Below are 451726 nucleotides of genomic sequence, written 5' to 3'. Positions count from 1 at the left end.
CGGCGGCATCGGCGCCGACGGACGCCCGCTGGTCACCCGCACTTCTTTCCGCTTCCTGCAGACGCTGTACAACCTGGGCCCCGCCCCCGAGCCGAACCTCACCGTCCTGTGGTCTCCGCGGCTGCCCGAGGGCTTCAAGCGGTTCTGCGCCCAGGTCTCCATCGACACCAGCGCCGTCCAGTACGAGTCCGACGAGCTGACGCGCCCGCGCACCGGTGACGACACGGCGATCGCCTGCTGTGTGTCCGCCATGACCGTGGGCCGGCAGATGCAGTTCTTCGGCGCCCGGGTCAACCTCGCCAAGGCACTGCTGTACGCGGTCAACGGCGGCCGGGACGAGATGACCGGCGAGCAGGTCGCCCCTGCCGCGCCCCCGCTCACCGGGGAGTACCTGGACCACGAGGAGCTCTCCGCGGCGTACGACCGCGTCCTGGACTGGCTGGCCGCGACGTACGTCGACGCGCTCAACGTCATCCACTACATGCACGACAGGTACGCCTACGAAAGCATCGAGATGGCGCTGCACGACCACCCGGTGCACCGCTTCATGGCCTGCGGCATCGCCGGGCTGTCGGTCGCCGTGGACAGCCTGTCGGCCGTCAAGTACGCACGGGTGAAGGTGTTCCGGGACGCCACCGGCCTCGCCGTCGACTTCCGCACCGAGGGGGACTTCCCGACCTTCGGCAACAACGACGACCTCGCCGACGACCTCGCCGTTCACCTGGTCGAGTCGTTCATGGCGAAGGTGCGCGCGCACCCCACCTACCGGGACGCCGAACACACCCAGTCGGTCCTCACCATCACCTCCAACGTGGTCTACGGCAAGCACACCGGCAACACTCCCGACGGCCGCCGCGTCGGACAGCCCTTCGCGCCCGGCGCCAACCCCATGAACGGCCGCGACCGGCACGGGGTCGCCGCCTCGGCCCTGTCGGTGGCCAAACTGCCGTACGAGCAGGCCCGCGACGGCATCTCGCTGACGACGACCGTCACCCCGGAGGGACTCGGCCACCGTCCCGAGGAACGCGCGGGCCATCTCGTCGGCATCCTCGACGCCTACATGGCCGCGGGCGGCTTCCACATGAACGTCAACGTCCTGGACCGCGCCACGCTCCAGGACGCGATGGAGCACCCGGAGAAGTACCCCGACCTGACGGTCCGCGTCTCCGGATACGCCGTCAACTTCGTGCGGCTCACCCGCGAGCAGCAGCTCGACGTGATCAGCCGCACCTTCCACGGGTCGATGTGAGCCGGATGCCCTCGCTCCGGGGCCGGATCCACTCCTGGGACCTGTCCACCGGCGTGGACGGTCCCGGGACCCGCTTCGTCCTCTTCGTCGCCGACTGTCCGCTGCGTTGTCTGTACTGCGCCAACCCCGACACCTGGCACCTGCGCGACGGGAAGGAGACCACGGTCGACGAGGTGATGGCGGAGATCGAGAAGTACCACGCGTTCCTCACCACGGCCGGCGGCGGCGTCACCCTCACGGGCGGCGAACCCCTTCTCCAGTCCGGTTTCACTGGTGAGGTCCTGCGCCGCTGCAAAAAGCTGGGGCTCCACACCGCCCTCGACACCTCGGGTTTCCTCGGCGCCCGCGCCACCGACGAACTCCTGTCCGTCACGGACCTGGTCCTGCTGGACATCAAGTCCTTCGACGTCACCACCTACCGGCGGCTCACGGGCGGCGAACTGCGCCCCACCCTGAACTTCGCCACCCGCCTCGACCGGCTCGGCGTCCCGATGTGGATCAGATGCGTCCTGGTGCCGGGCTGGACGGACGAACCGGAGTCCGTCGAGGGCCTCGCCCGTTTCGTGGCCGGCCTCGGCGCGGTCGACCGCGTGGACGTCCTGCCGTTCCACAAGCTCGGCGCCGCCAAGTACGAGGCCCTCGGGCTGCCGTTCCCGCTCCGCGACACCCCCCGCCCGGACGCCGACCTGACCGAACGGGTCCGCGAACGGTTCAGGACGCACGGTGTGCGCGCCTACTGATCCCGGCTCCGGCTCCGGTGCCCAACAGGCCTTGTGCGCAGGGACGTTCAGCCCACCTGCCGCAGACCTTCGGCATCCGGCGCGGCGGGCCTGACGCGACGAGAGTGAAGGCATCACACCGCGTCCCCACCTTTCCCGAAGGGAAGCCCATCATGGCCGTGCACGAGCACCCTCACCGGAGGCCGGGCCTCCACCTGCCCTCCTTCCGCGCGGGCCGGACCGCCTCGCCGACCGAGCCCGCTCTCGCGGAGGCGACCGGCACGCACGCGGTGGCGGCCTACGCCCTCGCCTCCCTGCGCCTGCTCACCGGATTCGTCTTCCTGTGGGCGTTCCTCGACAAGACCTTCGGCCTCGGCTACGCCACCCAGTCCGGCAAGGCCTGGATCGAGGGCGGCTCGCCGACCAAGGGCTTTCTCGGCTCCGTGGCCGTCGGGCCGATGGAGTCCACCTTCCACTCCTGGGCTGGGGACGCCTGGGCCGACTGGCTGTTCATGCTCGGTCTGCTCGGCATCGGAGTCGCCCTCACCGCCGGTGTGGCGCTGCGGCTCGCGGCCTTCGCCGGCACGGTGATGATGGCGCTGATGTGGATCGCCGAATGGCCGCCCGCGCAGCACCTGTCGGACGGCTCGCCGAGCATGTCGACGAACCCGTTCGCGGAGTACCACCTCGTCTACGCCGTCGTCATGGTGGTGCTCGCCGCCACGGCCGCCGGCAACACCCTGGGCCTGGGCAGGTTCTGGGCCGGACTCCCGCTGGTGCGCCGCAGCCCCTGGCTGCGCTGACCGCGGGAGGGGCTGCGGGTCCGAGGACGGGCCCGCAGCTCCACCACGGCCCGGGGCAGGGCCGGTCGGCCCTCCCGAGGGACCTGCGGCCCCTGCCGGGAACCGCCCCGGCGGACGAAGCTCGAACCGGGACCCCGAAGCCCACGCGCGAACCCTCCGACCAGTACCCCTACTCCAAAGGTGGAGATCATGAACCGCACCGTCACCGTCGGCCTCGACGGCTCCCGTGAGAGCCGCTCGGCGGCCGAGTGGGCGGCCCGTGAGGCCCAGCTGCTGGGCGTCCCGCTGAAGCTGGTCCACGTCTGGGAGCCCGTACCGGCCCCCATGGCGCAGGCACCGCTGCTCGGCGCGGAGACGCAGCAGCACTGGACCGAGCGCGTCCCCCGCGAGGCGGCCGAGGGCATCCGCCTGCGCCACCCCGGGCTGGAGGTCGTCACCGAGCACGTCTCCGGTCGCCCGGCCGAGGTGCTGGTCGACGAGGCGAAGGACGCCGCACTGCTGGTTCTGGGCTCCCGCGGACTGAGCGGCATCGGCGGATTCATGGTCGGCTCGGTCGGGCTGGCGGTCGTGGCGCACGCCGAACGGCCGACGGTCCTGGTCCGCGCCGCCGAACTGGCCTCGGACGAGCACGAGATGGACCCGGCCGGCATCCCGTCCGCGGCGACACCGTTCCGGCCCGTCGTCCTCGGCCTCGACATCGAGAGCCCCGACGAGGAACTGATCGAGTTCGCGTTCGCGGCGGCCGCCCGCCGGAACACCTCCCTGCGCGTCGTGCACGGCTGGAACCCGCCGCCCTACTACGCGTACGGCCTCTCCGTCGATCTGGAGCTCCACGGTGCCCTCGCCCGACGCGAGACCACCTTCCTGGCCGAGGTCCTGCGCCCGTGGCGCGAGAAGCACCCGAACATCGAGGTCACCGAGGAGTCGCACTACGGCACCCCCGGCAACCACCTCGTCGACGCGTCCCGCGAGGCCTCCCTGGTCGTCGTGGGCCGCCGGGTCCGCCGCAACCCCTTCGGCGCCCACATCGGCCCCGTCGCCCACGCGGTCCTGCACCACTCCGCTGCCCCCGTCGCCGTCGTCCCGCACAACTGACGTCACCAACCGAGGAGTTGAACCCATGAAGGCAGCGGTCGTCCGAGCGTTCGGCGAGCCCCTGGTCATCGAGGAGCGCCCCGACCCCGAGCCGGGCCCCGGTCAGGTCCGTATCCGTGTCGAGGCGTCAGGACTGTGCCACACCGACATCCACGCCGCGCGTGGCGACTGGCCCGTCAAGCCGAACCCGCCGTTCGTTCCCGGTCACGAGGGCGTCGGCCTGGTCGAGAAGCTTGGTGACGGCGTCACCCACCTCCGCCTCGGAGAGCGTGTCGCCGTGCCCTGGCTCGGCAGGGCGTGCGGGCGGTGCGAGCACTGCCTGTCCGGCTGGGAGACGCTGTGCGAGCAGCAGATCAACACCGGCTACGGCTGCGACGGCGGGTACGCCGAGAAGATGCTGGCCTGGGCCGACTTCGCCCAGCCGGTGCCGGACGGTGTCACCGCCGTCGACGCGGCACCGCTCACCTGCGCCGGCGTGACCACGTACAAGGCGCTCAAGGTCGCCGACGTACGACCCTCGCAGCTGGTCGCGATCTCCGGGGTCGGCGGACTCGGCCACCTCGCCGTGCAGTACGCCAAGATCGCCGGAGCGACCGTCGCCGCGATCGACGTCACCGACGAGAAGCTCGAACTGGCCGCCGAACTCGGTGCCGACATCCTCATCGACGCCCGCAAGGAGGACGTCGGCGAGGCGCTCAAACGGCACGGCGGCGCCCACGCGGCCATCGCCCTCGCCGTGAACGACGCGGCCTTCGCGGCCGTCAACACGGGCCTCAGGCGCGGCGGCAAGCTCGTCATGGTCGCCCTGCCCGCCCACGGCACCGTCCAGGTCCCGATCTTCGACACCGTCCTGAACGGCACGAGTGTGATCGGCTCGATCGTGGGCACCCGGCAGGACCTCGCCGAGGTCTTCCAACTGCACGCGGCCGGCCGGACCAGGGTCATCTGCGAGACCCGCCCGCTGGCCTCCGTCAACGACTCCATCGACGAGGTGCTGCGCGGCCAGGTCAAGGCCCGGATCGTGTTCGACCTCGGTGCGGGACGGTGAGCGAGATGTCGAGGGACCTGCCGGTCGTCGTAGGCGTGGACGGCTCCGAGCCGAGCCTGCGGGCCGTGGACTGGGCGGCCGACGAGGCCGCACTGCGCGGGGCGCCCCTGCGGCTGGTGTACGCCTCGCTGTGGGAGCGGTACGAGGGCGCTCACGTGGCCGAGGACGTGGGCGAGACGTCCGAGGGGGAGCGGCCCGAGGTGATCGTGGAGAGCGCCGCCCAGCGGGCCGGCCTCCGCCGTCCGGAGGTGAAGATCACCACCGAGGTGCTGCCCGAGGAACCCGAGTACACGCTGCTGCGGGAGAGCCGCACCGCCTCCCTGCTGGTGACGGGCACCCGGGGCCGCAGCAGCCTCACCGAGGCGCTCCTGGGTTCGGTGAGCCTGACGGTGGCCGCGCACGCGCACTGTCCGATGGTGGTGGTACGCGGCAGCCACGACAACCGGGCCCTGCCCGCCACACACGGCCGGATCGTCGTCGGTGTCGGGGAGAGGCCGACGTCCTCGGCGGCGGTCCGGTTCGCCTTCGAGGAGGCCCGGCGGCGCGGCGCCGAGGTCGAGGCGGTACGGGCCTGGCGGTGCCCCGTGCACGAGACCACCGACCACCCGTTGCTGACCGGGGAGCTCGACCGGCTGCACGAGGAGCGGGCCGTCGAGGGGCTGGAGGCCGCCCTCGAGAAGGCCCCCGACGACGTCCGGCTGCGCCGCCGTACCGCCGAGGGCCATGCCCGGACGGTGCTGTCGGACGCCTCCCGCGACGCCGACCTGCTCGTCATCGGGGCCAGGCGCCGGCAGCGGCACTTCGGGCTCCAGCTGGGCCGGGTGACGCACGGCGTGCTGCACCACTCCGCCTGCCCGGTCGTGATCGTGCCCGAGCCGGAGTGAGCAGGGTGACCGGCTGTTCAGAGACCCGCCGCGTGATCGGGGACGTAGGTCTGCAGATCACGCGGTGGACGCTCGTAGCCGGTCGACGGCGGGCGCTCCGGCAGTTCGAGCACCGGGGGCGGCACCTCGCGGTACGGCACGGACGCCAGCAGATGGGCGATCATGTTCAGCCGGGCCCGGCGTTTGTCGTCGCTCTCCACGACGTACCACGGCGCCTCGGTGATGTCGGTGTGCACCATCATCGTGTCCTTGGCACGCGAGTAGGCCTCCCAGCGGGTGAGCGACTCCAGGTCCATCGGCGACAGCTTCCAGCGCCGCAGCGGGTCCTCCAGACGGCGCCGGAAGCGCTCCTGCTGCTCGGTGTCGCTCACCGAGAACCAGTACTTGCGCAGCAGGATCCCGTCCTCGATCAACATGCGCTCGAAAATCGGGCATTGGCGGAGAAAAAGCTGATACTCCTCCTGTGTGCAGAAGCCCATCACGTGCTCCACACCGGCCCGGTTGTACCAGGACCGGTCGAACAGCACGATCTCCCCGGCGGCCGGCAACTGCTCGACGTACCGCTGGAAGTACCACTGGGTGCGCTCGCGTTCCGTAGGCTTGGGGAGCGCGGCGATCCGGGCGACACGGGGGTTGAGGTGCTCGGCGACCCGCTTGATCGTGCCGCCCTTGCCCGCCGCGTCCCGCCCCTCGAAGACCACCACCAGCCGGGCGCCCTCGGCCCGCACCCACTCCTGGAGTTTCACCAACTCCGTCTGCAGACGCAGCAGTTCCTGCTCGTACGCCGCGCGCGACACCTTGGTCGCCTTCTTGCCGGCCATGCCGTCCTCCACCGCCCGACGACCCCGTCGATGAGTTCCGGAGTCACCCATGACCCAGGTCGAACACCAGAACGTCACCGTACTTTCCGACGACGAGCTGCGCACCCTGGACGCCCACTGGCGGGCCGCCAACTACCTCGCGGCCGGACAGATCTACCTGATGTCCAACCCCCTGCTGACCGAACCGCTGCTCCCGGAGCACATCAAGCCGCGGCTGCTCGGGCACTGGGGCACCTCGCCGGGCCTCAACCTCGTGTACACCCACCTCAACCGGGTGATCAAGGCGCGCGACCTCGACGCCCTGTGCGTCTGGGGCCCCGGCCACGGCGGGCCGTCCGTACTGGCCGGCTCCTGGCTGGACGGCAGCTACAGCGAGACCTACCCGGACGTCACCCGCGACGCGCCCGGCATGGAACGGCTCTTCCGGCAGTTCTCCTTCCCGGGCGGGGTGCCGAGCCACGTGGCGCCCGAGGTCCCGGGCTCGATCCACGAGGGCGGTGAGCTCGGCTATTCCCTCGCCCACGCCTACGGCGCCGCCTTCGACAACCCCGACCTGCTGGTGGCCTGTGTCATCGGCGACGGCGAGGCGGAGACCGGCCCCCTGGCCGCCTCCTGGCACTCCAACAAGTTCCTCGACCCGGTCCACGACGGCGCCGTCCTGCCCATCCTGCACCTCAACGGCTACAAGATCGCCAACCCGACGGTGCTCTCCCGCCTCCCGCAGGCCGAACTCGACGCCCTCCTGCGCGGCTACGGCCACACCCCCCTGCACGTCACCGGCGACGACCCGGCCACCGTCCACCGCGCATTGGCGCACGCCTTCGACGAGGCGCTGGACAGCATCGCCCTGATGCAGCGCACCGCCCGCGAGGACGGTGTCGCCGAACGTGTGCACTGGCCGATGATCGTGCTGCGCACCCCCAAGGGCTGGACCGGCCCCGCCGAGGTCGACGGCCGGCCCGTGGAGGGCACCTGGCGTGCCCACCAGGTCCCGCTCGCCGGCGTACGGGAGAACCCCGAGCACCTGCGCCAACTGGAGGCTTGGCTGCGCTCGTACCGGCCGCACGAGCTGTTCGGCCCCGACGGCCGCCCGGTCGCCGACGTGCTCGCCTGCGTCCCCTCCGGCACCCGGCGACTGGGCGCCACCCCGCATGCCAACGGCGGACTCCTCGTCCGCGACCTGCCCGTCCGCTCCCTGGACGACTTCGCCGTGCCGGTCGAGAAGCCCGGCACGACGCTCCACGAGCCGACCCGGGTCCTCGGCGACCTCCTGGCCCAGGTCATGAAGGACACCCGCCTGCGCCGGGACTTCCGCGTCGTCGGACCGGACGAGACCGCCTCCAACCGCCTGCAGGCCGTCTTCGACGCCAGCGGCAAGGCCTGGCAGGCCGAGCACCTGCCGGTCGACGAACACCTCGACCGGCACGGCCGGGTCCTGGAGATCCTCTCCGAACACCTCTGCCAGGGCTGGCTGGAGGGCTACCTCCTCACCGGTCGGCACGGACTGTTCTCCTGCTACGAGGCGTTCGTGCACATCGTCGACTCCATGGTCAACCAGCACATCAAGTGGCTCAGGACATCGAGGGAGTTGCCCTGGCGGGCCCCGATCGCCTCCCTCAACTACCTGCTCACCTCGCACGTCTGGCGGCAGGACCACAACGGCTTCTCCCACCAGGACCCCGGCTTCGTCGACCACGTCCTCAACAAGAGCCCCGAGGTCGTCCGCGTCTATCTGCCGCCGGACGCCAACACGCTGCTGTCGGTCGCGGAACACGCCCTGCGCAGCCGCGACTACGTCAACGTGATCGTGGCCGGCAAACAGCCCTGCTTCGACTGGCTGTCGATCGACGAGGCGCGCGCCCACTGCGCGCGCGGCGCCGGGATCTGGGAGTGGGCGGGCAGCGAGAACGGCGGCGAACCGGACGTCGTCCTCGCCTGCGCCGGCGACGTGCCCACCCAGGAGGTCCTGGCAGCGGCCCAGCTGCTGCGCCGGCATCTGCCCCAGCTCGCCGTGCGGGTGGTCAACGTCGTGGACATGACCCGGCTGCTGCCCCGTGAGGAGCACCCGCACGGCATGACCGACTTCGAGTACGACGGCCTGTTCACCACGGACAAGCCGGTGATCTTCGCCTACCACGGCTATCCGTGGCTCATCCACCGCCTCGCCTACCGCCGCGCGGGCCACGGCAACACACACGTCCGCGGCTACAAGGAGTCAGGGACGACGACCACTCCGTTCGACATGGTCGTCCGCAACGACCTCGACCGCTACCGCCTCGTCATGGACGTCATCGACCGCGTCCCCGGCCTCGCCGTCCGCGCCGCCGCCGTACGCCAGCAGATGGCGGACGCGCGGACCCGTCACCACGCCTGGATCCGCGAGCACGGGACCGATCTGCCGGAGATCGCCGACTGGCACTGGGCCTGACGCCGCCGGGCCACGGTCTCACCCGCGTGAGGCCGTGGCCCGTTGCACCGGCACCCCGTCGCCGAGCACCTCGGGGAGGTCCGGGTGCACCTCGAAGGCGTTGCTCAGCCCCGTGCACCGCAGCAGCCGCCGGAAGGCGCTCGCGGGCGTGACCAGCCGCAGCCGGCCGTGCCGGGCCCGGATCCGGCTCTTCGCCCGGCACAGGACACCGAGACCGGAGCAGTCGACGAAGGACACGGAACGCAGATCCAGCACCAGGTCGGGACGGGACACGGCGGTCAGGGCGTCCAGGGCCGCCGAGAGGGCCGGTACCGCCAGCAGGTCGAGCTCGCCGTGCAGCCTCACGACCGTGCTGCCGTCGGCCGCCCGCGTCGTGCGGTACGGGGAGGACCTCGTGTGGTTGCCGTCCATGGAGAAAGACAAGCCAACCTGCGCGATCGGCGGTAGGGCCGTTCGGTCCCTACCGGGGATCCCGCAGGGCCCGGTCGGCCCGCCCCGCGGCACCCCGCACATCACGACCCCCGCGCCACGGCCCGAACGTCCCTGCGGACAGGGGACGTTCGGCACGCCGCCGGGTTCACCCGGCTCCTGCCCCCGCGGGCGGCCCACGGCGAGCATCGTGGGTGGGGGCCACCGTCCGGTGCTCCCCGGTCACAGCCTGTCGAGAGAGGCCTAGCCATGACCCACCACCATGTCGTCGTAGGAGTGGACGGCACCCTGTCCTCCACCAGGGCCCTGGACTGGGCGGCCGGGGAAGCGATCCGGCGCGACGCCGAGCTGCGGCTGGTGTGCGCCGCTCAGGACCGCGCCGAGACGGTGCCGATCCTGGCCGCCGCCGTCTCACGCGTCCGCGCGCGGCACCCCGGCCTCCCGGCGCGGACCGTCGCGGCCGAGGGCGGCGCCGTACGGGCGCTGGCGCGGGAGGGCGCCGACGCGGCGCTCACCGTCGTGGGCTCCCGGGGCATGGGGCGCGTCGCCGGCCTGCTCCTCGGGTCGGTCGGCCTGGGGCTGGCCCGACGTGCGCGCGGCCCCCTGCTCGTCGTCCGCGGGGACCACCCCTGCGACAGCGGGCGTGAGGTGGTGCTCGGCCTGGAGGACGACAGGGACGAGCGGGCCGCCGTCTACGCCTTCGAGGAGGCCCGGCGGCGCGGCGCCCGGCTGCGTGTCCTGCACTCCTGGCCCCACCGCCACGTCACGCCCGCGCTGCCGCCGCTCGTGGGCACACAGGGTCCACGACGGGACCCGGCCACCTCGTACGAGCGAGTGGAGGAAGCCGTCCCGCGCTTCGCCCTCGCCGCCCTGCGGGAGCGGTACGCCGATGTCGCGGTGGAAGCCGTCACGGTGCGGACGAGTGCGCCGGAGGCGTTGCTGGCGTCGACCCGCGAGGCTGGTCTGGTGGTCGTCGGCTCGCACCACCGGACGTCCGCCGTCGTCCCGCCCCACACGCAGGTCGCCCCCGTCCTGCTGCGCCACGCGCACTGTCCGGTGGTCGTCGTACCCGCCGCATGACCGTGCAGACGCAAGGAGACCGGCCCATGTCACCGTCCCGTTTCGTCGCCGTCGGACTGGACGGATCGTCGGAGAGCCGTGCGGCCGCCGACTGGGCCGCACGTGAGGCCCGGATGTACTCCCTGCCCCTGCGGGTCGTGCACGCCGACGACCTTCCCCCGCACAATTACGTGCCCTTCGCCGGTGAACGCGTCGCTCCGCCCGGCGCCGACCGCTCCGCCGCGCTGCTGCGCGAGTCGGTCACCCGACTGGCCCACCGCCACCCGGGCCTGCCGATCGAGGCCGAGCGGATCCCCGGGCACCCCGCGTCGGCCCTGGTCGCGGTGGCCGGGGACAGCGAGGTGCTGGTGCTCGGGTCACGGGGGCTGGGCAGGGCCGCCGGGTTCCTGCTCGGCTCGGTCGCGGCGGCCGTGGTGGCGCGGGCCGGACGACCGGTCGTCCTCGTCCGCGCCGAGGCAGCGGGTGAGTACCGGACCGACGCCCCCGGAATCGGGACGACCGCCTACCGGGACGTCGTACTGGGGCTGGACCTCGACGAGCCCGACGACACGGTCGTCGCGTTCGCCTTCGAAGCGGCGGCACGGCGTGCGACGGGGCTGCACGTCGTCCACGGACACGGCACGCCGCCGTACGGCGACAGAGGAGAGACAGGGGCCGAACAGGCGCCGTCCAGGGCCGAGGACGAGCAGGGGTTGTCCGCCGTACTCGCTCCCTGGCGGGAGAAGTTCCCGGGCGTGCGGGTGAGCGAGGAGGCCGTGGTGGGCCGCGCCGGCGCGCATCTGGTGTACGCCTCCGTCGACGCCTGCCTGGTGGTCGTGGGCCGCCGCATCCGCCGAACCCCGTTGGCCCCGCACATCGGTCCCGTGACCTACGCGGTCGTACGGCGCTCGAGGGCACCGGTGGCCGTCGTCCCGCACCCCTGACGCGGCGCCCGCCCGACCGCCCCGCCCCCGGACAGGAGGGGCAGGGCGGCGCTTTCGCGGGTGCGGGCGTCTTCACGGGGACGGGGCGGAGCGACACCGCGGGGGATCGGCGCCGCTCCTGTCTCTCACTGTCCCGCTGAGCGCGGTGCCGCACGAGTGCCGTTGGTCCCGATCAGGGTGGCCCGGCCGGCCTCCAGGCGGGCCACGGGGACGCGGAACGGGGAGCAGGAGACGTAGTCGAGCCCTGCCGCGTGGAAGAAGTGCACGGACTCCGGGTCGCCGCCGTGCTCGCCGCACACCCCGATCGTCAGGTCGGGACGAGCGGCGCGGCCCTCGTCGACCGCGATCCGCACCAGGCGGCCCACACCGTCACGGTCGATCGTCTCGAACGGAGAGGCTGTGAAGACGCCCTTGTCGAGGTAGGCGGAGAAGAAGGCCGCCTCGACGTCGTCGCGGGAGAAGCCCCACGCGGTCTGGGTGAGGTCGTTGGTGCCGAAGGAGAAGAACTCCGCCTCCTCGGCGATCCGGCCCGCGGTGAGCGCGGCCCTGGGCAGTTCGATCATCGTGCCGACGGGACAGCGCACGGCCACACCGGTCTCCTCCTCGACCTCGGCCAGCACCCGCTCCACCTCCTCGCGCGCGAGCCGGAGCTCCTCCACCGCGCCGACCAGCGGGACCATGATCTCCGCATGTGGCGCGCCGCCTGCCCGGACGCGTTCCACGACCGCCTCGGCGATCGCCCGGACCTGCATGGCGACCAGTCCGGGCACCACCAGCCCGAGGCGCACGCCCCGCAGCCCGAGCATCGGGTTCTCCTCGTGCATGCGGTCGACCGCCTCCAGCAGTTCGGTGTCGTGCGCGGCGGGCAGCTCGCCCCTGGCCTCGGCGGTGGCGACACGGACGGCGAGCTCGGTGCGGTCGGGCAGGAACTCGTGCAGCGGCGGGTCGAGGAGGCGGATGGTGACCGGCAGGCCGTCCATCGCCTCCAGGATGCCGACGAAGTCCCGTCGTTGCAGGGGCAGCAGCGCCCCGAGCGCCCGCTTGCGCTCGGCGTCGGAGCGGGCCAGGATCATCGCCTCGACCAGCGTGCGCCGCTCGCCGAGGAACATGTGCTCGGTGCGGCACAACCCGATGCCCTGCGCGCCGAACCGCCTGGCGCGGGCCGCGTCCTTGGGCGTGTCGGCGTTGGCGCGCACGTCCAGCCGGCGCACGGAATCGGCGTGTCGCAGGGCCCGGGCGCCGGCCGCGACGATCGCGTCCGCCTGCTCGCCGGTCTCCAGGTAGCGCATGAACGCCGAGGCCACCAACGGAACGCCACCCAGGTACACGGCACCGCTCGATCCGTCGACCGAGACGACCGTGCCCTCCTCGACGACGGTGCCGTCAGGTGTGGTGAAGCGGCGGGAGTCGGTGTTCACGGTGAGGTCCTCGGCGCCGCACACACAGACCTTGCCCATGCCGCGGGCCACGACGGCGGCGTGGCTGGTCCTGCCGCCGCGGCTGGTCAGCACCGCCTCGGCGGCCAGCATCCCGGGCAGGTCGTCGGGGGTGGTCTCCTGACGTACGAGGACGACCTTCTCGCCGGCGGCGGCCCGGCGTACGGCCTCGGCCGAGTCGAAGACCGCCGCGCCGACCGCGGCACCGGGCGAGGCGGGCAGCCCGTGGGCGAGGGCCTCACCGGTCGCGGTGGTGTCGAAGCGCGGGAACATCAGCCGCGCCAGCCCGTCCCCGCTCACCCGGGCGAGCGCCTCGTCCGGAGTGATGAGCCCCTCCTCGGCCAGCTCGGCGGCGATGGCGAACGCGGCCTCGGCGGTGCGCTTGCCGACCCGGGTCTGCAGCATCCACAGCCGACCTCGCTCGATGGTGAACTCGATGTCGCACAGGTCGCGGTAGTGCCGCTCCAAGGTGCCCATGTGGTCGCGCAGCCGCCGGTACGCATCCGGGTCCAGCCGTTCCAGGTCCGCCAGCGGGACGGTGTTGCGGATACCGGCGACGACGTCCTCGCCCTGGGCGTTGGACAGATAGTCCCCGTAGAGCCCGGGGCGCCCGGTGGCCGGGTCCCGGGTGAAGGCCACACCGCTGCCGGAGTCGTTCCCGAGGTTGCCGAAGACCATGCGCTGCACGGTGACCGCGGTGCCCAGATCCTCGGGGATGTGCTCACGCCTGCGGTACAAGCGGGCGCGCTCGCCGTTCCAGGAACGGAAGACCGCGAGGACGGCGAGGCGCAGCTGCTCCGCCGGGGACTGGGGGAAGTCCTCCCCGGTCTCGTCGCGGATCAGGGACTTGAAGGTCTCCACGAGCCAGGCGAGGTCACCCGCGTCGAGCTGCACGTCGTCGTGGACCTCCCGCGCCTCCTTGAGCAGGGTGATGGCGCCTTCGAAGAGGGCCCCGTCGACCCCCAGCACCGTGCTGCCGAACATCTGGACGAGCCGACGGTAGGAGTCCCAGGCGAACCGCTCGTTCCCCGACGCCTTGGCGAGTCCCTGGACCGATTCGTCGTTCAGACCGATGTCCAGGACCGTCTCCATCATGCCGGGCATGGAGAACCGCGCCCCCGAACGGACCGACAGCAGCAACGGGTCGTCCCGCTGCCCCAGGGACCGTCCGGCCGCCCGCTCCACGGCCGTCAGATGCCGGGAGATCTCCTCCGTCATCCCCTCCGGTTCATCACCGGTGGCGAGGAAGGCCCGACAGGCCTCGGTGGTGACGATGAAACCGGGCGGGACCGGGAGACCCAGCCGGGTCATCTCGGCCAGGTTCGCTCCCTTGCCGCCGAGCAGGTCGGCCATGTCCCGGCCGCCCTCAGTGAAGTCGTACACGTAACGGGCCATGACGCCGGTCTCCTCCGGTTGGCTGCGGACTCGCCTCAGCTCCAGCGTCGGACGGCCGGCGCTCCGCCCGGCAGGTGCTGTCCGTCCCCCGCGGCGGGCCGATGGGCCCTGGTCCGCTGTTCGACCCCGGCCGCGCGGACTACCGTGGCTCGTGACCGGAAGGGTCGGTGCCCCCTCGCTGGAACCGAGGACGGAGGAGCACGGTGGCAAGCTCCGATGAAGCCCGTGTGAGGCTGCCGCAGCTGAGGCTGGATGAGCTGCTGGGGGAGTTGCAGGCGCGTCTGGATGCGGCGCGGGGGACGCGGGATCGGGTGCACAGTCTGTTGGAGGCGGTGCTGTCGGTCGGGCGTGAGCTGGAGTTGGAGCAGGCGTTGCGGGGCATCGTGGAGGCGGCTGCGGTGTTGGTGGACGCGGAGTATGCGGCGTTGGGTGTGATCGGGCCGGACGGGAAGCGGTTGTCGGCGTTCCATACGGTGGGGGTGAGTGAGGAGCGGATTGCGTTGATCGGTCCGTTTCCGGAGGGGCACGGGATTCTGGGGGAGTTGATCAGTCATCCGGAGCCGTTGCGTCTGGCGAGGTTGTCGGAGCATCCGGCGTCGTACGGTTTTCCGCCGAATCATCCGCCGATGAATTCGTTTCTGGGTGTGCCGATCCGGGTGCGTGAGCAGGTGTTCGGGAATTTGTATCTGACGGAGAAGCGGGGTGGGGCGCGGTTCGACGAGGAGGACGAGTCGGTGCTGTCGACGTTGGCGGTGGCGGCGGGTGTGGCGATCGACAACGCGCGGTTGTACGAGGAGTCGCGGTTGCGGGAGCGGTGGCTGCGTGCCAACGCCGAGATCACCCACAGCCTGATGTCGGGAGCGGAGCAGGCCCTGGTGCTCAGGCTGATCGCCGAGCGGGCCAGCGAGATCACCGGCGCCGCTCTCACGGTCGTCGCGGTGCCGATGGCGGGCACCGACTCGCTCACGGTGGATCTGGCCATCGGAGAGGAGGCGCGGACGCTGAGCGGGCTGGTCCTGCCCGTCGAGGGCACCCTGATCGGCGAGGCCTTCGCCGCCGCGACCGCGGTCACCAGCGAGGACGTCACCCACGACGAGCGGGTGTGGGCCGGACCGCCACGCTTCGACGATCTCGGCCCGGCCGTGGCCGTCCCCGTCGGCACCCGCGACGAAGGCATCCGTGGCGTCGTCCTCCTGGTCCGGGAGGCTGGACAGTCGCCCTTCACCGCGAAGGAGACCGAGCCGCTGCGCGTCTTCGCCGCTCAGGCGGCCATCGCCATGGAACTGGCCGAACGCCGACGGGACGTCGAGGAGGTCGCGGTCCTCAAGGACCGCGACCGGATCGCCCGGGACCTGCACGACCTCGCCATCCAGCGTCTCTTCGCCACCGGCATGACCCTGCAGAGCGCGGGCCGCCTCATCGAGCACCCGGAGGCCTCCGAGCGCGTGCTGCGGGCCGTCGACGACCTCGACGAGACCATCAAGATCATCAGATCGACCATCTTCGGGCTGCGCACGCGGGACGGCGCGGCCGACGTCGGCCTGCGGACCCGCGTGGTGCGGGTCGCCGCGGAGTCGGCGCCGACCCTGGGATTCGTGCCGAGCATCCGGATGGAGGGGCTCATCGACACCGACGTACCGAAGGAGACCGCCGACCACCTGGTCGCCGTGCTGTCCGAGGCGTTGACCAACATCGCCCGCCACGCCCGCGCGGACCGCGCCGAGATCGTGGTGACGACCGACGGGCGGGAGCTGGTGCTGACGGTCCGGGACGACGGGGTCGGCATACCGCCGGACGGCAGCCGCAGCGGCCTGCGCAACATGGCCGAACGGGCCGGGCAACTCGGCGGCCGGATGGAGTGGCAGTGCCCCGAGGAAGGCGGCACCGCGCTGGTGTGGCGGGTGCCGGTGGCGCGGTCGTAGGGGACGTCCGGCGCGGCGAAGGGGCCGCTCGGCCCCGTGCCAGGACAGGCCCGGAGCCCGACGCTGAAGGTGTAGCGCTGCGTCACCCGCGCGCCCTGGAGGTCGTCATGGCCGGTACACCCCATCTCGTGAGCGATGTGATGACCCGCACCGTGGGGGCCGTGCGTCATCGGGCGGCATTCAAGGACGTCGTGCGGGCCATGCGGCAGTGGCACGTCAGCGCGGTCCCCGTCGTGGACGACGAAGGGCATGTCGTGGGCGTCCTCTCCGAGGCCGACCTGCTGCACAAGGAAGCACTGCGTGACGGTGACCCGGACCTGCCCAGGGCCGGACACACCCCCAGGGCCAGGCCCCCGTATCCGCCGCTCCGGCGTCTGTCGGACCTCTCCAAGGCGGCCGCGGTGGAAGCGGGGGAACTCATGACCGCGCCGGCGGTCACCGTCCACGCGGACACGACCTTGGCCCAAGCCGCCCGGCTGATGGCTCGGCACCGGGTCAAGCGGCTTCCCGTGGTCGATGCCCACGGTCGGCTGTGCGGTGTGGTCAGCCGCTCCGATCTGCTGAAGGTGTTCCTGCGCGACGATGCCGACATCGCCGACGAGATCCGGCGCGAAGTTCTGCCGAGGCTCACCCCGGACGCCGACGAACCGGTTCGGGTGCATGTGCGCAAGGGCGTCGTGATCCTCAGGGGCCGGGTCCGGCACGCCGCCCTCGTCCCGCTGGCCACTCGTCTCGCACGCGCCGTCGAGGGAGTCGTGGACGTCGACTGCGGGCTCACCGGTCCAGTCACCCGCCCGGACCTCGACCAGCGCGTCGGCTCGTGAAGCGGGGCAGGGGGACCGTGCGGCAGCGCGGCACGTCGTGTAGCGGCGCCCCGGCAGCGAAATGAACGCCCCACCGTGAAGGAGGCCGCATGGCCGGCATAGCCCGGGAACCGCTCGCTCCGGTGCTGGGGCCAGTCCGGGCGGTCGTGTTCGACACCGACGGAGTGATCACCGACTCGGCACGGCTGCACGCCGCGGCCTGGAAGACCGCCTTCGACGCCTTCCTGCGTGCGCACCCGCCCGGAGCCCCGCGGCAGGGGCGCCCCTTCGACGTCCGCGACGACTATCTGCGCTTCGTGGACGGCAGGTCCCGGCTCGACGGGGCCGCGGCCTTCCTCGCGTCGCGTGGCATCGAGCCGTCCGAGCGGACGGTGCGTGACGTGGCGGCGGACAAGGAACGGCTGTTCACCCGGCGGTTGAGCGAGCAGGGCGTCGATGCCTACCCGGGGACGGTACGGCTGGTCCGTGCCCTTCGGGCGGCACGCGTCCCCGTGGCGGCGGTGTCGGCCTCCCGGCACGCCCGTGAGCTGCTGACCGGGGCGGGGGTGGTGGAGCTCTTCGACGCCCTGGTCGACGGGGGAGAGGCGGCCCGGCTGGGTCTCGCCGGCAAGCCGTGCCCCGACCTGTTCCTGGAGGCGGCTCGCCGACTGGGTGTCCCCCCGGACCGTGCGGCCGTCGTCGAGGACGCCCTGGCGGGAGTCGAGGCGGGACGGCGCGGCGGCTTCCTCCTGGTCGTCGGAGTGGACCGTGCCCAGGGCCCCGACACCGGAGAGCGCCTGCTGCGGCACGGTGCCGACCTGGTCGTCGGTGACCTCGGTGAACTCCTCGGCGGCGGACCTCGGCGGTGAGGAGCCGCCGGGACCCACATCGCACGGGACGCGCCGCGCGGGTTCCGGGCTCGGCTCCCGCCCGGTCAGCCCGTCTTCTGGCTCCACAGCGGGCCGATCCGGGCCCACTCGGTCCCCCACAGCGCGACCCGACGCCGGTCGAGCCACCAGCGTCCGGCGCCGCCGATACCGAACACCAGACCACTCAGGGCGAGCCCGGCGGCGACGCCCAGGACACCCGCCTCCACGGCCGCCTCGGCCGGCGTGGGCGGCTCCGTGCTCAGTCCACCCCGACCGTCGGTCCAGACCTTCACCTCGGTCCCGGCCCGCTGCCCGGTCTCCACCAGGGTCGAACCCTCACGGATGGCGCCTTCGGGGCTGGTCCAGCGCACCTTCGCCGAGGTCCTGTCGTACGTGCCGCCCACACCCGTGGCCGTCCGCGGGACGTCGGAGACGAGCACGGCCGAAACGGGACGACGGTCGGCGCGCTGTGCGGTGAAGACCCCCTCGGCGGAGCGGGCCGTCAGAACTCCGGTGATCGTGCCGCCGACCACGACGGCGATCCACACGGCCAGCACGATCCACGCCTCCGTCGCGTCGTCGCGTCGTCGCAGCGGGTTCCGCCGCCACCGCCACAGTGCCCTGCTGGTCTTCCTCGGGTGCCTGCCGCCGTTCATCGGTCCCAGCCTCCTCGTAGCCGTCTCCTCAGGAAGGTGACAGCCGGGGAACGGCCGGAACATGGGCCGAGCAGGCGCCGACCCCGGGCCGATCGGGACCAAGTCCGCCGCGCGGAAGGGACCTTCAGCCCTGGTCCGGTCGGGGCCCGGCGACCGAGGGGGCCGACCGGCCCATGCGAGGTCCGGCCTGGAGGGCCAAGCTGGATCTGCGGGGCAATCCCGGCACCCGCACCTGTGTCCGGGCGCAGCGGTCCATGGGTGAACGACCGGTCCGCGGACCCGGGGGAGACAGAGAAAGGCAGGGATCGTCATGAAGGGCTTGGTCTTCCACGGCCCCGGACAGTCGTCGTGGCAGGAAGTGCCCGACCCGGGGATCAAGGACCCCACCGACGCGATCGTCCGGGTCGACACCGTCACGATCTGCGGGACGGACCTGCACATCCTCAAGGGCGACGTGCCCGAGGTCCGACCCGGCACGGTCCTGGGGCACGAGGCCGTCGGGGAGATCGTCGAGGTCGGCAGCGACGTACGGACCGTGCGGCCCGGCGACCGGGTGCTCGTCTCCTGCATCACCGCCTGCGGCCGGTGCCGCTACTGCCGGGAGGGAGCGTACGGCCAGTGCCTGGGCGGGGGAGGCTGGATCCTCGGCCACCTGATCGACGGGACCCAGGCCGAGTACGTCCGCGTCCCCTACGCCGACCTGTCCGTCCACGCGCTGCCCAGCACCCTGCCCGCCGAGGACGCCGTGCTGCTGGCGGACATCTTCCCCACCTCCTACGAGGTGGGCGTGGTCAACGGGCGCGTCCGCCCCGGCGACACCGTCGCCGTCGTCGGCGCCGGCCCCATCGGTCTCGCGGCGATCGCCACCGCGCGGCTGTTCTCGCCCGAGCGGATCGTCGCCGTGGACCTGGCCCCCGCGCGCCTGGAGGCCGCGAGGCGGCTCGGGGCGGACGCCGTGGCCGACCCCAGGGAGGCTCCGGACCAACTGGTCGCCGACCTCACCGACGGGCTCGGCGCGGACGTCGTGATCGAGGCCGTCGGCGTACCGGAGAGCTTCGAGCTCTGCACCCGTATGGTGCGTCCCGGCGGACACGTGGCCAACGTCGGCGTGCACGGCAAACCGGCCACGCTGCACCTCGAAGACCTGTGGATCAAGAACGTCACCATCACCACGGGCCTGGTGGACACCCACTCCACCCCCACCCTGCTGCGGATGGCGGCCGCCGGCCGGCTGCCCACCTCGTCCCTGGTCACGCACACCTTCCCGCTGGACGACATGGAGGAGGCGTACGACGTCTTCTCCCGCGCGGCCGACACCGGGGCGCTCAAGGTCGTACTCGGCGGGCCCCGGCACGACGTCGTCGTGGTTCCGGCCTGATCGGCCTTCGGAACGTGTCCGGCGGAACCGGGCCGGGTGGACCTCCGTGGGAGGGGCCGCTCTCCGGCCCGGCAGGGACCGATGGCCCTCAACCCGGGCACGCACCGGACGGACGATGGAGCGCACACCCGATGTCCGGGTGGATCGTGCGCGAAGCAGGAGACGGATGGGCCGATGTACGCCAACGACGGATTCCGCGAACTGGACAGGCAGGAGTGCCTGCGGTTGCTGGCGAAGGTGCCCCTCGGCCGTATCGTCCACACCCGCCAGGCGCTGCCGGCCGTTCTGCCGGTCAACTTCTGTCTGGACGCGGAAGGTTCGGTGCTGCTGCGTACGTCGGCCGCGTCGGAACTCGCCCGCGCCGTGGACGGAGTCGTCGTCGCCTTCGAGGCCGACGAGGTCGACACGGTCGCCCACTCGGGCTGGAGCGTCGTCGTCACCGGGAGGGCATCGATCGTGACCGATCCGGCCGAGCGCGCGAGACTGGCCCACACCGGCCCGCGCTCGTGGGTCGCCGCGCCGCGGGACGTCTTCGTCCGGATCCAGGCGGAACTGGTCACCGGCCGCGAACTCGTCGGCGGCCGGACGATGTACGGGGTGGATCTGACGAACTGACCTCCAGCCCCACGGCCCCACCCCAGGCCTGAACCGTGGCCTCGGGGCCACGGTCGTGACGGGCCATGAGGAATGCCTCCGGGGCCGAGCGCCACCGCTGTGGGAGCGGTGGCGTACGGAGTGAAGGGCGGCGCCGCACGGGTCCGCCGGCCTGGGGCCGATGAGCAGGTGATCCGCCCTGAAACAGGGCCGACAGGCCCTGGCCGTCCGGCCCCGGTACGACGAGGATCATCGGGTCGAGGCCCATACTGTTCGTGGTGGACAGGGCGGCGTGAGTGCGGAACCGAGGAGTGAAGCGATGCCGGTCAGCGAGCAGCCGGGTTCGGAGGACCAGATCCGGGTCTTCCTGCTGGACGACCACGAGGTCGTACGCCGTGGAGTGCGCGACCTGCTGAACGACGAGCCGGACATCTCGGTGATCGGCGAGGCCGGAACCGTGGAGCAGGCCCTGGTGCGGGTCCCCGCCCTGCGACCGCAGGTGGCGGTGCTCGACGTCCGCCTGCCCGACGGCGACGGGATCACCGTGTGCCGGGAACTGCGCTCCCGCATGCCGGAACTCATCTGTCTGATGCTGACCTCGTTCGACGACGAGGAGGCCCTCCTGGACTCGATCATGGCGGGGGCCTCCGGGTACGTCCTGAAGCAGATCCGAGGCTCGGACCTGGTGTCGGCGGTGCGCACGGTGGCCGCGGGCCAGTCCCTGCTCGACCCCAGTGCCACCGCGCGGCTGATGGCGCGCCTGCGGCAGGGGCCGAAGGAGGAGCAGGAACCCGAGGCGCTGCCGGGTCTGACCGAGCGGGAGCGGGAGATCCTGGCCCTGATCGGCGAGGGCCTGACCAACCGTCAGATCGGTCAGCGGCTCTTCCTCGCCGAGAAGACGGTCAAGAACCACATCTCCCGTCTGCTCGCCAAGCTCGGTGTGGAGCGGCGCGTGCAGGCCGCCGTCATCGCCACCCAGGCCCAGGACCGGCTGCGGCAGGAAGGGCAGTAGACCGCGGACGCCGGGTGCAGCCGCAGGCCGGACGCCGCGCGTCCGCCCGGTCGGGGCAGGCGCGGGTGGACCGCGTCCACGCCGGACCGGTACGCGACCGGATCCGCTACCGTCCCCGCTGACGGGCCGTTACCGTGGCCCACGACAGCGGCGGAGCGGGCGGCTGCCGGCAGGCTGCGGCGAATGTGGAGGAACACCGGTGGCGGGCGTGGACAGGGCCGATGAAGCCCGTGTGAGGCTGCCGCAGCTGAGGCTGGATGAGCTGCTGGGGGAGTTGCAGGCGCGTCTGGATGCGGCGCGGGGGACGCGGGATCGGGTGCACAGTCTGTTGGAGGCGGTGCTGTCGGTCGGGCGTGAGCTGGAGTTGGAGCAGGCGTTGCGGGGCATCGTGGAGGCGGCTGCGGTGTTGGTGGACGCGGAGTATGCGGCGTTGGGTGTGATCGGGCCGGACGGGAAGCGGTTGTCGGCGTTCCATACGGTGGGGGTGAGTGAGGAGCGGATTGCGTTGATCGGTCCGTTTCCGGAGGGGCACGGGATTCTGGGGGAGTTGATCAGTCATCCGGAGCCGTTGCGTCTGGCGAGGTTGTCGGAGCATCCGGCGTCGTACGGTTTTCCGCCGAATCATCCGCCGATGAATTCGTTTCTGGGTGTGCCGATCCGGGTGCGTGAGCAGGTGTTCGGGAATTTGTATCTGACGGAGAAGCGGGGTGGGGCGCGGTTCGACGAGGAGGACGAGTCGGTGCTGTCGACGTTGGCGGTGGCGGCGGGTGTGGCGATCGACAACGCGCGGTTGTACGAGGAGTCGCGGTTGCGGGAGCGGTGGCTGCGTGCCAACGCCGAGATCACCCACAGCCTGATGTCGGGCGGCGAGCCCGGCGAGGTCCTCCGGATGATCGCCGAGCGCGCCCGGGAGATCATGGCCGCGGCCCTCGCGGTCGTCGCGGTGCCGATGGAAGGCACCGACTCGCTCACCGTCGATCTCGCCATCGGTGAGGGGGCGACGGCCCACCGCGGGCTGGTGCTGCCCCTGGAGGGCAATCTGATCGGCCGGGCCTTCTCCGACGCCGCCCCCGTGACCAGCGCGGACGTCTCCCGTGACGAATCGGGCGTGACGGGCGTGCCGGGTGTGCCGGGTGTGCCGAGCCTCACCGGTCTCGGCCCCGCCGTGGCCGTCCCCATCGGATCGGGGGAGGGGACGCGGGGCATCCTGCTGCTGGCGCGCGCGGTGGGCCGGACGGTGTTCACCGAGCCGGAGATCGAACGCCTCCAGGGCTTCGCCGCGCAGGCCGCGGTCGCCATGGAACTGGCCGAGCGCCGTCGGGACGCCGAACAGATCGCGGTGCTGGAGGACCGCGACCGCATCGCCCGCGACCTGCACGACCTCGCCATCCAGCGGTTGTTCGCCACCGGTATGACCCTGCAGAGCGCGGGCCGCTTCATCGAACACGCGGGGGCCTCCGAGCGCGTGCTGCGGGCCGTGGACGACCTCGACGAGACCATCAAGATCATCAGATCGACCATCTTCGGCCTCCGGTCGCGCGAGAGTGCCACCGGTGTCGGCCTGCGGGCCCGCGTGGTGCGTGTGGTCGGCGAGGCGGCACCCGTCCTGGGCTTCGCCCCCAGCCTGCGGCTGGAGGGACTGCTGGACACCGACGTGCCCAAGGAAGCCGCCGACCACGTGGTGGCCGTACTCTCCGAGGCCCTGACCAACGTCGCCCGGCACGCCCACGCGTCCCGGGCCGACTTGGTGGTGGAGGCCGCCGAGGGAGAGGTCCGCCTCACGGTCGGCGACGACGGGGTGGGCATTCCCGCCGAGGGCCGCCGCAGCGGACTGCGCAACATGGCCGAACGCGCCCGCCAGTCCGGCGGCGAGCTGGAGACCACCAGCCCGCCCGGCGGCGGCACGACCCTCGTGTGGCGGGTGCCGTCGAAGCACGGCCGTTGACGCCCTCGCCTGCGTGAACGCAGGCGATTCCGGTCAGCACCGCTACGCGGTGCCACCTCGGGTTCCTGCTTCACGGGCCCCTGACCGAGGCAAAGATGCCCTGCACCTCCACCCTGAACGCTGGAGCAGTGGGCAAGTGATCGGTAGCGGAGGAACTCGGCGCGGAGCCCTACGGGGCGGGCGCCGGCTGCTCGCCCGAACCACGGACGATCAGCCGGGTGGGGACGGTGAGTGTGCGTGCGCGGGAGCGGTCGCCGTCGAGTCGGGCCAGAGCGGTGGTCGCGGCGGTCCGACCGATCTCCTCGGGGTCCTGCGCGACGACGGTCAGGGCGGGTTCCAGCGCCTCGGCGAGCGACACGTCGTCGAAGGCGACCACCGCCACCTCCTTGCGCTTGCCGCGGGCGAGTTCGGCCACTATGCCCAGCGCCATGATGTTGTTCCCGGCGAACAGGGCGGTGGGCGGGTGGGGCAGTTCGAGGAGCTGGGCGGTCGCGGCCGCGGCACCCCGCTGGTCGTGCGCGTCGGCGACCAGCGCGGGGTCGTAGGGGATGCCCGCCTCCCCCAGCGCGGCGCGGTAGCCGGCGAGTCGCTCGCGGCGGGTGTACAGCTTGGCGGGCAGGTCGCCGACGAAGCCGATGCGTCGGTGCCCGTGGGCGATGAGATGGGTGACGCCGTCCAGGGCACCCGCCCGGTTGGAGCTGACGATGCTGTCCGTGGTGAGTCCGACCCCGGGGCGGTCGAGGAAGACGACGGGCAGCCCCGCCGTACGCTGCGCCCGCAGGTGGGAGTGGTCGGCGCCGACCGACGGCACGACGATCAGGATGCTGACGCGCCGGGCCAGGAACTTGGCCGTCAGGGAGCGTTCACGGTCGGGGTCGTCGGCGGACGACCCCATGAGCAGCGTCAGCCCGCGTTCGCGGACGCTGTCCTCGATGCCCCGGGCGACGGCCCCGAAGAACGGGTTGCCGAGGTCGGGAACGACCAGTCCGACCGTGGTGTCCGGGCCGCCGACGCGCATGTTGCGGGCCATGAGGTTCGGCTGGAAGCCCAACTGGGCCACCACGGCGAGGACTTGCTCCCGGGTCTGCGCCGAGACGGGTCCGTCCTCGTTGAGGACGCGGGAGACCGTCTTGGCGCTGACGCCGACTTCTCGGGCGACGTCGGCCAGGGTGGGGCGGCGCGCTGCCATGGAGGAAACCGTCTCCTGTGGGCTCTCGGTCCCGGCCGCGGCCTTCGGCCGGAACTGCGAGAGCGTGTCGTGCTGTCAGGTGGCCTGTACTCCGGCGGCCTTTGCGGCCTCCGAATCCGCTACGACAGTAGCGCCGGCCGCGTCCACGGTGAGCGCGCCGGTCATGATGGCGACGACCTCCGCCATCGAGTAGTCCGACGGCTTGATCACGGCCGCGCGCCTGCCGAGGCGGTGGACGTGGATCCGGTCGGCGATCTCGAAGACATGCGGCATGTTGTGGCTGATCAGGACGACCGGCATGCCCTTGTCACGGACCCGGCGGATGAGGTCGAGGACCTGACCGGACTCCTTGACGCCGAGGGCGGCGGTGGGCTCGTCCATGACGACGACGCTGCGGGCCCAGGCGACGGCACGGGCCACCGCGACGGCCTGCCGCTGTCCTCCGGAGAGGGTCTCGACGGCCTGCGTGAGCGAGCGCAGGCCGATCTTCAGATCGGCCATGTGCTCCGCGGCCTCCTTCCGCATGCGCTTCTTGTCCAGCATGCGGAAGGCGCTGCCGAGCACACCGGGGCGGCGCAGCTCACGGCCGAGGAACATGTTCGAGGCGATGTCCATGGACGCGGCCACGGCGAGGTCCTGGTACACCGTCTCGATGCCGTGGGCGCGTGCGCTCTGCGGACCGGAGAAGGTGATGGGCTCGCCGTTGAGGCGGATCTCGCCCGCGTCCGGGGTCACCGCGCCGGTGAGGGCCTTGATCATGCTCGTCTTGCCGGCGCCGTTGTCACCGATGACGGCCAGCACCTCGCCCGGCATGAGGTCGAAGTCGGCGCCGTCGATGGCGGTGACATGGCCGTACCGCTTGACCAGACCGCGGGCCTGCAGAACGGGGGTCGGGGTGGCGGTCATCGGGCCTTCTTCCGGGAGATCTGGTCGACGGTCACCGCGAGGATCACCAGCACACCGGTGATCAGCGTCTGGTAGATCGAGGCGACACCCATCAGCTGCAGGCCGTTGCGGAAGACACCGACGATCAGCACACCGATGAAGGTGCCCAGGACCGATCCGCGTCCGCCGAACAGGCTGGTGCCGCCGAGGACCACGGCGGTGATGCTGTCCAGGTTGTCGGTCTGCCCGGCCTGCGGATCGCCCACGCCGGTACGGGAGATGAGCAGCAGGGCGGCGATGCCGTAGAGCACGCCCGCCACGGTGTAGACGCCGATGGTCAGACGGGAGGTGCGGATACCGTTCAGCCGGGCCGCCTCCGGGCTGTTGCCGAGCGCGTAGACGTGCCGGCCCCAGCCGGTGCTGCTCAGCGCGTAGGCGAGGAGGAGGAACAGGGCGATGGTGACCAGCGAGCCGTAGGTCACGTCGGTGTAGCCGAGCGGGAAGGTCTCCCCGAGCGCCGTCAGCGGACCGGGCAGGTTGGTGACCGTCTGCTCCTCGGAGTAGATGTGGGTCAGGGCGAACGCCACATTGAGCATGCCGAGGGTGACGATGAACGGCGGCAGCGGGATCTTCTGCACCAACACGCCGTTGAGCAGGCCGAATCCGCCGCAGACGACCAGGCCCAGGCCGATGGCGGCCAGCGGCGGCAGCGTGCCCTCGGCCGCCATCCTGGCGATCACGATGCTGCCGAACGCCATCACGGCACCGCACGACAGGTCGATGCCGGCGGTGAGGATGATCAGGGTCTGGCCGATGGCGAGCGTGCCGACGACCATGACCTGCTGAATGATCAGGGAGAAGTTGCCGCCGGTGAGGAACTGGTCGGTCGAGAGGGAGAAGAAGGCACAGGCCAGGAGCAGGGCGGCCAGAGGCCCGGTGGTCGGAGCCGTGAGCAGCCTGCGGGCCGTCGTCGGGGCTTTCAGCTCCGCGTACGGCGAGGAGGTGCTCGGGGGCGTGGACGTGGCTGTCATGCGAAGTCCTTGTCGGAAGACAGATCCTTGTCGCCAGGACAAGGGGGGCGGCCGCTCCCGCCGGTCGGGGAGGTGGCGGGCCGGCCGCCCCGCACAGGGAGGTGGCGGTCTCGTACGGGCCTGGGGCCTGTCGTTCGGATCACGCCGGCTTCGGGCCGCGGCGCCTGAAGACCACCGGTGAGCGGGGCTCGGTGCGTGCCGAGCCCCGCGGCCCAGGCGTGTTCCTGACGACAGGTCCTCGGGGACGGCTCAGCCCCAGCAGTTCTCCAGGCCGTAGGCGGTGTCCTTCGACGCGACGCCGTCCTGTGCCTTGTCGGAGATCAGCGTGACGCCGGTGTCGGTGTAACCGGACGCCTTCTTGCCGTCCTTCGCGTAGGTCACCACGGCCTTGACGCCCTCGGCGGCCATCTTCAGCGGGTACTGCTGCGAGGTCGCGGCGATCTTTCCGTCCTTGACGGCCTGGGTGCCGGTGCAGCCGCCGTCGACGGAGACGATCAGGACGTCCTTCTCCCGGCCCTTGGCCTTCAGGGCGGTGTAGGCGCCGAGGGCGGCCGGCTCGTTGATGGTGTAGACGACGTTGATGTCCGGCTCCTTCTGGAGGCAGTTCTCCATCGCCGTCTGCCCCTTGGCCTGGTCGCCGCCGGTGTCCTGGGCACAGGCGACGTCCTTGTCGGTGGCGCCGAAGCCCTTCAGGAAGCCCTCGTGGCGCTGCACGCCGACGGAGACCCCGGGCGCGAGGTCGAGGGCGGCTATCTTCGCCTCCTTGCCCTTCATCGCGGCCTTGGCGTATTCACCGATCAGTTCGCCCGCCTTGACGTTGTCGGTGGCGAAGAGGGCGTCGACCGCGCTCTCCGGCTCGGTCGGGGTGTCCAGGGCGATGACCAGGACGCCCTTGGCCTTCGCCTTCTCGATCGCGGGGACGATCGCCTTGGAGTCGCTGGGGGTGATCAGGATGCCCTTCACCCCGGCGGCCACCATGTTCTCGATGGCGGTGACCTGACCGGCGTTGTCCCCGTCGAACTTGCCGGCGGCGGTCATCAGCTCGACGCCCTCGGCCTTCGCGGTCTTCTCCGCGCCTTCCTTCATCTTCACGAAGAACGGGTTGGTGTCGGTCTTGGTGATCAGACCGACCTTGACGTCGCCCGAGCCGGAGCCGGAGGAGTCCGAGCCGGAGTCGGCACCGGAACCGGGCCCGCAGGCGGTGAGGGCGAGTGCCGCGACACCGGTCACGGCGGCGGCTCTGAGGACGGCGGAGGACAGGCGAGCGGTGCGAGACATGAACACTCCTGTGGGATTGCGAGCGGCACGGGGCCGGGAGTTCGGAGCATGCCGCCCCGATGTGTCATCGCTGACTTATGTCATCGTTGACACTGCATGGCGAGGATGATGGACTCCGTCTCGCGGCAACGTCAATGCCTTGCACCCGTCACAAATCGGCAACGTCCACGACCGCGGTCCCCGCGCCCCGTTCCACGGCCGTGTCACCGAGCGCCCGCTGTCCCGGTCCTCCCGGAGAGAAGAGCAGCCCATGAGCCCGCGCCAGATCACCGTCCTGGGGGAGTGCGTAGCGGACGCCTTCGCCGAAACCCCGGCCGCCCCGAACGAACTCGCGCTGCGCGTCCTGCCCGGTGGCGGACCCGCGAACACGGCGGTGGCGCTGGCTCGTCTGGGCACCCCGGCTCGTTTCCTCGCCCGCCTCTCCGACGACCTGTTCGGCCGTCTCTTCCGGAGCCATCTGGAAGCGTCCGGCGTGGATCTGTCGTACGCCGTGGCCGCCGCCGAGCCCAGCACGCTGGCCGTGGCGGAGCTGGACGCGCAGGGGCAGGCCGTGTTTTCCTTCCACGCCCAGAACACGGCCGACTGGCAGTGGACTCCGGGAGAACTGGAGCGGGTGGACCTGTCGGAAGCCGTCTGCGTGCACACCGGCTCACTGGCGCTGGTCCGCGCGCCGGGCGCGACCGCGGTGGAGGAGTTCCTCGACCGGGCGGCGCCCGGGGCCACCGTCAGCATCGACCCCAACGTCCGGCCGCTGCTGGTCCACCCCGACGTCTACCGGGAGCGGCTCGCGCGCTGGTGCCGCCTCGCCGACATCCTGCGGCTGAGCGAGGACGACCTCGAACTGCTGCTGCCCGGCACCTCGCCGGAGCGGGCCTGCGACATCTGGCACGCCGCGGGGGTACGCCTGGTCGTGATCACGCTCGGCGCCGACGGCGCCCTCGCCTCCCTCGACGGCGAACGGGTACGGGTGCCCGGGGTGACCACCCGGGTCGTCGACACCGTGGGCGCCGGGGACTCCTTCACCGCCGGGCTGCTGCACCACCTCGCGGAAGGCGACCTCCTCGGTGGCCGGCTGGCCGGTCTCGACGTCGACGACGTGGCCGAGGCCTGCCGTTTCGCCGCCCGGGTCGCTGCCCTGACCTGCTCGGTCGCCGGCCCCAATCCGCCCTGGCGGGAGCAGCTGGCACAACCGGTGACCGCCGCCGACGCGTGACGGCGCGTACGCCGCCCGGCTCCTGAACCAGCGACCCCGCGCCCCACGCACCCCCCGGCCCAGCCACGGACGAGGACACGCCACCATGACGAAGACCCTGCTCGCCGAGTTCACCGCCCGTGAGGGAGCGGAGGACGAAGTCACCCGCCTGATCCGGGACTACGCCCTCAAGGTGCGCGCCGAGGAAGGCAACCTCGCCTTCGACGTCTACACCAAGGAGGCCGCGCCGCGTGCCTACTGGATCTTCGAGGTCTACCGGGACGAGGACGCCTTCCAAGCGCACCTGAACGCTGCCTACGGCTCCCCGTTCAACGCCGCCCTCACCCCGCTGATCGAGGAGGACGCCTCGGTGCTGACGTTCCTCGAACCGCTGGACACCCGAGGGTGACCCGCTCACGGCCGTGATCGTCGCGGGTGGGGCCAACAGGCCCTTACCCGAGGGCCGTTCGGCATCTGCGGAGCGTCGCGGCACCAGGGCGAGGCTGTGGGGGCAGGCAGGAAGCAAGGACGCGGGAGGTGCCATGGACGCGTCGACCTCCCCGTCGATGCCCGCGCCGCTCGCCCCGCACGAGCCGTACGCGGCCGAGCCCTCGCGCGGAGCCCCGCCCGAGACGCGACCTCTGGTGTTCGAGTCATGGCAACGCTGTGAGTCGTGCGGCGTGCGGCCCGACGGAAGCCGACTGCCGCCGCTGCGCCGCACGTCCCAGGACCTGGCGGCCTACCGGAGCACGCACCCCCTGGCCGCTGTCATGCCCCTGCTACGGGAGCTGCTCGGTTCCGGGGCGGCGGACGACGGGCACGTGTTCGCGGTCGGGGACGTCGAGGGAACCCTGCTGTGGGTCGAGGGTGACACCAGGACCGTCGCACGCGCCGAGAGGATGCACTTCGCGGAAGGAGCCGGGTGGTCCGAGGGGCAGGCCGGAACGAACGCCCCCGGCACCGCACTGGCGCTGGGCCACCCCGTCCAGATCGTGAACGGCGAGCACTACAACTCCGCCGCACACGCCTGGTCCTGCGCGGCGGCCCCCGTACGCGACCCCGCCACCGGGCTGCTGCTGGGCGTGGTCGACCTGACCGGTGGCAGCACCATCGCCACACCCCCCGCGCTCGCGGCGGTGCGTGCCGCCGCGCTGGCCGCCGAGGCGGAACTCGCGCGCGGGCTCCCCGCACCGCCCGTCCTGCTCGGGCCCGACGGACGACCGCTGAGCCCGCCCGATGCCGTCGCCACGCGGTGCGGCGCCGACGTAGGGCTGACGGCGCTGGGCCGGGACAGCGTCCTGCTGGCGCACGCCGGCCGCGTGCACCGGCTCAGCCCACGGCACAGCGAGATCGTCGTGGCGCTCGCCCTGGAAGGCCGGGGCGTGCCCGGCGGCCGACTCGCCGTGGACCTCTCCGAACGGGAGGTGCCCCCGTCGACACTGCGAGCCGAACTCACCCGGCTGCGCGCGGCGCTCGGTCCCGGCCTCCTCGGCTCCCGGCCCTACGCGCTGCTGCGGCCCGTGCGCAGCGACTTCGGGGACGTCGCCGCGCTGCTCGCCGAGGGGCGGGCGGAGCAGGCGCTGGACCGGTACCGCGGACCGCTGCTGCCACGCTCCGAGGCGCCGGTCGTCGTGGAACACCGGCGCGCCCTGGAACAGCAGGTGCGCGGTGCCGTGCTCGGCGCCGGCGACCCCCGGCTGCTGCGCCGCTGGGTCGACACGGCCTGGGGGGCCGACGACGCCGTCGCGTGGCGGACGCTCGCCCACCTGCTTCCCGGTGGTTCGGCACAGCGCGCCGCCGCCGCGGCGCGCGCCCGCGCACTGGACCCGGAGATCCTCGTGCCACCCCAGGCCCGGCGTTATGCAGCGCAGTTGCAGCGTTCCCCTTCCTAGCGTGGTGACATCACCCCGATCGTCGTGACGGGACACCGAAGGGAAAGGGGACGGCCATGAAGTACGAGCCTCCGGGCAGGCCGGGCAGCGTCGTCGACGTCGCCCCCCGGTACGAGAACTTCATCGGCGGCAAGTGGGAGGCACCCACCACGGGTCAGTACTCGACCAACCTGTGCCCCGCCACCGCCAAGCCGATCTGCGAGATCCCCAAGTCCGGGCCCGCGGACATCGAACTCGCCCTCGACGCCGCGCACTCGGCGAAGGACGCGTGGGGCGAGGCCTCCACGGCCCAGCGGGCCGCGGTGCTGAACAAGGTGGCCGACGCCATCGACGCCCACCGTGAGGAACTCGCCGTCGCCGAGAGCTGGGAGAACGGCAAGCCGGTCCGTGAGACCCTCGCCGCCGACATCCCCCTCGCGGCCGACCACTTCCGCTACTTCGCCGCGGCGATCCGCGCGGAGGAGAGCGAGATCACCGAGATCGACAAGGACACCATCGCCTACCACTTCCACGAGCCGCTCGGCGTGGTCGGACAGATCATCCCGTTCAACTTCCCGCTGCTGATGGCCGCGTGGAAGCTCGCCCCCGCGCTCGCCGCGGGCAACGCCACCGTCATCAAGCCCGCGTCGCCCACCCCGTGGTCGATCCTGAAGCTGATGGAGGTCATCGGCGACATCGTGCCGCCCGGCGTCCTCAACGTCGTCAACGGACCGGGCGCCGAGATCGGCAAGGCGCTCGCCACCAACAAGCGCATCGCCAAGGTGGCCTTCACCGGAGAGACCACCACCGGCCGGCTGATCATGCAGTACGCGGCCCAGAACATCATCCCGGTCACCCTGGAGCTGGGCGGCAAGTCGCCGAACATCTTCTTCGACGACGTGCTGGCCCGCGACGACGACTTCCTGGACAAGGCGGTCGAGGGACTGGTGCTGTACGCGTTCAACAAGGGCGAGGTCTGCACCGCTCCCTCGCGCGCACTGATCCAGGAGGACATCTACGAGGAGTTCATGGGCCGCTGCCTGGAGCGCATCCGCGCCATCAAGCAGGGCCACCCGCTCGACACCGACACCATGATCGGCCCGCAGGTGTCCAGGCAGCAGGTCGAGAAGATCGCCTCCTACGTCGACATCGGCGTCAAGGAGGGCGCCGAACTGCTCGTCGGAGGCCACCGGCCCACCCTCGACGGAGAACTCGCCGACGGCTACTTCTACGAGCCGACCGTCCTCAAGGGCCACAACCGCATGCGGGTCTTCCAGGAGGAGATCTTCGGACCCGTCCTCTCCGTCACCACGTTCAAGGACGAGGCGGAGGCACTGCGCATCGCCAACGACACCCTGTACGGCCTCGGGGCCGGCGTGTGGAGCCGCGACACCGGGCGCACCTACCGCATGGGCCGCGCCATCAAGGCGGGCCGCGTCTGGACCAACTGCTACCACCAGTACCCGGCCGGTGCCGCGTTCGGTGGCTACAAGGTCTCCGGCATCGGCCGCGAGACCCACAAGATGATGCTGGACCACTACAGCCAGACCAAGAACCTCCTGGTCAGCTACAGCGACAAGCCCCTGGGACTGTTCTGAGGGGAGTGGTCGGACATGCCCGCGCACGTCGAGTACGGCACCGCCGGGCGCGTCACGGCCACCCGGGCGGCGCGCCGGGCCATCGAGGCCCTGCGTGCCGCCCACGGGGGGCCGGTGATGTTCGTCCAGTCCGGCGGCTGCTGCGACGGGAGCGACCCGATGTGCTTCCCCGCCGGTGAGTTCGCCGTCGGTGAGGGCGACATGCTGGTCGGTGTGATCGTCGGTTGCACCTTCCACATGGACGCCGACCAGTACGAAGCCCTCGGCCGCCCCCTCTTCGTCCTGGACGTCGAGCCCGGCACACCGGGCGGGTTCTCCCTCCCGGCCGGGGAGGGGCTGAGGTTCGTGACCCGCGTCAAGGAACCCCGCCGCAAGGCCGGCTGACCGGCCGGCAGCCACCACACCGCAGTACAACGCTGGGAGAGGGAAAGATCATGAAGGCAGCGGTCGTCACCGACTTCGGCAAGCCCCTGGAGATCCAGGAACTTCCCGTCCCCGAGCCCGGCCCCGGTCAGGTGCTCGTCCGGATGGAGGCCTCGGGACTCTGCCACACCGACATCCACGCGGCCCACGGCGACTGGCCCGTCAAGCCGCGGCCCCCGTTCGTCCCGGGTCACGAAGGCATCGGCCCGGTCCACGCCGTCGGCGCGGGCGTACCGGCCGACCTGGTCGGCACACGCGTGGCCGTCCCTTGGCTCGGCTCGTCCTGCGGCACCTGCCGCTTCTGTGTCTCCGGCTGGGAGACCCTGTGCGAGAGCCAGGTCAACTCCGGCTACTCCGTGGACGGTTGCTACGCCGAGTACGCCGTGGCGGACGCGGGCGCAGTCGTCCGGGTCCCCGAGGGCGTGAGTTCGTTCGACGCGGCACCCCTGACCTGCGCGGGCGTCACCACGTACAAGGCCGTCAAGGTCGCGCGCGTGGTCCCCGCCGAACGCGTCGCCGTCTTCGGCATCGGCGGACTCGGCCACCTCGCCGTCCAGTACGCCCGGCTCGTCGGAGGCTTCGTCACCGCCGTCGACCTCGAACCGGACAAGCTCGGCCTCGCCCACCGGCTCGGCGCCGACCACCTCGTCAACGCCCGTACGCACGACCCGGTCGAGGAGATCAGGAACGCGGGCGGCGCGGACGTGGCCGTCGTGCTCGCCGCCGCACCCAAGGCGTTCGAGCAGGCCTACCGGTCGCTCAACCGCGGTGGACGCCTGGTCATGGTCGCCCTGCCCGCCGACGACGCGGCGATCGACGTGCCGATCTTCGAGACCGTCCTCGGCGGGATCTCCGTCATCGGCTCCATCGTCGGCACCCGTCAGGACCTCAGCGAGGTGTTCGCCCTGCACGCCGCCGGACGCACCCAGGTCATCGCCGAGCCGCGCCGCCTGGACCAGGTCAACGACTCCTTCGACGAGGTGCTCGGCGGACGTGCCGAAGCACGGCTCGTCTTCCGGTTCTGAGGCCCGGGCACCCCCGGACCACAGGGAGAGGCAGCAGATCATGGCCACCGTCATCGTGGGAGCCGTACGGGAACGAGCGCCCGGCGAACGTCGCGTCGCCCTCGTCCCCGAGGCCGTCACCCTGCTGCGCCGGGCCGGCATCGACGTTCTCGTCGAGACCGGTGCCGGCAGCGGCGCCTGGTTCACCGACGCCGAGTACGCCGAGGCGGGCGCGACCGTCGTGGTCCTGGGCGAGCTGCTCGCAGCCGCGGACGTCGTCCTGTGCGTCGGGCCGCCCGACGCGGACGCCGTCAGGTTGCTGCACCCCGGCCAGACCCTCGTCGGCCTGCTCGAACCACTGCGCCACCCCGAGCTCGTCGCCGGGCTGACGGACCGCGGAGTGCACGCGGTCAGCCTCGATCTGCTGCCGCGCACCCTCAGCCGCGCCCAGTCCATGGACGCGCTGACGTCCCAGGCGAGCGTCGCCGGCTACAAGGCGGCCCTGCTCGCCGCCGACGCCTACGACCGGTTCTTCCCGATGCTCACCACCGCCGCGGGCACCATGCGTCCCGCTCAGGTGATGGTCCTCGGTGCCGGTGTCGCCGGGCTCCAGGCGATCGCCACCGCCCGGCGCCTCGGCGCCGTCGTCACGGCGTACGACGTACGCCCCGCATCCCGAGGGGAGGTGGAATCCCTCGGCGCCCGGTTCCTCGACATCCGGAGCCCTCACCAAGCGGAATCGGGCGCCGGACAGGGGGGCTATGCACGGGAGCTGACCGAGGACGAGCAGCGGGCCCAACGCGAGGCGCTGGACGCGCACATCGCCCGCTCCGACGTCGTGATCACCACTGCCCAGGTCCCCGGACGCAAGCCCCCGCTGCTGGTGACCGGCACCGCACTGGCGGGCATGAAGCCGGGCTCGGTCGTCGTCGACCTCGCGGCGAGCGAACTCGGCGGGAACGTCGAGGGCTCCGAGCCCGACAAGACGGACGTGCGAGCGGGCGGGGTCACCGTCATCGGCGCCGGACGACTGCCGTCGGCGATGGCGACCGCCGCGTCCACGGCGTACGCCCGCAACCTCGTCGCGCTGCTGCGCCACCTCGTGCGCGACGGAGAACTCGTCCTCGACCCGACGGACGAGATCACCGGAGCCCTGATGGGAGACGGAACATCATGAACGACCTCGATCTGCTCACCGCGATCACCGTGTTCGTGCTGAGCGTGCTGGTAGGTGTCGAAGTCATCAGCAAGGTCCCGGCGACCCTCCACACACCCCTGATGTCCGGCTCCAACGCCGTGCACGGGATCGTCGTCATCGGCGCCATGCTGATCGCCGCCGAGTCGCACGACTGGATCGGCTGGACGCTGGCCTTCGTGGCGATGGTGTTCGGTGCCATGAACGTCGTCGGCGGGTACGTCGTCACCGACCGGATGCTGGAGATGTTCAAGGCCAGGCAGGCCGTACCGAAGCCGGAGCGGTCCGCCACCGGCACACGTGAGAAGGCGGAGGTGTGAGCGGCATGGACACCGTCTCGAACGCCGTCCACTACATCTTCCTCGGCGCTGCCGCGTGCTTCGTGCTGGGTCTGCACCTGATGAACCATCCCCGCACCGCCCGCCGCGGCAACACCCTCTCCGCCATGGCCATGGCGGCGGCGATCGCGGCGACCGTCTGGCTGGTGGCGGACGAGGGCGTGATCGACCGCGCCGGCTGGCTCGTCCTGGGCACCGGCGGACTCGTCGGCGCGGCGCTCGGCCTGTGGGCCGCGCGTGAGGTGCGGATGACCGCGATGCCGCAACTGGTGAGTCTCTTCAACGCCGTCGGCGGTGGCGCCGCCGCCCTCATCGCGATCAACGATCTGCTCCAGGCCGACGACCCGGCTGCGATCGGCGCCCGGGTCGCGCTTCCCGGGGCGCTGGACATCGTCATCGGCGCGGTGACCTTCTCCGGATCCCTGATCGCCGCCGGCAAACTCCAGGGCGTCGTGTCCGGGGCGCCGGTGGTGTTCCCCGGGGCACGGCTGCTCAACGCGCTGCTGCCGGTCTCCTTCGTCGTCGGCACGGTCTGGCTGGTGCTCGCCCCGGACTCCCGCACGGCCCTGTACGGGCTGACGGCCGTGGCACTCCTGTTCGGCGTGACGATGGTGCTGCCGATCGGCGGCGCCGACATGCCGGTGGTCATCGCCCTGCTGAACGCCTTCACCGGGTCGGCGGTCGCGATGGCCGGCTTCGTGCTCGACGAGACCGCGCTCATCGTCGCCGGCATGCTCGTCAGCTCCTCCGGCGGCATCCTCACCAAGCTGATGGCCGACGCCATGAACCGGTCCGTCGCCAACGTCGTCGTGGGCGGCTTCGGTACGGGTGACAGCGCCCCGGAGACAGCCCCCGCGGGCGGGACACCCGCCCAGGTACGGGCGGTCTCCGCCGACGACGTGGCCGTCCAGCTGGCGTACGCGAGCAAGGTCGTCCTCGTCCCGGGCTACGGACTGGCCGCCGCCCAGGCCCAGCACGAACTCGGCGACCTGGCACAGCTGTTGACCGACCACGGCATTGACGTCAGCTACGCCGTCCATCCGGTCGCGGGCCGTATGCCGGGCCATATGAACGTGCTCCTGGCGGAGGCGAACGTGCCCTACACACAGCTGAAGGAGATGGAGGACATCAACCCGCAGTTCCCCCAGGCGGACGTGGCCCTGGTGGTCGGCGCCAACGACGTGACCAACCCGATGGCCCGCCGCCCCGGCAACGCCATCTCCGGAATGCCGATCCTCGATGTCGACAGGGCCAAGAGCGTCGTCGTCATCAAACGCTCCATGGGACACGGCTACGCGGGCGTCGACAACGAGCTCTACACCGACCCCAGGACCGGCATGTTCTTCACCGACGCCAAGCAGGGACTGGCGCAACTGAAGTCGGCGGTAAGGGAGTTCGTCGGCTGAGAGGGAGGACGGGACCAGGGGGGAGGCCCGGGGAGAGCCGGAGGGCGAGGGAACCCTCCGGCTCGGCCGGGTCCCGTCGGTGGTGTCACAACTTGAGCGTGAACCAGGTGGTCTTCCCGTCGTCCGTCGGGCGCACTCCCCAGCTCTCGGAGAGCGCGCGGACCAGATGCAGACCACGTCCCGACTCCTCGTCCTCCGCCGCGAGGCGCGGCTGGGGGAGGTGCGGGCTGTTGTCGCTGACCTCGACCGTCAGATCCGTGGCCGTACGGCACACCCGCAGCCCGACGGGGCCCTCGGCGTGCTGGACGGCGTTCGTCAGGGTCTCGGAGAGCAGCAGCAGCGCGTGGTCGGCCGGCTCGGCGCAGTCCCAGGAGGTGAGCGCCTTGGTGAGGAACGCCCTGCCCTCGGGCACCGAGGAGGGAACGGCCGGCAGATCGGTGGTGACGGACGCGAGCGGCGCGGCCGGCAGCTGGGCGAGGAGCAGCGTGACGTCGTCGTTGTGGCTCTCGGCGTCGGGCAGCAGCCGGGCGAGCACGTGGTCGGCGGCCGCCTCCAGACACGAGTCCTGGACGAAGAACCCGTCCAGGGAGGAGACGAGTTCCCCGATGTGGTCGTCGATGTCGCTGCCGGGGGTCTCGACCAGGCCGTCCGTGTAGAGGACGAGCGTGGCCCCCGGCGGGATCTCCTCGCAGGACTGCTGGTAGAGGATGCCCCCGACGCCGAGGGGCGCGTTGACGGGTGTGGTGAGCCGGCGGACGTGGTCGCCGGGGGAGGCGATCAGCGTCGGCAGATGGCCGGCCGAACAGACGGTCACGGTACCCGTGTCCGGCGCGATGACCAGATAGCAGCAGGTCACGAGCTGGTCGGGGACGTCGAGGTCGGCGACGCAGGTGTCGAGGGCCTGCATCAGCTGACGCGGTTGCATGCCGGTCTTGGCCAGTGCGTGCGCGGCGGACCGCAGCTGGCCCATCACGGCGGCGGCCTCCAGGCCCCGGCCCATGACATCACCGATCAGCACGCCGACCCGGCCCGCGCCCAGCGGGACGAGGTCGAACCAGTCGCCGCCGACACCCGCGCCCTGGGTGGCGGGCCGGTAGCGGCTCGCGGTGGCCAGCCCGGTGATCGCGGGCGGGGTCCCCATCAGGCTGCGCTGCAGGGTGAGCGCGATGTGCCGCTGCTGCTCGTACAGGGCGGTGAGTTCGGCCTCCGCGCGCTTGCGGTCACTGATGTCCCGCACGATGGCGCAGGCCCCGACGACCGTGCCGTCGGTGTCCCTGGTCGGCCACAGCGTGACGTCGACGTCCAGCAGGGCCCCCGCCCGGGTCAGGCGCAGCGTCTCGAAGTGCTCCACCTTCTCGCCCTGCCGCAGCCGCTCCATGAGCGCGCTGATCTCGTGCCTGCGGTCCATCGGGGCGAGGAACGACATGTGGCGACCGATGGCCTGCTCGGCCGTGTAGCCGTACAACCGGTGGGCGGCCGCGTTCCAGTACGTGATGTGGCCGTCGAGGGTCTTGGCGAGGATCGCGTCCTGCGACGACTCGACGAGCGCGGCCAGCTCGTTGATACGCCGCTCGGCGGCCTTGCGGTCGCTGACGTCGCGCACGGCGGCGGACACCAGCAGTCCGTCCGCGGTCTCCAGCGGACTGAGGCTGATCTCGACCGGGAACTCCGTGCCGTCCCTCCGTAGCCCGTGCAGCTCCAGTCCGGCGCCCATCGGGCGCACCTGCCGGTTGGCGGCGTAACCGTCGCGGTGCCGGGTGTGGTGGTCGCGGAAGCGGTGCGGGATGAGCAACTCGACCGGCCTGCCCAGCAGTTCCTCGCGCTGGTAGCCGAACAGGGCCTCCGTCTGGGCGTTGACCAGCCGGATGGTTCCGGTGTCGTCGACGATGACCATGGCGTCCGGCGCGGCCTCCAGCAGCCCCCGGAAGCGCTCCTCGACCACGCTCGGTCCACCGCCGCCTTCCAGTCGCACACCGCAGCGACCGCACTCCCGATCGGTGGTCCCGGCGCGTCGCGCCGACGCCACCGGGACGAAGTCGTTCATGTCCGTGCCACCCCGCCTTCCCTGACGATTCGGTCATCCCACTGCATCCGTGCCGGACGGGCTACTGTTTGTCATCAACTGTGCTTCTATCGAATGAATTTGCATGATTGGCGCCTCAAATGCCCGTCCTGCCGCGTCCACTGTTCGACAGAGCCAGGACACGTCGGAAGTCCAGGGCCGACAGGCTCCCTTCGGGACCGATCGGCTCACGCGGGTGGATGCCCCGCGGAGAGACGCTGAAAGTGACGAGGAAGGAGGCAGACATGAGCGGCATGATCGAGCGGCTGCCCCTCTGGCCGGCACTGCCCGACCTGTTCGGCTGGGCCGAGACCGGCCTGACCGGGCCACACGGCATCCGTGTCGAGGAACACCTGACGGACGGCAGGTACGTGGTGCGCGCCGAACTGCCGGGGATCACCCCCGAGAAGGACGTCGAGATCACGGTCACCGAGGGCGTGCTGACCCTGCGGGCCGAGCGCCGTGAGGAGATCGCGGAGAAGCACCGCACCGAGTTCCGCTACGGGACCTTCACCCGGTCCGTACGGCTCCCGGCCGGAGCCAGGGGCGACGAGGCGACCGCGGAGTACAAGGACGGCGTACTGACCGTCACGGTCCCGGTGCCGGAGACGAGGACGGCCACCCGGACGATCCCGGTGCGGGCTGCCTGACCGGGGCGACTCCGGACCACACCATGGGCGCAGCCGACCGATTCACCTCCGGCTGCGCCCATGTCCGCTGTACACACTCGCGCGCGTGACCGCCCGGGCTCCGTAGGGAAGGGGCCGCCCGGAGGGTGGTCGCAGGTCCGGGGGCTCCGGCCGGCGTGAGGACCGAGGGGGCCGCCTCGTCCGTCGGGTCTGTTTCATGAGCGCCGCCTCCCATGCGTTCCGCGGTCCGCCGCCCTCCGCGGTCCGGCCCGCCCGACGAGCTTCGTCCGGCGTCGCCCGTACGGGAACGGGGCGACCGGTCCGAACGAAGGACCGTCCGGGACCGGCCCCGGCCGAACGTCCCAAGAACCGCCGCGCCGGTGCCGGCACGGCTCGCGGGCCGGGAAGGCACCGCGGCCGTCCGGGCGATGGCCGAGGGACGTACGAGAGCACCAGGGGGTCGACGGCCCTTCTGCCGGTCGTGGCCGCGGGTCTCACCCTCGTCCTGACCGTGCGGGTTCGACACGCTCGTCGTACGACCGCCGCGCGTGCGCGGGGGCCCGAGGCAACCTCCGCCGCCGACCGAGCGCCCGGCGCACGGACGCCAACACCCCGCCGCCGTGCGCCTACGCGGCCCCACGTCCGGCGAAGGGCGGCGTCCCGGAGGGGTCCGGGGGTGAGGCGTGCCGTTCGGGGACGGGCACCGTGACGACCGGGACCGTGGCGTGCCGCAGACAGTCACGGGCGACCGCGCCGACAGCGGGGTGTCCGTACTCGTGGTGGTCGCCGCGCCCCAGGGCGAGCAGTTGCGCGCCGCGGGCGTGCTTCAGCAGGACCCGCGCGGGCGACCCCTCCACCACGACGGCGCGCACGGCGCCGTCGAAGCGCGGGCCGAGGGCCCGGCGCACTGTTCCCGCGAGCAACCGCGCGGCCCGAAGGCGTTCCTCGGCGGCGTCCGGGTGGGCCGACGCCGGAGCGTAGGGGGCGAGCGCGGAGCCGGCGGTCTCCCAGGCGTGGACGGCGACGACGTCCGCGCGCTGGGCGTGGGCCTGCCGTACGGCCCACCGCAGCGCGGCCACGGACGCGTCGGATCCGTCGACGCCGACGACGATACGGTTCCCGGCGGTCGGGTCCGGCATGACGGCCTCCCTGGACGGTCTCTGGTCCCACCGTGCCACTCACCGACGCCGCGGGACGTGGGCCGGGGGACCCGTCCGGGCGGCCCAACGGCCCCTTGCCGCCGGGCCGCCCGGCGGGAGCGACTCCCTCACCCTGCCGTCGGGTGGCGACTGCTCCGGGGCGACCGCCTCGGAGGGCCCCGGCCGCCCACCCCGGGCCCACGGTTCGCTCTCACGCCTGGACAGGGCCGGTGAGCTGAACGATGTCGTCGGACGCGACATCGTGGAGGCGGATGGCCAGGTCCTCCAGGGCACGGCTCGCGGCGAGTTCGTCGCCGATCTCCGGAATGGGGCGGTCGATCGGGTTGCGCCGGGCCACCCCCCTGCCGGTGAGGTGCGCGGTGTCCCGCGTGCCCAGGACGGCACGCGCGTGCGTCTCGTCACCCTCTTCGCTGATGTAGATCTGGACGGTCCACCGCTTGGCTTCCATCATGATCACTTCCGTCCCGCTCCTCGTCTTCCACTTCTCAGCGTGCGCCGGTCCCGAGGGTCGGTCCAGGGCCCGTCGGCCCCGGCCTTCACGGAGCCGCGCGTTCAGGACTCCAGCTCCAGGCGGATCTCCGGAGGTTCACGCAACGTGTTGTGGACGGTGCAGTGGGAGGCGACGGCCAGCAGGGCGGCCCGCCGCTGCTCGGACAACACCGGCGGCAGACCGATGACGATGCGGACGGCGCCGACGCGGGCCGGCCGGTCAGGTGCCATGACGAATTCCGCGTGGACCCGCAGCCCGGCGTGGCTCAGGCCGTGCCTCCTGAGGTACCGGCCGGCGTAGAAGGCGACGCAGGTGGCCAGGGAGGCGGCGAAGAGTTCGGTCGGCGTCGGCGCGGTGTCCGTGCCGCCCGCCTCCGTGGGCTGGTCGACCATGATCCGGTGACCGCGGATGTCGACCGCGTAGGCGTCCTGGTGGACGTGGGTGACGTCGAGATGGTGCACCTGCGCCTCCGGGGCGCCGGGAGCGGTGGCCGTCCGTGCTGCGGTGCCGGTCATGACCGGACCTCCTCGTCGGGTGGACCTCGTCTCCCCTTCAGGGGACCGCGCGGGCAACGGTCCCGGAACGGGCCGAACGGGCACGACCGGTGCCGTCCGTCCCTCTTCGCGACCACCGGCCGCGGGAGGCGCGGGCAGGCCCCCACCCCCTGGGGGGTGAGGGCCTGTGGGGACGTGCCCGCCGGGGTGAGCCATTGCTCACGGGCACGCCGGCCGACGATCCACGCGCGGCCACCGCCTCGCCCGAAAGCGGTCCCCGGCACGAAGGCCCTCCAGTGGAGGCGGGTGGCGGCAAGTCACCCGTGACGTTCGTGCCCGATTACAGTCTCGGCCCCTCGACGTCGCGGCCGCAGGGCCCACCGGCCCTGGTCCCGGGACGCTGGGCCCCTGCCGCCACGCCTCGACCGCGACGGGTGAACCGGGCCCGTACGTGGGGCTCTTGCCCGGGTGGGGTGACGGGCCCGGGTACGGGCCGTGGCTGCCGGGCGGGTGTCGTCCCGCCCCGCCGGGCGGCGACGGCAGCGGTCGGCTCGGCGGCGCGCGTGTCCAGCCGTGCTCAGGCCGGGCGGCGGTGCCCGGTGTCCGGCCTGGCGAGGTGGGTGGTGAACCAGTCGCGGGCCAGTTCGGCCGCCATGGCCAGGGTCCCCGGTTCCTCGAACAGATGGGTGGCGCCGGGCACGACGGCGAGCCGGTGTTCACAGCGGAGCCGGTCGGCGGCGAGACGGTTGAGGCTGAGCACCATGGAGTCCAGACTCCCCACGACGAAGAGGGTCGGGGCCCGCACCCGCGCCAGAGCCGCGGGGGTCGCCAGGTCGGGGCGCCCGCCCCGGGAGACGATCGCGCGGATGTCGGCCCCCGGCGCGGCGGCGGCCTCCAGGGCGGCCGCGGCTCCGGTGCTGGCACCGAAAAAGGCCACCGGCAGCCCGGTTCCCGCATGCAGCCAGGTGGTGGCGGCGTGCAGCCGGTCGGCCAGCAGTGCGACGTCGAAGACATTGCGGCGGTCGCCCTCCTCCTCCGCCGTGAGCAGATCGAGCAGCAGGGTGCCCAGGCCCGCCCGGTCGAGGACGTCGGCGACGTACCGATTGCGCGGACTGTGCCTGCCGCTGCCGCTGCCGTGCGCGAAGACGACCACCACCGGGGCCGCGTCGGGCAGCACCAGCCGAGCGGGCAGCCGTACGTGTCCGGCGGGCACCCGCACCTCGCGGACCACGGGCCCCTCCGACCGCCGGGCCGGGGACGGGCGCCGGGACACGCCCGTGGACCTCACCCCGGCCCCGGCCCGGCCCACCGGGACATCTGTCCGTCGGCCCGGACGCGACGGTTCGAACAGGACAGCGCCGGGGGCGGGAGGCGGCGTCTGGGTCGGGGTGGCACGAGTGAGGAGATCGATCACCTCGGAGTCGCGCGTCTGCGTGAAGTCGCGGTACCACGCGCCGACCGAGCCCAGGTCTGCCACCGTCTCCAGGCAGACGACGTGATCGGTCACCGCGCTCAGCCGGGCGACGGCCTCCACCGATCCCACCGGGACGGCGAGGACGACCCGCGTCGCGCCCTGGCCCCGCACCACCCGGCAGGCCGCCTCGGCCGTGGCGCCGGTGGCCAGCCCGTCGTCCACGACCAGCGCGGTGCAACCCGCCAGGGACACACGGGCACGCCCGGACCGGTAACGGGCCACACGCCGCCCCAGCTCCGCCCGTTCGGCGCGCTCGACGTCGGCCAGCTCCTCGTCCCGCAGCCCGCAGCTGTCGATCACGTCCTGGTTGAGGACACGGACCCCGTGCTCGCCGATGGCGCCGAAGGCCAGCTCCGGCTGCCACGGCACCCCCAGCTTGCGCACCACCAGCACGTCCAGCGGTGCCTCCAGTGCTCCGGCCACCTCGTACGCGACCGGTACGCCGCCCCGAGGCAGTCCCAGGACCACGACGTCCTCGTCGCGCAGCTGCCCGAGACGTCGGGCCAGTCGGCGTCCGGCGTCCGTACGGTCGTCGAAGGGCATACGCCACCTCCTCGTGCGCCCACCGCGACGAAGCGGGGGAGTCGGTGTCGGAAGAAAGGCGCCTCCTGTCGTTCCCCCCATTGCACCGCGTCGTGGCGCGAGCGCGCGAGGGGCCTTCGGCCCAGGTGAGGGCCGGACGGTCCCTCGCGGTTCCGGCGCCACCGCCGCAGACTTTTCATGGGCCGCGAATTTTTCACGCGCCGCAGACTTTTCGTGGAGCGGATACCGGACTGTCTCGCCGGGAGGTTGCGATGACCACGCGAGAGCTGGACACGAAGACGGTGACCGATCTCGTGGCCGACGCCACGGCCGCCCCGTCCATGCACAACGCGCAGCCCTGGCGCTTCCACTTCGTGACCGACGAGCGCGTCCTGCTGCTGCGCGCCGACCTCGACCGGGCCATGCGCCGCACCGACCCCACCCATCGGGCACTGCACATCGGCTGCGGGGCGGCGCTGTTCAACCTCCGCGTCGCCGCGGTGCACGCGGGCCTGTCCCCGCTGGTCCGGCTGCTGCCCGACCCGGGCGACCCCCGGCTGCTGGCCGCCGTCCAGCTGGCCGCCGCGCACCCGGCGGACCACAGGGGGCCGACAGCGGACGAGCAGGATCTGGCCCGGCTGTACCCCGCCATCCGCCGGCGACACACCAGCCGCTACCCCTTCGACGACCGGGACGTCCCCGAGGACGTGCGGTCGCGGCTGCGGGTGGCCGCCGCCCGGGAGGACGCCGAGCTCACGTTCCCCGGTGCCTGGCACCTCGACACCGTCCTGGAGCTGGTCCGGGACGCCGAGAGCCGCGACATCCTGGACCCCGGAGGCCGCGAGGACCTGGAGCGCTGGACCCGGCTCGGCCCCGAGGCCGACATCGCCACCGACGGCGTACCCGAGTACGCGTTCGGCCCGCGCCGCCGGGACGGCCGGGCACCGCTGCGTGACTTCGCGGGGCGACGGCCGGTGGCCGACCGTGGCAGCACCGCCTTCGAGAGCAGCCCCCACCTGGCCCTGCTGTACACCCGCGGTGACGGGCTCCTCGACTGGCTGCGCGCCGGGCAGGCGCTGGAACACGTCCTGCTGGAGGCCACGACAGCCGGACTGGCCGGCGCGCTGACCTCCCACCCGCTGGAGAACGACGACCTGCGCACACTCGCCCGCGACCCGGTCTCCGGGCGGGGGTACGTCCAGATGGTGCTGCGTCTCGGCTACGGCCCGCACGGCCCGGCCACGCCCCGCCGCCCCGTCAGGGACGTCCTCGACATCACTTGAGGGTGCCGCCCCCTCGCCCGACCGGCTGCCTGGCCCGCGAGGCCGGCCCTGCGTGGGCCCTGTGCCGGTCAGGTCCCCGCGCCCGTCGTCAGCCGGTGCCGCAGGGCCAGCGCCGCCAGGACCAGCAGGGCGGTCGCGAACGCCGCGAGGACGGCGAGTTCGGGCAGGATCGCCGACAGGTCGCCCGCCCGGGAGAGCACGGTGGTCCACGCGTCGACGGCCCAGGCCTGCGGCACGGCGTGGCCCACGGTGCGCAGCCAGTCGGGCACGAGGGCCAGGGGCCACATGCAGCCGCCCAGCATGCCCATCCCGATGCCGAGGGCCGGGCCGATCGCGTGCACCTGCTCCGGGGTCCGGAACAGGGCACCGACCAACAGAGCGGCGCCCGTGCCGACCAGCGCCCACACCGTGACCAGAGCTCCGGCGGCCACCGGATCGCCCCAGGCGACGTCGAAGGCGAGCGCGCCGACGGTGACGATCAACAGGGACTGCGCCAGCGCCAGCAGCAGATGGGCGAGGGTCTCGCCGGCGACCAGCGTGCGGGCGGAGACCGGGGCGGCCAGGGCGCGGGCGTACACACCCGTGCGACGGGTCTGCACGATGGTCGCCCCGCCTCCCAGGGCGTTGATGAACACGAACAGCACCAGCATGGTCGGAGTGCTGTAGCTGTAGCCGAGCGGCAGGAAGTCGCTGTGGCCGTCGACGGTCTCGCCGCGTACGACGATCGGGGACGCGGCCTGCTCGGCGCCACGGGCGAGAGCGAGGGCGTCGTCGAAGGAGCCCTGGGTCTCGTCGGCGGCGAACCGGGCTGCCTGCAGACGAGCGGCGTGCCCGGCGACGACGGCCGACACCGAGGACACGGCCCCGTGCCCGGCACTGCCCGAGGGCTCCACCAGCACCCGCACGGTCACCGGCCGCCCGGCGCGCACGTCCGTGTCGAGACCGTCCGGTATCACGACGACCGCGTCCAGCTCCGAGCGCCGCAGCGCGGTGCGCGCGTCGTCCGGACTGTCGTAACCACGGGTGCGCAGCCCGGGAGCCGCCCGCAGCTCCGACATCAACTCGCCTGCCACGGGGCCGGTTCGGTGGGCCGGGACGAGCCCGACCCGGAACCGGTCGAACCCGCTGACGGTGACCCCGATGAGCACGATGATGGCGACCGGCAGCAGCACCATGAAGAACAGCGCGGTGCGGTCGCGCAACATGCGCGTGAGGGTGGCCCCGGTCACGGCGAGTGCGGTCATGGCGTCCTCCTCAGCCACAGGATCAGCGTGGTCGCCGCGGCCACGGCCAGAGAGAACACCGCGATGCCGAGCAGCGGGGCACCGACCGCGTCCCAGCCGCGTACTCCGGTGCCCAGGTCGGTGAAGCCGCGCAGTGCCCAGCCGTTGGGCGTGAAGAGGGCGAGGGTCCGGATCGTCGGCGTGGTGTTCGCGGCGAACACGAAGTTCCCGCCGAGCAGGACGAGGGCGAAGACCAGGATCGAGGCGAATCCCTGTGCCTGCTCCTCGGTCCGGACGAGCGAGATGACCAGGGCGGTCAGACACACCACGCACACCGCCATCGCCACACTGAGCGCGGCGACCCCCACCGGATCGGCCCACCGCGCGTCGAAGGCGAGCCAGGACACCAGGGTCACGGTGGTGAGCCCGGCCAGACTGTAGACGAACGTCGACAACGACTTGCCGAGCAGCAGCGCACCGCGCCCGACCGGCGCGGCGGCGATCCGGTCGAGGGTTCCCTGCTGACGCTCGACGAAGTAGCCGCGAGCGCCGAAGCCGACGCAGAACAGCACGAAGAACATGCCCATACTGGGTCCGAAGTAGCTGATCACCTTCAGCGGATCACCGCTCAGCCCTTGTGCCCCGACCTCCTCGGGCAGCCGCAGCAGGGCCGCTCTGGCGGCCAGTTCGGGCACGTCGGCCTCCGGGGCGCCCGCGGCGACGGCGGTGGCCACCGAGAGCCGGTCCGCGTTGACCTGGGCGACGTACGACTCGGTGACCGCGCGCGCGAGCTGGGCCTGGAGGCCGTAGTCGACGCTGCCCAGGACCCTGACCGGCGCCGCGCCGTCGCCGTGCAGCGACTGGCTGAACCCCGCCGGCACGACGATCGCGGCATGCACGTCCCCCGCGTCGACGGCCCCGCGTGCCGCGCGCTCGGTGTCGTACGACCGCACCTGGGCGGTGCCTTCCAGCTCAGGGCTCCGCAGCACCTGGATGAGGCCCGTGGCGGCGGGGCCCCGGTCCAGGTCGACGACCCCGATCTCCGCGCGGAACTCGCCGCTGTTCCCGAACGCCAGGGCCATCAGGGCCGAGATCAGGACCGGCGCCAGGAAGACGATGACCCACGCCGAACGGTCCCGCAGGCGCTGCCTGAGGTCCTTGGCCGCGATGGCGATCACCACACGCATGGCGGCTCACTCCCTCAGCGCGGTGCCCGTGAGATGGAGGAACACCGCCTCCAGGTCCGGTTCGTCGATCTCCACGCCGCGGATGTCGACGGCCAGGTCGTGGGCGAGGTCGAGGAGTTGCGGGAGCAGGCTGCGAGCGTCCTTGACGACCAGTTCGAGCACGTCACCGCGGCGTGCCGCGCCCTCGACGCGGGAGAGCCGGCGGCAGGCGTTCGTGTACCCGGCCAGGTCCCCGACGGCCGTCAGCCGCACTCGGTCGCGCTCGGCCACCAGTGCCACCAGTTCGCGCGGTGTGCCCTCGGCGACCAGGCGGCCCCGGTCGATGACGCCGACGCGGTCGCAGAGCCGTTCCGCCTCCTCCATGTAGTGCGTGGTGTAGAGGACGGCCATGCCCTCCTCGCCGAAACGGTGGACGCTCTCGAGGATCGCGTGGCGAGACTGCGGGTCGACCCCGACCGTCGGCTCGTCCAGCACCAGGAGCGTCGGCGCGTGCACCAGACCGGCGCCGATGTTGAGCCGTCGGCGCATGCCGCCGGACAGCGAGTCGACGCGGTCGCCGGCCCGGTCGCCCAGTTCCACGAGGTCGAGGACCCTGTCCACCCGCCGGTCCAGCAGCCCGCGCCGCAGACCGTACAGTCGGCCGAAGAAGCGGAGATTCTCACGGACGCTGAGGTCTGGGTACAGCGCCACGTCCTGCGGGACGAAACCGATGAGCCGCTTTGCCGGTCCCGCGGCCGTCGTCATCGGCCGGCCGGCCACCCGCACGGTTCCGGCATCGGGCCGCAGCAGTCCGCAGACCATCCTGATCGTGGTGGTCTTGCCCGCGCCGTTCGGCCCGAGCAGACCGTACGTCTCGCCGGGCGCGATCCGCAGGCCGACGTCGTCGACGGCCGTGCGGTCCCCGAACCGGCGGACCAGATGGGCGCATTCGAGCACGGCGTTCATGGCATCCCCTCGACAGGTGTGGACTTCCCGGCGGACGCGACGGCCGCCGACAGGGACGGACGCGCTGTCGGCCGCGGACCTCAGTCGTGCGGGACGACCGCGACCGGGGCCGGCACATGGTGCAGCGCCGCGTGCGCGACCGGACCGAGCCGCCAGGTGAGGTGGCCCGGGTGCCGGCGTCCCACGACCAGGAGCCGGCCGTGCCCCGCGGTCGTCAGCACCTGGGAAGGGCGGCCGGTGACGACCTCCTCGGTGACGGAGACCTCGGGGAACTTCCGCCGCCAGGGCGCCACCGCGGCGGCCAGGCGGGCCTGTTCCCGCGCCCCGGCCACCGAGTCGCCGTGCGCCGCGGTGTGCGGTGCGTGCGGGCGGGCCACAGCGTGGCCCTGGGCACAACCCGCAGCACACGTACGGGCGTTCCGCCGGACGAGGCCTCGGCGAAGGCGAACTCCAGCAGAGGGTCGGCTGCGGGCCCCGGCTCCCGCACGCCGACCACGACCTCGTCCCGGTCCGCGGCCGCCGGGTGCGCCCAGCCGTTCTCGACGGCCGGGTCACCGGGCCGTACGGCCACGGCCGGGCAGCGCGCGAGTCCCAGCGCGTGCAGGCTGACGGAGCCCAGCAGGAAACCTTCCACGGAGCCGTGACCACGGGTGCCGAGCACGAGCAGGGAGGCGTCCGTGCCGCGCTCCACGAGTTCCCGCGCGGCCGGGGCCGACACGAGATCCGTGCCGAGCTCCAGATCGCCGTAACGGTGCAGCAGTTCGGCCGCGGTCCGGTGCAGGATCTCGCGGCCGTACCGCTCCTTGCTGCGGGCCTCCTGCGGGACCGTCCGCACGTCCAGCGGCTGGGTGGTCCACGAGTGGAGCAGTACGACCGGCAACCGCCGCAGCGTCGCCTCGCGCGCGGCCCACCAGGCGGCCGTGACGCCGGCGGGGGAGCCGTCGAGCCCGACGATGACGGGGGCCGGCCATGGCGCACCTCCGGGGTGACCTGCGGGCGTCGCCGCGGCCACCGCGACATCGGTCCGCCCCGCTGAAGTCGTCACTCAGTGTGTTCGCGGGGAAGCGGCGGGGCGAGGGCCGGACGGGACGTACCCCGGGGCCGTCCGGCCCAGTGCGGGATGGGGTCGGCGGGGAGAGGCTGAGGTACGAAGGAACGGCGCGGGGCAGCCGGGCCACGCGGTCCGGCCGCACAGCGCTGTCCTCCACCGTCCGTCTGACCCGGCGCTCCGGCCGGTGTGCGCGTCCGCGCCCCGGACCGGGCCGGGAGAGAGGAGAGCCGCGATGAGTGCTCCCGTCGTCGTCGGAGTGGACGGCTCGCCGTCCGGCCTGGCCGCCGTGGAGACCGCCGCGCGCGAGGCCGGTGCGCGCGGAGTCGGCCTGCGGCTGGTCCATGCCTTCGGATGGCCGGGCGCCCATGTGCCGCCCGGTGCGCCGCCCTGGAATCCGGCCGGGGCCGGCCTGCGCGAGATGGTGGACGGGACCATGGCGGAGGCCGAGCGACGGGCCCGTACCGTGGCGCCCGGGGTGGAGATCAGCCGTGAGGTCGTCGCGGGCGAACCGATCATGGTGTTGGAGATCGAGTCGCGCACCGCGGCGCTGGTGGTGGTGGGCAGCCGGGGACTGGGTGCCTTCGCTGCCCTGCTGCTCGGCTCGACCTCCGCGCACCTGGCCGCCCACGCCGACTGCCCGGTCATGGTGGTGCGCGGCACGCCGCATCCGGAGGGTCCCGTGCTGCTGGCCGTCGACGGCTCCCCGGCGGCCGAGGGCGCCGTCGAGTTCGCCTTCGCCGAGGCCTCGATGCGCGGCACGGACCTGGTCGCCCTGCACGTGTGGAACACCCGGACGGAACGGGTCTACGACGGTGCCGCCGACCCGCCCTTCGTGACGTACGACGAGGACCGGCTCCGCGACGAGGAGGAGCGCGTGTGCGCCGAGTCGCTGTCGGGGATGCGCGAGAGGCACCCGGAGGTGACCGTGCACCGGCGGCTGGTCAGGGGACGGGTACGGGCATCGCTGATCGAGGCGAGCGCCGAGGCTCAGCTCCTCGTGGTCGGGGCACGCGGCAGGGGAGGCTTCGTCGGGCTGCGTCTGGGGTCGGTGAGCCAGGCCGTGCTGCACCACGCGCACTGCCCCGTCGCCGTCGTCCGCTCGGGGAAGGAGTGACGGGTGGACGTACCGATGTCACCGGCCCCGGCGATGGCCCTGGCCGTCGACCCCGCGCGCGACGACGTCATGCGACACCCGCCGCGCGACCCGGGCGAGCGGATCCTGGACCTCCGCCGCCTCCTCGCCGTCGGGCGGGCCGGTGCGGTGATGGCCGTCGGCACGGTGACCCTGCTGGCCCTGGCCCGTCCCCGTGTCGGCACGGGCACCGCCCTGACCGTGGCGTTCACCACGTTCGTACTGTTCCAGCTGTTCAACGCGCTCGCCGCCCGCGCGGACGACGGTCCGCTCCTGGGCCGCCATCAGTTCCGCAACCGCGCGCTCTGGCTCTGCCTGGCCGGCGTGCTCGCAGTCCAGGTCCTCGCCGTCTTCGGCACCGTGCCCCTGACCGCGGCCGAGTGGGCCGGGTGCGCGCTCACCGCGTCCACCGTGCTCCTGGCCGAACTGGCCGTCCGCGGAGCGCGATCGACGCTGCGACGACCCTGACGACCCTCGACCCGTGCGGCCTGCCCGACGGGAGTATCGGGCCCGGCTCACCGGGACAGGGGCAGCACGCTCTCGTCCAGTGCCTGCCCCGCCGACCGCCGCGGTGAGGCGGGGCCTTCCGGCCCGTAGCCCAGGCGGATCACCATCTGGGCATGGGCGCGGTGGTCCTCCTCCGGCGGGACGAGCCGCTCGCGCAGGTCCGGCCATTCCAGGGCCTGGTGCAGCAGGGAGGCCCGCAGCCCGCGGGCGGTGGCCACCAGCAGGACGCGTTCCAGGGCCTGTCCGGCACGCAGCCAGTCGGCCCTGCGGTCGTGCGCGGTGAACAGCACGTTGATCGACGGCCGCGTCTCGAAGGGCCGGCTGGCCAGTGCGGAGGGGTGCCGGTGGGCGCCGAAGTCCCGCAGGGGGACCCGCTCGCGGAAGTCCTGCGGACCCACCGTCGCCGGCGGCATGCCCAGCGACCCCGCGGTGGGTTCGTGCACCCAACGACGGCTCTCCGCGGCCCTGTCGGCGTCGGTGGTGTTGCGGTGTTCGGCGTCACGGGTGAGCCGCAGCAGACGGTCCGTGGCGCGCGGCCCGGGACGCCTGAGCAGGGCCCCCTCGCTGTGGGCGGCCTCGGCCAGTTCCGCCGCCACCGCGGTGGGCACGGGCACGTCGGAGAAGGGGAACCGGCTGCTGTGCCGGCGCCACAGCGCCTCGAACAACCCGGGAAACGGCGTGGTCCGCACCGGGCCGCCGAACCGTACGGTGGCGAGCAGGTCCGGCTCGTCGGGCCGGGGCAGCAGCCGGGTCACCGGCTCCCGGCCGAAGTGGGCCACCGCCACCCTGAGGTTGAGGACGGCGCATCCGACGGAGAGGTGCAGGGCGCGGCCCGTGGGGTCGATGTGGCGCAGGCCGCGATCCGCCACGGCGCGGATCTCCAGCGTCACCGTGTCCGGATCGAGCCGGAAACGCCAGGGCTGGGTGTTGTGGATGGAGGGCGCGGCCACGGCCGCCGAGATCAGTGTCTCCAGCGTCCGGGCGTCGAGGGTCTCGGACCACATCAGAAACTCCTCCCCGCCCCGCGTACGCGGAGCCGGTGGGCCTTGGAGGCGGACCCTGCCCAGTGTGGTGGCCCCACGCCGGGCGCGGCATGGGCCGTACGGTCCCGTCCCCCGCCGGTCGGCCCGGGTCCGTCGCCTCCGCGCGGCAGTTGGGGCCGAAGGGCCCGGCGAAAGGACTGTGCGGCCCCCTGCGCGCGCGACAGTCCTCCACGAGGCTGCACACAGGAGCAGCCGGGTCCGAGCGCAGGAGGCGCGCACCATGCAGCGACACGTGACCGTCGGAGTCGACGAATCGACCGAGAGCCTCGCCGCGGCCCACTGGGCGGCCAGGGAAGCCCGGCGCCGGGGCGCCGAGTTGAGGCTCGTGCACACCTGGGCGTGGCACCCCCGTCCGCCCGCCTCCGTTCCGGCCGACGTCAGTGAGCGCCGCTGGGCCGAACAGACGCTGGACCGGGCGGTCGTCAGCGTGCGGTCCGCACACCCCGGGCTGCGGCTCGTCGACCGGCTCGTCGCGGACTCCCCGGTGGACACGTTGCTGGAGGAGGCCGGCAAGGCGGAACTGCTGGTGCTCGGCTCCCGAGGACTGGGCGCGGTCACGGGGTTCGTCGTCGGCTCGGTCTCACAGCGTCTGGTCGCCAGGTCGCCCAGTCCCGTGGTGCTCGTCCGGGCCCGGCAGGCCCTCGCCGACGAACATCTCCCGGCCCCGGACGGCATCTCGCCCGAGGAGATACCGCAGACCCCCTACCGGGACGTGGTCCTCGGGCTGGACACCTCGCGTCCCTGCGACGAACTCGTCGAGTTCGCCTTCGCCGCCGCCGCGCGGCGTGACGCCGGGCTCCGCGTGCTCCACGCGTACCGGGTTCCCGCGGCCCACACGGTGGACGACACCTCCACACCGACACCGGCACCCGAGCTGCTCGCGGCGCGGGAGCGTGCCGTCGTGGCGACACTGCGCCCCTGGTGCGACAAGTTCCCCGGGGTTCCCGTCGTGGAGAGCGTCGTGCGGGAACGGGCCGCCACCGCGCTCGTACAGGCCGCGACCGGGGCCGGCCTGGTCGTCGTGGGACGCCGGATCCGGGACACCCCTCTCGGGATCGGTCCGCACGTCGGTCCGGTCACCCACGCGGTGCTGCACCACGCCGGCTGCCCCGTGGCCGTCGTCCCGCACCCCTGAGCCGATCCGGCCTTGCGCCGACCTGACGCCTGAGACGACCATGAACCGGTTGGAACCGCAACCGGTACATGGTCGTCTCAGGCGTCGGCCTCGACGGCCGTGAGGCGGATGCCGGTGACCAGATCCGGGCGGATACGGACCGCGTGGTCCATGGTTCCGCTCGCCCAGGGCCGCAGCATCGCCTGGTAGCGGGCCAGCTCCTCGGGATCGGTGACCGGGCGCGCGTAGCCGGTGACGACCACGCTCCAGCCCAGGTGCGTCTCCGGATCGATGGCGTCGGCCTCGTACGCCACCACGACGCCCAGGTCGCCCGCCTCCTGGGCCCGCGCGGTCAGTGCCGTGCCCTCATGGGTGCGGATGACGATGTCGCCGTCGTCCAGGACATGGTTGACGGGACGGACGGTCGGCAGCGCGTGCCGGGTGAAGACGATCCGTCCGAAGGACACACTGCCGAGCAGCCGCAGTGCCTCGTGGCTGTCGAGGTCGACTGACCTCCGGGGCTTGGCGGCTCCGTTGGGTTTGCTGATCGGCATAGTGGTCTTCCGCGCGGGTGGGTGTGCGTGCTGACGGCATTCGGCACGAGCGGCCTCCATGGAACGGTGACCGCCAGTGCCGCGGTAGGGCCGTTCGGCCCCGGCCCCCGGGCGAACCGGCCCCTCCTGGCGAGGACGCCGGCGGGATCGCTCAGCTCGCCAGCTGGGACCGGCGCGACGTGCCCGGATCCGAGCCCGCCGATGTGTCGGAGTCGTCGATGCGGTGCTCCAGGTCGGCGGAGACGTCGACGACTCCGTCCACACCGCCGCACAGCCGCACCACGACCGGGACGAGGGACCTGCGCTCGACGGTGCCACGGAGGGTGACCCGTCCGTCGACCACTCGTACGAGGATCGCGTCGGGCGCGATGCCCAGGGTGCGCAGGAGTACGTCTCCGTTGATCTCCTCGCGGATGGCGCGGTCGCCCCGCAGGAACACGCGGAGCAGGTCCGCCCTGCTGATCATCCCGACCAGCCGGCCCGCCTCGTCGACGACCGGCAGCCGCTTGACCCGGTGGCGCTCCATGACCTGGGCGGCCTCCACCACCGTCCACTGCGGTCGGGCGGTCACGGCCGGAGTGCTCATCAGCCCCGCGGCCGTCGCCGCCTCAGCCTTCGCGCGGCTGGCCGGCTTCGGGTGCAGCACCGGCAGCAGACCGGCCGGATCCAGTTGTGCGGCCTCCTTGCGCAACAGGTCCGCTTCGGAGACGACGCCCACGGGACGGTCGTCGTCGTCCACCACCGGTACGGCCGTGATGTCGTACTCGGCGAGCAGCTTGGCGATCTCCTTGAACCCGGTGTCGGGGTGCACCCGGACGACCGACACGGTCATGAGGTCGCTCACCAACCGGTGCCGCATGGCCCTCGCCTCCTGAAAACACTCGTGTCTCTCCAGTTGCCTCCCACCCACTCTCCGCCTGTGCCGGGCAGGGCTCCATGGGCCGGTCGGCCCCGACGCGGGACCTGCGGCCCCTGCTCCCCAGGGGCCCGCCACCACGACGCTGCAGTCGGGGAGTCCGGCCACGAGGCCGGGGAGACGGCCTCCCCGGCGAGGGGGCCGGGGAGACCGTCGTCCCCGCCCGACCCGCCCGCACTCGGCCGACCCCATGAGGAGCACACCGCCATGACCGTTCGCGTCGGCGTCAACGGCTTCGGCCGTATCGGTCGCACCTACCTGCGCGCCGCCCTCGCCCGCGCCGAGGCCGGCACCCAGGACGTCGAGGTGGTCGCGATCAACGACATCACCTCGCCGGCCACGCTCGCGCACCTGCTGGAGTACGACTCGACGTTCGGACGCATGGGACGCGAGGTGAGCCACGACGACAGCTCGATCACCGTCGACGGCCGGCGCATCACGGTCACCGCCGAACGCGACCCGGCCGCCCTGCGCTGGGCCGACCACGGCGCCGACATCGTCGTGGAGTCCACCGGCCGCTTCCGCGACCGTGAGTCCGCCGCCCTGCACCTGAAGGCAGGAGCGCACACCGTGCTGCTGTCCGCTCCCGGCAAGGGCGTGGACGCCACCATCGTCATGGGCGTCAACGACGGCACCTACGACCGCCACCGCGACCGGATCGGCCCGCACAAGGACCTGCGCCGCGCACGCTCGGCGGCACTGAGCATCATCCCGACCAGCACGGGCGCCGCCCGCGCCGTCGGACTGGTGGTACCGGAGCTGGCCGGCGCCCTGGACGGGATCGCGGTCCGGGTGCCCGTGGAGGACGGCTCCCTGACCGACCTGGCCGTCGTGCTGGAGCGCGAGGCCACGGCCGAGGAGGTCAACGCCGCGTTCACGACGGCCGCCGACGGGCCGCTCCACGGCGTCCTGCGCGTGTCGAAGGCGCCCATCGTCTCCCGCGACGTGATCGGGGACCCGTCGTCCTGCGTCTTCGACCCGGCCCTCACCCAGGTCAACGGCACCCTCGCCAAGGTCTTCGGCTGGTACGACAACGAGTGGGGCTACACCAACCGCCTCCTCGACCTGACCGCACTGGTCGCCGACGACTGACGACCGACGACGTGGGACACACGGGAGGCATGAGCAAGCACTGTCCCCCGTCCGCCGCCGTACCCGCGTCGAACCGGGGCCGGCGGGCCTAGGCTCGACAGAACGATGGGACGCCCACGGGCTCCGCGCGGCCCCGCCGCGAAGCGGGCCACGCGGAGCCCGACGTGCCGGAGGACCGGATGCGTGACTGGATCTGGGAGTACCAGGGCTACGACCCGGGGCAGGAGGGCCTGCGCGAGGCGCTGTGCACCCTCGGCAACGGCTACTTCGCCACCCGCGGCGCACTGCCCGAGTGCGGCGCCGACTCCGTGCACTACCCGGGCACCTACGCGGCCGGCTGCTACGACCGGCTCACCTCCGAGGTGGCGGGCCACCACGTCGAGAACGAGGACATGGTCAACCTGCCCAACTGGCTGCCGCTGCGCTTCCGTCTCACCGGCGGCGACTGGCTGACCCCGGACCGCCACCGGCTGCTCGACCACAGCCTGGGCCTGGACCTGTGGACCGGCCTCCTGGAGCGCCGCTCCACGTACGAGGACGGCGCCGGACGCCGTCTGCGGGTACGACAGCTGCGGCTGGTGCACATGGGGGACCCACATCTCGCCGCGCTGCGCACGGAGTTCACCGCCGAGGACTTCTCGGGGGAACTGGAGGTGGAGGCCGCCCTGGACGGCCGGGTGCGCAACGCCGGAGTGGCGCGCTACCGGGACCTGGAGACCAGGCACCTCGTGCACGTCCACTCCGACTCGGCGGACGCCGACACGGTGTGGCTGCGCTGCCGCACCAGCGCCTCCGACATCCGTGTCGGCATGGCGGCACGGACCGTCAGCGCGAGCGGGGAGCCGTCCGAGGCCCGGCACGCGGGGCGGCGGGCCCTCCAGCGGTTCCGCCTCGCACTGGCGCCCGGCCGCACCGTCACCGTGGACAAGACCGTCTCCCTGTTCACCTCCCGCGACCCGGCGATCGACGACCCGCTCCAGGCGGCCGTCGACCGGGTCGGCCACGCCCCCGGCTTCGACGAGCTGCTGGAGTCCCACCTCACCGCGTGGGACCTGCTGTGGCGGCGTGCCGATCTGGAGGTGCCCGGGAAGGCGGGTCACATCCTCCGGCTGCATCTGTTCCACGTCCTGCAGACACTCTCCCCGCACACCGCCGACCTCGACGTCGGCGTCCCCGCGCGCGGACTGCACGGCGAGGCCTACCGCGGACACGTCTTCTGGGACGAACTGTTCGTCCTGCCCTATCTGAACCTGCACTTCCCCGAGGTCTCCCGGGCACTGCTGACCTACCGTCACCGCCGCCTGGCGCGGGCCCTGACCGCGGCCAGGGACATCGGGCGGACCGGGGCCATGTACCCCTGGCAGAGCGCGAGCGACGGCCGTGAGGAGACCCAGCGACTGCACCTCAACCCGCGTTCGGGGCGCTGGCTTCCCGACCACTCGCACCTGCAGCACCATGTGGGATCGGCCATCGCCTACAACGTGTGGCGGTACTACGAAGCCAGCGGCGACACCGAGTTCCTGCACACCAAGGGTGCCGAGATGCTGCTCCAGATCGCCCGTTTCTGGGCGAACGCGGCCACCTGGGACGAGGGCCTCGGCCGCTACCGCGTCCGCGGTGTCGTCGGGCCCGACGAATACCACGAGGCCTACCCCGGGGCCGACCGGCCGGGACTCGACGACAACACGTACACCAATGTCACCGCTGCCTGGGTCCTCGCCCGCGCCTGCGAGCTGCTGGAGACGCTCCCCTGGCCGCGCCGCCTGGAGCTCGCCGACCGCACCGGCTTCGACGGCGGCGAACTCGAACTGTGGGAGGACGTCTCCCGCTCCCTCCACGTGCCGTTCCACGCCGGTGTGATCAGCCAGTTCGAGGGGTACGGCGAGCTGGCCGAACTCGACTGGGCGGCGTACATGGCGAAGTACGGCGACATCCGCCGACTGGACCGGATCCTGGAGGCCGAGGGCGACACCGTCAACCGGTACAAGGCGTCCAAGCAGGCCGACGCGCTGATGCTCGGCCATCTCTTCTCACCCGCCGAACTGCGCGCGCTCTTCGACCGGCTCGGGTACCGGCTGGACGACGAGACCTGGCGGCGCACGGTGGACTACTACCTGGCCCGTACGTCGCACGGCTCCACACTCAGCGCGCTCGTGCACGGCTGGGTACTCGCCAGGGCCCGCCGCTCGGAGGCATGGACCTTCGTCCAGGAGGCGCTCGCCGGCGACATCGCCGACCTGCAGGGCGGCACCACCGGCGAGGGCATCCACCTCGGCGCCATGGCGGGCACGCTCGACCTCGTGCAGCGCGGTCTGACCGGACTGGAGACGCGCGGCGACACGCTGAGGCTCACCCCAGTGCCGATCCCGGAGCTGTCCGAGTACGGGTTCTCCATCCGCTACCGGGGCCACTGGGGCGTGCAGCTGCGGCTGCGGTCCGGACAGCTGCACATCGCCGTGCCCGACTCCGACCGCGACCCCATCACCGTGGCCCTCGGTGACCGCACCGTCTCGGTCGCGCCGGGGGAGTCCCGCACGCTCGCCCTGCCGGACTGAGAACGACTGGCAGAACCGCCTCGGAACATCCGGATCATCCGTGCCGCGGGCATCCGGACAGTCCCGCGCGGCGCCACGGATGCCCAAGCGATCACCGTCTGCCCCTGATGCACGCGGGTTCTCTCAACTATGTTGAGAGAAAAGGGCGTTGGTGGAAACCGTCGGTACCGGCGTGGCGTCGGTACGGGTGGTGGCGGCCGGTGGTGCGCACGGCGGCGAAGCACGGATTCGCTGAGGCGAGGACACCACGAGGGGAGGGATCGTGACGTATGCGAGAAAGCGGCTGGTCCGCGCGAGCGTGCTGATGTGCGCGATGCTGCTGGCCGGCTGCACGGACGGCGGCAGCGCTCCGGGCGGCGGGACCAAGGGGGAGTCCAGCCCGGACGCCACCGGGAGCGGGAAGGCCACGGACGAGAGCACAGGTGCGCTCCCCGACGCCGACGCCCTCCCCGCGGTTTCGCCGACAGAACAGGCGGACCCGGCGAAGCAGCCGCGCACCGCGGCCGAGGCGCGGGCGCTGGTCCGGAAGGTGATCGTCGATCCGGAGTATCTGGGGGCGGGGGCGGTACCGGCGACGCCGTACGAGAGCGACCCGAACACCTGGGCCGTGCTGGGCGAGGACTGCGCCTGGCGGCGGCAGGGGCTGCCGAAGGACGTACTGGCCACACTCACCCGCCACTTCGAGGTACCCGTGAAGGGCGCCGAGGAGCCGGCCTGGCTGTCGACGACCGTCACGGTGCACCGGACGGCGCTGGACGCGGCCTGGGAACAGGCCGGGATGCTGGAGGAGGCCGTCACCTGCCGTGAGCAGACGCTCCGGCCGGGCGAGCGGCTGACCGGTCTGTCCTCCATCGCCGTCGCCTGGGGTGAGAACGCCAACATGACCAGCGACGACTCGCTGACGGAGACGGGCACCTGCGTCAGCGACACGCGGGGCGGCCCCTACGACTACGACTGGACGCAGTCCGTCTTCGGGCCGGTCGTGGTCTCCACGTCCGTGTGCGGGGCGCGGGAGGGTGCGATAGACGGGGTGGATGTGGCGGTGAGGATGCTGCTGCGGGTGCAGGACGCGATCGGAAGCCCCACCGGGGCCGGTTCGTCCTCACCTGACCCGGCCACCCCTTCCGGCAGTCCCGGCGTCGAGGACAAGAAGGGCGGCGAGTGATGGAGCGGCTGCTTCCCACCGACCCCTCCCGCCTCGGCGGCAACCGCCTGCTGGGCCGTCTGGGAGCCGGCGGTATGGGCGTGGTGTACCTGGCCCGCACCGGGACCGGCGACCTGGCCGCAGTGAAGGTGATCCAGCCCGAGTACGCCGACCAGGCCGATTTCCGGGCCCGCTTCCGCCGCGAGGCGTCCTCCGCCGGGCAGGTGGACAGCCCCTGGGTGGTACGGGTGGTGGGCGCCGACACGGAGGCGGCCGCGCCCTGGCTGGCCACCGCGTTCGTGCCCGGCCCCTCCCTGGAGGAGGCGGTCGCGGCCTGCGGTCCCCTGCCGGACCGTGCGGTACGGGTGCTGGGCAAGGTGCTGGCGAGCGCCCTGGCCGCCGTGCACGAGGCGCGCCTGGTGCACCGGGACGTCAAGCCGGGCAACGTCCTGCTCGCCCTCGACGGCCCCCGCCTGATCGACTTCGGCATCGCCCGCCCGACGGCGGCCGACGAGACCGAGCTGACCTCGGACGGCATGGTGGTCGGCACCCCCGGATTCCTCTCTCCCGAGCAGGCCCGGGCGCGGCGGGTGGGCGCGGCGAGCGATGTCTTCTCGCTGGGCTGCGTGCTCGCGTACGCGGCCACCGGACGCCCGCCCTTCGGCACCGGCACTGTCGACGGCTTGCTGTACCGCACCGTCCACGACGAGCCCGAGCTGGACGGCGTCGCGGACGCCGACCTGCGGGCGCTGCTCGTCCGCTGTCTGGCGAAGGAGCCGGAACAGCGGCCCACGGCCCCGGAGGTGGACACGGAACTGGTGGAGGACGCCCCCGTCGGCACCGTCGACTGGCTGCCCGACCCCGTGGTGCGGATGATCGCCGACCGGTCGGCGCGGATGCTCGCCCTGCCGGGCATCGAGCCCACCGAGGTCTCGCGGGAGCCGCTCGGCCGCAGCCGTCGCCGGGTCCTCGCCCTCGGCGGCGGCGCGGCGCTGCTCCTGGCGGGCGGGGGCGCCGCGCTGTGGGCGGCGCTGCGCGACGACGAGGGCACCTCGGGGGCCACCACCACCGGCAGCCCCTGGGCCATCGGCCTCCACGCGGATCTGACGGGCCCGCTGCGGAAGGCCGGACGGGCGCAGGAGCGAGGTGCGCGGCTGGCGGTGGAGCGGTTCAACGCCCGCGAGGGCAGACCGTTCACGCTCGCCCTGAGGACCGAGGACGACCGGGGGGAGCCGGCCCGCGCGCTCCGGGCGGCCCGGCGGCTGACCGGCTCCGCCGATGTCCTCGCGGTGCTCGGCCCCACCGGCTACTCCTCGACACAGGCCGCGCTGGAGGTCTACGACGGCGCCGGGATGCCGCTGGTGACGGTGTCGGAACTGTCCACCAGCGCCGCGGAATCGGCCATCGCCGGCGACGCCCCGCGCTCGTACTTCCAGGCCGCGACGCTGTCCGCGTACGGCGCCCTCGCCACCGTCACCGCTCTCGGCGCGGACGGTGTGGGAAAGCTGGGCCTGCTGGGCGACAGGGCGGGCAGGCTGGCCGGGATGGAGTCCATGCTCGTCGTCGGCTTCCAGGCACAGGGCCGACTCGATTTGCATCTGCGTGTGGTGCCCGCCCTGGCGAGCGCCGGTGACCTGGCACCTGTCACCATCGACATGCTCGGCCGTGGGGTCGACGGCTTCTACTACCTGGGCACCCCCGATCGCGCCGCCGCTGTCGCCCGCGCCCTCGCGGAGCGGAACTTCACCGGGCCCCGCTACCTCGACGCCGCCTCCGCCACCGACGCCTTCCTCTCCGGGGCAGGCCGGGCGGCCGAGGGCTGGCAGGTGCTGACGTCGTACATCGGACCCGACGCCGCGCCCGTCAACGCCTTCGCCACCGCCTACCGCAAGCGCTACGGCGGTGCGCCGGGCCCGTGGGCGGCCGAGGCGTACGACGTGACGCGCCTGCTCGCCGACCGGCTCACCGCCCTCGCCCCGAAGGGCGGAAACCGGCCCACCCACGAACGGGTCACCCGGGCCCTCACCACGGCCCGGTTCACCGGCGTGGCCGCGACCTACGCCTTCGACGACCGGAAGCGGATGAAGCGGCAGGTGCTCCACCGGTACCGCGTCCAGAACGGGCAGTTCGCCTACGTGGGCGCCATGGACGTCACCGGAACCTGATCCGATGCGCTGGAAGCGGAGAGGCCGGGCGGCGTCCCGGAGGTTCGTGGGACCGGAGGACCCGGACTGATGCGGGCGCTGCGCGCGCACGACCCCGGCGAACTGGGCGGGCACCGGCTGCTGGCCCGGCTCGGCGCGGGCGGCATGGGCGTGGTCTACCTGGCCCGAACCGCCGACGGGACCTTGGCCGCCGTGAAAGTCATCCGCGCCGAGTACGCCGCCGAACAGGCCTTCCGGGAACGGTTCCGGCGGGAGGCACGGCTGGCCAGGACCTTCACTTGCCGCTGGCTGGTGAACGTCACCGACGCCGACGCCGAGGCACGCGAGCCCTGGCTCGCCACCGCGTTCGTGCCGGGGCCCTCCCTCGCCGAGGCCGTGGACGGCCACGGCCCGCTGCCGCCGGCCGTCGTCACCACGCTCGGCGCCCGGCTCGCGGAGGCACTGGCCGAGGTGCACGCCGCCGGTCTGGTGCACCGGGACGTCAAGCCGGGCAACGTCCTGCTCGCCCTCGACGGCCCCCGCCTGATCGACTTCGGCATCGCCCGGTCGCCGGGCGGCACGGCGCTGACCGAACCCGACGCGATCGTCGGCACCCCCGGCTACCTGGCCCCCGAGCAGGCCCGGAGCGGTGGCGCGGCGGCCCCGGCGAGCGACCTGTTCGCGCTGGGCTGTGTGCTGGCGTACGCGCTCACCGGGCAGCGGCCCTTCGGCCTCGGCGACCCGGCCGCCGTCCTGTACCGCACCGTGCACGAGGAACCCGACGTGCCCGGTCTCGATCGGCTGCCGCTTCCCCTGCGCACGGCGATCACCGGCTGCCTGGCCAAGGACCCCGCGTCCCGGCCCACGGCGGCCGGACTCGCGTGCTCCCTGCGGGATACCCGTCCGAGGACCGCGACCGGGCCCGATCAACAGGACGCCCTCCGTCAACACACAGCCCCCGCACATGAGTTCACCCCCGCCCCTGACTCCACTGCCGACTGGCTCCCCTCCGCCGTGCTCCGCATGGTCGCCGACCGCTCCACCCGCGCCCTGGACCCGCCGCCCCGGCAGAGCGGCCCCGCGGCCCCGCTGGAGCCCACCCTGGTGGAAGAGGGCCGCGCCCCCTCCCGGCGCCGGCTCCTCGCGATCGGCGGATCGGTCGGCGCGGCGCTCGCCGCGTCCGGCACCGCGCTCGTGCTGACGAACCGTCAGGACACCGCGCAGGGCGGCTCGGCGCAGGGCCTGCCCGTCCATGTCATCGGCTTCCAGGCAGCCCTGACGGGTGAGCACAAGGAGGCCGGGCTGGCGCAGGAGCGCGGCGCCCGACTGGCCGTGGCCGCGTACAACGCCCGTGCGGACACCCGCTTCCGGCTCGCCCTGACCTCGTACGACGACCGGGGCGAGGCGGGGCGGGCGAAGGAAGGGGTCCGCACACTGCTCGCCCAGCGGTCGCTGTGCGCGGTGATCGGCCCCACCACCGTCGCCGCCGCCCGCGTCGCGGTCCCCCTGTATGGGAAGGCGTACACGCCTGTCCTGCTCGTCTCGGCCGACTCCAGCGCAGTGGGGCCGTCCTCGGCCGAGACCCGCACCCGCTGTGCGACCGTGGTTCCATCCAGCTTCCGGAACCTGCCCGTGCTCTCCTACCTGACTCGGGTACGCGGGGTCGGGCGCACCGCCGTGGTCCATGACCAGGCCGCGCCCGGGATGGCCGAGACCGCCCGCAACCTGCGCGAGTCCCCGCCCAGCGACGGCAGCGCCACGGTTCACCCGGTGGCGTCCGGTACGGAGGACTTCGGCCCGGCCGTCGCCGCCGCGCTGGCCACTCACCCCGAGGCCGTCGTCTACGCCGGCACCTCGCCGACCCGCGCCGCGGCCTGCGCCCGCGCCCTCGCCTCGGCGGGATTCACCGGCCCCCGCGTGAGCTACGAACCCGTCATGCGCCCGGCCTTCACGAAGACCGCGGGCGAGGCGGCCGAGGGCTGGGTGTTCGAGGCTCCCTACAGCGAACCGCAGTCGTCGGACACCAAGGCCGCCAGAGCGTTCACCGCCGCGCACCGCGCCCGCTACGGCGTGCCTCCCGCCCGCTGGGCCGCGGAAGCCCACGACGCGGTGGGGCTGATCACCGCGGCCCTGGAGGCCCATGGCGCCGGTGTCGGCATCACCCCCGGACAGGTCGCCGAACGCATCTTCAAACTCACCTACGAGGGTGTGGCCAAACCCATCCGTTTCACCCAGGACCTCACCCACAGCCTGGAGCCCGAGAACACGAGCTTCCTGTACCAGGTCGAGGACGGGAGGTTCCGGCTCCTGGGCCGCTACGACCAGGTGGGGTGACCCGCGCCGACGTCGCTCGCCCGGGGCCGCTGGGGTCGCCCGGTTAGGGCCGACCGGCCCCCGTCCCGCCCCCGGACAGCCCATGGGATCTCCTTCCGATCCGCTGGATGCTCGAAGTGTCACCGGCCCGGAGGAGACCTGCCATGACGGACGACCTGCTCAGCCGCCCCCCTGTCCACGCCCTGCTCGCGGACGGAACGACCGTTCGCATCCGGGCCGTGGAGCGAGGCGATCACGATCAGCTCCAGGGACTCTACGAGGAGATGTCCTCGGAGAATCTGCGGCTGCGGTTCTTCGCGGCGAGCCGGCGTTCGGCCAAGCTGGCGGCGGACCGGGCCTGTGCCCCACCACGTCCGGGATACCGGGCGCTCCTGGCGGAGCGCGCCGGCCAGGTGATCGGCCTCGCCGAGTACGAAGCCGGCGAGGACGCCGGCACGGCCGAGATCTCCATCGCGGTAGCCGACGGACTGCACCACCGGGGCGTCGGCACCCTGCTGATCGAGCATCTCGTCTCGGCCGCCCGCGCGGAGGGAGTCACCACCTTCACCGCCGACGCGCTCAGCGAGAACAGCGAGGTGCTCCGGCTCTTCTCCGACCTCGGGCTGAGCATGTCCCGCAGCTTCGACGGCCCCGAGGTGCGCTGCACCATCACCCTGACCGAGGACGACACCTACCTCACGGCCGTCGAGGCCCGCGGCAGGGCCGCCGACGTCGCCAGCCTGGAACCGCTGCTGCGCCCCCGCACCGTCGCCGTGATCGGCGCGGGCCGCAAGCCGGGGTCCGTCGGTCGCGCCGTCCTGCACCACCTGCGCACCGGTGGATTCACCGGACGGCTGTTCGCGGTGAACCCCGCCGCGGCGTCCCTCCTCGGCGTGCCCTGCCACCCGTCCGTCGCCGCACTGCCCCAGACCCCCGACCTCGCGGTCGTCGCCGTACCCGCCGCCGCGGTCCCCGCCACGGCCGAGGAATGCGGCAAGGCCGGCGTACGGGCCCTGCTGGTGGTGACGGCGGGCCTGGACCGTGACCAGGCGCGCGCTCTGCGGGAGGCCTGCCGCGCACACGGTATGCGCCTCGTCGGCCCCAACTGCCTGGGCATCTCCCACACCGACCCCGCCGTCCGCCTCGACGCGACCTTCGCCGCCGGTCATCCGAGCCCCGGCACCGCCGGTGTCGCGGTGCAGTCCGGCGGGGTGGGCATCGCCCTGCTCGACGGGCTCTCCCGGCTCGGCATCGGAGTGTCGTCCTTCGCCTCGCTCGGCGACAAGTACGACGTCAGCGGCAACGACATGCTGCAGTGGTGGGAGAGCGACGGCCGCACCGACCTCGCCCTGCTCCACCTGGAGTCCTTCGGCAACCCCAGGGCGTTCTCGCGCACCGCGCGCCGGGTGACCCGCCGTATGCCGGTGCTCACCGTCGACGCGGGCCGCACCGAGGCAGGGCGGCGGGCCGCCGCCTCGCACACGGCCGCCGCCGCCACCCCGACCATGACCCGCCGGGCCCTGTTCACCCAGGCCGGTGTCACCGCCACCGGCTCGGTCGGCGAACTCCTCGAAACCGCCGCCCTCCTGCACTCCCAGCCCTTGCCGAAGGGATTCCGCGTCGCCATCCTCACCAACGCCGGAGGCGCGGGCGTCCTGGCCGCCGACGCCTGTGTGGAGGCCGGACTGCTCCTCCCGACGTTCACCCCCGAACTCGTCGACGACCTGCTCACCCTGCTGCCCGGCGGCGCCTCCGTCGGCAACCCCGTGGACGCCACCGCCGCCGTCACGGAGGAACAGCTGGGGGACGCCGTGGAACGGGTGCTGCGGCACGGCGGGGTCGACGCCGTGCTGCTGGCCCTCGTCCCCACGGCCGTCGCCGCGGCGACCGGCGACGACCTCATCAGGGCCCTCACCGACGCCCCCGGCCCCAGGCCGAAACCGGTCGTCGCGGTACGACTCGAACAGGACCTGCCGGTCAGGCTGTTGCCCGCCACCGGCGGCGGCACCGTCCCCTCCTACGCCGAACCCCAGGCCGCGGCACGGGCCCTGACCCACGCAGCCCACCGCGCCGCCTGGCTGGCCCGCCCGGCCGGAACCGTGCCGCACCTGGACGGCATCGACACGAGCCGCGCCCACGACATCGTCGACACGTTCCTGTCCGTCCACCCGGACGGCGGCTGGCTCGACCCGCGGACCTGCGCCGACCTGATGTCCTGCTACGGCATCCCGCAGATCCCGTGGGCCTGGGCCGAGACCGAGGACGCCGCCGTCCTCGCCGCCGACCGGCTGCGCGGTCCCGACGGCCGGGTGGTCATGAAGGCCCACTGGCCGGGTCTCGTACACAAGAGCGAACAGCGCGCGGTCCACCTCGACCTGCAGGGCGACTCGCAGGTCCGCGCCGCCTTCCGTGACTTCGAGACCCGCTTCGGTGACCTGCTGGCCGGCGTGGTCGTCCAGCCGCTCGCCCCACGCGGCACCGAACTCTTCGCGGGCGTCGTCCAGGACGAGGTCTTCGGCCCGCTCGTGCTGTTCGGACTCGGCGGCACCGCCACCGAGGTGCTCGGCGACCACGCCGCCCGGCTCGCCCCGCTCACCGACCACGACGTCCACGACCTGATCACCGCACCGCGCTGCGCCCCGCTGCTGTTCGGCGCGCGCGGCAGCGGACCGGTCGACCTCGAACGCCTGGAGCGGCTGCTGCTGGGGCTGTCCCGGATGGCGGCCGACCTGCCGCAGCTCGCCGAGGCCGACTTCAACCCCGTTCTCGCGACATCGGCCGGAGTCTCCGTGCTCGACGCGCGCGTGCGCCTGCTGCCCCGCAGGCCCCATGATCCCTATTTGCGGCGCCTTCGCTGAGGAGGGAAGAGCCATGAAGCATGACAAGGTCGGCTCCGTGATGACGACCGACGTCGTCCGTGCCGAGTACGACACCCCGTTCAAGGAGGTCGCCCGACTGCTCGCCGACCACCGGATCAGCGGACTTCCGGTGATCGACGACGACGACAAGGTCATCGGGGTCATCTCCGAGACCGATCTGATGGCCAGGCAGGCCGAGGCCCCCGACCCCTACGAGCCGCGCAGGCGCCACCCCTTCGGCGCGCTGACCCGCAGGGCACGACGGCAGGCCGCCAAGGCCGAGGCCCGTACCGCGGGCCGGCTGATGACCGAGCCGCCGATCACCGTGCACGCGGAGGACACCGTCGTCGAGGCGGCCCGGACCATGGCCCAGCACCGCGTGGAGCGGCTGCCCGTCGTGGACGAGGAGGAACGCCTCGTCGGCATCGTCACCCGGCGCGACCTGCTCCAGGTCTTCCTGCGGCCCGACGAGGAGATCCGCTCCACCGTGACCCGGGAGGTGGTGGTGCGCAGCCTGTGGCTGGCCCCGCACAGCGTCGACGTGACCGTGGACCAGGGCGTCGTCACCCTCTCCGGCCAGATGGAACGCAAGAGCGAGACGGAGATCGCCGTCTCGATGACCCGCCAGGTCGACGGGGTGGTCGGCGTCGTCGACAAACTCACCTGGCGGCTGGACGACGCACGAATCGAACCCGCCGAACAGGCACTGCACGGCGTCGCGGACCCCTGGCTGCGCAGGCTGTGAACCGCAGGCCGTGACGCGCGGTCCGCGAGGGCGGGCTGGCGCGCAGGGCCGTGAGAGGGAGGCTCAACGTCATGAACGCCAAAGTCCTGGTCGCCTACGGGACGACCAACGGATCCACCGCCCGGATCGCCGAGACCATCGCCGAGACCCTGAACAAGGAGGGGCTGACGGCCGAGGCGCGGCCCGCCGAATCCGTCGTCACCCTGCTGCCGTACGACGCCGTCGTGGTCGGCGGCGGGGTCTACGCCGGCCGCTGGCAGAAGAACGCCCGCCGCTTCCTGCGCCGGCACCGCCGCGAACTGCCCGCCCGCCCGCTGTGGCTGTTCAGCAGCGGGCCCCTCGACGCCTCCGCCTCCGAGCGGGACATCCCGCCCGTGCCCGGTGTCCGCAGGGCCATGATCCGGTTCGACGCCAGGGAGCACATCACCTTCGGCGGCTGCCTGGAGAAGGGCGCGAAGGGCTTCATCGCCCACCGCATCGTGGAGTCCGGCAAGGGGGGCGACTTCCGGGACTTTCCCGCGATCGAGGCGTGGGCGGGCCGGATCGCGAAGGAGCTGCTGGGGGCGCCCCAGGGGGAGAGGCTCTGACCTGGAAGGGGTAGCGGGCGGTACGGCGGGCGGCGGGCCGCCCGCCGTACCGTGTGTGTCGCCTCTTCCGCGCTGCGGCCAGGTCCCTCACGGCGCCAGCGAGAAGTAGTTCTCCTCCTCCTGGTCGAAGTGCAACCGCAGGACGCCGTACAGCCCGTACAGGCAGGCCCGGAGGTCGTCGAGGTTCTCCGGGCGGAGCCCGCCGTCCGCGTCGGTGAGCGTGAGGTGCGTGGCGATGCGGTCGGCGAGACGGTCGATCTCGGCGTGGGCCCTGCTCATCGTGGCCGTCGCCTCCGGGCCTCCCAGCGAGTCGGCGAGCGCGGGGTAGAGCTGGTGCTCCTCGGCGTGCTCGTGCGGCAGCAGCCGCTCGGTCAGCAGCCGGTGCACCTGCTCGACGGATTCCCGCGCCTGGCCCTGCGGGGCCTGCGACAGCCGGTCCGCCGCCGCCCGGACAGCCTCGACCACCTCCCGGAGGTCGTCGTGCTCGGCCGCGAACCGGTGCACCAGCTCCTCCGCGGTGGGCGTGAGCACCTGGGCGCCGTCGCGGGCCGGGAGCAGCGCGCGCAGCGCGTTGAGGATGACGACGACGTCGATGCCCTCCTGGAGGAGGGCACCGGCGGCCGGAGGCAGCAACCCGAAGGCCGCCGCCACCATCGCGGCCAGCGACATGACCATGCCGCCCAGCGCGCTCTGCACGGCGATGCGACGGGCACGTACGGCGATGCCCATGGCGTCGGCGAGCCGGTCCACCCGATCCGTGGTGAGCACGATGTCGGCCGCCTCGGAGGACGCGCTGGAGCCGCGCGCCCCCATGGCGACCCCGACGTCGGCGGCGGCCAGCGCCGGAGCGTCGTTGACGCCGTCGCCGACCATCACGGTGACGGCGTGGGCGCGTTCGGCCCGGACCGCGGCGACCTTGTCGGCGGGGGACTGCCCGGTCCGCACGTCGTCGAGCCCGAGGACGGTGGCGACCTCGTGGGCGGGTTCCGAGCGGTCGCCGGTGAGCATCGTCAGGCGCCCGATGCCGGCCGCCCGCAGCCGCCGCAGCGTCCTCGGAGCGTCCCGGCGCAGGGGATCACGCAGCAGGACGGCACCGGCCACCGCACCGTCCACCGTCACCCAGACCACGGTCGCCCCGTCGAGCACGGACCGGTTGTCGACCGCGCGGACCCATGCGGCGGTCTCCTGCCCGACGGGCATCCGGCCCACGAAGAGGGCACGACCGTCCACGGAGCCGGTGGCGCCGCGCCCCGGTTCCTCGTGGACGTCCGCGGGCATGGACAGTTCCAGTCCGCGCCGATGTGCCTCGTCCACGAGGGCCTGGGCGAGGACGTGCGGGGAGAACCGGTCGAGGGAGGCGGCCCGGCGCAGCACCTCCGCCGGTTCGCCGCCCGGGGCCGCGGCGACGTCCACGACACGGGGGCGCCCCGCTGTGAGCGTGCCCGTCTTGTCCAGAACCAGGGTGCGCGCACGGCCGAGGCTCTCCAGGGCACCGCCGTCACGGACGACGACTCCCCGACGGGCCGCCCGCGAGAGTCCCGAGACGATCGCCACCGGGGCGGCGAGCAGCAACGGACAGGGCGTGGCGACCACCAGCACCGCGACCGCGGACGTCGCCGACCCCCCGATCAGCCAGGCCAGACCCGCCACGACCAGGCTCAGCGGCACGAACCAGGCGGCGTACCGGTCGGCTAGCCGCACCACGGGGGCGGTCTCGGCACCGGCCTGCCGGGCGAGCCGGACGATCTCGGCGTAGGCGCTGTCCTCCTCGGTGGCGGTGGCCCGCAGTTCGAAGGCGGTACCCGCGTTGACGGCCCCGCTGCGCACCAGTTCTCCCCGGCCGTGCTCGACGGGCAGGGACTCACCGGTGAGCACCGACTCGTCCAGGACGGCCAAGCGGTCGACGACCCGCCCGTTGACGGGGACGACCTCGCCGGGTCCGACCACCAGCAGATCGTCCACCGCGACTTCGGCCAGTGCGACCGTGCGCACCTCGGCCCCGATGCGGCGGCGCGCCGATCGCGGGGCGTGCCGCACCAGCGCGCTCAGATCGCGGGAGGCCCGCCGCCGCGCCGCCGCCTCCAGCGCCCGGCCGGTCGCGAGCATCACCGCGATCAGGGCGCCGGCCAGGTACTCGCGCACGGCGAGCGTGCCGCCCAGGGCCAGGACGGCGATCACGTCGACGCCCGCGTGTCCCTGGTGCAGGGCGCGCAGGATCCAGATCACCGAGGGCGCCACCGCCGCCACGGTCCCGGCCGCCCAGCACAGATCCGCCACCTCGGGCGCGCCCGCCAGCCAGGCGATCCCGCCGACGACGAGCGCCGCCGTGGTCACCGCCAACAGCAGCGCGTCCGTTCCGTACCGTGCCAGTCGCCCACGCATCAGCCGACCTCCTCGCCCCGTCCGGCACGGCTCCGCTCGCTGGACGGGCCTTCGGTCGGCGCAGGGCTCCGATCCCAGCGTCCCGCACATGCGACGGTCCGGCCCGGGGCCGCACAGTCCAGGGAGGGGGACGGACGGCCCCTCCCCCCCCGGAGCCACGGGGCCGGTCGGGTCCGGTGCGGCCCGGACGGCCCCGGAGAAGGACCCGGTCGGCCCCTGCCCGTCCGGGCGGCGCACTGGGAGATTTCCCTGAAGGGCACTGCCGTGTCCGGCGGGTCCTCACGACCCACGAGAAGGGCGAGGGGGTGTCGAACGATGGCTCGCAGTCGTCACCGCGCGACGCGGAGACTGTGGCTGTGGCGCTGGCGGGCGAACCCCCTCCGGCGCCGGAGCGACGTCGTGGAGGGCCGGCTGCTGCTGGCGGTCTGCGGGCTCGCCGTCGCCGTGGGCGCCTTTGTCGGCGCGGCGACCGCGCACGACGTGGAGCGGAACCTGAACGAGCGGAGGGCCGAGCGGCAGCCTGTCTCCGCGGTCCTCACCGAGGACGCTCCCGCCACCGTCTCCGCGACCGCCGGTACCGGCGGCAAGGTGTGGGCCGAGGTGCGCTGGACGGCGGCCGACGGCTCCCCCCGGACCGGGTCGGCCCGCGTCGAGCCAGGCACGGACGGCGGCGCCACGGTCCGGGTGTGGCTGGACCGTCACGGCAATGTCGTACCCGCGCCCCTCGACAGGGACGACGCGGCGCTCCAGGGCGTCGCCCTGGGCACGGCCACCGCCGTCGGCACCGCCGTGACCGTCTCCTGCCTCGGCTGGGTCGTCCACCGGCGCGCCGAACGACGGCGGATGGCGGCGTGGGACACGGAGTGGGCGCGGATCGGCCCGCAGTGGGGACAGCGGACGAGCTGACGCTGAGCTTGCCGGAGGCTGCCTGGAAGTCCGACGGTCCGCCAGCGCGCCCACCCGCGTCCGCAGGGTCAACCGCCCGGCCGGTCCTCGCGCCGCCACCTCACCGATCCGCACCGCCCGCGCGCCCTCCGGCAGGGACCGCATCGCGGCCAGGGCCTCCTCGGCCACCGGCGCCGAGACGAAAGCCACCAGACACCCCTCGTCGGCGACTGTCTGCGGATCCGGGCCGAGCAGGTCGCATGCGGACGCGACTGCCTCGGGCACCGGGACCGCGCTCTCGTCGATCTCGACGGCGACCCGGGAGTCCCGGGCCATCTCGTTGAGCGCGGCGGCCAGGCCGCCCCGGGTCGGGTCGCAGGGCATGCACGTCCGGGGCGACGTGCGCGAGCGCCTCCACGAGGCGATGCAGCGGGCGGCTGTCCGAGGCGATGTTTCGCTCTCGAAGCGCCCCCTCCCGGGTGCTGAGGACGGTCGTGCCGCGCAGTCCGATCGGCCCGGACGGCAGCACCGCGTCCCCCGGGCGGGCCAGGGCCGCGGGCGGTGCAACGCCCCGTGCTGCTGCCCGACGCCGGTGGTGTTGACGAAGAGCCGGGCCCCCGCACACCTCCATGATCCGCCACGGCCGTGTGGCGGTGCCCGCGGGCTCGTCCAGCAGTTGCCGGCCGAGCCCGGGGTCGCGTTATTCGTCCAGGTACTTCATGGAGACCTCGGGTGAGTCGACGGGCCCGGCCCGGGCGATCAACGGTGCGAGAGGTCGAGACGGATGTCGACGACACCCTCGACCGCCCGCACGGCACGGGCCAGGACGGGCACGAGTCCGCGTTCGGGCAGCGAACCGCCCAGCGTCACCACGCCCTCCGTGACGGTGACCGTGATCGCCTCCGTGGACGGGAGCGAGGGGAGGACGGAATCGCGTATCTCCTCGGCCATCTCCTCGTCGGGGCGGAGGAACACCTTGAGCAGGTCCCCGCGGCTGACCACGCCCTGGAGCATGCCGACGCGGTCGACGACCGGGAGCCGCTTGACCTTGCGGCGCGCCATGATGCGGGCGGCCTCGGCCAGCGTGGCGTCGGCGTGGACGGAGACGGCGGGGGCGTTCATCAGCTCACCGGCGGTCACCGCACCCGCCTTGAGACGGTCCGCGAACTCGCCCCGGGTGTCGTCGGCGTCCCGGAACTCCTCCTTGTGCAGCAGGTCGGCCTCCGAGACCACCCCGACGACCCGGCCCTCGCCCTCCAATACGGGCAGGGCGCTGACCTTCCACTGGTCGAACAGCTGGACGATCTCCTTGAAGGGCGCGTCGCGTCCCACGGCGACGACGGTGTGCGTCATCACATCGCTCACGGTGTACGGCGAGTCAGGCATCGGGGTCTCCTTCAGGTGCGGACGACGGTCAGGTCGAGGAAGTGGGTGGAGCACGAGATGCACGGGTCGTGGTTGCGGATCGCCCGCTCGCACAGGACCGTCAGCTCCGCGTCGTCCGGGTCGCCGTCGGTGATCGCGGCCTGGGCGAGGCGCAGCAGGTCGTCCTCGATGGCGCCCTGGTTCTGGGCGGTCGGCGGTACGAGCCGGGCGTCGGTGAGGATGCCGTCCGCGTCGAGCGCGTAGCGGTGGTAGAGCAGTCCGCGCGGGGCCTCGGTGGCTCCGTGGCCGACCCCGGCGGTCGGCGGCACCTCGGTGTACGGGCGTGGCGGCGGCTCGTACGCGTCGATGATCCGCAGCGCCTCGTCGACGGCGTACACGACCTCCACGGCCCGCACCAGGATCGACCGGAAGGGGTTGCGGCACACCACGCCCTCGGCCGGATCGCCGAGCCCCGCCGCACGGGCGGCCTCCCTCGCGAGCGGTGACAGCAGGCGCCCGCTCACGGCGAACCTGGCGAGGGCACCGGTGAGATGGCGTCGCCCGTCCAGTCGGGCGTGCAGAGCCGTGGAGTGCGGCACCTGGGTCTCGGTGACGTGGTCGGTGAAGTCCCGCACCGGGAAGGACCGGAGGGTACCGTCGGAGCGCAGCACGGTCGGGGTGCCGCCCTCGATGGCGTACGTGTCGTCAGAGGCCAGCGCGAACAGGTCGGCATCGACCCGGGCCTCGGGAAACTCGAATCCGGCGACCCAGCGCACGGTCTCCAGCGCGTCGTCGAGAGCTCTCCGCAACTCCTCCGCCAGCGGCCGCAGTTCGGCACGGCTCGGAGTGCGGTGGAAGCCCCCGAGCCGCACGTTGACGGGATGGACGGCCCGTCCGCCCAGCAGCTCCATCAGGGAGTTGCCCGCCTTCTTCAGCCTCAGCCCCCGCTCGACCTCCGCGCGGTGCGTGCGCGCCAGCTCGATCGCGCTCGCCCGGCCCAGGAAGTCCGGCGCGTGCAGCAGATAGACGTGCAGGGTGTGGCTCTCGATCCACTCGCCGCAGTACAGCAGCCTGCGCAGGTCACGGATTCGCGGGTCGACGGTGACGCCGCAGGCGTCCTCGACGGCCGCGCACGCGCTCATCTGGTACGCCACCGGGCAGATTCCGCACACCCGGGCGGTGATGTCGGGCGGCTCGGTGTACGCCCGGCCACGCAGGAACGCCTCGAAGAAGCGGGGCGGTTCGTAGATTTCGAGCCGGGCCTCGCGCACCGTACCGTCGTGGACGCTCAGCCGCAGCGCGCCCTCGCCCTCCACCCGGGCGAGCGAACCGACGTGCAGGACTCGGGAACCGCGATGGGTCACTTTGTCAACTCCTCTTCGAAGGCAAGGGCGTTGAAGGTGTGCAGCAAGCGGTCGGTGGCGTCCTCGTCGAGGCCGTCCCGGCGCAGCACGGGAATCAGTGCGGGCAGGTTCACCGTGCCCGCGGGCCCGAAGCAGCCGTAGCAGCCCCGCCCGTACGCCGGGCACAGGGCCCCGCAGCCGGCCTGGGTGACCGGCCCGAGGCAGGGCGTGCCGTGGGCGACGATCACGCAGACCGTGCCGCGCCGCTTGCACTCGAAGCACACACTGTGGTCGGGCACGTCCGGCCGGCGACCGGCGAGGAACGCGGTGATCACCTCGATGAGCTGCCGCTTGTCGATCGGACAGCCGCGCAGTTCGAAGTCGACGTCCACATGGGCCGACACCGGTGTGGACGTGGCCAGGGTGGAGACGTACTCCGGATGCGCGTAGACGACGCGCCGGTACTCGTCGACGTCCGCGTAGTTGCGCAGCGCCTGGATGCCCCCGGCGGTGGCGCAGGCCCCGATGGTGACCAGTCGACGCGAGGCGGCCCGGATCTCCCGGACCCGCTCCGCGTCCTCGGCGGTGGTGACCGAACCCTCGACGAGAGCCAGGTCGTACGGTCCGTCCCCCACCGCGCTGGACGCCTCCAGGAAGTGGGCGACGTCCACCTGCCCCGCCAGCGCGAGGAGTTCGTCCTCGCAGTCCAGCAGGGTCAGCTGGCAGCCGTCGCAGGAGGCGAGTTTGAACACGGCGAGCCTCGGCACGGTCATCTCACAACTCCCTCACGGACAGAAGGGGTTCGGCGCGGTCCCAGCCGACGACCGGACCGTCCCGGCACACCAGCAGCGGACCGAGCTGGCAGTGGCCGCACGTTCCCGTCGCGCACCGCATGTTCCGCTCCAAGGACACTCGGATCCGTTCCGCGGGTACCCCGCGGTGAGCGAGGTCCCGGGCGGTGGCGCGGATCATCGGCTCGGGGCCGCAGACGAAGGCCCAGGTGTCGGCGGGCTCGAACGGTGCCCGGCCCAGGAGTTGGGTGACCACGCCGACATCTCCCCGCCAGCCGGGGTCGGGCCGGTCGACGGTCACCCCGGTGAACGCCGTCGGCCAGCCGTGGACCTCCTCCCGGCCGATCAGGTCGCCCGGCGTACGGGCCCCGACGAGCACGCTGAGCCGGCCGTAGGCCCCGGGCTCGGCGAGCACGCTCAGGATCAGCGGGCGCAACGGAGCCAGGCCGATGCCGCCCGCCACCACCAGGACGTCCCGGCCGCGCGCCCGCCCGACCTCCCAGCCGGTGCCGTACGGCCCGCGCAGGCCCAGTACGTCACCCGTCCGTGCCGCGCACAGCGCGTCCGAGACGGCGCCCACACCCCGGACGGTGTGCGCGAGGCCGCCCGTGCCCTGGACGGAGCTGGCCGACAGGGGGATCTCGCCCCGGCCGAAACAGTGCACCATCGCGAACTGTCCCGGCGCGAAGTCCGCCAGCGTCTCGCCGACCGGTTCACACCGCAGCGTGACCGTCTCCGGGGTCTCCCGCCGCCGGTCGACCACGAGATACGGGACGGGCACGGCGGTCATCACGCACCCCCGCCCGGTGAGCGGCCGTACAGGTCCACCAGACGCGCGCGGGCCGCGTTGAGCCGTTGCGAGACGACCCGGCCCACCCAGTGACCGACCGCCCGGCCGAACTCGGCGTCCTCCTCGCACATCCGGCGCACGGCGACGGCGTCGAACTCGTGCGCCGCCACCCGGGTGACGGTCTCGGCGCCGAGCTGCCAGATGTACGGCTCGTACAGCCAGGACCAGCCCACCAGGTCGCCGGTGCCCAGGGTCTCGATCACCGGCGCGTGACGACCGGGTACGTGCAGATCGAGGGCGACGCGGCCGTTCCGCACGACCCAGAAGCGGTCGGCGCGTGCGCCCTCCTCGAACAGGCGCAGGCCCGGCGGCAGATCGACCTCGCGGGCGACGCGCAGCAGCCGGTCGCGATGCTGGGGAGGCAGCGCGTGGGTCAGGCGCAGCATGGGGGAGACGCTCATCGTTCATGCCTCCGGGGCGGGTTCGCGATGGTCGGGGTCGAGTTCCGCGTCCAGCGCGGCGACCTCCTCCGTGATGTCGATGCCGGTCGGGCACCAGACGATGCACCGCCCGCAGCCCACGCATCCGGAGGTGCCGAACTGGTCGTGCCAGGTGCCGAGCTTGTGGGTGAGCCACTGCCGGTAGCGGGAGCGTCCCGAGGAGCGCACCGGGCCCTCGTGCAGGTAGGAGAAGTCCAGGTCGAAGCAGGAGTCCCAGCGTTGCCAGCGCTCGGTGTGGTCACCGGTCAGGTCGGTGACCTCCTCGGTGGTGACACAGAAGCAGGTCGGGCAGACCATCGTGCAGTTGCCGCAGGTCAGACAACGGGCGGCCACGTCGTCCCAGCGCTCGGCCTCCAGGCTGGCGCCCAGCAGCGTCCGCAGGTCGACGGGGGGCAGGGACCGGCCCATGCGCTCACGCGCCGCGTCCACCGAGGCGCGGGCGGTGTCCCGCGTGCCCGCGTCGGCCGCGCGGTGCGGCACCCGGTCCAGCAGCCGGGCCCCCTCGTCGCTGCCGACCCGGACGAGGAAGCGGTGTCCGTCGTCGTCCACGACCTCGGTCAGCGCGAGGTCGTACCCGGGATCGGCGGCGGGGCCGCCGCCCGTCGACACACAGAAGCAGGTGGCGCCCGGCTCGGTGCACTCGGCCGCGATCAGCAGCGCCCGTCCGCGGCGCGCGCCGTAGCCGCCGTCCGCGTACCGCCCCCCGGTCAGGACCCGGTCCTGGATCGCGATGGCCCGCAGGTCACAGGGCCGGACCCCGAGGAAGGCGTACGCCGGCGCCTCGGGCGGGTGCGGGGTGAACACCGGCGCGCCGTCGGCCGTCCGGTCGGCGCTCCACAGCTTCTCCCGCGGCGGGTGGAGGTAGTTCTTCCAGGACTGCGGGCCCGCGCTGTGCGCGAACGCGGCGCCGTCCTCGCGGGGGACGAGCCGGTACCGGCCGGCCTCCAGCTCGACCCCCCAGCCATAGGGCAGCTCGGCGGCCGAGTCCAGCTCCGCGAGCACGATCGCGCCGTCACGGACCGTCGGTCCGACGACGGTCCGGCCGTCGTCCACCAGGGCCGCGACCAAGGCGTCGAGGCCGTCGCGGTCCAGTACCGCCGGGGCCGCCGTGCGGGTCATCGCGTTCCTCCTCCGTCGAGGCGGTTGCCTGCCCCTGACTTCCAGCGTCCGGCCGGTCCCGGCGTCCACGGCAGGGGCCGTACGGCCCCAGGACCGGGCCGGTCGGGCCCGGTCGCTGCCCTGAGGCGCCGCGGCGGACGATCCGCGGCGCCTCACGGCCCCGTGGCGGAGCCGGGAGCCGGCACGGTCGGCGAAGCGCCCAGCTCCGCCTCCACCGCACCCGCCATCGCCCGCAGCACCTCCAGCGTCCGGTGCGCCTCAGCCTCGTCCACCTCGGTGATCGCGAAGCCGACGTGCACGACCACACACGTCCCGACGTCCGCGTCGGGCGTTACAGCTGAGACACACCTCGCGCCGTCCGCCGCCGAAGTCGACGGTGCCCATGCGCAGCCCCGCGTCCTCGTGCACCTCCAGGATCCGCTCCGGAACGCCCGGACACATCTCCGCTCACCCCTCTCCGGCCGGCCGGGCGGCGGCGACCGCCGCCTGGCCGTCGCTGATGCCGCCGTCCCCGACCCGCACGGCGCCACCGACCACCACCCGCACCCCCAGCGCCCGCAGCCGCCGCCGGGTCTCGGTGAGCAGCCGCCGGTTGGCGAAACAGCCGCCGCCCAGGCACACCGTGCGCGGCGAGCCGTCGGCCACGACGCGGGTGACCAGGACGGCGGTGACGGTCGCGAGCGTCAGATGGAATGCTGCCGCCAACCGGGTGACCGGCTCCCCGTCCAGCCGCCCGGGCGTCAGCCGGACGTGGCGCCACCCGGGCGAGTGTCGACGCGTCGATCCTCAGCCGCGCCGCGAACTCGTCGACGGCGCCGGGCTCTCCGGCGACGTCGCCCTCCACGTGTCCGTCGACGTCGGCCACCCAGCCGCTCAGCCCGAGCGTCGAGGCGGTGCGGTACACGAAGGGCCGGAAACCGACCCCCTGGACGATCCCGTTCACGTGGAAGCGGCGCACGGTGCGGCCGGCCCCGCCACGGGCGGGCGGTACGGGGGCGGTGGGGCCGCGGCGGGAGGGCCTGGGGTTTCCGCCCTCTCGATCCGCTTCCTCCGTCGCGTCGGGTCGTACGGTCATGGCAGCCTCCCCACCGGCGCGGCGCGATACCGCGCGATCTCCTCCCGGACCGCGTCCACGAGGGGGTCCACCGCGGCGGTGACGGCGGGGGAGAGGCCGGTGCCGAGGGAATCGTCGGCACCCTCCACCGCGTAGACGACCAGACGCTCCGGCAGCCGCCCCAGGGCGCGGGCCAGCTCGACGGCCTCACCGAGGCCCAGTCCGTGCGAACTGGTCGCTGTGGACCGTGCCAGGCGTTCGCCGTCGAGTTCCAGGCGGTGGACGCGCCCGGGGCTCCCGGGATGCGTGTGGGCCGCGTCGACCACCACGGCGAGCCCAGCGTCCTCCCAGAGACCGATCAGCCTGGCCGGATCACCGTCACAGGTGGCGAGCACGGTGCCCGCCGGCAGAGGCGGGCCACCCGCCCGCTTTCGCAGCCGGGCGATCACCTCCCAGCCCACGCCGTCGTCGCGGCGGAACTCGTTCCCGACGCCGATGACGGCGATCCGGCTGCCCCTCGTCATGGTCCTCACCGTCCGTCGGGACGCGGCCGCTCGGCAGGGGCTGAACGGCCCGTTGCCCTGGGCCGCTCTCCCCCGTCCCGGCCGCCGGTCCGATGCGGCCGACGGCCGGGGCGACGGACCGGCCCGGTCGTCATGGGCGCGTCCCCGGCTCACTGCCGCCCTGGTCGAGACGGAACGGCGGGTAGACGTCCGTGAGCAGCGACGTGTAGGCGGCGACCCGCAGCACCCACCGGTCCAGGCCGATCACCAGATCGAAGATGCCGCGCGGATAGACACCGGTGAACAGCAGGGCGACCCCGGCGAAGAACGTCAGGAGCGCGATGAGCCCTCCCGAGCTCCAGGTGACGTGGATGCCACCCCCGATGATGCCCAGCACCAGGTAGTGGGGGATGGCCAACAGCCACCACTTCACCAGGACCAGCCCGCGGGACAACTGCTCGGGATACGCCACGTCCAGGTGGGCCGGGTAGTCCGGCACCTCGGCGAGGGTGAAGGGCGGGTAGCGGTCGGTGCCGAGGGCGCCGTACGTGTAGAAGGCCACCCGCCAGCTCCAGCGCAGCACTCCGGTGCTGAAGTCGAACAGGGGGCGTGGATAGCGGCCGGTGAAGAGGATCGCGAAGAACGCCACGATGCCCACCACGACGAACGCCACCCACAGGAGGGCCAGGACGACGTAGTGGGGCAGCGCGAGCAGCCACTTCACGAGCCACAGCCAGCGGGACAGCTGCGGATCACAGGTCGCGGTCAGCCGGACCGGCTGGAGGGGACGCACACTCGGCGGGACTGTTTCCGATGTCATGGTTCTTGGGTCCTTTCCCAGCTGTTCTCGGTCCCCCCGGCACTGCGCTGATCACTGCCGGTAGTGGCGATGGTCGTCGTGTTCGCCGATGTAGTGGCGCTCCTCCAGGACGACCTCGCGTTCACCGGGCCGCCGGACGACACCGGGGGTGCCCAGGAAGGCGATGAGCCCGAGGAAGCCGAACGCCATCAGGACGAAGCCGACGACGAGCGAGCTGTAACCGAAGACCAGGCAGGCACCGAGCACTGCCGCGCCGATCAGAATGAACGGGATCATGATCTCCTCCTGCTGCGGACCCGGGCCGTCCCCGGGGCAGAGAGGAACCCTGGGGCGGACGGGCCCCGCCGTCGTCCGGCGGCGGGGCCCGTCCCGGGTCGGCTCCTCGCTTCCAGCCTCGGCGGGTCGGGGCCCCGTTCCCAGGGGCTGAACGGGTACCCGAGCGGGGCCGCTCGTCCCTCGACACCGGCGATCGGCCGACGGACCGGCGAGCGGCCGAGTGACACCGGGGGTCGGTCGGCGACGCCGACGGCCGGCCCGGAGTCTGGCCCAGCCCGGGGCCCGGCGGGCTTGGGCCGGTCGGCCCCGTACGCAGACCTGGCGGCCCATGCCCGCGGAACCCGACGCGGCACGACGCTGAGGGTGACGAGTCGACCGCGAGCCGACCGGGACGAGTGAATCGAATGGGCGAGTGGATCGAATAGGGGAGGGACACATCATGCTTCCGCCTGTGGTCGCCGGTGTGGACGGATCGGTGCAGAGCCTGGCCGCCGCGGAGTGGGCGGCGCGCGAGGCCGCCCTCCGGGGGCGCGCCCTTCGTCTAGTACACGCCTGGAACTGGCAACCCCGCTCCTCGGAGGGCGAGGGCGAGCACGCCGTTCAGCGGTACCTGGGTCGACGGATCCTGCGCCAGGCGGAGGATCGGGTCCGTGCCGGGTGCCCCACGGTGCGCCTGACCGACGAGCAGGTCGAGGGCCCGGCCACCCCGGCCTTGCTGAGGGCCGCGGAGCAGGCCGAGCTGCTCGTGCTGGGCTCGCGAGGACTGAGCGGTTTCACGGGCCTCCTGGCCGGTTCCGTCGCCCTGGGCGTGGTCGCGAAGGCAACCCGCCCCGTCGTCCTCGTACGGGCCGAGGAACAAGGCGAGCGTCCGCCCGGGGCGGACGGCGGCGCGTCGGCCCTCACCGGCCACGGGGACGTGGTGCTGGGCCTCGACCTCAACGATCCGTGCGACGAGGTGATCGAGTTCGCGTTCGAGGCGGCTCGACTGCGCCACGCCCGTCTGCGGGTCGTGCACGCCTGGCAGACCCCGTCCGCGATCTCTCTGGGACCCGGGGACGTGGGCCTGGTGGACGAGGTGCTCCAGGGGCAGGAGTGGCAGGGGTTCATGTCCGCGGTGCTGCAGACGTGGCGGGACAAGTACCCCGGGACGACCGTGCTGGAGACCGTGACCGAGGGCAGGGCCGCGACCACGCTGGTCCGTGCCGCCTCGGCGGCGAGCCTCGTCGTCGTGGGCCACCGCCTGACGGACCGGCCGACATTCCCGCGCATCGGACCGGTCACCCACGCCGCCGTCCATCGGGTGACCTGCCCGGTGGCCGTCGTCCCCCACGGGTGAGCCACGCGCGGTGTCCGCGGGTCTCGCGGTGTCAGCTCCCGGTGTCTCCCTTCCCGAGCAAGGCCAGGGCGGCGTCGAGGCGGCGGGTGGCTTCTTCGGCGACGGGACGGAGGGCATCGAGTTCGGTCAGGGCGACCATGGTGTTCGGATCGAGGACCTGTACGGCGGTGTGGTCGCCGTCGCGGCGGACCACGACGTTGCAGGGCAGCAGCAGGCCGATGGAGCGGTCGGTGTCCAGGGCCCGGTGGGCGAGAGAGGGATTGCAGGCGCCCAGGATGACGTAGTCCTCCATGTCGTGGTCCAGCTTGGCCTTCAGAGTGGCCGTGACGTCGATCTCGGTGAGGATGCCGAAGCCCTGCTCGGCGAGGGCGTCGCGCACCAGGCCGACGGCGGTGGTGAAGTCGACGTCGAGGTTCACGGTGCGGTCGTAGCGCATGGCGATGGTCTGCCCTTCGGTCGTCTCGCCCGGTCGGGAAATACCCCCTGGGGTACCCAGGGTACTCCCGGGCGTACAGCTGCCGAGAACGATGCTCGTCCACTGTCGCACGTGCGTGAGGAGCGATGCGCGACGGTGGGGGAGGGCGACGGTGGGGGAGAGGGCGGTCGACCTGCGTGAGCCGTGTGGCCGGGCGGGTGCCGGGCGCGTGCGGCGGGCGGCCGAGTGGGCTGTCGGCTGTGCGGGGTCGCCCGGGGTGCGGTGCGCGCGGCGCCGCCGCCCCGGGCCGGGCGGGGTGCCTCGTCCCGATTCCGGTGTCCGGGTGTGCGGAGTGGTCCGATGTGTGAGCGGCCCGCGCGCCGGGAGTGCCGACCGGAGGTGGACCCGTGCGTGCGGACGGGTCCACCCCCTGCGCAAGCCGGCCGGTGGCGAGGCTGCTCAGGCCAGGGACAGGAAGAGCTTCTCGAGGCGGGCGCGCGTCTGCTCGGTGGCCTCGCCGTCGCGGCGGCCCGACTCGATGTCGGTCACGCACTGCTGGAGGCCTGTCGCGATGATCGCGAAACCGGCCCGGTCCAGCGCGCGGGAGGCGGCCGCGAGTTGGGTGATGACGTCCTCGCAGTCCCGTCCCTCCTCGATCATCCGGATCACGCCGGAGATCTGGCCCTGCGCGCGGCGCAGCCGGTTCAGGACGGTCCGCAGGTCCGCACCCTCGAGCTCCAAGTTCACGATCACTCCTTGCATAATACCCCTGGGGGTACCCTATGTCCCGATTCGGGTGGGTGTCGACCAGCAGCCGTTCACACGCCGACGGATACCCGGCGGGGCATCCGGCCGCCCGATTCAACCGGTGCCGGCGCGGCTTTGTTCCAGGCAGACGGGCGGCAGCGGGAACCAGCGCATGTGCTCGAAGCCGGCCGGCAGTCCGGTGGGACCGTCGTCGACGGGGGCGGGGCGGGCCGCCAGCACTGCACGGGCGTCTTCGAGTTGTCCGGCCAGCGCTTCCTCGCCCAGTCGGCGGTGCCGGGGGGCCGGGGCGACGATCGGCCCGTCGGCGTCGAAGCGAAGGTCGGTCAGCCGCAGCGGGGACGCGGTCGGGCCGCTGCGGTGGTGCCACTGTCCGGTGTGCGGGTCGAAGCGGTAGTCCCGCAGGAGCCGGTGCCCCTGTGCGGCGACCAGGCCCACGGCGTCGACGAGGTAGTCGCGGACGGTGTCGCTGATGAAGTAGTTGAAGTTGAGGCGTGTCCAGCCGGGCTTGATGCCCTCGCAGCCGTGCACGACCTCGTCGAGCAGCGCGTGGGAGGTGGCGGCGTCGATGGCCAGCAGTCTGTGTCCGTAGGGGCCGGCGCAGGAGCAGCCGCCGCGGGCCTGTATCCCGAAGAGGTCGTTGAGGAGGGCGACGACGTAGTTGTGGTGCAGATAGCCGTGCTCCCCGTGCCTGATGCGGAAGGAGGCGATGGGCAGGCGGCGGGCGTGACGATTCCCGAGGACCTCGATACCGGGCGCGCGGTCCCAGTGTGCGAGCGCGTGGCGCCAGTGGCGCTCCTCGGCGGCCTGGATGGCGTCCGCCCCGACGGCCTGTTTGAGGGCGAAGACCAGTCCGGCCCGGATGGACTCGATGATCGCCGGGGTGCCGCCCTCCTCGCGGGCCACAGGATCGTCGAGATAGCGATGGGCAAGCGGATCGACGAAGGAGACCGTGCCGCCGCCGGGCACGGTGGGTACCGGGTTGCGCACGAGTTCCCGCCGCACGACGAGGACGCCCGGGGTCTGTGGGCCGCCGACGAACTTGTGCGGGGACAGGAACAGTGCGTCCTTGTGGTCCCCGGCGCCGGGGGCGCTTTCGGCCATCCGGATCGGGATGTACGGCCCCGCCGCCGCGTAGTCCCAGAAGGACAGCGCGCCGTGGGCGTGCAACAGGCGCGCGATGCGGTCGGTGTCGGTGAGGATGCCGGTGACGTTGGAGGCGGCGGAGAAGCTGCCGATGCGCAGCGGGCGGTCGGCGTGGCGCCGCAGTTCCGCTTCGAGCCGGGCGAGGTCGATGTGACCGTCGGGATCCTCCTCGATCACCACCACGTCGGCGACGGACTCGCGCCACGGCAGTTCGTTGGAGTGGTGTTCGTACGGTCCGACGAACACCACGGGCCGCCGGTCGCGCAGGGGGCGGTCGGGACGCCGCAACTCCATGATGCCGACCAGCTTGTTGACCGCCGCGGTGGCTCCGGAGCCGCAGAAGACGACGAGGTCGTCCTCGGTGCCGCCGACCGCCTCGTGGATGATCCGGCGGGCGTCCTCGCGCAGCCGGGTGGTCTGCGCCCCGGTGCTGGAACTCTCCGTGTGGGTGTTGCCGTAGCGCGGCAGCACCTGCTCGCGCACGAAGTCCTCGATGAAGTCGAGCGAGCGGCCGGACGCCGTGTAGTCGGCGTAGACGATCCGCTTCGGTCCGTAGGGGCCCTCCAGGACCTCGTCGTCGCCGATGAGGCCGCGGCGGACGCGATCCAGCAGCGTGGGCGGGGCGGCGGCCGCAGGCCGGTTCATGACTCCGGCTCCCCGATGGCCCCGGCCGTCCGGCGGGCGGTCGCGCGGCCCGGGATGTCCCTCCGCCGTTGCCGGCCGAGGCTCTGGGGTGTGCTCGCGCTCATGGCCGGGCCCTTCTCGCTCGTGTCCACCGCTCGGGGATTCGATCGACCGCGGGGCGGGGGAGCGATGGCCGTCGGCGTGGGCGGACCGGCCGACCCTCGTGCCCGCCTCTGCGGGTGATATACCCTGCCGGGTATTTTATCAGTATGTGTGCGGGGTGTCAGTGGGACTCCGGGGCGAGGGCCCGTCGAGGTCATCTCCCGCACGACAGTAGAGACATGGGCACACGCATCGTCATCCTCGGCGGCGGCACGGCCGGCACCATGACGGCCATCCGCCTGTGTGCCGCGTGTACGACCGGCTCGTCGTCCAGGACGACGACCACATCCACCAGCCCGGCCTGTTGTTCGTGCCGTTCGGCCTCCCGCAGCCGGCGCACCTCGTGCGGTCACGTCCGTGCCGGTCGAACCCCCGCGGGCGACCGGGGCGCGTATCGAGCCGTGATCATCGGGCGGGTGAGGCACGTGGAGCCGGCGTGAGCCGACCGGTGCACTGATGTCCTGGCGGGGACTCGTGGGACATGGCCCGGCACCCGGCTCAGGTTCCGGGGAGGATACGGCGCGTTTCGTAGGCCCACATCGCGATCTCGACCCGGTTGCGGGCGCCGAGTTTGGCCATCAGGCTGGCCAGATGCGTCTTCACCGTGCTGAGGCTGATGTGCAGCGCATCGGCGATCTCGGTGTTGGTCAGCCCGCGAGCGACGGCCAGGAGCACCTGCTCCTCGCGGGCGGTGACGGGGGAGACCGGCTGGGCCGCGGGCCGGCCGGCGGGCAGGTCCGCGAACGCCTGGAGCAGACGGACGGTGACGCTGGGTGCGATGAGCGCCTCACCGTCGGACGCCGACCGTACGGCCTGGGCCAGAAGGTCCGGTCCCGTGTCCTTGAGGAGGAATCCGCGGGCGCCGGCACGGAGTGAGCCGTAGACGTACTCGTCGAGGTCGAACGTGGTGATGACGACCACGGCCAGCGGGTCGGCGACGCCCGGGCCGGCGACCAGCCGGGTGGCCTCGAGCCCGTCGAGTACAGGCATGCGGATGTCGAACAGGCAGACGTCCGGGTGTAGTTCGCGGGCCTGACGTACCGCCTCCCGCCCGTCGGCGGCCTCGCCGACCACCTCGATTCCGGGCTGGGCGTTCAGCATGATCCGCAACCCGGTGCGGACGATCGCCTGGTCGTCAGCGACGAGGACGCGAATGGACACCGCTCCCGCTCCTCGCTCTCGGCAGTTCGGCTTCGACATGCCAGCCCCGGTCGGTACCCGGGCCGGCTCGTAGTGTGCCGCCGAGCAGGATCGCGCGCTCGCGCAGTCCGGTAAGTCCGTATCCGTCGCGACCCCGGCCGGTGCGCCGGCCGTTGTCGCGCACGCTCACCCGTACCGTGTGCCGTTCCGCGGCGACCCGGACGACGAGCTCGGTCGCGTCGACCGCATGGCGCAGCGCGTTGGTCACCGACTCCTGCACGATCCGGTAGACGGCCGCGTCCACGGCCGGGGGCAGCGCGTCCAGTTCGCCGTCGAGCCCCAGGTCGACCCTGAGGCGGCCACCCGGGGTGCGCACCAGGCGCTCCAGATCCGCAACTCCGGCAGGGGGCGCCAGCTCGGCGCCGACCCCGCGGTCGCGCAGCGCGGCGACCATGGCGCGCATTTCCTCCAGCGTGCGTGCCCCTTCCTCCTCGACCCTCTCCAGCGCCTCGACGGCGGCGGACGGGGCGGTGCCCGCGAGCACCCGGCCCGCCTGGGCGATGATCACCATGGCCGACACGTGGTGGGCCACCGTGTCGTGCAGTTCCCGGGCGAGCCGCTCGCGCTCGCGGGAGCGCACCTGCTCCAACTGCCGCTCGCGAGCGGTCACCCAGAACCGTACGTCAGCTCCGACCACGCCGGGCAGCAGCAGGAAGACGAAGCCCACGACCCTTTCGACGACCGGGGCCTCGTACGTGACGACACACAGCGCGCCGACCGCGAGGATCACCGTGCCGCCCAGCACGATCTCGCGTCCCGATCCCCACCGGAGCAGCGCGTACACCAGCACGAGCACGACAGCGCCGGTGTCCAGGCCGACGGGCTCGCGCTGTGCGGCGACGAGCGAGGCCACCTGGAGCAGCAGCACCGAGCCGAACGCCAGCGTGACCACCGCCAGCGGGCGGGTCCGGCGCCACAGGAGCAGCAGGCACAGCCATACGGCGAACACCACCGCCACCGGCCGCCACACGACGTTCTCGCGCAGGGTGGCCTCCAGCACCACACCGGCGAGGCCCACGGCGAGCAGCGCCCAGTCCCACCGCACCCGGGCGGGCACGTCGGGCGGCCGGGGTTCGGTCCACAGGGTTCGCAGGTCGTCTCGGAGCACGGTTCTCAGCCTAGGGACCACGGCGTGCCGCGCATCGGCCGAAAGGACGGGGTGTCACTCCGACTCGGGGCCGACGCATCCGCGGCCCGTGGGCCGATGCCGCGGAACGCCGTGGCGACCAACCTCGGCATCGTCGGCCGTACAAGGACGGCCGACGACGTGGTTGGAGGACCCGATGCTCTCGAAAGCCCTGTTGCGCCTGGGCGCAAGCGCCGCCCGCCATCCCTGGCGGGTGATCGCGGCATGGCTGGTCGCCACCTCGCTCGCCGTCCTCGCCGCCGTCGCCTTCGGCGGGCGGAACGCGGATGCGATGACCGCTCCGGGACTGGACTCCCAGCGGGCCGCGGAACTGATCGAGCGGGCCGGCACCGGCCAGGAGGGGATGACCGCCCAGGTGGTCGTCACCCCCCTCGACGGCGCTGCGACGTTCTTCGACCACGACGGCGCGCGCACCGCTCTCACGCGGCTGCAGACCGAGGTGAAACGGCTGCCGCACGTGCTCGGCACCAGCGACCCGGCGGGGGCGCTCGACGCGGGCGGGGACACCGCCGTGCGCGGCGACCTCGTCTCGGCCGACGGGCGGATCGCGGTCGTCCGGGTGCAGTACCCCGACCAGAGCCGGCTGTCGGGCGAAGACCTCGACGCCCTCGTCGAACTCGGCGACCGGCTGCGCACCGAGCTGCCCCTGCGCATCGAGATGGGCGGGAACCTCTTCTACGCCTTCTCCGACGCCGACGGCGGCGTGAGCGAGCTGATCGGCATCCTCGCCGCGGCGGCGATCCTGTTCCTGGCGTTCGGTTCGCTCGTCGCCGCCGCGCTGCCGATCGGCATGGCGGTCTTCGGGCTGACCGTCGGGGTCGCCACGATGACGGTACTGGCGGGGGTGACGGACGTCCCCACCTTCGCACCCGTCCTGGGCAGCATGGTCGGGCTCGGAGTGGGCATCGACTACGCGCTGTTCGTGCTCGCCCGGCACCGGGAGTACCTTGCGCGCGGGCTCGATCCGCACGAGGCGGCGGGACGAGCGGTGGCCACGGCTGGGCGGCCGGTGGTCTTCGCCGGCGGCATCGTCGTCGTATCGATCCTCGGCCTGGCGGTCGCGAACGTACCGTTCATGACGGTGGGCGGGCTCGCCGTCTCGATCGTCGTTCTGACCATGGTAGTCGCGTCGGTGACGCTGCTGCCGGCCTTCCTCGGCGCCGCCGGCCCACGCCTGGCCCGGACCGGCCGGATCGGCCGGGCTCTGCAGACCAGGAAGCTGGGCCGAGCGGCACGGCGGCAGGACCCGGCGGGGGCGCCGCCAGCCGGCGCCGCCCCCGCCGCCGGGTGGCGGCGCTGGATCGGGCACGTCAGCCGGCACCCGGTGCCGTACGCGGTCGGCGCGGCGGGGTTGCTGCTGGCCGCGACGCTGCCCGTGCTCGGCCTGCGCGTGGGCCTGCCCGACGACGGCTCACTGCCCCACAGCCGTACCGAGCGCCGCGCCTACGACCTCGTCGCCGAGGGGTTCGGCCCGGGCACCAACGGTCCCCTCGTCATCGCCGCGGACCCCGCCGGTGATCCGGGAGTGTTGGACCGACTCGTCGGGGCGGTCGCGGCGGATCCGGGCATCGCGTCCGTCGCGCCGACGCACATCGATCGGGCCACCGGCATCGCGACCCTCGTGGTGTTCCCGACCACCAGCCCTCAGGACAAGGCCACGGCCGACACCATCGCCCGGCTGCGCACCGATGTGCTGCCCACGGCGATCGGGCACGGCCCGGCCAGCGCACATGTCGGCGGCGCCGCCGCGAGCCTGTCCGATGTGGGCCGACGCACCAGTCAGCGCCTGCCGGTGTTCGTCGCCGCCGTGCTGGCGATGTCGTTCCTGTTGCTGACGCTGGTCTTCCGCTCGATACTCGTACCGCTCAAGGCGGTACTGCTGAATCTGCTGAGCATCGGCGCGGCCTACGGCGTCATGGTCGCGGTCTTCCAGTGGGGCTGGGGAGGCGCACTCATCGGGCTGGAAGCGACGGTTCCGATCGTGTCGTTCATCCCGATGTTCCTCTTCGCCATCCTGTTCGGGCTGTCGATGGACTACGAGGTGTTCCTCCTCTCCCGTGTACGCGAGGAGTACCTGCGCACCGGCGACAACGGAACGGCGATCGTCGAGGGCGTCTCGGGCACCGCCCGGATCATCACCTCGGCTGCCCTCATCATGGTGGCGGTCTTCCTGTCCTTCGCCGTCGCCGAGGACCCCTCCACCAAGATGTTCGGGCTCGGCCTGGCCACCGCAATCTTGATCGACGCCACGGTCGTCCGCATGGTGCTGGTACCGGCGACCATGACACTCCTCGGCCGGACCAACTGGTGGCTGCCGAAGTGGCTGGACCGGATGCTTCCCCGCGGCCCGGTCGGCACCGACGACACCGGCGCGGAATCCACGGGTGAGGCCCCGCCTCCACGGCTGATCGACCGTTGACCCAACTCCTGCCCGCCCTCGGTGTCCGGCACCCCGGCGCGTCACCCAGGGGCATGTCGAGTCGTGATCAACGGGTGGTCCTGGCGTTCGACGGTGTTCCGTTAGGCCTGGACGAGCGGAGGGTACGTCTCGGCGACGGCGTCCGGCTGGACTACGCCGGTCGGCCGGGGACCTGCTCGGCCGGCGGTCGGCCCCGTCGCCGTGGCGCCCGGTCAGGGGGCGGGCGGTCGTGTGTCAGGAGCGGGCTCGGTGCCCCGCTCGGCGAGGTCGGCGTGCTGGAGGAGCAGCCGGGCCAACTCGCGTGCCTCGTCGGCGGTGAGGGCCGCCCATACGCCCGGCTCGCCGCCCCGGTCCCGACCCACGTCCAGCGTGACCCGGCCGATGGGCCGGTCCGCGGGGGCGAGCCGCAGGCAGCGCACGGACAACCGCCGTCCGCAGGTGGTCACGAGGGAACCGCCCCCGCTCTGGAGCGGCCGTTCGTGTTCGGTGATCGCCATTGTCGTCACGCTCCTCTGTCGCGTCGTCCGAGGGATCCGTAGAGAACCGGCCACGGCGTACACACCGGCACGGATATGCAGTTGCAGCGTCGGACGAGACGGTTCTGTTCCGGGCGCCCGCACGGCGCTGGGTTCCCGTCGTCCCGCGACGCTCCGCGCGTCGTGTGGGGGATCCGTGACACAGCAACGGCCGGGTGTGGCACGCCGCTACGCGTCGCCCCATGACGCCGGCGAACCTACGCGGTCGAACCGGGCACGTGCCCGGCCGCGTACTCGTCCGCCTCCCGTACGTCGATCACGAGCGCCCCGTCGGCCCAGGCCGCCGCGAACGCTTCCTGTGTCACTTCGTGAGCCACTGTCTGCCTCCTCAATTACCCCCCAGGGTGTCTCTCTGTCGAGAGTGCGACCGCTCCCGGAGGCACGTCAAATACCCCCCGGGGTAATTGCCCGCGAGGCAACTCACGTGCGGCAGCTCTCACGTCACGACGCGAACGAGCCCGGATCCCCGGCAGCGGCCCGGGAAAGCAGCATGGTCACTCGCGTCCCGCCGCCGGTCCGACGGTCGGCGAAGGCCGCCCCACCGTGGCAAGGCGGTGACCAGCGCCTGAAGCGAGGCAGACCGGTGCGGCGGCAGCACCGGTCCTCCCACGGACGGACGTCCGTGACGCACGTCGCCGGCCGCACCGGACCGGACCCGAAAGGCACCGTGAGACGACACCCGCCCGGAGCCCGCGCCGTCGCGGCCGTGGCCGGCGGTGGCCACGGCCCCTTGCCGGCTCACGATGACCGGGGCGCGCCCGCGCCCCTCAGACCCGCTGCGGGACCACGGCCACCGGACACGCGCAGTGATGCAGCAGGGTGTGGGCCACCCGGCCGAGCTGGAGACCGAAATGCCCCTGGCGGCGCACGGCTCCGACGACGACGAGGTCGGCGTCCACCGAGGCGTCCAACAGCACGCGGTGTGCGGGACCCTCGACCGGGTGGCGTCGGATCTCGACGCCGGGGTGTTCCCGTACGGCTTCGCGCAGCGCCTCGTCGAGGTCGGCAGAGGCCCTTTCCCGGTACCCCTGATCGGTGCGGTCCGCGGGCAGCGGACTGTCCATGCGTTCATGGGCCGGACTGCGCCATGCCCGTACGGCGGTCAGGGCACAGCCGCGCAACTCGGCCTCACGGACGGCGAACCGTACGGCGCCCGTGTGTTCGGGGTCGTCGCCGACGCCCACCACGACCGGGCCGGGGGACTCCCCGGGACGGGGCTCCGCGCCACGGACCACGACGACCGGGCACACGGCGCGTGCCGCCACCGCCAGACTCACCGAGCCGAGCAGCAGCCCGGAGAACTCACCTCGTCCGCGCTCTCCCACGACCAGGGCGGACGCCTCGGTGGCCGCCCGCAGCAGGGCCGGTACGGCGTCGTCGGGCACCGCCTCGCCCGACACCTTCACCCCGGGGGCGCGGAGCCTCGCACGCTCCGCGCAGGAAGCGACGATGTGCTCCGCGAACACGTCCCCGGCGGGACGACCGGTGGAGAGGGACGGCACGGCCCGTTCGTAACGTTCCCAGCGGGAGGCGTGCACCAGGCGCAGGGCCAGTCCGTGCCGGGCGGCCGCGTCCGCCGCCCAGTCGACCGCCAGCAGGCTGGACTCGGATCCGTCTACGCCCACGACCAGCGGGAGTTCCCTCACCATCTCCGCCTTCCCGTCCGTCTGCTGTCGAGACCCCTCGGAAACACCGTCGCACCACCCGAGGACCGTCGCGACACGGACCGGTCGGCGAGCGGTCCGGGTTGCGCGGGCCCACGGCCCGTTGATGCTGGAGACGTGCGGTCGACATCCGTCCCGGGTCACCTGACCACAAGTGATCTCGAACCTCCGCTCCCAAGGGAACCGTGGCCATGCCCGACACCCCCCACATCGTCAGTGACGTGATGACCCTCCCGGCGGTGGCCGTCCGGCGGGACACACCCTTCAAGGACGTCGTGCGGGCCATGACGGACCGGCAGGTCAGTGCCGTGCCGGTGGTGGAGGGGGACGGCCGGGTCGTCGGTGTGGTCTCCGAGGCCGACCTGCTGCCCAAGGAGGAGTTCCGGGACCGCGACCTCACCCGAGCCGAGCAGCTCCGGCGGATGTCCGACCTCGCCAAGGCGGGGGCGGTGACCGCGGAGGAGGTCATGAGCGCGCCCGCGATCGTGGTGGCGCCGGACGTCACGCTCGGGCAGGCGGCCCGGATCATGGCCGTCAACGGGGTCAAGCGTCTGCCGGTGATCGACGACGAGGGACGGCTGCTCGGCGTCGTCAGCCGGGGTGACCTGTTGAAGGTCTTCCTGCGGTCGGACGAGGACATCGAGGAGGAAGTGCGCCGCACGGTGGTGGCCTACCTCTTCCCCGCACTCAGCCACACGATCCATGTGTCCGTGCACGACGGGGTCGTCACCCTGCGCGGTGGTGTCCGGGATCCCGCGCTGGGCTGGGTCGCCGAGCGGCTGGTCCGCGCCGTGGAGGGCGTGGTGGACGTGCGCTCCCGGCTCGGCGACGTGGACGCAGCCCCCGGCCCGGCGGACGAGGGCTGACCGGCGGCCGCAGACCGGGGCGCCACCTCACTCCTCCGCCGGCGTGATCCGTCGACCCGTCAGGCTCTCGGCCCGGATGGACACCCACATGTCGCGAGCGCCGCCCGACCAGGGCGTCGTGTGCGCCCGCTCGGTGAGGCGGCGTACGGCGCCGGCTTCCGTGACGACGCTCGCGGGGCCGACGGCGAGCACGCTCCAGCCCTGGCTCAGCGGCTCGTCCACGTGATCGACCTCGAAGGCGACCTCCGTTCCGACGGCCGCCGCGAGCAGTGACTCGGGGGCGGTCCGGAAGGCGATGGTGTCGCCGACGACCTCGTAGTTGACCGGGAGGACCGCCGGGCGGCCGTCGGGGGCCGTCACCGCGACGCGTCCCACGCCGTGCGTGGACAGCAGCCCACGGCATTCGTCCACGTCAAGGTCGCTCAGCCGCGGATGTGGCAGTGCCTGCCCCTGGCCGGGTGGCAGATCGACGCCCCCTCCGCGCAGAGCGGTGGCGGTGGTGCCCAGCGCGTCGGCCAGGTTGATGAGGGCCGCCCTGGACGGGTCGGCGGGATACTCCTCCAGATACGCCAGGTAGCCGGGCGACATCCGTGCGCGTCGGGCCGTCTCCTCGCGGCTGAGTCCCCGCCGCTGTCGTTCCGTGCGCACGCGTCGGCCGATGTCACCGGGACCGACGGCGTCCGACGACGGTGTCCGTTCGGCGTCGGCGGGTCCGTCGTGCGCCGCGCGGGGGGCCGTCGAGGGTGATGCGGACTCGAGATGGTTGACGTGGGCGTCGGGGCCGGGGAACACGAGCGTCACCTCGTTCGTGTCCGACCAGCGCACGTCGTAGGGCGGTGTTCCGTCCTTGTGGTGGAGTCCGACGATCTCCCCGTCCCGCCGGGTGGCGCCGGACGTCGTGCTTTCGATGACGAGCTGGTCGCCGAGATGAGCTTGCATGTCGCCCCACTTCTCAGAGTCGTCCTGTGCCGTGCCACGAACCGGGGCCCGTGGCGGCGAGGTCGGACCGACGGAGGCCACCCGTCGGCCCTCGGGCCCGCATGACGGGGCTCAGCCGGTGATCTCGACCCGCCGGGCCTTGCCCTTCTCGGTCTTGGGGACCCGCACCGTGAGCACGCCGTTGTTCAGCTCGGCGCTGATGTGCTCGGCGTCGGCGTTCGGTGGCAGGGTCGTGCGGTAGTCGAACTGGCCGATACGCCGGGTGTGCCTGCGGACCGCGCCCGTGCGCTCCTTCTGCCGGACCTCACCGTGGACATCGAGTTCACCCTCGGAGACCTCGACGGTGATCTGCTCCTTGTCCATGCCGGGCAGTTCCAGTTCGACCAGGTAGGCGTCCTCGGCGTCCTCGATGTCGGCCGCCGGCGCCCACGGTTCGGAACCGCCGGACGTGGGCCATCCGCCACCGACGAAGGCGGCGTGCATCAACTGGTCCACCCGTGCGCGCAGGTCGTCCAACTCGCGCAGAGCGCCCGGCGACGCGCTGGTGGAGTGTCGTGCGGGATGTGTCATGGCTGTCTCCTCCTCGGCTTCCTCGCTCCTTCGGGCTTCGTGCCCCGTAGTGGCATCACAGGGGCCGTCCGGCCTTCACAGGGACCACCCGATGGCTTGGGCCTGCGTGCTGCTGGGCCGTGCGGCTCCCACGCCCTCGATGTCACGCTCGGCGGCCCTGATCAGCTGCCGGGCGAGGTTGTTCATCGCCCGGCCCGCCGCCAGTTCGTCACCGATCTCCGGCACATCGGCGTCCGCGGGATGTCGGTGCGCCGAGCCGCGGCCGACGATCTGTGTGGCGCCGGTGTCCAGCACCAGACGGGCCTTGGTCGTTCCATCGTCGTCCTCGAACAGATGGAGGCGAACTTTCCATTCCGAGACGTGCGTCATCGTCTTCCTCCTCATCCCGGCACGGGCCGATGCGCCCCGCCCATGGTCTCGACGCGGTGCCGGACCTGCGCGGTGAGTGCGGTCAGCCGCTCCGAGGGCGCGGCGCGGGGTGCCACCGGTGCTCTGATCCGCCGGGCCGACGACGGCAGTTCCGCCATGTCGTCCGCGCATCTCGCCCGGCACTCGTCGAGCGTGGACGGCCTTCGTGTGCGCCGTCCGTTCCGCATCACCGTCTCCAGCAGCGCCACGGCATCGTCCGGTGGCTCCTCGTCGGCGAGGCCGATCACATCGGCGCAGCCGCGGCGGCGGAACACCTGTTTGGCACCCGGGGCCGTCACTTTGGCCGACGACAACTTCATCACCGGGCGGCCGTCGTACTCCACCATTTTGTACGCCGAGTCCAGATACGGCGCGTCCGCCGCCACCCCCACGCGGGTGCCGACGGCGTAGGTGTCGATCGGTGCTCCGGAGCGCACCAGGTCGTCGACGGCGTACTCGTCGAGACCGCCGCTGACGACGATCCGCACGCCCGGCAGGCCCGCGTGGTCGAGGACGGACCGGGCCCGCACCGCGAGGTCCCCGAGGTCGCCGCTGTCCAGCCGTACGGCGGAGCCGGGGCCGCGGGCCGCGAGGTCCAGGTCGCACAGGACGTGCGCCGCCGCACGGACGCCTTCCTCGGTGTCGTAGGTGTCCACCAGCAGGGTCACCGGGCCCGGGTGGGCACGGGCGAACGCGCGGAAGGCGTCCTCCTCCGAGGCGAACGCCTCCACGTAGGAGTGGGCCATCGTCCCGACGGCGGGAATGCCGAGCGCCGTGGCCGCCGCCACATTGCTGGTCCCGGCGAATCCCGCCAGCGCTCCGAGCCGGGCGGCCTGGAACCCCGCCTGCGGACCGTGCGTGCGGCGCAGGGAGAAGTCCACCAGCGGCCGGCCGGCCGCCGCGAGCGCACACCGTGCGGCCTTCGAGGCGACGGCCGTCTGATGGGTGAGCTGATTCAGCAGGTACGTCTCCACCAGCTGTGCCTCGGGCAGGGGTGCCGTCACCTCCAGCAGGGGCTCACCGGCGAGCACGACCCGCCCCTCCGGTACCGCCCGTACCCGCCCGGTGAACTCCAGACCGAGCAGGGGTTCCAGATCCCGGCGTGGCCGGTGCAGCGCGGCGGCGAAGGCGTCGACGTCCTCGGGGCCGACATGGAATCCGCTCAGGTGGTCCAGCGCCGATTCCAGTCCGGCCGTGACCAGGAAGCCGCGCTCCGGGGGAAGGTCACGGACGAAGAGACTGAACGTCGCCGGGGCGGTCATCCCCTCCCGCAGGTAGGACATGGCCATCGTCACCTCGTACAGGTCGGTGGTCGTCGCGTCCGACATTCCGGCTGCCTCCTCCCGCTCGCGCGGCCCGCGTCCGATCCGAGTGCGTCAGCCGCGGAAGCGGGCCGACCACAGCGGCTCCACCCGGTCCCACTCGGCGCCCCACCGCGCGTACCTCGCGCGGTCCAGCAGCAGACGGGTGCCCGACCAGACCGCGTAGCAGCCGAAGGCCACGCCGAACGCCGCCATGCCGCCGGCCAGCCAGCCGGAACTCTTCGCGTTGAGCGTGTTCATGGGCGGCGAGGTGAGGTTCCCGTCGCGGTCCAGCCACACACGCACGGACGCGCCCTTGTCGGTCCCCGCCTTCACCAGGGCGTTCCCGGTGCGTACGTCGCCGTCATCGTCGGTCCAGCGGACCCGCGCCAGCTGCTTCGACGCGTCGTTGTCACCGTCGAGATCCTCCGTCAGCCGGGCGGTGATCTCGTGCCGTTCCGCGGTCTGGGCCCGGACGGTCTCCATCGACGACTCGTACACCGTCGTCCCCGCGCCGTAGGCGGCCATCGGCAGCCCGAGGAGGAGCACGACCAGCAGAAGGCGCCGGAGCCAGGACTCGAACCGGTCGGACGGACGCCTCAGCGGGTTCGCGCCCCCGGGCTGGTGCTCGCCGCGCGGGGAGGACGGGTCCGGTGTGTACGGCGTTCCTGGTGCGCTCATGGGTCGGCCTCCAGCGGCTCGCTGGTCGCTCCCCCCGGGTGCTGGTCCCACCTTCGGACGTGGGCGGGCTCCGGCCATAGGGCCGAATGTCCCTGCCGTGGAGCATTTGGGCCCGGAGGAGCCCGACCGTACGGCCCGACCGCGGGGAAATCCGAGCCCTTGCTCACTTCCCGCCCTCGGTCCACATGCGAGGTCGGGGGGATTGAGGTACTCCTCGAAGGAGGGAAACGCAGCACCGCCCGGCCGGTCGACGAGATCCGGGTGCAGGAGCCGGCGGACTCCTTCGCCGTCGGCCGCCGACGTATCCAGCTTCGCAAGAGACGGAGACCGCCGCCATGGAACCAGTCGTCACCGTGGGCCTGGACGGTTCACCCGCGAGCCTGGCCGCCGCCCGTTGGGCCGCCGACGAGGCCGAGAAACGCAAGCTCACCCTTCGGCTGCTGCACGCGTGGCCGTTGTTGGCACCGGAACCGACCCACGTCCCCTCCGAAGTCGATCAGAACTACTGGGCGAAGCGACTGGTCCACACCGCGCAGGCGGAGCTGAGCGGACGCCATCCGGGTCTGTCCGTCGTCGGCAGTCTCGTCGCCGACGACGCCCAGGAGGCTCTGATCCGCGCCGCCGCGGAGTCCGAGATGCTGGTGCTGGGGTCCCGGGGGCTGGCATCCGCCGAGAGCTACTTCATGGGCGATGTCAGCATGCCGGTCGTGGCGCGGGCCGCTCGGCCGGTGGTCCTGGTCCGCGCGGAGCCGACCGAGGAGCGGCCACGCACCATCTCGGCCGACAAGGTCGTCGTGGCGATGGATCCGCGCGGATCCTGCGACGAACTGCTCGACTTCGCGTTCCACAGCGCGGCGGCCCGGGGCTTTCCCCTGCTCGCCGTCCGCGGCCGCAGCGTGCCGTTCCACGCGCGGATGCCCTGGGGGGTGGACCACGGCGTCAGCGAGGAGCTGACCCGGGAGGCACAGGAGGAGTTGAGCAAGGCTCTGCGCCCCTGGCGCGAGAAGTACCCGCAGGTGGAGGTGGAGGACACCATCCGTCTCACGAGCCCCGCCAGGGCCGTCGTGCATGCCGCGGAGGGTGCCGCGCTGCTGGTCGTCGGACGGCGTGTGCACCACCACGGTGCCACGCACCACCTGGATCACGTGGCGCACGCGGCCATCCATCACGGACGCTGCCCCGTCGCCGTCGTCCCTCATGAATGAAGCGGGCACCCCGGGGGAGCGCTCGCCGCGCGCGGAGGTGGCCGAGACGCACACCGCGATCGTGTTCTTCGCGGGTGATCGCGCGTACAAGGTCAAGAAGGCGGTCGATCTGGGATTTCTGGACTACACGGAACCGTCGGCCCGTCGGACGGCCTGCACACGCGAAGTGGCGCTCAACCGCCGTTTCGCGCCGGATGTCTACCTGGGCGTCGGCGAAGTCGTCAGCCCCGGCGCCGAGACGTCCGAACCCCTCGTGGTGATGCGCCGTATGCCGGCGGACCGCCGTCTGTCCGCACTGGTGCGAGCCGGTGCGGACGTCGACGAGGTCCTGCGTGTTGTGGCCCGGCGCCTCTCCGCCTGGCACGCGGCGGCGCCCCACGGCCGCGACGTCGACGAACAGGGCACCAGGGACGCGCTGGCGTCACGCTGGGAGGCGAGCTTCGAGCAGGTCCGCACGACCGTGGACGGATCCGAACTCGACGGAGTGCACGAGGCCGAACGGCTGGTGCGCCGCTATCTCGCCGGCCGCCAGGCGTTGTTCGACTCCCGAATCGAGCAGCGGCGGGTGGTGGACGGCCACGGCGACCTGCTGGCCGAGGACATCTTCTGCCTCGACGACGGCCCCCGGGTCCTGGACTGCCTGGAGTTCGACGACCGCCTGCGCTACGTCGACGGGCTCGACGACGCCGCCTTCCTCGCCATGGACCTGGAACAGCTCGGCGCGCCGGAGGCGGCGGCCCGCTTTCTCGCCCGGTACAGCGAATACTCCGGTGACCCCGCGCCGCCGTCCCTGTGGCACCACTACGTCGCCTATCGCGCGTTCGTGAGGGCCAAGGTGTCCCTCATCCAGGCGGGCCAGGGAGCCCCGGGGGCCCGGTCGGCGTCACGACGACTGCTCTCGACCACGCTGCGTCACCTGCGTACCTCCGCCGTCGGCCTGACCCTCGTCGGAGGGCTGCCCGGCAGCGGGAAGTCCACCCTCTCCGGCGCGCTGGCCGACCGGCTGGGCGTCACCCTGCTCAGCAGTGACCGCCTCCGCAAGGAGTTGGCGGGTATCTCCCCGGACACGCCCGCGCCGGCCGCATACGGGGAAGGGCTGTACACCCCGGAGTGGACGACCAGGACCTACGCGGCCCTCCTCGACCGCGCTGCGGCCCTGTTGTCGCGCGGCGAACCCGTCGTCCTGGACGCCACCTGGTCCACCAGGGAGCTGCGCGCACAGGCGTGGCGGGTGGCCGAGGACACCCGCGCCGATCTCGTGGCCCTGCACTGTCGGGTACCGGGAGAGGTCTCCGCGGCTCGCTTGAACACGCGTTCCCCCGGGCCGTCCGACGCCGACCTCGGCGTCGCCACGGCGCTCGCGGCCCGGGAGCCGCCCTGGCCGGACGCCGTCACGGTCGACACCAGCGGCCCGCTGGAATCCGCCGTCTCCCGTGCGCTCGCCGCCGTACGCCCCTGGGGAGTGGACCAGGCCCCGGTCTTCCGCCGTCCCTACGGGGAGCCGGACCAGGACTGACTGACGTGACCGGGTGGGCAGCCCTCCGACCGGGCGTCCGGCTCCACGCTCCGCGGGCAGGACCCGCCGGCACGCCGGGCGGAGACCGGTCGGCCCCGGTGCGAGGGCCTTCCGGCCCTTCAACCCCGGTGGGCGCGGCGGTGCCATGGAAGTGAGCCGAGGGCCACAACGGGACACGGGGAAGCGGAACAGAGCCGCGCACCGTGCGATTCGGGCCCGCAAGAAGTGGGCGGCCCCCGGCTCCCGTCATGCCCGGGCCCCGGCCGGACCGGGCCCGTCGCCCCGCCCGCGGCCGACGTGCGGGCGGGGCGCGGGTCCGCGACGCTGGAGGGCGGGGGCAGTGCTGGGAGGAGCGCCGATGCACTGGGAAACCATCCACAAGGACCCCCCGGTCGTGCTTCCCCGTCTCATCGACTACGACCGCGCCCGCTCCGCCTTCACCTGGTCGCAGGCGCGCATGGCACTGTCCGGCCTCCCCGGTGGGGGGCTGAACATCGCCCACGAGGCTGTGGACCGGCACGCGGCCTCGGACCGCGCGGACGAGGCCGCGCTGCGGTGCGTCGCCCGGGACGGATCCGTCTCCACCGTCACCTACTGGGAACTGGCCCGCCGTACGGCCCGCTTCGCCAACGTCCTGCGCTCCCTCGGCGTCGGGCGCGGCGAGCGCGTGTTCACCCTCCTCGGACGCTGCCCCGAGCTCTACACGGTCGTGCTCGGCACCCTGAAGAACACCAGTGTGCTGTGCCCGCTGTTCTCCGCCTTCGGCCCCGACCCGGTGGCACAACGGCTGGGGTTGGGTGACGCACGTGTGCTGGTCACCACCGCGGACCTCTACCGGCGCAAGGTCGCCGAGCGGCGGGCGGCACTGCCCGGTCTCGAACACGTCATCCTCGTCGGGCCCGATGCCGAGGAACTTCCCGGCACGCTCTCCTTCGGCGGGCTGACGGCAGCGGCTCCGGACCGGTTCACCATCCCGCCGACCTCGCCCGAGGACATGGCGCTCCTGCACTTCACCAGCGGTACCACCGGCACCCCCAAGGGCGCCGTCCACGTGCACGACGCCGTGGTCGCCCACTACGCCACAGCCGCGTACGCGCTCGATCTGCACCACCACGACGTGTACTGGTGCACCGCCGACCCCGGCTGGGTCACCGGCATGTCGTACGGCATCATCGCCCCCCTCGTGCACGGCGTGACGGCGGTCGTCGACGAGGGCGACTACGACGCCCGCCGCTGGTACCGGATCCTCGGCGAACAGCGTGTCAGCGTCTGGTACACCGCGCCCACGGCGCTGCGTATGCTCATGCGCGCCACACCCCGTGAGGGCCCCTACGACCTGCCGCGCTCCCACGACCTGTCCACGCTGCGCTTCATCGCCTCGGTCGGCGAGCCCCTCAACCCGGAGGCCGTCGTCTGGGGCCGTGACGTGCTGGGCCTGCCCGTGCACGACAACTGGTGGCAGACGGAGACCGGCTGCATCATGATCGCCAACTACGCGGCCTGCGACATCCGGCCCGGCTCCATGGGACGGCCGCTGCCCGGTGTCGAGGCGACCGTGCTGGAGCAGGGCGAGGACGGGCGGGCCCTGGTCGTCGACGGCAGGGTCACCGAGGAGCGGCGCCCCGACGCCGCGGGCGAGTTGGCGCTGCGGCCGGGCTGGCCGTCGATGTTCCGCGGCTATCTGCACGACAAGGAGCGTTACGACGCGGCGTTCGCCGACGGCTGGTACCTGACCGGCGATCTGGTGCGCCGGGACAAGGACGGCTGGTACTGGTTCGTGGGGCGGGCCGACGACGTCATCAAGTCGGCGGGCCACCTCATCGGTCCGTTCGAGGTGGAGAGCGCGCTGATGGAGCATCCGGCCGTGGCCGAGGCCGGGGTCATCGGACGGCCGGACCCGGTCGCCGGGAACGTCGTGAAAGCGTTCGTCTCCCTGCGTCCGGGAGCGGAGCCGTCCGACGACCTGGAACGCGAACTGCTCGGATTCGGCCGGCGCAAGCTGGGTCCCGCCGTGGCGCCCCGCGAGATCACGTTCGACCAGAACCTGCCCAAGACCCGCAGCGGGAAGGTGATGCGGCGGTTGCTGCGCGCACGGGAGCTCGGCCTTCCCACCGGTGACCTGTCGACCCTGGAGGGATCCGCATGACCGTGGCCCGCACCACCCGAACCCGGAACACCCCGACGGCCACCAAGCCCGCGAAACCCGCCAAGAAGGGCACCAGGACGAAGAAGAGCGCGAAGAACCGGACGCCGGCACCCACGGCGGACACCGGGCGCCGCAGGGACCTGCTGGAAGGGATGCTGCGCATCCGGCGCTTCGAGGAGCGGTGCGTCGAGCTGTACAGCGCCACGAAGATACGGGGCTTCGTCCACCTGTACATCGGTGAGGAGGCCGTCGCCGTCGGCGTCAACGAGGCACTGACGGCCGAGGACGCGGTCGTCTCCACCTACCGTGAGCACGGGCACGCCCTGGCCCGCGGCATCACGGCCGAGGCGGTGATGGCCGAGATGTACGGCAGAACGACGGGGTGCAGCGGCGGCCGGGGCGGATCCATGCACCTGTTCGACGCGAGTCGGCGCTTCTACGGCGGCAACGCGATCGTCGCCGGGGGCCTCCCGCTGGCCGCCGGGCTCGCGCTCGCCGACCGCATGCGCGGGCAGAACCATGTGACCTGCTGCTTCTTCGGCGACGGGGCCTTCGCCGAAGGGGAGTTCCACGAGACGGCGAACCTCGCCGCCCTGTGGAACCTGCCCCTGTTGCTCGTCTGCGAGAACAACCGCTACGCCATGGGTACCGCCCTGGAGCGCCACCAGGCACAGACGGACCTGGCCCTGCGCGCCGCCTCCTACGGCATGGTCGCCTGGTCCGTGGACGGCATGGACGTCGAGGCCGTCGAACAGGCCTCCCGGCGAGCGGTCGAAGGCATCCGGGCCGGCACCGGACCCCACTTCCTGGAACTGCGGACCTACCGCTTCCGCGCCCACTCGATGTACGACCCGGACCGCTACCGGGACAAGGCCGAGATCGAGTCGTGGAAGTCGAGGGACCCCATCGGCCTGCTGGTGGACCGCATGCGGGAGAACGGTGATCCGGTCGACAGGGAGTTCGCCCGGATCGAGCGCCGGATCACCGCCGAGATCGACGACGCGGTCGAAGCCGCCGAACAGGCGCCGGAGGAGCCCGTCGAGACACTGCTGCGCCATGTCACCAGCGCCCCGTCCGAGGCGGTGACCTGACCATGACCAGTGCCACCACGACAGCGAAGACCACCTACCGGGAGGCCCTGCGCGAGGCGCTGCGGGAGTCCCTGCGCTCCGACGACCGTGTGTTCCTCATGGGCGAGGACGTGGGCCGGTACGGCGGCTGCTTCGGCGTCAGCCTCGGACTCCTGGAGGAGTTCGGACCCGAACGCGTCCGCGACACACCGCTGTCGGAGTCCGCGTTCGTGGGTTCCGGGATAGGCGCCGCCCTGGCCGGGATGCGGCCGATCGTCGAGATCATGACCGTCAACTTCAGCCTGCTCGCCCTGGACCAGATCCTCAACAACGCCGCCACCCTGCTCCACATGTCGGGCGGCCAGCTGGCGGTGCCGCTGGTCATCCGCATGACCACGGGCGCCGGTCGGCAACTGGCGGCGCAGCACTCGCACAGCCTGGAGGGCTGGTACGCGCACATCCCCGGTGTCCGGGTCCTCGCCCCCGCCACCCTGGAGGACGCCCGGCACATGCTGGCGCCCGCTCTCGCCGACCCGGACCCGGTGCTGATCTTCGAGCACGGCAGCCTCTACAACGTCTCCGGCGAACTCGACCCCCGCACGGCACCGGCGGACCTGGACCATGCGGCGATCCGTCGTACCGGCACCGACATCACCCTCGTCACCTACGGCGGTTCGCTGCCCAAGACCCTCGCCGCCGCGGACGAACTGGCCGTGGACGGCATCAGTGCCGAGGTGATCGACCTGCGCACACTGCGTCCGCTCGACACCGGTGCCCTGGCGGACTCGGTGGCCCGTACCCACAGGGCAGTGGTCGTGGACGAGGCATGGCGGACGGGCAGCCTGGCCGCCGAGGTGTCCGCCCGGATCGCCGAGGACTCGTTCTACGACCTGGACGCGCCCGTGGAGCGGGTGTGCAGCGCCGAGGTCCCGATGCCGTACGCACGGCGCCTTGAGGAGGCCGCCCTGCCCCAGACCGCCGACGTCGTCGCGGCTGCCCGTCGGGCGGTGGACTGACCATGGGCGAGTTCACCATGCCGTCCCTCGGCGCAGACATGGACGAGGGCACACTGCTGGAGTGGTTGGTGGAGCCGGGGGAACCGGTTCGCAAGGGCGATCCGGTCGCCGTCGTCGAGACCGCGAAGTCGACGATCGAGGTGGAGTGCTTCGAAAGCGGCACCATGACGGAGCTGCTGGTGGAGCCGGGTGCGACGGTGCCGGTGGGTACGCCGCTCGCAGTGATCGGGCCGGAGGGGCGCTCAGCCCCGGAGAGCCCGGCGAGGCGGCCGGTCCGCAGCACCCGGACGAAGAGCGACCGTCCCGAACCGCCGGTACCGGCCACGGCCGAGTCCGTAGGGGAAGCCGGAGACGAGCACGACCTGGCGGCCACCACCAGGGTGGTCACTGAGGCCGGGGGCGGCGCGGATGCCCGGGCCGCTGCCGCAGCGGAAGCCGATGCCGAAGCTGAATCCGAAGGCGAATCCGAAGCCGGCCCGGTCGTCGTGACCGCTTCCGCCCCCCTCCCGGAGGGCTCGTCCCAGGAGCGCCCGTCGCAAGCCCACGCGGAGGCCGGTCCATTGGCCCGCCACCTGGCGCAGCGAAGCGGCGTCGATCTCCGGACGCTGCGGGGTTCCGGGCCCGGAGGCCGCGTCACCCGTGCCGACGTCGAGAAGGCTGCTGCCCGCGGCGGTACCCCGGCCCGGGTGCGGATCACTCCGCTCGCCCGGCGGCTCGCCGCCGAACTGGGTGTCGACCTCGGTACCGTGACGGCGACGGGCCGGAACTCGGCGGTCCGCGCCGCGGACGTACGCCGCGCGGCACCCGGCCCGACGGCGCCGACCAGGTCCACGCCCGCAGACGTGCGTCCGCCGACGGTGGGCCCCGCCGCCCCCGCTCAGTCCGCCGTCCCGGCTGCGTCCGCGGGCCCCGGGGTGACCATGCGCCGGGCGATCGCCGACCTGATGAGCCGCGCCAACCGGGAGATCCCCCACTACCACCTCTCCACCACCGTGGACCTGGCCGCCGCCATGGACTGGCTGCACGAACACAACCGGCGCACCCCGGTCGGTGAACGGCTGCTGCCGGCCGCCCTATTGCTCAAGGCAACGGCGCTGGCCGCACGCGACGTGCCGGAGCTCAACGGTTTCTGGGTCGACGACCGCTTCACGCCGGGCGAGGGCGTGCACCTGGCCGTGGCCGTGTCCCTGCGCGGCGGAGGCCTTCTCGCCCCCACCCTGAGCGACGCAGACACCCTGGCGCTGCCGAACCTGATGGCGTCGCTGAAGGACCTGGTGAAGCGGGCCCGCACGGGCAGGCTCCGGGGTTCCGAGGTGTCCGGCGCCACCCTCACGGTCACCAACCTCGGCGACCAGGGCGTGGAGAGCGTCTTCGGCGTGATCCACCCGCCGCAGGTGGCCCTGGTCGGTTTCGGGCGCATCGCCGACCAGCCGCGCGCGGTCGACGGCCTGCTCGGGGTGCGGCCGGTGGTCACCGCGACCCTCTCGGCCGACCACCGGGCGACGGACGGCGCGGTCGGCGCCCGGTACCTCACGACCGTCACCCGACTCCTGCAGAATCCGGAGCAGCTGTGAACATGACCCGAGCCGAAGCACTGGACCTGGTCAGGGACTCGATCTTGCGGGCCGTCCCCGGCGCCGACGTCGCCGTCCTGGGCCCCGACGATCCGTTCCGCGACGTGCTGGAGATGGACTCGCTGGACTTCCTGAGCTTTGTGGAGATCCTCGGCGAGCGGTCCGGCATCCGTATCGAGGACGAGGACACGACCCGGCTCACCACGCTGAACGGTGGGGCGGACTTCCTTCTCGCCCGAGCCAGGTGACCCCGTCCCGTGGACGGGAGCCGCTCACCTCGCGTCGATGTCGTCGATGACATCGACCACGTCGTCGATGTCACCGACCGTCGCCAGCAGTTCGGGGACGACTTCTCTGTCCAGCCGCCCTCTCAGTGTCACCACACCGTTCTCCACCGTCACATCAACGGTGCGCGGGTCCAACAGGCTCTGCCCGACCCGGGTTTCGACCTCGCTCCGGATCTCGTCGTCGTCACGGATCAGGGCACGCAGCAGATCCTCCCTGCCGACCACACCGACCAGTCGGCCCCGGTGGTCGGTCACGGGAAGCCGCTTCAGCCGGGCGTGGGCGGCCGTCCAGGCCGCGTCCGCAACGCGTTGCTCCGGGTGGACGGTGACCGGTGGGAAGGTCATCAAAGTCGCCGCCGTGTCGCCGTGGCCCTTCTCGTACAGGCGGTGTCGCCACAGCCTTCCCGCGAGGCCGTGCCGCCGCGGCTCCGCCGCGACAGCTGCCTTGGCCAGCAGATCGGACTCCGAGACGACCCCGATCACGCGGTCGTCGGCGTCGACGACCGGTACGGCGCTCACCCCCTCGCGAGCGAGTGTGTGAGCCACGTCCAGGAACGGCAGATCGCCAGGCACGGAGGTCGCCGGCACCCGCATGACATCCCGCACGCGAGGCACCGCGGGTACCCGGGGGACCGACACGGGAGCCTCGGCCTTCAGCTCGGCGTCCGTGGGACGGGCTTCCGCGGCGTCCCTCGTCGACGCGGCGTTGGCGACCGCGGCGAGATAGCGGTGCAGCGCGGCCTGCCGCGGTTCCTCCATGGGGGTCCAGGGGCGGCCCGGAGTGGTGCCGCGGGCCTCCTGGTCCGTGGAGCGTTGCTCGAAGTCGCTCACGGCTGCCTCCCGGGTGTGCCGTCGCCCTACGCGCTCAGTCTCGCACCGAGGGACCCGTGCGGCCTCCGGGCCGAACGGCCCCGATGCCGGGACCGGTGGCCCGCGCGGCGCGACATCGCGGCGGCTATCCAGGAGAGTGGGGAGCGGGGCTCTCGAGCCCGCCTGGAGGAGCGCTCATGACGGGTTTCCGGGACTTTCTCACTCGATTCCGGCCGGTGGCGACGCCCGGCCGGGCGTCGCCACCGGCCGGAATCCCGGCGGACCGGACCGCCGCGCTGCGCGCGGAACTCGGACCGCCCCTGGCCCTGCTGGAGGACGCGGAGACAGCGGCGCGGGATCTGCGCCGCCAGGCCGCCGTGGCAGCCGCCGCGCGACGGAGTGAGGCCGAGAACAAGGCCGCGGAGATTCTGGCCCAGGCGCGCCTGCAGGCCCACCGGACCCGGGAGCGGGCAGCCGAGGAGACAGCGCGCGCCTCCGAACGCGAAGCGGCGGAGATGCTCGCTGACGCGGACCGCAAGGCGACCGCGGTACGAGAGGCGGCGAGGACCAGGACGAGCGATCTCGCCGATCGGGCCGTCGCGCTGGTGCTGGCGGACATCGCGGCGGACCGGCTGCCGTCGCCGACACCGGAGGCCGAGTCCTGATGGGCGCCGGCTGGGTGGCCGGGACGACCAGGGCACGGGCGCTGCGCACCAGGTGCCTGGGACGCGAGGGCATCGGAGAGCTGGCCTCTTCCGGCACGCTCGACGAGGCCCTGCGTCACCTCGCGGCCACGGCTTACCGTCGTGACGTCACCGTGGGCGCCACGGCGGCCGAGGCCCAGCGAGCGATCTCCTCGACCCTCCTGTGGCATCTGCGGGTGCTCGCCGGCTGGCAGCCCTCCGCCGGGGCCCGAGCGGTGCGGGCACTCGCCGCGGGTTTCGAGATCTCGAACGTCATGCATCACCTCGGTGGCATGTTCCCCGACAGCCACGGGCCCGGTCCGGGCGCGGAACCCTTCCACCCTGCGCCCCACCGCCTGGGCGCGCTGGCGACCGCCTGGCCCCGCCTCTCCCGCACCCGCACCGCGGCGGAGCTGCGCACCGCGCTCGCGTCCTCCTCCTGGGGTGATCCGGGAGGCGACTCCCCGGCCGCCATCGCCTCCGGCATGCGGATCTCCGCCGCCGTACGGCTCGCCGACGCCGTTCCCGACGCGGCGCGTTGGGCGGCGGCCCGGGTTGCTCTGCAGTTCGGCCGCGAAACACTGGTCCTCGGCCGTCGTCTGCCGGACGTCAGCCTCCGCCGCGCGGCGCGGCTGCTCGGCCCGCGAGCGGTCGCCTCAGGCGCCTACGCGGATTTCCGGCAGGCGCTGCCGCCCACCGCGAGCTGGCTCTTCGACGACGTCGACGAGGCGGCGGATCTGTGGCGGGCGGAGGGCCGGTGGTGGCACGCGGTGGGCCAGGACGGTCGTGAGCTGCTGCGCCGGTCCGGTTTCGGACCTCGGCCCGTGGTGGGCGCCGTCGCCCTGTTGTCGGCCGACGCCTGGCGGACGCGCGGCGCGCTGGAACTGGCCGCGCGGGGAGGCGGGCCGAAGCACTGGACCGTGGAGGTGCCCGATGGGCCGGGCTGAGACGGCGATGCCGGTCCGGATGCGCAGGGTGGCCCTCGTGGCCCCCGAACAGACGCTGCGGGAGAACCTCGTGCGGATCGCCGAAGCGGGCTGTGTCCAGATCGATCTGGCCGACGACGGCGGAACGGACACCCGTGGGCCCGCGGCGAGGCGGCTGCAGCGGTTGCGCGTCGAGTCGGCCGCACCCCCCGTTCTCAGTGAGGCTCCCCCCGACCTGGACGCGCTGGAGCGCGAGGGCAGGGCGGACCTGCTGGCGGGCGAGGCTCAGCTGGAGGAACGCCTCGACAGCGCCGTCCGGCACGGTGGGGTCGCCGCTCTGGCCGGTTGGTGCCCCCAGACGGAGGTGGGCCCGACGGCGGCGCGCGTCGCGGTCGCCGGGGGCGCCCTGGTGCCCCTGCGGCCTCCGCGGGGCATCGATCCACCGACCTTGCTGGCAGGGGCCGGCACCGCGCCCCCGGCGGGCCCGGCGAGGCCCGTGCGGCGCTCCTTCACACCGTTGGTCAGCACGTACGGAACCGTGCCCTACACCGACCTCGACCCCACCCTGCCCGCGGGAATCGTGTACGTGGTGATGTTCGGCCTGATGTTCGGCGACGCGGGACACGGGTTGCTGCTGGTTCTCGGCGCCCTGATGCTGCGCGCGGGCCGACCGCGCCGGGCGGCGGCGCTGCGCCCGCTGTGGCCGTTCGTCGCGGCGGCGGGCGCGGCAGCCACCCTGGCCGGGCTGGCGTACGGCGAGTTCTTCGGTCCGACCGGAGCGCTGCCGGTGCTCTGGCTGGAACCGCTGGAGCAGCCCATGCGGCTGCTGGGCGCCGCCGTCGGACTGGGGGCCGTGCTGCTGGCGGTGGCCTACGGCGCCGGGATCGTCAACCGGTGGCGGGAGGGCGGACCGACGGCGGCCCTGTACTCGACGACCGGTGTCGCCGGGGCGGCGCTGTACCTCGGCCTCGCCGCCGTCGCCGCGGCCGTGTGGCTCGGTCAGACGGTGTACGGGGCGGTCGGGGCCCTGATCGCCGTCACCGGTCTGACGCTGGCGGGGGCCGGCCTGTACGCCACGACGGCGGGCGGGCCGGGGGGTGCCGTGCAGACCGGCATCCAGCTCTTCGACACGCTGGTACGCATCGGTTCCAACGTCGTGTCCTTCGCACGTCTGGCGGCCTTCGGCCTGACCCACGCCGCGCTCGGTGCGATCGTCTGGGACGCCACGACGGCACTGGTGGGCCGGGGCGCGGTCGGCGCCGTCCTCGCGGTCGCCGTGTTCCTGGTGGGCAACGCCGTGACCTTCTCGCTGGAAGCGCTCGTGGCCGGGGTGCAGGCCCTGCGCCTGGAGTTCTACGAGCTGTTCTCCCGGCTCTTCGATGCGGAGGGACATCCGTTCCGGCCCTGGCAGCTGCCCGTCCAGCGTGCTCGGGATGCGCCCCCGACCGTGGCGGGCGTCGAACACGGCTCTGTGAGAGAGGAGCGGTCGTGATCACCTGGTTCCTGGCCCTGCCCCTGATCGTGGCGGGATTCGTCGCCGTACGTCTCGTGGTGAGGCGCTCGGGCCGAACGGCCCTGTGGTGGATGGTGGCCGCCGACGCGGTGCTCCTGGTCGTCTCCACGGTCGTGCTGACACTGGCGCTCGGCGGGACGTCCGCGCAGGCCGCCACCACGGCGGCCACCGACTCGGGATCCGGTTCGGCGGCCCTGATCGGAGCGGCGATCGCGGTGGCCGGAGCGACGATCGGGGCCGGTGTCGCCGTCGCTTACACCGGCGCGGCGGCACTCGCCGCGCTCAGCGAGCGCCCCGAACTCTTCGGCCGGGCCATGGTGATCGTCGGCCTGGCCGAGGGCATCGCCATCTACGGTCTGGTCGTGGCCGTCATCCTGATCGGGAAGGCCTGACCGTGGGACGCGTCGTCGCACTCGGAGAGCGCGCCAGGGTCGCGGGTCTGGCCCTGGCCGGAGTCGTCGTCCTGGTCGCCGACGACCCCGGTGCCGTACACCGGGGCTGGCGGGAGTTGCCGGCCGACGTCGATCTCGTGATCCTCACCCCGGCCGCCGCCGGGACCCTCGGACCGCGACCCGCGGAGCCCACGGGCCGACGTCCGCTGATCGCCGTGATGCCGCCATGACGCCGACGACACCAGGGAGGACGGCGGACGCGCTCGATCCGGTCCGGGCGGAAATGCTGCGCGCCGCCCGCACCGACGCGGAGGCATTGTCGGCCCGTGCCGCGACGGAGGCAGCGGCCGTCCTCGACGGGGCGGGCGCCGGGGCCGCGGCGGTCCTCGACGAAGCACGTCGGCAGGGCGAGGCCGACGGAGCGACGGCGGCCCGGGATCTTCTTCTGCGGGCTCGGCGGGAGGCCAGGTCCCGCATCCTCTCCGCCCGTCGAGAGGCGTACGACGATCTGCGCCGGGCCATCGCCGACCGGGTCGGCGAGCTGCGCCGGACGGACGACTACGCGGATCTGCGCGGGCGGCTGGAGCGACTCGCCCGTGCCCTGCTCGGCCCGGACGCGGAGGTGACCGAGCATCCCGAAGGGGGGGTGGTGGCGCGGGCACCGGGACGACGGGTCGACCTGTCGCTGACCGCGCTGGCGGACCGTGCCCTCGACCGACTGGGAGGGGAGGTGCGGGTGCTGTGGGAGCCGTGACGCGATCCCCCGTGACCGGCGGGCCGGCGGCCTGCCGGATCCTGCGCGTGACCGGGCCGCTGGTCGAGATGGAGTACCGGGGCGGCACCGCGATGTACGACCTGGTCTCCGTCGGCCCCGCCGGACTGCCCGGCGAGGTGGTGGCCATCAGCGGTGACGTGGCCACCGTCCAGGCCTACGAGTACACGGGCGGGCTCGCTCCGGGACAGACGGCGGTACCGCGGGGCCACCCGCTTTCGGTGCGCCTGGGCCCCGAACTGCTCGGCGGGATCTTCGACGGTCTGCTGCGCCCCCTCGCCGGCGCCGGGGACTGGCTGGGGCCCGGTGCCCCCATGGCCTTCGCGTCCGAGCGCACCTGGTCCTTCGCTCCCCTGGTGGCGCGGGGGGACCGGGTGGCCGAGGGGCAGGCGCTCGGAGAGATTCGTGACGCCGGACCGGTACGCGTGAAGGTCCTCGCCCCGCCGGGCTGTGCGGGCACGGTGACGGAGATCGCCACCGCCGGTGAGCTGCCGGGGGATGCCGTGACCGCTGTCGTCGGCGGCACGCAGGTGACGATCGGCGCCTCCTGGCCGGTGCGCCGGCCACGCCCGGTGAGAGAGCGCGTCGACAGCCGCGAGGCGCTGAACACCGGTCAGCGGGCGATCGACCTGCTCTTCCCCGTCGCCCGGGGCAGCACGGTGGCGGTACCGGGCGGGTTCGGCACGGGCAAGACCATGCTGCTCCAGCAGATCGCGAAATGGTGCGACGCCGATGTCATCGTCTACGTCGGCTGCGGCGAGCGCGGCAACGAGATGGCCGATGTCATCACCGAACTGGCGGAGCTGAGGGACCCGCGGACGGGCGGGCGTCTGACGGACCGCACCGTGACGATCGCCAACACGTCCAACATGCCGATGATGGCCCGGGAGGCGAGCGTGTACACCGGGGTGACCGTCGCCGAGTACTTCCGTGACATGGGCCTGGACGTGGTCGTCATCGCCGACTCGACGTCCCGGTGGGCGGAGGCGCTGCGGGAGTTCGCCTCCCGCACCGGCGCACTGCCGGCCGAGGAGGGCTACCCGGCTGGGCTGGCCTCGGCCATCGCCGCCTTCTACGAGCGGGCCGCCACCGTGACCACCCTCGGCGGGGACCGGGGCTCCGTGACGGTGATCGGCGCGGTGTCCCCGCCCGGTGGGGATCTGACCGAACCGGTCACGGCACACACCGAACGCTTCGTCCGCTGCCTGTGGACCCTCGACCGCGACCTCGCCTACGCCCGTCACTACCCGGCCGTGTCCTGGGCGGGCTCCTTCTCCCGGGACGTCCCGGTCCTGGCCGGCGGTCACCGGGCGGCCGGCGACACGGAGTGGGCGCGGCGCCGCGAGAGGGTCGCGACCGTGCTGGCCGAGGCCGACCGGCTGGCCGACCTGGTCGACCTGATCGGCATCGCCGCCCTTCCCGGGCGGGAGCGGATCGGCGTCCTGGCGGGCCGGCTCCTCAGGGAGGGCGTGCTGCAGCAGAGCGCCCTGTCGGAGCGGGACGCCTACTGCGGGCCGGAGAAGACGGCCGCCCTGGCCGACGCCGCTCTGGCGGTCGCCGACCGCTGCCGCGACCTGGTCGACGCGGGCGTGCCCGCCGCCTCCGTCGAGGAGATCGACTTCGGCCCCCTGCTGCGCGCCCGCGAGGACACCGGGCCGCACGACGCCGCCGGGGTGACGGCGCGACGGGACACCATGCTCGCCGCGCTGGACGAGGTGCGGCGATGAGCGCGCCCGGCGGCATCGAGTACACGGCCGTGCGTGAGCTGCGGGGCCCGCTCGTGATCGTCGAAAGCGTCTCGGGGGTCGGCTGGGACGAGTACGCGCACATCACACTCGCCTCGGGCGAACGACGCCACGGCGTGGTCCTGGACGCCGACCGGGACCTGGCGGTCGTCCAGGTGCTGGAGGGCACCTCGGGCATGGACCCGCGGGGCGTGCGCGCGGCGTTCTCCGGCGGCCCGCTGCGCGTCCCGGTCGGCACGGACTGGCTCGGCCGGGTCTGCAACGGCCGGGGCGAGCCGCTCGACGGCGGACCGCCTGTCCTCGGCTCCCGCACCGCCGAGGTCGGTGGCGCCCCCATCAACCCGGTGCGGCGCGAGCCGCCGTCGGAGGCCGTGCTCACCGGCGTCGGCGCCGTCGACGCCCTGACCACTCTCGTCCGCGGCCAGAAGCTCCCGGTGTTCTCGGTCGCCGGGCTGCCGCATCTGGAGCTGGCCGCCCAGATCGCCGCACAGGCGACCGTCTCCGGTGCGGCGTTCAGCGTCGTCTTCGCCGGCATGGGGCTCACCCACGCCGACGCCTCCTTCGTACGCGACGCGCTGGAGGAGCGGTCCGCGGCGGGAGAACTGGTCCTGCTGCTCAACACCGCCGACGACCCGGTGATCGAACGGATCCTCACCCCCCGGATCGCCCTGACGGTGGCCGAACACCTCGCCTTCACCGAGGGGCGGCACGTCCTGGTGGTGATGACCGACATGACGACCTACGCCGAGGCGCTGCGCGAGGTCTCCGCCGTCCGCGGGGAGATCCCCGCCCGTCGCGCCTACCCCGGCTACCTCTACAGCGACCTCGCCTCCCTGTACGAGCGCTGCGGACGCGTCCGTGGCCGTCCCGGATCGGTCACCGTGCTGCCCGTGCTCACGATGCCCGCGGGCGACATCACCCACCCCGTGCCCGACCTGACCGGCTACATCACCGAGGGACAGATCGTGCTCTCGCCCGCGGTGCACGCCCGTGGTGTGTATCCGCCGCTGGACGCGCTGTCCTCGCTGTCCCGACTGATGCGCAAAGGGGCCGGCCCAGGCCGCACCCGCGACGACCATCTCGATGTCGCGGCGCAGCTGCTGGCCGCCCTGGCCCGCGCCCGCCAGGTCCGCGACCTCGCCGACCTGGTCGGGCAGGCGGCCCTGACCCCCACCGACCGCCGCTACCTGGACTTCGAGGAGGCGTTCCTGCGGGACTTCGCCGACCAGGGGAGCGACGAGGCGCGCGGACTGGACGAGGCCCTGGAACGTGGCTGGAGCGCCCTGCTCACCCTGCCGCGCGGCCAGCTCTCGATGCTCCCGGCCCGCCTCCTGGACGCCCATGGGGCGACAGGCGCCGGGAAGGACGCGCCGGAGGCGGGCCGAGTCCCCGAAGGCACCGTCGCATCCGCGACCGGCACCACCCCGGACCCGGAGGCGCCCTGATGAGCGGGCTCCGCCGTACGCCTCCCGGTCGGGCCGGGCGGCTGAGACTGCGGCACAGCCTCGACGTCGCCGAGCGCGGCGCCCAGCTGCTGGAGCAGAAGCTCCGCGTCCTGCGTGCCGAGCACGCTCGGCTGCTGACCGCTGCGGAGGCTGCCGGACATGCCTGGGGCGAACTGCTGTCCGAATCGGAGCGCTGGGTCCTTCGTGGCCTGCTGCTCGGCGGGGGGCAGGCCCTCGACCGGGCCGCCGCCGGTATCGGGGCCGCCGAGGCCGAGGTGAGCTGGACCACCGCCATGGGGGTGCGCCATCCGGCGGCCGCCTCCGTGTCCGTACCCTCCCGTCCGCCCACCGCCGAGGCTCCCGCGAACACGGCGCTCGTCCATGCGGAGGCGGCGTACGCCCGTGCCCTACGGGCCGCGGGCGAGTACGCCGCGGCCCGTACCGCGGCCGAACTCGTGGGCGAGGAGGTGGTGAGGACGCGCCATCGGGTCCGTGCCCTGCGCCGGCACTGGATTCCGCGGCTGAGAGAGACGCTCGCCCGCGCCGACCTGGCCCTGGAACAGGCGGAGCACGAGGACGGGGTCCGGCGACGCTGGGCCGCCACCGGCCGTTCCCCCAGTGGGGCGCATGAGCACGGACGGGGTGAATCTTGAGGTGAGATCACAGTCGTATCGGCAGGAGGAGGCGTCGTGAGCGGACTCGTGGTCGTGGGCGTGGACGGTTCGGCGTCGGGTCTCGCGGCGGTGGAGGTCGCAGCGCGGGAGGCGCGGTTGCGCGGTGCGGGGCTGCGGGTGGTGCACGCCTTCGTCTGGCCCGCGATGCATGTGCCGCTGGGGCCGTCTCCGCTGGGTCCGCCGGAGGGCGGACTGCGGAACATGGTCGAACGCCTGGTGGCCGAGGCGGTGCGGTTCGCGCGAACCGTGGAGCCCGAGGTCGACGTCAGCCATGTCGTGGTCGCCGGGGAGCCGCTGACGGTGTTGGAGGCCCAGTCACGTGCCGCGGAACTGGTGGTGGTGGGCTCCCGGGGCATGGGTGGCTTCGTCGGGCTGCTGGTGGGTTCGGCTGCGGTGCATCTGGCCGGGCACGCCCGGTGTCCGGTGCTGGTGGTGCGTGAACAGCGACACCACGACGGCCCGATCCTGCTGGGCGTCGACGCCTCGGCAGCCGGGGAGAGGGCCGTGGACTTCGCCTTCGCGGAAGCCACCCTGCGCAACGCGCCGCTGGTGGCGCTGCACGCCTGGACCACCTGGAACGCCCCGCTGCCCGCGCCGCAGGACGCGTCGGCGCCGTACGCCAACCCGCCCGGTGCCCTGGCGGCGGAGGAGGAGCGTCTGCTGGCCGAGGCGCTGGCGGGGCACCGGGAGCGCTACCCGGGGGTCGACGTGGAGCGCAGGGTGGTGCACGGCAGGACACGGGAGGCGTTGATCGAGGCGAGCCGGTCCGCCCAGCTCATGGTGGTCGGTGCGCGCGGGCGTGGTGGTTTCGCCGGGCTGCTCCTGGGATCGGTCAGCCAGGCCCTCCTGCACCACGCGCACTGCCCGGTCGCGGTCGTGCGGGGAGCGGGGGAGCGCACCTGAGGGCACGATGCTCGCGGGCGCCGGGACCGCCGCGGGTTCCGCGAACCGGGGGCGGGCCGCCGGAAAGCGGTCCGGTCACTGGAATGCCGCATGGATCTCCTCCTCGGTCGCCGTGTGCGACACGAGAAGGAGTTCGTCACCGGGCAGGAGCCGGACCGCCGGGTCCGGTACGGTCGGCTGCCCGTCCCGGACGATGGTGGCGACGACCGTCCCCTCGGGCAGCCGCACGTCCCCGAGGGCCCGCCCCGCGGTCCTGGACCGCTCCGTGATGGCCGTCTCGATGACCTCGACGCCCGCCTTGCTGAGCCGGAGCAGGGCGACGGTGTCCGTGGCGCCGGTGGCCTCCTCGATCAGGGAGATCAGAGGGGTCGCGGCGGGGACGGCGACATCGACCCCCCAGCGCCCGTCGAACAGCCAGGCGTTGTCGGCGTCGTTGACGCGGGCTGCCACGCGCGGCACCGAGAACTGACGCTTGGCCAGCAGACTGATCACGAGGTTGTCCTCGTCGTCGCCGGTGGTGGCGATGACCAGATCGGCGGTCAGCGCGCCGGCGTCCTCCAGCAGAGCCGGTTCGCAGGCGTCGCCCGCCAGCAGCCGCACCGGGACGCGGCCCCGCAGGTCGGCCACCCGGGCGTCGTCGTTGTCGATCAGCGTGACCTCGTTGCGGGCCGCGGAGAGCACCTGGGCGATCTGGGTGCCGAGCCGTCCCGCCCCGGCGATGAGCACGTTCACGTCCCCAGCTCCTTGTCGAGAAAACCGCGCAGTCTGCCCAGGGCGGTGGCGGCGACGGAGAAGGTGACCAGGTCGTCGGCCAGCGCGGTGGTGCTGTGGGCGGGAATGAGGGAGCGGCCCGCCCGGGTGACCTCGACCACGCGGATCTCGCCGTCGACGTCGAACTCCGTCAGCCGCCGTCCGACCAGGTAGCGGGGCACCTCGGAACGGATCAGCAGCGTCTCGCCGTTGCCGAAGCTGAGTTCCGGACTCAAGTGCCGGTGCAGCAGCATCCGGTGGATCTGATGCACGGTCCAGCGGACGCTGGCGATGGTCGGGATGCCGAGATCGCGGTAGATGTCGGCCCGCCGGGGGTCGTAGATGCGGGCGAGGACGACGGGCACCCGGTAGGTCTCCTTCGCCGTACGCGCGCTGACGATGTTGCTGTTGTCCCCCGAGGTCACGGCAACGAAGGCGTCCGCGTGCTCGATCCCGGCGGCCGACAGCACGGCCCGGCTGTATCCGTTGCCCTCGTGGAAGCGGATACGGGGACTGTCGGGCAACCGCCGGGCCGCTTGAGGGCGCCGGTCGACCACGCGCACGTCGTGTCCTTCCCTGGCGAGCAGACCGGCGAGCATGGAGCCCACCCGTCCGCAGCCGATGACGATCACCTTCACCGTGGGGCTCCTTTCCGGTGGCCGGCGCGACCGCGCAGCCATGCCTTGCGCGCCTCGTCCGCGAGCAGGGGCAGGGTGCCGAGCGCCACCAGCACCGCCCAGTCGGCGGCGTCGAGCGGAGCGGTGTTGAAGACGGACTGCAGCGGGGGCAGGTAGCTGATCGCGGCCATGAGAGCGACTCCGAAGCCACCCGCCGCGAGCAGGGCCGGATTGGACAGTGGCCCCACGGCCAGGAGGCTCTGGCGGTCGGTGCGGACCGCGAACGAGATGAAGAACTGACTGATCACGATCCCGGCCTGGGCGAGTGTGACGGCCTCCCGGTAGACGGGGTTGTCCTCGGTGAGATCGTCGAACGGGATGCCGGAGGAACGGATGTGCCAGAAGAACACCGCGCACACGCAGAGGGCCTGGATGCCGCCCAGGAAGAGGATGCGTCCCACCACGGCGGCCGAGAACAGCGGTTCGCGCCGGGAGCGCGGCGGGCGGTCCATCACATCCGGTTCGGGCCGTTCCGCGCCCAGAGCCAGGGCCGGCATCACGTCGGACCCCAGGTCGATCGCGAGGATCTGCACCGCGCTGATGGGCACGAGCGGGAACCCGGCGAACGTCGCCACCAGGATCGGGCCGAGTTCGCCGATGTTGCTGCTGAAGACGTAGACGAGAAATTTCCGGATGTTCCTGTAGACCGCGCGGCCGAGCCGCACGGCGGCCGCGATGGAGGCGAACGAGTCGTCCAGCAGCACCATCGAGGCCGCCTCCCGGGCGACATCGGTGCCCGACGCCCCCATCGCCACCCCGATGTCGGCGTGCTTGAGCGCGGGAGCGTCGTTCGCGCCGTCCCCGGTCACCGCGACCACCTCGCCCCGCCGCTGGAACGCGGTGACCACGCGCATCTTGTGCTCCGGGCTGACCCGGCACAGCAGCAGCTCGGAGGGCTCGGCGAGGAGCGTGTCGAGCGCGGCGTCGTCCAGGGAGTCGAGGCGGGCCCCCGTGACCACCACCGGATCGGGCCGGCGCACGATGCCCACCCGGCGTGCCACAGCCTCCCCGGTCAGGGGATGGTCGCCGGTGACCATGACGATCCGGATGCCCGCCCGGCGGCAGGCCGCGACCGCGTCGGTGACCTCCGGGCGCGGCGGGTCCAACATCCCGACCAGGCCGAGGAGGGTGAGCCCGGACTCGGCCTCCTCCTGAGCGGGAACGGGGACGGCCACCTCCCGCCGTGCGACGGCCAGTACCCGCAGCCCCTGGGACGCCAGCGCGTCCCCCGCCGTGACGACGGACGCCCGGTCCCGCTCCGTCAAAGGCCCGCGCCGCCCCTCCCACTCCACGTCGACGCAGCGCGCCAGCAGCTCCGCGGGAGCCCCCTTGACGCATGCCTGATACGACGCGCCGGCCCGGTGGACCGTGCTCATCAACTTGCGGTCCGAGTCGAAGGGGAACTCCGTCACCCGGGGGGTCGCCCGCTCCTGCGCGCCGAGGTCCAGCCCGGCCTTGGCGGCCACGACGAGCAGGGCGCCCTCGGTCGTGTCACCGAGCACCCTCCAGTGCTCCCCGGGGCCCCCGGGCGGCACCAGTCTGGCATCGCAGCACAGGCCCGCCACCCGCAGCAGCTCGCGTACCCCCGCCGCGTCGGCGACCTCGCCGTGCGGCGCGTAACCCACACCGGTCACCGGGTGCGCGGTACCGCCCGCCCACACCCGGGTGACGGTCATCTCCGCCTGGGTGAGCGTCCCGGTCTTGTCGGTGCAGACCACCGTGGTCGATCCGAGGGCCTCCACCGCCAGCAACCGTTTGATCAGCGCCCTGCGGCGCGCCATCCGCCGCACGCCGATCGCCAGGGAGACCGACAGGGTAGCGGGCAGTCCCTCCGGGACCAGCGCCACCATCACCCCGAGCGCGAACACGAACGAGGGCACCAGGGACTCACCGGTGGGCAACCGCACGACGAACATCAGCGCACCGATCGCCAGCGCCGCCCCCGCCACTCGCCGCGCCATGACGGCCACTTCGCGCTGCAGAGGCGTTCGCTGCCGGGGCGCCGCCGCCGCCAGCCGGTGGATGCGCCCGAACTCGGTTTCCGCTCCCGTGGCGAAAACCACCGCGCTCCCGGCCCCCGCGACGACATCGGTCCCCATGAAAACGCAGTTGCGCGCTTCCAACGCGGGCCCGTCCGTCACCGCGTCCGCCGATCGTGCCACGGCGTTGCTCTCACCGGTCAAGGACGCGTTGTTCACCGCCAGTTCGTGCGCCTCGACCACCCGGCAGTCCGCCGACACGGCGTCCCCGGCATCCAGCACCACGACGTCGCCCGGCACCAGCTCCCGGGCCGGCACCTCCAGGCGGACACCGTCGCGCAGCACCCGGCAGGTGTGCGGCACCATCGCCTCAAGGGCCTGCGCCGTACGCTCCGCCGAGTACTCCTGCGCGAAGCCGATGGCGGCGTTCAGCATCACGACGCCCAGGATCGCCACCGCCAGTTGCAGGGTGCCCGGGTCACGCGGCTGCTGCAGGCCGTACGCCAGGAACGTGATCGCCGAGGCGACGAGCAGCACCACCGCGAACAGGTCGGTGAACTGCGCCCCCAACTGCCGCCAGACGCCGCGACGCCGGGCACGCGGCAGTTCGTTGGCCCCGTACCGTTGCAGTCTCTCGCCGACCTGCGCGGGGGTGAGGCCACGCCGTGACGTGCCGAGCGCGGTGAAGACACTGGCGGCGGTGATCTCGCGCACCCGCGACGGCTCGCTCGTGTCCACGGGTGCCGCCGCCCCCGCGCCGCCGGCCGACGAGGCCGTACCCGCGCGCATCACGCGGCCCCGGACGAGGCCGGGGGGACCGCCGTGGGCGCACCTGTCCGCAGCGCGATGAGGGCCGTGCGAGAGGCTTCTTGCATCACGCGCTCCAGGGAGTCGGCCGGACGTTCCGCCGGTCCACCGCCCGGAGGCGGCGGCGCGTTCTCATCCTGCTGCCGAGCCTGTCGGCACCACCAGGGCCGTCCGGGGCGGTGATCGGACCCCGGTGGGCCCTGCCGTGCCTCCGCGGCCTCACACAGGGACGGTGATCACCGGGCACCGGGCGTGGTGCAGCACGCCCTGGCTCACCGACCCCAGCACCATGCCCGCGAAGCCTCCGTGCCCACGGGTCCCCACCACCAGGCCCAGGGCGTGTGCCGAGGCTTCCGCCAGGACCTGCACCGGGTGCCCGCGCACGACCTCGTGACGCAGGTCCACTTCCGGGTACGTCGCCGCGCGGCCCGCCGTCGTCTCGGACAGCAACCGGTGGCATTCCTGCGTCGCCGCCTCCTCGTCGAGCGTGCCGAGCAGGGGTGGATGCCACACGTACAGGGCGCGGAGGGCAGCCCCGCGCAGGGCCGCCTCCTCGAACGCGAGGTCCACCGCCGCGGCGGCGTGCGGGCTGCCGTCGACGCCCACCACGAGGTACGCGGGCTGCTGTGCGGTGTGCTCCGGTTCCGGGACGACGACGACCGGGCAGCGGGCATGGGCGATCAGCGGCAGCGCCACCGAGGCGGAATCGAACAGTCCGCGCCGGGTGTTCAGATGCCAGGAACCCACCACGACCATCGATGCGTTCCGAGCCTCCTCGCGCAGGACCCACGCCGGTTCGCCGTCCGCAAGCGACGCCGACACCTCGACCGCCGGCCGTCGTGACTCCACGAGGGCCACCGCTTCCCCGAGCACCCGCTCACCCACGGACCGAAGCGCCTCGTCCCCCTGTTCCCACGACCGCCGCGCCTCGCCCGACCGGTAGCCGCCGTACAGCACGCCGCGGACGTGGACGAGCCGCAGCGGCGAGCCCCTGCGAGCCGCCTCGTCGGCGGCCCAGACCAGGGCGAGCCGTTTCGAGGGGTCGGGATCCACTCCCACCACGACGGGCCGACGCCCGCCCGCACCGTCCATGATGCGCCTCCACGTGATCTCCACGTCGCTGACCGTCCGGCTCCTTCCAGCCTCGCCCCTTCCGCCGAGTCCCGCCACGCCGCGCCCCGTACGGGCCCTGGTCCGGTCGACCGAGGTCTCCAGAGGCCGGTCCGGCGGGTGCTCAGCCAGGCCTTTCGGCCCTTTCCCTGATCCGTCGCAGACGAGGGAATGCGGGAGAGAACGTCGGCGCGGGCCGGGGTTCGGCTCGTGCCGTCCGCTCGGACGCGCCGCGGGAGGCACGAGTGCCATGGCCGTCACCATCGCGCTGGCCGGAGACACCATGCGGGGCCGCGGGGTCGCCGAGAGACTGGCTCACCGCCATCCGCGCCCGCTCTTCACACCGGCGGTGCACAGGGCGGTCGCCGACGCGGACCTGTTCCTGCTCAACCTCGAGTGCTGTGTCTCGGACCGGGGCGCACCCGTGAACCTGCCGGGCAAGGCCTTCTTCTTCCGTGCTCCGCCCCGCGCGGCCGACGTCCTGGCCGGCCTCGGCGTGGACGCGGTGTCCCTGGCCAACAATCACGCCCTCGACTTCGGCCCCGAGGCCCTCCTCGACACCCGCGATCTCCTGGGGCGGGCGGGCCTCCGCGTGATCGGGGCGGGAGCGACGGCCCGTGAGGCCCGTGCCCCGCTGATCACGCAGATGGGTGGGCTGCGTCTCGGCCTCCTCGCGGTCACCGACCACCCCGCCGAGTACGCGGCGGACACCGACCGTTCCGGTGTGGCCTACGCCGATCTGTGGAACAAGGAGATGCCCGACTGGCTCGTCGACGCCGTCCGCGCCCCCTCCGACGACGCGGATCTGGTCCTGGTCAGCGTGCACTGGGGACCGAACATGACCACCCGCCCCGTTGCGCACGTACGCCGCGCGGCCGCCGCTCTGACCGCCGCCGGAGCCGACCTCGTCCTGGCCGGGTTCACCACATGTGTGTCGGCGCCACCGCCCGTGACGCCTTCAACCTTGGCCACCGGCCCACGATCGTGGCCTCCGCGACCGCGGCACTCCAGGCGGCCTCCCTCGCCGCTGCCGCCGACCTCTTCGCCGTCGTCGGCGGGAAGCCGGACGACATCCCCGACCGGCACGCCCCGGGGCACTGACCGCTCCACGCGAGGGGGGAACAGCCGCAGCGCCGCCAGGTGCGCGGACTTCGGCGGAGGCCGTACGCGTCGGCGTCATGGGCGCGACGGCGACTTCGACGAGGAGCCGAGCTGCGCCGCGTGACCGTGAGCGGTGCCCGTCGGCCCCCGTTTTCTCGGCCCGTCCTCCACCATGTCGTGCCGCGTGATCGTCCGACACGGCCACGCAGGCCCTTCGCCAGAGACTGAACGGCCTTCCCGCGCAATTCGCCGGACCGGCGGTCTCCTCGTCGCCCACCAGGACCCGCGGGTGCTTGTCTGGAACAGTGGAAGAGCGGCGGAGACGATGCGGGACGGACCCGCGCGCCGCCGCCGCGGGCGAAGGAGGAAGCGATGAACCGCCCTGTCCTGGCGGGTGTCGATGGATCCGAGCGCGGTATGGCCGCGGTCGACTGGGCCGCGCGGGAAGCCGTCCTGCGCGGCCTGCCCCTCCGTCTCGTACAGGCATCTCCGTCGCTTCCGGACGAGGTCGTCCCGGACGCGGCCGCGGAGATGCTGCACCGCGTGGGTGAACGGGTGCTCCAGCGGGCCGTCGCCGATCTCGGTGCCCGCTGTCCGGACCTCCAGGTGCGGGGTGAGCAGACCGCCGAGGCACCGGCTGCGGCGCTTCTCGCGGCGGCGCGCGACGCGGCGCTCCTCGTGGTCGGAACGAGGGGGGCGGGCGGCTTCGACGGCCTCGCGGTCGGGTCGGTGGCGCTTCGCGCGGCTGCGGCGGCCGTCTGCCCCGTCGTGCTGGTGCCTCCCCGACCGGTCGGGGGCTTCGAGGCCGGGGAGGGCGCGGGGAGCGCCGCCGAGGTCGTGGTGGGTTTCGACTCCCGTCGTCCGGTCGGCGAGGTGGCGGACTTCGCGTTCATGTCCGCCGAGGGCCGGGAGGCTCCGCTGCACGTGGTGAAGGCGTGGGCTCTCCCGGCCGAGGCCGTCTCTCCACAGAGGCTGTTCGTGACCGAGGAGGACCGTGCCACCTGGGAGGACCAGGAGGTCTTTCGGGCGGCCGACGGCCTGCGGCCGTGGCGGGACAAGTACCCGGGCGTGACCGTCCGCACCGATGTCGTCCTGCTCCATCCGGCGCAGGCTTTGCTGAACGCCTCCCACCGGTCGGACCTGCTGGTCGTGGGCCGTCGTACCGACCCGGGGGCGGTCGAGGGTCGGCTGGGGCCGGTCACCCACGCGGTACTGCACCACACCCGCTGCCCGGTCGTGGTCGTACCGCACGCGGGGTGACGGCGGCGCGGATCGCACGCGGGCGGCGCGGTGGTGGATCAGCTGCCGGAGGCGGGGCGCCCGATCACCCGAAGAACACCTCGAACTCCTCGTACAACGACGGATCGACCAGCTTCGTCCCCTTCCTGGTGTCGTCGAGGGGGACACGCACGATCTCAGTTCCGCGCAGTGCCGTCATCGTCCCGAAGTCGCCGTCCTTGACCGCGTCGACGGCGTGCAGCCCGAAACGTGTGGCGAGCCAGCGGTCGAAGGCGCTCGGGGTGCCTCCCCGCTGGATGTGGCCGAGGACGGTGGTACGCGCCTCGGTCGCCGTACGTGCCTCGATCTCCTGGGCGAGCCACTCGCCGATGCCGGACAGCCGTACATGACCGTACTCGTCCAGTGAGCGGTCCTTGAGGACCATCTGGCCTTCGTTGGGCATGGCTCCTTCGGCGGCCACGACGATCGGCGCGTAGTTGATCTGGAAGCGGTTCTTCACCCACTCGCACACCTGGTCGATGTCGAACGGCCGCTCCGGGACGAGGATGGCGTTGGCGCCGCCCGCCACGCCGGCGTGCAGGGCGATCCAGCCGGAGTGCCTCCCCATCACCTCCACCACAAGCGTGCGCATGTGCGATTCGGCGGTGGTGTGCAGACGGTCGATGGCCTCCGTCGCGATGCCGACCGCCGTGTCGAAGCCGAAGGTGTAGTCGGTGCCGGACACGTCGTTGTCGATGGTCTTCGGCACACCGACGAGGTTGATGCCGTGACGGCTCAGCTCGGTGGCCGCGCCGAGGGTGTCCTCGCCGCCGATGACGACGAGCGCGTCTATCCGGTGCTCCGCGAGGGTGTCCTGTATGCGCCGGGCCCCGTCCCCGTGCTTGAACGGGTTGGTGCGCGACGAACCCAGGATGGTGCCCCCGCGGGGGAGGATCCCGCGTACGTCGGAGACCTCCAGCGGTACGACGTCGCCCTGGAGAGCACCGCGCCAGCCGTCCCGCAGGCCGACGAAATCGAAAGCGTACTCCTGAACACCTTTGCGTACGACGCTGCGGATCACGGCGTTGAGTCCGGGGCAGTCGCCGCCACCGGTCAACACTCCGACCTTCATGGCGTCCTCCCTGCTTCTCGCACACGCCGACGCCGCCCGGCGGACGGCTGCCGGCCCTGGCATTCAATGTGGTGCGGCCCTGCCGTACCCGACCCGGTGACGGCGCCGAGGGCTGCGGCCCACCTCCGCGGACGCGACTTCCGACAGTCGTGTGACTCCCTTCCAGCATGGGTGACGACCGTCGCGTCGGCGACCCGCCCGGGGCCTTGTCACGGGGGCGCCGAGTTCAGCCCGGTGGGCCGACGCCTCAGGACGGGGCCTGCGTGTGAGGCGAGGCGGCCCGCAGGTCGGCGAGGAGTTCGGCCTGCCCGGCCAGCACGCCGGACAGGATCGTGCGGGCGACCCGAAGCAGTTCGGCGATGTGCGGGCTGGTCAGCGAGTAGTACACGGTCGAGCCCTCCTTGCGTGTCACCACCAGATTCGCCCGCCGCAGCACCGCGAGCTGCTGCGACAGGTGCGCCGGCTCGATCCTCACCACGGGCAGCATCTCCGCCACCGCGTGCTCGCGCTCGCTCAGCAGCTCCAGCACCCGGATGCGCGCCGGATGCCCCAGCGTCTTGAAGAACTCGGCCTTCAGTTGGTACAGCGGGGTCGTCACGGTGAAGTCCCCTCCCCGGTGGCGCGGTACGACCGTGTCGGCCGTTCCGTGGCGCAGTAATTCCACCCACTTGTCACACACATGTGGTCCATCCTCGCCTGTGGGGGTGCCGACACCGAATTGCGCGGCAGAAGGGAACCGCCGACGATCGCATCGCCGGCCCGGGCGGGTGTGGTCCGGCGGACGTAACGCCGAGCACTTGCCCGACATTGGTGGACCACGCGAACGTCACCGTTCTCGACTTTGCTCACGCGTGGGCCCGTTCGGTCGGGGTGGGGCATGCCGACGCGGCTCTCCCCCTCCGGGTTGGCGACCGACAGCAGCGCCAGGGCACGGCGCGGCGTGCCGGACGCCGTGGCTGACCCGCGACGCCGGTGGCGTCACCGCACGCCGATGGGGCGGCAGGCCGGGCTGGGGACCCATCACACCTCCGCGCGCATCAGGCGGAAGCCGGTCACGGTCTTGGGGACCGGGCGCAGCAGGGTGTCGTGCGGGCTGTGGGCCCAGCCGGAGAGGGTGCGCCGATGATGGGCGGCCTCGTCGGGGTCGGTGATCACCTCGATCGGTCCGGCGACGGTGACGAGCCAGCCGGTGCCTCCCACGGCACGGATCTCGTCCACGTGGTAGGTCGCCGTGACCTCGGCGGCGGGCGCGGGTGTGCGCACGACCAGCCGACCGTGCTCCCAGGTGTGCCGAGCGGGACGGACGACGAGCCGGTCCCGGTGCGGGTACACCAGGCGCCCCAGCGAACTGCCCTCGCCTGGAACTCGCCGCCGCCCAGGCTGCTTGCGGCCGGCGCGAGCGCCGTCGCGTTCGGTCCGGGCCGAGCCACCGCGTCCGGACCGGGTGCCGCGCGAACTCCGGCGCGCTGTCGGCCGGCACGAGGCACCGCCGGGCGCAGATGCCCGAGAACCGCGGCGCGCCCGCCCAGGTGACGCACTGCCCCACGGTGGTGTGGACGCCGTCAGCGCCCACGACGATGTCGGCGGCCGTCCGGGTGCCGTCGGTGACTCACCTCGCCGCGGCTGATTCGGCGCGGGAGAGGGCGACGTCGAGTACGACGAGGAGGGCGTCTCGGACGGAGCCGGTCCTGCGCGCGTCGAAGACCGTCAGGGGGACGTGTTCGGCTATGTCCAGGGCCCACCTCACTTCGTCCAGGCCGTGCTCGATCTCGCCGTCGAAGGCGTTGACGGCGACGGCGAAAGGGATGCCTCTGTGCTCGAAGTAGTCGACGGCGGCGTAGCAGTCGTCGAGGCGGCGGGTGTCGACGATGACCAGGGCGCCGAGAGCGCCGTCGACGATGTCGTCCCACATGAAGCCGAAGCGGTCCTGGCCCGGTGTGCCGAACAGGTACAGCTTCAGGGTCGGGTCGATGGTGATGCAGCCGAAGTCCATGGCGACGGTGGTGGTGGTCTTGTCGGGTGTGTGGGTGAGGTCGTCGACCCCCGCGGCGACCTCGGTGATGGCGGCCTCCGTGGTGAGGGGCCGTATCTCGGAGATCGACCCCACGGTGGTGGTCTTGCCGACCCCGAAGCCGCCGGCGATGACCAGCTTGACCGGCAGCGGCGGCGTGGGCCGCGGCTGTTCAGCCGCTGTCGCGGAGTGTGCCCCGTGAGTCGGGAACGGCACGGAGACCATTGATGACCCTTCGCAGTACGGAGATGTCCTGGGCGATCCTGGCGTGCGGCACGTGGACCGCCAGGTGGCCCGCGGCGCAGAGATCTTCGGCGAGCACCCGGACCACGTTGAGGTGCAGCCGCAGGCGGGCGGCCAGTTCAGCGACCGACTGCGGCCGTCGGCACGCGGCGACGATGTCGTGGCGTTCGAAGGCGAGCGCGCCGAGCACGGAGAGTCCCGCGGACGTCGACACGATCTGGGTCTCGATCGGGAGGGGTGCCGCTGTGTCCGCCCCCGAGACCCGGCCGGCGGTCAGCAGGAACGGCCGGACCGCGGGGGCGCGGCCGACCGGTTCCGGTCCGTCGACGGGTTCCGGCCCGTCGATGCGTCCCGGCGGGCCGCTTCGGGCGTCTTCCGTTGTCCCGTGCGCTTCCCGCCCACCTGTCTCGTGTGGTTCTCGCCCACCGACGGCCATGGCGACCTCCTGCCTCGCGGAGCGGTTCAGCCGGCTGCCGCGGAGCCGACGTTGTTCTTCAGCTCCATCACCAGTTGGGGGGTGAGCGCGGCACCGGCGCGGTTGGCGAAGAGGGTCATCTCGTAGGCGATGTTGCCGAGTTTCGCCTCCTTGGAGGCGACGACGCCGAGCACGGCGCCGTTGCCGATGGCGGAGACGAGGACGTGGCCGCCTTCCAGGTCGATGATGACCTTGTTGAGGCCGCCCAGCGCGTAGTTGCCGGAGACCCCCGCGGCCAGGCTGGTGATGCCGGACACGATCGCGGCGAGCCGTTCGGAGTCGGCCCTGTCGCGCAGTTGGGAGACAGCGATCAGCAGCCCGTCGGAGGACACGGCGATGGCGTCGACGACGCCGGCGGTCTCCGTGGCGAACCGGTCCAGCAGCCAGGTGAAGTCGGCCGCCGCGGTGCGCAGGTCCGTGGCCTTCGGCGGTTCTGAGGTGCTGTCATCTGTCGACGTGGTCACTGCCCGTCTCCTTCTGGCCTTCTGTGTTTTCCGGTGTCGCGGTGGTGCCGGGTGTGTGCGGGGGTGCGGCGCTGTCCTGTTCGGCTCGGCGTACGGCGTCCTCGAACTCGTCCAGCTCGGCGCGGACGGCGTCGGCGTCGGCGGGCTGGCGGGCCGCCGCACTGCTCCGCTCGGTGGGGAGGGTGGCCGCGGCGAGGGTCGCGCCGCGAACACGGCGCCGTAGCGGGCGGGTTGTCGCCGCCGGGGGAGCGTCACCGGAGGTGTCGGCTGCTTCCGTGCGTGAGCGGGGAGGAATGCGTCGGGGCAGGTCGTGCTGCGAAGACCTGACGATCGGCCGCCGTTCGGGAGCGGTGCTGGTGGCGGGTACCGCTGCGACCGCTTTCCGCTCGGCCCGCGGTTCGGCCGCCGCCGTGGACATCGCCATGGCCTCCGTCGCGCCGACGGGAGCCGGCGCGACGTCCAGCGGGCTCATCGCCAACAGAACAGCGGGCGGGATCCAGACGGTGCTGGTGACACCGCCGCCCGGTGTCCGGCTCAGGGTCACCCGGAGCCCCAGGCGGCGGGCGAGACTGCCCACCACGAAGAGGCCGAGCACCTTGGTCGGAACCAGATCGAGGCGTTCACGGCGGACGAGGCGGGCGTTCTCCTCGGCGAGGCGTTCCGCGCTCATCCCGAGGCCGTGGTCGATGACCTCGATCAGTGCCCCGCCGTCCTGGGTGACGTCGGTGCCGGGTCGGACCACCACCTCGACGGGGGTGTCGGACGGGGAGAAGGCGACAGCGTTCTCCATCAGTTCGGCGAGCAGCAGCGTCAGGTCGGCGATGAGGTCGGGCCCCACCGTGACGTCCGTCTCCGAGCGCAGGGACACCCGCCGGTACCCCTCGATGCGGCCGAGGCCGGAGCGTATGGCGTCGGCCAGGGTGGTCGGCCGGGCCTCGACGTCCGCCTCCCGGATCCCGGCGAGCAGCATCAGGCTGTCGGCGTTGCGCTGGAGGCGTACCGCGATGTGGTCGATGCGGTAGAGCCGGTCGAGGAGGTCGGGGTCGGTCTCCTCGCGTTCGACGGCATCGATCAGCAGCAGTTGACGTGTGGTCAGATTGCTGACCCTGCGTCCGACGTTGCCGAACATCTCGGCGATGTTGCGGCGGCTGAGCACCTGCCGCTCCAGCAGTGCGGCGGCGGTGACCTGCACCTGGTTGAACGCCTCCGCCAGCTGGCCTATCTCGTCGCGCACCGGGACCTGTATCGCCCGAGGGCTGAACGGGATGCTCTCGGCCAGTTCGTCGTCCGCGACCCGGGCGAGCTCCTCGTCGGCGGCCTCCACCACTTCCTGGGCCGCTCCGGTCAGGGCGGTGAGGGGACGGATGACCGAACGCCGTACCAGGACGCAGAACGCCAGCCACGCGGCGAAGCCGAGCAGTGCCGCACCGAGCATGAGCCACGCCTTGTTCCGGGCGCTCGCGGCGGCGGAGTCTGCCCGTGCGGCGGTCTGCTCGATCAGCGTCCGGGTGATGCCGAGGCGGGTCTCGGCCTGCCGTTCGCCGGTGGTGATCTTCTCGCGCAGTTCCCGCGTGGTCTGTGTCTGCAGGGCGCTCGGTTCGATCTGGAGTTCCGCGAACTGGGAGGTGATGTCGTTCTGTTCGGCACTGCGTTCGATGCCGGCCATGCTCAGGACCTGCGACGGCGCGGCGATCCGGCTGAAGCGGTCCGCCTGGTGGGTGTAGAGCTCGTGGGCACCGGCCGCGCGGGTGTACTCGGTGAGGGCGTTCGCGTCGGGTGTCTGGGCGGAGAACACCGCGCTCTCGAACGCCGCGTGGGCGGCGTCGGCGCGCAGGATCGCGTCCAGCAGATTGGTGACCTGGGACGTCGAGGTGGTGGAGAAGCGGTCGAGTCCGATGCCGTCGATCAGGTATCCGACGGCGGCGGCGTAGGCGGGGTCGATGTTGGCGGCGGGCACGTAGTCCCGGCCGAGCTTCTCGCGCAGGACGTCCAGGCCGGTGATGTATTCGAGGGCCTGCTTCTCCTCGTGCGGCAGGCTCGACCCGAACGCGGTCCGTACGGAGGTGACTTGGGCGTCCGTGGCCTGCTGCGCCTCGCGGTAGGCGGTGGTGGACGGCCGGGCGGCCCCGGGTCCGGTCGCCTCGTACTGCACGGACAGCAGCAGTGCCAGCCGGTGTTCGGCCTGTACGTCGTTGATGAGGGTGGCGACCTGTTCGCTGTCGCGGACGAGTGCGGCGACCCGGTCGGCGTCGCGGGCCTGCTCCACCTGGTCGGCGACGCCGAGGGCGAGCAGCGCGCCGACGACGGCGATGGGCGCGACGACGAGGACGTTGAGTTTCCGCCGAAACGGCCACCGGACGAGAAACGCTCCCGCCTTCCTGCGCAACGGAGGAGTCGGGTCCCGGCGTCCGGGCGGCGGCTCCACTACGTTCGCGGGCACGCTGGCCTCCTTCGGTGTTCGGGTGGGTGACGTCCGCGGTGTGCTGCCGGAGGACCGGCGACACCGGGCCGGAGTCCGACGCTCGCACGGTGTCGCCGGGCTCGAGCGATCGGGCAGGTGGCATGAACGGCGGGATCACGTCATGTGTCCGGATCCGGTCGGTCGGAGACTATCGTCTGCGTGATCGCCGTGAGTCTGTGTGTAATCAAGAATTGATTACGAATTGTTCGGTCGTGCCTACTGAGCGGTATCGCCGCCGCGGAGGGCCTGGTGGGCAACCCTGCTACATTCCCACCGCGACGGCCGTCTGCCGGATCGTTCTCCTCCCCCCACGCCCTTCGTGCCCCCGTGCTCCCGTGCCCAGTTGAGGAGACTCCCTGTGCTTCCCACCCGCAAAGCGACTGCGGCAGTCGTGACGTTCCTGGTCATGGCCGCTGCCGCCGGCTGTGACAGCGGCTCGACCACCGAAGCGGCCACCGTCGGTGCGCGGGAGCCGGGTTGCCCGGCCGTCCTCGCCGAGGCGCAGCGGGCCGTCAAGGCCGCCGAGGACATCAACGCCCCCTGGAGCGGCCCCACCAGAGGACCCGACGCCGTCCCCGGCAAGACCATCGCCTATGTCGCCCAGACCATGACCAACCCCGGTGTCTCCGGCGTCGCCAAGGGCGTCCAGGAAGCGGCCGAGGTCGTCGGCTGGGACGTCCGCACCTTCGACGGGGAGGGCACACCCACCGGGATCAAGAGCGCCTTCGCCGAGGCGCTCGCTCTCAAGCCCTCCGGCATCGTCATCGGCGGATTCGACCCCGCCGCGGCGGCCGGTCAGGCGGAACGGGCGAGCGCGGCGGGCATCCCGCTCATCGGCTGGCACGCCACGTCGACCCCCGGCCCCAGTACGGACCCGGAGCTCTTCACCAACGTCACCACCAGGGTGGAGGAGGTCGCGGAGATCAGCGCCGACTGGATCATCGCACGCTCGGAAGGCCACGCCGGTGTGGTGCTGTTCACCGACGCGTCCATACCGTTCGCGAAGCGAAAGTCCGATCTGATCAGGAAGAGACTCGCCGCCTGCTCCGACGTGGAACTGCTGAGCCTCCAGGACATCTCCATCCCGGAGGCCAACACGCGCACCGTCGACGAGGTCGCCTCCCTGCAATCCCGCTTCGGCGACAGATGGACCTACTCCGCCGCCATCAACGACCTCTACTTCGACCACGCGGCACCGGCACTGCGCGCCGCCGGTCACAAGGGAGACGGTGCCCCGTTCAACATCGGTGCCGGTGACGGTGACCCGTCGGCCTTCGAGCGGATCAACGGCAAGCGGTACCAGGCCGCCACCGTCCCCGAACCCCTGTCCGAACAGGGTTGGCAGATCGTCGACGAGTTCAACCGCGCCTTCGCGGGCGAGCCGGCCAGTGGCTATGTCGCCCCCGTCCACATCACCACCGCGGACAACAGTGGCGGCGCCCTGTCCTGGGACTCGGAGGGCTACCGCCAGGCCTACCGCAAGATCTGGGACAGGTGAGCCGACGGCGCGGCCCGGCCGGCGGCAACCTCGGCCACTCGACCGGCGATTGGGTGCACCGTACCCGTATCCACCTCGTACTCATGGGGCATGGGTCAACAAGTGGGTCAACCAGGGAACAGGCATCACAGGGAAGAGAGACAGAGGATGGTCCAAGCGGAACCCGAACCCCAGAGCATCGGCGTCCCGGCCGAGTCCACCGCGGGGGAGACCAGGGTGGCGGCCACGCCGGTCACCGTGGGCAGACTCGTCGCGCTCGGTTACGACGTGGTGGTCGAACCGGGGGCGGGTGCGTCGTCCCGCTTCTCCGACGCGGCCTACGAGGAGGCCGGCGCCCGGCTCGGTGACCCGTGGGCGGCGGAGATCGTGCTCAAGGTCAACGGCCCCTCCACCGAGGAGATCGGCCGGCTGCGCGACGGGGCGACGCTGATCGCGCTCATCGGCCCGGCACACAACCCGGACCTGGTCGACGAACTGGCCCGGCGACCCGTCACCGTCCTCGCCATGGACGCCGTGCCCCGCATCTCCCGGGCCCAGTCGCTGGACGTCCTCAGCTCGATGGCGAACATCGCCGGATACCGGGCCGTCGTCGAGGCCGCGCACGCCTTCGGTCGCTTCTTCACCGGTCAGGTGACCGCCGCCGGCAAGGTGCCACCCGCGAAGGTCCTGGTGGCCGGCGCCGGGGTCGCCGGACTCGCGGCGATCGGCGCGGCCCGCAGCCTCGGCGCCGTCGTCCGCGCCACCGACCCGCGCCCCGAGGTCGCCGAGCAGGTCCGTTCCCTGGGCGGCGAGTTCCTCACCGTCTCCGCCGAGCAGGCAGTCAGCACGGACGGCTACGCCAAGGCGACCTCGGACGACTACAACCGGCTCGCCGAGCGGCTGTACGCCGAGCAGGCGGCCGACGTCGACATCATCATCACCACCGCGCTCATCCCCGGCCGTCCGGCACCGAGGCTCATCACCGCCGCCGACGTCGCGCGAATGAAGCCCGGCAGCGTCATCGTCGACATGGCGGCCGCCCAGGGCGGCAACGTCGAGGGCACGGTCGCCGGCAAGGCCGTCGTCACCGACAACGACGTCACGATCATCGGCTACACCGACCTGCCCGGTCGGCTCCCCGCCCAGGCCTCACAGCTCTACGGCACCAACCTCGTCAACCTGATGAAGCTGCTCACCCCCGGCAAGGACGGTCGGCTCGTCCTCGACCTCGACGACGTCGTGCAGCGCTCCATGACCGTGGTCCGCGACGGCGAGAAGACCTGGCCCCCGCCCCCGGTGCAGGTGTCCGCCACGTCGGCCCCCGACGCGGCCCCGGAACCCGCGACGCCGGCCCCCACCGGAGCGGCGGTGAAGCCCGCAGGCCCGGCCCGCTCCGCCTACGCCCTCGTCGGCGCCGGAGCCCTCGCCCTGTTCCTGGTGACCGGCTTCTCGCCGAGCGAACTCATCGGTCACTTCACGGTGTTCGTGCTGGCCATCGTCATCGGCTTCTACGTCATCGGCCAGGTGCACCACGCGCTGCACACCCCACTGATGTCGGTCACCAACGCCATCTCCGGGATCGTCGTGGTCGGCGCGCTGCTGCAGATCGGGCAGGGGAACACCGCCGTCACCGTGCTGTCGTTCGCCGCGATCCTGCTGGCGAGCATCAACATCTTCGGCGGATTCGCCGTCACCCGCCGCATGCTCGGCATGTTCTCGAAGGGTTGATCAGGGATGACCACCGTCACGGCCGCAGAGGCCGCCTACGTCGTCGCCGCGCTGCTGTTCATCCTCAGCCTCGCGGGGCTCTCCCAGCACCGGACGTCCCGCTCGGGAGTCGTCTGGGGCATCGCGGGCATGATCATCGCCCTGGCAGCGACCGTCGGGCTCGCCTCCCGCAGCATCACGGCCACCGGACTCGTGCTGATCGCCGTCGCCACGGCCCTCGGCGCCGGCATCGGCCTGTGGCGCGCCCGGGTCGTCCAAATGACCGGCATGCCCGAACTGATCGCCATCATGCACAGCTTCGTCGGCCTCGCCGCCGCGTTCGTCGGCTGGAACGGCTACCTCGACGTCGACGCCGAACTCACCGGTTCGCTGCTCGGCATCCACCACGCCGAGGTGTTCATCGGCGTGTTCATCGGCGCCGTCACCTTCACCGGCTCCGTCGTCGCGTACCTGAAGCTCTCGGCACGCATCGACTCCCGCCCCCTCACACTGCCCGGCAAGCACATCCTCAACGTCAGCGCCCTCGCCGCCTTCGTCGTGCTCACCGTCGCCTTCGTGGCCCGCCCCGGCATGGGGCTGCTCATCGCCGTCACCCTGATCGCGCTCGCCCTCGGCGCGCACCTGGTCGCCTCCATCGGCGGCGGCGACATGCCGGTGGTCGTCTCCATGCTCAACAGCTACTCCGGCTGGGCCGCTGCGGCCTCCGGCTTCCTCCTCGCCAACAACCTGCTCATCGTCACCGGCGCGCTCGTCGGCTCCTCCGGCGCCTACCTGTCGTACATCATGTGCAAGGCGATGAACCGCTCCTTCCTCTCGGTGATCGCGGGCGGCTTCGGCACCCCGGCGGCGGACGACGACGGCGCGCAGGGCGAACACCGGGAGATCGACGCCGAGGAGACCGCACAGCTGCTGCGCGACGCCTCCTCGGTGATCATCGCGCCCGGCTACGGCATGGCGGTCGCCCAGGCCCAGTACCCGGTGGCAGAGCTGGCGCACAAGCTGCGCGAGCGGGGCGTGGAGGTGCGCTTCGGCATCCACCCCGTCGCCGGACGGCTGCCCGGACACATGAACGTACTGCTCGCCGAGGCCAACGTCCCCTACGACATCGTCCTGGAGATGGACGAGATCAACGACGACTTCCCCGCCACCTCGGTCGTCCTCGTCATCGGCGCCAACGACACCGTCAACCCGGCCGCCATCGACAACCCGGCCAGCCCCATCGCCGGCATGCCCGTGCTGCACGTGTGGGAGGCGGCCCATGTGGTGGTCTTCAAGCGGTCCATGGCGGTCGGCTACGCGGGAGTGCAGAACCCGCTGTTCTTCCGCGAGAACACCCAGATGCTCTTCGGGGACGCCAAGCAGCGGGTGGAGGACATCCTGCGCGGCCTCGACGCCCTCGACGCGCCGGTCCCGGAGATGGCCGGCACGTCACGCTGAACCTGCGGAGTGCGACATGTGTCCCGGACGGCACGTCGTCCGGGACACGGAGGGGGCCCACCGCACCGCTCAGTCGTCCCTGCCCGTCGATTTGCTCGGCAGGCAGACCTGGCGGGCCCAGAGGCCTAGGAGCGCCATCCCGCCGACCCACAGCGGCACCGGGTCGACTGTCGTCGGCGCCAGAGCGTAACCCAGCGCCGACACCGTGCAGACGGTCAGAGGGATGAACGCCGCGGCTCCCTCCATCCCCGGTCGCAGCATCGGCCGACCGACGCCCAGGACACTGGCCCCGCCGGGCACCCAGGGGCTGACGGCGACGATCAGCAGCCCCGCGGTGCCGCAGACGTCGGCCACGTGCGAGGACATCGCCTCGTGGCCCGCCGCGCCCACCCGCGACAGGCGCAGGGTGTCGCCGACCAGCATGAGGAACACCCCGACGATCGCCGTCCACAAGGTGGCCTGCCGGTCGCCCCGTACGAGGCGTCGCAGGGCGAGCAGAAAACCGAAGAACACCACTTCCGAGGTCCACAGCACGCCCAGCATCCCCGTCTCCGGCCGCCAGCCGTCACCGGCCCTGCCCAGGAGCACCCATCCCGCCATGAAGACGGCCCCGGCCATGACGGCCCCGTCGAGCAGGCGCCGCAACCACGCCCGCCACCCCGTACCGGCGTCGGCCGCGACCACCAGACCGGCCAGCCCCAGCCCGACCGTGACCGTCACCCCGGCGACCACCGCCAGATCGGCCCACCCGGCCGCGCCCGCTGCCGGCCGCGGATCGCTCGACAGCGCGACGAGGGAGGCCCGATAGACGGCGCCGGCGGTGGCGGAACCCGCCACCAGGAGCAGTCGGGTACGCACCCGTCCCCGTGTGCCCCCGGCCCGGAGCAGGAGGGAGAGCGTCAGCACCAAGCAGCCGACGGTCGGTCCGAGGGACAGCGTCATCCACCCCTCCCCACGGCCGCCGGATCCCGACACAGACCGTACGGAACGCACTCCGACACCGAGCGGTGAAGTCGGTTGATTCACTCGTGTTGCGTAAACCTGGCCCGGTGGCCTTGTACGGTCGGCCCCGCTTCGTGCGGGTGACGGCAGGCGACCATCCGGACGTCGACCGCGTGGCGTGCCGTCGGCCGTGGCGCGTGTGGTGTGCCCTGACGTTCTCGGGACGACTCACGCGTGAAGGAGACACACGGCATGTTCGGACAGACACAGGCGTTCAGTGGCTTCGCGGTGGACGACCTCGGCGAGGCCCGCCGGTTCTACGGCGAGACCCTCGGGCTGCGGGTGGAGGAGGCCGGGCAGGGGGACATGCGGATGCTGACCCTCACACTCGGCAGCGGCGCGCGGGTCTTCGTCTACCCGAAGGAGACGCACACCCCCGCGACGTTCACGCTGCTCAACTTCCCCGTGGACGACATCGAGGCCGCCGTCGACCAACTGGGGCGGCGCGGCGTGACGTTCGAGCGCTATCCCGAGTTCGACCACGACGACAGGGGCATCGTCCGGACCGGCGACGGCGGCCCCGCGGCGATCGCCTGGTTCACCGACCCGGCCGGGAACGTCCTCTCCGTGCTCCAGGAGAACTGACGACGGGTCCGGTCGAGGCGTGCTCCGTGGTTCCCGGCGGGCACGCGTGCCGTGGACGTGGCGCGCGTGCCCGCCGCCGTTCAGACCAGGTCGAACCGGTCGAGGTTCATCACCTTGTCCCACGCGGCCACGAAGTCACGCACGAACTTGTGCCCCGCGTCCCGCGCCGCGTAGACCTCCGACACGGCTCGGAGCTGGGAGTGCGAGCCGAAGACCAGGTCCACCGCGGTGGCGGTCCACTTGAGTTCGCCCGTGGCGCTGTCCCGGCCCTCGAACACGTTCTCGTCCGACGCCGACGCCTTCCACTGCGTGCCCATGTCCAGCAGGTTGACGAAGAAGTCGTTGGTCAGTGCCTCCGGCCGGTCCGTGAAGGCCCCGTGCCGGGAGCCCCCGAAGCCGGTGTCGAGCATCCGCATGCCGCCGACGAGCACCGTCATCTCGGGAGCCGTCAGCGTGAGCAGGTTGGCGCGGTCCAGCAGCAGGGTCTCCGGCGACAACTTCTCTCCCGCCCGGAGGTAGTTGCGGAACCCGTCGGCCCGGGGTTCGAGCACGGCGAACGACTCCACGTCGGTCTGTTCCTGCGAGGCGTCCGTGCGCCCCGGTGCGAACGGGACGGTGATGTCCTGACCGGCGTTCCTCGCGGCCTGCTCGACGGCCGCGCAGCCGCCGAGGACGATCAGGTCCGCGAGCGAGATCCTGGTGCCGTCGGACCGAGCGCCGGCGAAGTCCTCCCTGATCTGCTCCAGCCGCCGCACCGTCTCGGTCACCTCGGGCAGTCGGTTGACCTCCCAGTCCCGTTGCGGCGCGAGCCGGATCCGTGCTCCGTTGGCCCCGCCCCGCTTGTCGGTGCCGCGGAAGCTCGCCGCGGACGCCCAGGCGGTGGTGACGAGCTGGGAGAGGGACAGGCCCGAGGCGAGGAGCGTGCTCTTCAGAGCGGCGATGTCCGCGTCGGCGACGAGTCCGTGGTCGACCTCGGGGACGGGGTCCTGCCACAGCTGCGGTTCGGGGACCCACGGGCCGAGGTAGCGCGTGACGGGTCCCATGTCGCGGTGCAGCAGCTTGTACCACGCCCTGGCGAAGGCGTCGGCGAGCCTGTCCGGGTTCTCGTGGAAGCTCTTCGCGATCGGGCCGTAGACCGGGTCCAGCCGCAGCGCGAGGTCCGTCGTCAGCATCATGGGGGCGTGACTCCTCGACGGATCATGGGCGTCGGGGACCGTGCCCCGGGCCGCGGGATCCGTGGGTGTCCACTGCTTGGCGCCGGCCGGGCTCGTCGTCAGCTCCCATTCGTAGCCGAACAGATTGTCCAGGTACCCGTTGTCCCACCGGGTCGGCGCGGAGGTCCACGCGCCTTCCAGTCCGCTGGTGAGCGCGTCGGCGCCCTTGCCGCTGCCGTACCGGTTGTGCCAGCCGAGTCCCTGCTGCTCGACGGGCGCGGCCTCGGGCTCGGGGCCGATGTGCTCGGGATCGACAGCGCCATGACACTTGCCGAACGTGTGGCCGCCGACGATGAGCGCGACCGTCTCCTCGTCGTTCATCGCCATGCGCCCGAACGTCTCGCGGATGTCCCGGGCGGCGGCCAGCGGATCCGGATTGCCGTTCGGCCCCTCCGGATTGACGTAGATCAAGCCCATCTGCACGGCGCCGAAGGGAGCTGCGAGTTCCCGGTCGCCGCTGTAACGCTCGTCCCCGAGCCAGATGTCCTCGGGTCCCCAGAAAATCTCCTCGGGTTCCCAGATGTCCTCTCGCCCGAATCCGAATCCGAACGTCTTGAATCCCATCGATTCCATGGCACAGTTGCCGGCGAAAACCAGAAGGTCGGCCCAGGAGATTTTCTGTCCGTACTTCTGCTTCACCGGCCACAACAGTCGGCGCGCCTTGTCCAGACTCGCGTTGTCCGGCCAGCTGTTGAGGGGAGCGAAGCGCTGGGCGCCGCTGCCGCCGCCGCCCCGGCCGTCGGCGATCCGGTACGTACCCGCCGCGTGCCAGCTCATCCGGATGAAGAGCGGCCCGTAGTGGCCGTAGTCGGCGGGCCACCAGTCCTTCGAGGCCGTCATCACGTCGAAGACGTCCCGCTTCAGCGCGTCGACGTCGAGGGTCGCGAACTCGGCCGCGTAGTCGAAGTCTTCGTCCAGGGGATTCGAGCGGGGCGAGTGCTGGTGGAGGACTTGCAGGTCCAGCTGATTCGGCCACCAGTCCCGGTTCGTCCTGGGCCGAGTCGGCGTGGGAGTGGGGGAGGCGATTGCCGGGTTTTCGCTTTCGCTGCCGGACACGTCGTCCTTCTTTCTGTCTCGGTGTTTCCGCGCGCCATGCCGAGGAATGTGATGTCGGCGTCCGTATGGTCGCGCACCACGGACGGCAGGGCCACGAAACACGCAGGGCGCAATCGCCTGACAAACGTGCGAGGAATTCCCCCTTTCCGTGCACGCTCGCGAGACGGTCGTGCCGTGATCCGAGTCAGCTCTGGACCGGGGTTCCCCTCTTCTCGCGCACCTCGTCGAAGGTGACGCCGGGGGCGAGTCCGACGAGCCGACACCCCTCGTCCGTGATGTCCGGCACGGCGAGGTCGGTGATGGTCCGCCGCACCACAGCCGTCACGCAGCTCGCGTGCGGCGCGCGCCGCCCTCTCCGGCCGGGCCCAGCCGGTCCACTGCCCGCTCACGCCGCGTACCGGGCTCCACGAGTTCCTCGACCTGGGCGACGCACGTCCGTCCCGCCGTCGCGGCGAGCGGGTCGAGGTTCATCGCCGCCTTGTGAAGACGAGGTTGCGGTAAGTCGGCGACCGGCTCGGCGGCCGAGGCAGCCGTCTTGCCCGTCACGCCTCCCGTCGCTTGCCGCCGGTGATGCGGCCGCGGGCCTCGCCGAAGCCGATCCGGGTTCCGTCGGCACCCGGGGCCGTGGCGGTGAGGACGACCTCGTCGCCGTCCTCCAGGAACGTGCGCGGTCGGCCGTTGACCGTGACGGGCTCTTTGCCGCCCCAGGTCAGTTCGATGAAGGCACCCCGCTGCTCCTTCTCCGGGCCCGAGACGGTGCCGGACGCGAACAGGTCACCGGTGCGCGAGGGAGCGCCGTTGACGGTCTGGTGCGCCAGCATCTGGGCGGGCGACCAGTACATCGCGGAGTACGGCGGCCGGGAGACCACCTGACCGTTCCATGCGACCGTCAGGTCGACGTCCAGGCCCCACGGCCGGGCCATCCTCAGATACGGCAGTACGGCCGGCTTCTGCGGCGGGACCGGGACCCGGGCGGCGTCCAGGGCGAGCAGCGGCACCACCCAGGGCGAGATCGTCGAGGCGAACGACTTGCCCAGGTTGGGGCCGAGGGGGACGTACTCCCAGGCCTGGATGTCGCGCGCGGACCAGTCGTTGAAGAGCACCACCCCGAAGATGTGCCGCTCCGCGTCCTCGGCGGCGATGGGATCGCCCATGGCGCTGCCGGTCCCGACGACGAAGCCGAGCTCTGCCTCGATGTCGAGCCGCGTCGAGGGCCCGAAGACCGGCGCCGGGTCCTGGGGCCCCTTGCGCTGTCCGGAGGGCCGGACGATGTCGGTGCCCGAGACCACGACGGACGCCGCCCGGCCGTGATACCCGACGGGCAGGTGCTTCCAGTTCGGCAACAACGGGTCCGGGTTGTCGGGCCGGAAGAGCCGACCCAGGTTCGAGGCATGGTGCTCGGAGGCGTAGAAGTCGACGTAGTCGGCGACCTCGAACGGCAGGTGCAGGGTGACCGCGCCCAGGTCGTGGACCGCCTCCTCGGGGATGGGGCCACGGAGCCGCTCGGCGATCCCGGCCCGGACCTCGACCCAGCGGTCGTGGCCCTGCGCCATGAAGGCGTTGAGGCTCGGCCGGGCGAAGACGTCGTCGTCGAGCAGCACGGCCAGATCGATGACGTGGTCGCCGTAGCGGGTCGCCACGCGCGGTGCCCGGCCGGGCACAGAGTAGACGCCGTACGGCAGGTTGGTCAGGCCGAACAGCGAGTCGGCCGGGACGGTCGACAGGGCCGTGCTGGTCGACAGGGTCGTGCCGGTCATGGGGACACCTCGGTCAGGTCGGCGACGGTTGTGGCGGGCAGCAGTCCCAACCCGGCCGTCTCGACGGCGGGTTCGGCGACGGAGCAGGTGCCGAACGAGCGGAACAGATCACGGACTTGGGGCGACAGGTCGCGCACCCGCTCGGCGACCCGGTCGCCGTCGCGGTCGGCCAGCAGCTCGACCAGCGTCGCCACCTCGGCGCCCCGCAGAGCGGCGTCGGTGGCCAGGAGCAGGTTGAGGAACCCGTGCTGCTCGAATCCGGTCTCCGGGTCTGTGTTGCGCAGCGCGTGGTGCAGCCCCGCCGTTGCCTTGAACGCCACCCCGGCCCGCGCCGCGGCCAGCACGGCCGCCGCGAGTTCACGCTCGTCCGGGTAGAGGTCGGCGCGTACGCCACCGGTCCGGAACTTGGCCAGGTAGGGCGTGCCGGCGAGGGCGGCGAGCAGTGCCTCGCGCCGGGCGTCGCGCGGCACCTCGACATAGACGGTGAGCGCGGTGTCGTCGTCGATCGCCTCGGCCAGGGCGGGAACGACTCTGTCGGCGGTGACTTCGTCCGGGACGGTGACCTCCAGCCCGACCAGCCGTACGGCCGGGATCCGGTGCGTGGCGGCGAGAGCCTCGCGGACACCCGGCAGGGGCACGGTCACCGAGAGGTCGAACGACCCTGCGGCGAGGTCCCCGGTCGGCTCGGCGAGCCTGTCGATGTCCTTGGCGGCCAGCACGAACGCCCCGACCAGTCCCGCGTGGGCGCCACGGGTGTGCGCCACGTGGGCCGGGACGGCCTCCTCGACGGGCAGGCTGCCGGGCGGGAAGACCGCCGCGTCGTCGAACAGACCGGCGAGCACCGGGGGGATTCCCGGTGTCGGCGAGGCGCTCATCGGTTCTGCTCCCAGGAGTAGACGTACGTCCCGTCGTCGGTCGCGCGGGCGGCCTCACCGAGCTGGAGGGGACGGAAGGTGTCGACCATGACTGCGAGCTCGTCGAAGAACTCCGCCCCGATCGACCGCTCCATGGCACCCGGCTGGGGACCGTGGGGGTGGCCGCCCGGATGCAGGGAGATCGAGCCCTGTCCGATCCCGGAGCCCTTGCGGGCCTCGTAGTCCCCGCCGCAGTAGAACATCACCTCGTCGGAGTCGACGTTGGAGTGGTAGTACGGCACCGGGACGGACAGCGGGTGGTAGTCCACCTTGCGCGGTACGAAGTTGCAGATCACGAAGTTGTGGCCCTCGAAGACCTGGTGGGCAGGCGGCGGTTGGTGAACCCGTCCGGTGAGGGGCTCGAAGTCACGGATGTTGAACACGTACGGGTAGAGACAGCCGTCCCAGCCGACGACGTCGAAGGGGTGGTTCGGCAGCGTGTGGACGGTCCCCACGACGCCGCCCGGGCCCCGGTGTTTGATGTACACCTCGACGTTCTCGCCCTCGACGGACTTCGGGCCGTCCGGGAGGCGGAAGTCGCGCTCGCAGTAGGGCGCGTGTTCGAGGAGTTGGCCGTGCTTGGACAGGTAACGCCGGGCGGGTCCCACATGCGAGTTGGCCTCGATCGCGTAGATCCGTACGGTCCCGGCCCCGGCCCCGGCCCCGGCCCTGTCCTTGTCCTTGTCCTTGTCCGGGACGATCCGGTACGTCGTCGCCCGCGGGACGATCACATAGTCCCCGTCGCCGACCTCCAGGTCACCGAAGACCGTCTCCACGCGTGCGCGCCCGTCCTCGACGTAGAGGCACTCGTCGCCGATCGCGTTGCGGTAGTACGGGCTGACCGTGTCGGCCACGACGTACGCCAGCCGCACGTCCTCGTTGCCCAGCAGCAGCCTGCGGCCGGTCACCGCGTCGACGCCGGGCCTGCCGTCGGTGAACAGCTTGTGCGTGGAGAGATGGCGGGGCACCAGGGGGTGGTTGGGGGTCAGGGACTGGTCGCCGAGGTCCCACACCCGGAACTCCCGCACCGCCGACGGGATGTGCCGGTGGTAGAGCAGCGAGGAGTCCGAGGAGAACCCCTCCTCGCCCATGAGCTCCTCGTAGTAGAGGTTCCCGTCCGGGTCCCGATGCTGGGTGTGACGCTTCGGCGGGACCGCGCCCGCCCGGTGGTAGTACGGCACGTCTCTCTCCCTTGCGCGCTCAGCGCACATTTTTGTGCGTTGGAAGCGACGACTTGACGTTAGGTCTGGGGCGACGGCCCAGTCAAGGTGCCGCTCGGGATCCTGGGCACCACTCGCCCGTCTGACGTGCCCTAACGTGGCGCCCGAAGAAGCGCTGTCGGTTTTCTCGGAGGTGTTGATGGCCACCCTGCAAGGTCTGGACCGTGGGCTTCGGGCTCTGGAGCTGGTCTCCCTGACGTCCGAGGGCCTGACCGTGGCGGACCTGGCGGCGCGGCTGGAGATCGACCGGGCCATCGCGTACCGGATCGTGCGAACGCTGGAGGAGCACGGCCTGGTCGCCCGGCAGGGCAAGCGGGTGCGGCTCGGCGCCGGTGCCGCGACGCTGGCGGGACGGTTCCAGCAGCAGCTGGTCCTGGCGGCCCAGCCGGTGCTGCAGGAACTCGCCGACGCCACCGGGACCTCCGCCTTTCTGACAGTGGCCCACGGCGTGCGGGAATGCGTTCCGGTCGCGGGTGCGCAGCCCACCGTCCAGCACGGTCCCGTCCAGGTGGGCTACCGCATCGGCGTGCGCCATCCGCTGGAGAGGGGGGCGAACGGTGTCGCCATCCTCGCGCTGCAGCCGCCTGTGCCGGGCGAGTCCGAGGAGGTCGCGCTGGCTCGGGAACAGGGCTACAGCGTCACGTCGGGGCAGCTCCAGCAGGGCGCCACCGGGATCGCGGCGGGCTTCGAGGTCGCGGGTGCGGCGGGCGCCTCGGTCGGGGTCGTGGCCATGCACACGTTCGACATTGAACCGGTCGCCGCTCGGGTGAAGGAGGCTGCCGCCCGGCTGGCGTCGCTCGGGGGCGCCTGATCCCGCACTCTCTCCTGGCTGGGCAGATTGTATAGGTGATGCCCGAAGGAGGGAGGCAAACTGAGCAGCTTGAGCAGCCCGGAAGGTGACTCTTGTGCAGGCCTGAGGGCTGGGTGTGTTCTACCGCCACGCGCCGGAAGCAGGCACACCGAAAGGGATGACGCATGAGCATCGAACAGACCCTCACGAGCCAGGAGCGGTTGGCGGAGCTCGACCTCCAGCAGCTCAAGCAGCTGGTCGGGCTCGTGGAGTACGACGCACAGGGCGATCCCTTCCCGGTGACCGGGTGGGACGCGGTGGTCTGGGCGGTGGGCAACGCCACGCAGGCGTCGTCGTTCTTCCAGGCGGTCTTCGGGATGGAGCTGGTCGCCTACTCCGGCCCGGAGACCGGCAACCGTGACCACCACGCGTTCGTGCTCCGCTCCGGAGCGATCCGGTTCGTGCTCAAGGGCGGCGTCGACCCGGACAGCCCACTGCTGGACCACCACCGCCGCCACGGTGACGGCGTGATCGACATCGCGCTCGAAGTGCCCGACGTCGACAAGTGCGTCGAGCACGCCCGTGCGCAGGGCGCGACCGTGCTGGAGGAGCCGCACGACAGCACCGACGAGTACGGCACCGTCCGTACGGCGGCCATCGCCACGTACGGCGAGACCCGCCACACCTTGGTGGACCGCTCCCGCTACACCGGCCCCTATCTGCCCGGATACGTGGCCCGGACCTCGGGCTACGTGAAGCCCGACAACGAGCCCAAGCGCATCTTCCAGGCACTCGACCACGTCGTGGGCAACGTCGAACTCGGACACATGGACGAGTGGGTCGACTTCTACAACCGCGTCATGGGCTTCACCAACATGGCCGAGTTCATCGGCGACGACATCGCCACCGAGTACTCGGCACTGATGAGCAAGGTCGTCGCCAGCGGCAACCACCGGGTGAAGTTCCCGCTCAACGAGCCGGCGATCGCGAAGAAGCGCTCGCAGATCGACGAGTACCTCGACTTCTACCGGGGCCCGGGCGCCCAGCACCTCGCCCTCGCCACCAACGACATCCTCAGGACCGTCGACGTGCTGCGGGCCAAGGGCATCGAGTTCCTCGCCACGCCGGAGAGCTACTACACCGACCCGGAACTGCGCGCCCGGATCGGCAAGGTCCGCGTGCCCATCGAGGAACTCGCCTCGCGCGGCATCCTCGTCGACCGCGACGAGGACGGCTACCTGCTGCAGATCTTCACCAAGCCGATCGGCGACCGGCCCACCGTGTTCTTCGAGTTCATCGAACGCCACGGCTCGCTGGGCTTCGGCAAGGGCAACTTCCAGGCCCTGTTCGAGGCGATCGAACGTGAGCAGGAGAAGCGCGGCAACTTCTAGCGACCGAGATCCCCGGACCACCACACAGGCCACCACCGAACCCGGCGGTGGCCTGTCGCACGCCGCCCCCGACTCCACCGGCTGCGGGGCGCGCTCGGCGAGCCGGCCTTGGGAGCCTCGACACTGGCTGGCCGAGAACGCCGCCGACATGCCGGTGAGCTGACCCGGGGCCCCGTCGTGCTGCGCTTCGGTGACTACGACACCGCCACCCTCCACATCCCGCCCGGCCCGTACGACAGCGTGCTTTGCCTGCCTGCCGAGTGGTGGTCAGGTCCCAGCCCATGGGACGCCTGCCCGTTGCCGGGTAGGGTGATCACATGCAACTGTTTCTGACGCCTCCGCCGCCCGCCGCTTAAGGCGGGCAGTCATGCAGAGCCGTCCCGGGGCTACCGGGGTGGCTGCGCGGGTTGCCCACGGAGACATCGTGATGGCAATCAATCGAGGAGATCTCAGTTGCAGTCCTCTTCTGCCCTGCCCGTTCGGCAGGGTGTTCTCTACGTCGCGATTGCGGCCACGGCATGGGGCACTGGCGGCGCGGTGGCCGCCGAACTGTACGACGTCGGCGGAATCGGTCCCATCTCCGTTTCTTTCTGGCGGTTCCTGACCGGACTCGGGCTGCTCCTGGCGGCTCACCTGGTGCGACGGTCCCGGCGGCCGGAGACGGCGCTGTCGCTGCGTGCAACGTTCGCGGCGAACCCGCGGCGGGCCCTGGTCGTGGGCTTCGGGCTGGCGGTGTACCAGACGGCCTACTTCGCCTCCGTGCAGCAGGCCGGGCTGACCGTGGCCACGGTGGTGACCCTGGGCTCGGGTCCGGTACTGGTTGCCGCCGGAGCCCGGCTCACGCTGGGTGAGCGCAGCGGCGCCGCCGGAACCGCCGCGGTGGCGAGCGGCGTCGCCGGTCTGGTGCTGCTGATGGGGGGTGCGGACGGGGGCACCGGCCCTGCTCCCCTCCTGGGCATCGGATACGCGTTGCTTTCCGCCGCCGGCTACGCGGGCGTGACCTTGCTGGGCCGTTTCTCCGGCCGGGAGAACTCGGGTGGCGCGTTCGAGTCCACGGTGACCGGCTTCGCGGTGGGCACGGTCTGCCTTCTGCCGATGGCTCTGCTGGAAGGCTTGCTGCCCGACATGGAGCGTCCGGCATGGACCCTGGGCCTGATCCTCTACCTGGGGGCCGTGCCGACGGCGCTGGCGTACACGTTGTTCTTCGTGGGCCTCGGCGTCGTACGGGCGACCACGGCCTCCGTCGTCGCCTTGGTGGAACCGCTCACCGCGGCGGTCATCGGCATCCTGGTCTTCGGCGAGCGGCTCAACGCGATCGTCCTCACCGGCACGGCTCTTCTGCTGTTCGCCGTGCTGTTCCTCGCTGTCGACGAGGGGGCCGGCCGAGCGGCTTCCCGAAGGACGCCCGACGCAGGTGCTGACCGGGGTCAGCGCACGTCGCGTCCGGCCATGCGGACCAGGGACTGACGCCGAAGCACCATGCACAGGGCGGGCGGTGAGCCAATGGGACCCATCGCCCGCTATTACCTACTGCAGCGAATGATGCGCATCGCGCACGCCTATCCGGTGGTTGAGGAAACATCCTCGCCGCTGAATCGTTCCGCAGAAGATCTCGACGCTTCATTGACCATGGGTGAGCGGGCGGCTCTTCGTAAAGCCGTCAGCGAACTCAACGCACAGTCAGCAACCGATGATCCGGCAGCCTTCTACGGCCGCAACTGCTGCTCTCCCGTATCTCCGGGCTCTCGTATGCGTCGGCAGCCTCTCCAGGCATTCGGCATGCCGGGTCTGCGTCTCGGCTGGCTGATCGCACCACCTACGCTCACGCCGCAGCTTCGCCAACGGCACGAATACGCCACCGAGCACCACCTCCGGTCCACCTATGGGCAGGAACCGGCCCAGCTGGCAGCCGCGCTGGAAAAGGCCTCACATGTTCTGAAAGAACTGAGTGCGTGAACCCCACAGCACTGCCACTGATCGACGCCGACGAACTGGCGCGCCGCCTGCCCATGCCACGAGCCATTCAGGCAGTGGAACAAGCCCTGCGCGCGGGGCTGAACCCCGAAGCGGACATCCCCCGCACCGTGCTCGACGTCGACGCGGGCCAGCTGCTGCTGATGCCCTCCACGACATCCTCGTACACCGGGGTGAAGATCGCTGGAGTCGCGCCCCGCAATCCCACCCGCGGGCAGCCACGCATCATCGCCTCCTATCTCCTGATGGACTCGACCACGCTCTGCCCGACAGCCCTGATCGACGGCTCCGCCCTGACCCTGCTGCGCACCCCCGCGGTTTCCGCCGTCGCCGTGAACCACCTGGCGGTCCCGAATGCCGAACGGCTCGTCCTCTTCGGGACCGGACCTCAGGCATGGGCCCACGTGGAGGCGATCCGGGCCGTGCGACCCATCTCCTCGGTCGGCGTCGTCGCGCGTCGCCCAGAGCAGGCAGCGAGACTGGTCGAGCGCTGCCAGAAGGCCGACCTGGGCGCACAGGCGGTTTCCTCAGAAGCCGTCGCGACCGCCGACATCGTGGCCTGCTGCACGACATCGCGCACGCCGCTGTTCCCGGCCGCAGCCGTCGCATCCCACGCAGTCGTCGTAGCCATCGGATCTCACGAACCGACGGCCCGAGAGGTGGACACCGAATTCGTCGCCCGGGCCACAGTCGTTGTCGAAGCGCGCACCGCAGCGCTGAGTGAGGCAGGCGACATCCTGATTCCTCTGCGCTCCGGCGACATCGGTACCGAGGCGATAGCCGGCAACCTGTCCGAGCTTGTGCGCGGAGCCGTGAACGTCCGGCACCTGAGGCCAAAGCTTTTCAAGAGTGTGGGCATGTCGTGGCAGGACCTGGTTGTGGCCGCCGCTGCCGTCGAAGGGTTCTCATAAGCGCACCATGTGGCCCGAATCCGATGCCAGGTGACAGTGCTGCCGCTGTCGCCGAGTCGCGCCAATGGCGAAGGTGGGAGCCATGAATAACACATTCGACGCCGCTGTCCAGACCGTTACGGCGTCATCGCCTCGCCACCGCCCTCTGGCCAGGCGGTCGGGGAGGTCCTAGTAGCAATTACCCACAGTGACAGACCACGACCATCTGATCCTCTTTCGCAGTGCAAAACAGCTCTCTGGGGGTTGGTGCTTCGCCGGTCACTACGGCCCTGTCGACTGACCCCGGACGAGCTCCAGACGCTCGCCCGCGTGTCCTGCCGTGTGATCGAGCAGCTGGAGAAGTGAGCGGAATAACCAGGCGTGAGGGCTTGCTGCAAGGGCGTCCCCGGCACTCGCCGGCGGTCACGACGCGTCCCTCGTGCCCGTTCGAGCATCGGTCGGCCGCGCTCCGGACCGTATGGAGAAGTGTCCGGGAGAAGGAGGAAGGGAACCATGACCGACGAGTTCAACACCTACCCGGCCACCGGCGGGGTGGCGCCCGACCGTTGGGCCAGTGCGCTGCACCTGTTCGACAACGGCGTCGGAGTGCCGCACGAGGAGACCACGGCCGAGCGGTGGGAGCGGGCCCAACTGCTGTTCGACGCGCGCGATTACATCGGCTCCGCGAAACTGCTCGTCGACGTGGTCGAGGAGGCTCCGGAGCAGACCGGCCCCCGTCTGCTGCTGGCCCGCGCCTACTACCACTCCGCGCAACTGCGGCGGGCGGAGGACCAGTTGCGGGTGATTGTCGAGCGCGATCCGGTGGAGCACTACGCCCACCTGATGCTCGGCCGCACCCTGCAGCGCCAGGGACGCCGGGGCGAGGCGGAGCCCTGGCTGCGGCTGGCCGGCGCGTTCGCGGGCGAGTTCCCCGACGGGGAGTGAGCGGCGCGGGAGTGACGACTGAGGGGCGGGCACCAGACGACCGGTGTCCGCCCCTCACCTGTGTGGTGCCCTGGCAGGGAGTGGGAATCCTCCGAGCCTGGGTACCCGATCTCGTCACGGAGGGAGGCAGCACACTCGACAGCCAGGAGCTCCGCGAGGCTGCCGAGGCCGTCGCCGCCGCCTGGGCCACCGCCCTGTGGGGAACCGGGTGCCGGCCGGGCAGGGCTCCTGCTTCGACGAGGCACTCCCGGCACGGCTCGTCCGTAGCAGACCCCGGCAACCGAAGGAGAACTCCCATGAGTGAGCAGACACCGTCGCAGGCAGGGCGAACGCCGCCCTGAGTCCTCGGGGGACGGCGGACCGGGCGCGTCCAGCCGTCGTGAGGTTCCCCGCACCACACCCTCGCAGGCCGAGGGCGACGACCTGGAGCACGAGGACGCCGCCGACAACGGCGAGGACGGCGCGGAAGACAGCGAGGCGTCGACATCCGGGTAGTCCGGGTAGTCCGGGCGGACCTGTCCGTGACGCGGACGGGATCGGATCGGGACCGGGTCCCGGCGGTGGCAGCTGCCTTCCGCTTGCTCGCCCGGCGCCGCCACGCCCCGGCCTTCCATCCCGACGGGCTGACCTGCGCGGCCGAAACTCTGCCTAGGTGCGCCTCTCACGCGCGGCCGGCCTGCCCAGGCGGCTGCCGGACGGCCTCGAACTGGCCGTTCGGGTCGAGGACGCCGACGGCACCGACCACCTTCTCGACCTGCTCCTCAGCAGCAGTGGTGAGAGCCGGATCGCCCGGCATCTGCCGCTGCCGTGCGCCGACGCGCAGAAGCACCCCACCGGTCCTGGCGGGCCTTCGCCGTACTTGACCGTACGGACCGTGCTTCCCCGTGCCCGCGAGGACTACCCTCGGCGTCCGGGAATCAGCCGCTCCCACGGGCCCAGTCCATGAGCGCGCCGTACGAGAGTTGCAGGGCGTCGGCTCCGGCCAGAGAGGCGAGGGTGCCCATGGCGGTGCGCGTGCCGCGCGGCCAGAGCAGCCGGCTCGCCGTCAGGGTCGACGCCACCCAGACACTCATGCAGAAGGGGCAGGTCACCAGCTCGCCGACGGTGTCCCTGCCGTCCTCCGGCCGCGCCTCCTCGTGCAGCTCGGCCGGACCCAGCGGGCCGACGTACCTGGTGAAGGGCGCCCGCAGCGGACTGGTGACCGCCGCCTTGCTCAACAGCCGGCTGAGCCGGAACGTGGCCACCGATGTGAGGACGATGTCCCAGGGGTCGGGGCGTTCGGGCACCGGACGACCCCGGCGCCGTACCGCAGTGATCCAGGTGGCCGCGTACACCCCGAAGCCGGCCATGGCTGTCAGATAGCCACCGAGCGGCCGGTCCTCCCCGTCCGAATAGCGTCCCTCCGTCTTGAGGAAGGGGCGGCGAGGAGGCTATGGGGCGGGCGGGGCGCACGCGCGGAGGCCGTACGGGGGGACACGCGTCGTATTGCCCCCCGATCGGCTGCTTGCCCGACACCGACACCGGCACCGGCACGGTCGGCCGTCGTGTCCTCTATTTGGGGGTGACGTCCTTCTCGACCTCCTGGAAGGTGGAGGCGTCGACGAGTCCGGTGTCCTCCAGGACTTCCATGTGGTCCAGGACAGTTTGGTTTGCCTGACGGGCGTGGCGGCGGATGAGGTCGTTCTGGGTGGCGGCCCGGACCTCACCGATCGTGGCGAAGATCTTGCCGTGGGAGGCCCGCAGGACGTTGGCGAAGAGCTTGTCGAACTCCTCGCCCTGCGCGTTCTCCAGATCCCGGACCCACTGCTGCTGTTCCTCGGCGGCGTCGTTGGGGATGTCCACGCCGAGGATCTCGGCGTCCTCGCGCACGAGTTGGTCCAGTTTGCTGTGCCCGTCGATCAGGTGGTCCCGGCTCGCTTGACGGCCTCGTTGGAGGCGTTGGTCTGGGCGAGCCGTCCGGCCGGGATCTCCCAGAGGCCGGCCTGGCGTACCTTCACGAGGAACTCGCGGTCCACTTCGGTCACGGTCAGGTCGGCGCCACTCTGGCCGGTCGCCGCCGGTCCGGCGCCTCCGGTGGTGACATGGCCGTCGGCGTGCTGGTTGGCCCGCGATCGTCGGGTTGGCCGAGGCTTCGTCACTGCCCGCCCTGATCGCGATGACGGCCCCGGCTATCACGGCGCACACGGCCGCGGTGATCGTGACGGTCCGCCTCGACGTACGCGTGGACACCGCGCGTCGGTTCGCATGCATGTGTTCTCCCGGTCGGGTAGAGAGTGATTCCTCCAGGTCGGTAGGAGCAGACACCTGTTGCGGCTGCCACGGCACGCAGCGAGAGGTACGCACGGGAACGCGGAGATGTTCAAGGAGTGGTCAAAAGCGGTCCGCCAGGGCGGGACTCTCCTCCGAACCGGTCCAGGGGTTGATTTTGCGCCCCATTGTGACGTGTACCTGTCCAATCTGCGGGTGGAATGGCACTCTGCGTTGCGCGAGTTCGTCCTCGTCCCCCACCGCACAAGGAGTACGCGTGAGAGACATACGCCGCTCGTCCCACCCCTCCCGGTCCCCGCGCAGGTCCCGCCCCGTCTTCGCGGCACTGCTCGGTGCCGCCGCGCTGCTCGGCGCCGGTGTGTTCGCTTCGCCGGCCGGGGCGGCCACGGCCACGGCCGACCCCGCCTCGTTCTGGACCGCCGAACGTATGCGTCAGGCAACGCCGTTGGACCTGCCGGCCGTGGATCGGACCCAGGTGAAGGCCCCTGCCCCCTCCCTTGCCAAGGGCAAGGAGAAGACGGTCACCCCGACCCTCCCGGGCACCCTGAACGAGGTCGGAGTGCTGGCCTTCCCCAACAGTGGTGGTGCCTGGAGCGGGGGCGGAGCCGTGGTGTCCACGGCCGGGCGGGTGTTCTTCGCCTACCAGGGGCGCACGGCCTCGTGCTCAGGCAACGCCGTCACCAGCGCCAACAAGAGCACCGTCATCACGGCCGGTCACTGCGTGAAGCTGGAGGGCTCCTGGCACACCAACTGGGTCTTCGTGCCCGGCTACCACGACGGGCAGGCGCCGTACGGCAGGTGGAGTGCGACGAAGACGCTGGCCACCCCGCAGTGGACCGCGAGCGAGGACATCAACTACGACATCGGCGCGGCCGTCGTCGCCCCGCTGGACGGGAAGCTGCTGACGGACGTTGTCGGCGGACAGGGGCTGGCCTTCAACACCGGCTACAACCGGGCGATGTACGCCTTCGGCTTCCCCGCCGCTTCTCCGTACGACGGGGAGAAGTTCATCTACTGCAGCGGCACCACCAACCGTGACTTCCTGCTCTCCAACGACCACGGCATGAACTGCAACATGACCGGCGGCTCCAGCGGAGGCCCCTGGTTCACCCAGTTCAACGAGGCCACGGGCACCGGCCTGCTGTCGTCGGTGAACAGCTTCAAGTACAACTTCCTGCCCAACCGCATGTACGGGCCGTACTTCGGCACCGACGCGCAGAACCTCTACCAGACCGCGCAGTCCTCCTGACCCACGGTCGGGCCACCGGGAAGCCGGCCTGAGGCTGACGGACGACGTGCTTGCGCGGCACTCGCGACCGCGCAAGCGCGTCGGGCCCTGCTCGGAGGGACAGGTCCCGAGCCGGGTCCGCTGCGCATCGGCGAGCTGAGGAACGAGATCCGGGGCAGCAGCGGCACGCCGACTGGCCTGGGTCCTGGGCCGGTCCCGCGGGCAATCCTGCCCCCCGGCTCACGGCAGAGTCTCTGTTCGCGGCCCGCCCCTGTAATCAACTCTGTCTGCTTCATTGACATCTCACTCAGAAGTCCTAGCTTTGGGAGCGCTCCCATAACAGCCTTGCAACTGGAAGGAGTCCCCCCACATGCGCAACAAGAGTCCGTTAACCGGGCGTTCGCAGGCGTCCCTTCGCCGGTCTCTCCAGGCGCTCGTCATGTTGTTCGCCGTGACCGTCGGCGCCCTCGCCTGGTCGACCCCCGCCCAGGCTCACGGCACCGTCGTCGGCCCGGCCACCCGCGCGTACCAGTGCTGGAAGACATGGGGCAACAACCACACGAACCCGGCCATGCAGACCCAGGACCCCATGTGTTGGCAGGCCTTCCAGGCCAACTCCGACACCATGTGGAACTGGATGAGCGCGCTCCGCGACGGCCTCGGAGGCCAGTTCCAGGCACGGACCCCCGACGGGACGCTCTGCAGCAACAACCTCTCGAGGAACGCCAGCCTGGACAGGCCCGGATCGTGGAAGACCACCACCATCGGCAACAACTTCTCGGTCCAGCTGTACGACCAGGCGTCCCACGGTGCCGACTACTTCAAGGTCTACGTGAGCAAGCAGGGCTTCAATCCCAAGACCCAGACCCTGGGCTGGGGCAACCTCGACTTCATCACGCAGACCGGCCGCTTCGCCCCGGCGCAGAACATCACGTTCCCCGTCCGGACCTCCGGCTACACCGGACACCACATCGTGTTCGTGATCTGGCAGGCCTCGCACCTCGACCAGGCCTACATGTGGTGCAGCGACGTGAACTTCGGCTGAGCCGCACAGCACCGCACGCGGCACCGGCTTCTGCCGGGCGCCGGTAACCCGCCGCCCGGCAGACCGAGCCCCGTCGGGGCAGGGACCCATGCGGTCACCCTGCCCCGACGGCTTCGTGTTCCGGGCCCTGCTGCCGCATCAACTCCTGCAACAGGCCGTTGAGCTGGGCAAAAATGCCGTCGGACCAGCTCAGGGCTCAGGGCTCAGATGAGGTTCTTCTCCAGTGCGGCCAGGTAACTGTCCGTGAAGTGGTCGCGGATCCCGTATCCGGCCGGTGCCAGCGGGCCGGCGTGGGTATTCTTCACGTCCGGCCAGATCGACTGGAGGGCCTCGGCGAAGCCGTCGTGGACGTATCCGGTGTCGGCCGGGCCTCTGCGGGCGGGTCTGGGCGTCCGAGGGCCAGTCCTTGACCTGCTGCGGCTCGGTACTGCGGAACGCGGTCACGATCAGACATGAGGACGAGGGGGCAGGCCGATGGGCGCCTATGTGTCGATCAGAGGGTGGCTGGAGTGCGACGAGAGACAACTCGCCGCCGTGCGGGAGGTCATCGCCGGGCACGACGACGGCCGCTACACCAACGGATGGGGCGCGCCCCGTCGGCACATGAACTGGACCCACTACATCTTCTACGGCGCGGACATCCGCGACTCGGCGCTGGACTGGTTCAGCGACCAGGTCAGGGCGATCGCTCGGATACCTGCCTCCGACGCCGACGGGGATCTCGTCCAGGGACTGTTCCTGGTCAGCCATGAGGTCGAGGGGGCGACCGAATGGCAGGTCCGCGGCGGCCAACTCTTCATCACACCGGCCGACATCAGACACCAATATCTCGACGAGTAGTCTTCGCACGGCGGTGCGTGCGGAGGCTGCGGACGGGGGCCACCAGACCTGGGACGGCTACTGGTTCGGCGCCAACCGGCTGCGGGGCGACACCTTCCCGCACTACTGGAGCACGCTGACCGCCGTGCCCCTACTCAGGCTTTTCAAGGGCGCCGGTTTGTGGGCCTGGAAGAGAAGGCCGGGGCGCCCGAACACAAACGGCGCGATTGAACACGGCGATCACGGTGCTGCCAAGCCCTCGCTCGGGACGTCGGTGTGTCAGCGCAGGCGGCGTACGCGCAGTACGAGGTCGTCCGTGTGGTGCGCGCCGGCGCCGCCGTCAGGTGCCAGGCGGGGCCGCTGCTCGTCGACCTCCACTTCCCAGTCGTCGTCGAGGAGTTCGGTGACCATCGAGGGCCAGACGTAGTCGGCCGGATCGAAGCCGTTCTCGTGCGCCCGGCGGGTCTCCATGCCGGCGTGGTGGACGAGGAGCAGTACACCCCCGGGCGCCACGGCGGCGAGCAGGGCTCGCTCGGCCGCGGCATCGGGGGTGCGCAGGAGGGCCGGGTACTGTGCCGAGACGAGGTCGAAGGAGGCCGGCGGGAGTGCGGCCCGGGTGAGCTCGGCGTGTACCCAGTCAATGGTGAGGCCGGCGTCACGAGCGTGTCCGGCCGCGCGTTCCAGTGCCACGCCCGAGACTTCGAGCCCGGTGACGTCCCAGCCGCGGCGGGCGAGCCAGACGGCGTCGGCGCCCTCGCCGCAGCCGACGTCCAGGACGCGTCCGGGTGTGAGTGAGGCCGTCTCGGTCACGAGCGCGCCGTTGGGCTGCCCGCTCCACAGTTGCCGCCGGTCGGCGTAGCGGTTGTCCCACTCCGCTCGTACGGCCGGATCGCCGGTGTATTCGCCGGTGGGCGACGGGGCGTCGAACAGAGCTGGTCCTGCTGCGGTGTTGTCGGTCATGTGCCTACGGTCGCTCAATGCTTCGCCGACCGACAACCGCTGTTGCCGGTTCGGCAAAAGGGGTCGACGAGTACGGCGAGAAGGCGAGGACGTCCGTGGCCATGTCCGTGGCCCTGGTGGCTGTCGCCGGTGGTCAGGACGGGCTGGCTGAGGGAGCCGCTGGGCAGGACCGGGTTGTTGGTGGTGACGTCGTGGCGCAGGAGGCCGACATCCATGCAGCCGGTGCGCGACAGCCGGCGTTTCGAGCCGGAGGCCGACCCGTACGCGCCTCCGTACGCCGCGGTACTCCGCCGACCCCGGCGCCGTGCAGGCCTTCTGGGCCGAGGTGGGCGAGGCCCTCCGCTCCGGTACCCCGCCGCAGACGCCGTCCCCGGTCGGCCAGGGTGTTCCGCTGCCCGCGGCTCGGCTGCGCACCCTGCTCGCCGACACGCCCCGCAAGCTCACCGCGGACCGCGGACCGGCCTGACGTCCGACATCGGCATCGGCTGCCACGCGAAAGCCGGTCCTGTCCTCCGGCTGCCCGGATGCGGGTATTGGCGATTTTCAGCCGTGGACTGTTGCTGTGGCCGGTTTAGGTGCATGGTGTGGGTGCGGGAGCCGAGCCACCCCCGGGTGAGGTTCCCTCTGCCGGGTCCTGCCGTCGTTGACGGCAGGACCCGCCGCACCTCCCGGCTCCCCACGGGAGGTCTGCGGTTGCCCGCGCTCTGGTCCGGTGGCTCCCTGGCGCGGGCACAAACGCTCGAAGGTACTTCCATGACGCCACCGCACGGCTCGTCTGCGGCGGGCTGAGCTCGGTGTGGAGGAGAGCAACCCCCGGGCTCGCGTGCTGTACGAAAGGCTGGGTTACGTCGCGTACGACCGCCGGCCGGACTCGTGGATCGAGCAAGCCCCTGACGGCTCGTTGCGCCGCTACGAGACGACCTGCACGCTGATGCGGAAGGAACTCACGTAGGTCGCGGCGTCGGCGGCGGAACGGCGCCCGGCCGCCGTCGCGGGTCCTTCCACGGACGGCGGTACCTCGGTCCACCTGCGAGAGGCGATCCGTTCCGCTTCGTCCCGACGCCCCTTGTTGGACATCTGCCCGGTGTGACAGGCTGGTTCAACTGAGAACGATCCGTAACCGGGCCTATCGGATTGGACGGGTCGTGGCGTTGCCCCCTACCCCCACAAGGCGGTCGCGCGGTACCGCCGAGGCGGTCACCCATCACCGCAACACCCCCTCTTCGCACGGCCACGCCAGGTCCGCGCTGCCGCTGTACCCGCACCGCCTCGGATGAGGTTGCCCAGTGCGCCCTGGGAGAAGGAAAGCCCCCTGTGCCATTCGCTCATCCGCTTCCCCCCAACTCGGCCCCCGACCCCGAGTCCGCTCCAGGGATGTCCGACGACGCGGTCATCGCCGCGCTGAGAATGTCCCGGACCATCGAGGGCACCACTCCCGTCGCGGCGTTGATCGCACGACATGGGCCGGCGGTCTCCGACTACGCTGAGATCTGCGCCTTCGGTTCCCCCGCGCTCTCGCGGGCGATCGCCTCCGCCGCGTTCCGCCAGGTGGTACGGGAACTCCAGAAGGCCGGGTCCACCAGCGCCCTGCGCCCTCGCCTTCTCGTCACCGTGCGGGAGGCCGCACGTGCGCGCTCGCAGACGGGCCCCGTCCCAGGGGTGTCGTACGACCAGGCCGGGACCACCGACAGCGACAGGTCACCCCATCCGGTCGCCGAGAACCGGCTCCTGAGCCATACCGCCTTTTTCCGGCTGCCGAGGACCACGCAGTACGTCCTGTGGCACATGGAAGTGGAGGCGGAACCGTCGGCCGTCCCTGCGGCTCTGCTCGGTATCGAAGGGGATCTGCCGCCCTCCGAGTTGGACCGAGCGCGGGAGCAATGGAGATCGGCGCTGCTGCGCACGCATGTCGAGAACTCGGCCGGGAGAGAGTGCCGGGACTACAGCCGCCTCCTCGACGCACCCTCCCGCAGTGCCGGTTCCAGCAATGCCGGTTCCACGCTGCCCGAGGTGCAGATGCACCTGGACCAGTGTGCTTACTGCCGACACACAGCCGAGCAGCTGAGGCTCTGTGCCCGTGAACCGGGCGTGCTCCTGGCGGAAGCGCTCCTCGGCGAAAGCGCACACCCCTACCTGACCGCGTGCCGGGCACGCCCTGCGCGGACAGCGCCCGTCGCCACGGCCGCCGCCGGAACCGACACCTCTCCCTCGGACAACGGGCGCACGACACCGAGGGGGTCGACGAGGAAGAGAAGACCTTGTGCCGGCCGCAGAGGCACGAAGCTCGTCGTCGCCGGGATCGCCGTCGGCTCGGCCGCTGTCGGGGCAGTCCTCATCGTGACCGGAACCTCGTCCGACGAAGCCGCACCAGCCCCGGGGGAGCAACTTCCCACGGCTACGCCGTCCTCCTCGGCCCCCGCGGCCTCCACCGGCCTCCCCGTCTCCCCGGAGAGCGGCAGACTGCGCAACGTCGGCGCCGACCTGTGCATGGACGTACCCGGATCGCCGCCCGAGCGGGGCGCGGAGGCCACTCTGTCCCCCTGCTCGACCTCCAGTACACAGCGGTGGACCTATCTCGAGAACGGGCTCCTGCGCAACCTCGCCGAACCGGATCTGTGCCTCGACGCCGGAGGGGACGACGAGGTGCTGGACCTTGAGCTCTGCGACTCCTCGGGAGACGTCTCGTTCGGGCTCCGCTTCGAGCTGAGTCCCGAAGGGCAACTCTTCACACGGGACAAGGGAGACCTCGTGATCGCCCCGGCCTCGCCCGAGGCCGGCACCATTCTGGTGCCGAGCCCTCGGAACGGGGAGGCGGAGCAGCGCTGGCTGGTCGAGCCGCTCTCCTGAGCGACCACGCCTCCCACCAAGGCACGCGCGCTCGCTGAACGTCATTTCGGCGGTGATCATCAGCATCGCTGACGTTCGTAACCAGGCGTCCTTGAAGGTGATGACCAGGCTGGGGATGCTGCACGCATCGGGCGCGGCTGGGGCTCGATATTCGAGTGAACGTACGGGATGTGTGTGCGTAGGGTGACGGGCGTGGACCCAGCTGACTTCTACACCGGCATCGTCGCAGAGATCTATGGACCGTTGAAGTCCTTCTCCCAGGACCCGGAGCCCTATGCGGCATTCGTTGAGCAGGCCGGCGGGCCGGCGTTGGAGTTGGGGTGCGGGGATGGTGATCCCTTGCTGGAACTCCGGCGGCGTGGTCTGGAGGTCGAGGGCGTCGACTCCTCCGGGGACATGCTGGAGCGGCTCCGCGACCGGGCGGGTGAGCAGGGCGTGTCCGTGACCGTGTTTCATCAGCGGATGGAGGCCCTGGAGTTGCCTCGCCGCTACCGGGCGATCTTCCTGGCCGGGCCGACGTTCACCTTGCTGCCCGACGACGCGACCGCGTTGGCCGCTCTGCGCCGTATCCGCGCCCACCTCACCGACGACGGCAGCGCGCTGGTGCCCCTGTTCATTCCCGGACCGACCCCCGCCGAACAGATCGGCCACGTGCGCACGGCCACCTCGGCGGACGGCGCCGAACTTCGGGTGTCCGTCGTCGCGGAGGAACGTGACGAGCGGGCCCGGACACAGACGGCGCAGCTGCGCTACGAACGTCACCACGGCTCCGAGAGCAGCGTGGTGGAGCGCCCGTGGGTCTTGCACTGGTACCCCGAGATGTGTTCGAACAGCTGGCCGCAGCTGCCGGCCTGACCGTGACCGCGGTCATCGACCAGCAGGGCGAGCCCGCACCCGCGGAAGCCACCAACGTGCACCTCCGACTTCAGCCCGACGCTTGAGAGCGGGGGCGGGGGTGAAGAGCGAGTGGTAGCTCCGGGGTGGTGCTGGGTAGGTGGGGGGTGGGGTGGGGAGCCGTGTCGAAACACCGGATGCCGGCGTCGACCGCGGCGGCCGCGTCGGAGGCTGGGGTGACCCGGTAGAGGTTGCCGATGACCGAGGCAACGAAGCCGAGTTCGGTGAGTTCCACGGGCGTGTGGTGGATCTTCCGGCGCTGCAATAGGTTCTCCTCGGGATGTCGATCGGCGTGCGGTCAGCGTCTGACGTGGGCGGAGCCGCCGGCCATGAGGGCCTCGACCTCGGCCAGGGAGGCCATGGACACATCGCCGGGGGTGGTCATGGTGAGTGCGCCGTGGGCGGTGCCGTAGGCGAGGGCACGCTCCAGGTCGGCGCCGGACAGCAGGCCGTGGATCAGCCCGGCGGCGAACGCGTCGCCGGAGCCGATACGGTCCAGGACGTGCAGTCCCGGCATACTCGGCCCCGTGACGAAGCCGCTCTCCTTCGACCAGGCTGCCGAGGACCAGTCGTTCACGCCGGCCGACGGCACGTCGCGCAGGGTCGTCGCCAGCACCCTCGCCCCCGATACCCGGCCCGCCACCTCGGACAGCGCGTCCGCGACCTCGTCGGCCTCGACCCGCACCGCACCGGGGTGCTTCCCGGCCAGGCCCAGAGCCCCCACCACGACGTCGGCGTACGGGGCGAGCCGCAGGTCGACCTCGCGCGCCCGGTCGGGGCCGCCCCGGCCGGCCCAGAGACTGGGGCGGTAGTTGGGGTCGTAGGAGACGGTGACGCCGTGCCGGCGGGCAGCGGCCATCGCCTCCTCCGCCACCTCCGCCGTGGTGTCCGAGAGGCCGGCGAAGACACCCCCGGTGTGGAACCAGCGCACGCCCGGGGTGAAGACCGCGTCCCAGTCGACGGCGCCGGGCCGCAGTTGGGAGATCGCGGTGTGGGCGCGGTCGCTCACCCCCACCGCTCCTCGGATGCCGAAACCCCGCTCGACGAAGTTCAGCCCGTTGCGGGCGGTGCGGCCGATCCCATCGTCCGGCACCCAGCGGATCAGCGAGGAGTCGACTCCACCCTGGAGGACGAGATCCTCGGTGAGGCGTCCCACCGCGTTGTCCACCAGAACCGTCACCACGGCTGTGCGCAGGCCGAAGCAGCGGCGCAGACCGCGTACGACGTTGTACTCGCCGCCGCCCTCCCACACCTGGAACGTGCGGGCGGTGCGGATCCGGCCCTCACCCGGGTCGAAGCGGAGCATCACCTCGCCCAGGGCCACCACGTCCGGCGCGAGCCCGCTCATGCCGCGCTCCCGACCACGGCCTCGGCCGTCAACCGCCGGATCTCAGCGTAGTCGCCACGCTCCAGGTGGCCGGCGGTGGCCATCCAGGTACCGCCGACCGCGACGACCGCGGGGTGGGAGAAATAGCCGGACAGCTGGGCCGCGCGGATGCCGCCGGTCGGCACGAACCGCGCCTGCGGGAAGGGCGCTGCCAGGGCGCGGAGCATCGACGTACCTCCCAGTGGCTCGGCGGGGAACAGCTTCACGGTGTCGACTCCGGCCCGCAGCGCGCGCATCAGCTCGGTGGCGGTGGCGATGCCCGGCACGACCGGCACCTCCAACTCGCTGCATTTCTCCAGGACTTCGTCCTCCAGGCCAGGTGACACGACGAAGCGGGCTCCGGCCTCGACGGCTCGCTCCGCCTGCTCGGCACTGAGGACGGTGCCGGCTCCGACGGTCAGTTCACCGTGGGCCGCCATCACTTTCACGACCTGCACGGCGTCCGGGGTGCGGAAGGTGACCTCGGCGCACCGCGCCCCGCCCGCCGCCAGGGCGTCGGCGAGCGGGGCGGCCGTCGCGGCCGTCGGGACGGTCAGCACGGGCAGGATGCGGGCGTCGCCGAGCACGGAGGACAGATCGGCGGTCATCGGCCCAGCCATCCGCCGTCGACGGGCAGCACGGTGCCGTGGACGTAGGCGGCGGCGTCCGAGGCGAGGAACACGGTGGCCCCTGCCAGGTCGTCGGCCGTGCCCCAGAGTCCGGCCGGGACGCGGTCGAGGATGGCCCGGCTGCGGGCGGGGTCGTCGCGCAACGCCTGGGTGTTGTCGGTGGCGATGTAGCCGGGGGCGATGGCGTTGACGTTGACGCCGTGCGGGGCCCACTCGTTGGCCAGTGCTTTGGTCAGGCCGGCGATGCCGTGCTTGGCGGCGGTGTAGCCGGGCACGGTGATCCCGCCCTGGAAGCTGAGCAGGGACGCCGTGAAGATGATGCTTCCCCGATTCCGGGCCACCATGGCGGCTCCCACGGCCCTCGTCAGCGCGAACTGCGCGGTGAGGTTGACCTGAAGAACCAACTCCCAGTCCGCGTCGGTGTGTTGGTCTGCCGGAGCTCTGCGGATGGTGCCGGCGTTGTTGATGAGGATGTCCACGGGGCGTTCGCGTCCGGCGAGGTCGGCGCCGAGGGCGCGGACGGCTTCGGGGTCGGCGAAGTCGGTGCGGATGGCCTCGAAGGTGCGTCCGGCGGCGGTGACGTCCTTCTCCACCGCGCTGCCGGACTCCTCCAGCGAGGCGCTCACCCCGATGACGTCCGCACCGGCCTCGGCGAGGGCGCGGGCCATGGCCCGGCCGATGCCTCGGCGGGCGCCGGTGACGACGGCGAGCCTGCCAGTGAGGTCGAAGGCGTTCATACGGTGGTCCCCTGCGCGTCGTCGGTGTTCTCGGTGCGGTCCACGAGGTTCTGCGTGCAGTCCACGAGGATCTTCATCACGTCTCCGCCGCCCTCCAGGGCCTCGAACGCGGCGGGTGCCTGGGTGAGGGGGACGACCTTGCTGATCAGTCGCTCGGCCGGGATCGTGCCGTCGGCGACCAGGGTGACCGCCTTCTCGAAGTCGGCGCGGTCGTACAACCGGGCGCCGACGAGGGTGAGTTCGCGCCAGAAGAAGCGGTGCAGATCGATCTCGCGGGGGCGGGGGTGGATGGCGACGAGACACAACCGGCCGCGCACGCCGAGGACTTCGACTGCCGTGTCCACGCCGCCCGCCGCGCCGGAGACCTCGAAGGCGACGTCCGCGCCCGCGTCCCCGGTCCACTTGCGGACCAGCGTCGGTATCTCGCCCTCGGCCGGGTCCCAGACCGTCAGCCCCAACTCCTCGGCGAGCCGCCGCCGGTGGGCGCTCGGCTCCACGACACGGACCTCGGCGCCCGTCGCCCCGGCGACCAGCGCGATCAGGACGCCGACGGGCCCGCCGCCGACCACCACGACCTTCTCGCCCGCGCTGACCTTCGCCCGGCCCACGTCGTGCACGGCGACCGCCGTCGGTTCGACGAGTGCGGCACGGTCCAGGGGGAGCGCTTCGGGCAGCCGGACGAGGGTGGAGGCCGGCACGGTCCAGCGCTGTTGCATCGCGCCGGGAGAGTCGATGCCGATGAAGTCCAGGTGCTGGCACACGTGCCGGTGGCCGGCGCGGCAGGCGGGGCAGGTGCCGTCCCAGCGCAGCGGCATCACGGTCACCGCGTCACCGGGGCGCCAGCCCTCCACGCCCGGCCCGATCCGGACGACACGTCCGGACATCTCGTGCCCGAGGACGGCGGGTGTACGCACCCGGGCGTCCATGTCGCCGTGGAAGATGTGCAGGTCGGTGCCGCAGATGCCGACGTAGGCGGGGGCCAGCTCGACCTCGCCGGGGCCCGGTGGCGCGTCGAGCGCGGGGGCGGTGTCGAGGGTGCGGGCGGCGGTGTAGCGGACGGCGAGTGTCATCGTGTTCGCAGGGTCCCTTCAGCGCGGACGCCGATGGTCAGCAGCAGGTTGGCGTAGGTGCGGATGTCGGCGGTGACGATCGCCAGCGCCAGGTCGGGGGAGCGGGCGGTGTCGTAGAACTCGAAGCGGCCGAGGGGCTGGACCGGGGCCGGTGCGAGCAGAGAGCGGTACTCGGTGACGGCCGGCGGTTCCGGTTCGTCCTCCGGTGGCACCATCACCTGGGCCGACTCGACGGGCACGGCGCGCAGCAGGACCTGAAGCACGGTGGTGACGTCGAGCAGACCGGGGGCCAGGTTGAGGTGGACGGTCCGGGCGCGCTCGCCGACGGCGGTGCTCGCGGGGTAGTGGCCGTCGGCGAGCAGCACGCGGGCGCCATGGCCGGCTCCGGCCAGGGACCGGAGGATCTCGGGGTGCAGAAGGTCGGTCAGAAGCACGCCGGCGTCCTTTCGACAGGGGGGAGGCGGTAGAAGTCGAGGGCGGTCCCGGCGAGGATCGCGTCGGTCTCGTCCGCCGAGCAGCCGGTGAGGAGTTCCTCGACGGTGGCGGCCCACCGGTTCCAGCCGCCGGCGAGGACGCAGACCGGCCAGTCGGAGCCGAACATGAGCCGGTACGGGCCGAAGGCCGAGAGCAGCACGTCCCACACCGGGCGGATGTCGGCGAGGGTCCACTGCTCGTGGTCGGCCTCGGTGATCAGGCCCGACAGCTTGCAGCGCACCTGCGGGTGCCCGGCGAGTCGGCGTACGTCCCGCTCCCAGCCGGCCAGATCCCCGTCGGCGATCGGGGGTTTGCCCGCGTGGTCGAGAACCAGGGGCAGTTCGGGCAGGCGTTCAGCCAGGCCGACCGCCTGGGGGACCTGGTGGTCGCGGATCAGCACGTCGTAGCCCAGGCCGCGTTCCCCGATCGTCCTCAGTGCCCGTTCCACGGCCGGTCGTCGCAGCCACCGCGGGTCCTGTTCGTCCTGGACGAGGTGCCGTACGGCGCGCAGGTACGAGCCTCCCGGGCCGGTACACAGTTCGTCGAGGACGTCGCCGATGGCGGGGCCGGTCAGGTCGACCCAGCCGACGACCGCGCCGATCAGCGGGTCCTCGTCGGCGAGGGCGAGCAGGTCGCGTGTCTCGGACGAGGACGGCACGCACTGGACCACCACGGAGCTCGCCAACTGTCGGCCGGCGATCGGCCGGGTCGCGGCCGATCGCAGGTCGTCGGTGTCGAAGGAGCGACGGATGGGCTCGTGACCGGGCACGTCCAGCCACGGCTGCGGCCGGTCGTCCAGGTTCCACACGTGGTGGTGGGCGTCGACGAGCCCCGGGTGCGAGGTGTCAGACACGGGCCGCCCAGACGGGGCCGTCGGGGTAGGCGTACTCCTTGAGGGAGTCGGGGTGCATCTGGGCGCTCAGGCCCGGCAGGGTGGGGGCGAGATAGTGGCCGTCGGCGACACGTACGGGGTCGACGAAGTGCTCGTGCAGGTGGTCGACGTACTCGATGACCCGGTCCTCGGTGGTGCCGGAGACGGCCACGTAGTCGAACATCGACAGGTGCTGCACCATCTCGCACAGGCCGACCCCGCCGGCGTGCGGGCAGACCGGGACGCCGAACTTAGCGGCGAGCAGCAGGATCGCGAGGTTCTCGTTGACGCCGCCGACGCGGGCGGAGTCGATCTGCACGATGTCGACTGCGCCCGCCTGGAGCAGTTGCTTGAAGACGACCCGGTTGGCGATGTGCTCGCCGGTGGCGACCTTGATGGGCTCGACAGCCCTGCGGACGGCGGCGTGGCCGAGGATGTCGTCGGGGGAGGTGGGCTCCTCGATCCAGTACGGGTCGTAGGGGGCCAGTGCCCGCATCCAGTCGATGGCGGGCTGGACGTCCCATCTCTGGTTGGCGTCGACGGCGATGCGGATGGAGTCGCCGACCGTCTCGCGGGCGGTGCGCATCCGCCGTACGTCGTCCTCCAGGGAGGCTCCCACCTTCAGCTTGATCTGGGTGAAGCCGTCGGCGACCGCCTCCCGGGCGAGGCGGGCCAGCTTCTCGTCGGAGTAGCCGAGCCAGCCGGGGGTGGTCGTGTAGGCCGGGTAGCCGCGCTCCAGCAAGTGGTCGATACGCTCCTGCCGGCCCGGTTCCGCGCGCTGGAGGATCTCCAGAGCCTGCTCGGGGGTGAGGGCGTCGCTGAGCCAGCGGAAGTCGACCTGCGCGACCAGTTCCTCGGGGGACATCTCGCCGAGGAAGCGCCACACGGGCTTGCCCGCGCGCTTGGCCGCGAGGTCCCAGGCGGCGTTGACGACCGCGCCGGTCGCCATGTGGATGGCGCCCTTCTCCGGTCCCAGCCAGCGCAGTTGGGGATCGTGGACCAGCGAGCGGGAGAACCCGCCGAGGTCACCGCAGACCTCGTCGACGGACAGGCCCACCACATGGGGGGCGAGGGCCGCGATGGCGGCGGCCTGGACGTCGTTGCCCCGGCCGGTGGTGAAGGCCAGGGCGTGGCCCTCCAGCCCGTCGCCGGCGTCGGTGCGCAGGACGACATAGGCGGCCGAGTAGTCGGGCTCGGGGTTCATCGCGTCCGAGCCGTCGAGGTGCTCGGACGTGGGGAAGCGTACGTCGAGGACGTCCAGAGCGGTGATACGGGCGGAGGGGGACTCGGGGGAGGACATGGCAACTCCTGTGCGAGCGGGGATGAACGGTCCCTGCGACGAGATGGGTGACGGCGGGGAGTCCGGCGGCCGTACGGGCGGTGTGCATCCCGCGACGGCCGCCCGGAGTCACTCCTGGACCTTGCCGCCCGTGATGCGCGAGATCATCAACGCGACGAGGATGATCAGGCCGTTGAGGGCGCCGATCCACTGGGCGGGGACGCCGGCCAGGGTGAGCACGTTCTGGATCATGAAGAGCAGCAGGATGCCGCTGAAGGCGCCGAACATGGTGCCTTTGCCGCCGTTGAGGCTGATGCCCCCGATGACGGCGGCGGCGAAGACGGTGAAGATATAGCCGTTGCCCTGGGCCGAGGCCACCGAGGCGAGCCGTCCTGACAGCAGCAGTCCGGCGAGTGCGGCGAGCAGGCTGCCGGTGACGATGACGATCCACAGCACCCGGTCGGTACGGATACCGGCTGCCTTCGCGGCGTCGACGTTGCCGCCGATGGCGTACAGCGAACGCCCGAAGCTGGTCCAGCCGAGGACCACGACGGCGACGGCGAACAGCACCAGAGAGAGCCAGATGGAGGCGGGCATCCCGAACCATTGGGCCGTGCCCAGGTAGAGCATCGACTCGGGCAGCTGGAAGAACGTCTGTCCACCCGAGATACCGGTCAGGACGCCCCGCAGCACGATCAGCATGCCGAGGGTGACGATGAAGCCGTTGAGGCCGAAGCGGATGATCAACAAGGCGTTGATCACGCCCACGAGCACGCCCACCGCGAGGGTGACCGGGATCGACCAGGCTCCCGGCAGGAGCCCGAGGCCGTGTCCGGCGCCCGTGGGGACCACCAGCCAGGCCGCGACGCCGGGTGCCAGGCCCATCGTGGACTCCAGCGACAGGTCCATCTTCTTGACGATCAGGACCATCGTCTGCGCCAGGACCAGCAGGGCGATCTCGGACATGGTCTGCAGGACGTTGACGAGGTTGTCCGCCTGCAGGAAGACCGGGTTGACGATCTGGCCCACGATCGCGATGACGACGATGGCGGGGACCAGGGCGAGGTCGCGCATCCGGGCCAGCGGGATCCGGCCGCCGAACAGGCCGGTCCGCGCGGGTCGCGGCTTGCCGGCCTTGGGGGCGGGCGCGTCCGCGAGGACGGTGTCAGGCATCGAGGTCCACTCCTTCCATCGCGGCGACGAGGTCGTGGTCGTGCCAGCCGCGGGCCATCTCCGAGGTGACACGGCCCTGGAACATCACCAGGATCCGGTCGCACATGCGCAGGTCGTCGAGTTCGTCGGAGGCGATGAGCACTCCGGTCCCGGTGTCCGCGGTCTCCTCGACCTTGCCGAGGAGGAACTCCTTGGAGCGCACGTCGACGCCCGCGGTCGGGTTGATCAGGACCAGCAGCTTGGGGTCGTCGGCCAGGGCGCGGGCCATGACGACCTTCTGCTGGTTGCCGCCGGACAGGGCGGAGACGGGCAGCTCGGGGCCGGGCGTCTTGATCGCGAGCTTCTCGATCAGGCCCTTGGCGAGCGCGTCCCGTCGGCCACGGTCGAGGAAGCCGTTGTCGCCGAGCCGGTGGGGGACGGAGAGCGTGGCGTTGTCCGCGATCGACATGTCGGGGACGAAGCCCTGGTGGTGCCGGTCCTGGGGGACGAATCCCGCGCCCGCGGCGAGCGCGGCGGGGACACTGCCCGGCCGGGTGGGCGTTCCGGCGATCTCGACCCGGCCGCCGTCGGCGGCCCGCAGCCCCACGACGGTCTCGGCGACCTCGGTACGGCCGCTGCCGGCCGCCCCCGCGAGCCCGACGATCTCTCCGGCGCCCACCCGGAAGGTGACGCCGGAGTAGGTGTCGCCGTTCAAGCCGTTGACGCTCAGGGCCGCGGTCGCGTCGCCGTCCAGGGTGCCGGTTCGTTCCTGGCGCCGGTCGGCCGCCGCCTCGCCGGTCATGGCGGCGACGAGGTCGGTACGGGGGAGCTCCGCGACCGGGGCGGTCACGATGTGCCGGGCGTCCCGGAACACCGTCACCATGTCGCAGATCTCGTACACCTCCTGGAGGTGGTGACTGATGAACAGGAAGGTGACGCCCTGGCGTTGCAGGTCGCGGATCCGGTCGAAGAGCCGATTGATCGCCGCGCCGTCGAGCTGGGCCGTCGGCTCGTCGAGGATGATGAACCTGGCGCCGAACGACAGCGCGCGGGCGATCTCGACGAACTGCCGCTGCTCCACACCGAGATCGCCGGCCGGTGTCTGCGGATCGACGTCCACCGACCACGCCGACAGCAGTTCCTGGGCCCGGCCGCGCACACCCTGCCAGCTGATCAACGGGTGCCGTCCGTGGTCGTGCCGGTTCAGGAAGAGGTTCTCCGCGACGGTCAGCGTGGGGATGATCGTCGACTTCTGGTAGACGCAGGCCACGCGGCGCCGCCAGGCGTCGCGGTCGCTGAGCCGGGGAGCCGCCTCGCCGCCGAAGGTCACGGTCCCCTCGTCGGCGGCCTGGAGTCCGGTCAGGATGGAGACCAGGGTCGACTTGCCGGCGCCGTTGCGGCCGACGAGCGCGTGGGTCTCGCCGGGCCTGATGGTGATCCGGGCGCCGTTCAGGGCCACCGTCGGACCGAATCGTTTGACTATGCCCGTCGCCTCGACGACGGCCGGGCCAGCCGGGGCCCGTCCGTCGTGCGCCGGGACGGACGCGGGGGTGACTGCTGCTCGCTCCCCGTCGCTCATCTCAACCACCTTGTGTCCATGGGATGTCAGGCTGCCTGTCGAAGCGTCAGCCGCGGTTGTTGCCCCACAGGGAGGTGCTGTCGCTCTGCACACTGGGCACACCGCCGTAGGTGCCGCCGTCGGCGGTGACGAGCGGGGCGGAGAGCTGGTCCTCCAGCAGTCCGTCGCGGACCTTGATGATGGTGCTGTCGTGGTCGGTCTTGCCGGGCGCGAACGTCTTCCCGTCGATCGCGGCCTTGAGGTAGTACAGGGCGTACTTGGCGTACTGGTCGGCCGGCTGCGAGACGGTGGCGTCGATCTTCCCCTCGGCTATGGACTTGAGCTCCTCGGGGATGCCGTCGTTGGAGACGACGAAGACGTGCTTGTTGTCCTTCGGTCCGACCAACAGGCCTTTCTGCTTGAGGACCTGGAGGGTGCCGGACAGGGCGAAGCTGGACTGCATGTAGACGCCCTTGATGTCCGGGTGCTGGGTCAGACGCGTCTGGAGCTTCTGCGCGGCGACCGCGCCGTCCCAGTTGGTGGCCTCACCGAACACGGTGACATCCGGGTAGTTCTTCTTCATGCACTCGTTGAACGCCTCGGTGCGGTCACGGCCGTTGATGGAGTCCAGGCCGCCCTGCAGCATGACGACCTTGCCCTTGCCGCCGAGCTTGGTACCGAGGTACTGACACGCCTTCTCGCCGTACGCGCGGTTGTCGGCCCGCACGACCATGTACACCTTGCCGGTGTCGGGACGGGTGTCCACGGTGACGACCGGGATCTTCTTGGCCTCCAGCTGCGTCAGGGTCGGCGCGACGGCGGCCGTGTCCTGCGGGGCCATCGCCACGCCCTTGACGCCCTGGCTGATGAACGTCTGCGCGTTCGCGGTCAGCTTGGCGACGTCGTTCTGCGAGTTGGTGGTCTTCAGGGAGAGGCCCAGCTCCTTGGCGGCCTCCGGCGTGTACTTGATGTACGAGTTCCAGAAGTCGGTGTCGGAACGCGGGTAGTCGACGCCGACCAGCGGCTTGCCGCTCGTCGTGGACGTGGTCTGCGCGTCCCCACCACAGGCGGTGAGCAACGCCAGTGCGGACAGGGCGGCAACGGCTGAGCAGACGGCTCTGAGTCTCATCGGGTGTTCCTCGCGCTGAGCGGATGGATGACGTTGCGCGTTTCGCCGTGCGGCGAGAGATGGGATGTTTGTAAGTGACGATGAGGGGGCGTGTCTAGTGGTCGGGAGGTGGTATTTGCGAAACCCCACTTCAGCGGGCACTGATCGCTCATCTCTCGCCATTCCTGGCAGCCGACCCATCCCATCAATGCCTGCCGGTGGTGGTACCCATGAGGGCCGTAGGTGTCGCCTGCGCGGCACCGAGCACCTACACACCAACTGGGGCTCGGTCGACCAGCACCCGGCGGCCCCGAGTGGTACAAGGACGCCACCGCATCGCCACGTACGGCAGCCCGTCCGCGTGGCCGTACCGCAACTTCATCAACGGGCAGGACGGCCTGGCCGAGGAGCACACGGAGTTCGCGCCCAAGCTGAAGTCGGCCGGTGGGAACTTCGCCCCCGACGAGTGGGCCAGGCGTCCCGAGAGGCTGTAGATCACCAGGCGCCGGGCTGCGGGGCTGCGGCGAGGCATGGGGGACTCCGCACGCCTCCCACTGGCGTCGAAGTCGAAGAAGATCCCGGCCCTTGCGGGCGCCTCACCCGCGGCCAGGCACGCCTCCCAGCGGTTCTTCGCACGGTGAGCAACGGCGCGACGGCCTCGCGCTACCGACGTCGCCGCCCAGTAAATGGGAGGTGAACGGGAGGGCGACCTGGTCACCGCCGGGCAGGGGCCCACGTTTCCCCTGCCCCAGTTCGAGTTCGAGTCTGCCGCCCTGAGCGGACTCTACGATCGACAAATGGCGATCGAGTACGAGTGGCGCGGCGAATTCGACAACACCGCCCTCGACGCACTGCATGCCGAGGGCTTCGGACACCCGGTCGCTCACACCGACTGGCGAGAACGACTTGAGCGCCACAGCCTCGGCTGGGTCTGCGCCTGGGAAGACGGCTCGCTGATCGGATTCGTCAACGTGGCCTGGGACGGCGGGGTTCACGCCTTCCCTGGACACGGTGGTCGCCCCGCACCGCGGGCGGAGAGGTGTGGGCGGTGCGCTGGTCGCCGCGGCTGCGCGTGAGGCTCGTATCGCGAAGTGCGAGTGGTTGCACGTCGACTTCGAGGAGCACCTTCGTGCCTTCTACGTCGACGCCTGCGGCTTCAAGGAGACGGCGGCCGGACTGATCGCCCTGTGACACGGTGGGCCCAACTCTGACCCAGTGCGCACCGGGTCAGTCCACCGCGCTGTGCGCATACTTCGGGGCCCGACCGGCGCACTTCCTTTCAACTGCGGCCCTCCCCACCGGTAGCGGCACAGCCCAGCGGGCGCGATGGCGAGCGGAGGAGCGGAGACCCGCCGCTGCTCGGCCTCTGCCGTCGCACTCGCAACCGGCGCCACCACGGCAGGGGATCATCCGGCTGCACAGGTGCGTCCGGCAGCGCCGAGAAGACACCTGCCTCCGCGTGCCAGCCGCGGAACACGCTTCGGAACACCTGGTGCGGCTCGTGCGGTAGAGGCCCCCTCGAAGAAGCCACGGTGCTACCCCTCTCTACTCCGTTACCGTTAACGTTACCGTTAACGGGATTCTGGCGCAGGGGAGCGGAATCCGTCAACGCCTGCCCCCGGACGGCTCGCTATCCGCCCGGGGTCCAGTGGTGCGCGGCAGTCCGGCGATGGCGCGGCGTGTCGGCGGACCTGATTGACTTGGACGCAGGGCGGCACAGGAACTGAAGTGAGTGGGCGGCGTGGCCGGACAGCGGGAAACGGAAGACCAGCGGGCGCGGGGCACGAGAGCGGGCAAGCGTGTGACGCTTCGCGACGTCGCTCAGGCGGCGGGCGTGTCCCATCAGACCGTCTCCCGGGCGATCAACGGCAAGGGGGAGATCGACCCGGCTACTCAGCAACGCGTGCTCGATGTCGCGAGGCAGTTGCGATACCGGCCCAGCCGGTTCGGCCGAGGGCTGGTCCGCCCCGACGTCGTGTCCGTCGGGCTCATCGTCCCCGACGTGGTCAACCCCTTCTTCCCGGAGTTCGTGGCAGGAGTGATCGCGGCCGCCGACGAACGCGACTGGCAGGTGCTCGTGGCCAGCACCGAGAACGACCGGTCCCGGGAGCTGTCCCTGGTCCGCTCACTGGGCCAACAGGTCGACGCTCTTGTCGGCTACATCAGCCATTCCGATGCGCAACTCGAGCCGTACATCGGCACCGTGCCGCTGGTCGTGGTCGATCGCGGGCTCGACTCGTCGGACCACGCGTTGGTCCACATCGACACGGCGGCCGGAATCCGGGCCGGGATGCGGCACCTCATCGACCTCGGGCACCGCAGGATCGGCATGATCGACTGCGAGTGCTTGACCGCGCCCCTGGTCCGGCGCCGCACCTTCCTCGAAGTCGCCGACGAACATGCGCTGCCCGTCGACGAGGGCTGGATCGTGATGGGGGAGCAGTCCCCGGCGGGGGGAGCTGCCGCGTTCGAGGCGCTGCACGCCGCGCGGCCGGACCTCACCGCCGTGGTCGCCTTCAACGACCTGGTGGCGATAGGCGCGCTCCGGGCCGCCCGCCGGCTCGGCGTCCAGGTGCCGGACGACTGCGCATTGGTCGGCTACGACGGGCTGAGCGTCGTCGATCTGGTCGACCCGCCCCTGACCACCCTCCACCTCGACAAGCGAAAGCTGGGCGAACTGGCCATCCACCAGGTCGAGCGCCTCCTCGCGGGGGAACGGCCACCCCCGATCGTCCTGACGCCGAACTTGAACGTCCGCGGCACGACGTGAGCCACCCTGGACGCCCTACCAGTACGTGGACGGTCCCGTGACGACCCAGCCGGCGTCCGTGGGCCTGACCCAGAAGCCCAATGACACCTCGATGATCTGCGCGCGGCAGGTGGTCTCGACGTAGACGTGGCTGCCGGTGTCGCTCCAGTGGAAGTCCGCGAGATCCAGCTCGCCGAGCCACGACACATGCAGATCCGGATTCATTCCCAGATGCTGTTCGTCCTCGTCGTGAGCAGGGCTTCCGCTCGGCCCGTCTCCGTCGGCGCTCGCTTCGACCGACCCGGTCCACAGCGACTCGAGCAGGCCGAGTGTCGCCGGAACCGTCCCGCACCTGCTCACCGACCGGCGGGACGGCCTGCGGAGCGCTTCACGGGTCGAACTGGGGGACGACCCGCGGGGTGGCGTGCGGGACGGCCCGAGGGACGAACAGCGCGACGTGGTGCGTGTCGTGACGCGTGAGATTCCGCTGGACGTCAACGCCGAGGTCGTCCTGGCCGACGCACGGTTCTACCGGAGCATCCGGAACAGAGTCCGCTCGCGCTCTCCGATCGCGGCCAGTGGCGTGGCCCTGAGCGCCTGCCAGGACAACCAGCTCTCACAGGAGGTCAACGGCGCAGGCGTCTTCACCACCGCCCTGCACCGCATCTGGGCCGACAACGGCTTCACCGGCTCCTACGACGCCTTCCACCGCGCGATCGTCGCGCAGATGGGCCCGAACCAGACCCCCGGACTGGGCCTGTTCGGCAGGCACCCGGAAAGTCTGCTGGCCCGCACACCGTTCAACCCCGGCAACCGTGGGGCGTCCGCGACGAGGTCACCGCGGTGGTGATGAACACGAGGCGCCTGAGATGACCTAGGCCTGTCGTCACATTCCCGTCGTCGCCCGAAGGGCGGCCCCGCGGCGTCAGGTGCGTGCATGGCGTCGCGGGGCAGGCGGGAATGTGACGACAGGGCCTTAGGAGACCGCTGAAGATCTTGCTCTGGCCGCCCGACTCACCCTGGATTGCCGGTAAATGTCAATTTCCATCAAGTAGGGCAAGCCGGGCGCATTTTCAAGATCTTCAGGACGCTTCTAGGGCTCTCCGGGACGCGGCGCGACAGCTGGGGTGGGGACGACGCGGACGGGGAGGGAAGACGCAGGGGCCCGTTCGGCGACGATGCCGCCCAGGGCCCCTGCGGAGCGGACCGCACACTCGCCGACACCATCCGCGACCCGGCGACGCCGAACGTGTCCGCAGTTGAGTGTGTCCGTCGGCCGAACGGGGCCGTCTGCGCCCGCAGGACGACCCGCCGGCAGGGGCCCGTTCGGCAGGGGCCCGTTCGGCGACGCGTCCGCGCGGCGATGAGTTCGCCGGTCCCCACAGGTCTACCTTTTGACCGGGACGACCATCTCATCGGGAGCAAGCCATGGGCCTCATCCACATCGAACTGTTCGCGACTCTCGATCTCGTCGGGCAGGCGCCCGGCGGCCCCGACGAGGACCCGGCCGGGTTCCCGTTCGGCGGCTGGCAGGCACCGCTACTGGACGAGGTCGCCGGGGCGCAGATCGGCGCCGCGTACGAGGGCACGGACGCCCTTCTGCTCGGTCGGCGGACGTACGACATCTTCGCCGCGTACTGGCCGCACCAGAAGGGCGGCGAGGACGGCGAGATCGCCGACCTCTTCAACCGTGTCCCGAAGTACGTGGCCTCCCGTGGACGGCCCGACCTGTCGTGGGCCGGCTCCACGCAGCTCGGCCCGGATCTGGCCGCCGCGGTACGCGAGATCCGTAACCGGCACGAGCACGTGAAGGTCGTCGGGAGCCTGGACCTGGTGCAGAGTCTGCTGCGGGAGAAGCTCTTCGACCGTCTCGACCTCTGGGTGCACCCGATCGTGCTCGGAGTAGGCAAGAAGGTGTTCGACGGCGGTGAGGTGCCCACGAACCTCACGCTTCTCGAACCGCCGGCGGCCGGTCCCAAGGGCACCGTGTACCTGCGCTACGGACTCGCCGAGGGCACACCTGCCACGGGGGACATGAGCGCACCTGATCGCGGCGTCGGGCGCGCCGACTGAGGCCAGGCGCCTGACCCGCGGACCGCTCGCAGCCGAGGGTGACAGACCCATCCGCCACCTTGGACGGTCCGTGGGGCCGGGAGATCGGACTGCGTGACCCTGACGGCAGCCGGCTGTGGATCGGCACGCCGCCGCACTGACCGTCGCCGGCAGCACGCGGTAGCACAGCCCCGGCGACATCAAGAGCCTGTTCGCAACGCTGGAGAAGAACGGATGGCCGAAGCCGCTGACGGTCGTCAACTGACCCATTGACCGTCGGGGGTCCGGTCCGGTCCGGTCCGGTCCGGAGCGGAGCGGACGCGGAACCCGTCCACCGACGGTCCGGCCCGGCGACCCCAGGGCACCCGCGTGCCTCGCGGCCCCGCGAGCGTGAGGGACCGTGAGATCAGGGGATGTCGCTCACGTCGAGAGGGCCGGGCTTCGGGTATCGCACGGAGAGGGCCGCGATGTCGTCGTCGAGTCTTCCGTCGCTGAAGCGGAGCAGGTCCTCGTGGAGTCGGTCGAGCAGTTGATGGGGTGGGACCGGCTTCTGCTGTCGCATCCAGTGATGCAGGGGGAAGAACTCGCCGTCGTGATCCCGGGTCTCCGTCACACCGTCGGTGTAGAGCAGGAGTTGGTCGCCCGGGGTGAAGGGCACGGTGTCGGCGTGGTAGTTGTCCTTGACGAGTGCCGCGAGGTTGAGAGGCGGCGAGGGCTCGCTGGGCTCCAGGACGTACGTCTCGCCTCGATGCACGAGCAGCGGCGGTGGGTGCCCGCAGTTGAGGAGTTTGACGTGGCTGCCGTCGCGTGGGATCTCCGCGAGCAGAGCGGTGGCGAAGCGCTCCGGGAGGTCCGGGGAGGGGTGGGCGGCGCTGTGGCGGCCGATACTGGTCTCCAGGCGCCGGATGACGCCCGTCAGGTCGGGTTCGTCGTGTGCGGCCTCTCGGAAGCAGCTGATCAGAGCGGAGGCGGCTCCCACCGCGGACAGGCCTTTGCCGCGCACGTCTCCCAGGAGGAGGCGGACGCCGTGAGGTGTTTCGGCCGCCTCGTAGAAGTCGCCGCCGATCCGGGCCTGGGCCTGCGCCGCGACGTACAGCGATTCGATCTCGATGCCTCCGAGGCGGCTCGGCAACGGTCTCAGCAGCACTTGCTGGGCGGCGTCGGCGACGAGCCGGATCTGGAGCAGGGCCTCCTCCCGCCGGATGCGGACGTGGCTGGCGTAGGCGGCGGCCAGGGTGACGGCGGCGATCGCGGCCGTCGTGTAGGGAGTCCCCAGGTCGGTGTAGAACAAATTCAGGCCGAGCATGATCAGCGCGCAGGACGCGCCCAGGAGAATCGTGGGGAGAACGGTCCACATCGAGGCGGCCAGAGCGGGCGCGGCGGGCAGGAGGCGGCTGACGGCGATGTCCCTCGGCGTCGCGAACGCCAGCGCGGCGATGAGGACGGTGAGGATCACCGGTGACAGCCGGACAGCGTCCCATCGGTCACCGCGTGGGCGACGGTGTCGCTGTCGCCTCAAAGTAGGCACGAATGAATCGTAACTACAACAAAGCGGTCATCAAGTCAGGTGAAACGCATACTCACGTCGGCACCGTGTCCCCGGCGTCGCGAGGGGCCTCCGGGAGAGCCGTGCCCGCCGAAATCGCCCGCAAGGACTCGTTCGGACGATCACGCACCGTAATGACAGCGAGGGTCAAGTGATGCGCCAGTCGCGCAGCTGCCGGGCGATCCGGGCTACGCCGAGTGTTCCGGCGGCCGCGTCGCGTACGAGGGCGACGGCCGCCTTGGGCGGGTAGTCGAGTTCGCGGGAGTTGAGCGTCAGATAAGCCTCGGCCGCGTGCCAGGCGAAGGCTTCGTTGGAGTGTTCGAGGGACGGCAGCTTCGCCAGGGTCTGCAGCAGCGCGGCGGCCTTGAGATACAGGGATCCGTAAATGTCCCGCTCCAGCGCCCGCGCGTTGACCCGGGCGACCGCGGCGTAGAGCGGCCCGAAGTCGTCGACCTGCGGATCACCGCCGAGAAGCTCGGCGGCGTGCAGCAGGAAAGTGACGTCGAGCGCGACAGGTTCCGATTGGGTCACGCTACGTGACCCCGCTCCTGCTGATCGAGCTCCTGCTGCGCCTGCCGCTCGGCTGCCCGTTGCTCGGCACCGGGATCCATGGTGCTGCGCTCGGCCGCGAAAGCCGCGCCGCTACGGGCCATGGAGGCGCTGAAGCCTTCCAGGAACCGGCGCTCCACGGCGGTCGCACGGTCGTAGGCCGCCGAAAGGATGAACTCCTGCATGCTGACCCCGGCCTGCTTCGCGGCTGCCGCGATGGCGGACCGCTGCTCCGGGTCGGGGAAGCGGAGGCTCATCGCTTTGGGGTCGGACATGGTATCTACGGTACCTGCGATACCGTCTGGCCGTCCAAGATCACCGGCACCGGCACCGATACCCGCACCGACGGACCGCCGCCAATCGCGAGGGGTGGACCGCGATGTCAGCGCCGCACCGTAGGGTTTCGGCATGTCAACACAGCCAGTCATATCGCTGGAAACCCCGATTTACAGTCGCCTTGTCGCCGAGAGGGGCGACATCCCCGCCCGGGCGCGCGACGAAGCCGACCGTGTGCACCGCATGTTGGAACCGCACTTTCCCGAGAGGGTCGTTCCCGAGCGCCCGCAGAGTCAGGGACAACAGGGCTCCTACTTCGGCACCGCGCCCTTGTCCCCGAGAGGCCTGCCGTCTCCCGACAACAGGGGCGGCGCCCCCGACTGGCAGGCGCCCAGTCCCTGATCGGCTCCGCAGTAGCTGTCACACCGTCATGCCGCTCTATGGAGCGGCTTGTTCGGGCGTCGAGCGCCAACCGGGCAGGCCCGTCGCCGTGCCCTCGGCGCTTTCGCCGACGGTAGAGTCCGGTCAGCGAGCCAGGACGGTGTGCGGGGCCCCGAGCGGACACGCGGCCGTGCCGTTCGCACTGTGCCTGGGGCAGAGCGCGGCGAGGCCGCGCGAAGACGTGCGACGTGTTCGAGGGGGAGCGGTGGCAGCGGAAAGTGGGGGATGGGTCGGCATGGGCTGGGACTGGTCGGATGCCGACGACATTCGCCGACGTCTCGACGAAGGAGCCGACCCGGAAGGATGGAGCGGGGGCCTGCCCCTGCACCGGGCGGCGGTGTTCGGCTCCCCGCAGGTCGTTGCGGAGTTGGCTGGTCGGGTTGCGGACGTCGACGCGCTGGAGGACGGGGTGACGGCGCTGTGGGAAGCGGTGCTGTCCAGGAAAGCGGACAACGCACGTGTGCTCGCCGCCGCTGGGGCCGATCCCTGGCGGCTGTCCCTCGGTGGCTGGTCCCCGGGGCGACTGAGCCTGGCCGGACCGACGCCCCAGTTGTTCCCGGTGCCGGAAGGAACGGCTCTGACCGACACCGAGCGGGCGGCAGCGCAGGAGGCCGATCGGCTCACCAAGGCGCTGGGCGACTTCTACTACGACGGGACGGGGCTGGCCTGTGTGGCCGGTATCGACGCGGACGAGGCGGTGCGCCGTCTTCAGGCGACGCCGGTGAACGGCGAACTCCTCGCTGAGCTGGACGAGTTCCTGGAGGAGCCCTACGCCTACGACATGGACGAGAGCCTGCACATCATCGGCGTGACGTCCGTGCCGGGCGGGTGCGTCGTCACCCAGCCCTGGGGATACGCGCCGCAGATGCCGGGCGTGCTGACACGGTTGTCCGTCGGAACGGTCTGCTACGGCCTCTACGCCAATCCCAAGAGCGGCAACCAGGGCAGCGTCGCCCGGGACGGAACGATCGAGGGCTCGGACCTGCACCCCGGCGGAGGACCGGACGAGGACGACTCCGCCGCGGAGGTGCTGGCCTCGTACCTCTACGTGCACAACGCCGTCGCCTACGCCTGCGCCTTCGCGGGACTGCGCCTGACCGACCGGCGCGCCGTCGTCGGGCCGCCCGATCTGTGGGTCGAACTGCCACGCCGCAACTACTGGAGTAGCTGACCGGGCGTGCTGAGGGCGAGTGGTTCGAGCAAGGGATGACGGTGAAACCCCTGATCAGCGAGGGTGTTCCGGTCGAAGCGAGGGACTGGTCGGCGGAGTGAGGTGCGGCCCGCCGTCGGTGCGGACCGATCAGCGGCGTTACGGGTGTCCGGGACCGAGCCGGCCCCGGACACCCAGGCAGTACGTCGCCGATGTCGCCGGGGTCTACCAGGCAACGGGCGATGAGCGGCATGCCGGGCCGCCCGATCGTGCCGGAGAACTCCGCCCAGGTCTGACCGCAACCACGGTCGGCCTCGGTCCCGTCGGCGGCAGGTCGGGGGCCGACTGCCTGGTCGCTTCGGTGCGTGGAGGTCAGGCGCCGCGTGGAGTGACCAGGCCTGATTCGTAGGCGAGGACCACGAGTTGGGCGCGGTCACGGGCGTGGAGTTTGGTCGTGGCCCGGTTGATGTGGGTCTTGGCGGTCGCCGGACTGATGACCAGGCGATTGGCGATCTCGTCGTTGGACAGGCCGTGTGCGGCCAGCGCGACCGCCTCGCGTTCACGGCTGGTCAGAGCCTCCAGCCCGCTGCCGCTGCCGCTGCGGGCGGGCAGGGGCAGAGTGACGTATCGGTCGATGAGTTTGCGGGTGATGGCGGGCGCCAGGAGGGCGTCGCCCCGGGCGGCGACCCGTACGGCGTGCAGGAAGTCCTCGGGCAGGATGTCCTTGACCAGGAACCCGGCGGCTCCGGCGCGCAGCGCGTCGTAGACGTACTCGTCCATGCCGTAGTTGGTCAGCATGACCACGTGTACGTCGGCCAGGGCCGGGTCCTCGGCGATGCGTCGGGTCGCCTCGATGCCGTCCATGAGGGGCATCTGGATGTCGACGAGCGCGACGTCGGGCCGCAGTCGCTCGACGAGCGCGAGGGCCTCCCGACCGTCGGCGGCCTCGGCCACCACCTCGATGTCGTCCTCGAGGTCGAGCAGCGCGCGGAAGCCGCTGCGGATGAGCGGCTGGTCGTCGACCAGCAGGACCCGGATCACGAGGCTCCGCTCGTGGGCAGTTCGGCCTGGACGGTGAAGCCGCCCGCGCCGCGCGGCTCGGTCCGCAGGCGGCCGCCCAGGGCCGTGACGCGTTCACGCATCCCGAGCATCCCGAGTCCTGGCGTCGGGCTGCGGTGCGAGGTGGCTTTTCCGTTGTCGTCGACGCGGATGGTGAGGGCGCCCGGCCGGTAGCCGATGAGGACCGAGGCGGCGGTGGCGGCGGCGTGCCGGGTGACGTTGGTGAGCGATTCCTGCACGATCCGGTAGGCGGTGCGGCTCACCGGGGCAGGCACGGTGTGCGGGTGTCCCTCGATCGTCAAAGTCGTCTCCAGGCCGGTGTTTTGGAACTGTTTCACCAGGTTGGGCACGTGGTCGAGTCCGGGCGGCGGGGTGGTGTCGTCGTCGCGCAGCGCCTCCAGGGTCGCGCGCAGCTCCCGGGTCGCCTCCCGGCCGGCTTCCTGGATCGCGAGGAGGGCCTGTGACACCTCCTCGCCCCGGCGCCTGGCCACGTGCACGGCGACCTCGGACTGCACCTTGATGACCGAGATCTGGTGGGTGAGCGAGTCGTGCAGCTCCCGTGCGATGCGCAGCCGCTCTTCGTCCGCCCGGCGGCGCGCGGTCTCCTCGCGGGTGCGCTCGGCCTCGTCCGCCCGCCGTTCGGCCTGCCGCACCGCCTCCCCGGCGGCGAAGGCGGCGATCAGCCAGGCGATTTCAAGGGTGTTCCGGGCCTGCGTCACGACCTCGCGCACCGGCCCGTGGTGCAGGAGCAGGGCCATGAGGTGGAGCGCGGCCAGCAGACCGACGGAGACAGCCAGCGTGACGGCACGATGCCCGGCGCGCACCGCGCCGTAGACCGCGACCAGGTAGGAGACGGCGAGCGCCTCGAACCCGGCCCCCAGGTAACCCACCGCGCACAGCCCGGTGAAGCCCAGGACCACGAGCGGTGCCCGGCGGCTCGCGGCCAGCGACAAACCGCCGGCCGCCAGCAGCACGGACCCGAGCACCTCGCGCCCTCCAGGCCATGGCTGTGGCCCACACGGCCCACAGCAGGGGCCGCCAGGGCAGCCGGGCGGCCAGTGCCGGGCCGTACGCCACGACGATGACGGCGACGGTGATCGCGGCGGGCGTGCCGGGGCCGGTGTGGGGCAGCCAGTTGGCGTACAGGGGTGGCCATCCGACGTGCAGGACGTCCTCGGCGCGTTTGATGGCTATGCCGACCACAGCGGCCGTCACGACGAGCAGGGCGGCGGCGACGACGGCGTAAAGGTCGCGGCGGTGATCACGGTTCACGCCTCGAGACGTTAGGCCGGAGAGGAGCCGGTGCCCGCCCGACAGGCGGACGTCAGCGTTTCGTCATGCGTCGCGCGCCCATTCACCGGGGGTCCGGGCCTAGCGTCGGAGCATGGAACGGTTGCCTTCCTCTCCCGCCTTCTGGCGCAGCCCGCTGCGCGGCCCCTGGTTCACCTCCGTCCTCGGTGTGGTCCTGCTCGCCGGGATCACCGTGCTGTTCGTGACCGGGCTGCTGTCGTACGCCGCCTACAACCCTGGTCTGTCGCCGGTGAACGACAAGACCCCGGACAAGGGCGTTCTCGGCTTCTATCTGTTCCCCTGGCCGACGGACCCGCACTGGCTGTACCGGCTCACGCAAGGCGTCCACGTCACGCTCGGGATCGCCCTGGTCCCGATCCTGCTGGCCAAACTGTGGTCGGTGCTGCCGAGGCTGTTCCAGCTGCCTCCGGTGCGGTCCTGGGCCCATGCCCTGGAACGGATCTCGCTGCTGATGCTGGTCGGCGGCGTGCTGTTCGAGTTCGTGACCGGAGTGCTGAACGTCCAGCTCGACTACGTCTTCCCCGGTTCCTTCTATCCGCTGCACTTCTACGGAGCGTGGGTGTTCTTCGCGGCGTTCACGGTGCACGTGGTGCTGAGGGCGCCGACCGCCGTTCGCAACCTGCGCCGGATGCGGGCGGGCGAAGAGGAAGCCGTCCCGCCTCCGGTGTCGTCGGAGGAGCCGTCGCTGCTCTCTCCGAACCCGGCCGAGCCCACCGTGTCGCGGCGAGGTGCCCTCGGGCTGGTCGGCGGCGGCTCGCTGCTGCTCCTCGCCACGACCGTGGGACAGAACATCGACGGGCCGCTGCGGCGTACGGCCGTCCTCGCCCCGCGCGGTGGCGCCGAGCCTGGCAGCGGGCCGAACGGATTCCAGATCAACAAGACGGCCCTGTCGAGGGGAATCAGGGCGGCCGAGACGAGCGAGGAGGCGTGGCGACTGGTCGTCACGGGGCCTTCAGGAACCGTCCGACTGAGCCGCGCCGAGTTGCTGGAGCTGGCCCAGCACAGTGCGGCGCTGCCGATCGCCTGTGTCGAGGGCTGGTCCACCTCCGACCAGTGGTGGCGGGGCGTACGACTGGACGACCTCGCCGCGCTCGTCGGATACGAGGCCGGGACGGCCCCCGATGTCCTGGTGGAGTCCCTCCAGCGGCGCGGTGCCTTCCGCCGGGCCGCTCTGCGGGCCAACCAGGTCCGCGATCCGCGCTCCCTGCTCGCCCTGGGTGTCAACGGTGAGCCGTTGTCCCCCGACCACGGCTATCCGGCGCGGATCATCGTGCCTGCCGCGCCCGGTGTGCTCAACACCAAGTGGGTGGCCCGGATGACGTTCGGAGAACTGTGATGGGGAAGTACCGGAAGTTCCATCTGCCCCTGGGCCTGGGGAAGTACCGTCTGCCGCTGGGCAGCCCTTTTCAACTGCTGCTTTTGGCTTGCTCGTTCACGCTCGCCGGGTACGCGGGGGTGCGACTGCTCGCGGACGACTGGTTCGGCGTCGCGCTGTGGTTCGTCGGGCTCGCGGTCGTCCACGACCTGGTCCTGGCGCCGCTGTACGCGGCGGCGGACCGTGCGCTCGTCCGCGCGACGGCCACGGCCGCTCACCGGGTGGGGACGCCGCCCATGCCGTCGGGGAGGCAGGGGAGGGCCGCGTACGTGCGTGTGCCCGCGGCCCTCTCCGGTCTGCTTCTGCTGGTGTGGTTTCCGCTGATCAGCGGGCGGGTGACGGAGCGTTACGCGTCCGCGACCGGGAGGCCGGCCGACGACTTCCTCGGCCGCTGGTTGCTGATCACAGCCCTGCTCTTCTGCAGTTCGGCGCTGCTGCTGGCACTGCGGGTGCGCAGGGCGACGAAGGAGCGACCGCCCGCTGTCCACTGATCACAGGCGCGCCAGCCGTGCGGGCGGGCGTACCGCAGCAGTGCGGGTGTGCCAAGGCGGGCCCAGGGGAACGCGGACTCGCCTTCCCCGCCCGTCTCGACCCCGCTCACGAGGCGGACCTCGGCACGCTCGTCCACGTCCATCGGCACCGTCTCTGCGATCAACAGGCCTCCAGGGCGCAGTAGTTCGGCCGTCCGGCGTAGGAGGGCGGACGGGTCGCCGCCGATGCCGAGGTTGCCGTCGAGGAGCAGGGTGGTGTCCCAGCGGCCCTCGCCGGGCAGCGGATCGAACACCGAGCGGGTGAGGGCCTGGCCTCCGAGCCGCCGGGTGTGGGCGACGGCCGCCCCGCTGATGTCGATGCCGAGCACGGGCCGCCCCCGGGCGGCGAGTTCGGCGACCAGCCGCCCCGGGCCGCACCCCACGTCGAGGACGGCTCCCTCGCACCGTTCCAGGACCTCGAGGTCCACCGCGTCGGCTCGGGCGCACCAGCGCTCCACCTCCAGGGGCAGCAGCCAGCCGTCGCCCCGGCGCAGGAAGAGCGGTCCGCGACCGGAGCGCAGGGCGTCGGCATAGGGATCCGAGGACCAGTCCGGCCGCCGCATGGTGTCCTGCCACGGCCCGCTCATCGGGCGCTGACCGCTCGCAGCCGGGACAGTTCCGCCGCGAACCGGCTGTGCGGCGCGAGCGCGGCGACGGCTTCGGCGTCGACGGCCGTGTCGACGTCCCGCAGGACCGGAAGGTCGTGGACCCGTAGACCGGCGGAGACCAGCCGGGCGCGCTGGACCGCGCCGGTGAGGGGCGTCGACATGGGCACCCCGCGCAGCAGAGCGGGATTCGGCTCGGCGAGCCCGAGCGCCCAGAAGCCGCCGTCCTCGGCCGGACCGAAGTACGCGTCGTGTCCGGCGAGTTCCACGGTCAGCAGGTCCGGCGTGACCTGCGGGGTGTCCATGCCGATGAGCAGGGCGGGGCCGTCGCAGCCGGCGAACGCGGCGGCGAGCCTCTCGTCCAGCCCTCCACCCTGCTGCGGTACGACGTCGAAGCCGGGCGGCAGCCAGGGACCCGGCTCACCGGCCAGGACCAGGACTCGCCGGTCCGCGGGGGCCGCGGCCACGGCACGCAGGGTGTCCACGAGGGCGGCCTCGGCCAGCGCCGCCGCCTCGTCCGGGGTGAAGGGCGGGGTGAGCCGGGTCTTCACCCGGCCCGGCCTCGGTTCCTTGGCGATGACGAGGAGCGTGGTCATCGGCGGACCCCTCCCACCTCGACCGACGCCGGTGCTTCGTTCAGGACGCGGCTCATGTCGCGTACCGCCTGCCAGGTGCCACGCCAGGTACCGGTCACCTTCGAAGCCCCCGAGCGCGGCAGGTACGGCACGTCGTGCTCCGTGACGCGCCAGCCCGCGTCTGCGGCGCGCACCACCATCTGCAGCGGATAGCCGCTGCGCCGGTCGGTCAGCCCGAGGGCGAGGAGCGGTTCGCGGCGGGCGGCACGCAGCGGGCCCAGGTCGCGCAGACGCAGTCCCGTACGGCGGCGCAGCATCCGGGCGAGCGCCAGATTGCCGGCCCGGGCGTGCGCGGGCCAGGCTCCCCGGCCCTGCGGCCGTCGTCTGCCGAGCACCAAGTCGGCCCGCCCGTCCGCCACTTCGTCGACGAAGGGGACGAGGAGCGAGGGATCGAGGGAGGCGTCGCAGTCGCAGAAGCACACGATGTCGGCCGTGGCGGCGGTCAGCCCCGCGTGGCAGGCGGCACCGAAGCCGCGGCGCGCCTCGTGGATCACGCTCGCGCCCAACCCTCGCGCGATGTCCGCCGACCCGTCGGTCGAGCCGTTGTCCACGACCAGAGCGCGCCATCCGGCCGGGATCCGGGCCAGCACCCAGGGCAGGGCCTCCGCCTCGTCCAGGCAGGGCAGCACGACATCGACGCCCGGAGGCGGGGGAGAGGAGGTAGTCACAGCTTTCAGCCTACGAGAACAAAGTTCTCTTATCGGGCGTTGCGTCCTTACGAAACGCGGACGTCGACAGCCCTTCGTACCGTCTGCACCCTCCACACCCCCGACGAGGTGCGAGGCTGGTCGCATGGAACAGAAACCGAGCGGGCCGGCGGCCGCGCGCGTCCTGGTCGTGGACGACGACCCCACGGTCGCCGAGGTCGTCACCGGGTACCTCGAACGCGCCGGACACACGGTGGACCGCGCCGAGGACGGTCCCGCCGCGCTGGCCGCCGCCGCGGCGCACTGGCCCGACCTGGTCGTGCTGGACCTGATGCTGCCCGGCATGGACGGCCTGGAGGTGTGCCGTCTGCTGCGGACCCGGGGCCCGGTACCGGTCATCATGCTCACCGCGCGCGGCGACGAGGACGACCGCATCCTGGGCCTGGAGGTCGGCGCCGACGACTACGTGACCAAACCGTTCAGCCCGCGCGAACTGGTCCTGCGCGTCGAGTCGGTGCTGCGCCGCGCACGACCCGCCCCGGACACCCGCCTGCTGAGCTCGGTCGGCCTCTCCCTCGACCCGGCGGGCCGCCGCGCCACCCGCGACGGTGCCGAACTCGCCCTGACACTACGGGAGTTCGACCTCCTCGCCTACTTCCTCCGCAACCCGGGCCGCGCCCACAGCCGGGAGGACCTGATGCGCGAGGTATGGGGCTGGGACTTCGGCGACCTGTCCACGGTCACCGTCCACGTCCGCCGACTGCGCGGCAAGATCGAGGACGATCCGGCACGGCCCCGGCTGATCCAGACGGTCTGGGGCGTCGGCTACCGCTTCGACCCCACGCGCACACCCGTCGTCGGCGACGGACCGCACGCCTCCTTCGAAATCCGGAAGGACTGACGATGACCGCCAACGTGCTCATCGCCCTGTACGCGTTCCTGGGTGCCTGCGCCGCCGGACTGCTGGGCGCGCTCGCGCTGTGGCCGCTGCGCCGCCGCTCGCTCACCGCGTCGCTCACCGTGGTTGCCGCCGTCGCGGTGGCCTCCATGCTCGCCGGCACCCTCGCCGTCGCCTGGGCCATGTTCCTCTCCCCGCACGACCTGAGCGTCGTCACCACCGTCGTCGCCATGGCCGCCGTCGTCTCACTGGCCACCGCGCTGCTCCTCGGCCGTTGGGTCGTCGCCCGCAGCCGCGCCCTCCAGATCGCCGCGCGGTCCTTCGGCGACGGCGGCGACTTCACGGCCCCCGAAGGCCCGGCCACGGCGGAACTCGCCGCACTCAGCACCGAGTTGGCCGCCACGAGCGCCAAGCTCGCCGCGTCCAGGGAACGCGAACGCGCCCTGGAGTCCTCCCGACGTGAACTCGTCGCCTGGATCTCCCACGACCTGCGCACCCCCCTGGCGGGACTGCGCGCGATGGCCGAGGCCCTGGAGGACGGGGTCGCAGCCGACCCCCACCGCTACCTGAAGCAGATCCGTACGGAGGTCGAAAGCCTGGACGCCATGGTCGGCGACCTCTTCGAACTCTCCCGCATCCACGCGGGCAGCCTGACGCTCTCCCTCTCCCGCATGTCCCTGTACGACCTCGTCGGCGACGCCCTGGCGGGCGCCGACCCGCTCGCCCGCGAACACGGCGTCCGGCTCGTCGGCGCGCGCGTCGAACCCGTGCCGGTCGAGGTCGACGGCAGGGAGATGAGCCGCGTCCTCGCCAACCTGCTGGTCAACGCCATCCGCCGGACCCCGGCCGACGGCACGGTCGCGGTGGCCGCCGAACGGTCCCCCGACGGCGTGGTGCTCTCCGTCTCCGACGGCTGCGGCGGCATCGCCGAGGACGACCTGCCGCGCGTCTTCGACACCGGCTGGCGCGGCACCCACTCCCGCACACCCCCGGCCGGAGCGGGCCTGGGCCTGGCCATCGTCCGGGGGATCGTGGAGGCCCACCGAGGGCACGCCTCCGTACGCAACATCCCCGGCGGCTGCCGCTTCGAGGTGGTGCTGCCCGCGGCCGCTTCCTGAACACGGACAGCACCACCGGTCCAGAAGGGGCTACGAACCCCGCATCCCGGCCCGCGCGAACTCCCGCATCCCCTCCGCGAACCCGACCCCCGGCTTCCATCCCAGCTCGGCCCGCAGCCGTCGCGAGTCGGCGGTGATGTGCCGCACGTCCCCCAGCCGATACTCGCCGGTGACCACCGGCTCAGGCCCGCCGTACGCGGCGGCCAGCGCCCGCGCCATCTCCCCGACGGTGTGCGGCTCGCCGCTCCCGGTGTTGTACGCGACCAGCGAGCCCTCGGCCGTATCAGCCTCCAGCGCCGCCACATTGGCCGCCGCCACATCCCGGACATGGACGAAGTCCCGCCGCTGACAGCCGTCCTCGAACACCCGGGGAGCCTCGCCGCGCGCGAGCGCGGACCGGAAGAACGAGGCGACCCCCGCATAGGGAGTGTCGCGCGGCATCCGGGGCCCGTAGACGTTGTGGTACCGCAGCGACACGGCAGCCCCGCCTGTCGTCCGGGCCCAGGCCGTCGCCAGATGCTCCTGGGCCAGCTTCGTCGTCGCGTACACGTTGCGCGGGTCGACCGGCGCGTTCTCCCCGACCAGGCCCGGCGACAACTCGGCCCCGCACTCCGGGCACAGAGGCTCGAAACGTCCGGCCGCGAGATCGGCCCCGATCCGCGGACCCGGCCGCACCACCCCGTGCCGCTCGCACTCGTACCGTCCTTCCCCGTACACCACCATCGACCCCGCCAGCACGAGCCGCCGTACACCCGCGTCCGCCATGGCGGCGAGCAGGACGGCCGTCCCCAGGTCGTTGCGGGAGACGTACTCCGGGGCATCGGCGAAGCCCGTGCCCAGACCGACCATCGCCGCCTGATGACACACCGCGTCCACACCGGCCAGTGCGCGGGCCACGGCCTCCCCGTCCCGGACGTCCGCGCCCGCGTCCACCGCCGTGTCGAACACAACGGGTTCGTGCCCGTGTTCCGCCAGCGCGTCGACGACATGGGACCCGATGAATCCGGCACCGCCGGTGACCAGTACTCGCATGCCGCCCACGCTAGAAGCGATCACCCGCCGAGCCCCAGGGCCACGCCCGGCACGTCACGCTTCCGTAAGGTGACGACAAGCCGACAAGATGCCGACCAGGCAGACGTAAGGATTTCGTCATCGGCGGAGCCGGGGCAGGAAGACCGCGCACGGCGTTGGATGGGGAACGTGACGACACGAACGACACGGACAACACATCAGACAGGAAGCGGGATCGGCATGAGGCGGCGCAGGCCGAGAAGGCGACTGATCGCCGGGCTGGCGGCGGTGACGGTCATGTGCGTGGGCGTGGCCGCCGGGCTGTACTGGTTCCAGCCGTGGAAGCTCTGGCAGGACCGGACGGTGACGGAGTCCCTGCCGGGCCCGGTCGTGGAAGCCTCCTCGACCCCCGGGACGAAGCCGGACGCGAACGCGGGAGCGTCGTCCTCCCCCTCCGCGCCGAGCGGACCTGTGACGGTGGCGAGCGGCGGGCTGATCAGCCACGAACACCCGACCACGGGCACGGTGAAGCTCGTACGGCTGGCCGACGGCAGCCACGTGATCCGGCTGGAGCGGCTCGACACCAGCAACGGCCCCGACCTTCGCGTGTGGCTGACCGACGCCCCGGTCAAGGAGGGCCGGGCCGGCTGGCACGTCTTCGACGACGGCGCGTACGTCAGCCTCGGCAAGCTCAAGGGCAACAAGGGAAGCCAGAACTACCCCCTGCCCGACGATGTCGACCCCTCGCGGTACACCAGCGTCACCGTCTGGTGCGACCGTTTCGACGTCTCCTTCGGCGCCGCAGCCCTCACAGCCACGTGAGCCGGTCTTCCGGGCGCCGACTCAGATGATGTTCAGCCGTCGAGCCTCGCGTATCCATGAAGGGAACTCGGACAGCAGCCGGTCGTACAGCTCGGCATCCGGTACGCGGCTGATGTCGTCGACGGCGAAGAATCCCACGTTGTCGACGCGGCGGCCGGGCAAGGTGTCGAACCGTTCCAGCACCCCGTAGTCGGAGCGGCCCAGCCCGACGAACTGCCAGAAGACCGGCTCGTCCACGGCTGCCCGCAGTTCGGTCTCGATCTCCTTGTTCCGGTAGACACCGCCGTCGGAGAAGAAGAGGACCAGCGTGGGGGCGGCCGCCGGGTGATCGCGCACGTAGGCCCGCACTTCGGCGATCACCTTCTGTTCCTCGTTCTGGATGCCGACCGCGCGCATGTCCACCTGGCCCGGCAGCAGACCTCTCTGTGGCTTCTTGCGCCGGAACAACGTCAGTTCACCGACCCGGACATGACGCCGCAGCCACTCCGGCAGGTCGCCCAGGGCGAGGTCCGGGAGCCGGGCCGGGTTCGACGCGAACGTCCACGCCTGCATCTCACCGTCGTCGTCGAGCTGGGCGGCTACGGCCGCCATCCGCTCGACGACATCTGCCACGACGCCCTTCGAGTACAGGAACGACATCGACCCGGAGGCGTCCAGGACCAGGATGACGCGTGCAGTCACTCCCTCCGCCCCGTGCTTGCGCAGGCTGACGGCTATCTGCTCCTTGCGCAAGGAGAGCCGCTTGCGCATGTCCACCGGCAGCTGCTCCTCGCCTTTGACCAGACGCGGGGTGGGGGCCGCCGGGGACCGGGGCGGGGCGGGAGGGCCGGCGTGGGGTGGGGTGCTCGGGACGGCAGGGGTGGGCGTGGGGGCGGTGGAAGCCGTCGAGGCGGTGGCGCCTGCCTCTTCGTCCACGGTGATCCCGAAGTCGGTGGCCAGCCCCGCGAGTCCGGACGCGTACCCCTGCCCCACCGCGCGGAACTTCCACCGACCGGCCCGCCGATACAGTTCTCCGCCGATGAACGCGGTCTCTGTCGTTGCCTCCATCTCGAACAGCGCCAGCTCCTCACCTGTCCCGGCGTCGAGCAGCCGGAGCCGCAGACCGGACAACTGGCCGAAGGTGCCACCGTCCGCTGAAGCACCGAGAACGACCCGCTCGATCTCCGGCTCCAGGGCCCCCAGATCCACCCCGACGGTGTCCGTCGTACCGCCACCGGTCCGCTGTTTCCCCAGGTGACGCACGGCACCCGAGGCGTGCTGGGGTTGGTTGTAGAAGACGAAGTCCCCGTCGTCTTTCACCCGCCCGTCGGCACGGAGCAACAGCGCCGAGGCGTCGGCGTCCGGCGCACCGGCGCCCCCGGACCAGCCGAGCTCTACCTGTACCGCCGTGGCGGCGACGGGAAGGTTGCCGCCCTTGGCCATCGATGTCGCTGTCATGCGCCCAGTCTGTCCCAAGAACCCGGCCCCGGGACTGCGCGCTGCGCAACCGCACCGGCCTCGTTGTCGGTGGTGGCTGAGAAGCTGAACCGTATGAACAGTGAGGATGAGCAGCTGATGCGCGGCCGCATCTACGGAGCGGACCATGACCACCCGGGCCCGAAGCCCGGGCGTAGCTACGCCGAACTGGTGGGCGGGCCGCTGGACGGATTGCTGCTCGACATCACCGGCTGGAGGCCGGAGGAGATCGACCACGGTGTCTCCCTCGCCACGGAGCTCGGGCAGTTCGGCCCTGGCGGGCGGGCCCTGTACGACCCGCGCCCGGGCGATCCGTCCCGCTGGGACTGGGGCGGCGACAGCCCCTGACGACCGCGCCACTCGGTGGAATGGACGGAACTGTCGGCGGCGGAACCGGGTAGCCGCACTGCATGAGGTCTCAACCGCGCTTCACGTTGGCCGCGACCACCCTTGACGCACCGGACGCGCGCGCGTTGGCGCGGTTCTATCAGGGCCTGCTCGGGTGGCCGCTTCGGAGGGACGAACGAGACTGGGTCGAGATCGCGCCGCCGGACGGCGGTGCCGGATTGTCGTTCCAGACGGAGCCGCTCTTCATCCGGCCGCATTGGCCTGCCACACGGTCCGAACAGCAGATGATGATGCATCTGGACATCGAGGTGAACGATCTGTCCTCGGCCGTCGAGCACGCTGTTGCCCTGGGGGCGACCCTGGCGGACGTCCAGCCCCAGGATGCTGTGCGGGTGCTGTTCGACCCGGTGGGTCATCCGTTCTGCCTGTTCAGGGCTGCTGACGCGGGTGCCTGGCCGGGTGGCCGCCAGCTGCACGGGACACCAGCAGAACGAGGTCCAGGCTGGCCCGGCCTGCCCGGGCCACCACCCCGGCTTCCGCCCGCCCGCCGACGCCACCTCTCGTACCGCAGGGCAGGTCCCCCCCCCGCCTCTCCCAGCCCCTCACACGGACAGCGGGTCGACCGGCGGCCATGGATATCCCAGTTGCTCGGCATCGTGCGAGCCGCCCCAGACTTCGGCGGCGGCACGGGGATCGCCGGCGGTCAGTCGCCCTTCGAGGTGCTCGGCTTGGTCCGAGGGGGGATCCGAGGAGATGGGGAGGGTCATCCCGAACTGAAGCCAGGGCAGATCGGCATCAGCCCGGTCACGGGGATGCAGCAACACGACGTGGATGCGATCGGGCTCCTTGCGGGAGGCCAAGACGCCTTCCAACGCGCAGTCCCACCTGACGAGCCAGTCCTCGTGTCTCCTCAGCCCTGCCTCGAGCAGCCGCGCAACCGCTCCTGCCGGCCACTCCCAACTGCGGTCCTCTCCGGCGCGCAGCATCTCGGCGTCGTACTGACCCGCGGTGAACCGAAGCTCCGGCAGGTCGACGTCCTCGTTGGACGGATCGCGCCAGCCCGCCCAGACAACATGATCGCCGTCACGCGTGACCGTCACGTACAGCGCGCCACAGCACTCCTCCACGCCGCACCCGGACCAGGCGAGACGAACCTCGTGGGGCGTCGCAGTGGCGTGCAACAGCCCGTCCTGGCCCAGCAGATGCCTGGGGCCTGCGCCCAGGTACCGGGAGCCTCCGACGCCACCGGGGACCACCCGGCCATTGACGATCGGGCGAACCTCCACGAGGCCCTCGTCGGGTGGAGGGCGAACGATGCTCAGACGGAGAATGTCCGGTCCCGTGGTCATCGGCCGATGATCGCCGAGCTGGTCCGCAACTGTCACGTGAATTCGCATGGCCTCCGCCCAGACCCGGACGACCGGCCGACGCGAGTACGGGGGCCGGGCGGTGACGGCCACGACCGTGACGGACACGACGCAGGCGACCACGGTGAACAGGGCGGGCGCACGACGAACCGTGGCCCGTCACGCCGACATCTAGTCCTCCAGACGAACCGGCATCAGCAGCGAGAAGGCGTGCTCGTCGTCGGGCCGGCGGATCGCGAGCGGTGCCGTGGGCGCGCCCAGCTCCATGATCAGCTCGTCCCGGGCCCCGGCGGTGAGCGCGTCCAGCAGGAGATCGCGGTTGACTGCAACGTTGTTCGGGTCGTCGTCACTGTCGTCGCAGACGATCACGGTCCCGTTCTCCGCGACCCGGAGCACGCTCAGGTCGTACGGCTCGCTGTCCTGCTCAGGCGTCTCGCCCGCGCGGACAGGGCCGGTCTCCAGGGCCTGGCGGAAGGCCACTGCCCCGACGCGGGCCCGGCGACCGGCGGGGAGGTGGACGAGGCGGCGGTAGTCGGGGAACTCGCCCCCGAGACTCTGCCCTGCCGCCTGCCGGTCCCCGGTCTCGAGCGTCACCCGGTCACCGTCCACGATGAGTTCGGCTGGCTCCTCGCCGGTCAGCAGGGCCCGCATCGCGTCGGCGAGCGGCAGAGGTACGACCACCTGCGTCCGGGGCCCGCCGTGCCCGGTCGTACGTGTTCGCGCGACCGCCATGCGGTAGCGATCGGTGGCCACGAGGTGGAGCAGTTCTCCCTCGATGTCGAACAGGATCCCGCCGAGCATCGGCAGCTCCGCGTCGGTACCGGCCGCGAAACGGACCGCGTCCAACGCGGCGGCCACCTCCGGCGCGGGCACGGAGAACCGGGCGGCGGTGGTGGTGTGAAGCGAGGTCATGGAGGCTGTCTCCCTGTGGTCGAGTAGGGCTCGGAGTGTGGAGAACTCGCTGCGGGCATCGGACAGCCCCGACTCGAGACGGCGCAGGTGCGCCTGCAGAAGACCGCGCACCAGTTCCGTGTCCGCGCCGCCCCAGCCGGCCAGGACGAGCCGGATGTCGGCCAGCGGCATGCCCGCCCGACGCAACCGGCCAAGGAGCCGGGCCTCTTCGAGCTGTTCGGGTGCGTACCAGCGGTATCCGCTCACCGGGTCCACCCAAGCGGGGACCAGCACGCCGGCACGGTCGTAGAACCGCAGGGCACTCACCCCGAGCCCGCTGTCCCGGGCCGTTTCTCCAATGCTGTGCATCTCGCTCTCCACACCCAGGACTCTGGTGCCTCGACCATGTCGAGGGTCAACCTCTTGCCCTTCCCCTTCCCTTTGTCCTTCCTCGCTCAGGTGGAACAGCCGACGTGCGTGGTGGCCGTGCCGTGGTTGTGAACGTGGGGGAAGCCATGGGGATGCGCGTACGCTGCAAGCGAAGGTGGTCGTGGGGCGCGGTTGTCGCTGCCATGGTGTGCCGATGAAAACGACACCGGACGGACGGCCCATCCCACCCGCGCGTGCTGACGAGCGCGTCATGCTGGAGGCATGGCTGGACCTTCACCGTGCGACTCTCGCCCTGAAGTGTTCGGGCCTCAAGGACGATCAATTACGGCTTGCCGCAGCGTCACCCTCGTCGATCACGCTGCTCGGCCTCGTGCAGCACGCGGCAGAGGTGGAACGCAACTGGTTCCAGCGCGTATTCGCAGGTCAGGACATGCCGCCGATCTTCGGCGAGAACAACGTCGACGGCTATGCGCTTCGCCCGGGCCGAGGGCTCGACGAAGCTACGGCTGTCTGGCGAGCCGAGATCGCCCGAGGCCGTGAGCTGATCGCTGACGCATCGCTGGACGATTCCGGTCGCCTGTCCGCACAGGAAGCGGGCTTCGTCGGCGATCAGGAGGTCTCCCTGCGCTGGATCATGGTGCACATGATCGAGGAATACGCACGTCACAACGGTCATGCTGATCTCATTCGCGAGCAGATCGACGGACTTACCGGCGCATGAGACGTGCTGGCGCGGTCGCGAGTACCGCGTCAGCGCTGCAACGCCCTCTAGAAGCGTCCTGAAGATCTCGAAAATGCGCCCGGCTTGCCCTACTTGATGGCGATTGACATTTACCGGCAATCCAGGGTGAGTCGGGCGGCCAGAGCAAGATCTTCAGCGGTCTCCTAGGCCCTGTCGTCACATTCCCGTCGTCGCCCGAAGGGCGGCCCCGCGGCGTCGTGGGGGTACCTCCCGGTCGAGCGCAGCCGAGACCGGGGGAGTGTGCTCTCGGCGTGCCGGGCGCTGACCGGCGTACTGGACGTACTCGGGTCGGTGCCCGGTGCGTCGAGAGCGCGTGCATGGCGTCGCGGGGCAGGCGGGAATGTGACGACAGGGCCTAACGCAGGGCGGCGGCGGCAATACCTTCGAGGGGCTCGCGCGGCACTTCGCCGCCGCTCACCAGTCGGTCGAAGATCAGCCCGTCGATGCAGGTCAGGAGGGTGCGTGTGCGGTTCTCTGCGTCCGCCACGCCCTGATCGGCCAGGAACAACCGGACGGCCTCGCGACCGGCGTTCTCGCGGGGCACGAGGATCTCGCGCAGTTCGGGGTCCCGCACGCTCTCGACCGCACAGGCGTAGCGGGCGAGCGAGCGGCGGCGCCCCTCGCCGGTGAGTCGCTGACGGGTGAGCAACACCATGCCGTCCACCAGTTCCTCGACCGTGCGGATGGGCGGGAGCTGCTCGGCCATCGATTGCAGTTCCTCCTGGTCGAGTTGGACAAGGCGAGTGACGAGTCCGGTGAGCAGCGCGGCCCGGGTGCGAAAGTACGCCGACGTGGTGCCGGGCGGTAGAGCCGCCTTGCGGTCGACCGCCCGGTGGGTGAGGCCGCGGATCCCTTCGTCGGCGAGGACGTCGAGAGCCGCGTCCGCGAGGAGGGTGCGCCGATCCGAAGCCATGGCTCCTTTCTACACCTGTAGAGCCCCAGCTAGGGTGGTCCTTCTACAGATGTAGAAGGAGGGGGCTTGCGGAATGGGTAACACGGCAGTGGTGGTCGGAGCGGGCATCGGCGGGCTGGCCGCCGCGATCGGCCTGCGCCGCATCGGATGGGACGTGACGGTCATCGAGCGCGCGTGCCTGCTCGAAGACGCGGGGGCGGGCATTTCACTGGCCGCCAACGGAGTGCGGGCACTTGACGAACTCGGCGTCGGCGAGGCGGTACGGGATGCCTCGCGCGGCCAGTACAGAGGCGGCACCCGCACGCCTGAGGGCCGTTGGCTGGCCCGGATGGACGGCGCGGTGCTGGAGAAGGCGGTGGGTACGCCGATCATGGGCATCCCTCGCTCCACTTTGCACCGGCTGCTTCGCGAGGCCCTGCCCGCCGAGCGACTGCTGATCGGCTCCGAGGCCGACTCGTTCCGACAGATCCGCCCCGGGACGGTTCGAGTCGGCTGCGGCGAGACGGTCCTGGATGCCGATCTGGTGGTGGCGGCCGACGGCATCGGCAGCAAGGTGCGCAGTCTTCTCTTCCCAGCCCACCCCGGCCCGGTCTACAGCGGCTCGACAGTGCTGCGGGCCATCACTGAGCAGGCGGTCGAACTGCCCACCGACTTCGAGCTGACGTGGGGGCAGGGGGCCGAATTCGGGCACATCGCGTTTCGGGACGGGCGGGCCGAGTGGCACGCCGTCCTCGACCTGCCCGCCGGAACGCGGTTCGCCGACCCGCTGGCGGAACTGCGTCGGCGGTTCCGCACCTGGCACGACCCGATCCCCGCGCTGTTCGACGCGACGCGACCCGCAGCCGTACTGCATCACGACGTCAATGAAATCCGCACGCCGCTGCCCTCGTACACGGTCGGCCGGATCGCACTGCTCGGTGACGCGGCACACGCCATGACCCCCAACCTCGGACAGGGCGCCTGTCAGACGCTGGAGGACGCGGTCACCCTGGCCGCCGCGCTCGCCGCCGAGCCCACCGTCGACGCCGCGCTCGCACGCTACGACGCCGAGCGTCGGCCGCGCAGCCAGGCGGTGGCGCGCGCCGCCCGGCGAGCCGGGCGGATGGGCCAGCAGCTCTCCCACCCGCTGGCCGTCATCCTGCGCAACACGGCTATGCGGTGGACACCCTCCCACCTCGCGACCCGCATGATCCTTCGGCACCACGCCTGGGTCCCGGCTCGGCTGAACTGATCCGATTCGTGCCCCGTCGACGCGCCACCGCCGGAGGTTCACAGGAACGAGGTCCTGCTTCCCGCGGATCTTCCGTTGCCGACCGGTGCGAGCGCGACGTCGTCGGCGGCGAGGTCAGCCGGGACAGGGCTCTGTCGTCGCCGTGAAATCGGCGCCTCGACACTCACCGGGCCGGCTTGCCGGGCTGTTGCCGTGCTCCTGGCGCACTTCCAGGCAGTAGCGCAGCCGGATGCCGCGCTGTGCCGGATCACCGAAGCCTCCGATGCCGGTTGACCGTACCGGGATCAGGCCGCGAGGAGCTCCTGTTCGCGGTCCGGGGTCTTGACCTTGGGCTTCTTGTTCGGCAGTGAGAGCCGGACCACCTTGCGCCACGCCGAGAACACCTGCTTGGGCAGCGGTCCGGTGACGTACTCCAGCTCGTACTTCTCGAACAGCGCGCGCACCTTCACCGCGACCTCGGCGTACCGGTTGCTCGGCAGGTCGGGGAACAGGTGGTGCTCGATCTGGTGCGACAGGTTGCCGGACATGAAGTGCATGGCCTTGCTGCCGCTGATGTTCGCCGAGCCCATCATCTGGCGCAGGTACCACTGGCCGCGCGTCTCGCCCTTGATCGACCGGCGCTCGAAGACCTGCACACCCTCGGGGAAGTGTCCGCACATGATCACCGAGTGGGACCAGATGTTGCGGACCAGGTTCGCGGTGAACGTGGCGGCGAGCGTGGTGAGGAACGACGGGCCCGACAGCAGCGGGTGGATCACATAGTCCTTGAGCACCTGCTTGCGGATCTTGCGGCCCACGGCCCTGGCCCGCGCGCGGAACTCCGGGTTGTTGCGGCGGCGCTTGCGCAGGTTCTTGCCGAGTTCCAGGTCGTACGCGGCGATGCCGTACTCGAAGAAGCAGGCGTTGATGAAGTTCCACAGCGGCTGGCCGAGGTGGAACGGGTGCCACCTCTGGTCCTCGTCGACGCGCATGATGCCGTAGCCGAGGTCGTTGTCCTTGCCGATCACGTTGGTGTACGTGTGGTGCAGCTCGTTGTGCGAGTGCTTCCACTGGTCGGCCGGCGAGACGTGATCCCATTCCCAGGTGGTGGAGTGGATCTTCGGGTCCCGCATCCAGTCCCACTGGCCGTGCAGGATGTTGTGGCCGATCTCCATGTTGTCCATGATCTTGGCCACGGACAGACCCGCGGTGCCGATGATCCACGCGGGCGGGAAGAACGAGAACAGCAGCACACCCCGGCTGACCAGCTCCAGCTTGCGCTGCGCCGAGATGACCTTGCGGATGTAGGCGGCGTCTTTCTCGCCGCGGCTCGCGATCACCTCGTCGCGGATCGCGTCCAGCTCGCGGCCGAGCTCCTCGATCTGCTTCGCGGTCAGATGGGCGGTGGGGTCGATGGCGGTCAAGGCGCTCCTACCGTTCGATGTCGCAGGGGCCCGCGGCGGCGGACACACAGGTCTGGATGAGGACGCCCGGCTCGGCCTCGGTGATCTCGCCGGTGCGTAGGTCGCGGACGGCACCCGCCCTGAGCGGCGTGACGCAGCCGAAGCAGATGCCCATGCGGCACCCGGAGGGCATGAGCACGCCGGCCTCCTCGCCGACGTCAAGAAGCGGCGTGGCGCCGTCCGCGTCGACGGTCTTGCCGGTGCCGCTGAACGTGACCTCCCCGCCTTCACCGGCGACGACGATGCCGGGGCGGAAGCGTTCGGTGTGCAGGCGCTCGTGCACGCCGTGCTCGGCCCAGTGCTTTTCGGCGGCGTCGAGCAGGCCCGCGGGCCCGCAGGCCCAGGTCTCGCGCTCGGCCCAGTCGGGTACGAGTTCGTAGAGACGGGCGATGTCGAGCATGCCGTCGGTGTCGGTGTGCACCTCGGTGAGCCGCAGCTTCTGGTCCGCGACCAGGGCATGCAGCTCGTCGCGGAAGATCACGTCCTGCGGCCGCGGCGCGCTGTGGACCATGACGACGTCGTCGAACTCGGTGTCGCGCAGCATGCCCATCACCGGCGTGATGCCGCTGCCGGCCGTCAGGTAGAGCACCTTGGCGGGCTTGGCCCGCGGCAGCACGAAGTCACCGGTCGCCTGGTCGAGCTGGATCAGCGTGCCCGGCTTCGCCCTGCGGACCAGGTGGTTGCTGACCTTGCCGTCCGGGATCGCCTTCACGGTGATCGCGACGCGGCCGTCCTGGCTGTTCGTCGGCGACGTCACCGAGTAGGCACGCCACAGGCGCACCCCGTCGACGTCGACCCCGATCCGCACGTACTGGCCGGCCGTGTGACCGCGCCAGCCCCGTCCCGGTCTGATCACGATCGTCGCGGCGTCACCCGTCTCGGGGTGCACGGCCTCGATACGCCCTCGCAGGTCGGCGCCCGCACGCAGCGGGCTGACCAGGTCAAGGTAGTCCGACGGCAGCAGCGGCGTCGTGACCATCTCCAGCAGTTTCCACGCCCTGCTGCGGAGGGCTGTACTCGTCATGAGTCCAGCTTGCTGTGCCCCAAGGCGTAAAGTCCTGACCGCAGGATGTGAATCTGGTCGGCTGAATTGTTCGCAAGGAATAGAAACGTGAGTCATGCGATCCGTAGGGTCAGCGAGCTGGCCCTGGACGAGACGACGGTCACCGCACTTCGGGCCGCGCTGAGGACCACCGCCGACGAGGTCGTCCAGGCGATCATCGACGAGGTGCCTCCCTACGCGGGCGCCCTGTCGGGCCACATGGGCGCCACCATCCGCCGCGCCGTCCGCACCGCCCTGGGGCACTACCTGGACCTCGCGAGCGGGAACGCCACGGGCGGCGACGCCGGGGACGCGGCCTACGAGCTGGGCCGCGGCGAGGTCCGCGACGGCCGTTCGATGGACGCGCTGCTCAGCGCCTACCGCGTCGGCGCCCGCGTGGCCTGGCGATGCCTGGCAGCGGGCGCCGTCCCCGCGGGTCTGCCCGCCGCCGAGGTCGCCAAGTTCGCCGAGCTGACCTTCGCCTACATCGACGAGCTCTCCGCCGCGAGCGCCGCCGGCCACGCCGACGAACTGGCCGCCCGGGGCAGGGCCCACGAGCGCCACCTGGAACATCTGGCCCGCGACCTCCTCGCCGACGCGAGCTCGGACGTACTGATGGCCTCTGCGCAACGGGCCGGGTGGCAGCCTCCGGTTTCGCTGACCGCGGTCCTGCTGCCCGCCGCCCAGGCCCGGCCCGCCTACCGCGTGCTCGACCCGAACACCCTCGTCCTCGACGATCTGCCGGACGCCACCGGCGTGCTGCTCGTCCCCGACGCCGAACGATCACATCTCCTGCGGCAGCTGACCGACCGCAGCGCCGTGGTCGGCCCGGCCCGGCCGTGGGCGCGCGCTTCGGCCTCGTACGCGCGAGCCGTACGCGCGCGCTCCCTCTCCGCTGACATTCGCGACACCGAGGACCACCTGCCCGAGCTGGTGCTGAGCGCCGACGCGGACGCGTTCGCGGACCTGCGCGCCCGAGCCCTCGCCCCGCTGCGGGCCTTGCCTGCCGCGACCGCACGGCGGCTGGAGGAGACGTTGCGGGCGTGGCTGCTGCACCAGGGCAGGCGGGACGAGGTCGCGGCGGCGCTGTTCGTCCATCCCCAGACCGTCCGCTACCGCATGTCCCAGCTGCGGGAGCTGTTTCCGGACCTCGCATCGCCGGACCGGGTCCTCGAACTGACGCTGGCGGTTGGTCTGCGGGCCGGCTGACACGGCTCGGCCGGATCCGGTGGACGATGCGCCCCGGCCCGGCAACCCCGCGCGAGGGATGATGGGGACGGAACAACGGAACGTGAGGTCAGGAGCTTCCATGACGATGCGGGTCCACCGCCCCCGTGAGGACGCGGAGTTCGATTTCATCCTCGGGAAGAGCGGAGTTCCGGTCCTCGCCTACTTCACCGGGACATGGCCCAAGGCGATCGAGCCCTGCCGGGTGATGGACCTTGTCGTGGGCGCCGTCGCCGACGACCGCGCGGGCCGCCTGACGGTCGTCCGCGCCGACATCACGCGTTGTCCGGCCGCGACCGAGCGATTCGGAATCACCGGAGCCCCGTCCTGCGTCCTGCTGAAGGAGGGAGAGGTGGTGGCCCATGGCACGGGGCCCATGTCCACCGCCGAGGTACGGCAACTGCTGGACGACCATCTCTGAGCGGCTGCTGCGGCGCAGGGAACCGGTCGCCCGCTTGCCGAATCCGACGCTGGGGTCGCCGATGAGCCGGCGTCGGCCGAGGACGTAGAGGGCGAGGATCGGGAGGGTGGAGAGGACGACCGCGGCGAGGTCGCCGGGACGTTGATCGTGCTCGCCCTGGAAGGACCAGACGGACAGCGGGAGGACCCGTTTGTCGGGGCTCTGGGTGAGGATCAGCGGGAAGACCAGGGTCAGCAGCGTCGCCCCCGCCGCTGAAACGAAGGCCTCAGTCACACCCGCCCCTCCTCGACGAGGATTCTTGCAGCCGCCCGGCCGACCACGCCTCGCCTCCTGTCGGACCAACTTCGTCCCTGCTGTCGGTGTCGCGTTCGTGTATGAGCGGGCGGTGGTGTTCGCGAGGCTGTCCGGCCCGTGGGAACGTGGTTCCGATTCGGGCCTGATGTGACAGGGTCAGGTGATCGTCGTGGACTGTTCGAGAGGTGGGCCGCATGCCGGAGCTGCGCAAGGGTGAGAACGTCGCGGTGGGCCTCGGGACCGTCGTCGCCGAACTGCACGCCTTGGGTGGCACGGTCGACCTCAGCGCTCTGCTGGTGGCGGCGGACGGCAAGGTGCGCTCCGACGACGACCTGGTCTTCTACAACCAGCCGTCCGCCGAGTCCGGCGCGATACGGCACCTCGCCGCTGATTCCGCAGGGCCCGAGCGCGTCGAGATCGACCCGGCCGGGCTCCCCGCGGACGTAGAGAGGGTGGTCCTGGTCGGCAGCTGCGACCCCGACGACATGAGCCGCACCTTCCGCGACATCGAGAACGTACTGGTCCGCGCCGCCCAACTCGGTGCCGACCCGGTCGAGTTCCGCCCACCCTTCCTCACCGACGGTGAACGCGCCGTACTCCTGATGGAGCTGTACCGCAGGGGCGAGACCTGGAAGCTGCGTGCCATCGGACAGGGCTACGCCGACGGCCTGGCGGGACTCGCCATCGACTTCGGCATCGACGTGGCCGACGAGCAGGCCGAGCCCGTGGAGCCCCCGCAGGCCACTGACGCACACACCGCTCCCGCCGCGTCCCTCACGAGCCTGCGCAAACCGCCGCTCGGCGCGATCAGCCTCGACAGGGCGGTCAGGTCGCCATCAGCCTGGACAAGGCGGACCGCGAGCTGTTGGTGACGGCGACCCTGGAGTGGGACGGCGGCAGCGATCAGCGCCGCAGAAAGGGCGCCGATCTCGACCTCTACGCCCTCTTCGTTCCCGCTTCCCTCGCCATACGCGACGAGAGGCCGCCCGGGACACTCATCACCGCCAACAAGAGATCGCGCCCCACAACCAGCACGGGCACCGCGAAGAAGGGCAAGAGCGCCGACGTCATCTACTACAAGCGTCTTGGCTCCCTGAAGAACCCTCCCTTCATCCACCTCGACGGCGACGCCCGGGTCCCCGGCCGGGAGACACTCCCCGCCCCGACCAGCAGGGCTACGTCCTCCTGTGCGCCTACTCCGCGGTCAGCAACGGCTTCGGCTCGTTCCGCAGCTTCGGCGCGAAGGTCGTGGTCACCGACGGCCGTGGCTCGACCGTCACCGTCCCGCTCTACGAGAACACCAAGACCCGCTACTGGGTGGCCGTCGCCCTCGTCGACTTCACCGACGGCGACGGAGCGGCGATCCACCACGTCGAGGCCTACAGCGCCCGAATGACCGAGCGCCGCCCAGTCCTCCACCCGGACGGCACCGTCGAGATGAACGCGGGGCCGGTGGAGTTCAAGTGGCGTTGATCGCGATCCGGCCCCGTGCGTCACGAGTCCGGGACCGTGGTGTCGAGCTCACCGACGTGCGGTCCGCCCTCACGGGAATCATTCGCGCCGACCAGATCTCCTCAACTCTCTGACGTCGTCGTCGAGTTCCTCCGGAAGGCCATAGGCGGACCGTGGCGGGGCGGCCGGTGCAGCGTCCCGTGCAGCGGCCGCCCTCGCTGTCCCTGTCGTTGCGCCATGACCGACGAACAACCGCCCCCACAGGTCTTCCCGAACCGCTTTCCCGAGGCCGTGGACTCCCGGCTCGGGGTGCCGCAGGACCGCTGCCACTGCTTCAGCCAGGGCCGGGTGAGTCCGCCCGGCGCGAGGACGTCCTTCCACGGTGATACCTCCGGAAATCGGAGACATGACCGACCTGGAGGATTTCAGCCCGTACACCTCGCGACGGCTGCACTGGTTCCCCTACGAAATCACACGCTGCACTCGGCTGGTGAACAGCACGGTGAGCACGCGCTCGATCTACGGCAACTACAAGTACCGGCCGTCGTTCCCGCCGCTCCGCGCGCCCGGCGATACGGACCTGTCCCTCGAAAGCCTGGCTCCGTCCCGCTGGGGCATCAGCGCGGCCCGCACCTGCAGTGTCTGTACCGGGCCCATTCCCACGACGGGCCCGCACCAGGCATGGCTCTCCCGGCTGGTGGCGACCGACGTCCTGCTGCTCCTGGTCAACGCCTGTTCCCAGGAGTGCCTTGACGCTCTGCCACCTGGGGCGACGGGCTACATCCCCACACATCATCGGGGCGGGAAGGTCGCGCAGCCTTCGTCGCGTTGACCCCTGAGACCCAGCCCAAGTGGCAGGCGTGGCGTCGATGGCCGCCGGATCGAAGCCGGCCTCGGCAGCCGGGCGTCTCGGGGCTGGGTGTGGGCTCGGCCAGTTCGGGGTCGGTCTTGGTGAACCAGTGGGGGGGGGCGCCGGCAGAGCCCATGCGCAGCAGGGCCTGTCTGGTGTTGGGGTCCGGTACGAGCTGGTACGTCTGGTTCCCTTGCCGGCGCTGGGCATCGGCGTCCGCGCTCGCGGCGAAGGCGGCCAACGCGTCGAGCTGGGTCACCGGGGTGTAGAGCAGCAGGTGCCGGGTGGCCAGGGCGTGCCGGCCTGGGGTGCAGGTGTTCGGGACCGGGAGGCCCCGGGCTGCCCGGCGACGTCGTAGAAGCGACCGAATCATGGAACCCCCGTTGTGTCGGTCCTGGTGCGTCCGGCCGCACGTGCCGGCCGAGTGGCTGTGACCAGCGCCTTCCCGACAAGCCCTAGTCGACCTGGACCACGTACTTGCCCCGCACCCCGCCCGCCTCCAGGGCCCGGTGTGCCGCCGCTGTCTCTTCCAGCGGGAAGACCGTGTCCACCGCCGGCCGCAGTTTTCCCTCCGTCACATGGCGGGCCAGGTCGTCGAGGTGGGCGCGTCCGGGGTTGCCGCTGAAGAAGCGCACTCGGCCGCGTCCGTGAACAGCGCTGGCCGCGATGTAGCCCAGCGAGGCGGCGGGTCGCGTCAGGTCGACGGCGATGGTGACCATGCGTCCGCCGGGTTTCAGCATCCGCCGTACGGTACGCAGGTCGGTGCCCGCCGTGTCGAGGACCACGTCGAACAGTCCGAGTTCCGCAGGTGACACGGTCCGGTGGTCGGCGGCATGGTGCGCACCGAGCGTACGGACGAAGTCGAGGTTGGCAGCGCGGGCCAGGGCCGTGACCTCGGCGCCGTACGCCTGTCCGAGCTGGACGGCGGCGTTGCCGACGCCGCCTGCCCCGCCCCGTACGAGCAGCCGTTCGCCGGGGCTCAGCGCGGCCTTGTCGCGCAGAGCCGTGACGGCGGTGGTGGCCACCGGCAGCGCGGCGGCGGCCACCAGGTCCAGCCCGTCCGGGACCCGTCCGAGCAGCTCGGGGCGTACGGTCACGTACTGGGCGGCGCTGCCGAATCCGGAGGTGCGGCCCAGGACACCCCACACCTGGTCGCCGACCGCCACGCCGGTGGCGCCGGAGCCGAGTTCGGCGATTTCACCAGTGAAGTCCAGCCCGACGCGCTGCGGGAACTTCCGGCCCGTGATGAGGCGGGCCCTTCCGGAACGGGCAGCCAGCTCACCGCCGTTGACGCTGAACGCGCGCACGCGCACGAGGACTTCGCCAGGTGCCGGCCCGGGACGTGGGACCCGGCCCACATACAGCACCTCGGGGCCGCCGAAGCGGTCGAACAGTACGGCTTTCATCGTGCGGTCGTCCATCGTCATCGCTCTCACCTTCGCTCTCGCCTTCGCCACCAGTGGCCGGTCCGGGGGATCGTGGCGCCGAGCGTAGGCTGACAAGCGGACGAGATCGTCCACTTGACCGGAGGTGAGAGACAGCGGTGGGGGAATCCTCTCGGATCGCGGGGCAGGACAGTCTGCGGGCCGACGCCCGGCGCAACCGGCGGCGCATCCTCTCGGCCGCCCGCCTGGTCTTCGCCGAGCACGGCATCGACGCACCCATGGCGACCGTGGCCCGACGGGCGGGGGTCGGTGTGGCGACGCTGTATCGGCGGTTCCCGACGCGGGACGCACTGGTACGGGCCACGTTTGCGCACCAGATGGACACCTGCGCTCGGGCGCTCACCGACGCCCTGGCCGACCCCGATCCGTGGCAGGGCTTCCAGCGGCTGGTCGAGACGGTCTGCGAACTGCAACGGGAAGAACGGGGCTTCCCGGCCGCGTTCGTCACGGCCTTTCCGGACAGCACACGAGAACACGCGCGCGAACGGGAGCAGGCCGAGCGGGACTTCATGACCCTGGTCCGCAGGGCACAGGCGGCGGGCGCGCTGCGAGCCGACTTCCACCCCTCCGACATCGCCGTGGCCCTGCTGGCCCACTGCGGTCTGGTCACCGCGCTGCCGGGCGACCGTGCGGCGTCCCGGCGTCTGGTGGCGTACTTGCTCCAGTCGTTCCGTGCCGAGGCGGCCCACGGAGCGCTGCCGGCGCCGAGCGCACTGTCACTGCGCAGCCTTCCGCTCGCGGCCGACGGCTCCCAGGCACAGCAACCCACCAGAGCCTGACGCGAAGCGGTGCCTGCCGCGCCGCCCGCACGCTCTTCAAACGACGCAGTTGTCCGCCTCAGGCGTCGAAGCGGTGGCGGGAGGTCTCGATGTGGCCGAGGTATCGGTGGGTCCAGTCGCACAGTCCGTCGATCGTCACCCGAAGGGCCTGGCCCGGCTCGGTGAGGGCGTACTCGACCCTGGGCGGCACCACGGGGTGCACCGTCCGGTCGACCAGACCGTTGCGTTCGAGCATGCGCAGGTTCTGGGTGAGCATCTTGTGGCTGATGCCCTCGATCTCGTTCCGCAGCTCGCCGAAGCGCAGGGTGTGCTCTCCCAGGGCCTCGATGATCAAAAGCGCCCATTTGTTGGCAACGTCCGAAAAGATCTCCCGCGCCAGAGAATCCGCGCGCCGAAGATCCGCTTCGTCGGGCGAGCCCGTGAACTGCTTGGTCACCGTGAGGTTCTCCAGTCACTGAAAAGTGCGTACTTCCACGTCAGCAGCCACTCTCCTACGGTGCCTGAGTAACCACAAGAGACCGAGGCGCCCTCGGTCCGGTGGCAGCGAGCCCACGGGCTCTCTTGACGAGGAGGCAGACAGCATGGCCATCACTCTGGTGAACCCCGACGGATTGCCCAAGATCGACGTCTACCGGCAGGTGGCGGTCGCGACGGGGACGAAACTGGTCTTCATCGCCGGGCAGGTCGCCTGGGACGCCGAAGGGGCCACGGTGGGCGAGGGCGATCTTGCCGCCCAGGTGGAGCAGTGTTATCTCAACATCGCCACCGCCTTGGCCGAGGTCGGTGGTTCCTTCGACGATGTGGCGAAACTGAACGTCCACGTCGTCGACTGGACCCCCGACAAGATGCCCCAGCTCCTGGAGGGGATCGGTCGTGCATCCGCGAAGCTGGGCGGCGTGACCCCGGCCCCGCCGGCCACGCTGCTGGGCGTTGCGGCGTTGGACATCCCCGACCACCTGGTGGAGATAGAAGCCATCGCGATCCTGAACTGAAGGAGTTCCAGCATCTCGCGGGCCTCCATCGCTCCTCGGAACGGTCGGAATGGGTCCGGTCCGCGCCGGGTCGGGGCCGCTCAGTCCTAGAGGGCCCGCCGGATGAAGTCGTCGCGGCTCGGAGGTTCGTGAGACCGCCGCGTAGGGCGGGGGCCGTCGAAACCATGGAAGCCGCCGCCCCACATGTGCAGGTCGACGCTCACGCCCGCCTCGGACGGGCGGCCGGCGTAGGCCAGGATCTCGTCGCGGAACGTCTCGACCGAGCCGGTGTCGAGGTAGGCGCGGGGCAGGCCGCTGAGATCCTTGGCCCGGGCCGGTGCGGCGTGAGGCGACACGTCGGGGCCGCCGCGGCGGTCGCCCAACAGGGCCGTTCAGCTGTACAGGTTGTCGTTGCGGTCCGAGAATCCCTCGCCGTCCAGCATGCGGCGGCGGTGCCTCTCGCAGCGGTCGTCGAGCGGGACAGATCAGTACCTGGTCTCCATCTCCCAGCCCGACGCGGTCGCCGACGTCATCATCGACGCCGCCAGGCCACCCGCTGACCGACACCCCATACACCACCGCCACCGCCACCGCAGCCCGACGGGCCCGGTGGCGGTGGCATGCGGCGCCTGGCGTGTGCACGACCTGAGTCAGCCCTCGCCGAGATGCGAGGTGGGGAGATCAACAGAGCAGGCCTGTCCGTCTGCTGCCCAAGCACCGGCAAGGACCGGGATCCTGCCGGCCGATTTGCCGGTTCGTCGCCATGGGCCGCGCATCAGCGGCAGTCAGGTCGACCAATCACACGCGTCAGCAGTGAACTTGGCGAATTCGGCGAAGGTCCGCGGCGGGCGGCCAAGGGCACGTTGCACGCCGTCGCTGACGTAATCATCCCTACCCTCCCTGAGTGGCTCGATGACGTCCGCGAAAGCTTCGGCGTCCGCCGACGGCAACCCCTGCTGAACAAGTTCCGCGACGTAGCCCTCGGCGGAGAGCGGCACGTAGCGGATTTCACGGCCGGTGACCTCGGAGATCGTGGCGACCGCCTCGGCCAGCGTCACCCCTCGGGGTCCGGACAACTCGTAGGTCTGGCCCACGTGCCGGTCCTCGGTCAGCGCGGCGACCACCACTGCGGCGATGTCCTCGGCATCGACGAAGCTGGCAGCCCCGTCGCCGGCGGGCAGCCGCAGCTCACCGGCGAGGATGTCGTCGGCGAAGAAACCCTCACTGAAGTTCTGCGCGAACCAGCCCGGCCTGCTGATCGTCCACTCCAGAGCGCTTTCCCGCACAGCGGCCTCGCTGTCGACGAGGCCCGCGAGGATCCCGCTGCTGTCCTTCGCGTAGTCCGGGATGCCGATCCCGCGCCCCGAGGCCAGCACGATCCGCCGTACCCCATGCCGCACCGCCCGCTCGATGAACGGGCGAACGAGCATCGTGCCGTCCAACTGCACGATGTACATGGACCGCACACCCTCCAGAGCGGCATCCCAGGTGGCGCTGTCGGTCCAGTCGAGGACGTGCTCGCCGTTCCGGGACGCCGCGCGAACCGGCAGCCCCTTGGCCCGGAGTTGCGTGACAACGCGGCGGCCGGACTTCCCCGTTGCCCCAGTGACAAGAATCGGATGTTCAGACATGACCTCAGCCAACCGGCTGCAGCTGAGACGATCCATGGTTGAAAGCATCTGCTTGATGTCTAGGCGTCTACGCTGACGGCATGGATGCCGTGTCGGAGCTCTTGGCAGAGGTACGCGCGCGCGGCGCCGTCTTCCGGCAGACGATCATGCGACCACCCTGGGCCCTTCGGATGGCCGGCGGCGCCCCGCTGACGCTCGCCACGATGGTGCGCGGCCGGGCGTGGATCGTGCCCGACCAGCACGAGCCGGTGCCGATCGATGTCGGCGACATCGCCGTCATCCGCGGCGACGCGCCCTACGCGGTGGCCGACGCCCCCGGGACCGCACCCTCGCTGGTGGTGACCAGCGCCGACTACTGTCCCAGGGCTGAGGGCGTCGAGCACGCCCCCAGGCCCGCCCGGACCTGCGGAACGGCGTCCGAGGGGGCTGCCGTTCTGGTCAGCGGGGCATTCGAGCGCCGGGGAGCGCTCAGCGAACGGCTGCTGCAGGCCCTGCCCGCCGTGCTGGTCGTGCCGGCCGAGGGCAGCCCCTTCCCGTCGGGGGAATCGCTGGCCGAGGAGGTCGCCAGAGACCGACCGGGACAGCAACTGGTGCTGGACAGACTGCTGGACCTGATGCTGGTCTCCGCGCTGCGCAGTTGGTTCGACAACCCGGACGCGAACGCCCCGGCCTGGTGCCGTGCACTGGACGATCCGGTCGTGGGTACCGCGTTGCGGCTGCTCCACGACGCACCCGCCCACCCGTGGACGGTGGCGCATCTGGCGGCCGAGGTAGGGGTATCGCGGGCGGCGCTCGCCAGGCGGTTCACCACCCTGGTCGGCGAACCACCGATGTCCTACCTCGCGGACTGGCGGATCACCTTGGCCGCAGACATGCTCCGGGAGACCGACGACACGGTGGGCACGATCGCGAGGAAGGTGGGTTACGCCAACGCGTTCGCCCTGAGCGTGGCCTTCAAACGACTGCGCGGCACACGTCCCAGTGATCACCGGAGCTCGGAATCAGCGCAATGGCGGGCCGGATGAAGCCGTTGCTTCCCACGGAGCCGCACGTATGCTGCGGGCTGTGACCGCGACATACGTGCTGGACGGCACCCGGATCAGGACGCTGGAAGACTTCTGGCGAGTCATCGGCGAGACGATCAACGGCCCCGATGGCTACTTCGGCAGGAATCTCGACGCTTTCGCCGACTGCCTCAGCGGCGGATTCGGAACGCCCGACGACGATGACTACGTGGTCGAGTGGCGGGACCACCAGGCGTCTCGGGTGCACTTGAGCTACCCAGAGACTGCTCGGCAGTTGGAGATCCGCCTTTCGCGCTGCCACCCCACGAACCGCCCAGCGGTCAGTGCCGAGCTGGCCGCGGCGCGTGAGGAGCAGGGGTCAACCGTCTTCGACTGGTTGATCGAGATCTTCGAAGAACGAGCCCCTGGTGTCCTGAGACTCCGGTGACGCTGGAGGCCTGTCTCCTCGCCACCTGCGCTGCTCATGGCCGAGGCTGCGCCCCGCAACAGTGTTCGCGCGTGCGGTGTCCCCCCGAGGGTGGTTCCCCACCCGTGGTTGGGACCGTGATCCGGCCATGAGCAAAGCGCCAGAGCCCATGCCCGGAAAGCGTGGGCGCCGTGACCGAGATGGCGCGTACTCGGCCGTACTCGGCCGTACTCGGCCCGCTTCGGCACCAGCGCAGGCTATGCGCCTCGCTTCCGATTTCCCTGGGAGAAGCGCGAAGTGCCACTCGGTGGAGTGATGAGCAGCAGGCACCAGCGCAGTGACAGCCTGGCGATCATGGATCAGCCGGCCGTAAGGGCCGACCGGCAGGGCTGCCACCAGCCGATTCGACGGCCGTTGGGGTGTGACCAGGGCTGTCTGTCGGCCGGGTGGGGTTGTGACGTCAGGGACGTCGCGGATTTGGGCTGCTTGTCGACCGGGCGAAACTCCTACTCCGTCTGACGATCAAGATCGGGAGCAGGACGAAAGCGGTGAACGGGTTCGTGGATGTGCCGAGTTCTGGGGATGGCGGGGAGGTCGCTGGAGTGGTGGATGCACGCATTCGGGATGTCAGGGACCACGAGACGCTGCCCAAGCACTCCGCAGCGATGCTCACACTCACGGGAACCTTGTCTCCGTCAGTCCCGCCACGACCTGGCCCCGGCATCCTGGTGTTGGCCGTTCACCTTTGTCAGGCCCTGCTCCGTGCCCGCCGCCGGCCTGGCGGTCGTCCAGACCGGCGGACGAGGCGACGTCACGCAGGGGCGCCGAGCGGCGGGTGCTCGAGCACGCGGGGCCGGTACTCGACCAGTTGGATGCGGCCGTCGAAGGTGCGGTGCTCGATCATCTCGAGCGCGACGTCCGGGTAGCCGTCGTAGATGCGCTCTGCGCCCGTGGCCCCGGTGATCACCGGGAACATCACGACCCGGAAGCGGTCGACGAGTCCGGCTCGCAGCAGGGACCGGCACAGGCTGAGGCTGCCGATCGTGCTGAGGAGCCCCGTGCCGCCCGACTTCATGGCGCGCACCGCCTCGACGGCGTCGTCGCGGACGAGTGTGGAGTTGGCCCATGTCAGTGGCTCCTCGAGGGAGGAGGAGAAGACCACCTTGGACGCTTGCGTGAGTTCGTCGACGGACGCCTCCTCTTCGGGCCTGAACTCGTCTTGGCCCTCCGGGACCTCGCCTGCGGCGAAGCCCGACATCAGGCGGTAGGTGTTCGCCCCCATCAGGTAGGTGGCCTCGGGCTGCTCGCCGAGCCAGGCGAGGTACTCCGGCCCCTCTAGGCCCCAGAACCCGGGCCACCCCTCTCCCGACGCGTAGCCGTCGAGGGAGGTGATGAAGTCGACGAGAAGCTCCGACATGGCGGTTTCCTTTCCTGGGCTGTCACGAGCTTGGACCGGCCGGGAGCCACAAACTCATCGGCCGCGCTGTGGATTGACGAGAAAACTCTTTACGCCGCAGCCGATCAGGTCGGCGGAGCGGTCGAAGTTGACGGGGCTCGATCTGGTCCAGGTCGACGGAGCCGGTGATATCGATGGGCTGTGGCGGCTCGGCGCGACCTCTCCCAGCCCGTCGGGCTCCACGAGCAGGCCCCACGGCGAAGGGGGTAATGGCAGAGAACCCCGTCCCCATCCTTGCCGTTCCCAGGCTGGATCGTATGGACAAGCAGGCCGAGGTCAGCGCATTCCTTGAGACCTGCCGCGACCGGATCACGCCCGAGCAGGCGGGGCTGTCGTCCTTCGGGCAGCGCCGGGTGCCCGGGCTGGTCGCGGGGAGGTGGCCCAGCCGGCCGGTATGAGCGTCGAGTACTACATCCGGCTGGAGCGCGGCAATCTCGGCGTGTCTCCGACAGCGTCCTGGATGCCCTGGCAGGAGAGGTCGGTTCCGCGCGACGGTGGGGCCGCGCCGTGTGCTGATTCGCCGCGAGAGCGGGGCGGCCGCGGTCGATCCTTCCGTCGGCCCGCTGCCCGCTGCCCGCTGCCCGCTGCCTGCTGCCTCCGTCTCCGGCTCCGTCTCCGGCTCCCTGGTGACGATAGCCCTGTGGAACCGCCCGCAGGGACAGCCCTCGCGGTTGCCCTCCCCGTTACCATCATTCAGGGCGTAGGGGCCGAGGAGCAGCCGGGAAATCCGGTGCGACGCCTCCGATCACGGCCGGTATGCGCGCCCTCACCTTCGGCAACTCCACGCGAACTCCACGCTTACGCGCCCGATATCGACAAGGTGACCGTTGCCCCGCTGAAGGCCGGACCCCCATCTCGGCCGACGCGGCGTGTGAAGGGGCGGCACCTTCGGAAGGTGCCGCCCCGCACGTGCGTAACTCGGTCCTCGGCCGTCAGGCGGCTACCGAACTCGCCCAGTCGTTGTAGGCGCCGAGGTTGGAGCTGTGGGTGTTGGGGCTGATGGAGATCCGCCCACCATTGCTCCCCTCGTCACGGGCCAGCCAACCCCACTGGCTGGAACCCTGGTTGTTGCGCCACGAGGACGTCTGGTCGTTGAGGCCGTACTCGTTGAGGTTGTGCCAGTAGTAGTCGCTGAAGATCGGCCGGCGTCCGCCCCCGTTGGCGTGCTCGTACAGGCGCAGCCAGCCGCTCGCGCAGGCCGGTGTGGCCTGGATCTGCGCCGCGTTCTTGCCCTTCATCAGGGGGTCGGTGGCGCGGGAGTAGCCCAGCACCCGGTCGGCTTCCTCGTGGGTCTTGAAGCGGCGCACCGATGTCTTGGAGTAGACCACGCAGCTCTCGGCGGAGCCCCACCCGTCCTGCTTCAGGTTGATCTTCTGCTGTCCGAGGGCGGCGACGGCGCCGCCCATCGACGACTCGGAGGTGGCCGCCGCCGGTCCGGTGAGCAGGACGCCGGTCGCCGCGATCGCGGTGGCGACTTGTCCCCCTTGGCACGTCGACTCCGGCGAGGCCCGGCCTTGGTCATGTCTATGAGGTGATTTGTCGGGGTCAAGAAGTTGCGCACCCGCTCATGGCTTTTGGCTCAAAAGTCACAGACGCCCGCTATTGCCCCGTAGGGCTATCGCCGCCCCGGCCGCGGCAGCCCCTGTCAGGCCGCAGCCGCGGCCGGGCACCATCCACTCGACGAGGACCTCGTCCTCCGTAAAAGCCGCTCCGTCGAGAGGGATCACCGGCGCACCAGGCGGCGCGTCATGCCGAAGACGCGGGCGCCGGGGCGGGCCGGTCCTGGGGAGCGTCGGTTCTGTCGGGGCCGACCCGCATCATGCGATCGTCGTGGCTCACGCCCACGGGCATGTTGCCGCGATGCGGGAAGGCGATCCCGCCGTACAACCACCCCTCGACGACGTCGTGGTCAGGGCCCAGTCGTCGTCTGATCCGTTCCGCCAGTCCCTCGTCGCACGTCACAGCACTTCCCCCTCCCGTCTGCCGAGCCGGTGCTCAAGGCCGCGAAGGTCCTTGCCGATGGACGAGCGGACCTGGCGGGCCAAGAGCGGCGCGGCCAGCCGGTAGAAGCCGCCCTCGCCGCCTCGAACGCGGATGCGGGCGAGGGTGCCACGCGGGTCCGGCTCGAAGGTGTACGTGACATGCATGGGCATCGGACCGGCCACGGAGACCATGTCCAGCAGGCGGGGCGGCTCGTACCCCGCCACGCGCATGACGTAATCGATGCGACGACCCAGGAAGTACGCAGTCCGGGTGACCTCGGCGCCCACGCCGAAGCCGCCCTCGTCCGCCTCGCGAGTCAGCTGCGCGATGCGGATCCCCTGGGTCCACTCGTGGTCGTGGCGCCAGTCCATGGCGTACTCCGCCACCCGTGCGGGAGGGAGCTGGATCACGCGCTCCGCGGACACATCGATCGTCATGGTCTTCGCGCCTTGTCCTTGGTCTTCTCATTGGCCGGTCGGCCGACCGGCCGGGATGTTGGGCCCGGCCGGTGCCTCCAGGATCCGGGAGGCGGGAGGTCGGCGCACGACGAGCCGCGAGCGACGAGCGGCGCACGACGAGCGGCCGGGCACCCCCGGAACCCATCGTGTGCCGGTGAGGAACCCGCCGTGTTTCTGCGCGTCGTGACGGGACAGCGCGTGATTTCCGCGAGACGCTGCCGCTGGCACCTCAGCCCCCAGCCCCGCCCCTGTCCGCTCTTCTCCCCGGAGGCCCCCATGGCAGCACCGTCGGTCCCGTCCGCTGAGGACGGTTACCGTTTCGACGACCTGCGTGCGCTCTTCATCAATTGCACGCTCAAGCCCTCGCCCCAACTCAGCCACACACAGGGGCTCATCGACAAGAGCCGGGCACTCATGGACGGCCAGGGAGTGACCACGGAACTCGTCCGCGCGATCGACCATGACATCGCGACCGGCGTCTATCCCGACATGACCGAGCACGGCTTCGCCACGGACGCCTGGCCCGCGCTGTACGAGCGGGTGATGGCCGCGGACATCCTGGTCATCGCCGGGCCCATCTGGCTGGGCGACAACAGCTCCGTCACCAAGCAGGTCATCGAGCGCCTGTACAGCTGCTCCAGTTTGCTCAATCCCCAAGGGCAGTACGCCTATTACGGACGGGTCGGAGGGTGTCTGATCACCGGCAACGAGGACGGCGTCAAGCACTGCGCCATGAACGTCCTCTACAGCCTGCAGCACCTCGGCTACACCATCCCGCCGCAGGCGGACGCCGGCTGGATCGGTGCCGCGGGTCCTGGCCCCTCCTACCTGGACCCCGGCTCGGGCGGCCCGGAGAACGACTTCACCAACCGCAACACCAACTTCATGACCTGGAACCTGATGCACCTGGCCGCCATGCTCAAACGGGCAGGCGGGGTTCCGCCCCACGGCAACCAGCGCACGGAGTGGGACGCCGGCTGCCGACCGGGGGCGGACAACCCCGAGCACCGCTGAGGGGGCCGGGGTCCTCGCAGCGCGGTGGCGGCGTGGCCGGGGCCGTGCGGTCATAGCGTGTCGGCGGGATCGGGGCAGAAGACCGGCACCCGTTGGACGAGGTTGTTGGCGAACCCTCCTCGGTTCCAGGGCTGCTCCAGTGGCTGGCTGTTGCCCGCCGCGTCGTGGGCACGGGTGCTCAGGACATGCTCGCCCGGGAAGGCGGACCACATGGAGGACCATCGGCGCCAGGCCCACCGGTGCCCGTGATCCGGTTCGAGCCGGGCCCTCTGCCATGTCAGGCCGCCGTCGGTGCTCACCTCCACCGAGGTCACCGGGGCGCGTCCCGACCAGGCCCGTCCCTCCAGCAGAACCGGACCCGGCGCCACCACCCGCGTCCGGGACATGAAGTCGGGAAAGCCCGGCGGGATCAGCAGGGCCCTGGGAGCGATGCGGGTGACCGGCTCACCCGCCTCCTCGGGTACCTGTCGGATCCGGTAGGCCACGGATTGCTGGAAGCCCATGAAAGGTGTGTCGACGACCGTGATGTCACGCAGCCACTTCACCTGTGCCATCCCGTACCAGCCGGGCACCACGAGACGCAGCGGGCTGCCGTGCTGGGGCGGCAGAGGGGCTCCGTTCATCGAGTAGGCCACGAGGACCTCCGGGGCGTCCCCGGTGGCCACGTCGAGAGGGAGGCCGCGTTGGTAGTCCTGCTCGACACCCCGCTCCACGCCGTGGTCCGCTGCGGTGAACACGACATCGATCGCGCCCGACTCGACTCCGGCCTCGTCGAGCAGCAGACGCAAGGGCACTCCCGTCCAGTCCGCCGTGCCGACGGCCTCGACCAGCCACGGCTGGCTCACCGGCCGTGGCGCCAGCAACGCCCGGCCGTTTCCGGCGCACTCCAACGTCACGCGCGTAGTAACCGCGGGGTAGGCGCGCAGCTGCGCGAGGGAGAGGTCGAGTACGTGCCGTACGCGTCCGCTCACCGTCAGCCGCCAGGAAGCGTCATCAGGCACATGGGGGATGTCGAAGTGCGTCAGCACGTAGTGCAGGCCGGGCGGGGTGACGTCGTGGCGCATGGCCTCCAGCGGCAGGCCGTGGTTGCGGGCGGCCAGCGCCAACTCGTCCTGCCCGAGGCCCTCACCTGACGAGGCCAGCCGGGCGGGACGGCTCACGTCGGAGAGTCGACGCCTCATGCTCCGATTGTCCTCTTCCCCTGCCTGTTGTGCATCGCCGGCCAAGGGGCGCGGTGAGTTCGCCTGAAGCGGGAGGGCGTGACAGGGGTGCTACGGAGCATTGCCCATTTCAGCAGCGAAGACCACGGGGTCGCAGTCGAATCCTCGGACCATCTCGTGGAACTCCCAAGCCGAGGAGGTGGCCCGGGTGAACTCCGCGACGGTGGTGGCGCTGGCCCCGGCGACCTGTGCGAAGTCGTCCTTCAGCAGCTCCTCGTACCCGTGGACCACCAGTACCCCGGCGTTCGTTATGTCACCGAAGGTCTTGGGGCCGCTGTTCTGGTGGATCGCCACGCCCACGACCACGCGTGCGAAGGAGGACGCCATGCGGTCCAATTCCAGAGTCATCGCCTCGACATAGCCGAAACCCTGACCGGTTTGGCTGTGTCGGCTCATGTTGATGGTGCCGTCCGGCGAGCGGCTGTCGAAGTGGACGACGTACACGGGCCGCCCGTAGGGGGCGTCCGCCGCGTAGGTCGCGGCGATGATGTCGAGATGATGAGGCGGCTGATTCCAGGGACTCGGATCCCACTTCAGCCGGACCTCGGCCTTACTCACTCCCTGGCTTTCGCTGCGCACCGGATTACTGCCTCTCCCGCATCAGGCCACCACGGGATGGTCCCCGCACGCTCAAGTATGGCTCTTAACCACCGTGTTGAAGCCTCGCTTTCCTGGAAGGTCGAGGCGTTGACGAGCCCGGTGTCCTCCTGGACGTCCATGTGGTCCAGGACGAAGGCGCGCAGCCAGAAGCCGTCGAAGGTCTCCTTGCGGCCGTTGGACGATTCCGTGGATCCGGTGACCGAGCCAGGTCAAAGGCCGGGGTCGGCTTCGGCGTCTTGGCTCAACCGCTGGGGGAGTTCGGTACGGGAGGTGACGCCGAGTTTGGGGGAAGGCCCGGTAGAGGTGGTGGCCGACTGTGCGCGGGTGCAGGAAGAGCTGGGTGGCGATCCCGCGGTTGGTGGCGCCGGTGGCGGCCAGCCTGACGACCTCGCGCCCTTGGGGGCTGAGCAGGGCCAGCGGAGTGTCCGCCCGGTCTTCCGGGCCGATCTGCTCGCCGGTGGCCTGGAGTTCGGTGCGGGCGCGAGTGGCCCAGGGCCGGGCGTCCAGGGTCTCGAAGGTTTCGAGGGGGCACGGAGGTGGCGTCGGGCGGCGATGCTCGCGGCGCAGCCACTCGCCGTACAGCAGCTCGGTACGGGCCCGCTCGAAGGGACGGCCCTCGTCGTTTCGGCCGACATCGTGGCAGCACTCGTCGTACTGGTGCAGGGCTTCCTCGAAGTGCCGCTCGGCATCGCCGGGTTGCTCGAAGGAGCCGGTCAGAGCACGGCAGCGGTGGAGCAGTGCGAGCGCCGCCGGGTGGTTCGAGGCCCTCACCCATTCGGTGAGGCGAGCGATCGACTCGGCGGCCTGGTCCGGGTGCCCGGCGCGTACCGCTGCCTCGACGAGATCGGGCAACAGCCAGGCCGACAGCGCAGGATGGCCCACCCGGACGCGCGCTGCCTCCAGGTGGGCAAGCGCGCTCTCGGCAGCGCCGAGCCCGAGGTCGAGCAGACCGAGGGCCCGGTGAGCGTGGGCGGCGGCCAGTGCGATGCCGTGGGCTTCGGCGTGCTCCAGGGCAGCCCCGGCGAGATCGGCGCACCGGTCCTGGTCGCCGCGCAGGGCGGCCAGCGTCGCCAGGGTCGCCCGCAGGTATGCGCCCCGGTGGTCGCGGCCGTACTCCTCGGCGATCGCAAGGCCTTCCTCGGCGGTGGCCTGCGCCTCGGCGTAGCGTCCCAGGGCCAGTTGGGCCTCGGCGAGCAGGTGCAGCGCGGTGTGGAGCCAGCCGAACACGTCCTGGGCGCGGCAGTCCCGTACGCACGCGGAGGCTATCTCGTACGCGGTGCCGTGGTCGGCGAGCAGCTGGGCGTGCACCCCGGCGGTGATCCGCTCGGCGAAGTCGGGGGCGGGGGCCGCCATGGCCGCAGGGCCGTCCGTCGCGATGGGCACGCCTGCTGAGGCCGGAGCGCCTGCGGCGTCCCGAACGCCCGCCGTGTCCTGAGCGCCCGCAGCACCCTGAGAGGGCGGAATGAGAGTGCACAGGAGTTTTGTCGTCACCTGAACGTGTGGCGGTGCAGCATCCTGGCCGGTCGGCGGCCATGGGCATGTTGGGCTGGGCACCGTTAGCGAGCGCAAGCCCTACAAGACCGACGTGAGTGACGAGCAGTGGGCGCTGGTCGGTGCGACACGAAGTCGCGCATTTCGAGTGAACTCGCAGATCGGAGGCCGGTTATAGACCGGATGCGTAGTTCCTGATCAGTGTTCGAGATCAGTCCCCGCCCTGGCGTGCGTTCACAGGTCCCGCTTGTGAGGGTGCGAAGCCCAGGGAAGAAGCCCAAGGGCCCCCGCTCCGTCCGGGGGAGCAACCGGGCGAGGGGAAGGCCGGACGGGCGAACGCAAGTGAACCCCCGATGATGCCTCGTCAGCCCAAGCCTTGGGTGACGGGACGAGGACCAGGGTGCAAGGGCCTGGCCGCTGGAAGAGGCGGCAAGCGGCGGCCGGGGACGATCAACCGGTCGTGGGAACACCGCTGGCCCCGGGGTGTAGGGGGCGCCCACCCCGGCCGTGTCTCGTGTGCGCGGAACGTGGAAACCCCGTCGGGGTCCGGGCCTTTGGGCTCGGTAGGCCGATCGTAAGAGGGGCGGAACTCCTCGGCGGGACAGGAAGCCCAAGAAGCAGATGCCGGCGGCCGAAAGGCAGCGGGACTCGGGACATGTGGTTGCCTCTCCAGGCGGCTGTCTCGGGGAACCGGCCGGATGCCGGTCCTGGCGGCCGGGTCCCGAAAGGGGAGCTGACGTGGGCTGGTGAGCCTTTGACGACCGAGGCCCGGGGCCTCCCGAACCGAGGGGCAAGTTGGACACCGCGGTGAACGGACCCGAGGACGTTGCCGAATGGGACGACGTCGCGTGGCGTCACCACGAGGACAACGTAGTGAGGCTGAGGCAGAGGATCTTCAAGGCGACGCGGGAAGAGGACTGGGCTCTGGTCCGGTCCCTGCAGAAACTGATGCTGAGATCCTGGTCGAACACGCTGATCAGCGTGCGGCAGGTGACTCAGCGCAACGCTGGACGTCGGACGGCCGGGATCGACGGGGAGACCGCCCTGTCACCCGAGGCCAGGATGGACGTGGCTGTGCGCGTGCACCATACGCGCTCGTCCTGGAATCCACTGCCGGTCCGACGCGTGTACATTCCAAAGGCCAATGGAAAACAACGGCCGCTCGGTATCCCGTGATTATGGACCGATGCCATCAGGCGCGCGTCCGTAACGCACTGGAACCCGAGTGGGAAGCGCGCTTCGAGCCGAAATCCTATGGATTCCGGCCGGGCCGCAGCTGTGCGGACGCCATCGGCTCTCTCTACTCCACGCTGAAAGGCTCCCGAGCCAGGAGGCTGTGGATTCTGGATGCCGACTTGTCCGCCGCGTTCGATAGAATCGACCACGAACAACTGCTCGAAGCGATCGGGTTCTTCCCGGCCAGGGAAATGATCCGGGGATGGCTGAAAGCAGGAGTGGTCGAGGACGGCCTGCACACGCCGACCGAAGAGGGATCACCTCAAGGCGGTGTAATCAGCCCGCTGTTGATGAACGTTGCACTCCATGGCCTGGAGGAAGCTGCCGGAGTCCGCTATCTCGCATCCGGACGCACTTCCGGAGAAACGACGCGAGGAGCTCCGGTGCTGGTGCGATACGCCGACGATATGGTCGCCTGCTGTCACTCTCGGCAGCAAGCAGAGCAGGTCAAGGCGCAGCTTGCAGCGTGGCTGGCTCCCAGAGGGCTGACCTTCAACGAGGAGAAGACGCGCATTGTGCATCTCTCCGAAGGTTTCGACTTCCTGGGATTCACTCTCCGCCAGTTTCACGGGTCCAAGCTGATCATCAAACCAAGCAAGAAGGCGATCAAGCGGATACGGAAAAGACTCACGGACGAGATGCGAAACCTTCGCGGATCGAATGTGGTGGCGGTCATCGCCAAACTCAACCCGATCATTCGGGGCTGGGCGGCCTACTACCGTGGGGCGGTGTCCAGCCGGGTCTTCTCGGATCTGGACTCTCATGTGTGGCGGCTCACATACAAGTGGGCCAAGCACTCCCACCCCAACAAGCCGAAGAAGTGGATTGTGCGCCGCTACTACGGCAAGTTCAATAAGTTCAGGAACGACTACTGGGTGCTCGGCGATCGCAGCTGTACCAGCGAAAGCGGCGGCACCTTTCACGTGGTCAAATTCTCCTGGACAAATATCGTCCGGCACCAGCTGGTCACGGGCGGGGCGTCACCCGACGACCCCGGCCTGCAGGACTACTGGGCCGAAAGACGGAGGAAGGTCAAACCCCCGCTGGACAACTACAACCTGAACCTGCTCGCCAAGCAGGAAGGACGCTGTCCACTCTGCGGGGACTACATCCTCACCGCCAACCAGTCACCGCAGTCCCCGCACGAATGGGAACGCTGGTGGCTGAACACCGTCCGCAGAGCGGTAGCCGCCAGCTACCTCACTCACCACGGGCGGAGTGGCACGCCGGACGGACCGCAGACTCGCCTGGTACACGCCTCTTGCCATCGTGGTCTCCGAACCAGAACACGCAGGAGACTCGCAGTCTCTACATCACCGTGAAGCCCTTGGGGCTTGCTTGAGCCGTGGTGCCTGGAAAACGGGCATGCCCGGTTCTGAGGGGGCGGGGACGCAGCAATGCGTCCCCGCTACCCGACAGCCGATGATCGCCGCGTGAAAGGCCGCGCATCCCTCGGTCAGCAGCCATCAGGGCCGGTACGCGATGCGGGAGATCGTCAACGCGCTGCTCTACCAGGGCCGGACCGGGTGCCAGTGGGAGCTGCTCCCGCACGACTTTCCGCCACCCGGTGCGGTGAAGTACTACTTCTACACCTGGCGTGACGACGGCATCGATCAGACCATTCACGACCTGCTGCGCTGGCAGGTGCGGGAAATGGCGCGTCGGAAGGCGGACCCGAGCCTGGTGGTGCTCGACACCCAGAGCGTGCACGCGGCGGCCGGGGTGCCCGCGGTGTCGACGGGGCGTGATGCGGCAGAAAAGTGCCGGGCCGCAAGCGCGGCCTGGCCGTTGACGTGTGGGCCTGCTCGGCAGCCGCCGCCCCGATCGCGGCTGGGGCGCCGAGCTGGACGACCTGTGGCTCGGGTGCGCAGCCGCCGCCGTCGGCCTCAGCGGCGTCGGGGGCGTCGAACAGGCCCGCGCCACGTGCGCTGCGGGAGGCAGAGCATGCCGGAGCCGGGAGCGGTCAGGGGCGCACCGGCTCGTGCTCGGGCAGCCGTGCCCGCAGTGTGGCGGCGAAGTCCTCGGCGCGGGCGAGCTGGACACGCAGCTTCTCCACCTGCTCCGCCGCGCTCTGCTCGTACTCGCGCACGCGCTGAAGGAGCACCTCGCGCTCATCCGGTCCGAGTTCGTCACCGGCGTCAAGGCGGTCGGCGGCGTCCAGCAGGTCGCGCATCTGGTCCAGCGTGAAGCCGAGCGGCTTCATCCGCCGGATGACCATGAGCCGGGCCACGTCGTTGTCGGTGTAGAGCCGGAACCCGCCTTGGGAGCGGGCGGAGGGGACTACGAGACCGGTCTCCTCGTAGTGCCGGATGGTGCGCAGGGACAGCTCGGTGCGCGCGGCGACCTCGCCGATCTGCATGTGCTTGCCGTCCACGTCCCTGCTCCTGGCCTTTCCCTCACGGCAGTGCCTCCTGAGCGGGACCGCCAATATCTACCCTAACGTTAGGGTAGAGTTGATGGAGGTGAGGGCGGCCCGGCTGCCCCCGCTGCTGCCGTTCCGGGGTCGATGCCGCCCCCAGCGAAGATCCGATTCTTGCAGGAGAGAAGCGTGCGCGAGCCCATGACGCCCGGCGCCGCTGCTTGCCCGCCGTGACGCTTCGCCCCCGAATGTGAGCCCGGCGCCCTCGCGCCTGCCTGCTCCGTTCCCTCTGGTCTTCCGGCTCCGCGCTGACGGGGCCGTCCGCGGGGTGCCGGCCCGGCCCCTCCGCGTCCTCCCGCACATCCCCGGCCTGCCATGGGGGTGTGCCCGAGCACGACAGGTTCCTGAACTCTTGTCTTCCGCTACCGCTGTGTCCCCGGCCGCGCGCCTGCGCGGCCTGAGGCCCGACTGGCTGAACAACCCGAAGGTCTGGCGCACCGAGGTCCTCGCGGGCCTGGTCGTCGCCCTGGCGCTGATCCCCGAGGCGATCTCCTTCTCGATCATCGCCGGCGTCGACCCCGCAGTCGGCCTGTTCGCCTCCTTCACCATGGCCGTGGTCATCTCCGTCGTCGGCGGACGCCGAGCGATGATCTCCGCCGCCACCGGCGCTATCGCTCTGGTCATCGCCCCGCTCAACCGCGAGCACGGCCTGGGCTACCTGATCGCCGCCGTCATCCTCGCTGGCGTCTTCCAGGTCATCCTGGGCGCACTCGGGGTGGCGAAGCTGATGCGGTTCATCCCCCGCAGCGTGATGGTCGGCTTCGTCAACGCCCTCGCCATCCTGATCTTCATGGCCCAGTTCCCCGAGATGACAGGCGTCCCGTGGGCCGTCTATCCGCTGATCATCGGCGGGCTGGCGCTGATGGTGTTCTTCCCGAAGATCACCACGGTGATCCCCGCCCCGCTCGTGTCCATCGTCATCCTGACCGTAATCACCGTCGGTGCGGCCATCGCGGTACCGACGGTGGGCGACAAGGGCGCCCTGCCGTCCTCCCTACCCGTGCCGGGTCTGCCCGACGTGCCGTTCACGCTCGACACGCTGACGACGATCGCCCCGTACGCCTTCGCGATGGCTCTGGTCGGCCTGATGGAGTCGCTGATGACCGCCAAGCTGGTCGATGACATCACCGACACCCACTCCGACAAGACCCGCGAGTCCATCGGCCAGGGCATCGCCAACATCGTCACCGGCTTCTTCGGCGGCATGGGCGGCTGTGCCATGATCGGCCAGACGATGATCAACGTGAAGGTGTCCGGCGCCCGCACCCGCCTGTCGACCTTCCTCGCGGGCGCGTTCCTGATGGTGCTGTGCATCGCCTTCGGGCCGGTCGTCTCCGACATCCCCATGGCCGCCCTGGTCGCCGTCATGATCATGGTGTCGTTCGCGACCTTCGACTGGCACTCCATCGCCCCCAAGACCCTCAAGCGGATGCCGGCCGGCGAGATCGCCGTCATGGTGATCACCGTCGCGTGTGTCGTGGCCACGCACAACCTTGCCGTCGGCGTCGTCGTCGGCTCGATCACGGCCATGGTCGTCTTCGCCAGGCGCGTCGCCCACCTCGCCGAGGTCACCGCCGCGGTCGACCCAGACGGCAGCACGGTCGTGTACCGGGTCACCGGCGAGCTGTTCTTCGCCTCCTCCAACGACCTCGTCGGCCAATTCGACTACACGGGCGATCCGGACAAGGTCGTCATCGACCTGTCTGCCGCACACATCTGGGACGCCTCCTCCGTCGCCGCCCTCGACGCCATCGAGACCAAGTACGCCCAGCGCGGCAAGACCGTGGAGATCACCGGCCTGAACGACCCCAGTGCCCACCTGCACGGCAAGCTCAGCGGCGAACTCGCCGCCAGCCACTGACCGCCACCGAGTCCAGCAGTCACCGGCCTCCTGCCCCACGGCGGGAGGCCGATGGCAGTCTCGGAACCCTAACGGCACCCGCCGCCGTTGACCACCGCTCGAGCCCACCCGACCCGAAGGGAAGAAACAGCGTGTCCGAACACCGCATCAGGACCATCCTGGCGACCGCAGGAGCGGTGCTGTCCCTGACCGGCGCGGCCATGTACGTCCTGACCGGCGCGGCCATGTACGTCCTGCCCGGCCCTGGCCTGCCCGTCCTGGTCACCGGGCTTGCCGCCCTGACCACCGGACTCGTCATGACCGCCGCCACCCGCCGCACCCGCGCAGGAAGACCACGACGCCCGTGATCTGGCACTGGACCGGCCTTGCCGTCTGCTCCCTCACCCTGCTCCCGGCCGCGCTGGCCCTGATCACCGGGCGCGTGCCGCAACGCCTGCACTCCCGGCTCGCCCCGATGCGCCCGCGCGGGTGGGCCCTGCTGGCCCTCTACATGGCCGCGCCGCTCAACGCGGTGCCGCGGCTGGCCGACGCCTCACCCGGGCTCATCATGGCCGCGACCGCCGTCGCCGGAGTCCTGGCCGTCACCGGATCGTTGGTTGCGGCCGTCGCGGCGCACCGGGCCTTGAGGGCCACCGCGTGAGCGGGGCAACGCGCCGACGGCGCGCGATTGCCTCCGTCGTCCTGTGGTGGGGTGGGCTCACGGTGCTGCTGTGGCTGGGGAGCCGGGCGGCAGATCAGCCCACGGACCTTGCGCGGTGCGCGGCATCGGCGGTGCTGCTGGTCGCGGTGGGAGAGGCTGGCGACTGGCTGCGCCGCCGGTGGCGTGCGTACCGCCGGAGTCGGTCAACGCGCCTGCCACCCGCATGACAGTCCGGCATTCGGAGCCGAGACGGGAGGAGCCGGACCGGTCAGAGGCGACCCGGGTTTCCCGCGTCCGGCATCAGGGGTGCCGACCTGGCCTCTGCGGCAAGGGAGAGGCGATACCCCTCATGTCGCGGGCCTTTGATCACGGTTGGAAGCCGGTGTGCCGGCTCGTGCGCTTGCGGCGCCGGATGACCAATGTGGCGAGGAGCAGGAGGGCGAAGAGTACGGCGATCACGGCCGGACCGGCGGTGTCCAGGGTGTCGGCAACGGCTCGCTGGACGGTGGCCGCCGTGTCGATGACGGGGTCGTTGGTGGTGGGGTTGTGCAGGGCGCGGATCTCGTACCAGCCGTAGTAGGCGACGTAGGCGCCGACCAGGAGGAGCAGACCGCCGCCGAGCCGGGGGGGCGATCGCGCCGAGGCGGCGCAGCCGGGTGACGGCGGTGGTGCGGGTGAGGGCGACGGTCAGGGAGGCTACGCCGACGATCAGGCCCATCCCGGCGGCGTAGGCAGCGAAGAGGAGGATGCCTTCCGTGGTGGAGCCGCTGCGAAAGGCGGAGACGACGATGGCGAGGAACGGGGCGATGGTGCAGCCGAGGGAGGCGGTGGCATACGCCGTACCGAACAGTGCCATCGAGGGCACGGATCGCGTGACGGTGGGGGCACGGCGGAGTTTCGGGGCGAAGGTGGACAGTTGGCGGCCTGCGAGGAGCCATGCTCCGGCCGTGGCGATGAGCAGGCCGAGGACGATGGTGAACCAGGGCAGGTGCTGCTGGATCTGGCCGGCGACGGGCTGGATGAGGAGTCCGAAGACGCCGAAGAAGGTGGCGAAGCCCGCGGTCATCGCGGCGGTGGCGGCGAGCGCCCGGCCGACGGCGACGGTACGGCTGGGGCTGTCGTCGCCGAGGACGAGCAGGGAGAGGTAGGCGGGGAGCAGGGCGAAGCCGCACGGGTTGACGGCGGCGAGCATCCCGGCGCCGAGGGCGAGGGCGAGGGGCAGGTCGGCCATGGCGGGGTCAGCCGGTGAGGGCGGCGACCTTCTCCGCCAGGCCCTTGCCGCCGGGGAGCACGCCCTCGTAGACGGTCTTTCCGGTCTGGTCGAGGATCACGTAGTAGCTCTGCTGGGTGATCTTGAACCGCTTCCACACTTCGCCCTTTTCGTCGGAGAGGTGGGGGAAGGAGTCGGTGCCGGTGTCGGAGACGAAGGCGCGCATGGCGGCGTTCTTGTCCAGGCCCGCGACGCCGACGACGTTCGCCTTGCCGTGCTGGTTGGCGGCGACCTTGGCCGTCTCGGCGGCCTGGCCCTTGCAGGTGGGGCACCAGGGTGCCCAGAACCACAGCACGGTGGGCTTGCCCGCGAGGGTCTTCGCGTCGAACGGCTTGCCGTCCACAGTGGTCGCAGAGAAGTTCAGAGCCTCGGGGGCCTTCGCGCCCTGTGACCCGCTGCCGCTGTCGTGGGAGTCGGTGGGTGACTGGGCGGGGGAAGAAGGCTTCGAGGGGGAGGTCCCCTCGTCGCCGGCCGGCGCGGAGCCACCGCCCGAGCCGCATGCGGTCACAGTGAGAAGGGCGGCCGGGAGGAGGGTGCGGGCGCGCAAGGAGGACTCCTGAGGGGTCGGGACCGGTGGCGAGGGTAGTTCGTGGCGGCTTGAGCGGGCAGGGGGCCGGGGCCTTACGGATGGGTGACGTCAGCCGGCGGCGTCCTTGAGCCGTTCGGGGTCGAGGACGCTGATGCGTCCGCGGGCCAGGCGGAGCAGGCCGTGGTCGGCGTAGTCGCGCAGGACCTTGGTGCAGGTTTCGCGGGAGGTGCCGGCGAGGGCGGCGAGCTGTTCGTGGGTGAGGGCGATCTGCGGGTGGCGTCCGACCGGGCGCAGGGGGCCTGCCGGGGGCTGGGCGCTGGTCAGGGTGGTCAGTGTGGTGGCGATGCGCTGGGCGACGGTCTTGAACACGCTGTCGGACAGGCGCTGTTCGAGGTCGGCCAGGCGGCGGCCGAGGATCGCGGTGATCCGGGCGGCGATCCGCGCGTCGGCCAGCAGCAGCCGATGGACGTCCGTGCGGCTCATCACGCACACGACGGTGTCGTCGAGGGCTTCGGCGTAGTTGTCGTACATGTGCTGTCCGAGCAGGACCATTTCGCCGAAGATGGTGCCCGGGGAGATGATCGCGGTGGTCAGCGCGCGGCCGTCGGCGGAGACTCGGAAGACGCGGACCCGGCCCTTCTTGAGGATGAACAGCACTTCGGAGGGCTGGGTGGGCGAGTAGAGGATCTCGCCCGCGTGGTAGGTCTTCATCGGTGCCGCGGCGGCGATGGCCTCCATCTCCTGCTCGGACAGGTCGCAGAAGATGTCGACCTCGGCCAGGCACCAGGTCCGCTCCGCTTCCTCGCCTCGGGCTGCGGCGTCGGTCATGGTGTGTGTCTCCTCGCGTCGTCCAGGGGCCCACGGTGGTGGTGCGGCACCCCATACCGGGCTGGCCAGCGCCTCGGCGCTGGCCAGACAGTAGGCCACCGCGCCGTCCACGGGGCCTATGCGGCGCAGCGCCGTGCCCGGCGGCGGGGCGGCGGGGCCGGGGCTTGACGCGGGAATCTCGCTGCTCATCGGGCCGGGCCGGTGCGCTTGCCCATCGCCTGGGCGATGCACGCGAACGTGGCGCCGGCGAGCAGGCCGAACACGAGGTGGGCGCCGAGGCTGGAGGAGGTGATGTCGTTCCACTCGAAGACCGGCATGCCCATGTTGGCGGGCATGATCCACAGCGCGCCGATGGCCCACCACACCACGCCATAGGCCAGGCCGAGGACGATGGCGGGTGCCAGGCGCTGCGCGAGGTGGCCGAGCACGATGCCGAAGGTGGCACCGGCGAACAGCGCGATGGACAGGTGGATCAGCCAGCCGGCGAAGGCGTTGGTCGAGCCCAGCAGCCCGGCCACCATCGTGATCATCGCGGTGTCCATGACGGGCCGGGAGACCGACATCCAGATGCCCATGCCGACGCCGCCGACGAGGCCGGCCGCAGCGCCCCAGACGGCGTGCACCGGGATCGCAGCGGTCTTGGAGGAGATGTGTGATGCCGTGGTCATGGTGATCGTCCCATTCATCGGTGGTTCTCCTGCTTCCGTCGCTGACGCTAGATCGGTTGGTGGGGGCAGGTATGTGACCGCCCTTACCTACGCGCCGGTAGTCCCGCGCGGCGTCCGGTTGCCGCTGACCGCCCCGGGTGGCTCCATGGAACTGACGCCGGGGAAGAGGGCAGCGGATGGGTATCGACGTGACCGTGGAGCGGGAGATCCCGCTGCCGTGCGAGCAGGTGGCGGCGTACGCGATGGACTGGCGCCACGACGCCGAGTGGACCCAGGGCATCCGGACAGCGCAGCTGACCCGCGAAGCCGATACGGGCGGCTTCGGGGTCGGGGCCGAGGTGACGCGGACCGCGTACTTCCTGGGCAAGCGGATTGACTACGTCCTGCGGGTCGCCGCCTACGAGCCGCCGCGACTGCTGGACATGGTCTCGGTCGCCGGACCGATGCCGATGCACGTCACCTACACCTTCGAGCACCTCCCGGACGGCGGCACGCGTGCCCGGATCCGAGTGCGCGGTGACGCCTCCGGCCTCTACCGGCTGGCGGGACCGATGATGGGGCGCAGGGTGCGCTCATCGCTGATCAAGGATCTTCGCGACCTTGAGCGGCAGGTGAGCAGCCGCAGGGGAGGGTGAGGACTGTCATGGCGTTCGACGAAGGACTGGCGCAACGCATCCGGGCCCGGCTGGGCGCGGATCCGGGCATCACACAGAAGCGGATGTTCGGCGGACTGGCGTTTCTGCACGAGGGCAACATGGCCGTGGGCGTGATCGGGGACGAGCTCATGGTCCGGGTCGGCCCGGACGCCACCGAGGCGGCCCTGGCACGGCCCGGGACGCGGCCCTTCGACTTCACCGGGCGCCCGATGCGCGGCTGGGTCGTCGTGGCTTCCTCCGCTGTGTCCGAGGACGAGGCCCTGGCCGACTGGGTCGACCAGGGGCACGCCTTCGCGGCGAGCCTGCCGCCCAAATAGCCCTGTCGGCGGCAGGTGTCTCCGCTCCCGGCCCCCTAGTCCGGGGTGCGTTCGGCGATGAGCAGCGCGTAGCCGAGGACGCCGTCGGTGACCGCGGCCCGGGCGGCTTCCAGGACGGCGGGGGCGGCGTCGAGGTCGACGCCTGCTGCGGTGAGGCGGGCGGGGGCGGTCATGGGCAGCAGGTTCAGCCTCGCCTCAATCTGGTCGATCATCCGCAGCATCGCCTGATTGTGGCGCTCGGTGCGGAGTGTGCGCAGGCCCGCGCCGGCCAGGATCTCGGTGTAGTCCTGGAGCGGCCGGGCGTCGGCGATGCAGGCGATCCGGGCGCCGAGGCCGCTGAGCTCGGCCGGCAGCCGGGTGGGATCGATGGTGACGTCGGTGATGCCGAGGCGCCCGCCCGGGCGAAGGACACGGGCGAACTCGGCCGCCGCGCGCGCCTTGTCCGGGAAGGTGCACAGGGCGCACTCGCACACCACGGCGTCGAAGACACCCTCCGGATACGGCAGGTGTTCGGCGTCTCCGGTGGTGAACCGCACCCGATCTGCGAGGCCGGCGGCCTGGGCGGCACCCTGGGCCAGGGCGGTGTTCGCCGGTGCGTAGTCCACCCCGTCGACCTCAATGCCGTACGCGTCGGCCAGCAGCAGGGCGGTGGTGCCGCGCCCCGAGGCGACGTCGAGGACCAGCGCACCCGGGGTCAGGCCGAGGCCGTCGGCGAGGCGGCGGGTCAGGGCGGTGCCGCCAGGGTGGTAGGACTCGCCGAGGAGCAGGGCGACGATGTCGGAGGAGTACGCGGCGGCGCAGCACGCCTTCAGCTCCTCGCCGCTGGGCTGGTTCATGACGAGAGCTTTCCTTCCTCGTCCGAGCTGCTGGCGGTCTTCGAGCCGTACGGGGTCGCCGTCAGACGGCCGGCGAGCGGCAGCGCGTTGGGCGCGACCGGGGCGACGGGGACACCGGACATCTGCGCGCGGACCTGTTCGCGGTAGCCGACGGAGTTGTAGGCGCAGAAGGGGATGAGGCGGCCGTCGGGGGTGATCTCCTCGACGCAGCACTTCATCAGCTGCTTGACGTTGAGGGTGTAGGGGTCCTGGAAGTCCTGAACGACGATCATGAACGCCTTGTCAGTCAAGTTCTTTACCGCTTCCGGGAGGTCGATGCCGCAGGCGTCCGCGCAGTCCAGTGCCTCGGCGGTGGCCCGCAGCTTTTCCTCGGTCGTGGCGGTGCCCATGAATGCGGAGGCCGACCACAGTTTCTCCAGGGCTTCGCGGATCCCGGCGTCGGGCATGACCCGGTTGGTGACGTAGTCCAGGTAGTCCTCGACGTTGAGCAGCCGGGGGATGGGAACGACGGTGCGGTTGCCCGGTTCGCCGTCGACGAGGAGGTAGGTGATGGAGCGGCAGGTGGGGAAGCAGCACGGGACGGGGAAGAAGTCGCCCTTGGTGAACCATTCCGGGCGTTGGGCGTTGATGAGGCGGATGACGTCGGGGTTGGTGAGCCGGTTCAGCGGGTCGAACTCCACGTGCCGGCCCGAGTGGGTGACCGGCTGGAACGCCACCGAGCGGACCGCGGGGTGGTCGATGCCGTACTCGATGATCGCCCCGAGCTCGTGCTCGTTCAGCCCGCGCTCGACGGCCGCGACGAGGGTGACGGTCAGCCCTGCCTCGGCGCAGTTGTCCAGGGCCCGCTGCTTGAACGTGCGCAGGTCCCGGCCCCGGATCTCCAGGTGCGTGCGCTCGTCGAAGCCGTCGAACTGCAAGTAGATGTTCACCGACCGGCCCGGCACCCGGTTGCGCTTGCCGAGTTCGGCGACGAAGTTCTTGTCGGTGGCCAGGCGGATGCCGTTGGTGTTGAGGTTGACGTTCTTGATCGGGCGGGTCTGGGCGAGGTCGATGAAGTCGAGGATGTGCTTGTGGATGGTGGGCTCGCCGCCGGAGAACATCACCACCTCCGCCTCGCCCTCGGAGGCCACGAAGGCGTCGAGCATCCGCTCGCACTGCTCGTGGGTGATGGAGTAGCCGTCGCTCTGGTGGCCGGAGTCGGCGAAGCAGATCGGGCAGTCCAGGTTGCAGCCGGTGTTGACCTCGATGATGCCCAGGCAGGCGTGCTGCTTGTGCTCCGGGCACAGCCCGCAGTCACTGGGGCAGCCGTCCTTCACCTCGGTCTGGAAGACGAGCGGAATCGTGCCGGGCTTGTTGAAGCGTGCCGAGGACAGGTACTCCTCGGCGTCCCCGTAGACCAGTGCCTCGAACTCGCCGTGCTCACCGCAGCGTTTGCGCAGATAGACCTTGTCGTTGCGGATGTTGACCTGCGCGTCGACGGGGGTCTTGCACAGCGGGCAGATGGACTTGGTGAACTCCACGAACACCTCGTCGCTGTCGGTCTTGCAGCGGGGCGCGGGTGCCTGGGTCATCGAAGAACTCCTCTTCCATGGGGGCTTGCGTTCAGCGGACATCGCCGCCCGGATCGGCTACATCAACGTGTTCGTTCGGCCGGGGCTCGGCTGGGGCGGCCGGGCAGCAGTCCTCCGCCCCGGCGCCCCGGCGTCGGCGGGCCCGGCAGTGCAGGGCGTAGCCGGTGCCGGCGAGCAGTACGACCGCACCGACGGTGATCAGCCAGGGATGGCCCAGCGCCCCGCCGACGGCGCCGAGTGCTCCGCCGGCCACGAGCAGCGGGCCCGCGCAGCACACCACCATCACCAGCCCGGCACCCACCACCGCGGCCATGCCGCCGAGCCCGGACCGTTCACGGGACGCGGACATCACCGCTCGCCTCCTCTCGGCCAGCGGGTGAAGGGGCGGGCGCCCGGCGGGCGGAGCGGACCAGCGGGCCGGCGTACAGCAAGGTCGCCGCGTCCTGGAGCAGCACGAACCAGTTCAGCCGCTGCGTGAGGTAGATGCCGAAGCAGCCGCAGTTGTCCACCACCAGGCCCCGCGCGTACGCCTGCACGGCCAGCACCGTCCACACCACCGAGACGGCCGTGTACACCCACACCGGCGCCAGGGCCGTCGAGCGGGGACGGGCCAGGAACCAGACCCCGCACACCAGCTCCCCCGCGATCAGCGCCGCGGCCAGCCCGGTCGCGGCACTGCCGGACACCAGCCCGTACGCGGACAGGATCCGCGGCATGTGCTCGAAGGAGGCGAGCTGGCCGACGGCCATCGCCGTGTACAGCGTCCCGAGCACGATCCTGAGCACCATGCCCCGACGGTAGGTGCCCGGGGGCGGGGAGAACTGTAAGCGCGCTCACCGAACCGCCAGCCGCGTCCTGGCACGATCGTGGTAGCCGGCGGTCTCCGCTGCGGCGGGGGCCGTGGTCCCGGACCGCTTCGGGAGGTCCAAGGTGAATGGCCGAAATTCTCCCCACCGGGGCAGGCGGCAGGCCCTCAAGGGCGCCGGCGCGATCGGTGTGGCCACCGTAGTGCTCGTCGGCGGCGGCGTGATCGGCTGGCAGACCTTCTCGGGTTGGCCGAACGGGTGACGGCCGTGCAGCCGGGGCAGGATCCGTCCCTTGAAGCACTCGCTGCGGCGGCCGTGTCCGGCGGCCCGGGCAAGGACGGCATCCCCTCCATCGACCGGCCCCGCTTCGTCACCGCGAGCCAGGCGGGCTTCCTCTCCGACGGCGATCCGGTCTTCGGGCTGGAGCACCGGGGTGAGGTGAGGGCGTACCCGCAGATGGTGCTGGTGTGGCACGAGATCGTCAACGACACCGTCGGCGGCCAGCCGCTCGCGGTCACCTACTGCCCGCTGACCGGCACGGTCATCAGCTCTTCCGCCCCGCCCAGCGTCCAGGACCTGACGTTCGGCATCACCGGCAAGCTTGTCAACTCCAACCTGCTGATGTACGACCGGCAGACCGGCTCACAGTGGCCCCAACTGCTCGGACAGGCGATGAGCGGCCCGCTGAAGGGCACGAAGCTGGACACCGTCCCGCTGGTGTGGACGACGTGGAAGTAGTGGCGCACCGCGCACCCCGACACGGCCGTGCTGTCCACCGACACCGGGGCGCTGCGCTCGTACGGCAGCGACCCGTACGGCTCCTACGACGCGTTGGCGACGGTCAGGTAGGCGAGACGGAGCAACACAAGTGCTCATCCTGCTGCAGCACCGAACAAGCGCCTGAGCTGCATGGATGACATTCTCGGCAGGCGCACACGCCTGGGGCCGCTCGCCGCTCGGCGACCTGTGGCTCAGCCGGTCCTACGTTGTTGGTGGGTCAGACGGGCCGTCGTAGACGCATCGACCTATCGACCTGCTTCCAGGTCAAACCCCGAAGGACTTCCGGAGCCGACCACTCAGGTTTCCTGGACGACCACGGCGTAGGAGCCTATGCCGAGCAGTCCCTGGCCCGGAAGGGTGCCGGACGAGGTGAGCAGGCCCAGGACTGGCCGGATTCGGGGTCGAAGTCGATGTCCTGGAGGAGGCCGATCTCGGTGCCTCGCTCTGACAGGATGCGTCGGCCCAGGAGGTTGCGGCACGCGGCGGCCTGCTCAGTGAGGTCCTCGGTGGTGCCTTCCCGGGCGTTGACGCGGGCCATGATCGCGTCGGGGCCGATGGCGTGTACGTTACAGTCGTTGCTAACGCGCGTCGGAAGATTGCTAGCCGACTGCTAGAGATCGACCGACACTGCTAACGGAGCCCTGGAACCTACAGCAGCCTGGGGTGAATCCGGTCAGGAGCAGAGGGGCAGTGGCGTAGAGTGGTCATACCGACGCGGGGTGGAGCAGCTCGGTAGCTCGCTGGGCTCATAACCCAGAGGTCGCAGGTTCAAATCCTGTCCCCGCTACCAAAGAGACAGCCCCCTTGACCACCAGGCCAAGGGGGCTGTCCGCATTCCAGAGCCGCCGGGGGCTACATGGCCACGGAAGCCGCCGTCACCGGGCGGACCACCGTGCGCATCTGCGCGCCGTCGTACTCCACCATCTCGCCGGGCAGGATCAGCAGCCCGGGCTCGCCATCCTGCCAGGCCGCGCCGATACGCCGCACCTGGACCGCGGGACCCCGCGCGCCGGCCATGAAGACCGTCGGGTCGATCTCCCAGCCGTGTCCGGCTAGCCACTGCTCCAGTGCTGCGGCGTTCATGTCGGTCGCCTCGCGCGGCCACTCGTACATCTGGCTCTCCACGCTTATGTCCCCCTTCGGTGCGGCCGCCACCATCCCGTCTCCCGCTGTGTGGTCGGGAATCACGCTCGCCTGCAACGTGGACAGCCGTCGGCAAGTGGATGCAGCCTTCGCGGCCGCGGTTGCGGCGGGTGCCATCGCGGTTGCTGATCCGGTGGACCGTCCTTGGAGCGGCCGGTCGGCGTATATCGCAGACCCGGAAGGCAATCGCTGGGAGATCGCCTGGGCGTCCAGCGCGAGTTTCGATGCCCGTGGCGCGTTGACCGGGTTCGGCAGCTGAGTGTCCGTTCTCGTCACAACCACTCGTTGATGGCCGCGACCAGAACGGTTGCCTCGTAGCGGACCGCGAGTTTGTCGTACCTGGCCGCCACGGCCCGGTGCCCCTTGAGGCGGTTGATGCCGCTGCTGAGCTTGACTCTGTCGGGGATCTTGGAGTTCCTCGGTGCGGCAGCATGATCAACGGGCATGCTCGGGTGGTTCCGTCGACCGATGCAGTTGTCGAGGTGCCCGTTGTCCCTTCGCCCTCGTTCCGGTGAGCAAGTCCCCTCTCTGACCGCGCAGATCGCGCGGGCGAGCAATCCGGGCGGTACGACGGCGATATGGGTACGCGATCGCCTCGATGGGCTGTGGTGCGACGAGGACTTCGCCGACTGGTACCCGCGGGATGGGCGCCCGGGGCTCTCGCCTGCTCAACTGGCCACCGTCTGTGTGCTGCAGTTCCTGCTCGGCCTGTCGGACCGGCAGGCCGCCGAGGCGGTCCGCTGTCGCATCGACTTCAAGTACGCCATGGCGATGGAACTGGACGATCCCGGGTTCCACCACAGCGTGCTGGCCGACTTCCGAGACCGTCTCGCCGAAGGCGACCGCGCTGATCGCCTCCTCGACCTCGCGCTGGCCCGCCTCACGGAGGCCGGACTGGTGCGCGAGCGCACCACGCAGCGCACCGACTCCACCCACGTCCTGGCCGCGGTGCGCGACCTGACCCGCCTGGAGCTGGTCACCGAGGCGGTCCGCGCCGCACTCGAAGAAGTCGCCGGTATGTCCCCTCACCTGCTGGACGAGCTGGTCGATGAGGAGTGGGGCCGCCGCTACGGTCGGCCGGTCCGCCTGGGCAAGAACCCCACCAAGCCCACGACCAGGATCCTGGCCACCGGGAACGATGCCGTCCGGCTCCTGGAACACCTCTACCGGCGCGGAGCAGGCCGCACGTCCGGCCCTCGCGTCCAGGCCCTGCGCCAGATCATGGTGCAGAACTACCACCGTGACCAGGCAGGCCGGCTGCGCTGGCGCACCGCCGAGAAGGAAGGCGGACCCGGGCAGCCGCCCTCGTCCCGGGCAGTCGTCTCGCCCTACGACACCTCGGCCCGCTATGCGAGGCACGGGCACATCATCAGCTGGAAGGGGTTCGCCGCTCATCTGACGGAGACCTGTGCCCCCGACGGCCCCAACGTGATCACGGACGTGGCCACCACCGCGGCCACCACCCACGACAGTCAGGTCCTGCCCGGCATCCACACCCGTCTGGCGCGGCGCGGGCTGCTGCCCGCCGAGCATCTGGTCGACGCCGGCTACACGTCCCTGCCCCACCTCGAACAGGCCACCCGTGAACACCAGGTCACCGTCTCCGGGCCGCTGCGGAGCAACCCCACCCGCCAACACCGGCAGAACGAGGGCTTCGCCCGGGACGACTTCCACATCGACTACGACCGTCAGCAGGTCACGTGCCCCCAGGGGCAGGTCAGTGCGGGCTGGCACGGCCCTTACCCAACCTCGTCACCCACCGCGGCCCCGCTGATCGTGGCCAGGTTCACCAAGAGTCAGTGCCGTCCCTGCCCGGCCCGCACCCAGTGCACCTCCACCGCCGACAGCGCCCGAACCGTGGGCTTTCCCCCGCGAGAACTCCGTGACCTGCAACTTCGCGTCCGCGCGGAGCAACAGACGCCCGAGTGGAAGACCCGCTATGCGGTCCGCTCGGGAGTGGAGGGCACGGTCAACGAGTTCGCCCACGGACACGGCATGCGGCGCTGCCGCTACCGAGGACAAGGAAAGGCCCACATCCAGCACGTTCTGACGGCCATTGCCGTCAACATCGAGCGCCTCAGCGGACTGCCACCGGCCGAAGAAGCACCCACGTCCCGCCGACCGACTGCCTTCCAGCACTACCTCGACCAGCGCGAGATACCCCGGCTGAAGTCCTGGCGAACCCTGGGAACCTGACCGGCATCTCCAAGATCCCCGACAGAGTCAAGCTAAGAGGCCTTTGGAGGTGCAGCGGCCCGCGGGTTCCCTTGACTGGCCGGGTCAGCAGGGACAGCGCCTGCTCGCACCAGTCGTCCGGCAGCAGGTCCCACTCGGAGTCGGAAAAGTAGGCCTCGGCCGCGGCCGCGAGGAAGGGCAGGGGCAGGCCCTTCGGGTGGCCGAGTCGGCGGGCGTCATGGCAGCGGACAGCAACGCCCTCGGACCGGGTTGCACCAGCTCAGACAGCTGGAGCAGTTCGGGGGCCGCAGCAAGGTACTGAGTGATCATCCCGTCCCGCGCCCGGTTGGCCGCTTCGGCGAGGCGTGGGTCAGGAGAGGTCCGTGAAGCGTCGACAAGGTCCGGGTCGAACTGGCTCGGCACGCTCAGGGCCCGCCCTGCGAACAGGACTCGTGTCTGATGGTGCGGTCCGGCGGGTAGGCCACGTCATCGAAGTAGCCATGCCCGGGCCATATCGTGCCGAGGATCAAGACGGGCGCGAGCCTGTCGTAGGCGAGCAGAACCCGCAGACCCGCGACGACCGATTCACCGTGCTCCGGATGCAGCAGGTACTCGTGTGCCTCGTTCAGCCACAGGGAAGCAGGGGCATGTGCGCCTGCCAGTATCATCGCTGCGCCAGGAGGAGATCACCCGGGGTCCATCGGCCTCCCCTTCCGCCGTGCGACCTGCGCGGACGCACCGACGGCTGCTCACCTTGGCGGTCGGGGCCGAGCGCGGGTCCCGGGGCGACTTCGGCACGCCCGACCCGTCCGCCGTGTGGTCACCCGGACGGGGTCCACTCCGTGCTTCGCCGGCGTGACCGCCGCGCGTACTGCGGTAGCCGCGCGGGTACGCCGGAAATTCGGCCGCAGGCCGAGCCGGCGGTCAGCCGTGGATGGCGTTGAGGACGGCGGCGAGCCTTTCGGGCGCGCTGATCATCGCCATGTGGCCGGTGTCGAGGTCGATGACATCGGGCCGAAGGAGCGCCATGGATCGTTGCTGGAGTTCCTCGACGTAGCACTGGTCCCGCGTGAGGTGCACATACGTCCGGGGGATCTGGCGTCGGTAGCCGCTCAGGTCCACGGTCTCGCGCAGCAAGGCGGCGGAGTCATCGGCCAACAGGTCCAGGGTGGACGAGGTGGTCGCCTCATCCATGTCGTTGCACAGCATCGCGGCGGCGCCTTCACGGGTCTGGTGATAGACACCGTCGGCGATGGACTGCTCGACCAGATCCCGCACTCCGGGATCGATCTGGTCAAGCACCCTTGTCCCGTCCGGCGGCACCACGGCCGACACGAGGACGACATGGCGGATCCGGTCAGGTACGAGGTCCAGGACGCGCGGGATCGTGACTCCCGCGAAGGAGTGACCGACCAGCACCACGTCCCGCAGATCCTTCGCCTCCATGTCCTCGCGGACCGCGTCCGCGCAGTCCGCGAGCGTGACCGAGCCGAGGTCGGCTCCGGTCCTGGAGCCGTGCCCCGGAAGGTCGACTGCGAGCGCTTCCGATCTCAGGTGGGGTATCAGCTCGTCCCAGCAGTTCGCGCCGAAGCTTGCGCCGTGGATGAGAACGAACGCCATGGTTGACCTCCTGGTCAGTGACTTCCGTCAAAAGTTAACTGAATTCAATTCTGTTTGGAAGAGTGGTGGTGTGGAAAAGCGGCAGTCGGAGCCGCGGGGCGCTGGTTGCGTGTGACCGGTGGACACTACTGTCGCCGGACTGGGGTTCGGCTCTGCTTCAGCCAGTACGGGAATCGCCTTCCCGGATGCATTACGGTGAGCTGGGCTCAGGGGAAGTGGGCATGCGGCTACGCATCACTGGCCGAAGGGCAGGGCAGGGGAAGCGTGACGTCACAGCGCGGCAGTCAGTCGGCGGTGGTCCCCCGGGGCCGCACGGCGGCCGGCCGGGCCCCGGGGCCGCGTGCGGCGGAGATCCGGAACGCGGCGCTCGTCCTGTTCGCGGAGCGAGGGTACGCCGCCACCACGATGGCGGACATCGGCGAAGCGGTGGGGATGCGCGGGCCGAGTCTGTACAAGCATGTGGGCTCCAAGCAGGAGCTGCTCGCCCAGATCATGACGGGCACGATGGACGACCTGCTACGAAACCACCGTGTCGCTGTCTCCGGTTGTGAGGACGTGGTGGAGCGGCTGCGCCGGGCCGCGGAGGCTCATGTTCGCTACCACGCCCGGCACCGCCTCGAGGCGTTCGTGGGGACCCGGGAGATCCGCAGCCTGGACGAACCCCACCGTGCGGAGGTCCTTCAGCGGCGCGCGGCCTACGAGCAGGCGTTCAGGACGTTGCTCGGTGAGGGAGTGCAGGCCGGGCGCTTCAGTGTCACCACGGTGAAGCTGACCTCCTACGCGATCTTGGACCTCGGGATGGGTGTGCCCGTCTGGTACCGCGAGGACGGCGATCTGACGGAGGATCAGATCGTGTACCAGTACGGCGACTTCGCGCTGCGGCTGGCCGGCGTGCGTTGAACCGGTGGAGGGGGCGGTCGGCTCGGCGCCCGTGGGTGGCGTGACCAGGTGGCACCCTTGGCGGCTCCGTCCACCGCCCCTACCCGTTGGAGCGGGGCACGCTGAAGGTCGACCCAAATCGAATTCAGAGCGTCAATGGTCGTGCCGTGTTGATGCGGTAACCATGTCGCGGTGGCGCCTCGATGACTCAAGCGCTGACGCTGGCTGTCAAAGTCGCAGCTCATAATCAGCTTTCATGAACGGTTGCCGCTCCGGCCTCGGCCTCCGCCTTCGAGAAACCCTTACATCGGGCTAGCTGTGCTGAGTTCAGTTCTGTAGCGTCCCCGGCGTCGGCATGGTACGGGACCGTGCCCTGGGAAGGGGAGTCGGAGCATGAGTGCCACTCAGCGGTCCGCCACATCAGGGTCGGAGACAGCGGCGTACGATCCGCGCACGGTGCGCCGTGCGATGCTCGCCGGCAGCCTCGGCACACTGATCGAGTACTACGACTTCAGTGTGTACGGCTATCTCGCCGTGGTGATCGCTCCCCAGTTCTTCCCGAGCGAAGATCCAGCGGCCGCGCTCCTGGCGACGCTGGCGGTGTTCGCCACCGGCCTGGTGGTGCGGCCGGTCGGCGGCGTCTTCTTCGGATGGCTCGGCGACCGATGGGGGCGCCGAAAGGCGCTGGTCTCCTCGGTGCTGTGCATGGGAGTGGCCGGCAGCATCACGGGACTGCTGCCGACCTACGGTCAGATCGGCGTGACCGCCGCCGTACTGCTCCTGGCCCGAGTGGTGCAGGGCATCTCCACGGGGGGCGAGTCGGTCGGCGCCTACACCTACATCTATGAGTCGGCCCCGCCGCAACGCAGGGCCTTCCTCGGGCGGCGCCATCTTCCTCGGCCTGACGTACATCGGCATCTACCTCTCCACCGACCTGGGATACGACTCCACGCAGGTGCTCTGGCTGAGCGCGAGCGTCGTGCTCGTCACCGTGCTACTCATGGTGCCGGCCGGCTGGCTCGCCGCCCGGTTCGGCTCCCGTCGCATCCTGTTGTTCGGGTTGCTGGGATTCCTGGTGACCGCCTACCCCGCGATGATGCTCATGGGCCGGCACAGCCTGCCTCTGGCCGGCGTGGCCTACCTGCTCTTCATGCTGAGCAGCGCGTTCGTGCAGGTCCCGGCGGCCAGTCTGTGGCCGCACCTGTTCGAACGCCGGGTCCGGTACACCGGCATGGCGATCGGGTACAACGTCGGCACCGTCCTCGCGGGCGGCACGGCTCCGTACATCTCGGCCTTCCTTGTCCAGCGGACCGGGAACCTGCTCTCCCCGGCGTTCTTCGTCATGGTGGTCTGCGTGATCGGGATCGGTGCCCTGCTCACGGTCCGCGAGGATGTATGAGGCGTCGGGCGGGCCTGCCGATGCTGTGAGCGGCGGTCACCCCTCAGCTCGCTCGGGCGGCATGCTCCACAAGGCCCGCCGAAGGGTGACGTGTGCGCGGGTGGCGTTCGGTTCTCCCGGGCGGTCGCGGATCCGGGCGAGCCGTTCGGCACGACGTTCGACACGCTCGGTACCGTCTGGGCACCGGGGGAGGATCGCCGGCTCCGGGCCGGCGAAAGACGCCACCGAGCTTTGTTCTGTCCGGCCGCGTGGGGGATCGGCCACGATGCGGTCGCAGGTCGCAGGTCGCAGGTCGCAGGTCGCGGGTCGCTGACAAGCCACTCCGCCACGAAATCGGAGCGTACGACGGCGGCCACGGCCGCCGTCGTCTCGTTCCGTTCGGTGAGCGCCTTCTCCACGGCGATCGCCTTCCCGATGCCGGCCCGCGCGGTCACACGTGGTCAGAGCTTCGCGAAGATGTCGGAGCCGGCGACCGACATGGCCACGAAGACGCCTGCCGAGGTCACCATCGTCATAACGAGCGCGATGGCGGCGACCAGCGGATAGGAGCCGTTGGACCAGTAGTCGAACAGGATGGTCCCCATGACCTGCGTCGTGGGCGCCCGTACCAGCAGCGACGCGGTGAACTCGTGGGTGAGCAGCACGAACATCAGCGCTCCGGCTCCCGCGAGCGTGGGGCGCAGCAGCGGCAGCACGATCTCGGTGGTGGTCCGTAGCGCGCCCGCCCCGCTGGTCCGCGACGCCTCCTGGTAGGTGTCGCCGAGTGCCACCATCCCGGACAGCTGCATCCGGGTCGCGAAGGGCAGCATCAGCGTCACATAGACGAGGACGATCACCGTTCGGGTGCCGTACAGAATGAACGGCTCGCGGCTGTACGTCAGCAGGAAACCGGCGCCGAAGACCACCGCGGGGATCCCGAGAGGCATCGCCACGATGAAGTCGACCGCGGCCCGGATGACGCGGAACCGGCGCCCCCTGAGCAGCAGTGAGGCGGCGATGAAGCCGAGCGGGAGCGCGATGGCGACGGAGATGACCGAGGTGACGAGGCTGTTGACGATCGCGTCGGTGATCCCCGACTCCTGGAACACGCGCCGGAAGTTGTCGAGCGTGAACCCACTCGGCTCGATCCTGCCGCTCCAGAAGGCGGAGAGCGACACCACCGTGAGCGCGCCCAGCGGCAGCGCGAGCGCGACCAGGCCGTAGACGACGATGCCCGTGACCGCCACCCACGACGGCCGCCCGCCGGACCGGAACGCCTTGCCGCCGTGCGTGACGAAGCGGCTGTGGTCGCCGAGGATCACCTTCTGGAAGAGGACGACGGCGATACCGAAGAGCAGCAGCGGTGAGCCGATCGCGGCCGCCCTGCCGTAGTCGACCGGACTCTGCGACACGGCGACGTACATGTCGGTGGTGAGGACGTTGACGCCGTTGTTCCTGCCGAGCAGCAGGGGGCCCGTGAACTGGCCGAGTCCAAGGAGCAGGGCCACGAACCCCCCGTACACCAGGACCGGTCGCAGCAGCGGCAGCGTCACCCGGAAGAACACTCCGGCCGGCGACGATCCGCTGACCTGTGCCGCCTCGATCAGCTCCGAGTTGATGTTGCCGAAGCCGGCGCTGACGAACAGATAGACGAAGGCGGTCAGGCCGAAACCGGTGATGAGCACGATCCAGGGCAGCGTGTAGATGTCGACAGGGCCCTCGTCGAGATGGTTCCACCAGGGCAGGTTGCGCAGCGCCGCGTTGAGGTAGCCGGGGCGGGGCGAGAACAGGAACGCCCAGCCGGTCACCGCCGCCACGGCCGGGACCACGATGGGCAGGACGGGCAGGACGCGCAGCAGCCGCAGGCGGGGCGGCAAGCGGGTCGCCGCCCAGGCCAGGAATGTGCCGAGGACGAGCGCGATGACCAGCGAACCCAGCGCCATGCCGGCCGTCGTGCGCAGCGTCTCGGCCATGTCCGGGCTGTCGAAGGCGGCACTGTAGCCACGGGCGTCGTCCTCGAAGGCCAGCCGTTGCAGGCCCACCAGAGGCGCGATCACCAGGTAGCCGATGGCGGCCAGGAAAGCGAGCGCGCCGAGCCGTGGCAGGTGACGCCGCGCACGGATCAACGCGGTCGAGGGTGACGGGGCCGGGTGCGGCCGTGTCGTCGTGGGGGTGGGGGGTGCTACGGCGGGTGCGGTCACGATGTCACGCCCCCACTGTGGCGGCGGGGGCGTGCTCGGTCGTCCGTACCCCGTCGGCGCCGTAGTAGATGGCAGCGTCCCTAGGGAACCACGCGGTCACCCGCTGTCCCCGTGACAGGCCCCGGGCCCATGGCTTGCCGGTCAGCGGTGCCCGGGCATGCAGGCGGCTGTCGCCGATCGCGACGACCACGTCCATGTGGCGCCCGCCGAACTGCGCGTCGACGACCTCCGCCGGGAGGCCGACGCTGTGGGCCGGTGGTTTCTCGTCGGCCGGACAGAGCTGAAGGTCGTCGGGGCGCAGCCGGGCGGCGACGTCGCTGTGCGAGCGGGGCACCGGGAGCTCGTCGACCACGGTCCTGCCCGGAGCGTCGGCCTGGCCGTCGGCGTCCGAAGGGGAGGCGAGGGCCCACCCCACGCCCTGACGTTGGAGCGGAAGCCGGTTCGACATGCCGATGAAGCCGGCGACGTACTCGGTGGCCGGTTCCTCGAAGACCCGCTCCGGAGTGTCGAGTTGCTCGATCCGCCCCGCATTCATGATCGCCAGGCGGTCGCCGAGCGCCAGCGCCTCGCTCTGGTCGTGGGTGACGAACACGGCGGTGAAACCCAGCCGTGCGTGCAACTCGTGCAGCTGGGCGCGCACCTGGTCGCGCAGCCGGGCATCGAGGTTGCTCAGCGGCTCGTCGAAGAGCACCAGGTCGGGTTGGGCGGCCAGACCGCGGGCCAGGGCGACCCGCTGCTGCTGGCCGCCGCTGAGCTGCGCCGGATAACGGTCGAGCAGGGCGGAGCACTCGACCAGCTCCGCCGCTTCCTCGATCCGCGTGCGCGCCTGCTCACGGGGCACCCGTCTGGTCTTCAGGGGGTATCCGATGTTGCGGCGCACGGTCATGTGCGGCCACAGCGCGTACGACTGGAACACCATCCCGATCCGGCGCTTGTTCGGGGGAAGGTTGACCTTCCCGCGTACATCCAGCACCGTCTGGTCGCCCAGCGAGATGCGTCCCACATCGGGCGTCTCCAGACCGGCCAGACAGCGCAGAGTCGTGGTTTTCCCGCAGCCGCTCGGGCCGAGCAGAACGATGAACTCGCCCCGCTCGATCTCCAGCGACAGGTCGTCCACGGCGACCGCAGGTGGCTTGCCGGCGAACCTTTTCGTCAGACCCTCGATGCGCACGTGGGACACGGGGGACTCCTCACATCCAAAGATCAGGTGAGTGGGCGCCCGTCGACGCGGGTGCCCACACTGCTGTGCGTCGTTACTTGCTGACGCGCTGCACCGCCCCTACTGGAACAGTGACTTCCACTTCTTCTGGTACGTGGCCACGGCCTCGGGTGTGAGCTTGGCCGGATCCTGTACGCGCACCTTGTCGTTGGTGATCACTGTGCCGGGGACCTTGGGCAGCACCGATCCGGCGGACGGCGTGATCAGCTCCTGGCCCTTGGCGGTCACCATGAAGTTGGCGAACAGCTGACCGGCGTTGGGGTGCGGGCCGCTCTTCAGCACCATGCCGTAGTACCGGGCGCCCCACGCACCGTCCGACGGCATGCGGTAGTCGACCGGCGCGCCCTTCTTCTTCGCGGGCTCGAGCGCGATCGGCGCTATGAAGCTGCCGGCGGTGATCTCGCCGGACTGCAGTGCCTCACCCATCGGCAGGGAGCTGGGGTAGATGCGCGGCTTCTGGGCGGCCAGCTTCTTCACGAAGTCGGCGCCGTAGGTCTCCTCCAGCCACAGGTAGAAGTCGACGAGCGACGGTGCCGTCGGCTCGATCACGCCGATCTTGCCGCCGGCGAGTGACGGGTCGAGCAGGTCCGGGTAGTCGGTCAGCCCTTCGGGATGGAGCTTGGTGTTCCAGCCGAACGTGAGGACCGCGGAGTTGGTCTCGAAGTAGTTGCCTTCGTGGACGTACTGCTTGGCGTCGTAGTCGCCCTTGCCGGTCAGTTCGGGACCGGTCGGTGCCAGGAACCGCCCGGCCTCGGCCTGCGGCTTCACCCAGGACAGGCTCGCGCTGACGTACATGTCGGCGATGCCCTTGCCGGTGTTGAACTCCGTCTCGACCTTCACGCCGAGGTCACCGTCGACGCCCCGGACGGTCTTGACGTCGATCCCCGGGTACTTGGCCTCGAAGGCTTTCGCGAGGTTGTTGAGGGCGGTCAGATCCTGGGCCGAGTAGACCGTGATCTGTCCTTCCTCCTTCGCGGCGGCGACCAGTTCGTCCATGTCCGCCGTCGCGGGCACGACCTTGGACTCGGAGGTGTTGTCGTTGCCGCCGCCGCACGAGGCGACGAGCAGGGTGGTGATCGATAGCAGGATGAGCAAAGCCCCGCGCCGTCGCGGATCTGATCTCATTCTCGGCTCCCTTAGGTGAAACCGGCTCCCGGCCGAACCGGCGCAGTAACCGAGTGGACTTTGCGCTGGATGGTGGCCGGATGGCCAAGATTGCGTGGAAGTTACCAAACTGAACTCGGTTAGGCAATAGAATTCACAGCCGCACCACGGGCGGGGTGAAGGGACGGTGCGTGGAAGGGGCGGCGGGGCGGTGCGCGGTGGCTGTGCTTGCTCCGGCCCGGCTCGGACCATGGGTGACGTCGACCACTGTGAGCTCGAAGGCCGCCCGATGTGGGCTCAGGATTCCCTTCCCGTGTCGGTTGCGCCCCTGTGGTGGCGGCAGCAGGGCTGTGCGGGGAGTGCCGTGGGACCGCCCAGTGGCATGTGCTGGACTTATTTCAGTTCAGTAGCGGCCCGATCGGGCCGCCGTGGGTAGGGCGGCGGCAACCTGACCAGTTCGCGCCGATGAGGGTGGCGACGGCGAACGTACGGGGGTTCGATGTGCCGGGGGATACTCGGCGCCCTGCGTGGCCCGCCTCAGTCGGCGGCGCTCTCACGATGCGTGACGCCGTCGATCCGCACAAGCGTCTTGCCGATGTTGTCGCCCCGCAGGAGTCCCGCCAGGGCCGCCGGTGCCTGCGCCAGGCCGTCGACGATCGTTTCGCGGTAGCGGAGACGGCCTTCGCGGATCCATGCGCCCACGTGCCGGCTCATCGCGGGCAGCAGGTGGGTGTGGCCACTGGCTCGGAAGCCGCGCATCGTCAGGCTCTTCGTCACCGCCGGCATGAGGTTTCCGGGGCCGTGCGGCGGCTCCTCGGCCGCATACTCCGAGATCATGCCGCAGATCGCGATGCGGCCCGATGTCCGCAGTGCCCCGAGAGCGGCCTCGAGGTGGTCGCCACCGACGTTGTCGAAGTAGACGTCCATGCCGTCCGGAGCCGCCTCGCGCAGAAGGTCGGGAAGGGTGCCGCGCTTGTAGTTGAACGCGGCGTCCAAGCCGAGTTCCTCCAGGAGGTAGCGCACCTTCTCGTCGGAACCGGCGCTGCCGATGACGCGATGCCCGCGGATCTTCGCCATCTGTGCGGCGAGGCTGCCGACGGCGCCGGCCGCGGCGGAGACCCAGACGACGTCACCGTCACGCAGGCCCGCGACATGGAAGAGGCCGGCGTAGGCGGTGAGTCCGTTGGCGCCGAGGGCGCCGAGGTGGGCCTGTGGAGGTGCGACGCGCACGTCGAGCTTCGTGAGAGTGCCGACACCGCCGAGCGCCGGCTTCTCCGCCTCGACGACCGCGTAGTCGCGCCAGCCGGAGGCGTGCCACACCATGTCGCCGCGGGTGAACCCGTCTGCGCGAGACTCGACGACCTCCCCGACGGTCATGATTCCGTCCATCGGCTCTTCGAGCGGGAAGGCCGGAAAGTATCCCGGTGGCGCCGTCTCCCTGAGCCGCAGCCGGAGTGCGGCGTCGACGGATGTCCATGTGTTGCGGACCAGTACCTCGCCCGGACGCGGTTGTCGCACCTCCACTTCTACGACGCGGAAGTCCGACGCCCGGACCTCGCCACGTGGGTATGCGGTCGGCCGGACTTCACGGCCGACCGCTGCCGCACCTTCCAGGGGCGGGTGAACCGACCCGGCCCGGGTGCGCATCTGGTCCCTGAACTGCTTTGTTCCAGTCATCATGGTCGACCTCTGGGCTCACGAACCCAAGGGCGGGTGCGTTGGCAGCCGATTGGTTGGCGAAGTGAGTTCAGGCGCTTGGCGGAGCCGGAGCCTGCACTCCGGTAGGCGTTCGTGTACTTCGACCGTCGCGCCGCCGACGGCCTGGCCACTGACAGTCAGTCGGCCGCGGCCCCCCGCCGGTGGGGCGCGGCGCGAAGCGTCGCGCTGTCGGCCGCGGTGACTCCGAACACCAGGGCCGACGCGATGCCGTCTGTCAGGCCGGCCATTCCCGCCCCGATGACGAGCAGGTCGACCGTTCGGTGGTCCGACACTCGCACTCGACTCTTCCTCACCGCGATGTACCAGCACTGATACCTACCTGACCAAGCCCTGCTGCTCCGCCGTCGCGTGAGCGTGACCGACGTGGCCGATGGTCTGGCCGCCGTCGACGAGGAACTCGCCGCCCGTGGTGTAGGAGGCGTCGTCGCTCGCCAGGAAGAGCACCACGCGGGTGACCTCCTCGGGCTCCCCGATACGCGGTACGGGCTGACTGGCGAACAGTTCGGGCGAGGCGCTCCCACCCATGGGCGTGCGGATCACGCCCGGATGCACGGAGTTGACGCGCACCCCGGTGCCCGCCATGTCCAGAGCGGCGGCCTTGGTCATCCCCCGCACCCCCCACTTGCTCGCCACATAGCCGATGCCGTCGGCGAAACCCATGAGGCCGGCGGCCGAGGAGATGTTGACGACCGCTCCGTGGCCGCGGCCACGCATGCCGGGGAGGACGGTGTGCATACCGAGGAAGGCACCCACCAGGTTGACGTCGACGATCCGGCGGAAGTGCACGGGCGTCTGCTGTTCCACGCCGCCGAAGTGAACGATCCCCGCGTTGTTGACCAGGACGTCCACGGGGCCCAAGGTGTCCTCGACGGTGCGGACGACGGACATCCACGCCTCTTCATCGGTGACGTCCAGGCGGCAGTACCGCGCGTGGGGGACTTCCTCGGCCAGGGCCTTTCCCTCGTCGTCCAGCAGGTCGCAGACAGCGACCCTGGCGCCTTCCGCGGCCAGCCCGCGCACATGTGAGGCGCCCAGACCCCGGGCGCCGCCGGTGACGATCGCGACTCTTCCGTCGAAGCGCATCCCGAGCTTCCCTTCTGTATGCGTGGTCAGAGGTCACCACCTGCCTGTGGTCAGCACGCTGCCTGTGGTCGCCCGTGGTCACCGACCTGCCGGTGAACGCGGTCAGTCGGGGACGAGTACGGCCCGCCCCCGCACCCGGCCCCCACGCAGCCGGCCGATCGCTTCTGGTGCGGCGGACAGCGGGAACGGCTCCGTCTCGACACGGATCGCCCCCGAGCGGGCCAGCGCCACGACCTCGGCGAGCTCGGGGCGGGTCCCCCAGAAGGGCAGCGAGAGTCTGAAGCCCGGTGGAAGAGCACCCGGCTTGGAGACCGTCAGCCGGCCGCCGCCGCTGCCGACGACGGCCAGTTCACCACCCGGGCGCAGAATGCCGGTCGCGAGTTCCAGCGTCTCGGTGGTGCCGACGAAGTCGAGCACGGCGTCCGCTCCCGCGCCACCACTCCGCTTCCGCAGGACCCCCGCGGTGTCCGTCCGCAGCAGAGTGCCGAAGTCCGCGCCGGAGCGGTCCGCGAGAGCCAGAGCCTCCTCCCGGACGTCGACGGCCAGTACACGGCTGGGGGTGGTCGCGCGGAGGATCTGTACAGCCAGGTGACCGAGCCCGCCGACACCGATGACGGCGGTGGTGGTGCCCTTCCCGAGCGTGTGCCGCAGACCGGCCACGGCGTGATAAGGCGTCAGGCCCGCGTCGGAGAGCGGAGCCGCCTGATCGGCCGACAGGTCGCCGATCGGCACCAGATGGCGGGCGGAGGGGACGAGCACGTACTCGGCCATTCCGCCGTCCCGGCCCAGCCCCGCGCCGTGCCAGGCGAGGGCTCCGCGCCGGTCGCAGTAGTTGTCCCGGCCCGCGGCGCAACGGTCGCAGGCGCCGCAACCCCACGGTCCGTACAGCACCACGCGGTCGCCGACCGCGAGCCCGTCGGCGTCGGGTCCCAGGGCCGTGGTCCGCCCCGCGACCTCGTGGCCGAGAGTGAACGGCAGCCGGTAAGGGAGTGCTCCCGCAGCCGCGTCGATGACGTGCAGGTCGGAGTGGCACAGCCCGGTGGCTTCGACGCGCACGAGTACCTCGGCGCCGTGGGGGACTGGCCGCTCGACCTCGGTCTGTGTCGGGGGCTCGCCCCACGCCGTCAGTCGCAGTGCCCTCATCTTCACCGTCCCAGGTCTTGTCAGCCCGCGGCTGCCACGGTAACAGAGGTGAAGTCAGTTCAATAGGGTGTGGAAAGTGGCAGCGAGGGAGGATCGGCTGATGCGCACAGACGCACGGACGGAAAGGTTCGCGGACAAGGTCGCGATGGTGACAGGCGCCGGCTCCGGCATGGGTGCGGCGGTCGCACGGCAACTGGCCGCGGAAGGGGCGCGGACCGTCGTCCTGGCCGACGTGAACGGCGAGGGCGCCGCGGCCGTCGCCAAGGAACTGCCCGCCGCGGAGGCGGTCGAACTCGACGTGGCGGACGCGGCGGGCGTCGACGCCGCCGTCCAGGACCTGCTGCACCGGCACGGACGGCTCGACGTCCTGGTGCACGCGGCCGGAGTCGACGACCCCGAGGCCAAGGAGCGCATCGCGGCCGCCCTGGTCGAGGGGCGGCCCGTCGAGATGACCGATTCCCTCGACGACGCCTCCTGGCGGCGCGTCATGCGGGTCAACCTGGACGGTACGTTCCATGTGCTGCGCGCCGCGGTGCGGGTCATGCGGCCCTTCGGGGCCGGGGTGATCGTGGTGATCGGCTCGTCGGCGGCCTTCGACACCCCCGTCGGATATCCCCACTACGCCGCCTCCAAGGCGGGTGTGCACGCACTGGCTCAGGCCGTGGCCAAGGAGGTCGTCGCGTCCGGGATCCGCGTGAACGTGGTGGCTCCGGGGCCGACGGAGACGGGGATGGCGGCGCGCACGCCCGAGGTGCTGCGAGCCGGTTTCGCCGACCCGCGGGTGCGCCCGTACGCGACACCGGAGGAGATCGCCGACATCGCTCTCTTCCTCGCGAGCGATGCCGCGGTGAACCTCGTCGGCGCGGTGCTGCTCGCCAACGGCGGCCGGTTCACCGCCTGAGCGGAAATCAACTCGTGCGCAGGCCTTGCCCGGCCGGAGTCCTGTATCTACGGTAAGTGAATTGAGTTCAGTTTTGTGAGGAGTGCCCATGCGTCGTCGTCATCCCGAGATCGACCCCCAGTCGCTGTCCGAAACCGACGAACAGCGGCAACTGCGCGCCGTGCTGCGGGACTTCCACACCGAGGCGAGTGGTGCCGAGGATGTCCGCAAGCAGCTGGCCACCCCGCGCGGATACGACGAAGTGCTCTGGAGGCGCCTCGCGGGCGAGATCGGGGTCCACGGGCTGGCCGTTCCGGAGGCGTACGGCGGGTCGGGCTTCACGTTCGCCGAACTCGCCGTCGCCCTGGAGGAATCCGGGCGCGCCCTGTACTGCGCGCCGCTCCTGCCCACGGTGGTCCTCGCTGCTCACGCCCTGCTGTACAGCGGCGACCCCATGGCCTGCGAGCGCTACCTGCCGCGGATCGCCGACGGCACGCTCACCGCGACCGTGGCCGCGTTCGACGCCGACAAGCCCGTGAATCCCGAGACCGACGAGCTAGGCGTCATCGCCGAGAAGGGTGGATCGGGCTGGCTGCTGCGGGGCCGGGCGGACTTCGTGCTCGACGGGGCGGGCGCGGACCTGATCCTGGTACGGGCACAAACTCCGGTCGGACCGCGGTTGTTCGCCTGTGAGCCCGCCCCGGACACCTGTCGGCGGACTCCGCGCCGTGTCCTGGACGAGACGCGCCGCCAGGCGCTGGTGGAATTCCGAGGCGCCCCGGCCATCGCCGTGGGGACGGTGGAGGGCGCCGAAGGCGCGGTCTCGGCGACTCTCGACACCGGGCGGGCCGCGCTGGCGGCCGAACAGGTCGGCGGCAGCGGACACGCGCTGGACGCCACGGTCGAATTCGTCGCGCAGCGCCACCAGTTCGGGCGCCCCATCGGTTCCTTCCAGGCTGTCAAGCACCGGCTGGCCGATGTGCTGGTCGCGCTGGAGGCGGCACGCTCGGCGTCGGCACACGCGACTGCCTGCGCCGCCGTTGCCCCGCAGCAACTGCCGGTGGCCTGCTGCGCCGCCGCCGTGGTCTGCTCCGAGACTTTCCGCCTGGCCACGGCCGAATACGTCCAACTGCACGGTGGCATCGGCTTCACCTGGGAGCACCCGGCCCATCTGTATGTGCGCCGCGCACGTAGCAGCGAGGTGCTGTTCGGCACGACGGACGGGCATCGGGCCCGACTCGCCGGGCTCATCGGTCTGGGCGCCCGCTCCGCCGCCTGAACGGGCGAGGAGGACGGCGAAGAAAGCCGTATGGCGCCAGACCCGGGCCCTCACTCGCCTCACCGCACCCTTCGCACTCGACGGTCTCACCCTCCGCGACCGCCTCGGCCACCACCCACACCACCACCACCGCCGTCAGCGACGGTGCCCCCACCGAGACCGACGCGGCCTCCTGGCGGCGACCGGCCCGGGGCGGCGCACGCCATCATGGTGATCACCGGAGGCACCGCCGTGGCCCCCGAGTCGACGCTGCGGCAGGGGGTTCGACGGGTGGGCGCGGCGGAGCTCCATGCCGCAGTCGATGTCCTATCCGCGAGCCGCTCGGGCGCCTGGACCACCGGAGGGACGAAGCGCCCAGGCGAAGTGAACCGAAGTAGGTGCGTTCCTTGCCCTTTTGGTCTGAATTAAGTTCGGTTCGATCACTTGGTGGAAGTGTTCCGCCGCTGTCCCATGGTGGCTTTCACATCTGAACCTGTCTCGATCGAAGGGTTGACAGCGCACCTTCACCCTCGCAGACTCGTAGTGAATTCAGTTCAATTTGGAGGCTGGGATGGCAGTGGAAGACGAGATCCAGTTCGAGCGTGACGGCAACGTCGCCCGTGTGTGGCTCAACCGCCCGTGGAAGAAGAACTGCGTCACCGTGCCGATCCTGGACCGGCTCGACGAGATCATCACCGAGGTCGACGAGGACCCCGAGCTGCGCGTACTGGTGGTTCGCGGCCGCGGCGGCACCTTCTGTTCGGGCTTCGACCTCGACAGCCTGAAGGCGGAGTACGTCGGTAAGTCCAACGCGATCGACGTCGCGGTGAAGTCCGCGAAGGTCTGCGACCGCCTCTACTCCATGAAGACCCCCTCGGTCGCGGTCCTGGAGGGCTACGTCACCGCCGGCGGTTTCGAAATCATGATCTCCTGTGACTTCGCCATCTCCGCGGACGACGCCAAGATCGGCGACTTCCACATCCGCCGCGCCCTGTTCGGCGGGGCCGGCCCGATCTACCGGGTGCCGCGCATGATCGGCATACGCAAGACCAAGGAGCTGATGCTCACCGGCAAGCTCCTCTCCGGTGTCGAGGCCGTCGACTTCGGACTGATCAACAAATCCGCGCCGGCCGACAAGCTGGACGAGACGGTCGATGCCTTCATCGGGGACCTCATCGACAAGAGCCCCTTCATGATGTGGCTGACGAAGATGACGATCGACCGCAGCCTGGACGCCGACATCCAGTCGCTGATGGTGATGGAGCACCTCGCCGTGGGCGTGGCCCTCAACTCCGAGGACGCGAACGAAGGCGTGTCGGCGTTCCTGGAGAAGCGCGAACCCAAGTGGACGGGGCGCTGATCCGGATGGCCACGGACCCGCGGAGTCCGACCGTCGCCGCCGGGCTCCAGGGCTCACGCTGCTCCGGCTGCGCGGTGACGGCCTACCCCGCGGAGGACGCGTGCCCCCGCTGCGGGGGGCCGGCCGATCCGGCGGTCCTCCGGGGTACGGGCAGGCTGTGGACCTGGACGGTGCAGCGGTACGCCCCCAAGTCCCCGCCCTACCAGGCTCCGCCCGGCGGCTTCGAGCCGTTCGCCCTCGGCTACGTCGAGCTGGCGGACGGCGTGCGGGTGGCGGCCGTACTCGATGTCCACGACCTCGATGACATCCGCATCGGGATGCCCCTCACCGTGAGGGCCGGCGACGGCGTCCCGCGGGCCAGGCCCACGACCCCGGGCGAGGAGGGTTCATGACTGCCGACGTCCTGATCTGCGGCGCCGGGCGCACCCCGTTCGGCCGGTCGGAGGCCAGCGGCCGGCAACTGGCCGTCGCCGCGGTGAACGCCGCGCTGTCGGACGCCGGGATCGAGTGGTCGCGGGTGCGGGCCGCGTTCGGCGGCAGCGACAACGCCGGTCTCGCCGACACCCTGGTGGCCCAACTCGGCTTCACCGGACTGCCGTTCGTCAACGTCAAGAACGGCTGCGCCACCGGCGGCAGCGCGCTGATCTCGGCCGTGAACGCGATCCGCTCCGGCATGGCGGACGTCGTCCTCGCCGTCGGCTTCGACAAACACCCGCGCGGCGCCTTCGACCCGAGACCCGAGGACTGGGGGCTGGGGGCGGAATACGGCAGCGACGGGCTGATGGTCACCACCCAGTTCTTCGGCATGAAGATCCAGCGCTACATGCACGACCACGGCATCACGCCGCGGACCCTCGCCCTGGTCGCCGAGAAGGCGTACCGCAACGGTGGTCTGACCCCCGAGGCGTGGCGGCGCAAACCCGTGTCCGCCGAGGAGATCCTCGACTCCGGCATGGTCAGCGACCCGCTGACCCGTTACATGTTCTGCTCCCCGGGAGCGGGTGCGGCAGCCCTGGTGCTGTGCTCTCCCGAGGCGGCACGCACCTTGGACGGCGCGCCGGTCGCCCTGCGCTCGGCGGCGGTACGCACTCGGCGCTTCGGCTCGTTCGAGGTGTTCAGCCCCTGGATCCCCGGAGGCCGGCTCACCAGCGTCAGCCGTGATACCTCGGCCGCCGCCTTCGAGGAAGCAGGGATCGGCCCCGGCGACGTCGACGTCTGCCAGCTGCAGGACACCGAGAGCGGCGCCGAGGTCATGCACATGGCCGAGTGCGGGTTCTGCGAGGACGGCGAGCAGGAGCGCCTGGTCGCTTCCGGCGCCACCGAGATCGGTGGGACCCTGCCGGTCAACACCGACGGTGGCTGCATCGCCAACGGCGAACCCATCGGTGCCTCCGGGCTGCGCCAGGTCTACGAGATCGTCCAGCAACTGCGCGGACGGGCAGGCGAACGCCAGGTCCCCGGCGAACCCAGGATCGGCTTCACCCATGTGTACGGCGCCCCGGGCGTGAGCGCGTGCACAGTGCTGTCCCGCTGAATGGAGGTGGAGGAAGAGATGAGCGCCGTCCCGGAACCCGAGGAGTTCCGCGCGCACGCCCGGCAGTGGCTCACCACGGTCGCCCGGCCGCGCGCCGTCGGCGGAGCGTGGGGCAGCGGCTCCGACTCCGTCGCCGTGTTCGAGAACTGGACCGAGGAGCAGGAACGCGAGTACACCGCCCGCATCCACGAGTGGGAACGCACCCGCTACGACCACGGGTGGGGCGCGCTCAACTGGCAGGAGGTGTACGGGGGACGTGGCCTGCCCGCCTACTACGAGCAGCTCTACCGCGCCGAAGAGGCGGCCTTCGACGTGCCCCACCGCACCGAGGTCTTCCCGGTGACGCAGCAGCTCGTCGCCCCCGCGATCGGCATCTGGGGCACCGAGGAGCAGAAGGAGCGATGGCTGCGGCCCATGCTGCGCACCGACGAACTCGCCTGCCAGCTGTTCTCGGAGACCGAGGCCGGCTCCGACCTCGCCGCGGTGCGCACAAGGGCGGTGCGTGACAGCGAACACTGGGTGCTCCAAGGACACAAGGTGTGGACGTCCGGGGCCCGTGTGGCGACCTGGGGCGTCGCGGTGTGCCGTACCGATCCGGACGTACGCAAGCACGCCGGCATCACCGTCTTCCTGGTGCGCATGGACGCGCCGGGCGTGATCGTACGGCCCATCCAGCAGATGACGGGCGGCACCAGCTTCAACGAGGTCTACCTCGACGGCGTGGTGGTGCCCGACACCGACCGGCTCGGGCCGGTCGGCGAGGGCTGGCGGGTCACGCTCAGCGTGCTGGCCGCCGAACGGCTCGACTCCGGCAACCTCGGCCTGGACAACGCCGACCGGGCGCTGGAACTCGCCGTGAACCTGCCCCGCCCGCTCACCGGCAGCGAGCAGCAGCGGGCAGCCGACCTCCACATCCGCACCCTCGTCCAGCGGCTCATCGGACTGCGGGTGACCGCCGCCCTCGTCGCCGGACGCGAGCCCGGCGCGGAGGCCTCGGTCGGCAAGCTCTACGCCACCGAGACCATGCGGCGCACCAGCGATCTGGTCTCCGAGCTGCTCGGCCCGAGCCTGGTCGCGGACACGGGGGAGTGGGGCACCTATGCCTGGACGGAGCACCTGCTCGGCGCCCCTGGATACAGCATCGCGGGCGGCACCGACGAGATCCAGCACAACATCCTCGCCGAACGCGTGCTCGGCCTGCCGAAGGAGCCCGTCCGATGAGCACGGCCACACAGCTGTCAGAGCTGGCCGACCGGGTGCGTGATCAGCTCGCCCGCCGCCATCCGGGCGCTGAGATCGGGGAGTTGGCGGTGCTTCCGGGCGGTCACTCGGGGCTGACGTACTCCGTCACCGCGGGCGACACCAGGTACGTCGTCAAGGCGGTGCCTCCGGGGCAGCGGCCCGTCGGGCGCAACGACGTGCTGCGCCAGGCGCGGGTGCTGGGCGCGCTGGCCGGGTCCGCGGTGCCGGTGCCGGGCGTCGCCGCCGTGGACGAGACACGACCGGCCTGGTTCGCCATGGAGTTCGCGACCGGGGAGGCCGTCGAGCCGGTACTCGACGAGCCCGAGGTGCCCGCCGCGACGGCCCGCGCCCGGATGCTGGAGATCGCCACCGTGCTGCGGCGGCTGCACGCCACCGACACCTGTACACCCGGCCTTGATCCTCCCGAACCACTCGACCCGGCAGGAGAGTTGGAGCGGTGGAGCCGCACCCTGCGCGCTGTCCCTGCCGAACTGCGCCATGGCGGCGAGGAGTTGCTCGCACGCCTCGCCCGTGATGTGCCCGGCGGCCTCCCTCCGGCCCTGCTGCACGGGGACTTCCGGCTCGGCAACGTGCTGTGTGCCGACGAGCGTGCGGTGGCCGTCGTCGACTGGGAGATCTGGAGCGTGGGCGACCCGCGCATCGACCTCGGCTGGTTCCTGCTCTTCGCCGACCACCGCAACTTCCCCCAGCTGGGGCGCGCCGTGCCCGGCCTGCCCAGCGAGGCCGAACTGCTGTACGCCTACCTCGACGGCCGGCCCGGGCTGCCCGCGATGGACTGGTTCCGGGCGCTCGGCCGCATGAAGATGGCCGCGATCATGGGCCACAACCTGCGCAGGCACCGCGAGGGCACGCACCGCGACCCGGACCAGGAGCGACTGCCGCCCACCATCGCCGCGATGATCCGCACGGCACGCGACATCCTCGGCTGATCCGGACCCACCACACGAACCCCGGCACCACGGCACCCCGGACAGGAGCAATCGTGGATTTCGGATACTCGCCCCGCTCGAGTGAACTGCAGGACCGCATGCGGTCGTTCATGGAGCAGCACGTCCTCCCCGCGGAAGCGGTCTACGACCGGCAACTGGCCGAGGCGGACGACCCGCACGCGCTGCCGCCCGTGATGACCGAGCTCAAGGAGAAGGCACGCGCCGAGGGCCTGTGGAACCTCTTCATGGCGCACGGCGACTGGGGCGCGGGACTCACCAACCTCGAATACGCACCCCTCATGGAACTGGCGGGCCGCTCGATCATCGGCCCCGAGGTGTTCAACTGCTCGGCGCCCGACACCGGCAACATGGAACTGCTCGCGCTGTACGGCACGCCCGAGCAGCAAGAACGCTGGCTGCGGCCCCTGCTGGACGCGGAGATCCGCTCCTGCTTCGCCATGACCGAGCCGGAGGTCGCCAGCTCCGACGCGCGCAACATCCGTACCCTCATCAGCCGCGACGGCGACACCTACGTCGTCAACGGCCGCAAGTGGTACACCTCCGGGATCCTCGATCCCGACTGCAAGCTGATCATCCTGATGGGCAAGACCGATCCGGACGCGCCCACCTACCGGCAGCAGAGCATGCTGCTCATCCCCCGCGACACCCCGGGCGTCACGGTCCTGCGCGACCTGCCGATGTTCGGCTACACCGACCGGCTCGGACACGGTGACGTGCTCTTCGAGGACGCCCGCGTGCCGGTGGAGAACATCCTCAGGGGCGAGGGAGAGGGCTTCGCGCTCGCCCAGGGACGGCTCGGTCCGGGGCGGATGCACTACGCGATGCGCGCCGTGGGCTTCGCCGAGCGCGCGCTGCAGCTGATGTGCGAGCGCGTCACCGACCGCGTCGCCTTCGGCGGGCCGCTCGCCGATCAGGGCGTGGTGCGCGAGTGGATCGCCCGCAGCCGCATCGAGATCGAGCAACTGCGCCTCCTCGTCCTCAAGTCCGCCTGGCTGATGGACACCGTCGGCAACGCCGCCGCCCGTATGGAGGTCGCCGCGATCAAGGTCGCGGCGCTGGAGGTCGCCCACAAGGTGGTCGACCGCGCGGTGCAGGCGCACGGCGCGGCGGGGGTGAGCGACGACACCGTACTGGCCCGGCTGTACGCCATCACGCGGGCGCTGCGCATCGCCGACGGCCCCGACGAAGTGCATCTGCGGACGGTGGCCCGCCAGGAACTTGCCAAGTACCGGAAGAAGGCCGAGCACGAGACGACCGCACACGAGAACCACGAGAAAGCCGAGCACCGGAAGACCGACACGAAGGCAGGGGCCGCGTGAGCGCCAACACTCTCGACGGCCGGGTCGCCGTCATCACCGGCGGATCCCGCGGCATCGGCCTCGGCATCGCCACCGCCTACCGAGCGGCGGGCGCACACGTGGTGATCGCGGCCCGCAAGGCGGCCGGACTCGCCGAGGCGCGCGAGGAGTTGCTGCGCGTCAAGGGCGACGGCGACCTGCACACGGTGGTGGCCAACGCCGGCGAACCCGAGCAGGCCGAGGCCTGCGTCGACGAAACCATGGCCCGCTTCGGCCGGGTCGACATCCTCGTCAACAACGCGGCGACCAACCCGTACCACGGCGACCTCCTCGACCTGGACCTGCCGCGCGCAGAGAAGACCGTACGCGTCAACCAGTACGGCATGATCGCCTGGACCCGGTACGCCTGGCGGGCCTGGATGGCCGAGCACGGGGGAGCGGTGGTCAACATCGCCTCCGTCGGAGGGCTGATCGTCGACCCGCACATCGGCTACTACAACGCCACCAAGGCCGCCATGCTGCACATGACCCGGCAGCTTGCCTACGAACTCGGGCCCCGGGCAAGGGTGAACGCCATCGCCCCCGGTCTGATCAAGACCGAACTGGCGCGGGCGGTATGGGAGGTGCGCGAGCCCATCCTCACCGCCAAGCTGCCGCTGCGCCGCCTCGGCACGGTGGAGGACGTGGCCAACGCGGCGCTGTTCCTGGCCTCCGACGCCTCCTCCTGGATGACCGGCCAGACCCTGGTCCTCGACGGCGGCGCGACCGCCCTGCCGATCGGGGTGGACGAGTGAGGGCGCCGCGATCCGCCGCCGAGCTGTTCTCGCTCGACGGCAGGACGGCCCTCGTCACCGGCGCCTCCGCCGGGCTCGGCGCACGCTTCGCCGCCGTCCTCGCGCAGGCCGGCGCCACCGTGTTCGCCGCGGCCCGCCGCCTCGACCGGCTGAAGGAACTCGCCGACTCCCACCCACGTATCAACCCGGTGGCCTGCGACGTCGCGATCGCCGCCGACCGTACGCGGCTGGCCGAGACCGCGCTGACCGCCACCGGCCGCATCGACATCCTGGTGAACAACGCGGCCACCTCCGGCGAGACCCGCGCCGAGGACGAATCGCCGGATGCCTTCGCCGACGTCCTGGCGGTCAACCTCACCGCGCCCTTCCACCTCGCCCGGCTCACGGCCGAGGCTCCAGGTGACGCGGGCGGCAGAAGCATCATCAACGTCTCCTCCATTCTCGGCCTGGTGACCGCCGCGCCGCTGGGCGGGGCGAGCTACTCGGCGTCCAAGGCCGGACTGATCGGCCTGACCCGGGAGTTGGCCGGACAGTGGGGCGGCAGCGGCATCCGCGTCAACGCACTCGCCCCGGGCTGGTTCCGCACCGAGATGACCGAGGACCTCTTCGGCGACGAGCGCTCCAGCCGCTGGGTCGAGCGCAACACCCTGCTGGGGCGCGGCGGCGACGGCCACGAACTCGACGGCGCCCTGCTGTTCCTCGCCTCGGACGCCTCCTCGTACTGCACCGGACAGGTGCTGACCGTCGACGGCGGATGGACGGCGCGATGAGCGTCGGAATGGACATCCACGATGGTGGCCTGGCCCGCGTCACCCTGCGCCGGGGCGAGGCGGGCAACGCCATCGACCTGGACATGGCGCGCGGGCTGCTGGACGCGGCGCGGACTTGCGCACGTGAGGCAGTACGGGTCGTGCTGCTGACCGGCGAGGGGAAGTCCTTCTGCGTCGGCGGCGACCTCCGGGAGTTCTCGTGTCTCTCCGGTGAGGCGCTGGAGAAGCACCTGACCGCGGTGACCGACGCGCTGCACGACGCCCTGCGGACGTTCGCCGCGAGCGACGCACCCGTGGTGGCCGCCGTGCAGGGTGCCGTAGCCGGCGCGGGCATCGGCCTGGCCGCGTCCGCCGATGTGACCGTCGCCGCCGACGATGCCTCGTTCACCGCCGCGTACACCGGCATCGGCTATTCACCGGACGCCGGGGTCAGCTGGTTCCTGCCCCGTCTCCTCGGCCCCAAGCGGGCCCTGGATCTGCTGCTGACCAACCGTCGCGTAGCAGCGGCGGAAGCCGAGGAGATCGGACTGGTGAGCCGGGTCGTCGCCGCCGACCGGCTGGCCGCCGAGGCGGCGCGCACGGCCGAGGCGCTGCGCGGTGGACCCACCGCCGCCTACGGGACCACCCGTCGGCTCGTCGCCGCCGGGCTGACCTCGGACCTCGGGCCGCACCTGGACCGTGAGGCGCGTGCGCTCGCCGCCGCGGCCGTCTCCGACGCGGGCCGTGAAGGCGTCGCAGCCTTCCTCGGCAAGCGTGCGCCCGACTTCAGCAGCGCCCCGCCCGGGACCTGACCCGCCCGGGACCTGGTCCCTTCCTCACGAAACCCAAGGAGCCCCCCCCGTGCCCACCACGTCGGAAGCATTCATCGTCGGAGCCGTCCGCACACCCGTCGGACGCCGCAAGGGCACACTCAGCGGCGTTCACCCGGCCGACCTCGGAGCCCATGTGCTGCGCGCACTGCTGGAGCGCACCGGCGCCGACCCGGGCGCCGTCGACGACGTGTACTTCGGCTGCGTCAGCCAGCTCGGCGCACAGGCCGGGAACATCGCACGCACCGCCTGGCTGTCGGCGGGGCTGCCGCAGCACGTGCCCGGCACCACCATCGACCGCCAGTGCGGTTCCTCCCAGCAGGCCGTGCACTTCGCCGCGCAGACGGTCGGCTGCGGCGCCGCCGATCTGGTGGTCGCCGGTGGGGTGGAGGTGATGAGCCTGGTACCCATCGCGAGTCCGATGTTCGTCGGCGAGCAGGACGGCATGGGCAGCCCGTTCGCGGGGGACGGCTGGCGCGCACGTTTCGGGGACCAGGAGGTCTCGCAGTTCCGCGGGGCCGAGCTGATCGCCGAGAAGTGGGGCGTCTCCCGCGCGGGCATGGAGAGCTTCGCGCTCACCAGCCACCGGCGGGCCCTCGCCGCCCAGGCCGACGGCGCCTTCGACGACGAGATCACTCCGGCCTTCGGGCTGGCCGCCGACGAGGGTCCGCGCGCCGACACCACCCTCGAGAAGATGGCGGGCCTGAAGACCCTGACCGAGGACGGCAGGCTGACCGCCGCCGTCGCCAGCCAGATCTCCGACGGCGCCGCCGCCCTGCTGATCGCCTCCGCGGAGGCGGTACACCGCCACGGTCTGACCCCGCTCGCGCGGGTCCACACCATGGCGGTGGTCGGCTCCGACCCGATCCACATGCTGACCGGCCCGATCCCGGCCACTGAGAAGGTTCTGAAGAAGGCCGGGCTGTCGATCGGCGAGATCGACCTGGTCGAGATCAACGAGGCCTTCGCCTCCGTCGTCCTCGCCTGGCAGAAGGAGATCGGCGCCGCCCCGGAACGGGTCAACGCCTTCGGCGGTGCCATCGCGCTCGGGCATCCGCTCGGCGCCACCGGTGCCCGGCTCATGACCACGCTTGTCCACCAGCTTCGCAGGACCGGCGGACGTTATGGTCTGCAGACGATGTGCGAGGGCGGCGGCATGGCCAATGCGACCGTGCTCGAACGGCTTTGACCTGAAGTCGATTGGCAACTGAGTTCAACTTGGGGCTACTCTCGGGTACGCACGAGATGGGCGGCAGCCGGGAGGCCAGTCATGGCGACAAGGATCGTTGAACCGGAAGCGGGGCCGAGGTCCAAGCGGGCCGCCATTCTGGCGGCCGCCGTGGACTGCTTCGGCGAGACAGGCTTCGAGGCCACCAAGTGGTCCACCGTGGCGGAGCGGGTCGGCATCGGGCAGACCGCGCTGTACCACTACTTCGAGTCCAAGACCCACTGCCTGCTCACCATCATGCGGCTGGAACTCCAGCGCTCCCATGACAAGTTCACGGAGGCGACGGCGGACGCCGCGGAGCCGGTGGAGGCGCTGCGGGCGGCCGTCCACGCGGCGTACGACGTCTCCGACCAAGAGGTTCTGCAGATGCGCATCCTGCAGAACCACATGGACCTGCTCTCCGGCCCGCGCAAGTCCAAGCGGGAGGAGGCCGAGCGCGTCGCGGCGCGTCAGCTGGTCCAGCTCGTCGAGCGGGACTGGACGAACCTGCTGGTCCGGGGCATGTCCCAGGGTGCGTTTCCCCTGCGCGACGCGCAGTTGCTGGGCGCGAGTGTGCTCGGCCTGATCGTCAGCATCTGGCGGTGGTACCGGCCGTCCGGGCCGACACCACTGTCGGAGGTCAGCGAACTGATCGAGGGCGCCTGCGTGCGGATGGTCGCCACGTGACGTCCTGAGTCTCCCGGTCCTCTTCCCGCCCCCCTGCGGATTCCGTCGGGGGGCTTTGTCGTGCCGGCGATCCGGTGCCGCCGCCGGGGCAGCTGCGTGAAGCACTATTGCCAGGGGAGTTTCCACCGGATTAACATCTACCTGAATTGAACTTAGCTCAGGTTGATCAATCGGCAGTGGTCGGCGACCGAAGGGCTCACTCATGGCGTTGCGCGCGTACATGGCCACAATGGACAGTCGGCATCCGGAGCGGACGCTGGAGCTGCTCGAACCCGATTTCCGCTTCCTCATCGCCCTCCCGGGCAAGGAGGTCATCGGCAAGTCCAAGGAGGACTTCGCCGAGTACATCGCGGGCCGCAATCCCCTGGACCGGTCCCATGAGATCCTGCGCCACAGCCGCGACGGCGACCTGGAAACCGTCTACGGAGTGGTGACGGAGGGCGGGCGGTACACCGGCTCCTTCCTCTCCGCCGCGGTGATCTCGTCCGGCGGGCTCCTGGCGCGCTACCAGTCCTTCTTCACCACGTCGTTCGAGCTGGTCGACTGGTCCGGGCAGAACGGGAGCCGGGCATGACCGACACCTCGACCACGGCCCCCTTCCTCACCGCATGGTTCGAGATCCTCGACGGGGACGAGCCGTCCCGGATCCTCGACCTGATCAGCGACGACTTCTCCCTGTCCATCCTGTTCTCCACCGGCGACGGCAACGCCACCGACTTCGCCGGCGACCGCGCCGCCCTCGTGGGCTACCTCGAACAGCGCGAGAAGGGCACCCGCACCCACCACCGCCTGTCGGCGACCACGCTCGGCCAGGACGAGCTCTTCCTGGGGGAAGTACGACGCGCGGGTGTCCCCGAGGCGAGCTTCGTCGCCGCCGGGCGGGTGAACGACGAGGGCCGGCTGCAGCGCCTGCTCATCGGCCGCTCGTCCGAGATCCGCTTCGACTGATCACACACCTTCACCCCACCGATGCCCGCCTTCGCGTATGGAGGAACCTCATGTACAACCTCGTCCTGCTGGCAGCTCGGCCTCCGGAGTGGACACACGAGCGGTTCATTGAGTGGTGGCGCGGCGACCACGCGGAGCTGACCTACCGCCTGCCCGGACTGCGTGCCTGGCGGCACACCGAGATCGACGCCGCTCTGGAGCCGCGCTCCGAAGGCTGGGACGGGATCTCCGTGCTCGGCTTCGACTCCCCTGAGGACCTGAAGAAGGCCCTGGGGAGCCCCGAGTGGGCCGAGGCCGTCGCACAGGTCGGCGACATGAAGGGCCGCCGCATCGCGGTCATGGGGCACGAGGCGGAGATGTTCGCCGCCTGAGGTCGCTCCCGCCGGACGATCCCGGCTCCCCGGCACGGCACATACCCCCAGCGTTCAGTAGACGGAGTTCGGCACAGCGCAGCGAGGGACAAGATGCGACAGGTAGTGCGGGAGTTCCAACAGAAGGCGGACGAGGCCGACTTCGTCGCCGTCATCGATGACACGGGCAGCCATACGGCCCGTCAACTACTCGATGAGGCCACGCTGCTGGCCGGAGCGCTGTCCACCGCGGGCGCCGCGGACACGGCGGGCGGCACGGTCATGCTCCAGGCCGACAACTCATGGCGCACGGTCGCAGCCACCCTCGCCGTGGGCATGATCGGCCGGGACGGGGGTGTCCTCGCGGTCGTCAATCGGCACACCACACACGCCGAGTTCACCGCGGCCTGGGAGGACATCCGCCCGGACGCCGTGGTCGCCGAGCCCTCCGCGACGGACGAATGGGCGGTGCCCGCACGACTGCCGGGCCCGCCGCAGCCGGTGCTCGACGGCTGGACCTGCCTGTCCACGCCACAGAAGCGTGAGGTGTCGCGCTGGTCGGGCGGTGCTCTGATCGGCCTCACCTCCGGGTCGACCGGGCGGCCCAAAGGCGTCGTACAGTCCGAGTCGGCCCTGCGCTATGCCGCCACGAGCACCATCGACGTCAACGGCCTGACACCCGGCGACGCCGTCGCCGCGATCGTGCCGCTGTCCTCGACGGCGGCGTACTGCTTCGGTGTCTACCTCTCCCTCATGCTGCGCGGGCCGCTCGTCATGACGGGGAAGTGGGACAGGGCCGTCGCACTGAAGCGGATGGCCGGCGCCGACGTCCGCTGGACCATGTGCGTACCGACCATGGCGCTGCAGATGGGCGCGGAGGCGGCCGGCTCCGCCATCCTTCGCGGCGTCCGGTCGATCACCGTCGGGGGCGGGCCCATGGACCGCGGAGCGCTGGCCCGGGCGGAGCAGTCCCTGGGAACGAAGATCCTCCGCGTCTTCGGCATGTCCGAGTGCCTCGGCCACACCTCGCCGAGCCCCGACGACCCCGAGGAGATCCGGCTCGGCACAGACGGCCTTCCCTTCCCGGGTACGGACGTACGCGCTCTCACCCCCGACGGGCAGACAGCCGGGCCGGGCGTGACCGGCCGGGCGCAGGTACGTGGCCCTTCCCTCTTCCTCGGCTACGCCCGCGACGGCGAGGTCGATCCGCCGGCGCTGACAGAGGACGGCTACCTGCCCACCGGTGACCTGCTGATGACCCACGAGGACGGCACCATCAGCATCATGGGCCGTGAGAAGGACGTCATCATCCGTGGCGGCCGCAACATCGACATCACCGAGATAGAGCGTGCGGTCGCCAGTTACCCGCGCGTGTCCAGGGCCTGTGTCTCGGCGGTTCCCGACGACGTGCTCGGTGAACGCGTGGCGCTGCTCGTCGTCACCGAGGATGGAGGCGGCATCGACCTGGCCGAGGTGACCGGACACCTGGAGAGGGCCGGACTGTCCAAGGCCAAATGGCCCGAATTCGTTTACGGCATCAAGGAACTGCCTCAGACCAAGGTCGGAAAACTCGACCGGAGCGGGGCACGGGACCTGGCCGTCAGGCTGACTGCCCGTACGCCCGACGACGACCAGGCCTGACGAGACGCACATACGCGCAACCGTGCCGTCGCGCGTGCCAACCGGCATGATCCCGCGGCGGAACACCACCAAGGAGGATCATGACAACGCGGTTCGACCAGGGCCCATGGGCCGCAGCCGGAGTCCAGACCGTACAGCCCGGGGTGCACCGCGTTCCTCTGCCACTTCCCAACGACGGCCTGCACGCGGTCAACGTCTACCTGCTGGAGGACCTCGCCGACGACGGCGGCATCGTCATGATCGACGGCGGCTGGGCGATACCCGAGGCACGCAAGGCACTGGAGGAGGCCCTGGCCGCCATCGACCGCGACCTCGGCGACATCAGCCACATCCTGGTCACGCACATCCACCGCGACCACTACACGAACGCGGTGGAACTGCGCCGGCTGCTGGGCTCGTGCGTCTACCTCGGCGCCGGGGAGCGCCCGGGTCTGGAGATGCTCGACCGGCTGCGCAGCGACGAACCCGTGAGCTCACTGGAGACCCTGCGCAGGGCCGGCGCCGGCGAACTGGCCGACCGTATCCGGGCGATGGACCACGGCGGATTCGACCCGAGCGGGTGGCAGGCCCCTGACCGCTGGCTCACCGCCGAGACCCTGCGCTTCGGGGACCGGGAGCTGCGCGTCGTACCGACTCCGGGGCACACCAAGGGACATGTGGTCTTCCTGGACGAACAGCGGGGCCTGCTGTTCTCCGGGGACCATGTCCTGCCGCACATCACCCCGTCCATCGGCTTCGAGCTCGCCGAGCCCGATGGCCGGCCGCTCGCCGACTATCTGGACTCGCTGCGGCTGATGAACCGTTACGCCGACGCCCGCCTGCTCCCCGCGCACGGTCCGGTCTCCGACAGCGCGCACACCCGGGTCGCCGAACTGCTCGCCCACCACGACGACCGGCTGGCCGAGAGCCTGGCGGCGCTGGGCGAGGCCACGCTCGACGCGCACGCGGTGGCGCGCAAGCTCGGATGGACGCGTCGAGTCGTGCCGTTCGGCGAGCTGAATCCCTTCAACCAGATGCTCGCTGTCAACGAGACGGCGGCTCACCTTGATGTGCTCGTGCTCCAGTCGCGGGCGACAGCGACATCCGTGGGCGGCGTGCACCAGTACACGCGTGTGGGGTGACACCACCGGCCGCGTGCCCTCCCTCTCGGCTCTCGGGTCAGCGCGCCGTCCAACCCCCGTCCACGTACAGCTCGGAACCGGTGACGAAGCTCGCGTCCCGAGAGGCCAGGAACGCCACCGCTCCCGCGACCTCGTCGGGTCGGCCCAGCCGCCCCAACGGGGTGCCCTCGACCATCGCGGTGTGCCGGGGCATGCCCCGCCACAGTTCGCGGGAGCGGGGCGTTTCGATGAAGCCCGGGTGGATCGAGTTCACGCGCACGCCGCGCGTGGCCCAGTGCAGCGCGGCGTTCTTCGTCATCAGCCGCACCGCGCCCTTGGCCGCGTGGTACGAGAATTGGCTTCCGAAGCCGCCGACCGTACCGAAGATCGAGGCGATGTTGACGATCGAGCCCCCACCGAAGCGCTCGATCGCGGGCCCGCCGAACTTCATGCCGAGCCAGACACCGGTCTGGGTGACCGCGATGACCTTGTCCCAGGACTCCCGGGTCTCCGTCTCCACGGTTCGCATCTCGGCGATGCCCGCGTTGTTGACGAGCACGGACAGCCCGCCGAACTCGGCGACCACCCGCTCGACCGCGCGGTGCCACGCCTCCTCGTCGCTGACGTCCAGGGCGAGCCCGAGCGCTCGTGCCCCGCCGTCCGTCAGCTCCTTCGCGAGCGCCTCACAGCGGCCGGCGTCCACGTCGGTCACCGCCACGGCGGCACCCTCGGCGGCCAGTCGGCGTACGACGGCGTCTCCTATGCCGCCGGTCGCGCCGGTCACCAGGGCGATCTGTCCGGACAGCCGGTCTCGCACGGGTGCTCCTCGGTCTTCGTCGAGTGCGTCGATGTCGGCGGTCGTCACGGCAGCAGCTCCAGCCCCGAGCGCAGCAGCGCCGGGACCGCGGAGCCGACCAGCTCGAAGCCGGTGCCGACGGTCCGACCCGCGAGATAGCGGGCGTGGATGCCCTCGGCGATGACCGCGAGCTTGAAGCAGCCCAGCGCCTGGTAGAAGGCCAGGGATTCGATGTCCCGGCCCGATCGCACGGCGTACCGCTCGGCCAGCTCACGGCCGGCAGGGAAGCCGGCGTTGGCCGTGGGAACATGGCGCGCCCCGAGCACCGGCTCGCAGACCGGGTCCCAGTACATGAGCAGCATTCCGAGGTCGGCGAGGGGATCACCGAGGGTGGCCATCTCCCAGTCCACGATCGCGGCGATCCGCCCGAGGTCGCCGGGTGCCAGGATGGTGTTGTCCAGGCGGTAGTCGCCGTGCACGATCGCCGGCGCGCCGCTCACCGGCAGGGCGCGGGCGAGTCGGCGGTGCAACGCATCGAGGTTGGGCAGGGCACGGGTGGCGACCTTGTCCCACTGGCTGCGCCACCGCCGCACCTGGCGCTCCAGATAGCCGTCGGGCCGGCCGAAGTCGCCGAGTCCGACAGCGGCGACGTCGACCGAGTGCAGTGCCACCAGCGCGTCCACCAGCGCGTCAGCGCTGCGCCGGGCGTCGGCCCGGGGCAGCCCGGCGACCTCGTCACCGTCGCGCAGCACGGTGCCCTCCACGAAGTCGACGACACAGAACGGGGCCCCGATCACCGACGGATCCGTGCACGACAGCACGGCTCGGGCGACCGGTACTCCGGTGCCGCCGAGTGCGGCGACGACACGGTACTCGCGGTCCATGTCGTGCGCGGTCGGCGTGAGCACGCCCAGCGGTGGCCGACGCAGCACCCACCGGTGTGTCCCGTCGGTGACCTCGTAGGTGAGATTGGAGCGCCCGCCGTGTAGCAGTTCCACCGTCAACGGGCCCGCGCACTGCGGTACATGGTCTTCGAAGTAGCGCTGCAGGGCGGGGCCGTCGACGCCGACCAGGGCCGTGTCCCGGATGGCTGCCGTGGTCGCCGGTGCGGTCGCCGTCGTCCGCGGTGCCGTCACCGTGGTCTCCGGTGTGCCCTTTGACGTGGTCATCGCGGGGCCCTCCGCTCACGCGCCGCCCGCACCGCGCGCTTGGCGATGGCCCAGCGGTGGGTCTCGGACGGGCCGTCGTAGATCCGGAACGGACGCACCTCCCGGTACAGCCGCGACAGGGGGGTGTCTCCGGAGATGCCGAGCGCGCCACACACCTGCACGGCACGGTCGACCACCCGGTTCACCGCCTCGGAGACGTACGTCTTCGCGATGGAGGTGTGCTGGGCGGCCGAGCGACCCTGGTCCAGCTCCCAGCACGCCCGCAGCAGCACCGCGCGACTGGTCTCGATGTCGATCTCGGAGTCGGCCAGCAGCTGTTGCACCATGCCCAGTTCGGCCAGTGGCCTACCGAAGGCCGAGCGATCCGCCGCCCGCTCCAGGGCGATGTCCTGTGCCCTGCGTGCCACCCCGAGCCAGCGCATGCAGTGCGTCATGCGGGCGGGCCCGAGACGTACCTGGGCATGCACGAAGCCCTCGTCCACCTCGCCCAGCACGGCGCCGTAGCCGACCTCGCAGTTGTCGAAGACGATCTCGCTGTGCCCGCCGAACAGGCCCTGATCCAGGGTGTCGATGTTCCGGACGACTTTCAGGCCCGGGTTGTCGGCGTCCACGAGGAACATCGTCGCGCCGCCCGCGTCGCCGGGGACGCCGCTCGTGCGGGCCATACAGATGGCGAAGCCGGCGCCGTCGGCGCCGCTGATGAACCACTTGCGGCCGTCGATCCGCCAGCCGCCCGCGGTCCGCGTCGCCGTGGTGGCCAGCGCACGGGGGTCGGATCCCGCGCCCGGCGCCGGCTCGGTCATCGCGAAGCAGGAGCGCACCTCACCGGCCGCCAACGGGCGCAGATACCGCTGCTTCTGTTCTTCGTCGGCGACCACTTCGAGGAGGTGCATGGTGCCCTCGTCGGGCGCCGCGCAGTTGAGCGCCAGCGGCCCCAGCAGTGAGTATCCGGCCGCCTCGAACACCACTGCCTGGCCGCAGAGATCCAGCCCGAGCCCGCCCCACTCCCCACCCACATGCGGAGCGAACACCCCCGCGGCCCGGGCCGCCTGCTGCAGCCGACGCCGCAGTGGCTCCGGCCCGTCATGGACGTTCCCATCACAGGCCTGCTCCTCCGGCAGCACCACCTCCCGGACGAACTCGGTGGTGCGCCATGCGATGTCGGCGACCCTCTCGTCGCTCTCGAACCCGATCGACACGCTGACCCCTGACCTTGGCTACTGAGCATTAGCCATCACACGAGGGAGTAGACGTCTATGTCAATGGGGCTGCGCGACCTTTCGGCTCACGTCTCCAAAATATAGCTAATCATGGATAGCTTCCTTGGCCGGTCGGTGCACTCGGTTGAGGACCGCAGGCGACGCAAGGCCTGGCCGACGCTGTTGATGTGGAGCAGCGGGTCGGGGTCTGTGTAGCGAACGACCCTGTCTCACATTCGGTGGTGACGGAGCGTGCCGCTATCCGAGGAGGATGCGGTGGGGAAGCAGGGTGAAGCCTGCTCGTCCGTGCATCTGGCGTGCGATCCGCTTGGTCTTGGTGTTGACGCCCTCGGTGGGGCCGTTGCTGTATGGAAGCGTGAGTCCGGCGATCACGGCGTCGACGTCCCGGTCCAGGCCCCGGGTGAAGGCATGTAGATGGGGCAGGTCGGCTGCTCGGACTTGGGCGATCCAGCGCGTGAGCGAGTCGGCGTTGTCGGCGTGTGGCGTATGGAGCGGGGCGAAGTCCCTGATACCGGCGGCCAGTTGGGTCATCTCGCGGCAGGCCATGCAGGCCATCAGAGACCGAGTGTCGGCGCGGACCTACAGACACACCCAGAACCAGAGCTTGGCAGCTCTCCTCACGAGCATGAACCGGGCCCTGGCCGGGTGGGCGACCTACTTCAGGCACGGTGCCTCGAAGAGGACCTTCAACGCGATCGACCACCACGCGTGGAACCGCATCGCCCGATGGCTCCTCCGAAAACACGGCATCCGCCGAAGCCAGCTGCGGCGCTTCTGCGACCACGGCTGGAGGTTCGCCGACGGAGAGGTGACGTTCACCGGCGCATCCAGCGTCGCGATCGTGCGCTACCGCTACCGCGGAGCACGTATCCCGACTCCGTGGACCATCGAACCCGCAGCCCGCAGAGGCTGACCACCGGGAAAGACATGTGGAGAGCCGGATGCGGTGAAAGTCGCACGTCCGGTTCGGGCCGGCGGCTCGGGGAAACGGAACAGCGGCAACGCAGTCACCGCGCCCCGAGCCGACCGCACAGGGACAGCGGTGGACGGTGCCCTGCGGTCAGGAGCGTCCCTGGAGGTAGCGGAGCCAGGCAGCGGTGTCGGCGGTCCTGCCGGGGGCGGGCCTGCGGCTGTGCCGCCCGCGGTTGCGCCTTTCCCGGCCCTCGACCATCAGCCAGACCACGGGCAGCGCTACCAGCCACAGCAGCACCACGGCCACTGGGCCGGTTCCCGTTTCGTAGCCGACGATGCCCGCCGGCAGGGAAGCCAGCACGGCACCCACGGTCCATCGGCCCCACAGGGCCACCGCGCCGGGCAGTGATCGCTGTCGTGCGTGGCGTATCGCCGTGGCGCCCGCGTAGCTGCCGTAGGCTCCCACTGCCAGCAGGTCGAGCGCGAAGGCGGTCTGGAACTCGGGCAGACCCTCCGGGGTGTCGCTGGACTCCTGGGTGACCCCGTCCTTGGTGACCGCGGTCGCGTAGTCGCGCCACACGGTCACCGTGATGCCATCGCCCTTACGCAGCTGCTTCAGCAGCGGATCCTCGTCGTTCATGTCGAGTTCTGCGGGCACGGGGCGCGGGCCGTCGAGCTCGAGCAGATACAGCTGGCTCCGGCCCTCGTTCTCGATGACCGTCCCCCGCACCGTCGCGGGGTAGGAACGCAGACAGTCGACCGGGGGAGACATGGTGACGGCGCACGGCCGGGCGGAGTGAAAGGCCTGTACCTCGTGCACCAGGTCCGGCACCGTGGCCAGGGCGACGACGCCCGCCACGGCTGCCAGTACGGCCGGCGGCAGCACGCACAGTCCCCAGGCCCGGGTCCACCTTGTGCGCCCGCGCCGCCGCACCTCCGCTCCCCTGCTCCTGGCCACCGGGCCTCCTTTCCGTCTTCGGCACGCTCGCCATGGGGCATATTGAGCCACAGTGCCTCCCCCGGCAGGCAGGCGGGACCACGGCACGGACCGCACAGCTGCGATTGCCGAAACCCGGCAGCATGACGCCTCGCCCCGGCATCCGCCTCGTGGACGCCGCTGGGCACGCCACGTTCCACTTCCGCCGTCCGGATGCCGTACTTCAGGCGATCGAGGACCTCTTCGGCAGGTGAAGGGTAGTTCAGTGCGCCCCGGGCCTGGAGGCCATCGCCAGGTTGGATTCGATCGCCCCCTCACCGTACGCACCGCAGCTCGCGCCACCGGCGTCCACCACGCGGACGACGCCTTCCGGCTCACCCTGGAGGGCGGACAGGAGATCACCGGGCAGCACCTGCTGGTGGCCACCGGACGCCGGCCGCACCTGGCCGGGCTCGGCCTGGAGAGCATCGGGCTCGACCCCCAGGCCCGCGATCTGGCCGTGGACGGGCAGATGCGGGCCGCACCAGGGGTCTAGGGCGTCGGTGACATCACCGGACGGGGCCTGTTCACGCATGTCGCGATGTACCGGGCCGAGATCGCCGTACGCGACATCCTCGGCCGGCCCGGACCGGACGCGGACTACCGGGCGACGCCCCGGGTCACCTTCACCGACCCCGAAGTCGGCTCCGTCGGGCTGACCGAACACGCCGCCCGCGAGCAGGGCCTGCGAGCACGCACCGGCACTGCGCGAGTGCCCTCGTCCGCACGGGGCTGGATCCACAAGGCCGGCAACGACGGCCTGATCAAATTCGTCGAGGACGCCGACCGCGGCGTCCTGATCGGGGCCACCTCCGCCGGCCCGGCAGGCGGTGAAGTGACTGGCCGTGGCCATCCAGATGGAGATCCCGGTCGACCGGCAACGGCACATGATCTTCGCCTACCCCACCTTCCACCGCGCCGTGGAAGACGCCCTCGCCGACCTCGGCCGTGCCAACTGACCGCCAGGAGCACAGACGTGCCACAGCGGGGCGGCCGACCCCGCACCCGGCCGGTCAACGGTGAGGAGGAGACAGCCAGCAGAACACCGCCCGCGTGAGTGCCCTGGTCAGCCAGTCGCCCACTCGATCACGCACCCGCACCGGACCCCGGGCACCGCGGGAGGCGGCCCGCTCCTCAGGCGCCGGCGCGCCGCCCGGCGCCGACCTCAACTCGTGCTGCGTCCCGGCCCGCCGGGCCAGCCCGCTCGGCCGCGCCACCATGTCTCATCGCCGCCTTCCCGCTCAGCGCGAAACGGACACTCGCCCACACTCCACCGCCTCCGTCGGCCCGCCGTGCGGTACCGGCGAGCCGCTCACCGCAGACCAGAGCGCCGCTCCGCCTCTTGCCGGACCGCGGCCAGGGAGGCCGCGACGGTCGCTTCCCACCGTGGGGCGACCAGGCCGCCCCACCACCGTCCGGCTCGCCACAGATCCGTGGCGAGCTCGCCCTCGTAGACCAGCCGCGTACCGGACTCGTGCTCGGTGAGGGTGAACGATTCGGTGACCGCCGGGACGGGCCCCCGCACGAGGCGGAAGTCGACCCTTTGTGGCCGGGTGAACCGCACCGTCTCCACGGTCGTCGCCGTCAGCCGCCCGCCCGCGACCGGGGTGCGATGGGCGGCGAGCACCATGTTGCTGCCCTGTTCCAGCACCGTGACCTTCTCGCGCATCGCTCGGGTGGCCCTGCCCAGATACGGCTGGGCGACGACGTCGAACACCACCTCACGCGGCGCCGCGATGTCGACGGTCTGCGGCCCCAGCGGCCGTGTGCGCCGCCCGACGCCCATATCCAGCGGCAGTGCCCCGGTCACCAGCCCCACATACCCGGCCGCCGCGCCCACGCCCGCTACGGCCACCGCTCCCAGAGCACCGATCCACGCCATTGCCCGACCTCTCCACGCGTCTGTCCCTGTCTCACGTACGACGCTAGGCCGGGCATGTACGCCGATCAGTGAGCGCGCTCACCTTCCTCCCGGCGCGTCGGCCCCTACCCTGATCGCCACCCCCGAGTGGTGGAGGACCAAGGAACGTGGAGCCTGTTTCCGACATGGCCGGCAGCCGTGCCGCGACGAACGCGCTGCTGGCCGGTCTGCGCGCAGACAACCTCTCTCCGGCCGCCGTCGTGAGCTTCCTCGGCCAGGCCGCACACCGGTCGCTGCTCCAGGCCGCCCGCCGCCCCCGAGCATTGGCCGAGCTCACCGCCCTGCACGGCGTCCTATACCGGCTGGCGCGGGACAGGCGGCCCGGACGGCGCTGGGTGGCCGCCAGCTGGGTCCTCGCCGCCTCGCACCTGGGGCTGCTGGAACACCGCACCCGCCTGACCACCGCAGACACCCTGACGCTGCTGCGCGCCAACCTCCCCGCCCTGCCCGGCGGAACCGGCCGCGCCTCCGGCGTCCTGGCGGTCGGCCTTGATCTCGCCGACGGGCGCCTCGCCCGCCACCAGGGCACGACCTCCCCCTTCGGCGATTACGCCGACACCTTCGCCGACGCGGTGTTCTGGACGTGGCTCACCCTGCGCCACGAACCCAACCCCGCCGTGCGGGCGGCGGCCATCACCGCCTGGGCACTGCCCGTCATCACCATCACCGGCCTCGCCCTGCGCCGCGGCGCCATGCCCGAGCGGCCCCGACCCGTCCTGCTGCGCCCGGCCGCGGCCCTTCAAGCCGTCGTCGCCCTCCGGCACCTGACCCGCCGCTGACCCGCATCGGTCACTGCCCGCCGTCTGCCGACGCCTCCGGCGTGCCCTCCACCCGTACGCCCTGCCAGAAGGCCACATGGTCCTTGATCTTCCGGGCCAGGGGGCTGGGCTTGGGGTAGTACCAGGCGGCATCCGGATTCGTCAGCCCGTCGACCTCGAGGCTGTAGTAGCGGGCTACTCCCTTCCAGAAGCAGAGCGACCTGGTCCTGCTCGGCGTGAGGTACTGCCGGTGCAGAGACTCGGGCGGGAAGTAGTGGTTGCCCTCGACGATCACCGTGCGCGGGGTCTCCGCGATCACCGTTCCGTTCCATACCGCACGCAGCATGGCCTTGCTCCTCACCGTGAACCCGGACGGTACGTCCTGGGAGCCCTCACGCTAGGCGGGCCCGGCCGGACGGTTCAGTGAGGACGCTCACCAACCACGCTGCCCACCCTGGTGAGGATGCGGCACACCTCGGCGTCGGTGCAGTCGGCGGGATCGGTCGCGGCGGCCCGCTCTGCAAGCCCTCGCAGCACCGCCCTGGTGGCGCGCAGCTCGGCCAGGCGCCGGTCGATGTCCTGAAGATGCGCCTCGACGAGCGCCGTGACGTGAGCGCAGGGAGAGGCGCCGGCATCACGCAGAGCGAGCACGGAGCGGATCTCGGCCAGGCTCAGCCCCGCGCCCTGGGCGTCACGGATGAACGACAGCCGCTGCACCGTCTGTGGCGGATAGTCGCGATAGCCGCCCGTGGTACGGGGCGGGGCGGGCAGCAGCCCGGCCTGCTCGTAGAACCGGAGGGTCTTTGCCGTCACCCCGCTGACGGCGGCGAGGTCACCGATGCGCATACCTCCGGGCTAGCCCTTGACCTTCCACTGCGCTGGAAGGTCTACCGTCCATGCACAGCAAGATGAACCACGTCAGGAAGGGGTCCGCCATGAACCACTCCGAGACTGAGACAGCGCGCGTCACGGTGCTGACCGTGCCCGGCTGCCCGAATGCCCCGCTCATCCGCGAGCGCATCACCGAGGCTCTCCAGGGCCGGGCCGTGCCGGTGGAATGGATCGAGGTCCACGACACGGACGAAGCCGTCCGGCAGGGGATGTCGGGCTCGCCCACCCTCCTGCTGGACGGAGTTGACCCGTTCGTCCCTGACGGCGCTGCGGCGAGCCTGTCGTGCCGGCTCTATCGGCACGCCGACGGCATCACGGACGGCGCCCCGTCCGTCACCGACCTGCGCCGTGCGCTAAGAGGTCCTAACAGAAGTTGTTGATCATGTGACTTTCGGCGTGGATGGTCGTTGGTCTGGTCGTGGGAAAGCGACAGCCGCGGCCGTGGATCGTGTCGGATGAACTGTGGTCGCTGATCGAGCCGTTGCTGCCCGAGCCGGCGCCGAAGCTGGTGCAGGGCCGGCCTCGGGTGCCGGACCGGCAGGCGTTGCGCGGGATCCTGTTCGTGCTCCATACCGGCACCCAGTGGGAGTATCTGCCCCAGGAGCTGGGCTTCGGCTCGGGGATGACGTGCTGGCGGCGTCTGGCCGCGTGGAACGAGGCCGGTGTGTGGGACGCGCTGCACCTGGTGCTGCTGAAGAAGCTGCGGGCGGCGAAGAAGCTGGACTGGTCGCGGGCGGTGATCGACTCCTGCCACGTGCGGGTGGCCCGCAGGGGCCCAGAAACGGGCCCAGCCCGGTCGACCGCGCACGGCCGGGCAGCAAGCACCACGTCCTCACCGACGGCCAGGGCATCCCGCTCGCGGTGTCGCTGACCGGCGGAAACCGCAACGACGTCACGCAGTTTCTGGCCCTGCTGGACAAGGTCCCGGCCGTGGCCGGTCTCGTCGGCCGGCCCAGACGCAGGCCCGACGCGCTCCTGGCCGACCGCGGCTACGACCACGACAAGTACCGGCGTCTGCTCCGGGCCCGCGGCATCCGCCCAGTCATCGCCGAACGAGGCCAGCCACACGGCTCCGGTCCCGGCGTCTTTCGGTACGTGGTCGAGCGCACGATCGCCTGGCTGCACGGTTTCCGCCGTCTGCGCATCCGCTGGGAGCGGCGCGACGACATCCACGAAGCCTTCCTCGGCCTCGCCACCTGCATCATCACCCACCGACACGTCCAACGCCTTTGTTAGGACCTCTTACTGATCGTTTCAGAATGAGATCGTGATCTCGACTTGTCGGCGACGTGGGACGGGGTGATGCCACGGAACCGGTTGGTCTGCTTGCACGTTGCCTCGACAGGTCTATGAGGGGGAAGAACCTTGTCGAGCTTGAGCTTCCCGCCGGTGCGGGCGGTCGGACGCGGGGCGACCTGGTACCGCGGCGACAGCCATATTCACTCCGTGCGCTCGGGCGGAGGAGAACTCACTCCCGAAGAGCTGGCGCTCCGAGCCTGCGCCGCCGGGCTCGACTTCATCGCGACGACAGAGCACAAAGCCGCGGCGGAACCCGGTGCATGGGGGCATCTGGCCGCCGGTGACTTCCTGATTGTTCTCGGCCAGGAAGTCACCACGAAGACCGGGCACTGGCTCGCGCTCGGCCTCAGCCCCGGCCAGGCCGTCGACTGGAACTACGGGGTCGGAGAGGGACTGATCGATCAGTGTCTGGACCAGGTCCATCGAGTGGGGGGCCTGTGCGTGGCGGCGCACCCGCATGCGCCCTATCCCTCGGGCGACTTCATGTATTCCTTCCAGGGCTTCGACGTGGTGGAGGTGTGGAACGGGCGATGGACTTCGGGCCTGCCCTGGCAGGCCGACAACGAGGCTGCCCTGGCCGAATGGGGGCGGAGCCTCGCAGCCGACATTCAGACGGGTTCATGGCGGCCGGCGATGGGCAACAGCGACACGCACTTGGATGGGCAGGTCGGCATCCCCCACACGGTGGTCTTCGCCGAGGAGCTGAGCACGGAGGCGATCCTGGCGGGGATCCGCTCGGGCCGGAGCTGGATCGCCGAGTCGGCAGCCGTGGAGGTGTCGTTCGCGGCCCATGTGGAGGGTCGCATCGCCGGAGTGGGAGAGCGGCTTACAACTCATGGTGGGCAAGTCGAGGTCCGCGCGGCGGTACAGGGCGTCCAGGCGGCGACCGTCAGCTTCCACACCGATCGAGGAAAGGTTCACCACGCCGGCGTCCCGGGTGATGGAGCAGGTGTGGTGCAGTGGTACACGACGGCGGAGGACTCGGCGTTCGTCCGCATCGAGGTCCGCCATCCCGACGGGACCGTCGCCGCACTCACCAATCCGATCATCCTGTTCTGACTAGCTGTTTTCCAACCGATCACGTGTCTGACCTGCTTGTTTGCAGCTTGTGATCTTCGGGTTCGGGCGTGCAGGGTGCCGGTGTTCTCGTCGTCGAGCCTGGAGGTCCGCCGTGCCCACGCCCGCTGCTGTCATCAAGCGCCGACTGGGTGATCTCGAAGCCCGGGCTGTCGAACTCCACGAGCGGATCGCGGTGTTGCAACGGGAGGCGGCCCAGGTCGAAGAGCAGGTCACGCGCTGGCGTATCGGCGGTGAGGTCTTCGAGGAGGTTGAACAGGAACTGCGCGAGGGCAGGGCTGGTGGCCGGGCCACCGGGGCGGACGATGCGTCCGAGGTGGCCGCTGCGGAGGGCGGTGGGGAGTCCTCGCAGGCGGTGACGGGGGCGGAGCCCGCCTCGCGGTATGTGCCGCAGTGGAGCGAGGGGGCCGATCCGGCCCGGCTGCCCGGCCTGTACGCCAAGATCGTGGAGTTCGTGTCGGGCGCGGACGGGCCGGTGCGGGTGCCCGATGTGGTGCGGGCCCTGTTCGGCGAGGGCGCCAGCCGCAGTCGGCACGAAGGCGTCCGTGTGCAGCTCAAGCGGCTCGTGGAGCGGGAGTGGCTGGCCGCCGGCGACGGCCGCTGCTTCACCGCCGTCTCACGCTGAGGCGAGTCGGCGCGTCATCAGCGTGACCATCGCCCACTTCACATACGCCTCGTGCGCGGCGGCGGTGCGTTCGTAATCACGTACCAGGCGACGGCAGTTGACCAGCCACGCGAACGACCTCTCCACCACCCACCGTCTCGGCAGCACCACGAAGCCGCTCATGTCGTCGGTGCGGCACACCACTTCGACTTTCAGGGCGAGTTTCTCGCGGGCCCAGTCGGCCAGCGCGCCGGCGTAGCCGGAATCGGCCCACACCAGACGCACCCGGGTGAACAGGCGGCGCACGGCACTGAGCAGGGTCACGCCCGCGTCGCGGTCCTGCAGGTCGGCGGCGGTCACCATCACCACCAGGAGTAGGCCCAGACAGTCCACCGCGATGTGCCGCTTGGAGCCCGACACCAGCTTGGCCCCGTCATAGCCCCGGCGTTCGCCGGTGAGGGTGGCCGCGCCGCGCAGCGACTGGGAGTCGACGATCGCCGCCGTCGGCTCGGGATCGTCCCGGCCCTCGACCAGGCGGACCTGTTCGCGCAGGCGGTCATGGAGGACGTCGAGGAGTTCGTCGGCCTGCCAGCGATGTTGGAAGGCGTAGACCGCTGACCAGGGCGGGAAGTCGGCGGGCATCGCCCGCCACTTGATCCCGTTGGTCACGAAATAGCGCACCGCATCGAACATTTCCCGGTGGCAGTAGCCCTCCGGGTTGCCCCCGCGCCCGCACAGCCAGCCCGGAAGTGGCATCATCCGCCGGATGACCTGCCACTCCTCATCCGTCATGTCTGACTCGTAAAACCGGGACCGCAAGGGGCGGTCGCCGGCGTTGCCGTACAGATGGGCGAGACAGTCGCACTCCGCGGCGAACCGCAGATCCGGAAGCGGACGATCAGGTGCACAGACGGTACCGTGATGCACAACGGGGCTCTGTTCCTTGCGAGTTCGGCGTAGACAACCGACACGCTAGGCATCGGGGCCCCGTCCTCATGCCCGCTCCCGCCAGCAGATCACCCGATCAAGCTCACCGTACGGACCGCCATCGAACACCCGACGGTTGGAAAACAGCTAGTCAATGCCCGGATGCTCGCGCAGCCACGCCTCCAGGGTGTCGGCCGTGCGGCCGGGCAGCACTTCGATCCGTTCATGAGTCTCGGCATCGATGATCACGGTGGCGTAGCGGTGCCGCCGGCGCAGGGCGAAGTCGTCGACGCCGATCACACGGGGCACCCGCCCGGTGGGCAACGAGATCCGCAGCAGGGTGCGCAGGGCCGTGTGACGCGACAGGCTCACCGCCAATATCGCCAGCAGACGTGCCCCGGCCCGGCCTGCTAACTCCTTGACCACGGCCTTCACCTGCCTGGTCGGACGAGCGGTGCGTCGCTGGTACCGGTCCAGGACGCCGGGCATCTGTTCGCGGAAGGTGTGGCGGCAGCCGCGCGTGGGACACACCAGACGCCGCACCCGCACACGGACCACCACCCGTCGCTCATCGACCGGCACGTCCGCGACTGTCCGCCAGTGATAGCCGTGCACGCGTTCCGACGGGGCCTCGCACACCGGGCAGACCGCAGTGTCCCGCGGAGTCCGTGCCCGCACCACGATCCGCTCACCTTCATCGACCACATCCTCGACGACCAGCGGGGAAAGACCCGAGAACACCGTCTGCACAAGCTCGTTGACATCCTTCACGCGAATGTCAACGACCCTTACGACTCTCCGTCACCACCGAATGTGAGACAGGGCCGTTAAGTTGACACACCCAGTCGGCGGCAACCGAGGGGGCGGTGGCAGGCATCAAGTGGTCGGGGGCGGTGGTGGCGAGCACCACGGCGTCGACGTCGCTGTGGCCAGATGACCCCAGTGCCTGGGCGGCCGCGGCGGCGGCCAGGTCCTCGGTGGAAACTCCGGCCTTCGCGATGCGCCGCTCACGGATGCCGGTGCGCGTGCGGATCCACTCGTCGGTGGTGTCGAGTTCGGCGCACAGCTCCGCATTCGGCACCGCGCGGGGCGGGAGTACGGTCCCGAGCCCGCAGAGCACGGCGGCCGGGCCCGCCGGGGGGCTGGTCATGCTCCCGCCGTCGTCGTGAGTCGGAGGGCGGTCTCGGCGATCAGGTCTTCCTGCCCGGCGACGACGCCCCGCTCCCCGAGCGCGAAGAACAGGTCGACCGGGTCGACGCCCTCACGTTCGGCGACCTGCAGGACCGGCTTCTTGAAACCGGAGAACACCCCGGCCAGTCCGCTGACCAGGCTCACCGAGTCGGTGATCGGAGGGGCGGGCATCAGCTGCTCGTGGGCTATGTCCGCCGCGTGCAGCAGGGCCTTGAGGTCGATGCCGGTGGGGTGGCCGAGACGCTCCAGGACCGCGACGACGACTTCCAGTTGGGTGTTGCCGGCTCCGGCGCCGAAGCCGCGCGCGCAGCCGTCGATGACGGTGGCGCCCGCCGTGACCGCGGCGACCGAGTTGGCGACGGCCATGCCGAGGTTGTTGTGTCCGTGGAAGATGACGGGCACGTCGACCGCCGCGGCGATCGCGCTGATCCTCTGGGTCACGTCTGCGGGGAGGTAGTGGCCGGCGGAGTCCATGATGCCGACTGCCTGCGCCCCCCACCCAGCCATCAGGGCGCACTGCTCGGCGAGTTGGGCGGGGCTGGCCATGTGGCTCATGAGCAGCACGCCCTGCGCCTCCACGCCCATGTCCCGCAGTTCGCCCAGGTGCCGTTCGCTGATGTCGGCCTCGGTGCAGTGCGTGCCGATCCGGGCGACGTCCGCGCCGCGCGCGACCGCGTTGCGCAGGTCGCCGGAGGTTCCCCAGCCCGGGACCATGAAGACGGCCATCCGGCTGCGGGTGAGGGCGTCGCGGACCGTGGTGAGCATCTCGTCGTCGCTGAGGCGGGCCCGGCCGATCTGCAGGGAGGACGCTCCCAGGCCGTTGCCGTGGCCGACTTCCACCACGGGGACGCCGGCCGCGTCGGCGGCTGCCGCGTAGGCGCGCAGCTGCGCGGCGTCGAGCTGGTGGCGTACGGCGTGGTGGCCGTCGCGCAGGGTCGGGTCGTAGACGAGGACCCGGGCGGGTGCGGTGGGTGTGGTGGTCATGGGGGTCACAGGGCCTTTCCGGTGGCGCGCTGCTCGGCGAGGAGGACGGCGGCGGCGTTGATGAGGTGGAGGTTCCCGGCGTGGGCGGGCAGCCGGGTGCCGGTGGCGGTCACTTCGGCGGCCACCGTGACCTGGCCGTCGGTGACGTGGCAGGAGGTGATGGTGAAGCCGGGGGTGCACCACGCCTGTGCCTGCTGTTCGGCGTCCTTGAGCGCGGCGTGGACGCGGGCCGGGTCCACGCCGGGCGCCTGGACGGTCATCGCGACCCGGAACGGCGGCGGCGGATCGGCGGGGCTGATGTTGACGAGGACCTTGGCCTGCGCGGCGCCGGTGAACGTGCGGATCGCGGCCTGGGTGGTGGCGATGTACTCGTCGAGGTTCAGGCGGGTCGCGCGTCCGACCGTGGGGCTGGCGACGGTGGTGACCACCTCGATGTAGGTGGCCGCCACGTCGCGGGTGACGGCGTGCAGGAGCGGGATCGATGCCTGCCCGCCGCAGCTGATCAGATTGATGTGGCCGCAGTCGAGGGCGTCGGCGCCGTTCACCGCCGGGACGACAGGGGTGCCGATGCTGCTGGGGGTGAGGTCGACGATCAGCGGCGCGACCGTCGACAGGTCGCTCCAGTGCGCGGTGTGGGCTGCGGCGGAGGAAGCGTCGAAGACGACGTCGAAGGGGCCGGCGTCGACGAGCCCGGCAACCCCGCCGGCCGAGGTCGTCAGTCCGAGGCCGGCCGCGCGGCGCAGGCCCAGGGCCTTGGGGTCGCGGCCGACGACCAGGCGGCAGTCCAGGTACGGCGATGCCTTGATCTTCTCGACCAGGTCGAGGCCGATCAGCCCGGCCCCCAGGACCGCGACGTTCAGTGTGCTGCTGTTCATGATCACCATTTCTCGAAGGGGTGTGCGGTGAGACGCCCGAGTCACACGGCCTCGACGCTGACGGACGGCAGGCGGGGCGAGCTCGCCTCGATCCGGCTGCCGGCCTGCAGCGGGAGGCTGGCGTGCACGGCCCCCGCCAGGACCAGGTCACCGCGGCGCAGCCCGGCGCCGTAGCGGTCGAGCTGACGGACCAGCCACACCACGGAGTTCAGCGGTCCGCCCTGGACCGCCGAGCCGGGCGCCCTCACCACGACCTCGCCGTCCACGCGCACGGTGATCTCCTCTGAGCCGAGGTCGAGACCGGAGTGCAGCGCGATCGCCGGTCCAGGCACCGCCCGGGCGGCAGCCGCGTTGTCCGCGACGCTGTCCTGAAGCGTCATCCGCCAGTCGCCGTACCGGGTGTCGATCACCTCCAGCGCGAGGAGGACTTCACCGACCGACGCCCGCACGGTGTGCGTGTCGACGTGCGGGCCGTGCAGGTCCGCGCCGATCCGGAAGGCGATCTCCGCCTCCACCCGGGGCATCACGAACTGGTCCAGGTGCAGGGTGCTGCCGCTGGGCAGGAGCATGTCGTCCAGCAGGACACCGGAGTCGGGCTGGTCCACCCCGATCTGCTGCTGCATGGCCAGTGACGTCAGCCCGACCTTGTGGCCGGCGATGCGGGCGCCGTGGGCCAGCCGCTGCTGAACGTTGGTCCACTGGATCCGGTAGGCGTCGTCGAGGGTCAACTCGGGACGGCGGCGGGTGAGGTGCTCGAGCGCCGTACGGGAGCGTTCGGCCGCCAGCAGGTCGTCCGCGGCTGCGGCCATCCCGGCGTCCTGGAGCCGGCCGGGAGAGGTGAAGACCGCCAGGGCTCCGAGGACCGGAGGCCACGAGGCATCGCGTTCCCCGGCGGCGGGCGGGTGTGAGGTCGTCATTTGAGTACTCCTCTGCGGAGTTTGGGCAGGGCTGAGGGGGACGGCGGCCTGGGTGAGCCGTCGTCTTGAAGGGGTCAGGCCGGGTGGTGGCCTCGCGGGGGCGGCCAGGGCAGGGCTCCGAGCCGGAGCACTGCGAAGGCTTCGCGGTGTCCCCCGCTGGTCATCGCCCCGCGGAACCGGGCGAGCGCCAAGCCGCCCTCGCTCGCATAGTCCGCCTCGCCTTCTCCCTTGACCTGCGTGGAGTAGCAGGCGAGCGCGGACAGCTTGGCCTCGGTCTCCGCTGGCTGGAGGCTCTGGTAGAAGGTCGGGACGCCGATCGCGGACCACACCTCGTAGCCGAGCACAGTGGGGGCCCAGTGCCGCGGCCCGGCGTCTGGGTAGCTGCGGCTGGCGCCCTTCTCCAGCGCGCGCCACACCAGGAGGTGGGCCTGCTGGTGGTCGTGGGAGGCGTCGGCCTCGTGGGGGAGGTAGACCACCTCGGGGCGGGCCTGCCGCAGGATGCCCAGGACGCTCAGGAACTGGCTTCGGTCCGCCGGGGAGAGGCCACCGTCCGGAAGGCGCAGGAAGTGGATGTGGTCGGAGGCCACGCCCAACTTGCCGGCCGCCGTCTCGGCTTCGCGCTCCCTCAGCAGCCCCGCGTGCTCCGGCGCGGTGCTGGGGACACCTTGCTCGCCCGACGTCAGAAACACGATGTGCACGTCGCGGCCCATAGCGGTGTGATGGGCGATGCTTCCGCCGCACCCGAGCGTCTCGTCATCCGGATGCGGTGCGAATACCAGGACGTCTGTCACGTATGACCTCGCTGAAAGACGGAGTTGTGACGGCTGGCTCCTGCCTGGCGTTGCGGCGAGGCGGGCCGACTGCCCCAGGCGGTAGTAGACCGGCCCGGCGCAGCTCGTTGCACACCCAAGAATGGGCTCAATTGTTCGACGCAGTCGACAAGTTGAGGGGGGTCCCGTAGGGGGTCCCGCTCCGCGAAGAGTGACCGTGCGGGAGCAGTGAGTGCTTGACTGAAGCTGTGGCAGCACTCACCCCGCACCCGCTCGTAGCCGCGCGTCACGCGGCCGGCAAGACGATGGACGAGTTCGTGGCCGGCATCCATGACGCTGCCGCCCGACGTGGCCTGCAATCCGGAACCGACGAGGCACGGGTACGCAAGTGGCAGCGAGGCATCAGGCCCAACGAGGAATCCCAGATCTACATCGCCGAGGCACTCGGCTGGCCCGCAGACATCGTCTGCCCCGATGACTGGCCCAACTGGTTGCCGCTCACCGCCAACGGGGTCGTCCCCCTCGGCCCCCACAGCTCCGTGCCCGCCCTGAGAGAGGCCCTGCGAACAGCGATGGACCGCCGCACCTTTTTCACGATCTCTGGCACCGCCCTATCTACGCTGGCCGCGGACTGGGCAGCTGGCCCTGCGAGCGCCCTCGCCCAGGCCCGCGACGGCAAACCGATCGGCGAGGACTTCGTCGCCTTCCTGGAGAACACCACCCAGGAACTCGCCACTCACGCCACCGAGCAGCGACAGCACACCGCCACGCTGCTGGATGCCCACCTGTCCACGGTGACCGAACTGCTCGAACACGGCCGCTACACGCACGCCCTCGGGCTGCGGCTGCACACCCTGGCGGCCTCCCTGTCCCAGACTGTCGCCTGGCACCGCTTCGACCTGGGCCGCCACACCCACGCCAGCCAGAACTGGATCGCCGGCCTGCACAACGCCCACGCCGCCGGGGACCGCGACATGGGCGCCGGCCTCCTGGGCGACCTCGCCTACCAGGCAGCCTGGCGAGGCGACCACACCACCGCGGCAAACATCCTCGACTACGCCCTGACCCGCGCCCAGAACCCCGCCGCTCGCTGCCTGCTCCAGCTACGCCTCGCCCGCACCCTCGCCGCACAGGGCGACCGGAGCGAACGGCGAGCCGTGCTGCGCGCCCTTGCCGCGGCGGAGAAACACCTGGGCGACGCCGGCGCCGACCGGCCCGCCTGGTGCGCCTGGGTGTCCGAAGCCGATCTCGCCGTGGACTCCGGCCAAGCCCTCCTGGACCTCGGCGACACCGGCCGCGCTCACCGGCTGATCACTGAAGGCGAAGGCCTGCTGCCCCCGGCCCGGGACAAGACCCGCGGGGTGTTTCTCGCCTACCGTGCCGCGAGCTACCTCGATCTGAAGGAACCCGAGCCCGCCGCGGCCGCCGCGGCCGAGTCCCTGCTGCTGGCACGTCGCATCGGAGCACCTCGCTGCGTGCAGCTTGTCGACGACCTTCTCCCCCGCTTCCAGCACTACCAGGACGCCCAGGGCGTTCCGGAACTCCTCCAGCTCGCTGCCGCATAGCAGGAAGGGCGAACCGGTGGCCACCGATGCGGTGGCCCGTCACACCGGCAACCTGACCGCCGCGTACAGGGAGGCGGAGAGCGGCGCGGCGGTGACTCCGCCGGTCTGGCGGCGGCCTGCCCTCAGGGGTGGCGAAAGCCGCGGTCGGAGTCGCGGGCCTGACCAGGGTCGAAGGCGGCAAACCAGTCGTGCGGGGCGAGATTGATCATGCCCAGTGACTGATGGATCTCGTTGTCAGGCTGCTCGACGCCGTCAAGGGAGTGGTCGAACAGCATCAGCACGTCGTGGTCCTGGAAGAGGACGTCGGAACAGGCGCCCCAGTCGAAGTCGCCCCGGTCTTCGGGCAGGTTTGCCACGGTGTCACGCACGAGCCGCGGCCGGTTGCGCGTCAGGTCTTGGGCGCGGGAGATACCGAGGTGCAGGGCCATCTCCTCGCCGGTGCAGCGCGGTTCGACCTCGGCGTTGGACGAGCAGTCGGCGGCCAGGTCGTCGAAGGCCCGGGCCATCTGCCGCCGCCAGGAACCGTCCTGGTGCCAGGTCACCCGCGGCAGCGAGCCGAAGAGCCCGCCGGCGCTCCGCTCGGCCGGCTGATCCCCCAGCCCGGACACCTCCTGCCACGCCTGGTCCGATAGTTCCTGCAGGGCCAGGTGCAGCACCGCTCGTGTCCTCGGAGTGAGGACCTCCCCCCCTTCGTCGTCTTCGTCCCAGTCCTCGCTCAAGGGGTCGGTTCCGCCGTAACGGGCCCGGGAGCGCAGGTGCTCGCGCACACGGTGCGCGGCCTCTTCGGGAGCAGCGAGCGACGTGTCGATTATCAGCAGTTCGTCGGAGAACGGTTCGGCGCTCAGCAGGACGCCCGCCTCCGTGAGAAGGGCCGCCTCCGTGTCACCGGAGACCCGAGGGAGGACCACCGCGTACTGGTTGTCGGTCAGCCGGTCGATGATGCTGGAGGTCAGCCCGGCGACGATCCAGGGGTCATCCCAGGGCGCGGCGATGTGGAGGTCGTCGACCACGAGGACGTTGCCCGGCAGGTCGACGAAGTTCTCGTACTCCGGAGTGAACTGGCCTTCGGCGTCGAAGAGTTGTTCCGCCACCACCGCGGGGAAGGACTGCTCGTCGGCGATGCGCTCGTGAAGGTTGTGGGCCTTCCAGTACAGGCCGCGCGTCGCACGCACACGGGCCACCGTCTCGTCGTCGGCGAGGAGGGAGATCTGCCAGGTCTGCACGCCCTCCGCAGAGGGATCGATAAGCCGGTGGACGTGCCGGAACTCCAACGTCAGGGTGCTGGGATCCGCCTTGGCATCAGACCTGGTTGCCTGGTCGGTCATCGACTTCCTCTCGCCGTGCAGCCGCCGCGACGGTGCGATCACAGGCTAGTCAGCACGAAGCCCGCCCTGTGCACCATCAGCACAAAGCACCCGATCCAGCGGCCCTTGGTTCCAGGAGGCCGGGCATCAGGAGGCGTGGGAGCCCAGGAGCATGCCGGCCAGCGTCCCGGCGAGCAGGAACGGGCCGAACGGGATCCTGCTCTTACGGTCGGCCCGGCCCGCGAGCATCAGGCCGATGCCGTACAGCGCGCCGAGCAGGTACCCGGCGAACGTCCCCACCAGGACGATCGCCCAGCCGTACCAGCCCAGGACGGCGCCCAGGGCCAGGGCGAGTTTCACATCGCCGAACCCGAAGCCCTTGCTGATCAGGAAGAGCACGAAGTAGCAGGCTCCCAGGATGAGGGAGCCGAACAGCGCGGACGTCCAGCTGCCGCCGGCGCCGGGCAGCACTGCGGCGACGCCGAGTAGGACGAGCGCGGCCGCGGCGAGCGACAGGGTGAGCGCGTCGGGCAGCCGGTGTGCCGCGAAGTCGACGGTGGCGAGCAGTACGGCGGCCGGGGCGAGCAGCAGCCAGACCACCAGCTCGGGGCGTGCCCCGATGGCGGCCGCCAGCAGCGCGCAGACCCCAGCCGTGACGGAGGCGACGGAGAGAGTGCTCGGCCCGTAGGTGTCCCCGGCGGCGCAGCGGGCACGCCCCAGCCAGCCGCCTCCGGTACCCGTGAGGGGATGTCCTGTGGGGCATGCCGACCGCCAGGGTTCCTCGATCGGTACGGAGAACCGGTAGGCGGGACGGGATATGAGCACGCCCGTGCCGCAGCCCCACAGAGCGGCAGCCGTGATGATCAGCAACGTCTCCACCGGACGGAGCCTATGCTCAGCTGCGCTCGGTCCACTCCTTCAGGGCCGCGGCCAGGGCGCGCACGTCCACGTGCCCGGCCGACACCTGATCGGCGAGGTCGGCGGCCTCCTTGGCGGTGAACCGTACGGGCAGGCCGCTGGCGTGCAGGTAGCCGGCCGCGACCGTTGCCCCGAAGAGTTCGTTGCTGTGCTCCAGGGCCGGGACCCGGGCAAGCGAGTGGAAGAGAGCGGCGGCTCTGTGATGCGGCCGTGGGTATACGGGTTCGTCCATGACGTGGAAGGCGTGCCGCGCTCGGGCTGCCTCCAGCGCTCCCCAGTCCGTCACGTCAGGGTCGCCCAGCTGGGTGCGGGCGATCTCCATGAGCCACGGAAGATCTACCGTGAGGTCCACTGAGTCGCTGCCCGCCCTACGCCGCGGACGCGGTGGGCCCGGGTTCCGGGCCGAACCGGCTGGCGAACTCCTCGCGTACCCCGGGAGTGCTGAGGAAGAGGGCGCTGCCCTCGAGGAACCGCGCCTTGTTGAGCTCCTGAGCCAGGACGCGTCCGGCGTACACCGTCGGATCCTCGTGCCGCTCGTGCGCTTCGCGCTCCAGCTGCGCCCACTGCTCGTCATCGATCTCAATGCGAAGTTCCCTGGCCATGCCCCCACGGTAGCCGGACCCGGCGCCTGGTGGGGAGGGCTCTGAGCAGATGGGGCTGTGCCGCGTCGTCGCCGTGGCGAACGCCTGTCCCGCCCGCTCCGCGAGCCTCGGCCGGTGCGAGGGGTACATGAACGACGGGTGAGAGGGTGCGGTGGCCGGTCGTCGTGGGCCGGGCATGGGAGATCGTGGAAGGCTACGAGGGTGGCGTCACGCTGCGCCAGGTGATGTACCGGCGACTGTCCTCCAGGCTGGCCCAGGCCCGTCGGGAGGAGCGGTTCCCGAACTTGGTCGACACCCTCCGCGAGGTGCATGCTCCGCCGGCCTGGTCGGACGCGGGCGCGTCCTGTCAGAGGCGGTCGACTGGTTCGGCCTCGATCGCACCCAAGGTCAGACTGCGCTTTACGTTGCGGCAGCGAAAGACACCCTCCGCCAGTTGCTCACGGGCTGGCTTGCCGAGTACGGCGTCCCGGTCCTGGTGGTTCGCGGCTTCGGCTCCCAGTCCGACGTCGACGTCGTCCGCGAACGTACCTCCCGAGACCGCGAGGCGCACCTGGCGTACGTCGGCGATTTCGACTGCTCGGGCTCCGATATCGAGCGGGACTGGGTAGAGCGCACTGGCTGCTGGAGCCGAGTCACCCGGGTGCTGCTCACCTATGACCAGGTCCTCGAGCACGAGCTGCCGCCGACTCCGGGCACACGGTGAGCTGGCCGGAGTCGGCGTCGTACCCGACGGCCACGATTGCCCCGCAAGCTCGGGGGGCGACGGCCGCCCACGCTCCCGCGGCGCGGTGCCGGCTGCCGGGAACGCTCAGGTCCGAGCGCGCGCCGATAGCGGCACCGAGGCTCACCAGCGCGGCCTCCATCGGGGTCCGCAGCGCGACCCGGGGCAGGTCAACCCCCGGGTGCCTCGCCGCCGCTCATGCCTGACTTCAGGGGATGTGCCCCATGACCAGATGATGCGTGCCCGACAGGCGCTGCGCCTGGATCGACCAGATGGTGGCTGAGCAGCTGCCTGGCGGACGTCTCGCCGTACCGGTCGATGGGGTCGAATACCACTGGTGTTCCTTCATCGCCCGCACCCGCTCTCCCTCCGGTGTGCGTGAAGTCACTGGAATTGCCGGGTGGTTTACCTCATTGGTCGCCTTTATGTCATGAGAGCTTCACGTCGCTCTTACTTATGATCTTCGCAGCTCGTCATCTTTACGGATGACGCAAAGCTATGTGCAAAAAGTGAATAAATAGGGGGGTTTGTGAACAGAAGGTTCACAATGGTGGCCACATCGCTGGCCCTGTCTTTCAGTTTCGCCGTCCACGCAGCAGGCGCGACCTATGCGGCCGATACCACCGACGAGGTGGACAAGACCTCGTCTCAGAACACGGCTACACAGCAGAAGGTCACCGAGGCATCGGACGTTCAGTCCGCCCGGCTGGCTGCGGTGCTGGGGGGTGCTTCTATCTGTTCGGTCAAGGGCTGTGGGCTTGGTCAGGCTGTTTGTTCGTGCCCGGGCTGGTAGAGGGTGCGGTGTTTGAGCATGGCGTGCAGGACGTCGACGCGGCGGCGGGTGAGGCAGATGAGGGCGGCGTTGTGGCGCTTCTTCTCCGCGCGTTTCCTGTCGTAGTAGGCCCGCGATTCGGGGCTGCTCAGGGAAGCGAACGAGGCCAGGAACAGGGCCCGTTTGAGCGTCTTGTTGCCGCCGCGGGGTGGTCCTTCGCCCCGGATGGAGGTTCCGGAGCGGCGTGTGGTGGGGGTCAGTCCCGCGTAGGAGGCCAGGTGGGCGGCGGTGGGGAACGCGCTGGCGTCGCCGACCTCGGCCAGGATGCGGGCGCCGGTCCTGACCGCGACCCCGGGCATGGAGGTCAGGACCTTCGCGAGAGGGTGGGCCTCCAGCAGTGCGGCGACCCGCGTCTCCAGGACGTCCCGGCGCTTGAGGAGCACGGCGAGGGCCTCGGCCAGACCGGAGACGATCTCCCCCGCCGAGGCTGTGCCGGGAACCTGCACGGTCTGCTCTGCCAGGGCGGTGGTGATCTGGTCGGCCAGGGTGTGAGCGCTGCGCATCCGCGGGGCGGCCTGGAGCATGACCTGCGCGATCTGCTCGGTGCCGGCCTGGGCCAGCTGGGTGGGGGAGCCGTAGGTCTGCAGCAGGGCCAGGACGGCCGGGTGGCGCAGGCGGGGCCCGAGGACGCGTTCGAGTGCGGGGTGGACGGAGGTGAGCAGGCCGCGCAGCCGGTTGGAGGTGCGGGTGGCGTCCTGGGCGAGGTCGTCGTCGTGGCCCAGGACCATGGTCAGTTCGGCCCGCACGCTCTCGTCGGGATCGATGGAATGCAGCAGGTGGGGCATGGTGCGGGCGGCATCGGCGATGACGTAGGCGTCGCGAGCGTCGGTCTTGCCGGTGCCGGGGTGCAGATCGGCCAGCCGGCGCATCGACAGGCCGGGCAGGTAGGCGACTTCGCATCCACAGGCGCGGGCGACGGTGACCGCCAGGGTGCCGATGGAGGCCGGCTGGTCGACCACGACCAGGACCTTCCCCTTGCGCCCCAGGCGGTTGAACAGCTCGCGCAGCTGGGGCTCGTTGTTGGGCAGCGGTTTGTCGAAGGCCGTGCGGCCATCACGCAGCAGGGCCGTGCCGTGATGCTCGGACTTGCCGACGTCCAGGGCGCAGAAGACATCGATCGATGGGAAGTCGTTGCTGGTCACCGGGCTTTCCCTCCCCTCCCGGCACAACGGGTGGCCTGCCGGGACACCGGAGATCGGCAGCCACATTACGCAGCCCTGCCCATGGGCGGACACGCTTCCATCAGCGATCAACCGGTGCCGCCGGGACCAGTGACAGCACCCCCCGGATCATCAAGGACAGGGGCAAAGAGTCATACCGGCCCCGATGGCCACGAACCCGAACCGGGCTCTACGAAGAAGGTAATGGGCACGCGTGTGGAGGCAGTGTCCGAGCGCACAGCCGACTCCACGACGTGGGTCAACCCGAACGGCAGCCTGACCACGGAGACCGCGTCCGGTGACATTCGGGTGCGGGAGGGCGGGAAGTGGAAGCGCATCGACACCACGCTCGTCGACGCGGGAAGCCGCCTGGAGCCGAAAACCGCTGTCGCCGAGGTGGCACTGTCCGACGGTGGTTCGGGGGACTTCGCCTCGGTCAGCCGGGGCGCGCTCACCTTCGGTCTGGACTGGGGCAAGGCTCTCCCGGAACCCCGGGTGGACGGTGACACCGCCGTCTACCCGTCGGTCGTCCCGGATGGTGACCTGCATGTCACCGCTCTGCCGCACGGGTTCACCGAGTCGCTGATCCTGAGGAAGCGGCCCACCGACCCGGTCGAACTGCGGCTGCCCGTCACTTTGGACGGGATGGACCTGAAGAAGACCAGCCAGCGCCACCTCCGTCTGGAAGACGGCGACGGCGATCTCATAGCCAGCGCGCCCGCGCCCCGGATGTGGGGCACCGGCACCGACCCCAAGTCCGGAGACCCCGCCCGCTCAGCGGAGATCGCCACCACGGTCGAGGAGACCCCGGAGGGCACCGTCCTCGTTCTGCGTCCGAGTCAGGAGTTCCTCTCGGACCCGAACGTCAGCTACCCGGTCACCATTGACCCGACGACCACGCTCGCTGCGTCGACCGACACCTGGGTCGCCACGAACTACCCGGACTCGCAGCGCGGTTCGACCGAGCTGAAGGCGGGCACCTACAACGCCGGGACCACGAAGGCCCGCTCCTACGTGAAGTTCGACGTCGCCAAGTACGCCGGCAAGCACATCATCAGCGCTGAGCTGCGGCTGCACTCGTACTGGTCCTCCACCTGCTCCACCACCGGTCCCGGCGTCACGGCACGGCGGATCACCGAGAGCTGGGACCCCAGCGCCGTGACATGGGGCGCTCAGCCGGCGACGACCGATGCCGGGGCCGCTGTCTCGACGTCGTCGTACGGCCACGACGCGGCCTGTCCTGCGAACTTCATGCGCTGGAACGTGGCCGGCATCGCGCAGGCCTGGGCGGACGGAGAGCCCAACCACGGGCTGCAGATCAGGGGCGTGGACGAGACCGACTCCTCGACCTGGCGCCGCTTCAGGTCCGCGAACTACGTTGACGGCTCCCAGGGTCCGACCGAGCCTGCGCTGTCGGTGACGTACAACACCAAGCCCGGCGTGGCATCCCCGGTCAGCCCGGCCAATGCCACGGTCACCGCCGACACCACGCCCACCCTCTCGGCGAAGGCCACCGACCCGGACGGTGACACCGTCCGCTTCACCATCGAGGTGTGGAACGCCGACGGCACCACCAAGATCGCCTCAGGGCAGTCGCCGTACACAGCTTCCGCAGCCACAGGTTCGTGGACCGCGCCCACTCTGGCCACCGGGCCCTACAAGTGGCGCATCGCCACCTACGACGGCACTGACTGGAACGGCACGTGGTCGGCCTGGCGCACCCTCACTGTCGACACCTCCGTGCCCGCCGCACCCACACTGTCTTCCAGCACCTATCCGGCCGACGGTCTGTGGCACGGCGCCGCGGGCCAGAGCGGTGCCTTCACAATCTCCGACCCGACGGGCAAGGCGGTCTCCGCCGAGTACAGCCTGAACGAGGGCACGACGGGCGTCGCCACACTCACCGGTGGCACAACCACCCTCTCTCTGGCACCTGCGACCCCCGGGACGAACATCCTGACCGCCCGGGTGAAGAACCCCAACGGTGTCTGGTCCGAGTGGGGCACACACCCCTTCCTCGTGGGCTCCATCAAGGGAAGCCTCTCCGCCTCGTTCATCAACGACATCGCCGAGACGCACTTCTTCGAGACGCTGCACCCACCGGTCGACGACGACAGCCTGGTCGAGGATCCCCCCGCGGACGAGAGCTACCCGGACATCGACGACACACCGGCCGACTTCGTCGAGCAGATCGACCCCGAGGAAGTGGAGACCGAGGACTCCGCCAAGGCCGTCCCGATCGCCCAACTGCCCGAACGCGCCGATCAGGACATCATCGGCACAAGCTCCGACGGGAACACCCAGACAACCGTCAACCTGCCCGCCGCCATGGCCTCCTCGGCGGAGTTGAGCAGTACGGACCTGGTCATCTACCCCAACACCCAGACCGACGCCGACACCATCGCCATACGCGAGAACACCAGCGCGGTCGAGGTGTTCCACCTGCTGCGCAGCTCCAATGCCCCGACCTCCTTCACCTACCAGCCCACGCTGCGCCCCGGAGAGGTCATCACCGTAGGCGAGAACAACACCATGATGATCTCGAGCCCAGCAGGCGGCCTGACGACCTTCGTCACCGCTCCGCTGGCTCTGGACGCCAAGGGCAATGCCGTCCCTGTCACGATGACGCTGTCCGGCGACGACATTGTCGTCTCGCTTGCCCCGGCCACGGGCCAGAGCATCGCGTACCCGGTTCTCCTGGACCCGGGCTACGGCTACGGTTCCGTCACCGAGGCGGAGAGCGACTACTGCTTCTGGAACCCGTACGACTGCTCGATCGCGCACGACAGGGCGAATGTCGCGTTCAAGAAGGCGCAGGAGCTCTACCGCGACTCCACCCTCTTCCAGGGCACTGGTGACGCATTCCGCCACTGCTACTGGAACGCGCTGATGGAAATTCGCCTCTCCACCAAGGACGCCTACGAGATCGCGACACGGCACGAGTCCAAGTCCAAGGGCGTCGACAAGACGATGGACCTGCGTAACAACTCCATCGGCCGCGGTATCGGGCGCAAGAACGACGGCAAGACCAGTGCAGGCACCCGCAGCAAGAAGGCATGCCTGAACGCCCAGAAGAATGGAAGCCTGTGGATCATCAAGAGCGGCAGCCTCGTCAGGAGCGACAAGTGACCTCAGTACTCAATCGGCGCGTGGCGCCTGTCCTTCTGCTTCTGCAGGTGGCCTACATCGGGCTGTTCACCGTGCTGATCACGACCCTGCCACCGGACACGGCGGAACTCGATCACACCGACACCTCGGCACTGGGCACGGCGTTGTACGCTGCGACCTTGCTCGGCATCGTGGTCGCCCTGGTGGGCGCCGCCGCGCTCCTGGGACTGGAGAAGGCCCGCTCACGTACCCCACGGGTCGTGCGCGCGGGGTGGCTGGGGGTCGTCGCGCTGGGCCAGGTTGCCATCGCCGCGCGAGCGCTGATCAACGTTTTCGGCCAGGACCCTGGCCCGGACATCGTGTTCGGTGTGGCCATGACGGTTGCCGCCCTGGGCGTCGCCGCCGCGTGCGTCATCGAGGCGCGCGGCTCCGCACCGATCAGGCCGCACGTCCAGGCCTGAAAGACCTTTCCACCGCGTACTCCGTGGCGTCCCCAAGTTTCCGGTGGGGGCGCCACGCTGCTTGTAGGCCCATTTTTCCGCTGTCCGTACTCGGCCGAGTACGCGGTTACGTCCCAGGAACCGCTCGCGAACCCGCGTGTGCCTCGGGGGCGGCCGCGGACAGGCGGACCGTTGTACACGAGCCCGATCCCGCCCTGTTCAAGCAAGTAGCAGTTCACGCCGCCTGCCGCTCGCTCCCGGCCTGCGGACCAACCTCCGTTCACCAGTCCGGCTTCCCTTCCTGCGGGGTCCACGTCACCGGAGCTACGCGTGCTGATGGCTACTTGCCCTCCGCAGCCAGCCGCCGTAGCCGATACGCTGCGCGTCAACGGCCGCTGGGTGAGAGGAACAAGCAGGTCATGGGGCGTCAGCAGCAGTGGTGGGGGCGGGGCCTGGCGGCTGTGGCGATGCTCGCGGTGGCCGGGTGTACGGCTGTCGACGACACCGCGTTGGACGGTGCGCAGGACGCGAAGCCGTCCGCATCGGGCAGCGGGGCCGGCGGCCAGGCAGCCGACGACACGACCCTGCCGGGCGTGCCGGGCGTGGAGCAGGCACGGGAGGAGCTGGCCGGGCTGGCGGTGGCCGCGCACGGCTCGATGTCCGGCTACAGCCGCGCCAAGTTCCCGCACTGGGCGGAACAGGACGGCTGCGACACCCGTGAGCGGGTCCTGGAGCGCGACGGCACCGATGTCGAGCAGGACGACGAGTGCCGGGCCGTGTCGGGCGCATGGGTGAGCGTGTACGACGACGAGACGTTCACCGACGCCGGCGATGTGGACATCGACCACACGGTGCCTCTGGCCAACGCCTGGCGCTCGGGGGCCGCCGCCTGGACGCAGGACAAGCGCAGGGAGTTCGCCAACGACATGGACCACCCGCAGCTGCTGGCGGTATCGGCGTCCTCCAACCGGTCCAAGGGCGACCAGGGGCCGGACGAGTGGCAGCCGCCGTCCAAGACGTACTGGTGCATTTACGCCCGCTCCTGGGTGTCGGTGAAGGCCGCGTACGGGCTGTCGGTGACCGGGGCGGAGAAGAACACGCTCACCGACATGCTGGACACCTGCTCGTGACCGGCAGCGACAGCGCGCCCGGACGGCTGGTCGACGCGGTGACGGCGGGGCCCGGCGGGGCGATGACCGACGAGGTCGGCGTCATCACCGGCGACCTCACCATCGCCACCAGCCTCCGGCCCGACGGGCGCGCCCAGATCGTGATCCAGTACACGGGTGCGGAGGAGTGGTACACCCTCACCGGCAGCCCCGCCCCCCTGCCGCCGGGCGGGCTGGCCGCGCTTCAAGCGGACGTCGTCCAGCGCGTCCGGCACGGAGGCGCGGCACAGGCCCCGCATTAGCCGGGACGCGGGAGGCCCGGCGGCCGCGTTCCGCCGGGGGCTTCAGCAGGCGTAGGTCTTTCCGTTGGCCGCGGTGTTCCAGTTGCAGGAGCTGATGGTGCCGGCGGCGGCGTTGTTGTCGGCGCTGCCGGGCTTCTTTAGTCGCAGGTCGGGGTTCTTGGCGGTACTGGTGTTGAGCAGCACGTGCCGGCCGTAGCCGCGGTAGATGTGGTGGTTGCCGCTGGAGTCCTTGTGGTTGGTGCCGCTGCCGGTGTGCACGTATGCCTTCGCTTTGGCGGGAAGGCTGTAGGAGGGCAGCGCGCGGCCGTAGGTGTTCGTGGTGATGTCGGGGATGTAGCCGCCGGTGTTGACCGTCTTGGTGGTGACGTTCTTGATGATGAAGTACTCGCCGTTGAGATTGACCTGCTTGCCGTTCTTGACGTCGGCCCCGGCCGCGTTGGGCCGGACGTGCGTGACCATGAGGGCCCCGCTGGTGGATGCCGCATGGGCGGGCATCGGCAGAGCGATGACGGCCACCGCGGCCGCGGCAAGGGCAGCGACACGTGAGGAACGGCGCAAAGGGGTGCCTTTCTCGTAGCCGGGCACGGGCAGACCCCGCACCCAGGGAGCGGCGCCCAGTCTGCACCAGATAGGGACTACACATGGTGAGATTCTGTGATTTGCATTCTTCGGTCGCGGCCTGCACTCGTGAACCCGGAAAGCTGCAGCGTCGTCGTGGTCGACGACGGTGTGGGCGCGCTGCGGGTGCGGGGTGCGTGCCCCTCGTGCTCGCTGGGCCCCGTCGGTGGGGAGTGCGTTGTCGAAAGCCTGGGCTTCTTCTCCGGCAGGCTGGGAAGGCCGACGGCCATCAGGTGTGTCCCGTATAGCAGCCGGTTCTCGAGGACGTCCGCACTTCAGATTTGGCCCGCGGCCGGTCGTACGGACAGCGATCGCCGTCGCCGGCCTTCAGCATCCACCGGCGGATCGTGACCTGCTCGCGGAACCGGCGGCAGCACCAGCACCAGGCGCAGCCGCTCAGCGGCCAGACGGTCGGCAGCTCGCTCTCCTTTGACAAGGGCGTGCCGTCCACGAATTCACGAACGGCGGGTTGCCGAAGACCGGGCGGGCCCACCGGGGTGGGCCCGCCGTCAGCGTCAGCGGCGGGTCTCCCACCACAGGATGATCAGGGTCACCGCGCCGCTGCCGAGCCTGTTCGCCGCGCCCTGGAGGAACTGGATCTGGAGATCCTGCCCATGGCTTCCGAGCCATTTACGCAGGCGACAGCTGGCGTCCCTGAGTCGCCTGCCCAGGCGTGCCCAGTGCTTCGGCCCGCGTTTCGCGTTACTCTCGTCCAACGGAGTTCCTCTCGTTTTAGGCGTGCTGGAACACCGCGCAGGGAGCCCTCCCAACATCGTGGCCTGAGAAACCAGTTGGGGATGCAGGGCTCCTTCTGCGCGTTCAGGGAGTCTATCGACGAGTGTCGACAACACAGGTCCGTGAGCCACCGCTCCGGAGCCCACCAGGACCCACCAGAACTAACTGGAACTCACCAGAACTAACTGGGGCCAGCTAGAGCTCACTGGTGCTTCAGAGTCCCGGCATCGCCGGTAGGCGAATAGAAAAGCGCAGGTCAGTGACACAGTTCGGAGGGACGTGCGAGATGTATCACACGCGGCCCCGCAGTCTTCTGCGCCTCGTACGACCTCTGTGCTCAGTGCGGCGAAGAGCGCGTCGAGTCTGGTGTGCTGGAGTTCGTGGACCACGGCAGGCTGTCAGACGCGCGGGGTCAGCGGCGGGTGAAGTCGTGCAGCCGGTCGGCGAGTTGCTGGTCGGGGCGCCGGACGATGATGCAGGAGCTGGTCTTGTCGGTGGCGAGGCGGTCGACTTCCATTTCGAGGCCTCCGGTGGGCGGGCTGGTGAGGCTGGAGCCGGTCCTGCGGACGTACAGGGCGACGGCTTCCAGGGTGGCGAGGAAGGCGCTGTCGGGGGCTTCGGAGTCGAGGACGTCGTGGGTGACCTCGTGGAGCCAGTGCCGTGCCTCGCGCGTCTCGCCGAGGGCGAGGTGGTGCAGGTGCAGGCAGTAGGCGGCGGCGCGGTGGCCGGCGCCGGCGGCGAGCTGCCACCAGAACTGGGCGCTCTCGCGGTGGTCGGTCAGGTGGAGCAGGCACGCGAACACCAAGGCGCCGTCGACGTCCAGCTGGTCGGCGGTCACCGCGTCGGGTTCCTGGGCGAGGCGGTCGACGTGGTCGGCGGCGTCGGGCTTGTTGAGGACCCAGCGGCAGACCACGGACAGCCGCTGGGCGGCCTCCGCGGCACGGACCATGTCCGGGTTCGGTGTCGCCGACGCGGTGGCTGCGTCGGCGGCGAGCCGGCGCAGCGCGGCGCCGACGTCGAAACCCTCGTGCCGGCTGGTGGGGACACGGGCGTCGGCCAGGAGGGCGTCGATGGTGGTGCTCACTGTCCCGCTCCTTTCTTGCTCTTGTTCGGGGAGGCCGGCAGGCGCAGCTGGATGCGCAGGCGTTCCTTGCCCTTGCGGCCGTGGTAGTCGACGGTGCGCGTGTCCAGGCCCATGTAGCGGGCGATCTGCTTGGTGGGGTAGCCGAGCAGATGGCGCAGGGCGATGACGGTGAACTGCCGGGTGGGCAGCTGGAGGATCGCCTCGTACAGGCCGTTCGTGCTGCTGGCGATCTCCAGCTGGCTGCGTACGGCTTCGAGGTTGCGGGCTATCGGCGCGTTGATGAGGAAGGCCGGCGGGCGTCCGTCTTCCTTGAGGCGGCGGGTGACACAGCGGTGCAGCACCGCCAGCGTCTGCTGCTCGAGGTCGCCCTGCTGCAACAGATCCTCCCAGCCGCCCAGGATGGCCAGGAACACCTGGTGGACCACCTGTTCGGCAACCCGGCGGCTGCCCAGGTGGATCTCCGCGAAGTCGTGGAAGAACTCCTGATGCCCCAGATAGAAGGCCTCGAAGTCCAGCGGCAGATCGGGAGGGGCCTGGACGAGCTGGCTGTGGCCGCCGTCCTGGGGCGATACGTCAGTGACGTCGCCGTTGCCCATACGTCCTCCATGCGATGCGGGCACCGGCCCTCTCCATTGAGACCGGTGAGATCCAGCGCGGGCCAACTCGCCTGCGCAAGCGCCCGGTTGGATTGGGCCCTCACGCACCACCCTGTCGATTTTTGGGGCCTGAAACTCATACGACCCTCGAAAATCGTCACTCACCGATCTCAATCATAAGCGGAATGTGAGTTCTCTTATCGAGCAGATGTTCTGCATGGGTGCGTTGAGCTGGGGAAACGAGGCCATGCGGAGAGGTTCACTGTTCAAGAACCGACCGGTTCGTGGCAGAGGTCACACTCTGCGCGCTTCTGTACAGGCATCCGGCGAAGCACTCCTGTCATCCACGGCCCCCCTGCGTGCAGAGCTGATCCGCCGTCACCTGATTGAGGGGCGTGCGGTGGTGAGAGCGAACCGTGCCCGGCAACGTGCCGCCACCAGCCCTCTGGCCGACGGCTCTGCTGCCCAATTCGCTGCGCGGGTGACCGTGGGTCGGTGATGATCTCTGGTGCGGCTGGTGCGGCTGGTGCGGCTGGAGCGCAGGGAGCTGTGGACTCTCCCACATCGCTGCATCGTCTCCAGCAACAGCGACTTCACCCGCCTCGCGGTCCGCATCCGCGAGTCCGGCCTGACCGTGTACGGATTCGGCGAACGCAAGACCCCCAAGCCGTTCGTCGCGGCATGCGACAGGTTCATTTACGTCGACCTCAAGAGCGGCACCGCCCCGGCTGAGGTAAAGCCCGTCCGGGCAACGGCTGTCAACGGGCCTACGACCCGAGGCACCCGCGCGCCCGGCGCGGCGGGCGCTATCCCCAGCGCCGCAGCACTCGCGTCAGCTCCTGGTGCCACTCCGTACGGCGCGGCGCGCGGTGGCCGTCGGGCGGGGTGCCTAGGGCGACCACGGGATCGGTGATCTGGTAGGTGACCCGGTATGCGAGGACGTCGGTTGCGGCGTCCATCCAGTCGTTGGCGTTCCGGGAGGGTGGCATGGGACCGAGCGCGGTGACGAACCAGATCGGCAGCAGTTTTGCGCCGCTGAGCGCGTCGGAGAGTCGGCTGCGCAGCCGAAGCCGCAGCTTCGTGTCCGCCCGTCGGCCCGAGTCGATCACCTTGGCCTTCTTCGTGCGCAGGGCATCGTCCGCCTCCAGCTTCTGCCGGGCGTTCTCTGCGCTGGTTGTCAGCGAACCGATCCGGCTGTGAGCCTGCTGGGCCTTGGGCGCGGACGCCTTGAAGTCGAGTTCGGCCGCCTTCCGCTCCGGGGCTTGGGCCTGCGTGGTGGCCAGGACCGCGGCGGCGCGAAGGACTGCGGCACGGTGGCGGCCCCGCTCCTCAAGGGCGTGCTTGAGGTGGTCACCGGCCAGCTTCAACCGGGAGCGCTCGTAATCGGTCAGCAGGCCGGCACGCGCGTCGAGGCCCTTGTTCACGGTGACCGCCAGGGCGTGCAGCTCGCCGGCGCGGTCCTCGTCGAGGTCGACGACGACGGCGCCCTTGGCCTGGCGCAGATAGCGTTCCAGCGCCGCCACCCGGGTCGCGAGCCGGTCCACGCTCCCGTCGACCTCCGAGATGCGGTCACCGAGGTCGCTTTCGACCCGTTCGGTTTCTTCCTTCGCCTCCCGCAGGTCGTACTCGAGACTTTCGACTCGGCGGGGGATGTCCTCCAGCTGTCCGACGGCGTCTTCCACCTCCGACAGTGAGTACTGGAGGCTGGTTTCGAGGTTGTGGACCTTGCGGTCGAGGTTCGTGTACGCCCCTTCCCAACTCACGCCGTCTTCCCTTCCCGCGCGTGTGCGGCGTCGGCGTCGGTCGCCAGGACGAAGCTGCCGATCCACCCGGCGGCCGCGGCGATCCAGAACCATCCGGACAGCACGCCGAAGACGAGCAGGGGCACCAGCACGGTGACCGCCCCCAGGACGCTCGCTGCGATGCGCAGTTCCCGGTGTCCCTGGACCGGGGCGTCCATCCCGGTGGCCAGGAGACCGAACAGCAGCTGGAAGACGGCGAGAGCGACCCATCCCCAGCCGATCCAGCCGGTCAGCGGCGCCGTCGCGAGCAGCACGGCCCCGAGCATGTGTATCCGCGCTGACCAGGTGAGGGCCGTCTTGCTGACCTGCCGGTGCGGCTCTTCCCGCTTCGCCGGGGCTTGGGCTTCGTACTCCAGCAGCGCTGATCCGGCGTTGACCAGCTGTGTGAAGAGCGTCTCGTAGCGCGGGTGGTCTTCGGGCAGGCCCTGTAACTCCTGGAGCACCGAGCTGATGTCCGCCTGGAGGCCGTCGACCTTCCCGGCTATCTCGTGATCGATCTCGCCCACTCGTACCCCCTGTGACGACGCGTCGACGGAACACTTCCCGGCAACGGCCCGAACCAGCCGCAAACCGATCGACCGTACCGGCCGCCGTGGGTGGCGAGCTGGGCAATGATCAGAAGTGGCTGAATCCGCGCTGCTCCACCACCCGCACCTGACTCCCCGCGCCGGGGCTGTCCCGTAGCGCCCAGACCTGGACAACAACCTGGTCGAGACCTAGGAATCGCGGTCGTCCGTCATGACCTGATCTGCACCTTGGTGTGCCCCTCCCTCAGCCGTCCAGAGGCGCCGCGGCGCCCGCGCCGCGATCGAGACCGACGGAGAGCGTTGTGACTAGGAACGCGCGCGTCTGTCTGTAGACGGCCTGGTCGGAGATGGGTTGCGTGGCTAACCCCCGCATCTATGACCCTGGCGCCGCCCCGTCCGGGAGCCCTGGCCGTAGCGCCGGAATGATCACGTTCGAGGCCTTCATAGCCGACCGGCTCGGGGCTCACCTGGTGCGGCCCGACCGCAAGGACGCGCCGGTCCGGCACGGGAAGATCGCCAGTGTCCGCCAGTGGATCGAGGCCGTCATCGACACCCTCAAAGGCCAGCTCAGCCTCCAACAGCACGGCGGCAGAACCATGGCCGGAGTCTTCGCCCGAACCGGACAACGCCTTCTCGCCCTGACCGCCGGCATCTGGCACAACTGGACCACCGGCGCCAAGGTCAAACGATCCCTGATCGCCTATGACCACTGAGAACATCAAACTCAACCGGCGACGGCCTGGCGGGAGGCGGACGCCAAGGCCTCATGCTGCCGGGTTCCGGCAATCACCTGCGTGTGGATCGTGCCGTGGCCCCGCCTACCTGCCGGGGAATGCACTGTGACTCAATATGCCCAACCGCGAACGGGGGCGGAAGCAGAAGGGAGGCCCGGTGAGCAGGAGCAAGAGAGCGGACGCGCGGCGGCGTCGGCGCGCACGGTGGAACCGGGCCGGGGGTCTGCTCGTGGTGCCGCTGGCCGCCATGGCGGGCGCGGCAGGCGCCGTGGTCCTGGCCACGGTGCCGGACTCGATACACGAGGTACGGGCCTTTCGCTCCGCCCGGCCGTGCACCCTTCCGGGGGCCGCTGCGGCCGACTGCCTGCGTACCTACCCCGCAACGGTGCGCGGAACGGCCATCGAGAACCAGGGCCGGAGTCAGCTGTATCTGCTCAAGCTCGACGGCCCGTACCCGATCCCCGCGGAACTCGACATGGACGACGAGGTCCCGCTGCTGAAGCATCTGCGTAAGGGCGACCACGTCACGGTGACCGTCTGGCGCGACTACGCGACGGCCGTCACCAAGGACGGCGTGACCCAGGAGTCCACCGACACCCCGGAGGGTCTGCCCGAAATCCAGACCGCCTTCGCGCTCGACTTGCTGACCGTGGGAGGCTACGGCGGATTCGCAGGGGCCACGGCGGTACGCCGCGCGCGGCGGCGATCACTGCCCGGCTGGGTGGCACTGTGGGGCCGATGGACCATGGGAGCCGTACTCGTCTCTGTGCCAGCGGGCATCATCGGCTACGAGACCGGAACCGGACCGGTGGGCGTGGCGCTGCTGTGGCTGGTGCTGCTGCCCGCGGTCTGGCTCGTCGTCGAGCGCCTGGAGAGGCACGACCCCGGACGACACAGCCGCAGGCCCGCCCCCAGCAGGGCCGCCGACACCGGCACCTGGCTCCGCTACCTCCAGGGACGCTCCTGACAGCAGGGCACCATCCACCGGCCCGAGCCGGGGCGGACGCACGGAAGACTGGTGACCGTACGGAGGGGAGGAGAACTGCCATGGCGCGCAAGCCGGTTCGGGCCGCGATCGGGGACGTCTGGATCACCTGTCAGGTCTGCGACAGTGATCTGTTCCGGGAGCGAGGCGTGATGCTCAACAGCGTCGGCCTGGAGTTCCTGAAGATGGCGTGGGCGGACGAGACGGCGAGGGGGCTCATCTGCTGGAGGTGCGGGTACGTGCACCTCTTCGTGAACAAGCACATCAAGCTTTACCGCGCCGACAAGTAGCTCCGGCGGTTCAGCTGAGTTCGGTGAAGATTCCCCACCACGTGGCTCTTTCCGGTGAGGAGGATGATGTCGCCTTTCTGAATGACGGTCGCGGCGGTCGCGTTCGTGAAGTCCTGAGCGGGTCCTTCTTCACCCACTCATCAACGGATGCACTTCGCCGTGGTCGCTACCAGCACGAACATGGGACTCACTCATCTAGGTGTGCCGTCTCATGAGGTTGACGAGACCTCGCCAGTACCGCGGCCGGTCTTTGCCCTGGTAGCTACCGCGCGGTGCGCAGCAGGTCACGTCGTGCGGTGACGAGGGCCCGCCACCGGGCGCGGGGGCTTCTTCGCCGTCCAGCCAGCGCGGCGGCATGTGCTCAGTGGGCAGCGGCAGGCCGGCCATGAAGTGCGCAATGTCGGTGTAGTAGGCGTATGTGCCATCGCTGGTCTGCTCGCGGAGCCGGGTGATGGTGGCGTTCAGCGCCTCGTGGTCGTCGAGGACGGCCTGGTGGAAGGCGACGGCGACTTCGAGAGTGGACGTCATCGAGGTGAGGCCCGCGACGTCGAGTTCGGTGCGCAGGGTGCGGGCACGGTCGTCGATGGCCGGGCTGCCGGCGTCGCGGATGAGGGAGGCGATGGCGGCGTTGATCGTCGAAGCCCGCAGGTCGAGGCTGGCGAGGAGCTGCTCGGCGAGGTCGAGTTCGTCGTCTGCCTGCAGGGGGTCGACGAACGCGAGGGCGAGGGCACGCAGGGCCTGGTTGTGGGCGGCTTCGCCGGCTTTGGCGTGCTGTTCGGCTTCGAGGCGCCCGGCCAGGTACGCCTCTGCCGCGCGCTGTGGTTGTCCCTGGATCCAGTACAGGTCACCGAGGACGCGCTGGTGGCGGCCCTCCCACCCGAGGGTCTGTGCGGCGGCGAGCGTGGTCGGGAAGTCGCCGGCCAGCCGGGCGGCCTGCGCAAGGCCTCGGCGGGCGGCCTGGGCCAGGCGGCCCCTGCCGTCGGCCACCTGCTGGTAATCGCGGCGTGAGTCTTCGATGCGTCCGATGTCTCGGAGCGCTTTGGCCCGGTAGTAGATGGGCATCTCCTGCAGCTCGGCGGGCAGCAGGGCGGAGTCGATGACGGCGGTGAGCCGTTCCACGGTGCGGGCTCGGTGTTCGCGTTGACGGCGGGCCAGGGCGCTGAGTGTTTCGACCAGCGCGTCGGCCGGCGTCGACAGCACGGCGCTGTCGTGTCCGTGGGCGGGCGGCGCGAGCGGCTCCCACACGGAGTCTGAGATGTAGGAGAAGGCGGCCTCGGTGAGCCAGCCGAGCTCGGCGAGGTTGAAGTCGCGGGCCAGCCGCAGCCCTTGCCGCAGGACACCGATGAGTACCGCGCGGTCCCTGCGCGGCCCGTGGGCCCACTCCTGTCCGAGGGCGGCGTGCGCGCGCAGGGCGGCCCGGTGCCAGTCATGCTCGGACCACCGGTCGTCAGTCTGGTCGTCGGCGTTGCGGATCGCGGAGCGGACTACCTGATGGAGATGGAAGGGCCACAGCCCCGTCAGGTCCTCGCGGATGAAGGGACGTTCGGTCAGCCGCAGGGCCGCCGCATCGCGCGTGAGTCCGGCCACCTGGGTGGCCAGCGGCACCGAGAAGGCGTCCAGCAGCGACACCGAGCGCAGTACGTGGCGTTCGTCGCTGGTCAGGTCGCTGAGGGTGCGGGAGATCAGGGCGGGGAAGTCGCCGAAGTCGTCCGGCTGCGGAACGCGTCCGCTGCGCCGGATCTCCAAGAACCGCATGACGGCCAGGTCGAGGTAGAGGGGCAGGCCGTGGGAGCGTTCGGTGATGGCCTGGCGCAGGTCCGGCCCGATCAGCGGCTGCCCGTTGTGGGCCAGGCGGCGGGCGAGGTGATCGTCGCAGTCCTCGGGGGAGAAGTCGCCGACCAGGATCTGCCGTACTGCAGGGCCGCCGTGTGTGCGGGCGCCCGGTACGTGTCCGGTCAGGCCGGGCCACGCGGTGGGGCCGGTCCAGTCGAGCTGTCCGTGCAGGCCGTCCTCGGCCCACTGCAGCCGGTCCCTCCCGGTGATCACGAAGAAGGCGTTGGGCATCAGCCACACGATGCGCTGCAGCAGCCGTTCGAAGTCGCGGTGGGTGCGGTCCCCGACTTCCTCGAAGCTGTCGAATAAGACCACCGGGGTGGCCCGCTGGACAGCGGGGAGCTGGGCCAGGTCCCAGGCGAGCAGGTGCGTGGCGAAGCTCAGCGTCTCCAGGTCCGGTTCGGCTTCGAGTATGTCGGCCAGGCGGCTGCAGCCGGCCAGCGCGCGTACGGTCTGTCGCCGCTCGCGCAGCGCGCCGACCAGGGCGGTGGTGAGCTGGCCGACGGCGCCCCCGATGGTGCCGGGCATGGCCAGGGCCTGGGCGACATCGGCCAGCGAGGACTGCAGCTGGCCCGGCAGATTGACCGCGTTGCTGAACCGGCTGAGCATCCCGCCGCGCCGCAGGTACTCCTCCAGCGGTTCGCCCGGGTGGTTGCGTTCCCAGTGCCGGCGCAATGCCAGATCGAAGGCGGGCATCGGCCGTCCCAGGGCGGCGACCGCCAGGCGGATCGACAGCACCACCCGCTCGAAGTCGACGCCGCTGGAGCGGGCCAGGTCGATGCGCACCGGTAACAGCCGCTCGATCGGCCACCCGGGCTCGGCCCACTGTTCGGGGCGCCCGCCCGGGTGTGTGAGCGACGCCTCGGTCTTGCGGGAGAACGTCGATTTCCCGATCCCGCCGACTCCGTGGGCGACCAGAACGTTGTGCCGCGGGCTGGCCAAGTCCTCGACGTCGAAGGACGGGGTGGCGACGCGCTGCAGATGGTCGGAGAGCGCTGCGACGACGGCCTGCCACTGGGCCTGGCGGTTCGTGAACGCCTCCTCGGCCGCCACCGACCGGTCATTTGCACCGAACAGCATCCGCAGATCCCGCGCCACGACACCCCCCAGGAAAGATCATCAGCGTAGCAACCTACGCGATCCCCGGTAGTGCCCGGCGGCGGATTTCCGCACCACGGGCGCCGGGCCGCATCTTCTCGGCCAGGGACAATGACGGGCCATCACCCCCGAGACCCGAAGGACATCCCTTGCCTGAACACGTGACCCCCGAGGCCGTCGAGCAGCTGGTGCAGGAGGTCAGCGCCTGGTACGCCGAGCAGATCATCAAGGAGCGGCGTGCCGGCGCGCCCGACGCCGGCCGCCTCAAGACTCTGCAGGACGAGCTGGCAGCGTGCGCCGCCGACCAGCAGGCCCTGCAGGACGCCGACGAGAAGGAAGTCGCCGAGATCGCCTCCCGCTACGCGGCCCGCGTGAGGGAACTCAAGGGCCAGTGACCGGGCCCCTCACGATGGGGGAGGACGGGCAGCGCCGCCGTGCAGAGCGTGGAGGCGAGGGCGCGCGGCTGCAGGTGGACGGGCATCAGAGGCCAGCCCAGCGCGGCGATCTCGACCAGATCCGGCCCGTACTGCGGCAGCTCACCGTGCACCTGCTGCAGCGTGGCCAGGAACTGCGCCGCTTCGGCCGGGGTGTACCGGCGCTGCTGCTCCGCCTCTACCACGTGCCCGCCCCGGGGCGGCTGCGCCCACGTGCCGCCCGGGGTGCGCTCGTTGCGGTACACCGCGGTCAGGTCCCTGCGGATGACAGAGACGGAGTCGATGATGTCCGGCTCGTCCTCGGCCGTGCGCACCACATCGGCGAGCACGTTGAAGGACACCTGATGGGCGGCCGTCGAGGTGAACCGGGGTGTTCCGCCCATGCGGGCCACCTCGGCGCAGCGGGCCGCGATGCCCAGACGGCTGTCCGCGGCCCGGACCCCCAGCACGATCAACTCCACGCGGCAGCCCGCCGCACGGTTGCGGCGCGCCCCGTCCAGGAAGTGCGCAACGCTGTCCGGGGCGATCTCGATCAGCTGGTCGCCGCGGCGCTCGCGCACGTACGCCTCGGCTTTCTCCTGCCAGGCCCGGTAGTCGTGACGGATCCGGGCTGATGCTGTGCGCGGCTCCTCCTCGAGGAGCCGCCGGTAGTCGGGGTGGACGGCCTTGAACATCCCGCCCTCGATGCGTGTGGGGCGCCGGGCGCGCAGCACGCGGCGCAGCGTTCGCGCCGTATGCGTCTTCCCGGCGCCCTGCGGACCCATCACATACAGCACCACCGGCTGATCGTGGGCGGTGATGGCGCCCAGGTACATCGGAACGATCAACTCGTCGAAGATGAACGCGTGCTCGTCGGCGGACAGGCGGTGGTAGTCGACCCCGGGCGGCACGGTGAGCGGCTGGGCGATGCGGCGTACCGGCTCGGCCAGGGCGAGGGTCCGCTCCAGACCGCCAGCAACCACCAGGCGCCGCTCCGGCGTGCTCACCGACGGGTGCAACTGCTGTTCCAGGGCCCGTGCCTGGCGGCGGAATCGCCAGGTCTCCGGCGCCGTCCACGGCCGTGCCCACGCCGCCGTCAGCGCCTGGTGCGCGCCCGCCGGGAACGGGCCGGCCCCGTCCGTGCCCGGCCCGCTGTCGTACAGCACCTGAAGGTCACGCCGCACCACCATGACCCGGTCGGCCAGCCGTTCGGTCTCGATGACCTCCACGGACCGCAGAAGGCGGCGCATGACTTGGTCCTGATTGTCCCAGGACACGTACCGGCCGGCGCCGTCCTCGGCGACCTGGGCGAGGTAACGCTCCAGCACGCTCAGCTGCGTCACGGCCTCCGCCTCGGCCAGCACCACCACCTCGACGCGGTACCCGGCCGCCCGGTAGGCACGGGCCTGCTCCGGGTCGGCGGGGGGCGTTTCCACCAGCGCATCGAACCGCTGGCCTCGCACGTACTCCTCGACCTCGGCCTGCCACCGCAGCACGTCCGGCCGTACCTTCACACCCGCGGTGCGGTCATCGCTGCGCAGGAGACGCCGGTAGGCGGGGTGCGCCGACTTGTAGAGGTCGGGGCCGATCAGCACCGCGCCGCCCCGACGGTCGAGCATCTCCTTCAACACCTGGCAGGCGGTGGACTTTCCGCTGCCCGGCGGTCCGCCCACCAGCACGGCCACGGGCTGCTCCTGCGGGACAGCGCCCTTGGTGCAGGCAGGCAGGATCTGCGACGCCAGGATCTCCTTGTGCTCAGGCTCGGGCAGCACGACCGGGCGGACATCCGCGTCCTTCACCGCAATCCCTTCCTCTTCTCCTGGAGCCGGCGGCCGTCCCGGGGACCCAGGTGGTACGCCTCGGACGAGTAGCTGCGGCTGGTCATCGGGTGCTCTCCGCCTCGGTCAGAACCAGTGGGGACGGTAGGCGCCGCCGACGCGGGTGGGGCAGTCGTCGCCCGGCCGGAGCGGGAGCTCCCCCGCCGTGTACGCCGTGGCGATCGCCTCGTCGTCGAGTTCACGGCCGCCGACGGCGGTGAACTCCCACTTGTTCGGCTCGGCCTCGCGCCAGCCGGCCGGGTCGAGTTCGTAGATGCGCCGCACGATGCCGTCTACGGCGACGACGGCGTACTTCGCCTCGGCGCGGACTTTCTTGCCGATGGGCCAGACGCCGCGGTCGCTGTCGTACTGTTCGGGACCGCCGACTTCTCCGACACGGACACGTGCGTCCTCGGGGTACTCGCGTACACGGTCGCGGCGCGAGATCACCACGGCGACGTTCTCGCCACGCCGCAGGTCGCCGAACCGTTTGGCGACGGCCTGACGGCTGACCTCAAGGGCCTCGGCGACCTCGTCCCAGTTGGCGCCGTGCTCCAGCGCGTGCCCGACGTCGACGCGGATGCTGGAGCTGGCCAGCATTTCGAGGTGCTTGTAGATGGCGACCCGAGCCAGCCGGGCGGCCTTGATCTGGTCATCGCTGAGGCCATGGTCGTAGAGGCTGATCGGCGGGTCCTCCGGCCCGAGACCGGCCGCACGCCGGGCGAAAGCCCACGCCAAGTCGTCGAGGCTGGCATGCAGTTCAGCACGGACAGCCCTCTCCAGGGGGTGCCGTCCCATCTCTTCCCTCATGAGGCAACCCTAGTAATCCCCTCCCTTGATCGCAAAGGGATTACTAGGGTTGCCTCATCTGCTGCTCGCAGGCGCCGCCACCGCCGCGTCCTCAGCCAGCCCATCAGCGCAGCGACGGCCGACGTTGCGCACGGATGCAGCCGCGAACCCAGCTGGGCCGCCCCCGTGTCCGCATCCTTGCTATTTGGGTCGCCCTCAGGGATTCAGGTCCAGGACGCGCACCGGCTCCCCCTCCCACCGCTTCGGAACTGTGGTGGCAACGATCGCCCCATCAGGACGGTCGGGCGTGGGCAGCGCCGCGTACTGACTGTGAGCCGCCGCCCATGTCTCCTGGCGCGCCACGGCTAACACGGCGGCCAGGTCCAGGTCCAGGACCGTGATGCCCGGCAGAGCCGCCAGGTGTTCGGCTGTTCCGGGCCGGATCCGGTCGGCCTCGACCAGTGCGCATGCCGGGGCGTACAGGAACCAGCCCGGCTCGGCGTGGGCGCGGTGGATCAGGCGGGAAGCAAGGACGTTGCCCTGGCCGGCCGCGGCCATTGCAGAGTCGTCCAGCACGATGTGCATGGCCTCACTCACCGGCCCTTCACCTCGGCGAGGCGCCGGTCCAGCTCGCCGTCCAGGTCCTCCTGCTCAGCCGCGGTCGGCGCGTAGCCGTTCCACTCCTTCAACGCGGCCAGGGCCTTCTCCGCCCGCTCGGCACGCTCGGCCGGAGTCAGCAGCGTCTCAGCGAGACGGGCGAGATACGCGCGCAGCGACAAGCCCTCAGCGGCGGCTATAGCGGCCAGCCGATCTTTGGCTTCCTCGGGGATACGGACGTTGGCATCGGACATCATCGTGCTCCTTCCCATCCCCCAAGGGTACGGGTACGTACCCGTACCCGCTATTCGACTAATTCCGGTCAAAGCCCTGTCGTGTGGCCGAATCCAGTGCAATGCTGTGACGACGGTGATCCTCCAACCCCCGTGGAGGCCCCACCTTTGGCCCCGCCCGCGTGCTGCCACCTGGGCGGGGCCGCGCCGTCCCTCCCGGCCTCCCCACGGGAGGGCCGACGGCTGCGCAGACAGCGCGCTCTGCTCGCCGACTACGCCAGCCAGCGCCTGCCCCAGCAGGCCGACCGTTTCTCGAGGGTTGCCGGTTCTCCGTCTGAACACGTGTGCGTGGCACCCTCGTTGGGGTTCCGTGGCCCGCTATTGTGTGCGTTCGATGTGCGTGAGCTCGGGACCCCGACGTGTCCTGGGTCGGCCGACACCAAGGCGCTCCGAAGTGGGCTTGAGCCTCATCCCGCACTCGCTTGCTCTCGACCATTCTGCGGAGCCTCATGGGGCCGGAATCGGGGTCGACATGGAACTGACGGCCTAAGACACCGGGATTGACAGCCTCAGGAGAGCCTTGGCAGGGCAATAGAGACCAGTGAACGTCGGCACGGCCTCAGCAAGATCCCACGTTGATTACGTGGTGGTCGGGCTGAGTGCCATGCACCCCAGGTCCGGCCACCGGAAAGGTCATCCGGACCCATATCCAACCCGACCCCGACGTTCAGCGTCAAGGTTCTACTGGTCGTGATCTGCGCACTGGTTTCCATAAGGGTGCGGCTCTTTCTCAGTGAGTTGGTGATGCCGTGCGCCGTTGCCGTGTGTGCGCGGAGGGCGGATCGTCGTGTCCTGAGACGTGGTCTTGGAGGCGGCGATGGTGTCGTGGCTGGAGGAGATCGAGCGGCGGGAGGCGGCTGCTCGGGCCGAGATCAGTGAACTTCGCTCGCGGATGGAGGAGTTGGCTGGTCGTGTTGCCGAGCGGGAGGCTGTGCTGTCCCGGCTGGAGATCACACGGGAGACGATGACGGAGATCCTGTCCGGCGAGGGGGCGGTGTCCGTGGACGAGGCTGCGGAGGAAGTCCCGCTGCCGGTGGACCGGAGCGGGGCGGGATCGCCGGTCGGGGTGCGGCTGGTGCCGCAGTGGGAGCCGGGGGTTGAGGCGGATGTGCTGCCGCGCTCGTACCGTGACGTCGTCGAGGTGTTGCAGGACGCGGTGCGTCCGATGAGAGCGCATCATCTGTGCGCCGCGCTGGGGTTGTCGACGGACAAGAACAAGGTGGAGGGGTTCCGTTCGAAGCTGAAACGGCTGGTGGAGCGGGGCTGGCTGGCCGAGGACGAGCCGGGCCTGTTCGCGTGGGGTGGTGCGCGGAGGGCGGGCGCGGGTGCGCCGGAGCACCAGGCCGCGGCCGGCGGGCGGCGTCGCGCCGGTGTGGGGCCGGGCTCTCGTCCCTAGCGTCGATGGTGCCAACCAGATCGCCACTGTCCGAAGACGAGAGCCCGATGAACGCAGCGTACGAAACGGCCGCGGCGGCTGACCCCTTTGCCCGCGTGTTTTCTTCCCTCACTTTGCTGGCCACCCGCCTCTCCAGCCCCGAAGCACTCACCGCAACGCATGAACAGGCCGAGGCCGATGTCGAAGCGGGCTCCCGGGAGCTGGGGCGACTGCTCCTGCAGGCCCATCTCCAGTGGCGGGCCCGCCACGAGGAGGACCACCTGTCCGCCCTCGATCCGCAGGAGCGGGCCGCGCTCGCCGGCGGCCGGAGCCGACTGGAGAAGGGCCACCGGCGGCAGCTGGCCACCGTGCTGGGGCCGGTGACCGTGACCCGATGCGCCCTGCGCGGCGCGGGCATGACCAACCTCTACCCCGCCGACGCCATGCTGGGCCTGCCCCACGGGCGGCACAGTCTGGGACTACGCCGCCTCGCGGTCCTCGAAGCGGCCCGCGGTTCCTACGACACCGCGCTGGAAGCGATCGACCGCAGCTGCGGGGGCCGGGTGGTGGGCAAACGCCAGGTGGAGGATCTGGTGCGGGCCGCGGCCGTGGACGTCGCCGCGTTCTATACAGCCCGCACCCCCGCGCCGGCCCCGGCCGGGATGCTGCTGGTGATCAGTGTCGACCAGAAGGGAATCGTGATGCGCCCGGGCCACCTGCGCGAGGCCACCGCGAAGGCAGCCGCCAGGGCCCGGCACACCTTCCGCACCCGGCTGTCCAGTGGGGAGAAGTCCTGCCGTAAGAGGATGGCCACCCTCGCCGTCGTCCAGGATGCGGAACCCGCCATCCGCCGCCCGCACGACATCATCGCCCCGCCCGGCGGCCGCACCGGACACCGCACCGTCCGCAAAGGACCCATCGCACGGGCGAAATGGCACACCGCCTCCGTCCGAGAGGACGCCGAAACGGTCATCGCCGCCGCGTTCGACCAGGCCGAGGCCCGCGACCCCGAACACCACCGGACCTGGGTCGTACTGATCGACGGCGCCACCCACCAGCGGGAGTTGATCCAGGCCGAGGCCGCCCGCCGCAATGTCACGATCCACATCGTCCTCGACATCGTCCACGTGATCGAAAAGCTGTGGGCAGCCGCCCGCTGTTTCCACACTGCCACCGATCCCGCGGCCGAGGACTGGGTCGGCGCGAAGGCCGCCCGGATCCTGGCGGGCGACGCCCCCGGCGCCGCCCGTGACATCCGCACCGAAGCCGACCGCCGCCATCTCACCGACGACCAGCGCACAGCCGCCGACAAAGCGTGCCGCTACCTCGAGAACAACGCCGACTTCGTCCACTACGACCAGGCCCTCGCAGCGGGCTGGCCCATCGCCAGCGGCGCCGTCGAAGGAGCAGCCCGCCATCTGATCGCCGACAGACTCGACATCACCGGCAGCAGGTGGACCGTCCCCGGCGCCGAAGCCGTCCTCACCCTCCGCACCGTCATCAGCAACGGCGACTTCCCCGACTACTGGACCTTCCACACGCGGAAGGAGCACGAACGACTCCACCCCTTACCCGACCAGCGCATCCACGCACTTCAAGCCTGACGCGGGAACTCACTCAGACAGAGCCGCACCCAACTCACTCAGACAGAGCCGCACCCTTTGGCATTCCTGGCGGAGGAGTGGAGCGCTGCGCCCACGAGCCGTGCCCGGCTGGAGGCCGCTGTGGACGCATTGGCCTGCGGTCTGAACGACCCCCGCTACGGCCGAAGCCTGCGGATGCTCGTCTACTACTGGTGTAAGGGGAAGCAGCTGACGGGGAACCTCGCGCATGTTCTCCTACGCGCCTGCACTGACGTGATCGCCCCCACTCACCCTGACCAGGCCGTGACCCGCCTACATCACCTGGCCCGCCGGGAACGCGGCGCCACCCCCGCTCTCGATGCGTTGTGCCGCCTGGCAGCGACCAGTGCCCGACTCCGTCGCCGCATGCTCGACCGCCTCACCTGTCATTCGGCCGCACCGACCGTCGACGCCCGCCTCTTCCTGCGGATCTGCGACCCCGTGGCACTCACGGACCCAGCTGGCGCAGGCCGCCCTCTCATCGACGAAAAGGGCGTCCGGGACTGCGCGGTAGCAGGCTGGGCTGTGGCACTCGCCCGACTGCCGCAGCCGCACTGGCAGCCGTACGCCGAACGATGGCTGCACACAGCCTGCACCGCCGGCAACCACCGCGACCGGCTGCTCGCTCTGTTGGTCGATGCCGCAGGCCGAAACGGCAGCACCCTCGCAGCGCTGTACTCGGCCGCCCGCGCCGCAGAGCCCGCCGCCCCAGGTGGACGGGCATCCGGCGCCGCAACCACCGAACACCTACTCCAGAAGATCTCCACGGCCCAGGGCCTACGCCCGCCAGCCGCACCGCCCAGGGGGGCCACACGATGACCACCGGCCGCAAGACGACGATCGTTTTCCTCACCGTCCTGTGTGCCCTACTGCTGACCATCCTCGGCCTCGTGCAGGAATGGCCCGCATGGGCGTGGGCCGCCCTGGCCCTCACCGTCATCGGCGCTCCCGCGGCAGCCTTCAAGATCGCAGCGACACGCCGCGGCTCTCTACCCGCCGACTTCACGAACTTCCTCCCCGCCGCCCCGATCGAGCGCAGGGAACACCACGTCAGCCGCGTCGCACTGCCCAGCCGATGGCCCGACTACGACTTCGTGTTCTCCGCCACCGTACGGTGGCACCCTCTCGAAACCCACGGCGACGACCCCGTCCTCAACCCGGCAGGCCTCGCCGTCGAAGCGGTGCTGGACCGCGCCCGCACACTCACCGAACAGCGGGAGCCCGGCCGGGCCTCACTCGTCCAGCACGAACTGAGCGGCGCCCTCAGCAGAATGCGCCCGGACCACACCGGCCACCTCCAAGTCATGGCAGAAAACGTCACGCTCACCTTGCACGAACCCGACCAGGAACGGCTGACCAAACTCGCTGAGATCCGCAAGGACAAGGCGGTCTGGGAACACCAGCGCACATACGAGCAGAGCAAGCGCGAATACCTGGGCGACGACGTGCTCAAGGACACTGGCAGCGCGGTGGTCTGGTGGCTGGCCAAGAACGACAACCACATAGAGAAGACCGTGGCAGACCTCGGTCTCCTTGCCCAGCTCACATCCGCAGCCAACGACGCCGATATCCCAGAGCGGCTTCAGGACCTCATCCCCACGTTCAGCGAGACCTCCACGCCTGCCGAACGGGAACCGACAGCTTCTGACCACTTCGATGCCTTCCTCACCGGCATGGGCTTCACCAGCGGAGATGACCGACGGGGAATGCTCACCAAGCAGATCGCCGACATCATCAGAACGCAGGACAAACACGAGACGGCTGATGAACTGCTGCGCCGCTACGACCCGCCAGCAGCCTTCACTTCCAACGCGGACGACCAGCCGGAAGAGCCAGAACACCCCAGATGACGCAGCCAGCCAATACCCGGCAGCCCAGCTCTACTTGAAGGACAACCATGGACAGCGAGTTGGCCGCGTTGACCGCGTCAGGAGCGAGCACCCTGGTCTCACTCATGGTCAGCGATTCCTGGACGCACGCCCGCGAACTCCTGCGGCGGTTCCTTTCACGCAACGATGCAGGCAACTCCACGATCACCGATCTGGACGCCGCGCGGGGCAGGCTCCTCGCCTCCCAGTCCACTGGCCATCCACACGAGGCCCGCGAGACCGTCGAACAGTGGGACGCATACCTACGACATCTACTGGAGGCCCGCGCCGTCTCCGGCGCCGAACTGCGGGAACTGCTCACGTCGTTGCAGCATCTCCAGAGCGCAGCGGCTCGGCCGGACACCGTACACAACCACGTCAAAGGCGGTGTACACCACGGCCCAGTCATCCAATCAGGCCGGATCACCGGACTGACCATCCACGCCCACCACCCCGACCGGGTGTGTCATTGAACACTCCCCCCCCGCCTCGGCGGGTTACGAGTCGGTGCGTGAGAGCGGGCGAGGTGTTGTGCCTGGCTGGTGGCATGATCCGGGTGTGGCGATCATGGTCAATCGGGCGGTGCTGGCGCATCGGCTGTTCACGGGCATCTCTCGGCGTCATCTCGCCTGCTTGACTGAGGAGTTGGCGGCGCCATGGCAAGCCGACCTCGAAGGCCGCCGCCATGTTGCGCGGGGCGGGGCCAGAAAGCGGGCGAACGGTGCCGGGGCCCGCCACCGGCTGGTGTTGGTCGACCGGCCGGTGGCCGCACTGATCCATCTGCGCCACGACCTGCCGCACGCCGTGCTGGGACTGTTGTTCGGCGTCGACCGCTCCACCATCACCCGTCCGACTGCGGAGATACGGCCCTTCCCGGCCGCACGGGGGTGCGCGGTCCCTGACCGTCCCGGCCTGCGGCTGGGGACGCTGACGGATGTGTTCGCCTACGCCCGGGCCGAGGGCATCGAGTTGCGGCTGGACGCCACCGAGATCCAGGTCCACCGACCACCGGCCGGCCGCGGTGGGCGGCGCGCATTCGTGTCGGGCAAGAAGAAGCAGAACACCATGAAAGCCACCGTCATCGCGGACTGGCGGGGCCGCACGTTATGGACCGATGCCCTGCGACCTGAACGGATGCACGACGCCACGGCGGCCCGCAACGAAGGCATCGCCGACTGCTTCCAGCACTTTCCCGACGTCGAGGGTCCTGGGGTGTCGGGGAGTTGGAGCACAACGTGTTCCAACTCGATCTATCCGAGGGCGGGATGGCGCTGTCGAGCAGCGTGCTGCAGCCGGAGTCGCCCGGATGCCGTGCCGCGGTAGTGGGGAATCGGTGGAGCAGCGCTGGTGCTTCGGCCGGCCAGTCGGCCATCACCTGACCGGCGTCAGGGTCGGTGTACATCCACGCAGCAGGTGGCGGCCTTCCGCGGCCGGGCGGCCCGGCGGCGGCTTCAGCACCGCCCACTCGCCGTCGGCAAGGTCTCGTCCGCTGGGCATGACCAGAACAACGAGTCGCCGGCTGGCGAGGCGGGCCTACACGTCCGGGACAGCGGCTCGCACTTCGCTGAGGATTTGGCGGGCAAGGTCGCCGTACTCGTCGGTGTTGTCCATGTCGCTCCACCGCTCGTAGGCGACTTTCACGGCGAGGGTGCCCAGTTCTGCGGCCACTCGGGCGCTGAGGGTGGGGGTCCCGCGGGCAGCGAGGGCCCGAGCGACCGAAGCGGTGAGGCTGATGCCCTTCAGAGCTTCGCGTTCCTGAAGGTCGGGATGGGCTTCGATCACCGCTCGCCTTCGGGCGCTGAATTCGCGGAGAGCGTGGGTGAAGACGTTCCGGCTGAGCGCGTCGATACCGCGCGCTACCGCTTCAAGTGGGGTGGCCTCGGCGGGTGCCTCCGATATCGCGGTGACGAGCTGCTCGGTCAACGCATCCTCGCCAAAGAGCACCTCCCGCTTGTTCTGGAAGTGCCTGAAGAAGGTGCTCTTGGCGAGTCCGGCGCGTTGCGCGATGTCGAGCACGGTTGTGTCGTCGTAACCGCGTTCCGCGAACAATTCGAGGGCTGCCTCGGCGAGCCGTCGTGATGCGTTGGGTTCCCAGCGAGCCATGAGCACAGCTTACGGGACTCGGTCTCGTCACGGTGTACAGTGATAGGACAAAGTCCCATCACTTACTGTGGAGGCGTACACCATGAGCCAGGCCGATATGTACGACACGTTCGGAGGACCCGAGGTACTGGAGCTGCGCGAGGTTCCGGAGCCGCATGCCGAAGCAGGTGAGGTCCGCGTCCGTGTGGCTGCCGTCGGCCTCAACCCCATGGACTGGGTCCTCACCTCCATGCCGGAGGTGGCGCAGCAGTTCGGCATCACACTGCCGTCCCGTTTCGCCTCCGACTTCGCCGGCACCGTGGACGAGATCGGTCAAGGCGTTTTCGGCTTTGCGGTGGGTGACCGTGTCTACGGCACCGCGACGGGCCGGGCCGCCGCAGACTGGGTGGTGGTCGACCCCTCCGGGGCGGATACGCTCCGTCACACTCCAGCAGAGATCAGCGACGAGGTGGCCAGCACACTCGCGGTTGCGGGAATGACTGCCTCGGCCGCGTTGACAGCGGTTGACCTGAAGGCCGGCGACACCATCCTGGTCGGGGGCGCGGCCGGCGGTGTGGGCGTGTTCGCCGTCCAGCTCGCCAGGCTCACGGGCGCCCGGGTGATCGGAACAGCCTCCCAAGGCACCTTCGACTTCCTGCGGCAGTTCGGCGTCGACCCGGTTGCCTACGGGCCCGGCCTGGAGGACCGCGTGCGCGCGATGGCTCCCGACGGCATCAGCGCGGCGGCTGACCTGTTCGGCACGGAAGCAGCCGAGGCGGCGCTCGCGCTCGGCGTTCCCTCGGAGCGGATCTCCACAATCGCGGCCCCCAACCCTCCCGAGGGCGTGCGCGCTACCGGCGGAATCGACGCGCAGCAGGAGGACCTGCGGCGGATCGCCGACGCCATCGTTGCCGGTGAGCTCACCGTGCCTATCGCTGCCACCTTTCCTGTCGAGCAGATCCGGGAAGCCGTACAGCTGCAAGCCGGACGCCGCGTACACGGAAAGGTCGTGGTCAATCTCTGACACAAGGGCAAGGCTCAAAGCACCAACTCAGGTCACCGGCCCACCTCGTGATCGAGGAGACGGCCTAGCGACGAAGGCTTCCCGTGCAGGCGGGTACGAAAAGCTGGCGCCGTCGCTCCCGCCCACAGTCCCGGAGAGATGGGTCGCCTCCCCTTCATGCCCGTGTGCTCCGCCGTGCCTGTGGAATTGACTGCTTCCGAGCGCCACCGGCTCAAGAAGATGGCCTACGGCCACAAGACCCCGCACCAGGCACGACAGCGCGCGACGATCGTACTCCTGGCTGCCCGAGGCCGCGGCAACGCCCGGATCGCTGCCAATACCCACCTGCACGTGGATACCGTGCGCCGCTGGCGCGGCCGCTTCGCAGCCGGCCGGATGGCTGCCCTGGCCGACCGCAAGCGGTCGGGGCGGCCGCCGACGTTCACCGCGCTGCAGGTCGCCGAAGCCAAGGCGCTGGCCTGCCAGTTGCCCACCGAGTCCGGGACTCCGCTCTCCCGCTGGTCTTGCCCCGAGCTCGCACGTGAGGCCGTCACACGGGACATCACCGAGATGATCTCCGCCTCCACGGTGCACCGCTGGCTCAAGGATGACGCGCTCAAGCCCTGGCAGCGCCGCTCCTGGATCTTCATCCGCGACCCGAACTTCCGCGACACCGCTCAACGGGTCCTGGACCTGCACGTCGGCAACTTCGAGGACACCCCGCCCGGGGAAGACGAGTACGTCATCTCCGCGGATGAGAAGACCTCCATCCAAGCCCGCTGTTGCTGCCATCCCACCCTGGCCCCGGGCCAGGCCCGTGTGATGCGCGTCAACCACACCTACGGGCGCGGCGGCGCCCTGGCCTACCTGGCCGCCTACGACATCCACCGGGCCGAAGTCTTCGGCCGCTGTGAACAGACCACCGGCATCGTGCCGTTCATGAAACTCGTCGAGCAGGTGATGACCAGCGAGCCCTACGCCAGCTCGAAACGCGTGTTCTGGATCGTCGACAACGGCTCCTCGCATCGCGGCGAGCGGGCCATCGACCGCCTGGCCGACCGGTTTCCAAACGCCGTCATGGTCCACACACCCGTCCACGCCTCCTGGCTGAATCAGATAGGGGGCCGTCACCATCTCGGCGAACGCCCCCGCCTGCCGGAACCGAGCGTGGCCGAGTACCGCGTCGCCGGCCTTCAGACGGGTGACGCCGGCGCCGACCGCCTCGACGACTCCGGCGAAGTCGTGCCCCATCGCCCGGGGAAAGGAGCGGCCGGTCATCAGCTTCATCTCGCCGTTGCGCATCTTCCAGTCCAGCGCCTTGGAAGCCGCCGCTCGGACGCGGACAAGAACCTCGTCCGGACCCGGGCGTGGTGGCTCGAACTCAGCGAGCCGCATCACCTCCGGACCGCCGTAGCGGTCGTATTGAAGGCGCTTCACGAGGCGTATTCGTTCGATATCTCGGTGGCGTAGTTCTTCCAGAGCGGTTGCATGGTCTCGGCGTTGACCGGCTGCCCGGAATCGATCATGGCCTTGAAGTCGCGGAAGTACTGCACATACAGGTCCGGCGTGAAGGTGTTCAGCATGACCGCGTTCTCATCGCCGACGTTGGCGAACGTGTGCGGCGCCCCGGTCGGCACGATGACCCAGGTGCCCGGCCCGGCGTCGTAGTGGTCCTCGCCGACGGTGAACCGGAAAGTTCCCGCCAGCACGTAGAAGCCCTCGTCATGCTGGGCGTGGCGATGCTGCAACGGGCTCGGGGTGCCCGGCGGAATGGTGACCTCGGCGAACCCCAGCCGGTGGTCGGTGTGCTCGCCGTTCTCCAGGATGCGAATCTGCTGCGCCCCGCTGCCGAGGATCTCGCCCTCACCGGGGCGGACGATGTTCACCTTCGCCACGACTTCTCCTGCTGCTCTTGTCTGCCTTGGTCACCACCATCCTTGTCCGGGCCGGCTGTGCGCGTCTTGGTTGTCCGTGCACGGTTGCTGGTTACCAGTGCGCGGGCGTTGTAGCCATACGTCGCCTTGAAGAGCTTGCTGAAATGGGTGGGATCGGAGAATCCCCACCGGGCGGCCACGGCGGTGACCGTATGTCCGCTTCCGGTCAGCTCGGCCCGGCAGCGCTCCAGGCGGCGACGGCGGATCAGGGCCGCGACGGTGAGCGGCTGGTCCTCGAACAGCTTGTGTAGCCGGCGTACGGATATGTGGTGGGCGGCGGCGATGCCGGGCGGGGACAGAGCGGGATCGGCCAGCCGGGTCTCGATGTAGCCGGCGATCCGGCTCCGCAACCACTCGTCCGGGGCCGGTCGTTCGTCGCCGAGCCGGGCCTCCAGCGCGACCGCGATCAGCTCGACGACGGCCGCCGCCGACCGCAGCGCCTCCGCCTCGCGAAACTCGCTCGCCGACCGCGCCGACTCCCGGGCCAGCACGGAGACGAGAGCGCCCGGGCCGTGGCTGCCGTCGATGCGTACGCCGATGAGCCGGTCGATCTGCGCGGGCCGGATCCGAAGTTCCCGGCGCGGAACCAGGATGGTGACGTGCGCCGCGGCTGTGCTCTCGAACCGGAGCGTACGCGTGGGATCGAGCAGTACCAGGTCGGCCGGCCCGAGTTCGGCGTCGCCACGCCCTTGCTCGATCCGCGTCCGGCCCCGGGTCATCACCTTGACCGCCAGGTTCTCGCCGTCGACGGCGTCGCGCTCCCGCCCGATGCAGGCGCTCTCGGGCGTATCGAGGGAGACCAGCCGCAGCGGCCCGAGGCCACGGGTGGCGATCTTGCCCCGGAAGCCGGCCCCGGCCAGCTTGTTGACCAGCGGCGGAAACCCGCTGGCGGCCAGCTCGTCCTGGAACGACTCAAGGTTGCCGATCACCAGTCAATGATAGGTGGCGGCACTTCTGCTCGCGCACGGTGTTCGGCGGGGGTTGCAGCGGCTCCTGAGGCTGATCCTTCGGAGTGGACTCCCTGGCAATGGATCTTGATGGTCCAGCCTCGGTCCTTCACGGCGTTCTTAGAGGGCGTCTGAAGTGGGCAGATTGCCGTTTACGTCCTAGTGCGTTCCTCGCCAGGTGGGTGTCGTCTCGTCCGTTATGCGCCTGGCGAGGTTGTCGATCGAGGCGATGTGGATCATGGCCTCGGAGCTGGCAGTGAGGGTCTCGTAGTCGCGGGCGAGACGGCGGTGCATCATGATCCAACCGATACTCCGCTCTACCACCCAGCGCCTTTTCACGACCTGAAAGCCGCGGGTCTCCGGATTCCGGTTGACGACTTCGACGTCGATTCCGAGGGTGGCGCCGTGCTCGACGACGGCATTCTTGAAGCCGGTGTCGACCCAGCTCTTGGAGATGGTCGGGTACGTCTCCTTCGCCTGGTCGAGCAGGCGGATTCCCAGGGCGTTTTCCGACAGGCCCGCGGCGGCGACGGTCACAGCGAGGATGAGGCCGATCGTGTCCGTGAGGATGCCGCGCTTCCGGCCGACAATTTTCTTCGCGGCGTCCGTTCCCTGGCTGGTCACGGGCACGTTGGTGGAAGTCTTCACGCTCTGGGTGTCGATCACGGATGCGGTCGGCTCGGGCTTGCGCCCCTCTTTCACGCGCGCCAGTCCGGTCAGGTCATAGTTGAGCTGGGCGAAGATTCCCTCATCGCGCCAGGCGGCGTAGTAGGCGTAAACGGTGCCGTGGTTCGGGAAGTCGTGCGGGAGATATTTCCAGGGGATTCCGGTGCGGTTCACGTAGAGGATCGCGTTGAAGACGTCCCGTAAATCGACCTTGGCCGGCTGTCCGGTTGGCCTGCGGTCGAGTCGGGCCTTTCTCCAGGCCGTCAACGTCGGCTCGATCAGGGCCCATCGGGCGTCGGACAGGTCGCTGGGGTACGGCTTGCGCTCGCTCACGGCGTAGCGTGATCACGGGCGAGGCGGAGGGCTTGGTTCCGCTGTTCATTGGGCGATTCCGCGGCAACTTCAAACCAGACGGACTTCCAGGTACAGAAGCGAACGAGATGGATGGCCGAGCATTCGACCTGGGGAGCACCATTCGTCGCCTATGGGATGAAGACCCTCAAAGCAGGGCAGTGGCGAGAGCCGCATATAGGGCTTGACCTGCATAAACGCCCTCTGAGTGGACGTTAAGTCCGTTTCTGGTAGCGGCCTCGTCCGGGTTGGGTGAGGAAGCCTTGGCGGGTGAGGCGTCCGAGGCGGCTGCGGGTGATGTTGACGGATGCCTCGTCGGTGGGCATGCCGAGGAGTTCGTGCAGCTCGCGGGCTCGGAACTCCTGGTCGGGGTGCTGGTTGAAGGCGTTCACGATGGCCTGGTAGACGCTGTTCGTCTCGGGCGCTTCGGTGTCTTCCTGGGTCGGTGCGAGTTCGGCGATGACTTTCCGGGTGGTGGCCAGGTCCGTGAGTCGTGCTTCGATCTCGGCCAAGGCGGCGGTCAAGTGCTCGATCTGGTCGCGTAGTTCACCGGCCCGGGCCGTGGCCTTCTCGTGCTGCGCCTGGAGGTCTGCCAGGAGCTCGAGGACGTTCACGCAGCCAGCTCGAGAGTGTCGCGCCAGGCCGGACTCGGGGTGGTGAGGCGGCGGGTCATGTTCGCGATGGAGGCCCAGTAGACGCGTGAGGCAGAGGTGTCGGGCCGGTGGTCGTACTCACGGGCCAGACGCCGGTGCAACATCAACGTGCCGTTGACCTGCTCCACAATCCACCTTTTCGGTTGCGGGACGAAGCCTTTGCCCTGGTCATCGGGGTTGCGGCGGACGATCTCGACGTCGATGTCCAACAACGCGCCATGGATCAGAACTTCGTCCTTGAAGCCCTGATCCACCAGGGCCTTCTCCAGCCGCATCCCGCACCGCTCGGCGACCTGGTCGAGCAGGGCGGTGCCGGCGGTGTTGTCGTGGGCCGAGGCGGCCAGCACCACGACGCCGATGACCAACCCCAGCACGTCCACGGCCAGTCCCCGCTTGCGGCCCGACACCTTCTTGTTGGCGTCCAGCCCCGTCGTGGTCTTCGGGACACCCGCGGCCGCGCGCACGGACTGGGTATCGAGGATGGGTGTAGATCCAATGAGGGGGCTGTTGATCAGGCGGTGGGTATGACCTGGTCGCGGTAGCGCGTCTGGTGGTTGCGGATGAACTCCTGCTGCTGGTGCCAGGTCCAGTAGGCGTCGAAGTCGCCGTTGGCGCGGACGGCACGCAGCTTGAGTACGGCTTCAGCTCCGGAGAGGCCCCAGCGGGCGCCGGTGATGTCCAGGCGGTCTTTGACCAGGTGCCGGCATGCTCCCTCGATGATCCCGGTGGCGATCGGCCAGCCGCGTTCCAGGGCGGTGTCGTAGCGCAGGTACTCGGCCTTGCCGGTCAGGTAGTTCACGGCCTCGTCGATGCCCTTGCGCTGGGCGCCGCGCAGTTGGGCGGTGCGGGCGGCTTCCTCGAGTGCGGCGGCGGTCTGCTGCACGCCGCCGCCCAGCAGGACGCGGGCGTGACGGGCGACCCAGCTCTCGGCGGAGGCATCGCCGCTGTCGTGCAGGCACCATGCCGCTCGCCACAGATATTCGAGCACGTGGATCAGGTCGACGATGATGTGGACGTCCACGCCGCGCTGTAGTGCTTCGGCCTTGATGAGGTCGATCTGATGGCGGGCCCCGTCGACCAGGACGACCCAGCAACGGCGGTGTCCGGGGTCGCGGTGCTCCGCCTGGTCGAACACGGCGGCCACCACCTGCGCGGCGGTGTCGTTCACCGAGCCGCACAGCCACTTCGACCGGGCCTTGGGCCCCCGGCGGCGCTCGGGCGCCGCGCCGTGGCCGGCGTCGTGCCGGTCGGGGTCGGCGATGATGTCGTCGACTGTGCGAGGCGCGGGTTCGGCATCGTAGACGGCTCCCAGGGTGGCCATCCGTTTCCTGCCGTGCTTCTCCCCGGACGCCAGCCGGGTCTTCATCGCGTTGCCACCCTTGGCGGCCGCGGCCCTGGCGGTGTCCTCGCGCAGGGCTTCGGATCTTATCACCACGCCCTTGCCGTCCACCGACAAGATCAGTGGCGTGGTGTCGGTGCAGGGGGCGGGGACCAGGGCGTCGTAGAACGCGTCGATGTCCGCCGCGGCGCTGACAGCGAGTTCCTGGACCTGCCGGTGCCCGATGCCGGAGCCGGTGTGGGCGTTGATCCGCTCACAGGCGTCGGCGAAGCTGCCGCGGGCGGACTCGATCGCGGCGAGCCTGGCCAGCCCGTGCGAGTGCATTCCGTCCGGAAGGTTCAGCGTCGCGTCGGCCGGGTGCAGGTCCGCCACCCTGGTGCCGCGGTAGGCGATCCGGACCACGGTGACCTTGCCGAACACCGTGGCCAGCCTCCGGCGTCGGTCCCGCTCGATCCGGGAGCGCTCGACACCGGTGGCGTCCACGACCTCCTGCCGACGCACCTCGTCCCTGGCCCGCAGCGTCAGGTGGTCCTGGAACAACTGCCGGGTGACCTCGCGCATCCGCGCTCCCAGCAGATCCTCCAACTGCGCGTGCGTCATCACCGCCGCCTGAGGGGCAGCCAACTCCGCACACGCCGCAGCGAACAGACCCGCCGAGGCAGCGAAGGCGTCCTCACACTCCGCGAGCGCGCTCTGGGCCGGCCCCACCACGCTCACCACCCCTGCTTCCTGCCGTCGACCTTGAACAGCCCGGACGAAGGTTCGGCCAGGATCCCGCGCTCCACCAGCCGCTTCAGCTTCGAACGCATCCCCTCGACATGCCGCGGCTCGGCCCCCAGACCCAGGTGCCGGCAGACCTCTTTGCAGCGCATCGCCGCCCCCGAGGTCGCGAACAAGGCGATGATCTCCCGGTACTCCTGCGACATCACCGTCACGTCCAGCTCCGCCTCGGCCTTCACCAGCGCCACGGCGACCCCGCCTGCGCCCTCGCCAGCGTCCGTGCCCGGCACCGGAGAAGACGGTGCGGCCAGCACCTCCTCCACCGTCTCCCGCGCGATCTGCAACCGCGCCAGCCGTTCCTCGGCCCGCGACAACTCCTCGGACAGACCAGCGATCTGCTCACGAAGCCGCTCGGCCTGGCCCAGCACCTCAGCCCGCCTGGCCTCCAACGCTTCCATCAACGACGGCACACCACACCCACCCTCGCTCAGCACCCGCACGCCTCACGGCACGCTCGACCCCAGCGACGGTAAAAGTCGGCACAACCGGCCACACCCCGAACCCCTGCGAATCACCCCAACGAGGCACCCTCAGAAGATCTACACCCAAAGGCGATGACCTCTTCTGGCTCGGATACAAGGTCCACCTCACCGAGACCTGCGACACCCTCCCCGAAGCCGAAGCCGAAGCCGCAGCCGAAGCCGTGAGGCTTCCATTACGGCTGATCAGGGACGTTCACACCACCGAGGCGACCGTTCCGGACGTCAAGGCCACCGCGCCCGTCCAGCAGAACCTGGCCGAGCGGCAGGTCGCAGCGGACGAGCACTACCCCGACTCCGGATACGCCTCCGTCGACCTGGTCGTGGAAGCGGCGGGCCAGGGCATCAGCATGGTCACCCCACTCCTGGCCGACCACTCGCCCCAGGCCAAGGCCGCCGAGGGCTTCGACAAGAGCGCGTTCCGCGTCGACTGGAGGGCCCGCCAGGTCCACTGTCCCCAGGGGGCCACCAGCGCCGGCTGGTACCCGGTCGTCCAGCACGGCCGCGACGCCATCGTGATCGACTTCGCCCGAGCCGACTGCCGTCCCTGCCCCTCCCAGGCCACATGCACCACCTCCATCCGCGGCACCCGCATGCTCACCCTGCGGCCCCGTGAACTCCACGAACGCACCACCACCGCCCGCGCCGAGCAGGACACCGAGTCCTGGAGGGCCAAGTACGCCCTCCGCGCGGGCATCGAGAGCACCGTCAACCAGGCCCTCGACGTCACCGGCATCCGCCGGGCCCGCTACCGCGGCCTGCCGAAAGTCACCCTCCAACACGCCTTCTCCGCCACCGCTGTCAACATCGTCCGCCTCGACGCCTGGTGGACCACCGACCCCCTACGCAAGCCTCGCACCAGCCGACTGGAACGCCTCAGCCACCAACTCGCCAGCTGACGAATCCAGCAACAGAGTCACCTGCCTGGGCAAAGCGGATGACTCCGCCGGACTCGGAGACCCCGGCCCGCTCGAAGATGGCGATCGACCGGCTGATCGCGCGGCGGGAGGTGCACCTGAGGGAGAAGACGCTGTGGCGCATGCTCTACGAGACCTGCGCGCGGGCGGAGGAGATCCTCGGCGTCAATATCGAGGACCTGGACCTCGCCGGCCGCCGCTGCCCGGTCAAGGCCAAGGGCGTCCGCCCACGCACCCGCCGCCGCGGCCAGGTTCGCGAGGATTTCGTGTTGGAGCCCGTGTACTGGGACGCCGGCACGGCCCGCCTTCTGCCCCGGCTGCTCAAGGGCCGTACGCGGAGACCGGTGTTCGTCACCCACCGCCGCCCGGGTCCGGGCGAGGTCGTCAGCGTGCGCGACGTAGGGGGCCGTCTCGCTGTCCGACTGGTCCGCGATTCGACCGGGTCGGGTGATCGCGGTAGCCGATGATCACCGTCGGCCAGAATCCGGATCGCTGTCGTCGAGCCGACGGACGTGTTGCCGGGCCAGAGCGGCACAGCCCCTTGAGCAGCACTGCTCCGTCACATCGGGCTGACGTCCCTACCGGGTCGCTTTGAGCACGCGGTCGGCGATGTCGAGGGCCTGGTCGACATCGCCGGCGACGTTCGTGAGATCGACGAAGCAGTGGGTGACCTCGGTCTCCGCTTCGGCGCGGGTGATGGCTTCCACAATGTCGTCGAAGCCCGCTTCGCCGACAGGGTATATGCGCAGGATCATGTCGATCCAGGCCGGGTCGCGGCCTTCCTCGGTCGCGAGGCGCCGGATCTCGGCCATGGGGACGTTGATGGAGTCGGGGTCGAAGGGCCCGGTGCCTGCGAAGAAGGCGGGGAGCCAGCCGTCGGCGCGCCGGGCGACCCGGCGCAGGGCAGCGGGGGCGAAGCCGGAGAGGTGGATCGGGGGGCGCGGGGTCTGGGCGGGTTTGAGGTCGACGTGGGTGGCCGGGATGTCCCAGTGCTTGCCGTGGTGTTCGACCGGGTTGGTCGTCCACCAGGCTTCCAGCACGTCCAGACACTCGTCCAGCCGGGCGCCTCGCTCGTTCATCGGCACGCCTGCCGCCTGGTACTCGTCGGGGGAGAAGCCGATGCCGAAGCCGGGCAGCAGACGGCCGTTGCTGACCAGGTCGATGGTGGTGAGGGAGCGGGCGAGCAGTGCCGGTGGATACAGGGGTGCCTGGAGGATGTTGGCGCCGATCCCGACGTGCTCAGTGGTGGCCGCTGCGATCGCCATGAGGGCGAAAGGGTCGAGGACGTTGCGGGCGTAGGCGGGGAAGGAATCGCTGCCGTTCCAGCCGATGGCAGGGTCGACCGGCGACAGAAGGCGGTCTCCGACCCACAGGCTCGCGGCGCCGAGGGCTTCGGCCTCCTGCGCGAAGCGGGTGACTTCGCCGGGCCGGCGGGCAAGATCGCCCATCTGCGGCAGGGTGAATCCGATACGCACTCTGTACTCCCGAATGTCGTTGCGGGACAGGTCAGTTCTCGGTGGCGGGGACGGGAGCAAGACCCGTCCACCTCATTGTCAACTCTTTGACAGCAGTCCAGTTATTGTCACATGTAAACTACTGGACATGGTAACGAGTCAGTCGACAGACCTGGTGGAACACGTCGCGACGCCACGCAACCGGACCGGCGGCTCCGACCCGCGGGTCCGGCGGACTCGCCGCTCCCTGCAGGAAGCGATGGCGAGCCTCGTCGAGGAGGCAGCACCGGTGACGATGAGCGCGGTGGCGCAACGCGCGGGACTGAGCCGTCAGGTGCTGCACAACCACTACGACTCGATCGAGCCCCTCGCAGCGCAAGTGCTCGTACGTCGCATGCTCGAAGGCGCCGGGCAGGAGGCCCCGCCGGAACCGGAGGCCGCGCTGCAAGCAATCGTCGACGCGGTGCGGCGCGATGGACTGGCTCCGTTCCTCGCGTTCATCCAGCGTGACCGGGACGTGTTCCTCGCACTGCGCGAACTCGCCCACGGACAGACCACCGCGCTGCTCGCACGGGTGTTCTCCGAACTCGTCAGCGGACATCCGGACATCGACGAATCGGCCGCTGCCGACAGGGAAGCAGCGCTGTTCGCCGCTGGAGGGATGACAACCCTGGTCGACGCGTGGCTGCATGTGCCCGCGCCACCGGACGCGGCGGCACAGGCAGCGCTCCTTGAGCGCTACGCGCACGCGGTCTTCACCGCACGACGCTGAGGCACCGCCGCGAGGCAGTCCCGCAGCCGGCCCCTCCGCTGTCGGACAGCGACAGAACCAATGAGGCCGACCGACCCGGCCTCCAGAGAATGGCAGCACCATCATGAAGATCATCGCGTTGGAAGAGCACTTCGTCGTCCCCGAGCTCATGGACGCGTGGCAGGACGGTCCGGACAAAGCCGAGGAAGACAGTGCACTTGAGCGGGCGCGCCGCGTGCAGCGGGCACTGCTCGACACCGGTGAGCAGCGGATCGCCGACATGGACGACCCGGGTGTCGACGTGCAGGTCCTCTCGCTCACCTCGCCCGGCGTGCAGAACCTGCCCGCTCCGGACGCGGTCAGCCTCGCGCGGCAGGCCAACGACGCCCTCGCCGACGTCGCCGCCGCACACCCTGACCGGTTCCAGGGCTTCGCCGCGATCCCCACCCCGGACCCGGCAGCGGCCGCCGAACTGGGCAGCACCGGTCAGCCGACCAGTGGAGTGACCGCTCGAGATCGCGCAGGCGGCGCTTCATGACAGCGGCGGGCGTGGGCACGGCAGACCTCCGAACTCGGTGACGAAGACGCCGTCACCCTGCACGCTCACACACGAAGATCACAAGCGACAAACATCCAGGTCAGACACCTGATCGCTTGAGAAACAGCTAGTCACTGGCCGTGGTGCGAGCGGGCTTTGACATGGAAGCGTTCGCCCTGTGGCCCGAGGATGCTGAGGTATTCGACGGCCTCTGCTTCGGCATTGCCGTACCAGTGTGGGAGGTGGGTATCGAACTCTGCGACTTCACCGGCGCGGAGGATGAAGTCCTGTTCGCCGAGGACAAGGCGGAGCTTACCTTTGAGGACGTACAGCCAGTGGTAGCCCTCGTGGGAGCGGAGGGTGGGCTCACCTGCACTGACACCGGCATTGAGAATGTGTTTGTACGCCTGGAGCCCGCCGGGTTTGTGGGTCAGCGGGATGATGGTCATGGGGCCGCGGCGGATGGGGCGTGGCTGCAGGCGCGGGTCCTCAGCGGCTGGGTCTTGGATCAGTTCATCCAAGGGGACCCGGTATGCGTGTGCGAGGGGCAGCAGAAGTTCCAGTCCGGGTTTGCGCTGTCCGGATTCGAGCCGCGACAGGGTGCTGATCGGGATGCCGGTGGTTTCCGAGACGGTGGTCAGGGTCGCTCCGGCGCGGTGACGTAGCCAGCGCAGGCGCGGTCCGATCGCTTGGAGCAGGGCGTTGATTTCTTCTGCCATCCCTCCATTTTGCAGTTTTCTCAAAGAATTTTGTCAAGCCGAGACCCGCCGAGTCATGTTGCACGGGACAGGGACGGCTGTAGCCGCGCAAGCGGGCCGTCCTCCAGTACCTGATGACCGAGGCGAGAGCGGTGGATGCACAGTTCAGGGACGACCCGTGTCGCGGCGGTGACGTGTTCGTGGATCCTGCGCCAGGCGGGGGCCTGGTGGCCGAGGCGCCTGGGCAGGCGCTCGTAGTGGGCGTCGGTGAGGGCGACGACACTGTACGGCTGGCGCGCCGGGGGTGGCTGGTCACCGCAGTGGACACTTCTCATGCACGTTTGCAGCGCGCCGTCGCCCGGTCCACGGGTATCGCTTCCGGAAGTGTGGCGTGGGTTCGTGCCGATGTGTCCTTGACGCCCCCGCCGGCGCGGGCCTTCGACTTGGTCTGTGTCCGGCAGCTCCTACTGCCGCGGGGAAGCGGGGAGAGGGCATGGGGCCGCCTGCTGGCGGCGGTCGCTCCCGGCGGGGCCTTGCTGGTCTTCGGCCGTGATCCTGTACAGGCGTCTGTGGAGGGCGGCCAGGGCGAGGCCGGCTTCTGCCAGGTCAATGACGTCGCCGAACTCCTCGGCGACCGCTGGAGCATGGTGGTTCACGAAACCCTCCAGCAGGCGGCCCGGGCCGGTATGCCGTCCGTGCACGAGAGCGTCCTGCGCGCTCGGCGTCTGTCCTGAGGCAGGCACCGAGCCCTCCCCGATCGTGGGGAAGCACCCGTTTCCACGGCCATGCGCGTGCGGCGATGCCCGCAGGTCCCTGCTGTCTTTTTCTGACTTCGACTGTGCTGAACGGCCTCCTGTGTGGGGCGGTGAAGGGATGACTTTCTGTGACTGGCACGACAAATGCGGCGCTCGACAGACTCCGCATGATCTTGATCCTGGGTGCGCTGGTCGCGCTCACTCCGCTGACGATCGATACCTACCTGCCCGCGCTCCCCGACGTCAGCGCTGACCTGTCGGCGTCCGGCCCCATGGTCCAGCTGACGCTCACGGGAACACTGTTCGGTCTCGCCGGCGGCCAGATCGTGATCGGCGCGCTGTCCGACGTGTGGGGACGCCGCCTGCCTCTGCTGATGGGAACAGCTCTGCACCTACTGGCGTCCGCGCTGGTCGCGGTCGCTCCATCCGTCGAAGTTCTGGCAGTACTCCGCGTGCTGCAAGGTGTCGGCGCCTCTGCAAGCGCTGTGATCGGCATGGCCATCGTGCGTGATGTGTACACGGGACGCGCCGCCGCCATCGCACTGTCCCGACTGATGCTAATCATGGGAGCGTTTCCGATTCTGGCACCCGCGCTGGGCGGCCTGCTTCTCAATTGGGTCTCCTGGCGTGGAGTGTTCCTTTTCCTGGCCGCCTACGGACTCGTGATGTTGGCGATCGTGACCGCGGGGCTGCCGGAGACACTGCCGGCCGAGAAGCGCCGCAGCGCGCGACTCGGAGCAACTGCACGCACCTACGGGCACTTGCTGAAGGACCGCGCCTTCGTTGGTCTGGTGCTGGTGGCAGGACTGACGATGGGTGCCCTTTTCTCCTACATCGCAGGCGCCGCTTACGTGTACCAGGACCAGTTCGGGATGAGCCAGCAGACGTTCGGTCTTGCATTCGGTGCTGGTGCGGTATGGCTGGCGGTGGGCAGTCAGCTCAATCCGCTGCTGCTGCGCTGGTTCGAGCCTGTCCAGGTGATGAGCTGGGCGATCGCGGCCGGTGTGGTGGCCGGACTGCTGCTCGTAGTGACAGCGATGAGCGGATTCGGTGGCTTGCCCGCGGTGCTGGCCGGGGTGTGGGCAGTCATGCTGGCGTGCAGTTTCGTGCAGCCGAACGCGCCTGCGCTGGCTCTGATCCGCTACGGCCAGGCTGCCGGGACGGCGGCGGCGCTGCTGGGCTCGCTCCAGTTCGGTATCGGCGCCGTGACCGCTCCGCTGGTCGGCCTTCTCGGCAACGACGCAGCCGCGATGGGCCTGTGCATGTTCGGTGCAATCACTCTGGCCGGCCTTGCCCTGTTGATCGTGGTGCGGCCGTGGTCGTTGCCCGACACCGACACACGCACCGAAGGCATCGCTGAGGCTGAGGGCCTGCCGGCCAACTGACATCCGATGTGCGACCGCTTCTTCCCTGAGGAGTTTCCGTGACCAGCAGACCAGCCCCTGACCCGCGACAGTTCTGGGAAGACCGTTACCGCGACAGCGACCGGATCTGGAGCGGTCGGCCTAACCCTCTGCTGGTTCGCGAGGTCAGCGACCTGACACCGGGCAGTGCCCTGGACCTGGGGTGTGGGGAAGGCGCCGACGTCGTATGGCTCGCCACCCGGGGATGGCAGGTCACCGGCGTGGACATCTCACAGACCGCACTGGACCGTGCCGCCGCGCACGCAGCGGCGGAGGGAGTCGCCGAACATGTCCGCTGGGAGCGCCACGAGCTCGGCTGCACCTTCCCAGAAGGCGCATACGACCTGGTCAGCGCCCAGTTCCTGCAGTCCCCTGTCGCGCTGGACCAGGACCGTGTCCTGCGCCGAGCGGCAGGAGCCGTGGTGCTGGGTGGAACGCTGTTGGTGGTCATGCACGGGGGCTGGCCGTCCTGGCACAGAGTGACCGACCAGTCCGCCGACACGGCCTTCCCGACTTTTCAGCAGGTGCTGAACACGATCGCCCTGCCAAGTGACGCCTGGCACGTGGAGACGCTGGAAGCCGTCGAGCGCCCCTGCCCGTCACCAACGGGTCATCCCGGCACGCGCAGGGACAACATATGGCGCCTGACCCGTATCGCTTGAATGACCCCGAAGGCCCCCGCTTTGGAAGATTTGCGATAAATACAAGGAACTTCGCTTTTCCGTCGCAAGTGGCGCATCGTCCTCAGTAAGACAGCACAGACAAAGTCAGGGTGATCATTGATGCAGAACAACACCTATGAGGTGGTCGTGGTCGGCGGCGGCGCGGCGGGCCTGTCCGCGGCGCTGGTACTGGGGCGGTCACGCCGCTCGGTTTTGGTGATCGACGCTGGCGAGCCGCGCAACGCACCAGCCGGTCATATGCATGGCTACCCCTCGCGCGACGGCATGGCGCCTGCCGAGTTCCTCGCCACCGTCCGAGAGGAAGTGTCCGCCTACGGCGTGCAGATCATCTCAGTTCGTGTCACCGAAGCCGTCGCGGACGGTCAGGGCGAACTCGACCTGACACTCGCCGATGGGCGACAGGTCCACGCACGACGTCTGGTGGTGGCCACCGGCCTGGTCGACGAGTTGCCCGCAATTCCCGGCGTCGCCGAACGGTGGGGCAAAGACGTGCTGCACTGCCCATACTGTCACGGCTGGGAAGTGCGTGATCAGCCGATCGGCGTCCTCTACCCCAAGGGCGGCGGCGTGCACCAGGCCCTGCTGTTCCGACAGCTGTCGCAGGACGTCATCCTCTTCCTCGACGGTGTGAGCGAGGACGCGGTGCCCAATGTCGAGTGGCAACTGCTGCAGGCCGCCGGGATCGGCGTTGTCAGCGGCAGCATCGAAACCCTAGAAGTCACCGATGACCGCCTCACCGGCGTGCGACTGACTGACCAGCACGTTCTTTCTCGAACCGTCCTCGTCATACCTCCCCGCATGGTTCCGCGCGACGACCTGCTCTCAATGCTCGACGCGAAGAAGAACGACACCCCTCTGGGCCCGTTCGTCGAGACCGACGCCACAGGGATGACCAGCGTGCCGGGGGTGTGGGCCGCAGGCAACAACACGGGCCCCGCCGAACAAGTCGTCAACGCGGCCAGCGCCGGCTACAGGGCAGCCGTCGCCATCAACGCCAACCTGACCTTCACCGATGCTGAGCGCGCGGCTGAGCAGCGGCGCGCCGGAGTGTTCACCGCAGCGAACGAGCAGGCGGCGGCCCGGGCGCGCGCCGCACAGACGGCCGAGGAGCGCTGGTCCGCCTGACACGTACGCAGAAGGCGCGCAGCGGGCGAACGGCCACCGCGCATTGCAGTCAACAGGCAACATGCTGCCCGCACACCACTATGGAAAGGACATGATGTCACCCAAGCCCGAGCCCGAAGGCCGCACGGAAGTCACTCCCCTTCGGCCGCCTTTCGATCCTGAACTCGCCGCGCTTCTTCCCGGGATCCGGCAGGCCATGGGCACCGCCGGCCCCGAGTCACTCGGACAGATGCGGCAAGCCATGGACGAGGGTGTTCCCGGTGTCGCTCCGCCTGACCTGACCGCAGGCGGACGGCTCAGGATCGAAGACATCGCGGTGCCGGAATCACAGGGCAGCCCCGGCCTCATCCTGCTGGTCGCCACACCGAGCGAGGGCAGCGGGCCCTGGCCGTGCATTTACCACATTCACGGCGGGGGGATGGTCACGGGCAACCGGCGTACCGGCTTCGAGCAGTTCGCGCCGATAGCCGCCGAACAGGGCGCCGTCATCGTCTCGGTCGAATATCGGCTGGCCCCGGAAAATCCCGACCCTGCCCCCGTCAGCGACTGCTACCAAGGGCTCCTGTGGACGGCACGCAACGCGCCCAGCCTGAACATCGACCCTGCCCGAATAATGATCACTGGTAGCAGCGCAGGCGGCGGACTTGCCGCTGGAACCGCCCTGATGGCCCGCGACCACGGGTTTCCCCGCCTCAGCCATCAGATTCTGATGTACCCCATGCTCGACGACCGGGCGCTCACCGTATCGAGCCGAATGCTTCAGGGCGAGGGAGTCTGGACGGCTGCGGAGAACGACTTCGGCTGGACGAGCCTTCTGGGCGAACGACGCGGAAGCCCCGATGTCTCCCCTTACGCGGCGCCGGCACGTGCTACCGACCTCCGCGGTCTCCCAAGGACTTTCCTCGACTGCGGCAGTGTCGACACATTCCGTGACGAAGTTCTCGACTACGCAAGGAAACTGTCGGCTGCCGGAGTCAGCGTGGACCTCCACCTTTGGGGCGGTGGCTTCCACGGGTTCGACGTCATGGCTCCGCACACCGCCATCTCCCAGTCGGCCATCGCAGCCCGTGAGGATTTTATTAAGCGTGCGCTCAAGAGGTGCCCGCCTGATGCTACATGACCGGCCACCACCACCTCGGCCCCGTACCGGACGCCGCCGATGCGCCTGTGTACGCACTGCCGATCGCTGCCGGTGCGCGCCCTGTCCGAGCAGGCGCACTCGTGGCATGCGGATGACCCGGGAGGCTGAAGGCTCGCCTCATCTCGGTAGCTTGGCCGTGCGTTCGGGATGGGCGGTCCCCACGTAGTGCATGGCGGTCTTCTCCGTGATGCCGAACAGGCGCATCAGCTTCAATGGATCGCCGCACTCGAGCGCCTCGTTGAGGATTCGGTCCTGGCGCAGGCCGTCCAAGGTCACGCCTTTGGGCAGCACCCCTCGGAGCGTGCCGACGTGGATGGCTGGGTGGTCGGGGTCGAGCGCGGTCTTCTGGCTGACCAGCAGATGCGGGTTCGTCGAGGCCGGCCAGCAGGTCGCTGGGCACGGACCGCGGTATCCCCTTCAGGTCGCCGACGGGCAGGTTTCGGGCGGGATCGCGAAAGACGATGCGTTGCCGTTTCAAGGAGCGGAACAGGCTGCGCAGGACGATGGCGAGTTGCCGGCGGGCGTGGCCGGACAGGCCGTTCACGGCGTCCTCGACCTGCTGCTTAGTGATCTCCCGCAGCGTGGCCACCCCGGTCGCCGTCCAGTCAGTGAGCACCGGCTGGACGTAGGCGAGGTAGCGGCGCATGCCGTCCCAGCTGCGGAACTCGCCCTCTCGGCGGCCCTGGCTGCGCAGCACGTCTACCCAGGCGCGGACCTCGCTTGCGACGGGCTGCGGCAGCGCGTCGAGGGTGGCCTCGATCCAGACCAGATCGGCGTCCTGGCGTCGATGTACATCCTCGCGGACAAGTGGAACCAGGTGCACACCACGGGGCAGACCATCACCGTCAACAACGACGACCCGTCGAAGCCGGAAAACTGGTTCGCCGCGCTGTGGAACTACAACCTCGGCTTCAACGAAAACAAGGGTGACGGCAAGCCGTGGGGCCTGGGTTGGTACAACAACCCCGCGAACCCCGTCTACCCGCCCACGCGGCACCCGTTCATGACCGACCCGCGTGACGCCGCGAGGCCCCAGAAATGGCCGTACCAGGAGAAGGTGATGGGCTGGTCCGCCTGGTCCATGGACACCGGCTACTCCTACGGCTCCGACGGCCGACAGGACTGGCCCGGCGAGTCAGGTTACTCCAGTGCCGGTTTCCGGCCCGCCTGGTGGACCAACCCGGGGCAGCGCGACCGTGTCAAGCCGCCCCTGGACGCGTTCTGCAACGCCACCAACAACTGCGATGCCGCCAACCCACCGGACTGTCCCGACGCCAAGTGCTACGAGAAGTACTGGTGGCGCGGCTCGAACGTAACGTGGAAGCCGAACTGCGACGCCGACTGCGGCCACGAAAGCATCAAGTACACCACGCTGCGCGAGGAACCGGGCCGCGGCCATCGGCTGCAGTACGGCACGCCTGAGTGCGACGCCCCGGACGGGGCACTGATCGTCGAGTCCGTCCCCGACAACATGGACACGTACAGTTCCTGCGGATCGTCCGACACCGACGCCGGCAACTTCCAGTTCACCTTCCACCCCAACCCGGCGGCGACCGGACCGGGCCTGGGCCCGTTCGAGGCCAAGGGAGACCTGCACCAGATCGGCGGTGGACACGGCGGCCACTTCTGGTACACGCACACCCGCGACACCGCTCATCTCGGCGGCCCCGGCGGCCGCATGACCATCGACGGCACCTGGACCCTCGACCGCAACATCGAATGGGCCCGCGTCTTCGCTCACATGCCTGACACCGGGGCACACACCCAGCAGGCCCACTACGTCATCAAGGGTGTCGCAGGCGGTGACCGCCACCGCTACGTCAACACCCACTTCAGTAAGAACACCTGGGTCGAACTCGGCGTCTACCGCTTCACCGGCACCCCACGGGTGGAGCTGACAAACACCACCGACGACGGCACAGCGGACGAAGACGTCGCCTGGGACGCTGTCGCCTTCCAGAAGCTGTCGGGCAAGCCGAAGCACATGGTCGTCGCCATGGGCGACTCCTACACCTCCGGCGAGGGGACCGGAGCCTATTCACCCGAGTCCGACAGAGACCACGGGAAGAGCACCTGGAACGCATGCCGACGCAGCGACAACTCCCGGCCGCGCAAGGTCCTGTTGCCCGGTCAAAGCACCAGCCTCGGCGAACTCTCGGACAACAGGAGCAGCACCGTCGACTTCCTGGACGTCAGTTGCTCCGGCGCGCACACCTGGCAGCTGACCACAGGAAACCCCACACCATGGGGAAAGATCGGCAACTACCGCGAGAAGAGCCAGATCGACTCCGGTGTCCTCAGCCCGGACACCACCCTGGTCATGCTGACCATCGGCGGCAACGACGGGGACAACTTCACCAACGCCGTCACGAACTGCTACATCATCGGAGTGTGCGACCCAGCCGACTACACAGGCAAGGTCGACCAAGCGGTCGCGGACACCGGCGGCCTGATCGACGACATCGCGGATGCCGCGCCGAACGCACAGATCGTCCTCATGGGCTACCCTCGCCTCGTCAGTGACGAGCAATGCGTGACAGCCGACTTCGACGCCCTGAACCAGCTGGCCGACTACGTGAGAGACAAGCAGAAGGCCAAGGTGGCGGAACTGAACAGGGCCGGAACCAGGGTGGCTTTCGCCGATCCGATACCCGCCTTCCGAGGACACGGAATCTGTGACAGCGACGAGTGGATCAACCGTGTCGTCGCCGGCCCGAACGGCGACGGAGACTTCCACGAAGGTGACCCGGCCAACCAGGCTCCCTGCCTCCCCTGGCCCGGGGAGAACGTCTGCGCCAGCCTTGAGTCGTTCCACCCGAAGAACGCCGGCACCACGGGCTACGCCCGGGTCATGGACCAAGCATTGGCCGGTATCGGATACAAAGGCAGCTAGTGGGACCTGACAAAACCGGCAGTGCGGTGGTCACGAGGCGGGCGAACCGCCTCGTGACCACCGGCTGCCTGACCATCCTGATCGCCTTGTCTGTCGTTCTCGGCATCGTCGTCTCCTGGTTGTGGTACCAGCACTGGCACGACGGGAACGTCAACAGCGAGCGCAGCGACAAGGCATTCGCACTCATACGGAAGCAGGCCCGCGCCACGGCGGACGACACGGCCCGCGCACTCGACACGAGCGGCACCACCGATGCCGACGCACTCATCGGCGTGATCTGGCAGCACTCCGAAGCCCCAGTGATCACCTACGACACCTCCCGCCGCGAGTTCACCGCCACGGCCGCGAAATCCGCACAGTACGACGACGAGGCCATACTCCCCGGTGGCGGGCCCGTCAAGGTGACCCGGTGCTTCGTCTTCACCTTCGCCCAACGCCCCGGCCAGGCTTGGACGGCGAGAGCTTCCGAGCGGGACGATGATGTATGCCGTCCGAGCACCCAGATCGGCAACCGGGTCCGTCTAGCGATGACGCGCATCTCAAGCATGTATGCCGAGGACTTGACGCGCGCCGGGGTGCAGGATGCCCTCGACCCCACCGCACGGCGTTCCTTCGACGTCAAGAACGTGGTGCGTCAGGGAGACACAATGACCGTCTCCGTCCTTGTCTCAAGCTCGCAGTCAGCAGTCAAGCAGTGCTACCGCTTCACCCGGCCCGTCCCCGGCGACGACGGCCATGGTTCCGCCACGGCGGTTCCGACGTCTTCGTGCTAGGGCCAGTGTGAGGTCGTGATCAATCTTGGTTTCTGGTCCCGCACGGGGGTACTACCTGGCAGGGCGCTGGGTGTGACACGTAAGCAACTCATCGTCGAGTAAGGGGAGTTCATCGGTCATACCTGCCGATGGGCGAGTACGGTCCGTACCCCGAGCGGCTACGGGAGCAGTTCGAGGGGGCGATCTGGCGGTTCGGTTCAGCACCCAGTGGCGCGAGATGCCGTCCGAGTACGGACCGTGGCCGACGGTCTACGGGCGCTTTCGCGTCTGGCGGGACACCGGGGTCTGTCCGATGCGCCTGGCACCATGCCTGACATGAGCCCGACACCAGAGCTGACACAGAAGACCCTGACCGAACGCGGCTTCCACGGCTTCGTCCCGTTCCGTGAACTGCCCAATAGCAACGTCCCCACCGGGCACGGAATCTACGTGGTGATCCGCACGGACACCTCGCCCCCGTCGTTCCTCCCCACCAGGGGAGGTCAGGTGCCCAGGGTGCGCCAGGATTTTGGCCTGGAGATCCCGCACCGGTCGAGGTAGTCCTGGAAGGCGGTCGGTCGTCGGGAAGGGGGTGCCTTCTCGGTTGGTGGGAGACCGCTGAGGCGTTCGATGTGGACAGCGATGGCCGTTGATGAGGATCTTTGAAAACGGCCAGGGGCGCTCTTCCCTCCATTTCGTTGGATCTTGAACGTTGTGGGGACGATGGGGAGCGACGAGCATGTGTGAGGACCCCGGCGGCCGAAGGCCGCCGGGGTCCTGTTGATCGGTGACGGTCAGGCGGAGTCGCTGAGGGTGCTGGTCACGGGGTCCGTCTGAGCGGGGTGATGTCCGGGACGCGGTTTGTGATCGAGGGCCGGGCCGCTTCGGGGGTGGCCAGCAGGGCGACGATGGTGACGGGCTGGTCGCAGTGCGGGCAGTTGCGGATCGCGGTGGGAGTCAGGGCCTCCTCGGGGCGGGCGGGGACGCTCGCGGGTGCCGGAGCGGGTCGTGCCGGTTGCTCGCCGAGCCGGATGGCCCGCTGTTCGTCGCGGGCCTGGTTGCGCTGTTTCTCCGCGTCGCGTCGGCAGTTGGGTGAGCAATAGACCTGCCGCAGACGAGGGTTGGCGGTGAAGGTGCCGTGGCAGACCGGACAGGTGTGGGCCGCAGGGGCTGCCGGAGGAAGTCGGTGGGCTGCGGATTTGCAGCGGGGAGAACAGTAGATCTGCCTGGGCTGCGGGATGAACTCACCCTGGCAGACAGGACAGTTGGCGGACTGCGGAGCGAGTGGGGTGGTGTCGGGGTCAGGAGACACGGGCGTTCACTCCCTGACGGATGGTGTCGGCCTGGGTCTGGTGGTTGCGGAGCCGGTAGGAGGGTCCGTCGATGCCGGCGACCGCGGCCCTGTGCAGGAGCCGGTCGAGCATCGCCGCGGCGACGGTGGCGTCGCCGAAGGCGCCGGCCCAGTCGGCGATGCCGACATTGGTGGTCAGGATCGTGCTCGACTTCAGATACCTCTGGTTGATCACCTGGAAGAGGGCCGAGGCCCCGTCCTCGGGCAGCGGGAGATAGCCGAGCTCATCGATGATCAAAAGCTTCGGACCTGCGAAGAAGCGCATGCAGGTCTTCCAGCGGCCTTCGAGGGCAGCCTTGTGACACTTGGCCGCGAGTTCGGCGGCGGTGGTGAAGTAGACGCGGTGCCCGGCGTCGACCGCGGCCCGGCCCAGCGCGACGGACAGCATGGTCTTGCCGACCCCGGGCGTATCTCCTCCAAAGACCCAGGACCTGTTGTCGTGGTACATCCCTCAGCGAGTGAATACGCAGAGTGATGACCGAGAAGAGGACGCTAGCCCACCAGGGCCCATCGATCCAGCCCCCGGCAACGTCGTTCAGTTCCGTCCGTCCACGGACCGCCATGACCTCGGTGGTGTGTCTGGCCAGGTGCGATCGTCAGGCTCGGTGAGCCAGGTGGCCTCGTAGTCGTCAGGCTTGCGAAGCCGAGCTCTCGGAGGGTTACTGGTGATCGGTGCGGTGTTGCTGCCGGTACCGGCCGGCGGAGATCCCGTACTCGCGTTTGAAGGCGTTGGCGAACGCGTACGCGGAGCCGTATCCGCTGCGCTGCGCGACGGCGGACAGCGGGGCGTCGGTCGTCTGGAGCAGGCGTGCCGCCGTGGTGAGCCGCCACCACGTCAGATAGGTGAGCGGTGGCTGCCCGACCATGGCGGTGAACCTGCGGGCGAAGGCGGCACGGGACAGGCCCGCGTGCGCGCCCAGCGACTCCACGGTCCATGGATCGGCGGGGCGTTCGTGCACGGCGCGTAGTGATCGTGCGATCACCTCGTCGTGGAGGGCGACGCACCAGCCGGTGGCCTGCAGCCCCACGCGTTCGATGAGGCAGGCGCGGATCAGGTGCACGAGGAGCACGTCGAGCAGGGCCGGCAGCACCAAGTCCCTGCCATACATCTGTTCGCCGAGTTCGCTGCGCAACAAGTCAATCGACGCCTGGAGACTCGGGTAGCGGTCCGCTCGCGCGGGAAGACTCACCAGATCGGGGAGGTTCTGGAACAGCGGGTGAGGGCGGGCTTGATCAAGCCGGTAATCACCGGACAGGAACTGGGCCATGCCATCGGTGGCGTTCGCGAGCGTGTGCGCAGTCCCGTGCGGGAACAGAACGGCGTCGCCCGGTCCCAAGGTGATGGCCGGTTCGTCCGGCCCTGCTACCCGGAGGCATCCTGTGGTGACCACGTAGAACCGGGCACCCTCGAAGGTCTGGACCTTCATCTCCCACGACGGGTCCGCCGCCGTCAGCGACATGGAGGGGCGCCCCACCCGCATGGCGCTGATCGCGTCGCTGAGCACATCCACAGGAGAATCCTCCCCTACTGGATCAGGCGTCCGAGAGCGGCGCCCATCTCCTGATCGAGAAAGCCCCGTTCGACTTCACGACTTCGGCGGCGCCCGCTCCGCCCAGATGTGCCGGCACCACCAGGCTGTTCGTCGCGGCTGCCTGCTCCAGGACGCGACGCCGGGACCGGGCGGCCTCGGCCTGGTCCTCGCTCAGGCAGATGTCGTGATCGGGTTCGATCATCTGAAGCGGGGTGTGGATGACGTCGCCGACGAACAGTGCCCGGTCCGTGCCGGATTCAAGCCGCAGCACAGCCGAGCCGGGCGTGTGACCGGGTGCCAGTTCCAGCACCAGGTCCTCGTCGATGCGGTGACTGTCGCCTTCCCACAGCACCGCCTGACCGGCCTGATGGACGGGCAGGACGCTGTCGTTGAACTTGGCCCCGGTGTCGGCGAACCTCGGGGCGGGGCCGTTGGCGGGGTGCCAGAAGTCGAAGTCGGCACGGCTGATCAGATATCGAGCGTTGGGGAACGTCGGAACCCACTCGCCGTCGACCAGCCGGGTGTTCCACCCCACGTGGTCGTCGTGAAGGTGGGTGTTGACGACGAGGTCCACGTCCTCCGGCCGCACCCCCACCGCCGCCAGCCGGTCGAGGAAATCGCCGTCGTGCTTGTCGGACACTTCGACGTCCGATGACTTGTCACTGCCCAGACCGGTATCGACCAGAACGGTGCGGCCAGCGCTACGCAGCACCCAGGTCTGAACGCTGGACTGCCACTCACCCGTCTCGGCGTTCAGGAAGTTGGGCGCCAGCCAGGATTCGTGCCGGCGCCACAGTTCGCCGGGAACGGACGGGAACAGGACATCGGTGGTGCCGAAGGCACCGTGGTACTCGACCACCCGCGAGACCTCGACATTACCGAGAATCATTTTCTTCACCCCTTCACCGTAGGCAGAGGTGGTGAGACGCCAAATGCTTCACCGTCTCTCCTGGTTGAGGCAGCGTCTCGCAGTAGTCCCGTATGGCACCGCTGGACGCAGCCGGGACCGGCGCTTCAACCACGATGGATCGGCGGACAATCTTTGACCAGCCGGGACGGATGGACATGAACGACAACGAGATCCCGGCCGTCGGACCGGTCGAGGACGAGCTCGTGGATGAGGTCGTCGGGCGGCTGATGGACCGCGCCGACGCCTCGGGTGCTGCTCACGGCTGGCCCCGTGTCAGAGACCATGCGCAGGAAGGCGAAGCGCGCTGTCGTACGGGCCGGGCGGGATGTGGAGGGTGGCGGTGTCGTAGTCGCCGAAGCGCAGCATGTTGTCCCTGCGGTGCGGACTGAGCGCGGCGATGTCGTCGGGGTTCACCTCCCGGCCTTGGGCGGCCATGGTGCGCAGGGTGTCGGTCATGTCGACGGTGGTGGAGAAGATGATGCTGTTGGCCATCAGGTCGAGGAACTTGACGGCCTTCTCCTGGAGTTCGGGATCGCGGGAGCGCAGGTAGCCGTCTCCGCCGAAGTGCAGCCACTTCGTGTAGCCGTTGTATGCCTCGGCTTTGTTTGTCGCCCTGGTGATCTGTTCCCGCAGCTGCGGGTCCGACAGGTAGCGGAGCAGAACGGTTGTCCGGACAGCGCGGCCTACCTCGCGGAAGGCCCTGTAGATCTGGTTCTTACGGGAGTGGTTGTTCAGGCGCCGCAGGAGGGTGACGGAGGACACGGTGCCTTCCCGTACCGACAGGCCGACCTGCATGAGGTCCTTCCAGCCGTTCTCGATGAGCTGCCAGTCGATGCAGGTGCGCGGGTCGGTGGAGAACAGCGCATCGATATGCCGGTAGCGTCCTCGACGGGGGCGTGCTCGCCGGTGTCCAGGGCGCCGGCGACGAGCTCGATGTCGCGGGGCGACTCCGTCTTCGGCACCAGGATGACGCCCGGCTGGTGGGCATAGCCGGTGATGGCCGCGAGGTCGCGTATCGACACCCCCAATGGGCCCAGAGTTTGTTTCGAGGCCCGAATCGAGCGGAAGAACAGGACGCCACTGGTGGCCCGATTCGGTGGGATTCCCCTCCAACGGCAGCGGGCGGCGGAACTCGCCGATCGTGAGCCTGTCCGGGTGGACTACCCGCAGAAGGAACTCATTGCGAGACTCCTGGCGGATACCTGCGAGATCTGCGGAAGCAAGGGCAACGTGCAAGTGCACCACGTCCGCGCTCTCGCCGACCTCGCACATGCCGGATGGCAGCCTTCCGACTGGGCGCGCGTCATGCTCCATCGGCGCCGCAAAACAGTCGTGGCCTGCGACATCTGCCACGACCGTATCCATTCGGAACGGCCAGCCAGATCATTCACGCAGTAGTCACTGGAGAGCCGGATGACCGGGAAACCGTCATGTCCGGTTCGGCGGGAGGCCGCGCGGAACAGGACTCGCCCTCACGGCGAGCACCTCGCCGCGCGGCCGACCCAACCGCCTGGCTGCACCAGTTCAAACGACTCCGGATCCGCTATGAACGACGCGCCGACCTCCACCAGGGCCTGCTCGAGCTGGCCTGCAGTCTTATCTGCCTCCGTCGCCTGCGCACCACACGATGAAGCAACCAGTCACTAGCTGTTTTCCAACCGTCGGGTGTTCGATGGCGGTCCGTACGGTGAGCTTGATCGGGTGATCTGCTGGCGGGAGCGGGCATGAGGACGGGGCCCCGATGCCTAGCGTGTCGGTTGTCTACGCCGAACTCGCAAGGAACAGAGCCCCGTTGTGCATCACGGTACCGTCTGTGCACCTGATCGTCCGCTTCCGGATCTGCGGTTCGCCGCGGAGTGCGACTGTCTCGCCCATCTGTACGGCAACGCCGGCGACCGCCCCTTGCGGTCCCGGTTTTACGAGTCAGACATGACGGATGAGGAGTGGCAGGTCATCCGGCGGATGATGCCACTTCCGGGCTGGCTGTGCGGGCGCGGGGGCAACCCGGAGGGCTACTGCCACCGGGAAATGTTCGATGCGGTGCGCTATTTCGTGACCAACGGGATCAAGTGGCGGGCGATGCCCGCCGACTTCCCGCCCTGGTCAGCGGTCTACGCCTTCCAACATCGCTGGCAGGCCGACGAACTCCTCGACGTCCTCCATGACCGCCTGCGCGAACAGGTCCGCCTGGTCGAGGGCCGGGACGATCCCGAGCCGACGGCGGCGATCGTCGACTCCCAGTCGCTGCGCGGCGCGGCCACCCTCACCGGCGAACGCCGGGGCTATGACGGGGCCAAGCTGGTGTCGGGCTCCAAGCGGCACATCGCGGTGGACTGTCTGGGCCTACTCCTGGTGGTGATGGTGACCGCCGCCGACCTGCAGGACCGCGACGCGGGCGTGACCCTGCTCAGTGCCGTGCGCCGCCTGTTCACCCGGGTGCGTCTGGTGTGGGCCGATTCCGGCTACGCCGGCGCGCTGGCCGACTGGGCCCGCGAGAAACTCGCCCTGAAAGTCGAAGTGGTGTGCCGCACCGACGACATGAGCGGCTTCGTGGTGCTGCCGAGACGGTGGGTGGTGGAGAGGTCGTTCGCGTGGCTGGTCAACTGCCGTCGCCTGGTACGTGATTACGAACGCACCGCCGCCGCGCACGAGGCGTATGTGAAGTGGGCGATGGTCACGCTGATGACGCGCCGACTCGCCTCAGCGTGAGACGGCGGTGAAGCAGCGGCCGTCGCCGGCGGCCAGCCACTCCCGCTCCACGAGCCGCTTGAGCTGCACACGGACGCCTTCGTGCCGACTGCGGCTGGCGCCCTCGCCGAACAGGGCCCGCACCACATCGGGCACCCGCACCGGCCCGTCCGCGCCCGACACGAACTCCACGATCTTGGCGTACAGGCCGGGCAGCCGGGCCGGATCGGCCCCCTCGCTCCACTGCGGCACATACCGCGAGGCGGGCTCCGCCCCCGTCACCGCCTGCGAGGACTCCCCACCGCCCTCCGCAGCGGCCACCTCGGACGCATCGTCCGCCCCGGTGGCCCGGCCACCAGCCCTGCCCTCGCGCAGTTCCTGTTCAACCTCCTCGAAGACCTCACCGCCGATACGCCAGCGCGTGACCTGCTCTTCGACCTGGGCCGCCTCCCGTTGCAACACCGCGATCCGCTCGTGGAGTTCGACAGCCCGGGCTTCGAGATCACCCAGTCGGCGCTTGATGACAGCAGCGGGCGTGGGCACGGCGGACCTCCAGGCTCGACGACGAGAACACCGGCACCCTGCACGCCCGAACCCGAAGATCACAAGCTGCAAACAAGCAGGTCAGACACGTGATCGGTTGGAAAACAGCTAGGGAGAGGTTGAGGTCCACCGGGCGGGTGGAGAAGGACGTGACATCCGTGAACGGCGCCTTCAGGTGCATGCCGGAGGTCATCGGCGTACCCACCTTGCCGAACAGCACCGGGACGCCGACCTCGTAGGCGCTGACGACGTACACGCAGCTGGCAATCCCGAAGAACGCGCCCCCGGCCAGAGCCGCTATGGCACCCAGGCGCAACGGGGACGAAGCGCGCGCCCGGGCCACGAAGTACAACACCACAGCGGCGAGGATCAACAGAATCGACAGTACGAGCACGGTGGCTCCCCCCTGGAACGGCAGAACAGCGCCACGCCAGGCACTGCTTGTGTCAGCGGAGCGTAAGACATCCAGGAGAAGGAGTGATCAGGGGCCCAGAGGTCCGTCCCTCCCGCTGTCCGACATGGTCGCGGTCCGCGCTCCCGGCACCCTGCGGCATCACGGACGGCTGTGCGGCTCCTGATGGAGATCTCCGGTATCGCAGTGCCTGCCCACAAGGTCATCCGCACCCTTCCTGACTGGCCGGACCTCCGCCCCGAGGCCAGCACCGTCTGGCCCTCGATGCGGACCTGGTGTGCACCGGCCGTACACGTCCGCAATTCAAACAGCAGTCCCCAAGCTTCCTCCTTGCGGTGAACCTTCGTGTGGCATCCGATCGACCGCCCCCTGTCCTTGCAGGATGAGGCCCTGCCACCTGCTCGCCGGATCACCGTCCGGTGCAGGAACGGCACCTCTGCTACTCCCTTCGCGCGCAAGGATCGCCCACGTTGACCAGAACCCCGGCCCTGACCCCATCCGTCCGCCGCCTTGCCGCCCTCACGGTCTGCGGCTTCCTCGTGGCCGGCCCGGCCGTCGCCGGGGAGGCCACCGCCGCTCCGGTCGCCGACGTGTCGAAGGGCAGCGCCACCGCAGCGGCGTTCCGCGCCGCGCTGGACGTCTCCGGGGTCGGGCTGGCCGGAACGGCGCCCCTGCATGCCTCGCTCAACGAGGTGCAGGCTCCGGCGACCGCCGAGAAGAAGACCCTCGACGTTGCCCTCGACGGAGTCAACGGCGACCGCCCGTTCAATCTTCTGCAGGCTGACGTCGCCATGGCGAAAGCCGATGTCGCGAGCGGTCGGGCGGAGGGAACCACCCACCTCGTGCGGGCCCGGGTCCATGTGCCGGGGCTGCCGGTGCTGCCCGTGGTGGAGGTGGAGGAGGTGACTGCCACAGCGACCTGCGCCGCCGGACGCAAGCCGGCCGCGGAGTCCCAGGTACTTGGTTCCCTCACGGCCCTGGGCAAGCAGTTGCCGATGGCGGACGGTGGCACCGTGGAGGTTCCGAACGTGGGCAGGGTCCGGCTCGCCCTCTCCCACAAGGAGACGACCAGCACCACGGCCGCCGCCACGTCACTCCAGTTGCACGTCTCGGTGGACCCGTTGAATCTGGGCGTCAAGAAGGTGGAGGGCACCGTGACCCTGGCGCAGGCCACCTGTCGGCCCCCCCGACCCACTTCCGACTCGGCCGTGCCTGCAGCGCCCTTCCCGCACACGGCCAGCCACTCCGAGGAGACCGACCTGGCCGAGACTGGTGGCAACGCGCTCACCCCGTATCTCTTGGCGGCGGGAGCGGTCCTCGTCACCGTAGGCGCAGGAGCCACGGCACTCACTCGCAGGCGTCGCCGTAGCCACCATTGACGTCTCCGCGGGCGACGGTCAGGCCAAGCTTGCGGGAGCCCGAGACCTGCCAGGTCGCCAGTGCCCCTTGCAGTGGAGGGTGTGGGTGTCAGGTGGGGGTGTGGGTGGGGGTGGTGGGTATGGCGGTGAGGTAGGGGTGGGGGAGGTCGAAGGCGTGGGTGAGGGTGGTGATGTGGGGTTGGAGGTGTGCGGTGGTGGTGTCGTGGAGGGTGGGGAGGGTGTGGATTTGTTGGGTGTTGATGTGGTGGTGGGCGAGGAGGTCGCCGGTGTGGGGGGTGAGTTGGTTGAGGAGGAAGAGGCGGCAGAGGTGGTTGAGGAGGGTGTGGGTGTGGGGGTGTGTGGTGTGGTCGAGTGTGTGGAGGTAGGCGTCGGCGGTGTGGAGGGCGGCGTGGGTGGTGGTCATCTGGAGGGCGGGGCGGGAGGCGGTGTTCCAGCGGGCGATGGGGTCGTTGGGGGGTCCTTGGCGTAGGGCGGTGCGGGCTCGGGTCTGCCAGATGGTGGTGGTGTGGGAGAGGAGGTTGCGGAGGTGGCGGGTGTCGTTGAGCTGGTCGGGGCCGGTGGGTGGGGTGGGTGGGGTGGGGGGTTTTGGTGGTGTGTGGAAGATGAGTTCGGCGGCGGCTTTTGTCCAGATGACGAGGTTGTCTCCTTCGGCGGTGATGGTGCCTTCGATGTAGTCGGGGAAGCCGGCCATGCCGTTGGCGGTGAAGAGTGCGTGGGCGCCGCATCGTTCGCGGCTTTCGGCGACGATGGTGCGGGCCTGCCAGGTGATCCAGGCTTTGGCGATGGCTATTTCGCGTTCGGTGCCGGTGGGGTCGGGGTCGGTGGGGTGGGTGAAGCGGGTGGTCAGGGTGCGGTGCCAGAGGGTCATGCCGTAGGCGGTGGCGAGTGCGTCGAGGAGTCTGCTGTGGTGGGTGCGGTAGGTGTTGACGGGGATGCGCTGGCCGGGTTTGGGGCCGCTGACGTGGCGGTTTTGGCCGTAGCGGACGGCGAGGGCGAGGGCGGCGCGGGAGGCTCCCACGGCTGCGGCGCTCATGCAGAGTTTGCCGGTGGTGACGCGGCTGATGGAGCGCAGGAAGCGTTTGCGGTGGTTGCCCAGGGTGCTGTGGAGGGTGCCGTTGTCGTCGAGGTGTCCGTGTTCGGCTTCCAGCAGGGCCTGGCGGGGCAGGCGGACGTTGGTGAAGGAGGTCAGGCAGTGGTCGACGGGGGCGCCGGGGCGCAGGGGCAGGCGGTGGACTGTGATGCCGGGGAGCAGGCCGGTCTCGTCGCTTAAGGGGGTGAGGAAGAGGAAGACGCCGTGGTCGTGGCCGGCGGTGATGAGGCGGGCGGCGACCACGGCGGTCTTGGGGCCGCCGGTGGTGCTGGTGTTGGGCATGAATTTCTGGGCGCCGGGGTGGGGGGTGTTCAGGATGAACTCGTTGGTGGCGGGGTCGAGTTCGGCGGTGGTCTTAAGGGCGAAGCTGTCGTTGCCGTGGTCGAGTTCGGTGCACAGGAAGGTGCCGGTGCGCTGCATGGAGGTGAACGGTGACAGGTCGCGCCGGGCGCTTTTGGCGTGGTCCAGGAGGCTGCCGAGGAAGAGGTTGTAGTGGATGCTGGCGAGGGTGCACAGGCCTCCGCCGCCGTCCACGATCGCGCCCCATTCGTGCAGGCTCGCCAGCAGGGCCGGGTCGCGGGCGAGGCGTTCGGCGTCGTCCACGGTGTCGTTGACCAGGCGCAGGCGCTGGTAGGACTGCTCGACCTGTTCGGCGGGGGACAGGCCCGGGCGGTGGCGAAACGTTTCGTCCGCGATGAGCCGGCGCCAGGGGGTGTGGACGAGGTCGCGCTCGCCGTGCCGGTCGAAGAGCAGGCGGGTCAGTTCCCCGGCGGTCGTGGCGGCCGGTGGCGCGAAGCCGCCCGGCGCCGGCTCCCCGGCCGGGCGCATGCCCTGGCCGGCGGGTGTCTGCGGCGGGGCGGCGGTGCTGCTGGACGCTGTGGAGTCTTCCTCGGGCTGGGCTGTCAGAAGGACCATGGCCCTCTCCCCCGTTGTCTCGGAATCCGGAAGGCTGGCGTGCGATGAGCCAAGAAGATACTGACCTACCGGTTTTCTAACAAGTCAAAGAAATGCAAAGCGTGACCGGTCCGCTACGGATCTCCCGGCGGATCCCTGCCCGCATCCAGAACGGAATGCCCGGTTCAGGCGGGGGAGAGGTCCGCTATGTCCCACCTCACCGGGGTGAGGGGGAGATGGAGAGAAACCATCGCCGGGGTTTCTTTTGGTGGCGTGGGCTCGAAAGATTGGCCTATGGCCATATTTCGGGCAGGTCGCGGCTCCCTTGATCCTTGCTCCGGGCGGTGGGAGAATACGAACCTGCCGGTTTTTTTGAGGGTGTGTTTCCGTTAGCGGAGGTGGGGCATGGCGTTGCAGGAACGTGCGATCAGAACACGCCGGTCGATCGTGGCCGCCGCCGCCGCGGTCTTCGCGGAAGTGGGGTACGAGGCGGCGACGATCTCGGAGATCCACCAGCGTGCCAAGGTCACCAAGGGGGCGTTGTACTTCCATTTCTCCTCCAAGGAGGAGCTGGCGCAGGAGGTGCTGGCCGATCAGCTCAGCTCGGTGCCGCGGCCGCCTTCGCAGGAGCTGGTCCTGCAGGAGGGCCTGGATGCCACGTTCCTGCTCGCCCACATGCTGAGCGTGGGTGATCCGCTGGTGCGCGGCAGTATCAGGCTCACGGTCGAGCAGGGGTACCCGCAGGACGGTCTGAACCGGCAGATCCCGATGGCGGGCTGGATCGAGCACAATGTGGAGCTGCTGGGCCGGGCCAAGGCCAAGGGGGAGGTGCTGCCCCATACCGATGTCCAGGACGCCGCGCGGGTGTTCGTGGCGGCCTTCACCGGGGCCCAGATCCTGTCGAAGATCATGACGGGCCATGCCGACCTGCCGCAGCGTGTGGCCTCCGTGGAGCGGCATCTGATGGCGAGCATCGCGGTTCCGGCCGTGCTCCTGCAGCTCGACATGGCGCCGGACCGCGGCGCCCGCGTCTACGAACAGGCGATGCGCCTGCGTCAGGAGGCCGAAGCCCTGGCCCTCGACTGACAGCGCCGCTCCCGGGCCGCGGCTCGGCCGGCCGCCGGCGGCCCGCGACCCGGCCGGCGGCCCGCGGCGCGCACGGACACGCCGCACGGATACCTCGCACGGATACCTCGCACGGACAGCTTGCACGGACTCCCGCACGGATAGCTTGTGCGGACAGCTCGCACGGACACGCCGCACGGTCATCCCGCACGGATAGACGGACAGCTCGCACGGACATCCCGCACGGACGCGCCGCACGGATACCTCGCACGGACAGCTTGCACGGACTCCCGCACGGATAGCTTGTGCGGACAGCTCGCACGGACACGCCGCACGGACATCCCGCACGGACACGCCGCACGGATACCTCGCGCGGATAGACGGACAGCTCGCACGGACACGCCGCACGGTCATCCCGCACGGATAGACGGACAGCTCGCACGGATACCTCGTACGGACACGCCGCACGGACGCCTCGCACGGACACGCCGCGCGGATAGACGGACAGCTCGCACGGATACCTCGTACGGACACGCCGCACGGACGCCTCGCACGGACACGCCGCGCGGATAGACGGACAGCTCGCACGGATACCTCGCACGGACACGCCGCACGGACATCCCGCACGGATACGTCGCATGGATACGTCGCACCGCATCAGGGGACCGAGCCCATTGGGGGGAACGCCGATGAAAACGACTGCCTGTCCTCATGCCCTGGACATAACGGGGCAGGACCTCGCCGCGGAGGCGGCGGCGCTGCGCCGGCGGGGACCCGCGGTGCGGGTGGAGCTGCCGGGCGGGGTCCTGGCCTGGTCGGTGGTCGGGCAGGAGCACGTCGAGCGGCTGCTGACCGACGACCGTGTCTCGCGTGACCCGCGCAGGCACTGGCCGGCGTTCATCGAAGGGAAGATCACCCAGGAGTGGCCGCTGTATCCGTGGGTGGCCAACGAGAACATGCTCTTCTCCTACGGGCAGGACCATGCCCGGCTGCGCCGGCTGATCGCCGGGGCGTTCACCGCGCGGCGCTCGCAGGCGCAGCGTCCCAAGGTCCGCCGGATCGCCCGCGAGCTCCTGGACGGCCTGGCCCGCACACCGCCCGCGACGGAGGTCGACCTGCGCACCTGCTACGCGGACCTGCTGCCGCTGCGGGTCATCTGCGAGCTGTACGGGGTGCCCCGGGGGAGCGCGACCGACGAGCTGAGCGCGGCCCTGAGCACGGTTTTCTGCAGCACCCTGGGGGCCGGTGAGGTGAGCGCCGCGCGTCTGCGCGCCTACGAGCTGCTCGCCGGGCTGGTCAGGACCAGGCGCAGGGAGCCCGGTGACGATCTGACCACCGCGCTGATCGAGGCCCGGGACAAGGAGGACCGTCTGTCCGAGGAGGAACTGCTCGGCACGCTGTTCATGATGATCGCCGCGGGGCAGGACACCACCGCGGTCCTGATCACCAACGCGGTCGCCGCGCTGCTGACCCACCCCGAGCAGCTGGAGCACGTACGCGCCGGCCGCGCCGGCTGGAGCGACGTGATCGAGGAGACCATGCGGGTCCACACACCCCCGGCGTTCGCCCCCCTGAGGTACGCGGTCCAGGACATCGACCTGGACGGGGTGCTGATCAAGCAGGGCGATGCCATCATCGTCGCCTTCCACGGGGCAGGCCTGGAGCCCGAACGCCACGGGCCCGACGCCGCGCGCTTCGATGTGCTGCGCACCCGGCGCGGCGGGCACCTCGGCTTCGGCCACGGAACGCACCGGTGCCTGGGGGCCCCGCTCGCCGAGATCGAGGCCGGCGTCGCCTTCGCCGAACTCTTCGGGCGTTTCCCGGATCTGTCCCTGGCCTGCCCGCCGGACGAGCTGCAGCCGATGCCCACCTTCATGCTCCACGGTCACCGCTCGCTGCCGGTGCTCCTCGGCTCCTGAACGCCCCCGCCCGCCCGCCCCGCCCGCCCGCCCCGCCCGCCCCGCCCGCCCGGCCCGCCGCCCCGCACCAGGGCCGCGGACCCGGCGGGCCGATCACCCGGCGCAGCATCCCGGCACCGGCGCAGCATCCCGGCACCGGCGCCGGGTGCTGCCGGAGCTTGGCAACCGGCTCCTCACACCTCCCGTCCTTGTACCCGCCACCCGGGTGCCGGCGGGAGCGGCCGCGGACCACTCGTCACCGGCGCGATGCGGTGACCGAACGCCGGGTGGCTTTGTTCACGGCTTCCGGCAGTGGCTGTCGAACTCCTCGGGAGGCTGGCTCCGGTGAAGGAAGTCGTTGTTCATGAGAATGGGCAGCACCCGGTTTGAGGTGCGGCCGCCAGCCCCCGGGTTCGAACATCGCTGGCCTGGCCTGGCCTGGCCTGGCGTGATGCGGTGCAGCCGCCATCGTTGGCCCTCGACGGCGGCTGCGTTGTGGTTCAGTTCAGCCGGGTGGTGGCGTAGGCCACCATGGCATCGCGTTGGTACACAGCAAGCCCGGGCGTGACGGCCTCGTCTGCGGCGCGCCGTGTCTCGTTGTCGGCGATGGAGTGTGCGAGGGCCCGGTAGCCGTTGGCGGAGACAGCACGCAGTTCGGCCAGGGCCTGGTACTGGGCGTCGATCTCGGCCTGGACGGGGGCGGCGTCGGCCGGGTGGCCCGCTGCCATGAGTTCGGCCAGCCGGATCATCTGCGCGGTGCGCTCACGGTGCGCGGTGTCGGCGTCGGCCCGGCTCATGGTGGCGGCGCGCTGTCCGATCTCGTGTGCGAGTTCGGGGTAGTCGCGCATGGTGTCTTCGTAGTGGGCGGGCGTCACGCCCTCGAAGAGGTTCTCCGGACGGTTGATGGTCATGGCACGGTCGTCCTTCCTGGACTGTTCCAGTTCGGCGATCGTGCGAGAGACGGTGCCGGCCAGGACGTCGATCCGGTCCCGCTCCGCGAGGAGGCGCTGGTGGTGACTTCGCAAGGCGTCCACCTCGTCGACCTGCTCGGACAGGATCCGCCCGATCTCCGGCAGGCCGACACCCAGCGCCCGCAGCACGAGAATCTGCTGGAGCCGCAGGAGCTGGCGTTCCCCGTAGTAGCGGTGACCGTTGGTGCCGATCCGGGCCGGCGCCAACAGGCCGGTCTCGTCGTAGTGGCGCAGTGTCCGGGCGGTCACGCCCGGCATCCGGGCCACCTCCGCGATCGGCCAGTCCATCACCACTCCCGCACGTGTGTGTCGCCGGGCCGGTTTCTCCGGCCCTGGTCACGACGGTTGAAGCTGCCGCAACGGCAGCTTCAACCGTCGTGACCCAGAGCCCCCGTAACCGAACAGGCACGACGCCCAACGGCGGCACAGCTCCGCCCGCTGTCGAAACCCGTGGACATGCTGACCCCTGCCCAGGACCTGGGCGCCTCCCGAACCTCCCCCGTAGAAGCGCTGTCATCTTTCGTGAGCAAAGCCAGCCGGGCCCCTCCCGGCGCGCGGTCCCGGAGCACGGCGGGGCGGGTGTCGGCATGCGCACCCGCCGTTCGTCCGGCGTGATGGCCCCGGCCCGCCGATGGCCCACGGGGGAGGTTCTGCCCTCCGCCAGGAGACCCGGCCCTGGTTCCCCGCCCCCAGCCCCCCGGCCCCGGCTCCCCGGCAGATTCCCGGAACGGGTTGCCCGGAAGATTCCCGGCGCTCGCTTCCCTCCCGGCGGTGCAGTGGCCGGCCGGCCCCTCTCCACCGGGCCGGAAGCGGTTCTCGAGCCCGGTGGCCGACGGTTGCGGGGAGCTTGACGAGGGGGGAGCCGGCCGGATGAGCAGCACGGACGCCGTACTTCGAGTGGAGCGGGGCCGGGCCACACCAGAGGAACTGGCCGCGGTCACCGTCGTGTTGACGGTGCTGCTGTCCGCGCCGGGCCCGGAGGCCGACTCCGGGCAGGCCGAGTCCCCGCTGTGGCGCCCCGGGCAGGCGCGAGGGGGCTACCGCTCTCCGTACAGCTGGCAGTGAAGCCGGCATTCCGCATGATAAATTTCGTGTGCGCGCCACCTACAAACCGTCCTTACGGTTTGTTACTTTGTAGGGGTCGTTGGCCGCACCGCGAGGAGGGAGTTGTCCCATGACGGTCCTCAATGACATTCCCCGGGCTTTTGCGGACGCGGCGAGCGCGCGCGAGCGGGTGGCCGAGCTGCAGATGGTGCGGGCCGAGGCGCTGGCCGGCCCCGGCGGGAAGGCGACCGAGGCGCAGCATGCCAAGGGCAAGCTGACCGCCCGCGAGCGCATCGGGCTGCTGCTGGATGCGGGTTCGTTCAGCGAGGTCGAGCAGCTGCGCCGGCACCGGGCCACCGGGTTCGGTCTGGAGGCCAGGAAGCCGTACACCGACGGTGTGATCACCGGCTGGGGCACGGTGGAGGGCCGTACGGTCTTCGTCTACGCCCATGACTTCAGGATCTTCGGCGGGGCGCTGGGCGAGGCCCACGCCGCGAAGATCCACAAGATCATGGACATGGCCATCGCGGCCGGTGCGCCGCTGGTCTCGCTCAACGACGGTGCGGGCGCGCGGATCCAGGAGGGTGTCTCGGCGCTGGCGGGCTACGGCGGCATCTTCCAGCGCAACGCCCGGGCCTCGGGTGTCATCCCGCAGATCAGTGTGATGCTCGGCCCGTGCGCGGGCGGCGCGGCCTACAGTCCCGCCCTGACGGACTTCGTGTTCATGGTCCGCGGGACCTCGCAGATGTTCATCACCGGCCCGGACGTCGTCAAGGCGGTCACCGGCGAGGAGATCACCCACAACGGCCTGGGCGGCGCGGACGTGCACGCCGAGACCTCCGGGGTGGCGCACTTCGCCTACGACGACGAGGAGACCTGCATCGCCGAGGTGCGCTACCTGCTGTCGATGCTCCCGCAGAACAACCGCGAGTTCCCCCCGTGCACGCCGTGCACCGATCCGCAGACCCGGACCTCGCCCGCGCTGGTGGAGCTGGTCCCGGCCGACGGCAACCGGCCCTACGACATGAGCGAGGTCATCGCGGAGATCGTCGACGACGGCGACTTCCTGGAGGTCCACGAGCGCTGGGCCCGCAACATCATCTGCGCCCTCGCCCGCCTCGGCGGCCAGGTCGTCGGCATCGTCGCCAGCCAGCCGCAGTCCCTGGCGGGCGTCCTCGACATCGAGGCCAGCGAGAAGGCCGCACGGTTCGTGCAGATGTGCGACGCCTTCAACATCCCGGTCATCACGCTGCTGGACGTGCCCGGCTTCCTGCCCGGCGTCGACCAGGAGCACGAAGGGATCATCCGCCGCGGCGCGAAGCTGCTGTACGCCTACTGCAACGCGACCGTGCCCCGGATCTCGCTGATCCTGCGCAAGGCCTACGGCGGTGCCTATATCGTCATGGACTCCCAGTCCATCGGCGCCGACCTCAGCTACGCCTGGCCGACCAACGAGATCGCCGTCATGGGTGCCGAGGGCGCCGCCAACGTCATCTTCCGGCGCCGGATCGCCGAGGCCGAGGACCCCGAGGCGATGCGCGAGCGCATGGTCAAGGAGTACAAGGCCGAGCTGATGCACCCCTACTACGCGGCCGAGCGCGGTCTGGTCGATGACGTCATCGACCCCGCCAGGACCCGCCAGGTGCTGATCAGTTCCCTGACCGTGCTCCGCACCAAGCACGCGGACCTCCCCTCGCGCAAGCACGGCAACCCCCCTCAGTAACGGAGCACGCGATGGTCAAACAGGAAAGGGCGGCACGCACCAGGCAGAAGCTGATCAGATCCGCGGCCGAGGTCTTCGACCGGGAGGGATACGCGCTCGCCTCGCTCACCACCATCAGCGCGCGGGCCGGGGTGAGCAACGGCGCCCTGCACTTCCACTTCGCCAGCAAGACCGCGCTGGCGCAAGCAGTCGCGGACGCGGCCGCCCTGCGCCTGCGCGACATCGTGGCTCAGCCCCCTGCCGGCGGCAGCCTGCAGAACCTCGTGGACACCACCCACCAGCTCGCGCGCCAGCTGCGTGCCGACGTCGTGCTGCGCGCGGGGTTCGAACTCGGCCGGGACGCCGGCCGCGAGAGGCCCACCGACGTCTGCGGGCACTGGCAGGACTGGGTCGAGCACCTGCTCGAACGCGCCGCCGGCACCGGTGAACTGCGCACGGACGTCTCCACCCTGGCCGTGGCCACCGCCGTGGTGGCCACGACCGCGGGATTCGAGGTGCTCGCCAGGCGCGACGGCGACTGGCTCTCCCGCCAGACCATCGCCAGGTTCTGGGAGCTGCTGCTGCCCACGCTGGCCACCAGGGAACTGCTCCCCGCCCTGAAGCCCCACGGCACCCACTAATCCGACGACACAGTCTTTTTATTTGCCCTTCAATGGTCTCGGCAGTCTGATTCAAAGGGCAACCACTGCGATCTCCCGCGGCTGAAATGCCCCTGTAGGGCATGTTTTCGCGGCGGGTCCGGTGCCGGATCACCCTCCGTGGCGTGATCGTTTCCTCGGGTGTGGCTGGATGATCGTCATAAACAGTAAAGCGAGTCTGGTATTGACAAACCGACTGTGCTGTTTTTTTATGGAGTCACGGGTCGAGATGCATCGGTCCTGAAGCCTGACTCCAGGGGGAGAACGTGGACATCGAAGTGCTGGGTGCGCTGTCGGTGCGCGAGAACGGAGTGTCGGTCGTCCCTACGGCGCCCAAGCCGCGGCAGGTCCTCGCCCTCCTCGCGCTCAACGCCGACCAGGTGGTCTCCGTGGCCACGCTCATCGAGGAACTGTGGGGCGAGAACCCCCCGCGCAGCGCGCGCACCACACTGCAGACGTACGTGCTGCAGCTGCGCGAGCTGATGGCCGGGGCGCTGGCGCACGACGCGAACGAACGCTGCACCGCCAAGGACGTCCTCACCACCGTCCCCGGCGGCTACCGCCTGGAGAGCCGCGGCGGCACGGTGGACTTCCGCGAGTTCGAGCGGCGCGCGGGCGCGGGCTACCGGGCCATGGACGCCGAGGACTACACCGCGGCCGCGCGCCGTCTGGCCGACGCGCTCTCGCTGTGGAACGGCCAGGTGCTCACCGACATCCAGGCCGGCGGCCGGATCGACATGGAGATCCGGCGCCTGGAGGAGTCGCGGCTGTGCGCGCTGGACCAGCGCATCGAGGCCGACCTGCGGCTGGGCCGCCACCGGGAGCTGCTGTCCGAACTGACGGTCCTGGTCAAGCAGTACCGCATGCACGAGAGCCTGCACGGCCAGTTCATGCTGGCGCTGCACCGCTCCGGCCGGCGCGGCGAGGCACTGAGCGTCTACCAGCGGCTGCGCGCCACCCTCGTGGCCGAGCTGGGCCTGGAACCCTCCACAGCGCTCAGCCGCCTCCAGCGCTCGGTCCTCATGGCCCGCCCCGAATCGCCCGCCCCCGCCGGCGCCGCCGGAGCCCGCCTGATGACCCGCGGCCCCGAACTGGCAGGCCGCTGAGAGGTTTTCCGCGGCGCCGCACCCGGCGCCACCGACACAGCCCCCGGCCCGCACCACCGCCACCCCAGCCGCACCGCCTCACCGGCCGCAGCCATGGGTCTCGTGCGGCAGGATGCTGCGCGCAGAGGCCGGGACTTGTCGCCGGCGGAGGGAGTGCCGGCGTCCCGTGCCGAAGGGTGGTGGGCGTCATGCCCACGAGCACGAAGGCCGGGCGTTTCCCGGGCGCGGTACGAGGAGATCATGGCCGAGGACCGGAAGCTCGTCGAGGTCGATACGAAGATCCAGTTCAAAATCGGTGACCATGTTTCTGCTCTCGGTACCGGAGTGCCACGGCCGCAGTCCGAAACAGGCCAGGCGTTTGATCGCCGGTACGCATCATGGCGCCAATCAAGTCCAGGCCGCTCAATCAATTGATTTTGCGTCACCTTGGCCGGGATTTTCTGTCGATCAAGGCCGACGTGCCGCATGATGGCACCTCTGCGGTGAGGCGTATCGGTGGAGTCCACCTGCTCAGACAGCGGAAAGTTCCTCGTGAATTCCCGGGCCGGGCAGGTCCCTGCACACGGCCGACCATCGGCGGACGGAAGGAGATCGTCATTCTTGCCACACGACCCGCAACAGGCCCTGTAGCAGGGTTCAAAGACGGGTTCTAACGGCCCACCGCCCGCGCCCCCTCCACACGGGTGACCCCCTCCACGCGGTCCGCCCCGTCCACGCGGCCGGCCCGTGCCATGCGGTCCACCCGGTCCGGGCGGTCCCCGTCCATGCGGTCCCCGTCCGCCTGGTCCAGGCGCTCGGCCAGAGCCCGCTGTTCACGGCTCAGGCGCTCGACGTGGCCGCGCAGCCGGAGCAGCTCCTCGTACAACGCCCGTACGCCGAGCACGTCGCCCCCCGGATGCCCGGCCGCCGGATGCCCGCCCCCCGCAGGCGCGGCCGCCGCCGGTGGTGGTGCCGGCGCCGGAGCGGTGCCGGGCGCTCCCGCCCCGGGAGCGGGCGCCGCCGCGGGGATGTGGGCCGCAGACGGGGCCGGGGCCGGGGGAGGGGACCAGGGGTCCTGGCGCAGGATCGTCTGCAGACAGCCGCGCAGCGCCGGGCCCGGTTCGATGCCCAGGTCGTGCACGAGAGCGCGGCGGGCCCGGTCGTAGGTGCCCAGTGCTTCCGCCTGCCGGCCGCAGCGGTGCAGCGCGCTCATCAGCAGCTCGTAGAAGCGTTCCCGCAGCGGGTGAGCGGCCGTCAGCTCCTCCAGCTCGCCGGTGATCTCCTGGCCGCGCCCCGTGCGCACCTCCGCCTCGTACAGCCGCTCCAGAGCGGTCAGCCGCATCTCCTCCAGCAGCGCCGCCTCGGCCGAGCAGACCGCGCCGCGCCCGCTGCCCTGCAGGGCCGGGCCGCGCCACAGTGCCAGGCCCCGGCGCAGCACCTCGGCCGCGCCGGCGGGATCGGTGCCGGCCAGCGCCCGCCCCTGCTGCGCCAGACGGCGAAAGCGCCGCACGTCCGTCTCGGCGCGGCCCAGACTGAGCACATAGCCCAGCGGACGGGTCACCAGGAACGGGTGATGCCGCTCGCCCGAGCCCGGCACCGCCCCCGGCAGCAGCCGCCGCAGCCGGCCCACATGGGCCTGCAGGGCATTGGCCGCATTCGCCGGCGGGTGCTCGCCCCACAGCTCGTCGACGAGGAGCCCGGTGGGCACCAGATGGCCGGCCCGCACCACCAGGGTGCCCAGCAGCGCACGCTGCTTCGCGCCCGTGGGCACGACGAGGACACCGGAGCGCTCGTCGTGGACCTGGACCGAACCAAGAACCTGAAATTCCATCTAGTCCTGCCCCGAGAAAACCAGCGAAACGTCGGCCGGACCCGGATAGGGGCGGCCGAATCACCCACCGGGAACGATCTCCGGGAAAATTTCTCGGAGACAATACGCCGGGGGCTTTCTTCCTCGGGTGAAGATAGTTGCCCGGCCGCCGCCGCGCCGGATTCACCAGCTGTTTTCAGGGGCCCGTGAAGGATTCCTCGAGAGGGGCTTCAGGCCGCATCCGCCCCCAGACCGGAAAAGCCCGCCCGAAGGCTGCGGCGACGGCAGGCGCCCGGCAGGGCCGGCAGCGTCCTGCCGGGCACCTCTGGCAGAAACTCACACCCCCGCAGCGCGTCGCCGAAACCGGCGGAGTCCGGGGGCGCGGACCCCGCTGGCTTCGCGAGACGGCTCAGCATCTCCCGGGCGGCCGGGGCCGCACCACGACCGGGGCAGGTGCCGTGAGCTTCCTTCGCCATGGCCGGAAAACTAACAGCCCCCGCCCCCTGCGGGACAGAGGCCCGCCACCGCCAAGGCGCCCCGAAAACACGATGTCAGCGGTATATCAGCCGGACGTCAGCACAGGTGAACGGTCCGGCTGCAAAAAGACTCAAGAAATTCTCGAGCCTGCCTGGCGCGCGGCTCAAAAGAAGATCAGATTCCTCTAGCCTGTGCCTGTCGGCAATGACAAACGCTGCTGCGGCAGGCCACTATTCACAGAGTCGAAAACCGAACGCGCAACCGAAGGACGACTCGGCTCGGAGGAATCATGGAGATAAAAGTTCTGGGCACGTTGAACGCCGACGTCAATGGAATGTCGATCGTTCCCACCGCGGGCAAGCCCCGCCAGATCCTGGCCCTGCTGGCGCTCTACCCGGGCCGGGTCGTGCCCGTGCCCACCCTCATGGAGGAGATCTGGGGCACCAACCTGCCGCAGAGCTCGCTCACCACGCTCCAGACGTACATCCTCCAGCTGCGCCGCATGCTCGGCACCGCCATGGGCCCCGGCGCCCCGGGCACCGCCAAGGACGTCCTGGCCACCCGCTACGGCGGCTACCTGCTGCAGATACCGGCCGAGTCCGTCGACGTCTACCGCTACGAGCGGCTTCTCGCCGAAGGCCGGCAGGCCTTCGAGGACGGCCAGGACGAACGCTCCGCCACCCTCCTGCGCCAGGCACTGCAGCTGTGGGACGGCCCCGCCCTCGTCGACGTCCGCGTCGGACCCATCCTCGAGATCGAGGTCATGCGCCTGGACCAGAGCCGCCTGGTCGCCCAGGAACGCCGCATCGACGCCGACCTCCGACTCGGCCGGCACGTCGAACTCATCGCCGAACTCACCCACCTCATCGCCCGTCACCCCCAGCACGAAGGGCTGCACTCACAGGCCATGCTGGCGCTCTACCGCTCCGGCCGGCAGGCCGCCGCGCTGGACCTCTACCGCCGGCTGCGCCAGCGCCTCATCGACGAACTCGGCGTGGAGCCCTCCCCCCAACTGCAGCGCATGCACCAGGCGATGCTCGCCGTGGACCCGCACCTGGACATCCTCTCCGGCCCCCGGCGCACCTCCACCTTCGACCTGTACGCCGCCTGAACGCGGCGCAACCGCCGGCGAACCGGCACCCGCCCGGGCCGCGAACACGCACCGGCGAACCCGCACACGGAAACGGCCCGGACCAGCACAACGGCACGCACACGCCGAGGCGGCCGGAGCAGCACAACGGCAGGCATACCGAGGGGGCGGGGGCCCGCGGAGAGGCCGGTGCCGGTCGAGCGCCGCCCGAGTCGCACACGTCACGCTCTTTCAGGTGCGGTCCGCACCGGCGCGGGCAGGCACCGGGCCAGGCGCGAGACAGGCCGCAGCAGAGCCCTGCGCGGCACAGGACCACATTCTCAGGAGGGCGAGCGATGGCTTCCCGGACGCGAGACGACGGGGCGGGCGAGGGGCGGGTCAGGCTCTACTGCCTCGCCCACGCCGGCGCGGGAGTGGCCAGCTACCGGCGCTGGCCCACAGCGGCCGGCACCACCCTCGACGTCACGCCCCTGCCGCTGCCCGGCCGCGAGAACCGCCGGCGAGAGCCGCGCATCACCGACCGCGCCGCCCTCCTGGCCGACCTGCTGCCCCCCCTGCTGACCGCGGCCCGCCTGGGCCCCTACGCACTGTACGGGCACAGCCTGGGCGCCCTCGTCGCCTACACCCTCACCCGGGCCCTGGCCGACGCCGGGGCCCCGCCGCCGCTGCTCCTCGCCGTCGGCGCCTGCCCGCCCCCGCACACCAGCACCGCCCTGGTCGGCGCCGCCGACCTGCCCGATGCCGACCTGCTGCCCCTGCTGGAGAACCTCGGCTCCCTGCCCAGCGGAACCTCCGCCTCCCCGGGCGGGCTGTGGCGGCGCAGCGTCCTGCCCGTGCTGCGCGACGACCTGCGCCTGGCCGCCTCCCTGCGCGCCGCCGCCCTCCACCCCGCCACCGGCGGCCCCGTCACCTGCCCCGTGCTGGTCTTCGCCGGCAGCGACGACCCGCTGACCGAACCCGCAACACTCACCCACTGGCAGCGCTGGACCACCGGCCCCATCGTCAGCCACACCGTCACCGGCGACCACTTCTTCGCCGATTCCCCCGACCTGCCGCACCTGGTCGCACGCGCCTGCCGCGACCGCCTGGCCGCACCGGCGACGAGGGGACAGCGATGAAACGCGTCGTCATCACAGGCATCGGGGTCATCGCCCCCAGCGCGGTGGGCGCCGCCGGCTTCTGGTCCCTGCTCACCTCCGGGCGCACCGCCACCCGCGGCATCACCCTCTTCGACGCCTCCGGCTACCGCTCCCAGGTCGCCGCCGAGGTCGACTTCGACCCCGCCGCCCACGGCTTCACCCTCGCCGACACCGAACGCCTCGACCGCGTCGCCCAGTTCGCGCTGGTCAGCGCACGCGAGGCGATCGCCGACAGCGGCCTCGACGACGCCACCGACACCCGCGCGGAGACCCGGGCGCTGCGCACCGGGGTGAGCCTGGGCAGCGCGATCGGCTGCACCACCGCCATGGCCACCCAGTACGCCATCCTCAGCGACTTCGGCAGCACCTGGACGGTGGACCACACCAGGGCCGGCGCCTTCCTCTACGACTACGTCGTCCCCAGCTCGCTGGCGGCCGTCGTCGCCCGCGACATCGGCGCCCAGGGCCCGGTGGGCCTCATCTCCAGCGGCTGCACCTCCGGCCTGGACGCCATCGGGCACGGCGCCGACCTGATCCGCGAGGGCAGCGCCGACATCGTCGTCGCCGGCGGCGCGGAAGCACCCATCTCCCCGATCACCATGGCCTGCTTCGACCGTATGCGGCTCACCAGCCCCCGCAACGACGACCCGACCACCGCGTGCCGCCCCTTCGACCGCACCCGCGACGGATTCGTCCTCGGCGAGGGCGCCGCCGTCCTCGTCCTGGAAGAACTCGAACACGCCCGCCGCCGCGGCGCCCGCGCCTACGCCGAACTGTCCGGGTACGCGGCCCTGAGCAGCGCCCACCACATGACCGGACTGCGCCCGGGCGGACAGGAGATGGCCGCCGCCATCCGGGCCGCCCTGGACGAGGCCCGCCTCAACCCGGTCGACGTCGAGTACGTCAACGCCCACGGCGCCGGCACCCGGCCCAACGACCGCCACGAGACCCACGCCATCAAAGCCGGCCTGGGCGACCACGCCCGCTCCATCCCCATCAGCTCCATCAAGTCGATGATCGGACACGCCCTCGGCGCCGCCGGCGCCCTGGACGTGGCGGCCAGCGCGCTGGCCATCCAGCACGACACCGTGCCGCCCACGGCCAACCTGCGCCAACCGGACCCGACCTGCGACCTCGACTACACCCCGCTGATCGCACGCCAGATGCGCACCAGCACGGTCCTCAGCGTCGCCAGCGGCTTCGGCGGCTTCCACAGCGCCACCGTCCTGACCCAGCCGCAGCTGAAGCAGGCGGTGTGACGATGCGCCAGCCCCCCCCGGCCGGCCCGGCCGCAGCCCCCACCCGGCCCGGCCCGGACCCCGCCGCCGGCGTCCTGGTCACCGGCATCGGCGTCACCGCCCCCAACGGACTGGGCACCAACGCCTGGTGGCAGGCCCTGCTGGCCGGCCGCAGCGGCATCAAAGCGCTGACCCGCTTCGACGCCACCCGCTACCCGGTACGCCTGGCCGGCGAGATCCGCGACTTCGCCGACACCGACCACGTCCCCAGCAGACTGCTGCCCGAGACCGACCGCGCCACCCGCCTGATGCTCTGCGCGGCCCAAGAAGCCCTCCAGGACTGCGGCGCCGACCCCGAGAGCCTGCCCGGCCACACGGCCGGCGTGATCACCGCCAGCTCCGCGGGCGGCACCGAGTTCGGCCAGCGCGGGCTGGCCGCCCTGTGGGACACAGGCGCCCGCAGCGTCAGCGTCTACCAGGCCTCCGGCTTCTTCCACGGCGCCGGCCCCGGACAGATCGCCATCCGCCACCAGCTGCGCGGCACCGGCTCCACCATCATCAGCGAACAGGCCGGCGGCATCGACGCCCTCGCCCGCGCCCGGCGCCGCATCCGCGACGGCGCCCAGCTGATGGTCACCGGCGGCGTCGACTCCACCCTGTGCCCGTGGGGCTGGGCAGCCCACCTGGCCGACGGCCGCATGAGCCGCACCGCCGACCCGCTGCGCGCCTACCGGCCCTTCAACGCCGCCGCCGACGGCCACCTGGTGGGGGAGGGCGGAGCCCTGCTCGTCCTGGAGGACGCCGAAGCCGCCGCCGCCCGCGGCGCCACCGGCTACGGCATCGTCGCCGGCTGCGCCGCCACCTTCGACGGCCCCGACACACCCCGGCTGCGCGAAGCCGCCCAACTCGCCCTCACCGACGCAAGGCTCACGCCGGCGGACATCGACGTGGTCTTCGCCGACGGCGCGGGCGAACGGGCCGGCGACCTCGCCGAGAGCGCCGTGCTGTGCGCACTGTTCGGGCCCCACGGGGTACCCGTCACCGTGCCCAAGACGATGACCGGCCGCCTGGCCGCCGGAGGCTCCTCCCTGGACCTGGCAGCCGCCCTGCTCGCCCTGCGCGACCAGGTCATCCCGCCCACCACCGGCACCGGCCCCCTCGCCCCCGACTGCCCCCTCGACCTCGTCGTCGACCACCCCCGCCCCCGGCCCGGCCTGCGCACCGCCCTGGTCCTCGCCCGCGGCCGCGGCGGCTTCAACGCCGCAGCCGTCCTCAAAGCGCCCCACGCCTGACCTGCCGATGAGCCGGGCACGCTTCGCTCACGTCGCCGGTCGCAGATGCGCGGCCAGGAACGCAAGAACGGCGGCGGCCATCTCCTGCGGCACGTCCTCCGCCAGGTCGTGGCCGGCGTCGAAGACATGCCCGGTGACATCCTGCGCCGTCAGCCGCCCCGGGACTCGTTGCGGTCGCGCGCGGCCCGCCGGTTGTGTCCGGCGTCGACGAGCATGGCCCGGTAGATCGGGAGCAGCGGTGTCCGCCCGCCGAGCAGCTTCTCCAGGACCGAGGCGGCCAGGCGAGCTCCCGGCCGATCGTCTGGGCCCGCGCGCCCGGTTCACGTGCCGCCGAGGGCCCCGGCCGGCGCGGGTGCTCCCACACCCCGCACCACGGCACCCCGCACCACGGCACCGCGCACCACGGCACCGCGCACCACGGCACCGCGCACCACGGCACCGCGCACCACGGCACCGCGCACCGCACGGCAGGGCCCGCGGCAGCCCTAGGTCCTGGCGTCACATTCCCGCCTGCCCCGCGACGCCCTGCACGTGCTCTCGACGCACCGGGCACTGACCCGAGTACGTCCGGTACGCGGGTCAGTGCCCGGCACGTCGAGAGCACGCTCCCCCGGTCTCGGCTGCGCTCGACCGGGAGGTACCCCCACGACGCCGCCAGGCCGCCCTTCGGGCGACGACGGGAATGTGACGCCAGGGCCTGGCTAGGCGGGCCCCCGGTGACCGGGCCCGGCATCGGACAGCTCGCGGGCCAGGCGGCGCTCCAGGGCAGACAGGGGCACATCGGCGCGCAGGCGCTCGGGATGGCCGGGAGGCAGGCCCCGCAGCGGCGCCCGGCGGGCCGCGGCCTCGTACGCCGACGTCTGACCGCACACCGACAGCAGTCCGTAGACCACCAGAGCGTCCCACAGGCTCCGCACAAGACGCAGGCAGGGGCGCAGCAGCTTCACCGCGGGGCCTCCTCGGTCGTCGTTCTCCGGGTGGCCACCGTCCGCCGCGGCCCTCGAGCGGGCGCCGCCTCCCGCTGGAGCGGCGCCCGCACGCGGCGCCCCGGCGCGCCGCCCCCCGGGCGCGGCAGGCCGGCACGCGCCGGCGCCACCTGCCTGGTGGCGCGCCGGGGTGCTGCGGCCCACACGCCGGTACGGCGCAGCCCGCGGCCTGCGCCCTACCGGCCGGGCTCCAGCACGGATCGAGCCGGGCACGTGCGCATCACGAGCGGTTCCGGACAGGGTCGGAGCAACGGCCGCCGACAACGCCGAAACCAAGGGGCCACCCTCCGGATGCCGCCCGTGCCGCGCGGGACCGCCGCACGGGCGAGAGGCGCAGCCGGGGGCCTCCTGCCGGCGCGGCGGCGACGCCGCCTCGAACAACGAAGGGTGTGGACGATGCCCGAACCGCGAGTGCACCGTGCCGTCAGCGACGTGACCGCCTCGGCCCCCGCCGGCGTGCTGTACGGGCTGATCGCCGACGCCACGCAATGGCCGCTGTTCTTCCCTCCGTGCGTCCACGTGGAGCAACTGGACTTCGACGGCAGCCGGGAGCGGCTGCGCCTGTGGGCCGTCGCGGGGGAGAAGGTCAGCTCCTGGGTCTCCAGCCGGCACCTGGACGTCTCCGCCCTGCGCGTTCAGTTCACCCAGGACCTGCCCGAGGCCCCCCTCACCTCCATGAGCGGCGTGTGGACCGTCCGACCGCTCGGCGACGGCTGCCGGGTGACCCTGGAGCACAGCTTCACCGTCGCCGACGACGCGCCCGCCGACGTGTCCTGGGTGCGCGAGGTCACCGCCGCCAACAGCCGCGCCCAGCTCGACCGGCTGGCCTTCATGGCCGAGCGCTGGCGGCACCTGGACGGCCTCACCCTGTCCTTCGAGGACACCGTGCACGTCAGGGCGCCCGCCGAGCTGATCTTCGACTTCCTCTACCGGGCCCAGTCCTGGCCCGCCGGACTGCCGCACGTACGCACCCTGGAGGTGTCCGAGAAGGCCCCCGGCGTGCAGGTGATGTCGATGGGCAGCCTCACCGTCGACGGCACCGCGCACGAGACGGAGTCGGTGCGGATCTGCTTTCCCGGCGCCGGCCGGATCGTCTACAAGCAGACCCGCACCTCACCCCTGCTGACCGCGCACACCGGCGAATGGCTCCTCGAACCCGACGAGAGCGGCGTCCACCTCACCGCCCGGCACAACATCCTCCTCGACGAGCGCAGCGTCCCGTCCGTCCTGGGCCCCGGCACCGACACGGCACGGGCCGCCCGGCACGTGCGCGAGCGGATCGGACAGGCGGGGATGCTGGTGCTGCAGTACGCCACGCAGTACGCCCTCAGCGCGGTGCGTGTCCTGTGACCACCCCCCGACACCCGGCCCCCCGACACCCGGTCGCCGGACACCCGGTCGCCGGACACCCGGTCGCCGGACACCCGGTCGCCGGACACCCGGTCGCCGGACACCCGGTCGCCGGACACCCGGCCGGGTTCCGCGGCGGGGAACCCGAGCGGGCCGCCCGCCTGGAGGCCGCGCTCGCGGACCCCTTCGACCCCGCCAACCCCCACGGCCACCTGGCGCTGCTGCGCGCCGACGACGCCCGCGAGGTGCCCGAGGCCACCGAGACACTGCTCGCCGAGGCGGGCCTGGCCGCCGAGTTCGTCCCCGCCGACCTCGGCGGGCACCTTCGGGACCTGGAACGGCTGGCACGCATCCTGCGCCCGGTGTTCCGCCGTGACCTGGCGCTCGGCTACGGCTTCGGCATCACCTCGCTGTTCGCGGCCTCGGCCGTGTGGACCGCCGGCGACGACGCCCAGCGCCGCACCCTGGCCGGGGTGCTCAGCGGCGGCGGACGAATCTCGATCGTGCACCGCGAGGTGGCGCACGCCAACGCCATCCTCCGGCACGAACTGCGCGCCGTGGACGCCCCCGGCGGCGGGTTCCTCCTCAACGGCCGCAAGGACGCCGTCATCAACGCCGACCGCACCGACACCTTCGTCGCCTACGCCCGCACCCGCGCCCAGGACGGCCCCGACAGCCACTCGGTACTGCTGCTGGGACCCCAACCGCCCGCCGGCGGACAGATACGGCGGCTGGAGCGCATCCACACGCCCGGCATGCGCGGAGCGCGTTTTTGCGGACTGCAGCTCCTCGACGTACCCGTGCCCGCCACGGCCGTGGTCGGCGAGGTCGGCGACGGGGTGTCGCTGGCGCTGCGCAGCTTCCAGATCAGCCACTGCCTCATCCCCGGCACCGTCCTGGCCGGCGTGGACAGCGTCCTGCGCCAGGCCGTGCGCGCGGCCACCGCCGACCGCCCCGAGGGCCGGCCCTCGCGCCGCCGGCAACGCGCGCTCGCCGGGGTCTTCGCCGACCTGCTGGCCTGCGACGCGATGGCCGTCACCGGACTGCGCGCGCTCAGCCTGCTGCCCGAGGACGCCTATCTGCTCGCCGCAGCCGTCAAGTACACGATGCCGGACCTGCTGCGCGAGAACCTGGAGGAGCTCGCCGCCGTGCTCGGCGCCCGCGGCTACGACCGCGGCCCGCTCTACGGCGGCTTCCAGAAACTCGCGCGCGACCTGCCGGTGGCCGGACTCGGGCACGCGGGAACAGCCGTGTGCCAGGCGGTGCTCGTGCCCCAGCTGCCCACGCTGGCCCGTACGACGTGGTTCCGCTCCGCCGAGCCGCCTGCCGCCCTGTTCACCCCCGGCGCGCCGCTGCCCGTCCTCGACCACCGCCGGCTCGCGCACTCCGGCACCGACGACCTGCTCACCGCGTCCCTGATCGGCGCCGCCGAACGGCTCTCCGCCCGGGCCGGCGGCGGCCCGCTGGAGCGGGTCCTGTCCGCCCTGGCGCGGGCCTTCGTCCAGGAGCTGAAGGTGCTGCGCGCACGGTGCGCGGCCCTGCCGGCCGCCGGCGGCACCGCCTTCGACCCGCAGGCCTGCGCCCTGGCCGACCGCTACGCCCTCGTCCTGGCCGCGGCGGCCTGCCTCGGTGTCTTCGAGCACCAGGACGCAGGCGACGCCTTCCTGGCCGACCCCGCCTGGGCGGTGCTCGCCCTGGGACGCATCGGCCGCAGACTCGGCGCCGACGTCCCCGACGTACCGGCCCAGGCCGAACACACCGTCCTGGCCGAACTGCTGCAGCGCTGCCGCGACGGACACAGCCTGGACCTGTACGCGACCCAGCTGGCCGGCTGAGCCGCCCGGACGGCACCGCCCCTGCCCAGCGCCTCCCGGCCCACCCATGACGCCGGCGCCGGGACACGGCGAACCGCCCCCTCCGCCCACCCGCTGCGCCGGCCCGCCCGGGGCGGACGCCGCCCACCACCGCCCCCTGGCCGCCTCCCTGTTCCGCGCGGGCGGGCCGGGAGAATCACGACACGCAGGGAGACGACGATGAACCGGGTGAGATGTGCGGTGCCCCTCCATGTGCCGCGGCCGGCGGGACCCTGGCGCGGGGTGCAGGAGAACCTCGCGCGGCTGGGCAACGCACTGGTGTACACCACATGGAGCGAGTGGCTGCCCAGTGTCCTGACCACCCCCCGGCTGCGGGAACTGCTCGGCCGTGACTGGCACCGCTACCGGCGTACGCCCGACGCCGCCGTGCGCTACCGGTTCGCCGCCGCACGGCTGCTGATCAAGTACACGGCCGCCGCGGCGCTGGCCACCCCGCCGCAGTACCTGGAGATCGCCTACCGTCTCGGCGGGCGGCCCTACCTGCGCGGCTTCGACCAGATCGAACTGAGCCTCAGTCACACCGGGGACCTGATGGCGGTCGGCCTCAGCCGCACCGGCCGGATCGGCGTGGACGTCGAGCCCGCCGACCGCCCGGTGCGGCTGGACCTGCTCCACAGCCAGATCCTCACCCCCGCCGAGGCACGCGAGGTGGCCGCGATGCCCGAGGACGGGCGCACCGCCCACATCCTGCGGCTGTGGACCCTCAAGGAGGCCTACAGCAAGGCGCTCGGCCAGGGACTGCGCCTGGGCTTCAACGAGTTCGGCTTCAGCCCGGGCGGCAGGCTGCGCGCTCCCGACGGAAGCGCGGCCAGCCGCGGCGAGTGGGACTTCGCCACCCATCCGGTGATGGACCGCTATCTGCTGAGCGTGGCCTGTCACGACGCGGGCCTGAACACCGCCGACGACACCTCCGTGCACACCATGCTCGACCGCGGCTTCCTCTCCGCCATGCAGCCCCCGACCCCCGAGGAGCGCTGACACCCCCTCCACCACCCCCCCCAGGCGGCGCCGGCCCCCCCGGGCGCGACACCTGGGCGCCGCGGGGCCGGGCACACGGCACGGCACTTCCGGCGCTGCGGCCTGCCGCTCGTGCCGGACGCGGGGGGCGCTCCGGCGGGCCTTGAGCGGTGTCAGCGCGGTGTCAGCGGTGCGGCAGTGCGCTCCGGCACGCTGGCCGGCGGAGCGATACGCCCACAGGGCGGCTCCCGGGCCCCCGACGGGGCGGGGCCCGCACCGGATTCGGCCGGGCGCGGCCGGGGAGGGGGAAGCATGGCCAGGCCCAGGCGCCCGCGCTCTGGACGCGACCGGGTCCGCGGCGCCACCGCCCCCTCCACCCGGCCCGCGCGCACCGCGCTGGAGGTGCCCCGGCAGCAGTACGACGTGGTGCTCGACTCCCTGGCCCACCGCCGCAGCGGCAGACACGTCGAGCAGCTGACATGGCGCTGGCAGGGGCCGCTGGACACCGGCCGGTTCGCCGCCGCCTGGCAGTCCGTCACCGCCCGCGAGAGCGTCCTGCGTTCGGCCCTCACCCGGGGCCCGGCCCCCCTCCTGGTGGTCCACGACCGGGCCCGTATCGAGGTCGTCCGCCATGCGGCGGGCGGCGCCGCCGCCGCCCGCGTGCTGGCCGAGGACCGGGCGCGCGGCTTCGACCTGCGCCGCCCCGGCCCGCTGCGCGTCACCCTCCTCGACGCACCCGGCCGCGGCGCACCCGGCCGCGGACCGTCCGGGGCGCGGATGCTGCTGACGTTCCATCACGCGCTGCTGGACACCGCCGGCGTCTTCGTGCTGCTGGAGGAGTTCTGCCGGGCCTACCTCGCCGGCGGGGTGCTGCCCGGCGGCGAACGCAGGCCCGACCTGCGGGACTGGGCACGCTGGCTCGACGAACAGGACCCCGCCCCGGCCCGCGAGCTGTGGAGCCGGGCCCTGCCGGCCGGCGAGCCCGCGCTCCTGCCGCTGCTGCCCGGCCCCGACACCCGCCAGAGCGGCTGCGGCCGCGCCGAGGTACGGCTGAGCGCCGCCGAGGCCGGGCGGCTGCACCGCTGGGCCGCCGCCCGGGCCCTGCCCGACTCCAGCGCCCTGCAGGCCGTCTGGGCGCTGCTGATCCACCGCGCCCAGCGGGTGCCGGGCGGCCTGCCGGTGGGCTTCGGCGTCACCGTCTCCGGGCGGGGCATCCCCCTGGACGGCGTCGAGCGGCTGGTGGGTCCGCTGCGCACCACCCTGCCGATGATCGTGACCGTCGACCCCGAACAGCCGCTGGGCCTGCTGCTGGCCGCCCTGCGGGACAGGGCCCTGGACATGGCGGCCTACGAATGGGTCGCCCTCGGGCAGATCCAGGAGTGGACCGGGCGCGCCGCGGCGGGCGAGGAGGCCGGCGGACAGCTGGTGCAGAGCCTGGTGGCCGTGGCCGGCGGCCCCCGCCCGCCGGCCGGGCTGCGGGCCGCGCTGGCCGCGGCCGGGGTGCGCCTGGAACTGGAGCACGCCGACGGCGCGCACCCCGCCGTGCCCGTCGCCCTCCTCGCCCACCACGGCGCGGACGGCTCCCTGCACCTGACCGTGGCCCACGACCGGGCCCGGGTCTGCGACCGCGACGCCCGCCTGCTGGCCGCGCACTGCGCCCGGCTGCTGCGCCTGCTGCCCGCCACCACGGGCGGCGCGAGGGTCGGCGAGGTGCTGTCCGCGCTCGGCTCCGACCCACCGCCCCTCATCGCGCCGCCGCACCCCGGCCGGCGCACCGTGCGGCCCCGGCCGCGCCCCACGGATTCCCAAGGCGCCGTCGACCGGGCCCCGAGCCAGTCTTGACACCCTCAAAGGCGACCGACACGAAGGGAGGCGCCCATGAGCGAGCGCGTCGAGGAGTTCAGGGAGATCGACATGGCGGTGTTCGGGATGGTGCCGGTGGGCGTGGCGCCGCTGCTCAGACTGGCCGGCGCCGACGACGAGGACGAGGAGTTCCTCACCATCGTCCGCAGCATCGACTGAGACACGGGCATCCACTGAACCCGGTCCAGGGCCCGTTCGAAGGGGAGACGAGAGGGAACATGTCGCTGTCGAAGCAGCGCCCGGCCGCCGTGCGGGTGCCCGCCGAGGTCGAGGCGTTCCTGAACGACCCGGCCGAGGTCGCGGCGTTCACCACGATCCGCCCCGACGGATCGCCGCACGTGGCGCCGGTGCGCTTCACCTTCGACCCGGCCGCCGCTGTGGCCCGGGTCATGACGGTCGCCACCTCGCGCAAGGCGAGGAATCTGCTGGCCGCGCCGGGCAGCCGGGTGGCACTGTGCCAGGTCCACGGCTTCACCTGGGTGACCCTGGAGGGCACCGGCACGGTCGTCGACGATCCCGCGCGGGTGACGCTGGGCGCGGGCCTCTACGCCAAGCGGTACTGGTCCGCCCCTCCCAACCCGCCCGGCCGGGTGGTCATCGAGATCGCGGTGGACCGCGTCCTGCACCTCAACACCTGACACACCACCCGGGGGCGGCGAATCGGCGCACGCGGGCAGGGGGCGGCACCGGGACAGGACCCGGTGCCGCCCCCTTGAACGCGGCCCGCAGCGCGCCTCAAGCCGCCGTCGCCGGCGGTGGCGGCGGGGTGCCGTCGGCCCACAGCAGCCGGAACGACAGCAGGCTCAGCCGCCACCCCGCGGGCGTGCGGCGGGCCTCGCCGTCGACGAACGTGCCGGTGGCGAACAGCGGCTCCAGCTCCCCCTGCGGGCGGGCATGACGCGCATGGTGCACATGGGTGGAGATCAGGTTGGCGCGCAGCACGGCCCGCTCGCCCTCCACCCTCACCACGGGCGCGGAGCCCAGGTGCTGGGTGGCCGCGAACGCCTCGAGCGCCGCACGGTGGTAGGCGGCCATGCCCTGAACGCCCTGGTGCCGGCTGATCGGGAACGCCACGACGGCGTCCTCGGTGAACAGGCCGGCCGCCCAGGCGTCGTCGAGTTTTTCGTCGTCGAGGGAAACGAAATAGCGGGCGAGGAGATCGGCGACGTCGGCGCGGGAGTGTTCTCCGGTCCGATGGGAATCATCGATGGTCCGAGTGGATTTCATGCCTGAGAATGCCGCCGATACACCCAGGACCGGCAAGTGTATTTGACAAAGATCTGACGTTCCCGACGTTCTTCTGGCATTCCTTGCAGAAGACCTGTACCTATGGCTATTTACCGCCGTCGAAAACCCTCGCGATACTGGCCGTACACCAGTGAGGAAGAGGACAGATGAATTTCTTCGACGCGGACGTCATTGTTGTGGGGGCGGGTCCCACCGGACTCATGCTCGCGGGTGAACTGAGACTCAACGGAGTCTCGGTTACCGTGCTGGAAAAGCTGGCCGAGCCGATTCGTGAATCACGGGCCCTGGGATTTTCGGCGCGGACCATCGAGGAGTTCGCGCAGCGCGGACTCATGGCCCGGTTCGGTGAGGTCGGCGTCATTCCGGCCGGTCATTTCGGCGGCGTGCCGCTGGACTACCAGGTGATCGAGGGCGGCTCCTACGGTGCCCGCGGCGTCCCGCAGGCCCGCACCGAGGGCGTCCTGGGCGGCTGGGCGGTGCAGCTGGGCGCCGTGGTGCGCCGCGGCGTCGAGGTCACCGGCGTGGACCTCGACGACGACGGCGTGAGCGTCACCGTCGCCGGCGCGGGCGGCGCCGACCGCCTGCGCGCCCGCTACGTGGTGGGCTGCGACGGAGCCCGCTCCCTGGTGCGCCGGGCCGCCGGCATCGACTTCCCCGGCACCGAGCCCACGCTGGAGCTGCGGTTCGCCGACATCACCGGCGTGAGCCTGCGCCCCCGCTTCAGCGGCGAACGCGTGCCCGGCGGCATGGTCATGGTGATGCCGCTCGGCCCGGACCGCTGCCGCGTCATCTACTACGACGCCACCCAGCCCGTGCGCACCGCCGACGGCCCGATCACCTTCGAGGAGGTCGCCGAGGCGTTTCGGCGGCTGTCGGGCGAGGACATCAGCGGCGCCACCCCGCTGTGGGTCAGCTCCACCACCGACGTCAGCCGGCAGGCCGCCCAGTACCGCAAGGGCCGCGCCTTCCTGGCCGGCGACGCCGCCCACATCCACCTGCCGATCGGCGCGCAGGGCATGAGCGCGGGCATCCAGGACGCCGTCAACCTCGGCTGGAAACTGGCCCTGGAGATCAAGGGCCAGGCCCCCGACGGGCTGCTGGACACCTACCACAGCGAACGCCACCCCGTCGGCGCCCGCATCCTGACCAACACCCTCGCCCAGCGCAGCCTCTACCTCGGCGGCGACGACATGGAACCGATGCGCGAGGTCTTCTCCGAACTGGTGCGGGCCCACCCTGGCGTCCAGCGCCACCTGGTCGGCATGGTCACCGGCCTGGACATCCGCCACGACGTCGGCGGCGCCGACCACCCGCTGCTGGGCCGCCGGCTGCCCGAGCGCGACCTGGTCGTCGCCGGCGAGAAGGTCTCCAGCACCACCCTGCTGCACGCCGGCCGGCCCGTCCTGCTCGAACTCGGCGGGGACCACGGCCTCGCCCGCGCGGCCGCCGGCTGGCAGGACCGCCTCGAGACCGTCGCCGTCGACTTCGACTGCGACGTGCCCGTGGACGGCATCCTCGTCCGCCCCGACGGCTACGTCGCCTGGGTCGGCCCGGCCGGCACCGGCCCCGACGGCCTCACCGACGCCCTCACCCGCTGGTTCGGCCCCACCGCCTGACCGCCGCCGACCCGCCCGCCTCACCTCACCCGAAGGAAGCGAAGGACCCATGCCCAAGATCTCCGCCGAGGACAAGCACCTGACGGTCCTCAACCTGTTCACCACCGACGCTCCCGAGAAGCAGGACAAGCTGATCGAGGAGATGACGAAAATCGTCGACGCGGCGACGTACGAGGGCTGGATGTCCTCCACCGTGCACGCCGGCGTGCAGAGCCCGGGCACCGCCAACTTCATCCAGTGGCGCAGCGGCGAGGACCTGGAGAAGCGGTACTCGGGCGAGGAGTTCAAGCACCGCACCCTGCCGGTCTTCGGCGAGATCACCACCTCCATCCGCCTGCTGCAGAACGAGGTCGCCTTCGTGCTGACCCAGCCCGGCCAGGGCGGCGTCGCCGACATCGGCCCGCACCGCGACGACTACACCGTCATCGGCGTCTTCGGCGTCGAGGCAGGCGACCAGGACGAACTCCTCGACGCGCTCGGCGAGGGCCAGCGCTGGTTCCTGGACGTGCCCGGCTTCGTCTCGCACGTCGTCCTCAAGGGGCTGCGCGCCCGCGGCCTGGACGGCCTGTTCGTCGTCTCCTACTCGCAGTGGGAGAGCAAGGAGGCCTTCGAGGCCTACCGCGACCAGGCCGCCGAGCAGTGGCCCGAGGGCCGCGCCAAGGCCGTGGGCCGGGTGCGCGCGGTCGCCACCTCCGCGGACGTGAACACCTACCAGGTGGTCCACACCCGTTCCGCCGGCGAGTGAACCCGGCGCGTCCTCCAAGCGACGCGCCGGCCCTGCCGCACGCCTCCGGACACCCGCCGGCCGCCCACGGTGTGCCGCCCGCTCCGGAGGCGTACGCATGCCCGCGCCCGCACCACCACGCCCGGGCCGGCGGATGGCGGCTCCGGCCGGACTCCGGCGCTGCGCGGGCCGGGCGCTACCGCCGGGCCGCACTGTCGAGGCGTCGTGAGAACCCGGCGCCCGAGCCGGCCGAACGAAGCGAACCCCTCCACGCACACGCCGAGGAGCCAAACCTATGCACAGCACGCTCATTGTCGCCCGGATGACAGCCACCTCGAGCACCGACGTGGCCCGGCTGTTCGCCGAGTTCGACCGGACCGAGATGCCCCACCGCATGGGAACGCGGCGCCGCCAGCTGTTCTCCTACCGGGGCCTGTACTTCCACCTGCAGGACTTCGACGAGGACAACGGCGGCGAGCTGATCGAGGCCGCCAAGCAGGATGCGCGCTTCGTGCGGATCAGCGCCGACCTCAAGCCCTTCATCGAGGCCTACGACCCCGCCACCTGGCGCTCCCCGGCCGATGCGATGGCCACCCGCTTCTACCACTGGGAGGCGTCCGCGTGAGCCGGCGTCGCGTTGTCATCACCGGCATCGAGGTGATCGCCCCCGGCGGTGTGGGCAGGGAGAACTTCTGGCAGCTGCTCAGCAGCGGCCGTACCGCCACCCGCGGCATCACCTTCTTCGACCCCTCCCCCTTCCGTTCCCGGGTGGCCGCCGAGGCCGACTTCGCCCCCTACGAGCACGGCCTGAGCCCGCAGGAGGTCCGCCGCCTGGATAGGGCCGCGCAGTTCGCCGTCGTCGCCTCGCGCGGCGCGGTCGCCGACAGCGGCATCGACCTGGCCGCGCTGGAGCCCCACCGCGTCGGCGTCACCGTCGGCAGCGCCGTCGGCGCCACCATGGGCCTGGACCAGGAGTACCGGGTCGTCAGCGACGGCGGCCGCCTCGACGTGCTGGACCACACCTACGCGGTGCCGCAGCTCTACGACTACATGGTGCCCAGCTCCTTCGCCTGCGAGGTCGCCTGGGCCGTCGGCGCCGAGGGCCCCTCCACGGTGGTCTCCACCGGCTGCACCTCCGGCATCGACTCCGTCGGCTACGCCGTCGAGCTGGTCCGCGAGGGCTCCGCCGACGTCGTGATCGCCGGCTCCTCCGACGCGCCGATCTCACCGATCACCATGGCCTGCTTCGACGCGATCAAGGCCACCACACCCCGGCACGACGAACCGGAGTGCGCCTCCCGGCCCTTCGACAGGACCCGCAACGGGTTCGTCCTCGGCGAGGGCGCCGCGTTCTTCGTCCTGGAGGAGCTGGAGAGCGCCAAGGAACGCGGGGCGCACATCTACGCCGAGATCGCCGGCTACGCCACCCGCTCCAACGCCTACCACATGACGGGCCTGCGCCCGGACGGCAAGGAGATGGCCGAGGCCATCGACCTCGCCCTCGCCGAGGCACGGCTCAACCCGGAGGCGATCGACTACGTCAACGCCCACGGCTCGGGCACCAAGCAGAACGACCGGCACGAGACCGCCGCGTTCAAGCGCAGCCTGGGCGAGCACGCCTACCGCACCCCGGTCAGCTCCATCAAGTCGATGGTGGGCCACTCCCTCGGCGCGATCGGCTCCATCGAGATCGCCGCCTCCGCGCTGGCCATGGAGTACGACGTGGTCCCGCCGACCGCGAACCTCCACCACGCCGACCCCGAGTGCGACCTCGACTACGTGCCCGTCGTCGCCCGCGACCAGCTCGTCGACGCCGTCCTGACGGTCGGCAGCGGCTTCGGCGGCTTCCAGAGCGCCATGGTGCTCGCCAGCCCGGAAAGGAGCCTTCTATGACCACCTCCGTGGTGGTGACCGGCCTGGGCGTCGCCGCGCCCAACGGCCTGGGAGTGCAGGACTACTGGGCGGCCACGCTGTCCGGCAAGCACGGACTGGGCCGGGTGACCCGCTTCGACCCCTCGAACTACCCCAGCCGGCTGGCGGGCGAGATCCCCGCCTTCGTGGCCGAGAACCATCTGCCCAGCCGGCTGCTGCCGCAGACCGACCGGGTCACCCGGCTGGCCCTGGTGGCCACCGACTGGGCGCTGAAGGACGCCGGGGCCGACCCCGAGGCGTTCGCCGAGTTCGACATGGGCGTCATCACGGCCTCCGCCGCCGGCGGCTTCGAGTTCGGCCAGGGCGAACTGCAGAACCTGTGGAGCCGGGGCAGCCAGTACGTCTCCGCCTACCAGTCCTTCGCCTGGTTCTACGCCGTCAACAGCGGCCAGATCTCCATACGCAACGGCATGAAGGGCCCCGCCGGGGTCGTCGTCAGCGAGGGCGCCGGCGGCCTGGACGCCGTCGCGCAGGCCCGCCGGCAGATCCGCAAGGGCACCCCCCTGATCGTCACCGGAGCCCTCGACGCCTCCCTGTGCCCCTGGGGCTGGGTGGCACAGCTGACCACCGGCAAACTCTCCACCAGCGACGAACCCGCCCGCGCCTACCTGCCCTTCGACCGCGACGCCCGCGGCTACGTGCCCGGTGAGGGCGGCGCCATCCTCATCACCGAGGACGCCCACAGCGCCCGCGCGCGGGGCGCGAAAATCTACGGCGAGATCGCCGGCTACGGCGCCACGATCGACCCCCGGCCCGGCAGCGGACGCCCGCCCGCCCTGCGCAAGGCCGTCGAGATCGCCCTCGCCGACGCCGGCGCCGACCCGGGCGACGTCGACGTGGTCTTCGCCGACGGCGCCGGCGACGCGGCCGGCGACCTGACCGAGGCCCGCGCCCTCAACGACGTGTTCGGACAGCGCGGCGTGCCCGTGACCGTGCCCAAGACGATGACCGGCCGCCTGTACTCGGGCGGCGCGCCGCTGGACCTCGCAGCCGCCCTGCTGTCGATGCAGGACGGACTCATCCCGCCCACGGTGCACAGCGACCCGTGCACGGACTACGGGCTCGACCTCGTGCTCGGCCGGCCCCGCCCGGCCGAGGTGAGGGCCGCCCTGGTCCTGGCCCGCGGCAACGGCGGCTTCAACTCCGCCATGGTCCTGCGCCGCCCCGCCTGACCCACCGGACACCCACCCACGCCCCCCTTTCGACGAAAGGACGCAAACCCATGACCGCCAAGCTCTTCACCCTCGCCGACCTCAAGCGCACCCTGCGGGAGGCCGCCGGGGTCGCCGAGGGCGTCGACCTGGACGCCGACATCCTCGACACCGAGTTCGAGGTGATCGGCTACGAGTCCCTGGCCCTGCTGGAGACCGGCAGCCTCATCGAACGCGAGTACGGCATCTGCCTGGACGAGGAGGCCGTCGGCGAGGCCAACACCCCGCGCGCCTTCATCGACGTCGTCAACGCCCAGCTCGCGCCCGCCCAGGCCGCCTGAAAGGAGCCCCCGCGACATGAGCGACAACAGCACCGCGAAGGTCGCCGTCGTCACCGGCGCCACCAGCGGCATCGGCCTGGCCTCGGCACGCCTGCTCGCCTTGACCGGCCACCGCGTCTTCATCGGCGCCCGCAACGCCGACAACGTCGCCGCCACCGTCAAGGACCTCCAGGCCGAGGGCCTTCAGGTGGACGGCACGGTCGTCGACGTCCGCGACAGCGCCTCCGTCGACGCCTTCGTCCAGGCCGCCGTCGACCGCTTCGACACCGTCGACGTGCTCGTCAACAACGCCGGCCGCTCCGGCGGCGGAGTGACCGCCGACCTCACCGACGACCTGTGGCAGGACGTGCTGGAGACCAACCTCACCAGCGTCTTCAGGATGACCCGCGCGGCACTGACCACCGGCGGCATGCGCCACAAGAACCGCGGCCGCATCATCAACATCGCCTCCACCGCCGGCAAGCAGGGCGTCGTCCTCGGCGCCCCCTACTCCGCCTCCAAGCACGGCGTCGTCGGCTTCACCAAGGCCCTCGGCAACGAGCTCGCCCCCACCGGCATCACCGTCAACGCCGTCTGCCCCGGCTATGTGGAGACCCCCATGGCCCAGCGGGTCCGCCAGGGCTACGCCGCCGCCTACGACACCTCCGAGGACGCCATCCTCGAGAAGTTCCAGGCCAAGATCCCGCTCGGCCGCTACTCCACGCCCCAGGAGGTCGCCGGCCTGGTCGGCTACCTGGCCTCCGACGGCGCCGCCTCCATCACCTCCCAGGCCCTCAACGTCTGCGGCGGCCTGGGCAACTTCTGACCGACCCGACCTTCTTCGAGGAGAACCTCATGACCACACGTGAGGTCGAGCACGAGATCGGCATCGACGCCCCCGCCGCCGCCGTCTACCACCTGCTCGCGGACGTGACCAACTGGCCGCGGATCTTCCCGCCCACCATCCACGTCGACCGGCTTGAGACACAGGCCGGCCAGGAGCGCATCCGGATCTGGGCCACCGCCAACAACACGCCCAAGGACTGGACCTCGCGCCGGACCCTGGACCCCGACCGCCTGACCATCACCTTCCGCCAGGAGATCCCCGCACCGCCCGTCAAGCACATGGGCGGCACCTGGATCATCGAACCGCTCGGCGAGGCGCGCTCCCGGGTGCGCCTGCTGCACGACTACAGCGCCCTGGGCGACGACCCGCACGACCTGCTGTGGATCGAGCGGGCGGTCGACAAGAACAGCACCTTGGAACTCGCCGCGCTCAAGGAGAACGTCGAGCGTGCGCACGCCGCCGACACCGAGGAGCTGACCTTCTCCTTCACCGACACGGTGCACATCGCCGCAAGCGCCAAGGACGTCTACGACTTCGTCAACGAGGCCGACCGGTGGGCCGAGCGACTGCCGCACGTGGCCGTCGTACGCCTCACCGAGGACACCCCCGGCCTGCAGGAACTTCAGATGGACACCCGGGCCAAGGACGGCTCGGTGCACACCACCAAGTCCTACCGGGTCCTCTTCCCGCACCACAAGATCGCCTACAAGCAGGTCACGCTGCCCGCACTGATGACCCTGCACACCGGCGAGTGGACGTTCACCGAGACCGAGGAGGGCACCACCGCCTCCTCGCAGCACACCGTCACCCTCAACACCGACAACATCGCGCGCATCCTCGGCCCCGACGCCGGCGTCGCCGACGCCCGCGCGTACGTGCACACGGCGCTGTCCACCAACAGCCGCGCCACGCTGTCGCACGCCAAGGCCCACGCCGAGCAGAAGCGGGCCTGACCGTGACAGCGACACGCCTGACGGCCGATGTGGTCATCGTCGGGGCCGGTCCCGTCGGGCTGATGCTCGCCGGTGAACTGGCCCGCGACGTCAACGTGGTGCTGGTGGAGAAACGGCGCGCCCCCGACACCACGTCGCGGGCCTCCACCCTGCACGCCCGCACCATGGAGATCTTCCACAGCCGGGGCCTGATACCCGATCTCGGCGAGCCGCCGAACGAGGTGCACGGGCACTTCGGCGGCATCCCCCTGGACCTCACCCTGCCCAGCACCCACCCCGGCCAGTGGAAGGTGCAGCAGACCAAGACCGAGGCGGTCCTGGAGGAGTGGGCGCTGGCCTCGGGCGCGGAGCTGAAGTGCAAGCACGAACTGGTCGCCGTCGGCGAGGTGGGGGACTGGGTCGAACTCGAAGCCCTCGGCGACCAGGGCGTCCTGCGCCTGCGCTGCCGCTACCTGGTGGCCTGCGACGGCGAGGACAGCACCGTGCGCCGGCTGATCGGCGCCGGCTTCCCCGGCCAGGACGCCCGCCGGGAACTGCTGCGCGCCGACATCGCCGGCATCGACATCCCCGACCGGCGCTTCGAACGCCTGGAACACGGGCTCGCCATCGCCGCGCGCCGCCCCGACGGCGTGACCCGGGTGATGGTGCACGAATTCGGCTCCGGCGCCGGGCGGCGCTCCGCAGACGCCCAGTTCGAGGAGATCATCACCGTCTGGAAGCGGGTCACCGGCGAGGACATCAGCGGCGGCACCCCGCTGTGGGTCAACGCCTTCACCGACGCCTCCCGGCAGCTGACCCACTACCGGCACGGCCGGATCCTGTTCGCCGGCGACGCCGCCCACCAGAAGATGCCGATCGGCGGCCAGGCCCTCAACCTCGGCCTGCAGGACGCCTTCAACCTCGGCTGGAAACTGGCGCTGCACCTGCGCGGCAAGACCGGCGACGACCTGCTGGACACCTACCACACCGAACGGCACGCGGTGGGCCGGCGGGTCCTGGCCAACATCAGGGCCCAGGCCCACCTGCTGCTCGGCGGATACGAGGTTCAGCCGCTGCGCACCCTGCTGGCCGAACTCATCACCCAGGAGGACGTCCGCACCCACCTCGCCTCGATGATCAGCGCCCTGGACGTGCGCTACGACATCGAGGGCGAGCCCCACCCGCTGCTCGGCGCCCGCATGCCGCACACCGCCCTGCACACCGCGCACGGCCGCGTCCACCCCACCCGCCTGCTGCGCACCGGCGGCGGCGTCCTGGTCGACCTGCGCCCCGGGGCCGCCACCGAAGCGCCGGCCGGCTGGGCCGACCGGGTCAGCACGGTGGCGGTCCGCGCCGAGGACCCCGGCCTCCTCGACGGCGCCGACCGCCTGCTGCTGCGCCCCGACGGCCACATCGCCTGGGTGGGCCGGGGCGCCGCCGGCACCGGCCTGCAGCAGGCCCTGACACGCTGGTTCGGCCCGCCCAAACCGGTGCCCCGGCTGGAGTACTGAACCACCACCGTTCCTGGGGGGCTGAGCAGGAGTGAGCCCGCTCAGCCGCACGCCCCGAACGGTCTTGGGCGTACTGGTCCCCGGCGTACTCGACCCCGGGGCGGCGACACGCATCCTGTGCGTGGTCCGGGCCCGGGAGGCCAGTTCCCTCACGACCTGGCCAGATGGGTACGGCCAGAGGCGACGGGGAGGCCCCGAACCATCACTCCGGTGGAGCGGGGGCCCCGCACGCCGGCACCGTACCCGGCGTCCCAGATCGCCCGGTCACCGTAGCCCGAACAGCCCACACTGTTGCAAGCCCGGAAGCCGGCCATCACACGATCGAGCCAATTCGCCCTCGTGCGCACTTCCCGACAAGCAGTTGGCAACCCCCACACCCCCTGCAGCCTTGCCGTTTTCCTCTTTCCTCTCCCCGCCCCGCCGGTGACCGCCACCCCCCTTGCCGGGCCCGACATGATCCAGCAGCCAGGAAGGAACAACCCCTATGGAACCCGTGGAAGGCACCGCGACCGACACCGACGTCATCGTCGTCGGGGCCGGCCCGACCGGACTGATGCTCGCCGGTGAACTGCGCCTGGGCGGGGCCCGTGTGGTCGTGATCGAGAAGCTCGCCGCCCCCACCGGGCAGTCCCGCGGCCTGGGCTTCACCGCCCGCGCCATGGAGACCTTCGACCAGCGCGGCCTGCTGCCCCGCTTCGGGCAGGGCGAGAGCCTGGAGACCAGCCCCATGGGCCACTTCGGCGGCACCGTCTTCGACTTCACCGTGCTGCCCGACGCCCACTTCGGCGCCCGGGGCATCCCCCAGGGCGACACCGAGGCGGTGCTGGAGGCCTGGGCGGCCGAGAGGGGCGCCGACATCCGGCGCGGCTGGGAATTCGTCTCCCTGGCCGGCGGCCACCTCGACGGCGACACCGTCGAGATCACCGTCCGCACCCCCCAAGGCGAGCAGCGCACGCTGCGCGCCGCCTACCTGGTGGGCTGCGACGGCGGCGCCAGCCGGGTGCGCCGGGCCGCCGGTTTCGACTTCCCCGGCAGCGACGCCCGGCGCGGCATGTACCTCGCCGACATCACCGGCGTCCACCTGCGCGCCCGTCACCTGGGGGAGCGCTACCCGGGCGGCATGGTGATGTCCGCCCCGCTCACCGAGGACGTCTGGCGCATCATCGTCTGCCCCGACGGCCAGCCCGCCCACGACCGCGAGCGCACCGTCACCTACGCGGAGGTCGCCCAGGCCTGGCGGCACATCACCGGCGAGGACATCGGCGCCGGCAGCGCCTCCTGGGTGAGCTCCTTCACCGACGCCACCCGCCAGGCCTCCGAATACCGGCGCGGCCGTGTCCTCCTGGCCGGCGACGCCGCCCACATCCACCTGCCCGCCGGCGGCCAGGGCCTGAGCACCGGCGTGCAGGACGCGGCGAACCTCGGCTGGAAACTGGCCGCCGTGCTCCGCGGCGACGCCGGCGAGGCACTGCTGGACACCTACCACGACGAACGCCACGCGGCCGGCCGCCGCCTGCTGATGAACACCCGCGCCCAGGGCACCGTCTACCTCGGCGGCGCCGAGTCCGAGCCGCTGCGCGAACTGTTCACCGAACTCATCGCCCACGACGACGTCAAACGCCACCTGGCCGGCCTGGTCAGCCACCTCGACATCCACTACGACCTGTCCGTGCCCGGCGAACCCGAAGCACCGGCCCACCCCCTGACGGGCCGCCGGATGCCTCCGCGCCTGCTGATCGGCACTGCCGGCGAGATGCGTGTCGCGCAACTGCTGCACACCGCCCGCGGCGTCCTGCTGGACCTGGCCGACGACGCGGAGACCCGCCGCGCGGCGGCCGGCCGGGAAGACCGGGTCGACGTCGTCACCGCGACACTGAAGCCCGCCGACGGGCCCGATGCGCTGGCCACTACCACGGCCGTCCTGATCCGCCCCGACGGGTACGTGGCCTGGGCGGGCGACGGTGCCACGACGGCCGGCCTGGAGCCGGCGCTGCGGCACTGGTTCGGCCCGGCCCGCTGACCGGCGGGCAGCAGGGCCGGGCGGCCGCGGCGGGGCACCTGGTGACGGGGTGCCCCGCCGCGCCGCGCCCACGGCCCGCCGCGCGGGGGACGCCCCCGCCGACGGCAACGGCCCCGCCGTATACGGCAACGGCCCCCGCGGTGCCCTCGATCAGGGCGCCGCGGGGGCCGTACGACGTGCCGGTGTGCCGGGCCGGTCAGATGGGGATCGCCTCGACGATCGAGACCGTCGAGGCCGTCTCCACCACACGCTCCAGGCGGAAGCCGGCGCGCAGGAGCAGGTCGGCGTACTGGGCGGCGGTGCGTTCCCTGCCGCCGACCAGCAGCATCAGCCACAGGTCGACGAGCTTGCCCGAGTGCGGCTCGTCGCCGTCCTGCGGGATCACCATCTCCACCAGCAGCAGACGGCCGTCGGGCCGGATCGCGGACCGGACGTTGCGCAGGATCTGCAGCGCCTGCTCCTCGGGCCAGTCGTGGACGATGTGCTTGAGCACATAGGCGTCCCCGCCCTCCACCACCGGGTCGAACAGCCCGCCGGCATGGGTGGTGCAGCGGTCGGCGACGCCCTGCCCGGCGAGGAACCCGGCCGCGCCGTTGCCCTCCACCCGCGGGTCGGACAGGATGCCCCGGACCCCGGGTGCCTGCCGCAGGATGCCCGAGAGCAGCCCGCCGCGTCCGCCGCAGAAGTCGACGACCGTGTGGAAGCGCGAGAAGTCGTAGGCGGCGACGACCGGTCCGGTCTCGGTGTCGGACATGTTGCCCATGCCCCGGATGAACACCTCGCCGTACTGCGGGTTCTGCTCCAGGTACTCGAAGGCACCCATCCCGCGGTGCTTGGGCAGGCTCGGCTCGCCGGTGACGACCGAGTCCAGCAGACGGCTCCAGTCCTCCCAGTGCGTGGGGTGGCCCATCAGGACGGCGATGTCACGCATCGTCATGGGGTGGTCGGCACGCAACGCGTCGGCCATCGGTGTCAGTTCCCAGGTCCCGTCCGGGCGTGAGGCGAAGACACCGTGCGAGGCGAGCAGCCGCAGCACCCGGCCCAGGGCGTCGGCGTCGGCGCCGGTCCGCTCGGCGAGGTGCTCGACACCGAGCGGACCGTCCGCGAGCTCCTCGGCGACCCGCAGCCGTGCCACGACATACAGCGCCTGCGTGACCATGGACCCCATGGCCAGTTCCAGCAGGGCGAACGGCGCAGGCGCCAGCTGACGGCTCTGCCGCTGCAGATCCGCACGGGCCTTCTCCGCTTCCCGGACGACGTGCGGGGGCGGCAGTTCGGGCATCAGATTCCTCCAGGACAGGGGCGGGAAAAGAAAGGCCCCGACCGCCGGAAGGGACCAGGCCACCACGGTAGGGACGGGCCTTGGCGCAGCCCTGGAGAGCGACTCGGACACCGCTGGAGTTTCGGCGCACCGGTTTGACAACGCCCCCAGGAGCCCGCCCGCACGACCACACCGGCCCCTTTCCCGCCGGCCATGAACGGGATCCTCCGCTCCCGCCCCGGCCGCAGCACACCCCCACCCCCCGCCCCCGACGCGGAGGCGTCCCGTGCCCACCGGCCGCGGCCCCACGCCCGCACGCCCGCCGCGACGCCGCCGGGGTCCGCGGGGCAGGCCCCGGGGGGCGCGCATCACATCCGGCGCAGAGCGGCTCGCGGCCCGCTCGACGCGCGCCGGAGAACGACGCCCGCCCGCCGGGCCGCTCGGCATTCTGACCGGGCATCCGCTTGCCGCCCCGCCCCGACCGACACTCATGGAGGCTGCCTGTGTCCCCTCACCCGAAGACTCCCGCCGCCCCCGCGCCGACCGGCGTGTGGCTGATCGGGGCGCGCGGATCGCTCGCCACGACGGCGATCGCCGGCTGCGCCGCGCTGACGGCCGGCCTGATACCGCCCACGGGCCTGGTCACCGAGACCGAGGCATTCGCCGACAGCGGCCTGCCCCCGCTGCCCTCGCTGGTCTTCGGCGGCCACGACACGGCCGCGACCCCGCTGGCCAAACGGGCGGAGGACCTCGCCGCCCAAGGGGTGCTGCCGCACTGGATGCCGGCCGCGGTCCGGGAGGAACTGGCCGCCGCCGAGAGGCGGATCCGCCCCGGGGTGCCCCTGCCCGGCGACGGACGCGGCCACGAGGAGCTGACCGGCGTCCTCGCCGGGCACCTGCGGGAGTTCGCGCACACCACCGGCGCGGCCCGCACCGTCGTGGTGAACGTCGCCACCACCGAACCGGCCCCCCAGCCCGGCGGCTGGCCCGCCAGCTCCCTGTACGCGGCAGCCGCCCTGCGCGTGGGCTGTTCCTACGTCAACTTCACGCCCTCGACCGGGCTGCGCCACCCCCAGCTCGCCGTGACCGCGCCGGTGACGGGCCTGCCGTACGCCGGCCGGGACGGCAAGACCGGGCAGACGCTGCTCCGCTCGGTCCTGGGGCCGATGTTCGCCCAGCGGGCGCTCGCCGTGCGGGCCTGGTCCGGCACCAACCTGCTGGGCGGCGGTGACGGGGCCTCGCTCGCCGACCCGGCCGCGGCGGCGGCGAAGAACGCCGGCAAGGAGCGGGTCCTCACCGACACCCTCGGCACGACGCCCGAGGGCGAGGTGCACATCGACGACGTACCGGCGCTCGGTGACTGGAAGACCGCCTGGGACCACGTCGCCTTCGACGGCTTCCTCGAAACCCGCATGGTCCTGCAGACGATCTGGCAGGGCTGCGACTCGGCCCTGGCCGCCCCGCTGGTGCTGGACCTGGCCCGGCTGCTGGCCCGCGCCCATGAACGCGGCCTGTCCGGCCCGCGCCCCGAACTCGCCTTCTACTTCAAGGACGCCGACCCCGGCGCCCCGGCCTCCCTGGCCGAGCAGTACACCCACCTGCTCGCCTTCGCCGAACGCCTGAAGGACCCCCGATAAGCACACCGAAAGAACCGACGGAGCCGACGGAGCCGACAGAACCGGCGGGACCGGCGGGACCGGCGGGACCGGCGGGAGTGGTGGGACCGGCGTGCGGGCCGGTGCCGGCACGCTCGCCTCGCGGCCGCCCGCCCGCCCCGCGGCCGGGGACACCGTGCGGGCCCGGGCCGACCCGTTCAGGCTCCCGGCGCTCCTGACCGTGGACCTCGTGCTGTGGCGCAACCCGGTCGCCTTCTACTCCCTCTCCGGCCGTCTCGACCTCTGCCTCACCGCCACCGGGCCCACCCACCAGGGCAACTCCGTGCTGCGCGGCACACCCGCCCGCCCGATCCCCGCCGGGCGGTGAACGGTGTGTTTCCTCCGCCACGACGGCAGCGCCGTCCACCTCGCCCACCGCACCGGCGCGCACCCCGCCGAGGACCTCGACGGCGTCCTGGCCCCCCTCGGCGACCACTGCGCACCGCCTCCGCCACGGGCTGCTGCTCCAGCCGGCGGGCCTGACCGGAATCAGCCCCTCCCCGGGGCTCGACCCGGTCTTTAACTCAGCTCAGGGACCGGTCTAGATACGTCCCGGAACATCAAGGGCGTCCGACTCCGGCTGTGGTCAAGACGACTCACGAAAAAGGTCTCCGCCGTGAAAAAGATCGCCTCGTCGGCCGCGCTGTCCGGGCGGGCCGAACGGATCACCGAACGCGCCCGCCCCGACAACTGGAAGAAGCCGCCCCGCCGCATCGAGAAGTCCGAGTGCATCACCTGCGACACCTGCCTGCGCAGCTGCCCCGCGGAGTTCGGGGCCATCTTCGACCGCGGCCTGGACGTGGTGATCATCCCCGAGCTGTGCTCGGGATGCCCCGCGTGCGTGCTGGAGTGCCCCGTCGACTGCATCTACGTCGACGAGGACTGGACGCCGACCGACGAGGCGATGTGGAACCACATCGGGCTGACCGCCGAGGAAACCCCATGAGAGGCCAGGAACGGGCCGAGACCCGCCGCGCCGCCAACGCCCGCAAACGGATCAGCCGCCGCCCCAGCCGGCTCGGCATCCCGGCCGGCACCCAGACACCCGACCACGCCTTCGACCCGGACGCCGGCTTCCCCGGGCTGCTGAAGGACACCTGGCACCGCGCCGAACAGGCCGCCGACCTGCGCTCGTTCGTCGAGGTGCTGCTGAGTCTCGACGGGCACGTCCCCGCCGACGTGCAGCTGCGCGCGCTCGGCGGCGCCGAGGAGGCCGCGCTGCAGGCACTGTGCGGGGTGTCCTGGCGGGAGGAGAACACCCCCGCGCCGGCGCCGGCCCCGCGGGAGGAGCGGGAGGCCGCCTTCCTCGGCGAGATCGGGCTGTCCACCGGCGGCCGCATCAGGGTGCGCGTGCCCGGGAGCGACCCCCTCGGCCGGCCCGAACTGGTCGGCCGGCCACGGCAGGTGGCGTGGCCGGCCCGCACCCTGCGGACCTACCAGGAACTGCTGCGGCACGCCGCCGCACGCGAGGACCGCTCGGCCGCCGACTGCCGCACCTGGCTGCACCAGCAGGGCGAACAGGGCCGTCAGGAACTGCTGGAGCAGGCCAAGGAAGCGGCCCTGCGCACCGCCCCGTTCGTGCTGTACCAGCAGGACAAGCTGTACACGAACTTCCGCGGCCCCAACAATCTCACCGGCAAGACCCTGTGGCCCGGCCACCCCGACTGCACCCTGAGCGACCTTCAGCAAAGGCCGCTGGACCTGTGGTCCGACAGCGAGGTGCAGCTGCTGGTCTGCCTCACCCTGCTCATCCGCTCGGCCGGCCCCGGCCGGGTGGAGGAGGCCAACGGCACCCAGCTGACCGTCGGCCACGTCGCCCACATGCTGGAGCGGATCCGCCGCGGCTACAACAGCGTGCTGGGCGGCGAGACCATCCCCCCGGCCGCCTCACAGGACATCCGCGCGCTGGACGCCCTCGCCGTCGCCCTGCGCGCACACCGCCCCGCCACCCAGCGCGGCGCCCAGCTCTACCGCGAGATCCACGGCGCGCTCATGCACAAGATCGAGCGGGTGGCCGCCGCCCCCGGGCAGCGGGCCCGCGCCCGCGAGGACGCCGTTTGCGCCCGGCTGGCCGAGAGGCTTCCGCTGGCCGGTACCACCCTGGCCGAACTCGGCGACCGGCTCGCCGCATCCCCCGACTGGCTCGCCGACCCGCACGGCGACTTCGAAACCGGCCTGGAATCCCTCGTCTACGAGACGGTCGCGGCGACCACCGAGGCGTTCGAGGCCGACTTCACCATGAGCCGCGGCATGCGGTCGCTGCCCGAACTGATCTCGGCCCTGCGCGAGGAACGCTGGGCGGAGATCTGCGACTGGGACATCACCCGCTTCTTCTGCTGCGTGGTCCCCAGCCCCGAGGCACGCCGCCACTTCGGCGGCTCCCCGGCCGCCCTCGCCGACGCGGCCTGGGCCATGTCCTCGCGCATGCAGTACAACTCCTGGCACTTCATCGCCGGCAACCTGCCCCGCGAACCCGAGGTGAGGGCCCGCGACCACTTCGTGCCCCCCACCATCCCCGACATCTCCTTCCACTCCGACCAGCACCACCACGGGCACGTCAACAACAACGTGCGGTTCGCGCTGCGCACCCCGCAGACGGTCGAGGTCGACGGACACCGCTTCCACGGCTTCATGGACCTCAGGCTGCTGCGCTGCGCCGGCGAACCCTTCGACGAGCAGGACCTGCTCGCCGCGCACCGCGTGTCGGCGTTCGTCGCCCGCGCCACGAGCCTCGCCGCCGCCATGGCCGCAGCCGGCCGGCCCGTCGAGGTCACCGCGTTCGACTCCCCGTGGCACTGGTCGGCCATCGCGGGCGGCACCGACGCCACCGCCGCCGGGCAGGTCCGCCGTGCGTCCTGACCCCCGCGGCGGACCCCGCCCGCTCCCCGGACCCCGGCGCTCTTCGAGGACAGCCCGATGACCGCCCGCAGCATCAGCCACCTCAAGGACCTCCTCTCCCGAGGAGAGCTCACCGTCGTCGACCACGTCCGCTCCGTCCTGGCCGACATCCGCGAACGCGACACCCTGGGCGCCTACGTCGCCGCCGGCGGCGAGGAGGCCCTCAAAGCCGCCGAGCAGGCCGACGCCCGTATCCGCGAACGCGGCCGCGAGGCCTGGTGGGAACAGCCGCTGCTGGGCGTCACCGTCTCCGTCAAGGACCTGCTGCAGACCCGGGACCTGCCCACCACCCGCGGCTCGCTGCTGCCCAACGACCGGCCCCGCGAGGACGCCCCGGCCGTCGCCCGGCTGCGCGCGGCCGGCGCCGTCGTGGTCGGCAAGACCACCACCTCCGAGTTCGGCTGGAGCGCCTCCACCGTCGGCCGCGTCGCCCCGCCCACCCGCAACCCCTACGACCCGCGGCTGACCGCCGGCGGCTCCAGCGGAGGCGCCGGCGCCGCGGTCGCCGCCGGACTGTGCGAGGGGGCGCTGGGCACCGACGGGTCCGGCTCCATCCGCATCCCGGCCGCGTTCTGCGGCGTCGTGGGCTACAAGCCCTCCTACGGCCGGGTGCCCTACTGGCCCAACGGCGCCGACCGCCTCGCCCACCAGGGCCCCCTCGCCGCCGGCGTCGCCGACGTGGGCCTGCTCGGCCAGGTCATCGCCGGCCCCCACCCCACCGATCCCGACTCCGGACTCGGCTCCCTGGACTCCCCGCGCGACCTGCGGGCCCTCAGGATCGGCTGGATCGAGTACGAGGGCACCGACGAGGAGATCCGCCGCGTCACCGAACAGGGCAGACAGGCACTGCTGGCCGAGGGGCACCGCGTCGAGGACGTCGAGGTGCGCTGCCAGAACCTCTACCCGGCCGTCGTCGACATCCTCGCCGCCACCGAGGCCGCCGGCACCCCGCCGGAGATCGAGTCCTTCTGCGACCCCGGCCGCCTGGAGATCGTCCGCCACGGCCGCACCCTCAGCGGTGTACGCGTCATCCGGGCCGAGGAGGTGCGCCAGAACCTGCGCGCCACCCTGCGCTCGGTCATGGACCGCTACGACCTGCTCGCCATGGCCACCGTGCCCGTCGAACCGTTCGCCGCCGACGCCGTCGGACCGCCCTGGGCGGCCGACCCGCGCGACCTGATGTGGCTGGCCTGGGCACCCGCCTCCTACCCGTACAACATGACCGGCCAGCCGGCCGTGTCCCTGCCCGCCGGACCGACCCGCTCCGGACTCCCGGCCGGACTCCAGCTCGTCGGCCCGGTCGGCGCCGACGACCTCGTCCTGACCGTGGCCCGCCGCCTGGAGGCGATGCTGCCGCCGCTGCCGCGCCCGCCCGTGCCCGACCTCACCCCCGCCGTCACCGGCGAAAGGACGCTCTGAAGCCATGTATGCCAGGTCATGGTCCGTCCCCGTCGCCGAAGGCGGCGCCGGACGCCCGTCGTTCGTCACCGACCACGGGCTGTGGGACGCCGCCCAGCAGGACGCCGCCGAACGCCTCGAAGCAGCCCTGGACGACGTCGACCTCGTGCGCGTCGCCTTCGCCGACCCGCACGGACTCGCCCGCTCCAAGACCCTCACCGCACAGGCCTTCCGCGGCGTGCTGCAGGGCGGCATGAACTTCAGCCCCGGCCCGTTCCTGTTCGACACCGGGCACGCCGTCGCCGTCGACTTCCGCGGCGAGCACGGCATCGGCGTCGACGAGATCACCGGCGCCGGCAACTTCGTCCTGGTGCCCGACCCGCTGACCTTCCAGGTGCTGCCCGGCCCCGGCCCGCGCACCGCCTGGGTGATCGGCGACGAGTACCTGCGCGACGGCACCGAGCACCCGCTGTCCGCACGGGCCGTCCTGCGCCGCGTCCTGGCCGCCTACACCGACCGCCGGCTCACCCCCGTGCTCGGCCTGGAGGTCGAGTGGTACCTCACCCGCCGCCTCGACGACGAGGCCGGCAACGAGGGCAACGGCTTCGGCCTGCAGGGCCGAGCCCCGCGCGTGTGCGCCGTCAACGCCGGCTACCAGTTCAACCTGGACGCCGCCTACGACACCGTCGCCCCCGTCACCGACCCGCTCGCCCTGGACCTGCTCGCCCTGGGCCTGCCCCTTCGCTCGATGGAGCACGAGTCGGGCCCCGGCCAGGTGGAGACCACCTTCAGCCCCATGACGGCCATGGACACCGCCGACGCGATGCTGCTGTTCCGCACCCACACCAAGCGGTTCTGCGCCCGCCGCGGCCACCACGCCTCCTTCATGTCCCAGCCGCTGCTGGCCGCCGCCGACCCCAGCGGCTGGCACCTGAACCAGTCCATCGTGGAGAGCGCCACCGGCCGCAACGTCTTCTCCGCCGAGGGCTTCTCCGGCGGACTGTCCCCGCAGGGCAAGGCATACGCCGAGGGCCTCATGTCCTGGGCCCGCGAGCTGTGCCTGCTGTCGGTGCCCACCGTCAACGGCTACCGCCGCCTGGCCGCCGAGCACGCCCTGGCCCCCACCCGCGTCGGCTACAGCGTGGAGGACCGCACCGCCATGCTCCGCCTGGTCGGCAGCGGCGCCGGCGCCCACATCGAGAACCGCATGGGCGAGCCGTGCGCCAACCCCTATCTCAACATCGCCGCCCAGCTGTTCGCCGGCCTCACCGGCCTGACCGCCACCCCGGCCACAACCGGGGCCGGGGCCGGGGCCGGGCCGGACGACGGACCCGGCCAAGTGGTGCCCCAGCACCTGCGCCAGGCCCTGGAAGCCTTCACCGGCGGCCGCGCCGACCGCCTCCTGGGCGCCCCGCTGACCGCCTGCCTGACCAGGCTCAAGGAGAGCGAACTGCGCCGCTACGAGGCCTGGACCACACACGCCGCACCCACCCCGGGCCAGGTCACCGAGTGGGAGCAGCGCGAGTACTTCGGAGCGTACTGAGGGAGCGCTGCCGAAGCCGGGCCCGGTGCGGGGGCGCGGACACACCCCCGCACCGGGCCCCAGCCCCACACCCCTTCCCCGCCCCCTATTACGGCGTAACGGCGCGCGGCGGACTGCTGCCCTGGCCCCTTCTCCCCACCACCCCCGGACGAAGGCCGACGATGATTCCTCGCTACACCCTGCCCGAGATGGCCGACCTGTTCACCGACCAGTCGCGCTACGCCACCTGGGTCGAGGTCGAGATCCTCGCCACCGAGGCCCAGGTGGAACTCGGCCGCGTACCCCGGCAGGCCCTGGAGGACATGCGCCGCGCGCCCGTCCCGCTCGCCGCCCGCGTCGCCGAGATCGAGAAGGAACGCGACCACGAGGTGCTGTCCTTCCTCGCCGCCTACTGCGAGCCGATCCCGCAGGACTCCGCCCGCTTCGTCCACCTCGGCATGACCAGCTACGACCTGGTCGACACCGCCCTCGGCCACACCCTGGCCCGCGCCACCGACCTGCTCATCACCGCCGCCCGGCGGCTGCGGCGCGTCCTGGCCGAGCGGGCCCTGGAACACTGGGACACCGTCATGGTGGCCCGCACCCACGGCATCCACGCCGAGCCCACCACGTTCGGGCACAAACTCGGCGGCTACGCCTTCGCCGCCGACCGCTCCCTGGCCCGGCTGACCGCCGCCCGCCAGGCCGTGGCCGTCGGCACGGTCTCCGGCTCGGTCGGCACCTACTCCCTGATCGACCCGGCCGTCGAGGCCCATGTGTGCCGGGCGCTCGGCCTGGGCGTGGAGCCCGTGCCCAGCCAGGTCGTCGCCCGCGACCGGCACGCCCAGCTCCTGCAGGCGGTCGCCGCGCTCGGCGCCTGCGTCGAACAGGTCGCCCTGGAACTGCGGCTGCTGCAGCGCACCGAGGTCCGTGAGGTCGAGGAGCCCCGGGCCGGCGCCTACCAGGGCTCCAGCGCCATGCCGCACAAGCGCAACCCCACCACCAGCGAGCGGCTGTGCGGGCTGGCCCGCCTGCTGCGCGGCTACGCCTCCGCCGCGCTGGAGAACGTGGCGCTGTGGCACGAGCGGGACCTCGCCCACCAGTCGGTGGAACGGGTCGTCCTGCCCGACAGCCTGTGCGTGGGCCACTTCCAGGCGACGAAGGCGGCCGAACTGGTGCAGGCGCTGACCGTGCACCCCGAACGCATGCGCGCGCACCTCGACGCCACCGACGGCCTGATCTACTCCTCGCCGGTCCTCGCCGACCTGCTGGGCGAGGGCGTCGAACGCGAGCGGGCCTACCGTTCGGTGCAGGCCGCGGCGAACCGGACGATCGCCACCGGCGAGCACTTCTCCGCCACGCTCGCCCACGAGGGCATCGACCTGCCCGCGCTCGGACCCGAGCGCTTCCTCACCCACCACGACGTGGTGCGCAGCCGATTGGAGATCCTTCGTGACCTGGACGATTGAGCGGGTGGAGGGCGCCGCCCTGGACCTGGACGAGGTGCTGGAGGTGTACCGCTGCTCCGGCCTGGGCGAGCGGCGCCCGGCCGACGACCGCGAGCGGATGGCGGCGATGGTGCGCAACGCCAACCTCGTCCTGGTCGCCCGTGAAGCCGACGGCACGCTCGTCGGCATCGCCCGCAGCGTGTCCGACTTCTCCTACGTCACCTACCTGTCCGACATCGCGGTGGCGGACACCCACCAGCGCTCCGGCATCGGCCGCGCCCTGATCGACGCCACCCGCAAGCAGGCCCCGACGGCGAAGATCGTGCTGCTGTCGGCGCCGGCCGCCACGCAGTACTACCCGCACATCGGTTTCACCGCCCACCACTCGGCGTGGGTGCTGAACCCGTAGGACCACGGACGACCGGACCACCGGTCACCGCCTGGACACGGCCACGTATCCGGGCTTCAGCCGGACTCGACCGCCGGTGCCTACGGTCGGGAGCGGACCGCCGCGCAGGACCCTTGGGGGAGGCATGAGCCAGATGACGACGGCACAGACGCTGCCGGAGATTCACACACCCGCCCCGCAGCCGGTTCGCCCGGCCGACGGCGTACCCGGGGCCCCCATGGCCTCCATGGCCGCCCCGGCCTTTGCCGCGGCCCCGGTCTCCACGGCGGTGCGCGTCCTGGTGGTGGACCCCGACCTCGGCGACCCCCTGATCGCCCAGCTGCGCCGGCACGGCCACCAACCCGTCGGCGTCACCCGCGGCGGCGCGGCGCTGCAGGCCTACGGTGACGCCGACCTGGTGCTGCTCGCGCTGGAACTGCCCGACCTGGACGGGCTGGAGGTGTGCCGCGCCATCCGCTCGGCCAGCCGCGTCCCCGTCATCATCGTCACCGCCCGCCACTCGGAACTGGACTGTGTCCTGGGCCTGCAGGCCGGCGCCGACGACTACGTCACCAAGCCCTACGGGATGCGCGAGCTGATGGCCCGCATCGAGGCCGTGATGCGCCGCACCCGGTGGCAGCCCAGCACCCTCGAGGAGATCCGGCACGGCTCGCTGCGCATCGACGTCAACTCCCGCGAGGTCACCGTGGACGGCGTCGGCGTGACCCTCACCCGCAAGGAGTTCGACCTGCTGTGCCTGCTCGCCTCGCACCCCGAGACGGTCATCCCGCGCAAGCAGCTGCTCCACCGGGTCTGGGGTGACACATGGTCACGCCGCACGGTGGACACCCACGTCAGCAGCCTGCGCGGCAAACTCGGCGCCAGCGGCTGGATCGTGACCGTGCGCGGGGTCGGCTTCAGACTCGGGCACGGCTGAACCCCGCCCCGCCCCTGCACCCGGCCTCGACGCGCCCTTGAGCGGCCCTTGCTGTACTGCCTGCCGCGCGCGGTGGCGCCGACGACGAGCCGGGGGAGAGGGGGTGGGTCCGGTTGCCTCAGCGACCGGCACGTGACCCGCTGCGCCCGCACGACACCACAGCCACGCCGCGCACACCCCTCGTGGCCGCCGTACGGCGCACTGCGCCGACGGCAGCCGTACGGCGCGCCGGGCCCATGGTGCGCCGCCACGCCGTGAGTCTGCTGCTGCCCCCGCTCGTCCTGGCGATCCTGTTCTGCCAGCTGGACGTGTCCGCGGCGCGCGGCGGTCCGTCGTGGGCGGCCACCGGGGCGCCGCTGGTGACGGCCGCCGCCCTGCCCGCCCTCGGGGCCCTCGCCGACCGGCACGGCCGCCGCCGCGCCGTGATCGGCTCCCTCGCCCTCCTCGTGGCGGGCACGCTGCTCGGTGCCGCCGCCCGGGACGCGGGCCCGCTGCTCGCCGCACGTGTCGTCCAGGGCCTGGGGACGGGCGGGGCGACGGCCGGTGTGGTGGCGCTGTTCGCCGAACGCCTCCCCGCCCGCGAACGGGGCCCGTACCTGGCCACCCTCGTCGGTGCGACCGTACTGGCCCTGTCCACCGGCCGCCTGGCCGACGTCACGCTCGCCACCCACCTGTGGGTGCCCTGGGCCACCGTCTGCCTCGGCGCGCTGGCCCTCGCCCCGGCCGCGGCCCTGCCCCCGCCGCTTCACGACAGGGCCTGCGGCGACTACCGCCGCGCGGCCCTGCTGCTGCTCGCCGTCACCGCCCTGGTCCACCTCACGACCCGCGCCCGTACCACCCCCGCCCCGGCCGTGGACGGCGCGGTGCAGCTGCTCCTCGGCGCCCTCGGCCGGCTGACCTCCCTGCTGCCCGGCCTCCCCGCCGTCTGACGTTTTCTCGGCATCGCTGCCTCCACCACCGTCCCACCCTCGTTTGAGCGCCTCGGCCGACCGTGGCGGCGGAGCAGGCAGACGTCGCCGACGGCACGCGCGCGCCCCGCTCCGCCCGGAACCCTCAGGAAGAGGTCTGTCCTTGTGAGCAGCGGACGTGTGACTCCACCCATGCGTAAACGCGCGGGCTTCCTGTGTCGGTGGCTAGGCCGCCGGGCAGAGGGCCAGCCCGGCCCTGTTGAGGACGTTCGTCGCGCCGACGTGGTCCGCGTTCGCCGCGAACCCGCACGCCGTGCACTGGAACATTTCCTGGGTGACGCGGTTCTCCCTCGCGACATGCCCGCAGTCGGGGCACGTGCGGGAGGTGTTGCGCGCGTCCACCGGGACCACCAGGCGACCGGCGCTCTCAGCCTTGTTCGCCAGGATTCCGAGGAACTGCGCCCAACCCGCGTCGAGGATGCTGCGGTTGAGCCCGGCCTTCGCGGCGGCACCGTTCGGCAGGAACGCGCCGTCGCCTGCCGGGTCGGGCTTGGCCATGGGGGTGCGGGTCATGCCCGCTGTGTTGAGCCGTTCGTGCGCGATCACGTCGTGGTCGGTGATGAGCGCGCGGGCGGTCTTGTGGTGGAAGTCGGCGCGCTGACGCCTGATCCTGGCGTGCAGCCTGGCGACCTTCCGGGCGGCGGCCCGGTGTGCCTTGGTACGCCGCTTGGTGCGCTTGGGGAACGTCGCCAGGTGCCGCTGCGCTTCGGCGAGTTCTTCGGCCGCCGCTTGAAAAAAACGGGGATTGGCGACGTGTTCGCCGTCCGAGGTGGTCAAGAAGTGGGCGACGCCCATGTCGATACCGGCGACCGCCCCGGTGGGCGGCAGTTCCTCGGCGGGCACCTCGTCGCCGGCCAGGACGACGTACCAGCGGTTGCCCTCGCGCTTCACCGAGATCGTCTTGACCCGGCCGTGCACGGGGCGGTGCTGGTGCACGCGGATGTGCCCGACGCCTTGCAGGCGTACGCGGGTGACGGGGTCGTGGGGGGTGGAGTCCCAGCGGCAGCCGTCACCGTTCTTCGGGAACACCACGGTGTCGAAGTGTCCGACGCCCTTGAAGCGCGGGTAACCCGGAGTCTGCCCGGCTTTGACACGGCGGAAGAACGCGGCGAATGCCCTGTCGAGGCGGCGCAGGGTGGCCTGCTGGGAAGGGAACGACCAGCGGCCCTGACGCTCGGGGTCGAACGCCCGGATCTCCTTGAGCTGTGCGGACTGGTCCCCGTACTTGACACTCGTCTTCGAGGCGTGCCGGTAGGCGTCGCGCCGCTCTTGAAGGGCGCCGTTGTACAGCGAGCGGTGATCCCGCAGCATCTCGCCCAGCGCGGCCGTCTGACGGACCGTGGGGCGCAGGAGGAACTTGTACGCGCGGATCACGAGCCGTCCCCCCTCTTCCCCGGGCGTTCCCACTGGGTGTTGGTGTACTTCTCGACCGTCGCCGCCGAGACCGCGCCGGCCGATGCCGCGAAGTACGACGACGACCACAAGGTGGGCATCCGCGACTTCAGGTGCGGGAACTCCTCGCGCAGCACGCGGGAGGTGAAGCCCTTGAACTGGTTGGCCACGTACGAGGCCGACGACTTCGGGTCGTGCTTCACGAACAGGTGGACGTGGTCGGGCATCACCTCAAGGGCGACGATCTCCCAGCCGCGCTCCTCCGCCTTCTGCCGGATCAGCTCGTCCAGTCGTTCCGCGACCCGGCCGCCGAGGACCGGACGGCGGTACTTCGGGCACCACACCACATGGAGCCCGAGGTCGTACACGCCGCCGGAGAACCGGCGAACCTTCCTGGTCACAGCCACGCGATCACTATACACACGCCACAGGTCTAATACGGCAGAGAGGTGGGCTCAGGTGAACAGTGCAGATCCGTGCGCACAGTTGAGGTCAGAGCAGGGCTCAGAAGCCATTCCCCACCCCGCTAAAGCGGGGCGTCCCCTGGCTGGGTACTGATGGAAGTGTGCCTCGTCGGCGCCGGACCGCGGGGGCTGTCCGTCCTGGAACGGCTGTGCGCCCAGGAACGCAGCTCCCCGCGCTGGGCCGAACTCACCGTGCACGTGGTCGACCCCGGCCCGGCCGGACCGGGCCGGGTGTGGCGGCCCTCGCAGTCCCGGCACCTGCTGATGAACACCGTCGCCTCGCAGGTCACCCTCTACACCGACGCCAGCGTCCGCATCGACGGACCGCTGGAGGAGGGCCCGAGCCTGTACGAGTGGGCGGCGGCCCTTGGCCCGGGCGCCCTCATCCCGGGCACCGGCCTGCCGCTGGACGAGGAGATCCTCGCCGAGGCACGCGGCCTCGGCCCGGACACCTACCCCACCCGCGCCCTGTACGGCCACTACCTGACCTGGGTGTTCGACCAGGTCACCGCGGGCGCACCGGACCACGTCACCGTGACGGTGCACCCCCAGCGGGCCGTGGCCCTGGAGGAGGACCCCCGCGCCGAGCCGGCCGCGGCCCCCCAGACCGTGGTGCTGGAGGACGGCACCCGGCTGACCGGGCTGTCCGCGGTGGTGCTGGCCCAGGGCCATGTGCCGGTCGCACCGACGGACACCGAAGCCGGCCTGGCGGCCTTCGCCGAGGGCCACGGCCTGACCTACGTCCAGCCCGCCAACCCCGCCGATGTGGACCTGTCGGGCGTCGCGCCGGGCGAGAACGTCCTGCTGCGCGGTCTGGGCCTGAACTTCTTCGACTACATGGCGCTGTTCACGCACGCCCGCGGCGGTGTCTTCGAACGCGCCGCCGACGGCCGCCTGGTCTACCGCCCCTCGGGCCGCGAACCGCGCCTGTACGCGGGCTCGCGGCGCGGCGTGCCGTACCAGGCGCGCGGCGACAACGAGAAGGGCGCGCACGGCCGTTACCTCCCGCGCCTGCTCACCGAGGAGTACCTCGCCTCGCTGCGCGCGCCCGGCCGGCGGCCGCTGCGTTTCGGCACCGACCTGTGGCCGCTGATCGCGAAGGAGGTGGCGTGCGTCTACAGCGAGACGCTGCTGGCGGGCCGTCAGGACGCGGACCGTATCGCCGAGTTCGCCCGCCGCTTCCTCACCTGCGCGCCGGGCCGCCAGGAGGAGCTGCTGCTCCAGGAGGCGGGCATCGCACCCGAGGAGCGCTGGGACTGGCGGCTGGTCACCCGCCCCTGGGGCGAGCGCCGCTTCGAGGACGCGCAGTCCTTCGGCGTGTGGCTGCGCGGACACCTGGAGCAGGACGTGCGCCTGGCCCGCCAGGGCAACGTCAGCGGCCCCGTCAAGGCGGCCCTGGACGTGCTGCGGGACCTGCGCAACGAGGTGCGGCTCGCGGTCGACCACGCCGGGCTCGACGCCGACTCCCACCGCGCGGAGCTGGACGGCTGGTACACGCCGCTCAACGCCTACCTGTCGATCGGCCCGCCCGCCTCCCGCATCGAGGAGATGGCCGCGCTGATGGACGCCGGGATCCTCCAGGTCACCGGCCCCGGCCTCCGGATCGAGACCGACGCGGAGGGCTCCTGCTTCGTGGCGACCTCCACGCAGATCGAGGACGTACGGGTGCGTGCGGGGGTGCTGATCGAGGCGCGGCTGCCCGAGATCGACCTGCGGCGCACCGCGGACCCGCTGATGCGGCAGCTGCTGCGCACCGGTGGGTGCCGGCCCCATCGCGTCCCCGGCGCCGGCGGCGGCTACGAGACCGGCGGCCTGGCGGTGACCGAGCGGCCCTACCGCCTGCTGGACGCCCGGGACGTGCCGCATCCGCGGCGCTTCGCCTACGGGGTGCCCACCGAGTCCGTGCACTGGGTGACCGCGGCCGGCATCAGGCCGGGGGTCGGCTCGGTCACGCTGGAGGACTCCGACGCCATCGCGGGCGCGGTGCTCGCCCTGCCCGCGGCCCTGACCCGGGCCCCCGCCAAGCTCCGCTCGGCCCCCGCGACCCGCGACACCGCCCCGGCGACGACCGGGACGACGACCACGACCCCCGCCGCGGCGGCGGTGCCGGCGACGCAGAGGAGCGCGGCATGACCACAACGCATGAACAGCCGCTCAGAGAACGGGAGCCGACGGCCCATCCGGACGCCGGGCTGCTCTCCCCGGTGCGCGCCGGCACCCCCGTCGAGGCCGCGGTCGGCGACGCGGCCTGGCTGCAGGCCATGCTGGACGCGGAGGCGGCCCTGGCCCGCGCCCAGGCGCGCTGCGGCACCGTTCCGGCGTCGGCCGCCGCGGCGATCACCGCCGCGGCGCGCGCCGAGCGGCTCGACGTACGGCAGGTGGCGCTGGCGGCCCGGGAGACGGCGAACCCCGTCGTCCCCCTGATCGCGGCGCTGACGGCGGCGGTGGCACGGGACGCGCCGCACGCCGTGGAGTACGTGCACTGGGGCTCCACCAGTCAGGACATCTTCGACACCGGCGCGATGCTGGTGGCCGCCCGGGCGCTGCGGCTGATCACCGCCGACCTGCGCACGGTGGCCGGCACCCTCGCGCCGCTCGCCGCCGAGCACCGGGACACGGTGATGGCGGGACGCACCCTCGCCCTGCACGCCGTGCCCACCACGTTCGGGCTGAAGGCGGCCGGCTGGCGGCAGTTGGTGCTCGACGCCGTCGAGCGCCTGGAGCGGGTGCTGGGGGAGGGGCTGCCGGTGTCCCTGGGCGGCGCGGCCGGCACTCTCGCGGGCTATGCGCAGTACACGGGCGCGGACACCGCCCCCGCCGGCCTGCTGGACACGCTGCTGCCCGCCTTCGCCGCGGAGACGCAGCTGGCCGTGCCCGCCCTGCCCTGGCACGCGCTGCGCACCCCGGTCGCCGACCTGGGAGCCGCTCTGGCCTGCACCACGGGCGCCCTCGGCAAGATCGCCGCGGATGTGCTGGTGCTGGCCCGCACCGAGATCGGCGAGGTGGCCGAGCCGGCCGTCGAGGGCCGCGGCGTGTCGTCGGCGATGCCGCACAAGCGCAACCCGGTCCTGGCCACCCTGATCCGCTCCGCCGCTCTTCAGGTGCCCGCCCTGGCCACCGTCCTGGCGCAGTGTCTGCCGGCCGAGGACGAACGCTCGGCGGGTGGGTGGCACGCGGAGTGGCAGCCCCTGCGCGAATGCCTGCGGCTGACCGGCGGCGCCGCCCACACCGCGGTGGAACTGGTGCGGGGCCTGACGGTGCGTCCGCAGCGGATGCGCGCCAACCTGGCGGCGACGGGCGGGCAGCTCGTCTCCGAACGGCTCGCGGCGGCCCTCGCCCCGCATCTGGGCAGGGTGGCGGCCAGGCAACTGCTGGCCGCCGCCTCGCTGCGGGCGGCCGAGATGTCCCGGCCGCTCGCCGAGATCCTCGCCGAACACCCCGACGTCCAGCGCCACTTCACGCCCCGCGCTCTGGCCCGGCTGCTCGATCCGGCCGACTACACGGGAGCCGCCGCCGCACTGGTGGACCGGGCACTGAGAACACCGAAATAAATGCCCCTGGAGCATCACTCGAATTTTAATTCAATACGCCCTGGGATTGTTTTTCCTCGGTTATGCGAAAACCATTTCTCCCCTATTCTGGCGCAGATTGCACAGCTGCTCGGAAGAAGCGGGAGCCAAGAGCGAGTCAGGGAGAATCATGTCGATATCACGTAGGTCCTGGAGAACGGGCCTGATGACGGCGGCCGCCGCCACCGTCGTCGCGGCCCCCGTGCTGACCGCTCCGGCGGCGCACGCCGGCACCGCGGCCACGATCGAGGTCGTCGCCGACCATCTGAAGAACCCCCGCGGCATCACCGTCCTGTCCGACGGCACGATCCTGGTCGCCGAGGCCGGTGAGGGCCTTCCCGGCTGCGCCGAGGGGCAGAGCTGCGTCGGAGCCACCGGTGGCGTCTACAAGGTCAAGGGCAGCTTCAAGGGCCGTGTGGTGAGCGGACTGGCCTCCCACGCACAAGGCGTGGCGGCCGGCGCCCCGGTCAGCGCGAGCGGACCGACCGACGCCGTGCCCGACCCGCGGGGCGGCTACGACGTCGTCAGCAACCTCGGCGGCACCACCGACTACCGGGCATCGCTGGGCCCCGACGCGGCCACCCTGGGCACGGTCTTCCGCACCCGCGACGGCAAGGTCCTCGGCGATCTCGCCGCCCACGAGACCCGGCTCAACCCCGACGGCGGCGAGGTGCACGCCAACCCGTGGGGCCTGATCCGCAGCGGCTCGGGCTTCCTGGTCACCGACGCCGGCTCCAACGACCTCGTCCGCGTCCACGGCGACGGCACCACCTCCACCGACTTCCTGGTGCCCGTCAACGTCACCCCCGTGCGCACCGCCGAGGCCGTACCCACCGGCATCGTCCGCGCCAAGGACGGCACGGTGTACTTCGCCGACATGAGCGGCATGGTCGCCGGCTCCGCCCGGATCTGGAAGGCCGTGCCCGGCAAGCAGCCCGAGGTGCTCGTCACCGGCCTGACGAACCTGATCGACCTGGCGGTGGACTGCCGGGGCGACCTGCTGGCCCTGTCCTTCACCGAGGGCTTCCAGGCCGGACCGCCGCTGCCGGCGAAGCTGTCGAAGATCGACACCGGGAGCAGGACCGTCACCGAGATCCCGACCGGCGGGCAGCTGAACCAGCCCACCGGCCTCGCCGTCGGCCCCCGCGACCAGGTGTACGTCACCAACAACGCCCACAGCGCGGACGGCCAGCTCGTCCGGGTCCGCTACTGACCCTCCCCCCAGCGCGGCCCCGTCGGCATTCCCCCGCCCGACGGGGCCGCCCCCCGTCCCGGCCCCGCGCCGGCCGCGGTGCCCCGACTCCTGCTGCCACCGCACCACTTGAGCCGGACTGCACCACCCGTCGAGACCAGCGGGCTTTCCTGATCTGCATCCACCTGTACCGAGGAGTCGACATGCCACACGGCGTGATCATCGTGGGAGCCGGCCCGGCCGGTCTGATGCTCGCGGGCGAACTCGCCCTCGGTGGCGCGGACGTCGTCGTCTACGACAAGCTGCCCGCCCCGAGCGGCGAGTCCCGGGGGCTGGGATTCACCAGCCGCACCGCCGAAGTCTTCGACCAGCGCGGCCTGCTGGAACGCCTCGGTGACATCCGCTGGGGCAGCAAGGGCCACTACGGCGGAGTCCGCATCGACTTCTCCCTGCTGGAGGAGAGCCACTTCGGCGTCATGGGCCTGGCCCAGTCGGTCACCGAGGACATGCTCGGCACCTGGGTCGCCGAACTCGGCGTCGAGGTCCGCCGCGGACACGAGCTGACCTCCTTCACCGAGACCGACGGCGAAATCGTCGCCCACTTCACCGGCCCCGCCGGCCCCGTACAGGACACGGCCTCCTACCTCGTCGGCTGCGACGGCGGCAACAGCACCGTGCGCCGCCTGGCCGGCATCGCCTTCCCCGGCAGCAAGGCCACCCGAGGCCTGTACCTGGCGGACGTGGTCGGCGCCGACCTGCGGATGCGGCCCATCGGCGAACGCATCCCCGGCGGCGGCATGGTCCTGTCCGTCACCCTCGAACCCGGCGTCGACCGCATCGTCATCCACGAACCCGGTATCCGCCCCCACCACGGCGAGGGCGAACTGACCTTCACCGAGATCGCCGACGCCTGGCAGCGGCTGACCGGCGAGGACATCCACCACGCCGACGCCACCTGGATGTGCGCCCTGACCAACGCCACCGGCCTGGCCGAGCGGTACCGCAAGGGCCGTGTCCTCCTGGCCGGCGACGCCGCCCACGACCACGCCCCGCTCGGCGCCCAGGGCGTCAGCGTCGGCCTCCAGGACGCCGTCAACCTCGGCTTCAAACTCGCCGCCGTCCTGCGCGGCGACGCCGGCGACGACCTCCTGGACACCTACCACAGCGAACGGCACCCGATCGGCGAGAAACTCATGGCCGACGTGCACGCCATGTCGCTGCTCTACCTCAGCGGCGAGGAGATGGAGCCGCTGCGCGCCGTCATGCGCGAACTGGTGCAGCTGGAGCCGGCCGCCCGCCACCTGGCCGGACGCGTCAGCGGCCTGCACATCCGCTACGACGTCGGCCCCGGCGCCCACCCGCAGCTCGGCCTGCGCCTGGCCCCCCACCACGTCCTCCAACGCCCCGACGGCAGCCGCACGACGGTCGCCGAACTCCTCCACGGCGCCCGCGGCCTGCTCATCGCCACCGGCGACGACGAGACCGCGGCGAAGACGGCCGCCGACTGGGCCGACCGCGTCGACACCGTCACCGGCACCTGGGCCCCGCAGGACTCCGCCCCCGCGCAGCAGCCACCGGCCTGCGTCCTGGTGCGGCCCGACGGCCACATCGTGTGGACGGACGAGACCGACGGCGGAGACCTGCGCGAGGCACTGCACCGCTGGTTCGGCCGCCCCGCCGCCTGACACCCCCGCCGCCTGACGGCTCCGCCGCCTGACGGCCCCGCCGCCCGACGCCCCCCGCGACCCCCTTCCAGGAGAGGCAGACCCTGTCATGACCGTCCTCGTCACCGGCAGCCGCGGCAAGGTCGGATCGCTGCTCGTACGGCTCCTCGCCGACCACGGCGTGCCCGTCACCGCCGCCTCCGCGAGCCCCGAGAAGCTGACCCCGCCCGACGGCGTCCCCACCGTGCACCTCGCCCTGGACGACCCCACCACCTTCGCGGCCGCCCTCGACGGCGTCACCTCGGTGTTCCTGTACTGCGACCCCACCCACATCGGGCGGTTCACCGCCGACGCCGTCGCCGCGGGCGTCGAGCACGTGGTGGTGATGTCCGCCGACGCCGTGCTGCGCGCGGACGCCGGCACCAACCCGATCGCCGCCCCGCACCTGGCGGTCGAACGCGCGCTGGCCGCCTCCCCGCTGACCGTCACCACCCTCAACTGCGGGGCACTGGCCTCCAACGCCGCCTCCTGGGCCCATGTGCTGCGGGCCCGCGGCGCCGTCACCCTGCCCTTCCCCGACAGCTACGCCGACCCCATCGACGAGCGGGACATCGCCGAGTGCGCCTACGCCGCCCTCACCCGCCCCGAGACACGCGGCCGTTCCTACCACCTCACCGGCCCCGCCTCGCTGAGCTTCCGCGAGGAGGTCGCCGTCATCGCCGAGGCCGCCGGCCGGGACATCCCCGTGCAGCCGATCCCGCCCGCGGTGTGGCGCGCCCACAAGCCCGACTCGATGCCGGACGACATCGCCGACGCCCTGATCGAGCTGTGGTCGCTCTCCACCGGGCCCGTCCCCCTCAGCGGGGACGTCCAGCTGCTCACCGGGCATCCCGCCCGCCCCTTCCGCGCATGGGCGGAGCAGAACGCGGCCGCCTTCGCCGCCTGACGAACCGTCCGCAGCCCGCAGCAGCACGGAGAAGAGGGGCTTGACTTCCTCCCCCGCCTAATGGCGGGGAATTCCAGCGGTCGCCCGCTGGGGTTCCTGCTTCACCGACGACCGCCCCGTCCGGGAGGACTCCCGTTGAGGTCTTACACCGTCTCCACAGGCAGACGCCGCCAGCCCGGCGGCGAGAATGTTGCGTGCGGCGTTCACGTCGCGGTCGTGCACGGCGCCGCAGTCGCACGTCCACTCGCGGACGTTCAGCGGCATCTTCGCCGCGACCCTGCCGCAGGCCCCGCACAGCTTGGAGCTGGGGAACCAACGGTCGATCACGACAAGTTCGCGCCTGTACCAGGCGCACTTGTACTCCAGCATGGAGCGCAGCTCCGTCCACGACGCGTCGGACACGGCGCGCGCGAGCCTGCCGTTCTTCAGCATGTTGCGGACGGTGAGATCCTCGATCACGACCGTTTGGTTCTCACGGACGAGACGAGTCGACAGCTTGTGCAGGAAGTCCCGGCGCCGGTCGGCGATCCGGGCATGGACGCGGGCGACCTTCACGCGGGCCTTGGCCCGGTTGTCGGAGCCCTTGGCCTTGCGGGACAGCTCCCGCTGAGCGCGGGCGAGACGGGTGCGGTCCCGGCGCTCATGCTTCGGGTGGGCGATCTTCTCCCCGGTGGACAGGGTCACCAGGGAGGAGATCCCGGCGTCCAGGCCGACCGCCGCATTCGTGGCAGGGGCCAAGGCGACGGTGTCCTCGACGAGCATCGAGACGAACCAGCGCCCGGCGCCGTCACGGGACACGGTCACCGTCGTCGGCTCCGCCCCCTGGGGGAGCGGACGCGACCAGCGGATGTCCAGCGGCTCCGCCGTTTTGGCCAGAGTCAGCTGCCCGTCGCGCCACTTGAAGGCGCTGCGGGTGTACTCGGCCGACGCCCGGGACTTCTTCCGCGACTTGTAGCGCGGGTATCTGGCCCGCTTGGCGAAGAAATTCCCGAACGCCGTCTGGAGATGGCGCAGCGCCTGCTGGAGCGGGACCGAGGACACCTCCGTCAGGAAGGCCAGCTCCTCGGTCTTCTTCCACTCCGTCAGCGCGGCCGACGACTGCACATAGGAGACGCGGCGCTGCTCGCCGTACCAGGCCCGGGTGCGCTCCTCCAGCGCCTTGTTGTATACGAGGCGGACGCAGCCGAACGTGCGGGACAGCTCGCCTGCCTGCTCGTCGGTGGGGTAGAAGCGGTACTTGAACGCCCGCTTGACCTGCAGCGTCACGCCTCACATCGTATCAACTCCCCTGTGAGTGAAGGGTGTTGTCCGGTGGTCGGTGGACGCCGGTTCGCCCTGGCGGCGAACCGGCCACCCGTGCCTTGCTCCGCAGGAGCTTCGTTTCCTCCTCCGGCTGAGGCCGGGGGCATCCACGAAGGAAGGCCCTGATGACAGCGCAAGCCGGCCGCACCCCGACCGACGAGGAACTCGCGCGCGAACTGCCCGGCGACTTCACCAGCCACCACGCCGACGTCAACGGCACCCGGCTGCACTACGTCACCGGCGGCCGCGGCGATGCGCTGGTGCTGCTGCCCGGCTACCCGCAGACCTGGTGGGCCTGGCACAAGGTGCTGCCCGACCTGGCGCGGCACTTCACCGTCATCGCGGCCGACCTGCGCGGCATGGGCGGGTCCGCCCGGCCCGCCGACGGCTACGACAAGAAGACGATGGCCGCCGACATCCACGCGCTGATCCGCCACCTCGGTCACCACGACGTCCACATCGCCGGCCACGACATGGGCGCCATGGTCGCCTTCGCCTTCGCCGCCAACCACCCCGAAGCCACCCGCAAGGTCGCGCTCCTGGACACCGCACACCCCGACGACAGCTACTACGACCTGCGGCTGATCGCCCGCCCGGGCACCGGCATCACCCGCTGGTGGTGGGCGTTCAACCAGGTCCCCCACCTGCCCCAGGTGCTGTACGCCGGCCGTATGCGCCAGGTCATCGACTGGCTGTTCACCCACGCCCTGGACGACCAGTCGCTGATCGGCGACCGCGACCGCGCCGTCTACGCCGCCGCCTACGACAGCCCTGACGGCATCCGCGCCGCCTGCGCCTGGTACCAGGCCTACCACCAGGACATCGCGGACCTGAAGACCTACCCCAAGGTCACCGCGCCCCTGCTGGGCATCGGCTCCCGCTTCTCCCACGACCACTTCCGCACGACGCTGCCCACGCTGGCCGACGACGTGAGCGTGGAACGGGTCAAGCAGTCGGTGCACTACTTCCCCGAGGAGGAACCCGAGCTCATCACCCACTACCTCCTGGACTTCTTCCGCCCACCACCGACCGCCGACCACTGACCCGGTTCTGACCCGACCGACCACAGCCGACCTGGCAACCGCCCGCCCGCGGCGGCCAGTTGCGTGAAGGAGTACGACATGCCAAAGGGCGCGATCATCGTCGGCGCCGGGCCGGTCGGGCTGATGCTCGCCGGTGAACTGCGCCTGGGCGGCGCGGATGTCACCGTGCTGGAGAAACTGCCCGCCCCCAGCGGCGAATCCCGCGGCGTGGGCTTCACCCGCCGCGCCGCCGAAGTCTTCGACCAGCGCGGCCTGCTCGCCCGCTTCGGCGACGTCGAATGGGCCCAGGGCCACTTCGGCGGCGTACGCATCGACTTCTCCCAACTGGAGGACAACCACTTCAGCGTGCGCGGCATCCCGCAGTACCGCACCGAACAGATCCTGTGCGAGTGGCTCGACGAACTCGGTGTCGACATCCGCCGCTCGCACGAGGTCCTCGGCTACCACGAGAGCGACGACGGCGTCGTCGTCGACTACCAGGGCCCCGACGGCCCCGGCCGGCTCGCCGCCCAGTACCTCGTGGGCTGCGACGGCGCCCGCAGCCTGGTGCGCCGGATGGCCGGCATCGACTTCCCCGGCTGGGAGGCCACCCGCGGGATGTACATGGCCGACCTGGTGAACACCGACATCCCCCACCGGCCCATCGGCGAACGCGTCCCCGGCGGCATGGTGATGTCCTTCAACCTCCAGAACGGCGTCACCCGCATCGTCATCCACAACGAGTCCCTGCGCCCGCCCGAGGACAAGAGCCACCTGACCTTCGGTGTGATCGCCGACGCCTGGCAGGAGATGACCGGCGAGAGCATCCACGACGCCGAAGTGCGCTGGATCAGCTCCTTCACCGACACCACCCGCCAGGCCGCCCGGTACCGCAAGGGCCGCGTCCTCCTCGCCGGCGACGCCACCCACATCCACATGCCCGCCGGAGCCCAGGGCATGAGCGTGGGAGTACAGGACGCCGCCAACCTCGGCTTCAAACTCGCCGCCGTCATCAACGGCCACGCCCCCGAAGAACTCCTGGACACCTACCACACCGAACGCCACCCCGTCGGCGAGCTCCTGATGCGCAACACCCGCGCCCAGACCAAGCTCTACCTCAGCGGCGAGGACATGCAGCCGCTGCGCGCCGTCATGCAGGAACTCGTCGCCGACCCCGACGTCGCCCGCCACCTCGCCGGACAGGTCAGCGGCCTCGACATCCGCTACGACATGGGCGCCGGCTCCCACCCGCGGCTCGGCCTGAGACTGCGCCCCGACCTGCCGCTCAAGCTCGCCGACGGCAACCCCGGCCGCGTCGCCGACCTGCTGCACACCGCCCGCGGCGTCCTGCTCATCACCTCCGCCGCCCACGACGCCGAAGCCCTGCGCACCACCGCCGCACCCTGGGCCGACCGGGTCGACGTCGTCACGGCCGACTTCGACGGCGACGGCCATCCGGACACCCCGGACGCCCTGCTGGTGCGCCCCGACGGGCACATCGCCTGGGCCGCACCCGACGAGGCGGACCTCGCGCAGGCGCTCAGGCGCTGGTTCGGGACCGCTTGAGGACCGATCCACCCGGCCCGCCCCGGGCAGCCGGGCGACCCTAGGGTCGAAGACGCCCCAGGGCGCCACCCGTCAGGCGGCGGCAGGCACCCGGACGCGGCGCACCCGCGCCCCGCCGCCACCTCCCGCCCGCCGCACCCGACCGGCGAAGACCCGGACACCAGGCCGGTGCGCACACCGCGCGGGGCCCCAGGACGCGCGAGCCGAAAGGGCACCACATGAGCCACCCACCCCTGCACGTCGCCGTCATCGGAGCAGGCATCGGCGGACTGACCACCGCGACAGCCCTGCGCCGCCTGGGCATCGACGTCGACGTCTACGAACAGGCGCCCGCACTGGGCGAGATCGGCGCCGGCATCCACCTCGCCCCCAACGGCAGCCGGCTGCTGGCCCGCCTCGGCCTCGGCACCCCACTGCACGCCGCAGCCGTACAGCCCGCGGCGATGGAGGTACGGGCCCTCGACACCGGCGCCGTCCTCGTGCGCCAGCCGATGGGCAAGCTGTGGGCGGACCGCTTCGACGGCCCCCACTACACCCTGCACCGGGCCGACCTGCACGCCCTGCTCGCCGCCCAGGTGCCCGCCGCACACATCCACCTCGGCAGGCGCGCGGTCGCCGTCACCGAGGACACCGGCGGCGTGACGATCGACTTCGCCGACGGCACCGCCTGCCGCTCGGACGTGGCCGTCGGCGCGGACGGCGTGCACTCCGTGCTGCGCCGCGCGCTCGCCGGCCCCGAGCGGCCGGTGTTCTCCGGCAGCGCCGCGATCCGGGCCGTCGTCCCCGCCGACGACGTCACCGGCCTGCCCGCGAACACCCTGCTCACCTGGACCGGTCCGGCCGGACGGCTGCTGGCCCACCCCGTGCGCTCCCACCGGGCCTGGGCGTTCGTCGCCGTCGTCCCCGACCCGCGGGCGGCCGGCGACTCCTGGAGCCGCACGGCCGACCTGAGCGCGCTGCGGGCCGCGTTCACCGACGCCGAACCGGCCGCCCGCACCCTCGTCGAGGCCGCCACCGAAGCCGGGCACTGGAGCCTGTACGACCGCCAGCCCCTGCCGCGCTGGAGCACCGCCCGCACCACCCTGCTGGGCGACGCCGCCCACCCGATGCTGCCCCACCACGGCCAGGGCGCCAGCCAGGCCGTCGAGGACGCCGTGGCCCTGGCCACCTGCCTCGCCCGGCGCGGCGACGGCCCGAACGCGCCCGCCGCCGCCCTGGCCCGCTACGAGAACCTGCGCCTGGCACACACCAGCCGCGTACGCGAGAACTCCCTCGGCGGCGGCTCCGAACGCCTGTCCACCCCGCCGGGCGCACCCGACGCACCGCGCGCGGGCATCGGGCAGCTGGTCCGCGACGTCGCCCTGGCGCAGTCCTACGACGTGGAGGCGGACCTGGCCGCGCGGGTGTGACCCCGCGCGCACCCCCGCGTCGGCGCAACTCCCGCGTCAGCGGGCTGCGTCGACGAACGCCTTGAACAACCCCGCCGTGTCCTGGCCCAGTTCGGCGTGCGCCTGCAGGCCCACCACGAACCGGGCGGAGGGATCCTCGACGACCTCGACGAGCCCGTCCTCGGCCCAGCCGGTGGCCACCAGTCCCGCGCCCAGCACGTCGACGGACTGGTGGTGATGGCAGTACACGGCAGCCGACGCTCCCATCACCTGCCCGGCGAGCGAACCGGGCGCGAGACGCACGGTGCGCCGGTCGTAGCGGCCGGGCATCTTCGGCGAGTGCTGCGGATGGTGCTCGTGCAGGGTCCCGCCGCGGGAGACCGAGATCAGCTGCAGACCCCGGCAGACCCCCAGCACCGGGATGCCCCGCCGTTCGGCCACGGCCAGCGCCCGCAGCTCCGCCTCGTCACGCACCGGGTCCGGCGCCAGGGCATACGGCCCGGGCACCGCGCCGTAACGGGCGGGCTCGATGTCCTGCCCCCCGCTCATCAGCAGCGCGTCGACCCGCTCCATCACCTCCTCGACGGCGCCGGGCAACGGCGGCACCAGCACCGGCGAACCGCCCGCACCGGTCACCTTCTCCAGATACGCCAAAGGCAGGACGGCCGCGGGCACGTCCTTCCAGATGGTCCAGCTGAGCATGCTCGTATCGGCCGTGACGGCCACCACCGGTGCGCTCATGGGCGATGCACATCCTTCACTGAGTCGACGTCCGTCCTGTCCGCTGCCGCAAGGCAGCCACCGCAGCCCACCGCACGCCCCTGGACCCTCACTCGCGCGGGCCGCCGCAACCCCCTGAAGACCCCCCTCGCCACGTCACCCCGCCCCGGCCCCCGCCCGCCCCGGTGCCCCGCCCGGCGCGGCGCCCCCAGGAGCAGCGCCGCCGCGGCACCCGCCACCAGCAGCGCCACCACCGCCCACAGCGCGACGGTGAACCCGTGCACGGCGGCCTCGGCCCGCGCCCCCGGCGACGGCGTCGGCGTCCCGGCCAGCCGGTCGGCGGCCACGGACGCCGCCACCGTGTTCAGCACCGCCGTACCCACCGACCCGCCGACCTGCTGCGCGGCGGTGAACACCGCGGACGCCGCCCCCGAGTCCGCGGGCGCCACCCCCGCCGTCGCCACCGTCATCGCCGTCATCGCCGCACCGCCCAGCCCCAACCCGCACAGCACCAGCGCCGGCAGCACCACCGCCGCGTACGAGGAGCCGGTGCCCACCCGCGTCAGCAGCAGCGCCCCGGCCGCCGCCACCAACAGCGCCGGCGTGACCAGGGACCGCGCCGGCGACCGCGGAGCCAGCCGCGCCGCGAGCGTCACCCCGCCCGTCATCCCCACCGTCAGCGGCAGGAACGCCACCCCCGCGAGCACCGCCGAATACCCGAGGACCACCTGCAGGTAGTACGTCACGAACAGCAGCACCGCGAACGTGCCGATCTGCCCCAGCGCCGCGATCCCCAGCGCACCCGCCCGCATCCGCTCCCGCACCACGCGCAGCGGCAGCAGCGGATCACGCACCCGGCCCTGATGCACCGCGAACACCACGAGCAGCACCGCCGCCGCGGCCAGCGCCCCCAGCACCGTCGCGTCGGCCCAGCCCCGCGCCTCGGCCGCGCTGCAGCCGTACACGGCCGCCGTCACCCCGCCGCAGCCCCACAACGCGCCCGCCACGTCCAGCCGCGTCCCACCCGGGCCCCGCCCGTCCCCGCGCAGCACCCGCAGCCCGCCGGCGATCGCGGCCAGGGCGATCGGCACGTTGACGTACATGCACCACCGCCACCCCAGGTACTCGGTGAGCAGTCCACCGAGGATCAGCCCGGCGGCCGAGCCGACACCGGAGACCGTCCCGAACACCGCGAACGCCCGGCCCCTCTCCCTGGGGTCGGTGAACATCGTCACCAGCAGCGACAGGGCGGTCGGCATCAGCAGCGCGGCGAACGCCCCCTGCCCGGCCCGCGCCGCGAACAGCATCACCGGTGTCGTCGCGGCGCCCCCCACGGCGGAGGCGACGCTGAAGCCCAGCAGTCCGACGACGAACGCCCGCCTGCGTCCCATCAGGTCCACCACACGCCCGCCGAGCAGCAACAGCCCGCCCAGCGCCAGGGAGTAGGCGGTGATCACCCACTGCCTGCTGCCGTCCCCCATGCCCAGCTCGGCCTGCGCCGAGGGCAGCGCGATGTTCACGATCGTGCCGTCCAGCAGCACGGTCAGCTGGGCCAGCGCGATGACCGCCAGCGCCCACCAGCGCAGCGGATCGGGCCCGGCCGCCCGCGGAGGGGGCGGCCGGAACACGAAGACGGCGTCCGGCCGGGCGGGAGGCGTGCTCGTCATGAGGGGTGTCCTTCGCGGGGGCGGTCGGGCATGACACGGCTGCCGCCAACCGATCACGCCGCACCGGACGCCTTCTTGAGCCGGACTCAAGCCCCGCACACCCGGCCCGCATCCGCCCACCCGCCCCCCCCGGGGGGGCGCTCAAGTCAGTCTCGAGCCGTTCTGTGCCGGGGGCCTGTGTACTTTCCAAGACCCGTCCTCGGGCCGCAGGGGCGCCACGCCGCGTGCGTGACCCTGCCCCCGGCAGCGGGAGTTACGGCACACCCGGCGGCTCCTTCGTCCAGGACCGCTTTCGACGACCCGATCCTGCACAGTTGAGGAGTTCACAATGGCTGCCCCCGACTCAACCACGAGCCGACCAGGCCTCGGGGCGGGATTCAACCCCGGGGCGATCCTGGCCTTCGTGTGCATGGGCCAGTTCATGGTCTTCACCGACGTGTCGATCGTGAACCTCGCTCTGCCGTCGATCCAGAGCGGGCTCGACATGTCCGATGTCAGTCTGAACTACATCGTCACCGCCTACGCGACGGTTCTCGGCGGTTTCCTCCTGCTCGGCGGACGCCTCGCCGACACCTTCGGCCGCCGCCGGATGATCCAGATCGGCTTCACGATCTTCGCGCTGGCGTCGCTGACCTCCGGTCTCGCCGAGAGCGGCGACGTACTGATCATCTCCCGCGCGGTCCAGGGCCTGGGAGCCGCCATGATCACCCCGGCGGCGCTGGCGATCCTGACCAACACCTTCACCGAGGGCCCCGAGCGCAACAAGGCCCTGGGCCTGTGGGGATCCCTCTCCGGCATCGCCTCCATCCTCGGCGTCATCCTCGGCGGCGTGCTGGCCGACGCGGCCAGCTGGCGGTGGATCTTCTGGATCAACGTGCCGATCGGCCTGGGCGCCGCCCTGCTCGCCCCGCGCCTCATCCCCGAGAGCAAGGCCGAGACCCGCGGCCAGTTCGACACCTTCGGCGCCGCCACCCTCACCGGCGGCCTGCTGCTGCTGATCTTCACGCTCGGCGAGGCCACCACCGTCGGCTGGGACAGCCTGCGCACCATCGGATCGCTCGTCGCCGTGGCCGCCCTGCTCGCCGCCTTCCTCGTCATCGAGTCCAAGGTCAAGTCCCCGATGATGCCGCTGAAGTTCTTCCGCCTGAAGACCATGCGCACCGCCAACCTCTCCGCGGTGCTGGTCTTCGGCACCTTCAGCGCCCTGTTCTTCTTCGCCAGCCTCTTCATGCAGGACGTCTTCGGCTACTCCCCGCTCAAGGCGGGCTTCGCCTACGTGCCGCTGGCCGTCTCCGTGGCCGTCGGCGCCGGCATCGCCTCCGGCCTGGTCAACAAGGTCGCCGCACGCGCCGTGGTGATGCTGGGCCTGGCCCTGACGGTCACCGGCCTGCTGCTGCTGGTGCGCGCCCCGGCCGACGGCCACTACGCGGTGGACCTGCTGGCCCCGTTCATCCTGCTGGGCCTGGGCTGCGGCATGGTCTTCGTGACCCTGCAGATCGCCGCGTTCGTCGGCGTCTCCGGCGAGGAGGCGGGCGTCGGCGCCGGCATGATCAACACCAGCCAGGAGGCCGGCGGCGCACTCGGTCTCGCCGTCATCGCCACCATCGCCTACAACGGCATGGGCGCAAGGCTCGCCTCCGCCAACGGCGACCCCGGCCTGGTCACCAAGGCCTACGAGACCGCCAACCACCATGCCTTCCTGTCGGCCGCGGTCCTCGGTTTCGTCGCCCTGCTCGTCGTCACCTTCCTGATGCCGCGCGGCCAGAAGCCGGCGAACTCCACCACCCCCGAGTCCGCCGAGGCCGCCGCGGAGGCGGCACCGGCCGCCGCCGTCCTCGCCACCGACAGCCGCCACTGACACCCCGCCCCCCTCCGGCCCCGCCGCCCCCCTCCAGGAGCGGCGGGGCCCCTTCATGCCTGGACCACGCCGCCCGGAAAAGAAGTCCGGCGGCCGGAAAAGAAGTCCGGCCGGACACGGAAGCCGCGAGCGAAGCGGTTCCGTGCCCGGCCGGACACGAACGGACGGACGAGGACGGTCAGCCGGCCAGCGACTGCGCGGGCTGACGGGTGGTCGGCATCAGCCGGTGCCACAGGTTGTTGAAGCCGATCGCCAGCAACAGACCGGCGAGCTCCTGCTCGTTGTAGTGCTTGGCGGCCTCGGCCCACACGTCGTCCGACACCGGGTCGGGGCCGGCCAGACGGGTCGCCTCCTCGGCCAGGGCCAGCGCCGCACGCTCGGCGTCCGTGAAGAACGGCGCGTCGCGCCAGGCCGCCACGGTGTTCACACGCTCGTCGCTCTCACCGGCAGCCTTCAGGTCGAAGGCGTGCTTGTTCACGTTCCAGCTGGAGCCGTTGATCTGGCTGGCCCGCAGGTAGACGAGGTGGAGCGTCGTCTCCGGCAGCCCGGTCTTGTTCACGGCCCCCGCCACCCCCATCAGCGCCGGAAGGACGTCCGGGCCGGCGGTGATGGCGGGATTCGGGATACGGGCGGTCATGGTTCCTCCAAAATTCACAGAGTGCCTGCTGCTCCGCACCGACGAGCCGGACCACGACGAGTGACGGCGGCGCCCGCGGAGCACATGCCGCCCAACCCCTGCGGCACTTGCCCCGGCGTCGCCCCCTTCCGGCCTGCGTCCGCAGGAGACCGAGAACCACCATGCCCTACCTCCCGCACCCCGACGGCCCACCCGGACCGCCCCTCCACCAGCTGCGAAGCGGTCCTCGAGCCACCCTTGAGCGAGCCGTCAGGCAACCAGCCCCAACGCCTCCAGCCGCTCCGGGTCGGTCAGGACGTCCATCGCCGCGATACGCCCGCCCCGGACCGTGAACGACAGCACCGAGATCGCCCGCCCGCCGGCGAACGACACCACCCCGGGCGATCCGTTGACCAGCACGACACGGGCGTCCTGGGCGAACCTGGCGAACTCCACCGCCTGCGAGGCGACATCGGCCGCCCCGCGCCGCAGCAGACTCGCCACCTGCCCGCCCCCGTCCGAACAGGCCACCACATCCGGGTCGAGGATCGCCATCAGCGCCTCGAAGTCACCCCCGCGCGACGCGTTCAAGAACGCGTCCACCACCTCACGCTTGCGCGCCGTGTCCGTGTCGGCGGCCGGGGCGGCCCCCTGTACCCGCCGCCGCGCCCGGCTGGCGAGCTGCCGGGTCGCGGCCGGCGTGCGCCCCAGCACGGACGCGATGTCCTCGAAGGGCACGTCGAACATGTCGTGCAGCACGAACGCCAGCCGCTCCGCCGGCGACAGCGTCTCCAGCACGACCATCAGCGCGATCCCGACCGAATCCGCGACCATGATCTCCTGCTCCGGATCGACCGCCCCGAGCCCGCTGATCACCGGATCGGGCAGCCGCACCCGGCCGTCCTGCTCGGGCAGCGGATCCTCCCGCCGCGCCGCACGGGAGCGCAGGATGTCCAGGCAGACCCGCCCCACCACGGTCGTCAGCCACGCGGCGAGATTCCTCACCTCGCCGACGTCGCTGCGGCTGAGCTTGAGCCACGTCTCCTGAACGGCGTCCTCCGCCTCGGCGATCGTCCCCAGCATCCGGTAGGCCACCGACCGCAGCCGGACCCGCTCGGCCTCGAACCGCTCGGCCAGAACTTTCTCTTCCCGCACTGTCACACCCTCGTGTCGGCGTCCGTCGTACTGGTGAGGGACGCTAACCGATGCAAAGGACAGCCGAGATGAACGCTCGTATGAAGAACCCCGCCGTGGTACTGCCGGACGCCATGAAGGGCATCCAGAACATCTACAAGGCCATGTACCAGGGCGGAGTCTCCCCGCGGCTGCTGGAACTGGTCCACCTGCGCGCCAGCCAGATCAACGCCTGCAGCGCCTGCCTGTACGCGGGCGTGGAGGGCGCGAAGAAGCACGGAGAGACCGACGAGCGCCTGCACGCGGTCGCGGCCTGGCGCGAGGCCCCCTTCTTCACCGAGGAGGAGCGCGCGGCACTGGAACTCACCGAGGCCGCCACCCGCATCGCCGACCGCTCCGGAAAGGCGGTCCCCGACACCATCTGGGACCAGGCGGCCGATCACTTCAACGAGGAACAGCTCTCCGCGATCATCCTCATGATCGGCCTGACCAACTTCTTCAACCGCATCAACACCACCATCGAGGAGCCCGCGGGCGCCTCCTGGGGCTGACACCTCCCTCCTGACTGCCGCCGGGGATGGCGGAACGGCACTCGCGTACGGCATCACCTTGGCTCGGAGCGCTGCGTCGGCGGGCCGCGGAGCGCTCCGAGCGATCCGGTCAGTACGGGCAGGTGTCCATCCAGCGCGTGACCAGGGCTGTGTTGTTCTTGTCGGCGTCACGTACGGGACCGCACAGGAACGGGCTGAAACGGGTGTCGGCACGCAGCCAGAGGCTCAGGAACGACACGATCCACTTGCCCTGCTTGGCCTTGTTGCCGTAGCCCGTCATCGGGCACAGATGGTCGCCCGGGACCTCGATGTAGAACTTCTCGGCCCCGGACATGGAGTTGTACCAGGGCACCGCGTAGTCGTTGCCGTGGGCGACAGGGTCGCTTTGACAGGTCAGGAAGAACGTGGGCTCGGTGACTGCGGAGAAGTTCGCGTTCGGGTAGTACGGGGCCGTGGGCACGCCCGCCCTGAAGCGCGCGTCGTCCCGGAGGGCCGCCATGACGCCACCGCCGCCCATCGAGTGACCGACCGCGCCGAGCGTGCCGTTGACCTTCCCGGATACCGGGTTGCCGGCGACGTTGCCGAGCGCGAGCAACTGGGTACCGGCGGCCGTGATCTGGCGGCCGCGCGACTCGGGATTGTCGGTCAGTGTGTTGGTGCCGACGTTGATGACGACGAAGCCCCAGGAGGCGAGGCGGGGTGCGAGCCACTGCAGGTTCTGCTGGGTGCCCTGATAGCCCGGCATCAGTACGACGCCCGGGTAGGAGCCACTGTTCGTGGGGTACGTGACCGTGCCGGAGCCGTAGCCGCTCGGGCTGGGAACGGTGTAGGTGGCGGTGGTCAGCGGCCCGCCCGCGGCCTCCAGCAGAGCGGTCGTCGGGTCCGGGATCTCGTTGCCCGGAGGGGTGCCCTCGCTGGAGCCGTACACCTGGAACTCCCACAGCGAGTAGCCGTAGGCGGTGCCGCGCTGGGTGCCGTGGAAGCGGACGTAGCGGCCGTTGCCGTTCACGTCGAGGCTCTGCACGCCGCCGGTGCCGGTCGTGGTCGAGTAGACGGTGTTCCAGGCGGTGCCGTTGTCGGAGGTCTGGATCTGGAACGCGCGGGCGTACGCGGCCTCCCAGCGCAGCACCACTCGGCTGATGGTGGCGGTGGCGCCCAGATCGACTTCCAGCCACTGCGGATCGCCGAACGTGCTCGACCAGCGCGTTGCGGTGTTGCCGTCCACCGCCGCCGACGCGGAAGTGGACGCGTTCTCGGTGGAGGAGGAGGTCGCGGGTCTGCCCTGGGACAGCAGGTCGGCGGCGGCGGCCGGCGGGGCGGCCGCTGTCAGCACGGTCAGCGCCAGAGCGATGACGGTCGCCAGGGAGATCAGTGCCGTCATGGCACGGGGTCGGGTCCGTAACTGCACGGTCGTGTGAGGGGAACGGCTTGATGGACGCATTGCTTTACCTCCGGATAGCGGTGGGAGCGCGGTAACCGGACAGCGGGGTGCGCCCGCGCTGTGGGGGCTGTTCGGATTCGCCGGGAGTTGATGTCTCACAGTGCGGCAGGAAAAGGAAGGGGGCGCCGCGTGCGGCGGCTACCGGGACTGTGCGAAGAGCCAGTCGATGACCACGTCGTTCTCGTACGTCTGGGCCCATGACAGGTGTGGGTTCACCGGTGTCGTTCCGGCGGTGTAGCTCGTGAACAGTACGTGACTGCGCGTGGCCCGGGCCTGGCGTAGGAGCGCCCGGGACCGGGCCTCGAACTGTGCCTTCGGCAGATCGTTGGCCCACTCCCCACGGGTGACCCGTGCACCGGCGCTCTCCAGGGCGTTCATCAGGGTCCAGGTGCCGGGCTTGCCGAACCGGCCCTCCCGGTAGGGGACGACCGGGTCGTCGACGGAGTGGTCGGCCCATATCGGGATGTGCGTGATCCGGTCCATGGCGGCCCTCTCGCCCCAGCCGGCGGTGGGCAGGGCGGCCGCGAACACGTCGGGTCGCTTCGCCAGCAGGCTGTAGATACCGCGCCCGCCCGAGGACAGGCCGACGAGATAGAGCCGGGCTGTGTCCACGTTTCGGGCGTGCTCGCTCACGAAGGTGTCGATGAGTTCGATCAGAGCGGCCTGGACCTTGGTGTCGGTCCAGTCCGTGCCGTCGGGTCCGTCCATGGGACGGGGCAGGGGGATCTGCGGAGAGAGGACGAACGCGGGGTCGCGGCGCTGTCGTTCCGGTTTGGCGAACGTGACCGCGATCCGGTTGGAGGTGAGCTGGGTCATGTTGTTGTCCGCGACTTCGCCGCCGCCGTGCAGTGTGACGACGAGCGGGTACCGCTTGCGCGTCCGCGGGTTCCGCAGGAATCCCTCGGGCCGGTACAGCCGGAAGTCCAGTTCGAAACCTGCCAAGTCGGTGAAGGAACCGGCGGCGAAGTCGTCGACGACGGCAGTGATGACGTCGTCGTTCCGGCTCGCGAACGGGCCGGCCCTGAGCACGGGTTCGCCTTCGGGGGTGTGCACGTCCGCCACTTGTCTGACGCAGTAGGCGCGGTCGAGCGGAAGGGGGTCGGTGCCGGCGGCCCGTGCGTTGGGGTCGTTCGGATCGAGTTCGATGATCAGGCGGTCCCCTCGTCGTCCGGGGTGGGAGCGGTCGTCGACTTCGGCGGAGGTGTTGGAGTAGATGCGGGTCACCGTGCGGGCCGCCGTTTGTCCGCCCACGGTGGCCCGCACCTGGAAGGCGGTGGGCGGGACCGTCCCGCCGCGTAGGTCGATGCGATGCGCGTACTGGATGGCGACGGCCGTCACCAGCCAGTTGTTCCTCGGCGTCACGTGCGTCAGGAGGTCCGTCCGCAGGACCGGATTCGGTCCGGAGGCCGCTTGCCGTCCTTCGGAGGGGGCTGTCGTGGCGTCGGCGGCCGCAGCGGTCGCCGTGCTCACCGCCGGCGCCGCGACCGCACCTGCGGTGACGGCGAGCACCGTACGTCTGGGGATCGATCTCATAGGTCCTCGTCTCGGTCGGTGGGGCACCCGGACCGGGTGCCGTGTGGGGTGGATCCGGTCGACCGGCTCCCAACGTGCGGGAGCCGGGCGGCACTTCGGGGGCCATGACGCGGCATGTGCGGTGGCTGCCGGGCGTCCACCGGGGGGACTCCGCTCGGGCCCGGGCCACCGGTCGCACCCGGGCCCGGGACACGGTCACAGCGGGAAGGCTCCGGTCAGCAGGGCGCCGGCGGTCATGACGAGGGTGGTTGCGAAGGCCCAGCGGAAGATGAAGCGTTGGTGCTCTCCGAGCGACACACCGCTCATGCCGACCAGGATGAACGTGGACGCGGTGAGCGGACTGAGCGGGAAGCCCGTGGTCATCTGGCCGAGTATGGCGGCGCGGGCGACCTGGGCCGGCTCCGTGCCGAACCCGCTCGCGGTCTCGGCCAGTACGGGCAGAACCCCGAAGTAGTAGGCGTCCGGGGTGAAGACAAGACTCAACGGCATGCCGGTGAGGGCCACCGCGACGGGCAGATGCGACCCGAAGGAGTCGGGGACGACCGAGACGAGCGCCTCGGCCATCTCGTCGATCATCCTGGTGCCGGTGAGGATCCCGGTGAGGACGCCGGCCGCGAAGATCATCGTGGTGACCAGGACCACGCTCCTGGCGTGCTTGTCGAGCAGCGCCTGTTGCTGTTCCCAGGTGGGGTGGTTGACCAGCAGCGCGATGGCGAACCCGAGGACGAACAGCACCGGAAGCGGCATCACTTCCAGGATCAGGCAGACCACGAGGGCGACGGTGAGCAGGAGATTGAAGACGGTCAGCCAGGTCCGCGGCGGCGGGGGGACCCGGACGGTGCCGGGCCCGTCGCCCGGGGACCGTAGGGCCGGGCGCTCCTGCCCGTCGGCCGTCGGGGGAGTGGCCCGCAGGCTCGACGCGGCAGACGCGGCAGACGCCGAAGAGGCAGGTTCGCGGTCGCACCCCTCGCCCTCGCCCTCGCTCGTGCGCACGTCCGGGGCCGGACCTCCCGGGGACAGCGCACCGAGACGGTTGCGCTCCCGGCGGCCGAGCAGATACGAGGCCACCAGCACCCAGGCCACGCCGAAACCCATGGCAGGCAGCACGGGGTTGAAGACCTCGGAACTGTCCAGCTTCAGCGCGGCCATGGCGCGTACCGTCGGGCCGCCCCAGGGGACCATGTTCATCACGCCCGCGCCCAGGCAGACCACTCCGGACAGCACCAGGGGGTTCATACCGAGCCTCTGGTAGACCGGCAGCAGTGCGGAGACGGTGATGAGGAAGGTGGAGGCACCGTCTCCGTCCAGGGCCACGCACAGCGTGAGAACGGCCGTGGCGACGGTGATCCGCAACGGGTCGCCACGCGCCACGCGCAACAGAGCGCGGATCAGGGGGTCGAAGAGCCCGGCGTCCACCATCAGGCTGAAGTACAGGACCGCGAAGGCGATCATGATGCCGGTGGGAGCCACCCTGGACAGCCCGCCGAGAATCAACTCGCCCAGATCGCCCGCGAATCCGCCGATGAGCGCCGCCAGCACCGGAAGCAGGATCAGAGCGACCAGCACCGAGGCGCGCCTGGTCATGGTGAGCAGCAGGAGGACGGCGATCGTGGCGAAGCCCAGGGCTGCCGGCATGGCGGCGCTCGCTTTCTCGGGGACGGCCCTCGGCGGCGGCGGGCTGGAGCTGGGCGGAGGGAGCAGGCCGAGGCGTTACGCGAGAGTTTCGGAGCAGCGGCGGATCGGTGTCCAGCATCAAACCGAGATCTGTCCATGCGTTGAGCGCATCAATCCGAGCCGGGGCGCCTATGCTCGTCGGCCATGGAGGCCACCACCTTGCGTCAACTGGCGGCGTACACGGCCGTCGCCCGGGCCGCGAGCTTCACCGCGGCCGCCGCGCAGATGCACGTGTCCCAGTCCTCGCTCAGCCGCGCGGTCGCGGACCTGGAGCGGCAGCTCGGCGTCCGACTCCTGGAACGGGACACCCGTAACGTGCAGTTGACCGCGGCGGGTGTCGAGGCCCTGCGTGTGGCCGAGCAGATCGTCACCGCTCACCGGGCGGGCATGCAGGAGCTCAGGCGCTACCTGCTCGGCGAGTCGGGAACGGTCGCCGTGGCCACCCTTGCCTCCGTCGCGGCGGTGCTCCTGCCGCAGGTGATCTCCGACTTCCGCGAGCGGCGGCCCCAGGTGGCGGTACGCCTCCTCGACGGCCTGGAGCGGCCGGTACTCGAGCGGGTCCTGTCCGGTGACGCCGACTTCGCGATCACCACCGTCGCCAGCCCGCCGGAGCAGTTGGAGCACCGCCCCCTGGTCAGGGACCGCTTCGTCGCGGTGCTGCCGGAAGGCCACCCGCTCGCCGACCGCCAGGAGATCGCCTGGGAGGACCTGGCTCGTCAGCCGTTCCTGGCCGTCGGGCGCGACTCGAGCGTGCGGCGGCTCACGGACGCGGCGTTCGCCCAGATCGACGCGCGTGCGCAACCGGCGGCCGAGGCGGGCGGTATCGCGACCGTGGGGGGACTGGTGACCGCCGGTCTCGGAGTGTCGGCGATGCCCGCCCTGGTGCTCCCGCTGATGGGGGCCGGGTCCGTCGTCTGCCGTCCTCTGGTGGACCCCGTGGTGGACCGGCGCCTGGACATCGCGCTGCGCGCTCGGCGAACGCTCCCGGCCGTGACGCAGCGGTTCCTTCAGACGCTCGAAGAGTTCCGCCTCCAGGGGCGTCCGCTCCCGCCCGGGGTTTCGTGGGCGTGATACCACTGACCGCCCACCCCTCGATTCATGCGCTTTCCGCATTGATTCATGGCCTTCTGTTGCTCGACAGGCATTTCTGCGCTCCGGCAGTCTGAAGACAACGGCGACGGCCGTGCCGCACCCACGCGGACGACGCTGTCGAAGACCCACGCGCAGCGGCAGGGCAAGGGAGCTGAAGCGGTGTCGGACGACGAGCGCAACACCACCGGAAGCGGGCAGTTGCACGGCCTGAAAGTGGTCGAGTTCGCCCATGTGGTGGCCGGTCCGCTGGCGGGCTCGATGCTCGCCGACCAAGGGGCCGACGTCGTACACGTCGAGCCCCCCGGCGCCGGAGACGCGGCCCGCGCCATGGGGCCCCAACGCGACGGTGTCCCCCTGTGGTTCAAGGTCGCCGGCCGCAACAAACGCTCGGTCACCCTCGATCTGCACCACGAGGCCGGCCGGCTCCTCGCCCACCGGCTCGTCGCCTGGGCGGACGTCGTCATCGTCACCCTGCGCGCCGGACGCCTGCGCAGCTGGGGACTCGACTGGGACTCCGTGCACCGCATCAATCCCCGGGCCGTGCTGCTGCAGATCTCCGGCTTCGGCGCCACCTCCTCACAGGCGGACGCCCCCGGCTTCGGCAAGGTGGGCGAGGCGCGCAGCGGAGTCGTGCACCTGACCGGCTTTCCCGACGGCCCGCCCGTGCACACCGGCTTCTCGCACGGCGACGCCGTGACCGGCCTGATGGGCGCCTACGCCGTCCTCGCCGCCCTCCACCGCCGCGACCACGACCCCGCCTTCGACGGCGAGTGGATCGACCTCGCCCTCTTCGAGTCCCTGTTCCGTCTGGTCGAGTGGCAGGTCATCGTCCACGACCAGTTGGGACGCGTACCCGAACGCTCCGGCAACCAGCTGGCGGTCGCCCCGGGGGCTGTGATCAACACCTACCGCTCCCGCGACGGCGAGTGGATCACGGTGACCTCCGCGACGCTGAGATCGGTCCGCAACATCGCCCGCCTGCTGGGACTGCCCGAGGAGGAGTTCACCACGGCTCAGCAACAGTACGACCGACGCGAACAGTTGGACGAGAACCTGCGGAACTGGGTGGCGCAGCGCGTCACCGGCGAGTGTCTGGAGGAGTTCGCCCGTGCCGAAGTCGTGGCCTCGCGGGTGTTCGACGCCGCGGACATCGCCGCCGACCCCGTGTACGCCGAACGCGAAGACATCGTCACCGTCGACGACCCCGATCTCGGTCCGGTGCGTATGCAGGCGGTGATCCCGCACTTCCGGCAGCGCCCCGGGCGGGTCTGGCGGACGGGGCCCGCCCTCGGGCAGGACAACCACCTGGTCTACGGGCAGTGGCTCGGACTCGGCGCGGACGAGCTGGCCGACCTGGAGAAGAGCCATGTCATCTGAGGAGTCCTCCACGAGCCCTGCCGAGGTGGACGCGGGAGCGGCCGGCCGGCCCCCGCTGCGCTCCCTGCTCTTCGTCCCCGGCACCAGAACCCACTGGCTGCCCAAGGCCCGGGCGGCGGGCGCCGACGCGGCCATCCTCGACCTGGAGGACGCGGTGCCCGCCGCGGACAAGCACGCCGCCCGCGCGCAGGTGGCCGACGCCGTCGCACGGGCCGCCGCCACGTCGGCCGGACAGGCGGGACGGATGGCGCTGTTCGTCCGTGTCAACCCGCTGGACGGCTGGGCGGGGGCCGAGGAACTGCGCGCGGTCGTCACGCCCGGGCTCGCCGGCATCGTGCTGCCCAAGGTCCGCTGCGCCCAGGACGTGAGGCTTGCCGACCGGCTGCTGGGCTGGTGCGAACAGGAACAGGGCCTGCCACCGGGACGGCTCGCCCTGGTGCCCCTGCTGGAGACGGCGCGCGGCCTGCGCGAGGCCTACGACATCGCCCGAGCCGCCACGCGCATCGCCTACCTGGGCGCTCTCACCGCCCCCGGCGGCGATGCGGAACGTGCCGTCGGCTACCGCTGGAGCCCTGAGGGAACCGAAACAGCTGCACTGCGCTCCCGGGTTCTGCTGGACGCCAGGGCAGCCGGAGTGCCGTGCCCGGTCAGCGGACTGTGGACGCGCATCGGCGACCTGCCGGGACTACGCGCCTTCGCCGAACAGAACCGCTCCCTCGGCTACGAGGGCATGATGGCGATCCATCCCTCCCATGTCCCCGTGATCAACGAGGTGTTCTCTCCCGGCTCCGCCGAACTCGCCCGCTGCGCAGAGCTGATCGCGGCCGTCGAGGCGGCACAGAGAGAAGGAACCGGCGCCGTGACGTTCCAGGGCGAGATGGTCGACGAGGCCATGGCCCGTACGGCTCGCCTTGTTCTGGAACGACACGGGGCGCAGGTTCGGTCTTGTGGTGGCCGGGGTGCTCTGAGTGGGGGGCAGGGCGGCGGACAGTGACCGGATAGACGACGTCGAGCGGCCGGTTCTGCCACTCGGCCATGCCGTCCAGAACCTTGTCCGTGATCATGGAGACAGTCTGCCGGGAGACCTCGGCCCCGTGGACCTCCGCGAGATGGGCCTGGACCTCACCGGTGGTCAGGCCCCCGGCGGCCAGCGAGATGACCATCTCGTCGACACCGGTCAGGCGCTTCTGCCGCTTCTTGACGATCTTCGGTTCGAAGGAGCCGTCCCGGTCGCGGGGCAGCCCCCTGCACTGGTCCCACGTCGGTCAGCACGGTCCTTCAGCGTTTGCCGTTGCGGGAGTTGATCGCCGTTCTTGCCCGCCGGACCGTGCTTGCCATAGCCGAGGTGGTCGGTGATCTCGCCCTCGAGGGCGGACTCCAGCAGCCGCTTGGCCGGCTGCTGCAGCAGCCCGCCCTCACCTGTCAGCTGCAGGCCCTCGGCCTGCCCGGCTCGTCGATCAGCTGGTCGTCCACGGCCTTCGCCGACAGATCCACTTCTTCCATGATCGGGAGTTACACCGAACGATCTGCACTCCCGTCGAGTCCCCGCTGGCGCCGGTGACATCGAGGCGGTCGGCGATGACCTGTTTCGGAGCGCGGATCAGTCAAGGGGCCGCGCGCCAGATCCGCGCTGTCCCGTCACCGCTGACGGTGGTGATGCTGCGGCCATCCGGGGAGTACGCGACATCGTGAACCGGGGCTTGGTGCCCTTTGAGGATCTGGAGTGCCGTACCGGTCCTGACATCCCAGACCTGCGGAGTATTGGCCCAGGACTCGTTCTCGGAGCTGTGCCTGACCACCAGGGTGTGACTGTCGGGGGCCCAGGCAACCTGATCCACCTGCTCGTTATTGCCGACCGCTGTCAAGAGACCGTGCAGGCCACGTAGCGTACGGAGCCTTCTGCCGCTCTCCGGATCGAGCAGCCAGACGTCGTCGCCGTTGCGCGCCGCCAGCAAGCTCCCGTCTGGGGCGTAGACCGGCTTGTCTCCCTCGTACAAGCCTGAGGACCACCGCACAGCACCTGTCGCCACATCCCAGGCCCGAACCCTGTCACCATCGGCGACCACGGTTCGTCCGTCCGGCGCGAATCCGACCGTCCAGCTGAAATGCCCTCCGGCCGGGTCGAGCGGGTGTACCCGGGCACCGGTGGTGACGTCCCAGATGCCGCCCTGCCGTTCGGCCACGGCGGCGATGGTCCCGCTGTCCGGCGAGAATGCCGCATCCCTGGCTGGCACGTCGATCCGGTGGCGGAGCGTGCCGGTGGCCACGTCCCAGAGCTGCAGGTGGTCACCGGTGGCCGCGACGGCTCGACTGTCGGGTGAATACACCAGCTTGCTGACGCGCAGCGGCATCAACCCGTCGGGATGGGTGACCGGGACCTTGATCACGGTGCGCGTGACACCGGTCTGCGTATCCCAGATCTGGATCGTCTGGCCGTCGTTCAGCTCCGTGGCCACGGTGTCGCCGTCCGGTGCGAAAACCACCTCGCGGTTGGAGTACCGCGCATCGGTGTTGACGGCGAGGGGCATGACGTGTAGACGTGTGCCCTTGTCGACATCCCACAGTTCTACCGTGCCGTTGTCGCTCCAGGCGGCCAGGCTGCGTCCGTCGGGCGAGTACGCCACCGAGCCCCTCAACGGCAAAGTCCGCAGCGTCACGCCGTCGGACGACGCGGTGGGATCGTACAAGCCCAGGACATGGCGCGCCTGCGTGTACACGAGAGGCGCGAGAGCGGCCAGCAGCCCGACCACCAGCAGAACTACCACTCTCGCTCGCCCACCTCTGCGTTTGCGCTGCGGTCCGGCACCAGAAGCGCAGACGGGCTCATTCGGATCACCGAACCCGCGGTTGCCCGCTTGCGAGAAGATCGCAGGCGGCGTGGGTCTCAGGTCGCTCACGGCTGATACTCCGAGTCGAGTGCGTCATGATGGCACTGACCAGCCCCTGTGCTCGGACCGCTGGCGCCGTTGTATGGCGAGGCTATCCACGCACCCCGATGCCGGCATGAGTAGAGCTACTCAATGCTGATGTGTATGTGTCGTCGGCCTCGTCCGGCAGGATGATCTCCTGCGTGTCCGGTGAGGGCATGAAACCGACGGTTGGCCCTGACCAGACAGCAGGCCGCGTCGGCTTCGCCACCGGCGCCCCGCTGCGCCGGCTTCTGCACGCGGCGATCGAGGTCGCGGCGCGGACGTACCGTAGGGCGTTCCGGACGGCTCGCTGACGGTGCGCAGAACGTTTCGGGCAGCCGCGGCGTCGAAGTGGCGCAAGGAACGGTCGGGAATGGGGGCGGACATGCGCAGGGGGTTCGTCGCGGTGGCAGCCGCACTGGTGGCTGTCGTGGGGTGCGGCGCCGAGGACGACGAGGACGTGATCATCGACTACGGGCCGGCGACGACGCCCTACAGCGGTCCGCTCCACATCGAGACCGAGAAGGTGAAGGAGGACACCCCGGAGGCCATGCTGCTCGCCTCGGGCGCTGCCGGCCGGGCGCTGGAGTGCAACGGGGAGATCTCCCGGGGCGGTGCGCCCGACGGTTGGGGGGAGGGGCGACGGCGGCAAGACACCGAAGACGGGCTGAGGCTCTACTTCCGTATGTTCGAGCCGGGAGGCGTTGCCTCGCGGTTCCGCGTGGAACGCGAGGAGACCGACCGCGTCCTGTACTCGCACCGTGTCGACGGTCGGACGAAGACGGCGGTCGTGATCGCCAAGGACCAGGAGGGCAGGCCGGTCGAAGCGCTCACCCTTGAGACTGACGAAGTGCCCAGTCGCGGTCGCTCGGCGTCGGCCAGGTTCGCCAACGAGCCCGTAGGACTGCGTCGTTGTCAGGCATGACAGCAGTGCATGCACAGAGGCACACATTCACCCGCATACACACACAGGAACGTGGCGGCATGAGCACGGGATGTCCGGGCGGTCAGTTCGGGTGTAGCCGAGTCCGTGCTCGGTTGGCTCCTAGTCCTCACGGCGCACTTGAGTGGCAGCCGGTGTCCGGGTGCTGGGCCGGTAGGTAGCGGGACCTTTCCTCAGGCATGAGTGTGGTGTCGATGGTCCGGCAGATCTCGCGAATCGCCTGTGTCGCATCGGGGAGTCGACATTCCACAGCATCGTGGAGGCAGATGTGCCGCTAATGGCCAGGGTGCGGCCGTCTGGGCTGAGTGGCTGTTGTCGTTCCGAGCTTGAGGAGTGTTCGTCGAACGGGAGTCTCGATCGGGTGATCGCCGCTGGCCGCGGGCATGAAGGCAGACACCTCACGATGCCAACGCGTCAAGCTGCGGCGGCGAGTTCGGTGGGGAACGCGGTGTGTTCGTCGAACAGCTGGCGGTGTTGTAGGCAGTGGTAGAGCTGGCCGATCATGCGGTTGAAGAGGTTGCGCTGGGCGGCGGCCCACCAGTCCCGCAGCCGCGGGACGTGCGCGACGACCGGTCCGCCGGCCGCGTCCGCGAAGACGCTCGCGACCGCCTCGGCGTCGTCGGCGCCCAGACACAGCAGCGGTTCCAGCACGTCCTCCTGCATCCCCACCAGCGCAAGGCGCGGGGGAGGTCTGAAGCGCTGCTCAGCCTGGGAACGCAGGAACGCCGGACGGGCGTCGATGACCTTCTCCAGGAGCTGGGTGTGCCGCAGATGGGCCCGCTCCGGCAGCCGCAGGATCCGCTCGCAGGTGCGCCGTACCTCTGCATCGTCCACGTCGTTGCGGACCTCACGCATCCACTCCATCAGGTCCCGTTCCACCCGGTGACGTTCACGAAGGTGCGCGCGGGACGTCGCAAGCAGCTCGGGGACGTCCTGCCCCCAGTCCACCGCCCGCACATCGCGCTCGGTCTCCTCCAGCACCGCCCGCACCCGTTCGCAGTACATGAGGGACAGCTTCAGACTCTCCGCCGCGCTCTCCTCAGCACGCCCCCACCGGCGGGCGCTCACCTGGCGTCGCAGCATCAGGTCCTTCGCCGCCTGAACGTCCTTCAGGTCGTGCTCCAGTCCGCACAGCAGGAGGTTGATGGCCGGGGTCGTGGCCCGCAGCACGGCCTGGCCACGCTGACGGATGGCGCTCAACTGTTGCTGACATGAGTGACGAAGTGCCAAGTCATTCTCATGCAGACCGCTATAGCGGTTGCGGAGTTTGCGCTGGTCAGAGGCGTGCGACCCATGCTGTGGATGTGCTCCGTCGGGTTGCGGCGAGGGATGCCGGTTGGTGCTGAGACTGTGGCGAGCAGGTCGCTGGGGCCGGGGACGCTGACACCGGATGTCCTGGCACCAGGCTCGGCCGCGGGCGGGCATGCCGACGCCCAGGCACCAACGCCGAACGGCCGGGCGGTTCTTGTACACCTTGGACGAAGCTGTGAAGCCACCCTGTTGTGATCCACGGTCTGTTGCCGCCGAATGGCCGTGCCCACCGGGGGCCCCGAAGCACGTTCCGGGCCCAGCGCGGCCGTGCAGGGGCCCAAGGGGCTGAGAACCGGGGAAAGGCGACTTCGGCGGAACTTACCGCTTGCTCACCACGTTGAGCGACCACCGGCCCGGCAGACCGGCAGACCGGCAGACCACCGGCCCGGCAGACCACCGGCCCGGCAGACCGGCAGACCGGCAGACCGGCGGATCGGACGGCGGCACCGGAAGCGGTCTTGGGTGACAAGGCGTCAGGCGCTTTGTCACCCAAGACCGTTTCCCCCGTTCCCTCACCGGCCCCACACCGTGCGGACGGTCACTTCGTGGGTTCCGGGCAGTGCGTCACACCTGCGTCACTTGGTCGACCCGAGTTGCTGCGCCCAGGGGGAGTACCAGTTCACGAAGGAGGCCGGCGGCCCCGTCACACTGTCGCTCAGGTACAGGACGTTGGCCACGTCCACCACGGGTATCCAGGGCAGCCGGTCGAACAGCCGCTCGTCGGCCTGGCCGAGCAGTGCCTCGCGCTTGCCGGTGTTCCCTTCCGCGGCAGCCCGCTGGATCAGCTCGCTCGCCGCGCTGTCCGTGAACTGCGAGTAGTTCGACGAGTCCTCCGGACTGCCCCACACCGAGTACAGCGCCTGCGGGTCGGCGACGGGGAGGCTCCACTGCGAGCCGAAGGCATCGGCACCGGTGCTCTTCCAGCCCTTCGGACCGGAGAACAGGTCGTAGAACTGCCCGAGGGCCACGGGCTTGTAGGTGGTGTCGAGGCCGATCTTCTGCCCTGCCTCGGCGAGGGCCTGCAGGGTCTGGGTGAGGGTGTCGCTGATGGCGGGAGCTCCGGCCAGGACAATCTTCTCCTTGGGGGACCCCGCTTCCTTGACGAGCTTCCTGGCCTGGGTGATCTCGTCGGGGCTGCCTCCGGTGCCCTCGCTCCTGGTCGCTTCGACCGGCCCGTACACGTCGGCGGGGAGCAGGCTGCGGGAGGCGACCGCGCCGCCGCCGAAGGCGGTACGGGCGACCGCGGTCCGGTTCAGTGCCAGGAACAGGGCCTTGCGGATGCGCGGGTCCTGCAGCGGGCCGGTCTTCGCCGTGGGGACCAGGTAGAACGAGAGCAAGGACCTGCCGTAGTACACCTTGCCGTGGCTGCCGAGCGTGCTGAGGGCGGAGGTCGGGGGCTGGTACATGCCCTGGATGGCGCCGCCGGTGAGCGCCCGGGTCTGTGAGCTGTCGCCCTGCAGGAAGCTGAACTTCACCTGACGGGTCTTGGCCGTGACGCCGCGCCAGTACTTCTCGTTGCGCTCCAGCGTCAGTGTGGAGCCCGTCTTCCAGGACCTGAACGTGTACGGCCCGGAGCACATCGGCGGAACCGTCGGCTTCCCGTAGTCGGGATGGGCCTTGGAGTACCGGGCCTGGACCACGGAGCCGGCGAACGTCGCCATCATCTTCTGGAAGAGGAGATCGGGGTGCTTCAGATCGACGGTGACCTCGCGCGGCCCGGTCGCCCTGACGGCGGTGACGGCCTTGAAGTAATGGTCGTAGCGGGGTGCCTGCTGCGCTGACGGGTGCCAGGCACGGTTCAGGCTGAAGGCGGCGTCGGCGCCCGTGACCGGTTGCCCGTCCCAGAAGCGGGCCTTGGCGTCGATCGAGTACACGAGCCGCTTTCCGCCGTTCTCGACCTTCAGTGACGCGAGGCCGTCACTGATCGAGAAGTCGGGGTTCAGCGTCTGCAGGCTCTCGCACATGTTGGCGAGGACGTCGTTGACCCCGTAGTTGTCCGCCTGCTGGGGGTCCAGCGTGGTGGGTTCGAGGATGAGGTTCCAGTTCACGCTGTCGAGGTTGCCGGTGGCCTGGGGGGTGGTGGTGGCCCAGTCCTTGACGGCGGGCGCTTTCTTCCCGGCGGGAGCGGCCCCGCCACCGCAGGCGGTGGCGAGGGCGAGGCAGGCCGTCACAGCCGTGACCTGAACGGTCCGCCACCGCCGTGACGGTGTGCGTGGGCGGGCGCGGAGAGAGGGAGGGAACGACAGCGACATGGAAGATCCCTTCGAGGAGGTCGGACCGGCGATGGGGGGCGGGTTCGCCGGCCAGGATGTGGTCGCCGAGGCGTCATATTCAGCCACCCCGCGTTCATGGTCACGGGCGACGAGCGGGGCGATTCTGCGGTGTGGAAGATACGTCCGGAGGAAGAGGGTCGTTCGGCGTCCGCGAAGGCGATGCCCGGCGCGGCGACGGGCATCGCCGGAACCGTACGGGACACGACAGCGGAGCGTGCGAGGACGCCGGGGCGTCGGCGGCGGGCGGGTCGACGGTCGGGCCTGGTGGCGTCAGACCGGCATCGCGGGGCTGTCGTCAGTGGGGCGGCGGGCGGGTTTCCAGCCCGGCCGGGGAACGGAGTCGCGCAGGAGGCGGGTGTAGGGGTGTTCCGGGTGGTCCAGGACCTCCTCGGCACGCCCCTGCTCCACCACGCGGCCGGATCGCATGACCAGCACGTCGTCGGCGACCTGCCGCACGACCGCCAGATCGTGGGTCACGAACAGATAGCTGACGTCCGTCTCCTCCTGGACGTCTGCCAGCAGGTTGAGGACCTGCGCCTGGACGAGCACGTCGAGCGCGGCGACGGCCTCGTCCAGGACGATCGCGCGGGGGTTCGTGGCGAGGGCTCGGGCGATGCACACGCGCTGCCGCTGGCCGCCCGACAGTTCGCGGGGCAGGGCGTCGAGCAGGGTGGGGCTCAGCCGTACCAGGTCGAACAGCTCGGCCGTGCGGGCTCTGGTGTCCGGGCGGCCGAGGTCGAAGTGGAGGCGCAGGACCTCGTCGACGGCGGCGCCCACACTCTGCCGGGGATCGAGGGAGCGGTAGGGGTTCTGGAAGACCATCTGGATCACCCGGGCGTGGGCCCGCCGGTCGCGGGTCCGCAGCCGCCGGGGCTGCGCCTTGCCGAAGAACTCGACGGACCCGCTCGTCGGTGTCTCGATCCCCATGATCATTCTGGCCAGGGTGGTCTTGCCGGAGCCGGACTCACCGACGACGGCGAGCGTCGAACCGGCCGGCAGGGCGAGGGAGACGCCGTCCACCGCCACGACCGGGCCTCCGCTCTTCAGCAGCCCACGGGGCTGGAAGGTCTTGTGAAGATCCCGAACCCGTACGACGGGAGCGGTCGCGTCCCCCGGGTCGGCGGCCGACCCCGCACGTCCTTGTGCTTCAGGTGACTGCTGTGACTCCTGGCTGATCACTGGGCGGCCCAGCCTTCCTCGAACGCGTCGGCCGGGACCGCCGGCAGCCGGTGCCGGCGCCGCGTGATGTCCGGGCGGCAGGCGAGCAACGCCTCGGTGTACGGGTGTGAGATCTTGCCGTCGTGCAGTTGTGCCGACGTCAGCTCCTCCACGATCCGGCCTCTGTACATCACCAGGATTCGATCGCAGAGGGCCCCGACGAGTTCGATGTCGTGCGTGATGAAGACCAGCGACGTGCCGCGTTCGCGCCGCAGTTCGGCGATCAGGGCGACGACCTCGGCCTGCGTGGTGACGTCGAGTGCGGTTGTGGGCTCGTCCGCGAGCAGCAGGCGCGGATCGCGCATGAGGGCGGCGGCGATCATCACCCGCTGCAGCATGCCGCCGGAGAGTTCGTGCGGGAAACAGCCGAGGACCCGCGCAGGATCCTTGATGCGTACCTGGTGGAGCAGCTCCTGGGCGCGGGCGGTCGCGTCCCGGCGTTGCCCGCGGCCGTCCCTCCGGTAGGTCTCGGTGAGCAGGTCGCCGATGCGGTGGACCGGGTTGATCGCCGCGTGCGGGTCCTGGAACACCATGGCGACGTGGTCACGGCGCAGTCGCGTCAGCTCCCGAGGGGACATCGCGGGGACGGACCGTCCGTCGAACCGGATGTCGCCGTCGATCCTCGCGCTCGGCGGGTGCAGTGCGGCGACCGCCCGGATCGTCAGCGTCTTGCCGGAGCCCGACTCACCGACGATCCCGACCGTTTCCCCGGCACCCACGGTGAACGAGACGCCGTGCAGAAGCTCCTGTTCCAAACGGCCGGGGCCGCCGAGGGCGAGGCGAAGGCCGTCCACTTCGAGCAGGGGTGTCATCGTCGGCCCCCTTCCCGGCGCCCGGACAGGAGGTCACCGAGGCCGATGAAGCACACGACGGCCAGGACCAGGGCGATCCCCGCGTACAGGGATTCCTGGGGGAAGCCACGGACGATGCTGCTCTGTCCCGTGTTGATCATCTTGCCCCAGTCGGCGGTCGGGTCCTGCACACCGAGACCGAGGAACGAGATGCCTGCCAGCTCGACCATCGCGTAGCCGAAGGACATGGTCACCTGGGCGACGATCACCGGCCACAGATTGGGCAGGACGTGCCGGACGCACAGCCTGACCGGTCCGAATCCCTGGGTGTACAGAGCCTGCACGTACGGCTCGTTCACCTCGCGCAGCGCGCTGGCGCGGACCAGCCGTCCGATGGCTGGGACGAAGGAGATGGAGACCGCGAGAGCGGCCGAGAACAGACCCGGGGACATGACCGTGACGAACAGCAGTGCCAGCAGCATCGACGGGAAGGAGAACACCAGGTCGAAGAGTCGGCCGACCAGGGAGTCGACCCAGCCGCGCTGCCAGGCGGCGAGGACACCGAGGGCCGTGCCCACTGACGTGGCGACCAGGACCACCACGAGCGGGCCGAGCAGCGCGGTCCGTGAGCCGGACACCAGGCGTGAGAACAGGTCACGGCCGGATGCGTCGGTGCCGAGCCAGTGCTCCGACGACGGAGCCTGCAGTACGGACAGGACGTCTCCGCTGTTCGGATCCTGCGGGGCGATCAGCGGGGCGCACACGGCGAGCAGCACCAGCAGCACGGCGAACGCGCCGAAACACCGGATCGCCACCGTCGTCGCGCCCCCGGAGCCACGCCGGAGCCGGAGCCGGGCCGGCACGAGGGCGCTCACCGGGTGCCACCCGTACGCGTGCGCGGGTCGATGAGACCGTACAGGACGTCGACGAGGGCGTTCACCAGGAGGAACGCCGCGATGACCAGGATGCTCGTGCTCTGCACGACGGCATAGTCCTTCCGTGTGATGGCCTGCACCAGGAGGGATCCCACTCCGTCGAGACCGAAGGCGTTCTCGACGATCACCGTGCCGGCGATGAGACCGGCGGCGACGATGCCCGCGATGGTCGTGATCGGCAGCAGCGCGTTGCGGACGACGTGCCGGCGCACAACGGTGCCCGGGTCGAGTCCGCGCGCGACGGCGGTGGTCACGTGGTCCCGCCGTTCCTCCTCCTTGACGGCGGCCCGTGTCACCCGGGCGATCGCGGCGCTGCTCGACAGCGCGAGCGTCACGGCGGGCAGGGTCAGGTGGTGCAGGCGTCCGAGCAGGCCGTCTCCGCTGCCGAAGACGGGAAACCAGTTGAGGTAGAGGGAGAAGACCGTGATCAGGACGATCGCGATCACATAGGTCGGGGTCGCCAGGGCCACGGAGAGCAGGACGGAGATCCCGGTGTCGGCTGCCCGGCCCGCGCGGGCCGCGACGAGCCCCACCACGAAGCCGAACACCAGGACCAGGACACCTCCGTAGGCCACCAGCAGGGCGGTGGTGGGGATTCGCGCGGCGATCAGCGACGAGACGTTCTCCCGGAGGGTGAAGGAGGTGCCGAGGTCGCCGTGGAGAAGACCGGTGAGCCAGTGCCCGTACTGGACGAGCAGTGGCCGGTCGAAGTGGAACTGTGCGTTCAGGCGCTGGACGGCCTCCGGGTCGCCGGCCTTGGCACCCAGCATGATCTCGACCGGGTCGCCCGGCGCGAGTTGCAGTGCGGTGAAGATCAGGAAGCTCGCCACGAGGAGCGTGAGTGCCATCTGGGTGAGACGTCCCGCCGCCGCCACGAGCACTCCGGTCCACTGTCGGCCGGCGGAGCGGGGCAGGCTGTGTTCGGCGATGGCCAAAGCTCCTCCTCTTGGTTGACCTGGGAACGGTTGCTGCACGATAGGTGTTTTTCGGCCACCCCTTCCGGCGGGAAGGCCGCTGATTCTGCGACGCGGAATGACGACGCGGAATGACGAGACGGAGAGACGCGGCGCCCCGCGGCGGCGGGGCGTCGGCGTCAGGGGTGCCCGTACACCTGTCGGCCGCCGAGCCAGGTGCCGACGACCGCCGTCTCCGCGATCTCGTGCCGTGAGCCCAGGAAGGGGTCACGGTCGAGGAGCACCAGATCGGCCAGGTGGCCGGGTTCGAGCCGTCCCGTCTGCCGTTCGCGGCCGTTGAGGTGGGCGACCCCGTGGGTGTAGGCGTCCCACGCCACGACCAGCGGGAGGCGCTGGTGTGGGAGGAACGGCTCGGCATCGGGCGGGGCGTGCTCGGCCGTGCGGTTGACGGCGACGTGCATGCCTTCCAGCGGACTGGCGCTGGTGACCGGCCAGTCGCTGCCGCCCGCCAGCACGGCGCCGGCGCGGTGCAGGTCCAGGAACGGGTACTGCCGGTCCGCCAGGGAGGGGTCCAGGAACGGGATGGTCAGCTCCCTCATCTGGGAATCGTGACGCGCCCAGAGAGGCTGGATGTTGGCGACCGCCCCGAGCCGGGCGAACCGCGGCACGTCCTCGGGCCGCACGATCTGAAGATGGGCCACGTGGTGGCGCAGGCCCGAGTCGCCGTTGACCCGCCGGGCGTGGGCGACCGCGTCCAGCGCGTCCGTCACCGCCTGGTCCCCGATGGCGTGGAAGTGCGCCTGGAAGCCGTGTGCGTCCACCGTCGCGACGACCTCCCGCAGCACGTCGCGGTCGATGAAGCTGAGTCCGCGGTTACCGGTGTCATGCCCACAGCGGTCCCGGTACGGCCGGCTCAGCGAGGCTGTGAAGCTCTCCGTGACCCCGTCGAGCATGATCTTGACCGCGTCGGCCCGGAAGAGGTCGTCATGGCCCCGGACGCCGTTGCCCGGGCTGTCATGGCCCCGCGCGCGTTCCCGGCGGGCGACGAGGTCGGTGATCTGGCCGGTGCCGCGGTCGCGGTCCCACCACAGGGCGCCGTTGACCCGCGCCTTCAGCGCGCCGTCGGCCAGCACGTCCAGGTAGACGTCCATCGCGTCGAGCCCGGAGCCCAGCACACGCAGCAGTGCGTCCTGCCACTGGGTGATCCCCTGGGCCAGACAGTGCTCCTGGCCACGCAGCAGCCCTTCGACCAGAGCGCGGCGGGTGGGCGCCGGTGCCACCCTGGCAACCAGCTGTACCGCGCCCTCGTGCAGCGTTCCCGCGGGGCCGCCGTCGGGGTCCCGTTCGATGCGGCCGTCCGCAGGGTCGGCCGTGGTCGCGTCGACGCCGGCGAGTGCGAGCGCGCGGGAGTTGGCCCAGGCGCCGTGGTGGTCACGGTTGCGCAGGAACACGGGCCGGTCGGGAACGACGCGGTCGAGAAGGCCCCGGTGGGGGGTGCCTCTCGGGAAATGAGCCATGGACCACCCACCGCCGAGGATCCAGGGTTCGTCCGGGTGGTCCGCGGCGTAGGCGGCGATGACGTCCAGGCACTCCTCGGCGGACGTGCAGTGGTCCAGGTGGCACTGCCCGAGCTGCAGTCCCCCCATGGTCGGGTGCGTGTGCGCGTCACCGAAGGCCGGACTGATCAGACCGCCGGCGGCATCGACGATCTCGGCGGCCGGGCCCGCCGCCTCAAGGACGCCGCTGTCGGGCCCGACGGCGATGATGCGCCCCTCCCGCACGGCCACCCCGCCGGGCCGGGTGCCGACTCCGGTGACGTACCGGCGGCCGTTGACGAAGGCGATGTTCAAGGGCTTCTCCTCGGGCGGAGGGGCGGAGGGGCGGAGGGGGGAACGGGGGGAACGGGGCGGACGGGCGGGCGCCGGGGCGCGCGGTCACCCGGAGGTCCCGCCGAGCGGCGGCGCGCTGAACCCGCCGACGCTGTCGGAGATCAGGCGAGCCGCGGCGATGGCGCTGCGGTCGCGGTACGGAGCGGCGACGACCTGCATGCCGACCGGCAGCCCGTGACGGTCGAGCCCGACGGGCGTCGAGACGGCCGGCAGACCGAGCACTCCCACCGCGCCGCACCAGCGCGTCAGCGCGGGCCGCCACGGATGGCGCTCGCCGTTCAGTTCGAAGCGCCTGGCCCAGACCGGCTCGCTGTGGTCGTGGGGGAGAGCGGTCGTCATGACCGTCGGGGTGACGACCACGTCGTAGTCCTCGAACAGCTCCCGCCACCGCCGGCGCAGGATCAGGCGCTGCCGGTGCAGGGACAGCCACTCCCGGTGGGTGAGGCGCAGGGCGCGGTGGTGCAGCTCGGCCATGGGTGACTCGGTGCGCAGCCGCCCCATGGCGCCGCGCAGCTCCTCGAAGCCCGCGTCGCCCGTGCCGCCGCCGACGTCCGCCATGAAGAGCAGTTCGAACAGCTCCCCGAGCCGGTCGAGGCCACCGGGCGGCAGCACGCCGTAGGTGACGCGGGCGCCGTCGTCCGCCAGGGAGCGGCAGGCCGTGTGCAGTACGTCGAGAGTCGCCGGGTCGACCCCGGTCACGGGGTCGTCGAACCAGGCGAGCACGCGCAGCTCCCGGTGCGTGGTGAACGGCGCCCTCGGCAGGTCCGGCCGGAGCCCGCCGCGATCACCCCGGGGTGTGGTGAGCGCGGTCAGGGCGAGGTCCAGATCATCGGCGCCCCGGGCCAGTGGACCGCACACGGCGACGTCCGGCGCGGTCAGGTCCGTTCCTTCGGCTTCGTCCGGATGCGGAACCGCGCCCCGCATCGGCACGACGCCCCAGGTGGGCTTCAGGCCGTGCACGCCGCACCAGGCGGCCGGGATGCGGATGGAGCCGCCCATGTCGCTGCCGAGGTCGAGCGCGGTCATCCCGGCCGCCACCGCCGCGGCCGAGCCGCCCGAGGAGCCGCCGGTGGTGCGCTCATGGTTCCAGGGGTTGCGGGTGGTGCCGTGCAGGGCGTTGTAGGCCTGCCCGTCGGAGGCGAACTCGGGCAGGTTCGAGCGGCCCAGGACGAGGGCCCCCGCAGCCCGCAACCGGGCGACCGCCTCGGAGTCGTCCTCGGGCACGTGGTCCCGCAGACGCTCGGATCCGTACGTCGACAGGACACCACGGACCTTCTGGTCGTGTTTGACGGTGATCGGCAGGCCGTGCAGGGGGCCCACCGGGCCGCCCGCGCGGCGGGTCTCGTCGGCCCGGCGGGCTTCCGCGAGGGTGCGGTCCGCGTCGAGGGTCACGATCGCGTTGACCCAGGGATGGGCCGCGATCCGGTCCAGGTACGCCCGGACCAGCTCGACGCTGGAGAACTCACCGCGACGCAGGCCCGCAAGGGTCTGTGTCGCGGTCGCGGACTCGATCGGTTGCGTGTCCATGGGTCTGTCGCCTGCCTGGATGAACTTCGGGGACGTCCCCGTGCCGGAATGCTCGGAACGGTATGCCGCACAAGCGGACATTGCGTCCGGATATGTCAGTGGTATATGTCTCTGCGGTGGTGTTCCGGAGACCTGCGCCCGCGGGCGCCCGCCTCGGAGGCGTACGTAGCAGAACGGATGCACATCGCAGAACGGATGCACATCGCAGAACGGATGCACATCGCAGAACGGATGTACGTCTCAGAACGGATAGGGAGCGATGTCGGCCCGCGCGGTGAGCCACTGCGTCTCCGTGAACGCCTCGATGTTGGCGGCCGCCCCGCCGAACCGCCCACCGGTCCCCGAGGCCGCGACGCCCCCGAAGGGCACATGAGCCTCGTCCGCGACCGTCTGCTCGTTGATGTGGACGATCCCGCTGGGCACCGCGTCCGCCACCCGCATCGCCGCGCCGACCTCGCCGAGGATCCCCAGCGACAGTCCGTACTCGGTCGCGGCGGCGGCGGCGACCGCCTCGTCGACGTCGGAGAACGAACGTACCGGCGCCACCGGGCCGAAGATCTCCTCCGCCCACGCCCGGTTCCCGTCCTGAACGTCGGCCAGCACGGTCGGACGGTAGAAGAGGTCCTCGTACTGGCCGCCGGTGAGGAGTTCCGCGCCGGCGCAGACGCTGTCCTGCACCAGCTCGTGCACGCGGTCCCGCTGCGCGGAGTCGATGAGGGGGCCGAGGGCCACCTCGGCCGTATGGGGGTCCCCCACCGGCAGGTGCGACGCCTTGTCGGCCAGCAGCGCGAGGTACTGCTCGTACAACGACTCATGGACGAGGTGCCGGCCCGTGCTCATGCAGATCTGTCCCTGGTGCAGGAACGAGCCGAACGCCCCCGCCGAGGCGGCACGTTCCACGTCCGCGCCAGGGAGCACGATGAGCGCGTTGTTCCCGCCCAGTTCGAGATGGGTCCTCTTGAGGTGCTGGGCGCCCAGCGCGCCCACGCGCCGTCCGGCCGCGGTGGATCCGGTGAAGGACACCACGCGTACCGGCGCGGCGGTCACCGCCGCCTCACCGACGTCCGCGCCGCCCGGCAGGACCTGCAGCACGCCCGCCGGGAGGCCCGCCTCCTCGAAGATCCGCGCGAGGACCACACCGCCGCAGACGGCGGTGCGCGGGTCCGGCTTGAGCAGGACCGCGTTGCCCAGCGCCAGGGCGGGTGCGACCGAGCGGATCGAGAGGATCAGGGGGAAGTTGAAGGGGGAGATCACGGACACGACGCCCGCCGGCCGACGACGGGAGAGGTTCCACCGGCCCGACGCGGACGCCAGCACCTCCCCGGCGGGATGCGTGGGCAGCGCCGCCGCCTCGTAGCACTCCTGCGCCGCCGTGTGCACTTCGAGGCCGGCCTTGACGGGTACCGAGCCGGCTTCGCGGACCAGCCACTCGGCCACCTCGGCGGCGTGGCTGGTCCACAGGTCCCCGGCCCGGCGCAGGAGCGCGGCCCGTTCCTCGGGCGGCGTCGCCGACCAGTCCCGCTGTGCCGCCGCCGCGATGCCGGCGGCGCGGTGCACGTCCTCGGGTGCGGCGAGACCCACGGTGCCCAGACTCCGTCCCGTGGCGGGCTCGGTGACGGCCGCCTTGCCGCCCCGGCCCTCGGCCCAGGTGTCGAGCCGGATGCGGGTGGACCACCGGCCGTCGTCGAGTAGTGCTGCCATGCCTGCTCCTTGCAGAGGATTCCGCCCCGAGGGAGCGGGTGCACCGGGCGAGTCGCACGGAGGGCATCCTGCGCCGCCGACCGGACGGTTCAGGCGGGAGCGCCCGGGAAGTTCTGCCCGGCAGAAAACGGTGCCCCGCCCGGCACCGGACACGGCCCCGCCGCCGTTGACTGACGCCGGTCCCCGACACCCGAGCGCTCAGGAGGCAGCGGTGCCCAGTGCGGCAGACGAGAGACGGACGGCGCAGGTCGTCAGCGCGGGCAGGAGGTACCGGGCCGAGACCGCCCCGGTCGTGAACCCGGCGCGGACCGGCGAGATCGTCGGGACGTACGCGCTGGCCGGCCCACGCGTGGTGGACGAGGTGGTCGGCAACGCCGTGGCCGCCGCGGCCGTCTGGGGCAGCCTGAGCGGCGCGGAGCGAGGACGGCTCCTGCACGCCGCCGCCGACGCGCTGGAGCAGGACACGGAGTCGCGGGCCGAGCTGCTCACCCGCGAGCAGGGCAAGGTGCTGTGGGAGTCGCGGCTCGACGTCGGCGGCGCACCCAGGCTGCTGCGCTACTACGCCGACCTCGCACCGGCCGTGGACGAGGAGACCGTCGTCCGCGACGAGCGGGGCACCACCGTCGTCCGGCGCCTGCCCATGGGCCCGACGGTGGTCATCGTGCCCTGGAACTACCCCGTCTACCTGTGCATGATGGTGCTGGCCCCGGCGCTGGCGGCGGGCAACCCGGTGATCGTCAAGCCGTCCGAGTTCGCCCCGCTCGCGCTGACCGAGACCCTGGCCCTGCTCGCCTCGACCCTCCCGGACGGCGTCGTGAACGTCGTGCCCGGCCTGGGCGGCGAGGCCGGAGCCGCACTGGTCTCCCACCCCGGCGTCCGCAAGGTCCTGTTCACCGGCGGCACCGAGAGCGGACGGGCCGTGCTGCGCGGCGCCGCCGACAACATCACGAGCGTGAGTCTGGAACTCGGCGGCAACGACCCCGCGATCGTCCTCGACACCGCCGTCCTCGACGACCGGCTGATGCGGGAGATCCGCCGCTCGGTGTACACCTGCACGGGCCAGGTCTGCTTCAACATCAAGCGGCTGTACGTCCAGCGCGGCGTGTACGACGAGTTCGTCGACAAGTTCCGGGCGGCCGTCGACGAGATCGCCGTCGGCGACGGTCTCGACCCGGCCAGCACGATCGGGCCGCTCAACAACAGGCGGCAGTTCGAGTCGGTGACGGCTCTCCTGGAGTCCACCCGCGAGGCGGGCGCCCGGATCGACGTACTCGGGCGCCGAGTGGAGGGCACCGGCTGGGACGACGGCCACTTCATGCTCCCGAGCGTCGTCACCGGCATCCCCCACGACTCGGCCCTCGTCTCCCGCGAACAGTTCGGCCCGACCGTGCCGGTCGTCCCGTTCGACGACGTCGAGGACGCGGTCCGGATGGCCAACGACACCGAGTACGGCCTCGCGGCCTCCGTGTGGAGCGAGGACGCCGAGCACGCCCTGGCTGTGGGCCGTGGTGTCGCCGCGGGCTCCGTGTTCGTCAACTCCCACCGGGTCGGCAGTTCGGACATGACGATGCCCTTCGGCGGCATGAAGCGCAGCGGCCTGGGCCGCAACCACGGGATGTGGGCGATCGACGAGTGCAGTGAGCTGCAGGCACTGAGCCACCGGCCCGACACGTCCTCCTTTCCCGGACCCCCGATCCAGTAGGCGCGCGGTACCGGGCCGACGCGGCCCGGCCGTCACCCGTGGGTGATCCTGATCACCAGCACCGTCGCCCCGCATCGGAGAGACCACCGAGCACAGAGCAGGAGAGACACATGCCCCACACCGACCCGCACCGGCAGCCCGACAGCCTCACCCTGGAAGGCCTGGCCCGCCGGAACGCCCTCCTGGAGAGCCGGCTCCAGCGGCTGGAGGACATCGAGGAGATCAAGAGCCTGCACCGGCGCTACATCCGCAAGCTCGCGGACCGGGACTGGGAGGGCATGGCCGACTTCTTCACCGAGGACGCGGTCACGGACATCCGGTGGCACGGGCGCACCGAGGGGAAGAAGCAACTGGTCGAGGAGGTCTTCGACGAACTGCACAACCTGGTGAAGAGCGCCGACGGCTACGTCCTGTCGTCGCCGGTCGTCGAGCTGTCCGCGGGCGCGGACCGGGCGTACGGGGAGTGGACCTGGCACCGTCACGTCTGCGAGTTCCGCACCACGGGCGGTCTGATGCGTGTGTGGGGCCCCTGGCTCGAAGGCAGATACAAGTGCCACTACGAGCGGGTGGACGGCCGGTGGAAGTTCAAGGACATGTGGTTCCGTGTCGTGCTGCCGGACGCGGACCCGGAGCACGACGAGATGCGGGAGCGCATCGCCGCGAGCGGGACGGACCCGCACCGCAGCGGCGCCGGCCTCATCCGGCGCGACAAGGCGTGAGACGCCGGGCGCCGGGACCGGCGGGCGACGTAGCCTTGGGCGCGAGCGGCCCGGAGGTGACCATGACCGCGCAGTACGCGAACGCCGCGGGGATGCCGGGGCCGGACGGCGGTGAAGCCCCCGCCTACCACATAGCGTCCGTGGGGCGCGCGCTCACGTTGCTCAGCGCGTTCATCGAGCGCCCCCAGCTGACCGTGTCCGAGGCGGCCGGCCTCCTGTGCGTGGCCCCCTCGACCGCCCACCGGCTGCTGCAGATGCTGCTCCACCACCGTTTCGTGGAGCAGGGCGAGCGGCGGGTCTACGTGCGAGGGCCCGCCCTGGTGTCGCTGACCGCTGCCGCCGACCGGGCGCCCGACGTGGAGTCCGTGGCGCTGCCCCACCTGCAGCGCCTCAGGGACGAGCTCCAGGGCACGGCTCATCTGCTGGCCCTGGAAGGCAACGGCGCGCGCTTCCTCACGGGGGCCGAGTGGCGAGACGAGACCCGGATCGCCTCCTCACGGGTCGGCTGGCTGCTACCCGCGCACACCCTCGCCGGCGGCAAGGCCATGCTCGCCAGGCTGAGCCGGGCCCAGACCGAGTCGCTCTTCCCGGACGGTCTGCCCGTCACCCGCTACGCGCGGGTGCGGACACTGCCCCAGCTCCAGGCCGAACTCGCGGACATCCGGTCGCGGGGATACGCCCGCAGCCGGGAGGCCCACGAGAACGTCACGGCCCTCGGCGTCGCGCTCCGGCTGCCGCCGGGCACGGGGCCGATGGCGCTGTCGGTGGCCTGGTCCGACACGCGGTTCCCGGGCAGGCAGGAGGACCACGTCGTGGATGCCCTGCAGGCAGCCGTCCAGAAGATCTCTCTCGAAATCGCCCAGCGGGGCGGCGGACATCTGCCGGAGGACCCGCCCGGCCCACCGGAGTGAGCTCGGGCTCCCTTCGCGGCACCTGTCAGAAGCGCCCCGCGGAACGGCAGAAGTCCTCGACCGTGTCGGCGACGTCCTCGGGCAGACAGCAGCCGCGCTCGGCCAGTCGCCACGCCTGCTCGCTCGCCAGCCGCCGCAGTCGTTCCGGGCTGCCGTAGCGGCGTGCCAGTTCCGCCGGTCCGAAGGGCTCGCGGTGCCAGGTCCCGATGGTCATCGGCCCGTCGGGCGCGCGCCGGGTCCGGGCGAGGGGGAGGTCCACGTCGAGATGGCGCATGCCGCCCAGGGCGTGACCGTCCGGATCGCGCAGGACGTACGTTCCGCTGTGGTCGAGGCCGTCCGCGTCGAGCCTGCTGCCGGGCCGGGCCATGACGGCGATCGGATCGACCCGGGGCGCCGCCACGCCGTCCGCCCACCGCAGCAAACTCTCCACGGCGGCGGCCAGAAGGTACCTGGAGGCTCTGTGACGGAGCAGAGGCGCCTGGTCGACGCCCCCGGGCACCTCGATGCCCCCGGAGGCGTCGGCGCCCCCGGGCCCGTGGGCGCGAGCCTGTGCGTGGTCGGCGGCCCGGACCGACTCCTCCAGCAGCCCGGACTCGTGACCGCGCCCCGGAAGCTGGTAGCAGCGGTAGAGGTCGCCGGGGACGTCACTGTCGGGGCGCCGGTGCCACAGGTGATGCAGCGCCTCGTCCTCGCTCATCACTTCCATGACCGGTACCCGGGACCCGCCCACGGTCCTGCGGGCATCGTCCATCGGCAGCTGCCCGAGCCGCCCTCCCACCGGCCGCAGATCGGCGTCGAAGGCCATCTCGCCGTGCCGGTCCACGTTGACGTAGCCCATCGGTCCGAAGCCTCCGCTGGACACCCCGATGAGAAAGGCGTCCACCACCGTGCGGCCCGTCTCGGCGCAGTGCTGCTCGTGCAGTCCCTCGGACAGGTAGGTCCGCAGGAAGGACCCCGACTGCGACCAGCCCGTCGCGAGGATCCGCGCCGGCTCGCGCAGGCCGGGGAGCAAGCCGCCGCCGTGCTGCGACCGCAGCGTCGCCGCGAGGGAGCCGAGCAGGTCCCACACGGCCCCGTCGTGCGGGAACGACAGATCGCCGTACCGCTCCGGTGACATGCGGCGCAGCGCCTCGACCGTGACGTTCTTGCACGTCATGCCGAGGTAGGCGTCGCCGCGTCGGATCAGGTGACCGGCGAGGTCGGGCCAGTACATGGGGAAGTCGTGGCCGGTCGACGGATTGAGCAACTCGACGTGCACACGACCGCTGAAGGTCTCGTCGGCCACCGGCCGGACCACCAGCACACGCGTCGTGCAGGAGACCGTGCCGGTCGTCGCCGGCGGGCGGACCGCTCCATCGGCGTACAGGCGGGCGTCGGCGGAGACCGCGTACTCGAACACGTCGTACCCGTGGTCGGCGAGCCGGTCATGCGGTTCGGCGGGCCAGCGCGCGGGGGACAGGAAGGCGGCGTCGCGGGCCCCGTCCAGCGCGACCGCCCGCAGGGTGCTCAGCGACATGGCTGTCCCTCCTCCCGGCCGGTGCGGTCGACGGCGAGGTCCTCGCCGTCGACCCAGGTCCCGTGCAGGCCGTTCCGCAGCCGCAGGGGCAGCCGGACGGTGGCGAGAGGAGCGCCGTCCACGTTCTCGGCGTCCAGGATCAGCAGGTCCGACCGCATGTCCGCGTACCGGTTGACCAGGGCCATGACGTATCCCTCGCCCTCACCGGTGGCGCCCCGGCGCGGGACGAACAGCGGTTCCTGAGTGGCGGACGTGTCACCCACGTAGTGGGTGGTCGTCGTCCCGGTGACGAGGTCCACCCTCCCGATCAGGTCGAACCGCATGCCGCTCGCGCTCGACGGCATGGTGGGGTCCGGCACACCGCTCTGCATGCTCATGTAGCCGTACCGGTACGAGCGGATCGCACGTCGCTCGTTGATGCGGGGGAACTCACCCGGCACGTCCGACAGCCTGGTCTGGGTGAAGTCGTCGGTCGGGCGCCGCAGGTCCAGCGTCCAGCGGGACATGTACGGCGTCGCGGCCTCGGGATCGAACGGGGCACCGTTGATCTCGGGGAAGAAGGGGAAGACCACACTGTCGCCGACCGACATGTCGATGTGGATGCGGCCGTCCTCCTCGAAGGCGTTCATGGTGTGCGAGGCGAAGCGCGGATCCCCCACGAACCACCGCACCTCCGCGGCGGGATCCCGGCGCGGCAGCACCCCCAGGCAGACCGGCTTCGACGGATCCCACGCGAAGTGGGGGAGGCCGCCCTTGAGCCGCTGGAGATCACTGACGAGCGGCACGACGGGGAACACCACGTGGTTCTCGGTGACCGCGAAGTCGTGGACCATGCTGGCGTAGGGCGCGGTGAGCCACCGCTCGAAGACGATCGCTCCGTGCGCGTCGGCCTCGTAGTACGCGATGTCCGGGGTCGTCTCCCCCCTGGCCGCGTAGCCGAAGAAGACCAGCGTGCCGGTCTCGGCGTCGACCTTCGGATGCGCCGTCGCCGTGGCGCTCCTCAACGCGCCGCCGTAGTCCCACGGACCGATGGTCCCCAGGGTCAGCGGGTCGATCTCGACGGGGTGGCTGTCCTCCTTCAGCGCCAGCATGCGGCCCGCGTGCCAGAGGAGGTTGGTGTTCGCCGTACCGCGGCTGATCCCGCGCACACCCGGATCGTCCGTGAAGGGGTTCCGGTACGCCCCGAACAGCGAGCGCCCGGCCTCGCGCTCGGCCAGGAACTTCGGCGTACGGACCCACCGGCACGTGAAGTCCACCCGGCCGTCCTCGAAGCGGAACATGCTGACCATGCCGTCGCCGTTGAGGAAGATGTCGTCACCGAGCAACGGGGGGAACTGCGGGTCGGGCCCGACCCGGTAGAAGGCGCCGTCGAGGTCGGCAGGAACCTCGCCCTGCACCACCTCCAGGTCGCGGATGTCGGCTTCGAACCGCCCGGGGGCCTGGAAACCGCGGAACGTGGGTACGTCGGGGAATTTCATCGTCTCCGTCCTTCGGGTGACTGCGACCGCACCCTAGGCAGACCCCGGAGCACCCCGGCCCGGTCTCCCCACGCCGTTCCGCAGGCCAGAAAGCCCCGTGTGCCGTGGCTGCGGCAACCCGGGCCTGTGGCTGGATACGCGGCAGCACCGCATGAGGCACAGCGTTCGCCACCGGCCGCTCCACGGGCCGACCGCCACCGGCCGCTCACGGGCCGGACACCGCGTGACATGGCGACGCCCGGACCAGCACCCACAGGAGAGACGTGTCCAGTTCCCCGCCCCCGGCACCCTCGCGGCCCTCGGACGACGGCCGCTACCTGCGCATCGCGACGGAGGAGGCGTACGCGCCTCCCGCGCTGATCCACGAGTACCGCCGGCTGCTCGACACCCACGGAGGCGACGCGGGGTTCCGCAGCCTGTGGAGCTACTACCTGCTCAACCGGACGGCGCACACCGAGCTGTTCCGCTCACGCATCACCGACCTGGGGGACCGCCGGCTCTCCGACATGGCCGAACTGGGCATCGACCACCAGGTGCTCTCGCTCACCACCCCCGGCGTGGAGCTGTTCGAGCTTCCGCTGGCGCGCGAACTCGCCGCCATGACCAACGAGCACATCGCGCAGGCATGCCGACAGCACCCGGCACGTTTCAGCGGACTGGCCGCCGTCGCCCTGCAAGATGTCGAGTTCTCGGTGAAGGAGCTTCGCCGGGCGGTCCGGGAGCTTGGGCTGAAAGGCGTGATCGTCAACTCGCACACGCGCGGCGAGTACCTGGACGCGCCGAAGTTCGAGGAGTTCTGGGCGACGGCCGCGGAACTCGACGTGCCGGTGTACCTGCACCCCAACACGCCGAGCGAGGGGCTGATCGGCCCGCTGCTGGACTCGGGACTCGACGGGGCGATCTTCGGTTTCGGAGTCGAGACCGGCATGCACCTGATCCGCATCATCTTCTCCGGGGTGTTCGACCGCCATCCGGGCCTGCGCCTCGTGGTGGGCCATCTCGGCGAGGCGCTGCCCTTCTGGGCGTTCCGGGTCGACCACTTCCACCAGGTCCAGGACAGGACCGGCCGCTACCCCTGGCGTCCGTCGCTGCGGCAGCCGCCGAGCCACTACCTGAAGACCAACATCTGGCTGACCACAAGCGGCATGGCCTGGGAACCGGCGATCATGTTCGCCCGCCAGGTGGTCGGAGCCGACCGGGTCCTCTACGCCATGGACTACCCGTTCCAGGCCGCCTCCGCGGAGGTCGAGGTACACGAGCGCCTGCCTGTCGGGGACGAGGAGAAGCGGACCCTGTTCGAGACGGCCGCCCGCGGTGTGTTCGCTCTGCCGCCGGAACTGGGTCGTTCGTGATGCGCCCCGGCCGGCTCATCACCTGCGCGCAGGGTGGCGACGAGGGGGGAGGAGGAAGCAGGCGAACGCGGTGAGCCCATGGCGGGCTCGTCCGGCGCCGCCCGGCCGATCGGAGTGGACCGGCCCGCGGCCCGGCCGATCCGGCCGGGGCCCAACTGTGCGGTCCTACCGATCAGGGCGCCGGGCTGTCGTGGCCGCTCGGCAAGGTGCCGTCCGTAGGAATCCGCGTCGCGAGGCCGTGACTCCCCTTGCCGTCGGGCGCGGGTGGCCGGTTGGGGGCAGGCCGCGCCCCTGGTGGTGGACCCCGTAGTGGTGGAGGACGTGGGAGCCGCCTGCGGGTGTCATCACGACATGCCGCAGTCGCGGGTATGCGCGGCGCTGACGTGCTGCCGTCCGCGGAGCGTACGTCGTACTCGGGTCGGCGCGTCGTTTCACGCGGCGGTCGAAGCGCCCGTCACGTCGTCGGCCAGCCGACCCACAGCGCGCTCGGCGAGGGTCTGCTCGTGCAGTCGGCGGGCGGATTCGAGCAGCCGGACGCTGTCGGGGCCCCACGTACGGCGCAGGATGTAGCGCTCGTACGGGCCCTGCTGCATCAGCCAGGCGATCGGCAGGAAGAGTTTCGCCGCACGGACCGCGGCTTTGTCCTTGCGCGGGCTCAGCCCCATCGAGCGGCGGGTCTTGGCCGGCAGCGCGCCCATGACGGGCAGCTCGATCAGCGCGGTCTGCAGCAGGTAGGGGATCATCGCCCGCAGGTGTGAGATGTGGAAGTTCCTCAGCACCGTGAGCCTTTGCCAACCTCACGCTGATGCGTGGTGAAGGACGAGGACGGCCTTCACCACGTCGGTGATTCGGTTGGTGCTGCAGCGGAGCTTCCGCGGGAGGCGCCAGCCCTTGATGGTGGCCATGGCCCGCTCGCCGAGGCAGCGGATCTTGGCGTGGGTGGTGTTGTGGCGACGCTGCCATCGTTTGAGGCGGCGGCCCCGAAACGGTACGCGGACGGGTCCGCCGGCGCCTTGGTATGCCTTGTCCGCCCAGCATTTGAGTCCCGCATCGGCGAGGGCTTCGATGATGCCGTGCTGCCGCGCGGCGGTCAGGTCGTGAGTCGAGCCGGGCAGAGCCGGCGAGGCCCAGAGCAGCCGTCCGAACGGATCGGTGAGGACCTGGACGTTCATGCCGTGGCGTTTGTGTTTCCCGGAGTGTGCGCCGTGAGGCGCTCGTTGTTCGAGTGGAGGTGAAAGACCGCCACCATCGCCCTGTCGCAGCAGGGCGGTTGAAGCTGGGGGCAGCCTGAACCGGGAGGTGCCGGGGAGGGCGGGAAGCAGCCCCGACAAAGCCGGGACGTGCCAGTACTGCCAGATGGTGCGGGTCCGGCAAGCGAGACGGAGAGGAGTACGCGAGGAACCGGCGTCTACGCCTCCTTAAGGCACGCCAGCTCGAACCTGGTGGATGACGGCTGGATGCGGTGCGTCCCTGCTGGATATTCGGCTGGCGGGGAACTTCCTGGGTGGTCTATTTCGGTCGCGCGGGGAGGCCACGGTGAAGTGCTGCGGGGTAGCCGTGGCGAGGCCGCGGGGGTATAGCCGGGCTCCTACTCCGACGATCGAACAGCGAGCGAACACGGGAACCGTCCCGGTTCCGCCCTCCTGCCGCGCGTCCAGTTCGGGCGGAGGGCTGGGTCCATCGTCGGCCGATCGGGCCGGGACGGGGCGGAGCCGCCGTAGTACTCCGAGCCGGGGAGAGCCCGGCACATGGGGAAGGGCGGCAGCGGTTTCGAGAAGGGAAGGAGGCTGCAATGCCGAAAGACGCACCACTGAACAGTGGTGCTCCCGAGGCCCCGTTGGGGTCTCACCAGCGAGTATCGGGGATGCAGACCAAGCTTCACCGTTGGGCGGCGGCTGACCATGGCCGCAGGTTCGACGATCTGTTCAACCTCGTATGCGACCCGGCGACGCTGCTCGTGGCGTTCGAACGGGTCGCGGGCAACCAGGGAGCCCGCACCCCGGGCGTCGACGGCCTCACAGTCGTCAACGTCGAGCGGGAACTCGGCCTCCCGGGCTACCTTGAGGACCTGCAACGCGTACTGAAGACGGGTGAATTCCGCCCGCTGCCGGTGCGCGAACGCAAGATCCCCAAGCCCGGCGGAAGCGGGAAGGTGCGCAAGCTCGGCATCCCGACCGTCTCCGACCGGGTGGTCCAGGCAGCCCTCAAGCTGGTGTTCGAGCCGATCTTCGAGGCCGACTTCCTGCCGGTCTCCTACGGTTTCCGGCCCATGCGGCGCGCACACGACGCGATCGCCGAGATCCACCGCTACGGCACCAGCGGCTATCGCTGGGTGCTGGATGCGGATATCGAGGCGTGCTTCGACTCCATCGACCACACGGCCCTGATGGACCGGGTGCGCGCGAGAGTCAAGGACAAGCGCGTGCTGCGGCTGGTCAAGGCGTTTCTCAAGGCCGGCGTCCTCACGGAGGGCGGCGGCCGCGAGGAGACCTTCACCGGCACCCCGCAGGGCGGCATCCTCTCCCCGCTGCTGGCGAACATTGCCCTGTCCGCGCTCGACGAGCACGTGATGGAGCCGTGGGAGCCGGGCGGGAGGATGTCCACCAGAGGCAGGCGGGCGCACCATCGTCTTCACGGCCGCGCGAACTGGCGCATCGTCCGCTACGCGGACGACTTCGTCGTCCTGGTCGACGGCAGCCGTGACGACGTCGCCTGCCTGCGCGAGGACATCGCCGACGTACTGCACCCTCTCGGGCTGAGGCTGTCACCGGCCAAGACTCGGATCGTGCACATGTCGGACGGGTTCGACTTCCTTGGGTTCCACATCCAGTGGCGCCGCAAGCGAGGATCGAACAAGTGGTACGTCTACACCTTCATCGCCAAGAGGCCCATCCGGCAGCTGAAGGACAAGATCCGTGCCCTGACGAACAGAACGTCGCAGCAGGACCCGGGGACCGTGCTGAAGAGGATCAACTCGATTCTGCGCGGCTGGGTCAACTACTTCAAGCACGCGGTATGCAAGACCACGCTGAAAGCCCTGGACCAGTTCGTATGGCGACGGGTGACCAGCTGGTGGATGGTGCTGCATCGCTGGAGGTGGAAGGACGTCCGTCGGCGCTTCACCGACCACAACGGCCGGTGGCACAAGCTCTCGGCGGACGGGATCGAACTGTTCCCCATGGTCTCGATTGCGGTCACCCGCTACCGATACCGGGGCAACACGATCCCCAGCCCCTGGACACTCAACCACGCTTGAACGGCAGAGACCGTGGAGAGCCCGGTGCGGTGAGAGCCGCACGCCGGGTTCGGCGAGCGGCACGGAGAAACGGACCGGTGGCAACACCAGCACCGCGCTCCGTGCCGACTCAACAGTACGGGGTGTCGGCGGCGATGCGGTCGATCGGCAGCAGGGTGCCGTCGAGGATCACGAACGCCTTCGTCCGGATCGTCTTCATCGCCTCGGCCAGGGACGGGGCGATGGCGGCCAGGGCCTCGACGGCTTCACGTATGTAGCGGTAGACGGTCGCGATCCCGATGCCGAACCCGGCAGCGAGCTGGGCGTAGGTGTCACGGCACCGTAGATGGGCCAGGGCGAGCAGTGCCTGACGTGCGGCGGGAAGGCGCCGCCACCGTGTTCCGATCTCCTGCCGCCGGGCTGTCAGTTGTCCGGTCAGGAACCGCAGGGTGCGGCTGGACAGATCAATCGAGGACGGGTGGACAAGCACGCGAAGCTCCTGGCGGACACGGGTGATCTTGGTCGAGAACTCGTCTACCAGGAGCTTCGTCGTTGCGCAGGACAGTCCAACTCGCGGTCAGGCACCGCAGCTTGAAAAGGGCTCAGTGCCCGCCCAGTTCCTCGCCGGCGCACGCACCGCACAGGACGGCCGGGCCGCCGTCCGGGCCAGCGGGTGTGGTCGAGGAGCAGGGCGTGGGCGGCATCGGCAGGGGGCACGGGCGGCCCGCTACGGGGAATCGGACACGCGAGCCAAGGGTGGTGGCCACCCACTTGGCCGGTCGGGCCTCTTTCGCGCTGTCAGACTCCCAGGAGGGAACGCGCCGGTGGGGGCGTGGGTGAGGCGTCTGGGCGGTGAGACGGGGTAGGTGTGACCGAGCGCGATACGGCCGAGCGTGCCGTTCCGGACGGGACGGGGCCGTCCACGAGGGACCACGGCGTCCCGCCCGCACGCGCGGCGACGGGGGACGGGCCGGGCGGGCGACAGTACGGTAGCGGCCCCGATGGGCAGCAGCAAGGCGACGGGGCGGCGCGTGCGGTGCCGCGGCACGTGGCCTGCGTGATGGACGGCAACGGCCGCTGGGCGCAGCGGCGTTCGCTTCCCCGCACGGCGGGGCACCGGGCCGCTGAGACCACGGTCATCGACATCATCGAGGCGGCCCGGACCTCCGGCGTGGAGTGGCTCAGCCTGTATGCCTTCTCCACCGAGAACTGGAACCGTCCTGGCACCGAGGTCGAATTCCTGATGCGTCTGGTCCGCCGGGTTGTCCGCAAGCACGCGCCATTGCTGCTGGCCCGGGGCATCCGCTGCCGTTTCCTCGGGGTCGCCGACCCGCGCATCCCCCGTGAACTGGCCCGGGATTTCGAGGACCTGGCGACGCTGACCGCAGACAACCGGGGGATGACACTGACCGTGGCCTTCGACCACGGAGGGCGCCGGGACATCGTGGAGGCCGCCAGGTCGCTGATCCGCAGCAGGACACCCGCGGACGAGGTGACCGAGCGGCTCTTCGCGGACCACCTGCCGTTCCCCGACACCCCCGACGTCGACCTGGTCATCCGCACCTCCGGCGAGCAGCGCATCTCTAACTTCATGCTCTGGCAGGTCGCGTACGCCGAGTGGGACTTCCCCGAGGTGCTCTGGCCGGACTTCCGGGCCTCCGACTTTCTCGCCTGCCTGCACACCTACCGGCGCCGCGACCGCCGTTTCGGCGGCGTGCCGCCCCGCACGAACGGAGACCCCTCATGACCACCACGGGAACAGCCGAAGAGACGCCCCTGTTCGGCCCGGAATCACGGTTCAGCGCCTTCTTCGACGACCCGCGCTGGGCGCTGGCCATGATCCGCGCCACCGTACTGGAGGCCGCGCACCCGCAGATCGGCGCCGCCCTCGTCGACAACTCCACCTTCGTCGCCCACCCCTGGCGCCGACTGCGCAATACCTTCCTGAGCATGCGGCGCATGTTCGGCGCTGACCCTGCGGTACGGGAACGGGAGGCCGCCCGGCTCAACAGGCTGCACGCCCGCATGAGCGGCTCCGATTCCCGCGGCCGTGCCTACGACGCGATGGACCGGGCGACCCGGGCCTGGGTGGTCGCCACCCTCTTCGAGAGCGCCGTCACCATGTGCCGGCTCAGTGGTCAGCCGCTCGACCAGAACACCATGGAGCGGATGTACGCCGAGTACCGCGCGTTCCTCGCCGCGCTCGACGGCGACGCCGCAGAACTCCCCGAGGACCTGAACGACTTCTGGCGATACTTCGACCGGGTCGTCGAGGACGAACTGGAGAATACCGAGGCGGCCCGCGTCATCCTCTACCGGCTCTTCGACCACCTACCCGCCCCGGCCCTGCTCGACGGGGCACCGACACTGTGGGCGGTCGGCCGGGCCGTCGCCGGTCCGCTGCTGGGCGCGATCACCGTCGCCTCGCTCCCCGAGCCGTACCGGCGCCGGGCCGGTTTGCCGGAGATGCCCGGCGCCTCCACTCTCATGCAGGGCGCCTACTGCGCCGCCGGACTCGCCCGCTTCCTGCCCGAAGGCTGGATCAACGCCGAAAGCATCATCGAAGCCCTCTCCCTCTCGCCCGACAGCGACGACCCCCGGGCCCGGACCGTGGCCGCCCTGGCCGCCCGCATGAAGCGGGCATCGGCGCTGCTCCGCCTCCTCACACCACTGAGTGGCGGCCCCGACCCGGATCCGGCACCCTCAGCGGGCACGGGAGAGAGCCGGCGTTCGGCGGAGGAGTTCTTCCGCAAGGCGCTGGACCAGACCGGCGACGGCCATCTCGACTGGCCTGACCTCGCCGCCATGGCCCGTGAACTCTCCACCCGCCTCGACCTGGACGAACCCGAGGAGACCCGGCTCTACGACGCCTTCGCCGCTTGGTGGCGCGAGCTGCAGACCGCCCTCGACACGGACGGCGACGGCCGCGTCAGCGCCGAGGAGTACGCCACCGCCGTCCCCTCCCTCGCCGCACCCGCACTCATCCGCGTCGCCGAGGTTCTCTTCGACGCTACCGACAAGGACGGCAACGGGACCATCGACGCCGACGAGTACCGGACCCTTTTCCGCACCGCCTTCCACCGCGACCTCACCACTACCGACGGCACCTACAGCCAAAGCGCCTTCGTGTGCGACTTCCTCTCCTTCATGTCGGGCCGCCGCACAAACACCGCGTACGACCCCCTCCTCACCGACGCCTAACCGCGGCCGGTGCCCCGTCCTCGTCGTCCCGTCACGCCCGGCTGACCGACGAGCAGTGGCCTGGCAGCACTACCCCGCCCCGCCATCTGACTCGCCGTCCCTACCCACCCTCGACTGAAGGACCTCGCAGAACCCGATCCCGCGTCGGGCCCTCACCATGTCCACCGGCCGACACGGCCCCAAACAAACTCGCTCAGCCACCCACCAGCCCCAACTGAACCACCCCGGATCCGCGGGATGCGCAGGTGCAGTCGGCGCCCGGGGATGCGGCGAAGCCGAAGTCGCAGGTGCCGGTGTGGCGCCAGGGGCTGGCCTGGTCGGTGCTCATGAGCGCCTCCGGGAGCACTCATGTACAGACGAAGCCCGCCGGGACCGCGACAGGTCCGGCGGGCCGGGCGGTGGCCGCGTGCGGCGCACTCTGGACAGAGCGCGCACCCCGTTGCGCGGACTGGCAGGCCTGGCCGGGCTTGTGGTGTTGCTCGAGGTGCTGCCGCACACCGGTGTGGTCTCCGCGGCTTACCTTCCGCCCGCCTCCGAGATGGGCCGGGCGCTGAAACCCTCACCGGTTGGGGCCTGGGAGGAGTCCTTGTGTGCGGTGCGGCGCTGTTCGGCGGCCCGGAGGGGATCCCGGAAGCGTTCGACTTCGCGCAGCCGGGCGGCGCGTGAGGCCTTGCCGTCGAGGCTGCTGGTCTTACGCCGGCCTTTCGGCTTTTGTCCTTCGGCCCGCCGTGGTCTCCGCTGGTGAGCTGCACGCGCTTGGAGGCATCGAGAAGATCCCGTGCGGTGGGCCGGGGCTGGGCCCGCGTCCTACGCACGGAGCTTGGCGTCATGTCTCCTCGGCGCCGCGGTCCGACAGGGGGCCGTACTGGCTGCGCAGGCGGGCCTTGAGGATCTTGCCGGTGGCGTTGCGGGGCAGGGCGTCGACGAGGACGACCGACTTGGGGAGCTTGTACTTGGCGAGTCGGCCGGACAGGGTGTCCATGATGTCGTCGGGCGACACGTCGGCGCCCGCGCGGGGCACG

General features: G+C 71.1%; 437 protein-coding genes, 1 tRNA gene and 25 pseudogenes (2 of these 463 only partly in view). 242 read left to right on the top strand and 221 right to left on the bottom strand.

Features of this window, described 5'->3' with window-relative positions; genetic code table 11:
• The 6 genes from pflB to P8T65_RS03100 all read left to right on the top strand — a co-directional run.
• Positions 1–1249, top strand: the 3' portion of a protein-coding gene (gene pflB, locus P8T65_RS03125) for a formate C-acetyltransferase (RefSeq protein ID WP_316723870.1). It extends 1010 nt beyond the left edge of the window; the window shows 1249 of its 2259 coding nt (coding positions 1011–2259); its start codon lies beyond the left edge, outside the window; it ends in the stop codon at positions 1247–1249.
• A 5-nt stretch (positions 1250–1254) separates the two neighbouring features.
• On the top strand, positions 1255–1989 hold the full coding sequence (gene pflA, locus P8T65_RS03120; protein WP_316723869.1) for a pyruvate formate-lyase-activating protein: 735 nt from the start codon (positions 1255–1257) through the stop codon (positions 1987–1989).
• A 152-nt stretch (positions 1990–2141) separates the two neighbouring features.
• Positions 2142–2771 carry a DoxX family protein gene (locus P8T65_RS03115; RefSeq protein WP_316723868.1) on the top strand — a complete coding sequence of 210 codons (630 nt, stop codon included), beginning with the start codon at positions 2142–2144 and terminating at the stop codon, positions 2769–2771.
• Between the two features lie 189 nt (positions 2772–2960).
• Entirely contained in the window at positions 2961–3866 is a 906-nt protein-coding gene (locus P8T65_RS03110) for a universal stress protein (RefSeq protein ID WP_316723867.1), read from the top strand.
• A gap of 25 nt (positions 3867–3891) precedes the next feature.
• Positions 3892–4914: an alcohol dehydrogenase AdhP gene (gene adhP, locus P8T65_RS03105; protein ID WP_316723866.1), complete on the top strand. Its 1023-nt coding sequence runs from the start codon at positions 3892–3894 to the stop codon at positions 4912–4914.
• A 5-nt stretch (positions 4915–4919) separates the two neighbouring features.
• On the top strand, positions 4920–5798 hold the full coding sequence (locus P8T65_RS03100; RefSeq protein WP_316723865.1) for a universal stress protein: 879 nt from the start codon (positions 4920–4922) through the stop codon (positions 5796–5798).
• A 17-nt stretch (positions 5799–5815) separates the two neighbouring features.
• Here the strand turns inward: P8T65_RS03100 and ppk2 are convergent, their stop codons facing one another.
• A complete protein-coding gene (ppk2, locus tag P8T65_RS03095) occupies positions 5816–6619 on the bottom strand; it encodes a polyphosphate kinase 2 (RefSeq protein WP_316723864.1) in 804 nt (267 codons plus the stop codon).
• Between the two features lie 49 nt (positions 6620–6668).
• Here ppk2 and P8T65_RS03090 point away from each other — a divergent pair, with 49 nt between their 5' ends.
• The gene (locus P8T65_RS03090; protein WP_316723863.1) at positions 6669–9047 is read left to right on the top strand and encodes a phosphoketolase family protein; all 2379 of its coding nucleotides are present in this window, start codon (positions 6669–6671) and stop codon (positions 9045–9047) included.
• A gap of 18 nt (positions 9048–9065) precedes the next feature.
• Here P8T65_RS03090 and P8T65_RS03085 read toward each other — a convergent pair whose 3' ends face one another.
• The gene (locus P8T65_RS03085; RefSeq protein ID WP_316723862.1) at positions 9066–9458 is read right to left on the bottom strand and encodes an STAS domain-containing protein; all 393 of its coding nucleotides are present in this window, start codon (positions 9456–9458) and stop codon (positions 9066–9068) included.
• A 267-nt stretch (positions 9459–9725) separates the two neighbouring features.
• On the opposite strand from P8T65_RS03085, the gene P8T65_RS03080 reads away from it, so the two are divergent.
• Both P8T65_RS03080 and P8T65_RS03075 read left to right on the top strand, forming a co-directional pair.
• Positions 9726–10556 carry a universal stress protein gene (locus P8T65_RS03080; RefSeq protein WP_316723861.1) on the top strand — a complete coding sequence of 277 codons (831 nt, stop codon included), beginning with the start codon at positions 9726–9728 and terminating at the stop codon, positions 10554–10556.
• Positions 10557–10582: 26 nt separating this feature from the next.
• Complete coding sequence (locus tag P8T65_RS03075) at positions 10583–11479, top strand: universal stress protein (protein ID WP_316723860.1); 897 nt, start codon at positions 10583–10585, stop codon at positions 11477–11479.
• 125 nt (positions 11480–11604) lie between these two features.
• On the opposite strand, the gene ppdK is transcribed toward P8T65_RS03075, so the two are convergent.
• Complete coding sequence (ppdK, locus tag P8T65_RS03070) at positions 11605–14310, bottom strand: pyruvate, phosphate dikinase (RefSeq protein WP_316723859.1); 2706 nt, start codon at positions 14308–14310, stop codon at positions 11605–11607.
• A gap of 203 nt (positions 14311–14513) precedes the next feature.
• On the opposite strand from ppdK, the gene P8T65_RS03065 reads away from it, so the two are divergent.
• The 3 genes from P8T65_RS03065 to P8T65_RS03055 all read left to right on the top strand — a co-directional run bounded on the left by P8T65_RS03065 (position 14514) and on the right by P8T65_RS03055 (position 17904).
• Entirely contained in the window at positions 14514–16232 is a 1719-nt protein-coding gene (locus tag P8T65_RS03065) for a GAF domain-containing protein (protein ID WP_316723858.1), read from the top strand.
• Positions 16233–16339: 107 nt separating this feature from the next.
• The gene (locus P8T65_RS03060) at positions 16340–17056 is read left to right on the top strand and encodes a CBS domain-containing protein (protein WP_316723857.1); all 717 of its coding nucleotides are present in this window, start codon (positions 16340–16342) and stop codon (positions 17054–17056) included.
• 89 nt (positions 17057–17145) lie between these two features.
• Entirely contained in the window at positions 17146–17904 is a 759-nt protein-coding gene (locus tag P8T65_RS03055) for an HAD-IA family hydrolase (protein ID WP_316723856.1), read from the top strand.
• 65 nt (positions 17905–17969) lie between these two features.
• On the opposite strand, the gene P8T65_RS03050 is transcribed toward P8T65_RS03055, so the two are convergent.
• Entirely contained in the window at positions 17970–18560 is a 591-nt protein-coding gene (locus P8T65_RS03050) for a hypothetical protein (RefSeq protein ID WP_316723855.1), read from the bottom strand.
• A gap of 310 nt (positions 18561–18870) precedes the next feature.
• On the opposite strand from P8T65_RS03050, the gene P8T65_RS03045 reads away from it, so the two are divergent.
• The 4 genes from P8T65_RS03045 (at position 18871) to P8T65_RS03030 (ending at position 23489) form a co-directional block, all read left to right on the top strand.
• The gene (locus P8T65_RS03045; RefSeq protein WP_316723854.1) at positions 18871–19938 is read left to right on the top strand and encodes a zinc-dependent alcohol dehydrogenase family protein; all 1068 of its coding nucleotides are present in this window, start codon (positions 18871–18873) and stop codon (positions 19936–19938) included.
• Between the two features lie 174 nt (positions 19939–20112).
• Positions 20113–20553: a pyridoxamine 5'-phosphate oxidase family protein gene (locus P8T65_RS03040; RefSeq protein ID WP_316723853.1), complete on the top strand. Its 441-nt coding sequence runs from the start codon at positions 20113–20115 to the stop codon at positions 20551–20553.
• A 298-nt stretch (positions 20554–20851) separates the two neighbouring features.
• Positions 20852–21544: a response regulator transcription factor gene (locus P8T65_RS03035; RefSeq protein WP_230223495.1), complete on the top strand. Its 693-nt coding sequence runs from the start codon at positions 20852–20854 to the stop codon at positions 21542–21544.
• 232 nt (positions 21545–21776) lie between these two features.
• Entirely contained in the window at positions 21777–23489 is a 1713-nt protein-coding gene (locus P8T65_RS03030; protein WP_399098231.1) for a GAF domain-containing protein, read from the top strand.
• 169 nt (positions 23490–23658) lie between these two features.
• On the opposite strand, the gene P8T65_RS03025 is transcribed toward P8T65_RS03030, so the two are convergent.
• The 4 genes from P8T65_RS03025 to P8T65_RS03010 all read right to left on the bottom strand — a co-directional run bounded on the left by P8T65_RS03025 (position 23659) and on the right by P8T65_RS03010 (position 27872).
• A complete protein-coding gene (locus P8T65_RS03025; RefSeq protein ID WP_316723851.1) occupies positions 23659–24678 on the bottom strand; it encodes a LacI family DNA-binding transcriptional regulator in 1020 nt (339 codons plus the stop codon).
• Positions 24679–24753: 75 nt separating this feature from the next.
• The gene (locus P8T65_RS03020) at positions 24754–25584 is read right to left on the bottom strand and encodes an ATP-binding cassette domain-containing protein (protein WP_316723850.1); all 831 of its coding nucleotides are present in this window, start codon (positions 25582–25584) and stop codon (positions 24754–24756) included.
• Positions 25581–26594, bottom strand: coding sequence for an ABC transporter permease (locus P8T65_RS03015; protein ID WP_184903146.1), 1014 nt, complete (start codon positions 26592–26594; stop codon positions 25581–25583). Before P8T65_RS03015 ends, P8T65_RS03020 begins: the two co-directional genes overlap by 4 nt.
• A 249-nt stretch (positions 26595–26843) precedes the next feature.
• The gene (locus P8T65_RS03010) at positions 26844–27872 is read right to left on the bottom strand and encodes a sugar ABC transporter substrate-binding protein (RefSeq protein ID WP_184903148.1); all 1029 of its coding nucleotides are present in this window, start codon (positions 27870–27872) and stop codon (positions 26844–26846) included.
• 250 nt (positions 27873–28122) lie between these two features.
• On the opposite strand from P8T65_RS03010, the gene P8T65_RS03005 reads away from it, so the two are divergent.
• The 9 genes from P8T65_RS03005 (at position 28123) to P8T65_RS02965 (ending at position 36899) form a co-directional block, all read left to right on the top strand.
• Positions 28123–29085, top strand: coding sequence for a carbohydrate kinase (locus tag P8T65_RS03005; RefSeq protein ID WP_316723849.1), 963 nt, complete (start codon positions 28123–28125; stop codon positions 29083–29085).
• Positions 29086–29170: 85 nt separating this feature from the next.
• The gene (locus P8T65_RS03000; RefSeq protein ID WP_316723848.1) at positions 29171–29473 is read left to right on the top strand and encodes a putative quinol monooxygenase; all 303 of its coding nucleotides are present in this window, start codon (positions 29171–29173) and stop codon (positions 29471–29473) included.
• 133 nt (positions 29474–29606) lie between these two features.
• Entirely contained in the window at positions 29607–30956 is a 1350-nt protein-coding gene (locus P8T65_RS02995) for a GAF domain-containing protein (protein ID WP_316723847.1), read from the top strand.
• Between the two features lie 56 nt (positions 30957–31012).
• A complete protein-coding gene (locus tag P8T65_RS02990) occupies positions 31013–32533 on the top strand; it encodes an aldehyde dehydrogenase family protein (RefSeq protein ID WP_316723846.1) in 1521 nt (506 codons plus the stop codon).
• Between the two features lie 15 nt (positions 32534–32548).
• On the top strand, positions 32549–32917 hold the full coding sequence (locus P8T65_RS02985) for a DUF779 domain-containing protein (RefSeq protein ID WP_184903156.1): 369 nt from the start codon (positions 32549–32551) through the stop codon (positions 32915–32917).
• Positions 32918–32967: 50 nt separating this feature from the next.
• Positions 32968–33981, top strand: a complete 1014-nt coding sequence (locus P8T65_RS02980) for a zinc-dependent alcohol dehydrogenase (RefSeq protein ID WP_316723845.1) — start codon at positions 32968–32970, stop codon at positions 33979–33981.
• A 40-nt stretch (positions 33982–34021) separates the two neighbouring features.
• Complete coding sequence (locus P8T65_RS02975) at positions 34022–35137, top strand: NAD(P) transhydrogenase subunit alpha (RefSeq protein ID WP_316723844.1); 1116 nt, start codon at positions 34022–34024, stop codon at positions 35135–35137.
• Positions 35134–35475 carry an NAD(P) transhydrogenase subunit alpha gene (locus tag P8T65_RS02970; protein WP_316723843.1) on the top strand — a complete coding sequence of 114 codons (342 nt, stop codon included), beginning with the start codon at positions 35134–35136 and terminating at the stop codon, positions 35473–35475. Before P8T65_RS02975 ends, P8T65_RS02970 begins: the two co-directional genes overlap by 4 nt.
• 5 nt (positions 35476–35480) lie before the next feature.
• On the top strand, positions 35481–36899 hold the full coding sequence (locus P8T65_RS02965) for an NAD(P)(+) transhydrogenase (Re/Si-specific) subunit beta (RefSeq protein ID WP_316723842.1): 1419 nt from the start codon (positions 35481–35483) through the stop codon (positions 36897–36899).
• Between the two features lie 85 nt (positions 36900–36984).
• Here P8T65_RS02965 and P8T65_RS02960 read toward each other — a convergent pair whose 3' ends face one another.
• Positions 36985–38943: a PAS domain S-box protein gene (locus P8T65_RS02960; RefSeq protein WP_316723841.1), complete on the bottom strand. Its 1959-nt coding sequence runs from the start codon at positions 38941–38943 to the stop codon at positions 36985–36987.
• Positions 38944–39206: 263 nt separating this feature from the next.
• Between P8T65_RS02960 and P8T65_RS02955 the strand changes: the two genes are divergently transcribed.
• A complete protein-coding gene (locus P8T65_RS02955; RefSeq protein WP_316723840.1) occupies positions 39207–39611 on the top strand; it encodes an Hsp20/alpha crystallin family protein in 405 nt (134 codons plus the stop codon).
• A gap of 605 nt (positions 39612–40216) precedes the next feature.
• Here the strand turns inward: P8T65_RS02955 and P8T65_RS02950 are convergent.
• From P8T65_RS02950 to P8T65_RS02935, 4 genes are all read right to left on the bottom strand, one after another.
• Positions 40217–40729, bottom strand: coding sequence for a universal stress protein (locus tag P8T65_RS02950; protein WP_316723839.1), 513 nt, complete (start codon positions 40727–40729; stop codon positions 40217–40219).
• A gap of 211 nt (positions 40730–40940) precedes the next feature.
• Entirely contained in the window at positions 40941–41201 is a 261-nt protein-coding gene (locus P8T65_RS02945; RefSeq protein WP_399102954.1) for a DUF1876 domain-containing protein, read from the bottom strand.
• A gap of 101 nt (positions 41202–41302) precedes the next feature.
• The gene (locus P8T65_RS02940; protein ID WP_316723838.1) at positions 41303–41755 is read right to left on the bottom strand and encodes an OsmC family protein; all 453 of its coding nucleotides are present in this window, start codon (positions 41753–41755) and stop codon (positions 41303–41305) included.
• A gap of 556 nt (positions 41756–42311) precedes the next feature.
• Positions 42312–43751, bottom strand: coding sequence for a phosphoribosyltransferase (locus P8T65_RS02935; RefSeq protein WP_316723837.1), 1440 nt, complete (start codon positions 43749–43751; stop codon positions 42312–42314).
• 251 nt (positions 43752–44002) lie between these two features.
• Between P8T65_RS02935 and P8T65_RS02930 the strand changes: the two genes are divergently transcribed.
• Complete coding sequence (locus tag P8T65_RS02930) at positions 44003–45013, top strand: Acg family FMN-binding oxidoreductase (protein ID WP_316723836.1); 1011 nt, start codon at positions 44003–44005, stop codon at positions 45011–45013.
• Between the two features lie 68 nt (positions 45014–45081).
• Here P8T65_RS02930 and P8T65_RS02925 read toward each other — a convergent pair whose 3' ends face one another.
• The 5 genes from P8T65_RS02925 to P8T65_RS02905 form a co-directional block, all read right to left on the bottom strand.
• The gene (locus tag P8T65_RS02925) at positions 45082–46257 is read right to left on the bottom strand and encodes an ABC transporter permease (protein ID WP_316723835.1); all 1176 of its coding nucleotides are present in this window, start codon (positions 46255–46257) and stop codon (positions 45082–45084) included.
• Complete coding sequence (locus P8T65_RS02920) at positions 46254–47423, bottom strand: ABC transporter permease (protein ID WP_316723834.1); 1170 nt, start codon at positions 47421–47423, stop codon at positions 46254–46256. Before P8T65_RS02920 ends, P8T65_RS02925 begins: the two co-directional genes overlap by 4 nt.
• Before the next feature lie 6 nt (positions 47424–47429).
• Positions 47430–48368, bottom strand: a complete 939-nt coding sequence (locus tag P8T65_RS02915) for an ABC transporter ATP-binding protein (RefSeq protein ID WP_316723833.1) — start codon at positions 48366–48368, stop codon at positions 47430–47432.
• Between the two features lie 80 nt (positions 48369–48448).
• Positions 48449–48661 carry a universal stress protein gene (locus tag P8T65_RS02910; protein WP_316723832.1) on the bottom strand — a complete coding sequence of 71 codons (213 nt, stop codon included), beginning with the start codon at positions 48659–48661 and terminating at the stop codon, positions 48449–48451.
• On the bottom strand, positions 48583–49413 hold the full coding sequence (locus P8T65_RS02905; RefSeq protein ID WP_316723831.1) for a universal stress protein: 831 nt from the start codon (positions 49411–49413) through the stop codon (positions 48583–48585). Before P8T65_RS02905 ends, P8T65_RS02910 begins: the two co-directional genes overlap by 79 nt.
• A 238-nt stretch (positions 49414–49651) precedes the next feature.
• Here P8T65_RS02905 and P8T65_RS02900 point away from each other — a divergent pair, with 238 nt between their 5' ends.
• Together P8T65_RS02900 and P8T65_RS02895 are read left to right on the top strand one after the other, a co-directional pair.
• Positions 49652–50533, top strand: a complete 882-nt coding sequence (locus tag P8T65_RS02900; RefSeq protein ID WP_316723830.1) for a universal stress protein — start codon at positions 49652–49654, stop codon at positions 50531–50533.
• 3 nt (positions 50534–50536) lie between these two features.
• Positions 50537–51019, top strand: a complete 483-nt coding sequence (locus P8T65_RS02895; RefSeq protein WP_316723829.1) for a cation-translocating P-type ATPase C-terminal domain-containing protein — start codon at positions 50537–50539, stop codon at positions 51017–51019.
• Between the two features lie 47 nt (positions 51020–51066).
• Here P8T65_RS02895 and P8T65_RS02890 read toward each other — a convergent pair whose 3' ends face one another.
• Complete coding sequence (locus P8T65_RS02890; RefSeq protein WP_316723828.1) at positions 51067–52062, bottom strand: Acg family FMN-binding oxidoreductase; 996 nt, start codon at positions 52060–52062, stop codon at positions 51067–51069.
• Positions 52063–52321: 259 nt separating this feature from the next.
• Here P8T65_RS02890 and P8T65_RS02885 point away from each other — a divergent pair, with 259 nt between their 5' ends.
• Positions 52322–53236: a universal stress protein gene (locus tag P8T65_RS02885; protein WP_316723827.1), complete on the top strand. Its 915-nt coding sequence runs from the start codon at positions 52322–52324 to the stop codon at positions 53234–53236.
• Positions 53237–53313: 77 nt separating this feature from the next.
• Here the strand turns inward: P8T65_RS02885 and P8T65_RS02880 are convergent, their stop codons facing one another.
• Both P8T65_RS02880 and P8T65_RS02875 read right to left on the bottom strand, forming a co-directional pair.
• Positions 53314–53769, bottom strand: a complete 456-nt coding sequence (locus P8T65_RS02880) for a pyridoxamine 5'-phosphate oxidase family protein (RefSeq protein ID WP_316723826.1) — start codon at positions 53767–53769, stop codon at positions 53314–53316.
• A 151-nt stretch (positions 53770–53920) separates the two neighbouring features.
• Positions 53921–54628: a CBS domain-containing protein gene (locus tag P8T65_RS02875; protein WP_316723825.1), complete on the bottom strand. Its 708-nt coding sequence runs from the start codon at positions 54626–54628 to the stop codon at positions 53921–53923.
• 264 nt (positions 54629–54892) lie between these two features.
• On the opposite strand from P8T65_RS02875, the gene P8T65_RS02870 reads away from it, so the two are divergent.
• The 8 genes from P8T65_RS02870 (at position 54893) to P8T65_RS02835 (ending at position 68123) form a co-directional block, all read left to right on the top strand.
• Complete coding sequence (locus P8T65_RS02870; RefSeq protein WP_316723824.1) at positions 54893–55777, top strand: type I glyceraldehyde-3-phosphate dehydrogenase; 885 nt, start codon at positions 54893–54895, stop codon at positions 55775–55777.
• A gap of 179 nt (positions 55778–55956) precedes the next feature.
• Positions 55957–58332, top strand: a complete 2376-nt coding sequence (locus P8T65_RS02865) for a glycosyl hydrolase family 65 protein (protein ID WP_316723823.1) — start codon at positions 55957–55959, stop codon at positions 58330–58332.
• 262 nt (positions 58333–58594) lie between these two features.
• Positions 58595–59497 (top strand): hypothetical protein, encoded by a 903-nt coding sequence (locus P8T65_RS02860; protein ID WP_316723822.1) that lies wholly within the window; start codon positions 58595–58597, stop codon positions 59495–59497.
• Entirely contained in the window at positions 59497–61641 is a 2145-nt protein-coding gene (locus P8T65_RS02855) for a bifunctional serine/threonine-protein kinase/ABC transporter substrate-binding protein (RefSeq protein WP_316723821.1), read from the top strand. The genes P8T65_RS02860 and P8T65_RS02855 overlap by 1 nt, the downstream gene beginning before the upstream one ends.
• Positions 61642–61710: 69 nt before the next feature.
• A complete protein-coding gene (locus tag P8T65_RS02850) occupies positions 61711–63954 on the top strand; it encodes a bifunctional serine/threonine-protein kinase/ABC transporter substrate-binding protein (protein ID WP_316723820.1) in 2244 nt (747 codons plus the stop codon).
• A 143-nt stretch (positions 63955–64097) separates the two neighbouring features.
• Entirely contained in the window at positions 64098–66791 is a 2694-nt protein-coding gene (locus tag P8T65_RS02845) for a GNAT family N-acetyltransferase (RefSeq protein WP_316723819.1), read from the top strand.
• Between the two features lie 13 nt (positions 66792–66804).
• Positions 66805–67536, top strand: a complete 732-nt coding sequence (locus tag P8T65_RS02840) for a CBS domain-containing protein (RefSeq protein WP_316723818.1) — start codon at positions 66805–66807, stop codon at positions 67534–67536.
• 71 nt (positions 67537–67607) lie between these two features.
• Complete coding sequence (locus P8T65_RS02835; protein ID WP_316723817.1) at positions 67608–68123, top strand: flavodoxin domain-containing protein; 516 nt, start codon at positions 67608–67610, stop codon at positions 68121–68123.
• An 87-nt stretch (positions 68124–68210) separates the two neighbouring features.
• Here the strand turns inward: P8T65_RS02835 and P8T65_RS02830 are convergent, their stop codons facing one another.
• A complete protein-coding gene (locus tag P8T65_RS02830; protein WP_316723816.1) occupies positions 68211–70505 on the bottom strand; it encodes a heavy metal translocating P-type ATPase in 2295 nt (764 codons plus the stop codon).
• A 315-nt stretch (positions 70506–70820) separates the two neighbouring features.
• Between P8T65_RS02830 and P8T65_RS02825 the strand changes: the two genes are divergently transcribed.
• Complete coding sequence (locus P8T65_RS02825) at positions 70821–71411, top strand: hypothetical protein (protein ID WP_316723815.1); 591 nt, start codon at positions 70821–70823, stop codon at positions 71409–71411.
• Positions 71412–71456: 45 nt separating this feature from the next.
• Here the strand turns inward: P8T65_RS02825 and P8T65_RS02820 are convergent.
• The 14 genes and pseudogenes from P8T65_RS02820 to P8T65_RS02755 form a co-directional block, all read right to left on the bottom strand.
• A pseudogene (locus tag P8T65_RS02820) lies at positions 71457–72017 on the bottom strand (AIR synthase-related protein); the annotation flags it as partial.
• A gap of 132 nt (positions 72018–72149) precedes the next feature.
• A complete protein-coding gene (locus tag P8T65_RS02815; RefSeq protein ID WP_316723814.1) occupies positions 72150–72776 on the bottom strand; it encodes a CBS domain-containing protein in 627 nt (208 codons plus the stop codon).
• A gap of 11 nt (positions 72777–72787) precedes the next feature.
• Positions 72788–74119 (bottom strand): Ni/Fe hydrogenase subunit alpha, encoded by a 1332-nt coding sequence (locus tag P8T65_RS02810; RefSeq protein WP_316723813.1) that lies wholly within the window; start codon positions 74117–74119, stop codon positions 72788–72790.
• Complete coding sequence (locus tag P8T65_RS02805; protein WP_215452785.1) at positions 74116–74871, bottom strand: oxidoreductase; 756 nt, start codon at positions 74869–74871, stop codon at positions 74116–74118. Before P8T65_RS02805 ends, P8T65_RS02810 begins: the two co-directional genes overlap by 4 nt.
• A gap of 1 nt (position 74872) precedes the next feature.
• Positions 74873–75679, bottom strand: a complete 807-nt coding sequence (locus P8T65_RS02800) for an FAD/NAD(P)-binding protein (RefSeq protein WP_316723812.1) — start codon at positions 75677–75679, stop codon at positions 74873–74875.
• Positions 75679–76140 (bottom strand): cyclic nucleotide-binding domain-containing protein, encoded by a 462-nt coding sequence (locus P8T65_RS02795; RefSeq protein ID WP_316723811.1) that lies wholly within the window; start codon positions 76138–76140, stop codon positions 75679–75681. The genes P8T65_RS02800 and P8T65_RS02795 overlap by 1 nt, the downstream gene beginning before the upstream one ends.
• Before the next feature lie 3 nt (positions 76141–76143).
• Positions 76144–77298 (bottom strand): 4Fe-4S dicluster domain-containing protein, encoded by a 1155-nt coding sequence (locus P8T65_RS02790; protein WP_316723810.1) that lies wholly within the window; start codon positions 77296–77298, stop codon positions 76144–76146.
• Between the two features lie 152 nt (positions 77299–77450).
• Complete coding sequence (locus P8T65_RS02785) at positions 77451–77597, bottom strand: hypothetical protein (protein WP_316723809.1); 147 nt, start codon at positions 77595–77597, stop codon at positions 77451–77453.
• Positions 77557–77739 carry a HypC/HybG/HupF family hydrogenase formation chaperone gene (locus P8T65_RS02780; RefSeq protein WP_316723808.1) on the bottom strand — a complete coding sequence of 61 codons (183 nt, stop codon included), beginning with the start codon at positions 77737–77739 and terminating at the stop codon, positions 77557–77559. The genes P8T65_RS02785 and P8T65_RS02780 overlap by 41 nt, the downstream gene beginning before the upstream one ends.
• A 6-nt stretch (positions 77740–77745) precedes the next feature.
• Complete coding sequence (locus tag P8T65_RS02775) at positions 77746–78027, bottom strand: hypothetical protein (RefSeq protein ID WP_399102951.1); 282 nt, start codon at positions 78025–78027, stop codon at positions 77746–77748.
• 40 nt (positions 78028–78067) lie between these two features.
• Positions 78068–78373 (bottom strand): annotated as a pseudogene (locus tag P8T65_RS02770) (acylphosphatase); the annotation flags it as partial.
• Complete coding sequence (locus P8T65_RS02765) at positions 78370–78876, bottom strand: hydrogenase maturation protease (protein WP_316723807.1); 507 nt, start codon at positions 78874–78876, stop codon at positions 78370–78372. The gene P8T65_RS02765 and the pseudogene P8T65_RS02770, both read right to left, overlap by 4 nt.
• Positions 78877–79006: 130 nt before the next feature.
• A complete protein-coding gene (locus tag P8T65_RS02760; RefSeq protein ID WP_316723806.1) occupies positions 79007–79675 on the bottom strand; it encodes a DUF4389 domain-containing protein in 669 nt (222 codons plus the stop codon).
• Positions 79676–79726: 51 nt separating this feature from the next.
• Positions 79727–79951, bottom strand: a complete 225-nt coding sequence (locus tag P8T65_RS02755; RefSeq protein ID WP_230223559.1) for a hypothetical protein — start codon at positions 79949–79951, stop codon at positions 79727–79729.
• Between the two features lie 439 nt (positions 79952–80390).
• On the opposite strand from P8T65_RS02755, the gene P8T65_RS02750 reads away from it, so the two are divergent.
• Entirely contained in the window at positions 80391–81287 is an 897-nt protein-coding gene (locus P8T65_RS02750; protein ID WP_316723805.1) for a universal stress protein, read from the top strand.
• A gap of 31 nt (positions 81288–81318) precedes the next feature.
• Here the strand turns inward: P8T65_RS02750 and P8T65_RS02745 are convergent, their stop codons facing one another.
• From P8T65_RS02745 to P8T65_RS02725, 5 genes are all read right to left on the bottom strand, one after another.
• Entirely contained in the window at positions 81319–81723 is a 405-nt protein-coding gene (locus P8T65_RS02745) for a DUF302 domain-containing protein (RefSeq protein WP_316723804.1), read from the bottom strand.
• Positions 81724–82161: 438 nt separating this feature from the next.
• Positions 82162–82449 carry a metal-sensitive transcriptional regulator gene (locus P8T65_RS02740; RefSeq protein WP_184903225.1) on the bottom strand — a complete coding sequence of 96 codons (288 nt, stop codon included), beginning with the start codon at positions 82447–82449 and terminating at the stop codon, positions 82162–82164.
• Positions 82450–82563: 114 nt separating this feature from the next.
• The gene (locus P8T65_RS02735) at positions 82564–84258 is read right to left on the bottom strand and encodes an aminotransferase class V-fold PLP-dependent enzyme (RefSeq protein ID WP_316723803.1); all 1695 of its coding nucleotides are present in this window, start codon (positions 84256–84258) and stop codon (positions 82564–82566) included.
• Positions 84259–84897: 639 nt separating this feature from the next.
• Positions 84898–85560, bottom strand: coding sequence for a response regulator transcription factor (locus P8T65_RS02730; protein WP_316723802.1), 663 nt, complete (start codon positions 85558–85560; stop codon positions 84898–84900).
• Positions 85535–86707 carry a histidine kinase gene (locus P8T65_RS02725; protein ID WP_316723801.1) on the bottom strand — a complete coding sequence of 391 codons (1173 nt, stop codon included), beginning with the start codon at positions 86705–86707 and terminating at the stop codon, positions 85535–85537. Before P8T65_RS02725 ends, P8T65_RS02730 begins: the two co-directional genes overlap by 26 nt.
• Positions 86708–86882: 175 nt before the next feature.
• On the opposite strand from P8T65_RS02725, the gene P8T65_RS02720 reads away from it, so the two are divergent.
• Positions 86883–89165: an MMPL family transporter gene (locus P8T65_RS02720; protein WP_316723800.1), complete on the top strand. Its 2283-nt coding sequence runs from the start codon at positions 86883–86885 to the stop codon at positions 89163–89165.
• 212 nt (positions 89166–89377) lie between these two features.
• Here the strand turns inward: P8T65_RS02720 and P8T65_RS02715 are convergent, their stop codons facing one another.
• The 3 genes from P8T65_RS02715 to P8T65_RS02705 all read right to left on the bottom strand — a co-directional run bounded on the left by P8T65_RS02715 (position 89378) and on the right by P8T65_RS02705 (position 91350).
• A complete protein-coding gene (locus P8T65_RS02715; RefSeq protein WP_316723799.1) occupies positions 89378–89662 on the bottom strand; it encodes a hypothetical protein in 285 nt (94 codons plus the stop codon).
• Between the two features lie 236 nt (positions 89663–89898).
• Positions 89899–90018: a rhodanese-like domain-containing protein gene (locus tag P8T65_RS02710; RefSeq protein ID WP_316723798.1), complete on the bottom strand. Its 120-nt coding sequence runs from the start codon at positions 90016–90018 to the stop codon at positions 89899–89901.
• Positions 90019–90468: 450 nt separating this feature from the next.
• Entirely contained in the window at positions 90469–91350 is an 882-nt protein-coding gene (locus P8T65_RS02705) for a universal stress protein (protein WP_316723797.1), read from the bottom strand.
• 206 nt (positions 91351–91556) lie between these two features.
• Between P8T65_RS02705 and P8T65_RS02700 the strand changes: the two genes are divergently transcribed.
• Positions 91557–92231 carry a CBS domain-containing protein gene (locus tag P8T65_RS02700; RefSeq protein WP_184903239.1) on the top strand — a complete coding sequence of 225 codons (675 nt, stop codon included), beginning with the start codon at positions 91557–91559 and terminating at the stop codon, positions 92229–92231.
• Between the two features lie 27 nt (positions 92232–92258).
• Here the strand turns inward: P8T65_RS02700 and P8T65_RS02695 are convergent, their stop codons facing one another.
• From P8T65_RS02695 to P8T65_RS02675, 5 genes are all read right to left on the bottom strand, one after another.
• Positions 92259–93170: a DUF1918 domain-containing protein gene (locus tag P8T65_RS02695; protein WP_316723796.1), complete on the bottom strand. Its 912-nt coding sequence runs from the start codon at positions 93168–93170 to the stop codon at positions 92259–92261.
• Positions 93171–93281: 111 nt separating this feature from the next.
• On the bottom strand, positions 93282–93740 hold the full coding sequence (locus P8T65_RS02690; RefSeq protein WP_230223570.1) for an Hsp20/alpha crystallin family protein: 459 nt from the start codon (positions 93738–93740) through the stop codon (positions 93282–93284).
• A 75-nt stretch (positions 93741–93815) separates the two neighbouring features.
• The gene (locus tag P8T65_RS02685; protein WP_316723795.1) at positions 93816–94109 is read right to left on the bottom strand and encodes a DUF1876 domain-containing protein; all 294 of its coding nucleotides are present in this window, start codon (positions 94107–94109) and stop codon (positions 93816–93818) included.
• An 11-nt stretch (positions 94110–94120) separates the two neighbouring features.
• Positions 94121–95476, bottom strand: coding sequence for a nicotinate phosphoribosyltransferase (locus tag P8T65_RS02680; protein WP_316723794.1), 1356 nt, complete (start codon positions 95474–95476; stop codon positions 94121–94123).
• 48 nt (positions 95477–95524) lie between these two features.
• Entirely contained in the window at positions 95525–96130 is a 606-nt protein-coding gene (locus P8T65_RS02675) for a hypothetical protein (protein WP_316723793.1), read from the bottom strand.
• A 335-nt stretch (positions 96131–96465) separates the two neighbouring features.
• Here P8T65_RS02675 and P8T65_RS02670 point away from each other — a divergent pair, with 335 nt between their 5' ends.
• From P8T65_RS02670 to P8T65_RS02640, 7 genes are all read left to right on the top strand, one after another.
• Entirely contained in the window at positions 96466–97335 is an 870-nt protein-coding gene (locus P8T65_RS02670) for a universal stress protein (RefSeq protein WP_316723792.1), read from the top strand.
• A complete protein-coding gene (locus P8T65_RS02665; RefSeq protein ID WP_316723791.1) occupies positions 97328–98851 on the top strand; it encodes an AAA family ATPase in 1524 nt (507 codons plus the stop codon). Before P8T65_RS02670 ends, P8T65_RS02665 begins: the two co-directional genes overlap by 8 nt.
• 358 nt (positions 98852–99209) lie before the next feature.
• The gene (gene acsA, locus P8T65_RS02660; RefSeq protein ID WP_316723790.1) at positions 99210–100997 is read left to right on the top strand and encodes an acetate--CoA ligase; all 1788 of its coding nucleotides are present in this window, start codon (positions 99210–99212) and stop codon (positions 100995–100997) included.
• Positions 100994–102088, top strand: coding sequence for a pyruvate dehydrogenase (acetyl-transferring) E1 component subunit alpha (gene pdhA / locus P8T65_RS02655; RefSeq protein ID WP_316723789.1), 1095 nt, complete (start codon positions 100994–100996; stop codon positions 102086–102088). The genes acsA and pdhA overlap by 4 nt, the downstream gene beginning before the upstream one ends.
• A gap of 2 nt (positions 102089–102090) precedes the next feature.
• Positions 102091–103083: an alpha-ketoacid dehydrogenase subunit beta gene (locus P8T65_RS02650; RefSeq protein WP_316723788.1), complete on the top strand. Its 993-nt coding sequence runs from the start codon at positions 102091–102093 to the stop codon at positions 103081–103083.
• A 2-nt stretch (positions 103084–103085) separates the two neighbouring features.
• Positions 103086–104657: a 2-oxo acid dehydrogenase subunit E2 gene (locus P8T65_RS02645; RefSeq protein WP_316723787.1), complete on the top strand. Its 1572-nt coding sequence runs from the start codon at positions 103086–103088 to the stop codon at positions 104655–104657.
• 2 nt (positions 104658–104659) lie between these two features.
• The gene (locus P8T65_RS02640) at positions 104660–104905 is read left to right on the top strand and encodes an acyl carrier protein (RefSeq protein ID WP_316723786.1); all 246 of its coding nucleotides are present in this window, start codon (positions 104660–104662) and stop codon (positions 104903–104905) included.
• A 24-nt stretch (positions 104906–104929) separates the two neighbouring features.
• Here the strand turns inward: P8T65_RS02640 and P8T65_RS02635 are convergent, their stop codons facing one another.
• Complete coding sequence (locus P8T65_RS02635; protein WP_316723785.1) at positions 104930–105775, bottom strand: CBS domain-containing protein; 846 nt, start codon at positions 105773–105775, stop codon at positions 104930–104932.
• A 176-nt stretch (positions 105776–105951) separates the two neighbouring features.
• Here P8T65_RS02635 and P8T65_RS02630 point away from each other — a divergent pair, with 176 nt between their 5' ends.
• From P8T65_RS02630 to P8T65_RS02585, 10 genes are read left to right on the top strand one after another with little or no spacing between them, the layout of a single operon-like run.
• Entirely contained in the window at positions 105952–106419 is a 468-nt protein-coding gene (locus P8T65_RS02630) for a hypothetical protein (RefSeq protein WP_316723784.1), read from the top strand.
• Positions 106419–107384 carry a V-type ATPase subunit gene (locus P8T65_RS02625; RefSeq protein WP_316723783.1) on the top strand — a complete coding sequence of 322 codons (966 nt, stop codon included), beginning with the start codon at positions 106419–106421 and terminating at the stop codon, positions 107382–107384. Before P8T65_RS02630 ends, P8T65_RS02625 begins: the two co-directional genes overlap by 1 nt.
• Positions 107371–108855 carry a V-type ATPase 116kDa subunit family protein gene (locus P8T65_RS02620; RefSeq protein WP_316723782.1) on the top strand — a complete coding sequence of 495 codons (1485 nt, stop codon included), beginning with the start codon at positions 107371–107373 and terminating at the stop codon, positions 108853–108855. Before P8T65_RS02625 ends, P8T65_RS02620 begins: the two co-directional genes overlap by 14 nt.
• Positions 108852–109268, top strand: a complete 417-nt coding sequence (locus tag P8T65_RS02615; RefSeq protein WP_316723781.1) for an ATP synthase subunit C — start codon at positions 108852–108854, stop codon at positions 109266–109268. Before P8T65_RS02620 ends, P8T65_RS02615 begins: the two co-directional genes overlap by 4 nt.
• A gap of 2 nt (positions 109269–109270) precedes the next feature.
• Positions 109271–109498, top strand: coding sequence for a hypothetical protein (locus P8T65_RS02610; RefSeq protein WP_316723780.1), 228 nt, complete (start codon positions 109271–109273; stop codon positions 109496–109498).
• Positions 109495–110022 carry a hypothetical protein gene (locus P8T65_RS02605; RefSeq protein WP_316723779.1) on the top strand — a complete coding sequence of 176 codons (528 nt, stop codon included), beginning with the start codon at positions 109495–109497 and terminating at the stop codon, positions 110020–110022. The genes P8T65_RS02610 and P8T65_RS02605 overlap by 4 nt, the downstream gene beginning before the upstream one ends.
• Complete coding sequence (locus P8T65_RS02600; RefSeq protein ID WP_316723778.1) at positions 110019–111767, top strand: V-type ATP synthase subunit A; 1749 nt, start codon at positions 110019–110021, stop codon at positions 111765–111767. The genes P8T65_RS02605 and P8T65_RS02600 overlap by 4 nt, the downstream gene beginning before the upstream one ends.
• Complete coding sequence (locus P8T65_RS02595; protein ID WP_316723777.1) at positions 111764–113230, top strand: V-type ATP synthase subunit B; 1467 nt, start codon at positions 111764–111766, stop codon at positions 113228–113230. Before P8T65_RS02600 ends, P8T65_RS02595 begins: the two co-directional genes overlap by 4 nt.
• On the top strand, positions 113230–113883 hold the full coding sequence (locus P8T65_RS02590; protein WP_316723776.1) for a V-type ATP synthase subunit D: 654 nt from the start codon (positions 113230–113232) through the stop codon (positions 113881–113883). The genes P8T65_RS02595 and P8T65_RS02590 overlap by 1 nt, the downstream gene beginning before the upstream one ends.
• Before the next feature lie 36 nt (positions 113884–113919).
• A complete protein-coding gene (locus P8T65_RS02585) occupies positions 113920–114807 on the top strand; it encodes a universal stress protein (protein ID WP_316723775.1) in 888 nt (295 codons plus the stop codon).
• A 75-nt stretch (positions 114808–114882) separates the two neighbouring features.
• On the opposite strand, the gene P8T65_RS02580 is transcribed toward P8T65_RS02585, so the two are convergent.
• From P8T65_RS02580 to P8T65_RS02565, 4 genes are all read right to left on the bottom strand, one after another.
• On the bottom strand, positions 114883–115539 hold the full coding sequence (locus P8T65_RS02580) for a TrkA family potassium uptake protein (RefSeq protein ID WP_316723774.1): 657 nt from the start codon (positions 115537–115539) through the stop codon (positions 114883–114885).
• Positions 115536–116195 carry a TrkA family potassium uptake protein gene (locus tag P8T65_RS02575; RefSeq protein WP_316723773.1) on the bottom strand — a complete coding sequence of 220 codons (660 nt, stop codon included), beginning with the start codon at positions 116193–116195 and terminating at the stop codon, positions 115536–115538. Before P8T65_RS02575 ends, P8T65_RS02580 begins: the two co-directional genes overlap by 4 nt.
• Positions 116192–119002 carry a cation-transporting P-type ATPase gene (locus tag P8T65_RS02570; RefSeq protein ID WP_316723772.1) on the bottom strand — a complete coding sequence of 937 codons (2811 nt, stop codon included), beginning with the start codon at positions 119000–119002 and terminating at the stop codon, positions 116192–116194. Before P8T65_RS02570 ends, P8T65_RS02575 begins: the two co-directional genes overlap by 4 nt.
• A gap of 237 nt (positions 119003–119239) precedes the next feature.
• Positions 119240–120112: a universal stress protein gene (locus tag P8T65_RS02565; protein ID WP_316731459.1), complete on the bottom strand. Its 873-nt coding sequence runs from the start codon at positions 120110–120112 to the stop codon at positions 119240–119242.
• Between P8T65_RS02565 and P8T65_RS02560 the strand changes: the two are divergent.
• The 3 genes and pseudogenes from P8T65_RS02560 to P8T65_RS02550 all read left to right on the top strand — a co-directional run.
• A pseudogene (locus P8T65_RS02560) lies at positions 120111–120983 on the top strand (CapA family protein); the annotation flags it as partial. The gene P8T65_RS02565 and the pseudogene P8T65_RS02560 sit on opposite strands and share 2 nt — an antisense overlap.
• A gap of 74 nt (positions 120984–121057) precedes the next feature.
• Entirely contained in the window at positions 121058–121231 is a 174-nt protein-coding gene (locus P8T65_RS02555; RefSeq protein ID WP_399102948.1) for an isochorismatase family protein, read from the top strand.
• Between the two features lie 372 nt (positions 121232–121603).
• Positions 121604–122491, top strand: a complete 888-nt coding sequence (locus tag P8T65_RS02550) for a universal stress protein (RefSeq protein ID WP_316723771.1) — start codon at positions 121604–121606, stop codon at positions 122489–122491.
• Between the two features lie 64 nt (positions 122492–122555).
• Here the strand turns inward: P8T65_RS02550 and P8T65_RS02545 are convergent, their stop codons facing one another.
• The 7 genes from P8T65_RS02545 to P8T65_RS02515 form a co-directional block, all read right to left on the bottom strand.
• The gene (locus P8T65_RS02545; RefSeq protein ID WP_316723770.1) at positions 122556–123581 is read right to left on the bottom strand and encodes a 6-phosphofructokinase; all 1026 of its coding nucleotides are present in this window, start codon (positions 123579–123581) and stop codon (positions 122556–122558) included.
• 247 nt (positions 123582–123828) lie between these two features.
• A complete protein-coding gene (locus tag P8T65_RS02540) occupies positions 123829–124179 on the bottom strand; it encodes a metalloregulator ArsR/SmtB family transcription factor (RefSeq protein ID WP_316731458.1) in 351 nt (116 codons plus the stop codon).
• A 422-nt stretch (positions 124180–124601) separates the two neighbouring features.
• The gene (locus tag P8T65_RS02535) at positions 124602–124925 is read right to left on the bottom strand and encodes a pyridoxamine 5'-phosphate oxidase family protein (RefSeq protein ID WP_316731457.1); all 324 of its coding nucleotides are present in this window, start codon (positions 124923–124925) and stop codon (positions 124602–124604) included.
• Positions 124926–125190: 265 nt separating this feature from the next.
• Complete coding sequence (locus tag P8T65_RS02530) at positions 125191–125817, bottom strand: ATP/GTP-binding protein (RefSeq protein WP_230223611.1); 627 nt, start codon at positions 125815–125817, stop codon at positions 125191–125193.
• Positions 125765–126271 (bottom strand): DUF742 domain-containing protein, encoded by a 507-nt coding sequence (locus P8T65_RS02525; RefSeq protein WP_316723769.1) that lies wholly within the window; start codon positions 126269–126271, stop codon positions 125765–125767. The genes P8T65_RS02530 and P8T65_RS02525 overlap by 53 nt, the downstream gene beginning before the upstream one ends.
• A 26-nt stretch (positions 126272–126297) precedes the next feature.
• The gene (locus P8T65_RS02520) at positions 126298–126774 is read right to left on the bottom strand and encodes a roadblock/LC7 domain-containing protein (RefSeq protein ID WP_184903287.1); all 477 of its coding nucleotides are present in this window, start codon (positions 126772–126774) and stop codon (positions 126298–126300) included.
• Positions 126755–129214: an ATP-binding protein gene (locus P8T65_RS02515; RefSeq protein ID WP_316723768.1), complete on the bottom strand. Its 2460-nt coding sequence runs from the start codon at positions 129212–129214 to the stop codon at positions 126755–126757. Before P8T65_RS02515 ends, P8T65_RS02520 begins: the two co-directional genes overlap by 20 nt.
• Positions 129215–129641: 427 nt before the next feature.
• On the opposite strand from P8T65_RS02515, the gene P8T65_RS02510 reads away from it, so the two are divergent.
• From P8T65_RS02510 to pntB, 3 genes are all read left to right on the top strand, one after another.
• The gene (locus P8T65_RS02510) at positions 129642–130733 is read left to right on the top strand and encodes a substrate-binding domain-containing protein (protein WP_316723767.1); all 1092 of its coding nucleotides are present in this window, start codon (positions 129642–129644) and stop codon (positions 130731–130733) included.
• Between the two features lie 147 nt (positions 130734–130880).
• The gene (locus P8T65_RS02505) at positions 130881–132440 is read left to right on the top strand and encodes a Re/Si-specific NAD(P)(+) transhydrogenase subunit alpha (RefSeq protein WP_316723766.1); all 1560 of its coding nucleotides are present in this window, start codon (positions 130881–130883) and stop codon (positions 132438–132440) included.
• 6 nt (positions 132441–132446) lie between these two features.
• A complete protein-coding gene (gene pntB / locus P8T65_RS02500) occupies positions 132447–133877 on the top strand; it encodes a Re/Si-specific NAD(P)(+) transhydrogenase subunit beta (protein ID WP_316723765.1) in 1431 nt (476 codons plus the stop codon).
• A gap of 69 nt (positions 133878–133946) precedes the next feature.
• On the opposite strand, the gene P8T65_RS02495 is transcribed toward pntB, so the two are convergent.
• Entirely contained in the window at positions 133947–134819 is an 873-nt protein-coding gene (locus P8T65_RS02495; RefSeq protein WP_316723764.1) for a hypothetical protein, read from the bottom strand.
• Positions 134820–135071: 252 nt separating this feature from the next.
• Between P8T65_RS02495 and P8T65_RS02490 the strand changes: the two genes are divergently transcribed.
• Positions 135072–135464, top strand: coding sequence for a VOC family protein (locus P8T65_RS02490; protein ID WP_316723763.1), 393 nt, complete (start codon positions 135072–135074; stop codon positions 135462–135464).
• An 80-nt stretch (positions 135465–135544) separates the two neighbouring features.
• Here P8T65_RS02490 and katG read toward each other — a convergent pair whose 3' ends face one another.
• The 6 genes from katG to P8T65_RS02460 form a co-directional block, all read right to left on the bottom strand.
• Complete coding sequence (katG, locus tag P8T65_RS02485) at positions 135545–137734, bottom strand: catalase/peroxidase HPI (RefSeq protein WP_316723762.1); 2190 nt, start codon at positions 137732–137734, stop codon at positions 135545–135547.
• 184 nt (positions 137735–137918) lie between these two features.
• Positions 137919–138059 (bottom strand): hypothetical protein, encoded by a 141-nt coding sequence (locus tag P8T65_RS02480; RefSeq protein ID WP_316723761.1) that lies wholly within the window; start codon positions 138057–138059, stop codon positions 137919–137921.
• A complete protein-coding gene (locus P8T65_RS47155; RefSeq protein ID WP_399098197.1) occupies positions 138056–138280 on the bottom strand; it encodes a hypothetical protein in 225 nt (74 codons plus the stop codon). The genes P8T65_RS02480 and P8T65_RS47155 overlap by 4 nt, the downstream gene beginning before the upstream one ends.
• Positions 138277–139491, bottom strand: a complete 1215-nt coding sequence (gene fahA, locus P8T65_RS02470; RefSeq protein ID WP_316723760.1) for a fumarylacetoacetase — start codon at positions 139489–139491, stop codon at positions 138277–138279. The genes P8T65_RS47155 and fahA overlap by 4 nt, the downstream gene beginning before the upstream one ends.
• Positions 139488–140366, bottom strand: a complete 879-nt coding sequence (locus P8T65_RS02465; RefSeq protein WP_316723759.1) for a hypothetical protein — start codon at positions 140364–140366, stop codon at positions 139488–139490. The genes fahA and P8T65_RS02465 overlap by 4 nt, the downstream gene beginning before the upstream one ends.
• Complete coding sequence (locus P8T65_RS02460; protein WP_316723758.1) at positions 140363–141586, bottom strand: homogentisate 1,2-dioxygenase domain-containing protein; 1224 nt, start codon at positions 141584–141586, stop codon at positions 140363–140365. The genes P8T65_RS02465 and P8T65_RS02460 overlap by 4 nt, the downstream gene beginning before the upstream one ends.
• 178 nt (positions 141587–141764) lie before the next feature.
• On the opposite strand from P8T65_RS02460, the gene P8T65_RS02455 reads away from it, so the two are divergent.
• The 7 genes from P8T65_RS02455 (at position 141765) to P8T65_RS02425 (ending at position 148110) form a co-directional block, all read left to right on the top strand.
• Positions 141765–142436, top strand: a complete 672-nt coding sequence (locus P8T65_RS02455) for a helix-turn-helix domain-containing protein (protein WP_316723757.1) — start codon at positions 141765–141767, stop codon at positions 142434–142436.
• Between the two features lie 164 nt (positions 142437–142600).
• Positions 142601–143806: a 4-hydroxyphenylpyruvate dioxygenase gene (hppD, locus tag P8T65_RS02450; protein WP_316723756.1), complete on the top strand. Its 1206-nt coding sequence runs from the start codon at positions 142601–142603 to the stop codon at positions 143804–143806.
• Positions 143807–144259: 453 nt separating this feature from the next.
• Positions 144260–145273, top strand: a complete 1014-nt coding sequence (locus P8T65_RS02445; protein WP_316723755.1) for an EamA family transporter — start codon at positions 144260–144262, stop codon at positions 145271–145273.
• Between the two features lie 36 nt (positions 145274–145309).
• Positions 145310–145762: a hypothetical protein gene (locus P8T65_RS02440; protein ID WP_316723754.1), complete on the top strand. Its 453-nt coding sequence runs from the start codon at positions 145310–145312 to the stop codon at positions 145760–145762.
• The gene (locus P8T65_RS02435) at positions 145759–146691 is read left to right on the top strand and encodes an ornithine cyclodeaminase family protein (RefSeq protein ID WP_316723753.1); all 933 of its coding nucleotides are present in this window, start codon (positions 145759–145761) and stop codon (positions 146689–146691) included. Before P8T65_RS02440 ends, P8T65_RS02435 begins: the two co-directional genes overlap by 4 nt.
• A 492-nt stretch (positions 146692–147183) precedes the next feature.
• Complete coding sequence (locus P8T65_RS02430) at positions 147184–147615, top strand: tetratricopeptide repeat protein (protein WP_184903319.1); 432 nt, start codon at positions 147184–147186, stop codon at positions 147613–147615.
• Between the two features lie 300 nt (positions 147616–147915).
• Positions 147916–148110, top strand: coding sequence for a hypothetical protein (locus tag P8T65_RS02425; RefSeq protein ID WP_316723752.1), 195 nt, complete (start codon positions 147916–147918; stop codon positions 148108–148110).
• Between the two features lie 166 nt (positions 148111–148276).
• On the opposite strand, the gene P8T65_RS02420 is transcribed toward P8T65_RS02425, so the two are convergent.
• From P8T65_RS02420 to P8T65_RS02405, 4 genes are all read right to left on the bottom strand, one after another.
• A complete protein-coding gene (locus tag P8T65_RS02420; protein ID WP_316723751.1) occupies positions 148277–148444 on the bottom strand; it encodes a hypothetical protein in 168 nt (55 codons plus the stop codon).
• An 88-nt stretch (positions 148445–148532) separates the two neighbouring features.
• Complete coding sequence (locus tag P8T65_RS02415) at positions 148533–148964, bottom strand: DUF1360 domain-containing protein (RefSeq protein WP_316723750.1); 432 nt, start codon at positions 148962–148964, stop codon at positions 148533–148535.
• 202 nt (positions 148965–149166) lie between these two features.
• On the bottom strand, positions 149167–149484 hold the full coding sequence (locus P8T65_RS02410; protein WP_316723749.1) for a DUF4142 domain-containing protein: 318 nt from the start codon (positions 149482–149484) through the stop codon (positions 149167–149169).
• A 29-nt stretch (positions 149485–149513) separates the two neighbouring features.
• Positions 149514–149753 carry a hypothetical protein gene (locus tag P8T65_RS02405; protein ID WP_316723748.1) on the bottom strand — a complete coding sequence of 80 codons (240 nt, stop codon included), beginning with the start codon at positions 149751–149753 and terminating at the stop codon, positions 149514–149516.
• 386 nt (positions 149754–150139) lie between these two features.
• On the opposite strand from P8T65_RS02405, the gene P8T65_RS02400 reads away from it, so the two are divergent.
• From P8T65_RS02400 to P8T65_RS02390, 3 genes are all read left to right on the top strand, one after another.
• Positions 150140–151132: a trypsin-like serine peptidase gene (locus P8T65_RS02400; RefSeq protein WP_399098192.1), complete on the top strand. Its 993-nt coding sequence runs from the start codon at positions 150140–150142 to the stop codon at positions 151130–151132.
• Between the two features lie 418 nt (positions 151133–151550).
• Positions 151551–152156, top strand: coding sequence for a lytic polysaccharide monooxygenase (locus tag P8T65_RS02395; RefSeq protein WP_316723747.1), 606 nt, complete (start codon positions 151551–151553; stop codon positions 152154–152156).
• Positions 152157–152630: 474 nt separating this feature from the next.
• Positions 152631–152996, top strand: a complete 366-nt coding sequence (locus P8T65_RS02390) for a hypothetical protein (RefSeq protein ID WP_316723746.1) — start codon at positions 152631–152633, stop codon at positions 152994–152996.
• Positions 152997–153254: 258 nt separating this feature from the next.
• Here the strand turns inward: P8T65_RS02390 and P8T65_RS02385 are convergent, their stop codons facing one another.
• Both P8T65_RS02385 and P8T65_RS02380 read right to left on the bottom strand, forming a co-directional pair.
• The gene (locus P8T65_RS02385; protein WP_316723745.1) at positions 153255–153935 is read right to left on the bottom strand and encodes a class I SAM-dependent methyltransferase; all 681 of its coding nucleotides are present in this window, start codon (positions 153933–153935) and stop codon (positions 153255–153257) included.
• A gap of 14 nt (positions 153936–153949) precedes the next feature.
• Positions 153950–154150, bottom strand: a complete 201-nt coding sequence (locus P8T65_RS02380; protein ID WP_316723744.1) for a hypothetical protein — start codon at positions 154148–154150, stop codon at positions 153950–153952.
• An 89-nt stretch (positions 154151–154239) separates the two neighbouring features.
• Between P8T65_RS02380 and P8T65_RS02375 the strand changes: the two genes are divergently transcribed.
• Together P8T65_RS02375 and P8T65_RS02370 are read left to right on the top strand one after the other, a co-directional pair.
• Positions 154240–154401, top strand: a complete 162-nt coding sequence (locus P8T65_RS02375; protein WP_316723743.1) for a hypothetical protein — start codon at positions 154240–154242, stop codon at positions 154399–154401.
• 291 nt (positions 154402–154692) lie between these two features.
• A pseudogene (locus tag P8T65_RS02370) lies at positions 154693–154887 on the top strand (GNAT family N-acetyltransferase); the annotation flags it as partial.
• Here the strand turns inward: P8T65_RS02370 and P8T65_RS02365 are convergent.
• Entirely contained in the window at positions 154845–155012 is a 168-nt protein-coding gene (locus tag P8T65_RS02365) for a hypothetical protein (RefSeq protein ID WP_316723742.1), read from the bottom strand. The pseudogene P8T65_RS02370 and the gene P8T65_RS02365 overlap by 43 nt on opposite strands.
• 297 nt (positions 155013–155309) lie before the next feature.
• Between P8T65_RS02365 and P8T65_RS02360 the strand changes: the two genes are divergently transcribed.
• Both P8T65_RS02360 and P8T65_RS02355 read left to right on the top strand, forming a co-directional pair.
• On the top strand, positions 155310–156782 hold the full coding sequence (locus P8T65_RS02360) for an RICIN domain-containing protein (RefSeq protein ID WP_316723741.1): 1473 nt from the start codon (positions 155310–155312) through the stop codon (positions 156780–156782).
• A gap of 192 nt (positions 156783–156974) precedes the next feature.
• The gene (locus P8T65_RS02355) at positions 156975–157637 is read left to right on the top strand and encodes a class I SAM-dependent methyltransferase (protein ID WP_316723740.1); all 663 of its coding nucleotides are present in this window, start codon (positions 156975–156977) and stop codon (positions 157635–157637) included.
• 70 nt (positions 157638–157707) lie between these two features.
• Here P8T65_RS02355 and P8T65_RS02350 read toward each other — a convergent pair whose 3' ends face one another.
• From P8T65_RS02350 to P8T65_RS02300, 11 genes are all read right to left on the bottom strand, one after another.
• Positions 157708–157941, bottom strand: a complete 234-nt coding sequence (locus tag P8T65_RS02350) for a hypothetical protein (protein WP_399098187.1) — start codon at positions 157939–157941, stop codon at positions 157708–157710.
• Positions 157942–157974: 33 nt separating this feature from the next.
• Positions 157975–159024, bottom strand: coding sequence for a sugar kinase (locus P8T65_RS02345; RefSeq protein WP_316723739.1), 1050 nt, complete (start codon positions 159022–159024; stop codon positions 157975–157977).
• Positions 159021–159650: a bifunctional 4-hydroxy-2-oxoglutarate aldolase/2-dehydro-3-deoxy-phosphogluconate aldolase gene (gene eda / locus P8T65_RS02340; RefSeq protein WP_316723738.1), complete on the bottom strand. Its 630-nt coding sequence runs from the start codon at positions 159648–159650 to the stop codon at positions 159021–159023. Before eda ends, P8T65_RS02345 begins: the two co-directional genes overlap by 4 nt.
• Positions 159647–160408, bottom strand: coding sequence for an SDR family NAD(P)-dependent oxidoreductase (locus P8T65_RS02335; protein WP_316723737.1), 762 nt, complete (start codon positions 160406–160408; stop codon positions 159647–159649). Before P8T65_RS02335 ends, eda begins: the two co-directional genes overlap by 4 nt.
• Complete coding sequence (locus P8T65_RS02330; RefSeq protein ID WP_316723736.1) at positions 160405–161478, bottom strand: alcohol dehydrogenase catalytic domain-containing protein; 1074 nt, start codon at positions 161476–161478, stop codon at positions 160405–160407. The genes P8T65_RS02335 and P8T65_RS02330 overlap by 4 nt, the downstream gene beginning before the upstream one ends.
• Positions 161475–161912, bottom strand: a complete 438-nt coding sequence (locus P8T65_RS02325; protein ID WP_316723735.1) for an RbsD/FucU domain-containing protein — start codon at positions 161910–161912, stop codon at positions 161475–161477. Before P8T65_RS02325 ends, P8T65_RS02330 begins: the two co-directional genes overlap by 4 nt.
• Positions 161903–162805 carry an amidohydrolase family protein gene (locus P8T65_RS02320; RefSeq protein WP_316723734.1) on the bottom strand — a complete coding sequence of 301 codons (903 nt, stop codon included), beginning with the start codon at positions 162803–162805 and terminating at the stop codon, positions 161903–161905. The genes P8T65_RS02325 and P8T65_RS02320 overlap by 10 nt, the downstream gene beginning before the upstream one ends.
• Positions 162798–164123 carry an L-fuconate dehydratase gene (locus tag P8T65_RS02315; RefSeq protein ID WP_316723733.1) on the bottom strand — a complete coding sequence of 442 codons (1326 nt, stop codon included), beginning with the start codon at positions 164121–164123 and terminating at the stop codon, positions 162798–162800. Before P8T65_RS02315 ends, P8T65_RS02320 begins: the two co-directional genes overlap by 8 nt.
• A 108-nt stretch (positions 164124–164231) precedes the next feature.
• Positions 164232–165275: an ABC transporter permease gene (locus P8T65_RS02310; protein ID WP_316723732.1), complete on the bottom strand. Its 1044-nt coding sequence runs from the start codon at positions 165273–165275 to the stop codon at positions 164232–164234.
• Positions 165268–166833 carry a sugar ABC transporter ATP-binding protein gene (locus P8T65_RS02305; protein ID WP_316723731.1) on the bottom strand — a complete coding sequence of 522 codons (1566 nt, stop codon included), beginning with the start codon at positions 166831–166833 and terminating at the stop codon, positions 165268–165270. Before P8T65_RS02305 ends, P8T65_RS02310 begins: the two co-directional genes overlap by 8 nt.
• Before the next feature lie 46 nt (positions 166834–166879).
• Positions 166880–167941, bottom strand: a complete 1062-nt coding sequence (locus tag P8T65_RS02300) for a sugar ABC transporter substrate-binding protein (protein ID WP_316723730.1) — start codon at positions 167939–167941, stop codon at positions 166880–166882.
• Positions 167942–168150: 209 nt separating this feature from the next.
• On the opposite strand from P8T65_RS02300, the gene P8T65_RS02295 reads away from it, so the two are divergent.
• From P8T65_RS02295 to P8T65_RS02285, 3 genes and pseudogenes are all read left to right on the top strand, one after another.
• Positions 168151–168414, top strand: coding sequence for a hypothetical protein (locus tag P8T65_RS02295; protein WP_399098182.1), 264 nt, complete (start codon positions 168151–168153; stop codon positions 168412–168414).
• Between the two features lie 303 nt (positions 168415–168717).
• Positions 168718–169111, top strand: a pseudogene (locus P8T65_RS02290) (GNAT family N-acetyltransferase).
• A 541-nt stretch (positions 169112–169652) separates the two neighbouring features.
• Positions 169653–170690 (top strand): LacI family DNA-binding transcriptional regulator, encoded by a 1038-nt coding sequence (locus P8T65_RS02285; protein ID WP_399098180.1) that lies wholly within the window; start codon positions 169653–169655, stop codon positions 170688–170690.
• A 15-nt stretch (positions 170691–170705) separates the two neighbouring features.
• Here the strand turns inward: P8T65_RS02285 and P8T65_RS02280 are convergent, their stop codons facing one another.
• Entirely contained in the window at positions 170706–170894 is a 189-nt protein-coding gene (locus P8T65_RS02280; protein WP_316723728.1) for a hypothetical protein, read from the bottom strand.
• 244 nt (positions 170895–171138) lie between these two features.
• Between P8T65_RS02280 and P8T65_RS02275 the strand changes: the two genes are divergently transcribed.
• The gene (locus P8T65_RS02275) at positions 171139–171519 is read left to right on the top strand and encodes a hypothetical protein (protein WP_316723727.1); all 381 of its coding nucleotides are present in this window, start codon (positions 171139–171141) and stop codon (positions 171517–171519) included.
• A gap of 578 nt (positions 171520–172097) precedes the next feature.
• Positions 172098–172742, top strand: coding sequence for a dihydrofolate reductase family protein (locus tag P8T65_RS02270; protein WP_316723726.1), 645 nt, complete (start codon positions 172098–172100; stop codon positions 172740–172742).
• A gap of 385 nt (positions 172743–173127) precedes the next feature.
• Here P8T65_RS02270 and P8T65_RS02265 read toward each other — a convergent pair whose 3' ends face one another.
• From P8T65_RS02265 to P8T65_RS02255, 3 genes are all read right to left on the bottom strand, one after another.
• Positions 173128–174177: a PP2C family protein-serine/threonine phosphatase gene (locus P8T65_RS02265; protein WP_316723725.1), complete on the bottom strand. Its 1050-nt coding sequence runs from the start codon at positions 174175–174177 to the stop codon at positions 173128–173130.
• A gap of 237 nt (positions 174178–174414) precedes the next feature.
• Positions 174415–174798 (bottom strand): fic family toxin-antitoxin system, toxin component, encoded by a 384-nt coding sequence (locus P8T65_RS02260; RefSeq protein WP_316723724.1) that lies wholly within the window; start codon positions 174796–174798, stop codon positions 174415–174417.
• On the bottom strand, positions 174795–175091 hold the full coding sequence (locus tag P8T65_RS02255; protein ID WP_316723723.1) for a DUF1778 domain-containing protein: 297 nt from the start codon (positions 175089–175091) through the stop codon (positions 174795–174797). The genes P8T65_RS02260 and P8T65_RS02255 overlap by 4 nt, the downstream gene beginning before the upstream one ends.
• 133 nt (positions 175092–175224) lie before the next feature.
• On the opposite strand from P8T65_RS02255, the gene P8T65_RS47150 reads away from it, so the two are divergent.
• Positions 175225–175494 (top strand): hypothetical protein, encoded by a 270-nt coding sequence (locus tag P8T65_RS47150; RefSeq protein WP_399098176.1) that lies wholly within the window; start codon positions 175225–175227, stop codon positions 175492–175494.
• Positions 175495–175738: 244 nt separating this feature from the next.
• On the top strand, positions 175739–176704 hold the full coding sequence (locus P8T65_RS02250; protein WP_316723722.1) for an ankyrin repeat domain-containing protein: 966 nt from the start codon (positions 175739–175741) through the stop codon (positions 176702–176704).
• A gap of 351 nt (positions 176705–177055) precedes the next feature.
• On the opposite strand, the gene P8T65_RS02245 is transcribed toward P8T65_RS02250, so the two are convergent.
• On the bottom strand, positions 177056–177724 hold the full coding sequence (locus tag P8T65_RS02245; protein ID WP_316723721.1) for a response regulator transcription factor: 669 nt from the start codon (positions 177722–177724) through the stop codon (positions 177056–177058).
• Complete coding sequence (locus tag P8T65_RS02240) at positions 177721–178728, bottom strand: sensor histidine kinase (RefSeq protein WP_316723720.1); 1008 nt, start codon at positions 178726–178728, stop codon at positions 177721–177723. Before P8T65_RS02240 ends, P8T65_RS02245 begins: the two co-directional genes overlap by 4 nt.
• 175 nt (positions 178729–178903) lie before the next feature.
• Between P8T65_RS02240 and P8T65_RS02235 the strand changes: the two genes are divergently transcribed.
• From P8T65_RS02235 to P8T65_RS47145, 3 genes are all read left to right on the top strand, one after another.
• Entirely contained in the window at positions 178904–179029 is a 126-nt protein-coding gene (locus P8T65_RS02235; RefSeq protein WP_316723719.1) for a hypothetical protein, read from the top strand.
• 97 nt (positions 179030–179126) lie between these two features.
• Complete coding sequence (locus P8T65_RS02230) at positions 179127–180389, top strand: molybdopterin-dependent oxidoreductase (protein WP_316723718.1); 1263 nt, start codon at positions 179127–179129, stop codon at positions 180387–180389.
• The gene (locus P8T65_RS47145) at positions 180389–180919 is read left to right on the top strand and encodes a hypothetical protein (RefSeq protein WP_399098173.1); all 531 of its coding nucleotides are present in this window, start codon (positions 180389–180391) and stop codon (positions 180917–180919) included. Before P8T65_RS02230 ends, P8T65_RS47145 begins: the two co-directional genes overlap by 1 nt.
• A gap of 140 nt (positions 180920–181059) precedes the next feature.
• Here P8T65_RS47145 and P8T65_RS47140 read toward each other — a convergent pair.
• The 3 genes and pseudogenes from P8T65_RS47140 to P8T65_RS02215 all read right to left on the bottom strand — a co-directional run.
• A pseudogene (locus tag P8T65_RS47140) lies at positions 181060–181521 on the bottom strand (class I SAM-dependent methyltransferase); the annotation flags it as partial.
• A 20-nt stretch (positions 181522–181541) separates the two neighbouring features.
• The gene (locus tag P8T65_RS02220) at positions 181542–182159 is read right to left on the bottom strand and encodes a glycosyltransferase (protein ID WP_316723716.1); all 618 of its coding nucleotides are present in this window, start codon (positions 182157–182159) and stop codon (positions 181542–181544) included.
• Positions 182156–182875: a glycosyltransferase family 2 protein gene (locus P8T65_RS02215; RefSeq protein WP_316731455.1), complete on the bottom strand. Its 720-nt coding sequence runs from the start codon at positions 182873–182875 to the stop codon at positions 182156–182158. Before P8T65_RS02215 ends, P8T65_RS02220 begins: the two co-directional genes overlap by 4 nt.
• A gap of 115 nt (positions 182876–182990) precedes the next feature.
• Between P8T65_RS02215 and P8T65_RS02210 the strand changes: the two genes are divergently transcribed.
• Both P8T65_RS02210 and P8T65_RS02205 read left to right on the top strand, forming a co-directional pair.
• On the top strand, positions 182991–183746 hold the full coding sequence (locus P8T65_RS02210; protein WP_316723715.1) for a response regulator transcription factor: 756 nt from the start codon (positions 182991–182993) through the stop codon (positions 183744–183746).
• Between the two features lie 2 nt (positions 183747–183748).
• Positions 183749–184861: a HAMP domain-containing sensor histidine kinase gene (locus P8T65_RS02205; RefSeq protein ID WP_316723714.1), complete on the top strand. Its 1113-nt coding sequence runs from the start codon at positions 183749–183751 to the stop codon at positions 184859–184861.
• 30 nt (positions 184862–184891) lie between these two features.
• Here P8T65_RS02205 and P8T65_RS02200 read toward each other — a convergent pair whose 3' ends face one another.
• Entirely contained in the window at positions 184892–185893 is a 1002-nt protein-coding gene (locus P8T65_RS02200; RefSeq protein ID WP_316723713.1) for an NAD-dependent epimerase/dehydratase family protein, read from the bottom strand.
• A 219-nt stretch (positions 185894–186112) separates the two neighbouring features.
• Between P8T65_RS02200 and P8T65_RS02195 the strand changes: the two genes are divergently transcribed.
• Positions 186113–186694 (top strand): DM13 domain-containing protein, encoded by a 582-nt coding sequence (locus P8T65_RS02195; protein WP_316723712.1) that lies wholly within the window; start codon positions 186113–186115, stop codon positions 186692–186694.
• A gap of 21 nt (positions 186695–186715) precedes the next feature.
• On the opposite strand, the gene P8T65_RS02190 is transcribed toward P8T65_RS02195, so the two are convergent.
• Positions 186716–188131 (bottom strand): VWA domain-containing protein, encoded by a 1416-nt coding sequence (locus P8T65_RS02190; RefSeq protein WP_316723711.1) that lies wholly within the window; start codon positions 188129–188131, stop codon positions 186716–186718.
• Positions 188132–188224: 93 nt separating this feature from the next.
• On the opposite strand from P8T65_RS02190, the gene P8T65_RS02185 reads away from it, so the two are divergent.
• Positions 188225–188497 carry a hypothetical protein gene (locus tag P8T65_RS02185; RefSeq protein WP_230223721.1) on the top strand — a complete coding sequence of 91 codons (273 nt, stop codon included), beginning with the start codon at positions 188225–188227 and terminating at the stop codon, positions 188495–188497.
• Positions 188498–188559: 62 nt separating this feature from the next.
• Positions 188560–188868 (top strand): annotated as a pseudogene (locus P8T65_RS02180) (VOC family protein); the annotation flags it as partial.
• 231 nt (positions 188869–189099) lie between these two features.
• Here the strand turns inward: P8T65_RS02180 and P8T65_RS02175 are convergent.
• Positions 189100–189957 (bottom strand): hypothetical protein, encoded by an 858-nt coding sequence (locus P8T65_RS02175; RefSeq protein WP_316723710.1) that lies wholly within the window; start codon positions 189955–189957, stop codon positions 189100–189102.
• Between the two features lie 78 nt (positions 189958–190035).
• A complete protein-coding gene (locus P8T65_RS02170; RefSeq protein WP_316723709.1) occupies positions 190036–191124 on the bottom strand; it encodes a MerR family transcriptional regulator in 1089 nt (362 codons plus the stop codon).
• A 214-nt stretch (positions 191125–191338) separates the two neighbouring features.
• On the opposite strand from P8T65_RS02170, the gene P8T65_RS02165 reads away from it, so the two are divergent.
• On the top strand, positions 191339–191866 hold the full coding sequence (locus P8T65_RS02165; protein WP_316723708.1) for a DinB family protein: 528 nt from the start codon (positions 191339–191341) through the stop codon (positions 191864–191866).
• A gap of 376 nt (positions 191867–192242) precedes the next feature.
• On the opposite strand, the gene P8T65_RS02160 is transcribed toward P8T65_RS02165, so the two are convergent.
• Positions 192243–192800, bottom strand: coding sequence for a TetR family transcriptional regulator C-terminal domain-containing protein (locus tag P8T65_RS02160; RefSeq protein WP_316723707.1), 558 nt, complete (start codon positions 192798–192800; stop codon positions 192243–192245).
• Positions 192801–192873: 73 nt separating this feature from the next.
• Between P8T65_RS02160 and P8T65_RS02155 the strand changes: the two genes are divergently transcribed.
• On the top strand, positions 192874–194031 hold the full coding sequence (locus P8T65_RS02155; RefSeq protein ID WP_316723706.1) for an FAD-dependent monooxygenase: 1158 nt from the start codon (positions 192874–192876) through the stop codon (positions 194029–194031).
• 284 nt (positions 194032–194315) lie between these two features.
• On the opposite strand, the gene P8T65_RS02150 is transcribed toward P8T65_RS02155, so the two are convergent.
• Positions 194316–195434 (bottom strand): acyl-CoA desaturase, encoded by a 1119-nt coding sequence (locus P8T65_RS02150; RefSeq protein WP_316723705.1) that lies wholly within the window; start codon positions 195432–195434, stop codon positions 194316–194318.
• Between the two features lie 7 nt (positions 195435–195441).
• Positions 195442–196497, bottom strand: a complete 1056-nt coding sequence (locus P8T65_RS02145; protein WP_316723704.1) for a ferredoxin reductase — start codon at positions 196495–196497, stop codon at positions 195442–195444.
• 87 nt (positions 196498–196584) lie between these two features.
• On the opposite strand from P8T65_RS02145, the gene P8T65_RS02140 reads away from it, so the two are divergent.
• From P8T65_RS02140 to P8T65_RS02120, 5 genes are all read left to right on the top strand, one after another.
• Positions 196585–197724, top strand: a complete 1140-nt coding sequence (locus tag P8T65_RS02140; protein WP_316723703.1) for a helix-turn-helix domain-containing protein — start codon at positions 196585–196587, stop codon at positions 197722–197724.
• A gap of 100 nt (positions 197725–197824) precedes the next feature.
• Entirely contained in the window at positions 197825–198163 is a 339-nt protein-coding gene (locus P8T65_RS02135; RefSeq protein ID WP_316723702.1) for a thioredoxin family protein, read from the top strand.
• 488 nt (positions 198164–198651) lie between these two features.
• Positions 198652–199329, top strand: coding sequence for a TerD family protein (locus P8T65_RS02130; protein WP_316723701.1), 678 nt, complete (start codon positions 198652–198654; stop codon positions 199327–199329).
• Between the two features lie 376 nt (positions 199330–199705).
• A complete protein-coding gene (locus tag P8T65_RS02125) occupies positions 199706–199930 on the top strand; it encodes a hypothetical protein (protein WP_316723700.1) in 225 nt (74 codons plus the stop codon).
• Between the two features lie 385 nt (positions 199931–200315).
• Positions 200316–200741: a hypothetical protein gene (locus P8T65_RS02120; protein WP_316723699.1), complete on the top strand. Its 426-nt coding sequence runs from the start codon at positions 200316–200318 to the stop codon at positions 200739–200741.
• Positions 200742–201214: 473 nt separating this feature from the next.
• On the opposite strand, the gene P8T65_RS02115 is transcribed toward P8T65_RS02120, so the two are convergent.
• Positions 201215–202180: an NAD(P)-dependent alcohol dehydrogenase gene (locus P8T65_RS02115; protein ID WP_316731454.1), complete on the bottom strand. Its 966-nt coding sequence runs from the start codon at positions 202178–202180 to the stop codon at positions 201215–201217.
• 122 nt (positions 202181–202302) lie between these two features.
• Between P8T65_RS02115 and P8T65_RS02110 the strand changes: the two genes are divergently transcribed.
• Positions 202303–202983, top strand: a complete 681-nt coding sequence (locus tag P8T65_RS02110) for a helix-turn-helix domain-containing protein (RefSeq protein WP_316723698.1) — start codon at positions 202303–202305, stop codon at positions 202981–202983.
• Positions 202984–203041: 58 nt separating this feature from the next.
• Here the strand turns inward: P8T65_RS02110 and P8T65_RS02105 are convergent, their stop codons facing one another.
• The gene (locus P8T65_RS02105) at positions 203042–203419 is read right to left on the bottom strand and encodes a helix-turn-helix domain-containing protein (RefSeq protein WP_316723697.1); all 378 of its coding nucleotides are present in this window, start codon (positions 203417–203419) and stop codon (positions 203042–203044) included.
• Positions 203420–203564: 145 nt separating this feature from the next.
• Here P8T65_RS02105 and P8T65_RS02100 point away from each other — a divergent pair, with 145 nt between their 5' ends.
• Positions 203565–203975 (top strand): RidA family protein, encoded by a 411-nt coding sequence (locus P8T65_RS02100; RefSeq protein WP_316723696.1) that lies wholly within the window; start codon positions 203565–203567, stop codon positions 203973–203975.
• Between the two features lie 86 nt (positions 203976–204061).
• Here the strand turns inward: P8T65_RS02100 and P8T65_RS02095 are convergent, their stop codons facing one another.
• Together P8T65_RS02095 and P8T65_RS02090 are read right to left on the bottom strand one after the other, a co-directional pair.
• Positions 204062–204310 carry an alpha/beta hydrolase fold domain-containing protein gene (locus tag P8T65_RS02095; RefSeq protein ID WP_316723695.1) on the bottom strand — a complete coding sequence of 83 codons (249 nt, stop codon included), beginning with the start codon at positions 204308–204310 and terminating at the stop codon, positions 204062–204064.
• Positions 204311–204739: 429 nt separating this feature from the next.
• Positions 204740–205621: an NAD(P)H-binding protein gene (locus P8T65_RS02090; RefSeq protein ID WP_316723694.1), complete on the bottom strand. Its 882-nt coding sequence runs from the start codon at positions 205619–205621 to the stop codon at positions 204740–204742.
• Between the two features lie 44 nt (positions 205622–205665).
• On the opposite strand from P8T65_RS02090, the gene P8T65_RS02085 reads away from it, so the two are divergent.
• On the top strand, positions 205666–206610 hold the full coding sequence (locus P8T65_RS02085; RefSeq protein WP_316723693.1) for an AraC family transcriptional regulator: 945 nt from the start codon (positions 205666–205668) through the stop codon (positions 206608–206610).
• 40 nt (positions 206611–206650) lie between these two features.
• Complete coding sequence (locus P8T65_RS02080; protein WP_316723692.1) at positions 206651–207037, top strand: barstar family protein; 387 nt, start codon at positions 206651–206653, stop codon at positions 207035–207037.
• Positions 207038–207827: 790 nt separating this feature from the next.
• Here the strand turns inward: P8T65_RS02080 and P8T65_RS02075 are convergent.
• The gene (locus P8T65_RS02075) at positions 207828–208433 is read right to left on the bottom strand and encodes a dihydrofolate reductase family protein (protein WP_316723691.1); all 606 of its coding nucleotides are present in this window, start codon (positions 208431–208433) and stop codon (positions 207828–207830) included.
• 296 nt (positions 208434–208729) lie between these two features.
• Between P8T65_RS02075 and P8T65_RS02070 the strand changes: the two genes are divergently transcribed.
• Complete coding sequence (locus P8T65_RS02070; RefSeq protein WP_316723690.1) at positions 208730–208870, top strand: hypothetical protein; 141 nt, start codon at positions 208730–208732, stop codon at positions 208868–208870.
• 534 nt (positions 208871–209404) lie between these two features.
• On the opposite strand, the gene P8T65_RS02065 is transcribed toward P8T65_RS02070, so the two are convergent.
• Together P8T65_RS02065 and P8T65_RS02060 are read right to left on the bottom strand one after the other, a co-directional pair.
• Positions 209405–209878, bottom strand: coding sequence for a hypothetical protein (locus P8T65_RS02065; protein WP_316723689.1), 474 nt, complete (start codon positions 209876–209878; stop codon positions 209405–209407).
• Between the two features lie 552 nt (positions 209879–210430).
• Positions 210431–210892 (bottom strand): SRPBCC family protein, encoded by a 462-nt coding sequence (locus P8T65_RS02060; RefSeq protein WP_316723688.1) that lies wholly within the window; start codon positions 210890–210892, stop codon positions 210431–210433.
• Between the two features lie 297 nt (positions 210893–211189).
• Between P8T65_RS02060 and P8T65_RS02055 the strand changes: the two genes are divergently transcribed.
• Positions 211190–211927, top strand: a complete 738-nt coding sequence (locus P8T65_RS02055) for a flavodoxin family protein (RefSeq protein ID WP_316723687.1) — start codon at positions 211190–211192, stop codon at positions 211925–211927.
• A gap of 50 nt (positions 211928–211977) precedes the next feature.
• Here the strand turns inward: P8T65_RS02055 and P8T65_RS02050 are convergent, their stop codons facing one another.
• The 3 genes from P8T65_RS02050 to P8T65_RS02040 form a co-directional block, all read right to left on the bottom strand.
• Entirely contained in the window at positions 211978–213108 is a 1131-nt protein-coding gene (locus P8T65_RS02050) for a sulfite oxidase (protein ID WP_316723686.1), read from the bottom strand.
• Between the two features lie 90 nt (positions 213109–213198).
• The gene (locus P8T65_RS02045) at positions 213199–213726 is read right to left on the bottom strand and encodes a TerD family protein (RefSeq protein WP_316723685.1); all 528 of its coding nucleotides are present in this window, start codon (positions 213724–213726) and stop codon (positions 213199–213201) included.
• Positions 213727–213777: 51 nt separating this feature from the next.
• Entirely contained in the window at positions 213778–215130 is a 1353-nt protein-coding gene (locus P8T65_RS02040; protein WP_316723684.1) for a LuxR C-terminal-related transcriptional regulator, read from the bottom strand.
• Positions 215131–216033: 903 nt separating this feature from the next.
• On the opposite strand from P8T65_RS02040, the gene P8T65_RS47135 reads away from it, so the two are divergent.
• The 3 genes and pseudogenes from P8T65_RS47135 to P8T65_RS47130 form a co-directional block, all read left to right on the top strand.
• Entirely contained in the window at positions 216034–216414 is a 381-nt protein-coding gene (locus P8T65_RS47135) for a reverse transcriptase N-terminal domain-containing protein (RefSeq protein WP_399098162.1), read from the top strand.
• 2 nt (positions 216415–216416) lie between these two features.
• Positions 216417–217796 carry a reverse transcriptase domain-containing protein gene (locus tag P8T65_RS02035; protein WP_399098160.1) on the top strand — a complete coding sequence of 460 codons (1380 nt, stop codon included), beginning with the start codon at positions 216417–216419 and terminating at the stop codon, positions 217794–217796.
• A 160-nt stretch (positions 217797–217956) separates the two neighbouring features.
• Positions 217957–218040: pseudogene (locus P8T65_RS47130) on the top strand (transposase); the annotation flags it as partial.
• Positions 218041–218437: 397 nt separating this feature from the next.
• Here P8T65_RS47130 and P8T65_RS02025 read toward each other — a convergent pair.
• Positions 218438–218848, bottom strand: a complete 411-nt coding sequence (locus P8T65_RS02025; protein ID WP_316723683.1) for a MerR family transcriptional regulator — start codon at positions 218846–218848, stop codon at positions 218438–218440.
• Between the two features lie 415 nt (positions 218849–219263).
• On the opposite strand from P8T65_RS02025, the gene P8T65_RS02020 reads away from it, so the two are divergent.
• From P8T65_RS02020 to P8T65_RS02010, 3 genes are all read left to right on the top strand, one after another.
• Entirely contained in the window at positions 219264–220754 is a 1491-nt protein-coding gene (locus P8T65_RS02020) for a SulP family inorganic anion transporter (protein WP_316723682.1), read from the top strand.
• A 131-nt stretch (positions 220755–220885) separates the two neighbouring features.
• Positions 220886–221101, top strand: coding sequence for a hypothetical protein (locus tag P8T65_RS02015; RefSeq protein WP_316723681.1), 216 nt, complete (start codon positions 220886–220888; stop codon positions 221099–221101).
• On the top strand, positions 221098–221394 hold the full coding sequence (locus P8T65_RS02010; RefSeq protein WP_316723680.1) for a hypothetical protein: 297 nt from the start codon (positions 221098–221100) through the stop codon (positions 221392–221394). The genes P8T65_RS02015 and P8T65_RS02010 overlap by 4 nt, the downstream gene beginning before the upstream one ends.
• Positions 221395–221662: 268 nt before the next feature.
• On the opposite strand, the gene P8T65_RS02005 is transcribed toward P8T65_RS02010, so the two are convergent.
• From P8T65_RS02005 to P8T65_RS01990, 4 genes are all read right to left on the bottom strand, one after another.
• Positions 221663–222625 carry a cytochrome c biogenesis CcdA family protein gene (locus P8T65_RS02005; protein WP_316723679.1) on the bottom strand — a complete coding sequence of 321 codons (963 nt, stop codon included), beginning with the start codon at positions 222623–222625 and terminating at the stop codon, positions 221663–221665.
• A gap of 7 nt (positions 222626–222632) precedes the next feature.
• The gene (locus tag P8T65_RS02000; protein ID WP_316723678.1) at positions 222633–223211 is read right to left on the bottom strand and encodes a redoxin domain-containing protein; all 579 of its coding nucleotides are present in this window, start codon (positions 223209–223211) and stop codon (positions 222633–222635) included.
• 90 nt (positions 223212–223301) lie between these two features.
• Complete coding sequence (locus P8T65_RS01995) at positions 223302–224021, bottom strand: Crp/Fnr family transcriptional regulator (protein WP_316723677.1); 720 nt, start codon at positions 224019–224021, stop codon at positions 223302–223304.
• 185 nt (positions 224022–224206) lie between these two features.
• A complete protein-coding gene (locus P8T65_RS01990; RefSeq protein ID WP_316723676.1) occupies positions 224207–224689 on the bottom strand; it encodes a hypothetical protein in 483 nt (160 codons plus the stop codon).
• A 176-nt stretch (positions 224690–224865) separates the two neighbouring features.
• Here P8T65_RS01990 and P8T65_RS01985 point away from each other — a divergent pair, with 176 nt between their 5' ends.
• Entirely contained in the window at positions 224866–225324 is a 459-nt protein-coding gene (locus P8T65_RS01985; RefSeq protein WP_316723675.1) for an SRPBCC family protein, read from the top strand.
• An 8-nt stretch (positions 225325–225332) separates the two neighbouring features.
• Positions 225333–225662 carry a TfoX/Sxy family protein gene (locus tag P8T65_RS01980; RefSeq protein WP_316723674.1) on the top strand — a complete coding sequence of 110 codons (330 nt, stop codon included), beginning with the start codon at positions 225333–225335 and terminating at the stop codon, positions 225660–225662.
• A gap of 35 nt (positions 225663–225697) precedes the next feature.
• Here P8T65_RS01980 and P8T65_RS01975 read toward each other — a convergent pair whose 3' ends face one another.
• From P8T65_RS01975 to P8T65_RS01960, 4 genes are read right to left on the bottom strand one after another with little or no spacing between them, the layout of a single operon-like run.
• Complete coding sequence (locus P8T65_RS01975; protein WP_316723673.1) at positions 225698–226498, bottom strand: methyltransferase domain-containing protein; 801 nt, start codon at positions 226496–226498, stop codon at positions 225698–225700.
• Positions 226495–228069 (bottom strand): radical SAM protein, encoded by a 1575-nt coding sequence (locus P8T65_RS01970; RefSeq protein WP_316723672.1) that lies wholly within the window; start codon positions 228067–228069, stop codon positions 226495–226497. Before P8T65_RS01970 ends, P8T65_RS01975 begins: the two co-directional genes overlap by 4 nt.
• 31 nt (positions 228070–228100) lie before the next feature.
• The gene (locus tag P8T65_RS01965) at positions 228101–228418 is read right to left on the bottom strand and encodes a mercury transporter (RefSeq protein WP_316723671.1); all 318 of its coding nucleotides are present in this window, start codon (positions 228416–228418) and stop codon (positions 228101–228103) included.
• Positions 228402–228857, bottom strand: coding sequence for a MauE/DoxX family redox-associated membrane protein (locus P8T65_RS01960; protein ID WP_316723670.1), 456 nt, complete (start codon positions 228855–228857; stop codon positions 228402–228404). Before P8T65_RS01960 ends, P8T65_RS01965 begins: the two co-directional genes overlap by 17 nt.
• Positions 228858–228935: 78 nt before the next feature.
• Here P8T65_RS01960 and P8T65_RS01955 point away from each other — a divergent pair.
• A pseudogene (locus P8T65_RS01955) lies at positions 228936–229724 on the top strand (DUF3179 domain-containing protein).
• Between the two features lie 259 nt (positions 229725–229983).
• On the opposite strand, the gene P8T65_RS01950 reads toward P8T65_RS01955, so the two are convergent.
• The gene (locus P8T65_RS01950; protein ID WP_316723669.1) at positions 229984–230193 is read right to left on the bottom strand and encodes a hypothetical protein; all 210 of its coding nucleotides are present in this window, start codon (positions 230191–230193) and stop codon (positions 229984–229986) included.
• A 175-nt stretch (positions 230194–230368) separates the two neighbouring features.
• On the opposite strand from P8T65_RS01950, the gene P8T65_RS01945 reads away from it, so the two are divergent.
• Positions 230369–230445: transfer RNA gene (locus P8T65_RS01945), tRNA-Met, on the top strand.
• Positions 230446–230507: 62 nt separating this feature from the next.
• Here the strand turns inward: P8T65_RS01945 and P8T65_RS01940 are convergent.
• Positions 230508–230780, bottom strand: coding sequence for a hypothetical protein (locus tag P8T65_RS01940; protein WP_316723668.1), 273 nt, complete (start codon positions 230778–230780; stop codon positions 230508–230510).
• Here P8T65_RS01940 and P8T65_RS47125 point away from each other — a divergent pair.
• Positions 230671–231057, top strand: a complete 387-nt coding sequence (locus tag P8T65_RS47125) for a VOC family protein (RefSeq protein WP_399098153.1) — start codon at positions 230671–230673, stop codon at positions 231055–231057. The genes P8T65_RS01940 and P8T65_RS47125 overlap by 110 nt on opposite strands.
• A 13-nt stretch (positions 231058–231070) precedes the next feature.
• On the opposite strand, the gene P8T65_RS47120 is transcribed toward P8T65_RS47125, so the two are convergent.
• Positions 231071–231244, bottom strand: a complete 174-nt coding sequence (locus tag P8T65_RS47120) for a hypothetical protein (protein ID WP_399098151.1) — start codon at positions 231242–231244, stop codon at positions 231071–231073.
• Positions 231245–231287: 43 nt separating this feature from the next.
• Here P8T65_RS47120 and P8T65_RS01930 point away from each other — a divergent pair, with 43 nt between their 5' ends.
• Positions 231288–232994 (top strand): IS1182 family transposase, encoded by a 1707-nt coding sequence (locus tag P8T65_RS01930; RefSeq protein ID WP_316723667.1) that lies wholly within the window; start codon positions 231288–231290, stop codon positions 232992–232994.
• Between the two features lie 404 nt (positions 232995–233398).
• On the opposite strand, the gene P8T65_RS01925 is transcribed toward P8T65_RS01930, so the two are convergent.
• The gene (locus tag P8T65_RS01925) at positions 233399–233641 is read right to left on the bottom strand and encodes a hypothetical protein (RefSeq protein WP_316723666.1); all 243 of its coding nucleotides are present in this window, start codon (positions 233639–233641) and stop codon (positions 233399–233401) included.
• 256 nt (positions 233642–233897) lie between these two features.
• Positions 233898–234593 carry an alpha/beta fold hydrolase gene (locus P8T65_RS01920; protein WP_316723665.1) on the bottom strand — a complete coding sequence of 232 codons (696 nt, stop codon included), beginning with the start codon at positions 234591–234593 and terminating at the stop codon, positions 233898–233900.
• 264 nt (positions 234594–234857) lie between these two features.
• Here P8T65_RS01920 and P8T65_RS01915 point away from each other — a divergent pair, with 264 nt between their 5' ends.
• The 3 genes and pseudogenes from P8T65_RS01915 (at position 234858) to P8T65_RS01905 (ending at position 236871) form a co-directional block, all read left to right on the top strand.
• A complete protein-coding gene (locus P8T65_RS01915) occupies positions 234858–235493 on the top strand; it encodes a TetR/AcrR family transcriptional regulator (RefSeq protein WP_316723664.1) in 636 nt (211 codons plus the stop codon).
• 372 nt (positions 235494–235865) lie between these two features.
• Positions 235866–236294: pseudogene (locus P8T65_RS01910) on the top strand (MFS transporter); the annotation flags it as partial.
• 22 nt (positions 236295–236316) lie between these two features.
• The gene (locus P8T65_RS01905; protein WP_316723663.1) at positions 236317–236871 is read left to right on the top strand and encodes an MFS transporter; all 555 of its coding nucleotides are present in this window, start codon (positions 236317–236319) and stop codon (positions 236869–236871) included.
• Positions 236872–237311: 440 nt separating this feature from the next.
• Here the strand turns inward: P8T65_RS01905 and P8T65_RS01900 are convergent, their stop codons facing one another.
• The 7 genes from P8T65_RS01900 to P8T65_RS01870 form a co-directional block, all read right to left on the bottom strand.
• Positions 237312–238976, bottom strand: coding sequence for an ABC transporter permease subunit (locus P8T65_RS01900; protein ID WP_316723662.1), 1665 nt, complete (start codon positions 238974–238976; stop codon positions 237312–237314).
• A 79-nt stretch (positions 238977–239055) separates the two neighbouring features.
• A complete protein-coding gene (locus tag P8T65_RS01895; protein ID WP_316723661.1) occupies positions 239056–240231 on the bottom strand; it encodes an ABC transporter ATP-binding protein in 1176 nt (391 codons plus the stop codon).
• 99 nt (positions 240232–240330) lie between these two features.
• Positions 240331–241395 carry an extracellular solute-binding protein gene (locus P8T65_RS01890; protein WP_316723660.1) on the bottom strand — a complete coding sequence of 355 codons (1065 nt, stop codon included), beginning with the start codon at positions 241393–241395 and terminating at the stop codon, positions 240331–240333.
• Positions 241396–241911: 516 nt separating this feature from the next.
• Positions 241912–243021 (bottom strand): NADP-dependent oxidoreductase, encoded by a 1110-nt coding sequence (locus P8T65_RS01885; protein ID WP_316731453.1) that lies wholly within the window; start codon positions 243019–243021, stop codon positions 241912–241914.
• Positions 243022–243209: 188 nt separating this feature from the next.
• Positions 243210–243365, bottom strand: coding sequence for a hypothetical protein (locus P8T65_RS01880; protein ID WP_316723659.1), 156 nt, complete (start codon positions 243363–243365; stop codon positions 243210–243212).
• Positions 243366–243408: 43 nt separating this feature from the next.
• Positions 243409–244176, bottom strand: coding sequence for an SDR family oxidoreductase (locus P8T65_RS01875; RefSeq protein WP_316723658.1), 768 nt, complete (start codon positions 244174–244176; stop codon positions 243409–243411).
• A 102-nt stretch (positions 244177–244278) separates the two neighbouring features.
• Positions 244279–245319: an NAD(P)-dependent alcohol dehydrogenase gene (locus P8T65_RS01870; RefSeq protein ID WP_316723657.1), complete on the bottom strand. Its 1041-nt coding sequence runs from the start codon at positions 245317–245319 to the stop codon at positions 244279–244281.
• A 100-nt stretch (positions 245320–245419) separates the two neighbouring features.
• On the opposite strand from P8T65_RS01870, the gene P8T65_RS01865 reads away from it, so the two are divergent.
• From P8T65_RS01865 to P8T65_RS01780, 18 genes are all read left to right on the top strand, one after another.
• The gene (locus P8T65_RS01865) at positions 245420–246220 is read left to right on the top strand and encodes an SDR family NAD(P)-dependent oxidoreductase (RefSeq protein WP_316723656.1); all 801 of its coding nucleotides are present in this window, start codon (positions 245420–245422) and stop codon (positions 246218–246220) included.
• Positions 246221–246308: 88 nt separating this feature from the next.
• Positions 246309–247478, top strand: a complete 1170-nt coding sequence (locus P8T65_RS01860; protein ID WP_316723655.1) for an acyl-CoA dehydrogenase family protein — start codon at positions 246309–246311, stop codon at positions 247476–247478.
• Between the two features lie 550 nt (positions 247479–248028).
• Positions 248029–248817, top strand: a complete 789-nt coding sequence (locus P8T65_RS01855; RefSeq protein WP_316723654.1) for an enoyl-CoA hydratase/isomerase family protein — start codon at positions 248029–248031, stop codon at positions 248815–248817.
• A gap of 5 nt (positions 248818–248822) precedes the next feature.
• Complete coding sequence (locus P8T65_RS01850) at positions 248823–249209, top strand: OB-fold domain-containing protein (protein ID WP_316731452.1); 387 nt, start codon at positions 248823–248825, stop codon at positions 249207–249209.
• Positions 249206–250351: a thiolase family protein gene (locus P8T65_RS01845; protein ID WP_316723653.1), complete on the top strand. Its 1146-nt coding sequence runs from the start codon at positions 249206–249208 to the stop codon at positions 250349–250351. Before P8T65_RS01850 ends, P8T65_RS01845 begins: the two co-directional genes overlap by 4 nt.
• A gap of 18 nt (positions 250352–250369) precedes the next feature.
• Complete coding sequence (locus tag P8T65_RS01840) at positions 250370–251572, top strand: acyl-CoA dehydrogenase family protein (RefSeq protein WP_316723652.1); 1203 nt, start codon at positions 250370–250372, stop codon at positions 251570–251572.
• Complete coding sequence (locus P8T65_RS01835) at positions 251569–252543, top strand: phosphotransferase family protein (protein ID WP_316723651.1); 975 nt, start codon at positions 251569–251571, stop codon at positions 252541–252543. The genes P8T65_RS01840 and P8T65_RS01835 overlap by 4 nt, the downstream gene beginning before the upstream one ends.
• A 53-nt stretch (positions 252544–252596) precedes the next feature.
• Positions 252597–253883: an acyl-CoA dehydrogenase family protein gene (locus P8T65_RS01830; RefSeq protein WP_316723650.1), complete on the top strand. Its 1287-nt coding sequence runs from the start codon at positions 252597–252599 to the stop codon at positions 253881–253883.
• On the top strand, positions 253880–254656 hold the full coding sequence (locus P8T65_RS01825) for an SDR family oxidoreductase (protein WP_316723649.1): 777 nt from the start codon (positions 253880–253882) through the stop codon (positions 254654–254656). The genes P8T65_RS01830 and P8T65_RS01825 overlap by 4 nt, the downstream gene beginning before the upstream one ends.
• Positions 254653–255426, top strand: coding sequence for an SDR family oxidoreductase (locus P8T65_RS01820; RefSeq protein ID WP_316723648.1), 774 nt, complete (start codon positions 254653–254655; stop codon positions 255424–255426). Before P8T65_RS01825 ends, P8T65_RS01820 begins: the two co-directional genes overlap by 4 nt.
• Positions 255423–256217, top strand: a complete 795-nt coding sequence (locus P8T65_RS01815; RefSeq protein ID WP_316723647.1) for an enoyl-CoA hydratase-related protein — start codon at positions 255423–255425, stop codon at positions 256215–256217. Before P8T65_RS01820 ends, P8T65_RS01815 begins: the two co-directional genes overlap by 4 nt.
• A 49-nt stretch (positions 256218–256266) precedes the next feature.
• On the top strand, positions 256267–257424 hold the full coding sequence (locus tag P8T65_RS01810; protein ID WP_316723646.1) for an acetyl-CoA C-acetyltransferase: 1158 nt from the start codon (positions 256267–256269) through the stop codon (positions 257422–257424).
• Positions 257425–257505: 81 nt separating this feature from the next.
• On the top strand, positions 257506–258129 hold the full coding sequence (locus P8T65_RS01805) for a TetR/AcrR family transcriptional regulator (protein WP_316723645.1): 624 nt from the start codon (positions 257506–257508) through the stop codon (positions 258127–258129).
• A 202-nt stretch (positions 258130–258331) separates the two neighbouring features.
• Positions 258332–258703, top strand: coding sequence for a nuclear transport factor 2 family protein (locus P8T65_RS01800; protein WP_316723644.1), 372 nt, complete (start codon positions 258332–258334; stop codon positions 258701–258703).
• Positions 258700–259077, top strand: a complete 378-nt coding sequence (locus tag P8T65_RS01795) for a hypothetical protein (protein ID WP_316723643.1) — start codon at positions 258700–258702, stop codon at positions 259075–259077. The genes P8T65_RS01800 and P8T65_RS01795 overlap by 4 nt, the downstream gene beginning before the upstream one ends.
• Before the next feature lie 50 nt (positions 259078–259127).
• The gene (locus P8T65_RS01790) at positions 259128–259448 is read left to right on the top strand and encodes an EthD family reductase (RefSeq protein WP_316723642.1); all 321 of its coding nucleotides are present in this window, start codon (positions 259128–259130) and stop codon (positions 259446–259448) included.
• Between the two features lie 93 nt (positions 259449–259541).
• The gene (locus P8T65_RS01785; protein ID WP_316723641.1) at positions 259542–261068 is read left to right on the top strand and encodes a class I adenylate-forming enzyme family protein; all 1527 of its coding nucleotides are present in this window, start codon (positions 259542–259544) and stop codon (positions 261066–261068) included.
• 80 nt (positions 261069–261148) lie between these two features.
• On the top strand, positions 261149–262189 hold the full coding sequence (locus tag P8T65_RS01780) for an MBL fold metallo-hydrolase (protein WP_316723640.1): 1041 nt from the start codon (positions 261149–261151) through the stop codon (positions 262187–262189).
• Positions 262190–262226: 37 nt separating this feature from the next.
• Here the strand turns inward: P8T65_RS01780 and P8T65_RS01775 are convergent, their stop codons facing one another.
• The 4 genes and pseudogenes from P8T65_RS01775 to P8T65_RS01760 all read right to left on the bottom strand — a co-directional run.
• Entirely contained in the window at positions 262227–262985 is a 759-nt protein-coding gene (locus P8T65_RS01775; protein WP_316731451.1) for an SDR family NAD(P)-dependent oxidoreductase, read from the bottom strand.
• 44 nt (positions 262986–263029) lie between these two features.
• Entirely contained in the window at positions 263030–264133 is a 1104-nt protein-coding gene (locus tag P8T65_RS01770; RefSeq protein WP_316723639.1) for a phosphotransferase family protein, read from the bottom strand.
• Entirely contained in the window at positions 264130–265332 is a 1203-nt protein-coding gene (locus tag P8T65_RS01765) for an acyl-CoA dehydrogenase family protein (RefSeq protein ID WP_316723638.1), read from the bottom strand. Before P8T65_RS01765 ends, P8T65_RS01770 begins: the two co-directional genes overlap by 4 nt.
• 258 nt (positions 265333–265590) lie before the next feature.
• Positions 265591–265896 (bottom strand): annotated as a pseudogene (locus P8T65_RS01760) (transposase); the annotation flags it as partial.
• A 1-nt stretch (position 265897) separates the two neighbouring features.
• Here P8T65_RS01760 and P8T65_RS01755 point away from each other — a divergent pair.
• Positions 265898–266266, top strand: a complete 369-nt coding sequence (locus P8T65_RS01755; protein WP_316723637.1) for a group II intron maturase-specific domain-containing protein — start codon at positions 265898–265900, stop codon at positions 266264–266266.
• A gap of 147 nt (positions 266267–266413) precedes the next feature.
• On the opposite strand, the gene P8T65_RS01750 is transcribed toward P8T65_RS01755, so the two are convergent.
• Together P8T65_RS01750 and P8T65_RS01745 are read right to left on the bottom strand one after the other, a co-directional pair.
• A complete protein-coding gene (locus P8T65_RS01750) occupies positions 266414–267223 on the bottom strand; it encodes a hypothetical protein (protein ID WP_316723636.1) in 810 nt (269 codons plus the stop codon).
• Positions 267224–267464: 241 nt separating this feature from the next.
• Positions 267465–267776 (bottom strand): hypothetical protein, encoded by a 312-nt coding sequence (locus tag P8T65_RS01745; RefSeq protein ID WP_316723635.1) that lies wholly within the window; start codon positions 267774–267776, stop codon positions 267465–267467.
• Positions 267777–267782: 6 nt separating this feature from the next.
• On the opposite strand from P8T65_RS01745, the pseudogene P8T65_RS01740 reads away from it, so the two are divergent.
• Positions 267783–268022: pseudogene (locus P8T65_RS01740) on the top strand (NAD(P)/FAD-dependent oxidoreductase); the annotation flags it as partial.
• A gap of 531 nt (positions 268023–268553) precedes the next feature.
• On the opposite strand, the gene P8T65_RS01735 reads toward P8T65_RS01740, so the two are convergent.
• A complete protein-coding gene (locus tag P8T65_RS01735; protein ID WP_316723634.1) occupies positions 268554–269123 on the bottom strand; it encodes an SRPBCC family protein in 570 nt (189 codons plus the stop codon).
• A 146-nt stretch (positions 269124–269269) separates the two neighbouring features.
• Between P8T65_RS01735 and P8T65_RS01730 the strand changes: the two genes are divergently transcribed.
• The gene (locus P8T65_RS01730) at positions 269270–269941 is read left to right on the top strand and encodes a CDP-alcohol phosphatidyltransferase family protein (protein ID WP_316723633.1); all 672 of its coding nucleotides are present in this window, start codon (positions 269270–269272) and stop codon (positions 269939–269941) included.
• Between the two features lie 10 nt (positions 269942–269951).
• Here the strand turns inward: P8T65_RS01730 and P8T65_RS01725 are convergent, their stop codons facing one another.
• Together P8T65_RS01725 and P8T65_RS01720 are read right to left on the bottom strand one after the other, a co-directional pair.
• Positions 269952–270266: a DUF427 domain-containing protein gene (locus P8T65_RS01725; protein ID WP_283301048.1), complete on the bottom strand. Its 315-nt coding sequence runs from the start codon at positions 270264–270266 to the stop codon at positions 269952–269954.
• 74 nt (positions 270267–270340) lie between these two features.
• Positions 270341–270766 (bottom strand): heavy metal-responsive transcriptional regulator, encoded by a 426-nt coding sequence (locus P8T65_RS01720; protein WP_316723632.1) that lies wholly within the window; start codon positions 270764–270766, stop codon positions 270341–270343.
• An 89-nt stretch (positions 270767–270855) separates the two neighbouring features.
• On the opposite strand from P8T65_RS01720, the gene P8T65_RS01715 reads away from it, so the two are divergent.
• From P8T65_RS01715 to P8T65_RS01700, 4 genes are all read left to right on the top strand, one after another.
• Entirely contained in the window at positions 270856–271191 is a 336-nt protein-coding gene (locus P8T65_RS01715) for a hypothetical protein (RefSeq protein ID WP_316723631.1), read from the top strand.
• A gap of 20 nt (positions 271192–271211) precedes the next feature.
• Positions 271212–272047, top strand: a protein-coding gene (locus tag P8T65_RS01710; protein WP_399098137.1) for an IS5 family transposase whose coding sequence is annotated in 2 segments (ribosomal slippage) — positions 271212–271593 and positions 271593–272047 — 837 coding nt in all. Because the reading frame shifts where the segments join, the coding sequence is not laid out codon by codon here.
• Positions 272048–272176: 129 nt separating this feature from the next.
• Complete coding sequence (locus P8T65_RS01705; RefSeq protein ID WP_316723629.1) at positions 272177–273169, top strand: CehA/McbA family metallohydrolase; 993 nt, start codon at positions 272177–272179, stop codon at positions 273167–273169.
• A 112-nt stretch (positions 273170–273281) separates the two neighbouring features.
• The gene (locus P8T65_RS01700; RefSeq protein WP_316723384.1) at positions 273282–273812 is read left to right on the top strand and encodes a hypothetical protein; all 531 of its coding nucleotides are present in this window, start codon (positions 273282–273284) and stop codon (positions 273810–273812) included.
• Here P8T65_RS01700 and P8T65_RS01695 read toward each other — a convergent pair.
• From P8T65_RS01695 to P8T65_RS01665, 7 genes and pseudogenes are all read right to left on the bottom strand, one after another.
• On the bottom strand, positions 273804–274583 hold the full coding sequence (locus P8T65_RS01695) for an IS5 family transposase (RefSeq protein ID WP_316723383.1): 780 nt from the start codon (positions 274581–274583) through the stop codon (positions 273804–273806). The two genes, P8T65_RS01700 and P8T65_RS01695, sit on opposite strands and share 9 nt — an antisense overlap.
• A 285-nt stretch (positions 274584–274868) precedes the next feature.
• Positions 274869–275459 (bottom strand): annotated as a pseudogene (locus P8T65_RS01690) (transposase family protein); the annotation flags it as partial.
• Between the two features lie 37 nt (positions 275460–275496).
• Complete coding sequence (locus tag P8T65_RS01685) at positions 275497–275868, bottom strand: hypothetical protein (RefSeq protein WP_316723628.1); 372 nt, start codon at positions 275866–275868, stop codon at positions 275497–275499.
• On the bottom strand, positions 275865–276893 hold the full coding sequence (dmpG, locus tag P8T65_RS01680) for a 4-hydroxy-2-oxovalerate aldolase (protein ID WP_316723627.1): 1029 nt from the start codon (positions 276891–276893) through the stop codon (positions 275865–275867). Before dmpG ends, P8T65_RS01685 begins: the two co-directional genes overlap by 4 nt.
• A 5-nt stretch (positions 276894–276898) precedes the next feature.
• Positions 276899–277768: an acetaldehyde dehydrogenase (acetylating) gene (locus P8T65_RS01675; RefSeq protein ID WP_316723626.1), complete on the bottom strand. Its 870-nt coding sequence runs from the start codon at positions 277766–277768 to the stop codon at positions 276899–276901.
• Between the two features lie 41 nt (positions 277769–277809).
• Positions 277810–278685, bottom strand: coding sequence for a fumarylacetoacetate hydrolase family protein (locus tag P8T65_RS01670; RefSeq protein WP_316723625.1), 876 nt, complete (start codon positions 278683–278685; stop codon positions 277810–277812).
• Between the two features lie 74 nt (positions 278686–278759).
• On the bottom strand, positions 278760–279476 hold the full coding sequence (locus P8T65_RS01665; protein ID WP_316723624.1) for a PIG-L family deacetylase: 717 nt from the start codon (positions 279474–279476) through the stop codon (positions 278760–278762).
• Between the two features lie 215 nt (positions 279477–279691).
• Between P8T65_RS01665 and P8T65_RS01660 the strand changes: the two genes are divergently transcribed.
• A complete protein-coding gene (locus P8T65_RS01660) occupies positions 279692–281020 on the top strand; it encodes an XRE family transcriptional regulator (protein WP_316723623.1) in 1329 nt (442 codons plus the stop codon).
• Between the two features lie 122 nt (positions 281021–281142).
• On the opposite strand, the gene P8T65_RS01655 is transcribed toward P8T65_RS01660, so the two are convergent.
• The 4 genes from P8T65_RS01655 to P8T65_RS01640 form a co-directional block, all read right to left on the bottom strand.
• On the bottom strand, positions 281143–282345 hold the full coding sequence (locus tag P8T65_RS01655; protein WP_316723622.1) for a hypothetical protein: 1203 nt from the start codon (positions 282343–282345) through the stop codon (positions 281143–281145).
• 126 nt (positions 282346–282471) lie between these two features.
• Positions 282472–283203: an A24 family peptidase gene (locus P8T65_RS01650; protein ID WP_316723621.1), complete on the bottom strand. Its 732-nt coding sequence runs from the start codon at positions 283201–283203 to the stop codon at positions 282472–282474.
• Between the two features lie 16 nt (positions 283204–283219).
• Positions 283220–283564: a fic family toxin-antitoxin system, toxin component gene (locus P8T65_RS01645; RefSeq protein WP_399098132.1), complete on the bottom strand. Its 345-nt coding sequence runs from the start codon at positions 283562–283564 to the stop codon at positions 283220–283222.
• Positions 283565–283610: 46 nt separating this feature from the next.
• A complete protein-coding gene (locus P8T65_RS01640) occupies positions 283611–283844 on the bottom strand; it encodes a hypothetical protein (RefSeq protein ID WP_128382311.1) in 234 nt (77 codons plus the stop codon).
• Positions 283845–284277: 433 nt separating this feature from the next.
• On the opposite strand from P8T65_RS01640, the gene P8T65_RS01635 reads away from it, so the two are divergent.
• Positions 284278–284547 carry a hypothetical protein gene (locus P8T65_RS01635; RefSeq protein ID WP_316723619.1) on the top strand — a complete coding sequence of 90 codons (270 nt, stop codon included), beginning with the start codon at positions 284278–284280 and terminating at the stop codon, positions 284545–284547.
• A gap of 780 nt (positions 284548–285327) precedes the next feature.
• Here P8T65_RS01635 and P8T65_RS01630 read toward each other — a convergent pair.
• Positions 285328–286539: an IS110 family transposase gene (locus tag P8T65_RS01630; protein WP_316723618.1), complete on the bottom strand. Its 1212-nt coding sequence runs from the start codon at positions 286537–286539 to the stop codon at positions 285328–285330.
• Positions 286540–286761: 222 nt separating this feature from the next.
• Between P8T65_RS01630 and P8T65_RS01625 the strand changes: the two genes are divergently transcribed.
• From P8T65_RS01625 to P8T65_RS01610, 4 genes are all read left to right on the top strand, one after another.
• A complete protein-coding gene (locus tag P8T65_RS01625) occupies positions 286762–289686 on the top strand; it encodes a DNRLRE domain-containing protein (RefSeq protein WP_316723617.1) in 2925 nt (974 codons plus the stop codon).
• Positions 289683–290126 carry a hypothetical protein gene (locus tag P8T65_RS01620; RefSeq protein ID WP_316723616.1) on the top strand — a complete coding sequence of 148 codons (444 nt, stop codon included), beginning with the start codon at positions 289683–289685 and terminating at the stop codon, positions 290124–290126. The genes P8T65_RS01625 and P8T65_RS01620 overlap by 4 nt, the downstream gene beginning before the upstream one ends.
• A gap of 398 nt (positions 290127–290524) precedes the next feature.
• On the top strand, positions 290525–291235 hold the full coding sequence (locus P8T65_RS01615) for an HNH endonuclease family protein (protein ID WP_316723615.1): 711 nt from the start codon (positions 290525–290527) through the stop codon (positions 291233–291235).
• Entirely contained in the window at positions 291232–291516 is a 285-nt protein-coding gene (locus tag P8T65_RS01610) for a hypothetical protein (RefSeq protein ID WP_399098128.1), read from the top strand. The genes P8T65_RS01615 and P8T65_RS01610 overlap by 4 nt, the downstream gene beginning before the upstream one ends.
• Positions 291517–291558: 42 nt before the next feature.
• Here the strand turns inward: P8T65_RS01610 and P8T65_RS01605 are convergent, their stop codons facing one another.
• From P8T65_RS01605 to P8T65_RS01590, 4 genes are all read right to left on the bottom strand, one after another.
• The gene (locus P8T65_RS01605) at positions 291559–292032 is read right to left on the bottom strand and encodes a hypothetical protein (RefSeq protein ID WP_316723614.1); all 474 of its coding nucleotides are present in this window, start codon (positions 292030–292032) and stop codon (positions 291559–291561) included.
• Positions 292033–292649: 617 nt separating this feature from the next.
• On the bottom strand, positions 292650–292850 hold the full coding sequence (locus tag P8T65_RS01600; protein ID WP_316723613.1) for a hypothetical protein: 201 nt from the start codon (positions 292848–292850) through the stop codon (positions 292650–292652).
• A gap of 431 nt (positions 292851–293281) precedes the next feature.
• Positions 293282–293953 carry a hypothetical protein gene (locus P8T65_RS01595; protein WP_316723612.1) on the bottom strand — a complete coding sequence of 224 codons (672 nt, stop codon included), beginning with the start codon at positions 293951–293953 and terminating at the stop codon, positions 293282–293284.
• Positions 293950–294549 carry a sigma-70 family RNA polymerase sigma factor gene (locus P8T65_RS01590; RefSeq protein ID WP_316723611.1) on the bottom strand — a complete coding sequence of 200 codons (600 nt, stop codon included), beginning with the start codon at positions 294547–294549 and terminating at the stop codon, positions 293950–293952. Before P8T65_RS01590 ends, P8T65_RS01595 begins: the two co-directional genes overlap by 4 nt.
• Before the next feature lie 508 nt (positions 294550–295057).
• Between P8T65_RS01590 and P8T65_RS01585 the strand changes: the two genes are divergently transcribed.
• Positions 295058–295462 carry an NYN domain-containing protein gene (locus P8T65_RS01585; protein ID WP_316723610.1) on the top strand — a complete coding sequence of 135 codons (405 nt, stop codon included), beginning with the start codon at positions 295058–295060 and terminating at the stop codon, positions 295460–295462.
• On the opposite strand, the gene P8T65_RS01580 is transcribed toward P8T65_RS01585, so the two are convergent.
• Positions 295356–296312, bottom strand: a complete 957-nt coding sequence (locus P8T65_RS01580; RefSeq protein ID WP_316723609.1) for a CopG family transcriptional regulator — start codon at positions 296310–296312, stop codon at positions 295356–295358. The two genes, P8T65_RS01585 and P8T65_RS01580, sit on opposite strands and share 107 nt — an antisense overlap.
• Positions 296309–296857, bottom strand: a complete 549-nt coding sequence (locus tag P8T65_RS01575; protein ID WP_316723608.1) for a hypothetical protein — start codon at positions 296855–296857, stop codon at positions 296309–296311. The genes P8T65_RS01580 and P8T65_RS01575 overlap by 4 nt, the downstream gene beginning before the upstream one ends.
• 452 nt (positions 296858–297309) lie before the next feature.
• Between P8T65_RS01575 and P8T65_RS01570 the strand changes: the two are divergent.
• From P8T65_RS01570 to P8T65_RS01560, 3 genes and pseudogenes are all read left to right on the top strand, one after another.
• A pseudogene (locus tag P8T65_RS01570) lies at positions 297310–297591 on the top strand (IS982 family transposase); the annotation flags it as partial.
• A gap of 178 nt (positions 297592–297769) precedes the next feature.
• Positions 297770–298579, top strand: a complete 810-nt coding sequence (locus P8T65_RS01565) for a hypothetical protein (protein WP_316723607.1) — start codon at positions 297770–297772, stop codon at positions 298577–298579.
• Between the two features lie 80 nt (positions 298580–298659).
• Positions 298660–298887: a hypothetical protein gene (locus P8T65_RS01560; RefSeq protein ID WP_067284805.1), complete on the top strand. Its 228-nt coding sequence runs from the start codon at positions 298660–298662 to the stop codon at positions 298885–298887.
• A 195-nt stretch (positions 298888–299082) separates the two neighbouring features.
• Here the strand turns inward: P8T65_RS01560 and P8T65_RS01555 are convergent, their stop codons facing one another.
• Entirely contained in the window at positions 299083–301800 is a 2718-nt protein-coding gene (locus P8T65_RS01555) for an ATP/GTP-binding protein (protein ID WP_316723606.1), read from the bottom strand.
• A 167-nt stretch (positions 301801–301967) separates the two neighbouring features.
• Between P8T65_RS01555 and P8T65_RS01550 the strand changes: the two genes are divergently transcribed.
• On the top strand, positions 301968–302213 hold the full coding sequence (locus P8T65_RS01550) for a hypothetical protein (protein WP_316723605.1): 246 nt from the start codon (positions 301968–301970) through the stop codon (positions 302211–302213).
• Here the strand turns inward: P8T65_RS01550 and P8T65_RS01545 are convergent.
• The 4 genes from P8T65_RS01545 to P8T65_RS01530 all read right to left on the bottom strand — a co-directional run bounded on the left by P8T65_RS01545 (position 302177) and on the right by P8T65_RS01530 (position 305688).
• Positions 302177–304030: a zeta toxin family protein gene (locus P8T65_RS01545; RefSeq protein ID WP_316723604.1), complete on the bottom strand. Its 1854-nt coding sequence runs from the start codon at positions 304028–304030 to the stop codon at positions 302177–302179. The two genes, P8T65_RS01550 and P8T65_RS01545, sit on opposite strands and share 37 nt — an antisense overlap.
• 105 nt (positions 304031–304135) lie before the next feature.
• On the bottom strand, positions 304136–304858 hold the full coding sequence (locus P8T65_RS01540) for a hypothetical protein (protein WP_316723603.1): 723 nt from the start codon (positions 304856–304858) through the stop codon (positions 304136–304138).
• A 195-nt stretch (positions 304859–305053) separates the two neighbouring features.
• Positions 305054–305422: a hypothetical protein gene (locus P8T65_RS01535; RefSeq protein ID WP_316731449.1), complete on the bottom strand. Its 369-nt coding sequence runs from the start codon at positions 305420–305422 to the stop codon at positions 305054–305056.
• 8 nt (positions 305423–305430) lie between these two features.
• Positions 305431–305688: a hypothetical protein gene (locus P8T65_RS01530; RefSeq protein ID WP_316731448.1), complete on the bottom strand. Its 258-nt coding sequence runs from the start codon at positions 305686–305688 to the stop codon at positions 305431–305433.
• A gap of 856 nt (positions 305689–306544) precedes the next feature.
• On the opposite strand from P8T65_RS01530, the gene P8T65_RS01525 reads away from it, so the two are divergent.
• The 6 genes from P8T65_RS01525 to P8T65_RS01500 all read left to right on the top strand — a co-directional run bounded on the left by P8T65_RS01525 (position 306545) and on the right by P8T65_RS01500 (position 311915).
• The gene (locus P8T65_RS01525) at positions 306545–307123 is read left to right on the top strand and encodes a hypothetical protein (RefSeq protein ID WP_316723602.1); all 579 of its coding nucleotides are present in this window, start codon (positions 306545–306547) and stop codon (positions 307121–307123) included.
• 47 nt (positions 307124–307170) lie between these two features.
• Complete coding sequence (locus P8T65_RS01520) at positions 307171–308706, top strand: ISKra4 family transposase (protein WP_399098122.1); 1536 nt, start codon at positions 307171–307173, stop codon at positions 308704–308706.
• A 120-nt stretch (positions 308707–308826) separates the two neighbouring features.
• Entirely contained in the window at positions 308827–309543 is a 717-nt protein-coding gene (locus tag P8T65_RS01515; RefSeq protein ID WP_316723600.1) for a hypothetical protein, read from the top strand.
• Positions 309540–310574, top strand: coding sequence for a hypothetical protein (locus P8T65_RS01510; RefSeq protein WP_316723599.1), 1035 nt, complete (start codon positions 309540–309542; stop codon positions 310572–310574). The genes P8T65_RS01515 and P8T65_RS01510 overlap by 4 nt, the downstream gene beginning before the upstream one ends.
• A 47-nt stretch (positions 310575–310621) precedes the next feature.
• Positions 310622–311065 carry a hypothetical protein gene (locus P8T65_RS01505; protein ID WP_316723598.1) on the top strand — a complete coding sequence of 148 codons (444 nt, stop codon included), beginning with the start codon at positions 310622–310624 and terminating at the stop codon, positions 311063–311065.
• A 94-nt stretch (positions 311066–311159) separates the two neighbouring features.
• Complete coding sequence (locus P8T65_RS01500) at positions 311160–311915, top strand: transposase family protein (protein ID WP_316731447.1); 756 nt, start codon at positions 311160–311162, stop codon at positions 311913–311915.
• A 210-nt stretch (positions 311916–312125) separates the two neighbouring features.
• Here the strand turns inward: P8T65_RS01500 and P8T65_RS01495 are convergent, their stop codons facing one another.
• Complete coding sequence (locus P8T65_RS01495; protein ID WP_316723597.1) at positions 312126–312695, bottom strand: helix-turn-helix domain-containing protein; 570 nt, start codon at positions 312693–312695, stop codon at positions 312126–312128.
• Positions 312696–312777: 82 nt separating this feature from the next.
• On the opposite strand from P8T65_RS01495, the gene P8T65_RS01490 reads away from it, so the two are divergent.
• The gene (locus tag P8T65_RS01490) at positions 312778–313698 is read left to right on the top strand and encodes an NADP-dependent oxidoreductase (RefSeq protein WP_316723596.1); all 921 of its coding nucleotides are present in this window, start codon (positions 312778–312780) and stop codon (positions 313696–313698) included.
• 138 nt (positions 313699–313836) lie between these two features.
• Positions 313837–314784: pseudogene (locus tag P8T65_RS01485) on the top strand (IS630 family transposase); the annotation flags it as partial.
• Between the two features lie 72 nt (positions 314785–314856).
• On the opposite strand, the pseudogene P8T65_RS47115 reads toward P8T65_RS01485, so the two are convergent.
• From P8T65_RS47115 to P8T65_RS01445, 8 genes and pseudogenes are all read right to left on the bottom strand, one after another.
• Positions 314857–314979: pseudogene (locus P8T65_RS47115) on the bottom strand (alcohol dehydrogenase catalytic domain-containing protein); the annotation flags it as partial.
• A gap of 131 nt (positions 314980–315110) precedes the next feature.
• On the bottom strand, positions 315111–315572 hold the full coding sequence (locus P8T65_RS01475) for a cupin domain-containing protein (protein ID WP_195888700.1): 462 nt from the start codon (positions 315570–315572) through the stop codon (positions 315111–315113).
• Complete coding sequence (locus tag P8T65_RS01470) at positions 315560–316540, bottom strand: helix-turn-helix domain-containing protein (RefSeq protein WP_316723595.1); 981 nt, start codon at positions 316538–316540, stop codon at positions 315560–315562. The genes P8T65_RS01475 and P8T65_RS01470 overlap by 13 nt, the downstream gene beginning before the upstream one ends.
• Positions 316541–316717: 177 nt before the next feature.
• Positions 316718–317557: an IS5 family transposase gene (locus tag P8T65_RS01465; RefSeq protein ID WP_316723594.1), complete on the bottom strand. Its 840-nt coding sequence runs from the start codon at positions 317555–317557 to the stop codon at positions 316718–316720.
• Between the two features lie 233 nt (positions 317558–317790).
• Positions 317791–318189, bottom strand: a complete 399-nt coding sequence (locus P8T65_RS01460; RefSeq protein ID WP_316723593.1) for a hypothetical protein — start codon at positions 318187–318189, stop codon at positions 317791–317793.
• Positions 318186–318710: pseudogene (locus P8T65_RS01455) on the bottom strand (transposase); the annotation flags it as partial. The pseudogene P8T65_RS01455 and the gene P8T65_RS01460, both read right to left, overlap by 4 nt.
• 29 nt (positions 318711–318739) lie before the next feature.
• The gene (locus P8T65_RS01450) at positions 318740–320278 is read right to left on the bottom strand and encodes an ISKra4 family transposase (RefSeq protein ID WP_399102939.1); all 1539 of its coding nucleotides are present in this window, start codon (positions 320276–320278) and stop codon (positions 318740–318742) included.
• 2 nt (positions 320279–320280) lie between these two features.
• A complete protein-coding gene (locus tag P8T65_RS01445; RefSeq protein ID WP_316723591.1) occupies positions 320281–320787 on the bottom strand; it encodes a hypothetical protein in 507 nt (168 codons plus the stop codon).
• 203 nt (positions 320788–320990) lie between these two features.
• Here P8T65_RS01445 and P8T65_RS01440 point away from each other — a divergent pair, with 203 nt between their 5' ends.
• Positions 320991–321725, top strand: coding sequence for a transposase (locus tag P8T65_RS01440; RefSeq protein ID WP_316723590.1), 735 nt, complete (start codon positions 320991–320993; stop codon positions 321723–321725).
• Between the two features lie 20 nt (positions 321726–321745).
• Positions 321746–322144: pseudogene (locus P8T65_RS01435) on the top strand (site-specific integrase); the annotation flags it as partial.
• 177 nt (positions 322145–322321) lie between these two features.
• Here P8T65_RS01435 and P8T65_RS01430 read toward each other — a convergent pair.
• A complete protein-coding gene (locus P8T65_RS01430) occupies positions 322322–323218 on the bottom strand; it encodes a TIGR03619 family F420-dependent LLM class oxidoreductase (RefSeq protein ID WP_316723589.1) in 897 nt (298 codons plus the stop codon).
• A 238-nt stretch (positions 323219–323456) separates the two neighbouring features.
• Here P8T65_RS01430 and P8T65_RS01425 point away from each other — a divergent pair, with 238 nt between their 5' ends.
• Positions 323457–323969, top strand: a complete 513-nt coding sequence (locus P8T65_RS01425) for a hypothetical protein (RefSeq protein ID WP_316723588.1) — start codon at positions 323457–323459, stop codon at positions 323967–323969.
• A 103-nt stretch (positions 323970–324072) separates the two neighbouring features.
• Positions 324073–324486 carry an amidohydrolase family protein gene (locus P8T65_RS01420; RefSeq protein WP_316723587.1) on the top strand — a complete coding sequence of 138 codons (414 nt, stop codon included), beginning with the start codon at positions 324073–324075 and terminating at the stop codon, positions 324484–324486.
• A gap of 131 nt (positions 324487–324617) precedes the next feature.
• Here P8T65_RS01420 and P8T65_RS01415 read toward each other — a convergent pair whose 3' ends face one another.
• Complete coding sequence (locus P8T65_RS01415; RefSeq protein WP_316723586.1) at positions 324618–325205, bottom strand: XRE family transcriptional regulator; 588 nt, start codon at positions 325203–325205, stop codon at positions 324618–324620.
• A 113-nt stretch (positions 325206–325318) separates the two neighbouring features.
• On the opposite strand from P8T65_RS01415, the gene P8T65_RS01410 reads away from it, so the two are divergent.
• The 5 genes from P8T65_RS01410 to P8T65_RS01390 all read left to right on the top strand — a co-directional run bounded on the left by P8T65_RS01410 (position 325319) and on the right by P8T65_RS01390 (position 330270).
• Positions 325319–325918 (top strand): class I SAM-dependent methyltransferase, encoded by a 600-nt coding sequence (locus P8T65_RS01410; RefSeq protein ID WP_316723585.1) that lies wholly within the window; start codon positions 325319–325321, stop codon positions 325916–325918.
• 188 nt (positions 325919–326106) lie between these two features.
• Positions 326107–327324, top strand: a complete 1218-nt coding sequence (locus P8T65_RS01405; RefSeq protein ID WP_316723584.1) for a multidrug effflux MFS transporter — start codon at positions 326107–326109, stop codon at positions 327322–327324.
• A 38-nt stretch (positions 327325–327362) separates the two neighbouring features.
• Positions 327363–328004, top strand: a complete 642-nt coding sequence (locus tag P8T65_RS01400; protein ID WP_316723583.1) for a class I SAM-dependent methyltransferase — start codon at positions 327363–327365, stop codon at positions 328002–328004.
• Between the two features lie 120 nt (positions 328005–328124).
• Complete coding sequence (locus P8T65_RS01395; protein WP_316723582.1) at positions 328125–329150, top strand: NAD(P)/FAD-dependent oxidoreductase; 1026 nt, start codon at positions 328125–328127, stop codon at positions 329148–329150.
• A 91-nt stretch (positions 329151–329241) separates the two neighbouring features.
• Positions 329242–330270 carry an alpha/beta hydrolase gene (locus tag P8T65_RS01390; RefSeq protein ID WP_316723581.1) on the top strand — a complete coding sequence of 343 codons (1029 nt, stop codon included), beginning with the start codon at positions 329242–329244 and terminating at the stop codon, positions 330268–330270.
• A gap of 138 nt (positions 330271–330408) precedes the next feature.
• Here the strand turns inward: P8T65_RS01390 and P8T65_RS01385 are convergent, their stop codons facing one another.
• Complete coding sequence (locus P8T65_RS01385) at positions 330409–330582, bottom strand: hypothetical protein (RefSeq protein ID WP_316723580.1); 174 nt, start codon at positions 330580–330582, stop codon at positions 330409–330411.
• A gap of 220 nt (positions 330583–330802) precedes the next feature.
• Between P8T65_RS01385 and P8T65_RS01380 the strand changes: the two genes are divergently transcribed.
• The 4 genes and pseudogenes from P8T65_RS01380 (at position 330803) to P8T65_RS01365 (ending at position 334497) form a co-directional block, all read left to right on the top strand.
• A complete protein-coding gene (locus tag P8T65_RS01380) occupies positions 330803–333184 on the top strand; it encodes a hypothetical protein (RefSeq protein ID WP_316723579.1) in 2382 nt (793 codons plus the stop codon).
• A gap of 86 nt (positions 333185–333270) precedes the next feature.
• A complete protein-coding gene (locus P8T65_RS01375; protein ID WP_316723578.1) occupies positions 333271–333957 on the top strand; it encodes a hypothetical protein in 687 nt (228 codons plus the stop codon).
• 128 nt (positions 333958–334085) lie between these two features.
• A pseudogene (locus P8T65_RS01370) lies at positions 334086–334243 on the top strand (transposase); the annotation flags it as partial.
• A 29-nt stretch (positions 334244–334272) separates the two neighbouring features.
• Positions 334273–334497, top strand: a complete 225-nt coding sequence (locus tag P8T65_RS01365; protein WP_316723577.1) for a hypothetical protein — start codon at positions 334273–334275, stop codon at positions 334495–334497.
• A 259-nt stretch (positions 334498–334756) separates the two neighbouring features.
• Here the strand turns inward: P8T65_RS01365 and P8T65_RS01360 are convergent, their stop codons facing one another.
• From P8T65_RS01360 to P8T65_RS01335, 6 genes are all read right to left on the bottom strand, one after another.
• The gene (locus P8T65_RS01360; protein WP_316723576.1) at positions 334757–335248 is read right to left on the bottom strand and encodes a hypothetical protein; all 492 of its coding nucleotides are present in this window, start codon (positions 335246–335248) and stop codon (positions 334757–334759) included.
• On the bottom strand, positions 335238–335735 hold the full coding sequence (locus tag P8T65_RS01355) for an ATP-binding protein (RefSeq protein WP_316723575.1): 498 nt from the start codon (positions 335733–335735) through the stop codon (positions 335238–335240). The genes P8T65_RS01360 and P8T65_RS01355 overlap by 11 nt, the downstream gene beginning before the upstream one ends.
• Positions 335736–335946: 211 nt before the next feature.
• The gene (locus tag P8T65_RS01350) at positions 335947–336798 is read right to left on the bottom strand and encodes an AraC family transcriptional regulator (protein WP_316723574.1); all 852 of its coding nucleotides are present in this window, start codon (positions 336796–336798) and stop codon (positions 335947–335949) included.
• A 22-nt stretch (positions 336799–336820) separates the two neighbouring features.
• Positions 336821–337717 (bottom strand): MBL fold metallo-hydrolase, encoded by an 897-nt coding sequence (locus tag P8T65_RS01345; protein ID WP_316723573.1) that lies wholly within the window; start codon positions 337715–337717, stop codon positions 336821–336823.
• Between the two features lie 116 nt (positions 337718–337833).
• Positions 337834–337989: a hypothetical protein gene (locus P8T65_RS01340; RefSeq protein WP_316723572.1), complete on the bottom strand. Its 156-nt coding sequence runs from the start codon at positions 337987–337989 to the stop codon at positions 337834–337836.
• Positions 337990–338002: 13 nt separating this feature from the next.
• A complete protein-coding gene (locus P8T65_RS01335; RefSeq protein ID WP_316731446.1) occupies positions 338003–339001 on the bottom strand; it encodes a Tn3 family transposase in 999 nt (332 codons plus the stop codon).
• Here P8T65_RS01335 and P8T65_RS47110 point away from each other — a divergent pair.
• The 3 genes and pseudogenes from P8T65_RS47110 to P8T65_RS01325 all read left to right on the top strand — a co-directional run bounded on the left by P8T65_RS47110 (position 338885) and on the right by P8T65_RS01325 (position 340438).
• Positions 338885–339127 (top strand): hypothetical protein, encoded by a 243-nt coding sequence (locus tag P8T65_RS47110; RefSeq protein ID WP_399098112.1) that lies wholly within the window; start codon positions 338885–338887, stop codon positions 339125–339127. The genes P8T65_RS01335 and P8T65_RS47110 overlap by 117 nt on opposite strands.
• 110 nt (positions 339128–339237) lie before the next feature.
• Positions 339238–339360 (top strand): annotated as a pseudogene (locus tag P8T65_RS01330) (IS5/IS1182 family transposase); the annotation flags it as partial.
• Positions 339361–339658: 298 nt separating this feature from the next.
• Positions 339659–340438 (top strand): IS5 family transposase, encoded by a 780-nt coding sequence (locus P8T65_RS01325; protein ID WP_316723383.1) that lies wholly within the window; start codon positions 339659–339661, stop codon positions 340436–340438.
• Here the strand turns inward: P8T65_RS01325 and P8T65_RS01320 are convergent.
• Both P8T65_RS01320 and P8T65_RS01315 read right to left on the bottom strand, forming a co-directional pair.
• Positions 340430–340960 carry a hypothetical protein gene (locus P8T65_RS01320; protein WP_316723384.1) on the bottom strand — a complete coding sequence of 177 codons (531 nt, stop codon included), beginning with the start codon at positions 340958–340960 and terminating at the stop codon, positions 340430–340432. The two genes, P8T65_RS01325 and P8T65_RS01320, sit on opposite strands and share 9 nt — an antisense overlap.
• Positions 340920–341354, bottom strand: coding sequence for a hypothetical protein (locus P8T65_RS01315; protein ID WP_316723571.1), 435 nt, complete (start codon positions 341352–341354; stop codon positions 340920–340922). Before P8T65_RS01315 ends, P8T65_RS01320 begins: the two co-directional genes overlap by 41 nt.
• A 488-nt stretch (positions 341355–341842) precedes the next feature.
• Between P8T65_RS01315 and P8T65_RS01310 the strand changes: the two genes are divergently transcribed.
• The gene (locus P8T65_RS01310) at positions 341843–342751 is read left to right on the top strand and encodes an SCO1860 family LAETG-anchored protein (RefSeq protein WP_316723570.1); all 909 of its coding nucleotides are present in this window, start codon (positions 341843–341845) and stop codon (positions 342749–342751) included.
• A gap of 88 nt (positions 342752–342839) precedes the next feature.
• Here P8T65_RS01310 and P8T65_RS01305 read toward each other — a convergent pair whose 3' ends face one another.
• A complete protein-coding gene (locus P8T65_RS01305) occupies positions 342840–344756 on the bottom strand; it encodes an acyl-CoA dehydrogenase (protein WP_316723569.1) in 1917 nt (638 codons plus the stop codon).
• A 384-nt stretch (positions 344757–345140) separates the two neighbouring features.
• Between P8T65_RS01305 and P8T65_RS01300 the strand changes: the two genes are divergently transcribed.
• Together P8T65_RS01300 and P8T65_RS01295 are read left to right on the top strand one after the other, a co-directional pair.
• On the top strand, positions 345141–345821 hold the full coding sequence (locus tag P8T65_RS01300) for a ScbR family autoregulator-binding transcription factor (protein ID WP_316723568.1): 681 nt from the start codon (positions 345141–345143) through the stop codon (positions 345819–345821).
• A gap of 668 nt (positions 345822–346489) precedes the next feature.
• Complete coding sequence (locus P8T65_RS01295; RefSeq protein WP_316723567.1) at positions 346490–347719, top strand: cytochrome P450; 1230 nt, start codon at positions 346490–346492, stop codon at positions 347717–347719.
• A gap of 479 nt (positions 347720–348198) precedes the next feature.
• On the opposite strand, the gene P8T65_RS01290 is transcribed toward P8T65_RS01295, so the two are convergent.
• Positions 348199–348957 (bottom strand): MerR family transcriptional regulator, encoded by a 759-nt coding sequence (locus P8T65_RS01290; RefSeq protein WP_316723566.1) that lies wholly within the window; start codon positions 348955–348957, stop codon positions 348199–348201.
• Between the two features lie 582 nt (positions 348958–349539).
• Between P8T65_RS01290 and P8T65_RS01285 the strand changes: the two genes are divergently transcribed.
• The 4 genes from P8T65_RS01285 (at position 349540) to P8T65_RS01270 (ending at position 353180) form a co-directional block, all read left to right on the top strand.
• Positions 349540–349734, top strand: a complete 195-nt coding sequence (locus P8T65_RS01285; protein WP_316723565.1) for an acyl-CoA carboxylase subunit epsilon — start codon at positions 349540–349542, stop codon at positions 349732–349734.
• A 109-nt stretch (positions 349735–349843) separates the two neighbouring features.
• Positions 349844–351436 carry an acyl-CoA carboxylase subunit beta gene (locus P8T65_RS01280; RefSeq protein WP_316723564.1) on the top strand — a complete coding sequence of 531 codons (1593 nt, stop codon included), beginning with the start codon at positions 349844–349846 and terminating at the stop codon, positions 351434–351436.
• An 11-nt stretch (positions 351437–351447) separates the two neighbouring features.
• Positions 351448–352056, top strand: a complete 609-nt coding sequence (locus P8T65_RS01275; protein WP_316723563.1) for a ScbR family autoregulator-binding transcription factor — start codon at positions 351448–351450, stop codon at positions 352054–352056.
• Between the two features lie 284 nt (positions 352057–352340).
• Positions 352341–353180 carry an AfsR/SARP family transcriptional regulator gene (locus tag P8T65_RS01270; RefSeq protein ID WP_316723562.1) on the top strand — a complete coding sequence of 280 codons (840 nt, stop codon included), beginning with the start codon at positions 352341–352343 and terminating at the stop codon, positions 353178–353180.
• Positions 353181–353829: 649 nt separating this feature from the next.
• Here the strand turns inward: P8T65_RS01270 and P8T65_RS01265 are convergent.
• Positions 353830–354990 carry an AfsR/SARP family transcriptional regulator gene (locus P8T65_RS01265; protein WP_316723561.1) on the bottom strand — a complete coding sequence of 387 codons (1161 nt, stop codon included), beginning with the start codon at positions 354988–354990 and terminating at the stop codon, positions 353830–353832.
• A gap of 745 nt (positions 354991–355735) precedes the next feature.
• Here P8T65_RS01265 and P8T65_RS01260 point away from each other — a divergent pair.
• The 4 genes from P8T65_RS01260 (at position 355736) to P8T65_RS01245 (ending at position 360205) form a co-directional block, all read left to right on the top strand.
• Positions 355736–356557, top strand: a complete 822-nt coding sequence (locus P8T65_RS01260; RefSeq protein WP_184903507.1) for a BTAD domain-containing putative transcriptional regulator — start codon at positions 355736–355738, stop codon at positions 356555–356557.
• Between the two features lie 314 nt (positions 356558–356871).
• Positions 356872–357654 carry a thioesterase domain-containing protein gene (locus P8T65_RS01255; protein ID WP_316723560.1) on the top strand — a complete coding sequence of 261 codons (783 nt, stop codon included), beginning with the start codon at positions 356872–356874 and terminating at the stop codon, positions 357652–357654.
• A complete protein-coding gene (locus P8T65_RS01250) occupies positions 357651–358934 on the top strand; it encodes a beta-ketoacyl-[acyl-carrier-protein] synthase family protein (protein WP_316723559.1) in 1284 nt (427 codons plus the stop codon). The genes P8T65_RS01255 and P8T65_RS01250 overlap by 4 nt, the downstream gene beginning before the upstream one ends.
• Positions 358935–358936: 2 nt before the next feature.
• The gene (locus P8T65_RS01245) at positions 358937–360205 is read left to right on the top strand and encodes a beta-ketoacyl synthase N-terminal-like domain-containing protein (RefSeq protein WP_316723558.1); all 1269 of its coding nucleotides are present in this window, start codon (positions 358937–358939) and stop codon (positions 360203–360205) included.
• Positions 360206–360232: 27 nt separating this feature from the next.
• On the opposite strand, the pseudogene P8T65_RS01240 reads toward P8T65_RS01245, so the two are convergent.
• The 3 genes and pseudogenes from P8T65_RS01240 to P8T65_RS01230 form a co-directional block, all read right to left on the bottom strand.
• A pseudogene (locus tag P8T65_RS01240) lies at positions 360233–360456 on the bottom strand (alpha/beta hydrolase); the annotation flags it as partial.
• Between the two features lie 69 nt (positions 360457–360525).
• A complete protein-coding gene (locus P8T65_RS01235; protein WP_316723557.1) occupies positions 360526–360666 on the bottom strand; it encodes a hypothetical protein in 141 nt (46 codons plus the stop codon).
• Positions 360667–360906: 240 nt separating this feature from the next.
• Entirely contained in the window at positions 360907–361152 is a 246-nt protein-coding gene (locus P8T65_RS01230; RefSeq protein WP_316723556.1) for a DUF6059 family protein, read from the bottom strand.
• 435 nt (positions 361153–361587) lie between these two features.
• On the opposite strand from P8T65_RS01230, the gene P8T65_RS01225 reads away from it, so the two are divergent.
• The 6 genes from P8T65_RS01225 (at position 361588) to P8T65_RS01200 (ending at position 367873) form a co-directional block, all read left to right on the top strand.
• A complete protein-coding gene (locus tag P8T65_RS01225) occupies positions 361588–362541 on the top strand; it encodes an aromatase/cyclase (RefSeq protein ID WP_316723555.1) in 954 nt (317 codons plus the stop codon).
• The gene (locus tag P8T65_RS01220) at positions 362538–364376 is read left to right on the top strand and encodes an acyl-CoA dehydrogenase (RefSeq protein WP_316723554.1); all 1839 of its coding nucleotides are present in this window, start codon (positions 362538–362540) and stop codon (positions 364374–364376) included. Before P8T65_RS01225 ends, P8T65_RS01220 begins: the two co-directional genes overlap by 4 nt.
• A gap of 198 nt (positions 364377–364574) precedes the next feature.
• Positions 364575–365393 (top strand): 4'-phosphopantetheinyl transferase superfamily protein, encoded by an 819-nt coding sequence (locus P8T65_RS01215; protein ID WP_316723553.1) that lies wholly within the window; start codon positions 364575–364577, stop codon positions 365391–365393.
• A gap of 291 nt (positions 365394–365684) precedes the next feature.
• Positions 365685–367214, top strand: coding sequence for a condensation domain-containing protein (locus tag P8T65_RS01210; protein ID WP_316723552.1), 1530 nt, complete (start codon positions 365685–365687; stop codon positions 367212–367214).
• A 36-nt stretch (positions 367215–367250) separates the two neighbouring features.
• Positions 367251–367394: a hypothetical protein gene (locus P8T65_RS01205; protein WP_184903525.1), complete on the top strand. Its 144-nt coding sequence runs from the start codon at positions 367251–367253 to the stop codon at positions 367392–367394.
• A gap of 59 nt (positions 367395–367453) precedes the next feature.
• The gene (locus tag P8T65_RS01200) at positions 367454–367873 is read left to right on the top strand and encodes a pyridoxamine 5'-phosphate oxidase family protein (RefSeq protein WP_316723551.1); all 420 of its coding nucleotides are present in this window, start codon (positions 367454–367456) and stop codon (positions 367871–367873) included.
• Positions 367874–367970: 97 nt separating this feature from the next.
• On the opposite strand, the gene P8T65_RS01195 is transcribed toward P8T65_RS01200, so the two are convergent.
• Positions 367971–368462 (bottom strand): nuclear transport factor 2 family protein, encoded by a 492-nt coding sequence (locus tag P8T65_RS01195; RefSeq protein ID WP_316723550.1) that lies wholly within the window; start codon positions 368460–368462, stop codon positions 367971–367973.
• Positions 368463–368629: 167 nt separating this feature from the next.
• Here P8T65_RS01195 and P8T65_RS01190 point away from each other — a divergent pair, with 167 nt between their 5' ends.
• The 10 genes from P8T65_RS01190 to P8T65_RS01145 all read left to right on the top strand — a co-directional run bounded on the left by P8T65_RS01190 (position 368630) and on the right by P8T65_RS01145 (position 379536).
• On the top strand, positions 368630–370099 hold the full coding sequence (locus tag P8T65_RS01190) for an FAD-dependent monooxygenase (protein WP_316723549.1): 1470 nt from the start codon (positions 368630–368632) through the stop codon (positions 370097–370099).
• Between the two features lie 49 nt (positions 370100–370148).
• Positions 370149–370844 carry an antibiotic biosynthesis monooxygenase family protein gene (locus P8T65_RS01185; RefSeq protein WP_316723548.1) on the top strand — a complete coding sequence of 232 codons (696 nt, stop codon included), beginning with the start codon at positions 370149–370151 and terminating at the stop codon, positions 370842–370844.
• A 274-nt stretch (positions 370845–371118) separates the two neighbouring features.
• Positions 371119–371448: a TcmI family type II polyketide cyclase gene (locus P8T65_RS01180; RefSeq protein ID WP_316723547.1), complete on the top strand. Its 330-nt coding sequence runs from the start codon at positions 371119–371121 to the stop codon at positions 371446–371448.
• Positions 371445–372716, top strand: coding sequence for a beta-ketoacyl-[acyl-carrier-protein] synthase family protein (locus P8T65_RS01175; protein ID WP_316723546.1), 1272 nt, complete (start codon positions 371445–371447; stop codon positions 372714–372716). The genes P8T65_RS01180 and P8T65_RS01175 overlap by 4 nt, the downstream gene beginning before the upstream one ends.
• The gene (locus tag P8T65_RS01170) at positions 372713–373927 is read left to right on the top strand and encodes a ketosynthase chain-length factor (RefSeq protein ID WP_316723545.1); all 1215 of its coding nucleotides are present in this window, start codon (positions 372713–372715) and stop codon (positions 373925–373927) included. Before P8T65_RS01175 ends, P8T65_RS01170 begins: the two co-directional genes overlap by 4 nt.
• 50 nt (positions 373928–373977) lie before the next feature.
• Positions 373978–374247 carry an acyl carrier protein gene (locus P8T65_RS01165; RefSeq protein WP_184903541.1) on the top strand — a complete coding sequence of 90 codons (270 nt, stop codon included), beginning with the start codon at positions 373978–373980 and terminating at the stop codon, positions 374245–374247.
• A 16-nt stretch (positions 374248–374263) separates the two neighbouring features.
• Positions 374264–375052, top strand: coding sequence for a 3-oxoacyl-ACP reductase FabG (fabG, locus tag P8T65_RS01160; RefSeq protein ID WP_316723544.1), 789 nt, complete (start codon positions 374264–374266; stop codon positions 375050–375052).
• A gap of 29 nt (positions 375053–375081) precedes the next feature.
• Positions 375082–376026 carry an aromatase/cyclase gene (locus tag P8T65_RS01155; RefSeq protein WP_316723543.1) on the top strand — a complete coding sequence of 315 codons (945 nt, stop codon included), beginning with the start codon at positions 375082–375084 and terminating at the stop codon, positions 376024–376026.
• Positions 376027–376028: 2 nt separating this feature from the next.
• Entirely contained in the window at positions 376029–377516 is a 1488-nt protein-coding gene (locus tag P8T65_RS01150) for an FAD-dependent oxidoreductase (RefSeq protein ID WP_316723542.1), read from the top strand.
• Between the two features lie 484 nt (positions 377517–378000).
• Positions 378001–379536 carry an FAD-dependent monooxygenase gene (locus tag P8T65_RS01145; RefSeq protein ID WP_316723541.1) on the top strand — a complete coding sequence of 512 codons (1536 nt, stop codon included), beginning with the start codon at positions 378001–378003 and terminating at the stop codon, positions 379534–379536.
• Positions 379537–379732: 196 nt separating this feature from the next.
• On the opposite strand, the gene P8T65_RS01140 is transcribed toward P8T65_RS01145, so the two are convergent.
• Positions 379733–380818, bottom strand: coding sequence for a methyltransferase (locus P8T65_RS01140; RefSeq protein WP_316723540.1), 1086 nt, complete (start codon positions 380816–380818; stop codon positions 379733–379735).
• A 482-nt stretch (positions 380819–381300) separates the two neighbouring features.
• Here P8T65_RS01140 and P8T65_RS01135 point away from each other — a divergent pair, with 482 nt between their 5' ends.
• The 10 genes and pseudogenes from P8T65_RS01135 (at position 381301) to P8T65_RS01090 (ending at position 391972) form a co-directional block, all read left to right on the top strand.
• Positions 381301–382434, top strand: coding sequence for an inositol-3-phosphate synthase (locus P8T65_RS01135; protein WP_316723539.1), 1134 nt, complete (start codon positions 381301–381303; stop codon positions 382432–382434).
• A gap of 199 nt (positions 382435–382633) precedes the next feature.
• Positions 382634–382780 (top strand): annotated as a pseudogene (locus P8T65_RS01130) (hydrolase TatD); the annotation flags it as partial.
• Between the two features lie 288 nt (positions 382781–383068).
• Positions 383069–383398 carry a 4Fe-4S dicluster-binding protein gene (locus P8T65_RS01125; RefSeq protein WP_184903552.1) on the top strand — a complete coding sequence of 110 codons (330 nt, stop codon included), beginning with the start codon at positions 383069–383071 and terminating at the stop codon, positions 383396–383398.
• On the top strand, positions 383395–385311 hold the full coding sequence (locus P8T65_RS01120) for a hypothetical protein (RefSeq protein WP_316723538.1): 1917 nt from the start codon (positions 383395–383397) through the stop codon (positions 385309–385311). The genes P8T65_RS01125 and P8T65_RS01120 overlap by 4 nt, the downstream gene beginning before the upstream one ends.
• Before the next feature lie 57 nt (positions 385312–385368).
• On the top strand, positions 385369–386769 hold the full coding sequence (locus P8T65_RS01115) for an amidase family protein (RefSeq protein WP_316723537.1): 1401 nt from the start codon (positions 385369–385371) through the stop codon (positions 386767–386769).
• Between the two features lie 4 nt (positions 386770–386773).
• Positions 386774–388291: a glutamine synthetase gene (locus P8T65_RS01110; protein ID WP_316723536.1), complete on the top strand. Its 1518-nt coding sequence runs from the start codon at positions 386774–386776 to the stop codon at positions 388289–388291.
• Between the two features lie 161 nt (positions 388292–388452).
• Positions 388453–389739 (top strand): adenylosuccinate lyase, encoded by a 1287-nt coding sequence (gene purB / locus P8T65_RS01105; protein WP_316723535.1) that lies wholly within the window; start codon positions 388453–388455, stop codon positions 389737–389739.
• Positions 389723–390127 (top strand): GNAT family N-acetyltransferase, encoded by a 405-nt coding sequence (locus tag P8T65_RS01100; protein ID WP_316723534.1) that lies wholly within the window; start codon positions 389723–389725, stop codon positions 390125–390127. The genes purB and P8T65_RS01100 overlap by 17 nt, the downstream gene beginning before the upstream one ends.
• A 124-nt stretch (positions 390128–390251) precedes the next feature.
• Entirely contained in the window at positions 390252–391043 is a 792-nt protein-coding gene (locus P8T65_RS01095) for a response regulator transcription factor (RefSeq protein ID WP_316723533.1), read from the top strand.
• Between the two features lie 113 nt (positions 391044–391156).
• Entirely contained in the window at positions 391157–391972 is an 816-nt protein-coding gene (locus P8T65_RS01090) for an MFS transporter (RefSeq protein ID WP_316723532.1), read from the top strand.
• 204 nt (positions 391973–392176) lie between these two features.
• Here P8T65_RS01090 and P8T65_RS01085 read toward each other — a convergent pair whose 3' ends face one another.
• Together P8T65_RS01085 and tnpA are read right to left on the bottom strand one after the other, a co-directional pair.
• Entirely contained in the window at positions 392177–393385 is a 1209-nt protein-coding gene (locus P8T65_RS01085; RefSeq protein ID WP_316723531.1) for a transposase, read from the bottom strand.
• Positions 393382–393810, bottom strand: coding sequence for an IS200/IS605 family transposase (gene tnpA / locus P8T65_RS01080; RefSeq protein ID WP_399098096.1), 429 nt, complete (start codon positions 393808–393810; stop codon positions 393382–393384). Before tnpA ends, P8T65_RS01085 begins: the two co-directional genes overlap by 4 nt.
• Before the next feature lie 150 nt (positions 393811–393960).
• Between tnpA and P8T65_RS01075 the strand changes: the two genes are divergently transcribed.
• The 5 genes from P8T65_RS01075 (at position 393961) to P8T65_RS01055 (ending at position 401238) form a co-directional block, all read left to right on the top strand.
• Positions 393961–396000 (top strand): FAD/NAD(P)-binding protein, encoded by a 2040-nt coding sequence (locus P8T65_RS01075; RefSeq protein ID WP_316723530.1) that lies wholly within the window; start codon positions 393961–393963, stop codon positions 395998–396000.
• Entirely contained in the window at positions 395997–397418 is a 1422-nt protein-coding gene (gene pcaB, locus P8T65_RS01070) for a 3-carboxy-cis,cis-muconate cycloisomerase (protein ID WP_316723529.1), read from the top strand. The genes P8T65_RS01075 and pcaB overlap by 4 nt, the downstream gene beginning before the upstream one ends.
• Positions 397419–397566: 148 nt before the next feature.
• Positions 397567–398649, top strand: coding sequence for a ScyD/ScyE family protein (locus P8T65_RS01065; RefSeq protein ID WP_316723528.1), 1083 nt, complete (start codon positions 397567–397569; stop codon positions 398647–398649).
• Positions 398650–398831: 182 nt separating this feature from the next.
• Entirely contained in the window at positions 398832–400313 is a 1482-nt protein-coding gene (locus tag P8T65_RS01060; RefSeq protein WP_316723527.1) for an FAD-dependent monooxygenase, read from the top strand.
• A gap of 88 nt (positions 400314–400401) precedes the next feature.
• The gene (locus P8T65_RS01055; RefSeq protein ID WP_316723526.1) at positions 400402–401238 is read left to right on the top strand and encodes an NAD(P)H-binding protein; all 837 of its coding nucleotides are present in this window, start codon (positions 400402–400404) and stop codon (positions 401236–401238) included.
• Between the two features lie 57 nt (positions 401239–401295).
• On the opposite strand, the gene P8T65_RS01050 is transcribed toward P8T65_RS01055, so the two are convergent.
• Complete coding sequence (locus P8T65_RS01050) at positions 401296–402504, bottom strand: transposase (protein WP_316723525.1); 1209 nt, start codon at positions 402502–402504, stop codon at positions 401296–401298.
• Between the two features lie 161 nt (positions 402505–402665).
• Between P8T65_RS01050 and P8T65_RS01045 the strand changes: the two genes are divergently transcribed.
• The 3 genes from P8T65_RS01045 (at position 402666) to P8T65_RS01035 (ending at position 406537) form a co-directional block, all read left to right on the top strand.
• Entirely contained in the window at positions 402666–403583 is a 918-nt protein-coding gene (locus P8T65_RS01045; protein WP_316723524.1) for an alpha/beta hydrolase, read from the top strand.
• A 78-nt stretch (positions 403584–403661) separates the two neighbouring features.
• Positions 403662–405128: an FAD-dependent monooxygenase gene (locus P8T65_RS01040; RefSeq protein WP_316723523.1), complete on the top strand. Its 1467-nt coding sequence runs from the start codon at positions 403662–403664 to the stop codon at positions 405126–405128.
• A gap of 218 nt (positions 405129–405346) precedes the next feature.
• Positions 405347–406537: an FAD-dependent monooxygenase gene (locus P8T65_RS01035; protein ID WP_316723522.1), complete on the top strand. Its 1191-nt coding sequence runs from the start codon at positions 405347–405349 to the stop codon at positions 406535–406537.
• A 36-nt stretch (positions 406538–406573) separates the two neighbouring features.
• On the opposite strand, the gene P8T65_RS01030 is transcribed toward P8T65_RS01035, so the two are convergent.
• Both P8T65_RS01030 and P8T65_RS01025 read right to left on the bottom strand, forming a co-directional pair.
• Positions 406574–407257, bottom strand: a complete 684-nt coding sequence (locus tag P8T65_RS01030; protein WP_316723521.1) for a gamma-glutamyl-gamma-aminobutyrate hydrolase family protein — start codon at positions 407255–407257, stop codon at positions 406574–406576.
• The gene (locus tag P8T65_RS01025) at positions 407254–408903 is read right to left on the bottom strand and encodes an MFS transporter (protein ID WP_316723520.1); all 1650 of its coding nucleotides are present in this window, start codon (positions 408901–408903) and stop codon (positions 407254–407256) included. The genes P8T65_RS01030 and P8T65_RS01025 overlap by 4 nt, the downstream gene beginning before the upstream one ends.
• Before the next feature lie 328 nt (positions 408904–409231).
• Between P8T65_RS01025 and P8T65_RS01020 the strand changes: the two genes are divergently transcribed.
• Positions 409232–410761, top strand: a complete 1530-nt coding sequence (locus P8T65_RS01020) for an MFS transporter (RefSeq protein WP_316723519.1) — start codon at positions 409232–409234, stop codon at positions 410759–410761.
• A gap of 178 nt (positions 410762–410939) precedes the next feature.
• Here the strand turns inward: P8T65_RS01020 and P8T65_RS01015 are convergent, their stop codons facing one another.
• Together P8T65_RS01015 and sigJ are read right to left on the bottom strand one after the other, a co-directional pair.
• The gene (locus tag P8T65_RS01015) at positions 410940–411398 is read right to left on the bottom strand and encodes a carboxymuconolactone decarboxylase family protein (RefSeq protein WP_215453210.1); all 459 of its coding nucleotides are present in this window, start codon (positions 411396–411398) and stop codon (positions 410940–410942) included.
• Positions 411399–411647: 249 nt separating this feature from the next.
• Entirely contained in the window at positions 411648–412532 is an 885-nt protein-coding gene (gene sigJ / locus P8T65_RS01010; RefSeq protein ID WP_184903587.1) for an RNA polymerase sigma factor SigJ, read from the bottom strand.
• A 68-nt stretch (positions 412533–412600) separates the two neighbouring features.
• Here sigJ and P8T65_RS01005 point away from each other — a divergent pair, with 68 nt between their 5' ends.
• Positions 412601–413062, top strand: a complete 462-nt coding sequence (locus P8T65_RS01005; RefSeq protein ID WP_184903589.1) for a carboxymuconolactone decarboxylase family protein — start codon at positions 412601–412603, stop codon at positions 413060–413062.
• A gap of 109 nt (positions 413063–413171) precedes the next feature.
• Here P8T65_RS01005 and P8T65_RS01000 read toward each other — a convergent pair whose 3' ends face one another.
• The 3 genes from P8T65_RS01000 to P8T65_RS00990 form a co-directional block, all read right to left on the bottom strand.
• Positions 413172–414443 carry a discoidin domain-containing protein gene (locus P8T65_RS01000; protein WP_316723518.1) on the bottom strand — a complete coding sequence of 424 codons (1272 nt, stop codon included), beginning with the start codon at positions 414441–414443 and terminating at the stop codon, positions 413172–413174.
• A 198-nt stretch (positions 414444–414641) separates the two neighbouring features.
• Positions 414642–416036: a prolyl oligopeptidase family serine peptidase gene (locus P8T65_RS00995; protein WP_316723517.1), complete on the bottom strand. Its 1395-nt coding sequence runs from the start codon at positions 416034–416036 to the stop codon at positions 414642–414644.
• 195 nt (positions 416037–416231) lie between these two features.
• Positions 416232–417671, bottom strand: coding sequence for a citrate:proton symporter (locus P8T65_RS00990; protein WP_316723516.1), 1440 nt, complete (start codon positions 417669–417671; stop codon positions 416232–416234).
• Between the two features lie 183 nt (positions 417672–417854).
• On the opposite strand from P8T65_RS00990, the gene P8T65_RS00985 reads away from it, so the two are divergent.
• The 3 genes from P8T65_RS00985 to P8T65_RS00975 all read left to right on the top strand — a co-directional run bounded on the left by P8T65_RS00985 (position 417855) and on the right by P8T65_RS00975 (position 421173).
• Positions 417855–418781, top strand: a complete 927-nt coding sequence (locus P8T65_RS00985) for a LysR family transcriptional regulator (protein WP_316723515.1) — start codon at positions 417855–417857, stop codon at positions 418779–418781.
• Between the two features lie 180 nt (positions 418782–418961).
• Entirely contained in the window at positions 418962–420179 is a 1218-nt protein-coding gene (locus tag P8T65_RS00980; protein WP_316723514.1) for a CoA transferase, read from the top strand.
• Positions 420169–421173 (top strand): CoA ester lyase, encoded by a 1005-nt coding sequence (locus P8T65_RS00975; protein WP_316723513.1) that lies wholly within the window; start codon positions 420169–420171, stop codon positions 421171–421173. Before P8T65_RS00980 ends, P8T65_RS00975 begins: the two co-directional genes overlap by 11 nt.
• A 4-nt stretch (positions 421174–421177) precedes the next feature.
• Here P8T65_RS00975 and P8T65_RS00970 read toward each other — a convergent pair.
• Together P8T65_RS00970 and P8T65_RS00965 are read right to left on the bottom strand one after the other, a co-directional pair.
• Positions 421178–421614: pseudogene (locus P8T65_RS00970) on the bottom strand (transposase); the annotation flags it as partial.
• A gap of 169 nt (positions 421615–421783) precedes the next feature.
• Positions 421784–422944 (bottom strand): PQQ-binding-like beta-propeller repeat protein, encoded by a 1161-nt coding sequence (locus tag P8T65_RS00965; protein WP_316723512.1) that lies wholly within the window; start codon positions 422942–422944, stop codon positions 421784–421786.
• 320 nt (positions 422945–423264) lie between these two features.
• Between P8T65_RS00965 and P8T65_RS00960 the strand changes: the two genes are divergently transcribed.
• Both P8T65_RS00960 and P8T65_RS00955 read left to right on the top strand, forming a co-directional pair.
• The gene (locus P8T65_RS00960; protein WP_399098086.1) at positions 423265–423402 is read left to right on the top strand and encodes a hypothetical protein; all 138 of its coding nucleotides are present in this window, start codon (positions 423265–423267) and stop codon (positions 423400–423402) included.
• 59 nt (positions 423403–423461) lie between these two features.
• Positions 423462–424013 carry a hypothetical protein gene (locus P8T65_RS00955; protein ID WP_316723511.1) on the top strand — a complete coding sequence of 184 codons (552 nt, stop codon included), beginning with the start codon at positions 423462–423464 and terminating at the stop codon, positions 424011–424013.
• Between the two features lie 432 nt (positions 424014–424445).
• Here P8T65_RS00955 and P8T65_RS47105 read toward each other — a convergent pair whose 3' ends face one another.
• From P8T65_RS47105 to P8T65_RS00910, 9 genes are all read right to left on the bottom strand, one after another.
• Positions 424446–425231 carry a hypothetical protein gene (locus P8T65_RS47105; protein ID WP_399098083.1) on the bottom strand — a complete coding sequence of 262 codons (786 nt, stop codon included), beginning with the start codon at positions 425229–425231 and terminating at the stop codon, positions 424446–424448.
• Between the two features lie 686 nt (positions 425232–425917).
• Positions 425918–427513 (bottom strand): ABC transporter substrate-binding protein, encoded by a 1596-nt coding sequence (locus P8T65_RS00945; RefSeq protein ID WP_316723510.1) that lies wholly within the window; start codon positions 427511–427513, stop codon positions 425918–425920.
• 372 nt (positions 427514–427885) lie between these two features.
• Entirely contained in the window at positions 427886–428794 is a 909-nt protein-coding gene (locus P8T65_RS00940) for an ATP-binding cassette domain-containing protein (RefSeq protein ID WP_316723509.1), read from the bottom strand.
• Positions 428791–429645 (bottom strand): ABC transporter ATP-binding protein, encoded by an 855-nt coding sequence (locus tag P8T65_RS00935; protein WP_316723508.1) that lies wholly within the window; start codon positions 429643–429645, stop codon positions 428791–428793. The genes P8T65_RS00940 and P8T65_RS00935 overlap by 4 nt, the downstream gene beginning before the upstream one ends.
• Positions 429642–430499: an ABC transporter permease gene (locus P8T65_RS00930; RefSeq protein WP_316723507.1), complete on the bottom strand. Its 858-nt coding sequence runs from the start codon at positions 430497–430499 to the stop codon at positions 429642–429644. The genes P8T65_RS00935 and P8T65_RS00930 overlap by 4 nt, the downstream gene beginning before the upstream one ends.
• Positions 430496–431494 carry an ABC transporter permease gene (locus tag P8T65_RS00925; RefSeq protein ID WP_316723506.1) on the bottom strand — a complete coding sequence of 333 codons (999 nt, stop codon included), beginning with the start codon at positions 431492–431494 and terminating at the stop codon, positions 430496–430498. The genes P8T65_RS00930 and P8T65_RS00925 overlap by 4 nt, the downstream gene beginning before the upstream one ends.
• A 158-nt stretch (positions 431495–431652) precedes the next feature.
• Positions 431653–433323, bottom strand: a complete 1671-nt coding sequence (locus P8T65_RS00920) for an amidohydrolase (protein ID WP_316723505.1) — start codon at positions 433321–433323, stop codon at positions 431653–431655.
• 84 nt (positions 433324–433407) lie between these two features.
• The gene (locus P8T65_RS00915) at positions 433408–434889 is read right to left on the bottom strand and encodes an amidase family protein (RefSeq protein WP_316723504.1); all 1482 of its coding nucleotides are present in this window, start codon (positions 434887–434889) and stop codon (positions 433408–433410) included.
• A 240-nt stretch (positions 434890–435129) separates the two neighbouring features.
• Positions 435130–436590, bottom strand: coding sequence for a benzaldehyde dehydrogenase (locus P8T65_RS00910; protein ID WP_316723503.1), 1461 nt, complete (start codon positions 436588–436590; stop codon positions 435130–435132).
• A gap of 211 nt (positions 436591–436801) precedes the next feature.
• Between P8T65_RS00910 and P8T65_RS00905 the strand changes: the two genes are divergently transcribed.
• The 3 genes from P8T65_RS00905 to P8T65_RS00895 all read left to right on the top strand — a co-directional run bounded on the left by P8T65_RS00905 (position 436802) and on the right by P8T65_RS00895 (position 439922).
• Positions 436802–438292 (top strand): aldehyde dehydrogenase family protein, encoded by a 1491-nt coding sequence (locus tag P8T65_RS00905; protein ID WP_316723502.1) that lies wholly within the window; start codon positions 436802–436804, stop codon positions 438290–438292.
• A 110-nt stretch (positions 438293–438402) separates the two neighbouring features.
• A complete protein-coding gene (locus tag P8T65_RS00900; RefSeq protein ID WP_316723501.1) occupies positions 438403–439011 on the top strand; it encodes a nuclear transport factor 2 family protein in 609 nt (202 codons plus the stop codon).
• Between the two features lie 62 nt (positions 439012–439073).
• Positions 439074–439922 carry an IclR family transcriptional regulator gene (locus P8T65_RS00895; RefSeq protein WP_316723500.1) on the top strand — a complete coding sequence of 283 codons (849 nt, stop codon included), beginning with the start codon at positions 439074–439076 and terminating at the stop codon, positions 439920–439922.
• A gap of 25 nt (positions 439923–439947) precedes the next feature.
• Here P8T65_RS00895 and P8T65_RS00890 read toward each other — a convergent pair whose 3' ends face one another.
• Complete coding sequence (locus P8T65_RS00890) at positions 439948–441438, bottom strand: alpha/beta hydrolase domain-containing protein (RefSeq protein WP_316723499.1); 1491 nt, start codon at positions 441436–441438, stop codon at positions 439948–439950.
• A complete protein-coding gene (locus P8T65_RS00885; protein ID WP_316723498.1) occupies positions 441429–442916 on the bottom strand; it encodes a carotenoid oxygenase family protein in 1488 nt (495 codons plus the stop codon). Before P8T65_RS00885 ends, P8T65_RS00890 begins: the two co-directional genes overlap by 10 nt.
• Before the next feature lie 263 nt (positions 442917–443179).
• Here P8T65_RS00885 and P8T65_RS00880 point away from each other — a divergent pair, with 263 nt between their 5' ends.
• Positions 443180–444268, top strand: coding sequence for an amidohydrolase family protein (locus P8T65_RS00880; RefSeq protein ID WP_316723497.1), 1089 nt, complete (start codon positions 443180–443182; stop codon positions 444266–444268).
• A 431-nt stretch (positions 444269–444699) separates the two neighbouring features.
• On the opposite strand, the gene P8T65_RS00875 is transcribed toward P8T65_RS00880, so the two are convergent.
• Together P8T65_RS00875 and P8T65_RS00870 are read right to left on the bottom strand one after the other, a co-directional pair.
• A complete protein-coding gene (locus tag P8T65_RS00875) occupies positions 444700–445011 on the bottom strand; it encodes a hypothetical protein (RefSeq protein ID WP_316723496.1) in 312 nt (103 codons plus the stop codon).
• Between the two features lie 54 nt (positions 445012–445065).
• Positions 445066–445467, bottom strand: a pseudogene (locus P8T65_RS00870) (transposase family protein); the annotation flags it as partial.
• A gap of 593 nt (positions 445468–446060) precedes the next feature.
• Here P8T65_RS00870 and ltrA point away from each other — a divergent pair.
• Positions 446061–447524, top strand: coding sequence for a group II intron reverse transcriptase/maturase (gene ltrA / locus P8T65_RS00865; protein ID WP_316723494.1), 1464 nt, complete (start codon positions 446061–446063; stop codon positions 447522–447524).
• Between the two features lie 115 nt (positions 447525–447639).
• Here ltrA and P8T65_RS00860 read toward each other — a convergent pair.
• Positions 447640–447993 (bottom strand): annotated as a pseudogene (locus P8T65_RS00860) (transposase family protein); the annotation flags it as partial.
• A 546-nt stretch (positions 447994–448539) separates the two neighbouring features.
• Here P8T65_RS00860 and uppS point away from each other — a divergent pair.
• Together uppS and P8T65_RS00850 are read left to right on the top strand one after the other, a co-directional pair.
• Positions 448540–449250, top strand: coding sequence for a polyprenyl diphosphate synthase (uppS, locus tag P8T65_RS00855; RefSeq protein ID WP_316723493.1), 711 nt, complete (start codon positions 448540–448542; stop codon positions 449248–449250).
• Positions 449247–450704: an oxygenase MpaB family protein gene (locus P8T65_RS00850; RefSeq protein WP_316723492.1), complete on the top strand. Its 1458-nt coding sequence runs from the start codon at positions 449247–449249 to the stop codon at positions 450702–450704. The genes uppS and P8T65_RS00850 overlap by 4 nt, the downstream gene beginning before the upstream one ends.
• A gap of 193 nt (positions 450705–450897) precedes the next feature.
• Here P8T65_RS00850 and P8T65_RS00845 read toward each other — a convergent pair whose 3' ends face one another.
• Both P8T65_RS00845 and P8T65_RS00840 read right to left on the bottom strand, forming a co-directional pair.
• The gene (locus P8T65_RS00845; RefSeq protein WP_316723491.1) at positions 450898–451032 is read right to left on the bottom strand and encodes a hypothetical protein; all 135 of its coding nucleotides are present in this window, start codon (positions 451030–451032) and stop codon (positions 450898–450900) included.
• Between the two features lie 498 nt (positions 451033–451530).
• Positions 451531–451726, bottom strand: the 3' portion of a protein-coding gene (locus P8T65_RS00840; RefSeq protein ID WP_316723490.1) for a long-chain fatty acid--CoA ligase. The gene runs 1334 nt beyond the window's last position; 196 of the gene's 1530 nt are visible here — the last part of the coding sequence; its start codon lies off the right edge, out of view; its stop codon occupies positions 451531–451533.

It is taken from the genome of Streptomyces sp. 11x1, assembly GCF_032598905.1.
GTDB lineage: Bacteria > Actinomycetota > Actinomycetes > Streptomycetales > Streptomycetaceae > Streptomyces.
The sequence above is the reverse complement of the archived record's forward strand: the minus strand, read 5'-3'. Positions and strand labels throughout refer to the sequence as shown.

Bases quoted from the DNA above. Each gene is read 5' to 3' on its own strand.
- P8T65_RS01265 (WP_316723561.1), bottom strand. From the start codon at position 354,990: ATGGAATTTCAGGTTCTTGGTTCGGTCCAGGTCCACGACGAGCGCTCC.
- P8T65_RS02345 (WP_316723739.1), bottom strand. From the start codon at position 159,024: ATGAGCGGGCTCGCGCCGGACGTGGTGGCCCTGGGCGAGGTGATGCTC.
- pcaB (WP_316723529.1), top strand. From the start codon at position 395,997: ATGACCACAACGCATGAACAGCCGCTCAGAGAACGGGAGCCGACGGCC.
- P8T65_RS03035 (WP_230223495.1), top strand. From the start codon at position 20,852: ATGCCGGTCAGCGAGCAGCCGGGTTCGGAGGACCAGATCCGGGTCTTC.
- P8T65_RS01800 (WP_316723644.1), top strand. From the start codon at position 258,332: ATGGCGTTGCGCGCGTACATGGCCACAATGGACAGTCGGCATCCGGAG.
- P8T65_RS01625 (WP_316723617.1), top strand. From the start codon at position 286,762: ATGGGCACGCGTGTGGAGGCAGTGTCCGAGCGCACAGCCGACTCCACG.
- P8T65_RS01950 (WP_316723669.1), bottom strand. From the start codon at position 230,193: ATGGCCCGCGTCAACGCCCGGGAAGGCACCACCGAGGACCTCACTGAG.
- P8T65_RS01970 (WP_316723672.1), bottom strand. From the start codon at position 228,069: ATGACCCAGGCACCCGCGCCCCGCTGCAAGACCGACAGCGACGAGGTG.
- P8T65_RS01555 (WP_316723606.1), bottom strand. From the start codon at position 301,800: ATGCTGTTCGGTGCAAATGACCGGTCGGTGGCGGCCGAGGAGGCGTTC.
- P8T65_RS03045 (WP_316723854.1), top strand. From the start codon at position 18,871: ATGAAGGGCTTGGTCTTCCACGGCCCCGGACAGTCGTCGTGGCAGGAA.
- P8T65_RS03005 (WP_316723849.1), top strand. From the start codon at position 28,123: ATGAGCCCGCGCCAGATCACCGTCCTGGGGGAGTGCGTAGCGGACGCC.
- P8T65_RS02590 (WP_316723776.1), top strand. From the start codon at position 113,230: ATGAGCGGGCTCCGCCGTACGCCTCCCGGTCGGGCCGGGCGGCTGAGA.
- P8T65_RS02980 (WP_316723845.1), top strand. From the start codon at position 32,968: ATGAAGGCAGCGGTCGTCACCGACTTCGGCAAGCCCCTGGAGATCCAG.
- fahA (WP_316723760.1), bottom strand. From the start codon at position 139,491: ATGACCGGCACGACCCTGTCGACCAGCACGGCCCTGTCGACCGTCCCG.
- P8T65_RS01860 (WP_316723655.1), top strand. From the start codon at position 246,309: ATGCGTCGTCGTCATCCCGAGATCGACCCCCAGTCGCTGTCCGAAACC.
- P8T65_RS01295 (WP_316723567.1), top strand. From the start codon at position 346,490: ATGAAAACGACTGCCTGTCCTCATGCCCTGGACATAACGGGGCAGGAC.
- P8T65_RS01285 (WP_316723565.1), top strand. From the start codon at position 349,540: ATGAGCAGCACGGACGCCGTACTTCGAGTGGAGCGGGGCCGGGCCACA.
- P8T65_RS03050 (WP_316723855.1), bottom strand. From the start codon at position 18,560: ATGAACGGCGGCAGGCACCCGAGGAAGACCAGCAGGGCACTGTGGCGG.
- P8T65_RS03015 (WP_184903146.1), bottom strand. From the start codon at position 26,594: ATGACAGCCACGTCCACGCCCCCGAGCACCTCCTCGCCGTACGCGGAG.
- pdhA (WP_316723789.1), top strand. From the start codon at position 100,994: ATGACCGTGGCCCGCACCACCCGAACCCGGAACACCCCGACGGCCACC.
- P8T65_RS02695 (WP_316723796.1), bottom strand. From the start codon at position 93,170: ATGCAAGCTCATCTCGGCGACCAGCTCGTCATCGAAAGCACGACGTCC.
- eda (WP_316723738.1), bottom strand. From the start codon at position 159,650: ATGACCGCCGATCTGTCCTCCGTGCTCGGCGACGCCCGCATCCTGCCC.
- P8T65_RS01355 (WP_316723575.1), bottom strand. From the start codon at position 335,735: ATGTACCACGACAACAGGTCCTGGGTCTTTGGAGGAGATACGCCCGGG.
- P8T65_RS02145 (WP_316723704.1), bottom strand. From the start codon at position 196,497: ATGACGAGTACAGCCCTCCGCAGCAGGGCGTGGAAACTGCTGGAGATG.
- P8T65_RS00890 (WP_316723499.1), bottom strand. From the start codon at position 441,438: ATGTCGCTGAGCACCCTGCGGGCGGTCGCGCTGGACGGGGCCCGCGAC.
- purB (WP_316723535.1), top strand. From the start codon at position 388,453: ATGATTCCTCGCTACACCCTGCCCGAGATGGCCGACCTGTTCACCGAC.
- P8T65_RS00995 (WP_316723517.1), bottom strand. From the start codon at position 416,036: ATGAGATCGATCCCCAGACGTACGGTGCTCGCCGTCACCGCAGGTGCG.
- P8T65_RS02005 (WP_316723679.1), bottom strand. From the start codon at position 222,625: ATGGCCGACCTGCCCCTCGCCCTCGCCCTCGGCGCCGGGATGCTCGCC.
- P8T65_RS01005 (WP_184903589.1), top strand. From the start codon at position 412,601: ATGAACGCTCGTATGAAGAACCCCGCCGTGGTACTGCCGGACGCCATG.
- P8T65_RS01490 (WP_316723596.1), top strand. From the start codon at position 312,778: ATGAGCCAGGCCGATATGTACGACACGTTCGGAGGACCCGAGGTACTG.
- P8T65_RS02870 (WP_316723824.1), top strand. From the start codon at position 54,893: ATGACCGTTCGCGTCGGCGTCAACGGCTTCGGCCGTATCGGTCGCACC.
- P8T65_RS01415 (WP_316723586.1), bottom strand. From the start codon at position 325,205: ATGGCAGAAGAAATCAACGCCCTGCTCCAAGCGATCGGACCGCGCCTG.
- P8T65_RS02155 (WP_316723706.1), top strand. From the start codon at position 192,874: ATGGGTAACACGGCAGTGGTGGTCGGAGCGGGCATCGGCGGGCTGGCC.
- P8T65_RS01985 (WP_316723675.1), top strand. From the start codon at position 224,866: ATGGGTATCGACGTGACCGTGGAGCGGGAGATCCCGCTGCCGTGCGAG.
- P8T65_RS02160 (WP_316723707.1), bottom strand. From the start codon at position 192,800: ATGGCTTCGGATCGGCGCACCCTCCTCGCGGACGCGGCTCTCGACGTC.
- P8T65_RS02310 (WP_316723732.1), bottom strand. From the start codon at position 165,275: ATGCCTGACACCGTCCTCGCGGACGCGCCCGCCCCCAAGGCCGGCAAG.
- P8T65_RS01185 (WP_316723548.1), top strand. From the start codon at position 370,149: ATGCCCAAGATCTCCGCCGAGGACAAGCACCTGACGGTCCTCAACCTG.
- P8T65_RS01520 (WP_399098122.1), top strand. From the start codon at position 307,171: ATGAACGCAGCGTACGAAACGGCCGCGGCGGCTGACCCCTTTGCCCGC.
- P8T65_RS02705 (WP_316723797.1), bottom strand. From the start codon at position 91,350: ATGGTGAGGGAACTCCCGCTGGTCGTGGGCGTAGACGGATCCGAGTCC.
- P8T65_RS02075 (WP_316723691.1), bottom strand. From the start codon at position 208,433: ATGTCGGAGCTTCTCGTCGACTTCATCACCTCCCTCGACGGCTACGCG.
- dmpG (WP_316723627.1), bottom strand. From the start codon at position 276,893: ATGACCACCACACCCACCGCACCCGCCCGGGTCCTCGTCTACGACCCG.
- P8T65_RS01335 (WP_316731446.1), bottom strand. From the start codon at position 339,001: ATGTGCGAGGTCGGCGAGAGCGCGGACGTGGTGCACTTGCACGTTGCC.
- P8T65_RS01785 (WP_316723641.1), top strand. From the start codon at position 259,542: ATGCGACAGGTAGTGCGGGAGTTCCAACAGAAGGCGGACGAGGCCGAC.
- P8T65_RS02365 (WP_316723742.1), bottom strand. From the start codon at position 155,012: ATGTCCAACAAGGGGCGTCGGGACGAAGCGGAACGGATCGCCTCTCGC.
- P8T65_RS02760 (WP_316723806.1), bottom strand. From the start codon at position 79,675: ATGACATCGGAAACAGTCCCGCCGAGTGTGCGTCCCCTCCAGCCGGTC.
- P8T65_RS02530 (WP_230223611.1), bottom strand. From the start codon at position 125,817: ATGGTCTCCGTGCCGTTCCCGACTCACGGGGCACACTCCGCGACAGCG.
- P8T65_RS01535 (WP_316731449.1), bottom strand. From the start codon at position 305,422: ATGCACATCGTGCTGGACGACTCTGCAATGGCCGCGGCCGGCCAGGGC.
- P8T65_RS01200 (WP_316723551.1), top strand. From the start codon at position 367,454: ATGTCGCTGTCGAAGCAGCGCCCGGCCGCCGTGCGGGTGCCCGCCGAG.
- P8T65_RS01255 (WP_316723560.1), top strand. From the start codon at position 356,872: ATGGCTTCCCGGACGCGAGACGACGGGGCGGGCGAGGGGCGGGTCAGG.
- P8T65_RS01525 (WP_316723602.1), top strand. From the start codon at position 306,545: ATGGTGTCGTGGCTGGAGGAGATCGAGCGGCGGGAGGCGGCTGCTCGG.
- P8T65_RS01405 (WP_316723584.1), top strand. From the start codon at position 326,107: ATGATCTTGATCCTGGGTGCGCTGGTCGCGCTCACTCCGCTGACGATC.
- P8T65_RS03115 (WP_316723868.1), top strand. From the start codon at position 2,142: ATGGCCGTGCACGAGCACCCTCACCGGAGGCCGGGCCTCCACCTGCCC.
- P8T65_RS02755 (WP_230223559.1), bottom strand. From the start codon at position 79,951: ATGATCCCGTTCATTCTGATCGGCGCGGCAGTGCTCGGTGCCTGCCTG.
- P8T65_RS01855 (WP_316723654.1), top strand. From the start codon at position 248,029: ATGGCAGTGGAAGACGAGATCCAGTTCGAGCGTGACGGCAACGTCGCC.
- P8T65_RS01980 (WP_316723674.1), top strand. From the start codon at position 225,333: ATGGCGTTCGACGAAGGACTGGCGCAACGCATCCGGGCCCGGCTGGGC.
- P8T65_RS01495 (WP_316723597.1), bottom strand. From the start codon at position 312,695: ATGGCTCGCTGGGAACCCAACGCATCACGACGGCTCGCCGAGGCAGCC.
- P8T65_RS02495 (WP_316723764.1), bottom strand. From the start codon at position 134,819: ATGACGCTGTCCCTCGGACCGACCGTCGGCTGCTTGGTGCTGACGCTC.
- P8T65_RS02815 (WP_316723814.1), bottom strand. From the start codon at position 72,776: ATGCCTGACTCGCCGTACACCGTGAGCGATGTGATGACGCACACCGTC.
- P8T65_RS02665 (WP_316723791.1), top strand. From the start codon at position 97,328: ATGAATGAAGCGGGCACCCCGGGGGAGCGCTCGCCGCGCGCGGAGGTG.
- P8T65_RS01870 (WP_316723657.1), bottom strand. From the start codon at position 245,319: ATGAGGGCACTGCGACTGACGGCGTGGGGCGAGCCCCCGACACAGACC.
- P8T65_RS01060 (WP_316723527.1), top strand. From the start codon at position 398,832: ATGCCACACGGCGTGATCATCGTGGGAGCCGGCCCGGCCGGTCTGATG.
- P8T65_RS02675 (WP_316723793.1), bottom strand. From the start codon at position 96,130: ATGAGCGCACCAGGAACGCCGTACACACCGGACCCGTCCTCCCCGCGC.
- P8T65_RS02120 (WP_316723699.1), top strand. From the start codon at position 200,316: ATGACCGACCTGGAGGATTTCAGCCCGTACACCTCGCGACGGCTGCAC.
- P8T65_RS02865 (WP_316723823.1), top strand. From the start codon at position 55,957: ATGCGTGACTGGATCTGGGAGTACCAGGGCTACGACCCGGGGCAGGAG.
- P8T65_RS02685 (WP_316723795.1), bottom strand. From the start codon at position 94,109: ATGACGCACGTCTCGGAATGGAAAGTTCGCCTCCATCTGTTCGAGGAC.
- P8T65_RS02130 (WP_316723701.1), top strand. From the start codon at position 198,652: ATGCCGGAGCTGCGCAAGGGTGAGAACGTCGCGGTGGGCCTCGGGACC.
- P8T65_RS02650 (WP_316723788.1), top strand. From the start codon at position 102,091: ATGACCAGTGCCACCACGACAGCGAAGACCACCTACCGGGAGGCCCTG.
- P8T65_RS02620 (WP_316723782.1), top strand. From the start codon at position 107,371: ATGGGCCGGGCTGAGACGGCGATGCCGGTCCGGATGCGCAGGGTGGCC.
- P8T65_RS03040 (WP_316723853.1), top strand. From the start codon at position 20,113: ATGTACGCCAACGACGGATTCCGCGAACTGGACAGGCAGGAGTGCCTG.
- P8T65_RS01395 (WP_316723582.1), top strand. From the start codon at position 328,125: ATGCAGAACAACACCTATGAGGTGGTCGTGGTCGGCGGCGGCGCGGCG.
- P8T65_RS02920 (WP_316723834.1), bottom strand. From the start codon at position 47,423: ATGCGTGTGGTGATCGCCATCGCGGCCAAGGACCTCAGGCAGCGCCTG.
- P8T65_RS02965 (WP_316723842.1), top strand. From the start codon at position 35,481: ATGGACACCGTCTCGAACGCCGTCCACTACATCTTCCTCGGCGCTGCC.
- P8T65_RS01015 (WP_215453210.1), bottom strand. From the start codon at position 411,398: ATGACCGCCCGTATCCCGAATCCCGCCATCACCGCCGGCCCGGACGTC.
- P8T65_RS01890 (WP_316723660.1), bottom strand. From the start codon at position 241,395: ATGAGATCAGATCCGCGACGGCGCGGGGCTTTGCTCATCCTGCTATCG.
- P8T65_RS03090 (WP_316723863.1), top strand. From the start codon at position 6,669: ATGACCCAGGTCGAACACCAGAACGTCACCGTACTTTCCGACGACGAG.
- P8T65_RS03085 (WP_316723862.1), bottom strand. From the start codon at position 9,458: ATGGACGGCAACCACACGAGGTCCTCCCCGTACCGCACGACGCGGGCG.
- P8T65_RS01260 (WP_184903507.1), top strand. From the start codon at position 355,736: ATGGAGATAAAAGTTCTGGGCACGTTGAACGCCGACGTCAATGGAATG.
- P8T65_RS02255 (WP_316723723.1), bottom strand. From the start codon at position 175,091: ATGTCCGACCCCAAAGCGATGAGCCTCCGCTTCCCCGACCCGGAGCAG.
- hppD (WP_316723756.1), top strand. From the start codon at position 142,601: ATGAGCATCGAACAGACCCTCACGAGCCAGGAGCGGTTGGCGGAGCTC.
- P8T65_RS02525 (WP_316723769.1), bottom strand. From the start codon at position 126,271: ATGGCCGTCGGTGGGCGAGAACCACACGAGACAGGTGGGCGGGAAGCG.
- P8T65_RS01745 (WP_316723635.1), bottom strand. From the start codon at position 267,776: ATGCGTGAACAGGCCCCGTCCGGTGATGTCACCGACGCCCTAGACCCC.
- P8T65_RS00935 (WP_316723508.1), bottom strand. From the start codon at position 429,645: ATGACACCCCTGCTCGAAGTGGACGGCCTTCGCCTCGCCCTCGGCGGC.
- P8T65_RS01190 (WP_316723549.1), top strand. From the start codon at position 368,630: ATGAATTTCTTCGACGCGGACGTCATTGTTGTGGGGGCGGGTCCCACC.
- P8T65_RS01075 (WP_316723530.1), top strand. From the start codon at position 393,961: ATGGAAGTGTGCCTCGTCGGCGCCGGACCGCGGGGGCTGTCCGTCCTG.
- P8T65_RS02210 (WP_316723715.1), top strand. From the start codon at position 182,991: ATGGAACAGAAACCGAGCGGGCCGGCGGCCGCGCGCGTCCTGGTCGTG.
- P8T65_RS02455 (WP_316723757.1), top strand. From the start codon at position 141,765: ATGGCCACCCTGCAAGGTCTGGACCGTGGGCTTCGGGCTCTGGAGCTG.
- P8T65_RS00990 (WP_316723516.1), bottom strand. From the start codon at position 417,671: ATGCCGGCAGCCCTGGGCTTCGCCACGATCGCCGTCCTCCTGCTGCTC.
- P8T65_RS02745 (WP_316723804.1), bottom strand. From the start codon at position 81,723: ATGCGCTACGACCGCACCGTGAACCTCGACGTCGACTTCACCACCGCC.
- P8T65_RS02735 (WP_316723803.1), bottom strand. From the start codon at position 84,258: ATGAACCGGCCTGCGGCCGCCGCCCCGCCCACGCTGCTGGATCGCGTC.
- P8T65_RS01065 (WP_316723528.1), top strand. From the start codon at position 397,567: ATGTCGATATCACGTAGGTCCTGGAGAACGGGCCTGATGACGGCGGCC.
- adhP (WP_316723866.1), top strand. From the start codon at position 3,892: ATGAAGGCAGCGGTCGTCCGAGCGTTCGGCGAGCCCCTGGTCATCGAG.
- P8T65_RS02645 (WP_316723787.1), top strand. From the start codon at position 103,086: ATGGGCGAGTTCACCATGCCGTCCCTCGGCGCAGACATGGACGAGGGC.
- ppdK (WP_316723859.1), bottom strand. From the start codon at position 14,310: ATGGCCCGTTACGTGTACGACTTCACTGAGGGCGGCCGGGACATGGCC.
- P8T65_RS01420 (WP_316723587.1), top strand. From the start codon at position 324,073: ATGAAGATCATCGCGTTGGAAGAGCACTTCGTCGTCCCCGAGCTCATG.
- P8T65_RS03010 (WP_184903148.1), bottom strand. From the start codon at position 27,872: ATGTCTCGCACCGCTCGCCTGTCCTCCGCCGTCCTCAGAGCCGCCGCC.
- P8T65_RS02050 (WP_316723686.1), bottom strand. From the start codon at position 213,108: ATGAGGCGTCGACTCTCCGACGTGAGCCGTCCCGCCCGGCTGGCCTCG.
- P8T65_RS02830 (WP_316723816.1), bottom strand. From the start codon at position 70,505: ATGCGTGGGCGACTGGCACGGTACGGAACGGACGCGCTGCTGTTGGCG.
- P8T65_RS01995 (WP_316723677.1), bottom strand. From the start codon at position 224,021: ATGACCGACGCCGCAGCCCGAGGCGAGGAAGCGGAGCGGACCTGGTGC.
- P8T65_RS02960 (WP_316723841.1), bottom strand. From the start codon at position 38,943: ATGAACGACTTCGTCCCGGTGGCGTCGGCGCGACGCGCCGGGACCACC.
- P8T65_RS02090 (WP_316723694.1), bottom strand. From the start codon at position 205,621: ATGGATCGTCTCAGCTGCAGCCGGTTGGCTGAGGTCATGTCTGAACAT.
- P8T65_RS03100 (WP_316723865.1), top strand. From the start codon at position 4,920: ATGTCGAGGGACCTGCCGGTCGTCGTAGGCGTGGACGGCTCCGAGCCG.
- P8T65_RS02185 (WP_230223721.1), top strand. From the start codon at position 188,225: ATGAACAGTGAGGATGAGCAGCTGATGCGCGGCCGCATCTACGGAGCG.
- P8T65_RS01115 (WP_316723537.1), top strand. From the start codon at position 385,369: ATGACCGCCCGCAGCATCAGCCACCTCAAGGACCTCCTCTCCCGAGGA.
- P8T65_RS01675 (WP_316723626.1), bottom strand. From the start codon at position 277,768: ATGAACAGCAGCACACTGAACGTCGCGGTCCTGGGGGCCGGGCTGATC.
- P8T65_RS01875 (WP_316723658.1), bottom strand. From the start codon at position 244,176: ATGCGCTTCGACGGAAGAGTCGCGATCGTCACCGGCGGCGCCCGGGGT.
- P8T65_RS02510 (WP_316723767.1), top strand. From the start codon at position 129,642: ATGGCCGCTGCCGCCGGCTGTGACAGCGGCTCGACCACCGAAGCGGCC.
- P8T65_RS02270 (WP_316723726.1), top strand. From the start codon at position 172,098: ATGGGCCTCATCCACATCGAACTGTTCGCGACTCTCGATCTCGTCGGG.
- P8T65_RS01840 (WP_316723652.1), top strand. From the start codon at position 250,370: ATGAGCGCCGTCCCGGAACCCGAGGAGTTCCGCGCGCACGCCCGGCAG.
- P8T65_RS02680 (WP_316723794.1), bottom strand. From the start codon at position 95,476: ATGTCGGACGCGACGACCACCGACCTGTACGAGGTGACGATGGCCATG.
- P8T65_RS02205 (WP_316723714.1), top strand. From the start codon at position 183,749: ATGACCGCCAACGTGCTCATCGCCCTGTACGCGTTCCTGGGTGCCTGC.
- P8T65_RS01030 (WP_316723521.1), bottom strand. From the start codon at position 407,257: ATGAGCGCACCGGTGGTGGCCGTCACGGCCGATACGAGCATGCTCAGC.
- P8T65_RS02305 (WP_316723731.1), bottom strand. From the start codon at position 166,833: ATGAGCGACGGGGAGCGAGCAGCAGTCACCCCCGCGTCCGTCCCGGCG.
- P8T65_RS01815 (WP_316723647.1), top strand. From the start codon at position 255,423: ATGAGCGTCGGAATGGACATCCACGATGGTGGCCTGGCCCGCGTCACC.
- P8T65_RS01165 (WP_184903541.1), top strand. From the start codon at position 373,978: ATGACCGCCAAGCTCTTCACCCTCGCCGACCTCAAGCGCACCCTGCGG.
- P8T65_RS01790 (WP_316723642.1), top strand. From the start codon at position 259,128: ATGTACAACCTCGTCCTGCTGGCAGCTCGGCCTCCGGAGTGGACACAC.
- P8T65_RS01500 (WP_316731447.1), top strand. From the start codon at position 311,160: ATGGTCAATCGGGCGGTGCTGGCGCATCGGCTGTTCACGGGCATCTCT.
- P8T65_RS01725 (WP_283301048.1), bottom strand. From the start codon at position 270,266: ATGCTGCGTGCGGTATGGAACGGAACGGTGATCGCGGAGACCCCGCGC.
- P8T65_RS00955 (WP_316723511.1), top strand. From the start codon at position 423,462: ATGGGGGCGGACATGCGCAGGGGGTTCGTCGCGGTGGCAGCCGCACTG.
- P8T65_RS02190 (WP_316723711.1), bottom strand. From the start codon at position 188,131: ATGACAGCGACATCGATGGCCAAGGGCGGCAACCTTCCCGTCGCCGCC.
- P8T65_RS01305 (WP_316723569.1), bottom strand. From the start codon at position 344,756: ATGGTCCTTCTGACAGCCCAGCCCGAGGAAGACTCCACAGCGTCCAGC.
- P8T65_RS03055 (WP_316723856.1), top strand. From the start codon at position 17,146: ATGGCCGGCATAGCCCGGGAACCGCTCGCTCCGGTGCTGGGGCCAGTC.
- P8T65_RS02885 (WP_316723827.1), top strand. From the start codon at position 52,322: ATGCAGCGACACGTGACCGTCGGAGTCGACGAATCGACCGAGAGCCTC.
- P8T65_RS01990 (WP_316723676.1), bottom strand. From the start codon at position 224,689: ATGACCACGGCATCACACATCTCCTCCAAGACCGCTGCGATCCCGGTG.
- P8T65_RS00895 (WP_316723500.1), top strand. From the start codon at position 439,074: ATGACCGCGCAGTACGCGAACGCCGCGGGGATGCCGGGGCCGGACGGC.
- P8T65_RS02855 (WP_316723821.1), top strand. From the start codon at position 59,497: ATGGAGCGGCTGCTTCCCACCGACCCCTCCCGCCTCGGCGGCAACCGC.
- P8T65_RS03080 (WP_316723861.1), top strand. From the start codon at position 9,726: ATGACCCACCACCATGTCGTCGTAGGAGTGGACGGCACCCTGTCCTCC.
- P8T65_RS01965 (WP_316723671.1), bottom strand. From the start codon at position 228,418: ATGTCCGCGTCCCGTGAACGGTCCGGGCTCGGCGGCATGGCCGCGGTG.
- P8T65_RS02385 (WP_316723745.1), bottom strand. From the start codon at position 153,935: ATGACCGACAACACCGCAGCAGGACCAGCTCTGTTCGACGCCCCGTCG.
- P8T65_RS02995 (WP_316723847.1), top strand. From the start codon at position 29,607: ATGGACGCGTCGACCTCCCCGTCGATGCCCGCGCCGCTCGCCCCGCAC.
- P8T65_RS02360 (WP_316723741.1), top strand. From the start codon at position 155,310: ATGTCCGACGACGCGGTCATCGCCGCGCTGAGAATGTCCCGGACCATC.
- P8T65_RS00850 (WP_316723492.1), top strand. From the start codon at position 449,247: ATGACCACCACGGGAACAGCCGAAGAGACGCCCCTGTTCGGCCCGGAA.
- P8T65_RS01885 (WP_316731453.1), bottom strand. From the start codon at position 243,021: ATGCGCACCCGGGCCGGGTCGGTTCACCCGCCCCTGGAAGGTGCGGCA.
- P8T65_RS02100 (WP_316723696.1), top strand. From the start codon at position 203,565: ATGGCCATCACTCTGGTGAACCCCGACGGATTGCCCAAGATCGACGTC.
- P8T65_RS00900 (WP_316723501.1), top strand. From the start codon at position 438,403: ATGCCCCACACCGACCCGCACCGGCAGCCCGACAGCCTCACCCTGGAA.
- P8T65_RS01755 (WP_316723637.1), top strand. From the start codon at position 265,898: ATGCAGGCCATCAGAGACCGAGTGTCGGCGCGGACCTACAGACACACC.
- P8T65_RS01195 (WP_316723550.1), bottom strand. From the start codon at position 368,462: ATGAAATCCACTCGGACCATCGATGATTCCCATCGGACCGGAGAACAC.
- P8T65_RS01685 (WP_316723628.1), bottom strand. From the start codon at position 275,868: ATGACCAGCCCCCCGGCGGGCCCGGCCGCCGTGCTCTGCGGGCTCGGG.
- P8T65_RS01845 (WP_316723653.1), top strand. From the start codon at position 249,206: ATGACTGCCGACGTCCTGATCTGCGGCGCCGGGCGCACCCCGTTCGGC.
- P8T65_RS02955 (WP_316723840.1), top strand. From the start codon at position 39,207: ATGAGCGGCATGATCGAGCGGCTGCCCCTCTGGCCGGCACTGCCCGAC.
- P8T65_RS01540 (WP_316723603.1), bottom strand. From the start codon at position 304,858: ATGAGGGAAGAGATGGGACGGCACCCCCTGGAGAGGGCTGTCCGTGCT.
- P8T65_RS01180 (WP_316723547.1), top strand. From the start codon at position 371,119: ATGCACAGCACGCTCATTGTCGCCCGGATGACAGCCACCTCGAGCACC.
- P8T65_RS01365 (WP_316723577.1), top strand. From the start codon at position 334,273: ATGAGCCCGACACCAGAGCTGACACAGAAGACCCTGACCGAACGCGGC.
- P8T65_RS02490 (WP_316723763.1), top strand. From the start codon at position 135,072: ATGTTCGGACAGACACAGGCGTTCAGTGGCTTCGCGGTGGACGACCTC.
- P8T65_RS01590 (WP_316723611.1), bottom strand. From the start codon at position 294,549: ATGGGCAACGGCGACGTCACTGACGTATCGCCCCAGGACGGCGGCCAC.
- P8T65_RS01905 (WP_316723663.1), top strand. From the start codon at position 236,317: ATGAGTCGGCCCCGCCGCAACGCAGGGCCTTCCTCGGGCGGCGCCATC.
- P8T65_RS01210 (WP_316723552.1), top strand. From the start codon at position 365,685: ATGGCCAGGCCCAGGCGCCCGCGCTCTGGACGCGACCGGGTCCGCGGC.
- P8T65_RS02505 (WP_316723766.1), top strand. From the start codon at position 130,881: ATGGTCCAAGCGGAACCCGAACCCCAGAGCATCGGCGTCCCGGCCGAG.
- P8T65_RS02165 (WP_316723708.1), top strand. From the start codon at position 191,339: ATGAAAACGACACCGGACGGACGGCCCATCCCACCCGCGCGTGCTGAC.
- P8T65_RS02300 (WP_316723730.1), bottom strand. From the start codon at position 167,941: ATGAGACTCAGAGCCGTCTGCTCAGCCGTTGCCGCCCTGTCCGCACTG.
- P8T65_RS01670 (WP_316723625.1), bottom strand. From the start codon at position 278,685: ATGACGACCTCACACCCGCCCGCCGCCGGGGAACGCGATGCCTCGTGG.
- P8T65_RS01835 (WP_316723651.1), top strand. From the start codon at position 251,569: ATGAGCACGGCCACACAGCTGTCAGAGCTGGCCGACCGGGTGCGTGAT.
- P8T65_RS01615 (WP_316723615.1), top strand. From the start codon at position 290,525: ATGGGGCGTCAGCAGCAGTGGTGGGGGCGGGGCCTGGCGGCTGTGGCG.
- P8T65_RS02115 (WP_316731454.1), bottom strand. From the start codon at position 202,180: ATGGACGACCGCACGATGAAAGCCGTACTGTTCGACCGCTTCGGCGGC.
- P8T65_RS01770 (WP_316723639.1), bottom strand. From the start codon at position 264,133: ATGACCACGTCAAAGGGCACACCGGAGACCACGGTGACGGCACCGCGG.
- P8T65_RS02690 (WP_230223570.1), bottom strand. From the start codon at position 93,740: ATGACACATCCCGCACGACACTCCACCAGCGCGTCGCCGGGCGCTCTG.
- P8T65_RS02595 (WP_316723777.1), top strand. From the start codon at position 111,764: ATGAGCGCGCCCGGCGGCATCGAGTACACGGCCGTGCGTGAGCTGCGG.
- P8T65_RS02915 (WP_316723833.1), bottom strand. From the start codon at position 48,368: ATGAACGCCGTGCTCGAATGCGCCCATCTGGTCCGCCGGTTCGGGGAC.
- P8T65_RS02230 (WP_316723718.1), top strand. From the start codon at position 179,127: ATGGAACGGTTGCCTTCCTCTCCCGCCTTCTGGCGCAGCCCGCTGCGC.
- P8T65_RS02720 (WP_316723800.1), top strand. From the start codon at position 86,883: ATGCTCTCGAAAGCCCTGTTGCGCCTGGGCGCAAGCGCCGCCCGCCAT.
- P8T65_RS01920 (WP_316723665.1), bottom strand. From the start codon at position 234,593: ATGGCGTTCGTTCTCATCCACGGCGCAAGCTTCGGCGCGAACTGCTGG.
- P8T65_RS02280 (WP_316723728.1), bottom strand. From the start codon at position 170,894: ATGAATCCGGATCTGCATGTGTCGTGGCTCGGCGAGCTGGATCTCGCG.
- P8T65_RS01120 (WP_316723538.1), top strand. From the start codon at position 383,395: ATGAGAGGCCAGGAACGGGCCGAGACCCGCCGCGCCGCCAACGCCCGC.
- P8T65_RS02700 (WP_184903239.1), top strand. From the start codon at position 91,557: ATGCCCGACACCCCCCACATCGTCAGTGACGTGATGACCCTCCCGGCG.
- P8T65_RS02890 (WP_316723828.1), bottom strand. From the start codon at position 52,062: ATGTGGTCCGAGACCCTCGACGCCCGGACGCTGGAGACACTGATCTCG.
- P8T65_RS00960 (WP_399098086.1), top strand. From the start codon at position 423,265: ATGAAACCGACGGTTGGCCCTGACCAGACAGCAGGCCGCGTCGGCTTC.
- P8T65_RS01025 (WP_316723520.1), bottom strand. From the start codon at position 408,903: ATGACGAGCACGCCTCCCGCCCGGCCGGACGCCGTCTTCGTGTTCCGG.
- P8T65_RS01205 (WP_184903525.1), top strand. From the start codon at position 367,251: ATGAGCGAGCGCGTCGAGGAGTTCAGGGAGATCGACATGGCGGTGTTC.
- P8T65_RS01865 (WP_316723656.1), top strand. From the start codon at position 245,420: ATGCGCACAGACGCACGGACGGAAAGGTTCGCGGACAAGGTCGCGATG.
- P8T65_RS02070 (WP_316723690.1), top strand. From the start codon at position 208,730: ATGGACAAGCAGGCCGAGGTCAGCGCATTCCTTGAGACCTGCCGCGAC.
- P8T65_RS02440 (WP_316723754.1), top strand. From the start codon at position 145,310: ATGGGACCCATCGCCCGCTATTACCTACTGCAGCGAATGATGCGCATC.
- P8T65_RS02555 (WP_399102948.1), top strand. From the start codon at position 121,058: ATGTGTGTCGGCGCCACCGCCCGTGACGCCTTCAACCTTGGCCACCGG.
- P8T65_RS02765 (WP_316723807.1), bottom strand. From the start codon at position 78,876: ATGACGAGGGGCAGCCGGATCGCCGTCATCGGCGTCGGGAACGAGTTC.
- P8T65_RS01140 (WP_316723540.1), bottom strand. From the start codon at position 380,818: ATGCCCGAACTGCCGCCCCCGCACGTCGTCCGGGAAGCGGAGAAGGCC.
- P8T65_RS02900 (WP_316723830.1), top strand. From the start codon at position 49,652: ATGAGTGCTCCCGTCGTCGTCGGAGTGGACGGCTCGCCGTCCGGCCTG.
- P8T65_RS02975 (WP_316723844.1), top strand. From the start codon at position 34,022: ATGGCCACCGTCATCGTGGGAGCCGTACGGGAACGAGCGCCCGGCGAA.
- P8T65_RS00885 (WP_316723498.1), bottom strand. From the start codon at position 442,916: ATGAAATTCCCCGACGTACCCACGTTCCGCGGTTTCCAGGCCCCCGGG.
- P8T65_RS01805 (WP_316723645.1), top strand. From the start codon at position 257,506: ATGGCGACAAGGATCGTTGAACCGGAAGCGGGGCCGAGGTCCAAGCGG.
- P8T65_RS02415 (WP_316723750.1), bottom strand. From the start codon at position 148,964: ATGGCCGGCTTCGGGGTGTACGCGGCCACCTGGATCACTGCGGTACGG.
- P8T65_RS01695 (WP_316723383.1), bottom strand. From the start codon at position 274,583: ATGACGGATGAGGAGTGGCAGGTCATCCGGCGGATGATGCCACTTCCG.
- P8T65_RS02395 (WP_316723747.1), top strand. From the start codon at position 151,551: ATGTTGTTCGCCGTGACCGTCGGCGCCCTCGCCTGGTCGACCCCCGCC.
- P8T65_RS02800 (WP_316723812.1), bottom strand. From the start codon at position 75,679: ATGACCGCCGTGCCCGTCCCGTATCTCGTGGTCGACCGGCGGCGGGAG.
- P8T65_RS03110 (WP_316723867.1), top strand. From the start codon at position 2,961: ATGAACCGCACCGTCACCGTCGGCCTCGACGGCTCCCGTGAGAGCCGC.
- P8T65_RS02940 (WP_316723838.1), bottom strand. From the start codon at position 41,755: ATGACCGGCACCGCAGCACGGACGGCCACCGCTCCCGGCGCCCCGGAG.
- P8T65_RS47125 (WP_399098153.1), top strand. From the start codon at position 230,671: ATGAAGACCGTCGGGTCGATCTCCCAGCCGTGTCCGGCTAGCCACTGC.
- P8T65_RS02670 (WP_316723792.1), top strand. From the start codon at position 96,466: ATGGAACCAGTCGTCACCGTGGGCCTGGACGGTTCACCCGCGAGCCTG.
- P8T65_RS02845 (WP_316723819.1), top strand. From the start codon at position 64,098: ATGACGGACGACCTGCTCAGCCGCCCCCCTGTCCACGCCCTGCTCGCG.
- P8T65_RS02625 (WP_316723783.1), top strand. From the start codon at position 106,419: ATGGGCGCCGGCTGGGTGGCCGGGACGACCAGGGCACGGGCGCTGCGC.
- P8T65_RS01290 (WP_316723566.1), bottom strand. From the start codon at position 348,957: ATGGACTGGCCGATCGCGGAGGTGGCCCGGATGCCGGGCGTGACCGCC.
- P8T65_RS00985 (WP_316723515.1), top strand. From the start codon at position 417,855: ATGGAGGCCACCACCTTGCGTCAACTGGCGGCGTACACGGCCGTCGCC.
- P8T65_RS01155 (WP_316723543.1), top strand. From the start codon at position 375,082: ATGACCACACGTGAGGTCGAGCACGAGATCGGCATCGACGCCCCCGCC.
- P8T65_RS02840 (WP_316723818.1), top strand. From the start codon at position 66,805: ATGAAGCATGACAAGGTCGGCTCCGTGATGACGACCGACGTCGTCCGT.
- P8T65_RS02065 (WP_316723689.1), bottom strand. From the start codon at position 209,878: ATGGGCGGCGCCGTCGCCGCCCTCGGACAGCAGAAGATCAACCTGAAG.
- P8T65_RS03075 (WP_316723860.1), top strand. From the start codon at position 10,583: ATGTCACCGTCCCGTTTCGTCGCCGTCGGACTGGACGGATCGTCGGAG.
- P8T65_RS01715 (WP_316723631.1), top strand. From the start codon at position 270,856: ATGAACCACTCCGAGACTGAGACAGCGCGCGTCACGGTGCTGACCGTG.
- P8T65_RS02330 (WP_316723736.1), bottom strand. From the start codon at position 161,478: ATGACACTCGCCGTCCGCTACACCGCCGCCCGCACCCTCGACACCGCC.
- P8T65_RS01110 (WP_316723536.1), top strand. From the start codon at position 386,774: ATGTATGCCAGGTCATGGTCCGTCCCCGTCGCCGAAGGCGGCGCCGGA.
- P8T65_RS00875 (WP_316723496.1), bottom strand. From the start codon at position 445,011: ATGATCCCCTACCTGCTGCAGACCGCGCTGATCGAGCTGCCCGTCATG.
- P8T65_RS01215 (WP_316723553.1), top strand. From the start codon at position 364,575: ATGAACCGGGTGAGATGTGCGGTGCCCCTCCATGTGCCGCGGCCGGCG.
- P8T65_RS02060 (WP_316723688.1), bottom strand. From the start codon at position 210,892: ATGACGATCGATGTGTCCGCGGAGCGCGTGATCCAGCTCCCTCCCGCA.
- P8T65_RS01390 (WP_316723581.1), top strand. From the start codon at position 329,242: ATGATGTCACCCAAGCCCGAGCCCGAAGGCCGCACGGAAGTCACTCCC.
- P8T65_RS02220 (WP_316723716.1), bottom strand. From the start codon at position 182,159: ATGACCACGCTCCTCGTCATCGCCAAGGAACCGAGGCCGGGCCGGGTG.
- P8T65_RS47145 (WP_399098173.1), top strand. From the start codon at position 180,389: ATGGGGAAGTACCGGAAGTTCCATCTGCCCCTGGGCCTGGGGAAGTAC.
- P8T65_RS02875 (WP_316723825.1), bottom strand. From the start codon at position 54,628: ATGCGGCACCGGTTGGTGAGCGACCTCATGACCGTGTCGGTCGTCCGG.
- P8T65_RS02990 (WP_316723846.1), top strand. From the start codon at position 31,013: ATGAAGTACGAGCCTCCGGGCAGGCCGGGCAGCGTCGTCGACGTCGCC.
- P8T65_RS02630 (WP_316723784.1), top strand. From the start codon at position 105,952: ATGACGGGTTTCCGGGACTTTCTCACTCGATTCCGGCCGGTGGCGACG.
- pflA (WP_316723869.1), top strand. From the start codon at position 1,255: ATGCCCTCGCTCCGGGGCCGGATCCACTCCTGGGACCTGTCCACCGGC.
- P8T65_RS00845 (WP_316723491.1), bottom strand. From the start codon at position 451,032: ATGAGCACCGACCAGGCCAGCCCCTGGCGCCACACCGGCACCTGCGAC.
- P8T65_RS02570 (WP_316723772.1), bottom strand. From the start codon at position 119,002: ATGCGCGCGGGTACGGCCTCGTCGGCCGGCGGCGCGGGGGCGGCGGCA.
- P8T65_RS01020 (WP_316723519.1), top strand. From the start codon at position 409,232: ATGGCTGCCCCCGACTCAACCACGAGCCGACCAGGCCTCGGGGCGGGA.
- P8T65_RS02790 (WP_316723810.1), bottom strand. From the start codon at position 77,298: ATGACCCGCACGGCGGCCCCGGCGGTACTGGACCGCGACGGCCTCGAC.
- P8T65_RS02035 (WP_399098160.1), top strand. From the start codon at position 216,417: ATGGACCGATGCCATCAGGCGCGCGTCCGTAACGCACTGGAACCCGAG.
- P8T65_RS02780 (WP_316723808.1), bottom strand. From the start codon at position 77,739: ATGTGTCCGGGCGTTCCGGAGCGGATCCTGGAGGTGCACGAGGACGCG.
- P8T65_RS47120 (WP_399098151.1), bottom strand. From the start codon at position 231,244: ATGCCCGTTGATCATGCTGCCGCACCGAGGAACTCCAAGATCCCCGAC.
- P8T65_RS02945 (WP_399102954.1), bottom strand. From the start codon at position 41,201: ATGATGGAAGCCAAGCGGTGGACCGTCCAGATCTACATCAGCGAAGAG.
- P8T65_RS03025 (WP_316723851.1), bottom strand. From the start codon at position 24,678: ATGGCAGCGCGCCGCCCCACCCTGGCCGACGTCGCCCGAGAAGTCGGC.
- P8T65_RS01245 (WP_316723558.1), top strand. From the start codon at position 358,937: ATGCGCCAGCCCCCCCCGGCCGGCCCGGCCGCAGCCCCCACCCGGCCC.
- ltrA (WP_316723494.1), top strand. From the start codon at position 446,061: ATGCCGAAAGACGCACCACTGAACAGTGGTGCTCCCGAGGCCCCGTTG.
- P8T65_RS01250 (WP_316723559.1), top strand. From the start codon at position 357,651: ATGAAACGCGTCGTCATCACAGGCATCGGGGTCATCGCCCCCAGCGCG.
- P8T65_RS01300 (WP_316723568.1), top strand. From the start codon at position 345,141: ATGGCGTTGCAGGAACGTGCGATCAGAACACGCCGGTCGATCGTGGCC.
- P8T65_RS02200 (WP_316723713.1), bottom strand. From the start codon at position 185,893: ATGCGAGTACTGGTCACCGGCGGTGCCGGATTCATCGGGTCCCATGTC.
- P8T65_RS02925 (WP_316723835.1), bottom strand. From the start codon at position 46,257: ATGACCGCACTCGCCGTGACCGGGGCCACCCTCACGCGCATGTTGCGC.
- P8T65_RS02085 (WP_316723693.1), top strand. From the start codon at position 205,666: ATGGATGCCGTGTCGGAGCTCTTGGCAGAGGTACGCGCGCGCGGCGCC.
- P8T65_RS02825 (WP_316723815.1), top strand. From the start codon at position 70,821: ATGGCTCGCAGTCGTCACCGCGCGACGCGGAGACTGTGGCTGTGGCGC.
- P8T65_RS02835 (WP_316723817.1), top strand. From the start codon at position 67,608: ATGAACGCCAAAGTCCTGGTCGCCTACGGGACGACCAACGGATCCACC.
- P8T65_RS01000 (WP_316723518.1), bottom strand. From the start codon at position 414,443: ATGACGGCACTGATCTCCCTGGCGACCGTCATCGCTCTGGCGCTGACC.
- P8T65_RS02795 (WP_316723811.1), bottom strand. From the start codon at position 76,140: ATGAGCGTCTCCCCCATGCTGCGCCTGACCCACGCGCTGCCTCCCCAG.
- P8T65_RS02295 (WP_399098182.1), top strand. From the start codon at position 168,151: ATGAGGGCCGTAGGTGTCGCCTGCGCGGCACCGAGCACCTACACACCA.
- P8T65_RS02195 (WP_316723712.1), top strand. From the start codon at position 186,113: ATGAGGCGGCGCAGGCCGAGAAGGCGACTGATCGCCGGGCTGGCGGCG.
- P8T65_RS03000 (WP_316723848.1), top strand. From the start codon at position 29,171: ATGACGAAGACCCTGCTCGCCGAGTTCACCGCCCGTGAGGGAGCGGAG.
- P8T65_RS01035 (WP_316723522.1), top strand. From the start codon at position 405,347: ATGAGCCACCCACCCCTGCACGTCGCCGTCATCGGAGCAGGCATCGGC.
- P8T65_RS02550 (WP_316723771.1), top strand. From the start codon at position 121,604: ATGAACCGCCCTGTCCTGGCGGGTGTCGATGGATCCGAGCGCGGTATG.
- P8T65_RS02135 (WP_316723702.1), top strand. From the start codon at position 197,825: ATGACGATGCGGGTCCACCGCCCCCGTGAGGACGCGGAGTTCGATTTC.
- P8T65_RS01720 (WP_316723632.1), bottom strand. From the start codon at position 270,766: ATGCGCATCGGTGACCTCGCCGCCGTCAGCGGGGTGACGGCAAAGACC.
- P8T65_RS02465 (WP_316723759.1), bottom strand. From the start codon at position 140,366: ATGAGCGCCTCGCCGACACCGGGAATCCCCCCGGTGCTCGCCGGTCTG.
- P8T65_RS01975 (WP_316723673.1), bottom strand. From the start codon at position 226,498: ATGAACCAGCCCAGCGGCGAGGAGCTGAAGGCGTGCTGCGCCGCCGCG.
- P8T65_RS02805 (WP_215452785.1), bottom strand. From the start codon at position 74,871: ATGACCGTGCCGAGGCTCGCCGTGTTCAAACTCGCCTCCTGCGACGGC.
- P8T65_RS01505 (WP_316723598.1), top strand. From the start codon at position 310,622: ATGGACAGCGAGTTGGCCGCGTTGACCGCGTCAGGAGCGAGCACCCTG.
- P8T65_RS02985 (WP_184903156.1), top strand. From the start codon at position 32,549: ATGCCCGCGCACGTCGAGTACGGCACCGCCGGGCGCGTCACGGCCACC.
- P8T65_RS01560 (WP_067284805.1), top strand. From the start codon at position 298,660: ATGGCGCGCAAGCCGGTTCGGGCCGCGATCGGGGACGTCTGGATCACC.
- P8T65_RS02055 (WP_316723687.1), top strand. From the start codon at position 211,190: ATGGCAGCACCGTCGGTCCCGTCCGCTGAGGACGGTTACCGTTTCGAC.
- P8T65_RS01410 (WP_316723585.1), top strand. From the start codon at position 325,319: ATGACCGAGGCGAGAGCGGTGGATGCACAGTTCAGGGACGACCCGTGT.
- P8T65_RS02880 (WP_316723826.1), bottom strand. From the start codon at position 53,769: ATGCCGATCAGCAAACCCAACGGAGCCGCCAAGCCCCGGAGGTCAGTC.
- P8T65_RS01530 (WP_316731448.1), bottom strand. From the start codon at position 305,688: ATGTCCGATGCCAACGTCCGTATCCCCGAGGAAGCCAAAGATCGGCTG.
- acsA (WP_316723790.1), top strand. From the start codon at position 99,210: ATGCACTGGGAAACCATCCACAAGGACCCCCCGGTCGTGCTTCCCCGT.
- P8T65_RS01055 (WP_316723526.1), top strand. From the start codon at position 400,402: ATGACCGTCCTCGTCACCGGCAGCCGCGGCAAGGTCGGATCGCTGCTC.
- P8T65_RS02970 (WP_316723843.1), top strand. From the start codon at position 35,134: ATGAACGACCTCGATCTGCTCACCGCGATCACCGTGTTCGTGCTGAGC.
- P8T65_RS02565 (WP_316731459.1), bottom strand. From the start codon at position 120,112: ATGGACGGTGCGGGCGGGCGTCGGCCCGTCGTGGTGGGAGTGGATCCC.
- P8T65_RS01145 (WP_316723541.1), top strand. From the start codon at position 378,001: ATGGAACCCGTGGAAGGCACCGCGACCGACACCGACGTCATCGTCGTC.
- P8T65_RS01795 (WP_316723643.1), top strand. From the start codon at position 258,700: ATGACCGACACCTCGACCACGGCCCCCTTCCTCACCGCATGGTTCGAG.
- P8T65_RS02850 (WP_316723820.1), top strand. From the start codon at position 61,711: ATGCGGGCGCTGCGCGCGCACGACCCCGGCGAACTGGGCGGGCACCGG.
- P8T65_RS01275 (WP_316723563.1), top strand. From the start codon at position 351,448: ATGGTCAAACAGGAAAGGGCGGCACGCACCAGGCAGAAGCTGATCAGA.
- P8T65_RS01045 (WP_316723524.1), top strand. From the start codon at position 402,666: ATGACAGCGCAAGCCGGCCGCACCCCGACCGACGAGGAACTCGCGCGC.
- ppk2 (WP_316723864.1), bottom strand. From the start codon at position 6,619: ATGGCCGGCAAGAAGGCGACCAAGGTGTCGCGCGCGGCGTACGAGCAG.
- P8T65_RS01780 (WP_316723640.1), top strand. From the start codon at position 261,149: ATGACAACGCGGTTCGACCAGGGCCCATGGGCCGCAGCCGGAGTCCAG.
- P8T65_RS01655 (WP_316723622.1), bottom strand. From the start codon at position 282,345: ATGACCGACCAGGCAACCAGGTCTGATGCCAAGGCGGATCCCAGCACC.
- P8T65_RS02605 (WP_316723779.1), top strand. From the start codon at position 109,495: ATGACGCCGACGACACCAGGGAGGACGGCGGACGCGCTCGATCCGGTC.
- P8T65_RS02335 (WP_316723737.1), bottom strand. From the start codon at position 160,408: ATGAACGCCTTCGACCTCACTGGCAGGCTCGCCGTCGTCACCGGCGCC.
- P8T65_RS01640 (WP_128382311.1), bottom strand. From the start codon at position 283,844: ATGGCCAGGGAACTTCGCATTGAGATCGATGACGAGCAGTGGGCGCAG.
- pntB (WP_316723765.1), top strand. From the start codon at position 132,447: ATGACCACCGTCACGGCCGCAGAGGCCGCCTACGTCGTCGCCGCGCTG.
- P8T65_RS01280 (WP_316723564.1), top strand. From the start codon at position 349,844: ATGACGGTCCTCAATGACATTCCCCGGGCTTTTGCGGACGCGGCGAGC.
- P8T65_RS01510 (WP_316723599.1), top strand. From the start codon at position 309,540: ATGACCACCGGCCGCAAGACGACGATCGTTTTCCTCACCGTCCTGTGT.
- P8T65_RS02545 (WP_316723770.1), bottom strand. From the start codon at position 123,581: ATGAAGGTCGGAGTGTTGACCGGTGGCGGCGACTGCCCCGGACTCAAC.
- P8T65_RS01170 (WP_316723545.1), top strand. From the start codon at position 372,713: ATGACCACCTCCGTGGTGGTGACCGGCCTGGGCGTCGCCGCGCCCAAC.
- P8T65_RS02935 (WP_316723837.1), bottom strand. From the start codon at position 43,751: ATGCCCTTCGACGACCGTACGGACGCCGGACGCCGACTGGCCCGACGT.
- P8T65_RS01040 (WP_316723523.1), top strand. From the start codon at position 403,662: ATGCCAAAGGGCGCGATCATCGTCGGCGCCGGGCCGGTCGGGCTGATG.
- P8T65_RS00910 (WP_316723503.1), bottom strand. From the start codon at position 436,590: ATGGCAGCACTACTCGACGACGGCCGGTGGTCCACCCGCATCCGGCTC.
- P8T65_RS01225 (WP_316723555.1), top strand. From the start codon at position 361,588: ATGCCCGAACCGCGAGTGCACCGTGCCGTCAGCGACGTGACCGCCTCG.
- P8T65_RS03020 (WP_316723850.1), bottom strand. From the start codon at position 25,584: ATGACCGCCACCCCGACCCCCGTTCTGCAGGCCCGCGGTCTGGTCAAG.
- P8T65_RS02315 (WP_316723733.1), bottom strand. From the start codon at position 164,123: ATGTCCTCCCCCGAGTCCCCCTCCGCCCGTATCACCGCTCTGGACGTC.
- P8T65_RS01960 (WP_316723670.1), bottom strand. From the start codon at position 228,857: ATGGTGCTCAGGATCGTGCTCGGGACGCTGTACACGGCGATGGCCGTC.
- P8T65_RS47150 (WP_399098176.1), top strand. From the start codon at position 175,225: ATGTCAACACAGCCAGTCATATCGCTGGAAACCCCGATTTACAGTCGC.
- P8T65_RS02380 (WP_316723744.1), bottom strand. From the start codon at position 154,150: ATGGATGTCGGCCTCCTGCGCCACGACGTCACCACCAACAACCCGGTC.
- P8T65_RS01925 (WP_316723666.1), bottom strand. From the start codon at position 233,641: ATGATACTGGCAGGCGCACATGCCCCTGCTTCCCTGTGGCTGAACGAG.
- P8T65_RS01425 (WP_316723588.1), top strand. From the start codon at position 323,457: ATGGCGAGCCTCGTCGAGGAGGCAGCACCGGTGACGATGAGCGCGGTG.
- P8T65_RS00975 (WP_316723513.1), top strand. From the start codon at position 420,169: ATGTCATCTGAGGAGTCCTCCACGAGCCCTGCCGAGGTGGACGCGGGA.
- P8T65_RS02640 (WP_316723786.1), top strand. From the start codon at position 104,660: ATGACCCGAGCCGAAGCACTGGACCTGGTCAGGGACTCGATCTTGCGG.
- P8T65_RS02750 (WP_316723805.1), top strand. From the start codon at position 80,391: ATGCTTCCGCCTGTGGTCGCCGGTGTGGACGGATCGGTGCAGAGCCTG.
- P8T65_RS02930 (WP_316723836.1), top strand. From the start codon at position 44,003: ATGACCACGCGAGAGCTGGACACGAAGACGGTGACCGATCTCGTGGCC.
- P8T65_RS01325 (WP_316723383.1), top strand. From the start codon at position 339,659: ATGACGGATGAGGAGTGGCAGGTCATCCGGCGGATGATGCCACTTCCG.
- P8T65_RS01735 (WP_316723634.1), bottom strand. From the start codon at position 269,123: ATGGCGTGGATCGGTGCTCTGGGAGCGGTGGCCGTAGCGGGCGTGGGC.
- P8T65_RS02170 (WP_316723709.1), bottom strand. From the start codon at position 191,124: ATGCACAGCATTGGAGAAACGGCCCGGGACAGCGGGCTCGGGGTGAGT.
- P8T65_RS01645 (WP_399098132.1), bottom strand. From the start codon at position 283,564: ATGGAGATCGCCCGCACCCAGCTGGGCGACCCTGACGTGACGGACTGG.
- P8T65_RS02715 (WP_316723799.1), bottom strand. From the start codon at position 89,662: ATGGCGATCACCGAACACGAACGGCCGCTCCAGAGCGGGGGCGGTTCC.
- P8T65_RS02390 (WP_316723746.1), top strand. From the start codon at position 152,631: ATGGGCGCCTATGTGTCGATCAGAGGGTGGCTGGAGTGCGACGAGAGA.
- P8T65_RS01095 (WP_316723533.1), top strand. From the start codon at position 390,252: ATGAGCCAGATGACGACGGCACAGACGCTGCCGGAGATTCACACACCC.
- P8T65_RS01850 (WP_316731452.1), top strand. From the start codon at position 248,823: ATGGCCACGGACCCGCGGAGTCCGACCGTCGCCGCCGGGCTCCAGGGC.
- P8T65_RS02430 (WP_184903319.1), top strand. From the start codon at position 147,184: ATGACCGACGAGTTCAACACCTACCCGGCCACCGGCGGGGTGGCGCCC.
- P8T65_RS03060 (WP_316723857.1), top strand. From the start codon at position 16,340: ATGGCCGGTACACCCCATCTCGTGAGCGATGTGATGACCCGCACCGTG.
- P8T65_RS02950 (WP_316723839.1), bottom strand. From the start codon at position 40,729: ATGCCGGACCCGACCGCCGGGAACCGTATCGTCGTCGGCGTCGACGGA.
- fabG (WP_316723544.1), top strand. From the start codon at position 374,264: ATGAGCGACAACAGCACCGCGAAGGTCGCCGTCGTCACCGGCGCCACC.
- P8T65_RS00915 (WP_316723504.1), bottom strand. From the start codon at position 434,889: ATGGACACGCAACCGATCGAGTCCGCGACCGCGACACAGACCCTTGCG.